At 68.9% G+C, this 452271-nt stretch carries 437 protein-coding genes, 9 tRNA genes and 7 pseudogenes (2 of these 453 running past the window's edge); 201 read left to right on the forward strand and 252 right to left on the reverse strand.

Annotated elements, in window-relative coordinates:
• The 3 genes from JOF29_RS21535 to JOF29_RS21545 form a co-directional block, all read right to left on the reverse strand.
• On the reverse strand, positions 1–2454 hold the 5' portion of the coding sequence (locus JOF29_RS21535) for a hypothetical protein (protein ID WP_209696305.1). 825 nt of this gene lie to the left of the window's left edge; only the first 2454 of its 3279 coding nucleotides appear in the window; the start codon lies at positions 2452–2454; its stop codon lies off the left edge, out of view.
• A complete protein-coding gene (locus JOF29_RS45460; RefSeq protein WP_209696306.1) occupies positions 2451–3593 on the reverse strand; it encodes a pPIWI_RE_Y domain-containing protein in 1143 nt (380 codons plus the stop codon). The genes JOF29_RS21535 and JOF29_RS45460 overlap by 4 nt, the downstream gene beginning before the upstream one ends.
• A 1783-nt stretch (positions 3594–5376) precedes the next feature.
• Positions 5377–5452, reverse strand: a tRNA-Thr gene (locus tag JOF29_RS21545).
• A gap of 657 nt (positions 5453–6109) precedes the next feature.
• Between JOF29_RS21545 and JOF29_RS21550 the strand changes: the two genes are divergently transcribed.
• From JOF29_RS21550 to JOF29_RS21595, 11 genes and pseudogenes are all read left to right on the forward strand, one after another.
• Positions 6110–6185 (forward strand) — tRNA-Pro (locus tag JOF29_RS21550).
• Between the two features lie 92 nt (positions 6186–6277).
• Positions 6278–6351 (forward strand) — tRNA-Arg (locus tag JOF29_RS21555).
• Between the two features lie 2 nt (positions 6352–6353).
• Positions 6354–6427 (forward strand) — tRNA-His (locus JOF29_RS21560).
• A gap of 40 nt (positions 6428–6467) precedes the next feature.
• Positions 6468–6542: transfer RNA gene (locus tag JOF29_RS21565), tRNA-Leu, on the forward strand.
• A gap of 72 nt (positions 6543–6614) precedes the next feature.
• Positions 6615–7061: an HNH endonuclease gene (locus JOF29_RS21570; RefSeq protein ID WP_209696307.1), complete on the forward strand. Its 447-nt coding sequence runs from the start codon at positions 6615–6617 to the stop codon at positions 7059–7061.
• Positions 7062–7181: 120 nt separating this feature from the next.
• Positions 7182–7273, forward strand: a tRNA-Ser gene (locus JOF29_RS21575).
• A gap of 169 nt (positions 7274–7442) precedes the next feature.
• Positions 7443–7691 (forward strand): RtcB family protein, encoded by a 249-nt coding sequence (locus JOF29_RS43405; RefSeq protein ID WP_245359981.1) that lies wholly within the window; start codon positions 7443–7445, stop codon positions 7689–7691.
• Positions 7601–8154: pseudogene (locus tag JOF29_RS43410) on the forward strand (RtcB family protein); the annotation flags it as partial. The gene JOF29_RS43405 and the pseudogene JOF29_RS43410, both read left to right, overlap by 91 nt.
• Before the next feature lie 57 nt (positions 8155–8211).
• Positions 8212–8556, forward strand: a complete 345-nt coding sequence (locus JOF29_RS21585) for an Imm8 family immunity protein (protein ID WP_209696308.1) — start codon at positions 8212–8214, stop codon at positions 8554–8556.
• Between the two features lie 40 nt (positions 8557–8596).
• Positions 8597–8687 (forward strand) — tRNA-Ser (locus tag JOF29_RS21590).
• Between the two features lie 33 nt (positions 8688–8720).
• Positions 8721–8793 (forward strand) — tRNA-Glu (locus tag JOF29_RS21595).
• A gap of 460 nt (positions 8794–9253) precedes the next feature.
• Here JOF29_RS21595 and JOF29_RS21600 read toward each other — a convergent pair.
• The 8 genes from JOF29_RS21600 to JOF29_RS21635 all read right to left on the reverse strand — a co-directional run bounded on the left by JOF29_RS21600 (position 9254) and on the right by JOF29_RS21635 (position 21292).
• Positions 9254–10570 (reverse strand): alpha-L-fucosidase, encoded by a 1317-nt coding sequence (locus tag JOF29_RS21600; protein WP_209696309.1) that lies wholly within the window; start codon positions 10568–10570, stop codon positions 9254–9256.
• Positions 10570–11937 carry an FAD-binding oxidoreductase gene (locus tag JOF29_RS21605; RefSeq protein WP_209696310.1) on the reverse strand — a complete coding sequence of 456 codons (1368 nt, stop codon included), beginning with the start codon at positions 11935–11937 and terminating at the stop codon, positions 10570–10572. Before JOF29_RS21605 ends, JOF29_RS21600 begins: the two co-directional genes overlap by 1 nt.
• Positions 11927–12793, reverse strand: coding sequence for a U32 family peptidase (locus tag JOF29_RS21610; protein WP_209696311.1), 867 nt, complete (start codon positions 12791–12793; stop codon positions 11927–11929). The genes JOF29_RS21605 and JOF29_RS21610 overlap by 11 nt, the downstream gene beginning before the upstream one ends.
• On the reverse strand, positions 12790–14148 hold the full coding sequence (locus JOF29_RS21615) for a nickel pincer cofactor-dependent isomerase, group 22 (protein ID WP_209699925.1): 1359 nt from the start codon (positions 14146–14148) through the stop codon (positions 12790–12792). The genes JOF29_RS21610 and JOF29_RS21615 overlap by 4 nt, the downstream gene beginning before the upstream one ends.
• A gap of 194 nt (positions 14149–14342) precedes the next feature.
• The gene (locus tag JOF29_RS21620) at positions 14343–16130 is read right to left on the reverse strand and encodes an IlvD/Edd family dehydratase (protein WP_209696312.1); all 1788 of its coding nucleotides are present in this window, start codon (positions 16128–16130) and stop codon (positions 14343–14345) included.
• Complete coding sequence (locus tag JOF29_RS21625) at positions 16127–17626, reverse strand: aldehyde dehydrogenase (NADP(+)) (RefSeq protein ID WP_209696313.1); 1500 nt, start codon at positions 17624–17626, stop codon at positions 16127–16129. Before JOF29_RS21625 ends, JOF29_RS21620 begins: the two co-directional genes overlap by 4 nt.
• Positions 17623–18447, reverse strand: a complete 825-nt coding sequence (locus tag JOF29_RS21630) for a fumarylacetoacetate hydrolase family protein (RefSeq protein ID WP_307863584.1) — start codon at positions 18445–18447, stop codon at positions 17623–17625. The genes JOF29_RS21625 and JOF29_RS21630 overlap by 4 nt, the downstream gene beginning before the upstream one ends.
• Positions 18448–18544: 97 nt before the next feature.
• Complete coding sequence (locus tag JOF29_RS21635; RefSeq protein WP_209696315.1) at positions 18545–21292, reverse strand: UxaA family hydrolase; 2748 nt, start codon at positions 21290–21292, stop codon at positions 18545–18547.
• A gap of 121 nt (positions 21293–21413) precedes the next feature.
• Here JOF29_RS21635 and JOF29_RS21640 point away from each other — a divergent pair, with 121 nt between their 5' ends.
• The 4 genes from JOF29_RS21640 (at position 21414) to JOF29_RS21655 (ending at position 24091) form a co-directional block, all read left to right on the forward strand.
• Positions 21414–22094: a GntR family transcriptional regulator gene (locus JOF29_RS21640; RefSeq protein WP_209696316.1), complete on the forward strand. Its 681-nt coding sequence runs from the start codon at positions 21414–21416 to the stop codon at positions 22092–22094.
• Positions 22091–22531: a hypothetical protein gene (locus tag JOF29_RS21645; RefSeq protein WP_209696317.1), complete on the forward strand. Its 441-nt coding sequence runs from the start codon at positions 22091–22093 to the stop codon at positions 22529–22531. Before JOF29_RS21640 ends, JOF29_RS21645 begins: the two co-directional genes overlap by 4 nt.
• 21 nt (positions 22532–22552) lie before the next feature.
• Positions 22553–23443, forward strand: a complete 891-nt coding sequence (locus tag JOF29_RS21650; protein WP_245359364.1) for an AraC family transcriptional regulator — start codon at positions 22553–22555, stop codon at positions 23441–23443.
• A gap of 66 nt (positions 23444–23509) precedes the next feature.
• Positions 23510–24091 (forward strand): dihydrofolate reductase family protein, encoded by a 582-nt coding sequence (locus tag JOF29_RS21655; protein WP_209696318.1) that lies wholly within the window; start codon positions 23510–23512, stop codon positions 24089–24091.
• 116 nt (positions 24092–24207) lie between these two features.
• Here JOF29_RS21655 and JOF29_RS21660 read toward each other — a convergent pair whose 3' ends face one another.
• The 9 genes from JOF29_RS21660 to JOF29_RS21705 form a co-directional block, all read right to left on the reverse strand.
• On the reverse strand, positions 24208–25782 hold the full coding sequence (locus tag JOF29_RS21660; RefSeq protein ID WP_209696319.1) for a phosphodiester glycosidase family protein: 1575 nt from the start codon (positions 25780–25782) through the stop codon (positions 24208–24210).
• Positions 25783–25997: 215 nt separating this feature from the next.
• The gene (locus JOF29_RS21665) at positions 25998–27188 is read right to left on the reverse strand and encodes a Gfo/Idh/MocA family protein (protein WP_209696320.1); all 1191 of its coding nucleotides are present in this window, start codon (positions 27186–27188) and stop codon (positions 25998–26000) included.
• Positions 27189–27363: 175 nt separating this feature from the next.
• Positions 27364–28038, reverse strand: coding sequence for a glycerophosphodiester phosphodiesterase (locus JOF29_RS21670; RefSeq protein ID WP_209696321.1), 675 nt, complete (start codon positions 28036–28038; stop codon positions 27364–27366).
• A 208-nt stretch (positions 28039–28246) separates the two neighbouring features.
• The gene (locus JOF29_RS43415; RefSeq protein ID WP_245359365.1) at positions 28247–30718 is read right to left on the reverse strand and encodes an NAD(P)-dependent oxidoreductase; all 2472 of its coding nucleotides are present in this window, start codon (positions 30716–30718) and stop codon (positions 28247–28249) included.
• 11 nt (positions 30719–30729) lie between these two features.
• Positions 30730–31530 (reverse strand): DeoR/GlpR family DNA-binding transcription regulator, encoded by an 801-nt coding sequence (locus tag JOF29_RS21685; protein ID WP_209696323.1) that lies wholly within the window; start codon positions 31528–31530, stop codon positions 30730–30732.
• Positions 31527–32144 carry a histidine phosphatase family protein gene (locus JOF29_RS21690; RefSeq protein WP_209696324.1) on the reverse strand — a complete coding sequence of 206 codons (618 nt, stop codon included), beginning with the start codon at positions 32142–32144 and terminating at the stop codon, positions 31527–31529. Before JOF29_RS21690 ends, JOF29_RS21685 begins: the two co-directional genes overlap by 4 nt.
• Positions 32141–33475, reverse strand: a complete 1335-nt coding sequence (locus JOF29_RS45465) for an FGGY-family carbohydrate kinase (protein ID WP_209696325.1) — start codon at positions 33473–33475, stop codon at positions 32141–32143. Before JOF29_RS45465 ends, JOF29_RS21690 begins: the two co-directional genes overlap by 4 nt.
• 144 nt (positions 33476–33619) lie before the next feature.
• Entirely contained in the window at positions 33620–33853 is a 234-nt protein-coding gene (locus JOF29_RS21700) for a hypothetical protein (RefSeq protein ID WP_209696326.1), read from the reverse strand.
• 283 nt (positions 33854–34136) lie between these two features.
• On the reverse strand, positions 34137–34757 hold the full coding sequence (locus JOF29_RS21705; protein ID WP_209696327.1) for an excalibur calcium-binding domain-containing protein: 621 nt from the start codon (positions 34755–34757) through the stop codon (positions 34137–34139).
• Positions 34758–34983: 226 nt separating this feature from the next.
• Here JOF29_RS21705 and JOF29_RS21710 point away from each other — a divergent pair, with 226 nt between their 5' ends.
• Together JOF29_RS21710 and JOF29_RS43420 are read left to right on the forward strand one after the other, a co-directional pair.
• The gene (locus JOF29_RS21710) at positions 34984–35241 is read left to right on the forward strand and encodes a hypothetical protein (RefSeq protein ID WP_209696328.1); all 258 of its coding nucleotides are present in this window, start codon (positions 34984–34986) and stop codon (positions 35239–35241) included.
• Positions 35242–35527: 286 nt separating this feature from the next.
• Positions 35528–36277 (forward strand): annotated as a pseudogene (locus JOF29_RS43420) (glycoside hydrolase family 43 protein); the annotation flags it as partial.
• Positions 36278–36931: 654 nt separating this feature from the next.
• Here the strand turns inward: JOF29_RS43420 and JOF29_RS21720 are convergent.
• The 3 genes from JOF29_RS21720 to JOF29_RS21730 are packed head-to-tail and all read right to left on the reverse strand — an operon-like array spanning position 36932 to position 39962.
• Complete coding sequence (locus JOF29_RS21720) at positions 36932–37753, reverse strand: carbohydrate ABC transporter permease (RefSeq protein WP_209696329.1); 822 nt, start codon at positions 37751–37753, stop codon at positions 36932–36934.
• Complete coding sequence (locus tag JOF29_RS21725; protein ID WP_209696330.1) at positions 37750–38679, reverse strand: carbohydrate ABC transporter permease; 930 nt, start codon at positions 38677–38679, stop codon at positions 37750–37752. The genes JOF29_RS21720 and JOF29_RS21725 overlap by 4 nt, the downstream gene beginning before the upstream one ends.
• Complete coding sequence (locus tag JOF29_RS21730; RefSeq protein WP_209696331.1) at positions 38676–39962, reverse strand: ABC transporter substrate-binding protein; 1287 nt, start codon at positions 39960–39962, stop codon at positions 38676–38678. The genes JOF29_RS21725 and JOF29_RS21730 overlap by 4 nt, the downstream gene beginning before the upstream one ends.
• Positions 39963–40263: 301 nt before the next feature.
• Here JOF29_RS21730 and JOF29_RS21735 point away from each other — a divergent pair, with 301 nt between their 5' ends.
• The 3 genes from JOF29_RS21735 to JOF29_RS21745 all read left to right on the forward strand — a co-directional run bounded on the left by JOF29_RS21735 (position 40264) and on the right by JOF29_RS21745 (position 43105).
• Positions 40264–40983: a hypothetical protein gene (locus JOF29_RS21735; protein WP_209696332.1), complete on the forward strand. Its 720-nt coding sequence runs from the start codon at positions 40264–40266 to the stop codon at positions 40981–40983.
• 88 nt (positions 40984–41071) lie between these two features.
• Entirely contained in the window at positions 41072–41785 is a 714-nt protein-coding gene (locus JOF29_RS21740) for a hypothetical protein (protein WP_209696333.1), read from the forward strand.
• 126 nt (positions 41786–41911) lie between these two features.
• Positions 41912–43105, forward strand: coding sequence for an MFS transporter (locus JOF29_RS21745; protein WP_209696334.1), 1194 nt, complete (start codon positions 41912–41914; stop codon positions 43103–43105).
• A 75-nt stretch (positions 43106–43180) separates the two neighbouring features.
• On the opposite strand, the gene JOF29_RS21750 is transcribed toward JOF29_RS21745, so the two are convergent.
• Entirely contained in the window at positions 43181–44701 is a 1521-nt protein-coding gene (locus JOF29_RS21750; RefSeq protein WP_307863587.1) for a serine/threonine-protein kinase, read from the reverse strand.
• Positions 44702–44795: 94 nt separating this feature from the next.
• On the opposite strand from JOF29_RS21750, the gene JOF29_RS21755 reads away from it, so the two are divergent.
• From JOF29_RS21755 to JOF29_RS21775, 6 genes and pseudogenes are all read left to right on the forward strand, one after another.
• Positions 44796–45356, forward strand: a complete 561-nt coding sequence (locus tag JOF29_RS21755) for an RNA polymerase sigma factor (RefSeq protein WP_209696336.1) — start codon at positions 44796–44798, stop codon at positions 45354–45356.
• 64 nt (positions 45357–45420) lie between these two features.
• Positions 45421–46653, forward strand: coding sequence for an MFS transporter (locus JOF29_RS21760; protein ID WP_209696337.1), 1233 nt, complete (start codon positions 45421–45423; stop codon positions 46651–46653).
• A 27-nt stretch (positions 46654–46680) separates the two neighbouring features.
• Positions 46681–47685, forward strand: a complete 1005-nt coding sequence (dhaK, locus tag JOF29_RS21765) for a dihydroxyacetone kinase subunit DhaK (protein WP_209696338.1) — start codon at positions 46681–46683, stop codon at positions 47683–47685.
• 2 nt (positions 47686–47687) lie between these two features.
• Positions 47688–48308 (forward strand): dihydroxyacetone kinase subunit DhaL, encoded by a 621-nt coding sequence (gene dhaL / locus JOF29_RS21770; RefSeq protein ID WP_209699927.1) that lies wholly within the window; start codon positions 47688–47690, stop codon positions 48306–48308.
• Positions 48305–48715, forward strand: a pseudogene (gene dhaM, locus JOF29_RS45470) (dihydroxyacetone kinase phosphoryl donor subunit DhaM); the annotation flags it as partial. The gene dhaL and the pseudogene dhaM, both read left to right, overlap by 4 nt.
• Positions 48716–48736: 21 nt before the next feature.
• Positions 48737–50704: an HPr family phosphocarrier protein gene (locus tag JOF29_RS21775; RefSeq protein ID WP_307863988.1), complete on the forward strand. Its 1968-nt coding sequence runs from the start codon at positions 48737–48739 to the stop codon at positions 50702–50704.
• Here the strand turns inward: JOF29_RS21775 and JOF29_RS21780 are convergent, their stop codons facing one another.
• From JOF29_RS21780 to JOF29_RS21790, 3 genes are read right to left on the reverse strand one after another with little or no spacing between them, the layout of a single operon-like run.
• Positions 50705–51355, reverse strand: coding sequence for a cupin domain-containing protein (locus JOF29_RS21780; protein WP_209696340.1), 651 nt, complete (start codon positions 51353–51355; stop codon positions 50705–50707).
• Complete coding sequence (locus tag JOF29_RS21785; protein WP_307863588.1) at positions 51352–51894, reverse strand: GNAT family N-acetyltransferase; 543 nt, start codon at positions 51892–51894, stop codon at positions 51352–51354. Before JOF29_RS21785 ends, JOF29_RS21780 begins: the two co-directional genes overlap by 4 nt.
• Before the next feature lie 23 nt (positions 51895–51917).
• On the reverse strand, positions 51918–54368 hold the full coding sequence (locus JOF29_RS21790) for a beta-L-arabinofuranosidase domain-containing protein (protein WP_245359366.1): 2451 nt from the start codon (positions 54366–54368) through the stop codon (positions 51918–51920).
• A 129-nt stretch (positions 54369–54497) separates the two neighbouring features.
• On the opposite strand from JOF29_RS21790, the gene JOF29_RS21795 reads away from it, so the two are divergent.
• Complete coding sequence (locus tag JOF29_RS21795) at positions 54498–55487, forward strand: LacI family DNA-binding transcriptional regulator (protein ID WP_209696341.1); 990 nt, start codon at positions 54498–54500, stop codon at positions 55485–55487.
• A gap of 103 nt (positions 55488–55590) precedes the next feature.
• Here JOF29_RS21795 and JOF29_RS21800 read toward each other — a convergent pair whose 3' ends face one another.
• The 5 genes from JOF29_RS21800 to purS form a co-directional block, all read right to left on the reverse strand.
• The gene (locus tag JOF29_RS21800; protein ID WP_245359367.1) at positions 55591–55992 is read right to left on the reverse strand and encodes a DUF1707 SHOCT-like domain-containing protein; all 402 of its coding nucleotides are present in this window, start codon (positions 55990–55992) and stop codon (positions 55591–55593) included.
• Between the two features lie 149 nt (positions 55993–56141).
• Entirely contained in the window at positions 56142–58403 is a 2262-nt protein-coding gene (gene purL, locus JOF29_RS21805) for a phosphoribosylformylglycinamidine synthase subunit PurL (RefSeq protein ID WP_209696342.1), read from the reverse strand.
• Position 58404: 1 nt separating this feature from the next.
• A complete protein-coding gene (locus JOF29_RS21810) occupies positions 58405–60456 on the reverse strand; it encodes a hypothetical protein (protein WP_209696343.1) in 2052 nt (683 codons plus the stop codon).
• A 17-nt stretch (positions 60457–60473) separates the two neighbouring features.
• On the reverse strand, positions 60474–61142 hold the full coding sequence (gene purQ / locus JOF29_RS21815; protein ID WP_209696344.1) for a phosphoribosylformylglycinamidine synthase subunit PurQ: 669 nt from the start codon (positions 61140–61142) through the stop codon (positions 60474–60476).
• Positions 61139–61405: a phosphoribosylformylglycinamidine synthase subunit PurS gene (gene purS / locus JOF29_RS21820; RefSeq protein WP_209696345.1), complete on the reverse strand. Its 267-nt coding sequence runs from the start codon at positions 61403–61405 to the stop codon at positions 61139–61141. Before purS ends, purQ begins: the two co-directional genes overlap by 4 nt.
• A 112-nt stretch (positions 61406–61517) precedes the next feature.
• Here purS and JOF29_RS21825 point away from each other — a divergent pair, with 112 nt between their 5' ends.
• The 5 genes from JOF29_RS21825 to JOF29_RS21845 all read left to right on the forward strand — a co-directional run bounded on the left by JOF29_RS21825 (position 61518) and on the right by JOF29_RS21845 (position 65214).
• The gene (locus JOF29_RS21825; protein WP_209696346.1) at positions 61518–62036 is read left to right on the forward strand and encodes a PadR family transcriptional regulator; all 519 of its coding nucleotides are present in this window, start codon (positions 61518–61520) and stop codon (positions 62034–62036) included.
• Positions 62036–62707: an ABC transporter ATP-binding protein gene (locus JOF29_RS21830; protein ID WP_209696347.1), complete on the forward strand. Its 672-nt coding sequence runs from the start codon at positions 62036–62038 to the stop codon at positions 62705–62707. The genes JOF29_RS21825 and JOF29_RS21830 overlap by 1 nt, the downstream gene beginning before the upstream one ends.
• A complete protein-coding gene (locus tag JOF29_RS21835; RefSeq protein ID WP_209696348.1) occupies positions 62707–64023 on the forward strand; it encodes a hypothetical protein in 1317 nt (438 codons plus the stop codon). Before JOF29_RS21830 ends, JOF29_RS21835 begins: the two co-directional genes overlap by 1 nt.
• Positions 64023–64643: a CDP-alcohol phosphatidyltransferase family protein gene (locus JOF29_RS21840; protein ID WP_209696349.1), complete on the forward strand. Its 621-nt coding sequence runs from the start codon at positions 64023–64025 to the stop codon at positions 64641–64643. Before JOF29_RS21835 ends, JOF29_RS21840 begins: the two co-directional genes overlap by 1 nt.
• A gap of 79 nt (positions 64644–64722) precedes the next feature.
• Entirely contained in the window at positions 64723–65214 is a 492-nt protein-coding gene (locus JOF29_RS21845) for a hypothetical protein (protein ID WP_209696350.1), read from the forward strand.
• Here the strand turns inward: JOF29_RS21845 and JOF29_RS21850 are convergent.
• On the reverse strand, positions 65211–66080 hold the full coding sequence (locus JOF29_RS21850) for a phosphoribosylaminoimidazolesuccinocarboxamide synthase (RefSeq protein ID WP_209696351.1): 870 nt from the start codon (positions 66078–66080) through the stop codon (positions 65211–65213). The two genes, JOF29_RS21845 and JOF29_RS21850, sit on opposite strands and share 4 nt — an antisense overlap.
• A 135-nt stretch (positions 66081–66215) precedes the next feature.
• Positions 66216–67307 (reverse strand): FAD-dependent monooxygenase, encoded by a 1092-nt coding sequence (locus JOF29_RS21855; RefSeq protein ID WP_209696352.1) that lies wholly within the window; start codon positions 67305–67307, stop codon positions 66216–66218.
• A 53-nt stretch (positions 67308–67360) separates the two neighbouring features.
• On the opposite strand from JOF29_RS21855, the gene JOF29_RS45475 reads away from it, so the two are divergent.
• The gene (locus JOF29_RS45475; protein ID WP_209696353.1) at positions 67361–67945 is read left to right on the forward strand and encodes a TetR/AcrR family transcriptional regulator; all 585 of its coding nucleotides are present in this window, start codon (positions 67361–67363) and stop codon (positions 67943–67945) included.
• Here JOF29_RS45475 and JOF29_RS21865 read toward each other — a convergent pair.
• From JOF29_RS21865 to JOF29_RS21925, 13 genes are all read right to left on the reverse strand, one after another.
• Positions 67929–68363, reverse strand: a complete 435-nt coding sequence (locus tag JOF29_RS21865) for a hypothetical protein (protein ID WP_209696354.1) — start codon at positions 68361–68363, stop codon at positions 67929–67931. The two genes, JOF29_RS45475 and JOF29_RS21865, sit on opposite strands and share 17 nt — an antisense overlap.
• Before the next feature lie 183 nt (positions 68364–68546).
• Positions 68547–68891 carry a hypothetical protein gene (locus tag JOF29_RS21870; protein WP_209696355.1) on the reverse strand — a complete coding sequence of 115 codons (345 nt, stop codon included), beginning with the start codon at positions 68889–68891 and terminating at the stop codon, positions 68547–68549.
• A gap of 254 nt (positions 68892–69145) precedes the next feature.
• Entirely contained in the window at positions 69146–71227 is a 2082-nt protein-coding gene (locus JOF29_RS21875) for a glycosyltransferase family 39 protein (RefSeq protein ID WP_209696356.1), read from the reverse strand.
• Positions 71227–72459 carry a bifunctional glycosyltransferase family 2/GtrA family protein gene (locus tag JOF29_RS21880; protein ID WP_209696357.1) on the reverse strand — a complete coding sequence of 411 codons (1233 nt, stop codon included), beginning with the start codon at positions 72457–72459 and terminating at the stop codon, positions 71227–71229. Before JOF29_RS21880 ends, JOF29_RS21875 begins: the two co-directional genes overlap by 1 nt.
• Before the next feature lie 63 nt (positions 72460–72522).
• Positions 72523–72915, reverse strand: a complete 393-nt coding sequence (locus JOF29_RS21885; RefSeq protein WP_209696358.1) for a hypothetical protein — start codon at positions 72913–72915, stop codon at positions 72523–72525.
• Position 72916: 1 nt separating this feature from the next.
• Positions 72917–73273, reverse strand: a complete 357-nt coding sequence (locus JOF29_RS21890; RefSeq protein ID WP_209696359.1) for a hypothetical protein — start codon at positions 73271–73273, stop codon at positions 72917–72919.
• 3 nt (positions 73274–73276) lie between these two features.
• Positions 73277–74704 (reverse strand): adenylosuccinate lyase, encoded by a 1428-nt coding sequence (purB, locus tag JOF29_RS21895; RefSeq protein ID WP_372446338.1) that lies wholly within the window; start codon positions 74702–74704, stop codon positions 73277–73279.
• Positions 74705–74728: 24 nt separating this feature from the next.
• On the reverse strand, positions 74729–75337 hold the full coding sequence (locus tag JOF29_RS21900) for a hypothetical protein (protein WP_209696361.1): 609 nt from the start codon (positions 75335–75337) through the stop codon (positions 74729–74731).
• A complete protein-coding gene (locus JOF29_RS21905; protein ID WP_209696362.1) occupies positions 75330–75818 on the reverse strand; it encodes a SigE family RNA polymerase sigma factor in 489 nt (162 codons plus the stop codon). The genes JOF29_RS21900 and JOF29_RS21905 overlap by 8 nt, the downstream gene beginning before the upstream one ends.
• A 117-nt stretch (positions 75819–75935) precedes the next feature.
• The gene (gene purD / locus JOF29_RS21910; protein ID WP_209696363.1) at positions 75936–77213 is read right to left on the reverse strand and encodes a phosphoribosylamine--glycine ligase; all 1278 of its coding nucleotides are present in this window, start codon (positions 77211–77213) and stop codon (positions 75936–75938) included.
• 166 nt (positions 77214–77379) lie between these two features.
• On the reverse strand, positions 77380–78375 hold the full coding sequence (locus tag JOF29_RS21915; RefSeq protein WP_209696364.1) for an SEC-C domain-containing protein: 996 nt from the start codon (positions 78373–78375) through the stop codon (positions 77380–77382).
• A gap of 12 nt (positions 78376–78387) precedes the next feature.
• A complete protein-coding gene (locus JOF29_RS21920; RefSeq protein WP_307863590.1) occupies positions 78388–79077 on the reverse strand; it encodes a hypothetical protein in 690 nt (229 codons plus the stop codon).
• 20 nt (positions 79078–79097) lie between these two features.
• Positions 79098–79958, reverse strand: coding sequence for an alpha/beta fold hydrolase (locus JOF29_RS21925; RefSeq protein WP_209696366.1), 861 nt, complete (start codon positions 79956–79958; stop codon positions 79098–79100).
• Between the two features lie 129 nt (positions 79959–80087).
• Between JOF29_RS21925 and JOF29_RS21930 the strand changes: the two genes are divergently transcribed.
• Together JOF29_RS21930 and JOF29_RS44665 are read left to right on the forward strand one after the other, a co-directional pair.
• On the forward strand, positions 80088–80459 hold the full coding sequence (locus JOF29_RS21930) for an FKBP-type peptidyl-prolyl cis-trans isomerase (protein ID WP_209696367.1): 372 nt from the start codon (positions 80088–80090) through the stop codon (positions 80457–80459).
• Between the two features lie 320 nt (positions 80460–80779).
• Positions 80780–81991, forward strand: a complete 1212-nt coding sequence (locus tag JOF29_RS44665; protein WP_307863591.1) for a glycosyltransferase — start codon at positions 80780–80782, stop codon at positions 81989–81991.
• A 160-nt stretch (positions 81992–82151) separates the two neighbouring features.
• Here JOF29_RS44665 and JOF29_RS21940 read toward each other — a convergent pair whose 3' ends face one another.
• The 6 genes from JOF29_RS21940 to JOF29_RS21965 are packed head-to-tail and all read right to left on the reverse strand — an operon-like array spanning position 82152 to position 88202.
• On the reverse strand, positions 82152–83195 hold the full coding sequence (locus JOF29_RS21940; protein ID WP_209696368.1) for a FecCD family ABC transporter permease: 1044 nt from the start codon (positions 83193–83195) through the stop codon (positions 82152–82154).
• Entirely contained in the window at positions 83192–84178 is a 987-nt protein-coding gene (locus JOF29_RS21945; protein WP_307863592.1) for a FecCD family ABC transporter permease, read from the reverse strand. The genes JOF29_RS21940 and JOF29_RS21945 overlap by 4 nt, the downstream gene beginning before the upstream one ends.
• Positions 84175–85191, reverse strand: coding sequence for an ABC transporter substrate-binding protein (locus tag JOF29_RS21950; protein ID WP_209696369.1), 1017 nt, complete (start codon positions 85189–85191; stop codon positions 84175–84177). The genes JOF29_RS21945 and JOF29_RS21950 overlap by 4 nt, the downstream gene beginning before the upstream one ends.
• A 17-nt stretch (positions 85192–85208) precedes the next feature.
• Complete coding sequence (locus JOF29_RS21955; RefSeq protein WP_209696370.1) at positions 85209–86099, reverse strand: ABC transporter ATP-binding protein; 891 nt, start codon at positions 86097–86099, stop codon at positions 85209–85211.
• A gap of 1 nt (position 86100) precedes the next feature.
• Positions 86101–87138: a FecCD family ABC transporter permease gene (locus JOF29_RS21960; protein WP_209696371.1), complete on the reverse strand. Its 1038-nt coding sequence runs from the start codon at positions 87136–87138 to the stop codon at positions 86101–86103.
• Positions 87135–88202 (reverse strand): FecCD family ABC transporter permease, encoded by a 1068-nt coding sequence (locus JOF29_RS21965; RefSeq protein WP_209696372.1) that lies wholly within the window; start codon positions 88200–88202, stop codon positions 87135–87137. The genes JOF29_RS21960 and JOF29_RS21965 overlap by 4 nt, the downstream gene beginning before the upstream one ends.
• A gap of 112 nt (positions 88203–88314) precedes the next feature.
• Here JOF29_RS21965 and JOF29_RS21970 point away from each other — a divergent pair, with 112 nt between their 5' ends.
• Positions 88315–89121, forward strand: coding sequence for a siderophore-interacting protein (locus tag JOF29_RS21970; protein ID WP_209696373.1), 807 nt, complete (start codon positions 88315–88317; stop codon positions 89119–89121).
• Here the strand turns inward: JOF29_RS21970 and JOF29_RS21975 are convergent.
• Together JOF29_RS21975 and JOF29_RS21980 are read right to left on the reverse strand one after the other, a co-directional pair.
• A complete protein-coding gene (locus tag JOF29_RS21975; RefSeq protein ID WP_209696374.1) occupies positions 89118–90290 on the reverse strand; it encodes an alginate lyase family protein in 1173 nt (390 codons plus the stop codon). The two genes, JOF29_RS21970 and JOF29_RS21975, sit on opposite strands and share 4 nt — an antisense overlap.
• 158 nt (positions 90291–90448) lie before the next feature.
• Entirely contained in the window at positions 90449–91033 is a 585-nt protein-coding gene (locus JOF29_RS21980; RefSeq protein WP_209696375.1) for a TetR/AcrR family transcriptional regulator, read from the reverse strand.
• Between the two features lie 87 nt (positions 91034–91120).
• Between JOF29_RS21980 and JOF29_RS21985 the strand changes: the two genes are divergently transcribed.
• The 3 genes from JOF29_RS21985 (at position 91121) to JOF29_RS21995 (ending at position 95321) form a co-directional block, all read left to right on the forward strand.
• Positions 91121–91822, forward strand: a complete 702-nt coding sequence (locus JOF29_RS21985) for an SDR family oxidoreductase (RefSeq protein WP_209696376.1) — start codon at positions 91121–91123, stop codon at positions 91820–91822.
• Between the two features lie 271 nt (positions 91823–92093).
• Positions 92094–93317 carry a hypothetical protein gene (locus tag JOF29_RS21990; protein WP_209696377.1) on the forward strand — a complete coding sequence of 408 codons (1224 nt, stop codon included), beginning with the start codon at positions 92094–92096 and terminating at the stop codon, positions 93315–93317.
• 93 nt (positions 93318–93410) lie between these two features.
• Positions 93411–95321: a serine/threonine protein kinase gene (locus JOF29_RS21995; RefSeq protein ID WP_209696378.1), complete on the forward strand. Its 1911-nt coding sequence runs from the start codon at positions 93411–93413 to the stop codon at positions 95319–95321.
• 55 nt (positions 95322–95376) lie between these two features.
• Here JOF29_RS21995 and JOF29_RS22000 read toward each other — a convergent pair whose 3' ends face one another.
• Positions 95377–96657: an adenylosuccinate synthase gene (locus tag JOF29_RS22000; RefSeq protein ID WP_209696379.1), complete on the reverse strand. Its 1281-nt coding sequence runs from the start codon at positions 96655–96657 to the stop codon at positions 95377–95379.
• A gap of 365 nt (positions 96658–97022) precedes the next feature.
• Complete coding sequence (locus JOF29_RS22005; protein ID WP_209696380.1) at positions 97023–97508, reverse strand: VOC family protein; 486 nt, start codon at positions 97506–97508, stop codon at positions 97023–97025.
• A gap of 57 nt (positions 97509–97565) precedes the next feature.
• Between JOF29_RS22005 and JOF29_RS22010 the strand changes: the two genes are divergently transcribed.
• Complete coding sequence (locus tag JOF29_RS22010) at positions 97566–98384, forward strand: helix-turn-helix transcriptional regulator (RefSeq protein ID WP_209696381.1); 819 nt, start codon at positions 97566–97568, stop codon at positions 98382–98384.
• Here the strand turns inward: JOF29_RS22010 and JOF29_RS22015 are convergent.
• The 3 genes from JOF29_RS22015 to JOF29_RS22025 form a co-directional block, all read right to left on the reverse strand.
• On the reverse strand, positions 98371–99570 hold the full coding sequence (locus JOF29_RS22015) for an MFS transporter (RefSeq protein WP_209696382.1): 1200 nt from the start codon (positions 99568–99570) through the stop codon (positions 98371–98373). The two genes, JOF29_RS22010 and JOF29_RS22015, sit on opposite strands and share 14 nt — an antisense overlap.
• A gap of 149 nt (positions 99571–99719) precedes the next feature.
• Positions 99720–100475 carry a 2-phosphosulfolactate phosphatase gene (locus tag JOF29_RS22020; protein ID WP_209696383.1) on the reverse strand — a complete coding sequence of 252 codons (756 nt, stop codon included), beginning with the start codon at positions 100473–100475 and terminating at the stop codon, positions 99720–99722.
• A gap of 43 nt (positions 100476–100518) precedes the next feature.
• On the reverse strand, positions 100519–100926 hold the full coding sequence (locus tag JOF29_RS22025; protein WP_209696384.1) for a DUF3151 domain-containing protein: 408 nt from the start codon (positions 100924–100926) through the stop codon (positions 100519–100521).
• A 143-nt stretch (positions 100927–101069) separates the two neighbouring features.
• Here JOF29_RS22025 and JOF29_RS22030 point away from each other — a divergent pair, with 143 nt between their 5' ends.
• From JOF29_RS22030 to JOF29_RS22050, 5 genes are all read left to right on the forward strand, one after another.
• Positions 101070–101519, forward strand: coding sequence for an HNH endonuclease (locus tag JOF29_RS22030; protein ID WP_209696385.1), 450 nt, complete (start codon positions 101070–101072; stop codon positions 101517–101519).
• A 12-nt stretch (positions 101520–101531) separates the two neighbouring features.
• The gene (locus JOF29_RS22035; protein ID WP_209696386.1) at positions 101532–102296 is read left to right on the forward strand and encodes an N-acetyltransferase; all 765 of its coding nucleotides are present in this window, start codon (positions 101532–101534) and stop codon (positions 102294–102296) included.
• A gap of 66 nt (positions 102297–102362) precedes the next feature.
• Positions 102363–103301: a type IV toxin-antitoxin system AbiEi family antitoxin domain-containing protein gene (locus tag JOF29_RS22040; protein WP_209696387.1), complete on the forward strand. Its 939-nt coding sequence runs from the start codon at positions 102363–102365 to the stop codon at positions 103299–103301.
• Between the two features lie 84 nt (positions 103302–103385).
• Positions 103386–104564, forward strand: a complete 1179-nt coding sequence (locus JOF29_RS45480; protein WP_209696388.1) for an ImmA/IrrE family metallo-endopeptidase — start codon at positions 103386–103388, stop codon at positions 104562–104564.
• Positions 104564–105049, forward strand: coding sequence for a DUF4411 family protein (locus JOF29_RS22050; protein WP_209696389.1), 486 nt, complete (start codon positions 104564–104566; stop codon positions 105047–105049). Before JOF29_RS45480 ends, JOF29_RS22050 begins: the two co-directional genes overlap by 1 nt.
• A gap of 115 nt (positions 105050–105164) precedes the next feature.
• Here the strand turns inward: JOF29_RS22050 and fbaA are convergent, their stop codons facing one another.
• Positions 105165–106190, reverse strand: coding sequence for a class II fructose-bisphosphate aldolase (gene fbaA, locus JOF29_RS22055; RefSeq protein WP_209696390.1), 1026 nt, complete (start codon positions 106188–106190; stop codon positions 105165–105167).
• Between the two features lie 216 nt (positions 106191–106406).
• Positions 106407–107126: a GntR family transcriptional regulator gene (locus JOF29_RS22060; RefSeq protein WP_131335995.1), complete on the reverse strand. Its 720-nt coding sequence runs from the start codon at positions 107124–107126 to the stop codon at positions 106407–106409.
• Between the two features lie 139 nt (positions 107127–107265).
• Here JOF29_RS22060 and JOF29_RS22065 point away from each other — a divergent pair, with 139 nt between their 5' ends.
• The 4 genes from JOF29_RS22065 (at position 107266) to JOF29_RS22080 (ending at position 111182) form a co-directional block, all read left to right on the forward strand.
• Positions 107266–108285, forward strand: a complete 1020-nt coding sequence (locus tag JOF29_RS22065) for an SIS domain-containing protein (RefSeq protein WP_209696391.1) — start codon at positions 107266–107268, stop codon at positions 108283–108285.
• 80 nt (positions 108286–108365) lie between these two features.
• A complete protein-coding gene (locus tag JOF29_RS22070) occupies positions 108366–108791 on the forward strand; it encodes a VOC family protein (RefSeq protein WP_209696392.1) in 426 nt (141 codons plus the stop codon).
• A 375-nt stretch (positions 108792–109166) separates the two neighbouring features.
• A complete protein-coding gene (locus JOF29_RS22075; protein WP_209696393.1) occupies positions 109167–110300 on the forward strand; it encodes a maleylacetate reductase in 1134 nt (377 codons plus the stop codon).
• A gap of 9 nt (positions 110301–110309) precedes the next feature.
• A complete protein-coding gene (locus tag JOF29_RS22080; protein ID WP_209696394.1) occupies positions 110310–111182 on the forward strand; it encodes an intradiol ring-cleavage dioxygenase in 873 nt (290 codons plus the stop codon).
• A gap of 123 nt (positions 111183–111305) precedes the next feature.
• On the opposite strand, the gene JOF29_RS22085 is transcribed toward JOF29_RS22080, so the two are convergent.
• The 3 genes from JOF29_RS22085 to JOF29_RS22095 form a co-directional block, all read right to left on the reverse strand.
• Entirely contained in the window at positions 111306–111491 is a 186-nt protein-coding gene (locus JOF29_RS22085; protein ID WP_209696395.1) for a hypothetical protein, read from the reverse strand.
• A gap of 92 nt (positions 111492–111583) precedes the next feature.
• Positions 111584–112756, reverse strand: a complete 1173-nt coding sequence (locus JOF29_RS22090; RefSeq protein WP_209696396.1) for an alpha-amylase family protein — start codon at positions 112754–112756, stop codon at positions 111584–111586.
• Positions 112746–113750, reverse strand: a complete 1005-nt coding sequence (locus tag JOF29_RS22095) for an FUSC family protein (RefSeq protein ID WP_209696397.1) — start codon at positions 113748–113750, stop codon at positions 112746–112748. Before JOF29_RS22095 ends, JOF29_RS22090 begins: the two co-directional genes overlap by 11 nt.
• Before the next feature lie 49 nt (positions 113751–113799).
• Here JOF29_RS22095 and JOF29_RS22100 point away from each other — a divergent pair, with 49 nt between their 5' ends.
• A complete protein-coding gene (locus JOF29_RS22100; protein WP_209696398.1) occupies positions 113800–114222 on the forward strand; it encodes a MarR family winged helix-turn-helix transcriptional regulator in 423 nt (140 codons plus the stop codon).
• Here the strand turns inward: JOF29_RS22100 and JOF29_RS22105 are convergent.
• Positions 114204–114830, reverse strand: coding sequence for a TrmH family RNA methyltransferase (locus JOF29_RS22105; RefSeq protein WP_209699932.1), 627 nt, complete (start codon positions 114828–114830; stop codon positions 114204–114206). The genes JOF29_RS22100 and JOF29_RS22105 overlap by 19 nt on opposite strands.
• A 60-nt stretch (positions 114831–114890) precedes the next feature.
• On the opposite strand from JOF29_RS22105, the gene JOF29_RS22110 reads away from it, so the two are divergent.
• Entirely contained in the window at positions 114891–115574 is a 684-nt protein-coding gene (locus JOF29_RS22110) for a DedA family protein (protein ID WP_307863597.1), read from the forward strand.
• A 7-nt stretch (positions 115575–115581) separates the two neighbouring features.
• On the opposite strand, the gene JOF29_RS22115 is transcribed toward JOF29_RS22110, so the two are convergent.
• The 6 genes from JOF29_RS22115 to JOF29_RS22140 all read right to left on the reverse strand — a co-directional run bounded on the left by JOF29_RS22115 (position 115582) and on the right by JOF29_RS22140 (position 122144).
• Positions 115582–115992 (reverse strand): hypothetical protein, encoded by a 411-nt coding sequence (locus JOF29_RS22115; protein ID WP_209696399.1) that lies wholly within the window; start codon positions 115990–115992, stop codon positions 115582–115584.
• An 89-nt stretch (positions 115993–116081) separates the two neighbouring features.
• On the reverse strand, positions 116082–119063 hold the full coding sequence (locus JOF29_RS22120) for an AfsR/SARP family transcriptional regulator (protein WP_209696400.1): 2982 nt from the start codon (positions 119061–119063) through the stop codon (positions 116082–116084).
• Between the two features lie 215 nt (positions 119064–119278).
• Complete coding sequence (locus tag JOF29_RS22125; protein ID WP_209696401.1) at positions 119279–120157, reverse strand: LemA family protein; 879 nt, start codon at positions 120155–120157, stop codon at positions 119279–119281.
• Positions 120158–120223: 66 nt separating this feature from the next.
• Positions 120224–120925, reverse strand: coding sequence for a hypothetical protein (locus tag JOF29_RS22130; RefSeq protein WP_245359368.1), 702 nt, complete (start codon positions 120923–120925; stop codon positions 120224–120226).
• Positions 120925–121470 carry an orotate phosphoribosyltransferase gene (gene pyrE, locus JOF29_RS22135; protein ID WP_209696402.1) on the reverse strand — a complete coding sequence of 182 codons (546 nt, stop codon included), beginning with the start codon at positions 121468–121470 and terminating at the stop codon, positions 120925–120927. The genes JOF29_RS22130 and pyrE overlap by 1 nt, the downstream gene beginning before the upstream one ends.
• Positions 121471–121526: 56 nt before the next feature.
• Entirely contained in the window at positions 121527–122144 is a 618-nt protein-coding gene (locus JOF29_RS22140; RefSeq protein WP_307863598.1) for a class E sortase, read from the reverse strand.
• Between the two features lie 103 nt (positions 122145–122247).
• Between JOF29_RS22140 and tdh the strand changes: the two genes are divergently transcribed.
• The 6 genes from tdh to JOF29_RS22170 all read left to right on the forward strand — a co-directional run bounded on the left by tdh (position 122248) and on the right by JOF29_RS22170 (position 127234).
• The gene (tdh, locus tag JOF29_RS22145) at positions 122248–123297 is read left to right on the forward strand and encodes an L-threonine 3-dehydrogenase (protein ID WP_209696403.1); all 1050 of its coding nucleotides are present in this window, start codon (positions 122248–122250) and stop codon (positions 123295–123297) included.
• Positions 123297–124478 carry a glycine C-acetyltransferase gene (locus tag JOF29_RS22150; protein ID WP_209696404.1) on the forward strand — a complete coding sequence of 394 codons (1182 nt, stop codon included), beginning with the start codon at positions 123297–123299 and terminating at the stop codon, positions 124476–124478. Before tdh ends, JOF29_RS22150 begins: the two co-directional genes overlap by 1 nt.
• 56 nt (positions 124479–124534) lie before the next feature.
• The gene (locus tag JOF29_RS22155; RefSeq protein WP_209696405.1) at positions 124535–124819 is read left to right on the forward strand and encodes a ribbon-helix-helix protein, CopG family; all 285 of its coding nucleotides are present in this window, start codon (positions 124535–124537) and stop codon (positions 124817–124819) included.
• Positions 124819–125229, forward strand: a complete 411-nt coding sequence (locus tag JOF29_RS22160; protein ID WP_209696406.1) for a type II toxin-antitoxin system VapC family toxin — start codon at positions 124819–124821, stop codon at positions 125227–125229. Before JOF29_RS22155 ends, JOF29_RS22160 begins: the two co-directional genes overlap by 1 nt.
• Before the next feature lie 32 nt (positions 125230–125261).
• A complete protein-coding gene (locus JOF29_RS22165) occupies positions 125262–126347 on the forward strand; it encodes a winged helix DNA-binding domain-containing protein (RefSeq protein WP_209696407.1) in 1086 nt (361 codons plus the stop codon).
• A 62-nt stretch (positions 126348–126409) separates the two neighbouring features.
• Complete coding sequence (locus JOF29_RS22170; RefSeq protein ID WP_209696408.1) at positions 126410–127234, forward strand: aldo/keto reductase; 825 nt, start codon at positions 126410–126412, stop codon at positions 127232–127234.
• A 15-nt stretch (positions 127235–127249) separates the two neighbouring features.
• Here the strand turns inward: JOF29_RS22170 and JOF29_RS22175 are convergent, their stop codons facing one another.
• Positions 127250–128143 carry a LysR family transcriptional regulator gene (locus tag JOF29_RS22175; protein ID WP_209696409.1) on the reverse strand — a complete coding sequence of 298 codons (894 nt, stop codon included), beginning with the start codon at positions 128141–128143 and terminating at the stop codon, positions 127250–127252.
• Between the two features lie 84 nt (positions 128144–128227).
• On the opposite strand from JOF29_RS22175, the gene JOF29_RS22180 reads away from it, so the two are divergent.
• Entirely contained in the window at positions 128228–128446 is a 219-nt protein-coding gene (locus JOF29_RS22180) for a hypothetical protein (RefSeq protein WP_209696410.1), read from the forward strand.
• Complete coding sequence (locus tag JOF29_RS22185) at positions 128403–129314, forward strand: LysR family transcriptional regulator (RefSeq protein WP_209696411.1); 912 nt, start codon at positions 128403–128405, stop codon at positions 129312–129314. Before JOF29_RS22180 ends, JOF29_RS22185 begins: the two co-directional genes overlap by 44 nt.
• Here the strand turns inward: JOF29_RS22185 and JOF29_RS22190 are convergent.
• Positions 129311–129988 (reverse strand): NAD(P)-dependent oxidoreductase, encoded by a 678-nt coding sequence (locus JOF29_RS22190; RefSeq protein ID WP_209696412.1) that lies wholly within the window; start codon positions 129986–129988, stop codon positions 129311–129313. The genes JOF29_RS22185 and JOF29_RS22190 overlap by 4 nt on opposite strands.
• 73 nt (positions 129989–130061) lie before the next feature.
• Between JOF29_RS22190 and JOF29_RS22195 the strand changes: the two genes are divergently transcribed.
• Complete coding sequence (locus JOF29_RS22195) at positions 130062–130676, forward strand: TetR/AcrR family transcriptional regulator (protein ID WP_209696413.1); 615 nt, start codon at positions 130062–130064, stop codon at positions 130674–130676.
• On the opposite strand, the gene JOF29_RS22200 is transcribed toward JOF29_RS22195, so the two are convergent.
• Positions 130641–131408: an SDR family NAD(P)-dependent oxidoreductase gene (locus JOF29_RS22200; RefSeq protein WP_209696414.1), complete on the reverse strand. Its 768-nt coding sequence runs from the start codon at positions 131406–131408 to the stop codon at positions 130641–130643. The two genes, JOF29_RS22195 and JOF29_RS22200, sit on opposite strands and share 36 nt — an antisense overlap.
• A 51-nt stretch (positions 131409–131459) precedes the next feature.
• Between JOF29_RS22200 and JOF29_RS22205 the strand changes: the two genes are divergently transcribed.
• The 5 genes from JOF29_RS22205 to JOF29_RS43440 all read left to right on the forward strand — a co-directional run bounded on the left by JOF29_RS22205 (position 131460) and on the right by JOF29_RS43440 (position 135358).
• Positions 131460–132098 carry an HAD-IA family hydrolase gene (locus JOF29_RS22205; protein ID WP_209696415.1) on the forward strand — a complete coding sequence of 213 codons (639 nt, stop codon included), beginning with the start codon at positions 131460–131462 and terminating at the stop codon, positions 132096–132098.
• A 94-nt stretch (positions 132099–132192) separates the two neighbouring features.
• Entirely contained in the window at positions 132193–132891 is a 699-nt protein-coding gene (locus JOF29_RS22210) for a FadR/GntR family transcriptional regulator (protein ID WP_209696416.1), read from the forward strand.
• Positions 132888–133355: a GNAT family N-acetyltransferase gene (locus JOF29_RS22215; RefSeq protein ID WP_209696417.1), complete on the forward strand. Its 468-nt coding sequence runs from the start codon at positions 132888–132890 to the stop codon at positions 133353–133355. The genes JOF29_RS22210 and JOF29_RS22215 overlap by 4 nt, the downstream gene beginning before the upstream one ends.
• A gap of 72 nt (positions 133356–133427) precedes the next feature.
• A complete protein-coding gene (locus JOF29_RS22220; RefSeq protein ID WP_245359369.1) occupies positions 133428–134936 on the forward strand; it encodes a glycosyl hydrolase family 28-related protein in 1509 nt (502 codons plus the stop codon).
• 50 nt (positions 134937–134986) lie between these two features.
• A complete protein-coding gene (locus JOF29_RS43440) occupies positions 134987–135358 on the forward strand; it encodes a hypothetical protein (protein ID WP_245359370.1) in 372 nt (123 codons plus the stop codon).
• Between the two features lie 20 nt (positions 135359–135378).
• On the opposite strand, the gene JOF29_RS22225 is transcribed toward JOF29_RS43440, so the two are convergent.
• Positions 135379–136926: an MFS transporter gene (locus JOF29_RS22225; RefSeq protein WP_209696418.1), complete on the reverse strand. Its 1548-nt coding sequence runs from the start codon at positions 136924–136926 to the stop codon at positions 135379–135381.
• Positions 136927–137071: 145 nt separating this feature from the next.
• Between JOF29_RS22225 and JOF29_RS22230 the strand changes: the two genes are divergently transcribed.
• Both JOF29_RS22230 and JOF29_RS22235 read left to right on the forward strand, forming a co-directional pair.
• Positions 137072–137503 (forward strand): MarR family winged helix-turn-helix transcriptional regulator, encoded by a 432-nt coding sequence (locus tag JOF29_RS22230; protein WP_209696419.1) that lies wholly within the window; start codon positions 137072–137074, stop codon positions 137501–137503.
• Positions 137504–137506: 3 nt separating this feature from the next.
• Positions 137507–138655, forward strand: a complete 1149-nt coding sequence (locus JOF29_RS22235) for a pyridoxal phosphate-dependent aminotransferase (RefSeq protein ID WP_209696420.1) — start codon at positions 137507–137509, stop codon at positions 138653–138655.
• Here JOF29_RS22235 and JOF29_RS22240 read toward each other — a convergent pair.
• Positions 138652–139101, reverse strand: a complete 450-nt coding sequence (locus tag JOF29_RS22240; protein ID WP_209696421.1) for a hypothetical protein — start codon at positions 139099–139101, stop codon at positions 138652–138654. The genes JOF29_RS22235 and JOF29_RS22240 overlap by 4 nt on opposite strands.
• 109 nt (positions 139102–139210) lie before the next feature.
• On the opposite strand from JOF29_RS22240, the gene JOF29_RS22245 reads away from it, so the two are divergent.
• Positions 139211–139765: a dihydrofolate reductase family protein gene (locus tag JOF29_RS22245; RefSeq protein WP_209696422.1), complete on the forward strand. Its 555-nt coding sequence runs from the start codon at positions 139211–139213 to the stop codon at positions 139763–139765.
• Between the two features lie 34 nt (positions 139766–139799).
• Here JOF29_RS22245 and clpB read toward each other — a convergent pair whose 3' ends face one another.
• Together clpB and JOF29_RS43445 are read right to left on the reverse strand one after the other, a co-directional pair.
• On the reverse strand, positions 139800–142385 hold the full coding sequence (gene clpB, locus JOF29_RS22250) for an ATP-dependent chaperone ClpB (protein WP_209696423.1): 2586 nt from the start codon (positions 142383–142385) through the stop codon (positions 139800–139802).
• 110 nt (positions 142386–142495) lie between these two features.
• Positions 142496–142768 carry a response regulator transcription factor gene (locus JOF29_RS43445; RefSeq protein ID WP_307863600.1) on the reverse strand — a complete coding sequence of 91 codons (273 nt, stop codon included), beginning with the start codon at positions 142766–142768 and terminating at the stop codon, positions 142496–142498.
• 2 nt (positions 142769–142770) lie between these two features.
• On the opposite strand from JOF29_RS43445, the gene JOF29_RS43450 reads away from it, so the two are divergent.
• Complete coding sequence (locus JOF29_RS43450; RefSeq protein WP_245359372.1) at positions 142771–143013, forward strand: hypothetical protein; 243 nt, start codon at positions 142771–142773, stop codon at positions 143011–143013.
• Here the strand turns inward: JOF29_RS43450 and JOF29_RS22260 are convergent.
• The 5 genes from JOF29_RS22260 to dnaK form a co-directional block, all read right to left on the reverse strand.
• Positions 142959–143495, reverse strand: a complete 537-nt coding sequence (locus JOF29_RS22260; protein WP_209696424.1) for a GNAT family N-acetyltransferase — start codon at positions 143493–143495, stop codon at positions 142959–142961. The two genes, JOF29_RS43450 and JOF29_RS22260, sit on opposite strands and share 55 nt — an antisense overlap.
• A gap of 227 nt (positions 143496–143722) precedes the next feature.
• Positions 143723–144178 (reverse strand): heat shock protein transcriptional repressor HspR, encoded by a 456-nt coding sequence (locus JOF29_RS22265; protein WP_209696425.1) that lies wholly within the window; start codon positions 144176–144178, stop codon positions 143723–143725.
• Positions 144178–145344: a molecular chaperone DnaJ gene (gene dnaJ, locus JOF29_RS22270; RefSeq protein ID WP_209696426.1), complete on the reverse strand. Its 1167-nt coding sequence runs from the start codon at positions 145342–145344 to the stop codon at positions 144178–144180. The genes JOF29_RS22265 and dnaJ overlap by 1 nt, the downstream gene beginning before the upstream one ends.
• A 27-nt stretch (positions 145345–145371) precedes the next feature.
• Positions 145372–146064 carry a nucleotide exchange factor GrpE gene (gene grpE, locus JOF29_RS22275; RefSeq protein WP_307863601.1) on the reverse strand — a complete coding sequence of 231 codons (693 nt, stop codon included), beginning with the start codon at positions 146062–146064 and terminating at the stop codon, positions 145372–145374.
• Positions 146061–147926: a molecular chaperone DnaK gene (dnaK, locus tag JOF29_RS22280; protein ID WP_209696427.1), complete on the reverse strand. Its 1866-nt coding sequence runs from the start codon at positions 147924–147926 to the stop codon at positions 146061–146063. Before dnaK ends, grpE begins: the two co-directional genes overlap by 4 nt.
• Positions 147927–148189: 263 nt before the next feature.
• Here dnaK and JOF29_RS22285 point away from each other — a divergent pair, with 263 nt between their 5' ends.
• On the forward strand, positions 148190–148669 hold the full coding sequence (locus JOF29_RS22285) for a GNAT family N-acetyltransferase (protein WP_307863602.1): 480 nt from the start codon (positions 148190–148192) through the stop codon (positions 148667–148669).
• Here the strand turns inward: JOF29_RS22285 and JOF29_RS22290 are convergent.
• A complete protein-coding gene (locus JOF29_RS22290; RefSeq protein WP_307863989.1) occupies positions 148666–149055 on the reverse strand; it encodes a phosphoribosyltransferase family protein in 390 nt (129 codons plus the stop codon). The two genes, JOF29_RS22285 and JOF29_RS22290, sit on opposite strands and share 4 nt — an antisense overlap.
• A 333-nt stretch (positions 149056–149388) precedes the next feature.
• Here JOF29_RS22290 and JOF29_RS22295 point away from each other — a divergent pair, with 333 nt between their 5' ends.
• Positions 149389–150303, forward strand: a complete 915-nt coding sequence (locus JOF29_RS22295; protein WP_209696428.1) for a PDDEXK-like endonuclease domain-containing protein — start codon at positions 149389–149391, stop codon at positions 150301–150303.
• A gap of 16 nt (positions 150304–150319) precedes the next feature.
• Here JOF29_RS22295 and hutI read toward each other — a convergent pair whose 3' ends face one another.
• The 9 genes from hutI to hutH form a co-directional block, all read right to left on the reverse strand.
• Entirely contained in the window at positions 150320–151483 is a 1164-nt protein-coding gene (hutI, locus tag JOF29_RS22300; RefSeq protein ID WP_209696429.1) for an imidazolonepropionase, read from the reverse strand.
• Positions 151480–152790 (reverse strand): formimidoylglutamate deiminase, encoded by a 1311-nt coding sequence (locus JOF29_RS22305; protein WP_209696430.1) that lies wholly within the window; start codon positions 152788–152790, stop codon positions 151480–151482. Before JOF29_RS22305 ends, hutI begins: the two co-directional genes overlap by 4 nt.
• The gene (locus tag JOF29_RS22310) at positions 152787–154061 is read right to left on the reverse strand and encodes an allantoate amidohydrolase (RefSeq protein WP_209696431.1); all 1275 of its coding nucleotides are present in this window, start codon (positions 154059–154061) and stop codon (positions 152787–152789) included. The genes JOF29_RS22305 and JOF29_RS22310 overlap by 4 nt, the downstream gene beginning before the upstream one ends.
• 10 nt (positions 154062–154071) lie before the next feature.
• Positions 154072–154995, reverse strand: coding sequence for an ABC transporter substrate-binding protein (locus JOF29_RS22315; RefSeq protein WP_209696432.1), 924 nt, complete (start codon positions 154993–154995; stop codon positions 154072–154074).
• Between the two features lie 76 nt (positions 154996–155071).
• On the reverse strand, positions 155072–155722 hold the full coding sequence (locus JOF29_RS22320; RefSeq protein WP_209696433.1) for an ABC transporter permease: 651 nt from the start codon (positions 155720–155722) through the stop codon (positions 155072–155074).
• Between the two features lies 1 nt (position 155723).
• Complete coding sequence (locus tag JOF29_RS22325) at positions 155724–156380, reverse strand: ABC transporter permease (RefSeq protein ID WP_209696434.1); 657 nt, start codon at positions 156378–156380, stop codon at positions 155724–155726.
• Positions 156381–156495: 115 nt separating this feature from the next.
• Positions 156496–157494: an ABC transporter ATP-binding protein gene (locus JOF29_RS22330; protein ID WP_209696435.1), complete on the reverse strand. Its 999-nt coding sequence runs from the start codon at positions 157492–157494 to the stop codon at positions 156496–156498.
• A gap of 136 nt (positions 157495–157630) precedes the next feature.
• Positions 157631–159286, reverse strand: a complete 1656-nt coding sequence (gene hutU, locus JOF29_RS22335; RefSeq protein WP_209696436.1) for a urocanate hydratase — start codon at positions 159284–159286, stop codon at positions 157631–157633.
• 15 nt (positions 159287–159301) lie between these two features.
• Positions 159302–160843 carry a histidine ammonia-lyase gene (hutH, locus tag JOF29_RS22340; RefSeq protein WP_209696437.1) on the reverse strand — a complete coding sequence of 514 codons (1542 nt, stop codon included), beginning with the start codon at positions 160841–160843 and terminating at the stop codon, positions 159302–159304.
• A gap of 106 nt (positions 160844–160949) precedes the next feature.
• On the opposite strand from hutH, the gene JOF29_RS22345 reads away from it, so the two are divergent.
• The 3 genes from JOF29_RS22345 to JOF29_RS22355 all read left to right on the forward strand — a co-directional run bounded on the left by JOF29_RS22345 (position 160950) and on the right by JOF29_RS22355 (position 162861).
• On the forward strand, positions 160950–161840 hold the full coding sequence (locus JOF29_RS22345) for a GNAT family N-acetyltransferase (protein WP_245359373.1): 891 nt from the start codon (positions 160950–160952) through the stop codon (positions 161838–161840).
• Positions 161837–162022, forward strand: coding sequence for a hypothetical protein (locus JOF29_RS22350; RefSeq protein WP_209696438.1), 186 nt, complete (start codon positions 161837–161839; stop codon positions 162020–162022). Before JOF29_RS22345 ends, JOF29_RS22350 begins: the two co-directional genes overlap by 4 nt.
• 80 nt (positions 162023–162102) lie before the next feature.
• Positions 162103–162861 carry an IclR family transcriptional regulator gene (locus tag JOF29_RS22355; protein WP_209696439.1) on the forward strand — a complete coding sequence of 253 codons (759 nt, stop codon included), beginning with the start codon at positions 162103–162105 and terminating at the stop codon, positions 162859–162861.
• 821 nt (positions 162862–163682) lie between these two features.
• On the opposite strand, the gene rpsN is transcribed toward JOF29_RS22355, so the two are convergent.
• On the reverse strand, positions 163683–163988 hold the full coding sequence (gene rpsN / locus JOF29_RS22360; protein WP_209696440.1) for a 30S ribosomal protein S14: 306 nt from the start codon (positions 163986–163988) through the stop codon (positions 163683–163685).
• Positions 163988–164155, reverse strand: coding sequence for a 50S ribosomal protein L33 (gene rpmG / locus JOF29_RS22365; protein WP_209696441.1), 168 nt, complete (start codon positions 164153–164155; stop codon positions 163988–163990). Before rpmG ends, rpsN begins: the two co-directional genes overlap by 1 nt.
• A 104-nt stretch (positions 164156–164259) precedes the next feature.
• On the opposite strand from rpmG, the gene JOF29_RS22370 reads away from it, so the two are divergent.
• The 4 genes from JOF29_RS22370 (at position 164260) to JOF29_RS22385 (ending at position 168219) form a co-directional block, all read left to right on the forward strand.
• The gene (locus tag JOF29_RS22370) at positions 164260–165345 is read left to right on the forward strand and encodes a CobW family GTP-binding protein (RefSeq protein WP_209696442.1); all 1086 of its coding nucleotides are present in this window, start codon (positions 164260–164262) and stop codon (positions 165343–165345) included.
• Positions 165342–165587 carry a type B 50S ribosomal protein L31 gene (locus tag JOF29_RS22375; protein ID WP_209696443.1) on the forward strand — a complete coding sequence of 82 codons (246 nt, stop codon included), beginning with the start codon at positions 165342–165344 and terminating at the stop codon, positions 165585–165587. The genes JOF29_RS22370 and JOF29_RS22375 overlap by 4 nt, the downstream gene beginning before the upstream one ends.
• Before the next feature lie 103 nt (positions 165588–165690).
• Positions 165691–166623, forward strand: a complete 933-nt coding sequence (locus JOF29_RS22380; protein ID WP_209696444.1) for a hypothetical protein — start codon at positions 165691–165693, stop codon at positions 166621–166623.
• Positions 166624–166797: 174 nt separating this feature from the next.
• Positions 166798–168219, forward strand: coding sequence for an aromatic amino acid lyase (locus JOF29_RS22385; protein ID WP_245359374.1), 1422 nt, complete (start codon positions 166798–166800; stop codon positions 168217–168219).
• Here the strand turns inward: JOF29_RS22385 and JOF29_RS22390 are convergent.
• The 9 genes from JOF29_RS22390 to kdpF form a co-directional block, all read right to left on the reverse strand.
• Positions 168170–169033 carry an alpha/beta fold hydrolase gene (locus tag JOF29_RS22390; RefSeq protein ID WP_209696445.1) on the reverse strand — a complete coding sequence of 288 codons (864 nt, stop codon included), beginning with the start codon at positions 169031–169033 and terminating at the stop codon, positions 168170–168172. The genes JOF29_RS22385 and JOF29_RS22390 overlap by 50 nt on opposite strands.
• Entirely contained in the window at positions 169030–169608 is a 579-nt protein-coding gene (locus JOF29_RS22395) for a TetR/AcrR family transcriptional regulator (protein ID WP_209696446.1), read from the reverse strand. The genes JOF29_RS22390 and JOF29_RS22395 overlap by 4 nt, the downstream gene beginning before the upstream one ends.
• A gap of 78 nt (positions 169609–169686) precedes the next feature.
• Entirely contained in the window at positions 169687–170529 is an 843-nt protein-coding gene (locus JOF29_RS22400) for a prenyltransferase/squalene oxidase repeat-containing protein (RefSeq protein ID WP_209696447.1), read from the reverse strand.
• Positions 170530–170579: 50 nt separating this feature from the next.
• Positions 170580–171257 carry a response regulator gene (locus tag JOF29_RS22405; protein ID WP_209696448.1) on the reverse strand — a complete coding sequence of 226 codons (678 nt, stop codon included), beginning with the start codon at positions 171255–171257 and terminating at the stop codon, positions 170580–170582.
• Positions 171254–173824 carry a sensor histidine kinase gene (locus JOF29_RS22410; RefSeq protein ID WP_245360049.1) on the reverse strand — a complete coding sequence of 857 codons (2571 nt, stop codon included), beginning with the start codon at positions 173822–173824 and terminating at the stop codon, positions 171254–171256. The genes JOF29_RS22405 and JOF29_RS22410 overlap by 4 nt, the downstream gene beginning before the upstream one ends.
• Before the next feature lie 18 nt (positions 173825–173842).
• The gene (kdpC, locus tag JOF29_RS22415; protein ID WP_209696449.1) at positions 173843–174472 is read right to left on the reverse strand and encodes a potassium-transporting ATPase subunit KdpC; all 630 of its coding nucleotides are present in this window, start codon (positions 174470–174472) and stop codon (positions 173843–173845) included.
• Between the two features lie 30 nt (positions 174473–174502).
• Positions 174503–176500, reverse strand: a complete 1998-nt coding sequence (kdpB, locus tag JOF29_RS22420) for a potassium-transporting ATPase subunit KdpB (RefSeq protein ID WP_209699943.1) — start codon at positions 176498–176500, stop codon at positions 174503–174505.
• 92 nt (positions 176501–176592) lie between these two features.
• Entirely contained in the window at positions 176593–178254 is a 1662-nt protein-coding gene (gene kdpA, locus JOF29_RS22425) for a potassium-transporting ATPase subunit KdpA (protein WP_209696450.1), read from the reverse strand.
• Positions 178254–178343: a K(+)-transporting ATPase subunit F gene (gene kdpF / locus JOF29_RS22430; RefSeq protein WP_131283897.1), complete on the reverse strand. Its 90-nt coding sequence runs from the start codon at positions 178341–178343 to the stop codon at positions 178254–178256. The genes kdpA and kdpF overlap by 1 nt, the downstream gene beginning before the upstream one ends.
• A 247-nt stretch (positions 178344–178590) precedes the next feature.
• On the opposite strand from kdpF, the gene JOF29_RS22435 reads away from it, so the two are divergent.
• On the forward strand, positions 178591–179214 hold the full coding sequence (locus JOF29_RS22435; RefSeq protein WP_209696451.1) for a hypothetical protein: 624 nt from the start codon (positions 178591–178593) through the stop codon (positions 179212–179214).
• 3 nt (positions 179215–179217) lie between these two features.
• Here the strand turns inward: JOF29_RS22435 and JOF29_RS22440 are convergent, their stop codons facing one another.
• Complete coding sequence (locus tag JOF29_RS22440) at positions 179218–180024, reverse strand: PhzF family phenazine biosynthesis protein (RefSeq protein WP_209696452.1); 807 nt, start codon at positions 180022–180024, stop codon at positions 179218–179220.
• A 124-nt stretch (positions 180025–180148) separates the two neighbouring features.
• Between JOF29_RS22440 and JOF29_RS22445 the strand changes: the two genes are divergently transcribed.
• Entirely contained in the window at positions 180149–181228 is a 1080-nt protein-coding gene (locus tag JOF29_RS22445) for a TIGR03118 family protein (RefSeq protein ID WP_209696453.1), read from the forward strand.
• Between the two features lie 29 nt (positions 181229–181257).
• Here JOF29_RS22445 and JOF29_RS22450 read toward each other — a convergent pair whose 3' ends face one another.
• On the reverse strand, positions 181258–182982 hold the full coding sequence (locus JOF29_RS22450) for a methyltransferase domain-containing protein (protein ID WP_209696454.1): 1725 nt from the start codon (positions 182980–182982) through the stop codon (positions 181258–181260).
• 77 nt (positions 182983–183059) lie between these two features.
• Between JOF29_RS22450 and JOF29_RS22455 the strand changes: the two genes are divergently transcribed.
• Complete coding sequence (locus JOF29_RS22455; protein ID WP_209696455.1) at positions 183060–183674, forward strand: TetR/AcrR family transcriptional regulator; 615 nt, start codon at positions 183060–183062, stop codon at positions 183672–183674.
• 54 nt (positions 183675–183728) lie between these two features.
• Here JOF29_RS22455 and JOF29_RS22460 read toward each other — a convergent pair whose 3' ends face one another.
• Both JOF29_RS22460 and JOF29_RS22465 read right to left on the reverse strand, forming a co-directional pair.
• Positions 183729–184289: a cysteine dioxygenase gene (locus JOF29_RS22460; protein ID WP_209696456.1), complete on the reverse strand. Its 561-nt coding sequence runs from the start codon at positions 184287–184289 to the stop codon at positions 183729–183731.
• Positions 184286–185188, reverse strand: coding sequence for an amidohydrolase family protein (locus JOF29_RS22465; protein WP_209696457.1), 903 nt, complete (start codon positions 185186–185188; stop codon positions 184286–184288). The genes JOF29_RS22460 and JOF29_RS22465 overlap by 4 nt, the downstream gene beginning before the upstream one ends.
• 128 nt (positions 185189–185316) lie before the next feature.
• Here JOF29_RS22465 and JOF29_RS22470 point away from each other — a divergent pair, with 128 nt between their 5' ends.
• Positions 185317–186324: a LacI family DNA-binding transcriptional regulator gene (locus JOF29_RS22470; RefSeq protein ID WP_209696458.1), complete on the forward strand. Its 1008-nt coding sequence runs from the start codon at positions 185317–185319 to the stop codon at positions 186322–186324.
• A gap of 105 nt (positions 186325–186429) precedes the next feature.
• Positions 186430–187341, forward strand: a complete 912-nt coding sequence (locus JOF29_RS22475; protein WP_209696459.1) for a hypothetical protein — start codon at positions 186430–186432, stop codon at positions 187339–187341.
• Positions 187342–188131: 790 nt separating this feature from the next.
• On the opposite strand, the gene JOF29_RS22480 is transcribed toward JOF29_RS22475, so the two are convergent.
• Both JOF29_RS22480 and JOF29_RS22485 read right to left on the reverse strand, forming a co-directional pair.
• A complete protein-coding gene (locus JOF29_RS22480; RefSeq protein WP_245359375.1) occupies positions 188132–190981 on the reverse strand; it encodes a M36 family metallopeptidase in 2850 nt (949 codons plus the stop codon).
• Between the two features lie 286 nt (positions 190982–191267).
• Positions 191268–192482, reverse strand: a complete 1215-nt coding sequence (locus JOF29_RS22485; protein ID WP_209696461.1) for a S53 family peptidase — start codon at positions 192480–192482, stop codon at positions 191268–191270.
• Between the two features lie 324 nt (positions 192483–192806).
• On the opposite strand from JOF29_RS22485, the gene JOF29_RS22490 reads away from it, so the two are divergent.
• The 5 genes from JOF29_RS22490 to JOF29_RS22510 all read left to right on the forward strand — a co-directional run bounded on the left by JOF29_RS22490 (position 192807) and on the right by JOF29_RS22510 (position 198912).
• A complete protein-coding gene (locus tag JOF29_RS22490; protein ID WP_209696462.1) occupies positions 192807–194102 on the forward strand; it encodes an ABC transporter substrate-binding protein in 1296 nt (431 codons plus the stop codon).
• A gap of 197 nt (positions 194103–194299) precedes the next feature.
• Positions 194300–194965, forward strand: a complete 666-nt coding sequence (locus tag JOF29_RS22495; protein ID WP_307863607.1) for a carbohydrate ABC transporter permease — start codon at positions 194300–194302, stop codon at positions 194963–194965.
• A complete protein-coding gene (locus JOF29_RS22500) occupies positions 194962–195774 on the forward strand; it encodes a carbohydrate ABC transporter permease (RefSeq protein ID WP_209696463.1) in 813 nt (270 codons plus the stop codon). The genes JOF29_RS22495 and JOF29_RS22500 overlap by 4 nt, the downstream gene beginning before the upstream one ends.
• Positions 195771–196430: a hypothetical protein gene (locus tag JOF29_RS22505; RefSeq protein WP_209696464.1), complete on the forward strand. Its 660-nt coding sequence runs from the start codon at positions 195771–195773 to the stop codon at positions 196428–196430. Before JOF29_RS22500 ends, JOF29_RS22505 begins: the two co-directional genes overlap by 4 nt.
• Positions 196414–198912, forward strand: a complete 2499-nt coding sequence (locus tag JOF29_RS22510) for a GH116 family glycosyl-hydrolase (protein WP_209696465.1) — start codon at positions 196414–196416, stop codon at positions 198910–198912. The genes JOF29_RS22505 and JOF29_RS22510 overlap by 17 nt, the downstream gene beginning before the upstream one ends.
• A gap of 46 nt (positions 198913–198958) precedes the next feature.
• On the opposite strand, the gene JOF29_RS22515 is transcribed toward JOF29_RS22510, so the two are convergent.
• Together JOF29_RS22515 and adh are read right to left on the reverse strand one after the other, a co-directional pair.
• Positions 198959–199336, reverse strand: a complete 378-nt coding sequence (locus JOF29_RS22515; RefSeq protein ID WP_209696466.1) for a DUF779 domain-containing protein — start codon at positions 199334–199336, stop codon at positions 198959–198961.
• Positions 199337–200860, reverse strand: a complete 1524-nt coding sequence (adh, locus tag JOF29_RS22520; protein WP_209696467.1) for an aldehyde dehydrogenase — start codon at positions 200858–200860, stop codon at positions 199337–199339.
• 81 nt (positions 200861–200941) lie between these two features.
• Here adh and JOF29_RS22525 point away from each other — a divergent pair, with 81 nt between their 5' ends.
• From JOF29_RS22525 to JOF29_RS22545, 5 genes are all read left to right on the forward strand, one after another.
• Positions 200942–202393 carry a GAF domain-containing protein gene (locus JOF29_RS22525; protein WP_209696468.1) on the forward strand — a complete coding sequence of 484 codons (1452 nt, stop codon included), beginning with the start codon at positions 200942–200944 and terminating at the stop codon, positions 202391–202393.
• Positions 202394–202517: 124 nt separating this feature from the next.
• Positions 202518–204668: a (Fe-S)-binding protein gene (locus tag JOF29_RS22530; protein ID WP_209696469.1), complete on the forward strand. Its 2151-nt coding sequence runs from the start codon at positions 202518–202520 to the stop codon at positions 204666–204668.
• A gap of 87 nt (positions 204669–204755) precedes the next feature.
• On the forward strand, positions 204756–204893 hold the full coding sequence (locus JOF29_RS22535) for a hypothetical protein (RefSeq protein ID WP_209696470.1): 138 nt from the start codon (positions 204756–204758) through the stop codon (positions 204891–204893).
• A gap of 91 nt (positions 204894–204984) precedes the next feature.
• Positions 204985–206562 (forward strand): alkaline phosphatase D family protein, encoded by a 1578-nt coding sequence (locus tag JOF29_RS22540; RefSeq protein WP_209696471.1) that lies wholly within the window; start codon positions 204985–204987, stop codon positions 206560–206562.
• Positions 206559–207410 (forward strand): discoidin domain-containing protein, encoded by an 852-nt coding sequence (locus tag JOF29_RS22545; RefSeq protein ID WP_209696472.1) that lies wholly within the window; start codon positions 206559–206561, stop codon positions 207408–207410. Before JOF29_RS22540 ends, JOF29_RS22545 begins: the two co-directional genes overlap by 4 nt.
• Before the next feature lie 39 nt (positions 207411–207449).
• Here the strand turns inward: JOF29_RS22545 and JOF29_RS22550 are convergent, their stop codons facing one another.
• Together JOF29_RS22550 and JOF29_RS22555 are read right to left on the reverse strand one after the other, a co-directional pair.
• On the reverse strand, positions 207450–207983 hold the full coding sequence (locus tag JOF29_RS22550; protein ID WP_209696473.1) for a hypothetical protein: 534 nt from the start codon (positions 207981–207983) through the stop codon (positions 207450–207452).
• Positions 207984–208496: 513 nt separating this feature from the next.
• On the reverse strand, positions 208497–208688 hold the full coding sequence (locus JOF29_RS22555; RefSeq protein ID WP_209696474.1) for a hypothetical protein: 192 nt from the start codon (positions 208686–208688) through the stop codon (positions 208497–208499).
• Between the two features lie 114 nt (positions 208689–208802).
• Between JOF29_RS22555 and JOF29_RS22560 the strand changes: the two genes are divergently transcribed.
• Positions 208803–209330: a hypothetical protein gene (locus JOF29_RS22560; protein ID WP_209696475.1), complete on the forward strand. Its 528-nt coding sequence runs from the start codon at positions 208803–208805 to the stop codon at positions 209328–209330.
• Positions 209331–209550: 220 nt separating this feature from the next.
• Here the strand turns inward: JOF29_RS22560 and JOF29_RS22565 are convergent.
• Positions 209551–209621, reverse strand: a tRNA-Gly gene (locus JOF29_RS22565).
• Between the two features lie 384 nt (positions 209622–210005).
• Between JOF29_RS22565 and JOF29_RS22570 the strand changes: the two genes are divergently transcribed.
• Together JOF29_RS22570 and dcd are read left to right on the forward strand one after the other, a co-directional pair.
• Entirely contained in the window at positions 210006–210446 is a 441-nt protein-coding gene (locus JOF29_RS22570; RefSeq protein ID WP_209696476.1) for a MarR family winged helix-turn-helix transcriptional regulator, read from the forward strand.
• A gap of 137 nt (positions 210447–210583) precedes the next feature.
• Positions 210584–211159: a dCTP deaminase gene (dcd, locus tag JOF29_RS22575; RefSeq protein WP_209696477.1), complete on the forward strand. Its 576-nt coding sequence runs from the start codon at positions 210584–210586 to the stop codon at positions 211157–211159.
• A gap of 46 nt (positions 211160–211205) precedes the next feature.
• Here dcd and JOF29_RS22580 read toward each other — a convergent pair whose 3' ends face one another.
• The 4 genes from JOF29_RS22580 to JOF29_RS22595 form a co-directional block, all read right to left on the reverse strand.
• The gene (locus JOF29_RS22580; RefSeq protein WP_209696478.1) at positions 211206–212699 is read right to left on the reverse strand and encodes a hypothetical protein; all 1494 of its coding nucleotides are present in this window, start codon (positions 212697–212699) and stop codon (positions 211206–211208) included.
• A 359-nt stretch (positions 212700–213058) separates the two neighbouring features.
• On the reverse strand, positions 213059–213304 hold the full coding sequence (locus tag JOF29_RS22585) for a hypothetical protein (RefSeq protein WP_209696479.1): 246 nt from the start codon (positions 213302–213304) through the stop codon (positions 213059–213061).
• 149 nt (positions 213305–213453) lie between these two features.
• On the reverse strand, positions 213454–214290 hold the full coding sequence (locus tag JOF29_RS22590; RefSeq protein WP_209696480.1) for a DUF4097 family beta strand repeat-containing protein: 837 nt from the start codon (positions 214288–214290) through the stop codon (positions 213454–213456).
• Positions 214287–215054, reverse strand: a complete 768-nt coding sequence (locus JOF29_RS22595; protein ID WP_209696481.1) for a hypothetical protein — start codon at positions 215052–215054, stop codon at positions 214287–214289. The genes JOF29_RS22590 and JOF29_RS22595 overlap by 4 nt, the downstream gene beginning before the upstream one ends.
• Positions 215055–215142: 88 nt before the next feature.
• Between JOF29_RS22595 and JOF29_RS22600 the strand changes: the two genes are divergently transcribed.
• Entirely contained in the window at positions 215143–215937 is a 795-nt protein-coding gene (locus tag JOF29_RS22600; RefSeq protein ID WP_209696482.1) for an SDR family NAD(P)-dependent oxidoreductase, read from the forward strand.
• On the opposite strand, the gene JOF29_RS22605 is transcribed toward JOF29_RS22600, so the two are convergent.
• A complete protein-coding gene (locus JOF29_RS22605) occupies positions 215872–216627 on the reverse strand; it encodes a CPBP family intramembrane glutamic endopeptidase (RefSeq protein WP_209696483.1) in 756 nt (251 codons plus the stop codon). The genes JOF29_RS22600 and JOF29_RS22605 overlap by 66 nt on opposite strands.
• 2 nt (positions 216628–216629) lie before the next feature.
• The gene (locus tag JOF29_RS22610) at positions 216630–217250 is read right to left on the reverse strand and encodes a TetR/AcrR family transcriptional regulator (RefSeq protein WP_209696484.1); all 621 of its coding nucleotides are present in this window, start codon (positions 217248–217250) and stop codon (positions 216630–216632) included.
• Between the two features lie 168 nt (positions 217251–217418).
• On the opposite strand from JOF29_RS22610, the gene JOF29_RS22615 reads away from it, so the two are divergent.
• A complete protein-coding gene (locus JOF29_RS22615; protein ID WP_209696485.1) occupies positions 217419–218510 on the forward strand; it encodes a hypothetical protein in 1092 nt (363 codons plus the stop codon).
• Here the strand turns inward: JOF29_RS22615 and JOF29_RS22620 are convergent.
• Positions 218507–218659 carry a hypothetical protein gene (locus JOF29_RS22620; RefSeq protein ID WP_209696486.1) on the reverse strand — a complete coding sequence of 51 codons (153 nt, stop codon included), beginning with the start codon at positions 218657–218659 and terminating at the stop codon, positions 218507–218509. The genes JOF29_RS22615 and JOF29_RS22620 overlap by 4 nt on opposite strands.
• A 56-nt stretch (positions 218660–218715) precedes the next feature.
• Between JOF29_RS22620 and JOF29_RS22625 the strand changes: the two genes are divergently transcribed.
• Together JOF29_RS22625 and JOF29_RS22630 are read left to right on the forward strand one after the other, a co-directional pair.
• Positions 218716–220041: a DUF8094 domain-containing protein gene (locus JOF29_RS22625; protein WP_209696487.1), complete on the forward strand. Its 1326-nt coding sequence runs from the start codon at positions 218716–218718 to the stop codon at positions 220039–220041.
• Between the two features lie 102 nt (positions 220042–220143).
• Entirely contained in the window at positions 220144–222603 is a 2460-nt protein-coding gene (locus JOF29_RS22630) for a polysaccharide lyase family 8 super-sandwich domain-containing protein (RefSeq protein WP_209696488.1), read from the forward strand.
• On the opposite strand, the gene JOF29_RS22635 is transcribed toward JOF29_RS22630, so the two are convergent.
• The 4 genes from JOF29_RS22635 to JOF29_RS22650 form a co-directional block, all read right to left on the reverse strand.
• A complete protein-coding gene (locus tag JOF29_RS22635) occupies positions 222581–223078 on the reverse strand; it encodes a MarR family winged helix-turn-helix transcriptional regulator (protein WP_209696489.1) in 498 nt (165 codons plus the stop codon). The genes JOF29_RS22630 and JOF29_RS22635 overlap by 23 nt on opposite strands.
• Positions 223075–223674 carry a DJ-1/PfpI family protein gene (locus tag JOF29_RS22640; protein ID WP_209696490.1) on the reverse strand — a complete coding sequence of 200 codons (600 nt, stop codon included), beginning with the start codon at positions 223672–223674 and terminating at the stop codon, positions 223075–223077. Before JOF29_RS22640 ends, JOF29_RS22635 begins: the two co-directional genes overlap by 4 nt.
• 556 nt (positions 223675–224230) lie before the next feature.
• Complete coding sequence (locus JOF29_RS22645) at positions 224231–224485, reverse strand: PIN domain-containing protein (RefSeq protein ID WP_209696491.1); 255 nt, start codon at positions 224483–224485, stop codon at positions 224231–224233.
• A 243-nt stretch (positions 224486–224728) separates the two neighbouring features.
• Positions 224729–224959: a hypothetical protein gene (locus tag JOF29_RS22650; protein WP_209696492.1), complete on the reverse strand. Its 231-nt coding sequence runs from the start codon at positions 224957–224959 to the stop codon at positions 224729–224731.
• 80 nt (positions 224960–225039) lie between these two features.
• Between JOF29_RS22650 and JOF29_RS45485 the strand changes: the two are divergent.
• A pseudogene (locus tag JOF29_RS45485) lies at positions 225040–225327 on the forward strand (GNAT family N-acetyltransferase); the annotation flags it as partial.
• A gap of 141 nt (positions 225328–225468) precedes the next feature.
• On the opposite strand, the gene JOF29_RS22660 reads toward JOF29_RS45485, so the two are convergent.
• The 4 genes from JOF29_RS22660 to JOF29_RS22675 form a co-directional block, all read right to left on the reverse strand.
• On the reverse strand, positions 225469–226614 hold the full coding sequence (locus JOF29_RS22660) for an MFS transporter (RefSeq protein ID WP_209696493.1): 1146 nt from the start codon (positions 226612–226614) through the stop codon (positions 225469–225471).
• Complete coding sequence (locus JOF29_RS44670; RefSeq protein ID WP_281067423.1) at positions 226611–228029, reverse strand: DNA polymerase III subunit beta family protein; 1419 nt, start codon at positions 228027–228029, stop codon at positions 226611–226613. The genes JOF29_RS22660 and JOF29_RS44670 overlap by 4 nt, the downstream gene beginning before the upstream one ends.
• 91 nt (positions 228030–228120) lie before the next feature.
• A complete protein-coding gene (locus JOF29_RS22670; RefSeq protein WP_307863608.1) occupies positions 228121–228639 on the reverse strand; it encodes an ATP-binding protein in 519 nt (172 codons plus the stop codon).
• A 15-nt stretch (positions 228640–228654) separates the two neighbouring features.
• The gene (locus tag JOF29_RS22675) at positions 228655–229806 is read right to left on the reverse strand and encodes an anhydro-N-acetylmuramic acid kinase (protein ID WP_209696495.1); all 1152 of its coding nucleotides are present in this window, start codon (positions 229804–229806) and stop codon (positions 228655–228657) included.
• A 212-nt stretch (positions 229807–230018) separates the two neighbouring features.
• Here JOF29_RS22675 and JOF29_RS22680 point away from each other — a divergent pair, with 212 nt between their 5' ends.
• Positions 230019–230918 (forward strand): endo-beta-N-acetylglucosaminidase H, encoded by a 900-nt coding sequence (locus JOF29_RS22680; protein WP_209696496.1) that lies wholly within the window; start codon positions 230019–230021, stop codon positions 230916–230918.
• On the opposite strand, the gene JOF29_RS22685 is transcribed toward JOF29_RS22680, so the two are convergent.
• Positions 230906–231424 (reverse strand): histidine phosphatase family protein, encoded by a 519-nt coding sequence (locus tag JOF29_RS22685; RefSeq protein ID WP_209696497.1) that lies wholly within the window; start codon positions 231422–231424, stop codon positions 230906–230908. The genes JOF29_RS22680 and JOF29_RS22685 overlap by 13 nt on opposite strands.
• 205 nt (positions 231425–231629) lie before the next feature.
• Here JOF29_RS22685 and JOF29_RS22690 point away from each other — a divergent pair, with 205 nt between their 5' ends.
• From JOF29_RS22690 to JOF29_RS22710, 5 genes are all read left to right on the forward strand, one after another.
• Entirely contained in the window at positions 231630–233489 is a 1860-nt protein-coding gene (locus JOF29_RS22690) for an acyl-CoA dehydrogenase (RefSeq protein ID WP_209696498.1), read from the forward strand.
• A gap of 261 nt (positions 233490–233750) precedes the next feature.
• Positions 233751–234980: a hypothetical protein gene (locus JOF29_RS22695; protein WP_209696499.1), complete on the forward strand. Its 1230-nt coding sequence runs from the start codon at positions 233751–233753 to the stop codon at positions 234978–234980.
• A complete protein-coding gene (locus JOF29_RS22700) occupies positions 234977–235633 on the forward strand; it encodes a hypothetical protein (protein WP_209696500.1) in 657 nt (218 codons plus the stop codon). The genes JOF29_RS22695 and JOF29_RS22700 overlap by 4 nt, the downstream gene beginning before the upstream one ends.
• The gene (locus JOF29_RS22705) at positions 235630–236871 is read left to right on the forward strand and encodes a hypothetical protein (RefSeq protein WP_209696501.1); all 1242 of its coding nucleotides are present in this window, start codon (positions 235630–235632) and stop codon (positions 236869–236871) included. Before JOF29_RS22700 ends, JOF29_RS22705 begins: the two co-directional genes overlap by 4 nt.
• Before the next feature lie 111 nt (positions 236872–236982).
• Positions 236983–237753, forward strand: a complete 771-nt coding sequence (locus JOF29_RS22710; protein WP_209696502.1) for a DUF4097 family beta strand repeat-containing protein — start codon at positions 236983–236985, stop codon at positions 237751–237753.
• Between the two features lie 5 nt (positions 237754–237758).
• On the opposite strand, the gene JOF29_RS22715 is transcribed toward JOF29_RS22710, so the two are convergent.
• From JOF29_RS22715 to paaN, 9 genes are all read right to left on the reverse strand, one after another.
• Positions 237759–238007, reverse strand: coding sequence for a DUF6458 family protein (locus JOF29_RS22715; protein ID WP_209696503.1), 249 nt, complete (start codon positions 238005–238007; stop codon positions 237759–237761).
• Positions 238008–238080: 73 nt separating this feature from the next.
• Positions 238081–239898, reverse strand: coding sequence for an NHL domain-containing thioredoxin family protein (locus JOF29_RS22720; RefSeq protein WP_307863610.1), 1818 nt, complete (start codon positions 239896–239898; stop codon positions 238081–238083).
• Positions 239899–239915: 17 nt separating this feature from the next.
• Positions 239916–241550 (reverse strand): hypothetical protein, encoded by a 1635-nt coding sequence (locus JOF29_RS22725; RefSeq protein WP_307863611.1) that lies wholly within the window; start codon positions 241548–241550, stop codon positions 239916–239918.
• A 168-nt stretch (positions 241551–241718) separates the two neighbouring features.
• Complete coding sequence (locus JOF29_RS22730) at positions 241719–242630, reverse strand: carbohydrate ABC transporter permease (RefSeq protein WP_209696505.1); 912 nt, start codon at positions 242628–242630, stop codon at positions 241719–241721.
• Entirely contained in the window at positions 242627–243526 is a 900-nt protein-coding gene (locus JOF29_RS22735; RefSeq protein ID WP_209696506.1) for a carbohydrate ABC transporter permease, read from the reverse strand. The genes JOF29_RS22730 and JOF29_RS22735 overlap by 4 nt, the downstream gene beginning before the upstream one ends.
• Positions 243527–243584: 58 nt before the next feature.
• On the reverse strand, positions 243585–244865 hold the full coding sequence (locus tag JOF29_RS22740) for an ABC transporter substrate-binding protein (protein ID WP_209696507.1): 1281 nt from the start codon (positions 244863–244865) through the stop codon (positions 243585–243587).
• A gap of 169 nt (positions 244866–245034) precedes the next feature.
• The gene (locus tag JOF29_RS22745) at positions 245035–245556 is read right to left on the reverse strand and encodes a flavin reductase family protein (protein ID WP_209696508.1); all 522 of its coding nucleotides are present in this window, start codon (positions 245554–245556) and stop codon (positions 245035–245037) included.
• The gene (locus JOF29_RS22750; protein WP_209696509.1) at positions 245553–246935 is read right to left on the reverse strand and encodes a serine hydrolase; all 1383 of its coding nucleotides are present in this window, start codon (positions 246933–246935) and stop codon (positions 245553–245555) included. Before JOF29_RS22750 ends, JOF29_RS22745 begins: the two co-directional genes overlap by 4 nt.
• Positions 246928–248598: a phenylacetic acid degradation protein PaaN gene (paaN, locus tag JOF29_RS22755; protein ID WP_209696510.1), complete on the reverse strand. Its 1671-nt coding sequence runs from the start codon at positions 248596–248598 to the stop codon at positions 246928–246930. The genes JOF29_RS22750 and paaN overlap by 8 nt, the downstream gene beginning before the upstream one ends.
• Positions 248599–248657: 59 nt before the next feature.
• Here paaN and paaI point away from each other — a divergent pair, with 59 nt between their 5' ends.
• From paaI to paaK, 3 genes are read left to right on the forward strand one after another with little or no spacing between them, the layout of a single operon-like run.
• On the forward strand, positions 248658–249089 hold the full coding sequence (gene paaI, locus JOF29_RS22760) for a hydroxyphenylacetyl-CoA thioesterase PaaI (protein WP_209696511.1): 432 nt from the start codon (positions 248658–248660) through the stop codon (positions 249087–249089).
• Positions 249086–250288: a 3-oxoadipyl-CoA thiolase gene (gene pcaF, locus JOF29_RS22765; RefSeq protein ID WP_209696512.1), complete on the forward strand. Its 1203-nt coding sequence runs from the start codon at positions 249086–249088 to the stop codon at positions 250286–250288. The genes paaI and pcaF overlap by 4 nt, the downstream gene beginning before the upstream one ends.
• A gap of 9 nt (positions 250289–250297) precedes the next feature.
• Positions 250298–251596 carry a phenylacetate--CoA ligase PaaK gene (gene paaK / locus JOF29_RS22770; RefSeq protein WP_209696513.1) on the forward strand — a complete coding sequence of 433 codons (1299 nt, stop codon included), beginning with the start codon at positions 250298–250300 and terminating at the stop codon, positions 251594–251596.
• A 42-nt stretch (positions 251597–251638) separates the two neighbouring features.
• Here paaK and JOF29_RS22775 read toward each other — a convergent pair whose 3' ends face one another.
• Entirely contained in the window at positions 251639–257923 is a 6285-nt protein-coding gene (locus JOF29_RS22775) for an RHS repeat domain-containing protein (protein ID WP_209696514.1), read from the reverse strand.
• A 192-nt stretch (positions 257924–258115) separates the two neighbouring features.
• Here JOF29_RS22775 and JOF29_RS45490 point away from each other — a divergent pair, with 192 nt between their 5' ends.
• The 3 genes from JOF29_RS45490 (at position 258116) to JOF29_RS22790 (ending at position 263552) form a co-directional block, all read left to right on the forward strand.
• Positions 258116–262015, forward strand: coding sequence for an RICIN domain-containing protein (locus JOF29_RS45490; protein WP_209696515.1), 3900 nt, complete (start codon positions 258116–258118; stop codon positions 262013–262015).
• Positions 262016–262332: 317 nt separating this feature from the next.
• Positions 262333–262854 carry a DinB family protein gene (locus JOF29_RS22785; RefSeq protein WP_209696516.1) on the forward strand — a complete coding sequence of 174 codons (522 nt, stop codon included), beginning with the start codon at positions 262333–262335 and terminating at the stop codon, positions 262852–262854.
• Positions 262855–262925: 71 nt separating this feature from the next.
• Positions 262926–263552, forward strand: a complete 627-nt coding sequence (locus JOF29_RS22790) for a TetR/AcrR family transcriptional regulator (protein WP_209696517.1) — start codon at positions 262926–262928, stop codon at positions 263550–263552.
• Here JOF29_RS22790 and JOF29_RS22795 read toward each other — a convergent pair.
• Complete coding sequence (locus tag JOF29_RS22795; protein WP_209696518.1) at positions 263549–266806, reverse strand: ATP-binding protein; 3258 nt, start codon at positions 266804–266806, stop codon at positions 263549–263551. The genes JOF29_RS22790 and JOF29_RS22795 overlap by 4 nt on opposite strands.
• Before the next feature lie 72 nt (positions 266807–266878).
• Between JOF29_RS22795 and JOF29_RS22800 the strand changes: the two genes are divergently transcribed.
• Positions 266879–268228, forward strand: a complete 1350-nt coding sequence (locus tag JOF29_RS22800) for a serine hydrolase domain-containing protein (protein WP_209696519.1) — start codon at positions 266879–266881, stop codon at positions 268226–268228.
• On the opposite strand, the gene JOF29_RS22805 is transcribed toward JOF29_RS22800, so the two are convergent.
• The 5 genes from JOF29_RS22805 to JOF29_RS22825 all read right to left on the reverse strand — a co-directional run bounded on the left by JOF29_RS22805 (position 268225) and on the right by JOF29_RS22825 (position 272702).
• Positions 268225–268662, reverse strand: coding sequence for a VOC family protein (locus tag JOF29_RS22805; RefSeq protein WP_209696520.1), 438 nt, complete (start codon positions 268660–268662; stop codon positions 268225–268227). The two genes, JOF29_RS22800 and JOF29_RS22805, sit on opposite strands and share 4 nt — an antisense overlap.
• A 108-nt stretch (positions 268663–268770) precedes the next feature.
• On the reverse strand, positions 268771–269583 hold the full coding sequence (locus JOF29_RS22810) for an ABC transporter permease (protein ID WP_209696521.1): 813 nt from the start codon (positions 269581–269583) through the stop codon (positions 268771–268773).
• The gene (locus tag JOF29_RS22815) at positions 269580–270560 is read right to left on the reverse strand and encodes an ATP-binding cassette domain-containing protein (RefSeq protein WP_209696522.1); all 981 of its coding nucleotides are present in this window, start codon (positions 270558–270560) and stop codon (positions 269580–269582) included. Before JOF29_RS22815 ends, JOF29_RS22810 begins: the two co-directional genes overlap by 4 nt.
• Positions 270561–270645: 85 nt before the next feature.
• Positions 270646–271974 (reverse strand): MFS transporter, encoded by a 1329-nt coding sequence (locus JOF29_RS22820; protein ID WP_209696523.1) that lies wholly within the window; start codon positions 271972–271974, stop codon positions 270646–270648.
• On the reverse strand, positions 271971–272702 hold the full coding sequence (locus JOF29_RS22825; RefSeq protein WP_307863612.1) for a GntR family transcriptional regulator: 732 nt from the start codon (positions 272700–272702) through the stop codon (positions 271971–271973). The genes JOF29_RS22820 and JOF29_RS22825 overlap by 4 nt, the downstream gene beginning before the upstream one ends.
• A gap of 253 nt (positions 272703–272955) precedes the next feature.
• On the opposite strand from JOF29_RS22825, the gene JOF29_RS22830 reads away from it, so the two are divergent.
• The gene (locus JOF29_RS22830) at positions 272956–274347 is read left to right on the forward strand and encodes a S8 family peptidase (protein WP_209696524.1); all 1392 of its coding nucleotides are present in this window, start codon (positions 272956–272958) and stop codon (positions 274345–274347) included.
• A 629-nt stretch (positions 274348–274976) separates the two neighbouring features.
• Here JOF29_RS22830 and JOF29_RS22835 read toward each other — a convergent pair.
• The 5 genes from JOF29_RS22835 to pdhA all read right to left on the reverse strand — a co-directional run bounded on the left by JOF29_RS22835 (position 274977) and on the right by pdhA (position 279631).
• Positions 274977–275426, reverse strand: a complete 450-nt coding sequence (locus tag JOF29_RS22835) for a GyrI-like domain-containing protein (protein ID WP_209696525.1) — start codon at positions 275424–275426, stop codon at positions 274977–274979.
• A gap of 132 nt (positions 275427–275558) precedes the next feature.
• Positions 275559–275879 carry an EamA family transporter gene (locus tag JOF29_RS22840; protein ID WP_209696526.1) on the reverse strand — a complete coding sequence of 107 codons (321 nt, stop codon included), beginning with the start codon at positions 275877–275879 and terminating at the stop codon, positions 275559–275561.
• 123 nt (positions 275880–276002) lie between these two features.
• The gene (locus tag JOF29_RS22845) at positions 276003–277487 is read right to left on the reverse strand and encodes a dihydrolipoamide acetyltransferase family protein (RefSeq protein ID WP_209696527.1); all 1485 of its coding nucleotides are present in this window, start codon (positions 277485–277487) and stop codon (positions 276003–276005) included.
• Positions 277487–278464 (reverse strand): alpha-ketoacid dehydrogenase subunit beta, encoded by a 978-nt coding sequence (locus JOF29_RS22850; RefSeq protein ID WP_209696528.1) that lies wholly within the window; start codon positions 278462–278464, stop codon positions 277487–277489. Before JOF29_RS22850 ends, JOF29_RS22845 begins: the two co-directional genes overlap by 1 nt.
• A gap of 3 nt (positions 278465–278467) precedes the next feature.
• The gene (gene pdhA / locus JOF29_RS22855; RefSeq protein WP_209696529.1) at positions 278468–279631 is read right to left on the reverse strand and encodes a pyruvate dehydrogenase (acetyl-transferring) E1 component subunit alpha; all 1164 of its coding nucleotides are present in this window, start codon (positions 279629–279631) and stop codon (positions 278468–278470) included.
• 476 nt (positions 279632–280107) lie between these two features.
• Here pdhA and JOF29_RS45495 point away from each other — a divergent pair, with 476 nt between their 5' ends.
• Both JOF29_RS45495 and JOF29_RS22865 read left to right on the forward strand, forming a co-directional pair.
• The gene (locus JOF29_RS45495) at positions 280108–281022 is read left to right on the forward strand and encodes an EamA family transporter (RefSeq protein WP_209696530.1); all 915 of its coding nucleotides are present in this window, start codon (positions 280108–280110) and stop codon (positions 281020–281022) included.
• 407 nt (positions 281023–281429) lie between these two features.
• Positions 281430–282029, forward strand: a complete 600-nt coding sequence (locus JOF29_RS22865) for a hypothetical protein (RefSeq protein ID WP_209696531.1) — start codon at positions 281430–281432, stop codon at positions 282027–282029.
• Positions 282030–282263: 234 nt separating this feature from the next.
• Here the strand turns inward: JOF29_RS22865 and hisC are convergent, their stop codons facing one another.
• Positions 282264–283343, reverse strand: a complete 1080-nt coding sequence (gene hisC / locus JOF29_RS22870) for a histidinol-phosphate transaminase (RefSeq protein WP_209696532.1) — start codon at positions 283341–283343, stop codon at positions 282264–282266.
• A gap of 156 nt (positions 283344–283499) precedes the next feature.
• On the opposite strand from hisC, the gene JOF29_RS22875 reads away from it, so the two are divergent.
• Positions 283500–284372 (forward strand): dimethylarginine dimethylaminohydrolase family protein, encoded by an 873-nt coding sequence (locus JOF29_RS22875; protein WP_209696533.1) that lies wholly within the window; start codon positions 283500–283502, stop codon positions 284370–284372.
• Between the two features lie 6 nt (positions 284373–284378).
• On the opposite strand, the gene JOF29_RS22880 is transcribed toward JOF29_RS22875, so the two are convergent.
• Both JOF29_RS22880 and JOF29_RS22885 read right to left on the reverse strand, forming a co-directional pair.
• Positions 284379–284993 (reverse strand): peptidase associated/transthyretin-like domain-containing protein, encoded by a 615-nt coding sequence (locus JOF29_RS22880; protein WP_209696534.1) that lies wholly within the window; start codon positions 284991–284993, stop codon positions 284379–284381.
• Positions 284994–285011: 18 nt separating this feature from the next.
• The gene (locus JOF29_RS22885; RefSeq protein WP_209696535.1) at positions 285012–286652 is read right to left on the reverse strand and encodes a phage tail tip lysozyme; all 1641 of its coding nucleotides are present in this window, start codon (positions 286650–286652) and stop codon (positions 285012–285014) included.
• Between the two features lie 172 nt (positions 286653–286824).
• Here JOF29_RS22885 and JOF29_RS22890 point away from each other — a divergent pair, with 172 nt between their 5' ends.
• Positions 286825–287493, forward strand: coding sequence for a GntR family transcriptional regulator (locus JOF29_RS22890; protein ID WP_209696536.1), 669 nt, complete (start codon positions 286825–286827; stop codon positions 287491–287493).
• A gap of 183 nt (positions 287494–287676) precedes the next feature.
• Here the strand turns inward: JOF29_RS22890 and JOF29_RS22895 are convergent, their stop codons facing one another.
• The 8 genes from JOF29_RS22895 to JOF29_RS22930 form a co-directional block, all read right to left on the reverse strand.
• A complete protein-coding gene (locus tag JOF29_RS22895) occupies positions 287677–289719 on the reverse strand; it encodes a glucosidase family protein (RefSeq protein ID WP_209696537.1) in 2043 nt (680 codons plus the stop codon).
• A 133-nt stretch (positions 289720–289852) separates the two neighbouring features.
• Positions 289853–291067, reverse strand: a complete 1215-nt coding sequence (locus JOF29_RS45500) for an enolase C-terminal domain-like protein (protein ID WP_209696538.1) — start codon at positions 291065–291067, stop codon at positions 289853–289855.
• Entirely contained in the window at positions 291064–291849 is a 786-nt protein-coding gene (locus JOF29_RS22905) for an SDR family NAD(P)-dependent oxidoreductase (protein WP_209696539.1), read from the reverse strand. Before JOF29_RS22905 ends, JOF29_RS45500 begins: the two co-directional genes overlap by 4 nt.
• Before the next feature lie 92 nt (positions 291850–291941).
• Positions 291942–292751: a carbohydrate ABC transporter permease gene (locus JOF29_RS22910; protein ID WP_307863614.1), complete on the reverse strand. Its 810-nt coding sequence runs from the start codon at positions 292749–292751 to the stop codon at positions 291942–291944.
• Positions 292738–293613 carry a carbohydrate ABC transporter permease gene (locus JOF29_RS22915; protein WP_307863615.1) on the reverse strand — a complete coding sequence of 292 codons (876 nt, stop codon included), beginning with the start codon at positions 293611–293613 and terminating at the stop codon, positions 292738–292740. Before JOF29_RS22915 ends, JOF29_RS22910 begins: the two co-directional genes overlap by 14 nt.
• Complete coding sequence (locus JOF29_RS22920) at positions 293610–294884, reverse strand: ABC transporter substrate-binding protein (protein WP_209696541.1); 1275 nt, start codon at positions 294882–294884, stop codon at positions 293610–293612. The genes JOF29_RS22915 and JOF29_RS22920 overlap by 4 nt, the downstream gene beginning before the upstream one ends.
• Positions 294885–294905: 21 nt before the next feature.
• Complete coding sequence (locus JOF29_RS22925) at positions 294906–295613, reverse strand: FadR/GntR family transcriptional regulator (RefSeq protein WP_209696542.1); 708 nt, start codon at positions 295611–295613, stop codon at positions 294906–294908.
• On the reverse strand, positions 295610–296716 hold the full coding sequence (locus JOF29_RS22930; protein ID WP_209696543.1) for a DUF5005 domain-containing protein: 1107 nt from the start codon (positions 296714–296716) through the stop codon (positions 295610–295612). The genes JOF29_RS22925 and JOF29_RS22930 overlap by 4 nt, the downstream gene beginning before the upstream one ends.
• Before the next feature lie 103 nt (positions 296717–296819).
• Between JOF29_RS22930 and JOF29_RS22935 the strand changes: the two genes are divergently transcribed.
• Positions 296820–297206, forward strand: a complete 387-nt coding sequence (locus JOF29_RS22935) for a phage holin family protein (RefSeq protein WP_209696544.1) — start codon at positions 296820–296822, stop codon at positions 297204–297206.
• A 51-nt stretch (positions 297207–297257) separates the two neighbouring features.
• Here the strand turns inward: JOF29_RS22935 and JOF29_RS22940 are convergent, their stop codons facing one another.
• Together JOF29_RS22940 and JOF29_RS22945 are read right to left on the reverse strand one after the other, a co-directional pair.
• Positions 297258–298457, reverse strand: coding sequence for a pyrophosphate--fructose-6-phosphate 1-phosphotransferase (locus JOF29_RS22940; protein WP_209696545.1), 1200 nt, complete (start codon positions 298455–298457; stop codon positions 297258–297260).
• 155 nt (positions 298458–298612) lie between these two features.
• On the reverse strand, positions 298613–299077 hold the full coding sequence (locus JOF29_RS22945) for an Lrp/AsnC family transcriptional regulator (protein ID WP_307863617.1): 465 nt from the start codon (positions 299075–299077) through the stop codon (positions 298613–298615).
• An 87-nt stretch (positions 299078–299164) separates the two neighbouring features.
• Here JOF29_RS22945 and JOF29_RS22950 point away from each other — a divergent pair, with 87 nt between their 5' ends.
• The 6 genes from JOF29_RS22950 to JOF29_RS22975 all read left to right on the forward strand — a co-directional run bounded on the left by JOF29_RS22950 (position 299165) and on the right by JOF29_RS22975 (position 306011).
• The gene (locus JOF29_RS22950) at positions 299165–300058 is read left to right on the forward strand and encodes a DMT family transporter (protein ID WP_307863618.1); all 894 of its coding nucleotides are present in this window, start codon (positions 299165–299167) and stop codon (positions 300056–300058) included.
• Positions 300055–301029 carry a TIGR03560 family F420-dependent LLM class oxidoreductase gene (locus JOF29_RS22955; protein WP_209696547.1) on the forward strand — a complete coding sequence of 325 codons (975 nt, stop codon included), beginning with the start codon at positions 300055–300057 and terminating at the stop codon, positions 301027–301029. The genes JOF29_RS22950 and JOF29_RS22955 overlap by 4 nt, the downstream gene beginning before the upstream one ends.
• Before the next feature lie 387 nt (positions 301030–301416).
• Positions 301417–302109: a response regulator transcription factor gene (locus JOF29_RS22960; protein ID WP_209696548.1), complete on the forward strand. Its 693-nt coding sequence runs from the start codon at positions 301417–301419 to the stop codon at positions 302107–302109.
• Positions 302106–303710, forward strand: a complete 1605-nt coding sequence (locus JOF29_RS22965; RefSeq protein ID WP_307863619.1) for a sensor histidine kinase — start codon at positions 302106–302108, stop codon at positions 303708–303710. The genes JOF29_RS22960 and JOF29_RS22965 overlap by 4 nt, the downstream gene beginning before the upstream one ends.
• A 101-nt stretch (positions 303711–303811) precedes the next feature.
• Positions 303812–305224, forward strand: a complete 1413-nt coding sequence (locus JOF29_RS22970) for a S1C family serine protease (RefSeq protein ID WP_209696549.1) — start codon at positions 303812–303814, stop codon at positions 305222–305224.
• A gap of 79 nt (positions 305225–305303) precedes the next feature.
• Positions 305304–306011 (forward strand): pirin family protein, encoded by a 708-nt coding sequence (locus tag JOF29_RS22975; RefSeq protein ID WP_209696550.1) that lies wholly within the window; start codon positions 305304–305306, stop codon positions 306009–306011.
• 61 nt (positions 306012–306072) lie between these two features.
• On the opposite strand, the gene JOF29_RS22980 is transcribed toward JOF29_RS22975, so the two are convergent.
• A complete protein-coding gene (locus JOF29_RS22980) occupies positions 306073–306402 on the reverse strand; it encodes an L-rhamnose mutarotase (RefSeq protein WP_209696551.1) in 330 nt (109 codons plus the stop codon).
• A gap of 221 nt (positions 306403–306623) precedes the next feature.
• Here JOF29_RS22980 and JOF29_RS22985 point away from each other — a divergent pair, with 221 nt between their 5' ends.
• Positions 306624–308522, forward strand: coding sequence for a penicillin-binding transpeptidase domain-containing protein (locus tag JOF29_RS22985; protein ID WP_209696552.1), 1899 nt, complete (start codon positions 306624–306626; stop codon positions 308520–308522).
• 5 nt (positions 308523–308527) lie between these two features.
• Here JOF29_RS22985 and JOF29_RS22990 read toward each other — a convergent pair whose 3' ends face one another.
• From JOF29_RS22990 to JOF29_RS23000, 3 genes and pseudogenes are all read right to left on the reverse strand, one after another.
• Positions 308528–309112, reverse strand: a complete 585-nt coding sequence (locus tag JOF29_RS22990; protein ID WP_209696553.1) for an NAD-dependent epimerase/dehydratase family protein — start codon at positions 309110–309112, stop codon at positions 308528–308530.
• Positions 309113–309167: 55 nt separating this feature from the next.
• Positions 309168–309329: pseudogene (locus tag JOF29_RS46035) on the reverse strand (NAD-dependent epimerase/dehydratase family protein); the annotation flags it as partial.
• Positions 309326–309739 (reverse strand): PaaI family thioesterase, encoded by a 414-nt coding sequence (locus tag JOF29_RS23000; protein ID WP_245359378.1) that lies wholly within the window; start codon positions 309737–309739, stop codon positions 309326–309328. The pseudogene JOF29_RS46035 and the gene JOF29_RS23000, both read right to left, overlap by 4 nt.
• 74 nt (positions 309740–309813) lie before the next feature.
• Here JOF29_RS23000 and JOF29_RS23005 point away from each other — a divergent pair, with 74 nt between their 5' ends.
• From JOF29_RS23005 to JOF29_RS23030, 6 genes are all read left to right on the forward strand, one after another.
• The gene (locus JOF29_RS23005) at positions 309814–310248 is read left to right on the forward strand and encodes a GNAT family N-acetyltransferase (protein WP_209696554.1); all 435 of its coding nucleotides are present in this window, start codon (positions 309814–309816) and stop codon (positions 310246–310248) included.
• Positions 310249–310316: 68 nt separating this feature from the next.
• A complete protein-coding gene (locus tag JOF29_RS23010; RefSeq protein ID WP_209696555.1) occupies positions 310317–311159 on the forward strand; it encodes an NmrA family NAD(P)-binding protein in 843 nt (280 codons plus the stop codon).
• A gap of 195 nt (positions 311160–311354) precedes the next feature.
• Entirely contained in the window at positions 311355–312359 is a 1005-nt protein-coding gene (locus tag JOF29_RS23015) for an ABC transporter ATP-binding protein (RefSeq protein WP_307863622.1), read from the forward strand.
• On the forward strand, positions 312356–313168 hold the full coding sequence (locus tag JOF29_RS23020) for an ABC transporter permease (RefSeq protein WP_209696556.1): 813 nt from the start codon (positions 312356–312358) through the stop codon (positions 313166–313168). Before JOF29_RS23015 ends, JOF29_RS23020 begins: the two co-directional genes overlap by 4 nt.
• Complete coding sequence (locus JOF29_RS23025; protein ID WP_209696557.1) at positions 313165–313959, forward strand: ABC transporter permease; 795 nt, start codon at positions 313165–313167, stop codon at positions 313957–313959. Before JOF29_RS23020 ends, JOF29_RS23025 begins: the two co-directional genes overlap by 4 nt.
• A gap of 18 nt (positions 313960–313977) precedes the next feature.
• Positions 313978–315036 (forward strand): DNA polymerase IV, encoded by a 1059-nt coding sequence (locus tag JOF29_RS23030; protein WP_209696558.1) that lies wholly within the window; start codon positions 313978–313980, stop codon positions 315034–315036.
• A gap of 144 nt (positions 315037–315180) precedes the next feature.
• Here the strand turns inward: JOF29_RS23030 and JOF29_RS23035 are convergent, their stop codons facing one another.
• The 3 genes from JOF29_RS23035 to JOF29_RS23045 form a co-directional block, all read right to left on the reverse strand.
• On the reverse strand, positions 315181–316161 hold the full coding sequence (locus JOF29_RS23035; protein ID WP_209696559.1) for a phosphotransferase family protein: 981 nt from the start codon (positions 316159–316161) through the stop codon (positions 315181–315183).
• An 82-nt stretch (positions 316162–316243) separates the two neighbouring features.
• The gene (locus tag JOF29_RS23040) at positions 316244–317083 is read right to left on the reverse strand and encodes an amidohydrolase family protein (RefSeq protein ID WP_209696560.1); all 840 of its coding nucleotides are present in this window, start codon (positions 317081–317083) and stop codon (positions 316244–316246) included.
• Positions 317084–317096: 13 nt separating this feature from the next.
• Complete coding sequence (locus JOF29_RS23045) at positions 317097–318188, reverse strand: mandelate racemase/muconate lactonizing enzyme family protein (protein ID WP_307863623.1); 1092 nt, start codon at positions 318186–318188, stop codon at positions 317097–317099.
• Positions 318189–318301: 113 nt separating this feature from the next.
• On the opposite strand from JOF29_RS23045, the gene JOF29_RS23050 reads away from it, so the two are divergent.
• Genes JOF29_RS23050 through JOF29_RS23065 form a run of 4 tightly spaced genes read left to right on the forward strand, consistent with a single transcriptional unit; the run spans position 318302 to position 320933 of the window.
• Positions 318302–319000 (forward strand): GntR family transcriptional regulator, encoded by a 699-nt coding sequence (locus JOF29_RS23050; RefSeq protein WP_307863624.1) that lies wholly within the window; start codon positions 318302–318304, stop codon positions 318998–319000.
• A gap of 9 nt (positions 319001–319009) precedes the next feature.
• Positions 319010–319873 carry a fumarylacetoacetate hydrolase family protein gene (locus JOF29_RS23055; protein WP_209696562.1) on the forward strand — a complete coding sequence of 288 codons (864 nt, stop codon included), beginning with the start codon at positions 319010–319012 and terminating at the stop codon, positions 319871–319873.
• A 33-nt stretch (positions 319874–319906) separates the two neighbouring features.
• Positions 319907–320521 carry a class I SAM-dependent methyltransferase gene (locus tag JOF29_RS23060; RefSeq protein WP_209696563.1) on the forward strand — a complete coding sequence of 205 codons (615 nt, stop codon included), beginning with the start codon at positions 319907–319909 and terminating at the stop codon, positions 320519–320521.
• Between the two features lie 34 nt (positions 320522–320555).
• Complete coding sequence (locus JOF29_RS23065) at positions 320556–320933, forward strand: VOC family protein (protein WP_209696564.1); 378 nt, start codon at positions 320556–320558, stop codon at positions 320931–320933.
• Positions 320934–320963: 30 nt separating this feature from the next.
• On the opposite strand, the gene JOF29_RS23070 is transcribed toward JOF29_RS23065, so the two are convergent.
• Positions 320964–321338, reverse strand: coding sequence for a hypothetical protein (locus tag JOF29_RS23070; protein WP_209696565.1), 375 nt, complete (start codon positions 321336–321338; stop codon positions 320964–320966).
• A 67-nt stretch (positions 321339–321405) separates the two neighbouring features.
• Entirely contained in the window at positions 321406–322554 is a 1149-nt protein-coding gene (locus tag JOF29_RS23075; protein ID WP_209696566.1) for an alpha/beta hydrolase, read from the reverse strand.
• Between the two features lie 140 nt (positions 322555–322694).
• On the opposite strand from JOF29_RS23075, the gene JOF29_RS23080 reads away from it, so the two are divergent.
• Positions 322695–323336, forward strand: a complete 642-nt coding sequence (locus JOF29_RS23080; RefSeq protein ID WP_209696567.1) for a LysE family translocator — start codon at positions 322695–322697, stop codon at positions 323334–323336.
• Between the two features lie 161 nt (positions 323337–323497).
• Here JOF29_RS23080 and JOF29_RS23085 read toward each other — a convergent pair whose 3' ends face one another.
• The 4 genes from JOF29_RS23085 to JOF29_RS23100 all read right to left on the reverse strand — a co-directional run bounded on the left by JOF29_RS23085 (position 323498) and on the right by JOF29_RS23100 (position 328101).
• Positions 323498–324853, reverse strand: coding sequence for an MFS transporter (locus JOF29_RS23085; protein ID WP_209696568.1), 1356 nt, complete (start codon positions 324851–324853; stop codon positions 323498–323500).
• A gap of 38 nt (positions 324854–324891) precedes the next feature.
• A complete protein-coding gene (locus JOF29_RS23090) occupies positions 324892–325257 on the reverse strand; it encodes a DUF1304 domain-containing protein (protein WP_209696569.1) in 366 nt (121 codons plus the stop codon).
• A gap of 15 nt (positions 325258–325272) precedes the next feature.
• Positions 325273–326190: a phosphotriesterase family protein gene (locus tag JOF29_RS23095; RefSeq protein ID WP_209696570.1), complete on the reverse strand. Its 918-nt coding sequence runs from the start codon at positions 326188–326190 to the stop codon at positions 325273–325275.
• Positions 326191–326427: 237 nt separating this feature from the next.
• Positions 326428–328101 carry a DEAD/DEAH box helicase gene (locus JOF29_RS23100; protein WP_245359379.1) on the reverse strand — a complete coding sequence of 558 codons (1674 nt, stop codon included), beginning with the start codon at positions 328099–328101 and terminating at the stop codon, positions 326428–326430.
• A gap of 206 nt (positions 328102–328307) precedes the next feature.
• Between JOF29_RS23100 and JOF29_RS23105 the strand changes: the two genes are divergently transcribed.
• Positions 328308–328814 carry a DinB family protein gene (locus tag JOF29_RS23105; RefSeq protein ID WP_307863626.1) on the forward strand — a complete coding sequence of 169 codons (507 nt, stop codon included), beginning with the start codon at positions 328308–328310 and terminating at the stop codon, positions 328812–328814.
• Between the two features lie 4 nt (positions 328815–328818).
• Here the strand turns inward: JOF29_RS23105 and JOF29_RS23110 are convergent, their stop codons facing one another.
• From JOF29_RS23110 to JOF29_RS23120, 3 genes are read right to left on the reverse strand one after another with little or no spacing between them, the layout of a single operon-like run.
• Complete coding sequence (locus JOF29_RS23110) at positions 328819–329487, reverse strand: TetR family transcriptional regulator (RefSeq protein ID WP_209696571.1); 669 nt, start codon at positions 329485–329487, stop codon at positions 328819–328821.
• The gene (locus tag JOF29_RS23115; protein WP_209696572.1) at positions 329447–329869 is read right to left on the reverse strand and encodes a thiol-disulfide oxidoreductase DCC family protein; all 423 of its coding nucleotides are present in this window, start codon (positions 329867–329869) and stop codon (positions 329447–329449) included. The genes JOF29_RS23110 and JOF29_RS23115 overlap by 41 nt, the downstream gene beginning before the upstream one ends.
• Positions 329870–329881: 12 nt before the next feature.
• Entirely contained in the window at positions 329882–330316 is a 435-nt protein-coding gene (locus tag JOF29_RS23120) for a hypothetical protein (protein ID WP_245359381.1), read from the reverse strand.
• Between the two features lie 106 nt (positions 330317–330422).
• On the opposite strand from JOF29_RS23120, the gene JOF29_RS23125 reads away from it, so the two are divergent.
• The 3 genes from JOF29_RS23125 (at position 330423) to JOF29_RS23135 (ending at position 333396) form a co-directional block, all read left to right on the forward strand.
• Positions 330423–331460, forward strand: coding sequence for an amidohydrolase family protein (locus tag JOF29_RS23125; protein WP_209696573.1), 1038 nt, complete (start codon positions 330423–330425; stop codon positions 331458–331460).
• Complete coding sequence (locus JOF29_RS23130) at positions 331457–331816, forward strand: YybH family protein (protein ID WP_209696574.1); 360 nt, start codon at positions 331457–331459, stop codon at positions 331814–331816. Before JOF29_RS23125 ends, JOF29_RS23130 begins: the two co-directional genes overlap by 4 nt.
• Positions 331817–331959: 143 nt before the next feature.
• Positions 331960–333396 carry an ankyrin repeat domain-containing protein gene (locus JOF29_RS23135; RefSeq protein ID WP_209696575.1) on the forward strand — a complete coding sequence of 479 codons (1437 nt, stop codon included), beginning with the start codon at positions 331960–331962 and terminating at the stop codon, positions 333394–333396.
• On the opposite strand, the gene JOF29_RS23140 is transcribed toward JOF29_RS23135, so the two are convergent.
• A complete protein-coding gene (locus tag JOF29_RS23140; RefSeq protein ID WP_209696576.1) occupies positions 333362–334465 on the reverse strand; it encodes a calcium:cation antiporter in 1104 nt (367 codons plus the stop codon). The two genes, JOF29_RS23135 and JOF29_RS23140, sit on opposite strands and share 35 nt — an antisense overlap.
• Before the next feature lie 64 nt (positions 334466–334529).
• Here JOF29_RS23140 and JOF29_RS23145 point away from each other — a divergent pair, with 64 nt between their 5' ends.
• A complete protein-coding gene (locus tag JOF29_RS23145) occupies positions 334530–335036 on the forward strand; it encodes a GNAT family N-acetyltransferase (RefSeq protein ID WP_209696577.1) in 507 nt (168 codons plus the stop codon).
• Positions 335033–335872 (forward strand): SCO6745 family protein, encoded by an 840-nt coding sequence (locus tag JOF29_RS23150; protein WP_209696578.1) that lies wholly within the window; start codon positions 335033–335035, stop codon positions 335870–335872. The genes JOF29_RS23145 and JOF29_RS23150 overlap by 4 nt, the downstream gene beginning before the upstream one ends.
• Here JOF29_RS23150 and JOF29_RS23155 read toward each other — a convergent pair.
• The gene (locus JOF29_RS23155) at positions 335856–335999 is read right to left on the reverse strand and encodes a hypothetical protein (RefSeq protein WP_209696579.1); all 144 of its coding nucleotides are present in this window, start codon (positions 335997–335999) and stop codon (positions 335856–335858) included. The genes JOF29_RS23150 and JOF29_RS23155 overlap by 17 nt on opposite strands.
• A 477-nt stretch (positions 336000–336476) precedes the next feature.
• The gene (locus JOF29_RS23160) at positions 336477–337388 is read right to left on the reverse strand and encodes a LysR family transcriptional regulator ArgP (RefSeq protein ID WP_209696580.1); all 912 of its coding nucleotides are present in this window, start codon (positions 337386–337388) and stop codon (positions 336477–336479) included.
• A gap of 73 nt (positions 337389–337461) precedes the next feature.
• Here JOF29_RS23160 and JOF29_RS23165 point away from each other — a divergent pair, with 73 nt between their 5' ends.
• The 5 genes and pseudogenes from JOF29_RS23165 to JOF29_RS44695 all read left to right on the forward strand — a co-directional run bounded on the left by JOF29_RS23165 (position 337462) and on the right by JOF29_RS44695 (position 339564).
• The gene (locus tag JOF29_RS23165; protein ID WP_209696581.1) at positions 337462–338058 is read left to right on the forward strand and encodes a LysE/ArgO family amino acid transporter; all 597 of its coding nucleotides are present in this window, start codon (positions 337462–337464) and stop codon (positions 338056–338058) included.
• 186 nt (positions 338059–338244) lie between these two features.
• Positions 338245–338663 (forward strand): annotated as a pseudogene (locus JOF29_RS23170) (Abi family protein); the annotation flags it as partial.
• Positions 338664–338729: 66 nt separating this feature from the next.
• A complete protein-coding gene (locus tag JOF29_RS23175; RefSeq protein WP_245359383.1) occupies positions 338730–338981 on the forward strand; it encodes an Abi family protein in 252 nt (83 codons plus the stop codon).
• A 165-nt stretch (positions 338982–339146) separates the two neighbouring features.
• A pseudogene (locus JOF29_RS46040) lies at positions 339147–339347 on the forward strand (MBL fold metallo-hydrolase); the annotation flags it as partial.
• Between the two features lie 85 nt (positions 339348–339432).
• Positions 339433–339564 (forward strand): hypothetical protein, encoded by a 132-nt coding sequence (locus JOF29_RS44695; RefSeq protein WP_281067425.1) that lies wholly within the window; start codon positions 339433–339435, stop codon positions 339562–339564.
• Between the two features lie 44 nt (positions 339565–339608).
• Here JOF29_RS44695 and JOF29_RS23185 read toward each other — a convergent pair whose 3' ends face one another.
• On the reverse strand, positions 339609–340520 hold the full coding sequence (locus JOF29_RS23185) for an SDR family oxidoreductase (protein WP_209696585.1): 912 nt from the start codon (positions 340518–340520) through the stop codon (positions 339609–339611).
• A gap of 46 nt (positions 340521–340566) precedes the next feature.
• Here JOF29_RS23185 and JOF29_RS23190 point away from each other — a divergent pair, with 46 nt between their 5' ends.
• Complete coding sequence (locus JOF29_RS23190) at positions 340567–341244, forward strand: TetR/AcrR family transcriptional regulator (RefSeq protein ID WP_209696586.1); 678 nt, start codon at positions 340567–340569, stop codon at positions 341242–341244.
• On the opposite strand, the gene JOF29_RS23195 is transcribed toward JOF29_RS23190, so the two are convergent.
• Together JOF29_RS23195 and JOF29_RS23200 are read right to left on the reverse strand one after the other, a co-directional pair.
• Positions 341181–342086 carry a DMT family transporter gene (locus JOF29_RS23195; RefSeq protein ID WP_209696587.1) on the reverse strand — a complete coding sequence of 302 codons (906 nt, stop codon included), beginning with the start codon at positions 342084–342086 and terminating at the stop codon, positions 341181–341183. The genes JOF29_RS23190 and JOF29_RS23195 overlap by 64 nt on opposite strands.
• A gap of 35 nt (positions 342087–342121) precedes the next feature.
• Positions 342122–343312: an MFS transporter gene (locus JOF29_RS23200; RefSeq protein WP_209699957.1), complete on the reverse strand. Its 1191-nt coding sequence runs from the start codon at positions 343310–343312 to the stop codon at positions 342122–342124.
• A 97-nt stretch (positions 343313–343409) separates the two neighbouring features.
• Here JOF29_RS23200 and JOF29_RS23205 point away from each other — a divergent pair, with 97 nt between their 5' ends.
• Positions 343410–344285: a hypothetical protein gene (locus JOF29_RS23205; protein WP_209696588.1), complete on the forward strand. Its 876-nt coding sequence runs from the start codon at positions 343410–343412 to the stop codon at positions 344283–344285.
• Here the strand turns inward: JOF29_RS23205 and JOF29_RS23210 are convergent.
• From JOF29_RS23210 to JOF29_RS23220, 3 genes are all read right to left on the reverse strand, one after another.
• Positions 344272–344673, reverse strand: coding sequence for a GNAT family N-acetyltransferase (locus JOF29_RS23210; RefSeq protein WP_209696589.1), 402 nt, complete (start codon positions 344671–344673; stop codon positions 344272–344274). The genes JOF29_RS23205 and JOF29_RS23210 overlap by 14 nt on opposite strands.
• A gap of 24 nt (positions 344674–344697) precedes the next feature.
• Positions 344698–345054, reverse strand: a complete 357-nt coding sequence (locus JOF29_RS23215; RefSeq protein ID WP_209696590.1) for a helix-turn-helix domain-containing protein — start codon at positions 345052–345054, stop codon at positions 344698–344700.
• Between the two features lie 158 nt (positions 345055–345212).
• Positions 345213–346373, reverse strand: a complete 1161-nt coding sequence (locus tag JOF29_RS23220) for a trans-sulfuration enzyme family protein (RefSeq protein ID WP_209696591.1) — start codon at positions 346371–346373, stop codon at positions 345213–345215.
• Between the two features lie 137 nt (positions 346374–346510).
• Between JOF29_RS23220 and JOF29_RS23225 the strand changes: the two genes are divergently transcribed.
• On the forward strand, positions 346511–347017 hold the full coding sequence (locus JOF29_RS23225) for an Lrp/AsnC family transcriptional regulator (protein WP_209696592.1): 507 nt from the start codon (positions 346511–346513) through the stop codon (positions 347015–347017).
• 79 nt (positions 347018–347096) lie between these two features.
• Here the strand turns inward: JOF29_RS23225 and JOF29_RS23230 are convergent, their stop codons facing one another.
• The 3 genes from JOF29_RS23230 to JOF29_RS23240 form a co-directional block, all read right to left on the reverse strand.
• On the reverse strand, positions 347097–348116 hold the full coding sequence (locus JOF29_RS23230) for an LLM class flavin-dependent oxidoreductase (RefSeq protein WP_307863628.1): 1020 nt from the start codon (positions 348114–348116) through the stop codon (positions 347097–347099).
• Positions 348117–348289: 173 nt separating this feature from the next.
• Positions 348290–348814, reverse strand: coding sequence for an NADPH-dependent FMN reductase (locus JOF29_RS23235; protein ID WP_209696593.1), 525 nt, complete (start codon positions 348812–348814; stop codon positions 348290–348292).
• A gap of 44 nt (positions 348815–348858) precedes the next feature.
• Entirely contained in the window at positions 348859–349959 is a 1101-nt protein-coding gene (locus tag JOF29_RS23240; RefSeq protein ID WP_209696594.1) for a M4 family metallopeptidase, read from the reverse strand.
• Positions 349960–350075: 116 nt separating this feature from the next.
• On the opposite strand from JOF29_RS23240, the gene JOF29_RS23245 reads away from it, so the two are divergent.
• Complete coding sequence (locus JOF29_RS23245) at positions 350076–352316, forward strand: HelD family protein (protein ID WP_209696595.1); 2241 nt, start codon at positions 350076–350078, stop codon at positions 352314–352316.
• On the opposite strand, the gene JOF29_RS23250 is transcribed toward JOF29_RS23245, so the two are convergent.
• Positions 352310–352882, reverse strand: coding sequence for a hypothetical protein (locus JOF29_RS23250; protein ID WP_209696596.1), 573 nt, complete (start codon positions 352880–352882; stop codon positions 352310–352312). The genes JOF29_RS23245 and JOF29_RS23250 overlap by 7 nt on opposite strands.
• 12 nt (positions 352883–352894) lie before the next feature.
• Positions 352895–354649 carry a PHP domain-containing protein gene (locus JOF29_RS23255; protein ID WP_209696597.1) on the reverse strand — a complete coding sequence of 585 codons (1755 nt, stop codon included), beginning with the start codon at positions 354647–354649 and terminating at the stop codon, positions 352895–352897.
• Between the two features lie 146 nt (positions 354650–354795).
• On the opposite strand from JOF29_RS23255, the gene JOF29_RS23260 reads away from it, so the two are divergent.
• Positions 354796–355152: a VOC family protein gene (locus JOF29_RS23260; protein WP_372446343.1), complete on the forward strand. Its 357-nt coding sequence runs from the start codon at positions 354796–354798 to the stop codon at positions 355150–355152.
• Positions 355153–355374: 222 nt separating this feature from the next.
• On the opposite strand, the gene JOF29_RS23265 is transcribed toward JOF29_RS23260, so the two are convergent.
• Entirely contained in the window at positions 355375–355605 is a 231-nt protein-coding gene (locus JOF29_RS23265; protein WP_141856379.1) for a hypothetical protein, read from the reverse strand.
• Between the two features lie 385 nt (positions 355606–355990).
• Between JOF29_RS23265 and JOF29_RS23270 the strand changes: the two genes are divergently transcribed.
• Both JOF29_RS23270 and JOF29_RS23275 read left to right on the forward strand, forming a co-directional pair.
• Positions 355991–356551, forward strand: a complete 561-nt coding sequence (locus JOF29_RS23270; protein WP_245359385.1) for a winged helix DNA-binding protein — start codon at positions 355991–355993, stop codon at positions 356549–356551.
• A gap of 60 nt (positions 356552–356611) precedes the next feature.
• On the forward strand, positions 356612–356986 hold the full coding sequence (locus JOF29_RS23275; RefSeq protein ID WP_209696599.1) for a VOC family protein: 375 nt from the start codon (positions 356612–356614) through the stop codon (positions 356984–356986).
• 9 nt (positions 356987–356995) lie between these two features.
• On the opposite strand, the gene JOF29_RS23280 is transcribed toward JOF29_RS23275, so the two are convergent.
• The 4 genes from JOF29_RS23280 to JOF29_RS23295 all read right to left on the reverse strand — a co-directional run bounded on the left by JOF29_RS23280 (position 356996) and on the right by JOF29_RS23295 (position 359758).
• Positions 356996–357508, reverse strand: a complete 513-nt coding sequence (locus JOF29_RS23280; RefSeq protein WP_209696600.1) for a GNAT family N-acetyltransferase — start codon at positions 357506–357508, stop codon at positions 356996–356998.
• Between the two features lie 114 nt (positions 357509–357622).
• Complete coding sequence (locus JOF29_RS23285; RefSeq protein ID WP_209696601.1) at positions 357623–358390, reverse strand: SDR family NAD(P)-dependent oxidoreductase; 768 nt, start codon at positions 358388–358390, stop codon at positions 357623–357625.
• A gap of 50 nt (positions 358391–358440) precedes the next feature.
• A complete protein-coding gene (locus tag JOF29_RS23290) occupies positions 358441–359151 on the reverse strand; it encodes a VOC family protein (protein WP_209696602.1) in 711 nt (236 codons plus the stop codon).
• A 4-nt stretch (positions 359152–359155) separates the two neighbouring features.
• A complete protein-coding gene (locus JOF29_RS23295; RefSeq protein ID WP_209696603.1) occupies positions 359156–359758 on the reverse strand; it encodes a TetR-like C-terminal domain-containing protein in 603 nt (200 codons plus the stop codon).
• A 424-nt stretch (positions 359759–360182) separates the two neighbouring features.
• Here JOF29_RS23295 and JOF29_RS23300 point away from each other — a divergent pair, with 424 nt between their 5' ends.
• From JOF29_RS23300 to JOF29_RS23320, 5 genes are all read left to right on the forward strand, one after another.
• Complete coding sequence (locus tag JOF29_RS23300) at positions 360183–361016, forward strand: Vgb family protein (RefSeq protein WP_209699959.1); 834 nt, start codon at positions 360183–360185, stop codon at positions 361014–361016.
• 57 nt (positions 361017–361073) lie between these two features.
• Positions 361074–361976 carry a UbiA prenyltransferase family protein gene (locus tag JOF29_RS23305; RefSeq protein ID WP_209696604.1) on the forward strand — a complete coding sequence of 301 codons (903 nt, stop codon included), beginning with the start codon at positions 361074–361076 and terminating at the stop codon, positions 361974–361976.
• 2 nt (positions 361977–361978) lie between these two features.
• Positions 361979–362932: a prolyl aminopeptidase gene (pip, locus tag JOF29_RS23310; protein ID WP_209696605.1), complete on the forward strand. Its 954-nt coding sequence runs from the start codon at positions 361979–361981 to the stop codon at positions 362930–362932.
• A gap of 84 nt (positions 362933–363016) precedes the next feature.
• The gene (locus JOF29_RS23315) at positions 363017–363826 is read left to right on the forward strand and encodes a phytanoyl-CoA dioxygenase family protein (RefSeq protein ID WP_209696606.1); all 810 of its coding nucleotides are present in this window, start codon (positions 363017–363019) and stop codon (positions 363824–363826) included.
• A gap of 63 nt (positions 363827–363889) precedes the next feature.
• Entirely contained in the window at positions 363890–364231 is a 342-nt protein-coding gene (locus tag JOF29_RS23320) for a cupin domain-containing protein (RefSeq protein WP_209696607.1), read from the forward strand.
• A 67-nt stretch (positions 364232–364298) separates the two neighbouring features.
• Here the strand turns inward: JOF29_RS23320 and JOF29_RS23325 are convergent, their stop codons facing one another.
• From JOF29_RS23325 to JOF29_RS23335, 3 genes are all read right to left on the reverse strand, one after another.
• Positions 364299–364889, reverse strand: coding sequence for a YdeI/OmpD-associated family protein (locus tag JOF29_RS23325; protein ID WP_307863629.1), 591 nt, complete (start codon positions 364887–364889; stop codon positions 364299–364301).
• Positions 364886–365851: a helix-turn-helix transcriptional regulator gene (locus tag JOF29_RS23330; protein ID WP_209696608.1), complete on the reverse strand. Its 966-nt coding sequence runs from the start codon at positions 365849–365851 to the stop codon at positions 364886–364888. The genes JOF29_RS23325 and JOF29_RS23330 overlap by 4 nt, the downstream gene beginning before the upstream one ends.
• A gap of 69 nt (positions 365852–365920) precedes the next feature.
• Positions 365921–366754, reverse strand: a complete 834-nt coding sequence (locus tag JOF29_RS23335; protein ID WP_209696609.1) for an NAD(P)H-binding protein — start codon at positions 366752–366754, stop codon at positions 365921–365923.
• A gap of 91 nt (positions 366755–366845) precedes the next feature.
• Here JOF29_RS23335 and JOF29_RS23340 point away from each other — a divergent pair, with 91 nt between their 5' ends.
• On the forward strand, positions 366846–367778 hold the full coding sequence (locus JOF29_RS23340) for an AraC family transcriptional regulator (RefSeq protein ID WP_209696610.1): 933 nt from the start codon (positions 366846–366848) through the stop codon (positions 367776–367778).
• A gap of 14 nt (positions 367779–367792) precedes the next feature.
• Positions 367793–368017 carry a hypothetical protein gene (locus JOF29_RS23345; protein WP_209696611.1) on the forward strand — a complete coding sequence of 75 codons (225 nt, stop codon included), beginning with the start codon at positions 367793–367795 and terminating at the stop codon, positions 368015–368017.
• Here JOF29_RS23345 and JOF29_RS23350 read toward each other — a convergent pair.
• From JOF29_RS23350 to JOF29_RS23360, 3 genes are read right to left on the reverse strand one after another with little or no spacing between them, the layout of a single operon-like run.
• The gene (locus JOF29_RS23350) at positions 367995–368684 is read right to left on the reverse strand and encodes a dienelactone hydrolase family protein (RefSeq protein ID WP_209696612.1); all 690 of its coding nucleotides are present in this window, start codon (positions 368682–368684) and stop codon (positions 367995–367997) included. The two genes, JOF29_RS23345 and JOF29_RS23350, sit on opposite strands and share 23 nt — an antisense overlap.
• A gap of 17 nt (positions 368685–368701) precedes the next feature.
• The gene (locus JOF29_RS23355) at positions 368702–369085 is read right to left on the reverse strand and encodes a TIGR03618 family F420-dependent PPOX class oxidoreductase (protein WP_209696613.1); all 384 of its coding nucleotides are present in this window, start codon (positions 369083–369085) and stop codon (positions 368702–368704) included.
• Between the two features lie 12 nt (positions 369086–369097).
• Entirely contained in the window at positions 369098–369691 is a 594-nt protein-coding gene (locus tag JOF29_RS23360; protein ID WP_245359389.1) for a dihydrofolate reductase family protein, read from the reverse strand.
• 82 nt (positions 369692–369773) lie between these two features.
• Here JOF29_RS23360 and JOF29_RS23365 point away from each other — a divergent pair, with 82 nt between their 5' ends.
• A complete protein-coding gene (locus JOF29_RS23365; RefSeq protein ID WP_209696614.1) occupies positions 369774–370235 on the forward strand; it encodes a winged helix-turn-helix transcriptional regulator in 462 nt (153 codons plus the stop codon).
• A gap of 78 nt (positions 370236–370313) precedes the next feature.
• Here JOF29_RS23365 and JOF29_RS23370 read toward each other — a convergent pair whose 3' ends face one another.
• On the reverse strand, positions 370314–370907 hold the full coding sequence (locus JOF29_RS23370) for a phosphotransferase enzyme family protein (protein WP_209696615.1): 594 nt from the start codon (positions 370905–370907) through the stop codon (positions 370314–370316).
• Between the two features lie 12 nt (positions 370908–370919).
• Positions 370920–372134, reverse strand: a complete 1215-nt coding sequence (locus JOF29_RS23375) for an MFS transporter (RefSeq protein ID WP_245359391.1) — start codon at positions 372132–372134, stop codon at positions 370920–370922.
• A 91-nt stretch (positions 372135–372225) separates the two neighbouring features.
• Between JOF29_RS23375 and JOF29_RS23380 the strand changes: the two genes are divergently transcribed.
• From JOF29_RS23380 to JOF29_RS23400, 5 genes are all read left to right on the forward strand, one after another.
• On the forward strand, positions 372226–373116 hold the full coding sequence (locus JOF29_RS23380; protein ID WP_209696617.1) for a LysR family transcriptional regulator: 891 nt from the start codon (positions 372226–372228) through the stop codon (positions 373114–373116).
• Positions 373117–373242: 126 nt separating this feature from the next.
• On the forward strand, positions 373243–374313 hold the full coding sequence (locus tag JOF29_RS23385; RefSeq protein ID WP_209696618.1) for an ABC transporter ATP-binding protein: 1071 nt from the start codon (positions 373243–373245) through the stop codon (positions 374311–374313).
• Positions 374314–374322: 9 nt separating this feature from the next.
• Positions 374323–374757 carry a phosphatase domain-containing protein gene (locus tag JOF29_RS23390; RefSeq protein WP_307863631.1) on the forward strand — a complete coding sequence of 145 codons (435 nt, stop codon included), beginning with the start codon at positions 374323–374325 and terminating at the stop codon, positions 374755–374757.
• Between the two features lie 21 nt (positions 374758–374778).
• On the forward strand, positions 374779–375174 hold the full coding sequence (locus tag JOF29_RS23395; protein ID WP_209696619.1) for a RidA family protein: 396 nt from the start codon (positions 374779–374781) through the stop codon (positions 375172–375174).
• Entirely contained in the window at positions 375171–375743 is a 573-nt protein-coding gene (locus JOF29_RS23400) for a GrpB family protein (RefSeq protein WP_209696620.1), read from the forward strand. The genes JOF29_RS23395 and JOF29_RS23400 overlap by 4 nt, the downstream gene beginning before the upstream one ends.
• Here the strand turns inward: JOF29_RS23400 and JOF29_RS23405 are convergent.
• Entirely contained in the window at positions 375661–376947 is a 1287-nt protein-coding gene (locus tag JOF29_RS23405) for an FAD-binding oxidoreductase (protein ID WP_209696621.1), read from the reverse strand. The genes JOF29_RS23400 and JOF29_RS23405 overlap by 83 nt on opposite strands.
• A gap of 57 nt (positions 376948–377004) precedes the next feature.
• Between JOF29_RS23405 and JOF29_RS23410 the strand changes: the two genes are divergently transcribed.
• On the forward strand, positions 377005–378021 hold the full coding sequence (locus tag JOF29_RS23410) for a helix-turn-helix transcriptional regulator (protein WP_209696622.1): 1017 nt from the start codon (positions 377005–377007) through the stop codon (positions 378019–378021).
• Here the strand turns inward: JOF29_RS23410 and JOF29_RS23415 are convergent.
• Positions 377971–378372: a hypothetical protein gene (locus JOF29_RS23415; protein WP_209696623.1), complete on the reverse strand. Its 402-nt coding sequence runs from the start codon at positions 378370–378372 to the stop codon at positions 377971–377973. The genes JOF29_RS23410 and JOF29_RS23415 overlap by 51 nt on opposite strands.
• Positions 378369–378866, reverse strand: coding sequence for a DoxX family protein (locus JOF29_RS23420; protein ID WP_209696624.1), 498 nt, complete (start codon positions 378864–378866; stop codon positions 378369–378371). The genes JOF29_RS23415 and JOF29_RS23420 overlap by 4 nt, the downstream gene beginning before the upstream one ends.
• A gap of 82 nt (positions 378867–378948) precedes the next feature.
• On the opposite strand from JOF29_RS23420, the gene JOF29_RS23425 reads away from it, so the two are divergent.
• Positions 378949–379581: a MerR family transcriptional regulator gene (locus tag JOF29_RS23425; protein WP_209696625.1), complete on the forward strand. Its 633-nt coding sequence runs from the start codon at positions 378949–378951 to the stop codon at positions 379579–379581.
• Here JOF29_RS23425 and JOF29_RS23430 read toward each other — a convergent pair.
• Positions 379578–380063: a MarR family winged helix-turn-helix transcriptional regulator gene (locus tag JOF29_RS23430; RefSeq protein ID WP_209696626.1), complete on the reverse strand. Its 486-nt coding sequence runs from the start codon at positions 380061–380063 to the stop codon at positions 379578–379580. The two genes, JOF29_RS23425 and JOF29_RS23430, sit on opposite strands and share 4 nt — an antisense overlap.
• A gap of 105 nt (positions 380064–380168) precedes the next feature.
• Between JOF29_RS23430 and JOF29_RS23435 the strand changes: the two genes are divergently transcribed.
• Both JOF29_RS23435 and JOF29_RS23440 read left to right on the forward strand, forming a co-directional pair.
• Positions 380169–380750: an NADPH-dependent FMN reductase gene (locus JOF29_RS23435; RefSeq protein WP_209696627.1), complete on the forward strand. Its 582-nt coding sequence runs from the start codon at positions 380169–380171 to the stop codon at positions 380748–380750.
• Complete coding sequence (locus JOF29_RS23440; protein ID WP_209696628.1) at positions 380747–381109, forward strand: DoxX family protein; 363 nt, start codon at positions 380747–380749, stop codon at positions 381107–381109. Before JOF29_RS23435 ends, JOF29_RS23440 begins: the two co-directional genes overlap by 4 nt.
• Positions 381110–381114: 5 nt before the next feature.
• Here JOF29_RS23440 and dnaB read toward each other — a convergent pair whose 3' ends face one another.
• Complete coding sequence (gene dnaB / locus JOF29_RS23445) at positions 381115–382968, reverse strand: replicative DNA helicase (protein WP_372446344.1); 1854 nt, start codon at positions 382966–382968, stop codon at positions 381115–381117.
• 396 nt (positions 382969–383364) lie between these two features.
• Between dnaB and JOF29_RS23450 the strand changes: the two genes are divergently transcribed.
• Positions 383365–384690 (forward strand): MATE family efflux transporter, encoded by a 1326-nt coding sequence (locus JOF29_RS23450; RefSeq protein WP_307863632.1) that lies wholly within the window; start codon positions 383365–383367, stop codon positions 384688–384690.
• Positions 384691–384731: 41 nt separating this feature from the next.
• Entirely contained in the window at positions 384732–385511 is a 780-nt protein-coding gene (locus JOF29_RS23455) for a hypothetical protein (protein WP_209696629.1), read from the forward strand.
• Here JOF29_RS23455 and JOF29_RS23460 read toward each other — a convergent pair whose 3' ends face one another.
• Genes JOF29_RS23460 through JOF29_RS23505 form a run of 10 tightly spaced genes read right to left on the reverse strand, consistent with a single transcriptional unit; the run spans position 385512 to position 396736 of the window.
• Positions 385512–385844: a YrdB family protein gene (locus JOF29_RS23460; protein WP_209696630.1), complete on the reverse strand. Its 333-nt coding sequence runs from the start codon at positions 385842–385844 to the stop codon at positions 385512–385514.
• 1 nt (position 385845) lies between these two features.
• On the reverse strand, positions 385846–386223 hold the full coding sequence (locus JOF29_RS23465) for a DUF4913 domain-containing protein (protein WP_141856453.1): 378 nt from the start codon (positions 386221–386223) through the stop codon (positions 385846–385848).
• On the reverse strand, positions 386213–388045 hold the full coding sequence (locus JOF29_RS23470; RefSeq protein WP_209696631.1) for a type IV secretory system conjugative DNA transfer family protein: 1833 nt from the start codon (positions 388043–388045) through the stop codon (positions 386213–386215). The genes JOF29_RS23465 and JOF29_RS23470 overlap by 11 nt, the downstream gene beginning before the upstream one ends.
• A complete protein-coding gene (locus JOF29_RS45505; protein WP_209696632.1) occupies positions 388045–390966 on the reverse strand; it encodes an LAGLIDADG family homing endonuclease in 2922 nt (973 codons plus the stop codon). Before JOF29_RS45505 ends, JOF29_RS23470 begins: the two co-directional genes overlap by 1 nt.
• 34 nt (positions 390967–391000) lie before the next feature.
• Positions 391001–392509 carry an SCO6880 family protein gene (locus JOF29_RS23480; RefSeq protein ID WP_209696633.1) on the reverse strand — a complete coding sequence of 503 codons (1509 nt, stop codon included), beginning with the start codon at positions 392507–392509 and terminating at the stop codon, positions 391001–391003.
• The gene (locus tag JOF29_RS23485) at positions 392496–394055 is read right to left on the reverse strand and encodes a TrbL/VirB6 family protein (RefSeq protein ID WP_209696634.1); all 1560 of its coding nucleotides are present in this window, start codon (positions 394053–394055) and stop codon (positions 392496–392498) included. Before JOF29_RS23485 ends, JOF29_RS23480 begins: the two co-directional genes overlap by 14 nt.
• A 1-nt stretch (position 394056) precedes the next feature.
• Positions 394057–394956 (reverse strand): TrbL/VirB6 family protein, encoded by a 900-nt coding sequence (locus JOF29_RS23490; RefSeq protein ID WP_209696635.1) that lies wholly within the window; start codon positions 394954–394956, stop codon positions 394057–394059.
• Positions 394953–395816: a DUF8175 domain-containg protein gene (locus tag JOF29_RS23495; protein ID WP_209696636.1), complete on the reverse strand. Its 864-nt coding sequence runs from the start codon at positions 395814–395816 to the stop codon at positions 394953–394955. The genes JOF29_RS23490 and JOF29_RS23495 overlap by 4 nt, the downstream gene beginning before the upstream one ends.
• Positions 395817–395819: 3 nt before the next feature.
• The gene (locus JOF29_RS23500; RefSeq protein WP_209696637.1) at positions 395820–396098 is read right to left on the reverse strand and encodes a TrbC/VirB2 family protein; all 279 of its coding nucleotides are present in this window, start codon (positions 396096–396098) and stop codon (positions 395820–395822) included.
• A gap of 14 nt (positions 396099–396112) precedes the next feature.
• Positions 396113–396736 carry a DUF6668 family protein gene (locus JOF29_RS23505; protein ID WP_209696638.1) on the reverse strand — a complete coding sequence of 208 codons (624 nt, stop codon included), beginning with the start codon at positions 396734–396736 and terminating at the stop codon, positions 396113–396115.
• Between the two features lie 248 nt (positions 396737–396984).
• Here JOF29_RS23505 and JOF29_RS23510 point away from each other — a divergent pair, with 248 nt between their 5' ends.
• Complete coding sequence (locus JOF29_RS23510; RefSeq protein WP_209696639.1) at positions 396985–398400, forward strand: hypothetical protein; 1416 nt, start codon at positions 396985–396987, stop codon at positions 398398–398400.
• Entirely contained in the window at positions 398397–398597 is a 201-nt protein-coding gene (locus tag JOF29_RS23515; protein WP_209696640.1) for a hypothetical protein, read from the forward strand. Before JOF29_RS23510 ends, JOF29_RS23515 begins: the two co-directional genes overlap by 4 nt.
• A 66-nt stretch (positions 398598–398663) precedes the next feature.
• Here JOF29_RS23515 and rplI read toward each other — a convergent pair whose 3' ends face one another.
• The 4 genes from rplI to rpsF form a co-directional block, all read right to left on the reverse strand.
• Complete coding sequence (rplI, locus tag JOF29_RS23520) at positions 398664–399110, reverse strand: 50S ribosomal protein L9 (protein WP_209696641.1); 447 nt, start codon at positions 399108–399110, stop codon at positions 398664–398666.
• A 14-nt stretch (positions 399111–399124) separates the two neighbouring features.
• The gene (gene rpsR, locus JOF29_RS23525; RefSeq protein ID WP_012924539.1) at positions 399125–399358 is read right to left on the reverse strand and encodes a 30S ribosomal protein S18; all 234 of its coding nucleotides are present in this window, start codon (positions 399356–399358) and stop codon (positions 399125–399127) included.
• A gap of 72 nt (positions 399359–399430) precedes the next feature.
• Positions 399431–400051, reverse strand: a complete 621-nt coding sequence (locus tag JOF29_RS23530) for a single-stranded DNA-binding protein (protein ID WP_209696642.1) — start codon at positions 400049–400051, stop codon at positions 399431–399433.
• A gap of 92 nt (positions 400052–400143) precedes the next feature.
• On the reverse strand, positions 400144–400434 hold the full coding sequence (rpsF, locus tag JOF29_RS23535; protein WP_130386399.1) for a 30S ribosomal protein S6: 291 nt from the start codon (positions 400432–400434) through the stop codon (positions 400144–400146).
• Between the two features lie 292 nt (positions 400435–400726).
• Between rpsF and JOF29_RS23540 the strand changes: the two genes are divergently transcribed.
• Complete coding sequence (locus JOF29_RS23540; RefSeq protein WP_209696643.1) at positions 400727–401383, forward strand: hypothetical protein; 657 nt, start codon at positions 400727–400729, stop codon at positions 401381–401383.
• A gap of 6 nt (positions 401384–401389) precedes the next feature.
• Here JOF29_RS23540 and JOF29_RS23545 read toward each other — a convergent pair whose 3' ends face one another.
• Positions 401390–402517, reverse strand: a complete 1128-nt coding sequence (locus JOF29_RS23545) for an MFS transporter (protein WP_209696644.1) — start codon at positions 402515–402517, stop codon at positions 401390–401392.
• 94 nt (positions 402518–402611) lie between these two features.
• Here JOF29_RS23545 and JOF29_RS23550 point away from each other — a divergent pair, with 94 nt between their 5' ends.
• Positions 402612–403112, forward strand: a complete 501-nt coding sequence (locus JOF29_RS23550) for an Lrp/AsnC family transcriptional regulator (protein WP_209696645.1) — start codon at positions 402612–402614, stop codon at positions 403110–403112.
• A gap of 30 nt (positions 403113–403142) precedes the next feature.
• Positions 403143–403946 (forward strand): deoxyribonuclease IV, encoded by an 804-nt coding sequence (locus JOF29_RS23555; protein WP_209696646.1) that lies wholly within the window; start codon positions 403143–403145, stop codon positions 403944–403946.
• A 3-nt stretch (positions 403947–403949) separates the two neighbouring features.
• On the opposite strand, the gene JOF29_RS23560 is transcribed toward JOF29_RS23555, so the two are convergent.
• A complete protein-coding gene (locus JOF29_RS23560) occupies positions 403950–404489 on the reverse strand; it encodes a hypothetical protein (protein WP_209696647.1) in 540 nt (179 codons plus the stop codon).
• Between the two features lie 28 nt (positions 404490–404517).
• Here JOF29_RS23560 and JOF29_RS23565 point away from each other — a divergent pair, with 28 nt between their 5' ends.
• Positions 404518–405048 (forward strand): NUDIX hydrolase, encoded by a 531-nt coding sequence (locus tag JOF29_RS23565; protein WP_209696648.1) that lies wholly within the window; start codon positions 404518–404520, stop codon positions 405046–405048.
• Here the strand turns inward: JOF29_RS23565 and JOF29_RS23570 are convergent.
• Genes JOF29_RS23570 through JOF29_RS23580 form a run of 3 tightly spaced genes read right to left on the reverse strand, consistent with a single transcriptional unit; the run spans position 405017 to position 407530 of the window.
• A complete protein-coding gene (locus JOF29_RS23570; RefSeq protein ID WP_209696649.1) occupies positions 405017–406225 on the reverse strand; it encodes an MFS transporter in 1209 nt (402 codons plus the stop codon). The genes JOF29_RS23565 and JOF29_RS23570 overlap by 32 nt on opposite strands.
• Positions 406226–406256: 31 nt before the next feature.
• A complete protein-coding gene (locus JOF29_RS23575) occupies positions 406257–406970 on the reverse strand; it encodes an SDR family NAD(P)-dependent oxidoreductase (RefSeq protein WP_209696650.1) in 714 nt (237 codons plus the stop codon).
• Complete coding sequence (locus JOF29_RS23580) at positions 406967–407530, reverse strand: TetR/AcrR family transcriptional regulator (protein WP_209696651.1); 564 nt, start codon at positions 407528–407530, stop codon at positions 406967–406969. The genes JOF29_RS23575 and JOF29_RS23580 overlap by 4 nt, the downstream gene beginning before the upstream one ends.
• Before the next feature lie 193 nt (positions 407531–407723).
• Between JOF29_RS23580 and JOF29_RS23585 the strand changes: the two genes are divergently transcribed.
• Genes JOF29_RS23585 through JOF29_RS23595 form a run of 3 tightly spaced genes read left to right on the forward strand, consistent with a single transcriptional unit; the run spans position 407724 to position 410632 of the window.
• Entirely contained in the window at positions 407724–408854 is a 1131-nt protein-coding gene (locus JOF29_RS23585) for a lipid II:glycine glycyltransferase FemX (RefSeq protein ID WP_209696652.1), read from the forward strand.
• Positions 408855–408858: 4 nt separating this feature from the next.
• Positions 408859–409875 carry an alanine racemase gene (locus JOF29_RS23590; protein ID WP_209696653.1) on the forward strand — a complete coding sequence of 339 codons (1017 nt, stop codon included), beginning with the start codon at positions 408859–408861 and terminating at the stop codon, positions 409873–409875.
• 34 nt (positions 409876–409909) lie between these two features.
• A complete protein-coding gene (locus JOF29_RS23595; protein ID WP_245359396.1) occupies positions 409910–410632 on the forward strand; it encodes a methyltransferase domain-containing protein in 723 nt (240 codons plus the stop codon).
• Positions 410633–410658: 26 nt separating this feature from the next.
• Here the strand turns inward: JOF29_RS23595 and JOF29_RS23600 are convergent, their stop codons facing one another.
• Positions 410659–411813 (reverse strand): NAD-dependent epimerase/dehydratase family protein, encoded by a 1155-nt coding sequence (locus tag JOF29_RS23600; protein WP_209696655.1) that lies wholly within the window; start codon positions 411811–411813, stop codon positions 410659–410661.
• A gap of 156 nt (positions 411814–411969) precedes the next feature.
• On the opposite strand from JOF29_RS23600, the gene JOF29_RS23605 reads away from it, so the two are divergent.
• Positions 411970–412428 carry a GtrA family protein gene (locus JOF29_RS23605; RefSeq protein WP_209696656.1) on the forward strand — a complete coding sequence of 153 codons (459 nt, stop codon included), beginning with the start codon at positions 411970–411972 and terminating at the stop codon, positions 412426–412428.
• Here JOF29_RS23605 and JOF29_RS23610 read toward each other — a convergent pair.
• The 8 genes from JOF29_RS23610 to JOF29_RS23645 all read right to left on the reverse strand — a co-directional run bounded on the left by JOF29_RS23610 (position 412340) and on the right by JOF29_RS23645 (position 423161).
• Positions 412340–414547, reverse strand: a complete 2208-nt coding sequence (locus JOF29_RS23610) for a glycosyltransferase family 2 protein (protein ID WP_209696657.1) — start codon at positions 414545–414547, stop codon at positions 412340–412342. The genes JOF29_RS23605 and JOF29_RS23610 overlap by 89 nt on opposite strands.
• 23 nt (positions 414548–414570) lie before the next feature.
• Complete coding sequence (locus tag JOF29_RS23615) at positions 414571–415470, reverse strand: NAD-dependent epimerase/dehydratase family protein (RefSeq protein WP_245359398.1); 900 nt, start codon at positions 415468–415470, stop codon at positions 414571–414573.
• Between the two features lie 53 nt (positions 415471–415523).
• Complete coding sequence (locus JOF29_RS23620) at positions 415524–416594, reverse strand: HD domain-containing protein (protein WP_307863635.1); 1071 nt, start codon at positions 416592–416594, stop codon at positions 415524–415526.
• Positions 416543–416890: a hypothetical protein gene (locus JOF29_RS23625; RefSeq protein ID WP_209696659.1), complete on the reverse strand. Its 348-nt coding sequence runs from the start codon at positions 416888–416890 to the stop codon at positions 416543–416545. Before JOF29_RS23625 ends, JOF29_RS23620 begins: the two co-directional genes overlap by 52 nt.
• Entirely contained in the window at positions 416887–417888 is a 1002-nt protein-coding gene (locus JOF29_RS23630; protein WP_209696660.1) for a hypothetical protein, read from the reverse strand. The genes JOF29_RS23625 and JOF29_RS23630 overlap by 4 nt, the downstream gene beginning before the upstream one ends.
• A 209-nt stretch (positions 417889–418097) precedes the next feature.
• The gene (locus JOF29_RS23635; protein WP_307863636.1) at positions 418098–420743 is read right to left on the reverse strand and encodes an ATP-binding protein; all 2646 of its coding nucleotides are present in this window, start codon (positions 420741–420743) and stop codon (positions 418098–418100) included.
• On the reverse strand, positions 420740–422554 hold the full coding sequence (locus tag JOF29_RS23640) for a hypothetical protein (RefSeq protein ID WP_209696661.1): 1815 nt from the start codon (positions 422552–422554) through the stop codon (positions 420740–420742). The genes JOF29_RS23635 and JOF29_RS23640 overlap by 4 nt, the downstream gene beginning before the upstream one ends.
• Complete coding sequence (locus JOF29_RS23645; RefSeq protein WP_209696662.1) at positions 422547–423161, reverse strand: hypothetical protein; 615 nt, start codon at positions 423159–423161, stop codon at positions 422547–422549. The genes JOF29_RS23640 and JOF29_RS23645 overlap by 8 nt, the downstream gene beginning before the upstream one ends.
• 330 nt (positions 423162–423491) lie before the next feature.
• On the opposite strand from JOF29_RS23645, the gene JOF29_RS23650 reads away from it, so the two are divergent.
• Together JOF29_RS23650 and JOF29_RS44700 are read left to right on the forward strand one after the other, a co-directional pair.
• Positions 423492–426431, forward strand: coding sequence for a GH92 family glycosyl hydrolase (locus JOF29_RS23650; protein WP_281067426.1), 2940 nt, complete (start codon positions 423492–423494; stop codon positions 426429–426431).
• A 7-nt stretch (positions 426432–426438) separates the two neighbouring features.
• The gene (locus JOF29_RS44700; protein WP_281067427.1) at positions 426439–427437 is read left to right on the forward strand and encodes a glycoside hydrolase domain-containing protein; all 999 of its coding nucleotides are present in this window, start codon (positions 426439–426441) and stop codon (positions 427435–427437) included.
• Between the two features lie 211 nt (positions 427438–427648).
• Here the strand turns inward: JOF29_RS44700 and JOF29_RS23655 are convergent, their stop codons facing one another.
• Both JOF29_RS23655 and JOF29_RS23660 read right to left on the reverse strand, forming a co-directional pair.
• Entirely contained in the window at positions 427649–428842 is a 1194-nt protein-coding gene (locus JOF29_RS23655; protein WP_307863637.1) for a mannosyltransferase family protein, read from the reverse strand.
• Between the two features lie 91 nt (positions 428843–428933).
• Positions 428934–431180 carry a transglycosylase domain-containing protein gene (locus JOF29_RS23660; RefSeq protein ID WP_209696663.1) on the reverse strand — a complete coding sequence of 749 codons (2247 nt, stop codon included), beginning with the start codon at positions 431178–431180 and terminating at the stop codon, positions 428934–428936.
• Positions 431181–431357: 177 nt separating this feature from the next.
• Here JOF29_RS23660 and JOF29_RS23665 point away from each other — a divergent pair, with 177 nt between their 5' ends.
• Positions 431358–433460 (forward strand): glycoside hydrolase family 43 protein, encoded by a 2103-nt coding sequence (locus JOF29_RS23665; protein WP_209696664.1) that lies wholly within the window; start codon positions 431358–431360, stop codon positions 433458–433460.
• Positions 433461–433553: 93 nt separating this feature from the next.
• On the opposite strand, the gene JOF29_RS23670 is transcribed toward JOF29_RS23665, so the two are convergent.
• A complete protein-coding gene (locus JOF29_RS23670; protein ID WP_209696665.1) occupies positions 433554–435035 on the reverse strand; it encodes a short-chain fatty acid transporter in 1482 nt (493 codons plus the stop codon).
• 215 nt (positions 435036–435250) lie between these two features.
• On the opposite strand from JOF29_RS23670, the gene JOF29_RS23675 reads away from it, so the two are divergent.
• The 9 genes from JOF29_RS23675 to JOF29_RS23715 all read left to right on the forward strand — a co-directional run bounded on the left by JOF29_RS23675 (position 435251) and on the right by JOF29_RS23715 (position 442495).
• Entirely contained in the window at positions 435251–435835 is a 585-nt protein-coding gene (locus JOF29_RS23675; protein ID WP_131284360.1) for a PadR family transcriptional regulator, read from the forward strand.
• Positions 435832–436911, forward strand: coding sequence for an inositol-3-phosphate synthase (locus JOF29_RS23680; protein WP_209696666.1), 1080 nt, complete (start codon positions 435832–435834; stop codon positions 436909–436911). The genes JOF29_RS23675 and JOF29_RS23680 overlap by 4 nt, the downstream gene beginning before the upstream one ends.
• A 57-nt stretch (positions 436912–436968) precedes the next feature.
• Entirely contained in the window at positions 436969–437391 is a 423-nt protein-coding gene (locus tag JOF29_RS23685; RefSeq protein WP_209696667.1) for a GNAT family N-acetyltransferase, read from the forward strand.
• Positions 437392–437393: 2 nt separating this feature from the next.
• Positions 437394–438221 (forward strand): DUF72 domain-containing protein, encoded by an 828-nt coding sequence (locus JOF29_RS23690; protein ID WP_209696668.1) that lies wholly within the window; start codon positions 437394–437396, stop codon positions 438219–438221.
• A gap of 86 nt (positions 438222–438307) precedes the next feature.
• Entirely contained in the window at positions 438308–438490 is a 183-nt protein-coding gene (locus JOF29_RS23695) for a hypothetical protein (RefSeq protein WP_209696669.1), read from the forward strand.
• A complete protein-coding gene (locus JOF29_RS23700) occupies positions 438487–439428 on the forward strand; it encodes a hypothetical protein (protein WP_209696670.1) in 942 nt (313 codons plus the stop codon). Before JOF29_RS23695 ends, JOF29_RS23700 begins: the two co-directional genes overlap by 4 nt.
• A 302-nt stretch (positions 439429–439730) precedes the next feature.
• Positions 439731–440177 carry a hypothetical protein gene (locus JOF29_RS23705; RefSeq protein WP_209696671.1) on the forward strand — a complete coding sequence of 149 codons (447 nt, stop codon included), beginning with the start codon at positions 439731–439733 and terminating at the stop codon, positions 440175–440177.
• 63 nt (positions 440178–440240) lie between these two features.
• Positions 440241–441230, forward strand: coding sequence for a hypothetical protein (locus JOF29_RS23710; protein ID WP_209696672.1), 990 nt, complete (start codon positions 440241–440243; stop codon positions 441228–441230).
• A gap of 77 nt (positions 441231–441307) precedes the next feature.
• The gene (locus JOF29_RS23715) at positions 441308–442495 is read left to right on the forward strand and encodes a M20 metallopeptidase family protein (RefSeq protein WP_209696673.1); all 1188 of its coding nucleotides are present in this window, start codon (positions 441308–441310) and stop codon (positions 442493–442495) included.
• 9 nt (positions 442496–442504) lie between these two features.
• On the opposite strand, the gene JOF29_RS23720 is transcribed toward JOF29_RS23715, so the two are convergent.
• Entirely contained in the window at positions 442505–442984 is a 480-nt protein-coding gene (locus tag JOF29_RS23720; protein WP_209696674.1) for a MarR family winged helix-turn-helix transcriptional regulator, read from the reverse strand.
• A gap of 95 nt (positions 442985–443079) precedes the next feature.
• Here JOF29_RS23720 and JOF29_RS23725 point away from each other — a divergent pair, with 95 nt between their 5' ends.
• Positions 443080–443502: a nuclear transport factor 2 family protein gene (locus JOF29_RS23725; RefSeq protein WP_209696675.1), complete on the forward strand. Its 423-nt coding sequence runs from the start codon at positions 443080–443082 to the stop codon at positions 443500–443502.
• Positions 443503–443554: 52 nt separating this feature from the next.
• Here the strand turns inward: JOF29_RS23725 and JOF29_RS23730 are convergent, their stop codons facing one another.
• Positions 443555–445009, reverse strand: a complete 1455-nt coding sequence (locus tag JOF29_RS23730) for a pre-peptidase C-terminal domain-containing protein (RefSeq protein ID WP_209696676.1) — start codon at positions 445007–445009, stop codon at positions 443555–443557.
• Between the two features lie 148 nt (positions 445010–445157).
• Between JOF29_RS23730 and JOF29_RS23735 the strand changes: the two genes are divergently transcribed.
• Positions 445158–445619 (forward strand): YciI family protein, encoded by a 462-nt coding sequence (locus JOF29_RS23735; protein WP_209696677.1) that lies wholly within the window; start codon positions 445158–445160, stop codon positions 445617–445619.
• On the opposite strand, the gene JOF29_RS23740 is transcribed toward JOF29_RS23735, so the two are convergent.
• Both JOF29_RS23740 and JOF29_RS23745 read right to left on the reverse strand, forming a co-directional pair.
• Positions 445601–446722, reverse strand: coding sequence for a zinc-dependent alcohol dehydrogenase family protein (locus JOF29_RS23740; RefSeq protein WP_209696678.1), 1122 nt, complete (start codon positions 446720–446722; stop codon positions 445601–445603). The two genes, JOF29_RS23735 and JOF29_RS23740, sit on opposite strands and share 19 nt — an antisense overlap.
• The gene (locus JOF29_RS23745) at positions 446719–447147 is read right to left on the reverse strand and encodes an acyl-CoA thioesterase (protein WP_209696679.1); all 429 of its coding nucleotides are present in this window, start codon (positions 447145–447147) and stop codon (positions 446719–446721) included. The genes JOF29_RS23740 and JOF29_RS23745 overlap by 4 nt, the downstream gene beginning before the upstream one ends.
• Positions 447148–447235: 88 nt before the next feature.
• Here JOF29_RS23745 and JOF29_RS23750 point away from each other — a divergent pair, with 88 nt between their 5' ends.
• A complete protein-coding gene (locus JOF29_RS23750) occupies positions 447236–447871 on the forward strand; it encodes an alpha/beta fold hydrolase (protein WP_209696680.1) in 636 nt (211 codons plus the stop codon).
• 70 nt (positions 447872–447941) lie between these two features.
• Positions 447942–449279 (forward strand): MFS transporter, encoded by a 1338-nt coding sequence (locus tag JOF29_RS23755; protein WP_209696681.1) that lies wholly within the window; start codon positions 447942–447944, stop codon positions 449277–449279.
• On the opposite strand, the gene JOF29_RS23760 is transcribed toward JOF29_RS23755, so the two are convergent.
• The 3 genes from JOF29_RS23760 to JOF29_RS23770 form a co-directional block, all read right to left on the reverse strand.
• Positions 449181–450368, reverse strand: coding sequence for an ABC transporter permease (locus tag JOF29_RS23760; RefSeq protein ID WP_209696682.1), 1188 nt, complete (start codon positions 450366–450368; stop codon positions 449181–449183). The two genes, JOF29_RS23755 and JOF29_RS23760, sit on opposite strands and share 99 nt — an antisense overlap.
• A gap of 149 nt (positions 450369–450517) precedes the next feature.
• On the reverse strand, positions 450518–451168 hold the full coding sequence (locus JOF29_RS23765) for an ABC transporter ATP-binding protein (protein ID WP_209699968.1): 651 nt from the start codon (positions 451166–451168) through the stop codon (positions 450518–450520).
• A 23-nt stretch (positions 451169–451191) separates the two neighbouring features.
• Positions 451192–452271: the 3' portion of a peptidoglycan-binding protein gene (locus JOF29_RS23770; RefSeq protein WP_209696683.1), read on the reverse strand. 216 nt of this gene lie beyond the right edge of the window; 1080 of the gene's 1296 nt are visible here — the last part of the coding sequence; its start codon lies beyond the right edge, outside the window — the gene reads right to left on this strand; it ends in the stop codon at positions 451192–451194.

Here is a 452271-nt window from a genome sequence, read left to right on the forward strand (position 1 = left end):
CCAGAGTTGTTTGCCCAGCTTGGTCATGGTCGCGCGGCGTTCCTTGCCGCTGGTTCCAGATACTCGTAGGAATTCCAGTTCCTCGTCGCTGACCGGGGTGGCATGAATGGTGAGTCCACCGGTCACATCGTCGGGGACCCACCACATCGGCTGAACGTGGACGTGGTGATGGGGTGCGCCAGGGAAGTAGCCCGTTGCGGACAGACCGACCACGATACGGCTGCGCCCCGTGTGGGCTCGAGCGGTGAGGTCTCCCAAAGTCACCACGTACGTGTGGGGGTCTCCGCCGAACCCGCTGACCCGCAAAGAGGTGTCCCACGGCCGGTCGTCGTCGTGGAGCTCGGTGAAGGCGAACAAGACTCGGCCCATCGGCCCGTAGGGCACCGCTCTCCAGGTGGCGAACTGACCGAGCGCATCAGCGATTTCCGTTGCCGCCTTGACGCCTGAGGCGTGGAGTTGCGGCGCCGCGTAGACCATTGACATCAGGCACTTGCGCAACGTCTCCAGATGCGCTCGCCGGATCAGCCGATCTGCGACCAGTACCCGCGTCTCATCGCTGTCCAGGCGGCTAACAGGGTAGGGGTGATCCTTGAGCATCCCGGCAAGGAGTTCACGGCCGACCATGAACAGATCGCCTCCGCTGGCAGGACTGGTCAACGTCGCCAACACCGTGGCTACCGGTTCCAGCCAATCAGGAATCACCGCGCCGCTGGTGGACTCGGGAAACAGAGCATCCAGCGTGGCCAGCTGCTCTGTGCTCACGCTGAGATCTTTGGCGTCGGGTGGAATGCCGAACAGGGCCGCGGCGAGCCAGCCGTCCCATCTGCGCGGCAAGACCCAGCGACCGAACATCGGGTGGCCTGGTGAACGGCCGGCCCGTGAACGAATGAAGTCCCCGGCGGCAAGGTGACGGTTGTAGTTCTCGGCTAGATACCGTGCCTGCGACAGCAGTGCTTGGACGCGGCCTTCGATGAGAGGGTTGATCAGGCCAATCGCATCGCCGAACTCGGTGTCGAAACGCCGCAACAGCGATCCCGATGAGCCGCGCCTCTTCGCCAAGGTCAAGCCGCTAGCGCTCTCACCGATCAGGCTAGCCTGGAACGCGTCGATCTCATCGATCAGCACGGCGTGACTGCGGAACAGCACAACGGCCTCGACCGAGGGGTTCTCTTCGACCCGGCCGTCCATCACTACAGGAACGTGCAGGCGCCCAACGGCGAAGTTCGAATGGCTGGTCACAATCACCCGGGCCGTTGCAGCTTGCCTGGCAACACGGAACTTCCCGCAGCTGTTGCGCCACGGGCACCGCGACCGCTTCTGACTGGCAGAGCCGTCGTCCTTTACGGCCCGCAGATCTCCACACGGTTCTGCTCCCGGCACCCAAGCATCGACGCCATCCTCAGTCTCAGCGGCTGCCGGCAAGGCGCAGGCATAGTGCATGCGGTCATAGGCCCATTCGCCGAGTCCGCCTGGCTTTGAGCCCTTAGCTGCGATCTCAGCCTCAGTTGCCAGTCTGCGCGGGGACATCAATGGCACCACATCACCATCGACGCCAAGCGCACGAAGGCTGGCATCGATCGAGTGAGCGGTCTGCACGACGACCGCGTTCTTGGGAACCAGCAAGGTGGTCACCATGCCGCGCTCGGCGCACCAGCACGCTACCAATTCAGCCAGGACGTTCTTGCCGACTCCGGTCGGTGCATTCAGCAGCTGGGTAGCACCTGCGCGAAGCACCCACTGGCCCTGTTCCAGATTCTCCGGATCTCCCTGCAGACGGGTGAAGATCCGGTCAATCGACTCGCGGCGATGAGTCTGACCGAAGGCCGCATCCAGCAGGTCAGCCATTCTCCTCAAGTCGTCGAACGGTATCGACAGCTCTGATGCGTCCACCGGCTGACCCAGGTCAGTTGGCTCCTCCGGCTCGGCAGCCGGTGTTAGAGACAACGCATAGCGTGTCTCGACTGCTCCGGTGCCGCGTGGGCCGCTCGTCCACGTCACGAATTCTCCGGGGCCGGCGACCTTCTGCGGCCGCCGGGTCTGCATCTCCTGCTCGAGCCACAGGAACCGCACACACTCCTCGACCACAACCTGGGGTGAGGCCATGTCGACCAGCAGGACGTCAGAATCCAAGAAGCTGAATTCGGCGATCTGTTCAGGCACCAACTGTTCGACCAGGTCCCTGAAGCCGTTGCGGTTGGCCATCGCGACCGGACGCCACCGCAGTAGCCGCGCGATCAAGGTGCGTTCCTCCTCCGACAGCCGCAGCCAGCGAGCCCACTTGTCGACCTGCCCTGACAAGAAGAACAGTGCATCCGCGACGCGGATGCAGCGCCGGCCCTGCTGCTCGATCGGGAAGTACAAGACCGCGAGCGCCAGCGCACCCCGCACCACGTGAATGGCTACCTTGTAGTCGGCCTCTCGTGGACCGCGCCGGCCACCCCGAGCCGCGCTCACTGGGCATCACCTCGACCCACAACCGTGCGGACGTGTTTCATGAACGCCTCAACCGTCCAGAACGTCTTGTCAGGCAGCGCGCGCGACAGTTGCGGAATCTGGCTCTTCCGATACTTCGGCACCAGGACATGCCGTGCAGCCGGTGGCTCATCGATAATCCGGCGAGCATCTACGTGGTCCTTGACATCCACGGTCCAGGGAGCGAAACCCGGCGCCGTGACCAAGGCATCGAACGTGTCCATAATCGGCCACGGCGTGACCCTGATGCCTAGTTCCTCGCTCTCCAGCTGCTGAAGCACTACTTCAGGCAGCCCCGGAATGGTGATGAACCGCCACACCGCGGGATCGAGACACCCAGCTCCCGTAACAGGCAATCCTTTCGGCGTCCGCATCCGCGCGGTCGACACCTTTCTCAGCTGCGGCAGACCCAGGTCATACCCCTTGATCTCGAACCGCGCCTCGTGCGGTGAGTAGCTGCAGAACACCGACCGCTCCCTCACCTTCATCGGCCACCGGCACGCCGGGCACGGCCACCACCACGCATCGCCATCCCCCGTGCCGCGGTGACTCCGATCCCGGGGAATGTCGACGTACTCCGCTACCGCCTTTGCCCCCGCATACCGGAGGTTGGTGTTTCGCTCATCGATCAAGTCACGGCGAACCCCAGCAGGGCGCTCGATCAAAAAGAGGCGAGACGCCGTGTAGACCTTCTGATCACCGGTCTGCACTGTCGCCTGAAAGACTGCACGCTCAACCTGCTCGTCGCGCTGCCAGGCCCACTTCGGCAGCCATGACGTTGCCGGATCAGCCTCACGGTCGAACAGACCAAAGGTGTAGTCGGCAGCCACCTCCAAAGCAGCATCCGTAAGCCCGTCAGCCTCATCCAGGAGTACGAGCGACCCCAAAACGCCGCCCTCAGACACGTCGGGAAGCAACTCGCTGATCGGCCTGCGCAACGCTGCCACAAGATCCATTGGCGTCCGGATCTGCGACTTCGACGCCTGCACATGCATGATCACGCCCGCCATCCGCGCCACCTCCCGCCACGCACCCGGCTGGTCACCACGTTGAGACCACGCAACACTCGCCCGCAGCGCCGCAGTCACCACCGCGTCATGCGGCGAACGTAAATTGAGCACTCAACTTCTCCTTATTTGGCATCACGCACTGCGATGACTGTCTAACAGAGCGCACCGACAGTTTCGAAGCAGTCCCGCCGCGACCGGCAAGCGCGGAGCTCACGGACCGAGAGCCGGCGCGACACGACGAAGAGACACGGTGGGAGATTTCGCGAGGCTCGAGCGAGACCGGGTACGCCGGGAAGCCGAAGTGCGGGAACGTCAAGCTGCAGTCTCGGCGGCTCAGCGAGTACAGCAGCGGTTGGACCAGCTCGAGCAGGATGCCGCCGCACGCTGGATATGCCTAGAAACAGGAAGGCCACGACCGAGCAGGTAGTGCCCGTCGACTTCCCTGACGCCGAACACTTTCGCTGCTCTAACCGCGACCTCCGGGCCGAACGGTCTGTCCTTTCGGAGGGATGCAGAGACTTCCAGGTGCGGTGCTGATAGGGGGATGGAACTCGCAAGCCGTTGCCTGCAACAAGCGCAAAACAGTCGATACGAATCACATCTGTGACTAACCTGGATCGCCTGGGAGGGCACGTCTTTCTCACCCAGCATCGCGGTACCGAGCGACTATCCCCCAGGGTGGTCCGGGGCCGCTGGCAGCGAGGCTCCTACTCGTTGGCCTGAGGTTGCCGGACTGCGCCGTTGGCGTGCGCCCGGTGAGGCGGGCACACATCACACAGGCGACGCAGTCCGGCAGCAGCCAACCGATGCCCAGACCCGAAGCGACCGATCCCCTGTCACGATCAGCGTCGGCTCTGGTCCTTCGTGACGCGTGCGCCGCCGGGAGAAACTTTCCTTGTCATCCTGCGCCGGCCAGGAAATCGTATGGAAACTTGCTGGCCGCCGAACCAGCCCACCCAAATGGTGCCACCGCACGGCACCACTCGGTCTCCCCCACGCATCTACCAGGCGCCTTCCGTGTGAGGCACGGGACCACGAGAGGACCCGCACGGGGCCCGGGGCTACCTCAGGTCGTACCGAGGACACTTCGTGGCTCCTTGGCCGCCGCAGTATGGGTGGTTTAGAGCCATGGCCGCCATCGGGCAACGATGGTGCCAGGTCGGAACCTTGCTGACACCCCGCTGAGACCGCAATCGGTCCTGTGCGAACGAACCGTAGGTCTATCCCGGGGCTCAGCAGCGGCCACGATCGCCCGGGCCCGGCTGATCATCAGGCAGGGTGTTCCGACCCGCGTCCATCTGCCGGGACTTGCGACGGCGCCGACGGCGCCGATGCTTCTGGAGTTTGCCGAGCTCGCCCGCTTGGCCACCTGCCAGCGCCTACACGGCCGCTCGCGAGGGGTATCAAGGCCAGGCGGACAGAGCTGTCAGCACGGATCCCTCTATCCGCCATCCAGGAGCTCCCTAACTTCGGTGCCGGCAGCCGCCACGAAGGGTTCCGTGGCGATGAGGCCCAAGGACCGGACACCACGCCTCAGTTCGCAGGCGCGGGAGCCGGCAGCAGCGACCGCTACTGGGGACCAAATGCCCCCACCTCGGTGCGCATTTCATACGTCGAGCCTCCGATGGCCAGCATGAGGGCACTCCCACTGAGGTGGCCTCATCCTGGCTCTGGCGGTCCTATCTCAAGCGCCTAGACGCTGCCGTGGCCCACGGCAGCTCGTGCGCACCGATCGAGCCGACCCCGGGGCCCGGACACCCGGCGCGGCGTGCACATTCCACCGGTACAGATGAGGTGCGAACGTCTTTGTGTACTTTTGTGTGTACCTGGCGGGTCTGGGGCCACGGAGAAGCCCCCCTGACTGAGGCGTTTTGCCTGGTCAGAGGGGCCTTGGTGGAGCCGCCTATCGGAATCGAACCGATGACCTTCTCATTACGAGTGAGACGCTCTGCCGACTGAGCTAAGGCGGCGGGTACCGAGGCAAGAGTGTAGCGGGAGGAGGGGGAGGATTCCGAATCGGATCTGGGTACGGCGGTACCGCGGGGTGCGGGTGTGCCCGGGATCACTCCGGGGCGGGCGCATGCGCCGAGCGCTCCACTCCGGGGAGGACGGGGAACTGGGAGTCGGTTATGTGCGTCGTAGCGGCGGGAAATAGCGAGTGGAACAAATTGTGCGGGAAATGCGTTGACTTCGGTAGTGGAGTTGGGTGACACTAATTCCCGCAAGACCAAAACCCTGAGGAGAGATCGTGTTCGGAACGCACATCCTGAGCGAAGCCTGGCGGCCCGGCCGCATGGCTTTGTCGGCGTGCCTGCGATCCGTGGGCGACGAGGCCAGCTACAACCACCAGCTGAGCCCGCGTGTGGGCGGTCCGCCTGGGTGATCTCCGAGTGGGGAGACCTCCAGGAGCCGTCTGAGCCGGGTACCGGCAGCAGGCGGCTCTTTTCTTTTGCCCGACCTCGGGCCATCGCCGGCGTGCAATGGTTGCGGACCGGATTCCAAACCCGCGTCAAGAGGGTTCGACTCCCTCCGTCGGTGCTTTCCGGTATTTACGGATATCGGCACGAACAATTGACAACTGGACATTCATCGCAATTTCCCCGGCGTCCGCGAGACCCCGGGGAGGACCAGCTGTAGGCCAGTGGCCAGGCCGCCTCATTTGGGTTGAGGAGATCGGAGGTTCGAGTCCTCCCAGCTGGACCAGGCGCCCGCAGGATGCTCAGCTACCGGCCGAGCGGGCGCCGTACGCGTGCCCTGTGACGGAAATCCGCAGTACATCCGGCACAGGGCACCGGACGCCCGTGGCTCAACCGGAGAGAGTGCCTGCCTACGAAGCAGGAGGATGCAGGTTCGAATCCTGCCGGGCGTGCTGTGTCCGAAGCGGAAGTGGGCGATGCGCCGGGACGTGACCCCGGAGGAAGCGGGTTCGAGCCCCGCCGGACACCCTGCGGTACGACGTACTCACGTGGAGTACGGCGTACACCCGCGGCTCTGGCCCAAACTGGGAGAGGCGCCTGGCTTAGGACCAGGAGGTTCAGGGTTCGAATCCCTGGAGCCGCACGAACGGACCGACACCGAGATCGCCGACCTGCCGACCGCCGGTCGGGCACACTGGAGAGGAGGAGGAACCAGATGAGCGGTGTGATCGTCCTGAACGCCTCGTACGAGCAGTTGCACGTCGTGTCGATCCCGCACGCCATCCGGATGCTCGTCCGGGAGGTCGCCGTCGTCGAGGAGGCCCACGACGGCGCCAGCATCGGACCGTTCCCTCTTCCCCGCGTCCTGCGGCTCGTCCGGTACGTCGTGATGAAGTGGCGGTACGCCTCCGGCCGGCTGCAGTACACCCGGGCCGGCGTACTGAAGCGGGACAAGTACACCTGCGCGTACTGCGGCAAGCTCGGCGCCACCACGATGGACCACGTCGTTCCACGGTCGAGAGGCGGACGCGGCGAGTGGCTGAACGCCGTCGCCGCACACGCGGACTGCAACGAGAAGAAGGGCTCGCGCACCCCGGAAGAGGCCGGCATGCCGCTGTTGTGGCAGCCGTGGATCCCCTCCCGTGCCGAGATAGCGCTCTGACCCGACACCAGCAGACCCTGCCCGGTGTCGCGGCGGAGCGCGATGCCAGGTGGGCGACGGCGACCCACCCTCGGTCCTGACCCGAGGCCCCGCAGGTTCGACCCCTGCCCTGGCAGCTATGGCGGAATAAGCCGAGCTTCGGCCTAACGGCAACCGTTTCGAAAACGGTCAGCCCTTCAGCGGGCGTGCAGGTTCGAGACCTGCTTCCGCCGCATGCACACCAACGAAGAGGGTGAGGAGATGAACGTGGAGCTTCCGGTTGAGTTGAGTGGGGCCAAGAGCTCCACGCTCATGTGGGCGCAGGAGTACGAGGTCGACGCGAAGGCGCTGCAGCAGCTGCGGAACATCGCGGCGCTGCCGTGGGTGCACGGGGTTCGGGTGATGCCGGACGTGCACCTCGGCAAGGGTGCGACGGTCGGGTCCGTGATCGCGATGTACCAGGCCGTGTCGCCGGCTGCCGTCGGTGTCGACATCGGGTGCGGCACATGCGGATTGCCCGGGAGCTGCCGCACAACGCGGACCTCCCGGACCGCAACCTCGCGGTGTTCCTGTCCGGTACGCCGGAGATGGACGCGTACCGGCGGGACCTCACGTGGGCGCAGGAGTACGCCGCCCGGAACCGTGCGGTGATGCTCGCACTCGTGATGCAGGCGGTGCGGGAGTCGTTCGAGGTCGACGTACGGTTCGAGCAGCCGATCTCGTGCCACCACAACTACGTGGCGGAGGAGCAGTTCGACGGGCTCGACCTGCTCGTCACCCGCAAGGGTGCGATCCGGGCCGGGCGCGGAGACCTCGGCTGATCCCGGGGTCGATGGGCACCGGGTCGTACGTCGTCCGCGGGCTCGGCTCCGAGCGCTCCTTCTACTCGGCCTCTCACGGGGCGGGCCGGCGGATGAGCCGCACCGAGGCGAAGCGCCGGTACACGGTCGCGGACCTGGTCGCCCAGACCGACGGCGTCGAGTCCCGCAAGGACGCCGGCGTGATCGACGAGATCCCCGCCGCCTACAAGGACATCGACACGGTCATCGCGGCCCAGTCCGACCTGGTCGAGGTAGTCGCCCACCTCAAGCAGGTCATCTGCGTCAAGGGCTGAACACTCGCGCCGCCCGCCGTCATCAGGGGAGACGGCGGGCGGCGGACTGGAGGTCTCGTGAAGGCTGCAGTGCGATTGGTCTACAGCGCGGACGTCGACGTAGAGACGTACGTTCCGGACGATCCGAACGACGACGGCGTCTGGGTTCGGTTCATCGTCGGACCGGCGGGCGAACCCGGTGAGGAGTCGTTCGACGTGCTGGTGTGTACGCCGTTGTGGTTGCGCCGGGTCGTCCGTGGGGAAGGACCGCAGATCGGGCGCCATCATCTGATCGTCGACCCGTTCGACCTTCGGCTGGCGGTCGGGTTCCTGTGCCGGCAGTTCGAGGAACTCTCGGCGCCGACGTACGACGACCCGGCGGAGAAGCTGGCGCGGCTGGGGCTGTGGGAGTTCGAGGACTAGCGGGAAACGTAGTAGGTCCGGGGCCGAGCGAACCGGACTTGGTGAGATCCGCCTGTTGGTAGGGGCAGCGGTTTGCTAAACCGTCGGTCGGCTGGCATGTCGGCTCGCGAGTTCGAATCTCGCTCTCACCGCTGGGTGGTTGGGATGGACCAGCCACCCTGCCAGCCCCGTTGGTCTAGCGGTCAGGACGCCTGGTTCTCATCCAGGAGATCACCGGTTCGAATCCGGTACGGGGTACGCGTCAGCTTGCAGGGTCGAATCCTGCGTTCGGCACGTAGTAACTATCAGACAAGAGAGGAGGACCGGCCGTGGCCGACCTCAGGAACAGGAAGCGAGTGCCTGGTGGCAGGACCGGTGCTCCGGTCGCGCAGGGGCACTCGATGCGGCGCGTGTTGCTTGCCTGCGGGCATGTGCAGCGGGATCGGATCGCGCACCGTGGGGATCACGTGTGGTGCGAATCCGAGTGCTCCGACTGGACGCGGGTCGTGTCCGTGCAGGAGTAACGCGTACCCAAGGACGGGCAGTACTCGGGCCGTTGAGCGTGCGGGCAGGTGCATGTACAGCGTCTCACCGGTGCACTACCCGTCCTTCGGTACGCAACCCCCTGGTGACGGAATCACACCGGGCCCTCCGAAGGCTCGGTTCCTGGTTCGACTCCAGGCAGGGGGACGTGGCAGCCGCTTGCCTCGGGCACCTTTCAGGACCGGGGTGGTGACGTGTTCGAGGAACAGTTCGCGCCGGGATTGAGCAGCGGGTCGAAATGCGCCGTCAGTGAGACGGCGGTTTCGGCTCTGGTGGACAGGATTCGCAGGCGCAGGTCGTCGGCGGTCACCGGGTGGTCGAGTGGGAGCAGGCGGCGGTGGCCGACCGTGGTGCCGGTGGCTATCTCCTGCCAGGAGCCTTCGACGAGTGCGTCTACGGCGAAGGATTCGACCTGTTGCCCCTGCTCGATGTCTTCCCGCAGATCCAGGACGTTGATCGTTGCCGGTAGCACCAAGTCGGTGTCGTAGTAGTCCCGCACCGCCGCCCCGAACTCCTGCAACCGCGCCACGTCCGGATCGGCGAACAGGCCGCGGCGGTCGGGTGGGATGTTGAGGAGAAGGACGGCGTTCCGGCCGACCGATCTGCGGTAGATGTCCAGGAGTTCCGGGAGCGACTTCACCGCGTCGTCCTCCGCGGCGTGGTAGAACCAGCCGGGGCGGATCGACACGTCGACCTCCGCCGGGTACCAGCGCAGCTCGTCCGCCTGCGCGATCAGCTCCGGGCCCGCGACGTCCGGTGCGGTCTGCTCGGCCAGCATCCGGCCGTCGCGGAACGGTACGACGCTCCACTCGGCCTCGCGCGCGAACCCGTCCTCGTTGCCGACCCAGCGCACGTCCGGTCCGCCGACCGCGATCGTCGCGTCCGGCGCCAGCCGCCGGATCAGGTCGAACCAGCGGTCGTACGCATAGCTCTGCGTGCTGTGCGTCGGGTTCGCCCCGTCCAGCCACACCTCGGAGATCGGCCCGTACGACGTCAGCAACTCGTGTAGCTGGTTCAGGTAGAACCGGTTGTAGTCGTCGACGACGTACTCGAACTCGCCGATCCGTGACGGCACCGCCGGGCTGCCGTTGCCGTAGTACCCGCCGGGCGCCTTCTCCTGGTAGAGGTCGGCCGGCGACAGGTACACGCCGAACCCAAGACCCGCTGCAGCACAGGCCGCGGACAGCTCTCCGACCACGTCCCCGCGATAGGACGACGCGGAAACCGTGTGCGGAAGGAACTTGCTCGGCCACAGGCAGAACCCGTCGTGGTGCTTCGCCGTCAGGATCACGCTCTTGAATCCCGCGGACACAAGTGTGGAAACCCACTGCGAACAGTCCAGCGCAGACGGATCGAACGCAGCGGGATCGTCCAGCCCGGTCCCCCACTCCAGGTCGGTGAAGGTGTTCGGCCCGAAATGCACGAAGGCAGTGAGCTCCTGCCGCTGCCAGGCGACCTGCCGCGCCGACGGACGTACGGCCGAAGCATCCATCACAACAACACCTTTCCGGGGTTCAACAGATTCAACGGGTCGAACGCGGCCTTGACCCGCCGGTGCAGCTCGAGGCCGACCGGGCCGAGTTCCGTTTCCAGCCAAGCCGCCTTCAGCGTGCCGATCCCGTGTTCGCCGGTGATCGTGCCGCCGAGCCGCAGGCCAAGCTCCATCACTGCGCCGAACGCCTGCAACGCGCGCGTCTCGGCCGCCGCGTCGTTCCGGTCGAAGACCACCGTCGGGTGCATGTTCCCGTCGCCGACGTGCCCCGGGCAGAAGATCAGGACGTCGTACTGCGTGCCGATGTCGGCGATGCCGCGCAGCAGCGTGACCAACTGCGAACGCGGCACCGACACGTCGTCGATCAGCGTGATGCCGAGTCGCTCCAGCGCCGGGTTGACCAGCCGGCGCGCCTCCAGGAGCATCTGGGACTCCTCGGCGTCCGAGGACTCCGCGACGTCGACGGCACCGTGCGCGGAGCAGATCTCGGCGATCCGGGCGACGTCTTCAACAGCCTGCGCTCCCCGATCGGACTGTGCCAGCAGCATCGAGCCGACGTTCTGCGGCAGTCCCATGTCCCGATAGTCCTGGATCGCCCGCAGGGTTGGCTGATCGAGGAATTCCAGCAGCGACGGGCGGAGGCCGGAGGCCATCACGGCGGCTGCGGCTGCGATGCCGTCCTCGATGGTTCGGAACGTGGCGGCAGCGGTCAGTGCGGCTTCGGGGGCCGGGCGCAACGCCAGCGTGGCCTCGGTGACGACGCCGAGCGTCCCCTCGGACCCGACGAGCAGCCGCGTCAGGTCGTAGCCGGCGACCCCCTTCGCGGGCCGCCGGCCGGTGCGTACCACCTCGCCGGACGCCAGTACGACCTCCAGGCCGCGGATGAAGTCCGATGTCACGCCGTACTTCACGCAACACAGGCCGCCCGCGTTCGTGGCGATGTTCCCGCCGATCGTCGACATCTCCCACGACGACGGGTCCGGCGGGTAGAACAGGCCCTGCTCCAGGACGGCGCGGGACAACGACGCGTTCACCACACCCGGCTGTACGACGGCAACCTGGTCCTCGACGGAGATCTCCAGGATCCGGTCCAGCCGCGCGGTCGAGAGCAGCAGGCACCCGTCGACCGCGTTCGCCGCACCAGACAGGCCGGTCCGGGCGCCCTGCGTGACCACCGGCACCCGGAACTCGGACGCGAGCCGCATCACCTCCTGCACCTCGGCCGTGCTCGTTGGCCGGACCAACACCCGCGGCACACCCGCCGTACAGAAGGTGGCGTGATCGTTGCGATGACTGTCCAGGATGTCCGGATCGTCGACAATCTCACCGAGGACCGACCGGAGCCGGTCCAGGAACTCATCCCTCATCTTGCTCGGCGAGCAGCCGCAGGATCAGCTCGGCCCGGCGGACGCGCTCCCGTCCGAGGGCTTCCGCCGTACCGGCGAGGTGGGCACCGATCGGGTAGATGTTCGGGGCGTTCCGCAGGCCCATCTTCAGGTACACCGGCGCCGCGACCCGGACGATCTCGGGTACGTCGTAGAAGCGGACGTGGCCGCCCTGGTCGTCGGGGACCTCGATGTACATGTCGATCGGTACCGTCGTCACCGACCGGATCTCCGCGAGTACCGGCACCGGCAGGTCGGTCGACACGTTCAGGCTGGTCGCGCCGAGCCGCTCGTACAGCTGGGCGGTCGGTGCGTTGGGCAACGGCATCAGCACCGACGTCTTCAGCACCAGATCCGCGGGCAGCTCGCCCTCGATCTTCAACTGGCCAAGGATCTCCAGTACGCCGATGTCTCCGACCAGCAGGCTGCGTACGCCGAGCTCGACCGCGCGGAACGCGTCGCACAACGACGCCGCCACCTGGTCGTTGCCGCGCGCAACACCGCCGACCGCCGCCGAGACCTTCGCCTGGCCGCCGATGTCCCAGGAGCCACGCGGGCCGAGGAACAGGCACACCTCGACGCCCTCGGACGCGCCGAGCGTCAGCATCTCCTCGACCTCACCGTCGGTCAGCATCATCACGCCGCTGCCCTGCGACACCCGGTCGATCGTGACGCCGCGGTCCTTCGCCTCCTCCAGGACCGCGGTCATCACCCGCGGGCCCTCGCAGGACGGGATCTCCACCTTGTACGGCGAACCGTCGGGGAAGGTCTTCGTGGACGCCTCCCCGGGCCGGAAGCCGCGGTCGGCGAGCAGGGCACGTGCTTCGCGAAGGTTCATCTCTCGCTCCAGGGTCCGAGTCGGCCGGCCGGCGCCAGGTTGCGCGCCGTACCGGTGATCTCCAGGTCGAATCGTTCGGCCGCCTCGGTCAGCAGGGCCGGTGTCACCATCAGCTCGTTCGGCGACAGGGTGTCCTTGATCCGGGCCAGCCGGAGCTCGGACCAGTGCCGCCGTCCGCACATCGTCACGGCCGCGAGTACGGCGGCCTCGTCGTCCTCCATCACCATCGGCAGCCGCGAACGTCGCGCACCGCCGGCTCCGGAGGTGAGCGCGTTCACGTAGCTGGCTCTGAGGTCGATCTGCTCGAGCAGACGCGCGGGGATCACGTCGGCCAGCCCGAGACCGGACGCGTTCCCGTGGGATGCCGTGGACAGCGAGTGCACGCTGATCGCGGCGATGTCCGGGGACCCGAACTCGGGGATTCCGTGCACCCAACAGCGGCCGATCACGTTGGTGTCCATGCCGGCGCCGGACTTGTCCTTGCCGAGCTCGTCGATCACGAGGACGTCGAGCTGGTCGAACGGGAGGCGGCCGAGGAGGCTGGAAGCCCTTTGCAGCAAGGCGTTCTCGGCTGCTTCGGCGATGCCGTCCGCGGTGAGGAGTTCGACCGACGCGGTGCGGTCCTCGGCGTTCTCCAGGATCGCGAGGCCGCCGAGGATCTTGCCTTGTGCAACGATCATCCGCGCGGCGGCCTCGATGTTGCTGCCGAGGGAGGGGATACCGCCGGCGTGCAGGGCGGCCGCACCGCGGTGGTTGCCGAGGCCGATCGCGAGGATCTTCGCGATGCCGCTCTCGATCGGGCCGCGGAAGTCGGTGTGCGGCTTGACGCGGTTCACCAGCAGTACGCCGTCGGCCTTCGCGGCGAGGGTGTCGTGGTGGATCTCGGTGCCGTCCGGGAGGGTGCCTACGACAACGGTCTCCATCGTCGCTTCGATGGGGCAGCCAACGGATTCCGCGGTGATGCCGAGGCCGGCGAGCATCTCCCGCTGCCCGTCGGCGGTCGCCCCGCCGTGCGAACCCATCGCGGGCGTCACGAACGGGACGGCACCGGCGTCCCGCAACCAGTCCACGGCAGCCTTCACCACCGGCACCAGGTCCCGGATGCCCCGGCTCCCGGCCGTCACCGCGATCCGCGCTCCCGGCACGACCCGCCCCCGAAGTGGCTCCAGCGCCGACCGCGCATCACCGTACGGGTCGACCGAAACCGGCAGATCACTCAGTAGCTGCCGAATCGGCGTGACCTGCGGGAGCTTGCCGCCCGGCCGCAGACCCCGGATCGCGTCGAACGGCCCCCACCCCCGCCTCGCTTCGCTCGGCGGGTTGAAGTTGGAGGCCGGCTCACCGGGCTGCGAGATCCCGGCGGACCCCGATGAAGCGGTCCCGGCGTTTCCGGCGGACCCGGGTGAAGCGGTCCCAGGGGACCCGGGTGATGCGGTCCCGGGGGACCCGGGTGATGGGGACTCGGGTGAACCGGGTGATGGGGACCCGGGTGAAGCTGTCCCGGGGGAACCGGGTGGTGGGGTTCCAGGGGAACCGGGTTGGGTGGGCATCAGTGGCTCTGGCGGGCGACGGCCGAGCCTGTGCGGCCGACCAGGAAGTCGAGGTCGCAGCCCTGGTTCGCCTGCGTCACGTGGTCTACGTAGAGGCGGGCCCAGCCGCGGTCGGTGGGAGGTGCGGGTGGTTGCCAGTCGGCGCGGCGCTTCTCCAGTTCTTCGTCGGTGACGTCCAGGTGCAGGCGGCGGGCGGGGACGTCGAGTTCGATCCAGTCGCCGGTGCGGACCAGGGCGAGCGGGCCGCCGACGGCCGCCTCGGGGGTGACGTGCAGGACGACGGTGCCGTACGCCGTACCGCTCATCCGGGCGTCCGAGATCCGCACCATGTCGTCGACGCCGATCTCCGCGAGCTTCCGCGGGATCGTCATGTTGCCGACCTCCGGCATCCCCGGATACCCGCGCGGCCCGGCGTTCTGCAGGACCAGCACGGTGTCCTCGTCGACGTCCAGCTCCGGATCCTCGACCGCCTTGTCGTACTCCTCGATGCTGCTGAACACCAGAGCCTTGCCCCGGTGCCGCGACAGCCGCTCGGACGCGGCCGACTGTTTGATGACCGCACCGTCCGGCGCCAGGTTCCCCTTCAGTACGGCGGTTCCCGCGCCACTGCCCAGCGGATCGCCGACCGGGCGGATCACGGCGTACGTCTCGCTGTCCGGCGCCGCACCGGGGTACGTCGCCTCGATCCGCTCGGCGTTCGCGACGTTCTCGCCGATCGTCCTGCCGGTGACGGTGATCGCCTCGGTCTTGAGCAGCGGCAGGATCTCCTTCAGTACGGCGGGCAGCCCGCCGGCGTAGTAGAAGTCCTCCATCAGGTACTTCCCGGACGGCTGCAGGTCGACCAGCCACGGGACGCCGCGCGCCCACTCGTCGATGTCGTCCAGCGTCACGTCGACGCCGATCCGGCCGGCGATCGCGAGCAGGTGGATGACGAAGTTCGTCGAGCCGCCGATCGCCGCGTTCGCCCGGACCGCGTTCGCGAACGCGTCCCGGGTCAGCACGTCGCTGATCTTCAGGTCTTCCTTGACCATCTCGACGATCCGCTGCCCGGACTTCTGCGCGACGACGTACCGCCGCGAGTCGACCGCCGGGATCGCCGCGGACCCGGTCAGCTGCAGGCCGAGCGCCTCCGCCATGCAGGCCATCGTGGACGCCGTACCCATCGTCATGCAGTGCCCGTTGCTGCGGGACTGCCCGGCCTCGGCCGCGGCGAAGTCGTCCGCCGACATCCGCCCGGCGTTCAGGTCCTGCGTGAACCGCCACACCGCCGTACCGGAGCCGATGTCGCAGCCGCGGAATTTACCGTTCAGCATCGGGCCGCCGGTGACCACGATCGTCGGCAGGTCGACGCTCGCGGCGCCCATGATCGAGCCGGGCGTGGTCTTGTCACAGCCGGTCAGCAGTACGACGCCGTCGATCGGGTTGCCGCGTAGCGACTCCTCGACGTCCATGCTGAGCAGGTTCCGGAACAGCATCGCGGTCGGCCGCAGCAGCGTCTCGCCGAGCGACATCACCGGGAACTCCAGCGGGAACCCGCCGGCCTGCCACACGCCCCGCTTGACCGACTCGGCCAGCCGCCGCAGGTGCGCGTTGCACGGGGTGAGCTCGGACCAGGTGTTGCAGATCCCGATCACCGGGCGCCCGTCGAACGCCTCCTCGGAGAAGCCCTGCGACTTCATCCACGACCGGTGGATGAACCCGTTGCGGCCCTTCTCGCCGAACCAGTGGTCGAAGCTCCGCCGGCCGATCGGCTGGTCAGGCTCGTCAACAGTCGGTTCGTCAGTCATCGCGGCACCTCGTCTGTGGTCACGGTTCCGTTCACCCGGCGGGTGATCCCGGCCGGGTTCGAGTCCTTGAGTACGTCGGGGAGCACCGCGTCCGGGGCGTCCTGGTACGCGACCGGGCGCTGGAACCGGCGGGCGGCGGTGACGCCGACACTGGTGTGGATCGAGCCGACCGTCGACGGGAACGGGCCGCCGTGGTGCTGGGCCCAGGACACGGCGACGCCGGTGGGCCAGCCGTTCCACAGCACGCGTCCGGCGCGGGCCGTCAGCAGCGGCAGGAGTTCGCGCGCCAGCTCGGCGTCCGAGTCCTCCGCGTGGAGGGTCGCCGTGAGGTTGCCGTCAAAGGCTTCGAGGGCTGCCTTCAGCTGGTCGGTCCCGTCGTACTCGACGACGATGGAGACCGGGCCGAAGCACTCCTCCAGGATCTCGTCGCGGCGGGCGAGGAGTTCCGGAACGGTCGTCTGCAGCAGCGTCGGCGCAACCGCAGCACCCGCTTTGCCCGTCGACCAGACGCGCACGCCGTCCACCTTCTCCAGCCGGTCCAGGCCCGACGTGAAGCCCTGCTCGATCCGCTCGTTCAGCATCTTCGCCTCGACCGCTCCGCCGACGGCCTCGACGAGCTGGGCCTGCAGGCCGTGGCCGGCCGGGAGGAACAGCAGGCCGGGTTTGGTGCAGAACTGGCCGACGCCGAGGGTGAAGGAGCCGACGTACCCGGTGGCGATGTCGTTGCCGCGGGCATCGATGGCGGCCTGGGTGACGAAGACCGGGTTGAGGCTGCCGAGTTCGCCGTAGAACGGGATCGGCTCCGGGCGGGTGACCGCGATCTCGTGCAGCGCCTTGCCGGCCGGGACGGAGCCGGTGAAGCCGGCGGCGGTGATTCGCGGGTCCTTGAGCGCGGTGACGCCGACGTCGAAGCCCGCGATCAGGCCGAACGTGCCGTCGGGGGCGCCTGCTTGCTTGAGTGCGTCGATCATCACGGCGGCGGTGCGGGCGGAGAGTTCCGGGTGGCCGGGGTGGGCCTTGACGATCACGGGGCAGCCGGCGGCGAGCGCTGACGCGGTGTCGCCGCCGCAGACGCTGAACGCGAACGGGAAGTTGCTCGCGGCAAACACCAGGACGGGGCCGAGGGGGACGAGTACGCGGCGCAGGTCGGGGCGCGGGACCGGCTTGGCCTGCGGGTCCTTGGTGTCGATGGTGACTTCCAGGATGGACCCCTCTTCGAGAACATCCGCAAACATCCGCAACTGCCCGGTGCTCCGCGCAACCTCACCCGTCAGCCGCGCCTCGGGAAGCGAACTCTCCCGCATGGCGATCGGCACCAGCTCCCCAGCTGCCGCATCCAGCGCATCCGCAACCGCCCGGATCCACCCGGCCCGCACGGCGGGCTCGGTGGCTCCGAACGCGGGAGCCGCCGCGGCTGCGGCAGCAAGCGCCTGCTCCAACTGAGCGGGGGTGGTGTCGCCGCCGGTGGCCGGGGTGTCGGCAGGGTGCGAGGTCATCGGAGTCCGTCCAGGTTGTCGGTTGCGAGGAAGGCGAACGGTTCTCGGCCTGCCGCCACGGGGTTGGTGAGGGTGCCCAGGTCGTCGATGGTGATCGTGATGACGTCGCCTTCGGCGAGGGTGAAGTCGAGTTCGGGGACGATGCCGGTCCCAGTGGCGAGGATCACGCCGTCGGGGAAGTCGTTCGGCAGGAACAGCGCGTCGATCAGGTCCTTCAGCTCGCGGACGAGCTTCGCGGTGGACGTCGTACCGCTGAACACCTCGTCGTCACCGCGGCGGATCGACAACCTGATACCGAGTGCCTTCGGATCGGCGACCTCCCACACCGGGCGGATCCCGGACGCCAGCGCGCACCCGCCGGCGAACAGCTTCGCCTGCGGGACGTACAGCGGGTTCACGCCCTCGATCGACCGCGAGCTCATGTCGTTGCAGATGGTGAACCCAACGATCTCACCGTGGCTGTTGGCAACGACCGCGAGCTCCGGCTCGGGTACGTCGTGCCCGGAGTCGGAGCGGATCCCGACCGGCTCGCCGTCGACGACGACCCGCCAGGCCGGCGCTTTCTGGAACAGCTCGGGCCGGTCCGCGGTGTAGACCTTGTCGTACACCGACTGCTCGCTGCTCTCCTCCATCCGCGCGCCGCGCGACCGCTCGTACGTCACGCCCGCGCACCACACCTCACCGCGACCGTCGATCGGCGGCAGGAACGTCAGCCCCTCGGCGGGCACCGCCGCGCCGACCTTGGCGACCGCGGCCTGCAGCTCGTCCAGCGGCAGCCGGAGCAGTTCGGCGAAGGAGTTCACCCCCTCGAACGGAGCCACCGAGTCACCGGTGCGGACACCAGGGACCGGCCGGCCGTCGACGGGGGACAGATAACGGACCAAATGCATTGGGAGGCCTCTCATTTAATAGGCACAGCTACATCGACGTACCGAGCAAACCGCGGGTGATCTGGAAACCTATGTTGCCGGAGGCAACCGCCTTGGGGACGAGCCGCCGGCCGGCGACCGTGGCGATCGTGTCCAGCCCGATCCGGGCCTGCTCGGCCGCGTCACCGGTGGCCACCGCGTCCAGGTCGTCGCCGTACGTCGACACCGTCCCCGGGTCGCTGCTGAACTCGACGACCGGGACGAACCGCTGCGCCGACACGGTGCCGCCGGCAACATGCGCGAGGATCTGCTGTACGCCGGTCGCACCGAAACCGGTCGCCGTCTCCATCCAGTCCGTACCGGGCATCCGCATCACGTGCCAGCCCGGCGCCGCGAGCCGCTGGCCGTGTGCGACCGTCGGCCCGACCGCGTCCGCCGATCCGAACGCCGCCGTACGGAAACCGTCATCGGCGAGCAGTGCACCACGCGACGACAGTACGACGGAACCGCCGGAGCCGACGATCTCGCGGCCGATCAGCGCCAGCGCCTCGGCGGTCTGCGCCGGGAACGGGCCGCGCGCCTCGAGGCCGATCGTGAGCGCGCCGAGGTCACCGGGCTGCTCGACCGGAGCCGGCAGGTCGAAGCTGCTGAACCAGTCGTTGACCTTGCCGGCGACCGCGTCGAGGCCGCCGTCCGCCTGGATGCTCGCCCAGCCGAACCGCGCCGGATCCGCACCCGCCTCGACGAGCCGCGCGCGGAAGTAGTCGTTGTGCGTCTTCTCGCAGCCGTGCTCGAGGAGCAGCGCCATCCGGGTGTTCGGGTGCAGCAGGTACCCGAGCATGATCCGCGCGAACGTCTCCTCGGAGGCGCCGCCGCTGCTGCCGCAGCCCTCCGTGTGCGGTAGCGCGACCATCCGGGTGACCGCGTCGCCCGCCCACTTCTCCAGCTCGGCCTGCGCGGCGATCCGCAACGCGATCTGCCCGGAGCACAGGCTGGTCGGGAGGATCAACCCGACGGCCTCCGGGACCTGTCGATTGTCGACAGTCAACAATTCGGCAATCGTGCGGCCGTCGGACGTCAGGCCGGAGTGCGGCAACCCGTCGAGCGGGGCGTCGCGGTCCTCGGCCGGCAGGTCGGCGAGTTGGCGCGCCATCCGCCCGTCGGTGCTGATCGAGATGCCTTCGCGCGGTCCGGTCTGCTTCCAGTTCCGCCAGATCGACACCTGGCTGTGCCCGGCCCGCTCGCCCGCACTCTTCTCCCCCGACGCGACCCGTACGACGAGGTCGAACGTCTCCGCGGTCAGGTCCGCCATCGACGTACCGGTCAGGTACTTGCCGGCGTCGACGTCCATCTCGGCGTGCAACCGCTCGTACCGCGCGCTGGTGGTGACGAACTTGAGCGTCGGCACGAACGGGAAGTTGGTGATCGACCCGTTGCCGGTGGTGAAGAAGATCAGGTTGCAGCCGCTGCCGATCTGCCCGGCCACCGACTCCAGGTCGTTGCCGGGACTGTCCATGAAGATGTAGCCGCCACTACGCCCTGCCTCCGGCCCCACACCGTCCCACCCTGGCAGCGGCTCGCCGTAGTCGATCACGTGGTCCAGCCGGACCTCGCGCGGCAGCTTGCGGGCAGCGCCGATCGACTTCAGCACGATGTTGTAGAGCCCGCGGTACACGTTGCCGCCGGACGGGTTGCCCTCGGCGGTGTGTCCGTGCCAGCCGACGCGTTCCTTGAACGACTTGATCGTGGCCAGAAAACGTTTCGCGGTCGCGAGGTCGCGGACGTTCGTCAGCACGTACGGCTCGGCGCCGATCAGCTCGTCGGTCTCCGCGAGCACCGCCGTACCGCCGTGCCTGATGACCTCCGCACTGACCTGGCCGGCCAGCGGGTTCGCGGAAATTCCGGAAAACGCGTCGGATCCGCCGCACTGCAGCGCGATCTTGAGGTCCGCGAGCGGCACCTCGACGCGCGGCTGCGCGTCCACGATCGGCAGCCACGGCTCGATCAGCGCACCCGCGGTGGTCAGGTCGTGCTCGAAGCCGGCGCTGCGGATGAAGTACGCGTGCGGCACCTTGATCGACGGGTAGCCGTTCTCCGACAGGAAGTCCCTGATCGCCTCGCCGGAGACGACATCCCCCTCGGTGTCGACGATCAGCACCGCGCCGACGTTCGGGTTCAGCGCGAAGCCGCCGAGCGTGGCGAGCAGGAAGTGCAGGTTGTTCGGTACGTCGTCCTCGCCGCCCTCGGTGTGCGCGACCGGTACGACGCCGTCGCCGGCCGCCGAGTGCGAGAACCGCCGCGCGAGCTCGGTGACGAACCCGCTGCTGCGGGAACTCGTGGCCAGCAGTACGACGTGGTTCCGGGTCCCGGCCGGGCCCTGCTCGCGCGGGTAGCCGAGGAACGTTCCGGGCTGCTCGACGCTCGTCACCTGGGCGCCGAAGTTCAGCGCGGACTCGTCCAGCTCGAACGGGTCCAGCGGCTCGTTGGTCGCGGACGGCTCGTCCGGCAGCCCGTCGACGCCCCGCGCGGTGACCGCTGCCAGGCTGGTCGGCGTACAGACGTAGTCGCCAGGGACCAGATCGCGGGATGCGCGCGCGAACGCGGTGTTCCACGAGGTCAAGGCCTCTTGTGCGCGGACCGGCGCGACCACGAAGCGGTGTCCTTCGAGCACGGTGTGCGGCAACGTCACCGTCGTACCGTCGAGCTCCACCTCGGTCCCGGCGTCCAGCCGCCGGGAGGCGATCGCGACGTTGTCTCCTGACTCGGGCAGCACGCCGATCTGTTCGAACCTCACCATCGTTCGTGTCTCCCCATAGCTAGGCCGTGCCGAAATCGTGCATGATGCATGATTACCAGTGTTACCCTGCCGAAACCTGACCGGTGGGGTCAAGACCGCGACCAGATTCCGGAGACACCTGATGACCGAGCCAGTGGCGCCGGTGGACCGGCGGCTGCTCCGGCGGCAGATGCTCGCCGACGACGTGTACGAGGCCATCAAGACGATGCTGATGGACCACGTCATCCGTCCCGGGGCCCGGATCTCGATCGACGGACTGGCCCGCGAGTTCCAGGTGTCGTCGACGCCGGTCCGGGAGGCGCTCGCCCGGCTGGAGTCGGAGGGACTCGCGGTCAAGGAGCCCTTGAAGGGTTATCGCGCGACCCCGCTTCTCTCGCTGGAGGAGTTCGACGATCTCTACCGGTTCCGGCTGCTGCTCGAGCCCTGGGCGGCCCGCCGGGCGGCCGAGCTGATCTCCCCCGAAGGTGCCGCGCAGTTGCAGACCGAACTGGCCACCGCGGTCGAGCCGACCTCGATCGACTACGCCGGGTACAAGTCGCTGACCGTCCACGACAACCGGTTCCACTCGCTGATCACGTCACTGTCGGGGAGCGACCAGGTCCGGTTGGCCTTCGAACGAACCCACTGCCACCTACACATCTTCCGCCTCCACTACGACCGCGACATCGGCCCCGAAGTCCTCACCGAACACCGCACGCTCGTCGAGGCGATCACCTCCGGCGACCCGGTACGCGCCGAGGCCGCGATGACCCAGCACATCGAAAACTCGATGACGCTCCGGCTGCGCCGCATCTACGAATGACCGACGCCGCGCCGCAGAGGACCCCGAACGCCCGGCGCCCGTTCCCGCTGGCGATCCCGCCGGAGCTGACGGCGTACATCCTCGACTTCCACTGGGACCTGGACCGCCTCCACGCTCTGGATCTCCCGGTCGCGCAGATGGCCGTCGCGGACCTCGCTCATCATCTGGACCTTCCGTTCTGGGCGTACGACGGGCGCCCGTTCCAGGTCACACCTCACGAGGTCGCGGCGGACCCGAGCACCTACGAAGCGCAGTACGACCGGACCCTGGCCGCCGACCTCCGGCACCCGCTGGACGTCGTACGCCGCCCCGACAACCGCATCACGATCCTCGACGGCGTACACCGCCTGCTCCGAGCAGAACTCGAAGGCCACCGAACGATCGCCGCCCGAGTCCTCCTCTGGTCCGCCCTGGACCGCATCGCGCTACACGAGTAGAACCTCCCGTATCCACCGCAAATGCCGGCGGCCGGGCGCCCGTCCGGGATCGGCGTCGGCGATGCTGTGGGCGTGGAGTATGTGTCCAGAGTGCCGCGACCGCCGCTGGACGGGCTGATCGACGACCTCTACTACCTGGAGGGTGCACCGCCGTACGCCCGGCTGACGCTGCCGCCGATGCCGTCGGCGTTGCTCATCGTCAACCTCGGGGACCCGTTCCGCATCCGCGCCGGCACCGACATCGAGACGGCCGAGTACGCCGACGGCTGCGTGGTCACCACGCCCACCCGCGCGATGGAGTTCGGCTACCCACCCCGGACCCGGTCCGTCGGCGTGCACTTCAAGCCGTGGGGGTCGGCGCCGTTCCTGCCGATGCCCGCGGCCGAGCTGTGTGACCGGCCGGTGACGGTGGAGCAGGTGTGGGGCCGGCCCGCCGTTGCTGAGCTGCGAGACCGGCTGGCCACGGCGGACGGACCGTACGAGATGCTGACGCTGCTCGAGGAGGAGCTCATGCGACGGCTGTGCGAGACCGCCGGCCTGGGGCTGGTCCGCCATGCGAGCAGCATCATCGCGGCGACCAGCGGGGCGGTGCCGATCGGCGACCTGAGGGTGGCAGCCGGTGTCAGCAGCACTCATCTGGCACAGCGGTTCAAGGAGCTCATCGGCGTCACGCCGAAGCGGCTGGCCCGCACCTACCGCTTCGCCGCCACCGTGTTCGCGATCGACCCCGCCGAACCGATCGACTGGGGCGACCTCGCCGCCGGCGCAGGGTACTTCGACCAGGCCCACTTCGGCCACGAGTTCCAGGCGTTCACCGGGCTCACGCCGACCCGGTACGTCGAAGTGCGGCGGCGGTTCCTGCGCGAACATCCCGGCCACGTGCTGGACAGCTGGCCGCTGCCGGCCGATTGATTTCTTACAAGAGCGACAGCTCACGACACGCTAATTTGAGGGCACCCCAAAGCAGAGGAGAGCCCGGTGGGCAAGGTGGTCATGTACAGCTCGGTGTCGGTGGACGGCTTCATCGCCGACGAGCACGACCAGCCCGGACCGCTGTTCGACTGGTTGTCCAGCGGTGACGTCCCGTTGGACGAGAGCGGCGAGTTGAAGGTGTCGCAGACGTCCTACGACTACACCCGGGCGTACTGGGACCAGATCGGGGTGACTGTCGTCGGCCGCCACGTCTTCGACCTGACGGACGGCTGGGACGGGAAGCCGCCGGGCGGGATAGACCACGTGGTCGTCGTGACGCACCGGCCGGAACCCGAGGGCTGGGACCCCGAGTCGCCGTTTCACTTCGTCGACGGCATCGAGGCAGCCATGGCCAAGGCGCAGGAGCTTGCGGGTGACCGCATGGTCGAGGTTGCTGCCGGCGACGTCGGTGGCCAGGTGCTCGCCGCGGGCCTGGTCGACGAGGTGCGCATGGACGTCGCACCCGTCGTGTTCGGGTCCGGCAAGCGCTACTTCGGGTCGGTCGATGCGCAGCACGTGTTGGAGGATCCTGACGTGGTGATTCAGGGCAACCGGGTACTTCACCTGCGCTATCAGGTACGTCGTTGACCGACCTGAGCAGGTACGCGAAGTAGTCCACTGCGAAGATCGGGCCTCCGGCGGCGGTCACCGCCGGAGGCGGAAGTCGGCCTACTCAGCCGGCCTCCTGTACTCCCATCCGCCATCTACTTCGTGATCACCAGTGCGTCGCCGACGGGGCGTTCGCCGGTGGCGTCGGAGGGGGTGTTGAGGACGGTGCCGTTGGCAACCATTGTGGTGGAGCCGCCGCCGTCGAGGTTGATGGCCTGGGTCAGGTGGAAGGACTTGGCGACTGCGGCGGCTTCGGAGATGGAGAGGCCGAGGCTGTTGGTGTTGCGGCCGTCGGCGGTGATGAGGACAGTGCGGCCTTGGTTGTCGACGCCGGCGAAGGTGCGGGGGTTTCGTTTGTGGACCCAGCCGTAGTAGAAGCTCGGCGTCGCCTGGACCATCCCGTCGGCGGCTGCCGTGACGTGGATTCGGCCGTCGCGGACCAGTTCCGGTCCGCCGTTCACGATCGTCGTACGGCGGGTCAGCGGGACGGGGCGCCCGCGCTCGTCGAGGAGGGTCGAGCGGATCGGCAGCAGCTTCCCAAGTCGGGCGGCAGCGAGCAGCGGGGCGACCAGGTTGCCGGTCGCTTGGACGGTACGACCGCCGGCCGGGATCGCGCCGCCGCGGGCCGGCCGGAGCTCGGTGACGATGCCGCGACGGTCCAGTACCACCTCGGCGCCAGGCCCGGACGGAGTCGAGGCGCCGTACGACGCGTCGAAGGCGATCAGCTCGTCCGGATCGGTACACGTCGTGTCGTGCATCGGCTTCGACGTCGGCAGGTCGTCCGCCGTACCGCCGCAGTTGCGGATCAGGCCGGGGACCCGGTTCAGCCCGTCGAGCGGGAGCTTGCCGACCGAGCCGCGCCAGGTGAAGCGGTGGACCGACGTACCGCGTGGGCCGAGGACGAGGGCCGGGCGGCCGTTGGTGGGTTCGCTGAGCAGGCGGCCGTCGTACACGCCGACGCCGGCCGGGTCGCCCGGTGCGCCGGACTTCGGGTCGAGGACGAAGAAGCCCGCGTTCACCGCGGCGGTCGCGCCGGTCAGGGTCGCGAGCGCGCTGGTGGTCTCGCGCCGCTCGATGTCCGGGCCGTACGTCGCGTCGAGCTTGCCCCGGAACGTCTTCGGGTCGATCGTCAGCACCTGCACATGCCACGGACCGGTCGAGCCGGCGATGTCGTCGGGCTCGCCGTCCCAGCCGGTGTACAGGCTGGAGCCGTTGAGACCGGCCGCGATCACCTTGGTCCGCAGGGCATCGGCCTCGGCCTTGGTCCCGAACAGGCCGACGCGGACGCGATACCCGAGGCTGTTCCCGCCGGCGTCGGCGAGCTTCGGCGTCGGCACGTCCTCGACCCGCGGGTCCAGACCGGCCGCGCGGAGCTTGGCGGCGGCCTGGTCGGCGCCGGCCTGGTCGGAGAGCGCCGCGGCGGGCGCGTCCGGGTCGGGCGAGGAGGACGGGATCGCGATCTCCACCGTCCAGCCGGCACTGCTGTCGGCGTGGCCGCGGACGATGGTCGTGAGCGTGACACCCGGTTGCAGCGTGCGGGTGTCACGGGTCTCGGTCAGATTCGCCGGACCGAGCGGGAGACGCGCGGTCGGCGGGGTGGCGATCGCGGTCGTGCCACCAAGGGTCAGGGAAAGGCAGAGGGCAGACAGGCCCAGGCGTCGCAGGGTCATAGGACGTTCCTACGTTCACCCCAGGTACGCCGCAACCCGACCCGGGCGTCCCACACCTGAACATCACTCCAACGGCCCGCCGCCGGTCCGGCCTCCCGCCCGGCGATCGCCCGGAGCTGTACCGAAGGACGGGCAGTGGTCGGCTCAACGGCCGGATTCCGCGGACGCGCACGCCTGGGAGTCACTGGCTGCGTGGACCACTGCCCGTTCTAATGTCACGCAGGGGCGTCGCCGTGGTCCGGGATCTCCAGCTGTACGCCGCCTTGGAGGGCGGACTGGTGGGCGAAGATGCCGGGGAGGGTGTAGCGCGCGGAGACCCAGGCGTTGATCGGCGGGAGGGTCTTGTCGGCGACCGCGCGGACGAAGTCGTCGGCGAGGAAGTGGTGGGAGCCCTCGTGGCCGTTGTGCAGGCCGTCGAACTCCTTCGGCAGCCGGGAGCGGTCGTGCACCGGGGACAGGCCGGAGCGGAACGCGTCCCGCAGCGCCGGGTCGACGTTCGCCAGGTCGGCGTCGTCACCGGTCGGCTTGGTCTCCATCAGGTGCTCGACGTCCTCGACGCCTTCCTTGTTCTGCCAGAACGTCGTGGTCGCGAGCTGCTCGAAGCTGCCCTCGGTGCCGAACACCCGCAGCCGGGACTCGCGGATGTGCGACGGGTACCCGACGCGGCGCATCTCGTTGGTCCGCATGATGCCGCCGTCGGCGAGCTTGAACAGCGCCGTCGCGTTCGAGAAGTCGTTGTCGAACTGGCTGACGTCCTTGTCGAAGACGCCGTCGCCACGGTCGTCCTTGACGCCGATCGCCGACACGTGGGTGGCGTGCTGACCGGTCACCGAGAGAACATTGCCGACGGCATGCGTCGGGTAGAGCAGCGGCGGGAACGACGCGGTCTTCTTCCAGTCGTCACCGCCGGAGTACTGGTACGCCGCGTAGAACCCGAGGTCCATGTCGTGGACGTAGTCGCCCTCGGAGTAGAACACCCGGCCGAACGCGCCGTCGGCGAGCTTCTGCCGGCAGTACACCGAGGACGGGTAGTAGAAGCTGGTCTCACCCATCATGTAGGTGAGCCCGGTCTCCTTCACGAGTTCGACGATCCGGGCGATCTGGTCGGCCTCGATCGCCATCGGGACCGTGGAGTACACGTGCTTCCCGGCCTCGAGCGCCTTGATCGCCATCTCCCCGTGCAGCCAGCGCTGCGTGAAGATCGCGACCGCGTCCAGGTCCGACTCGAGCATCTCCTCGAACGACGCGTGCGTCGTCGTGACGCCCTGCTTGGCGGCCATCTCCGCCGCCCGCTCGGGGAGGACGTCGGTCAGCCGCACCTCGGACACGTCCGGATGCGCCGACCACAACCGCAGGAACGAGGGCGCGAACTGGCCCGCTCCGACCACACCGATGCTGATTCCCATGCGGACAAGGCAATCACACATTTATGTTCCATGGAAGAACAAATTCACACGTTGGAACATGTGACGTACGCCGCCTTCACACCGGACCGCCAGGCCATCACAATGCGCGGTTCGACGCGTGGTCCCGCCTGGCGAAGGCTGACAGGGCCGATTGTGATGGCCTGGGCGTCCGCGATCAGACCGTGCGGAAGAGGTGCGGGTTGTCGGTGGTGATGCCGTCGACGCCGAGCACGGTCGCTTGCGCGAGGGCGGCGGCGTCGGGGACGGGCCAGGCGGTGACCTTCAGGCCGGCTGCTCGCAACTCCGCGACACGGTCGGCGGTGAGGTCGGCGATGCCGCACAGCGACCAGGTGGCGCCGGCGGCGCGGGTGCGGGTGATGACCTCGGGGGCTTCCGGCGTACGGCCGAAGATGTGGCCGGTTTCCACCTCGGGGAACGCCTCCCGGATGGCCAGCAGGATCTCGGGGTGGAAGGACGTGACCAGCGTCCGCGCCGCCAGCGACGGGTCCGACTTCAGGGACCGGGCGATGAGCGGTACGGCGGCCACCGCTTTCACCTCAGCCTGGATCCGGACGTCGACGGCGGCGGTTGTCTCCGCCCACGTCGGGATCCGCTCGCCGGAGCCCGCATCCAGCGCGCGCAGCTCGGCGAGCGTCAGCGCCGCGACCTCCCCGGTCCCGGACGTCGTCCGGTCGACCGTCGCGTCGTGCATGATGACGAGCTCCCCGTCGGCGCTCACCCGCAGGTCGAGCTCGATCTCGTCGCAGCCGTCCGCGACCGCCCGGCGGAACGATCGCAGCGTGTTCTCCGGTTCGGTCCCGAGCGCACCCCGGTGGCCGGTGATGATCACGAGAACCACTCCTCGTCACGCCCGGTGATGATCACAGCACCTTCTCCTCGTAGAGCCGTTTGACCTCGTCGCCGATTGCTCGCGACCGCGCCGAACACTTGCGGCGGTTTCGCGTTGTCCCCGTAGATCTGCTGCAGCCCGGTGCAGATCTGCGGAGTGACGAGGGAAGACCGGGAGCGACAGCCCCACGGCTCGCGGCGGCGTCGCACTAGCACAGTCCCACTGGGTCCTTTCCTGTGAGGAAGGCGGCGACGGCGGTGGCCGCGATGGATCCGGCGCGGTGCGCGGTCTGCCGGGTCGCGCCGGCCAGGTGCGGCGTCATCACGATGTTCGGCGCGGTCAGCAGTCGCGACCCCGCGGGCAACGGTTCGGCCGGGAACACGTCGAACGCCGCGGCGCCCAGCTGCCCCGACTCCAGAGCGTCGACGGTCGCGTCGTAGTCGAGCAGACCGCCGCGCGCGGTGTTCACCAGTACGGCGCCGCGCCGCATCGCCGCGAGCTGCTCCGCGCCGATCATGCCGCGGGTCTGATCGGTGAGGCGCGCGTGCAGGCTCACGACGTCGGAGCGGCGCAGCAACTCGTGTAGATCGACGAGCTCGATGCCGTCCGGTGCCTGCTCGACGTACGGGTCCGACACCAGCACGTGCGCGCCGAAGGCGAGCAGCACCCGGGCGACCCGTTGGCCGATCGCGCCGTACCCGATCAGGCCCACCGTCGAGCCGTCGAGCTCGCTGCCGCACTCGTCGTACGCGTAGAGATCGGAGCGCCACTCACCCTGCTCCAGGGTCCGCTGCAGGCGCGGAAGGTTGCGCAGGGCACCCATCATCAACGCGACCGCGTGCTCGGCGGCCGCGACCGCGTTGCGCCCGGGCGTCGAGGCCACCGCGATCCCCCGCTGGGCCGCCGCGGCGACGTTCACGTTGACCGGCCCACCACGACAGACGACCAGGTACCGGAGGTCCGGCGCGGCGTCCAGCACGCGTTCGGTGAACGGCCCCATCTGCGTGACCGCGAGCTCGACGCCGGCCAGCGCCTCGATCAGCTGGTCCTCCGCGTCACTCGCCTCGTCCACCTCGGCCACCCGTCCGTACGGCGTCAGCGGCCACGGCAGAGTGACCTCCCGGAAGTCGAACGCGACGTCCGGGATCGTCCGCAGCGCGGCGGCGAGCAGGTCGTTCCGTACGAAGTGGTCGCCGGCGAGCAGCGTCTTGACGGTTCTCATCGATCTCCTGTGAACATTGGTGCCGGGTCGGACCAGCGCGGGCGGGGCCGCCTCGATCCGGCGGAGGTAGTGGGCGTAACCGTCGGCGTAGAACGCGGCACGGGCCGGGCCCGGGTCGACCTGGCGGGTCTCGGCGATCCATTCCGCGCCGGCGCTGTCCGGATCCACTGCCCGGCGGGCGCAGATCACGGCCCCCCGGGCGGCGACCTGTTCGGCCTCGGCGGTGTGCAGGGGCGCGTTCAGTACGTCGGCGAGGATCTGGGTCCACTCGCTGCTTCGGGCACCACCGCCGCACACCGTGACGCGACCGGTCCAGCCTGCCGCCTCGAGGCAGTGCCGGGCTGCGTACGCGATGCCCTCGCAGGTGGCGCGGACCAGGTCGGCCGTCGTCGTCGAGAGCGAGACGCCGTCGATCGAGCCGCGGGCGCGGGTGTCGACGAACGGGGCCCGCTCGCCGGACTCCGAGAGGTACGGCAGCACCGTCACGCCGGCGGCACCGGGTTGGCTGTCGGCGAGCAGTGCCGGCAGCTGATCGGTGGTCACGCCAACGAGTGCGAGCACCCGGTCGAGCGCCGCCGTACCGACCATCGCCGGCATCGCGCGCAGCCAGACACCGGGCGTCCAGGTGCCGAGGAACAGGCCGGCGGGCTCGCCGTCGACGGGAAGCTCACGCGTGACGACCTGACAGGCCAACGTTGTCCCGACTGTCAGCAAGGCGTCACCCACCTCGGTGACACCGGCCCCCGCGGCGGCGGCCGGCAGGTCGTACGGACCCGCGGAAACCCGTGTCCCGGCGACCATCCCACTCGCCCCGTCGCGCAGCTCCCCCACCGGCCCCGCAGCCACAACCGGCGCCAACAACCCCCGCATGCCGGCCAACCCGGTAGCGGCGAGAGCCTCCTCGTCGTACTCCCCGGTCCTGGGATCAAGGAACGGCGCCGACGCATCCGAGACATCAGTCGCCCGTACGCTGGTCAGCGCCTGCATCACCACGTCCTTGCAGTACGCCGCCGTTCCGGCCGCCTCGACAACCTCAGGCTCCTCCGCAAGCACTGCGGCGAGCAGGGGCCCGGAAGCTCCCGGAAACATGCGGTTTCCGGAACGGCGGAACACGTGTTCCGCAACCCCGTCCGCGGTCCACCGTTCGAGGATCGGGCTGCTCCGCGCGTCCAGCCAGGAGATCGCCGGGCGTACCGGCGTACCAGCGTCGTCGACCAGCCACAAGCCGTCGCCCTGCGCGGTGATCGCGAGTACGCCGGGGCTGTCGCCGGCGATGGCGGCCAGCTCACCTACCACCTCGTTGACCGAAGCAACTATCTCTTGGGTCTCGTGCTCGAATCGGCCGGTACTGCGATGCAAGAGCCTGGTCGGTCGAGCGGCCACGGCGACTGGGCGGCCGGCGGCGTCGAACGCGACGGCCTTCGTGACGGTGGTGCCTACGTCAACACCGACGTCCATACAGTCCCCTCCTAGAGTTCGGCGACCTCCACGGTCGCGCCGTGGTCGCGTAGTGCGTCGATCAGGTCCTTCGGAGTCTTCTCGTCGACGATCACGATGTCGAAGTCGGCCAGCGGCGCGAGCCGGTGCAGGGCGGTGCGTTGCAGCTTGCCGTGGTCGACCATCAGCACCTTGGTCTTCGCCGCGCGCAGCATCGCCCGCTTCACCAGCACGATCTCCTCCTCCTGGTGGAACGCGTGCGTCGGCGACACCGCGGAGACCGAGCAGAACAGCAGGTCGGTGTGCAGCGCCTCGACCGCCTCCGCGCACGGCATCCCGCCGAACGAGTCGTGGGTCGCGGAGTAGATCCCGCCGAGCGCCAGCAGCGTGATGTCCCGGAGCAGCGCCAGCTTGGTGATGGCGGGCAGAAAGTTCGTTGCCACGGTCAACGGTGTGATGTCCTCGAACAGGTCCACCAGCGCCAGCGCACTGGTGGAGTCGTCGAGCATCACCGACATCCCCGGCTCGATCATCGTCCGCGCGTGCCGGGCGATCGCGAGCTTCTCCGCGTGCGCGGTGTTCAGCCGGTACGCGACGTTGCTCTCGAACACGCTCGTCGGCTGTGCGCTGACACCGCCGCGGTACTTGCGCACCACGCCCTGCCGCTCGAGCTCGTCCAGGTCGCGGTGCACGGTCATCACACTGACGCCGAACGCCTCGACCAGGTCGTTCGCCGACACCGAGCCGTGCTTCACGACGTACGCCGCGATCTCGGCCTGCCGGCGCGCGGGCCGGCTCAGTTCGGCGGTGTCGCCGTCGACATCCGAAGTCATGTCAGGGTCTCCAAACGTAGCGGAGGAACGTTGTACGCCTCGAGACCCACTGTGCCGTCCTGCCACCGGAAACGCACCAGCGCCGCGGGACCGAGCGCAGGCAGCAGTCTGCGGTAGTCGTTCAGCCGCAGCCCCAGCACCCTGCAGACGAGCAGCCGGACGAGGGTGTTGTGCGCGACGGCGAAGACCTTCCGGCCCTGGTGCAGCCGGCCGATCTCGTGGAACACCTCGTGCACCCGATCGGCTGCTTCGGCGGGATCCTCGCCGCCCGGAAAGTGGTCCCGCACCGGGTCCACCTCGAAGGCCTTCGCCACCGCGGGCGGCAACTCGCTCAGCATCTTCCCCTCGGCGGACCCGAAGTCGACCTCACGCAGCCGGGCGTCGACGGTCGGCTCGAGCTTGAGGGCCTCCGCCAGCGGCGCGATGGTCTGCCGGGCCCGGAGCATCGGCGAGCACCACAACGCGTCCGGCGCGTAGTCGAGCGCCCAGTCCTTGAGCAGTTGCGCCTGCTGGACGCCGACCTCGTCGATCGGGAGATCGGTGGAGCCGGTGTACCGGTTGCCGTCGTGCCATTCGGTCCGGCCGTGGCGGGCCAGCACGATCGTCGTTCTCATCCCCGGTACCCCCGGCGGTCGAGCTCCGCGACGAAGTCGCCGTACAGGTCGTCGAGCCGTTCCCCGCGCGGCTCGAGCACCCGATCGACGCGGACCATCCGGCGGGCGGTGCCGGTGAGGTCCCGGCCGCCGGACGCCGCGAGCACAGCCATGCCGTACGCCGGGTCCGGGACGGCCGGAAGCTCCACCGGTACGCCGAGGACGTCGGCGCGCAACTGGTTCCAGTACCCGCTCCGGGTGCCGCCGCCGGTGAGCGAGACCGAGCGGACCGGGTCGGCGCCGAGTGCCTGCAGGTGCTCGAACGCGAGCCGCTCGACGAACGCGACACCTTGCAGCACGGCTGAATACGTATGCACCTCGCCAGGTGTGCTGCCGAGCGTGAACCGCTCCGCCTGCGGCGCGACGAACGGGAACCGCTCACCGGTCTTGGTGAGCGGGTAGGTGACAGCAGCGACCGGGTACGCCCCGTGATCGAGAGCGTCGAGGTCGGCGCCGGGCAGGAGCTCGGTGAGTACGCCGGCGCCCGAACTGGACGCGCCACCGGGGAGCCAGCCGCCGTCGGGGTGCCGGTGACTGTAGACGGCACCCGTGGGGTCGGTGATGAGGTCGGCGCTGACACCTTTGAGGACCAGCGTCGTACCGAGGACCGAGTTCCAGGCGCCGGGGGCGAGGGCGCCGGCGGCGATCTGCGCGGCGCAGCCGTCGGTCATGCCCGCGTGGACAGGGATGCCGCCGGGGGTGCGGCCGAGTTCGGTGCCGGGGCGGACGACCTCGGGGAAGGCTTCGAGCGGCAGGCCGAGTTTGCCGAACGCGGCCGCCGGCCAGGACTCGGCGACCAGGTCGTAGCCGGTCTTGAGGGCGTGGCTGGTGTCGGTCGCGACCGGGTGGCCGACGAGATGGGCCGCGACGAAGTCGGCGCTGTGCGCGACGCGGCGGTCTGTGAGGTCCAGGTCGAGGATCTTCGGGAGCGCCCAGGTCGGCTGCATGCCGGTCGCCCACCGGTCAGGGTCCGCGTCGACGATCTGCGCGCGGCGGGCGGCCGCGCGGGCGTCGTCGTACATCAGGGCCGGGGTGACCGGTCGGGCGGAGCGGTCGGTGAGCAGGAAGGTGCCGGAGGTGGAGCAGATGGCGATCCCGTCGACGCCGCGGGTGCCGACCTCGGCGAGGACCGCGTCGACGGCGGTCAGCCACTCCTGCGGATCCTGCTCGTGGCGGACGCCGTCGCGGTGACTGGTTAGCGGTCGGGCCGCCCGGGACAGCACCTGGCCCTTGGCATCGGCCAGCACGGCGCGCACACTTTGCGTGCCGAGGTCGAGCCCGATCCAGCCCACGTACCGCCTCCAGAGTGAGTGTTATCTACATTGGTAACATAACACCAGATCGCGATAAGAGTACGCCAGTTCCCTGGCCGAAGGCGGACACAAGTCGGCTCCCGGACGCCGGGGCGCACGGGAGCCGAAGGTTCTTGCGGGCGGTCAGGAATGCATCAGGAGCAGGCCCGGGTCGATGGTGGCGAGCTCGAGGCGGCCGGCATCGACGGCGCCGTACGCACCGATCGGGCCGCTGGAGCGACGACCGTTGCGGTTCAGCCAGAACCGCCAGCCCGTCGGAGCCGCGGGCCAGGCCGGGTCGGGTTGCCAGCCGACCGGCGGACGCCACCCGGCGGTGGGCGGCTCAGGCCAGTCGGGCGGTGAGTTGAACTTGTGCACGAGCGGGTCCCTTCGAGTGAACAGCGATCCGCTGCCGTTGATCCGTACCTGACGAATCAACGACCCGACGCACCGAATGTCACGGACAAATCTTCGTAAAGTTTCATCCGGCGCACGGGCTCATCCCACCACCGAAACCTCGCTGCGGCAAGCGTTCTCTCACCAGCCGGACTGCACGTGCATCGGCACCGGCTACCCACAGGTTCCCGGGTAGTTGTGCACAGCAATTGCCTACATATCCACAATCTGCAGGAGTTATCCACAGATAAACCGTTGCTCAGGGCTACTCGCAGGCCACTCCGTCTCCGTCACGGTCGAGATGCGCAGCGTAACCAGGCTGACCGCGATACAGCGGCGCCTTGCCTGCTGCGCGGACCGCCGCGCAGTTCGCGTAGTACGTGGTTTCGACCGGTGCGCTCGTCGTCTTGGGCGCGGTGGTCTGTGTACTCCGTGCCGGCGGTACGGGTGCGGTGGTACGGGTCGTGGTCCGCGGCGCGGGCACCGTCACGGTCCGTGCCGGGAGCGGCGCCTGGGTGACCGTTGCCGTCGGCCCCTGAACGGTCTGCACCGGCCCCTTGACGGTCACCGTCGAGGTCGGCCCCGGCGCCGTGACCGTCGTACCCGGCGCCGACGAGACTGCCGCCGGTGTGTTGTTACCGCCGATCGCCACCAGTACGACGATGAACGCCGCCGCGCCCGCGCCCCAGCCCGCGATCAGCTTCGCCGGCGAGTCCGCGCCGTACCGGCCGTAGGGTCCACGCGCCCGCGTGCCCCGCGCAGTCAGCCAGAACGCCCAGCCGGCCGGCGCGGCCGGCCAGGACGGGTCCGGCTTCCAGCCGGGTGGTGGTTGCCAGTCCGGGGCCGGCGATGCCGGCCAGTCCGGTGGCGAGTTGAAAGTTGCCATGGTGAGTTCCCCCCTCGGGGGTTACATCCAGTGACCATGGCGCTGTGTTACAGAAGCTTCTAGGCGACCTGTGCCGGATCCCGCGCACAGGTTCCGGGCCGGAGGTCGAGGTTTCGACGCAGGTCGAATAGCCCGCGAATCGGAACTCGGCGTTCCGGGAGCTCGTCGGAATCAGCATCTGTCCAGCCGGCAACGAGTCGGCCAAACGACGAGGGAGCCATCCACGATGTTCGAGAAGGCGAGAGTACGGCAGGCTGACAAGAATCTCTCCGCAGCCGAGAAGCGGCAGCGGGACACGGAGGAGAACGGCAGGGCAACACGGGCGGCGTTCCACGGGACGGCCGCGGGCAGAGGGGCCGTCGAGTCCAGCAGGCGCGCCGACAAGGGCGCCAAGAAGGAGGTGAAGCGGGCCGAGAAGAAGTACGACAGGGCACAGCAGCGGTTGGACGACAAGAACGCGCGGAAGCGAGGGACCGAGCGCTGACCACAGCCCGGGGAGCAGCGCCTGCGGCGGGTCGTTTCGTGGCTTGTTTCACAGGTTTACAACGTCGGAAGTAGCCGGTACAACCGAGAGCGAGACCGGTCCGCCCCCAGGTTTCGAGAGGTGTACGCCCATGAGACTGCTCCGTGTTGCCGCAGCCGCCGTACTACTCCTCGGCGTACTCGCGCCGACCGCACCGGCCGCCGAGATCCAGGAGAAAGCAGTGACCTCCCAGACGACGTCGCAGACGTTCCGGAACCCGGTGAACCCGTCGGCGGATCCGTCGATGATGTTCTACAACGGGAAGTACTACGTCGCGACCACCCGCGGCGACCGGATCGGGATCTGGTCGTCCAGCAGCGCCGCGACGCTGCTCGTCCAGCCCGAGCAGGTGGTCTGGCGGGACTCCGACACCAGCCGGAACACGCAGATGTGGGCGCCGGCGTTCCGGCACGTCGGCGGCCGCTGGTACATCTACTACACGGCCTCCGACGGCGTGGACGCCAACCACCGGATGTACGTCCTCGAGTCGGCCGGCGACGACCCGCTCGGTCCGTACAGCTTCAAGGCGAAGATCGCCGACTTCGGCGAGTACGCGATCGACGGCGAGCCGTTCACGATCAACGGGCAGCAGTACTTCGTCTGGACCGGGCCGGGCCGCGGCCAGGGCGGTCCGGCGCAGCTCTACATCGTCCGGATGAGCAACCCGTGGACGTCCGTCGGCGACCGCGTCGCGATCCCGGCCGACGGCGGGTGCAGCGAAGTACGCGAGGGTCCGACCCCGCTGTACGGCGCGACGCGCACGTTCCTGACCTACTCGACGTGCGACACCGGCAAGCCGGACTACCAGTTGTGGATGAAGAGCATCGCGAACGGCGCCGACCCGATGGTCGCGTCGAACTGGGTGCAGCACGCCGGCCCGATCTTCTCCCGCAACGACGACACCGGCGTCTGGGGCCCCGGCCACCACTCGTTCTTCAAGTCGCCGGACGGCACCGAGGACTGGATCGCGTACCACGCGAAGAACACCAGCGCGTATACGTATTCGTTCCGCACCACCCGCATCCAGAAGATCACCTGGAACGCGGACGGTACGCCGAACCTCGGCCGCCCACTGGCCGCCGGCGCGACGCAGAACCTGCCGTCCGGCGACCCGGGCTCGTCGAACTACTGGATCAACGACACCGACGCCGCGGTCGCCTACACCGGCGCCTGGAGCTCCGGCTCGGGCTGCGGCAACCAGTGCTTCTGGGGCAACGACCACTGGAGCTGGGAGCCGAACGCGACCGCCACCATCAGCTTCACCGGTACCTGCGTCGCGCTGCTGAGCGTCGCCGACACCGGCAACGGGATCGCTGCGATCTCGGTCGACGGCGGCCCCGGAGCAACGCGTCGACTACTACAGCTCGATCCGCGTCGGCGAACAGCTGATGTACATCAGCCCCACGCTACCGTCCGGCCCGCACACGGTCCGTGTCCGCGTCACCGGCGACAAGAACCCGTCCTCCACCGGCGCAGTCATCAGCCTGGACCGCATCGAGGTCTACTGAGAGGCCTGCCGAGAGGCCGGCTGAGAGGCCGGCTGACGCCAAGGTGCGCCGTACGGCGTCGACGGAACCCTCCCAGTGTGCTCCATCGACGCCACGGCGCACCTATCCGTGTATCGGAACTGGGAGGGCTCGCGTTACAGCGGTCAGCCCTTGAGGCCGGAGGCGAAGCCGCGGATGACGTAGCGCTGCAGGACCAGGAACAGCAGCAGGATCGGAAGCGCGGCGAGGATCAGGCCGGCCGCGACCAGGCCGTAGTTCGAGGTGTACTGGTTGACGAAGGCAAACACCCGGACCGGAACCGTCTCGTGGCCGGAGCCGCCCAGGTACAGCAGGGGTGTGAAGAAGTCGTTCCAGATCTGGACCGCGTTCAGGATCAGGACCGTGCCGGTGATCGGCCGCAGCAGCGGGAAGATCACGTGCATGAACGCCTGCAGATGTGACGCTCCGTCGATCAGTGCTGCGTTCGTGTAGTCGGCCGGCAGCGAGCGGATGAAGCCGGTGTAGAGGAAGACCGTGAACGGCAGCTGGATCCCGGTGTAGAAGAGGATCATCCCCTGGTACGTCCCGAGCAGGCCGAGGTCGTCGACCAGCTTGTACAGCGGGATCATCCCGAGCTGGAACGGCAGGATGATCCCGACCAGGAACAGGATGTAGAGCCCGTAGCTCAGGCGGGTCGCCGTACGGGCGAGGAAGTACGCCGCGAGCGAGCCGGCCGCGATCAGCAGTACGACGCTCGCGACCGTGATCAGGGTGCTGTTCAGCAACGCCGATCCGAGTCCCGCCTCGCGCCACGCCGCGCCGAAACTGCCGACGCTCGGCGGCGACGGCAGCCCGAGCGGCTTGTTCGCGATCTGCTGCGGATCCTTGAACGCCAGGGTCACCAGCACGTACACCGGGAACAGGAACGCGATCGCGACCACGATCATCACGGCCTCGAGCAGGAACGTCCGTGGGCGGTACTTCATACCGTCGTCTCCCTCGACCTCAGGTACCCGATCTGCAGGAACGTCACGGCCGCCACGAAGATCGCCAGCACCAGCGCGATCGCGGTGCTGTAGCCGAACTTCCCGTAGACGAAGGCCTGCTTGTACAGCACCGTCGACAACGTGTCGGTGGCGTACCCCGGTCCGCCGTTCGTCATCGCGATGATCTGCGTGAACAACGTCAGCCCGCCCACCGTCGACAGCATCACGTTGATCGTCACGGCCGGCGCGAGCAACGGCCAGGTGATGTGCCGGAACCGCGCGACCGTACCGGCGCCGTCGACCATCGCGGACTCGTGCAACTCGGCCGGTACCCCTTCGAGCCCGGCGAGGAAGATCACCATCGAGTACCCGGCGCACTGCCAGATCACCGTGAACGCGACGGACCAGAGCGCGAGCGACGGATTCCCGAGCCAGTCCTGCCGCAGCCCGCCGAGCCCGACCGCACCGAGCGCGGCGTTCAGCCCCGAGTCCGGCGCCGGGTTGTAGACGAACTTCCACAGGAACGACACCATCACCGGACTCACCACGACCGGCGCGAAGAACACCATCCGGAGGATCATCCGGCTCCGGATCCGGGTGTGCACGCCGAGCGCCAGCAGCAGCCCGATCGCGTTCTGGATCACCACGATCGCGACCGTCAGCAACAACGTGTTCCGCAACGCCCCGAGCGCCTGGTCATCGTGCACCAACTGCTTGAAGTTGGCCGCCCCAACGAATGTCCTCGCGCTCCCGACCCCCGACCAGTCCGTGAACGCCGACCCGGCCCCGGCAATGCTCGGATACAACACCACCACCGCGTAGACCAGCACCGCCGGCACGGCGAACCACCACGGCGGCACAATCCCCCCGCGCCGCCGGGTGCGCTTCGCCTCGTCCGCCCGAACCAGCACCGCCGAAGCCGTCATGCGCTCTTCTTGTATGCGTCGTCGAGCTTTTTCAGGGCGTCCTGGACTGTGGTCTTGCCGCCGAGGAGTTGCTGGACGACGGCGAAGTGGGTTGGTTGTACTTCGGCGTTCGGCCAGCGTTGGTCCATGAACGGGACGGCCTTGTTCGCCTTCAGGAGTGGGAGGAACGAGGTCAGTGCGGCGTCGACCTTCGCGTCGCCGTACAGCGGGACGCAGGAGACGGCCTCGGCCCAGGCGTTCAGGTTGTCCTGCTGGCCGCAGTACTCCAGGAAGCTCTTCGCCTGGTCGGACTTCTTGCTCTTCGCGCTGACCGCGATGCCGACCACCACGCCGGCCGGGATCCAGTTGTCGGCGGCAACATCCGTCGCCGGGAACGGGAACATCGACAGGTCGTCGGGCGACGGCGCCGCGGCCCGGAACGCCGACAGTACGGCGGACACCTGGACCGCCATCGCGGCCTTGCCGGTGCCGACCATCGAGGTCGCCTGCTCGTACGTCGTACCGTTCGGGTTGTCGTTGAAGTACCCCTTCTTCTGCAGCTCGAGGTACTTGTTCATCGCGTCGACCCAGCCGGAGTCCGCGAACGAGGCCTGGCCGGCGCTCATCTTGTCGTCGAAGTCCGGCGTCTTCGCGTAGACCGTCCCGGGCACCAGCGCGTACGGGATCAGCTGCGTGATCCACGGAGTCTGCGCGCCGAGGGCGATCGGCACGATGCCCTTCTTCTTCAGCTTCTCGCAGACCGCGAGCAGCTCGGACCAGGTGGTCGGCGGCTCGACGCCCGCGGTCGCGAACGCCTTCTTGTTGTAGATCGCGCCGAGCATGCTGGAGCCGGGCGAGAAGATGTACGTCTTGCCGTCGTTCTGGAACGCGCCCTTGAAACCGTCCGGCACCTTCTGCGTCCACGACTGGCTGCTGAGGTCCGCGAGCAGCCCGGCCTTGCTCAGCTGGACCATCGACATCGCGCTGCCACTGCCGGGATAGACCACGTGTACGTCGGGAGCGTTGCCGCCGCCGAGCTGGGTACGGAGCGCGGTCTGCACCTGGTCTGCCGGCGCGAACGAGAGGTTGAAGTCGAAGCCGGAGTGCGCCGACTTGTACGAGTCGAGCACCTTGCGCAGGCCCGGCTCCTGGTCGCCGACGCCGATCACCTTCAGCGTGCCGCTGGACGACGTACCGCTGCTCCCGCCGCACGCTGCCAGCGCACCGCCGAGAGCGGTGGCGACGGTGGCACCGCCGGCCAACTGCAGGAGCCGCCTTCGGCTGACGGACCGATCGAGTGCCATGGTTCCTCCTGAGCGCCGAGTTACCGGCCAGGGATGTGAAGTAACCGCAGGATCGTGTTACTTTTGTCACGCGGGACGCTACGTACGGCCCGGGAGGGTGTCAAGACCTCGTTGAAAGGATTCAGTCCATACCGGTGTGAAAACGACTCCGGGCAGGCCGCCGGGGCTTCGGGTCCGTGCCTCGGTCGCCTGAGAGGATGGGCGACGTGCCCGCGACCGCCTTCCCGCATCCGGCCGGTACGACGCGCGTCGTACCGCGGCCCGGCGAGTCCGTGACGCCGACACGTGGACCGGTGCAGGCGTGAGACGAGTGCTCCTGGTCGGCCTGCTGTTGCTGGCCTTGGCCCTCGGCGTCGGCGGCGGCTACTACGCCGGCAACCGCTGGGACACCCCAGACCCCACCGCCTCCGGCACCGCCGGCCCCCTCGGCACCGTCTCCCCCTCCCCCACCCCAACCCCCACCCCGACCGAGACCCCCCTCCCGGTAAAAACCCCGGTCCCCAACAACCTGGACCCCCTGCAGCCCGGCCTCACCTACGCCAACCGCACCTTCACGGTGAACCCGAAGGACGCGCAGCCCGTCCAGCTGTCCGTCGGAGTACCGCAGGGTTGGGGGCTGACCAGGGATCCGAAGCACCCGGACGAGGTCAAGTTCCTGGACAACCTCAGGCAACGGGGCGTCCGCGTACAAGCCGTCGAGCCGGCCACCCAGACACCGAAGGACGCGATCGCCCAGCTGGTCATCGACCTGCGGAAGAGTCAGGCTCCGGAGAACAACGTCCAGATCGTCGACCAGAACACCGCTGTGATCACCGGCGACGACGGCCGGAGCCGGGCCGTCGGAACCCTGATCTACACCTTCATCCCGGGCGACACCCTGCGCTACGTCATCGTCCGCTTCATCGCGGTCAACGGCGAACTCGCCAACATCTCGATGAGCATCACCGGCATCCCCGAGGACGCCCCCGCCCTCAAGGAAATCCTCGAGAAGGCCTCCGCCTCGGTCAGCGAGACCGCCTAGCCGGCTTTCATGGAATCGTTACCTGCTCGGTGCAACCTGAGAGCGGGCTCAGGTGTCTTCTGTTAGGGAGATCTGGGGAGGTGGGGGCATGGCGAGGACTGTCACCAGGCGCACGATGCTCGGCGCCGGGTTGCTGGGCCTTGCCGGGGCGGGGGGTGCGGGCGGGTACGGGGCCGGCCTGTTCCTCACCGCGGAGCCCAGTCTCGCCGGTACCGCGGGGCCGCTGCCGATGAGTTCCGTGAGTACGTCGCCCACCCCGGCGACGCCACCGCCGCCGCGCAAGGTGACGTACGACGACTCGCCGGCGCTGGATGCGGGCGACCTCAGCTACCGGAGCCAGACCTTCTACGTGAAGAGCGTGGTCAAGTCGCGGATCACCGTGCGGGTGCCGGACGGCTGGGGGCTGACACAGCCGTACCCGCCGAGGACCGGCCGGTTCACCGATCCGACCGGCAAGCGGTGGATCCGGATCGAGGGCGGCTTCACGATCAAGCGGCCGCCGGCGGCGTCGATGCAGGCTCGCATCATCGAGCTGAAGCGGCTCACGACCGACCAGATGCTGAACCTGCTCTCGCAGCAGGACGACGGCGACTCCGCCACGATCTCCTACACCTACGTGCCGCCGCCGGACCAGTCGCCGGACGGCGTGCTGCGGTACGTCATCGTCCGCTGGGTCGCTGACAACAGCGGCAACTGTGCGGTGGAGATGAGTTCGACCGGGCTCCCGCAGGACAAGAAGGCACTGCAAGACGTCCTGGAGCACGCCACGAAGAGCGTCGAACGCCACGACAGCAGCCTCTGAGCTACAGCACCTGCGCGAGTCTCCGACAGATACACGGCGGGTGCAGTTGCGCTGACCGCCCGCGGTAAACGCCCGCCCTGCACGCTTCGGGCGTGTCCGAAGTGTTGGGATGGGAACCTGGGGAGCATGCTCCTGGCGCTGTTGTGTGTTGGCATTTTCCTGATCCAGTTGGACGTGACGGTCGTCAACGTGGCGCTGCCGACGATCCGGGTTGACCTCGTCACCGGCCTGGTGGGCCAGCAGTGGGTGGTGGCGGCGTACATGATTGCCCTGGCCGGCCTGCTGCTCCCCAGTGGTGCGTTGGGCGACCGGGTCGGCCACAGACGCGTCGTGCTGACAGGGCTCGCTGTCTTCGGTGGGGCCTCGCTTGCTTGCGGTCTGGCGCCAAGTATCGAAGTGCTGATAGCTGCGCGGGCAGTGCAGGGCATCGGCGCCGCACTGCTGCTGCCAGGCACGCTTGCCGTCATTACGGACCTGTACGTCGACAGCGCCGCAAGGGCACGCGCTGTCGGTATCTGGTCCGGCGCGGGCGCCCTGGCACTGCCGTCCGGCCCCTTGCTCGGCGGCGCCCTGGTAGCTGGGTTGGGCTGGCGGGCCACGTTCCTGATCAACCTGCCGATCATCGCGGTCGGGCTCCCGCTCGCCTGGCGGCTGATACCGCAGCGCCAGCCGCACCAGGAGCGCCGTACGACCAGGCTGCGGATCGGTAAGGACTTCGTCGGCGCCAACCTGGTCGCGGGCCTGATGAACTTCGTCGGACTCGGTACCGTGCTGGTGCTGACGCTCTACCTGCAGGAACACCTGTCCCAGCATGCGTTCCGGGCGGGACTGGAGCTCATACCCCTCTTCCTCCCGCTGGCCGTACTAGGACCGATCTCCGGCCGCATCACCGCCCGCTACGGCCCGCGGCTGCCTATGTCGATCGGGCTGGTCCTCGGTGTCGCCGGGTCGCTCTGTCTGCTCGGTGTGAACGCCCACAGCGGGTACGCAGCCGTCGTACCGGTACAGGTCGGTCTTGGTGTCGGCATGGGGTTCCTGACGGCCGCCGTGGTGCATGCGGCCATCGCTGCGCTCCCGCCAGACCGCGCGGGCTTCGCCAGTGGGGTCAACAACACCAGCCGCCAGGCCGTGGGTGCCCTTGGCATCGGTGTGTACGGCGCTGTCCTGGGCCATGCGCACGGCTTCGTCAGCGGGCTGCACGTGCTGGCGTGGCTGGGAGGCGGTCTGTGGGCAGTTGCGCTGGGCATCACCTGGCTGACCGCGCAGAGGCCTCAGTCGACGGGCCAGATGGTGCGGAAGATGGTGGAGCGGATCCGGTAGTACCTGCGGCGTACGGACTGGATCAGCGCCGGCGAAGGCCGGAGCCGTTCGGTCGGGAAACGCATGGGGAACGTCCTAGGGGGTGTACTGCACCGTGTCAGCGATCTCGGTGGCACGCACCTGGCTCGACCCCGGCACGACCACCTGAACGAATATCGAGCCGCCGTCCCCGAAGTCGACGACTCGTTGGAGCAGCACGATATCCGCACCGAAGCAGCCGCCGGAAACCCGGTCCGTGACCGACTGTCCACCGACCGTGTGCGGAAGCGGTGCGCCGACGTTCTTGCACTGCTTGCTGTCCGGCAGCGCCAGCTTGGTGTCGGACAGGCCGACGAACACCCCCGGCGTCTGCCCCGACCAGTCGGGATCCTGGCTGACACGGAACGCCGGAGTACTCGATTTACTGCCCGGAACGGTCCAGGACGACGAGGCGATCGACTGCGCCCAGGCGCGCGGCAGGTCCACCTGGAAGCCGTCCTCGGCGACCGTGATCACCTTGCGGCTGGACAGGTACCACTGGCCGCCGTACCCGGCCCCACCGCCGACCACGAGCGCCAGCAGGGCAGCCACGACCCAGCGGCCACGCTTCTTCCGTGGCGCGGCGGCGGGAGGAGCCGGCACCACCTCGGTCTCTGCCTCCGGGGGCGCCTGGGGAGGCACGGTCTCCGCGGCGTCGGCGGTCTCCGCCGGCTCCGCGGACTTGACGATCGTCGGCTTGTTCTCGTCGCTGAGCGCGGTCTGGTCCCCGAGGTCGTCGTCGGGCCTGTCGGCGAGCTGGATCGATTCGCGCTCCGCCAGCGGGAAGTCGCGCGTGTTCTCGTCGAGTGCGCCGACGAGTTGCTTGGTGAACGACAGCACGTCCGGCCAGCGCTTCTCGCGGTCCGGGTCCAGGGCACGGACGATCGCCGCGTCGACCTGCTCCGGCAGCTCGAACCCGAGTGAGCTCGGCGGCGGGGCCACCTTCACCCGGCTGGCCGCGCCGAGCCCGTCCACCTGGTGCGGGGACCGCCCGGTGAGTGCGGCGTACGCGACGGCGCCCAGCGAGTACTGGTCGGCGCGCTGATCCAGCCGCTCCCCCAGCGCCTGCTCCGGGGCGACGTACGACGGGGTGCCGCCAGGCATAGTGATCCGCGACACCTCGTCGAGCGACTTCCCGAGGCCGAGGTCGGACAGCACCGCCCGCTCGCCGTCGTCGTCGGTGCTGCGGAACAGTACGTTGGCCGGCTTCACGTCGCGGTGCAGCAGACCGCGCCGGTGCAGCGCCTGCAGCCCGCGGCCGACCTGGACGACCACGTCGACCGCCTCGGGCAGCGCCAGCGGCTTCTGCTTCAGGCGGTCCGCCAGCGTGCCGCGATCGGCGTACGTGAGCACCAGGAACGGCCTGCCGTCCTCGAGTTCGCCCACGTCGTGCACCTGGACGACGTGCTCGGACTCGACCCGGCGCAGGAACCGGCCCTCCTCGAGGAACCGGTGCCGGACCGCGTCGTCGTGCGCCCAGTTGTCGGCCAGCACCTTGATCGCCACCTCGGCGTCGAGCTGCTCGTCGTGCGCGAGCCAGACCGTCGCGAAACCGCCTGAACCCAGGCGTCGGCGCACGACGTACCGACCGAGTCTGGTTGGGACCCCCATACAAGGCATTATGGGTCATTGGAGTGTCCCTCACCGGGGCGCATGGAGAGCAAAGGCGCAGATGAGCGAGAGCACCAGCCCGGCCGACGATCTTGCGACCCTCGCGGAGCAGGCGCAGGCGGGCGACAAGAACGCGATGGACGACCTGCTGCGGCAGGTCTATCCGCGCGTCCTGCGGATCTGCCGGAGCGTCCTGCCGTACTCCGCCGACGCGGAGGACGCGGCGCAGGAGGCCCTGCTGAACATCGCGACCAAGATCAACACGTACTCCGGTCGCAGCAGCTTCTCCACCTGGGTGCACTCCGTCGCGGCCAACTCCGCGCGCTCGACGTACCGCAAGCTGAAGCGCACCGCGCAGGCCGCCCACAACCCGGAGCAGATGGAGAAGCCGGACCCGCGTACCACGAGCGTGATCGCCGGCACCCGTCTGGACCTCCTGGAGGCCCTGGAGACCCTGGAGCGGGACCGTCCGCAGATGGTGACCCCGCTGGTGCTGCGGGACGTCTACGGGCTGTCGTACGAGGAGATCGCCGCCGAGGTCGGCGCCCCGCTCGGCACTGTCAAGTCCCGCATCCACGACGCCCGCGAGGTCGTCCGGCCGCTCCTCCGGCCCAAGGACTAGTTGCATCAACCTGCAATGCATCAGGGCTGATGTGTGAGCCTGATGCAGGCATACCCTCCGGGTTATGTCCGCCCGGGGGTTGCTGCACAATGCCGATTACCTGAAACTTCTGGCCGGCCAGACGGTCAGCTCCATCGGCTCCACGATGAGCTCGTTCGTCTTCACGCTGCTCGGTCTGGCCATCACCGGCTCGCCGGTGCAGGCCGGTCTGGTCGGTACGGCGTCCTCGCTCGGCACCATCCTGGTCGCACTGCCCGGTGGCGCGCTCGCCGACCGGTGGAGCCGTCGCCGGATCCTGATCGGCTACACCTTCCTCGGGGCCGTCCTGTTCGGCTCGGTCGCGGTCGCCGGATGGCTCGGCCACCTGACGCTCCCGCACCTGTTGGTCGTCGGCCTGCTCAACGGCGCCGGCTACGCCCTGTTCATGCCCGCCGAGAGCGCCGCGCTCCGCGAGATCGTCGCCCCTGAGGACATCAGCACCGCGCTCGCCGCCGCGCACGGCCGGCAGAACGTCGCAGGTCTGGCAGGCGCACCGCTCGGCGGTCTCCTGTACTCGATCGGGCGCGTGGTCCCGGTCGCCGCGGACGCGATCTCGTACCTGGTGATGGCGATCATGCTGACGACGATCCGGCACCCGCTGCCGGCCGCGAAGCCCGAGGGCGGCACGCACGAGCCGATCCTGAAGGCGATCCGCTCCGGGCTGGCCTGGCTGTTCCGGCAGCGCGACCTGCGGACGATCGCCGTCGCCGCGACCCTGCTCAACTTCGCCGCGAACGGCACGATCCTGGTGCTGATCCTGAGCATGCAGCAACGCGGCGTACGGCCGTCGGTGATCGGGCTGCTGGAGACCGCGATGGGGGTGGGCGGCCTGGCCGGCGCGTTCGCGGCGCCGCGGCTGCTGGCGAAGTACAGCGCCGGCAGGATCACGATCGTCGGCGCCTGGGTCGTCGCCGTGACCTTCGCGGCGACGGCCGTCAGTACGCGTCCCGTCGTACTGATCGCGCTGCCGGCGCTCGCCGTGTTCCTGCTGCCCGCGCTGAACTCCGGGCTGTTCGGCTACCAGATGCTGATCACTCCGAACCATTTGCAGGGCCGGGCGCAGAGCGCGTTCATGTTCATGTCGAACACCGCGGCCCCGCTGGCACCGTTCCTCGGCGGAGTCTTCCTCGGGATGCTGGGCGCCCGGACCGCACTGCTGGTCTTCGGGGCCCTGCTCGCGGTGGGTGCGGTACTGCTCACCGTGAGCCGTTCGATCCGGTCGATCCCGCTGCTTTCGGAGGTCGAGGCCCTCCCGTAGGCGGCGCTCGTGTGCTCAGATGGGGGCATGAAGAAGCTCATCAACGACCCTGCCGATGTTGTGAGTGAAGCGCTGCGCGGGATGGCGGCGGCGCATCCGGACCGGCTCCGGGTGGACCTGGAGAACCGGATCGTCTACCGCAAGGACGCGCCGCGGCCCGGGAAGGTCGGGCTGATCTCCGGCGGCGGGTCGGGGCACGAGCCGATGCACGGCGGGTTCGTCGGGCTCGGGATGCTGGACGCGGCGTGCGCGGGTGAGGTGTTCACGTCTCCGGTGCCGGACCAGATGATGGCCGCGACGAAGGCCGTCGACGCCGGTGCCGGCGTACTGCACATCGTGAAGAACTACACCGGCGACGTGATGAACTTCGAGATGGCCGCCGAGCTGGCCGCCGCCGACGCCGGTACCGAGGTGCTGTCGGTGGTGACGAACGACGACGTCGCCGTCCAGGACAGCCTGTACACCGCGGGCCGCCGTGGCGTCGGCGTGACCGTATTGCTGGAGAAGATCGTCGGCGCCGCCGCCGAGGAAGGCCGCCCGCTGCAGGAGGTCGCGGACCTGGCCAAGCGGGTCAACGACAACGGCCGCAGCATGGGGATGGCGCTCACGTCGGGCACCGTCCCGGCCGCCGGCAAGCCGACGTTCGAACTCGCCGAGAACGAGATGGAGGTCGGCATCGGCATCCACGGCGAGCCCGGCCGGCAACGCCTCCCGCTGGCCCCGGCCCGCGAGATCGCCGCGATGCTGGTCGACCCCGTCGTCTCCGATCTTCCTTACCGGCAAGGCGATTCGGTGATCGCGTTCGTCAACGGCATGGGCGGTACGCCGCTGATCGAGCTGTACGTGATGTACAACGAGATCGCCCAGCTCCTCGACCGCGCCGGGATCACGGTCGCCCGCTCGCTGGTCGGCAACTACATCACCTCCCTCGAGATGGCCGGCTGCTCGGTCACGTTGCTGAAGGTGGACGACGAACTGGTACGTCTCTGGGACGCCCCGGTGAACACCCCCGGCCTACGCTGGGGCGCGTGAGCATGGGAGTCGATTCCTTCGTCAGCTGGTTGCGGGACGTCGCTGGTTCGTTGCATGCGAATGCGGCGTATCTGACCGAGCTGGACTCGGCGATCGGGGATGCCGATCACGGGGCCAACCTGGATCGGGGGTTTCAGGCGGTCGTCGAGGTGCTGGACGGGACGGAGTTCGGGTCGGTCGACGAGTTGCTGAAGAAGGCCGGGATGACGCTGGTCAGCAAGGTCGGTGGGGCCAGTGGGCCGTTGTACGGGACGTTCTTCCTGCGGTTCGGGACCGCGTTGGCGGGGGTCGAGCTGACGCCGGAGGCGCTCGGGAAGGGGCTGCACGCCGGGGTCGAGGGGGTGCTGGCCCGGGGCAAGGCGGAGCTCGGGGACAAGACGATGTACGACGCATGGGCGCCGGCCTTGTCGGCGTACGACGATGCCGTGGCCGGTGGAGCAGATCTCGGTACGGCGTTGAACGCCGCGGCGGAGGCGGCCGCGAAGGGGCGGGACGGGACCGTGCCGATGGTCGCGCGCAAGGGCCGGGCCAGCTACCTCGGTGAGCGCAGCGCCGGGCATCAGGATCCGGGGGCGACCAGTACGACGCTGATCTTGGAGTCCGCGGCGCGCACGCTGTCATGATCGGGATCGTGGTTGTGTCGCACAGCCGCGCGCTGGGCGATGCTGCGGTGGCGCTCGCCGTGGAGATGGTTGCCGAGGACAAGCGACCGGTGATCGCGGTGGCCGCGGGGCTGGACGCGACGACGTTCGGGACCGATGCGATGGCCGTCGCGGAGGCGGTCGGCGCTGCGGACAGCCCGGACGGCGTACTCGTGCTGCTGGATCTCGGGTCGGCGGTGCTGAGTGCCGAGCTGGCCTTGGAGTTCGTCGATCCCTCGGTCGCGGAGCATGTCCGGCTGACGAGCGCTCCACTGGTCGAGGGGCTGGTGGCGGCTGTGGTGACGGCGTCGACCGGCACTTCGCTGGAGGCGGTCGCTGCGGAGGCGTCGCGGGGGTTGGCCGGGAAGCAGGATCATCTCGGGGATGTGGCGGCGGTCGAGTCGGCGCCGATGGTGGCGGGTGATCAGAGCGTCGAGGTGGTGGTCGGGAACGCGCATGGGTTGCATGCGCGGCCGGCTGCTCGGTTGGTTGGTCTGGTCAACGGGTTCGAGGCTGTGGTCACACTGACTGATCTGGACACCGGCAAGGGGCCGGTGGATGCGGGCAGTTTGAGTATGGTCGCGACGCTGAATGCCCAGCAGGGGCATCGGTTGCGGGTGGGGGCCAGCGGGGCGCAGGCTGCCGAGGTGCTGGCGGCTGTCGAAGAGCTTGCCGCTGACAACTTCGGTGATGCGGTGGTGGTTGCCGCATCACGACCGGGTGGGTCCGGGCTGGACGTGGCGATCGGGCCGGCGGTGCTCGCGGACGCGGCCGTCGATCTGAGTGGTTATGTTGCTGGGGACAACGAAGTTCCGCGGCTGGACGAAGCGGTCGGGGTCGCGGGCGATGAGCTGGATGCGTTGCGTGACGCGGGTGGCGAACACGGCGGGATCTTCGAGGCACACCTCGCGATGCTGGACGACCGCAAGCTGCTGGAGGAGGTCCGTGCGACGATCGCGGGTGGTACGTCGGCGCCCGTCGCGTGGAAACAGACGTACGACACGCTGGCCGCCACCTTCGAAGCGCTGGACGATCCCTACCAGCAAGAACGCGCGCAGGACGTCCGCTCGGTCCGAGACCGGGTCCTCCAGCACCTGGCCGCCCCGGCATCAGCCGGGGCGCCCGCGGCGGAGGGCGGCCCCGCAGAGCCGGCACCCTCCGGGCGGGCAGGCCCTTCCGTTGACGGGGCCGCGGCTCCGGCTCAGCTGGACACCCCGGGGATTCTGGTTGTCGGTGAGCTGGACGCGGCCACTGCCGCGACGCTTGATGCGACTCAGGTTGCCGGGATTGCCGTGCGTGCGGCGGGGACGACCGGGCACGGGGTGATCGTGGCTCGGTCCCGGGGGATTCCTTTGGTGGCGGGGATCGGGGACGTCGCGGTGCGGGCCGGGGCGGTGGTGGCGTTCGATGCTCGGAGCGGGGTGTTCGACACGGCGCCTGATGAGGACCGTGTGCGGGCGACGATTGCCGATCGGTTGGGGGAGCGGGAACGGGCGATCGCGGACGCGCCCGCGCCTGCCACAACGCGCGACGGGCGGACCATCGACGTACTGGTGAATGTCGGCGTCGTGCAGGACGCGGTGGATGTGCGCGGGGCGGACGGGTCGGGGCTGGTGCGGACCGAGGTGCTGTTCGGGAATCGGCGTACGGCGCCCACTGTCGACGAGCAGGTCGAGGCGTTCCTGGCGATCGCCCGGGCGCTCGGGAACAAGCCGATCACCATCCGCACCTGGGACATCGGCGGCGACAAGCCGCTCCCGTTCCTCCCTCAGGAGCACGAGCCGAACCCGTTCCTCGGCGAGCGGGGCCTGCGCGTCTTCCGCCGCCGGCCGGAGCTGCTCCGCGATCAGCTCGCGGCGATCCGGCGTACGGCGGCCGAAACCCCGGTGCACGTGATGTTCCCGATGGTGACGACCGCCGACGAGGTCGACTGGGCGCTGCACGAGCTCGGCCCGCGGGACAACCTCGAGGTCGGCATCATGGTCGAGGTCCCGGCGGCCGCCCTCCGGGTCGCCACGCTCGCGAAGGAGCTCGACTTCGTCAGCATCGGCACCAACGACCTCACGCAGTACACGACCGCGGCCGACCGGACGAACGCCGCAGTCGCACCACTGGCGGACGGTCTCGACCCGGCGGTGCTCCAGCTGATCGACCAGGTGGTCCGGAACGCCGGCGTACGCGTGGCCGTCTGCGGTGACCTCGCCAGCGACCCACAGGCCGCTGTGCTGCTGGCGGCTCTCGGTGTGACCGAGCTGAGCGCGGTTGGCCCGCAGGTACCGCTGGTGAAGGCCCGGCTACGACAGGCCGACCTGAGCCAGGTCGACACTGCCGCAGCGCTGGCTGCTCGGGACGCAGCTCAGGTACGAGCCCTCTTGTAACTAGCGCTGCCTGTAGTAGCGCAGCTCCACCAGGTTGAAGCCGGAGGTGCGTTCCGGCTTGGCCGGAAGGGTGTAGGACTGCTCTGGCTCCAGGTAGGTGACGTCCGGGTGCTCTAGGTCCAAGTCGACGACCAGAGCCGGGTACGCGCCTGTGTGCCAGGTGTAGGACTCCCCTGCCTCGGGCGTCAGGTGCTGCACGCGTACGTCGTCCTCGTCGACCACGACCTTCGTGGGGACCTCACCGGCCTGCTCGAAGCCCGCCTCGGCCGGTACGCCGGACACCGCGAAGTACGGGTCGCCGGAAGCCTCCTCCCCCAGGTCCAGGACCTCGATGAGGCGGTTCAGGTACAACGCGTCCCCGTCGTTGGTGAGCATGTGCACCGGCGACACCGGCCGGTAGACCGACCCGCCGACGGTCTCGCTCAAGTGGCGGGCAGGGCTGCCGTCCAGCCAGTCCATGTGACACGGCGACGTCGACAGGCACAGGACTACGTACGGGTTGTGGTGCAGGTGCCAGCCCTGCGCCGTACCTGGCTGCAGCTCCACCTCCCAGACGCGGACCCGGGAGTTCTTCAGCAGCACGCGGGTGCCGATCTCACCGAGCACGACCTCGGTGCCGTCCGGCGCGGTGACAGTAGTACCAGCAGTCATGCGTTCTCCTCGATCGGTCGTTCCATCGCGACGCCGGGGAGCAGGGTCCCGTCCGGCATCGGTAGCTGTGCGTCCTCCACCTCGGTGAAGCCGAAAGCCTTGTAGAGCGGTACCCCGGGCAGCGTCGCCATCAGCGCGAGCCGAGTGAACCCCTCTGCGCGGGCGGCCTCGGTACAGGCGGTAAGAATCGCCCGCCCGAGCCCCCGCCGCGTCCAGTCCGCCCGGACGAACATGGCCCGGATCCTGGCCGGCTCGGTCGCCGGGTCCAGCAGACGCGTATCAGCCCCCGCGGTACTGGCGTTGAACAGCTTGTTCCGCCGGGACCATCCGCCACACGCAACGACCTCCCCAGCCGCCTCCAGCACGTAGTAGGTGCCGTCGTCGATCAGGGCGGTGTCCAGCGTGGTGATGTGCTCAACCGCACTGGCCGTCTGCACCGCGTCGTAGTACGCCGGAAACTGCGTCTCCACCGCAGCCCGAGCCAACGCAGCCACCGCAGACCCATCCGCCACCACAGCCAACCGCAACACGACCTCCACCCCCACAGGCTAGTTCACTCGCGTCAGGTAACCAGGAGTTGCAGCAGGCCTCCGGAGTACGTCGGGCGTAGGACGGCTTCCACTCGGACGTGCTGTGCCCGGACTGGTTTGAACGACGTGGTGTTGAGCTCATCGGCCGCCACGTCGTACGGCGTGGTGTTGTCGGCCGGTCGCCACGTCTCTCCGTCCAGCCACAGCACCCGCCACGACTGCGGTACGCGGCACTGGCCGGAGCCGGTGTCGTCGTACCAGTACGCCGACACGCTCGACAGCTCACGTACCGCGCGCAGGTCGTACTCGATCCACTCCGTCGTCCCGCGCCGGTCCCACCACGTGAAGCGCGGAATCGACGTGTCTGCGGAGGATTCCGGCGTACGGCCGGAGTCGGGCGCCTCGAGCGAGTCGCCGTAGTTCACGTGCGACGCGGTGATCCGGGTTCGGTAGAACCACTCCCCGCCCTGTGCGGACACCTGCGGGAACGACGTGACCCGCAGCCGAGCCGCCCCCATCGGTATGAGGGTCACCGTCTCCACAGGCTGCTCTGAAAGCGCAGGGCTCTGCTGGAGCAGCCCGACGACGTCCTCGGTGTCCGTCTCCCACTGCGGGATCCGTTGGGCCTGTGTGGTGAGTGCTAGCGGTACGCCGTCCTGTGTGAACGGGTTGTCGCCGCCGCCCCGTCGTACCAGGTCAAAGGACGCACCCGCGACGAGGCCGTAGTTCCACGGGGATTCTGGGTAAACGGACAGCTCCGGCCACGCCTCTGTCCCGCCGATGCGCTCGTACCGCTCGTCGATCTGCAGCGAGTAGGTCAGCGGGCCACGGTCGACGGACACCGAGTCGTGGTTGTCGTTCCAGACACGGGTAGTGGTGCGCATCGGCAGCTTCAGCTCTACGCGGTCACCCGGATGCCAGGTGCGCTCCACCTTCATCCAGTCGCCAGTTGTGCGCACGTGCTCCCCGTTGACCTTCACCGACGCGTCATGCGCCCAACCGGGACGCCTTAGATAGAAGGGGAATCGCACCGGCCGCGGTGTCTGCACCGTGAACGTGATGGTGTCCGAGAACGGATACTCCGTGTCCTGTACGACGGACACGGTCTCACCCGTCCCTACAGTCGCGGTCACCTTGCTGGCGGCGTACATCGACGCAGCGAGACCGTTGTCAGTAGTCGCCAGCCACAGCTCCTGCACGTAGTACGGCCAGCCCATGCCGTAGTTGTGCGGGCAGCACCTGTACTGGTGTACGCCGTACTTGTAAGAGCCCATCGGGAACGCGTTCTGGAACTGCCCGTGCTTCGGCTGGTCGTCGAGCTGCACGCTGTTCGCACAGGTGATGTAGTGCATCACTTGCTGCTGCGGGTCGTACGACGCCGGCAACGAGTTGAACGCGAGCTCCTCGCACCTGTCCGTCCAAGCAACGTCACCTGTGAACCGGGTGAGCAGCTCGAAGCTGTGCATCAGCTCCACGATCCCGCACGTCTCGAACCCCTGCCGCGGGTCACCGAATCCAGGACGTGAGTTCTCGTCGCCGGCGTACCCACCGCCCGGGAACTGCCCGTACAGACCCATCACCGTCGCATAGTTCCGGTACGTCGCCTCCCGGTGCTTGACGTCTCCGGACAGCAGCCAGTACTGCAACGGCTCCCGGAACCCCTGCGCCAGGTTGACGTTGTGCCACGTGGGGATGCCGTTCACGTAGTCCGCCGACCCGTGGTGCATCTTGGTCACCAGGTCGAGCAGCCACTGCTCACCGGTGCGGTTGTAGAGCCAGTACGCACTGTCGATGTTGTCGCCCCAGCGGAACGCACCCCACGACCGGTTGAACACCTCCGGCGGCTGCGTGTTCTGGAACCGCAAGTACTTCGTCATGAACGGAACGACCCGCTCGTCACCGGAGTACTCGTACCAGGACCGGAATGCCGCCAGCAGCGGCATGCCCGGCCAGAAGTCCGGGCCGTTCTCCAACGAGGTCCGCAACCGCTCCGGACCGAACCACCCGTCGGCTGCTTGGGTGGCGAGGATGCCGTCCATCCACCGCTGTGTCCTGGTCAGTACGCCGGTGTCGCCGGTCACGTAGCCGAGGTCGCCGAACCCGCGCAGCCAGTACGGCAACTCCTCCCACGCACCCAGCGCCGGGTCGACCCAGCCGTTGGTGTCGTAGACCAGGAAGTCCGAGATCTCGTCGTACCGGCCGCACAGCCCGTTGACCTGCAGCTCGAGCTGCTGCGCGAGCCAGCCGCGGGGCTCGATCGCGCCGGGTGGGAGCTTCTGGAACGGGACAGGTCGCAGCGGAGCACGTTGCGGGACGTAGTGCCCGCCACGGCCCGCCGGCGGTGCCGTGGGCGGTGCCGCGGGCTGACCGGGACGGGCGGCGTCGGCGGAAGCCGGATCGAGGGCAGTCACGGCTGCCGCCGCGGCGAGAGAGACACCAAGGAAGTCACGTCGGGGCATTCCTTCGGGGGTGGTTTCGGGCATGGGTGCGCCTTTCGGGTGACGGGGGCGGACATCACACCGACGGAAAAACGGCACACGTTTTCCGTCGTTGACAACGTAGGTCTCAGCTAGGCTTCGACGCAAGATGGAAAGACCGAGAGGAATCACCGGATGAGACCGCCGGCAGTGCGAATGGTGGATGTCGCCGCGCTCGCGGGGGTGTCCGCGGGGACCGCGTCCAAGGCGCTCAACAACACCGGCCAGCTGAGCCAGGAAACCCGTGACCGGGTCCGGCAGGCCGCCGAGAGGCTCGGGTTCACGCCCGACAGCCGGGGCCGCGCGCTCTCCTCCGGCCGCACGTACACGGTCGCGCTGCTGACCACCGACAGCACCGGCCGCTTCAGCATCCCGATCATGCGCGGCGTCGAGGACGTGCTCAGCGCCGGCGAACTGGCCACCGTCCTGTGCGACACCCGGGACGACCCGCTGCGTGAGCTGACGTACCTGCGCTCGATGGTCGCCCGCGGCGTCGACGGCTTCGTCGTCACGGGCCGCCGTACCGAGCCGCGGCGGCCGATCGACGTACCGATCCCGGTCGTCTACGCGCTCGCCGCCTCCAGCAACCCGTCCGACGCCTCGGTGATCGTCGACGACGCGGGCGGTGCGGCGGCCGCCATCACCCATCTGCTGGGCCTCGGCCGGCAGCGGATCGCCCACATCACCGGCCCGCCCAACCACCGCTCGGCCACGGCCCGCGCCGAGGCGGTGGTCAGCACCGCGGGTGACACCCTCTGCCTCGAGCCGTTGTACGGCGAGTGGAGCGAACGTTGGGGGCGCCAAGCAACAGACGTGGTACTGCGTCAGCGCCCGGACGCGATCAGCTGCGGCAGCGACCAGATCGCCCGCGGCGTCTGCGACCGCCTCCGCGAGCTCGGCCACTCGGTCCCGGAGGACATCGCGGTCACCGGCTACGACAACTGGTCGGTGATGGCACTGGCGAGCCGCCCGCCGCTCACCACCGTCGACCCCTGTCTCGAGGACCTCGGCCGCCGGGCCGCGACGCTGCTGCTCAAGGCGATCGCCGGCAAGCGACACCGCGGCGTACTGGAACTCCCGGCCCGGCTGATCACCCGCGAGTCGACGCTAGGTCCTGCCTGGTAGTCCAGCGCCGTCGCGAGGAGGTGCTCGGTGCGGTAGCTCGGCGTGCGGGGGCGAGGTGCCGTGCCGAGTGCCCCGCAGTAGGCGATGGACTACCAGGCAGGGCCTAGGAGCCTGAGCCCCGGCGGTCGTCCCGGCGGGGGCGGGACGCCCAGCGGTACGCGAAGAACACCCAGGCGAGCGCGGGCAACCCGAAGATCGCCGCCACGATCTCCCGCCCGAACACCAGGAACAGCAACCCGGCCAGCGCGAACGGCAACGCCATCCACACCGCGCCGATGAACGCTGCCCACCGCCACTTCCCCGGCGTCCGCGGCGCGGGTTTGTACAGCGAAGGCGTCGGCAGGCCCGCGAAGATCGGGATCAGGTCGCCGTGCGTGACCGCGTCGTTCAGCAGGTCCACCCGGCGGTGCAGCTCGTCCTCGTCCAGCCGCCCGACCGCGAACTGCTCGGCCAGGTCGTCCGTACAGATGTGCCGCTCCTCGTCGGTGAGGCGGATGTTCACCATCCGCCGCCGAGCCGCAACCTCCCGTGCCTCCTGCCCGGGCCGCCGTCGCGTACCCGATCAGGTCGGCCGGTTTCACCGGTCGCCGCTCAGCCATCCGCCTCACCTCACACTCGTCCCTCAGAGTGTGCCATCCAGGTGGTTACTCCAGCTCAGTTCAGCGCGGCCGGCAGCGTCGCGGTCCACGCGGTCCGGAGCTCGGCCAGCGGGATCTCGAACTGGTCCTGGACGTCCAGAGTGTCGCCGGTGATCACGCCGACCTTCGCGTGCGGGAAGCGGCGCGCGGTGCACATGTCGGTGAACCGCACCTCCTCCGTGCGCGGTACGGCGACGATCGCCCGCCCGGCCGACTCCGCGAACAGGAACAGGAACGGGTCCAGCCCGTCCGGCGCCCACACCCGCGCGCCGACCTCGCCGCGCAGCGCGGACTCGACCAGCGTCTGCGCGACACCGCCGTCGCTGACGTCGTGCGCCGCGTCGATCAGGCCGTCCCGGGACGCGTTGATCAGGATGTCGGCGAGCTGCTTCTCCGCCTCCAGGTCCACCGCGGGCGGCCGCCCGCCGAGATGCCCGTGCACGACATGCGCCCACTCGGACCCGGACAGCTCGTCCTCCGTCGTACCCAGCAGGTACAGCTGGTGGCCCTCCATCTCCGGCGTGAACCCGATCGGCGTCCGCCGGGTCACGTCGTCGATCACGCCGAGGACACCGACCACCGGGGTCGGCAGGATCGGGGTCTCGCCGGTCTGGTTGTAGAACGACACGTTCCCGCCGGTGACCGGCATGCCGAGCTCCTTGCACGCGTCGACCAGGCCGCGGATGGCCTCGACGAACTGCCACATCACGGCCGGGTCCTCGGGCGAGCCGAAGTTCAGGCAGTCGGTGACCGCGACCGGGCGGGCTCCGGTGGTCGCTACGTTCCGGTACGACTCGGCGAGCGCCAGCTTGGCGCCGGTGTACGGGTCGAGCTTGGCGAACCGGCCGTTGCAGTCGGTGGACACCGCGACACCGAGGCCGCTGGTCTCGTCGACCCGGATCATGCCGCTGTCCTCGGGCTGCGCGAGCACCGAGTTGCCGAGCACGTAGCGGTCGTACTGGTCCGTCACCCAGGACTTGTCGCACAGGTTGGGAGACGCCACCAACCGCAGCAGCGTGTCCCGTAGCTCGGCACCACTGCTTGCCCGCGGCAACTTCTCCGCGCCGTCCGCCTGCAGCTCGTCCTGCCACTCCGGACGGGAGTACGGACGCTCGTAGACGGGCCCCTCGTGCGCGACGGTCCGCGGCGGTACCTCGACCACCCGCTCGCCGTGCCAGTCGATCTCCAGCCGGCCGGTGCCGGTGACCTCGCCGATCACGTCCGCCTGCACGTCCCACTTGGCGCAGATCTTCAGGAACGCCTCGACGTTCTCCGGCGTGACGACCGCCATCATCCGTTCCTGCGACTCGCTCATCAGGATCTCTTCCGGCGCGAGCGACGCGTCCCGGAGCGGCACCTTGTCCAGCGAGACGTGCATGCCGCCGTCGCCGGCGCTGGCCAGCTCCGACGTCGCGCAGGACAGGCCCGCGCCGCCGAGGTCCTGGATGCCCTCGACCACGCCGCCCTGGAAGAGCTCGAGCGTGCACTCGATCAGCAGCTTCTCCATGAACGGGTCGCCCACCTGGACGGCCGGCCGCTTGGTCGGGCCGCCGTCCGCGAAGGTCTCCGAGGCCAGCACGGACACGCCGCCGATCCCGTCGCCGCCGGTCTTCGCGCCGTACAGGATGATCTGGTTGCCGAGACCGGTCGCGTTCGCGAGGTGCAGGTCCTCGTGCCGCATGACGCCGATGCAGAGCGCGTTCACCAGCGGGTTCCCGGCGTACGTCGGGTCGAAGACGACCTCGCCGCCGACGTTCGGCAGGCCGAGGCTGTTGCCGTACCCGCCGACGCCGGACACGATCCCCGGCAGCACGCGCTTGGTGTCCGGCGCGTCCAGCGGGCCGAACCGCAGCGGGTCCATCACCGCGACCGGGCGGGCGCCCATCGCGAGGATGTCGCGGACGATGCCGCCGACCCCGGTCGCCGCGCCCTGGTACGGCTCGACGTACGACGGGTGGTTGTGCGACTCGACCTTGAACGTGACGGCGTACCCCTCGCCGATGTCGATGACGCCCGCGTTCTCGCCGATGCCGGCCAGCATCTTCCCGGCCGGCGTCTCCTGCGGGATCTCACCGAAGCGCTTCAGGTGCACCTTGGAGGACTTGTACGAGCAGTGCTCGCTCCACATCACCGAGTACATCGCGAGCTCGCAGCTGGTTGGGCGCCGGCCCAGGATGTCCCGGATCCGCTGGTACTCGTCCGGCTTCAGCCCGAGCTCAGCCCACGGCTGCTCGACCTCAGGCGTGTTGGTGGCGTTGCTGACGGTGTCGGTGGACACGTTAGGACTCCTGCACTAGGTGGGACTCACGTGAAACGGTAGCTGGCTGGTGGGAGGCCAGGAGGTGGGCCACCAGGATCGGTACGGCGAAACCGCCCATGATCGCGGGCAGGGCGACGCCCGCGTCGTTGAGCAGCATGCCGACGATGCCGCAGACGGACAGCGCCAGCAGGGTCGGGCGGACCATCGGGCTGCTGCGGTAGAAGTCGCGGTACGCCTGCGAGGGAACGCGGTCCGGGAACACGGTGGCGAACACGCACAGCAGCACCGCGATCAGCATCGCCCAGCCGGCCGGCCCGCTGAAGAACATCACGGCCATCTGCAGCTTGCGGATGAACACGTCGTCGACGTCACCCTCGAGCATCCGGGCGAAGAACGTCCCGAAGTGCGTGCGCTGGTCCAGCGGCCGCAGGTAGTCGAGGTACGCGACGGCCATCACGGCCAGCACGCTGGCCAGGCCGACAGCGATCAGTGCGCGCAGTGACAGGGTGCCGCGCCAGGTCAGCCAGGCCATCAGCAGCACCGCCGGCATGAGCGCCAGGATGCCCCCGAAGTCGGTGCCCCAGCCCGGCTTGCCGTCCACGATGATCGCGGCGCCGCCGACGACCAGTACAGCGGCCGCGGCCTGCACCTTGTTCTTGTCGAGCAGCCTGTGCGCGGCCCACCCGGCCGTGACGAGCGCCCCGACGCCCAGCGCCGCGAACGTCGAGTTGCCGAAGCCGTAGAACCGCCCGCCGATCACGGGCCCGTCGGCGTACATGCTGCCGAGCTGCATGGGCGTCCCGAGTACGCCGTCGACGAGCAGCAGCAGGTACGTCGCCACCGCGAGGCCGAAGTACGCGTACTGCTTCAGCAGCGCCTGGGCGAGGACCGCGGACAGGACGCTGATGCCGATCGTCACGGCGTACAAGGAGAACCCAGGGGCAGGCCAGCGCCACCAGACGGCGGCCTGTGCCAGGAAGACCGCGATGTAGAACCCGCCCTGCACCAGCAGCGTGAAGATCGCGGCGTGGCGGGACGCCGGCGAGCGGCTTGCCAGGAACCAGATCAGGGCGAGTACTTCGGCGCCGACGATCGTCAGGGCTACGAAGAACAGCGTCGGGCGGGGCTGCTCGTACCGCTGGTTCGCGTCCAGGCGGTCCTCGATCACCGTCGCCGCGTCGGTGTGGAGCTTGCCGGTGAAATGGATCGCACTGCCGTCCAGCGGCGCCGTTTCGTCGGAGCCCGCCGGGGTCACGGTGGCCGGGGTGCGACCCTTCAGGATGGTCGCGGTGAGGTCGGTCAGCTGGATCAGGCCTGGGCGCCGGGTGCTGTCGCTGGTCAGCCAGCGCGTCCCGTTGTCCGGCGGCAACTGCATCGCGACCAAGGTCTGCTTGCGCGCGTTCACGTCTTCCTGGCTCACGCCCACCAGCAGGACCCAGCCGCCTGCGGCGCGTGCCTGGGCGACGAGATCCGCGACCTTCTGCCGGGCCTCGGGCCGGCCTTCGCGCAGTGGCAGCGCGCCGGCGTCGACGATCGCGTCGCCGCAGTCCGTCTTCGCCAGCCGGGACGGGTCGAACGTAGGCTGCCAGTTGGCGACGGAGCCGTCGGTCTTGGCGAGGGCGATCGCGGCCCCCGGGCCGAAGCCGCAGATCGGGTAGCCGGTCTGGCCGAGGCGGCCGATCGGGGCGCCCGTGTGGTGCTCGGCCTGGCGGTCGACGTACGTCTGCCAGCCGGCCACCTTGCCGTCGGTCACCGCGGGCAGGTCACCACACGGCTGGTCCGGCACGTTTCCCCAGGCCCGTGTCCCCGCGCTGATCGTCGACCAGCCGTCGATCGGACACGTGTGCGGCCCGGCGGTCTTGACCGAGATCGACCCCACATGCGCCTGATCCACCAACGCAGTCAGCTCCGGCGAAGCCTTCACGTCGTCCCAGGTCAGGCCCGGTACCCCGATCACCACGACCTTCGCGAACAGACTCGCGGGCGCAGCGGTGGCCGGCTCGACGGTTGCTCCGACGACGGTAGCCGCGGTTGCGGCAACGAGCGCCGCCGCGCGGAGGAGTGCGCGCATCGCCCCCGACCGCGCCATCAGCCGGCGACGACGGCCTTCAGCACCGAGGTGAAGAAGCCCAGGCCGTCCGTGGTCGGGCCGGTGAGTGTCTCGACGGCGTGCTCCGGGTGCGGCATCAGGCCGACCACGTTGCCGCGCTCGTTGGTGACGCCCGCGATGTCGCGGTAGGAACCGTTCGGGTTGCCGAGGTACCGCGCCACCACGCGACCCTCGCCCTCCAGCCGGTCCAGCGTCGCCTCGTCCGCGACGTACGAACCGTCCTGGTTCTTCAGCACGATGGTGATCTCGTGGTTCGCGTCGTAGTCGCTGGTCCACGCGGTGCGGTTGTTCTCGATCCGCAGCGGCTGGTCCCTGCAGACGAACTTGCGGTGGTGGTTCTTGATCAGCGCACCGGGCAGCAGATGCGACTCGCACAGCACCTGGAAGCCGTTGCAGATGCCGAGCACCGGCATCCCCTGGCCGGCCTTCGCGATGATCGTCTCCATCACCGGCGCGAACCGGGAGATCGCACCGGCGCGCAGGTAGTCGCCGTACGAGAACCCGCCGGGCAGCACGACCGCGTCCACTCCGTGCAGGTCCGCGTCGCCGTGCCAGAGCGCGACCGCCTCGGCACCGGCCACCGCGGCCGCCCGCCGGGCGTCGGCGTCGTCGAGCGACCCGGGGAAGGTCACGACCCCGATCTTCATCGGGCCCCTGCCCCTTCACTGCCCTCGACGTGCAGCGTGTAGTCCTCGATCACCGGGTTGGCCAGCAGGGTATCCGCGGCCTTCCGGATCTCGGCGACCCGCTCCTCGGTCGCCTCACCGTCCAGGGTGATCTCGAAGCGCTTTCCCTGCCGGACATCGGCCACGCCGTCGAAGCCGAGCCGGCCGAACGCGCCGTGCACCGCCTTGCCCTGCGGGTCGAGGATCTCGGGCTTGAGCATGACGTCGACGACAACGCGAGCCACTGACTACTCCAGGTTCGTTGCGGGCTGACGCCTGAATCCTACCGACCGCGGCGCGGAACTCCCGCATCCGGACTACTCACTGAGTACATACACGCAATGTATAGTTCTGGCCATGGCCACTGCGGAGCTCGTCCTGGGGCTGCTGTCGGCCGGGCCGGCGCACGGGTACGACGTGAAGCGCGGCCACGACGCCTGGTTCCCGGACAGCCGCCCGCTGGCGTTCGGCCAGGTGTACACGACGCTCGGCCGGCTGGAGCGGGACGGGCTGGTCGAGGTCGTCGACAAGACCTCCGGCGGCGGCCCGGACCGGACCGTCTACGCGCTCACCGCGAAGGGCCGCGACCACCTCACGGACTGGCTGAACGACCCGGTCCCACCGGCCTGGGGCAGCGCCGACGAGGTACTGCGGAAGCTCGTGGCCGCGATCCGTACCGGCGGCGACGCGGCGGGGTTCCTGGCCCGGCAGCGCGCCAGCCATCTGCGCCGGATCCGGGAGCTGCGTGAGACCCCGGCCGACGACGACCCGACCTCACCACTGGTCCGGGAGTACATCGTGGCCCACCTGGACGCCGACCTGCGCTGGCTGGACAGCGCGCTGGACCGCATCGCCGAGCAGAGGGGGACTCGCTGATGAACGCGTTGGAACTGGACAAGGTCGAGTACTCGTACCGTCGCAACGCTGCGCTCCGCGGCGTCAGCCTGCAGCTCGAACCGGGAGAGGTCGTGGCGGTGACCGGCGCCAGCGGCTGTGGCAAGTCCACCCTCCTGCACTGCGCGGCGGGCATCCTGACACCCGACGTGGGCGCCGTCCAGGTCGACGGTCAGGACCTGGCTGAGCTGGCGGAAGCGGATCGCGCGGCCCTCCGGCGTACGAAGATCGGCATAGTGCTGCAGTTCGGACAACTCGTACCCGACCTGCCGCTCGTCGACAACGTGGCGCTGCCGCTACTGCTGGGGGGACATGAACGTGGTGAGGCACGTGTGTCCGCGATGAACTGGTTGGAGCAGGTGGGCATCGCAGACGACGCTGACGCCGTACCGGCCGAGGTGTCCGGTGGCCAGACCCAACGTGCTGCCGTAGCGCGCGCCCTGATCACGGGGCCCTCCGTCGTACTCGCAGACGAGCCAACGGGCAGCCTGGACAGCCGCGCCGGTCAGGCGCTCCTCGACGTACTGCTGAAGGCTGCCCGGTATCGCGGGGCCGCGTTGCTGATGGTGACGCACGACAACCTCGTGGCTGCGTCGGCCGACCGTGAGATCAGGCTGCGGGACGGGCTGATCCAGCATGAGGTCGCGCTCTGATGACGCTCGAGACCCTTGTCCAGCTGGCTCGCTCACGGACCCCCGCCGACCGCGGCCGGGTCCAGCTCGCCACTGCGGCCCTGGCACTCAGCGGGGCAGTCCTGCTCGGTGCACTGCGCATCACCCGTCTTGGCAAGGACCCGCTGAGCGAAGGGATCTACAGCAACTACATCGCAGAGCCTGGGCTCCGGTCCGGTCTGATAGCGATCCTCGTCATCCTGGCTGTCCTGACCGGTGGCCTGGCGGTCCAGGCGTTGCGGCTGGGTACTGCGGCGCGCGAACGGCGGCTGTCCGCGCTCCGGCTCGCGGGAGCTTCACGGACGCAGCTACGACAGCTCACCGTGGCCGACGCGGCCATGGCAGGTCTGGCGGGCGGCCTGATCGCAGGACCGACGTACCTGCTGCTCAGCCTGCTCTTCGGTGCCCTACCGCGGATGGCCCGAGTCCTACCTGGCGCTGAGGTGCTGGACGCGGTCTTGTGGCTCCCGGTCATCGCGCTGACCACGGCGGGCGGTGCTGTCATCGGCAGCCTGCTGCACCGCGACGGGTCGGCTCACGAGCCACAACCCGTCACACACCGCCGTACGGGCCTCATCGCCGGCCCTGTACTACTCCTGCTCGGGCTGTTCTCCGCGCAATACCTGGGGTACGGCGGATCCACGGTCGTGCTGGCCGGTGCGGCGCTGTTCTTCCTCGGCTCGTCGACGGTCTGGATCGGCTGGCTGGGGCGGCGGATGCGGCGCTCGGGTGACCCGGCGGACCTCCTCGCCGGTGTGCGTCTGCTCGCCGACGGACGGCCCTCATCCCGGATGAGCGTGCTGCTGGGCGGTTGCGGGTTCCTGATCGGCAACCTGGCGAGCGGGATCGAGAGCGTGCTCGGTGACCAGGACACGGCGGCGGGCAGCGGGACGTTCTACACCACCGGCTTCGGGCTCGCGATCGTCGGCCTGCTGATCGTCGTACTGACCGCGATGGCCGCGCTGTTCGTCGGCGTCGCGGACCAACTGGTCGACCAGCGGCGGCAGTTCGCCAGCCTGACCGCGCTCGGCGTGGACCTGCCGTTCCTGCGCGTCGTCGTCCGCCGGCAACTGACCGCCGTCGCCGCGCCGGCGCTCGCGGTCGGCCTGCTGATCGGCACCCTGATCGGCTCCGACCGCGTCGCCGGCGGCGCGTTCGACCCGGTCGTAGTGATCCTTGCGGTGTTCCTGGCCGCCGCCGGCTGGCTGTTCGGCCAGCTCGGCGGCACGGTCGCCGGTTTCCTGCTTCGCAACCAACTCCGGGACGCACTCGATCCCGAGAACCTGAGGGCGGCCTGATGAGCACAATCCCACTGGCAGTCCGCCCGGCGTTGCTGCTCGGTGTACCGAACCGGATCACGCTGGTCCGGACCATGATCGCGATGGCGGTCGCCACCTACGCGTTCCGTACCGGCGACCTGACCTGGCTGGTGGTCGGGTACTTCTCGTACTGGTTCGGCGACAGCCTCGACGGCTGGGTGGCTCGCCGGCGGAACGAGGAGTCGCTGTCCGGCGCGGTGTTCGACATCGTCTGCGACCGGGCGTGCTCGTTCCTGCTCGCGGCGGCGTTCATGGCGACGTACCCGGCGACCATCGGGCCGCTGGCGATCTACCTGGTCCAGTTCGGCGTACTGGACACGATGCTGACGTTCTCGTTCCTGCTCTGGCCGTGGATGCTCAGCCCGAACTACTTCTACAAGGTCGACAGGCCGATCTTCCTGTGGAACTGGTCCAAGCCCGCCAAGGCGATGAACACCGGGGCCGTGGTGATCTCGCTGATCGTGGCCGGCCAGACCGGTGCGCAGTGGCTGCCGTACACGATCGCGGTCGGGGCGCTGGTGGTGAAGGTCGTCTCGTCGTACCGCCTGATCACGATTCTCTGCGGCCGCCGGGAGGCCGCCCCGGGCGAGGCACGATGACGGGGTGGACCCTGGTCCACCCCTGGAAGGGGGCCTGAGTTCCGTGGCTACGGCCGGGATGACGCTTAGCCTCGGAGGTATGTGGGCCTGGCAACTGGTACTCGCGGTGGGCTTCGGGATCGGGTCCGCCGTCGTACCGTTCATGAACGCGGAGGCGTACGTCCTCGCGCTCGGCGCCACCCACGCCCTGAACCCGGTGGTCGCCGCGGTCGGGGTCACGATCGGCCAGACCATCGGCAAGGTCGCGATGTTCCTCGCCGTCCGGCACCGGCCCGGGTACGCCGCCCGCAAGACCAGGAAGGAGCCCAAGCCGGTCAACCTCGACACCCGCTGGGGCCGTTTCGTGCAGTGGAACCGCGACCTCAGCAAGCGGCTCCTGGACGCGATGAGCGACAGCCGCTGGGGTGTCCCGGTCACCCTGCTGAGCGCTTTCGTCGGCGTCCCCCCGCTGTACGGCGTGGCGCTGATCGGCGGCGCCTCCCGGATGCGGACCGTGGTCTTCGCCGCCTCCGTACTACTCGGCCGCGGCGCCCGCTTCGTGCTGCTCGCGCTCGGCGTGAGTATGTTCTAGAACTTCCGCCCGGTGAGCTGCTCGTAGGCGCCGATGTACGCCGACCTCGTCCGCTCGATCACCTCGTCGGACAGCGGCGGCGGGGCCTCGCCGGAGGTGCGGTCCCAGCCGGACTCGAACTGCAACCAGTCCCGCACGATCTGCTTGTCGTACGACGGCTGCTGCTTACCCGGCGCCCACTGGCCGGCCGGCCAGAACCGGCTCGAGTCCGGCGTCAGCACCTCGTCGGCCAGCACGATCGTGCCGTCCGCGCGGGCGCCGTACTCGAACTTCGTGTCGGCCAAGAGGATCCCACGCTCCTCGGCCATCGCGCGGGCCCTCGTGTAGACGTCCAGGGTGGTGCTCCGGAGCGCTTCCGCCACGTCCGCGCCGACGGTCTGGACGACCACGTCGTACGAGACGTTCTCGTCGTGCTCGCCGAGCTCGGCCTTGGTGGCCGGCGTGAAGATCGGGGTATCCAGGCGGGAGCCCTCGACCAGGCCGCTCGGCAGCGGGATCCCGCAGACCGCGCCGGTCGCGTTGTAGTCCACCAGGCCGGACCCGCTCAGGTACCCGCGGGCCACGCACTCCACCGGGAACATCGCGAGCTTCTCGCACACCACGGCGCGACCGGCGACCTCGGCCGGTACGTCGGTGGAGACGATGTGGTTCGGCACGTCGAGCTGCTCGAACCACCACAGGCTCATCGCGGTGAGCACCTTGCCCTTGTCCGGGATCGGCGTCTCCAGGATCCAGTCGAACGCACTCATCCGGTCGCTCGCCACCATCAGCAGGTCGCCGGACTCCAGCTCGTACAGATCGCGGACCTTGCCGGAGTGGATGTGCTTCGCACCAGGAATCTCAGGGGCCTGTGGAGGTGTGGTCACACGGGGATTGTTCCATCCGGCCCCGAAGTGCGGACGTGCAGCACTGACCAACCTCCGCTCAAACCGCGCCGCGGGCGGCAGCTGAGCGGGCACCCTCGCCGTCTCGGAGAGTTGGTGAGTGTTGCAGGTCCGCTCCTAGTGCTTCCGGAGCGCGAGGAGCTTCCCGCCGAGGGTGAAGGCGGCCTCGCGGAGCGTGCAGACGAGCGGGTTCTCGGTCTGGGCGAAGCGGCCGAGGGCGCGGGAGCGTTTCACCAGCTTGGTCGTGGCGGGGCGGCGTTCGGCGTCGTACGCCGTCAATGCTTTGTGCAGGTTGGCGCTGCTGAGGTGCCGGCCCAGCGCGCCGGCGTCCTCGATCGCGGAGCAGGCGCCGCGGCCGAGGTTCGGCGTCATCGCGTGCGCCGCGTCGCCGAGCAGCACCACCCGGCCCTGCGCGAACGGCACCAGCGGCAGCGTCAGGTCGTAGATGTCGTTCTGCAGGATCTTCTCGCTGCCGGCGATCAGCCGCGGGATCGGGTCGTGCCAGCCCTCGAACACGGTCGGCTCGCTCGTCGTCCCGGCCGGCTGGTTCGCGGTCCCGTACCAGTAGAACCGCCCGTCGATCAGCCGCGCGAACCCGAACAGTTGCCCACGGCCCCAGGTCTCCCCGACGCCGTCGTGGAGTTCGACGTCCGCGATCCCGCGGTACGCCGTGAAACCGGAGTACCGAGGTCCGACGTACTGCGGGTACAGGGCGCCGCGTACCACGCTGCGGATCCCGTCCGCGGCGACCAGGAGCTCCGCCCGCAGCTCGCCGTTGACCGTGACCCCCTCGGCATCCTGCTCGACCGCCGTCACGTCGTACCCCGTCCGCACGGTCACCGCGCCCACGTCCATACCAAATGGTTTGGTATGGACCGGGCGGTCGAACTCGGCCGTGATCAGGTCGTGCAGCTGCGCGCGGTGGATCATCACCGGGATCTCCACGCCCAGCTCGGCGGCGCTCACCACCCAGCGGCCGTCGGGCTTGCGCATCCCGGCCGGCCTGGACGGCACCGACGCCTTCTCGACACCCTTCACCCCGAGCTCCTCGAGCACGGCGACCGCCGACGGCCAGACCGAGATCCCGGCTCCCACCTCACCCAGCTCCGGAGCGCGTTCCAGCACCGTGACCTGCCACCCGCACCGTTGCAGCGCGACGGCAGCGGTGACCCCTCCGATACCCGCTCCGACCACGATCGCCGTACTCATGCCCCGGACTCTACATCTGTAGAGTCCGGCTGGGAAGTGCGAGACTGTCCGGCGTGACAGGGCCTCGGACAGCGCTACGGGGGGCGGATCGGCAGGATGCGATCGCGGACGCCGCGATTCATCTGGTCGCCACCCGGGGGCTGCGCGGGCTCACGCATCGGGCCGTGGACACCGAGGCGGGGCTGCCGCCGGGGTCCACGTCGTACTACCTGCGGACCCGGAACGCGCTGCTGACCGCCTGCGTACGGCGGATGCTCGCGCGGGACGTCACCGGGATGCCGCCGCCCGGAGCGGATCCGGTCGAGCTGATGGTCGCGATGACAGCCGGGCTCGCACAGAACCGGCCGGACGATCTGGTCGCGCGGTACGAGCTGTCGCTGGAGGCGAGCCGTCAGCCGGAACTGCGGGCCGCGATCGACGAGGGCGGGCGGCAGCTGCGGTCGATGCTGGCGCAGTTGCTCGACGGGCTCGGCGTACCCGATCCGGAAGGGGCGGCGTGGCCGGTCGCCGCGATGCTCGACGGGTTGATGTACGACCGGGTCGCGGGAACCGGGGCGACGCTGACGCCGGCGGCGTTCGAGGACGCCGTACGACGGTCCGTGACGGCGCTGCTCGCCGGACTCAGAGACGGTCCGTGACGGCTACGAACGTGAAGTAGCAGACGCCGAGCAGCATGCCGACGTGGCCGAGCACGGACAGTCCCGCACCGGAACCCCAGGAATCACTCTGCGTGTCCTCGGAGTGCTTGCCGCCGCTCGGCAACCAGCGGGTCAGCAGCAACAGTCCGACGACGGTCAGCAACCACCAGCCGGCCAGCATCGCCAGCGCGATCTCCCGTCGACCGATGACCAGGGCAACGACCCAGCCGACCAGCGTGACGACGCCGACGATCGTGTGCAGCCGCAGCAGGATGGCCGAATACCCGTGCCGCCCGGCACCGTGACCGGTGCCGTCGACAACAGTCCCGCCGAGCCGGACGCGCGTGATCAGTACGACGACCGCCCCGAGCGCGGTCAGGAACCAGGTGACGTTCGACCATTCCACGACCCGATCCATACCCCACCCAGCCCCCCGACGAACCCTCCCCCCACCCCTCTCCCGCTCAACTTTGAGAACCCACCAACCAGGATTCAGCGCCCGGAACGGTTGGTGGGTACACAAAGTTGCCGCACGACGGGACACCCGGCGGGCCGAGTGTCCGCTCGTGGCGCGCCGGGCTGGTCTGGTTCGGGCGAGAGTTCAGTTCGTCTGCGTCTGACCTTGGGTGCCTTGCTGAGTTCCGTTCCCCGGCACCGTCCCTTGCCCGCTCCCGTTCCCCTGCCCGGTCCCGTTCCCCTGCCCGGTCCCGTTCCCCTGCCCGGTCCCGTTCTGGCCGGTCCCGTTCTGGCCGGTCCCGTTCTGGCCGGTCCCGTTCTGGCCGGTGCCGTTCTGGCCGGTGCCGTTCTGGCCGGTGCCGTTCTGGCGGGTGCCGTTGCCATTTCCGAAGCCCTGGCCGTTGCCTGGGAAACCTCCGCGACCACCACCAGCCCCACCGAGCTGGCCCTGCTGGTTACTGCTCCCGCCCCACGAGTGCCCGACAGCCATGCCACCCAGGAACGCCAACACCGCAAGAACCGACCCAGCCCCAGCCAGCATCAAGTTGCTCGGCCGCTTCCGCCCAGCCACCTCCTCAGGCACCCCGGCCTGCTGCCCGGCGCCCAGCTGCTGGCCCGCGCCTGGCTGGGGTGCTGCGCTCGGGTGCTGGGCCGTGCCTGGTTGGGGTGCTGCGGCTGGGTGGGCCGTGGGTGGCTGGGGTGTTCTGGCTGCCTGGAATTGGGCTTCTGGGGACTGCTTCATATTCATGCTCCTGTTCCGGTGGAGAGGTCGTAGACGGTGGTGCTGCCGACGGTCTGGGACTTGAAGTTCTGGCTCACCCAGCTGGCGATCTGGCTCGACGTACCGTCACTTCCACCGCGCCCGCCGAATCCGCCACCGAAGCCGCCACCGCTGCCGATGAAGTAATGGATCTTGCCCTGGGCAACCAGTTCCTTGAACTCGGACAGTGATGGCGCCGGGTCGGTCCCGTTGAACCCGCCGATCGCCATGATCGGCTCGCCGGACGCGATCTGCACCGGCGCGGCACCGTTCGCGGTCACCGCCGCGGCGGCCCACGTGAACCCCTTCGCGCCCTGCTGCAGCAGCGTCACCAGCTCACTCGACACCCCACTGGTCCCGCCACCGCCAAGGAATCCACCCATCCCGCCGCGCCCGCCAGTCCCGGTCCCGGGCTGCGTCCTACCGGTGCCGGGCTGCGTCGTACCTGTCCCGGGCTGCGTCGTACCCGTCCCGGGCTGCGTCGTACCGGTGCCGGGCTGCGTCGTACCAGTCTGACCGGGCGGCATCCCGCCGCCCATCCGGCCACCGAATCCACCCCGGAATCCACCCATCCCGCCGCCCGCCGGCCCCGCGGACGGCAGTGCCCCGGTGTGCGCCGAGCTGATCGTCGACAGCGAGTACGCCGTCGGCCCGGCCAGCGCACTCACGGCGAGCACCGCCGCCGTGAACATCCCGGCCCGCCGAGCCGCCGTACGGTGCAACTTCAACTCCGGCAGCAGCATCAACAGCCCGGCCGCGAGTACGCCGGCGAACAGCACCGTCCAGCGCAACCACGGCTGCCACGACGGCGTCTGCTTCAGCAGCGCGAAGCTCCACCCGGCCGTCAGCAGGATCCCACCAGCGAGCGTTACCCGCGGCAACCATTCGGCGCGGCGCTTCCAGAGCACCGACATCGCGGCCGCGATCACCGCCCCGATCGCCGGCGCCAGCGCGATCATGTAGTAACTGTGGATGATGCCCTGCATGTAGCTGAACACCAGCCCGGTGACAACCAGCCACCCGCCCCACAGCACCGCGAACGCCCGCTTCCGGTCGGTCCGCGGAGCCTTGCCCGCGGCAACGATCAGTACGACGGTCGCGATCAGCGCCGCCGGCAGCAGCCAGGCGATCTGCGACGCGAACTCACCACCGAACAACCGCTGTACGCCGGTCGCGCCGCCCCAGCCGGGGTTGCCGACGCCACCGCCGACGGACCCGGTCTCGTTGCCGCTCAACCGGCCGAGACCGTTGTACCCGAGTGTCAGCTCGAGAATGCTGTTCGTCGACGACCCCCCGATGTACGGCCGCGCCGACGCCGGCAGCAGCTCGACGACAGCGACCCACCACCCGGCGCTGACGATCAACGACACGGTCGCCAGCACGAGATGCAGGAGCCGCTTGCCCAGCGCGGGCTTGCCGGCCAGCAGGTACGCGAGACCAAACGCCGGCAGGATCAGGAACGCCTGCAGCATCTTGGTCAGGAACCCGAACCCGACCAGCGCACCGGCCAGCATCATCCAGCGCGCCGCGTGCTTGGTCGAGTCGATCGCCCGCGTCACCGCCCACGCACCGGCGCAGAGCAGCAGGATCAGCAGCGCGTCCGGGTTGTTGAACCGGAACATCAGCACCGCGACCGGCGTCAGCGCGAGGATCGCCCCGGCGAGCAGGCCGGCGTTCGCGGAGAACCAGCGCCGGACCGACACGTACACGAACCCGACACTCGCGACGCCCATCAGCGCCTGGGGCACCAGCATGCTCCAGCTGTTGAAGCCGAAGATCCGCCCGGACAGCCCCATCACCCACAGCGAGCCCGGCGTCTTGTCGACGGTGATGAAGCTCGAGGAGTCGAGCGACCCGAAGAACCACGCCTTCCAGCTCTTCGACCCGGCCTGCACGGCGGCCGCGTAGTACTCGTTCGCGTAGCCGTTCTTGGACAGACCCCACAGGTACGCGATCGCCGTCAGCGCCAGCAGGCCGCCGTACAGGATCTTGTCGCGGCTCAGGGTGTACTGCGTACTGATCGCGCGCGGCCGCGTCGCCTCGACGGGGTCAGTCAGCGTGGTCATCAATTGCTCCGGGTTTGGTTGAGAACCGGTTGGGGTTCGAGGGCGGGCAAAGTAGGCGCGTCGTCGTCGAACACCCACGTCTGGAAGAGGCTGAACCGGACCACGGTCGCGGCCAGGTTCGCGAGGGTCAGCACGGTGATCTCCACCGTCTGGTGCGGCGTGGTGACCGCGGTGTGCAACAGCCACAACGACGCCGCGGTCAGGCTCCAGCCGATCCCGAACGCCACCAGGCCGCGCAGCTGATGCCGCCACCGGCCTTCGACGCCGCGGACCCCGAAGGTGATCCGCCGGTTCAGCGTGGTGTTGCCGATCGCGGTGATCAGCAGCGACAGCAGGTTCGCCACCTGGGCCGGCATGCCCTGCCGCAGGATCAGGTAGATCAGCGCGTACGCCGCGGTGCTCAGTACGCCGATCGCGCAGAACCGCAGCACCCGGGCCGCGAACGCCGTCCGCGGATCGAGGATGCGCGGCCGCCCGTACTTCTGCCGGACCGGCTCCAGGTCGACACGACCCCGCCCCACATCACGCGTCAGCCGGGCGATCCCCCGCAGGTCCTCGCCCACCGTCTTCGCGATCGCCACCCGGGAGTCCAGGTCGTCGATCCAGTCCACCGGTACTTCGTGGATCCGCAGCCCGGCCTTCTCGGCCAGCACCAGCAGCTCGGTGTCGAAGAACCAGCTGGTGTCCTGGACCAGCGGCAACAGCTCCCGCGCGACGTCGGCGCGGATCGCCTTGAAGCCGCATTGCGCGTCCGAGAAGTGCGCGCTGAGCGTTGCCCGCAGCAACAGGTTGTACGAGCGCGAGATGAACTCCCGCTTCGGCCGCCGGACCACCCGGGAGCTCTTCGCCAACCGGGTGCCGATGGCAACGTCACTGTGCCCGGCGAGCAGCGGCGCGACCAGCGGCAGCAGGGCGTTCAGGTTGGTGGACAGGTCGACGTCCATGTACGCGAGCACCTCGGCGGTGCTCGCGGACCAGACCTGTTTCAGCGCGCGGCCGCGCCCGGACTGCTCGAGCCGGACGACCCGGACGCCGGGCAGTTCGCTCGCGAGCAGCATGCCGATCTCATATGTCGCGTCCGTACTTCCGTTGTCCGCGATGCAGACCTCGGCCGGAAACGGGAAGGCGGTGTCGAGGAACTCACGGAGCCGCCTGATGTTCGGGCCGAGGTCGTTTTCCTCGTTCTTGACGGGTACGACGATCTCGACCCGAGGCTGACCTGGAATCTCCATGTCACCGATGCTGTCCGGTGAACCTGAGCCAGCCCCTGCGTGTGGCTGGCAGTTTCCTGGCAGTTACCGGGTGCGACGAAGCCAGAGCAGGCCGAGCACGGGCAGCACCAGCGGCACGAACCCGTACCCCTGACCGAAGTGCGACCACACAGTCGCGTCCGGGAAGTCGTCCGGTACGGCGCAGCTGAACGCGCCGACCCCGACCACCCCGACGAGCTCGACCGCGATCGCCGCCGTCGCGACCTTGCGGGACACCGTCGTCGCCTTGGCCAGCGCGAACGTCGCCGCGCAGTAGATGACCGCGGCAACGGCCGACAACAGGTACGCGATCGGGGCGTCGCCGAACTTGGTCGCGATCTGTACGCCGGCCCGCGCGGTCGCGGCCAGCGCGAAGATGCCGTACACCGCGATCAGGATCCGCCCGGGCCCGTGCCTGGTGGCCGCCGGATCGCTCATCTCAGGCCGTCCACACGTCGTGCAGCCGGAGCTCGAGGATCGGTATGACGACGCAGGCGATCGCCAGCGCACCGGCGCCCCAGCGGCTGCTCTCGGCCAGCGCCCAGAACGCGCCGATCGGCAGGATGAGCAGCGACCCGATCAGGTACCCGATGAAGAACGGCCCGGACACGTCGCGATGGGTACCGCTGAACTGCACGATCCCGACGACCAGCTGCGCGAGCAGCCCGACCTCGACGACGCCGAGAACCCCAAGCACCGGCCAGTCGATCCGCTTGTTCCGCGCGGCCAGCACGACGGCGTACACCATCGCTGCCAGCGACAAGGCGACGAGAATCCAGGTGAGCGGTGCGAACACGGATTAGAGGATGTCACCCGGGGTGTAGGCGGCTGCCTCCGGGTGGCGCTTGGCGAGCTCGTCGATCTGGGCGACCACCGCGCCGACCTGGGCGACGGCCGCGCCGGTGAAGGACAGCGGCTCGCCGACGATGCCCACGATCTGCTCCTCCGTGAGGCCGAGGCGGCCGTCGGTGCCGAGGCGGTGGAAGAGGTCGTTCGCGGCGAGGCCCTTGCGGAGGTCGAGCGCGGTGGCGACCGCGTGCTCCTTGATCACCTCGTGCGCGGTCTCCCGGCCGACACCGTTCTTCACCGCGGCCATCAGCACCTTGGTGGTGGTCAGGAACGGCAGGTACCGCTCCAGCTCGCGCGCGACGACCGCCGGGTACACCCCGAACTCGTCGAGCACGGTCAGGAACGTCTCGAACAGCCCGTCCAGCGCGAAGAACGCGTCCGGCAGCGCGACCCGCCGTACGACGGAACAGAAGACGTCGCCCTCGTTCCACTGGTTGCCGGCCAGCTCGCCCGTCATCGAGGCGTACCCGCGGAGGATGACCGTCAGGCCGTTGACCCGCTCACAGGACCGGGTGTTCATCTTGTGCGGCATCGCCGAGGACCCGACCTGGCCCTCCTTGAACCCTTCGGTGACCAGCTCGTGCCCGGCCATCAGCCGGATCGTGGTCGCCAGGCTCGACGGCCCCGCGGCCAGCTGCACCAGCGCGGACACGACCTCGTAGTCGAGGGACCGCGGGTACACCTGTCCGACGCTGGTCAGCGTGTGGCTGAACCCGAGGTGCTGGGCGATCGTGGTCTCCAGCGTGGCGAGCTTCTCCGCGTCCCCGCCGAACAGGTCCAGCATGTCCTGCGACGTACCCACCGGGCCCTTGACGCCACGCAGCGGGTACCGCTCGATCAGCTCCTCGATCCGCGCGATCGCGACCAGCAGCTCGTCCGCGGCGGACGCGAACCGCTTGCCCAGCGTGGTCGCCTGCGCGGCCACGTTGTGCGATCGCCCGGTCAGCACCAGCGACGCATGGTCCGCGGCCAGCTGACCGAGCCGTACGACGGTGGCCACCGCGCGGTCCCGCACCAGCTCGAGGCCGGCGCGGATCTGCAGCTGCTCCACGTTCTCGGTCAGGTCACGGCTCGTCATCCCCTTGTGGATGTGCTCGTGCCCGGCGAGCGCGCTGAACTCCTCGATCCGCGCCTTCACGTCGTGCCGCGTGACCCGCTCACGCTCGGCGATCGAGGCCAGGTCGACCTGGTCGATCACCCGCTCGTAGTCCTCGACCACGCCGTCCGGAACCGGCACGCCGAGCGCGCTCTGGGCCTTCAGTACGGCGACCCAGAGCTTCCGCTCGAGCACGATCTTGTGCTCCGGCGACCACAGCTCCGCCATCGAGACACTGGCGTAGCGCGCGGCGAGAACGTTGGGGATCCGGGGTTTGGTCACGAACCCCATTCTCCCAGACGGCGACTACTTGACGGTCACCAGACTGCAGAGCCGGGCACCCGACAGCGTGCAGACCTGGTACGAGCCGGCCGGCAGGTCCTTCGGCAGGGCCAGCGTGAACGGGCCGGTGCCGGAGTACGACGGCATCGCGACGCCCATCTCACCGGTCATCGGGATCGCGTACGGCGCGGCCGAACCGACCTTGGCCACCAGCGTGTACAGCGACTTGTCCGGCTGCGAGACCGAGGACAGCGAGAACGCGGCGCCGCGGGCCACCTTGTCGGGAAGCCCCGCCACGAACTGGGCGCCGGCCGCCACCGTCGTCGTGCGCATCGCCAGCGGGCCGACGATCTTCGGCAGCTGCTGCGCGGTCGGGTGCGACTCGACCTTCGGCGGCACGACCGCGTTGGTCGGAACCGGGCTACCGGCCACCGGTGCGTTGTTAGAAGCCGGGCGGAGCGTAGGGATGATGGCAACTGCCGCGACCACCGCGGCTGCTCCGATCACAGTCAGGCCGGCGGTCCGGCGGCGCTTGCGGGTCCGGGCCGAGACCAGGACCGACTCGAAGTCCCCGGTGGACTCGGCGGCGCGGCGGTCGGCCAGCGCCTGCAGGTCTTCCTGCAGCTCAGGCATGGTCGTCACTCCTCAACAGCAAAGATTCGGACAGGGCGTCCCGGGCGCGGGAGAGGCGCGACTTGACCGTGCCTTCCGCGATCCCGAGCATGTCCGCCACCTGAGCCACGCTCAGGTCGCAGACGTAATGGAGGACGACGACCTGACGGGTCGGCATCGGCAGGCCGGCGAGAGCCTGCTCGAGGTCGCCCGAATATCCGTCGGCATGGTCCGGGACGTGCTCCGCGGGCAGCCGGTGGAACAGCTGACTGACCCGGTTGCCGTCCCGGTGCTTGTTCGCCGCCAGCCGCATCGCGACCAGCCGCACCCAGGCCTCCGGAGAGTCGTACCGCGACACCTTCTCCCAGCGGGGCACCAACCGGACGAACGCCTCTTGCACGACGTCCTCGGCCTCGGCGCGCGACCCGGTCAGCAGCGAGACGACACCCACCAGCCGCGGCTGGTGGGCGCTGTAGAACTCCCGCAGCCCCTCGGTCTCCATACCCACCTACACCCCCGACCCACCGATCCGGTTCCATCGAATCTGAAATCCCTTGCGTCCGAAGAACTGTGGTCTCGAGCCCTCGGTTCTTCGGACGTACCGTCGGATCCGCGCGGTTCAGACGGTGATCTCGCCGCGTTCGGCCTTGAGGGCGATGTCGGTGCGATGCTGGGAGCCCTTGATCCGGATCTGACCGACCGCGGCGTACGCGCGCTGCCGGGCCTCGGCGAGGTCCTTGCCGACCGCGCTCACCGCGAGCACCCGGCCGCCGGACGTGACCAGTTCGTCGTCCTGCATTGCTGTACCGGCGTGGAAGACCCGGACGTCGTCGTTCTCGGCCTGGTCGATCCCCGCGATCGGGTCGCCCTTGCGCGGGCTGGCCGGGTACTTCTTCGCGGCCACCACGACGGCCACCGACGACGCGTTCCGCCAGCTCAGGTCACCCTGGTCGGCGAGCTTGTCGGTCGCGGCGGCGTACAGCAGGCCGCCGAGCGGGGTCTTCAGCATCGGCAGCAGCGCCTGCGTCTCCGGGTCCCCGAAGCGGCAGTTGAACTCGATCACCCGGACACCGCGCGACGTCAGCGCGAGACCGGCGTACAGCAGGCCGCTGAACGGCGTACCGCGGTGCCGGAGCTCGTCGATCGTCGGCTGCAGCACCTTCTCGGTGATCTCGGCGACCAGGTCGTCCGGTGCCCACGGCAACGGTGTGTATGCGCCCATGCCGCCGGTGTTCGGGCCTTCGTCGTTGTCGCCGAGCCGCTTGAAGTCCTGCGCCGGCTGCATCGGCAGCACGGTCGTACCGTCGGTGATCGCGAACAGCGACACCTCCGGACCGTCGAGGTACTCCTCGATCAGCACCTGGTCGCAATCCGCCGCATGCTGGAGTGCTTCCTCGCGGTCCGACGTCACGACGACACCCTTGCCCGCGGCGAGCCCGTCGTCCTTCACGACGTACGGCGGCCCGAAGGCGTCGATCGCGGTCGCGGCCTCCTCGGGCGTGGTGCACACGTACGCTCGCCCGGTCGGCACGCTCGCGCACGCCATCACGTCCTTCGCGAACGCCTTCGACCCCTCGATCTGCGCGGCCTCCCGGGACGGCCCGAACACCGCGATCCCCGCATCCCGCAACGGATCCGCAAGCCCCGCCACCAGCGGCGCCTCAGGCCCCACGACGACCAGGTCGGCCTCCAGCTCACGAGCCAGCGCGACCACCGCGTCGTGGTCCTCGACGTCCACGGCCCGGCACCCGACCGTCTGCCCGTCGTACACCGGCCGCAGCGCAGCAATCCCCGGATTCCCCGGAGCGGCCACTACCTGCGCAACCTCCGCATCCTGAGCCAACGCCCAGGCCAGAGCATGCTCACGCCCACCAGACCCGACAACCAAAACCTTCACGGGCGCTCAGCCTAGCGTGTCCGTCGGGACTGCTCAGTCAGAGGACGGCTGATCAGTCCCCCGACGAGTTGCTCGCTGGCGCTCGCGCGTGAAGGCTCACGCGGGCGCTCGCCCAATGGCCTGAAGCCCTTCTGCACAGAATCGGCAACGCGCCAGACACGGCGTATCACTGGGAGCGTGGGAGGCAGCACTTCTTGTACTTGCTCGCCGATCCGCACCAGCAAGGGTCGTTCCGCCGGGGTGGCCAGCTGACCTCAGTGATGCCCGACCCCACAAGGTTGTCGCCGTAAGCCTGGACTGCGTCGCTGCCAATGTGCTCGCTCCCGTCCACCGTGGCGAACTCCGCAAGTCCGTCGGCCGAGCCGGGAACCACAGCCAAACGAACTGCCCCGTACTCTGCGCGCAGCCGGAGTTCCCGCTCCGTGGCTGCTCGATGCTCGTCCCAGGTCGCGCCCTGGTCGACAGCCAGTTCTGGCCAGCGACGGAGAGCTTCTTCGTACTCATGCCGTGGCAGGAACAGCAACGCAGGGCCGTGGTCGAGCGAGTCCTCCAGATTCTCCAGCAGCTCGTCCGCAAGCTCGTCGTGGTCATCGTGCGGAAGCCCCAGCTCGTGCCGCACGCCATGCCGGGCCTGAAGGAGTTCGAAGGCCACCATCGCGACGTCGTCGTAGGTCGGGTCCGAGGGACTGGACTCGAGTTCGCCGTGACGCCGGAGAACCTCGTCCAGGGCCTCGGTCAGCCATTCCTCAGCGATTTCCGCCAACCCATTGGATACCAGCACGTCGCCCACGAGCATCGCGGCATCGGAATCCTCGGCCAATCGTTCACGCAGAGCCGTGAGCTGCGTCATCGCATCCTCACCACGCCCGGCCAGGAACAGCGCGTCAGCACGAACTGCCGCCGGGTAGCACACGAACGTGCCTTCGGACCGCTCGTAGGCCTCGATTGCACGCTCCGCAAGCGCGATCGAGGTCTCCGCGTCGCCGGTGCCACTGGTGATCTCAGCCGCGACGGTCAGGGCATAGCCGATGTCGGCCTCGTCAGCCACCCTGCCGTGCTCCACGGCATCGACCAAGGAAGCCGCCAACGTGCCCGGCGTCTCGCTGTCGATCGCCTCCTCCGCGATGCGATCGATGTCTTCCGTCGACAGCAGTGCACTCATACGCACACTCAATCAGTAGTGCCAGTAGTAGCGAGCATCGGCGTTCCAGGTCAGGGGGACTGTGGTGCGGTTGGTGAACGACATGCCCAGGCCTCGGGCCAGTTCGAGGGTGCGGGTCAGTTGGAGGGAATACGGGTGTTGGTTGTCGTCCCACCATTGTTCGTACTGGGTGATGCAGGTTTGGTTCGAGAAGTACGGGTTGGAGCAAGGGTGGGGTGGGAGCCACTTCTGGAGGTGGCGGAAGTGGACTGTGGTGGAGTTGTTGGGGGGCTTGATGGTGCCGGTCGCGTCCAGGCAGTAGCCGGTTGTGGGGATGGTCCATTTCACGTAGTGCTGGCGGCCGTCGGCGGGTGGGATGGGCTGCATGCTGGTGCAGTTGGCGTCGCCTTGGGTTTCGGTGGTGACGCGTTGGATTTGGGTGAGCGGGCGGCCGGCGCCGTCGTTGTAGCCGTCGAGGAGGACCCAGTCGCCGTCGTGGATGAAGTGTTCGGCGGACTTCGGGGGCCAGGCTTTCGGGTCACCCCAGGAGATGTCGGACTCGGTGGCGGACAGTGGGGTCCAGGCCCATTGGCCGGCCGCGGTGCCGCCGGCGAAGTACTGGCCGGCGGACTTCTCGAACATCAGCGAGTACTGCTCGTACGTGTCGGCGGCCGGAGCTGGTGCCCCGGCGGCCGACACCAGGCCGATCACTAAAGCAAGCACTCTGATCACAGAGAGCTAGCTTACCCAAGCACCTCGCGCAGCTTGGCGGCGAACTCGACCGGCTTGCCGGGCTGGCCGTATTCGTTGCCGAGGAAACCGCCGTGGCCGCTCGGGAACACCTCCGGGGTCAGGCCGAGACGTTCCGCCACCGCCTTGCCGCCGCGCGCGGCCAGCTGGTTCGCGGACTCCTCGCCGATCCCGATGACAATCCGGTCCTTCGCCTTCGCCAATGCGTCGAAGTCCGGCTGGTACGACGTGCAGCCGCGGAGGTTCTGCCCGAGCAGCGCGTCGTCGCGCTTCCCGTCGTCCTCGGTCGGCAGGCCGAACATCGCCGGGTCCGGCGCGGGCTGCTGGGTGTAGTCGGCCGGGATCTCTCCGTCGTACGACACCAGAGTGATGAACTTCGCCATCCCGGGGCCCATGCCGTCGCGCTGGTACGTCTCGTACATGTCCTCGACCGCGGCGGTCGCGGCCTCGTGGTCCGGGAGGATCCCGGCGAGCGGCGGCTCGTGCGGGACCACCAGCCGGATCAGGTCGGGACGTGCGGCGGTCAGGGCCAGTGCGTTCACGGCACCGCCGCTGCTGGCGAACAGATCGACCGGGCCGACGTCCAGGTGGTCGATCAGCGCTGCGAGATCGGCGGCATGCTGCTCGGGTGAGAGCTCGGTCAGCTCGCCGTTGCGGACGCTCCGCTCGACGCCGCGCGGGTCGTACGTGACGACGGTCCGGTCCTCGAAGTGCGAGGCCAGCGTCGGGAATCCGCTCGCACCCATCGGCGAGCCGATGATCAGCAGCACCGGGCGGTTGGCGAGGTCACCGCGGACGTCGTACGTCAGCGTCGCTCCCGGTACGTCGAGTGTCTGGGTCACGGGCTCCGGCATCGCCATACTCCTAGCAGCTTCGGCCCACCCCCATTGGTCGACCTCGTGTTCGAGAGCCTAGACCGTCCCGATCACCCTCAACAGGAACCCGATCGGAACTTTCCACGCACTTTCTGCTTAGCTAAAGACATGACTGAGAAGCCAGAGATCGACTTTCCGGACGGGCCGCCGCCGGCGGATCTGGAGATCACCGACATCACCGAGGGTGCCGGCGCCGAGGCCAAGGCCGGATCCCGGGTGAACGTGCACTACGTGGGCGTCGCGCACTCCACCGGCGAGGAGTTCGACGCGTCGTACAACCGCGGCGCCCCGCTGGCGTTCCAGCTCGGCATCGGCCAGGTCATCCAGGGCTGGGACACCGGTGTCCAGGGCATGAAGGTCGGCGGCCGGCGCAAGCTGGTCATCCCGCCGCACCTGGGTTACGGCGACCGCGGCGCGGGCAGCGCGATCAAGCCCGGCGAGACCCTGATCTTCGTCGTGGACCTGATCAGCGTCAGCTGAACCAACGCAGACAGCCGGCGGTGACCACCAAGGTCACCGCCGGCTGATTCATGTCCGGTAGATGTCGACCGCCCGGCTGGTCGCCTACCCGATCAGCGGGACGGTGCTGCCGCTGGACTGGTGGGTGCGCGGCAAGCGCGCGTTTCCGTGGGCTGCGGATCTGCTGACGCAGGCTGCCATGGCCGCGAGACCCCGTACGCCGCGTACTGCCCGCGTCGACCCCCTCTACTTCCAACGTATAGCGGGCTTGGGGACTTGCCGCAAGCCCCGGTTCGTCTCGCAGAATTGGGTGTTGGTCGGCTGGCGAGAGGATTGGTCACGTGCGTTTTGTCTTGGCGAGCTGGGGATCGCGTGGGGACGTGGAGCCGTTGGCGGGGCTGGCGGTGGCGCTGCAGGAATTGGGGGCTGAGGCAACAGTCTGTGCACCGCCGGAGGGCGACTTCGAAGACCTGCTGGCGCGGGCCGGCGTACCGATGGAACCGCTCGGTCCCTCCGTGCGCTCGGTGGTCACAGCGCCGAAATCGACGTCAGGAGGGCATCCAGCGTTCGAGTTGGCACCGCGGCTGGTCGCAGCGCGGTTCGAGACGCTCGGGCGGCTCGCGCCCGGCTGTGACGCGATCGTGGCGACCGGTCTGATGCCGGCCGGTGCGCGGGACGTCGCCGACAAGTTCGGTATCGGCTACGTCCTCGCGGGGTTTCACCTGGGCGGGATCCCCTCGCAGCACTTCGCGCCGGGAGCACGACCTGGTACGCCGACACCGGAAGGTGTGACCGATCGGCGCGTGCAGTGGGAGTACGACGCTCGACGTGTGAACGAGCTGTACGGCCCGGCCCTCAACAGCCAGCGCGCCGCGATCGGGCTGCCGCCGGTCGAGAACGTCCGGGACTACGTATTCACCGAACACCCCTGGCTCGCCGCGGACCCGACGCTGTGCCCGTCGACGGGCATGACGGACCTCGAGGTCGTACAGACCGGTGCCTGGATCCTGCCCGACAACCGTCCGCTCCCGGACGACCTGCAAGCGTTCCTGGACGCCGGTGAGCCGCCGGTGTACGTAGGCTTCGGCAGCATGGCCGCGTACGCGCCGAAGGACATCGCCCGGACGGCAATCGAGGCTTCCCGGGCACACGGGCGCCGTGTGCTGCTCAGTCGCGGCTGGGCCGAGCTCGAAGCGGAAGACGGCACGGACTGCTTCGTTGTCGGCGAGGTCAACCAGCAGGCGCTGTTCCCGCAGGTGGCGGCGGTCGTGCACCATGGCGGCGCCGGTACGACGACCACAGCCGCGCGGGCCGGCGTACCGCAGGTCGTCGTACCGCTGATCGCCGACCAGCCGTACTGGGCGTCCCGCGTTGCCGCGCTGGGTATCGGCGCCGCAAACCAGGCACCGACCGTCGACTCGCTGTCGGCTGCGCTCGGCACTGCATTCGCAGCGAAAGCGCGAGCCCGCGAGGTGGGCGGGACGATCAGGACCGACGGCGCGACGGTGGCCGCCAAGCTCCTGATCGACAACGCTCAGTCGACCGGGCGATGAAGCGCGTCGAGCAGATGTGAGACGACGGCGGGCCACCGCGCAACACCGTCCACGCACGCTCGTCGACCCCGCGGACAACCGCCAGGACGGACCGGTGATACCCGAGCGCTGACAACATGCCCGCCACCATAACCGCCGCCACCGACCATTCCGTGACGTTTCAGGGACGTTCGTTTGCCCGCCCCAGCAACCACAGCAAGTAGGGCGCACCGACGAGCGCGGTCAGCGCGCCCACCGGGATCTCCACCGGTGGCAGCACCGTCCGGGCAGCCAGGTCGGCGGCCACGAGTACGACGGCCCCCGTCAGCGCGGATCCGAGCAGCGGGAGCTGCGGCGTACGGGTGACGCGGCGAGCGAGCTGTGGAGCGGTCAGGGCGATGAACCCGATCGGCCCAGCGGCGCCTGTGGCGGTCGCTGCGAGGACTACTCCGAGTACGGTCACGGCGAGCCGGTTGCGCTGCACGCGGACGCCCAGGCCTGCTGCCGTGTCGTCGTCGAGTCCTAGCGGACGCACTGCCCGGCCTGCCCAGATCAGTGCAGGTAAACAGAGCACCAGCACGACTGCTAGCGGTACAGCCTGCTCCCAGCCGCGGCCGTTGAGACTTCCGGTCAGCCAGAGCTTGAGCTGCTCAGCAGCCTCCAGTTGGCTGTCAGCGAGGTAGAGCTGCACCACGGCCGACAGTGCGACGCCAATGCCTACTCCGATCAGCACGAACCGGTTGGCGTGCATCCCGCGCCGCCAAGCGAGCAGGTACACGATGGTCGCTGCCACCAGACCGCCCGCGACCGAAACGAACGGCAACGCTGCCGGGGACGAGGCCGCGCCGGCGGTAAGTGCGAGCACGGTCGCGGCGGCCGCGCCGTGGCCGACGCCGATCACGTCCGGGCTGGCCAGCGGGTTGCGGGTCACCGTCTGGATCAGTGCACCGGCAACACCAAGCGCCCCGCCGACCAGCGCACCAAGAACGACCCGCGGGACCCGCAACTGGTTGACGACGAGGTCGTACTGCCCGCTGCCGCTGCGGATGGTCCGCCACACCTCACCAGGTGTGAGGACCGTCTGACCGACACAGGCCGCAACAGCCATGACGGCCAGCAGCAGCAGGACAAGAACACCAGCAACAACAGCCGACCGCCGATGCAGCAGGAGCGAGAGCTGTGGCCGCGGCCGGAGTACGACGGTCCCAGCAGGTAGACCGGTCACGCGCCGGCCACCTTCCGGCGTACGAGGAACACCAACACCGGTACTCCGACCAGAGCGGTCATAACACCCGCCGGGACTTCTGCCGGAGCCCGCACGACCCGCCCAGCGACATCAGCGACCGGTAAGAGAGCAGCACCGAGCAGTGCCGACAGCGGGAGCACCCGACGATGGCCGCTCGGCACGAGACGCCGGGCCAGGTGAGGTACGGCGAGCCCGACGAAAGCGATCGGCCCGGCCGCAGCCACCGCGGCAGCCGTCAGCAGCGTCGCCCCGAGTGCAGCACACCCTCGTACCAGCTGCACCCGGTGGCCGAGCGCCCGCGCAGTGTCGTCGCCCAGTTCGAGAGCGTCGAGGCCGGGCGCGCATACCAGCACCAGCACCGCTCCCACCACCAGGAACGGCAGCATCCGCACCACGGTCCCGGTGTCGCGCCCGCTCAACGACCCCACCTGCCAGAAGCGGAACTGGTCGAGAGTGGCGGAGCTGGATGTCAGTACGACGGTCGTCGCCCCGGCCGCCATCGCTGACAACGCCGTACCGGCAAGAGCGAGCTTCACCGGCGAAGCGCCGCCTCGGCCGCGTAACGAGATCGCGTACACCAGGCAGGCAGCGACGACAGCGCCGGCGAAGGCGAACCATACGTAGCCGCTGAAGCCACTCGCCAGCCCGAACGCGATCGCGAACACCACCCCCGCGGCCGCACCCTGGCTCAGCCCGAGGATGCCGGGATCGGCGAGCGGATTACGTGTCACCGCCTGCAGTACTGCTCCAGCCAGCCCCAGGGCGGCGCCAGCTGTCAGCCCGACCTCTGTCCGCGGTAGCCGCAACGTCCTGACGACCAACGCGTCCCGGGTGTCCCCGCCGTGGAACAGAGCGTCGATGACAGCAGGCAGCGGCACCGCGCGGGTCCCGACAGCCAGGCTGAGTACTGCGACTGCGGCTACCAGCGCGAGCGCGGCCACCAGCCAGGCGCGGGACCTCACGCGCCGAGGTGCTCGGCGAGCTGCTGTACGACGAGACGCGCGGCGGCCGGGCCTGCGTTCAGATACCAGGGGTCGTCGTCGACCTTGATCGCGTGGCCGGCCTTGACCGCCTTCAGCGACTGCCACAACGGACCGGCAAGAACGCTCGCCGCTTCGGTCTTCCCCGGGTCACCTTGCACCGAGTAGAAGATCCAGTCGCCGTCCGCGATGTCGATGCTCTCCGACCCGACATCTTCCGAGATCGCCCGGAACCGCTGCGACTCGGGGCGCCCGAGCCCCATGTCGACGGCGATCGACCCGGTGAACGACGAGACGCCGAACATCCGGGTCCGGTCGGGCGTGAACCGCACCATCGACACCGTCGTACCGCTCAGGCCCTTGCCCCGCGTGGCGGCGTCGGCGGCGATCCCGTCGACCAGTCGCTGCGCCGCCTGCCCCTTGCCGACCGCGGCGCCGACGAGCAGCAGGTCGCGCTTCCAATTGATGCCGTTGCCGGCCGTCACCACGGTCGGCGCGATCTTCGCCAGCTTCGGGTAGAGGTCGCCGAGCGAGTTGTTCACGAGGATCAGGTCGGGCTTGGCCCTGGCCAGCGTCTCCAGGTTGGGCGCCTGCCGCGTGCCGGCGTCGGTCATCGCGGCGAGCTTCGCCTTGTACTGCGGGAAGGCGGTGATCAGGTACGTCGGGGTCAGCCCGGCGTTGGTGGCGCGGGTAGTCGCGGTCGGGACGATGCCCAGCGACAGCAGGTCGTCGAGCTGGCCGGTGCTCAGTACGGCGACCCGGGCCGGCGCGGCCTTGATCGTCGTATTGCCCTTGAAGTGCTTGACGGTCCGCGGGAACACGCCGTCCTGCGCGACCTCGGACCCCATGCCGTCCGCCAGCGCACTGGGCGCGGCGGTCGGCCCGCTGTCGGATCCCTTGGACGCACCCATCACGGGATTGCGAGTCTCGCCGGAGGCCGACGAACATCCGGCCAGCAACCCGCCGACGAGAACCAGACAAACCACAGCCTTCACGGCAACTCCACGAGAGGTCATCGTTCGGTGGGGCGGCAGACGCCGTTCGCCGCCGCGGATGCGGCCAGCGCCTGTGCGGCAGTGCCCTTGACGGTGTCCTGGCGGGTCGTGTGGCGGCCGATCGGGACCACCATCGGCGTACCGGCGACAGGGTCGGGGACCACCTTGACGGCCAGGCCGAACACGTCCTGGACGACCTCCTCGGTGATCACCTCCGACGGGTTGCCCTCGGCAACGATCGCGCCGTCCTTCATCGCGATCAGGTGGTCGCCGAACCGGCATGCCTGGTTGAGGTCGTGCAGCACCAGCACGATCGTCCGGTCGTCGGACTTGTTCAGGTCGACGAGCAGATCCAGTACGTCGAACTGATGCGTCAGGTCCAGGAACGTGGTCGGCTCGTCCAGCAGCAGGATGCCGGTCTCCTGCGCGAGCGCCATCGCGATCCACACCCGCTGCCGCTGACCGCCGGACAGCTCGTCGATCGGCCGGTCCGCGATCGACAGCACGTCGGTCGCGGTCATCGCGGCCGCGACCGCCTCGTCGTCGGCGCGGGACCACTGCCGGATCCACCGCGTCCGCGGGTACCGCCCGCGACCGACCAGGTCGGCGACCGTGATCCCCTCCGGCGCGGTCGGCGACTGCGGCAGCAGCCCGAGCTTGGTCGCCACCGCACGCGTCGGGATCTGCTGGATGCTCTTCCCGTCCAGCAGTACTGAACCGCGCGACGGCTTCAGCAACCGCGCCAGCGTCTTCAGCAGCGTCGACTTGCCGCACGCGTTGGCGCCGACGATGACCGTGATCTTCCCGGTCGGGATCCGCACCGACAGGTCGTGGATGATCTCCCGCTGGTCGTATCCGACCGCAAGGCCGTCGGCGGCCAGGCTGTGTTCCACGGACTTCTCCTCCATCTCAGCCACCACTCCCGACCCGGTTGGCCCGGGCCAGCAGGAACATCAGGTACGGCGCACCCACCACGCCGGTGACCACACCGACCGGCAGCTGGGTGTCTCCGAACGCGTGCTGCGCGACCAGGTCCGACACCGACACCACCAGCGCCCCGAGCAGACCGGACGTGATCATCGCCGGCCCGGGCGACCGGGTCAGCCGGCGCGCGATCGGCGGCGCCACGAAGGCCACGAACCCGATCGGCCCGGCCGCCGCCGTCGCCACCGCGGCGAGCAGTACGGCGATCACGATCAGCCCGAGCCGCGACGCCTCGACCCGCAACCCCAGCCCGTACGCCGTCTCGTCGCCGAGCTGCAGGATCCGTAACTGCTGGGCCAGGAACACCATGCACGGCACCAGGACGACGAACGTGATCGCCAGCGACCGCACGTTCTCCCAGTCCCGCCCGTTCAGGCTCCCGGTCAGCCAGACCAGCGCCTGCTGCGCGATCTCCACCCGGGCCTTGGTCAGCAGGTACGACGTGATGCTGGTCGCGATCGCGCCGAGGCCGATCCCGATCAGGATCAGCCGGTAGCTCGACACCCCGTGCCGCCAGGCGAGCACGTACATCAGGAACGCGGTCAGTACCGCGCCGAGGATCGCGAGCGCGGACACCGCGACCCCGGTCAGCCCGAGCGTGACGATCGCGAACACGGCGAACGCGCTGGCGCCGTACGTGACGCCGATGATGTCGGGGCTGGCCAGTGGGTTCCGGGCGATGTTCTGGAAGATCGCCCCGGACAGCCCGAGCGCCGCACCGACCAGCAGGCCGGTCAGTGCCCTGGGCAACCGAAGCTTGTTCACGATGAACTCGGTCGCGTGGTCGCCGCCGCCGAACAGCGTCTTCACCACGTCGACCACCGGGATCTTGAAATCCCCGAGCGACAGCGAGACGCAGAAGACCGCGAACATCACGACGGCGAGTACGCCGATGACAACCAGTGAACGAGTCTGCCGAACAACCCGCGCCCGGGCAACGACCTGTACCGCCTCAGCCCTCACAGGTCGGCCAGCTTTCGGCGGCGTACCAGGACGATGAAGAACGGTGCACCGAGGACCGCTGTCACGATGCCGACCTGCAGCTCGCCCGGCAGCGCGACGACGCGGCCGATCACGTCCGACCCGAGCAACAGGATCGGCGCCAGCAGAGCGGAGTACGGCAGGATCCACCGGTAGTCGGGGCCGGTCACCAGCCGCGCGACGTGCGGGATGGTCAGCCCGACGAACCCGATCGGCCCGGCCGCCGCGGTCGCCGCACCGGCGAGCAGTACGACGACGACCGCGACGAACGCGCGGGCCAGTCCGACCCGCTGACCGAGCGACTTCGCCACGTCGTCCCCCAGCGACAACGCGTTCAGCACCCGCCCACAGAACAACGCCAGCACGATCCCGATCAGGATGAACGGCGCCACCTGCTTCGCGATGTCCGGACCGCGGCCGGCGAACGACCCCACCGACCAGAACCGGAACTGGTCGAACGTGTCGACGTCCCCGATCAGCAACGCCGTCGTCAGCGACCCGAGCATCGCGGTCAGCGCCGCACCGGCGAGCGCAAGCTTGACCGGCGTCGCACCCTCCCGGCCCATCGAGCCGAGCAGGTAGACGGCGACCGACGCCGCGGCCGCGCCGACGAAGGCGAGCCAGACGTACGACGTCAGCGACGTCATCCCGAACCAGTAGATGCCGCCGACAACGAACAGCGCGGCACCACCGTTCACCCCGAGGATGCCCGGATCGGCCAGCGGGTTCCTGGTCACGCCCTGCATCAGCGCACCGGACAACCCGAGCGCGGCGCCGACCAGCAGACCGATCAGGGTCCGCGGTACGCGCAGCGACCGGACGATCACCTGATCGGTGTTCGACTCGTTGTAGTGGCGCAGGGCATCGATCACCGTGGACAGCGGAATCTGCTTGGAGCCGATCGCGATGCTGAGCAGACAGACCAGCACCAGCAGGACCGCGCAGCCGAGCAGGCCGGCGACCAGAGTGGTCCGCCGGGTCCGCCGCGGGCGCGACGGGGCAGCGGTCTCCGGGCCGGATTCGGCCGTGGCAGTGGGCGGGGGCATTGGACTTCGGGATCCTCTTAGGTAAGGCTAACCTCTAGACGCCTCACCATAACCCGGCCGCCCTCGGGTCCGCACGTCCCTCCCCCTGCGAAGTTTATGGAGAAACCTCAGCATGACGACTGTGCTCGAGCGACCGATCGCCTTCGACTCGCTCCTGGCCACCGTGGCGGCGGTCGACGACCTGAGCCCGCACCTGCGCCGCGTGACATTCGTCGCACCGCGGATCGCGGAGGCGGTCACGGCCGGCCCGGACCAGCGCATCAAGGTCCTGCTCGCCCCTCCCAACGGCGGCGCGATCCGGCTGCCGGCCGGGCCCGAGTGGTACGCCGACTGGTGCGCGCAGCCCGTCGACGAGCGTTTCATCATGCGGACGTACACCGTGCGCGCACTGCGGCCCGAGGTGGCCGAGCTGGACGTCGAGTTCGTCCTGCATGGCGTGAACGGACCGGCCTCGGCCTGGGTGAGCGAAGCCAAGCTGGGCGACCAGGTGGGGCTCCTGCTGCCGTTCGCGGTCGACACGACCAGTGCGAAGGGTCTGCTGCACTCCGGCGTCGACTACGTGCCACCGGCGACCAGTGTCCGCCGGGTGCTCGTAGCGGACGAGACCGCGCTCCCCGCACTGGCCGGCATCCTCGAGGAGCTCCCTGCTGGGGTTCATGCCACGGTGTTCGTCGCCGTACCCGTCGCTGCCGACGTACGGCCGTTGGCAGGTGCTGCTGACGTCACGTGGGTGACCGAGGGTTCCCTTCTGGACGCAGTGAAGTCAGCAGCTCTGCCGTTCGACCCGGACTACGCATGGGTCGCCGGTGAGTCGTCCATGATCAAAGAGGTACGCCGTCACCTCGTGAACGCTGTCGGGATGCCGAAGTCGGCCATCTCCTTCCAGGGCTACTGGAAGCGCGGCGAGGCGCACTGCTAGGACGGGTTCTCCGCGTGGGTCAGCGTCTCCCAGGCAACGAACAGGTTGTTGGAACCAGCCGGACGACGTGACTCGGTCAGGGCCTGCGTGTTCGCCATCGCAATGCCCAGGCGTGTGTGCAATGCGTTGTAACCCACCTCGGTGATCGGACCGAGGCCCCGGTTCAGCGTGCCGTTGCACAGCCAGGACGGCACGGGCTCCAGGTTCCGCTCCCACTTGGACTGGAAGCCGAGCGCCTGCCGCAACCGCTCACCGAACTCCGGGTACATGTCAACGCCTTGGATGCGGGCCGTCTCAAGTACGTGTGAGATCGAGGAGATGCCGTAGCCGGTGTGGGTGAAGTCGCGGCAGGTCTCCTGCGTCAGGCCGCTGACGAACGTCCCCTGTCCCTGCCAGTAGCTGACGATCTTGTCGCGGGTGTTCAGGTTCTGACTCGGCACGGTCTTCGGCAGCGCACCGTCCGACTCCAGGTACACGTACGCCGGCACCCGCAGCCGGTAGAGCGCGATCGCCTTGTCGTAGATCGCCTTGTCCTCCAGGAACACACCGATACCCTGCAGGGCCTCGGTCATGCTCAGCTCCCAGTTCCCGTTGGAGTTCGAGCCGTTGATGATCTTCGGTACGTAGACGGTGCGGAGCATGGTGGCGAACCGCCCGGCGTTCGGCCAGTTGCCGTACTCGTACTTGATGATCTCCGCGGCCTTCGGCCACGACGACCCGGCCCAGGCGGTCTGCAGCGGGGCGTTGCTGTTGGTGTGGTCCGTGATGGTCGCCGACCACGCGTCCATCAGCTCGATGGACTTCTGCGCGTAGCGGTCGTCCTGGGTGAGGTACCAGAGCAGGGCGTCGGTGTACGCCGCGATCGCGTCCTCACGTTCGTCGGTGCAGCCGTAGTTCGGGTTGGAGTATGGACCGCACTCCACGACCGCGCGCGGTTTCGGCGTACGGGAGAGTGATGCGTACGAGCTGCTCTTCGCCTGGTTGAAGGCGTTGGTCCACGGTTGCGCGCCGGCCTGCACCTTCGCGCGGACGAAGTCGAGCTGGGCCTGGCTGACTCCGACACCGGGATGGGTGAAGGTCGCCGGTGCATCCGCAGCCTGCGCGACTGCTGGGGCGGTGAGGGTCCCGGCGAGCAGCGCGGCGGCCAGGACGAGGGGCATCTTTCGCATGGGCGGTGTCCTGTCTTTCGGGGCGGTAGGACAGCGGTTTCCACGGCAGTTTCACGACGTACGACGACCAGGGTCAAGCCCTCGCCGGTACCGGAACTTCACCGGAACTCAACGCTCAGCTGTCCCATTCCCCTGGAACAAAAGGCGTTCGAGTCCCACTAATGCAATGCCAGCTCAGGCGCGCGAACGCCGGCCGCGTCCAGCAACGCCGACGCCGTCGCGGCACCGATCCCGCCGAGCGGCTGCGCACGAACCACGGCCCGGGCGCTCGCCCCGTCGAAGATCATCGTGAGCTGGATCGCCAGCGTGGCCGGATCCTCCGCGCCGGCCTTCGCCAACTCCCGGTGGAAGAAGTCGGTGAGCTGCTGTTTGAAGTACCGCGCCACCACGGACCCAGGGTGCTCCGGATTCTTCAGCTCCACCGCCGTGCTCACGTACGGGCAGCCGAGGTAGTTGCCGTCGGCCACCATCGCGTCCTGCCGCTCGAACACGCTGAGGATCCGCTCCCGCGGCGACCGGTCGTCCTCCGAGCCCGGGCGCAGCAGCGTCTGGTACCCCGGACCGCGGCTCGCCAGGCTCTCCGCGATCAGCTCGTCCTTCGAACGGAACAGCTGGTACATCGACTTCTTCGACACCCCGGCCGCCTTGCAGAGCGCGTCCACTCCGATGTTGACGCCGTCGCGGTAGAAGAGTTCGCCCGCGGCGTCCAGCAGCCGTTCACGGGGAGTCGCGGAAGTGCTCATGCATTCGAGGGTACCGGCTCGATTTGAATCCTGAAACCGATCGGTTTACAGTACTGGAAACAGATCGGTTTCCACTGAGGAGTTTCGATGACAACACTTGAAGGCGCCGTCGTCCTGGTCACCGGCGGACAGCGCGGGATCGGCCGCGCGATCGTCGACGACCTGCTGACCCGCGGCGCCGCGAAGGTGTACGCGACCGCGCGCGACCCGAAGCCGAGCGGCGACCCGCGGGTCGTCCCGCTGCCGCTCGAGGTCACCGACCAGGCGTCGATCGACGCGCTCGCCGCGGCCGCCCCGGACGTCACGGTGCTGATCAACAACGCCGGCGCCGGCTCGCCGGAGAGCTACCTGGACAGCTCGATCGACGAGGTCCGCGCGGTCTTCGACGCGAACTTCTTCGGCCCGCTGCAGCTCACCCGGGCATTCGTCCCGATCATCGAGCGGAACGGCGGCGGCCACCTCCTGAACGCGCACTCGGCACTGTCCTGGGTCGCCCGGCACGGCGCGTACTCCGCCAGCAAGGCCGCGTTCTGGCTGCAGACCAACGCCATCCGCCTGGAGCTGCTGAACCGCGGCATCGGCGTCACCGGCCTGCACATGGGGTACGTCGACACCGACATGACGACCGCGGTGACCGCGCCGAAGTCCCGCCCCGAGGACATCGCGAAGGCAGCCCTGGACGGCATCGAGAGCGGCGCCTACGAGGTCCTCGCCGACGACACCGCCCGCACCGCCAAGGCAGCCACCGCCCTGGACCTGACCGCGGCCTACCCCGAACTGGTGGGCTGAGGCCGGACCTCAGACACTCACCAAGCTGCCTTCACCGACGCGCCGCACGCTTGGCGGCTCGACCGCGAGGTGCCGTCAGGCCCCTTGGTCAGTGTCCGAAGTCCACACATCCCGATCGCGGGTGTACTCCAAGGCGCCCCCGATCCCGTCCGCGACGTCCGCGCCGACTGGAAGCCGCTGTTCGTCGAGGTCTGGCCACGGGCGTGGGCACCACCTTGGAGGTAGGTGCAGACCCATCGTCGTGACGGACGGACGGCGCTTGGCTGGAGGAATGAAACTCGCCAAGATCGCCGCTCTGGGGGCCTGCGCCTCTGTCCTGGTCGCCGGTACGACCACACCTGCCACCGCTGTCGAGCCGCCCGTCGCGGCACAGAGTCAAGTGCACAGCTGGCGTGGCTCGGTCGTGTCGGTGAGTCCGATCGAGCACCTGTCCGCCGCCGAGCTCACGCAGTACCTGCAGACCACCGGGATGAAGCCCGGCCCAGCCAGGTACGGCGTCGACGCGTATCGGGTTGTCTACCGCACGATCACGCCGCAAGGGCGGCCGACCACGGCCAGCGGGCTGGTCGCGCTGCCGCGCAACGGCAGCCGGCGGCTGGATCTCGTCACGTTCCTGCACGGTACGAACGCGACCCGCACCACCACCGCATCCGTACTCCGGACCGCCCCGGACAGGGTTCGCAGCCTGATGTTCGCCGGCGCCGGGTTCGCGGTCGCGGCGCCCGATCTGCTCGGCCTCGGAGTCGGTCCCGGCCGGCATCCGTACGGCGACACCGGGTCCGAGGTCAGCGCCTCGGCCGACCAGCTGATCGCGACCCGGACACTCAGCGCGGTCCTCGGCCGGTCGGTGCGGCCCGACGTACTCGTCACCGGGTTCTCGGAGGGCGGCCGGATCACCCTCAGCCTCGGGCGGGCGCTGCAAGCCGGTCAGGTCCCAGGGTTCGGGTTGCGCGCGATGGCACCGGTCGCCGGGCCGCTCGACCTGCTCGGCGTCGAACTGCCCGCGCTCGCCGACGGCCGGGTCAGCCCGTTCATCGCCACGTTGTACCTCGGCTACTTCCTCACGGCCTGGAGCCGGCTGATCCACCTGTACGACGACCCGTCCGAGGTGTTCCTGCCGCCGTACGACAAGGTCGTCGACTCGCTCTTCGACGGCGACCACACGGTCCAGGAGATCGCCGCAGCGCTCCCGACGAGCCCCGGCAAGCTCGTCCGCCCGGAGTTCCTGCAGAGCCTGTCGCACCCGGCCGGCGCCCTCGGCGAACGGCTCCGAGCGGCCGACAGCATCTGCACCGCCTGGACACCTCGCGTCCCGATCCGGTTCTTCACCGGCTCCGCCGACCACGACGTACCGCCCGCGAACTCGGTCAGCTGCCAGGCCAAGCTCGGCGTCCCCAGCACGATCACCGACGTCGGCCCCGTCGACCACAACGGAAGCGCCGAGCTCGCCTACCCGCAGATCCTGGGCTGGTTCACTTCGCTGGTACGTCAGTAGCCCTGTGGCTGCTTCGGATACGGACCGAATCCGGACGACTACCTGTGAGCTCACCGGGACGGTCTGGTCTGCAGGGGACGTACCGTAGATGCCATGTCAGTCTCAGGGGGACCGCCTTCCACTCGTGAAGAGGAGGTGGAGGAGCGGGTCGGGCCGTACCGGCTGATCCGGCGGCTCGGACAGGGCGGCATGGGCGTCGTGTACCTGGCCGAGGGGCCGGAGCGCCAGGAGGTGGCGCTGAAGGTACTGCGACCGCACGTGGCGCACGACCCGATCGCACGGGCCCGGTTGCAGCGTGAAGCGACCACCCTGCAGAAGGTCAACCACCCTGGCGTGGCAGGCATCCTCGACCACGACCTGGAGGGCGAGCAGCCCTACCTGGTGACCCGCTTCGTCCCTGGGCGTCCTCTTGACGAGCAGGTGGACGACCGCGGACCGCTGACTCCACACAAGTGGCTCCCACTCGCCGGTTGCCTGGCCGAGTCGCTGCAGGCGATCCATGCAGCAGGCGTGATCCACCGCGACCTCAAGCCCGGCAACGTGATGATGTGCAACGGCAAGCCGGTGATGATCGATTTCGGCATCGCCCAGGCCGCCGACGACCTGCGGCTCACCCAGACGGGTCTCGTCATCGGTACGCCGGGCTACCTGGCGCCGGAGCTCATCGAGGGCGAGATGGTGTCGCAGTCCGCCGACTGGTGGGGCTGGGCGGCCACCGTGGCGTTCGCTGCGACCGGGCGCCGCCCGTTCGGCAAGGGCCCGTTCGAGGCGGTCCTGGCTCGCGTTCACTCCGGGCAGGCCGACCTTGACGGTCTGGACCCGCGGTTGAAGTCATTGCTCGCTGCCGCGCTCTCCCCCGACAAGGCCGACCGGCCGACGCAGGACGAGATCATGACGGGCCTCGGCCGGTACGCCGAGGGCCGAGACGCGCTCCCGCCCCGTGCGCAGAGTGATGCGAATCCGACAGTGGCCGCGGTACCGCCGACCAGGCTGGTCACGAAGCTCATGCCCACCGAGGCCCCGCCGGCCGAGGAGCCGACGCCGACGCAGGTGGCCCAACTCGTGCCGCCGGTGATCCCGCCGCTGTCGGCGTTCGCCCCGATCCGGGACAAGCTCCGCAAGCCCCCGGTCGCCGAGCCGGCACCTTATGCGGCGGCGCCGTACGCCCCGGAACCTTACAGTCCAGAGCCGTACAGTCCTGAGCCGTACAGTCCCGCGCCGTACGGTCCTGGGCCTTACGCGCCGGCGCCGTACCAGAGCGCCTCGCCGGTCCCGTACCCGCAGCCGTCACAGCCGATGCCCGTGCAGCCGGCGCAGCCGTCGCCTGCGCAGCCCGCGCAACCGGTCAAGTCACCGCCGACCGGTCGCCGTACGGCGGTCATCATCGGCTGCATGTTCGCGCTGACCGGGCTGATCGCGTACACGCCTGGCTTCGGTGCGGCCGTCGCGATCATCCTGCTGGTGCTGGCGCGGACCGTCGACCGGTCGAGTACTGCGTTGATGCGGCGCCGTCAGGTCCGCGGCCGGTCCGGCAAGTCCGACGGTGTCGTCGCGGCCGCGGCCAGCCCGCTGCAGTTCGCCACCGCGGTACTGGTCACGCTGCCCTGCCTGATCCTGCCGCTGCTCACGGCGGTCGTCGTCGGCGGCATTGTCACCGGCATCGCCGCATCGTCGTACGGCCTCGACTGGAAGCCGCTGTCGGCAGTCGGCTTCGGTACGGCGGCCCTGACCGCGCTGTTCTGCTGCTGGTGGGGCCCCGGTGGCAGCTCGCTGCGCCGCGGCGCACACATCACGGCGCGCAACACGTTCCGGGCGCACTGGTTCTCCGGGCTGATGGCCGTCGTCCTGCTGGCGATCGGCGGCTTCACGTTCTACCAGGCCACGCAGGGCGGTGGCGCCGCGTGGGCGCGGCAGCCGATCAAGACCCCGAACATCCATCGCCCGACCCTCGGCGACCTCCGCAACGCCCCGTTCATCCGCAACCTCCCCATCATCGGCAAGTAGGTCCTGTCTGGAGCACCAGACAGGACCCTCCGACGGGGAGTCCGGCGGTCCCGCCTTACAGCTGGACGATCTGGCTGCGCTCCGGGCCGACGCCGATCGCGGAGATCCGGGCCCCGCTGAGCGACTCGACCGCGCGCACGTAGGTCTGCGCCTCCTTCGGCAGGTCCTCGAAGGAACGGCAGCCGGTGATGTCGTCCGACCAGCCGTCGAACTCCTCGTAGACCGGGACCGCGTGGTGGAAGTCGGTCTGGGTCATCGGCATCTCGTCGTGCCGGACACCGTTCACGTCGTACGCGACGCAGACCGGGATCCGCTCGCGGCCGGTGAGCGTGTCGAGCTTGGTCAGCACGAAGTCGGAGACGCCGTTCACGCGGGCGGCGTACCGGGCGATCACCGAGTCGTACCAGCCGCAGCGCCGCGGGCGGCCGGTGGTGACACCGAACTCGGCGCCCTGGGTGCGTAGCCATTCGCCGTCCGCATCCAGCAGCTCGGTCGGGAACGGCCCCTCACCGACCCGCGTGGTGTACGCCTTCACGACCGCCATCACGCGGTCGATCCGGGTCGGCGGGATCCCCGTGCCGGTGCAGGCGCCGGCTGAGATCGCGTTCGACGAGGTGACGAACGGGTACGTGCCGTGGTCGACGTCCAGCAGCGTCGCCTGACCGGCCTCCATCAGCACGGTCTTGCCGTCGTCGAGCGCCTGGTTCAGCAGCAGGCCGGTGTCCGCGACCATCGGCTTCAGGCGGTCCGCGTACCCGAGCAGCTCGTCGAGGACCTCACGGATCTCGACCGCGCGCCGGTTGTACACCTTCACCAGCAGCTGGTTCTTCTGCTCCAGCGCACCGGTGACCTTCTGCTCGAGGATCTTCTCGTCGTACAGGTCCTGGATCCGGATCCCGATCCGGTTCATCTTGTCGGCGTACGTCGGGCCGATACCGCGCCCCGTCGTCCCGATCTTGCGGCTGCCGAGGAACCGCTCGGTGACCTTGTCGAGGGTCCGGTTGTACGGCGGGATCACGTGTGCGCTCGCGCTGACCAGCAGCCGCGACGTGTCCACCCCGCGCGCCCGCAGCGCGTCGAGCTCCTCGAACAGCACGCTGAGGTCGACCACGACCCCGTTGCCGATCACCGGGGTGACACCCGGTGTGAGGATGCCGCTCGGGAGCAGGTGCAGCGCGTACTTCTCGGACCCGATCACGACCGTGTGGCCGGCGTTGTTGCCGCCGTTGAACTTCACCACGTAGTCGATGACCTCGCCCGTGTTGCCGAGCAGATCGGTCGCCTTGCCTTTGCCCTCATCGCCCCACTGGGCGCCGACGAGCACGATTGCGGGCATCTCAGCCCTCCTCTTCACGCACCAACCTCACACCCCGTGGCGGCCGGTGCTGGAAACGGTGAAGCCCGGAGACGTTCACCGGAGATTCATCCGGCAACGCATCCAGGCTCTTGCGGCCAAAGCCTACCGGACCGCGGCTGCTGAGTTTCGGGCCCGTCCACAACCTCCGAAGTCACTGTTCACTCAACTGACGGGTTGCCATTTAGCGTGATCACGTGCACACTCTTAGTCAGCGGCCCGCCGAAACTGCCGCAGGGGACGGTTCCGGCGGGCCGCTTCCTCGTTCCCGAGGAAAACAGGCTCGTTCCCGAGGAAAAACAGGCTCGTACCCGAGGGAAACGGGCTCGTACCCGAGGGACACAGGCTTATTCCTTGAGCTCTTCAGGGTTACTGGCCAGCCACTCCTTGACCCGCCGGTCGGCTTCCTCGGGTGTGACGTCCTCCACCTTCGTCAGGATCGCCCAGCGGTGCCCGAACGGGTCGATCACCGTCCCGAACCGGTCCCCGGTCATGAACGTCTGCACCTCGGCCACCGACGTCGCACCCGCCTCGATCGCCTTCGCGTACGTCGCGTCCACGTCCGGCACGTAGTGCACCAGCGACGAGTGCACCCACTCGCCGTTCGGCGCCTGGAGCCCGATCTGCGGCATCTCGTCGCTGAGCTGCAGCATCGAGTTGCCGAACCGCAGCTCGGCCTGCCCGACCCGCCCGTCCGGCATGTCCTGCCGGCTGACCACCTCGGCGCCGAACACCGCCTGGTAGAACTCGATCGCCTTCGCACCGTCCGCGACCGCAAGGTACGGCGCCAGCGAGTGATAACCGTCGGGGATGGGGTTTACCGTGTTCGTCATGTGCCCAGTCAACGCGCTGGGTGCCTTGCCGGTCTTGTAAGAAAGCGACAGGGAGCCTTGACCCACCCAAGCGACAGCGAGAAGGGCATCCTGCACCCCCGCGAGCAGGCCCGGCACCGTTCGCTCAGCAGGCTCACGCCGGGGCCGGACGCCGGGCGGTTCGTGGAGTGGTACTGGATCGTCGAGTGGGACCTGGACGCGCCGTACACCGCCGAGGTGCTGCCGTTCCCCGCGGTGAACGTGACGTTCGAGCAGCCGGGCGGCGCGTTCGTGAACGGGGTCTGCACGCGGAAGTTCGAGCGCGAGCTGTCCGGGCGCGGGCGGGCGTTCGGGGTGAAGTTCTGGGCGGGTGGGTTCGGGGCGATCACCGGGCTGGACGTGGGCTCGTTCCGGGACGAGGTGCTGCCGCTGACCGCGGTCTTCCCGGACGGCGACCGGCTCGCGGACCTGATCTTCGAGGCCGAGTCCGACGTCCGGCGGCGCGCGGTGTTCGAGGCGTTCCTGCGTGACCACCTGGCCCCGCCGGATCCGTCGTACGAGCTGGTCCGGGAGATCGTGTCGACGATGGCCGCGGACCGCTTGGTGGCCCGCGTCGACGAGATCACCGAGCGCTTCGACGTACCGATCCGGACCCTGCAGCGGCTGTTCCGGCGGTACGTCGGCGTCGGCCCGAAGTGGGTGCTCCGCCGGTACCGCCTGCACGACGGCGCGGAGCTCCTGGCCAAGGGCGAGGTCGCCGAGCTCGCGGAGCTGTCCGCGTCGCTCGGCTACTTCGACCAGGCCCACTTCTCCAAGGAGTTCAAACAGCAGATCGGCCTCACCCCGGCCGAGTACGCCGCCCGCGCCGCCGCCGAACGCCAGGTCACCTACCGCTGACCTTCACGATCACCGCCATCACCAACGCACCCGTTGCCGCCGCCAGCGCGACCACGAACCCGTACTGCGCACTGTGCCCGTCGACGGCCCACCCAGCGAACGCAGACCCGAGCGCGAGGCCTGCCGCACCACCCGAGTTGATCCAGGTGAAGGCCTGCGTCAGGATCGCGGGCTCGACCGCCGACTCGGTCATTACCGCCGACAGCGTCTGGAACGGCGCGATGGCCAAGCCGGGCAGGCACAACGCGAGCGCGGCGGCCAGCGGCGTGTGCACTGCCAGCAAGGGCAGACAGCTGACTGCCAGCCAGACGAACGCGACCACGAACTGCGTCTCCGGGGCAGTGCGCCAACGCTTTGCACCGTAGGCGAATCCGGCGAACAGGCTGACCAGGCTGGTGATGCTGTAGAGCGGCCCGGCCAGACCAGGTGCACCCCGGGAGACCGCGAAGGCCGTGACGGACACCTGCATACTGCCGAAGAACAGGCCGATCCCGACGTTCGTACCGACCAGCCCGACGAACCGCTTGTGGAGCAAGCGCTTCGCGCCCTCGTGCTGACCCGGGGCGCCCGGCGGCGGCGCGGTACCTCGCTGCATCGCCAGCAGGAAGCCACCGGCCAGCAGGAGACCCGTGGCGAGCATCGACCCGGCCGCCGGGCTTGTCGACGAACTCACGATGCCCACAAGCCCGGGCCCGACCATGAACGCCACACCGACGCTCAGGGCTTCGAGTGCGAACGCCGACGACAGCAGCGGCGTCTCGCGGAGCGCGTACGCCCATCGGGCACCCGTCTGCGCGCTCAACTGCGGCAACGATCCGCCGGCCAGAACACCTGTCAGGACCAGCGACCACAAGGGCGCTCCAGTCATCGTGAGGCTGATGAGCAGCGTCATCATCGTCGCGTGCGCGAGCAGTGTGATCGGCAACATCCGGGTCTGACCGAAACGGTCGATCAGCCGGGCGACCTGCGGTCCGGCGACCGCCTCGGCGACGGCGAAGCCGCCGGTGACGCTGCCGGCCGCGGCGTACGAGCCGGTCGATCCGTGGACCAGCCAGACGATGCCGAGGCCCGTCATCGCGATCCCGATCCGGGCCGGGGCCGCCGCGAAATAGAACTTCCAGGCGCCGGGAGTACGCAGTACTGCTGCGTAAGTGGGCGCGCCGATCCGTCCGGTGAGAGCCGGCACGGTGTGACCTTCCGCTGCCCGATGGGGCGGGGACCCGACCGTGGGCGTCCAGCTTCGCCGGTCTGTCCGTCCGCCTAGAACCGTCCATGTTCGGCAAGAAGCGGGGACGCTCGCCACCTGCCGGCACTGTCAACGGGCAGAAACGTGGTTCAGGTTGACCGGAACAGTCTACCGTCCACGAGCACCGGCACGACATCGCTGTCGTCCACCTCGGCCGCGATCACGACATCCTCTTCGAAGCCGTACTGCGTGAGCTCCCGTCCGCCGGCGCACTCGTGCAGGAGGGTGGGCAGTTCGTCCGCGACCGCGTCGTACGCCGCCACGGCCGCACGCGCCTCCGGGGAGAGGTCGTCGCTGTGCAGCGCGCTGAGGAACCCGCCGGCGCCCCACAGATCCTCGACGGCAGGCCGCAGTGAGCCGTCCGGCCAGCGCTCACCTGCCGCGATAGCGACCACCTTCGGCCGCCGGCCGTCGCGCGCGCTCTGCACCTGCTTGGTCACCCAGTCCGCTGCCGCTTGCCGGTTACGCAGCGACACCGCGATCACCGTCGCCCCGCCGTCACTCAACTGCTTCGCGATCGTCGATCCGTTCGGCGACGGAAGCACCAGCTTGGTGATTCCGGTCACTCGCCGGATCGAAGCCGGCGACAGGCTCACGCCGTTCGCGCCGGTCGCGGAACGCCCGACCGCCAGCGTCGCGCCGTACTGCTCGGCGTACGCGACAGCGGTCTCGTCGCGCCACCGGTACGGGTACACGTCGATGCCGCGATCAACCGCGACCGTCACCGCCGTCGTGAACGACAACACGTCGACGACCGCGACGATGTCCCCGGCAACGACTGCGGCCCCGACCGGCCCCCAGTCGAACCCGACAGCGAAACCGTCCTGCACGTAAGGGCTGGTCACCCGGCCGATCATCGCGCCGGGAAACCAGCTCCACAAGCAGGTTTCAGCTCAGCTCGTCGGCGGCCGTCGGCGACGAGTCGCGCAGGAACGTGGCGCAGCGCTCGGCCTCCTCCTTCTCGTCGATCAGTGCGGCCGCCTTGCCGAGCGCCGCCAGCGCACGCAGGAAGCCGCGGTTCGGCTCGTGCTCCCACGGGACGGGGCCGTGGCCCTTCCAACCGTTCCGCCGGAGCAGGTCCAGCGCCCGGTGGTAGCCGGTCCGCGCGTACGCGTACCCCTCGATGGTCCGGCCGCCCGCGAGAGCGCCCTCGGCGAGCACCGCCCAGGCCAGCGAGGAGGTCGGGTACTTGGCGGCGACGTCCGCCGGAGCAGCCCCGTCGGCGAGTTCCGCCGCGGCCGGGTCGACCGGTAGTAGTGTCTCGGGTGGGCCGGAGAGCAGATTGTTCAATTCCATAAGCACATCTTCGCCGATCACGCAGCCGTACCGGCACGTGACCGCCTGACGAAATCCGTTGACCGTTCACCCACCGGCCACGGATGCTTGAGACCCTGCGTCAACCGCCGTGGTTCCCAGCTACGGCCGGAAGGAGGCACCGGATGAGCGTCATAGTCCTGAACGCGTCGTACGAACCGCTGCACACCGTCTCGATCCAGCACGCCATCCGGATGCTGGTTCGCGAGGTCGCAGTGGTCGAAGAGGCGCACGGAGAGCGAACTATCGGCCCTTTTCCGGTCCCTCGCGTCCTCCGGCTGGTCCGGTACGTCGTGACGCACTGGCGCTACGCGGCCGGCCGGATGAAGTACAGCAAGCACGGCGTCCTGAGGCGGGACAAGTTCCACTGCGCGTACTGCGGCCTGGAGAACGCCGACACCATGGACCATGTCCAACCCAGGTCCCGCGGCGGCCGCACCGAGTGGCTGAACGCCGTCGCCGCCCACGCCTCGTGCAACGAGCGCAAAGGCAACCGGACCCCGTCCGAGGCCGGCATGCCCCTCCTCTGGCAACCCTGGGTACCAACCCGCGCCGAGCTCGTCATAGACAAATGACGAGCCTTTTTTATGCCCATCCCACTCCCATCGGGCCGCACTCTCGAGATCACCACCGTCACTGACCGCCCGGACCTCGCCCAGGCCACCATCGACGTCGGCACCTGGCCGCCGTTCATGCGACACAACCGAGTCTCCGAGGCGTACTTTCCACAGACGGTCGCCACCTTCCCGTCAACCTGCCTGATCGCCACGTCCGACGGCCGTCCGGTCGGCGACGCCCACGCGGTCCAGCTCTCCTCCGCCGGCCGCGACCCGTTTCCCGCCGGCGGTTGGGAACAGGCCGTCGTATGGGCGTTCACCGATGCCCGCAACAACGTGCGTCCAGAGGTCGCCTGCGCGCTGAACATCAGCGTCGCCCACGACTTCCAGGGCGAAGGTGTCGCCGCACTCCTACTCACCGCCCTTCGCGAAGCCGCGACCAACCTTGGCCTCTTCGCGTTGGACGCCCCGGTCCGCCCGACCCAGAAGCACCTCGACCCCACCCTCGCCATGCACGAGTACGCCGCCCGCACCCGCCCCGACGGCTTACCCACCGATCCCTGGCTCCGCACCCACGTCCGCGCCGGAGGCCGGATCGCCGGTGTCGCGCCCACATCGTGGGTGGTCGCCGGGTCGTTGACCGAATGGCGTAGCTGGACCGGCCTGCCGTTCGACACCACCGGACCGGTCGAGGTCGAAGGCGGACTGGTGCCGGTGGAGTGCGACGTGCCCGCCGATCGCGCCGTGTACGTCGAGCCGAACGTCTGGGTCCGGCACGAGTTCTCCACAGGTTGAAAGTCGTCGGTCGGGGAGGGGGCGAATCGCGGCAAGTTCTTGGGCATGAATCCTCAACTTGCTGTGATGGCGTCGATTCGGGGTGGTGTCTTCACCCGGGCCGACGCGCGTGCTTGCGGATATGCCGACGGTGAGATCGACGCCCTGCTGAGATCCGGCCAGTGGCGGCGGATCCGGCGCGGGACGTATGCCGCTCGCCGATCCCTCATGCTCGTCACCGACGAGGTCCTACACCTGCGTCGCGCCTATCGTGTACTACGCGCCGCTGGACCCGAGGTCTTCGCCAGTCACCAGTCAGCCGCGGCCCTCCATGCCTTGCCTGTCTGGGGTCTCGACCTGACCCGAGTGCACATCACAGCGCCCGACGGCCGGTCCGGGCGACTACGCGGCGTCCACCGGCACATCCGCGACCCGGTGGGCTCCGGCCTCCAACTGTGGAACACACTGCGGATAGTCTCGCCGGCCCGCGCGATCGTCGAAGTAGCAGCGACCGCACCCGCCCTCCCCGCGGTCGTGCTCGCCGACGCCGCGCTCTACACCGGCATGGTCGATCGCCGCACGCTGCACCAGGCGATCACGTTCCTTGACCACGGCAACAAGCGTGCACTCAAGGTCCTGGACCAGCTCACCGGCGCCTCCTCGATCGCGGAGTCGCGCCTGCGTCACATCCTCACCGACGCCGGACTCCCCGCCCCCAGCCCGGCGCCACCACCCGACACCGAGCAGCCGGACCCCGACGACCCGGCCGCCGAAGGCCTGTGGTTCCCCGACGAGCGCACCGTGGTCGAGTTCGAGCCGCGGTTTCCCTTCTACAGCGAGGATTCCGACAACTCACCAACCAGTCCACCGAGCACCGACGGGCCACAACCCGTCGAGCGCTGCTGGATCTCCTGGACCGACCTCGACGACCCCGCGACCGTGGCCGACCGCATCCGAACCACGTTCACCCGAGCAGCCCGCCGCACCGGCATCCGGCATTTCGACCACGCTCGAGCCCGAACATGACGGCCGGGCCTGACACCTGCCGTCTTGCAATCACCGGAGGGAAAGCTCGTCAGGTACTGTCAGTGTGGACAACACGGAGAGGGGGTGCAGTCAGTGGTCCTTCGCCTGGATGTCTCGCCTGAGATGCTGCAGTGGGCCGTTGAGCGCTCCCGCCGGGGCGGAGAAGAAGTCGCGCGGGCAATCCCCCAATTGACCGCGTGGATGACCGGCGAGGGCAGGCCGACGGTCAAGCAGCTTGAGAAGTTCGCGCGGGCTACCTACACGCCTATCGGGTACTTGCTCATGGAGCTACCTCCGGCTGAGGACCTTCCGATTCCAGACTTTCGGACCGCGAGAGATACCGGAGTTGTCGAGCCGAGCCCGAATCTCCTGGACACGATCTACATCTGTGAACAGCGACAGGAGTGGTACGCAGGATTCGCGGCCCGCCACGATCTGGATCCAGTTCCGTTCGTCGGGAGCGCAAGCCCGGCCGATCCGCCTGCTCTGGTCGCCGGGAGCATGCGGGAGATCCTTGGCTTCACATATCAGGCCCGGCAACAGTACAGAACGTGGTCGGACGCGCTACGAAACCTGATCGATCTCGTCGAGGATGCCGGCGTCCTGGTCATGGTCAGCGGCATCGTCGGAAGCAACACCCACCGAGTGCTTGACCCGAAGGAGTTTCGTGGATTCACGTTGATCGACGCCCACGCTCCCCTGATCTTCATCAACGGCGCCGACACCAAGGCCGCTCAGATCTTCACTATGGCCCACGAGCTGGCCCATATCTGGGCGGGGCTCTCTGGCGTTGACAAGCCCGAGCTCGGTTCGTTGGACGACGTCGGGGCTGAGGATCGGCGAACGCTAGAGCGTTGGTGTAACGAGGTTGCTGCGGAGTTCCTGGTTCCGGCCGAGCTGATCCCGGCTGAACTGTCGGGACCGACGTTGACCGACGATCTCGATCGCCTGGCCAGACAGTTCAAGGTCAGCACTCTCGTCGTCTTACGAAGACTTTTCGATGCCGGCACCTTCAGCTGGGACGACTATCAAAGCGCCTATGTCGACGAATTGGCTCGGGTGCTTGAGCTGGCCGGGAACAGCGGCAGCGGTGGAGGCAATTATTACAACACGCAACCGCTGCGGGTCAGCCGTCGGTTCGCGAAGGCGCTGATCTCGGACACGCTGGAGGGACAGACGCTACATCGCCAAGCGTTCCATCTGCTGGGAGTGCGCAAGCCGGCGACCTTCCAGACCTTCGGCGAAGAGCTCGGAGTGGCGTGATGTACGTTCTCGACGCCAACGTCTTCATAAGCGCCAAGAACGCACATTACGGGATGGATTTCGTCCCTGGGTTCTGGACCTGGTTGCGCACAGCGCATGCCTCTGGAGTCGTGTGCTCGGTGGAGGCCGTACGAGACGAACTGCTGGACGGCGCTGACGAACTCGCGGACTGGGTCAGGACCCTGCCTCGGTCGTTCTTCATATCGGTCGATGCCGCAGCGCTGGTCGAACTCCACAAACTCTCGGCATGGTCAAAGCAGACGCCGCAGTACACGCAGGCCGCGGTGGCGACTTTCCTGGCCAGCGCCGACTACTTCCTGGTCGGACAAGCCAGGGCGCTTGGTTTCACTGTTGTTACACATGAGATGCCGGCTCCGGAGTCCAAGAAGCGCATCCTGATTCCGAACGCTTGCGACGCGGTCGGCGCATCCTACTGCCTGCCTTGGAAGTTGCTGAGAGAACAGAGCGTTCGTCTGGTTGTCTGAATCCCGGGCCAGGCACCCCAGGAGCCTGGTCTGGCCGCCCGGTGACTGACCACATCATGGTCAGTCACCCGGGCTTATTGTCAGTCTGACAGCGTTCAGCCGACGTCTGGGAACGTCAGGCGTTCAGCGACGTGCCGGTGGAGCGCAGGTTCTCGCACGCCTCGCCGACGCGCTTCGCCATGCCCTCTTCGGCCGCCTTGCCCCACGCGCGCGGGTCGTAGGCCTTCTTGTTGCCGACCTCGCCGTCGACCTTCAGCACGCCGTCGTAGTTGAGGAACATGTGCGCCGCCGCCGGCCGAGTGAACGCGTACTGCGTGTCGGTGTCGACGTTCATCTTGATGACGCCGTTGTCGACCGCGGCCCGGATCTCCTCGAGCGTCGAGCCGGAGCCACCGTGGAACACCAGGTCGAACGGGCGCTCCTTGCCGACCTTGGCGCCGACCTGCTCCTGGATCTCGGCCAGGATCTCCGGGCGCAACTTGACCGCACCCGGCTTGTAGACGCCGTGCACGTTGCCGAAGGTCAGCGCGGTCAGGTAGCGGCCGTTCTCGCCGGTGCCGAGCGCCTCGACCGTCGCCAGGCCGTCCTCGACCGTCGTGTAGAGCTTCTCGTTGATCTCGTTGGCGACGCCGTCCTCCTCGCCGCCGACGACGCCGACCTCGATCTCCAGGACGATGTTCGCCGCGGCGGCCTTGGCCAGCAGTTCCTTGGCGATCTCCAGGTTCTCGGTCAGCGGCACCGCCGAGCCGTCCCACATGTGCGACTGGAACAGCGGGTTCTCACCGCGGGCGACGCGCTCGGCGGAGATCTCCAGCAGCGGGCGGACGAAGCCGTCCAGCTTGTCCTTCGGGCAGTGGTCGGTGTGCAGCGCGATGTTCACCGGGTAGTTCTTGGCGACCTCGTGCGCGTAGGCGGCCAGCGCGACGGAGCCGGACACCATGTTCCTCACGGTCGGCCCGGACAGGTAGTCCGCACCACCGGTGGAGACCTGGATGATGCCGTCCGAGCCCGCCTCGGCGAAACCGCGGATCGCGGCGTTCAGCGTCTGCGAGGAGCTGACATTGATGGCCGGGTAGGCGAAGCGGTTCTGCTTGGCCTTGTCCAGCATCTGGGCGTAGACCTCAGGGGTTGCAATAGGCATGTCTCGCGGGACTCCTCACAACACAGTTCTTGTGGGTCTTGTGGATTCTGTTCCAGTATTGCCGCCGGGCACCTCGTCGTGACCAGCGGCCCACCTGCCGAGCCGGCCCGGCGGCCGGGGAGCGATCGACAGGGATGCAGACCAGTTGATGAACAGGATCGATCCAGTTCGTGGCGTCCGGATGTCCTCCGGGAGCGGAGGGCGCTCCGGAGCCGGTCAGGCGGACCCGGTTCGCGGACCGCGCGGGGTCAGGGCCATGTGCAGCCGGTAGCGATCGGCACGGTACGCCGACCAGGACAGCTCGACGACCTTGCGGCCGGCGAACGTGGTGCGCTCGAGGACCAGCAGGGGTGCCCGCCGGGCCACGCCGAGCACCCGGGCGACGTGACCGTCGGCGTTGTCCGCCCGGACGGTCTGCTCACCGGAGGTGACGACGACGTCGTACTCACTCGCGAAAACGTCGTACAGAGTGCCGAGCTCGCGGCCGAGCAGGCCGGGGAAGAGCGCGGACGGGTAGTAGCCGACCTCGTAGGCCATCGGCGACGCGTCGGCGGTCCGGAGCCGCTCGACCCGGATCACCTTCGTGCCCTTCGCGACCCGCAGCCCTTTGGAGGTCTCGTCGGAGGCCTCGATCTCGCTCGCCGACAGCACCACGGTGCCGGGCTCGAGCCCGCGGGCCCGCATCTCCCGGGAGAACGAGGTGAGGTGCAGCTGGGAGTCGACCTGAGGGCCGGTGACGAAGGTCCCCTTGCCGTGCACCCGTTCCAGAGCGCCGGACTCGACCAGGTCGCTGATCGCCTGCCGGACGGTCACCCGGGAGACGTTCAGCTTGTCCACCAGGGCGCGCTCGGAGGGGATCGGGTCCCCGGGATGCAGCTCGACGTCGATCAGCCGTTCCAGCACCGATCGGACCTGGGCCCGCTTGGTCGCCACCATGGAATCTCGATCCTCCAGACCTGGACGGACCTCGGGGGTGCCCCGGGGCGCCGCGCACTGCTATGGTGCGCAGCATACCTGTTAAGACCAGATAGGACCAGTGATCGTAGTGGTGTCTGTCCCCGCTCAGGAAACCCGGATGGCGGCCGAGATCGCCGAGCAGCCGGCGGCGCTCGCCGCGACGTTCGAGCATGTTCTGCCGCTGCGGCACGACATCACCCGGCTGGCCGCCGGGCGCCGGAACGTGATCTTCGTGGCCCGCGGCTCCTCGGACAACGCGAGCGTCTACGGCCGCTACCTGACCGAGATCCACGCCGGCCGGCAGGCGTCACTGGCGGCGCCGTCGGTGGCCACGCTGTACGGCGCGAACCTCGACCTCTCGAACTCGCTGGTCGTCGCAGTCAGCCAGTCGGGCGCCACCCAGGAGATCGTCGACACGGCCGAGTGGGCGAAGCGCAACGGCGCCGCGATCGTCGGCATCACGAACGACGGCAACAGCCCGCTGGCGTCGACGGCCGACGTCGCGCTGATCACCCAGGCGGGCAAGGAACTCGCAGTACCGGCCACCAAGACGTACACGACCCAGCTGGCCGCCATCACCGTGGCCGTCGACGCGCTGGCGCCGCGCCCGGGGACACTGGACGCGGACATCGCCCGGGTTCCGGACGCGGCGACCAAGATGCTGTCGGGTTCGGTCGAGGCGGCCGCGGATCTGCTGGCGGGTGCGCACGACGTGCTCGCGAGCGGGCGGGGGCTGACCTTCGGTACGACGCTCGAGGTGGCACTGAAGCTCGAGGAGACCTGCCTGCAGCCGGTCCGCGGACTCTCGTACGCCGACCTCAAGCACGGCCCGATCGCGGTCGTCGACTCCGACCTGGTGACGATCCTGGTCGCGGCCGGCGAAGGCCCCGCACTGCCCGGCATGACCGAGCTGGCCGGCCTGGTGCGCGAGAAGGGCAGCAAGATCCTCGGCATCGGCGGCGACCCGACGTTCGCGGCCCGCTGCGACGTGAACCTGGTGGGCCCGGACCTTCCCGAGACGCTCGCGCCGCTCGCACTGGTCATCCCGGCCCAGCGCGCCATCGAGCTCCTGGCCCGCAAGCTCGGCCTCGACCCGGACGCGCCTCGCGGACTCCGCAAGGTCACCCAGACCGACTGAACAAAGTGCTCACTGGGTGAGCACTTTGGCTGGAATCGTGGTGGTCATCAACCAGGAAGACCTGAGAGAGGACCACCACGATGTTGCGAGGACTTGCGACCGTCAGCTTCTACGCCGCCGACGTGAAGGCGGCGCGGGACTGGTACGAGAAGCTGCTGGGCGTCGAGGCGTACTACGCCGTGCCCAGTGCGGAGGACCCGGCGTACGTGGAGTTCCGGATCGGCGATCTGCAGGCCGAGCTGGGGATCATCGACGCCAAGTACGCGACACATCAGGTCGGGGCGGCGGCCGGCGCGATCATGTACTGGCACGTCGACGACCTCGCGGGCACGCTCGCCCGGCTGATCGAGCTGGGTGCGACCGTCAACGAGGACATCGTTGAACGAGGCAACAACACCGGCTTCCGGACCGCCTCCGTCGTCGACCCGTTCGGCAACCTGCTCGGCATCATGACCAACCCCCACTACATCCAGGTCCTCGAGGACCTCAGAAGTCGATCCGCATAACGGCGCGACGGGACCTTCCGAGGCCCACGACTCCTTGGGGAGCATCCGGAAGCGCTGGCTCCAGCAGCGGGCGGTGTCTCCGGCCTCGCCGAAGATCGCCTGCAGATCGCTCCACGTCGCCTGATCGGCCGGGACGACGGTGAGCTGCTCGGACCGGACAGCTTCGCGCGAACCCACCGGGCGCACGCACGGACCGGGCGCACGCACGGACTGGGACCGCGCCCCACGAGGAGCCGAACTTCGCGGCAGCGGCTCGCAAGGCGGCGCCGGTTTCGGGCGGCACGGTCACGAAGTAGTACGGCGCCGGGCCGCGATGTGCCCGTAGACGCGTTGGTTGCCATCGGCTAGCCTGAATTTCGTTGAAAGAAGAACTATTTGCTGAGCGAAATCGCAGCGGAGCAGCTGATGCCTCGTCCAGTCGAGTTCTCACCGGGCTCGTTCGTCCACACGTTCTGGCCGGGGCGGGTGGTGTTCGGGGCGGGCACGCTGGCGCAGGTGGGCGACGAGGTGGCGGCCCTCGGGGTACGTCGGGTCCTCGTCGTAGACACCAGGTCCGCACGAGCCGCAGCCGACGCGGTCGAACAGCAGTTGGGCGACCGGTTCGCCGGCCGGATCGACGGTGTCACCCAACACGTCCCCACCGAACTCGCGAACGCCGCCCGCGCCACAGCACGCGACCTCAACGCCGACGCAATCGTCGCCATCGGCGGCGGCTCAGCAATCGGCCTCGCAAAAGCCGTCGCCCTCACAAGCGCGGGTGGTGGAGTGGTGATTGTTGCAGTGCCCACTACCTATGCAGGGTCGGAGATGACGCCGGTGTGGGGCGAGACGGCTGGTGGGAGTAAGGCGACGGGGGTGGATTCGCGGGTGTTGCCGCGGGTGGTGGTTTATGACGCGGCGTTGAGTCGGGGACTGCCGGTGAAGGTGACTGCGGCGAGTGTGGCGAATGCGATGGCGCATTGTGTGGAGGCGGTGTGGACGCCGCAGGCTGATCCGATCACCGAGGCGATCGCGGTCGAGGGGGTACGGGCGTTGGCTGCCGGTCTGCGGGCGGTACTGGTGGAGCCTGAGGATTTAGATGCTCGGGGCAAGCTTCTGTACGGCGCCTGCCTGGGAGGCTCGGCGCTGGCGACGGCCGGCACCGGTCTGCATCACAAGCTGTGCCATTTGCTTGGCGGCACCTACAACCTGCCACACGCGGAGACCCACGCCGCAGTACTTCCACAGGTGGCCCGCATCAAAGCGCCCACGGTCCCGCAAAGCGCCGCCCGTCTCGCAGCCGCGCTGCGTGAAGACCCGAGGAATACCACGGATGCTGGCGATGGTGGGTTGGGGCGGGAGTTGTTCGAGTTGTTTCGGGGGGCGGGGGTGGCTGTGAGTTTGCGGGAGTTGGGGTTGGCGCGGGGGCAGGTGGATGAGGCGGTTGTGGGGTTTGGGGAATCGGTGGGTGTGGGTGACGAGGTGGTGCGGGAGATTCTGGTTCGGGCTTGGGACGGTGTGCGGCCTTGAGGAGGGTGGATGGATCTGCAGGGTGGTGAGTTGACGGATGCGGTGGTGGGCAGTTTCGCGGGTAGTGGGAGCGAGCGCTACAAGGAAGTGATGAGCGCGCTGGTGCGGCACCTGCATGCGTTTGCGCGGGAGGTGGATCTCAGCGAGGACGAGTACTTCGCGGCGATCGGCTTCCTGACCAGGACGGGGCAGATGTCGACCGGGACGCGGCAGGAGTTCGTACTGCTGGCGGACGTGCTCGGGCTCTCGATGCTGACCGTCGGCCTGGGAAACCGGAAGCCGCCGGAGGCCACACAGTCGACCGTGTTCGGGCCGTTCTTCGTCGAGGGATCGCCGGAGGTGCAGCTCGGTGACGACATCTCGAACGGCGCCCCGGGACAGCCGTGCCTGGTGAGCGGGCGGGTCCTGAACATCAAGGGCGAGCCGGTCGCCGGCGCGCTGGTCGAGACCTGGCAGGCCGACGAGGACGGGTTCTACGACGTACAGAAAGACCTCGATCGTCCGCAGAATCGTGCGCACCTGACAACCGATGCCGATGGCAACTACAGGTTCTGGGCGGTGAAGCCGGTCGCGTACCCGATCCCGAGCGACGGCCCGGTCGGCGAGCTGCTGCGCGCCGGCGGGCGCGGTCCGATGCGACCGGCGCACATCCACTTCATGGTCACCGCTCCTGGATACGCACGGCTGATCACGCATGTCTTCGCGGCCGGCGACGAGTACCTCGACACCGACGCGGTGTTCGGCGTGAAGCAGTCGCTCATCGCGGACTTCGCCGAGCACCCGGCCGACGCCACGGCTCCGGACGGCACGTCGCCCGGAAGGCCTTTCTACACAGTCGATTACGACCTCGTACTCGCGACCACCGAGGAGACCCGGCGCTGATCACCACCGATGCGCTGATCGTCGACCGCGGCGCCGCCTCGCTGTTCCTACCGACCTTCGCGCCCGGCCGGGTGTGCAAGAAGACGGCACGTCATGGTCAGCTGGGCAGGGCAGGCAGAACTACTAGGCCGCTGACGAGGTGTTCGAGCGGAGGATCTTGTCCAGGATTGCTGAGATCTCCGCGGTCTCGGCGTCCAGGAGGGTGATCAGGGCGACGCGCGACGTTTCCGAGCGTGCTTCGAGGGCGGCCGCGCTCAGTGCGCGGACGGTGCCCAGTTCGTGTATCAGTTCGTCCCACAGTGCGTTCATCGACAAAACCCCCATGTTCCCCGTCGCCAACGCCGGGCGACGAGAAGGCCTCACTTCTGTCGTCAATAACAACGGAGAGGCGTGGCCGAAGGTTACGAACTCGTCAAGAATTGCCATCCGTTCGCCGGGACCACCGGCGTGTCGGCGAGCGGAAACTGCTGGTCCTGGTCCGACACGTTGAGCAGCACCAGGACCCATTCGTCACCGTGCGTACTCCGCAGCGCGATGGTCTCATTGGTCAGGTGCTCGACGGTCGTCCGGGCGCGCACGAGCCACGGATGACGCCGCCGTACGCCGATCAGCTCCTGATGCAGGCGGTACGTCGGCCACCCGTACGGCGCCAGTTCGTCCGGATCGCTGGGGAACGCCGGCCGGATCGCGTCGTCCCCGCCGGCGCGCTCCTCCTTCAGGCCGCGGAACGCCTGCTCGTCCCCCGCATACACACTCGGTACGCCGCCGACCGCGAACAGGATCGCCAGCGCATGGCCCAGGTGCCGCTCGTCCGAGAGCCGCGTCGCCAGCCGGGTCACGTCGTGGTTGCCGACGAAGGTCTGCGGTACGAACGCGTCGAGCAGCGCGTTGTGCCGCCCGAGCGCGTACGACAGCTCGAAGAAGTTGCGGTCGTTGAGCGAGCTCCAGATCGCCTTCCACAGTTCGTACTGCGTGACGGAGTCGAGCCCGCTCTTCTCTACGTACGCCGTGTAGTCGCGGTGGATGACCTCGCCGAAGTACCAGACGTCCCGGTCCCGCGGCAGCACGGTGCGCCAGAACTCGGGCGGTACGGCGTACGCGGCATCGAGGCGCCACGCGTCGACGCCGCGGTTGTTCCAGTACCGGAGCACGTCGCCGACGTACTGCGCGACCTCGGGGTTGCCGTGGTCCAGCGCCACCAGATGCTCGTGCCCCTCGAACGTGTCGCCACCGCGGAACCACTCCGGATGCGTGAACGACCGGGCGACATGGTTGAAGACGCCGTCGAGAGCGACCCGGAGACCGCGGGCGTGCGCGGCGGCGATCAGGCGGTCGAAGTCGGCGTCGTCGCCGAGGCGCGGGTCGATCCGGAAGTGGTCGACCGTGTCGTACCCGTGGGTCTCCGAGGCGAAGACCGGGCCGAGGAGCAGCCCCGAGCAGCCGAGGTCGATCGCGTAGTCGAGCCAGTTCTCCAACCGGGGCAGGCGATGCACGACGCCCGGCACCGCGGCAGGCTCGGCTCCGGTGAAGCCGAGCGGGTACAGGTGCCACCAGATCGCGTGGTCAGGCCACATGACGCCTCCTCAGCATCAGCGTAGGGATGATCGCGAGCAGGCAGCCGATCACGGTGTCGACCAGGCGGTACCCGATCGTCGAGAATTCCGGCGTACGGCCGAGATCCATCAGCAGGACGACGAGCGGGGTCATGATCGTCGCGTAGGCGGCGTAGTTGCGCTCCTTCAGCAACGGACGGAGACCGGCCAGTACGCCGGCCACGGCGACGATCAGCCAGGACGGCGGCACCCAGAGGACGAGTGCACCGCCGAGCAGTACGCCGGCGCAGGTGCCGAGGCAGCGTTGCGTTGCCCGGAGCAAGGATCCGCCGCGGCGCCGGACCACGATCACCACGGCGAGCGCGATCCAGTACGACCTCTGCTGGTGCCAGAACGCGCCGATCGTCATCGCGACCGCCAGCGGCGGGACGAGGCGTACGGCGTACTGCCACCCGTCGAAGGTCCGCAGGTTTCCCCGCCAACGCCGCCAGAGCTGCCGGTACGTCGGGCCACCCGCGACCTCCGGAGCGAGAAACGGCGCGGCTGCCACCGACAGCACGATCGCCCAGAGCACACCAACCGCGAACCAGCGCGCAACCTGCCACACATCCGCTCCACCGAGACCCGTCGCCATCACAAGGAAGGTGAGAAACCGCGCTGCCGCCTCAGCCGTCCCCCGGCTGAACCCACCGACCACGGCGGCGACTGCGGCAAGCAGCACCACACCGACGCCGCCCCACCACCCTCGACCGCCCAACCACACCCCAGCAACCGCCCCCGCCGTCACAACGACTCCAACGGCACTTTGTGCACCGGCCAACCATGAAAACCGCTCGCGGATGGTCGGTGGGGGCACAAAGTTGCCGATTGCCAGGGAGCCGAGGGCGGCGAAGGAGGCTTGGGCGAGGTGGTCGGTGGCGACGCCGTACACGACGAGTCCGGTCATGGCGAGGGCAGCGGCGACCAGGCGAGCCGGAGGGACGGGTGTCTCTCGCGACCAATGGACGATGCTCATTGTAAGCTGAGCTTAGCATTAGTAAGCGGCAACCCATGAGGAGTAGTAAGTGGAAGCGTATGAAACGGCGGTTGCGCTGCGGCGGGCGAGTACGCGGTTGGCGCTGCGGTTGCGGGCTGAGCGGACCGGTGACGGCCTCGGCAGCACCGGCGTCGCCGTGCTCGGGCAGCTGCACCGGCGGGGCAACCTCACGGCGAGCGAGATCGCCGCGGCGGAGCGAGTCCAGCCGCAGTCCCTCACGCGGGTGCTGGCGAGCATCGAGGAGCAGGGGCTGATCAAGCGCCACCAAGACCCGCACGACCGCCGGCGCCAGACGATCGAGCTCACCACGGCTGGCCGCGAGCTTCTGAAACACCACATGAAGAGCTCGGACGACTGGCTGGCGGAGGCGATCTCGCAGCGGCTCAATCCGACGGAGCAGGCTGTGCTGCAGCTGGCGGCAGGGATTCTGGATCAGCTGCTGGACGGCTGACCGAAGGTGTGGTGGCGGATCCAGGCGTGCATGGCGATCGCGGCGGCGGCACTGGCGTTGATCGAGCGGGTGGATCCGAACTGGGCGATCGAGAGGACCGAGGTGCAGACCTGGTGGGCCTCATCTGTCAGCCCAGGACCCTCCTGACCGAAGAGCAGTACGCAGCCCTGGGGGAGGTCGTAGGTCTCCAGGGGAACTGAGCCCGGGAGGTTGTCTATGCCGATGATCGGGAGACCCAGCTCCGAGGCGTAGGCGGCCAGGTCGGCCAGCGTCGGGTGGTGGCGGACGTGTTGGTAGCGGTCGGTGACCATGGCGCCACGGCGGTTCCATTTGCGGTTGCCGACGATGTGGACCTCGGCGGCCAGGAAGGCGTTCGCGGTCCGGACCACCGAGCCGATGTTCAGGTCGTGCTGCCAGTTCTCGATCGCGACATGGAACGGGTTCCGTTGCCGGTCCAGGTCGGCGACGATCGCCTCCAGCTTCCAGTACCGGTACTTGTCCACCACGTTCCGCCGGTCGCCGTGGGCGAGCAGCTCCGGATCGAGCCGCGGGTCGTCCGGCAGATCGCCCGTCCAGGGGCCGACGCCGACCTCGTTCTGCCCCACCATGTCCGCTCCGCGTACGTCACTGCTCAGCTCGTGCACAGGTGGGGACGCTACCCTGTCCGCGTGCTTCCTCTTGTCGCGATGCTGATGCCCTCCTGGATGAACCCGGAGTACCTGCTGAACTGGCTGGGTGACTGGGCCCTCTGGGGCACGCTACTCGTCGTGTTCATCGAGTGCGGGGTGCTGTTCCCGATCCTGCCCGGTGACTCGCTGCTGTTCGCGGTCGGCCTGTTCATCGCGCAGGGCTCGATCCACGTGCCGCTCTGGCTCGCCTGCATCCTGCTCACGGTGGCCGCGTTCCTCGGCAACGTGTCCGGCTACTACATCGGCCGGTTCCTCGGTACGTCGTTGTTCAAGAACCCGAACGCCCGGTTCCTGAAGCCGAAGTACATCGAGCAGACGCACGAGTTCTTCGACCGGTACGGTCCGCGCGCGCTGGTGCTGGCCCGGTTCGTGCCGATCGTCCGGACGTTCATCACGATCGTCGCCGGGGCCGGGCGGATGGACCCGAAGAAGTTCTTCCTGTGGACCGGCGTCGGCGCGGTGATCTGGGCGCCGGGCATCACGCTGCTCGGGCACGCGCTCGGCAACGTGCAGTTCATCCACAAGAACCTCGAGGCCGCGCTGGTCGTGCTGGTGCTGATCTCGCTGATCCCGATGTTCGTCGAGTACTTCCTCGCCAGGCGCCGCAACCGCAAGAAGAACGACGCCGCCGGCGACACGCCCCGGCACGCGGCCCCTCGGTGACGAACGGCTAGTGGCCGAACGGGAAGTGCGGCTCGGACCAGACCCAGTCGGTGCTGAGCAGCTTCAGGTCGGCGATCTCCACCGGGCCGGTCGGTAGCGGGCCGACCACCTGACCGGAGCCGAGGGCACAGGCCACCCGGATCCGGTCAGCCGCCTGGTACCAGACCAGCGCCCCCCGTGGCGCAGCCCCTTCACGGAGCAGGGCGTGGTGGTCGAGCCAACTCACCGCATCGGCCGCGTCGTGCCAGCCGCTGTCGTGCGCGTAGCCGAAGGCCATCCGCTGGAACTTCAGCGTCCAGTCCAGCCACGCCGCCGAACCGACACGTTCGAGCTGCCAGTTCAGCGCCGCCTCGGTGTCCCGCGGGTTCGCCACCCGCGGGACGTTCCGGCGCTCCACGGCAACCTCCCCCCAGGCCATAGGTATCCTCCCCGATCCCCCGTCCTCGGCCGGTCTTGCCGTGGCTTGCCACGAACCCTGCCGTGCGCGGATACAGCCGCCGTACATTGCTAGCCGGCCGCGACGCCCGCCTCGGATCCGACCAGCAGCCGGCGGCAGTCTGCGGCGGCCGCGTCGTTGCCGGCCTGCTGCCACACCCGCGCGGCGCGTTCGAGGGTACGGCGGGCACTGTCCAGGCTGCCGGTGGACAGGTAGAGCTCGCCGAGGTATTGCGCCGCCTGGCCCTCCACGCTGCGGTCGCCCAGCCGGTGGCCGACGTCGATCGCTTCCAGCAGGGTCTTCCGGGACGCAGCCACCTCACCGCGTTCCATCAAGGCCCGCCCGAGCAGCGCCCGGGTGTACGCCGCGCAGTGGTCGTCGCCCATCCCGTCGAAGATCGCCAGCGCCTTGCGCAGCTGCCGGACCGCCTCGTCGTGCCGCCCCTGGTGGACCCGGAGCGCCGCGATCCGCCGCCGTACTTTGGCCTCCCGGTGCGCGTCTACGCGCCGTACGGCGATCAGGAACGCCTGCGCCAGGTATGTCCGGGCGGTGGCCACTTCGCCGCGGACCAGGTACACGTTCGCGGCCGCGGTCCGGGCCAGGGCCTCGGCGTTCGCGTTGCCGTCCTCGACGAACGCCTCGATCGCCTTCTCGTACTGCGCCAGCCCGGCGTCCCGCTCGCCGCGTTCCCGCAGCCAGGTGCCGAGCCCGACGGCCGCGACGCCTTCACCGAGCCGGTCGCCGACCTCGGCGAACCCCTGCGCGGCCGCGTCGAAGTGCCGGCGGGCGGTGTCCCAGTCGTCCTGGTAGACCGCGAGCTGACCGAGGTTCCGGTGCATGATCGCCTCGCCGTGCCGGTCGCCGCACGCGATCGCGCTTCGCAGCCCCTGCTGGTGCGAGCCGTTCCAGTCGTCGAAGCCGGCCCGCAGGTCCAGGTACGGTCCCCAGGCGGCGGCGATCCGCCACGCGTGCTCGTGCAGCCCGTTCTGGGCCGCGGCCCGGATCGCCGGCACGAACGTGCTGCGCTCGCTGTCGAACCACGCGATCGCATCGGTCTCGGTGAACGGCGACGGGTCCGGCGCCGTCAGCGGACCCGTGTGCTCGAGGACGCCGAAGTACTCGAACGACAAGGCGTTGTTGGCACGGCGGATCTTGTTCAGGATCGCGTCGACGACCGTCTCGACGTCCCGTACCGCCTGCGCGCGCTGCTCGTCCGTACCGACCCCGAGCGCGTGCAGCCGGAGCAGGTCGTGCACCCGGTACCGCGCCGTACCGCGGTGGTCGACCGAGCTGATCCGGACCAGGTTGACCTCGATCAGCCGGTCCAGACTGCGCCGTACGGCGGCCGGCGACGCGACCGCCTCCAGCGCCCGCGCCGAGAAGACGCCGACCGCGAAGTGCCCGATCAACCGGTACAACCGGGCTTCCTCAGGGCTCAACGCGTCGTAGCTGAGGTCCGCACTGGTCCGTACGGCGAGCTCACCGATGCTCAGCTCGTCCAGCCGGGAGGTCTCGTCCCGCAACCGCCGCGCCAGCTCACGCGCGCTCAGGTCGGGCCGTTGCGCCAGGCGGCTGCCGACGATCCGGATCGCCAGCGGCAGGTTCGCGCAGGCGCTGAGGATCTCCTCGGCCTCCGGCGACGACGGGTCGATCCGGTCGGGGCCTGCGACCGACGCGAGCAACCTGGCCGCCTCGCGGTCGTCGAACGTGTCGAGCGGCGTACTCTCCGCGCCGGCCAGGTCCATCAGCCGGTTGCGGCTCGTCACCACCACGGCCGACGCGCCGGTACCGGGCATCAGCGGGGTCACCTGACCGGCGGTCGCCACGTCGTCCAGGATGATCAGCACCCGGCGGCTGGCCAGCTCGGACCGCAGCATCGCGGAGCGCCGCTCGGGATCCGTGGGGATCGCGAAGTCCGGCAGGTTCAGGCTGAGCAGCAGGTCCGTGAGTGCACCGGCCGGGTCGCGTGGGTGCGTCGCGCCGTGCATGTCAAGGTAGATCTGGCCGTCCGGGAAGTACTCCCGGACCAGGTGCCCCAGCCGTACGGCCAGCGAGGTCTTGCCGGTACCTGGTGCGCCGGAGATGACAGCCACCGGCGGCCGCACCGGGTCGCGGCCGCAGACCAGGTCCCGCAACTGTTCTAGGAGCTCCTGGCGTCCGCTGAAGTCAGCCAGGTCCAGGGGCAGCTGGCTGGGAGGCCGTACCGGGTCCTTGAGCTCAGGAGCGGCCATGGGTCCTGGCGGCGCCGTCTGGCTCGGGCGGTCCGCCGTACGGTCTGCCGGGATACCCGGGTTGGGCCAGTTGGCCGAGCGGCCGTTCTCGGCACGGGCGCCGGCAGCCTCCAGCTCAGGGCCTGGCTTGATGTCCAGCTCGTCGGCAAGCGTCTGTACGGCCTTCGCGTACGCCGCCCGTGCCTCACCCACGCGGCCCGCGGCGACAAGCGCGTCCACCAGGCGGCGCCACAGCTGCTCGTCGTACGGGTCCTCGGTGAGCCGTGCACTCAGCAGTACGGCGGCGCCGCTCGCGTCGCCGTACTCCAGCCGGAGGTCGAGCAGGCTGTCGACAAGGCCGCGGTGTTGCGCCTCCAGGCGAGCGATCGAGCCCTCCCAGGCCGCCGGCATCGCCAGGTCCTCGAGCGGACGGCCGCGCCACAGCGAGTATGCCCGGGACAGCGCCTGCATCGCCTGACGGCCGTCACCGGCGTCCCGCAGGTGCCCGCCCTCGGCGAGCAGCGACTCGAACAGGCTGGCATCGAGCTCGTCGACGCCCACCTCGATGCTGTAGCCCGCCGCCGACGTGTCGATCGGCGCGGGCAGCCCGGCGTCCTGCAGCACTCCGCGGAGCGCGCGGACGTACGTCCGGATGTTGGCGGTGGCGGACCGCGGCGGGGTGTTCTCCCAGAGCGCGTCCGCGATCAGGTCGGTGGAGACGAACCGGTTCGGGTGCAGCAGCAGGGTAGCCAGCAGTTGCCGCGGCTTGGCGGCCTTCAGCGGCTGGCCCTGCGCGTGGACGAGGCGCAGAGGTCCGAGGATCCCGTACCTCAGACTGTCCACTCGCCCGACCTCTCCTCTTGAACCGACCTATCGTGGCATCCCGGCGTACCTGCCGTGAAGGCCGATGTACGCCGGATGTATGTCACTGCGACAGGGTTGCCGCAGGTACCGGGGGGAGGACAGGCCCGGAGGTGACGACTTGACCGCCGTCACACCGGGCCTGGCACTGGGAGCGAGTCCGGGATCGGGGGACCTGGATCACGGGGAACCGGTGCCTACTGGCCACCGGTGAATGGCGGCTGACCGTCCTGTGGCGCGGGGGAACCCGCAGGCGGCCCGCCCACCGGTGGCTCTCCCTGGTACGGCGGCTGCTGCGGCGCGGGGTAACCGCCCTGCCCCGGCTGGCCCTGGTACGGGGGCTGCTGGGCCGGCTGCTGCTGGTAAGGCTGCTGCGCGGGGATCTGCTGCTGCGGGTAGCCCTGCTGGTAGTTGCCCTGGTCACCCGGCATCTGCGGGTGGATCTGGCCCGACGACGGCGCGCCCGGCTGCATCTGCGGCGGCGCCTGCTCACCGGCGACCGACCCGATGGTGCCGAACGAGACCTGCGGGACCGCGCGGACCTGCTCGTCCTTGACCTCGAAGTACCCGGCCTTCTCGAACTTGAAGCCGTTCGCGATCAGGTTCGACGGGAACGCCTCGATCCGGGTGTTGTAGTCGCCGACGTTCGCGTTGTAGAACCGGCGGCCGGCCGCGATCCGGTCCTCGGTGTCGGTCAGCTCGCGCTGCAGACCGAGGAAGTTCTGGTTCGACTGCAGCTGCGGGTACTGCTCGACCGAGATCATCATCTGACGCAGCGCGCCGGACAGCTCACCCTCCGCCGCGGCCCGCTGCTCCGGGTTCGCGCCCTGGGTGTTCACCGCCTGGGTGCGCAGCCGCGCGACCTCCTCGAACACGTGCCGCTCGTGCGCGGCGTACGCCCGGACCGTCTCGACCAGGTTCGGGATCAGGTCGTACCGGCGGTGCAGCTCGACGTCGATCTGCCGCCACGACTCCTGGATCAGGTTCCGCTGCTTGACGAACCGGTTGTACGACGTGATCAGCAAGAGCGCCACGATGACGACGACCGCGACGATCGCGATGATGACCCAAAGCATGACAAGAGCTCCCGAGAGTTGGCAGTGCTGCAGCCGACTCTACGGGTAGGCAGGTCCGCCCGATTGTTACTGCCTGCGGGGGTCGACGCCTGCGTAGTCGCGCCAAACGTACGGCGGGACCTGCTGCAGAACCTGTTCCAGCAGCGAGAGCCGGTTCATCACCTCGTTCGGCTCGTGCGTGCCCTTGTCCCAGCCGACCAGCGAGTTTCCCTCGATCCGCCAGCCGATCTCGCCGCGGGCCAGCAGCAACTCCATCATCCGCGGCGTCACCACCGCGTGCCCGAACCGCTCGTCGTCGGCCTTCACCCGGAACGCCCGGTTGAACTGGTCGCTCTCGAACTGCAGGTCCCGGAACCCGAGCGCGTTCGCCACCGCGCCGCCGAAGATGCCCTCGTGCGTCACCTCCAGGTGCGGCAGCGCGCCCGGCAGCTGCAGCACCACGACGCCGAACTTGTGCGTGGTCGTCGTACGGCGGCCATTCGAGTCGGTCGAATGCGTCTCGTAGCTGTAGTCGAAGGCAACCATCTGGTGCCCGTTGAACGGCCCGGACAGCACGTTCTTGACCCGCCAGTGGTCACCGGTGCTGAACGGCGTACCGCCCCACTGGCCCGCCAGCGAGTCGTTGGACTCGAGGTACGACCAGCCCTGCTGGCTCGCGAACCCGGCGAACTCCTCGCGGCGCTTCTTGGCCCGGTAGTAGTTGAAGTAGAGGACACCTCCGCAGATCGCCAGCACCAGCAGGCCGATGAGCACCGTGTTCAGGTGCATCAGTTCAGTCCCAGGTCCTCGAGTCCGAACACGGTCCGGTATTCCAGCCCTTCCGCCTCGACCCGTTCCTGCGCGCCGGTCGAGCGGTCCACGATCACCGCGACCGCGACCACCTCGGCGCCGGCCTCGCGGAGCGCCTCGACCGCGGTCAGTACCGACCCGCCGGTCGTCGACGTGTCCTCGACCGCGAGCACCCGGCGGCCCTTCACGTCCGGGCCTTCGATCCGCCGCTGCAGACCGTGCGTCTTCTCGGCCTTCCGTACGACGAACGCGTCCAGCGTCCGGCCCTCCTGGGCGGCCGCGTGCAGCATCGACATCGCGACCGGGTCCGCGCCGAGGGTGAGGCCGCCGACCGCGTCGTACTCCAGGTCCTTGGTCAGCTCGAGCATCGCCGGGCCGATCAGCGGCGCCGCGGCCGCGTCGAGCGTGATCCGCCGCAGGTCGACGTAGTAGTCGGCTTCCTTCCCGGAGGCCAGCGTCACCCGCCCGTGCACGATCGCCTTGCTCTTGACCTGCTCCAGCAGTGCGTCCCGGTCGTAGCTCATGAGCCTTGAGCTTAGATGACGGCCGGTCCGCGGGGCGTGTCTCCCGATCCCATGCCCTACTTCTTGCTGACCTTGACCAGGTGACCGAAGGCGACCGAGCGGTCCGGGGAGTGGAACAGGTCCTGGCAGGTGGTCAGCGTGATGATCGAGCGGGTCGGGGCCGTACGCCGGCCCGGGACCGGGTTCAGTACCCAGCCGTCGGACGGCTTCACCGTCAGGTCGCGAGGCGAGCCGTCCAGTTCGTAGGTGTAGACGGCGCCGGCGGTCTCGACGACGACCTGGTCGCCTTTGTTCAGGTCGAGCAGTCTGCGGAACGGTGAGCCGTGCGTGACCCGGTGGCCCGCGATCGCGAAGTTCCCCGGCTGACCGGGCAGCTGGGTCTGCGGATAGTGCCCGATCCCGCGGGCCAGGTCGTCCGGGGCGACGCCCTCCACGATCGGCTTCTCCCAGTCGGCGCCGAACTTCGGGATCCGCAGCAGCGCGAGCGGCTGCCCGGCCTCGGGCGTAACCGCGACGGCCGGCTTCCGCCACTGCTCGCGGAGCGTCTCCTCGGCCTTCCCCATCTGCTGGTTCGCCGCGATCCCCGTCCCGAAGTACTGCCAGCCGATCCAGCCGAGCACCCCGAGCCCGCCCAGCAGGAACACGATCCCGAGCCCCCTGATCACTCTCCGCACATGGCTAGTATGCAGCTAGCCTGTAAAGGCTGTGTACGACGTGTCGATGGACGCGGGTGGTTGCCCCGGACGACGATGTGGGCATGAAGGCGCTGGTACTGCTTTGAAAGCGTTGGTGAAGGCCGAGGCGAAGCCCGGCCTGTGGTTGCAGGACGTACCCGAGCCGAAGATCGAGGCCGACGAGGTACTGATCAAGGTCCTCCGCACCGGGTTGTGCGGCACCGACCTGCACATCCAGAACTGGGACCCGTGGGCGCAGAAGAACGTTCCGGTGCCGATGGTGACCGGGCACGAGTTCTGCGGCGAGGTCGTCGAGGTCGGCGTCGGGGTCCGGGACGTCGCGGTCGGTGACCTGGTCAGCGGCGAGGGCCACCTGGTCTGCGGCCGCTGCCGGAACTGCCGCGCCGGGCGCCGGCACCTCTGCATCAAGACCCGCGGGCTCGGCGTCCACGTACCGGGAGCGTTCGCGGAGTACGTCGCCCTGCCGGCGATGAACGCGTGGGTCCACAAGGACCCGGTGGACCTCGACGTCGCCGCGATCTTCGACCCGTTCGGCAACGCCGTACACACAGCGCTGTCGTTCCCGCTGGTCGGCGAGGACGTGCTGATCACCGGCGCCGGGCCGATCGGCGTGATGGCCGCCGCGGTCGCGCTGCACGCCGGTGCCCGGAACGTGGTGATCACCGACCTGTCGGAGTACCGGCTGGAACTGGCCCGGAAGATCGGCGTCACCCGTGCGGTGAACGTCGCCGAGGAGACGATCGCGCAGGCCCAGCAGAGCCTCGGGATGCGCGAGGGGTTCGACGTCGGGATGGAGATGTCCGGGCAGCCGGCCGCGCTCCGGGACCTGCTCGCGAACATGACGCACGGCGGGAAGGTCGCGATGCTCGGGCTGCCGGCCGACGAGATCGCGATCGACTGGGGCACCGTGGTGCTGAACATGCTGACCATCAAGGGCATCTACGGCCGGGAGATGTTCGAGACCTGGTACTCGATGTCGGTGATGCTGGAGCGCGGGCTGGACCTGACGCCGGTGATCACCCACCGGTTCGGGTACGGCGACTTCGAGCGCGCGTTCGACGTCGCCCGGCAGGGGCAGTGCGGCAAGGTGATCATGGACTGGACGGCTGACACGCTGGAGGAGAAGCACTGATGTTCGGGCGGATGCGGGACGACCTGACGGCGACCATCGGCGAGATCCGGGACGCCGGGCTGTACAAGTCCGAGCGGGTGATCACGTCGCCGCAGCAGGCGTTGATCTCGGTTGCCACCGGCAACGAGGTGCTCAACTTCTGCGCGAACAACTACCTCGGGCTGTCCGACCACCCGGAGGTCGTCGCCGCGGCGAAGGAAGCCCTCGACCGGTGGGGCTTCGGGCTGTCCTCGGTGCGCTTCATCTGCGGCACCCAGCAGATCCACAAGGACCTGGAAGGTGCCCTGAGCAACTTCCTCGGCACCGAGGACACCATCCTCTACAGCTCCTGCTTCGACGCGAACGGCGGCCTGTTCGAGACGCTGCTCGGCGCCGAGGACGCGATCATCTCCGACGAGCTGAACCACGCCAGCATCATCGACGGCGTCCGGCTGTCGAAGGCCAAGCGCTACCGGTACAAGAACCGCGACATGGCCGACCTGGAGGCACAGCTCAAGGACGCGGCGGACGCGCGGTACCGGCTGATCGCCACCGACGGCGTGTTCTCGATGGACGGGTACGTCGCCCCGCTGGACGAGATCTGCGACCTGGCCGAGCGCTACGACGCGCTGGTGATGGTCGACGACTCGCACGCGGTCGGCTTCGTCGGCCCGGACGGCGCCGGTACGCCGTCGTTGTTCGGCGTGAAGGACCGCGTCGACATCGTCACCGGCACCCTCGGCAAGGCGCTCGGCGGCGCGTCCGGCGGGTACGTCGCCGCCCGCCGCGAGATCGTCGAGCTGCTCCGGCAGCGGTCCCGCCCGTACCTGTTCTCGAACTCGCTGGCCCCGTCGGTGACCGCCGCGTCGCTGAAGGCCCTGGAACTGATCGGCAGCTCCAGCGCCCTCCGCGACAAGCTCGCCGCGAACACGAAGCTCTTCCGCGCCAAGATGACCGAGGCCGGCTTCGACGTCCTCCCCGGCGACCACCCGATCTCCCCGGTGATGATCGGCGACGCCGCGGCAGCCGGCCGCCTGGCCGACAAGCTCCTCGACCTCGGCATCTACGTCATCGGCTTCTCGTACCCCGTGGTTCCCCAGGGCAAGGCCCGCATCCGCGTCCAACTCTCCGCTGCCCACTCCACCGAGGACGTAGAACGCGCGATCGCAGCCTTCACCGAGGCCCGCACCGCCCTCAGCTGAACACCCGCCACCAGCTGCGGCACCATCGTGGTACCACACCCTGGTACCATTTCGGCATGGCTATGAATCTCCGACTCCCGGACGAGACCGCCGCCGCGCTGCAGGCTGAGGCCGAGCGCACCGGTCAGTCTCAGCAGCAGATCGTCCGGGAAGCTCTCGGTCGACGCCTGCACGTGATCGACCACGAAGCAATGGAGGCTCAGATGACCGACCGGCAGCGTGCCTGGAGCACTCTCGCAGTGCAGCCCGCGCGGGTTCCCTACCGCAAGGTGCGACCGCGGCTCCAGCTACGGAAGGGCGAGACCAGCCTCGACCTGCTCGGTCGGGACGACCGCTTCTGATGCGGGTGTACTTCGACAGCAGCGCGTTGATCAACAGAGTCGTCGCCGAGCCGGAGTCGGACGCACTGGTCGACTTCCTCGACGAATGCTACGAACGGGGCGATGTCGTGGCTTCGTCGTCGCTCGCGTGGGTCGAGGTCTCCCGCGCCGTGCTCGCGCGGGTGAAGTCGCCGGGCGACGCGGGTGAGCTGATCGAGAGCGCGATGTCCGGAATCGACGAGCGTCCGACGTCGGCGGACGTGGTCAGCGTCGCCCGACGGATCGAGCCGCTGATCCTGCGCAGCCTGGACGCACTGCACCTGGCGACCGCGGTCCTGATCGACGCCGATGTCGTGGTCACGTACGACGATCGCTTGGCCGAGGCCTGCCGGCGGAATGCTCTTGCCGTCACGTCGCCGGGGCGCGGCTGACATTTGTCGGTGGTGGCAGGGAGGATGCGGACATGGTGGTGATGAGTGGGCGGGCGGTCAATCGGGCGACGTTGAGTCGGCAGTTGTTGCTGGGGCGGGAAGGTGTGGCGGCAGCTGACGTGGTCGGGCGGTTGGTGGGGATGCAGGGGCAGGAGCCGAAGCATCCGTACGTCGGGTTGTGGTCGCGGGTCGTCGGGTTCGAGGAAGCGGAGTTGGATCGGGCCGTTGCCGAGCGGGAGGTTGTGCGCGGGACGATGTTCCGGGGCACGCTGCATCTGGTGACCGCGGCGGACTACCTGCGGTTCCGGGTGACGGTGGCGCCGGTGCTGGAGGCCGGGTTGAAGGTGCTCGCGGACCGGGCCGCGGGGCTGGAGCCGGACAAGGTCGTTGCGGCGGCGGAGAAGCTGCTGGCGAAGGAACCGTTGACGTTCACCGAAGTACGGGACGCTCTGCTGCTGCAGTTCCCGGACGTGAACGAGCGGGCGCTCGGGTTCTGCACGCGGATGCTGGTGCCGCTGGTGATGTACCCGGCCGACGTCCGCTGGTCCTGGACGGCGAACTCGAAGTTCACGCCCGCCGAGGAGTGGATCGGCAAACAGTTGCACCCAGACGCGGAGCCCGCAGAGCTCGTCACCAGGTATCTCGCGGCGTTCGGTCCCGCGACACCGGCGGACTTCCAGACCTGGTCCGGCCTGCAGAAGGCCAAGCCGCTGTTCGACACGCTCGACCTGGAGACCTTCGAGGACGAGACCGGCAAGACGCTGTACGACGTACCGGACGCGACCCGGCCGGACGCGGACACGCCCGCGCCGGTGCGGTTCCTGCCGGAGTTCGACAACCTGCTGCTGTCGCACGCGAAGCGGGAGCGGATCATCGCCGACGAGCACAAGCCGGCCGTGTTCACGAAGAACCTCCGGGTCAAGGCGACGGACACCGTGGACGGCTTCGTCGCCGGGCTGTGGACGAGCGAGCAGAAGCGTGGTGTGGCCACTCTCACGCTGACGCCGTTCGGCAAGACGCTCAAGAAGACCCAGGCCGAGCTCGAGCGGGAAGGCAGCGCGCTGCTCCGGTTCCTGGAACCCAACGCCAAGTCCTATGCGGTGGTTACTGCCGGTTAATGAGGTTGTTGTCACACGTCAGATGACTGGGCCGGAAACCTTTTGCCGGGTGGAATGGGCAGATGAGTACAGTCCCCTCCATCACTCTGGACAACGGCGTCGAGATCCCGCAGCTGGGCCTGGGGGTCTGGCAGGTCGAGGACGCGATCGTCACCGACGTGGTGACGACGGCGTTCGAGACCGGCTACCGGCACATCGACACCGCCGCGATCTACGGCAACGAGGCCGGCGTCGGCAGGGCGATCGCCGCGTCCGGCATCCCCCGTGACGAGCTGTTCGTCACCACCAAGGTGTGGAACTCCGAGCAGGGCTACGACAGCACGCTGAAGGCCTTCGACAGCAGCCTCGGGAGGCTCGGCCTGGAGACCGTCGACCTGTACCTGATCCACTGGCAGTCACTGCAGCGGGACCTGTACGTCGACACCTGGAAGGCGCTCGAGCAGCTGTACGCCGACAAGCGCGTCCGCGCGATCGGCGTCTCGAACTTCCACGAGCCGGCGCTCCGGCGGATCTTCGAGGAGACCACGATCCGTCCGGCGGTGAACCAGATCGAGCTGCACCCGGCGCTGCCGCAGGACGAGCTGCGCGCGTTCAACGCCGAGAACGACATCGTCACCGAGGCGTGGAGCCCGCTGGCGTCCGGCGAACTGCTCGGCAACGCGGCACTGACGGCGATCGGCGCGAAGTACGGCAAGTCGCCGGCCCAGGTGATGATCCGCTGGCACCTGCAGCTCGGCAACGTGGTGATCCCGAAGACCGTCACGCCGAGCCGGATCCGGGAGAACTTCGAGGTCTTCGACTTCGCGCTCGACAACGACGACATGGCCGCGATCGCGGACCTGGAGACCGGCGTCCGCACCGGCGGCGACCCGGACGTCTTCGGCTGAGCCAGTTCCATTCGGCTAAACCAGTTCCAGAAAGCGCGCCAGTACGGGCGAGCGGTTGTCCGGCGACCAGGCTACGGAGAGTTGCCACAGTGGCAGGTCGTCGGACAACTCGCGGTACACCACGGCGTCCGGGTTCGACGGCGGTGTCGGGCCGATCAGCAGCGAGATGCCGAGCCCGGCCGCGACCAGCGACACGATCGTCTGTACGTCGGCCGCCTCCTGCTCGATCCGCGGCGTGAACCCGGCCGCGCGGCAGAGCCCGACGATCGTGTCGTACACCGCCGGCCCACTCGACCGCGTGTAGAACACGAACGACTCGTCCGCGAGCTCCGCCAGCCGGAGCCGTTTCCGCCGCGCCAGCCGGTGCCGGGCGGGCAAGGTCACCACGAGCCGGTCCTCGGCGACCACCCGCGACGTCAGCTTCGGCGCGAGCTGTACGACGGCACTGCCGCCGGCCGGCGTACTCGGCCGCATCAGCCCGACGTCGATCCGCCCGTCGCGCAACGCCTCCGTCTGCCGGAGTGTCGTCCACGCCTCCAGATCCAGCACGACCTCGGGGTACGCCCGGCGGAACGCGCCGAGCAGCCGCGGCAGTATTTCGAACGTCGCCGACTGCACGAACCGCAGCCGCAACGTCCCGAGCTCACCGCGCTGCGTCCGCAGCGCCGCCCGCACCGCCTCCTCGGACCGGCGCAACAGCTCCCGCGCCTCCGCGAGGAACGTCTCCCCCGCGGCCGTCAGCACGAACCGGCGCTTCACCCGCGCGAACAGCTCGACGCCCAGATCGTGTTCCAGGGCGGCGATCTGACGGCTGAGCGACGGCTGGGTGAGGTGCAGCCGGACCGCCGCGCGCCCGACGTTCAGCTCCTCGGCCACCGTCACGAACGACCTGAGCTGCCGCAGTTCCATGGACCACATCATGCACCAGAAGCATCAACTCTGCGCACAACTTTCATTGGACGTATCAACGGTCTGATTTCTACTGTCGAAGGCATGCAATACATCCCGTTCTCGGTCATCAAGTCGATCCACGAACAGACCCACTCCGCGATGCCGGACGCCCCGCTGCGTCCCCACGTCCCGAAACGCAACCCGATCCGCGACGCCGTCATCCGGTGGCGCGAACGCCGTACGCCGCCCCGCGAACTGGTGTGCCAAGCTGAGGACCGTGATCGAGGTACGACGCCTGCGGGTGTTGCGCGCGCTTGCTGACCACGGCACCGTGACCGCGGCCGCCGAGGTGCTGCACCTGACACCCTCGGCGGTCTCGCAGCAACTGGCGGCCCTGGAGACCGAGGTCGGCCAGGAACTGCTCGAACGCCGCGGCCGCAGGGTGTCGATCACCTCCGCCGGCCGCCTGCTGCTCGCTCACGCGGACACCATCCTCGCCGAGGTCGAACGCGCCGAGGACGCGATGCGGCTGCATGCGAACGGCGCGAACGGCGAGGTCCGCGTGACGGCTTTCGCGACCGCGATCAGCTTGCTGGTCGCGCCGGCACTGACCCGGCTCCGCGAAACCAGCCCCGGCCTCAGCCTCGTCGTCCGGGACGCCGAAGGCCATCAGGGCATCACCCAACTGCTCGACGGCGACGCTGACCTGGCAATCGCCGTCGAACACCGCGGCTCCCCCCGCCCCGACGACCGCCGACTCACCCGCATCCCCCTGTACGCCGAACCCTTCGTCGCCGTCCTCTCTCCGACCCACCCCCTGATCGGCGGGGGCGGCGGGGAGGGTGCGATCGAGCTGGCGGCGCTTGCGAACGACGACTGGGTGATGCCCGCCCCGGGCAACCCGATCCGCGACGTCGTCCTGCTCGCCTGCGAACAGGCGGGCTTCCAGCCCCGGATCGTCCACCAGTCCGACGACTTCCGCGCCGTCGCCGCGCTGGTCGCGGCCGGCGGCGGCGTCTCCCTGGTCCCCCGGCTCGCCGTACCCGACCCGACCCTCGCCCTGATCCGCCCGCTCCCCGACCCGGCTCCCACCCGCCGCGTGTACGCCGCCGTCCGCACCAGCCGCGCCGACCACCCACTGATCACGGCGACCCTCGCCGTCCTCACCGAGGTCGCCGAGAAGCTCTAGTTCGAGATCACCGCGGTCCTCCGGACCAGGGCCGCATCGTCGATCGCGTTGAGCATGTACGTCGCGACGTCCGCGCGGGTGATCGTGAAGCCGCCCCGGACGGTCCCTTCGGTGCTACTGCGGAAGGTCCCTTTCGCAGAGCCGTTCGTCAACCGCGGCGGGCAGACGATCGTCCAGTCGAGTGGGCTCGCGCCGATCAGTTCCTCCATCCCGCGGGCGTCCGCGAACGACTCCCGGAGCAGCCGCTGGATGAGCGGTTTCACGACGTACTTCGTGACCGGGCCGTCGTTGCCCGTGTGGATGCCGGCCACGCTCACCACGACGTACCGACGAACGCCGCTGTCCTCCATCGCCTGCAGGGTGCTCCGGGCGCTCGACGTCAGGACGTCGCTCGGCCCCTTCGGGCGCGGGCCCAGTGCGGACAGTACGGCGTCGTGGCCGGCGAGGACCGGGGCGATCGACGTCGGGTCCAGCACGTCGGCGGTCACCACCTCGACCAGGCCGCCGGAGACGCCGGCGCGGGCCGCGACCAGGCGGAGCTCCGGGAGCGGCACCTGCAGGGTCGAGCCCTCGCGGACGACGGCCGTGACCGTGTGCCCGGCCGCTACGGCCTGGCACACCAGCTCGGTCCCGATCCGCCCGGATGCCCCGAACACCACCAGCTTCATCGTCATTCCTCCAGGTTAGTAAACACTCACTCACCATGGTTAGTGAACACTCACCAACCTGTCAAGGTAGGGTGCGGACATGGGGACCCGAGACGAGATCCTGGACGCGGCCGCGGACGTGCTGCGGACGCAGGGGTACGCGCGAGCCACGACCCGGTCGATCGCGCAGGTCGCCGGGTACTCCGAGGCCGCGCTCTACAAGCACTTCGCGGACAAGTCCGCGATCCTGCTCGCGGTCCTGCACGAACGGATGCCGCAGCTGCCCGGTTCGCTGAAGGAGCTGATCGGCAACCCCGGCAGCGGGACGGTGCGCGGCAACCTGACCCGGCTGGCCCGGATCGCGATCGACTTCTACGTCGAGGGCTTCCCGATCCTGGTCTCGCTGTTCTCGTCCCGCGAGTTGCTGACCGCGCACCGGCTCCGCCTGCAGGAGCTGAACGCCGGCCCGCACCGCGCGCAGGAGGGCCTGATCCTTTACCTGCGCGAGGAGCAGAAGCTCGGGCGGATCCGGCGTGCCGCCGATGTGCCGGCCGCGGCGGCGTTGCTGTTCGGGGCGTGCTTCCAGCGTGGGTTCGAGGTGAACTACACCGGGGCGACACCGTCGGACGCGGAGACCGGCAAGTACGCGGCGGCGCTCACCAAGACGCTGTACGAATCGCTACGGCCGGCGGCGGCCGTCAAGTCCGACGGTTGACACCCGCGCGATCAGCGCCCGCGGCGTGAACCGCGCGGCGGCCGCGATCAGCTTGTACCGACGGCTCGGGATCGAGATCGGCTTGCCGCGCATCAGGTCCTTCCAGGCCGCGTCGACCAGCTCGGTCGCGTCCAGCCACATGAACGACGGGATGACCGACTTGTCCATCGCCATCCGCTCGTGGAACTCCGTGTGCACGAACCCCGGGCACAACGCCATCACGGCGACACCCTTGGCGTGCAGCCCGGTCGCCAGCCCGGCGGAGAAGGTCGTCACCCAGGACTTGTGCGCGCTGTAGATGTTCCGCTGCAGGAAGCCGGCGACCGAGGACACGTTGATCACCGCGCCCGAACCACGTTCGATCATCGGGAGCACGGCGGCGTGCGTGAGCCGCAGGACGACCCGGACCAGCAGGTCGAGCTGCTTCTCCTCGACGTCGACCGGGTTCTCCCAGAAGGGCTTCTTCTGCCCGAAGCCGGCGTTGTTCACGAGCACTTCGATCGGCCCGGTCCGGAAGCGTGCCTCGACCCGGGCCAGGTCGTCCGCGTCGGTCAGGTCCGCGGCGAGCACCTCGCACTCGACACCGTGCAGCCGCACGATCTCGGCCGCGACGTCCTTCAGCCGCGCCTCGTCGCGGGAAACCAGCACGAGGTCGTACCCCTCGACCGCCAGCTTCTCCGCGAACGCCCGACCGATCCCGGTCGCCGGCCCGGTCACGAGCGCAGTCGGCATGCTCCAACCCTCCGTCGATGACGCACCCAGTGTGTCACCTACATTGGCAGGGTGCTGGCGGACATCGACACCTGGGTTCTGGATCTCGACAACACCCTCTACCCGGCCGGATCGGCGCTCGCCGTGCAGCTCACGGACGGCATCCTGTCGACGATCGCCGAGTACTACGGGACCGACGTCCCCGGCGCCCGGCGGATCCAGTCCGAGCTGGTCGCGGAGTACGGCACGTCGCTGCGCGGCGCGATGCTCACCGGCACGATCGACCCGCACGAGTTCCTCGGCTTCGAGCGCCGGATGGACTACTCGGTGATCGGCCCTGACCCGGCGCTGGCCGGCGTACTGGAGGAGTTGCCGGGGCGGCGGTACGTGTACACGAACGGGTCGGCGTACCACGCGGAGCAGGTGCTCACCCGGCTCGGGCTGACCGAGCACATCGACGGCGTGTTCGACATCCTCGCCGGCGAGCTGATCCCGAAGCCGTACGCCGAGAGCCTGGACGCGTTCCTCGCCCGGTTCGGGGTCGACCCGGCGCGGTCGGCGATGTTCGACGACCTCGAGGTGAACCTCGCGCTGCCGCACGAGCGTGGGATGACGACCGTCTGGGTGACCGCCGGTACGCCGTACGAGCAGCTGGCCGAGCGCCGCTGGCGGGCCGCTGACCTGCCGAGCTTCCTTCGAGCAAACGTCTGATGAATCGCTCGAATGCCGGAGGCCGGCAGGCGGAAGGAGGGCAAAGGTGACCAGGAGTGGTCTGAGGACTTACGCTTCGGGAGGAGGTGAGGGGATGGCGGCTACGGACAAGGCGCTGGCCGGGTTGCGGCAGATGATCGCGTCCGGGGAGCTCGGGCCGGGGGCGAAGTTCCCGCCGGAGCCGGAGTTGTGCGACCACCTGGGGGTGTCCCGGAGCTCGTTGCGGGAGGCGGTCCGGTCGCTCGGTGCGCTCGGCGTGATCGAGTCCCGGCACGGCTCGGGGACGTACGTCTCGGCACTCGACCCGGCGGCGATCATCAGCCGGTTCTCGCTGTCGGTCGAGCTGATCCCGCTCGAGGGCGTCCTCGAACTGCTCGAGGTACGCCGGGTGCTCGAGTCACACGCCACCGCGACCGCGGCCGCCCGCCAGGATCTGGACCTTGCCGAGCAGCTCGGCAAGGTCCTCGACCGGCTGGAGTCGACCACCGACGCGACCGAGATCCAGCACCTGGACGCCGAGTTCCACGGCCTGATCTGCATCGCCGGCGGCAATCCGACCGTCACCGCGCTCACCGAGGTGATCCGCGGCCGCGGCGGGCACTACCGGATCTTCGAGCCGGGCGCCGACTTCGACGCGATCAAGCGGACCAGCGACCGCGGCCACCGCGCGATCCTGTCCGCGATCCTGACCCGCGACCCGGCCGCCGCCGCGACCGCCGCGTCCGCGCACATCGCCCAGACCGAGGTCTGGCTGCGCGCTCTGCGTCCAGAGCCGCGGCCGGCCCTGCCATGACCCATCCACCCGCGACCGGACCCGCCCTGAACTGGGCCCTTCGGCCCGCGACAGCCGCCGACCTCGAACCGCTCGTCGAGCTCCGCGCCGTCGTGATGCGTCCCGACCTGGAACGCCTCGGGCGGTACGACGCACACCGGGTCCGGCAACGCCTCCGCGACTCGTTCTCCCCGGCGCACACCCAGATCATCGAGGTCGACACCGGATTCGCGGGCTCGATCACGGTTCGCCCGGCAACTGCCGCGCGATGGCTCGAGCACTTCTACCTGAACCCACGCCATCAGGGCCGGGGCCTCGGCACCGCGGTCCTGGGAACCGTGCTCGCCACCGCCGATGCGGATCAGGCGACCGTCAGGCTGAACGTCCTGCAAGGAAGCCCAGCCCGCAACCTCTACGAACGGCACGGCTTCGTAGTCGACAGTGAAGACCCAGTGGACGTCTTCATGATCCGGAAATTTCTCTAAGCTGTCGAGATCTTGCACTGAAAGCGTCGCCTGAATAACCTCCAGACACTTCGTCCGGGAGGGGATCCGCCAATGTCCCGTTCACACGTGATCACACTCGCGCTGCTCGGCGCCCTACTCACAGCTCAACCAGCCGCGGCGCAGCCGGCCCCGCGGATCACCCGCGCCGGGCTCGATCCCGCGCTCGTCACCGGCCGCGGCGCCGACGTACCGTTCGTCGAACAGGAGGCGGAGAACGCCACCTTTACCGGCGTGAAGATCGGCCCGGGGCGGGACGCGTACACGCTGCCGGCCGAGGCTTCCGGGCGGACCGCCGTACGGCTGCAGCCCACGCAGTACGTCGAGTTCACGCTGACCCGCCCAGCGAATGCGTTCACCCTTCGGTACAGCATCCCGGACGCGCCGGCCGGTGGTGGCATCACCGCGCCACTGGACATGACGGTCGACGGCAAGCACAAGCGCACGATGACCCTGACGTCGCAGTACGCCTGGCTCTACGGCATGTATCCGTTCTCGAACGATCCGAACGTCGACCCGACCCCGGGCTGGTGGAAGCCCGAACCCGATCCGGTCGCCAAGCCGTTCCGTCCGAACCACTTCTACGACGAACAGCGCGTGCTGCTGGACCGGACGCACCAGGCAGGCGACAAGGTGCGGTTCGCCGTACCGCGGAGCACGACCGCGGCCTGGACCGTCCTCGACGTCGCGGACTTCGAGCTGGTGCAGGCGCCGTCGAAGCAGCCGGCGCGTTCGCTCGACGTCCGGCTGTTCGGCGCCGACCCGACCGGACGGCGGGACGCGGCGCCCGCGATCGAACGCACGATCGCCGCCGCGAAGGAGCTCGGCCGGTCGGTGTTCATCCCGGCCGGCACGTTCCAGGTGAACCGGCACATCGTCGTCGACCAGGTGACGATCCGCGGCGCCGGCAACTGGTGGACGATCATCAAGGGCAAGGTGCTGCCGCTGCCCCAACCGGCGCCGGACAAGTCCACGCACAGCGCGCCCGGCTTCTACGGCCGGTACGCCGCCGACGGCGGGAGTACCGGCGTACACCTGTCGGACTTCGCGATCGAGAGCGACGTCCGCGAGCGCATCGACACCGACCAGGTGAACGGGATCGGCGGCGCGATCGGCGGCGGCTCGACGATCGAGAACCTGTACCTGCACCACACCAAGGTCGGGATCTGGCTGGACGGTCCGATGGACGGCCTGCTGATCAAGAACAACGTGATCACCGATGCGGTGGCCGACGGCATCAACCTGCACCTCGGGGTGTCGAACGTCCGGGCGACCGGCAACTTCGTCCGGAACAGCGGCGACGACGGGCTGGCGATGTGGTCGGAGTCCAACGCCGGCGGCCTGGTCAACCACGACAACGTCTACGACCACAACACCGTGCAGACGCCGGTGCTGGCCAACGACATCGCGATCTACGGCGGCCGCGACAACGCGGTCACCGACAACCTGGTCGCGGACCCGATCCGCGAGGGCAGCACGCTGCACGCCGGGTCCCGGTTCAACGCGACACCGTTCGAGGGGACGCTGACGTTCGCCCGCAACACCACGGTCCGCGGGACCTGAACTGGGACATCGGCCTCGGCGCGATCTGGCTGTACGCGTTGCAGTCCTCGATGTCCGGGCGGATCGAGATCACCGACAGCTCGTTCCTGGACTCGACGTACAACGCGATGATGTTCGTCGTCGACTGGCCGGTGAAGGACGACTACGCGATCACGAATGTTGCCGTCCGCAACATCAAGGTCGACGGCACCGGGACCAACGTCGTGAACGCGCGGGTCGGCGGCTGGGCGACGTTCGAGAACGTCGACGCGCGCAACGTCGGAGCGCCGTTCGTGAACAACTGCGGCACGTTCCACTTCAACGGCCCGCCCGAGTTCGAGGTCCGCGACCTGGGCGGCAACGACGGCGGCTGGACCGGCGCATCGTGGTGCGAGGACCGGCCCGCCGTCGTACCGCCACCGCCGCCATCACCCTGGAACTGAGGATCTCCAGGCCATCACAATCAGCCGATCCCGGCGCGCTCGGGCTCAGCTCCGTCCGCGACGGCCGATTGTGATGGCCTGGCGGTCCGGAACGCGAGCGCCAGCACGACCGCGCCGGTAAGCACGAACCCGGCGGCGACCCCGGCCGCGACATGCATCGCGTGCACGAAAGTGTCGTTCGCGGTCTGCACCAGGTCCGGCCGGTGCAGGAGCGCGGCCGCGTGCCGGGTCGCTTCGGCCGACGTACCGATGGCGTCGCTGTTCGGCAGACCGGTCAGCGACGGGGCGATCCGGTGCTGGTACGTCGACGACACGACGGTCCCGAGTACGGCGACCCCGAGCACGCTGCCCACCTGGCGGAGGGCGTTGCTGACCGCGGAGCCGGCACCGATCCGGTCCATCGGGAGGGTGGCCATCACGGCCGCGGTGGTCGGCGCGACGGTCATCCCGATCGCGAGCCCGGCCAGTCCGCCGATGATCCCGATGACGATCAGCGAGGTGTTCACGTCGTACAGCAGGTTGGCGGCGAAGCACAGCGCGAGGGCGAGGATCGCCGGGCCGGAGACCTTCGCGACACCGAGGCGCGCGGCCAGGCGGGCGCCGAGCGGGGCACCGACGATCACGCCGACCGCACTGGGTAGCGACATCAGCCCGGCATGCAGCGCGCTCATCCCGCGGGCGCCCTGGAGGTAGAACGCGAGGTAGAAGCTCTGCCCGGTCAGGGTGAGGAAGACCGCGGCGAGCGAGAAGTTGCCGGCCGCGAACCGGCGGTTGCCGAACAGCCGCGGGTCGAAGCTCGGCTCGTGCTCACGCCATTCCGAGAACAGGAACCCGGCGAGCAGGACCAGACCGGCCGCGATACTCGCCCACACCTGCCAGCGGTCCCAGCCGCCCTGGTGACCGCCTTCGATCAGGCCGTACGACAGGCCGAGCAGGCCGAGGGTGGACAGGCTGAGGCCGAGCGGGTCGAGCCGGCGGCGCTGCGGGCTGCGCGGGTTCGGGAGTACGACGGCCGCGCCGATCAGGCCGAACGCGACGATCGGCAGGTTGATGGTGAAGACCGAGCCCCACCAGAAGTGGTCGATCAGCAGCCCGCCGAGCACCGGGCCGACGGCGACGCCGACGCCCGCGGAGGAGGACCAGATCGCGATCGCGCCGGCCCGGCGTTCCGGTGGGAACGTCCAGCCGATGATCGCCATCGACGTCGGCATGATCAGCGCGCCGCCGAGGCCCATCGTGGCTCGGGCCAGGATCAGGCCGACCGGATCGGTCGCCCAGGCGGCCCAGGCGGATGCGGCGCCGAAGACGAGCAGGCCGGTCATCAGCACGGTGCGATGGCCGTACCGGTCGCCGAGGGCGCCGGCCAGGAAGAGTGCGGTGGCGAACAGCAGCGAGTAGATCCCGACCGCCCACTGGAGCTGGCCGGGCGTGGCGCCGAGTCCGTCGACGGGGTCGGCGAGGCGTTCGAGGGCGATGCCGAGGACGGTCGAGTCGATCCAGATCAGTACGGCCGAGACGACCAGGATGGCGAGAATGCGGCGTTGCCGCGAAGGGTCGATGGTGGACACGAAGTCTCCTATAATTGACAGGACCCTGACGAGGTTTCCGATCATCCTCGATTGACAGGAACCTGTCAATCTACTTGGGGACGTCTGGGGACTCCGCGTAGTAGGCGCAGAGTCCCCAGACGTCCCCTTGGGCAGAATGTGGTGTATGGACCCCAACGACGAGACCGGGTGTGTGACGTTTCTGGTGCGGCACGCCTGGCTGAGCATGCGGACGGCGTTGGCGGCCGCGCTGGCCGAGCACGAGCTGTCGGTGCAGCAGTACGGGACGCTGCTCTGCGTGCGGGAGGCCCCGGGCCTCACGGTCGCCGAGGTCGGGCGGGTGGTCGGCACGACGCGGCAGTCCGCGAACGAGCTGATCACCGGGATGGAGCGCGCCGGGCTCGTCGAGCGGCGCCCGAACCCGAACGACCGGCGTACCCAGCAGGTGCACCTCACCGCGGGCGGCGAACGCCGGCTGGCCGACGCGGCGCCGGCGATCCGCAAGGTCGAGAACGAACTCGAGGCCGCCTTCAGCAAGACCGACCGCGCCACCGCGCGCGCCTGGCTTGCACACATGGTCACCGCAGTCGAGGGTTGAGGGATGCGCGCACACGCTGAGCGGTTGGACGGGCTGGGTACGACGATCTTCGCGGAGATGTCCGCGCTGGCGGTGGCGACCGGGTCGGTGAACCTCGGCCAGGGGTTCCCGGACCAGGACGGGCCGGACTCGTTGCTGGAGGGCGCGATCGCGGCGATCCGCTCCGGTGCGAACCAGTACCCGCCGGGTCGCGGCATCCCCGCGCTCCGGCAGGCGATCGTCGACCACCAGCAGCGGTTCTACGGGCTCGCGTACGACCCCGGCACGCAGGTCCTGGTCACCACCGGCGCCACCGAGGCGATCGCGGCCGCACTGCTCGCGTACGTCGAGCCCGGCGACGAGGTGATCGCGCTCGAGCCGTACTACGACTCGTACGCGGCCGGGATCGCGTTCGCCGGCGGCCGCCGGGTACCGGTCACGTTGCGCGCCCCGTCGTACCGGCTGGATCTCGACGAGCTGCGCGCCGCGGTCACGCCACGGACGAAGGTGCTGCTGATCAACTCACCGCACAACCCGACCGGCACCGTCCTCACCGACGAGGAACTGCGCGGGATCTGCGCGGTCGCCCTCGAGCACGACCTGGTCGTGATCACGGACGAGGTCTACGAACACCTGGTGTACGACGGCACGCACCGGCCGCTGGCGTCGTACGACGGGATGGCCGACCGGACCGTGTCGATCAGCAGCGCCGGGAAGACGTTCGCGGTCACCGGGTGGAAGATCGGGTGGGTCACCGGTTCGCCCGAGGTGGTGACCGCGGTGAACACCGCGAAGCAGTTCCTGACCTACGTCTCCGGCGCCCCGTTTCAGCCCGCCGTCGCCGATGCGCTTGCCCTCGGCAACGACTACTACGACGGCCTGCGCGCCGGCCTGCGGTCCCGCCGCGACCTGCTCGCCGACGGCCTCGGCGAGTTCGGCTTCGAGGTCCACCGCCCGGCTGCCACGTACTTCATCACCACCGACATCCGCCCGCTCGGCTACACCGACGGCATCGACTTCTGCCGCCAGCTCCCCGAACGCGCCGGCGTCGTGGCCATCCCCCACCAGGTCTTCTACGACAACACCGAAGCCGGCAAACCCCTGGTCCGCTGGGCCTTCTGCAAACGCCCCGAAGTCCTCCAGGAAGCCCTCATCCGCCTGCAGAAGCTCTAGCGCTGGAACCAGAGTTTGGTGGGGCGCTGCAGCATCAGGATCAGCAAGGTGACGTGGATGGCCAGCCCGAGCAGGCTCGCGGGCAGGGCCATCAGGCCGCCGGCGATGCCCATCGCGGCGACCGCGATCAGCACGTACCGCGCCCACGCGTACCGCTTGCGGAGGTAGATCGCCGGGACCAGGTAGATGAACGCGCAGACCAGCGCCGCCGCGACCGCGACCGGGGTGTTGTCTCGGGAGCCGGTGAGCACTTCGGAGATCGGACCGCCCGCGGAGGTCAGCGTGAGGACGGCGAGCAACAGGCACATCGCGCCCAGCCCGGCGGACATGACCGCGGCGATCGTCACCTGTTTCGGCCGGACGGCCGGGCGGTAGCTGTACGAGTCCGGAACGCTACCGAACAACCCGCTGTACGGCCCCGGTTCGTCACCGCGTTGCCCTGTCATCGACCTTCCTTCCACGACCCCCGTGTCCCTCGATCCTCCCAGATCACCCAAGCCGGACCGATTCCTTTCCCGGCTGTGCCCGGTCTACACAGACAACGAGAGGAGAATCATGCGCAAGATCATCGCTTCGACGCTGATGACGCTCGACGGTGTGGTGGAGGATCCGGGAGGTTTCGGCGGTACGTCGTTCGGCGGCTGGGCGCAGCCGTACTTCGGAGAGGAGGCGGTCCGGCGGTCCATCGAGAAGCTGGCGTCGTGCGACTACTTCCTGTGCGGGCGCCGTACCTATGAGATGTTCGCGGCCGCCTGGGGTGCCGCGGACGGGCCGTACGCCGACCGGCTCCGCGAGCTGCCCAAACTTGTTGCCTCCAGCACCTTGACCGGCGAGCTGACCTGGAACGCGACGCTCCTGGAGGGCGACGCGATCGCGGCGCTCAAGCGGATCAAGGAGGAGGAGGACGGTGGCGACATCATGATGTACGGCAACCCGGCGCTGCTGCACACCCTGCTGGAGAACGGCCTGGTCGACCAGCTGGACATCATGCTGCACCCGATCGTGCTCGGCACCGGGACGAAGCTGTCCGGACCACGCACCGAGCTTAAGCTGGTCCAGCAGGACACCCTGCCGTCGGGTGTCATCGCGCTCGGCTACGAAGCCGTATAGACGGAAGGGGCCCGGCAGAACCGGGCCCCTCCAGTCATCGTGCGGCGGACACGTCCAGCGCGTCCTTGGACTCGTTGAGCGTCACCCGGACGGTCTCGCCGTCGCGGATCGAGCCGTCCAGCAGGCCGCGGGCGAGCTCGTCGCCGATCGCGGACTGCACCAGCCGGCGCAGCGGACGGGCGCCGTACACCGGGTCGTACCCGGTCATCGCCAGCCACTCCATCGCGCCTTCGTCGACGTCCAGGGTGATCCGCCGGTCGGCGAGCCGCTTCTGCAGCGAGTCGATCTGCAGCCCGACGATCTGCGTCAGCTCCTCGCTGCCGAGCGCGTCGAACAGCACGATCTCGTCCAGCCGGTTGATGAACTCCGGCTTGAACGACTGCCGCACCACCGCCATCACCTGGTCGCGCTTGACCTTGTCGTCCAGCGACATGTCGGCCAGGTACGCCGAACCCAGGTTGCTGGTCAGGATCAGGATCACGTTCCGGAAGTCGACCGTACGACCCTGGCCGTCGGTCAGCCGGCCGTCGTCCAGCACCTGCAGGAGGATGTCGAAGACCTCGGGGTGCGCCTTCTCCACCTCGTCCAGCAGGATCACCGAGTACGGACGGCGCCGCACTGCCTCGGTGAGCTGGCCGCCCTCCTCGTACCCGACGTACCCGGGCGGGGCGCCGACCAGCCGCGCGACGCTGTGCTTCTCGCCGTACTCCGACATGTCGATCCGGACCATCGCCCGCTCGTCGTCGAACAGGAAGTCCGCGAGCGCCTTCGCCAGCTCGGTCTTGCCCACACCGGTCGGGCCGAGGAACAGGAACGATCCGGTCGGCCGGTCCGGGTCGGAGATGCCGGCCCGAGCCCGCCGTACGGCGTCACTCACGGCCTTGACCGCCTCGCGCTGACCGATCAGCCGGTGCGCGAGCTCGTCCTCCATCCGGAGCAGCTTGCCGGTCTCGCCCTCGAGCAGCCGGCCGGTCGGGATGCCGGTCCACATCGCGATCACCTCGGCGATCTCGGTCGGGCCGACCTCCTCGTTCACCATCGCTTCGGGGCCTTCGGCAACCTCTTCCTCGGCGTCGGCCTCCTCGAGCTCCTTGGTGAGTTGCGGGATCTCGCCGTACAGGATCCGGGCCGCGGTCTCCAGGTCGCCGTCGCGCTGGGCACGCTCGGCCTGGCCGCGCAGCTCGTCGATCCGCTCCTTGATCTCACCGACCCGGTTCAGGCCGGACTTCTCCCGCTCCCAGCGGGCCTCGAGCGCGCGCAGCTCCTCCTCGCGGTCCGCGAGGTCGGCGCGCAGCCGCTCCAGCCGCTCCTGGGACGAGGCGTCGTCCTCGCGGGACAACGCGAGCTCCTCCATCTTCAGCCGGTCGACGGTACGCCGCAGCGAGTCGATCTCGACCGGGGACGAGTCGATCTCCATCCGCAGCCGGGACGCGGCCTCGTCGACCAGGTCGATCGCCTTGTCGGGCAGCTGCCGGCCGGTGATGTACCGGTTGGACAGCGTCGCCGCAGCGACCAGCGCCGAGTCGGAGATCGCGACCTTGTGGTGCGCCTCGTAGCGCTCCTTCAGGCCGCGCAGGATCGCGATCGAGTCCTCGACCGACGGCTCACCGACGAACACCTGCTGGAAACGGCGCTCCAGCGCGGGGTCCTTCTCGATCCGCGTCCGGTACTCGTCGAGCGTGGTGGCACCGATCATCCGCAGCTCGCCGCGGGCCAGCATCGGCTTCAGCATGTTCCCGGCGTCCATCGCGCCCTCGCCGGACGCACCGGCGCCGACGACCGTGTGCAGCTCGTCGATGAACGTGATGATCTGACCGTCGGACTCCTTGATCTCGGTCAGCACCGCCTTCAGCCGCTCCTCGAACTCACCGCGGTACTTCGCACCAGCGACCATCGCGCCGAGGTCGAGGCTGATCAGCCGGCGACCGCGCAGCGACTCGGGTACGTCGCCCGCGATGATCCGCTGGGCCAGCCCCTCGACGACGGCGGTCTTGCCGACGCCGGGCTCACCGATCAGCACCGGGTTGTTCTTGGTACGGCGGGACAGCACCTGGACGACGCGCCGGATCTCGGTGTCCCGGCCGATCACCGGGTCGAGCTTGCCGTCCTTGGCGCGCTCGGTCAGGTCGACGCCGTACTTCTCCAGGCTCTTGGTGGTGCCCTCGGCCTCCGGAGAGGTGATCCGCCGGTTGCCGCGCATCTCGCCGAACGCGGTCAGCAGGGCGTCCGCCGTCACACCGAGCGCACTCTGCGCAGCGCCCTCGACGGCCGCGAGCGCGATCAGCAGGTGCTCGGTGGATACGTATTCATCGCCTAGCCCGAGCGCCCGCTGCTCCGCCTGGTTCAGCACGTCGCCGGTCTTCGGCGACAGGCTCGGCGCCTGCACGCTGCCGCCGCTCGCCTTCGGCAGCCGGCTCAGCTGCTCGGCGGTCTTCCGGCGGACCGCGTCGGGGTCGCCACCGGCCGCCTCGAGCAGGCCGATCGTCGTACCCTCGGGCTGCGCGAGCAGCGCGGACAGCAGGTGAATCGGTTCCACGGTCGGGTTGCCCGCCGCGGACGTCTGACGGATCGCGACCGACAGGGTTTCCCGGGCCAGCGTCGTCAACCGTTGAACGTCCATCTAGTTCCAGCCTTTCGTTTCCAGCGACAAAACGGTCACTAGACACAACTTATCCAAACTTGAGTCCATTCCACTCAACTCTGGAAAATCTCAGGGCCGAACCAGGGTTCTCAGCCGCGGCCGGCGGTCACCAGGCCGGCGTTGTAGGCGAGGATGACGGCCTGGACGCGGTCCCGGGTACCGGTCTTGGCGAGCATCCGGCTGACGTGCGTCTTCACCGTGTGGTCGGTCAGGTGCAGGTCAGCGGCGATCTCGGCGTTCGAGTTGCCCTTGGCAACCAGGACCAGGATCTCCCGCTCCCGCGCGGTCAGTACGTCGAGTTTCGCGACCTGCTCCGGGCCGACATGGTTCTCGGCGAAGCGGTCGATCAGCCGCCGGGTCACCGGTGGCGCGAGCAGCGCGTCGCCGGACTGCTGATCGCCCGCCGGCTGGCCGCGGTCTGCATTTCGACGCGGTCTTCGTGACCGGGCTGCCGTGGTGGCTGCCGTTCGCGCACGACCAGGAGTTCCACTACAACGCCGTACAGTCCGTGATCGCGAACGCGTACCTGCTCTGCGCCGTCGGGCTGATCGGTCAGGCGCGGAAGTCGGAGGCGCGGATGCGGTACACCTGGAGATTGAGGTCGTAGTACTTGTCGGTCTCGCCGACCCACTCCATGCCGAGGCGTTTCGCGGTCGCGATCGCGCGCTTGTTGTGCGGCCGGGCGACGGCGAACAGCTCGTCCACCTCGCCGCCGCTGAACGCCCAGCGCAGCAGCCCCCGGCTCGCCTCGGTCGCGTACCCGTGACCCCAGGCGCTCGGCCGGAGCTGCCAGCCGATCTCCAGATCCTCCTCGTACGGCGGGAGCAACCGGATCAGCAGCGCGCCGACGACCTCACCGTCGTCCTTGCGGGCGACCGCCCAGCGGCCGGCCGGGACCACGAAGTTCGGCTGGGCCTCGATCCAGGAGTGCAGGATCAAACGCATGGTTGTGGCGTCCGGCACCTTCTCGATGGCCGGTGACAGCCAGGGCGCCACGTCGGCGGAGCCGTAGATCTCCAGCGCGGCGTCGGCGTCGTCTTCCTCCCAGTCCCGGATCACGAGCCGGTCCGTCTCCAGCTTCAGGGTCACCTGGCCAGGGTATGCGGTCGGCCGCAGCAGACAACAGAAACGACGGGTGAACGAGAGAACCGCAGGGCGGTCCTGGAACGGACCACCCTGCGGTGGCCGAAGGGCGCCGGGGGGTGGCGCACCTTCGACTTGCGGAGGCGTCGAGGGGGAACGACGACCTCCACCGGGTCCGGAGACGCCGAGGGGTGGGTTTCGGAACGTCTCCGGTGGCTTTGTTGTGCGGGGGATCAGCGCGGGCCGAGTTCCAGAGGCTGGGTGCGGATCCACCGGGTGGTCGTCTGCTGCCGGCCCATGGCGATCACGTCGCCCGCGGGGCCGGCGGAGAAGACCCGGCTGGCGGCGGGACGTCGCGAGACGCCGACACCGCGCTGGACCTCTGCCAGTAGCTGGTTGACCCGCTTGCGCAGGTCCTCCACTTCGGACTGTAGCGCGAGAACGTGCCGAATTCCCGCGAGGTTGACGCCTTCCTCCTGACTGAGGTGCTGCACGTACCTCAGCCTGGCCACGTCGTACGCCGAATACCGCCGGCCGCGGCCGGACGCCCGGCTCGGCACCACCAGGCCGAGCCGGTCGTACTGGCGCAACGTCTGCGGGTGCATGCCGGCCAGCTGGGCCGCCACCGAGATCACGTAGATCGGGGTGCGGTCGTCCCAGGTCGGCACCTGGCTGAACGGGATGCCCATCACGAGCTCCCGAACAACCCGGCCCGCAGATCAGGATGGTCGGACGCGGAGTTGAACTCCTGCAGCTTTTCCTTCTGCTCGTCGGTCAACTCGTGCGGCACCTGCACCTCGAGGGTGAGCATCAGGTCGCCCTTCGTCCCGTCCCGGCGTACCGAACCCTTACCGCGGACGCGCAGCTTGCTGCCGTTCGCCGTACCGGCCGGGATCCGGACCGTGACCGGGAGGCCGTCCAGCGTCGGGACCTTGATCTCCGCGCCCAGCGCCGCCTCGGTGAAACTCACCGGGACGTTCAGGGTCAGGTGCTCACCCTGCCGGCCGAAGATCCGGTGCGCCTTGACGTGCACTGTCACGTACAGGTCGCCCGCCGGGCCGCCGCGCTCGCCGGCCGCACCCTTGCCCTTCAGCCGGATCCGCTGACCGTCCTGCACGCCCGCCGGGATGCGGACCTGCATGGTCTTGCTCGACTGCCCGCGGCCGGAGCCGTGGCAGGTCTCGCACGGCTGGTCGACGACCAGACCGCGGCCCTTGCACTCGGTGCACGGCTCGGTCATCGCGAACACGCCGCCCTGCACCGAGGTCTGCATGCCGGTGCCCTCGCACTTCAGGCAGACCTTCGGCACCGTGCCGTACTTCGCTCCGGTCCCCCGGCAGGTCGGGCACGGCTCGTCGCTGGTCATCCGGAGCCCGACCGTGACACCGTTCACGGCCTCGGCGAACTCGATCGTCGCCTCGGTCTCGATGTCCTGGCCGCGCCGCGGACGGGCCGTCGTGGTGGTCGTGGTCCGGCCACCACCGCCGAACATGCCGCCCAGGATGTCGCCCAGCCCGCCGCCGGTGCTCTGCCCGCCGCCACGGTTGAACAGGTCGCCGACGTTGAAGTCGAACCCCCCGCCCTGACCGCTACCACTCGGCATCCGGAAGCCACCGCTGCCGAACAGCCGGCGGGCCTCGTCGTACTCCTTGCGCTTCTTCGGGTCCCCGACCACGTCGTACGCCTCGGAGACCTCCTTGAACTTGGCCTCCGCCTTGGTGTCCCCGGCGTTCGAGTCCGGGTGGTACTGCCGCGCCAGCTTGCGGTAGGCCTTCTTGATCTCGTCGGGCTCGGCGGTCTTGGAGACGCCGAGAACCTTGTAGAAGTCCTTCTCGATCCAGTCCTTCGTGCTCATCTGGCGCCTCCCCTCCCGTCGTGCCGATTACTCCGCGGACTCGTCCGCGGCCTTGTCGTCATCAATGTTCTCCACCGGTACGTCGGCCTTGGCGGCGTCGGCCGGCAGTTGTTCCGTCGGCTCCGACACGGCCACCCGGGCCGCCCGCAGGATCCGCTCGCCGAGCCGGTAGCCCGGTTGCATGATCATCGTCGCGGTCGGGCCGTCGACGTCGTCGGAATAGTTGTGCAGCAAGGCCTCGTGGATCCGCGGGTCGAAGGGGTCGCCCTTCTCGCCGAACCGCACCAGGCCGAGCTTCTCGGTGACCCGCTCCAGCGACTCGGCGACCGCCTTGAAGGCGCCCTCCAGCTCACCGGCCTCGCGGGCCCGGCCGATGTCGTCCAGGATCCCGAGCAGCTCGGTGAGCACCGTGCCGACCACCAGCTCCCGGGCCGCCTCGCGGTCCCGGTCCACGCGGCGCTTGTAGTTCACGTACTCGGCCTGCAGCCGCTGCAGGTCCGCCGTACGCTCCGCGAGCGCCTCGGTCAGCAGGGCCTCCTGCGCGGACGGACCGACCAGGTCCGACGGGTCCCGCGGCGGCTGCTGTCCACCAGGGCCGCCGGCCGCGGAAGCCCCGTCCGAGGGCTCCCGCAGCTTGCCGGTTTCCGGGTCGATCCGGCGCTTGTCCCGGACGACGGGCTCGCCGTCGCCGAACTCGCTGCCGGTCGGTCGATCCGTCACTTGTCCTCCGTCTTGTCCTGCGGCCGGTCCTCGTCCACGATCTCGGCGTCCACGACGTCGTCGTCGTTGCTGCTCGAGCTCGCGTCCTCGGACGTGGCGCTGTCGTCGGCCTGGCCGCCGGCGGCCTGGGCGTTCGCGTACATCGCGGCACCCATCTTCTGGCTGGACTGGGCGAGCTTCTCCGAAGCGGCCTTGACCGCGTCGGCGTCGTCACCCTCGAGGGCCTTCTTCAGCTCGGCGACGCCGTCCTTGACCTCGGTCTTGACGTCGTCCGGAATCTTGTCCTCGTTCTCCTGGAGGAACTTCTCGGTCTGGTAGACCAGCGACTCCGCCTGGTTGCGGTTCTCCACCGCCTCGCGGCGCTTGCGGTCCTCCTCGGCGTACTGCTCGGCGTCGCGGACCATCTGGTCGATGTCGGTCTTCGGCAGCGCGGAGCCACCGGTCACCGTCATCCGCTGCTCCTTGCCGGTGGCAAGGTCCTTGGCGTTCACGTGCACGATGCCGTTCGCGTCGATGTCGAAGGTGACCTCGATCTGCGGCACGTTCCGCGGCGCCGGCGGCAGGCCGGTCAGCTCGAAGTTGCCGAGCGACTTGTTGTCCCGGGCCATCTCACGCTCGCCCTGGTACACCTGGATCATCACCGACGGCTGGTTGTCCTCCGCCGTGGTGAAGATCTCCGAGCCCTTGGTCGGGATCGTGGTGTTCCGCTCGATGATCTTGGTGAACACGCCGCCCTTGGTCTCGATACCGAGGCTCAGCGGGGTCACGTCGAGCAGCAGGACGTCCTTGACCTCACCCTTCAGCACACCGGCTTGAAGCGACGCTCCGACGGCTACGACTTCGTCCGGGTTGACGCCCTTGTTCGGGTCCTTGCCGCCGGTCAGTTCCTTGACCAGGTCGGCCACCGCGGGCATCCGGGTCGAGCCGCCGACCAGGATCACGTGGTCGATCTTCGACACGTCGATACCGGCGTCCTTGATGACGGCCTTGAACGGGGCGCGGGCGCGCTCCAGCAGGTCGTTGGTCAGCTTCTGGAACTCGGCGCGGGAGAGCTTCTCCTCCAGGTGCAGCGGGCCCGAGTCGGTGAGGCTCAGGTACGGCAGGTGGATGGTGGTCTCGGCCGCGCTGGACAGCTCGATCTTGGCCTTCTCGGCGGCCTCGTTGAGCCGCTGCATGGCCATCTTGTCGCCGGACAGGTCGGTGCCGTTCTTGTTCTTGAACTGGGTCACCAGCCACTGGACGATCCGGTTGTCCCAGTCGTCACCACCGAGGTGGTTGTCGCCGCTGGTCGCCTTCACCTCGAAGACACCGTCGCCGATCTCCAGCAGCGAGACGTCGAACGTACCGCCACCCAGGTCGAAGACCAGGATGGTCTGCTCGGTGCCCTTGTCCAGGCCGTACGCGAGCGCGGCCGCGGTCGGCTCGTTGACGATCCGGTGCACCTTCAGGCCCGCGATCTCGCCGGCCTCCTTGGTCGCCTGGCGCTGCGCGTCGGAGAAGTAGGCCGGCACGGTGATGACCGCGTCCGTGACCTGCTCCCCGAGGTACGCCTCGGCGTCCCGCTTCAGCTTCTGCAGCACGAACGCGCTGATCTGCTGCGGGGTGAACTTCTTGCCGTCGATGTCGACGCTCCAGTTTTCGCCCATGTGGCGCTTGACGGAGCGGATGGTGCGGTCGACGTTCGTGGTGGCCTGGCGCTTCGCCACCTCGCCGACCAGGACCTCGCCGTTCTTGGCGAAGGCGACGACCGAGGGCGTCGTGCGCGCTCCCTCGGCGTTGGGGATGACGGTGGGCTCGCCACCTTCCAGTACGGCGATGACGGAGTTCGTCGTACCGAGATCGATTCCGACCGCGCGGGCCATGCTTTACCTCCACACTGTGTGAGTCCGGGGAACGACCCCCGAGACCCCCGGACTTGAGTGATACAGACTCAATGTTGCCCGTTCGTCCGCCTCGGTTCAAATCCGTGACGCGACAAACTTGAGTTCACTGGACTCAACATTGCACACCGCCCAGGTCATTCCCAAGGGGAGGCCCGATTTTCCGGGTTCAGGTCAGGGTCGGGCCAGGGGCCCGCCGAAACTGCCCCTGCCTCAGCAAGGGTTATCCATGGGATGGTGTGCCGGTGAGACTCCGCCCGATGACCGCCGCCGACTTCGTCGCGGTACTTGCGCTCAACTCCGCTGCGGAGGGTCTGGTCCAACCACTCGGCCCGGACCGCCTGGACTGGCTCCGCCTGATCGCCGCCCACGCCGTCGTGGTCGACGTGGACGACCGGCCCGCCGGTTTCGTCCTCACCTTCACCCCCGGGTCGGCGTACGACGGTCTCGAGTTCGGGTGGTTCACCCAGACCTACGCCGACCGCTTCCTGTACATCGAGCGGATCGTCGTCGACCCCGAACACCGCCGCCAGGGCATCGCCTCGACGGTCTACAACGCGATCGAGCGGGCCGCCAAGCCCTTCGACCGCGCTGTCGCCCGGGTCCGCTCCGACTCCCTCGACTCCGCCGGGCTGACCTTCCACACCTCCCGCGGCTACCACGAGGTCGCCAACCAACGCCTCGCCAACGGCACCTCCACCGCACTCCTGTCCAAGGAGCTCTAAAGCTGCCGCACGTCGAGCAACCCCCGCACCGGCAACTCGTGCCGCAACCGCGACTCGCTCAACCCGTCGACGACACAGGCCACCCCGATCCACCGCGCCCCACAGTCCTCGACCAACCCCCGAGCCACCCGCGCCGTCGCCCCGGTCTCGACCCAATCGTCGACCATCAGCACCCGATCCCCCGCCCGTACCAACCGCCGCGGAAACCCGAACACCTGCTGCCGATCCCGATAGTCCGGCCCACCCGTACGCCGCACCCACCGCTCACTGTCGACCCCGGCCCCCGCCTCCTTCCGCATCTCCACAAACCCGACGTGCAGCGCCGCCGCGGTCAGAGCCCCCACCAACGACCCCCGCGACACCGGCCCAAGCACCACCGTCGGCACCTCGCCATACAACCCCGCCAACGCCGGCCCAAGCTCCCGCAACAGCTCACCGTCCCGCCACCACCCGGTGACGTCCGCGCAGTCCCTTCACGCCCCTCGATCGCCCCGCCAGCGAAACGCCGCCTGCAACCGTGCTCTCGTGTCCATGACCCCACGGTCTCGCGGCTGCCGTGCCCTCCGCATCCGGTTTTCCGGACCGCCAGGCCATCACAATTGAGCGGCCGCGGGCAGGCTGAGCGTGCGGAGGTGGTCGGCCCGTCGATTGTGATGGCCTGGCGGTCCGCCTGTGGATAACCACCGCCGCGGCCTCGGCCGGTGCGCCACGATGAACCCATGCCCGAGGTCGTCGACGTACTGCTGCGGCGCGAGGGCACGGCGACGTTCGGGCAACTGCGCGCCGTCGTGTCCGGTCGCGCAATTCGCGCAGCTCTGGCCACCGGATCGATTCGCCGGATCGCCAAGGGCGTCTACGCCCTGCCTGCTGCGCCCGACCCGATCACTGCCGCTCGCGCCCAGGGTGGGCTGGTGTCGCATCTCAGCGCTGCCGTGCTCCACGGATTCGACGTACTGGAACTGCCGGACAAGCCCCAGATCACCGTTCCCCGCGGCCAGCACCGGCGGCTGAGCCCGGTGAGCTGTGTGCTGCACTGGGCCGACGACCTGCCGTCCGACGGCACCTGCACCAGCAAGCTTCAGACGGTTCTGGACTGCGCACGAACTCTGCCGTTCGCGGCCGGCCTCACGATTGCCGACTCCGCGCTCCGCGGACGGGTACTGGACCGCTCCCAGCTCATGGTCGCCGCCGCCAACCTGAGCGGACCAGGCTGCCGCAGGGCGAGGCAGGTGGCGGCCGCCGCGGATGGCCGGGCCGAGTCCCCGCTCGAATCGGTGCTCCGCGCGATCCTGATCGAGGCGGGCATCCTCGGGTTCGAGCCACAGGTCGTGGTGCGCGACGGCACCTTCTCCTCCCGGATCGACCTTGCCAACCCGGCGCTGATGATCGCGGTCGAGGCCGACGGCTTCGCGTACCACGGGACCCGTGCGGCGCTCGCTCGCGACTGTCGCAGGCACGTCAGCCTCACAGTGCGCGGCTGGCGGCTCCTCCGGTTCTCCTGGGAGGACGTGATGTTCGACCCGGAGTGGGTGCTCCAGGCGATCCGCGACGCGATCGCCGGATCCCCAGGCCATCACAACGGATCGGATTCGCGCACGGCCACGCTTGAGGCGGCCGGCTCGGGCCGATTGTGATGGCCTGGCGGTCCGGCTAGGTGTCGCGGCCGGCGACGAGGGTGCGGGTGATCAACGGGACGGCGGGGCGGTAGGCGAGGTGGAGGTACGACGGGGCGTCGAGGATGGCCAGGTCCGCGGGGGCGCCTGGGGTGAGGTGGCCCAGGTCGGGGCGGCGGAGGGAGGTGGCGCCGCCGGCGGTGGCGGACCAGAGGGCCTCGGCGGGGGTCATGTGCATTTCGCGGACTGCCAGGGCGATGCAGAAGGGCATTGAGGAGGAGTAGCCGGAGCCGGGGTTGCAGTCGGTGGCGAGGGCTACGGTGACGCCGGCGTCCAGGAGGCGGCGGGCGTTGGGGTACGGCGATCTTGTCGAGAACTCGATCGCGGGCAGGAGGCCGGCTACTACGCCGCTGGAGGCCAGGGCGTCGATGTCGGCGTCGGCCAGGTGGGTGCAGTGGTCGGCTGACGCGGCGCCGAGCTCGACGGCCAGTTGTACGCCGGGGCCTTCGCCGAGCTGGTTGGCGTGGACGCGGGGCTGGAGGCCGCGGGCGATGCCTGCCTGGAGGATCGCCCGGCCTTGGTCGGCGTCGAAGGCGCCGCGTTCGACGAAGACGTCGATCCACTTCGAGTGCTTCGCGGCAGCGTCGAGCATGGGGCCGGTGACCAGGTCCACGTAGCCGGCCGGGTCGTCGGCGTACTCGGCTGGCACGACGTGGGCCCCGAGGTACGTCGTCTCGTCGGTGAACTGGGACGCGATCTGCAGCGCCCGGGCCTCGTCGGTGACCGTGAGGCCGTAGCCGGACTTGATCTCGACCGTGGTGGTGCCTTGGCGGCGCATCTCGGCGACCAGGCGGGACACGTTCGCAGTCAGGTGCTCGTCGGAGGCGGCGCGGGTGGCGGCGACGGTCGTACGGATGCCGCCGGCGGAGTACGGCGTACCGGTCATCCGGGCGGCGAACTCCTCGGCGCGGTCGCCGGCGAAGACGAGGTGCGAGTGCGAGTCGACGAAGCCAGGGATCACCGCGCGGCCGCCGAGGTCGGTGGCGGCGTCTGTCGCCGGGGCGTTGCGGCGTTGGCCGACCCAGGCGATCTTGCCGCCGTCGATGACGAGGGCGGCGTCGTGCAGTTCCCCGAGGAGGCCGCCGTGGGCGGGGTCGTTGGTGACCAGAGAGCTGATTCCGGTGAGCAGGAGCGACGTCATCGGGTCACCGCCGCGATCGAAGCAGCCAGCTCGGCCGCCACATCCATCCGAATGTGCTTGCCATCAGCAACCAGATGATTGCCTGAGGCGATGACGTCGGACACGTCCGCGGCGGTTGCGGCGAAGACCGCGGTTTCGGTTGCGCCGCCGGTGCCGGCGGTGCGGACTGTGTCGAGGCGGATCACGACCAGGTCGGCGCGGGCGCCGGGCTCGATCGCGCCGGCGTCGGGGAAGCCGATCGACCGATGGCCGTCGGCGGTTGCCGCCTTCAACAGCTCCGACGCGGACCAGTGGCCGCGTTGCTCGGTGGCCAGTCGTTCGTTCAGTTCGAGCGCGCGCATCTCCTCGAAGAGGTCGATCACGGCGTGGCTGTCGGAGCCCAACGTCAACGGCGAGCCTGCGTCGCGGAGGTGGACCGAGGGGCCGATGCCGTCGGCCAGGTCGCGTTCGGTGGTGGGGCAGAAGCAGGAGTACGTCGCGGAGCTTCCGAGGAGGCCGACGTCGACCGAGGTCAGGTGCGTCGCGTGTACGGCGCTCGTCCGGCCGCTGAGGAAGCCGGTCTCGTCGAGGACCTGGGTCGGAGTCCGCCCGTACGCCGCGAGGCTTGCCTCGTTTTCGGCGACCTGTTCGGACAGGTGGATGTGCAGCGGTACGTCGGGGAACGCCGAGGCGACCGCGCCGAGCTGGTCCTGCGGGACGCCCCGGACCGAATGCGCCGCGGCACCGATCACCACGTCGTCGCCGCCGCTCAGCTGCGCGACGCGGGAGGCCCACGCGGTCGCGTCGCCGTCGCTGAACCGCTGCTGTACCTCGTTGAGCGGCTGATCGATGCCGCCGGCAACGTAGCAGGTGTCGAGCAGCGTGATCCGGATCCCGGCGTCGCGCGCGGCCGCGATCAGCGCCGTACCCATCGCGTTCGGGTCGTCGTACCGGCGGCCGCCGGGAGCGTGGTGCAGGTAGTGGAACTCGCCGACCGCGGTGATCCCGGCGAGCAGCATCTCGCCGTACACGGCGCGGGCGAGCTCGTAGTACGTGTCGGGGGTGAGCGTGGCCGCGACGGCGTACATCTGCTCGCGCCAGGTCCAGAACGTGCCGCGCTCGGTCTGTGTACGGCCGCGGAGCGCGCGGTGGAACGCGTGGCTGTGGCAGTTCGCGAGGCCGGGGACGACGAGGCCGTTCAGGACCGTGGCGTCGCCCGGGTCCGCGCCGGACTCAACCGCGGTGAAGCGGCCGCCGACCACCGTGAGGAGCACTCGTGATGCGAGACCACTCGGGAGCAGGGCGGTCTCGCACCAGTACGTCGTCACCTCGCGAGATCCCTCAGTACGGCGGCCAGCGCGTCGACGCCCGCGAGGCAGTCGTCCAGCTCCGCGTACTCGGCCGGGGAGTGCGAGACGCCGGTCGGGTTCCGGACGAACAGCATCGCGGTCGGGATGCCGGCGTCGGAGAACACGCCCGCGTCGTGCCCGGCGCCGGTCGGCAGCACCGGGGCGCCGTCGAGTACGCCGACCAGGCGGTCGCGGAGGCCGGCCGGGAAGTCGACGATCGGCGAGACCGACTCGGCGGTGACCTCGAGCGTCGTACCGTCGCGTTCGGCGCGTTCGGTGGCCTGCTTGGTGATTGCCGCGAGCAACGATTCGAGAGTAGCGGTTTCGGCGGCGCGGGCGTCCAGCCAGGCGGTGACCTGGGACGGTACGGCGTTGGTGCCGTTCGGCTCGACGGACACCCGGCCGAACGTCGCGCGGGCACCGGCCAGGCGGGCCTGCTTGTTCGCGGCCAGGGCGGTCATCGCGTACGTGAGCATCGGGTCGTGCCGGTCCTCCATCAGGGTCGTACCGGCGTGGTTGGCCTCACCACCGAACGTGAACCGGTACCGCCCGTGCGGCCAGATCGAGCTCGCGACACCCACCGGCGCCGTCAAGCCTCGCCCTTGCTCCACGTGCAGCTCGACGAACGTCCCCATCCGCTGCAGGAGCGGCGACGGCCCGACGCCGGCCGGATCGATCCCAGCCTGCTCCAACGCCTCCCCGAGCCCAACTCCCGCGCGATCCTTCAGCTGCAGCGCCTTCTCCGCGGACAGCACCCCTGCCGCGATCCGGGACCCCAAACAGGGCATCCCGAACCGCGACCCCTCCTCCTCGACAAAAGCCCCGATCCCAATGGGCACGCCCGGCACGAACCCGTCCGCCCGCAACTTGTCCACAGCCGCCAGAGCGGAAACCACCCCAAGCGGCCCGTCGAACGCCCCACCATCAATCACCGAGTCCAGATGACTCCCGGTCACGATGCCCGGGCTGGCAGCCGGCCCTCCGGCCGGCTCCCCGCCCGGGGTTGGAGAGGGGGCACCGGCTCGGTGCTCACCGCCCGCGAGTGCAGCCGGGGCGCCAGGCGGTTCCCACCAGGCGATCAGGTTGCCGATGGGGTCGGACTCGACCTTCAGGTTGCGGGCGGCGCACTGGTCGAGGAACCAGTGCGTCGCTTCGCGTTCGGTGGGGGTGTAGCCGCCGCGGGTGTAGCCGCCGGTTTCGGGGCTGCGGCCGATGGCGGACTGGTCGGCCCAGAGGGATTCGAAGCTCAAGTCAGGACTCTCAGGACACTGGGTTCTTCGACAGCCAGTCCTTGGCGACCGCGTCCGCGCTCTCCTTGCCGACGTCGATCCGCTTGACCAGCGCGGTCAGGTCGTCGGTGGTGAGCTTGGCGTCGACCGCGTTCAGCGTGGTGGCGACGTCGCCGGCCTTGTGATCGGTCCGGATCAGCGGAACGATGTTGTTCGGCGGCAGGATGTGCTGCGGGTCCTCCAGCTGGACCCAGCCCTTGTCCTTGATCACGGCCTGTGTGGTGAACAGGTCGGTCACCTGGATGGTGTTGTCCCCCAGCGCCTTGATGCTCAGCGGGCCACCCGCGTCCAGCGTCTTGTAGTCCTTGAAGTCGACGCCGTACTTCTCCTTCATGCCCTTCAGCCCGGCGGTCCGGACCTTGAACTCGGAGCTGCCGCCGGCGACCAGGTTCTTGCCCTTCAGGTCGGCGATCGACTTCAGGTTGTACTTGTCTGCGGTCGCCTTGGTCACCACGATGGTGTCCTCGTCGGCGGCCGGCGACATCTCCAGGATCTCCAGGCCCGGCGTCAGCGCCTTCTTCAGCGCGTCGTACGCCTTCTGCGGGTCGGTCTCGGTGGAGTTCTTGTCGAAGTACGCGAGCGAGGCACCGGTGTACTCCGGCACCAGGTCGACGGACCCGTCCTTGATCGCGGCCATGTAGGTCTCGCGGTTGCCGATGTTCGGCTTCTTCTTCACGTCGATGCCCTTGGCGGCGAGCGCCTGGCCGTAGATCTCCGCCAGCAGCTGGCTCTCGGAGAAGTCGGCGGACCCGACGGTGATGCTCGTCACCTTGGACGGTGCAGGCGAGGACCCCGCGTTGTTGTTGCCGAGCTGGTTGCCCCCACCCCCACAGCCGGCCAGGCCGAGCACCGCCACCCCGGCGATCGCAGTACGGATGAGCGTGGATCTCAACACGAGAGCCTCCAGTGTTCTCGTTCAGCCACCGACCGGTGCCGATGGATGTGGCAAGTTCATCAGGTCCGACGGACAGTTAGCCCAGTTTCAGCCCAGGCGAGACGGTGATTCGCCCGATCAGCGCGAACATCGCGTCGAGCAGCAGCGCCATCAACGCCACCAGCAACGCCCCGCTGAACATCTGCGGGAAGTCCCGCAGCTTCAGCCCGTCGATCACGTACCGCCCGAGGCCGCCGAGCGACACCAGCGCCGCGATCGTCGCGGTCGACACGATCTGCAGCGTCGCGCTCCGGACGCCGGAGATGATCAGCGGCATCGCGATCGGGATCTCCACCTTGGTCAGGATCTCGCGTCCGGTCATCCCCATCCCCCGCGCGGCGTCGATCGTCGCCGGATCGACACCCGAGATACCGGCGTACGTCGAGGCGAGGATCGGCGGGATGCCCAGCGCGACCAGCGCGATCAGCACCGGCAGGAAACCGATCTGGTTGGTCAGCAGTACGGCGAGCATCAGCAACCCGAGGCTCGGCAGCGCCCGCGCCGCGTTGCCGAGGTTGATCGCCAGGAACGCCCCGCGCCGGGTGTGCCCGATCCGCAGGCCGATCGGTAGCCCGATCACGACGGACAGGCCGAGCGCGGCAAACGTGTACCAGAGGTGCTCGAGGATCCGCGCCCAGATGCCCTCGTTGCCGGACCAGTTGTACGAGTCGGTCAGGTACTGCCACATGTCAGGCCACCTCCGCCACCGGCGCCGCGACCCGGGCCCAGGGAGTCAGGACCCGCTGCAGGGTCACCAGTACGAAGTCCGCGAGCAGGGCGAGCGCCAGCGAGAGCACGACGCCGACGACCACCGGGGTCAGGAACGCCTTCTGGAAGCCGAGCGTGAAGAGTTCGCCCAGGCCGCCGATGCCGATCACCGCGCCGACGCTCACCATCGAGATGTTCGCGACCGTGACGACCCGCAGCCCGGTGAAGATGACCGGTATGGCGATCGGCAGGTCTACCGCGACCAGCCGGTGCAGCGAGCCGTACCCGACCGCGATCGCGGACTGCCGGACGTCGGGCGGTACGGAGCGGAGCCCGTCGATCACGTTCCGGATCAGCAGCGACACGGTGTAGATGGTCAGCGCCACGACGATGTTGATCGAGGACAGCACCTTGGTCCCGAGGATCGCGGGCAGCACGATGAACAGCGCGATCGACGGCAGCGAGTACAGCAGCCCGCCGAACGCGACCAGCGGGTTCGCCAGCCACGAGTACCGCGTCGCGACGTACCCGAGGGGCACCGAGATGATCAGCCCGAGGATCACCGGGATGATCGCCAGGTAGATGTGCTCGCGCAACTGCTCCCAGATCAGCCCGAGGTTGTTGCCTATCCAGGTCATGGGGCCTCCCGGTCTGGACTGAGGAGCGGAGGGAGCGCAGCGACCGGAGCGACGAGGGAAGACCGGGAGTTACAGCCCCATGACCCGTCGCGACGGAGTCGCGACATCAATACAGTCATGAGCGGAGCACTTCCGCCACGGAGCCCTGGTCGACGACGCCGACCGCGCGGCCTTCGTCGTCGACGACCACGCCCAGTCCGTTCGGTGACGTCAGTACGGCGTCCAGGGCCGCGCGCAGCGAGTCGCCGCGCTTGAAGACCGCGCCGAGCGGCTCCAGGTCGTCGGAGCCGTTCTTCCAGCCGACCGGTACGCCGTCGGTCAGCGCGAGCTCGTCCGGCAGCGGCCGCACGGTCAGCTGGTCCGCGTGCACGAACGTCAGCGCCCGGTAACCGCGGTCCTGACCGACGAAGCCACGGACGAAGTCGTCGGCCGGGTTCGCGAGCAACTCGGCCGGCGGGGCGAACTGTGCGAGCTTCCCGCCGACCTGCAGTACGGCGACGTTGTCGCCGAGCTTGATCGCCTCGTCGATGTCGTGCGTGACGAACACGATGGTCTTGCCGATGTCGCGCTGCAGCCGGAGCAGTTCCTCCTGCAGCTGGTGCCGGACGATCGGGTCGACCGCGCTGAACGGCTCGTCCATCAGCATGATCTTCGGGTCGGCCGCCAGCGCCCGGGCGACGCCGACTCGTTGCTGCTGGCCACCGGACAGCTGGGCCGGGTACCGCCCGGCCATCTTCAGGTCCAGGCCGACGCGTTCCAGCAGCTCCATCGCCGTACTGCGGGCCTTGCGCTTGTCCCAGCCGAGCAGCTTCGGCACCGTCGCGATGTTGTCCACCACGGTCTTGTGCGGGAACAGGCCGGCGTTCTGGATCACGTACCCGATCCCGCGCCGCAGCGTCACGGCGTCCTGCGAGTTGATGTCGGAGTCGTCGATCGAGATCGTCCCGGAGGTGCGCTCGATCGTCCGGTTGATCATCCGCAGCGAGGTGGTCTTGCCGCAGCCGGACGGGCCGACGAACACGGTGATCTGGTTGCTCGGGATCCGTAGGGACAAGGTGTCGACGGCGACGGTGCCGTCCGGATACTGCTTGGTGACGTCCTCGAACTCGATCATGGCGCCCCTTCGCGCTCGTCGTCCGGTCGCCCGAAAGACCCTAGCGGAACGACAGACCGAAACCACGCTGTCGTACGGTTTCTCGTTCCTCGGGAATGTGTACCGTAGCGCTACAGATTGCTACCGTCGCAGACAGTTAGTTTTCCCGCATCGGGACGCGCACCCCGCGCTCGTCCGCGACCTCGACTGCCTTGTCGTAGCCGGCGTCGACGTGACGGATCACACCCATCGCCGGGTCGTTGGTCAGTACCCGCTGGAGCTTCTGCCGCGCCAGGTCGGTGCCGTCGGCAACGGATACCTGGCCGGCGTGGATGGACCGGCCGATGCCGACGCCGCCGCCGTGGTGGATCGACACCCAGGACGCGCCGCTGGCCACGTTCACCATCGCGTTCAGCAACGGCCAGTCCGCGATCGCGTCCGAGCCGTCGAGCATGCCTTCGGTCTCCCGGTACGGCGAGGCGACGCTGCCGGTGTCCAGGTGGTCGCGACCGATCACGATCGGGGCCTCGAGTTCACCGGAGGCCACCATGTCGTTGAACCGGACGCCGGCCTTGTCCCGCTCGCCCTGGCCGAGCCAGCAGATCCGGGCCGGCAGACCCTGGAACGCGACCCGCTCGCCGGCCAGCTTGATCCAGCGCGCGAGGTGCTCGTTGTCCGGGAACAGGTCCAGGACCGCCTGGTCGGTCTTCGCGATGTCGGCCGGGTTGCCGGACAGCGCGACCCACCGGAACGGACCCTTTCCTTCACAGAACAACGGCCGGATGTACGCCGGTACGAAGCCCGGGAACTCGAACGCCCGGGCGTACCCGGCCTTCCGCGCCTCGTCCCGGATCGAGTTGCCGTAGTCGAACACCTCGGCACCCGCGTCCTGGAACTCGACCATCGCCTGGACGTGCTTGGCCATCGACTCCTGCGCGCGCTCGGTGAACCCGGCCGGGTCCTTCTCCCGCGCGGTCGTCCAGTCCTCGAACTCGACGCCGAGCGGCAGGTACATCAACGGGTCGTGCGCCGAGGTCTGGTCCGTGACCACGTCGATCGGCGCGCCCCGCTCGAGCAGGTCCGGGACGATCCTGGCCGCGTTGCCGAGGACACCGATCGACAACGGCCGCCGCGCCTTCTTCGCCTCCTCCGCCAGGTGCAGCGCCTCGTCGACGGACGACGCCCGTACGTCGAGGTACCGGTGCTCGATCCGGCGCTGGATCCGGGATTCGTCGACGTCGACGCAGATCGCGACGCCGTCGTTCATCGTGACCGCCAACGGCTGCGCGCCGCCCATGCCACCGAGGCCGGCGGTCAGCGTGATCGTGCCGGCGAGCGTCCCGCCGAACTTCTTCTCCGCGACCGCGCCGAACGTCTCGTACGTACCCTGCAGGATGCCCTGGGTGCCGATGTAGATCCACGACCCGGCCGTCATCTGGCCGTACATCGTGAGCCCCATCGCCTCCAGCTTCCGGAACTCCTCCCAGGTGGCCCAGTCGCCGACCAGGTTCGAGTTCGCGATCAGCACCCGCGGCGCCCACTCGTGCGTCTGCATCACGCCGACCGGGCGGCCGGACTGGACGAGCATGGTCTCGTCGTCCTTGAGGGTGGTCAGCGTCCGGACCATCGCGTCGAACGAGTTCCAGTCCCGGGCGGCCTTGCCGGAACCGCCGTACACGACGAGCTCGTCGGGGTGCTCGGCGACCTCCGGGTCGAGGTTGTTCTGCAGCATCCGCAGCGCGGCTTCCTGCTGCCAGCCGCGGGCGGTCAGGGTGGTGCCGCGGGGTGCGCGGACGGGTCGTGGTCCGGACATGGGTGATCCAGCCTCTCAGTTCAGCGGACCGGTGACGGTCTCGGCAGCGGTGACATAGGTGCCGTCAGCAACGAGTATGACGGAGTGCTCGAGCTCCGGAGCGAGATGCCGGTCCGTGCCCGGCCCCTCGACGTACCGCCGGAGCACGGTCCGGACAGCGGCGGTGGCCGGGGCCGGGTCGAGCGGCGCGCGCAGGTCGAGCGCCCGCGCGGCGGTGAGGATCTCGATCGCCAGGACCCGCTGGAGACCGTCGACGGCCTTGCGCAGCTTGCGGGCGGCGGACCAGCCCATCGAGACGTGGTCCTCCTGCATCGCGCTGCTCGGGATCGAGTCGACACTGGCCGGTACGGCGAGCCGCTTCAGCTCGGAGACGATCGCGGCCTGGGTGTACTGCGCGATCATGTGGCCGCTGTCGACGCCCGGGTCGTCGGCCAGGAACGCGTTCAGCCCGTGGTTGCGCGCCACGTCCAGGAAGCGGTCGGTGCGGCGTTCGCTGATGCTGGCGAGGTCCGCGACCGCGATCGCGAGGAAGTCGAGGACGTACCCGATCGGTGCGCCGTGGAAGTTGCCGTTGGACTCGACGCGGCCGTCCGGCAGTACGACCGGGTTGTCGATCGCGGCGGACAGCTCATAACCCGCGACCGTGGCCGCGTGCGCAGCCGTGTCGCGGGCGGCGCCGTGCACCTGGGGCGAGCAACGCAGCGAGTACGCGTCCTGCACGCGGTTGCAGTCCGGGCCGCGGTGGCTGGCGACGATCGCGCTGCCCTTGAGGATCGCGCGCAGGTTCGCCGCGGACGCGCCCTGGCCGGGATGCGGCCGCAGCGCCTGCAGGTCCTCGGCGAAGACCCGGTCGGTGCCGAGCTGGGCCTCGACGCTCATCGCGGCGGCCAGGTCGGCGGTCTTGAACAGCCGATCGAGGTCGGCGAGCGCGAGGACCAGCATGCCGAGCATGCCGTCGGTCCCGTTGATCAGCGCGAGGCCTTCCTTCTCCGCGAGCACGATCGGGGCCAGGTTGTGCTTTGTCAGTGCTTCGCCCGCGTCGAGAAGGTTGCCGTCGGCATCGCGGACCTTGCCCTCGCCGAGGATCGCCAGCGCGACATGGGACAGCGGCGCCAGGTCCCCGGAGCAGCCGAGGCTGCCGTACTCGTGCACCACCGGCGTCAGGTGCGCGTTCAGCAGGCCGGCGTACGCCTGGGCCGTCTCCACCTTCACACCGGTGCGGCCGGTGGCGAGGGTGGACAGCCGGAGCAGCGCGAGCGCGCGGACGACCTCGGTCTCCACCTCGGGGCCGGAGCCGGCCGCGTGCGACCGGATCAGGCTGCGCTGCAGCTGCGCCCGCAGTTCCGGCGCGATATGCCGGGTGGCGAGCGCGCCGAACCCGGTCGAGACGCCGTAGTGCGGGGTGTCCGCATGGGCCAGCGCCTCGATCGCGGCACGCGACTTCGCGATCTCCTCGAGGGCCTGGTCGTCGATCCGTACCTGCGCGCCGTACCGCGCCACCGCGACCACCTGGGCCGGGGTCAGCGGGCCGACGCCGACAATCACCGTCTGTTCCACCCGATCATTGCACCGCGCCGGACCGGCGCCGGACAGCAGCGGCACACACTTTTCGTCTCGAATCTGAGACAACGAGGGCGACCCTCAGTAGCCGTAAGGTTCTGACATGGTCTTCGAAGTCCGGACGGCGCGGCCGGAGGACGCGGTCGGTGTCGCCCGGGTCTGGGCCGCCACGATGCCGTACCTGGTGAAAACGGCACGGGCGGTCGAGCTACAACTGCGGCACGGCCGTTCGCAGGAGGTGCTGATCGCTGTCGACGAGCCTGACGTGGTCGGGTACGCGAACCTCTACCTGCCGCCGGCGGACGCCGAGGCGCCGCGGGTGCGGATCACGATCCAGGTACCGCCGTCGAACCGCGGTCTTGGGATCGGCGCGGCGCTTCTGGACGCGATCACTTCTCGCGCGCGGGAGCTCGGGGCCGCTCGGTTGCTGGTCGCGGTGGCCGAGGACTCGATGGACTTCGCCACGAAGCAGGGGTTCACGATCGGGCGGCGGATGACGCATTCCGCGGCCGATCTGACCGCGGCGCGGGAGCCGTTGCCGGTACCGGACGGGCTGCGGCTGGTCACGTACGAGCAGCTGGAGCCGCGGCAGCTGTACGACGCCGAGGTCCAGGTCCGCGACGACGACCCGAGCGGGCTGTCCGGCGGGCCGGCGTACGAGGAATGGGTCCGTACGTCGTGGCAGAACCCGGACACCCGGTACGACCTCAGCGTCGCCGTACTGGACGGGGACCGGGTGCTGGCGTTCGTGACCACGACCGCGGACCCGGACCGCCGGGTGATCTGGTCGAACCTGACCGGGACGATCCCGTCGGCGCGCGGGCGCGGGCTCGCGAAGGTGGCGAAGTCCGCGGCGCTGGCGCGGTCCCGGGACGCCGGCTTCACGGTCGCCTCCACCGGGAACGACGCCGCGAACGAGCCGATGCTGGCGGTCAACCGCTGGCTCGGGTACCGGGAGACCTCAGGCGCGTGGACCGCGGAGAAGGAGCTGTGAAGCGGCTCGCCGTCTCGCTGACGCTCTTCCTGGTGCTGTCACTCGGCGTCGGACTGGCTGTCTCCGGGCCGGACTTCATGGACTGGGGCATCGCCGGCGGGCTGTTCGCGATCGCGGTCGCAGGCGAGAGCTTCCGCTTCTGGCTGCGCCGAACCCGCGCAAAGAAGCGCTCCGAGATCTAAGCCCCGCTCCGTCCGAAGAAGCGGCGAGACGCCTCGTGAGTTCCTCGGACGTACGAGGGTGTGAGGGTTACGCTGCCGTTGTGAGCGGCAACGTTCCCGCCTCGACCCGCACGCTGCGGGTGCTGACGTTCCTGGCCACCCAGCCCGGGCCGGTACCGATGGAGCGCATCGCCTCCGCGGTCGGGCTGCCGCGCTCGTCGACGTACCACTTGCTGCGGGCAATGATCCACGAGGGGTACGTCGTACATCTTCCCGAGGAGAAGCGGTACGGGCTCGGGGTGGCGGCGTTCGAGATCGGCTCCGCCTACCTGCGGCACGATCCCCTGGAGCGGTTGGCGCGGCCGTTGCTGGTCCAGCTGGTACACGAGGTCGGGCAGACGGCGCATCTCGGCGTACTGCACGGCCGGGAACTGGTGTACCTCCTGAAGGAACAGCCGCCGCGTCCCGTGACACTGGTGACCGACGTCGGCGTACGCCTCCCCGCCACGCTCACCGCCTCCGGCCGCGCCCTGCTCGCCGAACTACCACCCGCCCAGGTCCGAGCCCTGTTCCCGTCCACGGAGTCCTTCGTACGCCGAACCGACCTCGGCCCGCAGTCGCTGAGCCAACTCCGTCGAATCCTCGCCGACGAAAAACGCCAAGGCTTCGCGGTCGAGGACTCCTTCATCACCCCCGGCATGGCCTCGGTAGCCAGCGCCGCCGTAGACCACGCCGGCCACCCGGTAGCCGCCATCAGCGTCACCTTCCGCACCGACACAGTCCCACCCACGGACCGCCCCCACCTGGCCCACAAAATCCGCCAAGCCGCCAAAGCCCTAACCCGCCGCCTCCACGGCTAAAGAACTAACAGGCGGAGGCGCTACGGCTGGGAGGTACGACGGCTGGGAGGTACGACGGGAGGAGGTACGACGCGGGGGTACGTAATGCAGACGGGGATAGTAGGAGACGGGGGAACCAGCCCCCGCGTGCTCTGCGGGCGCTTACTTCGTCGCTCCGCTCCTCAGCGCACCCACTCCGCGCGCTCCACCCGCCCCCGGCTACCGCCGGAGCATTTGTTCCGGCTGACGCCGTGGAGTTGTCGGCTACCGCCGACGAGTTGCTCGCTGGCGCTCGCCAGCGACTACCAGGTGTTCGGGCAACCGGCCGCGATCTGATCGGCGATCCTGTGGTCGTCGGAGACAGAACAACTCCTCCGATCCACCTGAATCGGAGGGGTTGTCGGGCTCTTCTGTCCGGGTGGAGGAGTGATGGTGGTCCCGGTTCGGGGTCGTTAGACAGGTTGTGGTGGGTTGGGACCTGGTATTGCCTGTCTCCTGTCACCAGAACCTGTCCCCGGTCCGCACCGTCACCCCCGCAACTGCGGCACACCACACGACGGCATTCCCCACGCCCGGGACCCGGCGGGCGGAGTTCTCCCCACGCGAAACGACCGGCACGCCGGCCCTGTCGCTCGGGCGGACGCGGCTCGGATTCGGTTCAATTTCCTTCGCCCGGCTGCCGCGCGGAGCGAGCTCGCCCGGCTGCCGCGTGGACCGAGCTCGCCCCGGGTCACGCCGAGTCGTGGCGCCCAGTTGGCGCTGTCAACCGCGAGTCGTGGATTGAGGCGGTGTTTGACCGCCGAGATCCACGACTCGACAACGCGCGTCGTTGCGGTTGTCGGCTACCAGGAGGACTTGGTGATGCCGGGGAGTTCGCCTCGGTGGGCCAGTTCGCGGAAGTGGATTCGGGACAGCCCTGCCTTGCCGAGGTAGCCGCGGGGGCGGCCGTCGATCGTGTCTCGGTTGCGGATCCGGATCGGGCTGGCGTCTCGCGGGAGTTTCTGGAGACGGAGTTGGGCCTCGGCGCGGTCGGCGGCCGACGTCCGCGGATCGGCGATGATCGCCTTCAGGGCGGTCCGGCGCTCGGAGTAGTGGGCGGCGGTGCGGCGCCGTTGGTCGTTCTTGGCGATCTTGGCCGTGGTGGCCATTACCGCTCTTCGCGGAAGTCGACGTGGACGCGGAGGGTCGGGTCGTACTTGCGGATCACCAGGCGGTCGGGATTGTTCCGGCGGTTCTTCCGCGTTACATAGGTGTGCCCCGTGCCCGCGGTGCTGCGGAGCTTGACGATCGGGCGGAGGTCGTTGCGCTTGGCCATGCTGTCCTTTCTCTCATCAGAACGAACGCCGGCCGGGTGGCAGGCATTCCGTCCGACAGGGTACGTTGTAGTGGTTATCGTTTTCAATAAGACGAGGAGAGTCGATGCTGCCGGTGATCTTGCTGACAGGGCTCGACGACGAGTTCCGCGGTGCCGTCGCGGGGAACCTGCTGGCCGAGGCCGGCCCGGCCGGCGTCCTGGTGGAGTACGCCGTACGCGACCTGAGCGCCGTCGTCCGCACCGCCCGGACCGCCGCCGGAGTGATCGACCGTGAGGTGATCACGATGAGCCACCCGTGCGTCTCGTGCGCGATGCGTGGCTCCCTCGTCCAGCTGCTCGCGAGCATCGCGGCCGTCGAGCGGTACGGCGTGGCGATCGTCAACGTCCCCGCCGCCGGCGACACGCACGCGATCACGACCGAGATCGACCAGCACACCGACCTCCACGTCGGCCTGGTCGTCACCAGCGTCGACACTGCGACCGTCCTCGCCGACCTGAACGGCGAGGACCTGCTCCGCGAGCGCGGCATCCCGACAGCGGCCGAGGACGGCCGTGCGACCGCGGAGGTCGTCGTACGGCAGCTCGAGTACGCCGACACCGCCGTCCTCAGCACCGCCGACAGCCCCACCGACAGCCCCACCGAAAGGCTGCTCCAGGCGATCAACCCGCGCCTGTCGACCCGCACAACCCCGGCAGGACTCCTCGACGTACGGCCGAACCTGCCCCGGACCATCGAGCCCGGCTCCATCGCCGCGCCGGTCGAAGGGCTGACGTTCGTCTGGCAGGCGGACCGGCCGTTCCATCCCGAGCGGTTGTACGACGCCCTCGAGGACCTGGTCGCGGGTACGGTCCGCGGCCGCGGCACCCTGTGGATCGCGACCCAGCACCGCCACCGCCTCAGCTGGGACAGCTTCGGGACCAACGTCGCGTTCGGCGTCCTCGGCCCATGGCTGGCCGACCTCCCGGCCGACCGTTGGCCGTCCGTCGGGCAGCAGCACCAGGCCCGGTCGGCGCTCGAGTGGCATCCCGAGCACGGCGACCGCGCGTCGTACCTGTCCTTCACCGGCTCCGCGCTGGACATCCGGGAATTACAGCGACGCCTCGACGGTTGTGTCCTCCGTGCGGACGAAGCAGTCCACCCCCTGACTGATCCGTTCGCTCCCTACTTGGAAGGAAGTACTGCAGCATGAAGAAGGACATTCACCCCGACTACCGCCGGGTCGTCTTCCGGGACAAGTCCGGCAACTTCAGCTTCCTCACCGGTTCGACCCGCGAGAGCACCGAGACCGTCGTCTGGCAGGACGGGAACACCTATCCCGTCGTCGACGTCGAGATCTCGTCCGCGAGCCACCCGTTCTACACGGGCCAGCAGCGCGTGATGGACACCCAGGGCCGCGTGGAGAAGTTCAAGAGGCGCTACGGCCAGAAGTGACCCCCACAGCCCGTCAGGTAACTGACGGGCTGTTTTCTTTGGTCGCACCGGCAACCACCGAAGATGGACGATTCACGCGCCGTGGTGTTCTAGCGTCGACAGCGTGAAGCGTTGGGCTGTGGGTCTGTTCTTCCTGGCACCGTTCGTCGGCGAGTTCCTGCTCGGCAACCAGCCGATCGGCAAGCTCGGCTCGATCTTCCTGTTCGCCCCGATGTACGGCGGCGGCGCTGTGCTGATCCGCGAGGTCGCGCGCCGCTACGGGCTCGACTGGACCGGGATCGTGCTGATGGCGCTCGCGTACGGGCTGCTGGAAGAGGGCCCGATCGACCAGATGCTGTTCAATCCGGCGTACGTCGGTCTCGACAGCTTCGACGGGATGGCGGTGATCCCCGGCCTCGGGATCAGCCTGACGCTTCTGCAGGGCACGGTCACGCTGCATACGATCTGGAGCATCTGCGTACCGATCGCGCTGATCGAGTCCTGCGCCCCGCGCGAACCCTGGCTGCGGCGCGGCGGGCTGATCACGGTCGCGGCGATCTTCATCGTCGGTTCGAGTCTGCTCGGGGTGATGCAGGCCGTCGGCCTCCACTTCGTCGCGTCGGCGGCCGAGTTCATCGGCTCCGCCGTGGTGATCCTCGGACTGATCGCGCTGGCGTTCGTCCTCGGTCGCCGTACACCGCGACCTGCCGACGGCCGGGTACCGCGCCCGCTCGTCGTCGGGCTCACCGCCTTCGCGATGACCAGCGTCTACTGGCTCGAGTCGATCGTGTTCCCCAACGCCAACGAGTGGGTCTCGGCCGCCTGGTGGTTCGTCCTGCTCGGCGCCGCGACGGCGATCGTCCTCCGCTGGGCACGCCGCCGTACCTGGACGCCTCGCCACACCCTCGCGCTCGCGACCGGCGCACTCCTCACCTACGCCTGGGCCGGCTTCAGCCAGGCCCGCGAACTGGACCACCCGTCCTTCCTCGGAAACACCGCCTTCGCGCTGGTCGCGGTCGCGCTCTCGGTCTTCGCCTGGCGACGACAACCCGCCTAGGGCGGACCTGCGCCACTCACTAACCGAGCGTTAGCGGCCGGAGCCACGCCCGGAGTCGGCTGGGCAGAGGGGTGCGCGGGGAGTTGGTGAGTGGCACAGGTCCGTCTCGGATTCGAGATGCTGACCTCAGCGCGGCGGTTACCCCCGAGGGCCCCGCAGTTCCACACTGTGCACATGGAACCGGTCGAGCTCAGCGGTGCTGGGTTGGCGCCGCTCGACGCTGTGGCGTTGGGGCAGCGGCGTACTGCGGTGCGGCTGAGTGACGACGCGCGGAAGCGGATGCGGGAGTCGGCGCGGGTGGTGGCCGAGGTGGCGCGGCGGCGGCCGGTGTACGGGCGGACGACCGGGGTCGGGGCGAACCGGGACGTGCTGACGTCCGACCCGGAGCACGGCGCGCGGCTGCTCGCGTCGCACTCCACGACCGGTACGACGTCGTACCCGAAGGACGTGGTCCGGCTCGGGCTGCTGATCCGGGTCAACCAGCTCGCCGCCGGCGGGTCGGGGCTCGAACCGGCGGTCGCCGACGCGATCGTTGGCCTGCTCAACGACGACGACCTGCCCGACCTGCACCGCGGTGGCGCGATCGGTACCGGCGACCTCGGCCCGCTCGCGGAGCTCGGGCTCGCGCTCGGCGACGTCATCGACGGCACCAGCGCGCTCCCGCTGCTGTCCAGCAACGCGCTCACGCTCGCCGAGTGCTGCCTGGCGTACGTCGAGGCCGCCACGCTGATCGAGGTCGTACCGCTGGTCGGCGCGCTCACGCATGTCGCGCTCCGCGGCAACGCCGAGGTGTACGACGTCCGCGTGCACGAGGCCCGTCCGCAACCCGGGCAACTGAGGGTCGCCCGAAGGATGCGCGAGCTGCTCGACGGCCTGCCGATGAAACCTGCCCGGATCCAGGACCCCTTCGGCCTCCGGGCCTTCGCCCAGGTACTCGGACCGGCCGTCGACCACTCCGATGCCCTGGGCAACAGTGTGCGGATCGACATCAACGCCGCCGCGGAGAACCCGCTGGTGGCCGGCGACACCGTGCTGCACAACGGCAACTGGCACGCGATGCCGATCGCGCTCGCGCTGGACGCGCTCCGGCTCAGCCTGCACAGCGTCGCGACCCTCTCCACCACCCGGGTCGCGAACCTGGTCGACCCGGACTACAGCGGTCTCAGCCGGTTCCTGGCCAGCGGCGCCGAGGCGAGCTCTGGCGTGATGATGATCGAGTACGTCGCCCACGACGCGCTCGCCGCGGTCCGCTCCGCCGCCCAGCCCGCGACCCTCGGTACGGCGACGTTGTCCCGCGGCGCCGAACTGCACGCGAGCTTCGCTCCGCAGGCCGCCGTACTGACCAAGCAACTCCTGGACGCGCTCCGCGAGGTCCTGGCCAGCGAACTCGTCACCGCGACCCGCGCGATCCGGCTGGCCGGGCTGACCCCCGACGACCTGTCCCCCGCGGCCGTCGGCCCGTGGCTGACCGACGCGCTCGCCGCCCTGCCGGACGACCTCGCCGACCGATCCCTGCGCGAGGATCTGGAGATCGCCCGCGGTCTGCTCACCCAGTGGGGCGATCGCCAGGTCGAACACCCGGCCGAGTCCGGCTAGCGAGCAGCTCGCGGAGTTGCGCGGCGAACTCGACCGGATGCGTGGCGTACCCGATGTGGTTGCCGGGAAAGTCCACGACCTGCAGGCCGAGCCGTTCGGCGAGCACCGTGTTCGGCCGGTACGGGAACAGCTCGCGCGACTCGTTGCCACCAGCAAGCACAAGCCGGTCGTCCAGCGCGGCCAGCGCCGTCAGGTCGGGCTCGTACCGCGGGTAGGTCCTGAGCTCGTACTCGAACCAGAAGTTCAGGTTCGCACTCATCCGCTGCATCAGCTCGGCGCGCTGCTCCTCCGGGAGCGCCGCGAACCGCTCGGACGAGTCGTCCGCGGTCACCCCGAGGACGCGTTCGCCGAACCGGCGCATCGCCTCGGCCGGGCCGTCCGCGCGCCACGCGTCGTACAGCTCGTCGAGGAACGCGAGCCACTCGTCGCCGTCCGGCAGCAGCGTCGCGAGCGGTGGTTCGTGGCTGATCAACGTCGCGACGTGCTCCGGCGAACGGGTGAGCAGGTGCAGGCCGACGATCGCGCCCGAGCTGCTGCCGAACACGTGCGCGGGTCCGGATCCGAGGTGTTCGATCAGCGCCACGGCGTCGTCCGCGTCCGCGTCGAGCCGGGTCGCGGCGTCGACCGGACCGTCGGCCGGACTCCGCGAGAAGCCGCGGCGGTTGTAGGCGACGACGGTGTAGTCGTCGGAGAGCTGGCGGAGCAGGCCGGCGTACGGCATGGCATCGCCGTTGCCGCCCGGGATCAGGAGGACGAGCGGGCCGCTGCCCGCGGTCTCGTAGTACAGCTCGGCACCAGGTACGGCAAGCATCATTGCGGCCTTCCGATGATCGATTCGAGTTCGTTCAACGCGTTCTGTACGTAGCTGTGGATCGGCGCGGGACCGCCGTCGGCGAGCCAGCGCGAGACGGCCAGCTCGGCAGCGGCGTTGACGGCCGCGGCCACCACGACCGGCATCAGGCCGTCGCCTGCCCGAGCGGCGATCGCGGCGGCCAGTTCGCGTTCCGTCGCGTTCCGGGCCTTGAGGTACTCGCCCTGCAGGTCCGGCGCGCTCGTGACCAGCCGGACGCCGGCGACCCATTCCGGATCCGGGTCGCCGGCCTCGTACTCCGCGAGCACGCTGAGCCGGATGCTGTCCCACAACGGTTCGCCGGCCGGGCGCTCACGCAGCGCCCGGCCGGTCCGGGTGGCACGATCCGTCGCCAGCGAGCAGATCGCCTCGTACTTGTTCGCGAAGTAGTTGTTGTAGGTCCGCGGCGACACGCCGGCCGCGGCGGCGATGTCCTCGACGAGGACGTTCTCCAGGCCGCGCTCGATCGCGAGGCGCATCGCCGCGATCCCGATCGCCCGCCGGGTGGCGAGCTTCTTGCGTTCCCGAAGACCGGTCATGCGACCAGCCTAGGCACCTCTCTGCGTGTCACGCAATTATTCGCGCCACGCAGTTATCGGCCAGGTCCCGCGTGGCGCTCAGAGGCGGTTGTAGGCCTTCAACGTGCGGAGGGCGCCGACCGTCACGATGCCGCGGTACTCCAGCGTTGCGGCCGGGCCTGGTGGCTCCCACGTGATCCCCCAGCCGCCGTCGGGCTGCTGGTCGGCGATCAGGCGGTCGAGGTGGGCGTCGAGCTGTTCGTCGGTGAAGAGTGGGCGCCAGATGCTGTCCGGCGTCTGCGCGAACTGCAGCGGCGTCACGCCGTACGACGGATCGGCCGCGTCGGCGCGGTAGTAGGCGAGCTTCGGGAGCCACTCGCGAACCCGGTCCAGGTCGGCGTCGCCGCGGTGTTCGAGGAATTCGAGCGCCTCGTGCATGCCGTGCGCGTCCTCCGGGAAACCGTTCGCCAGCTGCTCGGCGCACCAGGCGGCGGCCTTGTCGCGCCAGGGGTGCTCGACGCCCAGCTTGTGCAGCCGGCCGACCAGCCCGGCGGTCGGGTTCACGCCCGGCTGGTACGTCCACTCGGTCATGTGCTCGGCGTGCGGGTAACCCTCGACGGCCGGACCGCACAGCGGTACGGCGCCGTCCGGCGTCGCGACGGAGGCGAGCCAGTCGACGGCCCGTCGAACCATGTCCTCGTCGCGGGCACCGGCCGCGAGCAGCGTGTCGAACGCGACCTCGACGTCGAGCGGCAGGCTGTCCGGGCAGCGCTTGTCCGGCTCCAGTCCCCATCCGAATCCCCCGTCGGCGTTCTGGAATCCGCGCAAGGCGTCCACCACGCCCTGCGCATCCGCCCCCTCGAAAACCGTCGCGAAGAGCCGCCGCTCGAGCACCCGAGCGTCCCGCCGTACGAAGTCCCGTGCTGCCGTGAAGATGTCCATGCCTTCACCCTCCCTCAGATCCTTCGACGGCGTATTGAACGAAACGGACGTCACGGCTCGAATCGGTAGCCCATGCCTGGTTCGGTGAGGAGGTGTTTGGGGCGGGCGGGGTCCGGTTCGAGTTTGCGGCGGAGTTGGCCCATGTAGAAGCGTAGGTTGCCGCTCGCGGTCTCGTAGCCGGGGCCCCACACCTCGGTGAGCAGCTGGCGCTGCGACATCAGCTTGCCGGGGTTGCGGACGAGCACCTCCAGCAGGTGCCACTCGGTCGGCGTGAGGCGGATGTCCTCGCCGTTCTCCAGCGTGACGCGCTTCGCGGACAGGTCCACCACCGAGCCGCCGACGGTCACCACCGGCTGGTCCTGCGCGATGTTGCTGCGCCGCAGTACGGCGCGCATCCGGGCCAGCAGTTCGTCGATCCCGAACGGCTTGGTCACGTAGTCGTCGGCGCCGGCGTCCAGCGCCTCCACCTTGTCGGTCTGGTCGGTCCGCCCGGACAGCACCAGGATCGGCGCGTCGGTCCAGCCGCGCAGCCCGCGGATCACGTCGACGCCGTCGAAGTCCGGCAGCCCGAGGTCCAGGATCACCAGCTCCGGCGGGTGCTGCGCGGCCACCTTCAACGCCGACGTACCGGTGCCGGCCAGGTACACCTCGTACCCCCGCGCCTTCAGATTGATCTGCAACGCCCGCACGATCTGCGGCTCGTCGTCAACCACCAGAACTCTGGTCACTCGACGCCTTCCTGTTCGGAGCGTTCGCGGGCGCCGGGGATCGGTACGTCGGGGCGCGCGGCGGCGGCCGGGATCGAGACCACCATGGTCAGTCCACCACCCGGCGTGTCCTCGGGCTGCAACGTGCCCTGCATCGCCTCGGCGAGTCCGCGGGCCAACGCCAGCCCGAGGCCCACGCCGACCGTGTTGTCGGTGTCGCCGAGCCGCTGGAACGGCGCGAACACCCGGTCCCGGTGCTGCCGCGGGATCCCCGGCCCGCGGTCGATCACCCGGACCTCGACGGTGGCTCCGAGCGCGCTTCCGGTGACCAGCGGCGGCCGTCCGGGCGGGGAGTACCGGATCGCGTTCGCGAGCAGGTTCGCGACCACGCGCTCCAGCAGCGCCGGATCCGCCTCGACCAGCGGCAGCGTGTGCGGGATGTCGACGGTCACCTGGTCCGCCTCGTCGCCCAGCTCGGACAGTACGCCGGGCAGGATCTCGTCGAGCGCCATCGGTCGTGTGAAGACCGGGAGTACGCCGGCCTGCAGGCGGCTCAGGTCCAGCAGGTTGTCCACCAGCCGCGACAACCGGTCCAGCGACTCGTCCGCGGTCTCCAGCAACTCGGCCCGCTCGGACTCGCTCCACTCCACATCGTCGCTGCGCAGCGACGTCACCGACGCCTTCGCCGACGCCAACGGGGACCGCAGGTCGTGCCCGACCGCCCGGAGCAACGCAGTACGCAGTTTGTCGGCCTCGGCCAGCGGCTTCGCCTCCGCGGCGGCCTCCTCCAGCCGCTCCCCGTCGACCAGGGCCGCGGCGTACAAGGCCATCGCTCCGACCAGCCGTCGCTCGTCCGCGGCGAGCTGATGGCCCTGCAGGACGAGGACGAGGTCGTCGCGGGCCGGAACCTCCGCGTCACCGTCCTCAGGACGTCCGCAGGTCATCGTTCCGGCCGAGGCCAGTGGGCGCCAGATCTCGGTCAGCTCGTCGCCGTCCACGCGCTCCATCAGGCACGCTCCGGTCATTCCGAAGGCCTCGCGCACCCGTTCGAGCAGGGCAGGCAGCGCGGTCTCGCCACGCAGCACCGAGCCGGCCAGGGTCGACAACGTCTCTGATTCGGCGGCCGACCGGGCTGCCTCCCTGGTCCGGCGGGCGGCGCGGTCGACGACCGAGCTGACCATCGCCGCGACCAGGACGAAGGTCAGCAGCGCGAGCGCGTTGTTCACATCGGCGATCGTGAACGTCCGCTTCGGCGGGGTGAAGAACCAGTTCAGCACCAGCGACCCGCCGATCGCGGTCACCATCGCGGGCCACATCCCGCCGACCAGCGCGACGACCACCACCGCGAACAGGAACGCCAGCACGTTGCTGGTCAGGTTGAGCGTGTCGCCGCCCAGCCCGAGGATCAGCGCGAGCACCGGTTGCAGGACGACGGCCAGGACGAAGCCCTGCAGCTTCCGGCGCCGCGACAGGCTCCCCCGCTGCCGCGGCAGCCGTCCGCGCCCCATCAGCGAGTGCGTGACGATGTGTACGTCGATCTCGCCCGAATCGCGGATCGTGGTCGCGCCGATCCCCGGCCCGGTGAACAGCGACCCGAACCGCGAGCGCCGACTGCCGCCGAGTACCAACTGGGTCGCGTTCTCCGCCTTGGCGAAGGTCAGCAGCGCGGCCGGGATGTCGTCGCCGACCACCTGGTGGTACGTACCGCCGAGCTGCTCGACGAGGTTCCGCTGCTGGGCGAGCTTGCTCGGGTTCGCGCCGGTCAGTCCGTCGGACCGCGCCACGTGGACCGCGAGCAGGTCACCGCCGGCCGACCGGGCCGCGATCCGGGCCGCGCGGCGGATCAGCGTCTCGCCCTCGGGGCCGCCGGTGAGCGCGACCACGACCCGCTCCCTGGCCTCCCAGGTGGAGTCGATGTCGTGCTCGGCGCGGTACTGCTGCAGGCCGGCGTCCACCCGGTCCGCCAGCCAGAGCAGCGCGAGCTCCCGCAGCGCCGACAGGTTGCCGACCCGGAAGTAGTTGCCGAGGGCAGCGTCGATCTTGTCGGCGGCGTACACGTTGCCGTGCGCCATCCGCCGGCGCAGCGCCTCCGGCGTCATGTCGACCAGCTCGATCTGGTCCGCGGCTCGGACCACCCGGTCCGGCACCGTCTCCTGCTGCGGTACGCCGGTGATCTTCTCGACCACGTCGTTGATCGACTCGAGGTGCTGGATGTTCAGCGTCGAGATCACGTCGATGCCGGCGTTCAGCAGCTCCTCGATGTCCTGCCAGCGCTTCTCGTTCCGGCTGCCCGGCACGTTGGTGTGCGCCATCTCGTCGACCAGCGCGACGTCCGGGCGCCGGGCGAGTACGGCGTCCAGGTCCATCTCGGTGAAACTGGCGCCGCGGTAGTCGATGATCCGCCGCGGCACCGTCTCCATACTGTCCAGCATCTCTTCGGTGTACTTGCGGCCGTGGGTCTCCACGAAGCCGACCGCGACGTCGGTCCCGCGGGCGTGCCGGCGCCTGGCCTCGCCCAGCATCTTGTAGGTCTTCCCAACGCCGGGCGCGGCCCCCAGGTAGATCCGCAGATGCCCGCGGCCGCTCATTCCCATAGACCCATGCTCTCAGAGCCGGGCCAGGGCAGCGTTGAGCTTGACCACGTTCACGACCGGCTCTCCGAGGAAGCCGAGCACCCGGCCGTCGGTGTTCTGCTTCACCAGCCTCTGCACCTGTTCCACGCTCAGACCACGCTCGCGGGCGACCCGGTTGACCTGCAGAGCGGCGTACGCCGGGCTGATGTCCGGGTCGAGACCGCTGCCGCTCGCCGTGACCGCATCCGGCGGGACCTGGGACTCGTTCACGCTCTCGAGTGCCGCGACGGCCTTCTTCCGCTCCTGGACCGCCGCACGCAGGTCGGTGTTGTTCGGACCGAGGTTCGAACCGCCGCTGGCCTTCGCGTCGTAGTCACTCGCGGACGGCCGGGTCTGGAACCACTTCGGGTCCGCGACCATGATCGCCTTGCCGGCGGAGTCCTTCTTGCCGCTGTCCATCGTGTACGCCTGACCGATCAGGCCGGACGCCACCTCTTTGCCGTTCACCGTGATGATCGAGCCGTTCGCGTTGCCGTGGAACAGCGCCTGCGCCGCACCGGTCATCGCCAGCGGGTACAGGATGCCGAGAGCAACGGTGAAGACCAGCAGGGCCCGGATTGCGACCCCGAACTGGCGGACCGAGCCGGGGAGATTGCTTGCCATTGACAAATACCCTTCAAGAATTGGACACAGTTAGCGCAGACCGGGGATCAGGGAGATGACCAGGTCGAGGAGCTTGATGCCGATGAACGGGCTGACCAGACCGCCGATGCCGTAGATCAGCAGGTTGCGGCGCAGCATCGAGGACGCCGACGACGGCTTGTACCGCACGCCCCGCAGGGCCAGCGGTACCAGCGCGACGATCACCAGCGCGTTGAACACGATCGCCGACACGATCGCCGACTGCGGCGAGTGCAGGCCCATGATGTTCAGCTTGTCCAGCCCCGGATACGCCGCCGCGAACAGCGCCGGCAGGATCGCGAAGTACTTCGCCACGTCGTTCGCGATCGAGAACGTGGTCAGCGAGCCGCGGGTGATCAGCAACTGCTTGCCGATCTCGACGATCTCGATCAGCTTGGTCGGGTTGGAGTCGAGGTCGACCATGTTGCCGGCCTCCTTCGCGGCCGACGTACCGGAGTTCATCGCCACGCCGACGTCGGCCTGCGCGAGCGCCGGGGCGTCGTTCGTACCGTCACCGGTCATCGCGACCAGGCGGCCGCCCTCCTGCTCCTTCTTGATCAGCGCCATCTTGTCCTCGGGCGTCGCCTCGGCCAGGAAGTCGTCGACCCCGGCCTCCTCGGCGATCGCCTTCGCGGTCAGCTGGTTGTCACCGGTGATCATCACGGTCCGGATGCCCATCCGGCGCATCTCGTCGAACCGCTCCCGCATCCCGGCCTTCACCACGTCCTTGAGGTGGATGACGCCGAGCGCACGGGCCTTCCCGTCGACACTCTCGGCAACCACCAGCGGCGTACCGCCGGACGCCGAGATGCCGTCGACCATCTCGCCCAGCTTCGGGTCGGTGCTTCCGGCGTTCTGGGTGATCCAGGCGTTGACCGCACCGGCCGCGCCCTTGCGGACCTGCCGGTCGTCCACGTCCACGCCGCTCATCCGCGTCTGCGCGGTGAACTCCACGAACGTTGCGTGCGGCAACTCTCCGGTGTGCCGCTCGCGCAGCCCGTACCCGGTCTTCGCCAGTACGACGATCGACCGGCCCTCGGGGGTCTCGTCGGCGAGGCTGGACAGCTGTGCCGCGTCCGCCAGCTCGGTGTCCGACACGCCCTCGACCGGGATGAACTCGGCGGCCTGCCGGTTCCCGAGCGTGATGGTGCCGGTCTTGTCCAGCAGCAGCGTGTTCACGTCGCCCGCGGCCTCGACCGCGCGGCCGGACATCGCCAGCACGTTGCGCTGGACCAGCCGGTCCATGCCGGCGATGCCGATCGCCGACAGCAACGCCCCGATGGTGGTCGGGATCAGGGCGACCAGCAGGGCCACCAGGATCACGATGCTCAGGTTCGTGTGCGCGTAGTTGGCGAACGTCGGCAGCGTCGCCACTGCGATCAGGAAGACGATCGTCAGGCTGGCGAGCAGGATGTTCAGCGCGATCTCGTTGGGCGTCTTCTGCCGGGAGGCGCCCTCGACCAGCGCGATCATCCGGTCGATGAAGCTCTCGCCCGGCTTGGTGGTGATCTTCACGACGATCCGGTCCGACAGCACCTTGGTGCCGCCGGTGACGGCACTGCGGTCGCCACCGGACTCCCGGATCACCGGCGCGGATTCACCGGTGATGGCCGACTCGTCGACGCTGGCCACGCCCTCGATGACGTCGCCGTCACCGGGGATGATCTGCCCGGCCTCGACGACCACTCGGTCGCCCAGTCGCAGCGCGGTGGCCGGGACCTCTTCCTCACCGGTGTCGGTGAGGCGTCGTGCGGTGGTCTCGGTCTTCGCCCGTCGCAGCGTCTCGGCCTGGGCCTTGCCGCGGCCCTCGGCCACGGCCTCGGCCAGGTTGGCGAACACGACGGTCAGCCACAGCCAGACCACGATCCACCACACGAAGACGCTGGGGTTGGTGACTGCCTTGATCGTAGAGGCGGCTGCCCCCACCTCGACCACGAACATCACCGGGTTCTTCACCATCACCCGCGGATCGAGCTTCTTCACCGCATCCGGCAGGGCCGTCAGCAGCATGCGAGGGTCGAACGCCCCCGAGGGTGCTTTCTTCGCCACCTGCTCCGCCGCGTTCTTCTTCGGGGCCGGAGGAGGGGTCTTCACGAGCGTGGTCACAGTCCCTCCGCGAGGGGTCCGAGAGTAAGAGCGGGGAAATAGGTCAGGCCGGTGACGATCAGGACGACTCCGACCAGCATCGTCACGAACAGCGCCTTGTGGGTGGGCAGCGTGCCCTGGGTCACCGGGACCGGCTGCTGCTGGGCGAACGAGCCCGCCAGCGCCAGCACGACCACGATCGGCACGAACCGGCCGAGCAGCATCACGATCCCGAGAGCCGTGTTGTAGAAGGGGATGTTCGCGCTGATACCGGCGAACGCGCTGCCGTTGTTGTTGCCGGCCGAGGTGAAGGCGTACAGCACCTCGGAGAAGCCGTGCGGGCTGCCGGTGTTGAGGATCGACGCCCGAGCCGTCGCCAGCCCCATCGCGATCGAGGCACCGACCAGCACGACGGTCGGCGTGGCCAGGATGTACAGCGAGACCAGCTTCATCTCGCGGCCGGTGATCTTCTTCTTCAGGTACTCCGGCGTCCGGCCGACCATCAGCCCGGCCACGAACACCGTGAGTACGGCGAGCACGAGGATGCCGTACAAACCGGTCCCGGTACCACCGGGTGTCACTTCTCCCAGCATCATGTGGAACAGCGGCACGCCACCACCGAGCGGGGTGAAGGAGTCGTGCATCGAGTTGACCGCGCCGGTCGACGTACCGGTCGTAGAAACCGCGAACAGCGACGACGCCCACTCCCCGAAGCGCGTCTCCTTCCCTTCCATGGCGGCACCGGCGGCCCGGGTCGCAGTGCCCGCGCCCTGAACCTCGAAGAGCGTCGCGAGGAAGACGAAGGCGCCCCAGATCGTGCCCATCACGCCGAGGATCGCGTAGCCCTGCCGCTTGTCGTTGACCATCACGCCGAAGGTGCGGGTCAGGCAGACCGGGATCACCAGCAGCAGGAAGATCTCGAACAGGTCGGAAAGGCCGTTCGGGTTCTCGAACGGGTGCGCGGAGTTGGCGTTGTAGTAGCCACCGCCGTTGGTGCCGAGCTCCTTGATGACCTCCTGGCTGGCGACGGCACCGCCCGGGATCGTCTGGGTCTGACCGACCACCGAGGTGACCTCGTGGCCGCCGGAGAAGTTCTGTACGACGCCCATCGCGACCAGCGCCAGCGTCCCGATCACCGCGATCGGGAGCAGCACCCGCAGTACGGTCCGGGTCAGGTCGACCCAGAAGTTGCCGAGCCGGTCGGTCTTGGACCGGGCGAAACCACGGATGACCGCGATCGCGACGGTGATGCCGACCGCCGCGGACAGGAAGTTCTGCACCGCGAGGCCGGCGAACTGGACCAGGTGGCCCATCACGGCCTCGGGCACGTAACTCTGCCAGTTCGTGTTCGACACGAACGACGCCGCGGTGTTGAACGCGAGCCCGGAGTCGACGTTCGGCAGGCCGAGGGACAACGGCAACCAGTGCTGCAGCCGCTGGAGCAGGTACAGCAGGACGACGCTGACCGCCGAGAACGCGAGCAGCGAACGGGCATAGACCGCCCAGGTCTGGTCGGCCTTCGGGTCGACGCCGAACAGCTTGTACGTCGCACGCTCGATCCGCAGATCCTTGCCGGACGTGTAGACCCGGGCCATGTACCCGCCGAACGGGCGGTACACGGCCGCCAGGCACGCGAGCAGTAGGCCGACCTGTAACAGGCCGGCTGCGGTGTCGGACATCAGAACCTCTCGGGGAAGACCAGGGCGGCGATCAGATAGAGGACCAGAGCAACGGCCACGACCAGGCCGGCGATGTTCTCGGCGCTCACAACTTCTCCACTCCACGCAACGCGAGCCAGACGGCCGCGAACACGACGACGGTGACAGCGAGATAGATGACGTCACCCATGACGGCAGCACCTCGCGGCAGAATTCCTCATGCCTTCACTGCACACCGCTGATCGCCTCGTCAGGAGGGTTCTCGCAGGTCTCTCACACCCGCCGACACAGCTCTCACAGGCTTCTCACATACTTACGCGTGGCATCTCCACCGAGAGTGAAGGAAAGATTCCGCACGTGACTGAACTGGATAACCCCGCCCCGGCCGAGCAGTTCTTCTCCGCAGAGACCCGGGCCGCACTCGCCGAGGCCAGCCGCAAGCTCGCCGAGCGGCTGCAGGCGCACACCGACGCCCTGCTCGCGATGACCGGCGACGAGGACCACAACACCCTGTTCGAGCACAACGCGGCCCTCGAAGGCGTCGTCGAGGACTGGAACGACGCCGTCTTCGAACACACCGGTACGACGGCGCTGCTGCTCGACGACACTGCCGAGGACGAGGACGACGAGGAGGCCGAGCCGGACCAGCTGATCAGCGTGGTGTCGCGCTTCGACCTCCGGGTCGTCGACCTCGACGAACTCCTGGAGGCCGGCCGGGCCGCGCAGGAGCGGCACCCGGCCGAGCTGGACGAGTCCGGCGACCGCGAGCCGGTCGACAGCGCCGAGCAGGCGATCTACGAGATCAGCCGCGAGGTCGGCGAGGCGTGGTTCGAGCTGCCCGGTATCGAGCTGATCGCCGGCGCCCGGGCGTACGTCGTCCCCGAGCCGCCGTTCGAGCCGCTGGACGCCGACGCCGAGGACGTCATCACCGAACTGATCGCCCCGAACGGCGTGGCGACCCACGCCGAGACCTGGGCGTAGGTCTCATACGAACAACTCCCCGTCGAGGACGGTGATCGCGCGGCCCTTGAGGTAGACGCGGTCACCGGCCGGGACGACCCGGACGACACCGCCCCGGGCGGACGCCTGGTAGCCCACCAGCTCGTCCCGTCCGAGGCGTTCGGCCCAGTACGGCGCCAGACTCGTGTGCGCGCTGCCCGTCACCGGGTCCTCCGGGATACCGCTCCCCGGCGCGAAGAACCTCGACACGAAGTCGTACTCCGAACCCCGCGCCGTGACGATCACCCCACGCAACTTCTCGCCCTCGATGATTCCGGCCATCACGTCGTAGTCCGGGACCACCGCGCGCACCGTCGCCTCGTCGCGAACGACGACGAGCAGGTCGCGAAGCTCGCCCGCGAGGTAGACCTCCGCGGGCTCGACCCCCAACGCTGTCTCGAGCCCGTCCGGAGCCGGTACCTCGATCGGCCGGTTCACCGGGAAGTCCAGCGTGATCCCGTCGTCCCCGACCGTCGCGATCAGGATCCCGCTGAGGGTCGCGAACGAGACCTTCCCGGATACCTTGCCGTCCGCGGCCAATGCGTGGGTGGTCGCGAGCGTGGCGTGGCCGCAGAGCCGCTCTTCCTGCGTCGGCGTGAACCAGCGCAGATCCCAGTCCGCGTCGGCCCGCTCGGACGGCCGCACGAACGCGGTCTCCGCATGGTTCAGCTCCGCGGCGACGCTCTGCATCCACGCTTCGTCCGGCCAGTCCCCGGGCTCGAGTACGCAGACCCCGGCCGGGTTTCCGGTGAACGCTCGTTCGGCGAAGGCATCGACCACGCGAATCCTCATGCTCAGACGCTAACCAGCCGTGGTATGCGCGGGCCAGATCCACTTCCGGTGCGAGTGGCGTTGAACCGGGCGCGGCGGCGGGACGTATCGAAAGCGTCCACATCCCGATCTAGGGGGAAGTGTCATGTCTTTGCGCCCACTCGCAGTTGCCACCGCGTTCGCCGGCAGCCTCGCACTGGCCGTGCCCGCGACCGCCGACGCACACGGTCCGTCGGACGATCTCGCCGTACGGCAGGTCAATCTCGTCTCCGACCAGCCGGGCAAGGCCGTACTCCAGGACCCCGACCTGGTGAACCCATGGGGTCTGTCGCTCGGCGCGACCACCCCGCTGTGGGTGTCCAACAACGGTACGTCGTCGTCGACGCTGTACTCGTCCGCGCCGGGCTCGGGCACCGCCTCGAAGGTGGCGGCGATCCGGGTGACGCTGCCGGCGCCGACCGGGCAGGTCAACAACCCCGGCACCGGGTTCGTCCTGAGCAACGGGACCACCAAAGCGCCCGCCAACTTCATCTTCGCCACCGAGACCGGCCAGATCGCGGCCTGGAGCCGGCTGGTCGACCAGCCGATGGGCCCGGCCGAGATCAAGCTCACCACACCCGGCGCCAAGTACAAGGGCCTCGCGCTGGCCGCGAACCAGTTGTACGCCGCCAACTTCACGCAGCACCGGATCGACGTGATCGACAGCTCGTTCAAGCCGGTGAAGCTGCCCTCCTGGGCGTTCCGCGACCGGCACGTGCCGGCGTCGTACGGCCCGTTCAACGTGCAGGCGCTGGACGGCCGGCTCTTCGTCGCGTACGCCAAGGTCAACGCGAAGACCGGTGACGAGATCGACGGCCGCGGCCGCGGCTTCGTCGACGAGTACAGCACCGAGGGCAGGCTGATCGCCCGCGTCGCGACCCGCGGCTCGCTGAACGCGCCGTGGGGCCTGGCACTCGCCCCGGCCGGCTGGGACGCACCGGCCGGAACGCTCCTGGTCGGCAACTTCGGCGACGGCCGGATCAACATCCTGGTACCCAGGTCACGGCACCGCTTCGAACCCGCCGGCCAGGTCCGCGACACCACCACGGGCAAGCCGCTGACGATCGACGGCCTCTGGGCGCTCCTCCAGGGCACGCCGACCACCGGCGGCACCGACGTCCTCTGGTTCTCCGCCGGCACCGGCGGCGAGTCCCACGGCCTCCTCGGCCAGCTGCAGAAGCCCTGACCTGATCGGGCTGTCCGGCCGTCGCTCGGTCAACCGATCCGGGCGACGGCCTGGACAGCTCGGACGCGACCGTCGCTCAGGGCCTCGGTGAGGTGCTTGACGCGCTCGCCGAAGTTGAGGACGAAGGACTGCAGGCCGAGCGGGCTGGCCGGCAGCGACCGCATGATCGTTCCGGCCGTCTCGGTCAGGTCTTCCCAGTGCTCGACGGTGAACCCGGCAGCTTCGATCGTCGCGCGTAGCTCGGTCGGCGTACCGAGATGACTCTGGTCGGCGGTATCGGCCCACGGCAGCGGGTAGTCGAGGTCGCGCCCGTCGCCGGCGACCAGATCCCACAGGGCGAGCCGACCGCCCGTCTTCAGGACCCGCGCCGCCTCCCGGTAGAGCACGTCCTTGTCCGCCACGTTCATCTGGACGTGCTGGCTGAACACGACGTCGTACGCCTTCTCGTCGAAGGGCAGCGCGGTCACGTCGGCCCGGCGTACGACGATCCGGTCGTCCAGGCCGACGAGCCCGTTGAGCCACGTGGCGGTCTCGCAGTACTCGTCCGACAGGTCGACGGCGGTCACGGTGCACCCGAAACGGTGGGCGACGTACCGCGACGTCCCTCCGATACCGGCACCCGCGTCGAGCACCGTGCTGGCCGGGGTGAGCTCAGCCAGGTCCACGAGCTGAGCCGTCGCGAGGCGTCCGCCGGTGTGGTAGTCCTCCAGCATCGCCAGCTCCGCGGGCTCGACACTCCCGAGATCCTTGCCCGCAGCAACGAGTGCCTTCTCGATGTCCAGCCGGACGGTTCCGGTCCGATAGGGAACGCTTGCGGTGCCCACGCCGTGCCTGGAGGCGATGTCGGCGATCGCAGCGGCCAGCAGGTCCGGGTGTTCGGCGGTGGTCAGGTGACCGCCGGGGAACGTGATGATCCGCGCTTCGGGAACCCGTTCGCGGGCCGCGTCGAGCTGGCGATGCTCGTACGGGTCTTCCGCGCTGCCCCCGACGTACAACGGCACCGAGCCCTTGAGCTCACGAGCGATCGCCGCGAAGTCCCAGCGGGCCGCGTTCCGGCGGTGCTCCCTGACGAAACCGGCGCCGTCGTGGAGGAACCTCGCGCCGTCCCGGCGGGTCAGCGCGGACCACAGCTCGCCGAGCTCGGCCTCGCTGGGCCGGTAGTCGCGGGAGTACATCCGCGCCTGCTGCCAGCCCTTGACGAACGGCACCACGGATCGCTGGATGCCCCGCGCGCCGAGGGCACCGAGCGGCGATCTCAGCATCGGCGTGCCCTGCCACGGATGCGTGTGCGCGTCGGCGAACAGGCCTCCGTTCACCATGAAGACGGCCTCGATCGCCGGCTCCGGGTCACGCCGCAACAGCTCCAGCAACGCGAGCGAGCTGTAGTCGAACGTGACGACGACGGTACGACGTACACCGTGGTGCCGCCACAGCGCCTCGACGAGATCGGCACGCCCGGCCGTCGAATGCGGATAGTGCCTCGGCTTGTCCGAATCGCCCTGCCCGATCGGCTCGACGTACAGCCGTGGGCCGAGGCCTTCCGGGAGCAGGTGATCCACCTGCGCCCAACCGTACGAGCCGTCCGGGAACCCGGGCAGCATCGTCAGCCAGACCGCGTCGGCGTCGGCCGTCGGCGTTGCCCGTTCGAAGACCTTCAGTACGCCGGCGTCGTCCGTCCGGGCGTGCTTCGCGTCGTACCCGATCCGTCGGCCGCCGGCGAACCACTCGGCGGCGGTGACCCACACCGTTCCCATCGACCCTCCCGATTTAGTGGACAGTGTCCACATTACGACGGTTAAGTGGACAGTGTCCACCTTGTTATCCTGAGCCGATGAGCGAACCGGCGGAAGCACCGCGGCGACGGCGGGCGCGGGGCGACGTACGGGCCGGGCTGGTCGCGGCCGGGCTCGAGCTGGCGCGGGCCGGCGGTCCGGAGGCCGTGGTACTGCGGGAGGCGACCCGGAGCGTCGGCGTCGTACCCAACGCGGCGTACCGGCATTTCGCCGACCGCGACGAGTTGCTCGCCGAGGTCTGTACGGCGGCGATGAACGAGCTGGCCGAGCGGATGGCCGCGGGGATCGCGCGGGTCCGCGGCAAGCGCGGGAACCCGGACGCGGCGGGGCGGCGGCTGGCCGCGATCGGGGCGGCGTACCTGGAGTTCGCGCACCAGGAGCCGGGGCTGTTCGCGACCGCGTTCGCAGTACCGCAGCAGCATGCCTACGCGGGGGCGGACCGCACCCCGCTGAGACTGCTCCGGGACGCGCTCGACGAACTGGTGGAGGCCGGGGTCCTCGATCCGCACCGCCGCGAGGGCATCGAGTACCCGATCTGGTCGATCGTCCACGGCACGGCTGTGCTGACGACCCAGGGCCCGCTCCGGGACAACTCCGAGGTCCGCAAGATCGAAGCGCTGACCGCGGCCTTCATCGGCAACGGCCTGACGTGACCGCAGGCCCGTTCGGTGGACGGGCCCGCGGTTGGTTGTCGGTCGAGGTGGTGATCAGTCGATCGGGCGGAGTTCGTCGGCGTACGAGACGGAGACGCGGCGGAGTACGCCGTCCTTCACCGAGTACTGGCCCATCCGCCACAGCGGCGGGCTGTAGGCGTGGACGGTGACGCTGCCCTTGTCGAGGCCGGTCAGGCGGTGGATGTGGTCGGGGCCGAAGCCGTACACGTCACCCGCCTCCACCTCGGTCTCGACGGCGGCCGTCCCGATCGCCAGGTTGTGCTCGACGAGCTTGCCCCGGGCAACGGCTACCGCGCCGGAGGAGACGTCGTGGTCGTGCCAGCCGGTGTCGTTCACGGGCGTCCAGCAGATCAGCCAGACGTCGACGTTGGCGTCCCGGTGCAGCGACGCGAAGACCCGCTCCTCGTCGCTGTACGCGACCTGATCCTCCCAGAGGTGCGGCTGCGCGGCGATCGACGCGGCGAGCTCGGACAGCTCCGCCGGCGTCAGGTCGCGGCCCGGAAGGTCGTCCAGCGACAGACAGTTGTTGAGCTCCACGAGCCGGTTGGCCTGGCGCGCCGGGACGTTGGGTACGTCGATTGGCTGAGCAGTCACTGCACTCCCCTCTCAGGAGTAGGTGTACCGGTGCCGAAGAGCAGCCGGTGTGGGTTGTTGTGGCGGATCACCGCGGTTGCGGCGGCGCCTTGGCGGAGGTCGGTGATGTCGGCGTACGGCCGGTCCGTGCCGTGCACGACCTGGTCGATACCGAGCACCCGCGCGACCGCGTCGATCCCCTGCGGGCCGTAGCTCGAGGTGTCGACGTACAGGTTGGGGTCGATGGTGCCGAGCCGGCCGCCGCGCGCGGTCAGCCGTTCGTGATGCACCGGGGCGAGACCGGCGGCGGCGACGAAGCAGAGCCGGAGGCCGGGGAAAGTACGCCGTCCCCCGAACGCGTGCCACGCCCACCACGCGGCCTGCAGCTGCGTCGTGTAGTCGACGACCGGCGCCCACCACCCCTGCGCCGCGGTCGATCGAGCCACACCGGGATGAACGAGGACCGGCTTCCCCAGCTCTTCAGCTGCTCGCAGCAGGTCGGCTTGCACCTCCCACGCGGATGGCGCGCCGAGCACGTGAGCCGGTAGCTGGAGACCAAGAAAGCCCTTGTCCAGAAGGCCTTTCAGCTCTTCCGCATCGGGATCGACCAGGTTGACGGAGGCCCAGGCGCGGAACGGCGCCGGGAACGCGGCCGCCCCGTCGTGCCAGGCGGCGAGCAGCTCCAGGTCGCCGAGCTCCTCGACACCGAGCGGGCTCGACAGCGACACGGCCGCCAGCGTCGTACCGGCGTCCTGCTCGACGGCGACCCGCTTGCCGAGCTCGTGCGCCGCCGGATCCACGTCGTACGGCGCCTCGGTCGCGGTGTGCAGGGTCCAACCGTCCAGGTACGGCGGCTCGCGACGGGCCCGCAGCCGGTCCACGAAAGCCTCCGGCCAGAGGTGCTGGTGAACGTCGATCATCACCGTCTCCTCCCACCGATTTGATCAGATTGAAGCGCTTCAGGATGAATAGAGTGAAGCGCTTCAAAGGCGCCCCTGTCAAGTTTCTGTCCAGCGTGGATCGGGGTCCATGCTCTAAGGTCGTGGACATGTCCGGAACGAGCCGGAGGCCAACCCTCAAGGACATCGCCGCCGAGACCGGGCTCTCGATGGCCGCGGTGTCGTACGCGCTGCGCGGTCTGCACGGCACGCCCGAGACCCGGCAGCGGGTCCAGGAGGCCGCCGAACGGCTCGGCTACCAGGCCGATCCGGTCGCCCGCGCGCTCGCCTCGGGCCGCAGCGGCTCGATCGGCGTGCTCTGTGCCTCGCTCGAGGACCTCTGGCAGCAACGCGTCGCCGCCGCCCTCGGTCGGGAGCTGCTCGCCCCGGACCGGAACGCCTGGATCATCGACTCGGCCGGCGACGCCGACCGGCAGCTCGAGCTCGCCCAGCACCTGGTCGACCACCGCGCCGACGCGATCGTCGTGGTGCCGATCGACCCGGCCGCGAAGGCCTGGGCGGAGATCGCCCGCCAGGTGCCGGTGATCGCGATCGGCGACGCGCTGCCCGGCGCGAAGGCGAAGTCCGAGGTGATCCTCGACAACGAGACCGGCGTCAGTACGGCGCTGCGCCGGCTCGCGGACGCCGGCCACCGCGACATCGCCGTACTGAGCCCGACCCGGCGCCTCGAGGTGGAGCGCCCCGCCGAGGAGATCGCGCAGCGGGTGGCTCACGACCTCGGCCTGAGGATCCGGCTGCTGCAGTGCCCGCACGACCTGCCCGGCGCGACCGAGGTCGCCCGCACGCTGCTCACCGGCGCCGACCGGCCGACCGGCATCCTCGCGCTCGCGGACTCGATGGCCTTCGGGGTGTACGCCGCCGGCCGGGAGCTCGGGCTGCGCATCCCGGACGACCTGTCGCTGCTCGGGTACGACGACCAGCCGATGTCGCAACTGCTGACACCGCCGCTGTCGACGTTCCACTGGCCACTCGACGACCTGGTCAGCCACGTCGTCGCGCGCGTCACCTCCGCCGTCGACACGAACCGCCGCGTCCGCCGCACCACGCTGACGCCGACCCTGATCGAACGCGGCTCGGTCGCCGGCCCGCCTCGGTAGGCGAGCCGGGCGTCGTTGCGCGTCAGGCTCCACGCCCTCGAAACTAGACTAGGTCACTACACTTACATCCCATTGTCCAGGATCCGGACGGCAGCCAGGACCTCGATGGCGGCCAGGACCTCGGTGGCGGCCAGGACCTCGGAGGCGGCCAGGTCCTCGGTGGCGGCCAGACGCGGCGTACGAGATCGGCGTACGAGATCGGCGTACGAGATCGGCGTACGAGATCGGCGTACGAGATCGGCGTACGAGATCGGCGTACGAGATCGGCGTACGAGATCGGCGTACGAGATCGGCGTACGAGATCGGCGTACGAGATCGGCGTACGAGATCGGCGTACGAGATCGGCGTACGAGATCGGCGTACGAGATCGGCGTACGAGATCGGCGTACGAGATCGGCGTACGAGATCGGCGTACGAGATCGGCGTACGAGATCGGCGTACGAGATCGGCGTACGAGATCGGCGTACGAGATCGGCGTACGAGATCGGCGTACGAGATCGGCGTACGAGATCGGCGTACGAGATCGGCGTACGAGATCGGCGTACGAGATCGGCGTACGAGATCGGCGTACGAGATCGGCGTACGAGATCGGCGTACGAGATCGGCGTACGAGATCGGCGTACGAGATCGGCGTACGAGATCGGCGTACGAGATCGGCGTACGAGATCGGCGTACGAGATCGGCGTACGAGATCGGCGTACGAGATCGTACTTCGTGAGCAGTCGTTGTAACCGGTCAGGGGTTCAGCCCCGACGGCAGGCGGACGATCGGCTCGGCACCCCTGCGGGCGGGCAGCGCGAACGCCGACTCCGCCGCGACCTGCAGGCGCGCGAACCGGCGGCCGAGGCCGGTCGACGCCCGGCTGAAGGGCGACCCGACCTCGCCGAGCAGTACCCCGAGTACGCCGCCCGCAACGACCGCGGCAAGTCCGGCTACAACGAGCCGACCCAGTCGATGCGGGTCCCGATCAAGGCCGGCATCCGCCTGCACTCCGCCCTCGCCGACTGGTCGGCCTAGGCGGACTCGGCGGACTAGGCGGACTCGGCAGGCTCGGCAGACTGGGCGGACTGGGCCCAACGCGTCCCACCCGCCAAGCCGTCCCCGACCACCTGACCGGCCTGCTTGCCCACTGAGCTGGAGCGTTGCCCCCTCATATTTTCAGTGGGCAACCCTCCACCTCGACAGGCAACCCCAGGCGCCTACCCTCCGCGCCGCGGGACGGGGAGGATTTCTGCCCAAATCGGCACACGATCTTCCCCAGGTCCCCCGCTCGAACACCGAGGCGCGCACGGCCGGTCGAACCCGACCAGGCGGGGCTCGACGAGCAGCCGAGGGAGCTGTGGGCCGGGTGGCCGTACGCCGCTAGCGCATCCGGTGAGCGCGCGGTAGTCGGGGCGCGCACGGGCCGGCACGAGCCGGATGGACACGAGCCGGGCGGCGCGCGGGACGCGGCGCGGGGCAGGTCGGCGCGGGGCAGGTCGGCGCGGGGCAGGTCGGCGCAGGTGTGGTGGGCGCGGGCGCGGGCGAGTGTGGGGTCGGTGCGGGTCGGCGTGGCGCCGGGGCGGGTCGGGGCCGCGAGCACGGGTCGGCGCGGCGCGGTGGCGGGGCGGAGGGGGCCGGGGCCGAGGGACCGCGCGGAGGGACCCGCGCGGAGGGACCCGCGCGGAGAGACCGCGCGGAGGACCGGGCGGAGGACCGGGCGGAGGACCGGGCGGAGGGGCCGGGGGGCGGGTGGGTGGCGGGGGCGGGGTGGAATGCCGGAAGGCCGGTCGAGTGGGTGCTCGGCCGGCCTTCGCGGGGGGAGGTGTTACTTGGTGCCGAAGACCTGGAGTTCGGTCATGTCGGTGAACTTGCAGCCGCCGAACGCGCCGTTCGGGCAGTTGTTCTGGAAGTCCGGGACCTGCGGGCTGAGCATCCAGAACCGGACGTACTGGACGCCGGTCGCGTTGCCGGTCGGGGCGACCAGGTTGTACTTGCCCCGGTTGGTGGCGTCGAAGGTGCCCTGTGCCGCGGTGGCCCAGGTGGTGCCGTCGACCGAGGTCTCGATCTTGTACTGACCGGTGGACGAGCTGCCCGGGTCGCCACAGGTGTTCGACGGGTCGACGTTGAAGTTGCTGATGTTGACCTTCGCCGGCAGCTTGACGTCGACGTGCTTGGCGATCATCTGGTTGGTCGCCGTGCCCTTGTCGTCACCCGTCGTGCTGCCCCAGCCAGTGCCCTGAGCGTTGTCGATGGCGGACGCCGGCCCACACTGCGGGCTGAAGTCCGGCCCGTTGAACCCGGCGACCGTGCCGCCGCCGGACGAGGCCGCCCAGTTACGCCGCGGGACGAAGTTCGACTTCGCGCCCGGCGTGACCTTCACCGGCTGAACGATCAGCTCGTACCCGGGGGCCGAGACGACGACCTTCGGGTAGGTGCCGGGGGCAACGCCCGCGACGGCGTAGTTGCCCTGGGCATCGGTCGTACCGGCGTAGTCGCCGGCGTAACCGGAGGAGTGACCGCCGACGTAGACCAGCGCGCCGGCGATCGGGGCGCCGGTGTCCTTGTCGGTCACCTTGCCGCTGAGCGTGGTGGTGGCGCCTGTCGGCGGCTTGTGGAAGTCCTGCGCCGGGTAGGCGTCGCCGCCGTCGACGACACCGGCGTACCAGCCCATGCCGCGGTTGGCGAACACGGTCCAGATGGTGTCGGCGTTCTTGCCGCCGCTGGCGACCAGGTCGGCCTGGACGATCGCGTTCCGCATGTCGAGCATCGTCGGGTCGGCCGGCGACAGCTCCATCGCGCGGGTGATGATGCTCATCGCGTACGGACGGCCGAAGCGCTCGCGCAGGTCCCAGAGGGTCTGCGCCCAGACCTCACCGGAGGCGTGCACCTCGGGCGCGCCGCCGATGGTCGGGAAGTCGGCGTACGTGTAACCGCCCTTCGAGCCATCCGCCTTGATGCAGTTCGGGCTGACCGCGTGTACCCGGCAGTCGATGGCCTCGGTCCGGAACAGGTCGCCGTGCGCGACGTACCGGCCCTCGAGTACCTCGCCCGGCTTCGTGGTGTCCTTCTCCAGGCCGTGCGAGACCAGGTAGTCCATCGCGTAGAAGTCGCTCCACGCCTCACCCATCGAGCCGGCCTGGATGCTGTTCAGCGTCGAGTTGCCGGTGGCGTCGACGACCAGGCGGTTCGACAGACCGTGGGTGTACTCGTGGTACAGGATGCTGGCGTCGTTCGCACCGCTGGACGGTACCCACGGGTCCTGGGCGTCGGTCGCACCCGGGGCGTGCCACAGGTACATCTGCATGGTCGGCGGAGTGCCGTCCGGCGGGGTCGACATGTTCGCGTTGTCGAGGTGGTTCGCGTCGGGGCCGCCGTTGGCTCCGGTCGCCGCGCCGTCCAGGGCGTTCAGCAGCACCGGGTCGCCGCCCGCGGCGTCGAACGAGCCGGCCGCCGGGGTGAAGCTGATCGGCGGCTTCGCCAGCCAGTCGTGGTAGTTGCTGGCCAGGTAGAACGCGTTGGTGACGTCCTGGTTCATGTTCGTCTTCCAGGAGTCCGGCTTCGCCGGGTCCCAGGTGCAGATGAACGCGGCCGAGCAGAACGACGACGCCTTCGGGAAGCTGGTCAGCTTGTACTCGGCGCCGGTCTTGGTGCCGGGCACCTTGACGATACCTTCCGGATGCGGCTGGTTGTCGTCGTAGATGTCCGCCCAGGCCGACACCGAGGTGCCCTCGAGCAGGGTCTTGGCGGTCTTCGGGAGCCACTTGTTGTAGATCAGGTTCTCGACCCGCTGGGTGCCGCCCTTGGCCGCACCCGGGTAGTAGTCCTGGACCAGCGCGTCGCCGTTGGCCTCGCTGACCAGGTCCTTGCGGTACAGCAGTCCGCCGGTCTGGGCGTCGATGACGTGGCTGTAGATCTTGGTGCCGCCGGCGTTGACGTAGGTCAGCCAGCCCTTGCGCAGCCCGTCGGCGGTGTGGAACCACACCTGCTTCGCGGTGTCGCCGTTGCTGAACTTCGTGCTGTCACCGGCGGTGCTCGCGGTCGCGGACTTCGCCGTACCGCCGACGTCCTCGATGGCGGCGCTGCGGGCCGCCGTGGCGGACAGGTTCGGTGCGGCCGCGGCGGACCGGGACTGGGCCGCGGCGGTCAGGCCGGAGACCGGCGAGCCCATCAGCGAGATCAGCTCGCCGTGCTTGGTGACGTTGGCCTTCAGGCCGTTGCCGAACACCTCGACGCCGTCGACCACCTGCGACCAGAAGATGTGGTGGGTGCCGAGGTCGTCGACGTAGTCCTTGCGCAGCTTCAGCGTGCCGAGGTCGGCGTCGGAGAGCTTGAAGACCTCCGGGTGCGCCTTCACGTAGCCGAGCGCGACGTCGGCGGCCTTCTTGCCGCTCTTGCCGGTCAGGAAGCCGTTCAGCTTGGAGACCTGCGCCGGGGTCCCGGTGTTCGGGTCGACCTCGACGACGCCCTGGGCACCGAGCGACTCACGGAACTTCTTCGACGCCGCGGTCTCCTTGCCACCGACCTTGGCGGCCCGGGCGTAGGTGGTCTTGGCGTTCGGCGTCCGGGCGTCGTAGTTGCCCTTCCGCTCCTTGCCGGCGTTCTGCTTCTCGGCCTGGGCCGGCTTCTTGCCTTCGGCACCGGAATTCTGCACGGCGTTCGCACCGCCGGCCGTCATGGCCAGCAAAGTGGCGGCCGCTGAGACGGCGGAGACTGCGAGGAGCCCCCGCCCTCTGCGTGATGTGGTCACAGCAAATCTCCATGGAGTTCGTGTTAGCGGGTCGCCCTCCACGACCCGTCCCGGGGGCTGACCTTAAGCCTGCGGGGGCGTCCGGGGAAGAGAAATCACCGGATTGCCGCGGAGTCGAGGGTTGTCCTTCGTGCTTGGAACAGTACTGGGAGCGACCGGTCGATTGCACGTAGCAATCGCCCGGTCGCTCCCAGTGTTCAAATCCTGCGTCGGATCAGAAAGCGCCGGCGCCGTTCGGGGTACCGAGGCCGGTCGGGCCGTCCCAGCCGGTGCGCGCGTTGCACCACTGGGTCGTCGGGCACGAGCCGTTGCTGCCGCTGGTCACGTCGAACAGCGAGCTCGCGTGGCCGTACGGCAACGCGTTCGCGTAGCCGGTGGTGTTGCCGGACAACGCGTAGACCGCGGCGATGATCGGCGCCGACTCACTCGTCCCGCCGAACTGCGCCCAGGTGGACGCGGTCTTGCTGGTCGGGTAGTAGATCGCCATCCCGCCCTTGCCCGGGTCGGCCGCGGCGGACACGTCGGCCATCGCCCGCTTCGAGCAGCCGGTGCCGAACGACGACGCCGCACTCAGCGCCGTGTTGTACGACGAGCAACCGGAACCGGCGCCGCTCCACACGGACTCGCTCCAGCCCCGACTGTTGCTCGCGGCAACCAGCGACGTACCGCCGACGGCCGTGGTGTACGACGAGGACGCCGGGTAGCTGCCGCCCTGGTAACCGTTGTCACCGGTCGATGCGGTGACCGCGATTCCCGGGTGGTTGTAGTACTTGCCGTACGTCGTGTCGTCCGCGTCGCCGCCGCCGTAACTGTTGGAGATGGCAACGACTCCGGCCTGCTTGGCCGCCGTCTGCACCGCGGTGCCGAGGTCGGCGAAGCTTGCCGAATTGGCCTGGACGACGATGATCTTGGCGTCCGGCGCAGCGGCCGAGACCGCGTCCACGTCGAGCGCCTGCTCACCGGCCCAGCCGACGTTGAAGGTCGGCAGCGACGTACCGCCGGTCTGGTTGACGACCTTCAGGCAGCCGTTGGCCGTCGTACAGGCGGACAGGCCGAACTGCGAGCGGTAGACGCCGAGGTCACGCTCCAGGTTCGGGTAGCCGTACGCGTCGACGATCGCGACCGTACGTCCGTTCGCCTTCAGGCCCTTGAGCTTGTAGGCGTCCTGCAGACCGGTCGGCGTCAGGCCGGTCGACGGCGGAGCCGCGGACTTCGGGGCGAAGCCGTTGGCGTCGACGAGTTTGATCGCGTCGCAGACCGCCGTATGGGCGGACCTGGCCGCCGAGCAGACCTTCGCGTCGTGCTTGCCGGCGGTATAGGGAGTGGGGGCGGCGCCGACCGCGCCCGACGCGCTCGACATCGCTGCGGTCACACCGACGACGGCAAGCGCACCGGCACTCAGGGCGGAGACGAGAATCCGTTGCCTCAACTGGACTCCTCGAGGTTGGGCAGGCCTCCGCACACCATCCCGATCGGCCAGTGGGCGGAGGCCGGCTTGATTTGGGGGGTCTTCGCATCGTCCGTCCGGGGCGGCGCCGGAAGCCAGCGGTTGGACCACTGACAAATGTCATGGGCCGATCCGTGACAGCCGACCCGGAGGGGCCGGATTTTCCCCGTGACCACGCGGTCACCGTGCGCTGCGGAGGCGGTGAAGGATTCCCCCTGAGTTTCCTGGCGCCCGAGTCTTGACACCGTTTCGGCGGTCGGGACTATGCTGCCGAGAAATCGATTTCCCATCCAGAGAGGTCCACTGATGGATCACCGGTTTCTGAGCCGCCGACGGTTTCTCCAGGCCACCGGAGGTACCGCGGTCGCCGCCGCGCTGGCCGGTTGCGGCGGTGGCGGGAGCGGCGGCGGGGCCTCGTCAAAGGAGCTGTCGTTCGTCTACATGGGTACGGCGGAGCAGCAGGCGACCTGGAACAAGCTGTTCGCGAAGTTCACCGCGCAGCACCCGGAGATCAAGCTCAAGGCCGAGGGCATCCCGCTGTCGAACTGGGGTGACTTCTTCAACAAGCTGTCCACCCGGATCGCCGGCGGCCAGGTGCCGGACGTGATCCAGATCGCCACCGAGGGCCAGCGGCTGTTCGCGTCCAAGGGCCTGCTCGCACCGCTCGACGACTACATCAAGAAGGACCAGTCGACGATCGACGAGTACTACGCGGACCTGAACCCGAACCTGATCGAGTGGGACAAGAAGTACGCCTCCACCGACGGCAAGACGTACTACCTGCCGGGCGAGTTCAACACGATGTGCATGTGGTACTCGAAGGACCTGTTCGCGAAGGCCGGCGTACCGGAGCCGACGGCGAAGTGGACCTGGGACGACTTCCGGCACGCGTGCGAGCAGATCAAGGCGAAGACCGGCGCGTTCGGGTACGCCGCCGACTCGGCGTACTTCGCCGCGATCATGCCGTGGCTGCTCACCAACGGCACCAGCAGCTTCACCGACGACTGGTCGAAGCCGACGTACGACGATCCCAAGGCGATCGAGGCGGCCGAGTTCAACCGGAAGCTGGTCGCGGACAAGCTGTCGCCGCCGCCCGGCGGCACGTTCGACGCGTTCACGGCCGCGGCGCAGGGCAAGCTGGCGATGTTCGGCGGCGGGCGCTGGCCGATCATCAGCATCCGGAACCTGAAGGCCACCCAGAAGATGGGCATCGTGCCGTGGCCGACGAAGGTGCAGCAAGGCTCGCCGGTCGGCTGGAACGGGTACCCGATCCTGAAGGCGTCGAAGAAGAAGGACGACGCCTGGACGTTCATCAAGTTCCTGATCTCGAAGGAAGGCTCGTCGACGTTCGCGCAGCTCGGCGGCACCATCGTCCCGGCCCGGAAGTCGATCGCGAACAGCCAGTCCTTCCTCGAGGACGCGCCGAAGGGCACCGAGTACCTGTACCAGGCGCTCAGCTACGCGACCCCGATCCCGTCGCCGGACAAGGGCGCCGCGATCCAGAAGGCGATCGAGGACGGCTGGAAGCAGGTACTGACCGGCAACGCCGCACCCGCCGACGCGCTCGGCAAGGCGCAGACGACGTTGGAGGGGTTGGTCTGAAACCGCAGCGCAGGGACTGGCTCCCCGGCTACCTGTTCATCAGCCCGGCTGTTCTGCTCTTCGTCGTCTTCGTCGCGCTGCCGCTGGTCGCCGCCTTCGGCCTCAGTCTGTTCCACTGGGACCTGCTGAGTACGCCGGAATTCGCCGGGCTGGACAACTTCAAGCAGCTCGTCACCGACGGCGCGACGATCCGGGCGGTGCTGAACACGTTCGTGTTCGCGCTGTCCTCGGTCGTCACGCACATCGGGCTCGGGATGCTGCTCGCGCTCGGCGTCCACCGGACGATGACCCGCGGCACGAAGTACTTCGTTCGGACGGCGTACTTCTTCCCGTTCCTGGTGTCCTGGGCGGCGGTCGCGCTGATCTGGAAGTACGTGCTGGATCCGACGTTCGGGATCGCGGCGTACTACCTGTCGACGACGACCAACTGGCTGGCGTCGCCGACCTGGGCGTTGCCGACGCTCATCGTGGTCGACTGGTGGCACACGATCGGGTACACGTTCATCATCCTGCTGGCCGGGCTGCAGACCGTGCCCGCACAGCTGCACGAGGCCGCGCGGGTGGACGGTGCGAACGCGTGGTGGCGGTTCTGGAGCGTGACGCTGCCGGTGATGTCGCCGACGATCTTCTTCGCCACCGTGATCACGTTCATCGGGGCCTTCCAGATCTTCGACCCGATGGTGATCATGACCCAGGGCGGCCCGGACGGCGCGACGCGGAGCATCGTGCAGTACACGTACGAGAAGGGCTTCCAGTCGTTCGAGGTCGGGTACGCCGCGGCGCTGTCGCTCGTACTGTTCGTGGTGATCATGGTCGTCACCGGTCTGCAGTTCCGGCTGAGCCGACGGTGGGTGCATCAATGAGGGGCAAGCTGCTCGACCTGGTGCTGGTGCTCGGCGGGCTGGTGATGATCGCGCCGCTGGTGTGGCTGGTCGTGAACGCGCTGTCGGAGCCGATCAACGCGTTCCAGCTGCCGCCGCAGTGGATTCCGAACCCGCCGACGTTGCAGAACTTCCATCAGGTGCCAGGGTTGATCCCGTTCGCCCGGATGGCGTGGAACAGTCTGCAGATCGCGGTGCTCACGACGGCGGGGGCGTTGTTCACGAGCGCGATGGCGGCGTACGCGTTCAACCGGCTGCGGTTTCCGGGGCGGGATCAGATCTTCTCGGTGCTGCTGGCGGCGTTGGTGGTGCCGGTGCAGCTGACCGTCGTACCGATCTTCATCATGATGCGCTGGTTACATCTGGTGGACACGACCGTGGCGATCTGGTTGCCGGCGCTGGTGAACGTGTTCGGGATCTTCTTCCTGCGGCAGTACATCTCCTCGATCCCGCGCGAGCTGGACGAGGCCGCGATCATGGACGGCGCGGGGCATTTCTGGATCCTGTTCCGGGTGATCCTGCCGCTGGCCCGGCCTGGGTTGACCGCGCTCGGGATCTTCGTGTTCGAGGCGTCGTGGAACAACTTCTTCTGGCCGTACATCTTCCTGTCGACTCCGGAGAAGATGACGCTGCCGGTGGGTTTGGTGTCGCTTCAGGGCGCGGTCGGCGGCGGGCCGGCCGTCGTACTGTTCGCCGCTATCACGCTGGTGGTGCTGCCGATCCTGATCCTGTTCCTGATCTTCCAGCGCTCGTTCATCGCGTCGATCGCCACCACGGGGCTGCGCGCATGACCGGGCACCTGCCTGCGGCGTTCAGAGCCCTCTGGCACGAACTCCCCCTCCTGGCCGCCACCGGCGTACTGATCTGCACCGCCGCCGGCCTCGTCGTTCTGGTCAGTCCTGGGGTCTCACCGCTCAGCGTTCTCCTTGGTGCACTCGTCATCTCGCCGGTCTGGGGAGCAGTTATCGCGACGACGGACGCGGTTGTGCGAGCGGAACCCACTGGGGTCCCGGTGCTGCTCAGGAACGTTCGGAGGCATGCTGTTGCCGGGCTGGCGGTCGGGGTGGTGCCGGGGGTTGTGGTTGCTGTGGGGTTGTTGAACTGGCAGCTGTTCGCCGGCTCGGGCAGCTGGCCGCTCCCCTCCAGCGCGGTCTTCGCGGTCCCGCTCGCTGTTAGCGGGTGTGCGAGTGTGCTGCTACTGCTCGCTTCCTGCTACGCCTTCAGTCTTCGGGTGACTGCTGGGTTGCGTGGGAAGCAGCTGTGGTTCACCGCGCTCCACCTGGTGGCCCGTGCCCCGCTGGTTCCTCTCGGCGTACTGGCGCTTGCCTTTGTCGCGCTGCTGCTCGGCACCTCTGTTACCGCTTCACTGTTGCTACTCGCCCCAGGGCCTGTTGCGTTGTTCGCCTCTGCTGGTACATGGACGGAGAAACATGCACTACACCGGTGACACCCTTCGACACTTCGCACTGCCGCTGGGAGGTCTCGGCACCGGCACCGTCGCATTGGCCGGCAACGGTGCGCTCCGCCAGTGGCAACTACACAACGTCGGCAACCACGAGGGCCACGTACCGAACAGCTTCTTCGCCCTCCGCCTGTCCCGCGTGGAGCCGCCGCTGGACGAAGTACGCCTGCTCCAAGGACCGCCTGCTACACCGTCCAACACGCCCCTGGTGACGGACGACGTGGTGCCTGCCGGAGAACAGCAGCTGAACGAGGTCATCCGCCCGATCGGCCCTACCAGGGTGACCGCTACGTATCCCCAGGCACACGTGGACTACGACACGGACCTACCGATCGAGCTGGCCCTCGACGTGTTCAACCCGTTGGTGCCGGGTGACGCCGACGCGAGCTCTCAACCGGTGGTCGGCTTCACCTTCACCCTTCACAACCCCGGCCCCATCGCGCTCCACGGCAAGCTGGCTGCCGCCCTCCAGAACACCGTCGGCTGGGACGGCATCACCCCTGTCCAAGGCACTTCTTGCAGCCTGTACGGCGGCAACACCAACAGCACCCGCCAGCTGCGCATGAGCGGGGGCCGCGCGCATGGCCCGGGTGGGTGGAGTTCGGTGGTGTTCGACAACGGCAGCCTGCCCATGGACCATCCCGGTGCTGGGCAGATGGTGCTTGCCGCCGACAGCGAGGCCTTCGCTCACCCGCAGTGGACGAGGCCGGAGGAGTTCGTTGCCTTCCTCAACGGCCCGACCACCCCGGCGGGCGGCGCCAGCGCGCCAGGCAGCACCTGGAACGGCGGGCTGGCCGTCCCGTTCCACCTGGAGCCCGGAGAGACCAAGCAGTTCCGGTTCCTCATCGCCTGGCACTTCCCGAACCGATATGTCGACTTCAACCAGTTCGGCCCGCACCCGGAGTACGGCCACAGCCGCTTCTGGCTCGGCAACGCCTACACCCGCCGTACCCCGGACGCCGTCGCCGCGGCCGAGCACTTCATCCACCACTGGGACGAGCTGCAGAACCTGACCACCAGCTGGACCGAGGCGTTCGAGAACAGCACCCTCCCCGGCGAAGCAGGCGCACGACTCGCAGCCCTGGCGGCCGACGTACGCAGCCCCACCGTCTTCCGAACCGCCCAAGGCGACGTACTCGGCTTCGAAGGCGTCCTCGGCGCCTCCACCGTCATGTGGGGCGGCCGGTACGGCGGGTCGTGCCCGCTCAACTGCACCCACGTCTGGAACTACGAGCAGACCCTCTCCCGCCTCTTCCCGTCGCTCGAGCAGAACATGCGTGACACCGAGTACGACGTCATGCAGGCCCCCGAGGGCTACCTCCCGCACCGCGTCCGCGCCCCGCTCTACATGAAGCAACTCTGGGACGTGGTCATCGGCGGCCCCGAGGAACCCGCACTCGACGGCATGCTCGGCAACGTCCTCAAGACCTACAGAGAGGTACGCCAAGGCGCCGGCCTCGACTGGCTCCGCCACCGCTGGCCGAACGTCGTACGCCTCCTCGACCACGTCCACACCAAGTGGCTGAGAGACGGCGTGCTCCGCGGCATCCAGCCCAGCACCCACGACATCGACCTGTGCGGCGTCAACTCGTTCATGGGCACCCTCTGGCTGGCCGCGCTCCGTGCCGCCGAGGAGATGGCGCTACTACTGGACGAGGACCCCAAGCAGTACCGCACGCTCTTCGAGACCGGCAGTACGGCGTACGACGAACTCCTGTTCACAGGCGAGTACTACCGCCAGATCCTGGACCCGGACGAGACCCGTGACTTCCAATGGGGCGACGGCTGCCTGGCTGACCAGCTGATCGGCCAGTGGTGGGCACACCAGCTGGACCTCGGCTACCTGCTCCCGGAGGACCACGTACGTACGGCGTTGCGCAACGTGGTCCGGCACAACCTCCGCACCGACTTCCACGACTTCGAGCACCCGTACCGCGTCTTCGCCGACGGCGACGACACCGGCCTGCTCATGTGCACCTGGCCGCACGGCGGACGCCCCGACGTACCCACCCGGTACTGCGACGAGGTGTGGACCGGCTCGGAGTACCAGCTCGCCGCGCACTGCCTGTACGAGGGCCTGACGGACGAGGGCATGGCCGTCCTGCAAGGGATGTGGACCAGGTACGACGGCACCCGCCGCAACCCGTTCAACCCGATCGAGTGCGGCGACCACTACATCCGCAACGCCGCCGGCTGGTCCGTACTGGAAGCCCTGACCGGCTACCGCTACAACGCCGTCACGAAGACGATCACCTGCGCCCCGCTGGACCTGGCCCGCTCGAACGACAGCTGGCGCTTCCCTTTCACCACCGACACCGGCTGGGGAATCGCCGCCTACACGCCGGGCACTCTCACCCTCACGTGCGAAGCCGGCCACCTGGACCTCAAGTCCGTCACCGTCGACGGCAACGCACACGAGATCGTCGTCCCGGTACTCCCCGGAAATCCGCTCACACTGGAGATCTGAGAGAGTGCCGGCCGTCCGGCAACGCCACCGGACGGGCGGCACTCGTTCAGAGGAGTCCGAGTTCCGCGGACTCTTGGTCGGTGAAGAGGCGCGAGCGGATCAGGAAGCGGACGCCCTCGGGGGCCTCCACGGAGAATCCGCTGCCGCGGCCTTTCACCACGTCGACGGTGAGCTGGGTGTGCTTCCAGTACTCGTACTGGTTCGCGGCCATCCAGAAGCCGATCGGCTTGTCCACGCCCTCGACGACCAGGTCACCGAGATGCACGTCCGCAGCCCCCGTTCTGAATTCCCCGTCCGGGTAGCACATCGGCGAGCTGCCGTCGCAGCAGCCGCCGGACTGGTGGAACATCAGCGGACCGTGCATCCCGGTGAGGCGGCGCAACCACTGCGCCGCCTCGTCGGTGAGCAACACCTTGTCGACCACTCAGAAGAACCCGAGCTTCGAAGGGCTGTAGCTGACCAGCAGGTTCTTCGTCTGCTGGTAGTGGTCCAGCATCATCTTGTGGTTCTCCCGGCCGATGCCGGAGTTCTTGTACCCGCCGAACGCCGCGTGCGCCGGGTACGCGTGGTAGTTGTTCGTCCAGACCCGCCCGGCCTGGATCTCGCGGCCGGCCCGGTACGCCGTGTTGATGTCGCGCGACCACACGCCCGCGCCGAGGCCGTACAGCGTGTCGTTGGCGATCTTCATCGCGTCGGCGTAGTCGTCGAACCTGGTCACCGAGACGACCGGGCCGAAGATCTCCTCCTGGAAGATCCGCATCTTGTTGTCGCCCTCGAAGATCGTCGGCTGGATGTAGTACCCGCCGGCCAGGTCGCCGTCCAGCTCGGCCTTGGCACCGCCGGTGACCACCCGGGCGCCTTCCTCCTTGCCGATCCCGATGTAGGCGAGGATCTTCTCGTACTGGTCGTTGCTCGCCTGCGCGCCCATCATCGTGTCGGTGTCCAGCGGGTTGCCGAGCTTGATCGCCTCGGTGCGCCCGACGGCGTCGGCCAGGAACCCGTCGTAGATCGACGACTGGATCAGCGCCCGCGACGGACAGGTGCAGACCTCGCCCTGGTTCAGCGCGAACATCGTGAAGCCCTCGAGCGCCTTGTCGTAGAAGTCGTCCTTCGAGGACGCGACGTCGGCGAAGAACACGTTCGGGCTCTTGCCGCCGAGCTCCAGCGTCACCGGGATGATGTTCTCGGACGCGTACTGCATGATCAGCCGGCCGGTCGTGGTCTCACCGGTGAACGCGACCTTGGCAACTCTGTTGCTTGAGGCAAGCGGTTTGCCGGCCTCGACACCGAACCCGTTGACCACGTTGAGCACACCCGGCGGCAGCAGGTCGTGGATGAGCTCGAGAAGCACGTGGATGGAGGCCGGGGTCTGCTCGGCGGGCTTCAGGACGACGGCGTTGCCGGCCGCCAGCGCGGGCGCCAGCTTCCAGACCGCCATCAGGATCGGGAAGTTCCACGGGATGATCTGTGCGACCACGCCGAGCGGCTCGTGGAAGTGGTACGCGATCGTGTCGTCGTCGATCACCGACACCGAACCCTCCTGGGCCCGGAGCGCGCCGGCGAAGTACCGGAAGTGGTCGACCGCCAGCGGCAGGTCGGCGGCCAGCGTCTCACGGACGGCCTTGCCGTTGTCCCAGCTCTCGGCGACCGCGAGCAGTTCGAGGTTGGCCTCGATCCGGTCCGCGATCTTGTTCAGGATGTTCGCCCGTTCGGCCGGCGAGGTCCGTCCCCAGGCCGGCGCGGCACCGTGGGCGGCGTCGAGGGCGCGCTCGACGTCGTCCGCCGTACCGCGGGCGATCTCGGTGAAGGTCTGTCCGGTGACCGGAGTCGGGTTCTCGAAGTACCCGCCCTTGACCGGCGGCACCCATTCGCCACCGATGTAGTGCTCGTACCTCGATTTGTACGCGACCGGGCTGCCATCCTGCCCGGGAGCTGCGAAGATCGTCATAGGTCCTCCAACGGATGTGGCATTGGACCGAACCTAGGGAGTCCGACGTTGCACGGACGTTGCACGGTGGAGTGAGGTCGTATGGACGCACCGGAGCAGGCCCGCCGGTTGAGCGGGCTGTACGACGACGTGCTCGGCGGGAGCCGCCCCGCGACCGACCCACGCCCGCTGGTGGCGGCCTCCTGGGAACGCTCCCTGGCCGCCGCGGTCGACCCTGACCTCGACCTGCCGCCGATGATCCTCGAGCAACGGATGGTCGAGGAACTCCGCGCCAACCACCCGCTGCGGGCCGTCCTCCCGATACTGCGGCAGACGCTGACGTCGATCGCCGACGAGGCGTCGCACATCATGATCATCACCGACGCGCAGGGCATCATCCTGTGGCGCGAGGGTGCCGCCGACGTGAAGCGCACCGCGGACCGGATCGCGCTCTCCGAGGGCGCGGTCTGGTCCGAGGACAAGATCGGCACCAACGGCATGGGTACGGCGCTCGCGGTCGGCGAGCCGGTGCAGATCCACTCCGCCGAACACCTGGTACGGCGCATCCACGAATGGACCTGCGCCGCCGCGCCCGTCCACGACCCTGACACCGGCAAGCTGCTCGGCGCCGTCGACGTCTCCGGACCGCTGCGCACCGTCCATCCCGCGATGGTCGCCCTCGTCACCGCCGCGGCCCAACTCGCCGAAGGACAGCTGAAGGTCCGGATGGCGGCCGCCGACGAGATGCTCCGCGCCCGCAACATGCGGCACCTGATGGCGCTCGGCGACGCGCCCGGTGCCTTGCTCACCTCGACCGGCCGGGTGCTCGCGGTCCAGCCGCTCGAATGGCTGCCGAACCGCCTCGTCGTACCGGACGGCGCCGAGCGGATCGACCTCGGCGACGGCCGCGAAGGACTCGTCGAACGCCTCGACGAGGGCTACCTGCTACGAATGCCCGGTACGCCGGTCCGCCGTACGCGCCCGTCCTTGCGCCTGAAGCTCCTCGGCTCCGGTCAGCCCATCGCGGTCGTCGGCGGCCGCGAGATCGCGCTCACGTTGCGCCGGGCCGAAGTACTCGCACTGTTACTACTGCATCCGACCGGGCTGACCGCCGAGCAGTTGATGCTGCAGCTGTACGGCGACGAGGGCAACCCGACGACCGTCCGCGCCGAGATGCACCGGCTGCGGAACCTGCTCGGCGGCGGCGTCCTCGACACCAAGCCGTACCGGATCATCGCGGACGTCACCGGCGACGTGACCGACGTACAGCAGGCCCTCCGCAGCGGAGACCTGCCGAAGGCCCTCGACCTGTACGCCGGTCCGCTGCTCGCCCGGTCCGACGCGCCCGCCCTGCGGTCCGAACGCGACGAGCTCGACGCCACGCTCCGCCGGGCCGCCCTCGACACCGACGATCCCGAGCTGCTGTGGCGTTTCGCCCAGACGCCGACCGGGGCGGAGGACCTGGAGATCTTCGAGGCCCTCGAGCTCGCGCTCGCGCGGACCGACAACCGCCGGCCCGCGGTCGCCGCCCGCCTCGCCCGGCTCGTCGACTGACCGGCTCGAGCCGGCTGGTGAGTGGCTGGGTCCGCTCACTTCTGGTACGTGAGCCGGAACACGCGGGCGTGACGAGTGCCGCAAGGACATGACTGCTGAGTAACCAACCAATAACATCGCTGGTATGCAGATCCTCGCCATCGTCGTCTCGCTCGCGGTGACCCTGGTCGCCGTCGCGTTGTTCGGCAAGACGATCGGGCACATCGTGTCCGTGATCAAGCTCGGGCAGCCGGCCGCCCGGACCGACGACCCGGGCAAGCGGACCCTCACCCTGGTCAAGGAGTCCCTCGGCCACACCCGGATGCTGCAGTGGAGCCACATCGGGGTGATGCACTGGTTCGTCGCGTTCGGGTTCATCGGGCTGTTCCTCACCCTGGTGACCGCGTTCGGCCAGCTCTTCGACCCGCACTGGGCGCTGCCGGTCATCGGCCACTGGTTCGTGTTCGAGTGGGTCAGCGAGGCACTCACCTGGACCGGGCTGCTGTCGATCATCGGGCTGATGATCTACCGGTTGACGCACCTGCCGAAGGGCGACAACCCGCGCTCGTCCCGGTTCTACGGCTCGACGTCGTGGCAGGCGTACTACGTCGAGTACACGATCCTCGGCGTACTGATCTGCATCGCGCTGCTCCGCGGCCTCGAGTACCAACTTGGCGACGGTGAGAAGTTCCACTACCCGATGACGTTCTTCATCGGCAGCGGCCTCTTCGGCGGGCTGAGCGAGCACGGCCTGGAGAACGCGGTCTTCCTGGTCGCGATGATCAAGATCCTGATCTCGTTCGCCTGGATGATCACGATCTCGCTGAACGCCACGATGGGTGTCGCGTGGCACCGGTTCACCGCGTGGCCGAACATCTGGTTCAAGCGAGAAGCCGACGGCGGTACGGCGCTCGGCGCACTGCAGCCGATCATGGTGAACGGCGCCCCGATCGACTTCGAGAACATCGACGAGCTCGACGAGGACGCGGCGCTCGGCGTCGGCAAGGTCGAGCACTTCACCTGGAAGGGCCTGCTCGACTTCACCACCTGCACCGAGTGCGGCCGCTGCCAGTCGCAGTGCCCAGCGTGGAACACCGACAAGCCGCTGTCGCCGAAGCTGATCATGATGGGGCTGCGCGAGCACGCGTACGCCAAGGCGCCGTACCTGCTGGCCGCCGACGACGAGGCGCGCAAGTCGCTCCCTGACCTGGTGCTCGCCGAGCAGGAGAAGCCGTTGGTCGGCCCCGCGGACGTCGCGGTCATCGACGAGGAGGCGCTCTGGGCCTGTACGTCGTGCGGCGCGTGCGTGCAGCAGTGCCCGGTCGACATCGAGCACGTCGACGCGATCATGGACATGCGCCGGTATCAGGTGCTGATCGAGTCGTCGTTCCCGTCCGAGCTCAACGGGCTGTTCAAGGGCCTGGAGAACAAGGGCAACCCGTGGAACATGAACCCGTCGGGCCGGATGGACTGGGCCAAGGACCTGCCGTTCGAGGTCAAGCAGGTCGGGACGGACGTCGAGTCGCTGGACGAGGTCGACTACCTGTTCTGGGTCGGCTGCGCGGGAGCGTTCGAGGACCGCGCGAAGAAGACCACACAGGCGGTCGCGGAGCTGCTGAACATCGCGGGCGTGACCTTCGCCGTACTGGGTGACGGCGAGACCTGCACCGGTGACCCGGCGCGGCGGTCCGGGAACGAGTTCGTGTTCCAGCAGCTCGCGATGCAGAACGCCGAGGTCTTCAAGGAGACAGGAGTCCGCAAGGTGGTCTCGACCTGCGCGCACTGCTTCAACACCTTGAAGAACGAGTACTCCCAGCTCGGCGTCGAGCTCGACGTCATCCACCACACGCAACTGCTGAACCGGCTCGTCCGCGACGGCAAGCTGACCCCTGTCGCGCCGGCCGACAGCTCGCTCAACGGCCAGAAGATCACGTACCACGACCCGTGCTACCTCGGTCGCCACAACCAGGTGTACGACGCCCCGCGCGAACTCCTCGACATCATTCCGGGCGCGGAGTACGCCGAGATGCCGCGAAACCGGACGAAGTCCTTCTGTTGCGGTGCGGGCGGCGCGCGGATGTGGATGGAGGAGAAGCTCGGCACCCGGATCAACCTGAACCGCACCACCGAGGCGGTCGAGACCGGCGCCGACAAGATCGCCACCGGCTGCCCGTTCTGCCGGGTGATGCTGTCCGACGGCCTCACCGCGAAGCAGGCCGACGGCTCGGCCCGCGAAGAGGTCGAGGTCCAGGACGTCGCCCAGCTGCTGCTCGCCTCGGTCAAGCGCGGGGACTAGCTGCAACTAGCTGCAACATCCCTTCCTCCCCAGGTGGTCCAGACCGTAAACTCCTGCGGCTGCATCACCTGGGGAGGAACAACCGCCATGAAGCTCCGCGCCGCGATCGCCATCGTCGCTGCCATACCGCTCGTTCTCGGACTCACCGCCTGCGACCACAAGCCGACCGGCTACCGGCCATCCGTGCCGGTCAGCACCACGAATACGGCCCAGCCCGCAAAGTAGGCCGGTATCGGTCATCTTCCCACCCGATCACGTGAACTTCTCGTAATCTCGCGTTACGGATGTGATCACCTCGGGATGATCGGGTGGGTGGATGCCGATGCGGAGCACACGACGTAACTTCCTCACGGTCAGCGGAGCAGCGGCGGCGCTCGCGCTGACCGGCAGCCTCCCGGAGATCCGGTCCGCGGCCGCCGGCTGGACCGGCAGACCGGACCGGCGCGACCCGTTCACGCTCGGCGTCGCGTCCGGCGACCCGTTGCCGGACGCGGTGGTGATCTGGACCCGGCTGGCCCCCGATCCACTCGCGCCGTTCGGCGGGATGGACCGCCGGCCGGTCGAGGTCCAGTGGCAGGTCGCGGAGGACGAGCAGTTCCGCCGGGTCGTCCGGACCGGTACGGCGAAGGCCCAGCCGGAGTCGAGCCATTCGGTGCACGTCGACGTCCGCGGGCTGCGGCCGTGGCGGCACTACTGGTACCGCTTCCGCGTGAACGGGCAGCTCAGCCCGGCCGGCCGGACCAAGACGGCGCCGGCGTACGACGCAGTACTGCCCGAGCTGTCGCTGGCCTTCGCGTCCTGCCAGGCGTGGTGGGAGGGCTGGTACACGGCGTACGCCGACATGGCCCAGCGGGACCACGACGTGGTGTTCTTCCTCGGCGACTACATCTACGAGTTCGGCATCGACCGCGGCATCCGGCCGCACTCGAACGAGCCGTACATCACCCAGCAGACCGTGACGCTCGACGAGTACCGGCAGCGGTATGCGGCGTACAAGCTGGATCCCGATCTGCAGCACGCGCACGCGGTCGCGCCGTGGGTCGTCACGCTGGACGACCACGAGGTGGTCGACAACTGGGCCGACGAGGCGCATCCGAGCGCGCCGCCGGCGCAGTTCCTGGTACGGCGGGCCAACGCGTTCCGCGCGTACTGGGAGCACATGCCGCTGCGGCTCGCGCAGCTCCCGAAGGGCCCGGACATGCAGCTGTACCGGCGGATCCGGTACGGGCGGCTCGCGGAGTTCAGCGTGCTCGACACGCGGCAGTACCGGTCCGACCAGGCGTACGGCGACGGGACCAAGGCGCCCGGGCCGGAGACGAAGGACCCTTCTCGGACGATCACCGGTGATGCCCAGGAGAAGTGGCTGCTCGACGGGTGGGCGGCGTCGCAGACCCGGTGGAACGTGCTGGCGCACCAGACCGCGATCGCCCGGCTCGACACGAAGGACGGGCCCGGGGTGCTGGTCCCGATGGACACCTGGGACGGGTACGAGGCGTCCCGCAACCGGGTCCTCGGCGGCGCCGCGCAACGCAAGGTCCGCAACCTGGTCTCGATCGCCGGCGACCTGCACCGCAGCGTGGCGTCGGACCTGAAGCTCGACTTCTCCGACCCGGCCTCCGCGACCGTCGGCGCCGAGTTCGTCGGTACGTCGATCACCTCCGGCATCGACGGCGAGGACCTGGACGCCGGCGGCGCGACTCTGCTCCGGGAGAACCCGCACATGAAGTTCGGCAACTTCCAGCGCGGCTACGTCAGCTGCAGCATCACACCCCAGCGGTGGGTCTCCGACTACCGCGTCGTCGACAAGGTGTCCGTCCAGGGCGGCACCGTCAGCACCCGCGCCAAGCTCCTCGTCGAGGACGGCCGGCCCGGCATCGCGGAGGTACAGGCATGAGGATCCCCCGGCAGACCGTGGTCGCGGCCGGCACGCTCGCGGCCGCCGCACTGCTCGGCTCGAGTTCGATGCCTGCGGCAACTTCCGACGTGGCGGTGAGCGTCGCACCTACGCAGCTGAGCGTCGTCGGCCTGCCGTGCTTCCCGGGCGTGTTGAACCTGACGATGACCAACACCGGCGCCAAGCCGCGGTACGCCGACCTCACACTCGAGCCGACCGGTCCGCTGCAGCTCTCCCGCACGCTCTTCTCGTCCTGGCTGCCCGCCGTCGACCCCGACCAGCCGGTGACCGCGCCGGTCGAGGTCCGGGTACCGCGGGACGCGAAGCCCGGGTTGTACCGGATCGGCGTACAGGTCGACCGCACCCGCGTGAACGTCCCGGTCACGGTCGAGCCGCTACCCGCGAAGGGCCCCGGCGACAACCTCGCCCTCGGCGAACAGGCCACCGCATCCTCCACCCACGGCAACTTCACCCTCTGCGGCGCTGTCGACGGCGACAAGGACTCCGAACACTGGGACACCCTGACCGGCTGGAACGACGGCACCCGCGCCGCGTTCCCCGACACGTACGACGTCGCCCTGTCGACCCCCGCGACCGTCAACCGGGTCGAGCTCTACACCCTGGACTCCGCGAAGTACCCCGCCCGCGTGAACGGCCTCCGCGACTGGGACGTCCAGGTCAAGGTGGACGGCGCGTGGCAAACCGTCGCCCAGGTCCGCGGCAACACCGTCGGCCACGTCACGTCGACATTCCCGCCGGTCCGAGCCGACGCCGTACGCATCCGCTGCCTCGATGGGAACGACCACACCTACTCCCGGATCGTCGAACTCGAGGTCTACGGGAGCTAGCCGTCCAGGCCATCGGTTGACCCAGGCAACAGGTCTGGGTCAACCGTTTGAACCAACCCCGAAATGCCTCAGCACCCGCTCAGCCACCTCGAGCGGGCCGAGGGTGCTGGTGTCGATGACCGCTTCGTCCAACGCCGCAGCGTCGAGCCGGGCAGCGATCTCATCGCACCGCTCCAGGTGCCACTCGAGCGCAGCCGCCTGACTCGCGCCGTACCGCCCCCGCAGCCGTTTCCTGACGATCCCCGGATCGGCCGTGAGCCGAACCGTCCGCACCGGACACTCGACAGCGGCCGCGTACCGGTCCCGGGCGGCCTCGGTCGAGATCACTCCGCACATCACCAACTGGCGCGGCCCGACAGACCGGTACGCCTTCCAGACCGCAGCAATGTTGTGCGCCTCAACAAGCGCATTGCCCTGCTCAGCAGGCGGCCAGGACCGGTGAAACCAGTCGACATCCATCAAACTGAACGGCCGCCCCGCCCGCGCGAGCAGGTCACCTACATGCTCAAGCGCGGCCGACTTACCAACGCCGTACCCACCATTCAAAAAGATCGCGTACCCAGCCTGCGTCACGCTCGAACCACCCTCCACGGAGCGGGTGACGGGAATCGAACCCGCACTGTCAGCTTGGGAACAGAATTGTCACCCCCGCGCGGGTCAGGTGCAGCACCACCGAGCCGGGCTTCCGGACCCGAGTGATCCGCTCCGACCTGCGGCTTTCCTTCGCGCAGCCCCTAGTTAAACTTCGCCGTCCAGATAGAGCGTTATTGCAGGAACGTGCAACATCATGTTGCAGACCCATTGCACCGTGTTACGTTTCGCGCCAGATCCGAGGTGAAGTATTCCGTTTTCTCAACTCTGGGGGTCTTATGCGCAAGACAGTTTCGATGACTGTAGGGGGCATGATGCTCACCGCGTTAGCCGCGGTAGCTCCGACAGCAGCATCGGCCGACCCCGGGCCCGCGACAACCGACGGCTGCCCGACGTCGACGTGGTACGACATTCTTCGTACTTCGTCCCGGCAGGCGGTCTGCCCATCTTCAAGGATGGACCAGGCGGACATCTAACCGTTGGTCTGACGAAGAACTACACCGCATCGGCCACCATTTCGACCGGTGGTTCGGTAGAGCTGGGCGGCGTCATCGCGAAGGCGAAGCTGGAAGTGTCGCAGTCGCTGGCGAGCTCTGTCTCGCTGACCGTGCTGCACACGTACGATCGGGTGATCACTGCCGGGAAGTACGGGAACGTCCAGTACGGTTCCTGGGGACAGTCGGTCACGTGGCGAAGGTACTACGACGGGGCCGACTGCACGACAACGTTACGAGCATCCGGAACGGCACGCATTCCGTCGGCCGCCTCCGTTGGATGGAAGTACTGGGAGACCTCTAGCTGATGAAGATCTGGGCGCGCGTAGTCAGCGCATCACTTGTAGCTGTTGCTTTCTGCGTGGCGGCCGGCTGTTCTTCTACTGGTAAGGCCGGTGGTTCGCCAGCCTCCCAGAACACATCACCGCCGGTCGTCCCGACCACGACCACGTCCGGCGAAGGACCGCTCAAGATCAGTGATCTGCCAACTGATCCGCAAGTGATCTGGCGCGAGGACCTCAACTACGACAGAACCGCGACAAACCAAGACGTGACACTTGCACCTGGCACCTACGAAGTGCGGGCAGTCTGTTCGGCACCGGCAGCATTGAAGATCTCAGCAAACGGCGGACAGGTTCAGAACCTGGCCTGCTCGACGGCCTACGAACCTGGCGTCAAAGTTTGTATCAGCAAGCCTGGCCTGTTCCTCAATCTTCAGCGAACATCCGATCCGTCAGTCGATCTGGTCTGGCAACTCGGGAGGGCTCCAGGTTCGAAGTGCTCATCCGGTTCACCGGCGACGACGCCGTCACCAACGGGGACTGCCCGAGGCTAGGGCCGCGGTTCGACGCCAGAGGAAGGGCAGGAACGCTCGAAGCGTTCCTGCCCCTTTCCTCTGTCCCGACGCAGGTCTCAGATCCAGCACCCACAAGCGGGTCTGCCACCTATCTGCTGTGCTGACGGGCACGTGACGGGCACGACGCCCAGAGCAACGGGCTGACATGACGAACCCCGCAGGTCGGAAACCAGCTCCTGACCTGCGGGGTTCTCTCGTGAGCGGGTGACGGGAATCGAACCCGCACTGTCAGCTTGGGAAGCTGATGTTCTGCCATTGAACTACACCCGCGTGGCCGGTCTCCCGGCAGCGGAGAAGAGCATAGCCGATGTCGGGGCTCGCAACCACGGCGGGTCCGCGCGCCGGAACCAGCTGACTACTTCCAGGCAGCGCGCCGGCCGGGCCGCGGACCCGGGCGGCCGGGGCGAGGTTTGCTGCGGTGTCAGGTGGATACACCCCGAGAAGGTGCCCGACGCATCGAAAAGAGCTGTCCGGGCGGTTTGCACCGGGGGTTCTTGGGCAGTTTTTCACAAAGGGCACGTTCAGGACTGGGCAGGTTCGTGATCTTCTGGCAGATTAGAACGCGTTGCCGGGGGCAACATTTGACGCAACGTGAGGACGCGAGTCCTGGACCGGGCGAGCTGGTTGCGGGGCAACTGGATGAAGGGGTGAACGGTGGCAACAGACACAAGTGACGCGGTTGACAACCTGGAGAAGGAGCTCGTCACGTTGGCACGCCGGCTGCGCGGTCTGCAGCGGACGCTGTCCGACGAGGCGCACCCGGACCTGGAGCCGGCACAGTACGCGTTGCTGAACCACGTGGAGGAACTGGCACCGGTGCGGATGGCCGACCTGGTGGCAGCGCTCGAGGTGGACAAGGGACCGGTCAGCCGGGCCTGCGCGCGACTGGAGGAAGAGGGCCTGCTGAAGCGGGCGGCCGACAAGTCGGACGCGCGTGCGACCCTGCTGACGCTGACCGCGGCCGGCAAGCGCAAGCTGACGGCGGCCCGGAAGAAGCGGCACAAAGTGATCGAGGACCTGCTCAAGGACTGGTCGCCGTCGCAGGTGAAGACCTTCGCCACCCAGGTGTCGAAGTTCAACAAACTGGCCAACTGACGATAGTTGCCTCAGGCCCAGGTCTGGTGGTGCGGCCCCGCCGGAGAGCTGAGGGCTCCGGACGACCCACCACCGGAACCGGCCACACAGGCACACTCGAGCTGTGCGGATGGGCGGCACGCTGCTAACGTGCGAGCGTGCTGCTCTCCGACCGTGACATCCTGTCCGAGCTCGACGCGAAACGGGTCCAGCTGGATCCGTTCGATGCTGCGATGGTGCAACCGTCGAGTGTCGACGTACGGCTGGATCGCTTCTTCCGGGTCTTCGAGAACCACCGGTATCCGCATATCGACCCGGCCGAGGAACAGCCGGACCTGACCCGGCTGGTGGAGCCCGTCGACGAGGAGCCGTTCATCCTGCATCCCGGTGAGTTCGTCCTGGGATCGACGTACGAGCTGATCACGCTCCCCGACGACGTCGCGGCCCGCCTCGAGGGCAAGTCCTCGCTCGGCCGCCTCGGCCTGCTCACGCACTCCACCGCCGGCTTCATCGACCCCGGCTTCTCCGGCCACGTGACCCTCGAACTCTCGAACGTCGCCACCCTGCCGATCAAACTCTGGCCCGGTATGAAGATCGGCCAACTCTGCTTCTTCCGCCTCTCCTCCCCCGCCGAACACCCGTACGGCTCCACCAAGTACGGCTCCCGTTACCAGGGCCAACGCGGCCCCACCCCGTCCCGCTCCTTCAAAAACTTCCACCGCACCGACGTCTGACCAACGAAAAGGGCCTCGGGGAATCCCGGGGCCCGTTTGCGACAGATCAGCCGGTCGCCTTGATGAAGACACAGACCGAATCGAGCTCGTTGGTGACGCTGTAGTCACCATGCGGCTGCTGTTTGTAGACGGCGCCGTACTGCGACACGGATTCCGGCGATGCCAGACTGCCGTCCCAGAGAGCCAGGTCGCCGTTCCCGGAGGTGCGGCTGTCCGAGGGCGTACTGCCGTCGGACGGAGTGGCACCGACCGACGGGCTGTCGCCGCCCGAAGGCGTGTCGCCGGTGGACGGGCTGTCGCTCGCGCTCGGGCTCCCGGACGGGGCCGCGCTCGGCAGGTCCGCGCCGGTCTTCGCATCCATCAGCACCGGCTGCGCCTCGGTCTTCGCGTACAGAACACCGTGGAACGCCGCGGTCACGTCCGGAACGTTGCGGTTGCCGGAGTCGTTCGAGAAGCCCCAGGTCTTCTTGCCGGTCGCATCGTCGAACCCGATGATCGTGTCGGTCCCGTTGTTGTTGGAACCCGTCTTCCCGGTGCAGGCAACCGCGGTCGCCTGGTCCCAGAAGCACGACCATCCACCGGCCTGGGTGCTGTCCTTGGCCGGCGGCGGCGGGGTGGCGACCACAGCGCCGGTCGAGAGGTCGACCGCATAGATCGCGGAGGTCTCTGTCCCGGCGTCGTAGTTGACGTACTTCATGCCGTAGAAGTAGGCGTGCTTGCCGGTCCCGAGGAGCGGCTTGAACATGGTCTGCAGCGGCGCGAGCTGCTTCGTGATCTTCCCGCTCGGACCGTCGGCGAGAACCATCGCGGCATCGTCCGACCGATCCGTCTTCGCGCTCTTCGCGCCCGCGATCACGCCGCCGTGCACCGCGGCCGGGCTGATGCCAGGAACAAGCGTGGCCTTCTTCGTCGCCGGGTCGGCGAACACCGTGACGTCCGGCGACGGCCCCTTGCCGGACGTCACGATCGCGACCTGGCCGCTGTCCACGTCGTACGCCACATTCCCGAGCGACGGCTCGTCGTCCGTGGTCTTCGTGGACGTTTCCGCGAGCTTGTCGCCGGTCGACACGTCGATCCACTGGATCACCACGAGGCCCTGCGGTTTCTGGGTGCCGTTGCCCTTGTCGGTCTCGGAGTAGACGACGACCGCGACGTCCTTGCCGTCGACCTTCACCGCCTTCGGCTGGACCGCGCGGTTGACCTTCGTGGTCGACGCCGGAGCCGCCTGGACCGACCAGGATTTGCTCGGATCGGTGACATCGTGCCCGGCGAGGCTCTGGATGGTGCCGGCCACGGCCACCTTGCCGACGAGGGCCATCGCGGCCCCGGTGTAGGAGTACTGCGTGGTCTTGAGGACCGGGTACGCCGCGCCGATCGCGAAGGCCTTGGGTGGGTCGAAGGTCGGGACGCTCGGGGCCGTGGGTGAGGCGGAGGTGGTGGACTGGCCGCTGTTGTTGTCGGAGCCCGAGCCGGACTTCTTGTCGCCGCCGCAACCTGCGAGCAGGATCAGGGCTGCGGTGACAGCTGTGGTTGCCACCATCGGACGCAACATCGTTGGTTTCTCTCCCAGGTCGACCGAGAATGATCGACTGAACGCTAGCAGTGTTCGTGGGTCGGCCCGGGAGTTATCCACAGGCGTTGCACCAACCTGCAGTTCCTGCTAATCGCGGCGGCCAGGCCCGATCAGCCCCAGCCGTTCCAGCAGTCCGTACACCGCCCCCACCGCACCACTCCCCGGTCCGCCAACCCCGGACAACACGCCCCTACCGGGTATGCCCGGCACAGACAGCACGGCCGTTGGCGGGGCGGGCGGCGCGAACTGTACGGCGGTGGTCGGCGGCGTCGGCACATCCTTGGCCGGCACCGCGGGCGCGACCGCGTGGAGGGTGAGGCTGTCGTTCATCGGACGATGGAGAGGCCGGTCCCGCGGTGGCGGGGCTGGGGGTCGGTGAGGACTCGGGCGACCGGGTCGGTCAGGTGCCGTGAGTTGGGCTCCAGCTTGTCGGCCAGGCGGCGCAGTGCGCCCGCCAGACCTTCCCGCGGGCTGGTCCGCGGCTTCCCCGCGCGGCGCTGCGCCCTGGCCTCGGCCGCGCGCAGATGCTCGGCGACGCGGTAGCGGGCTACTTCGGCGTGTTCGGTGATCATTGGTGGTTCTCCCCTCGCGTTGTCCCCGTGCTGTGGTGGTTTTCGGCAGTGCTTCGCCCAGGTCCCGCCCGGAGGCGGGACCTCTGGCTCCCCTACATCAACCCAACGAACCCGACCACGCCGATCCGACGCGTGCGGTCGTCCGTGGGTCAGACCTTGAGGACGGTGATGTCGCCGGAGACGGTGCGGGCGCGCAGCATCAGGGCGCGGTCGCCCTCGGCCGGCTTCTCGCCGGGCTCGAGGTCGCACCGGATCCGGCCGGTGACGGTCTTCAGGTCCAGGTACGTCGGAAGTCCGTCCGGGACGCCGATCTGTACGTCGCCCCGGGCCGTCTCGGCCTGGACGCTCGGTCCGTCGGCGATCTCGACCTTCACGTCGCCCGAACCGGAGGTGGCGACCGAGTGGTCGCGGATCCGCTCGATGGTGATGTCCCCCGAGCCGACCTTGACGGAGGTGGGACCGGCGGCGTCGCCGATCGTGACGTCTCCGGAGCCGGTGCTCAGACCGAGCGCGTCGCCGGCCTCCTCGATGTCGATCGAGCCGGACCCGGTGCTCGCCCGGACCGGTCCGTCGGCTCGCTCGACCTTGACGTCACCGCTGCCGGTGTTGATGCCGAGCTCGTGCTCGACCCGGGTCAGCCGGACATCACCGGAGCCGGTCGCGAGCCGCGCCGAACCGAGCGGTACGTCGGAGACGATGTCGCCGGACCCGGTCTTGACCCACGCATCGAGGACCGCGGAGGTGGCGATCCGGACCGTGATCTCCGGTCCGCGCCGGACGTTCCGCGGGCTTTCGATGACGAGCTCGCCGTCGTGGACCGCACAGATCACGCCGTCGTCGTCGCCGTCGACCTCCATCGAGAGTGCGGTGCCCTCACCGTCAGGGTTGGGGCCGAGCTCGACCAGGCCGGAGCCGATCTCGATCCGGATCCGGTGGATCCGGTCGTTCTCGTCGTCGTTCAACTGGGTCGCGCTGTGCTCGCTCATTCCGCCCATCCCGTCACTCGCTGGCCCGGGCCGTGTCCGCCCCGGCGCCGTTCTTTGTCCTCGCGCCACCGGTCCTTGTCCTCGCGGCGGCGCTCCCGGTCGTCCCGCCGGCGGTCCCGCCCGCGCTCGGAGCCGAACACGCCCTCGTCGCCGAACGGCCCGTTCGGACCGAAGACGCCGTTCGGGCCGAAGACCCCGTCGGGGCCGAGTGGTCCGTTCGGGCCCAGCGGGCCTTCCGGGCCGAACACCGGGCCACGCGGCGGGCGCGGCGGCCGGGGCGGGCGCGGACCGCCGCGGCGGCCGACGCTGAGCTCGGTCATCACGGTGCGCATCAGCCACGCGTTGGCGGAGATGCCCTCGGCGTCGGCGGCTTCGTCCACCTTGTTCTTGATCGACATCGGCAGCCGCAGCGTGATCCGCGCGGTCGGCTCGTCGGCGTCCGGCACGAACTGGCCGGCAGTCGCGTCCTGGATGTCGTCCTCGAGGTCTTCGTCGGTCTCGTCCGGACCGGTCAGCTGGCTGGGCGCCGGCGTGACCACGAACTCCGGGCGGCCACCGGCCATCCGGAGCTCGACCGACCCCGGGGACAGCTCGCGGCTGATCTCCCCGGCGGCGTCGGACAGGGCTGAGATGAGGGCCAGGCGGCCCGCGTCATCCAGCGTGGCCCCGAGGCGCTGTGCCACGGAGCGAGTTTGCTCGTCGGCCAGAGCGGTCGCGTTCTCGACGCTCCGCCGGACCGACTCGAGGTAGTGGTCAAGTTCCATGACAGCAATCATGACGTCATCGTGACGTCAGTGTCAACCCCCGTGATGTCATGCAGCCGTCGAACTGGCGTCAGGGCAGAATGAGCCCATGGGTAGAGGCGTACTGATCACCGGTGCATCCAGAGGTGTCGGCGCGGCCGCCGCGCGAACGTTCGCGGCAGCCGGCGACCGAGTCGTGCTGCACTGCCGCGGCGCCGTCGACCGGGCGGCCGAGATCCGCGAGTCACTGCCAGGAGACGGTCACGCCGTGGTCGCCGCGGATCTCGGCGATCCGGCCGCGATCCCTGCCCTGGTTGAGGAATCGGCCGCCGCCCTCGGGCGCATCGACGTACTGGTCAACAACGCGGCGATGTTCGTCGACGAGCCGGTCGCGGGCTCCCGGCGGGTCGGTCACCCGCTGGCCGAGACGACGTACGACGAGTGGGTCGCGACCTGGCGCCGTACGCTGGCCGTCAACCTGGAAGGCGCCGCGCACGTCACCTGGTGCGTCGCGCGCCAGATGCTCGACATCGACCCCGAAGACGGCGTACGGCGGGGTGCGATCGTCAACGTCGGCTCCCGCGGCGCGTACCGCGGCGAGCCCGACGTCCCGGCGTACGGCGCCTCGAAGGCGGGACTGCACTCGCTCGGGCAGTCCCTGGCGGTGTCGTTGGCGCCGCATGACATCACCGTGACGTCAATCGCACCCGGGTTCATCGCCACCGACATGACCGAGGGCTTCCTCGCCGGTCCGGGCGGTGACGCGATCCGCGCGCAGAGCCCGTTCGGCCGGGTCGCCACCACGGAGGAGGTCGGGAACGCGATCTACTGGCTCGCCTCAGCCGAGGCGAACTGGGCGAGCGGCGCGGTCCTCGATTTCAACGGGGCGTCGTACCTGCACTAGGACGATCGCGGCGACCGTCCAGACCGCCGCGAGCACCGCCATCGGGAACACGTCGCCGCGTTCCTCGTCGAAGAGCAGGATCAGCCCGAGGTTCACCGCCGCGTGGGCCGCCGTCGCGATCACGAGGTTGGTACGGCGGGCGCCCTGCAGCACCGCGCCCATCACCACGGACAACGCGACCGCCATCACCACGAACAGGCCCATGTAGACGAGACCGTTGGCGAACCCACCGATGTGCCAGAAGCCCCACAGCACTCCGACGATCAGCGAGGAACGCAGTACCGGGAACCGGGTCTGCAGGTACGGCTGCAGGTACGCGCGCCAGCCGAGCTCCTCACCTGCCGCGCCGACGATCATCGTCAGCACCAACGCCCAGAACGGGAACGGCAGGCTCTCCGCCCGCCACGACCGCCCCGCGATCACGTGCACCAGGACCGACACCAGCATCGCCGCGATCACGATGCCCACGATCAGCGCGCTCCGCCCGGCGGCGACCTTCACGGGCGTGAACCGCACGTCGACCCGAGTGGTACGCCGGAACGCCAGGAACATCACGCCCACTCCGAGCGCCGGCGCGAACTGCACCAGCTGGATCAGGTCCGGACTCGGGCCGGTCGCCGACTGCACCGCGTTCAGGATCCCGCTGAAAACCATCGTGGCCAGGTAGAAGACCACCACCCGCAAGAACACTGTCACTCCTGGATGAGATAGGGCGCGATCATCAGGTCGAGTTGCTCGGCGAGGAACCCGGTCAGCGGGCCCCAGCCGTTCACCGCCCAGACCTGGAGCGCGCCGTTGAAACAGACAAGGGTGTGCCGCGCCAGTGCCGGTACGTCGGTGTCGGCGCGAAGCTCTCCGGCCTCCATCGCGGCGCGGTAGAACCGGTCGCAGCTGTCGACGATCGCCGCCGAGTGCGCCAGCGCGTGCCGCCGGAACTCCGGGTCCGCGACGTCGAGCTGCACGAATCCGAGACCGTTGCCGAGCTGTTCGCGGTGCTCGATGTGGGCGACCGCGGACAGCGCGAAGTCCCGGAGGGTGGCGAGCGGCGAGCTGTTCCGGCCGGCCACCTCCTCGGCGAGGCGCTGCACCATCAGCGGGGACCGGGCGGCGGACGCGAGCAGCAGACCGCGCTTGGAACCGAACCGCTGCATCAGGGTCGGCGGGGCCAGCCCGACGCGTGATCCGACCGCCGCGAGGGTGAGTTTGACCGGCCCGAGCTCGGCCAGCACCTCCCGGGTGGCGTCCAGGATCACGTCGTCGCTCACCAGCCGTGGCCGGGCCATCGCGCCGCCTCCGAGTTTGTGAATCGCCATTCGCTAATAGATGGGATCGTAACAGATCCTTGTTCGATCAGTTAGTCAGTGACAACGGGTGAGGTTTCGGATACTGCTTTCGGCCTGCCGAAGCGGTCCGGACCGCGATCCCGCCGTCCGGCTGCACCCGTCCGTGGCCGGGCTCGTCGTACCAACGGGAGCCTCTTCATGCGATTCGCCCGCATTACCCTGGGCCTGCTGCTGGCACTGTCAGGCCTGGTGGCCACCGTCGCCGGGGCCGTCGCGGCCTTCTGGCTGGTCGGCCCGGACAACACGATCACGACACCGCACCGCGAGCTCGTCTCCAAGGGCCTCGCCATCGTCAGCGCGCCGGAGCTGCTCGATCGGCACGGTCCGACGCTGCACGTCAGCGTGTCCGGCGACAAGCCGCTGTTCGTTGGTGTCGCCCAGGATCTCGACGTCCGCGACTACCTCGCCGGCGTCAAGCACACGCAGCTGGTCCGGTTCGGTCTGCCGGCCACGTTCGGCACCGAGGAAGTGCGTGGCCGCACCAACAAGCTGACACCGCCGGGCGAGCTGGACTGGTGGGTCGCGCAGTCCGCGCCCGGTGCGCAGTCGCTCAGCTGGCCGGTCCAGGACGGGCGGTACGACGTCGTCGTGATGAACGCGGACGGTACGCCGGCGGTCGGCGCACAGGTCACGTTCGGCCTCCAGGTGCACCGGCTGTTCGGCCTGTGCCTGCTGGTGCTGGGCGCGGGCGTGCTCGTACTGGCCCTCGGCGTGGCCCTCCTGCGTCGCCGCCGTACGGCACGGGACGAGATCACGGACACGCGGGAGATCCCGGTCATCAACTCCCGCATCCCGGTCCTGGTCTCGACCGCCCCCGCCGACGAGGAGCTCACCCCGGCGTACCGGGTCTCTCCCTTCCACCCCGACCGGGTAAGCCCATTCGCCCCGCTCGCGGAAGACGAGTCCCCGGAGCACCTCCCGACCGAACCGGCTCCCACAGCAGCCAAGGCCGCCCTCACAGCAGCAGACCCCGCAGCAGCCGAGCCCGCTCCGTTCGCCGCGGCCCCCCGCCCCGACCACTCGCGCCGCGGCATCGGCCGTTGCCTCCACACTCAATCCCGTGGCGTCGGCCGTTCCCGCCACACTCAATCCCGTGGCGTCGGCCGTTCCCGCCACACTCAACCCCGCGGCGGTGCAAGCTCCCGCCGGAGCCGTCGAGGCCACTCCCGCCCCAGCCGAGCCCGCCCCAGCCGCGCTGTCCGCTCGCACCACGGCCGTTCCCGCCGCTAGCACCCCCACCACAGCCGCGCCCGCCGCTCGCACCACCCCCGCTCCCGCGGCGTCCACTCCGACCCGCGCTCCCGCCGCATCCACTCCCGCCGCCACTCCCGCGGCATCCACTCCCGCGGCGTCCACGCCCACCCTCGCTCCGGCAGCATCCGCTGCCGATCCTGCTGCGCGGGTCCAGCCCGTTGCGGCGCGTAAGGCGCCCGCGGTGCCGGCGGCTCCGATGTTCATGTCGGCGGCCGCGGTTCAGCGGGCCAAGGCGCCGGTGCTGATCGGCGCCGGCGCTCCCCCGCGCTACGAGGAGCCCGAGCAGCGGCCGTACGGCGAGCCGCTCGCCGCCCAGGCAGGCGGACGGCCGGCGACGTCGAGGTCGACGTCGCCGAAGGGGTCCGGATCGGCATCGGGGTCGGGGTCGGCGTACGGCGAGCCGCTCGCCGCCCAGGCAGGCGGACGGCCGGCGTCGTCGGGTTCGGTGTCCGGAGCGGGGAAGGGGGAGGAGGTTGTGCCGTTGGCTGAGTCGCCGGAGTTTGTCAAGAGCGATGAGGCGGTGCGACGGACCGCGGCGCTGCTGGCCAGCGGGGCGTTGTTGCTGACGGCAACGAGTTGCGGCCTGCTGCCGCCGAAGAACAGTCTCACCGTGCCGGACGCCCGCCCGGCGGTCACGCTCGCCGACGCGCAGGCGGTCGTCCAGCGGTACAACCAGCTCAACAACCAGGCGAACCGGACCCGCGACGCGAAGATCTCCGCGACGATCGAGGGCAACCCGACGCTCGCGCAGACCCAGGCGGGCTTCGAGATCGGCCGGAAGCTCGACGCGGCCGGCAAGGAGGTGTCGAAGCCGTTCAGCTACACGAATCCGGAGATCGGCGCCCCGCAGTTCGCGTCGTACCCGATGCGGTTCGTCGTCAGCTCCGGTGTCTCGAACGCCCCGGGCAGCCGTCAGCTCGGCGTCTGGCAGCGGCAGAGCGCGGGCGCCCCGTGGCTGCTGACCCACTCGGTGTACCCGACCAAGACGGTCCCGGTTCCGTCCCTCGACGGCCTGCGTACGCCGGACACCGCCGACCTCAACGTCCTCCGGGCGCAGCCGGAGGCCGTCGCGAAGGACCTCGCGGCGTACCTGAGCGGCGGCGTGACGGCACCGCAGGCGAAGACCTTCGCGACCTCGCCCAGCCTGAAGGGCCTGCTCGACCTGCGCGCGAAGACGAAGGCCACCGACACCGCCGAGCCGTACATCGCGAGCGTCACCGACGCGTTCCTGCCGTCGGGCACGCCGCTGTCCTTCATCACGTCGAACGGTGACGCGCTGGTGTTCCTGTCGCTCACCGAGCAGTACCTGCAGCGCGTCGAGCCGGGCTCGAACGCGTACTGGACCAGCGGCGAGGCGTCCGCGTTCAGCAGCATGGTCAAGTACACGCAGACCCTGCACCAGGACTACCTGCACCAGGTCGCGCTGGTGATCCCGACGAAGGCGTCCGGCAGGCCGGTCCAGGTGCTGTCGATCGACCCGCAGCTGATCGGCGCCGGCGGCCTCTGAAACCACCGGCCTCGGAAAAGTTGAGCGGTAAGCGATTGCCGAAAGATAGTTTCTACTGATTGACTCCCGGGGTCAGATTTTCCCATCCGCCCGGGAGTACCAGTGGAGCTCACCCGTCGCCGCCTGCTGTCCTTCGTCCCCGCCACCGCCCTGCTGACCGCCGTACGACCCGCCTCGGCGGCCCGCGCCACCGCGACAGCCGCCGACCCCGGCGTACTACTGGCGAACGCGATCGCGATCTATGCCGGTACGGCGGAGTCCAACGCCCGCCCGGACGTCGCCGCGAAGGTCGCCTCGATCGACAGCACCGCCCGTACCTGGCTGTCAGCCCTCGGCCACGCCGGCACCGGCGAACTGTTCGCGGGCGTCCCACTCGGCACCAGCGACCCGAACCTGAGCTCGTCGTACCAGCATCTCTACGAGATCGCGCTCGCCCACCGCCGCCCGGGCGCCGCGACCGACCTGCAGACCGCGGCCGTCCGCGACAAGATCGTGAACGGCCTGGTCTGGCTGCACGACAACTACTACGGCGACCAGTCCAAGGGGTACTACGGCAACTGGTTCACCTGGGAGATCGGCATCTCGACGTACGTGTCGAAGACGCTCGCGCTGATCGCCGCCGACGCCGAGCTGGTCATCCGGTACGTCGCCTCGATGGACGCGTACCTGCGCAACGGCAAGGACGGCGACGTCGACCTCGACTCGCGTTTCCACACCGGGGCGAACCTCGTCGACATCACCGCGAACCGGGTACTCCAGGGCGCACTGCTGAACGACGACGCGCGGATCCGGAAGGCGCTGCAGGACCAGTTCACGGTGTTCGCGACCGTCGACCCGTACAACCTGCAGCACGGTGTCACGGACGGGTACTACGCAGACGGGTCGTTCGTCCAGCACGCGTCGGTGGCCTACACCGGTTCGTACGGGAAGGGCCTGCTCAGCCGGGTCGTGCAGACGATCAAGGTGCTCGCGGGAACGGAGTACGCGCAGGGCGACGATCTGGTCGGCGTGGTGCAGGGCTGGGTCGAGCACGGGTTCGCACCGCTGATCTTCGAGGGCTGGATGATGGAGATCGTCAAGGGTCGCGCGGTCTCCCGGACGGGGACCGGGTACGACGACGTGGCGGTGATCGTGGAGGCGATCGTCGACCTGGCGGACTACGCGACCGGTGCGGACTCCCAGCGGCTGAAGGCGTTCGCGAAGTTCACGGCCCGGCCGACGATCAACGTGAACAGCTTCGTGTCACCGGTCAGCGTCGGGCGGTTCGCGGACCTGAAAGCGGACGCGTCGATCGTGCCGGCCGATCTCAACCCGGCGGAGCTCAGTACCGCGTTCAACGCGATGGACCGGACGGTGCACCGCCGGCCGGGGTACGCGTTCGCGCTGGCGCGGAACTCGTCGCGGATCAGCAAGTACGAGTACATGAGCGGGGAGAACCTGCTGCCGTGGTTCCAGGGGGACGGGGCGCACTACCTGTACCTGTCCGGGCAGGACCAGACGCAGGCGTTCGGCATCGACTACTTCACCACAGTGTCGCCGTACGCGCTGGGCGGCGTGACCGCACCGGTCGAGACGCGCAAGTCGGTGCCGGAGTTGTACGGGACGGCGTACTACGACAACGCGGCGGCGGGCTTCACGGCGTCGTCGGAGTCGCAGAACACCTACGTGTACTTCCCGGTCGGGACGAATTCGTACTCCGGGGGCGCGACCCTCGACGCGTACGGCGCGGTCGGGTGGGTGCAGTCGGACGACTTCGCGTACGCGTCACGGAAGGACCTGCCCGCGGACTTCGTGGTCTACAAGAACGCGTCGGCCACCAAGTCCTGGTTCCTCCTGGACGACGAGATCGTCGTACTGGCCGCCGGTGTCGGCGACCCGACCCGCCCGGTGACGACAACCCTGGACACCCGCATCGCGTCCGCCACCGCGCCGGTGAACATCTCCGACAGCAAACCGTCTCGATGGTTGCGCTACACCGACGGAACAGTTGCCGTTGGCTACTACTTCCTGCAGGCCGCGGATGTCTCGGCGCGGGTGGAGACGGTTACGCGGAGCCGTCGAGTGGTGCGTACGTCGAACCCGGACACCGCCGTCACCAAACAGGTCTTCGCACTCACCCACACCCAACCCCGCGGGGCCAAGCACACCCTCGCCTACGCATTGGTGCCCAACGCAACAGAATCCGCCTTGCGCTCGTACCAGCACGGCAAGCTCGCCACACTCTCGAACACCGTCAGATTGCAGGCGATCCAGCATCTGGGGCTACGGCTGACCGCCGCCAACTCCTTCGCTCCCGGCCTGCACCATCTCCCCGGGTTGACCGTCGACGGGCCCGCATCACTGCTCGTCCGTCGTGAGGCCTCGAGCCTGCAGCTCGCCGTTTCCGATCCGACGACGCAACGCGACTCGATCACCGTCAACCTGCCGGCGCAGTACTTCAAGCCCGCCACTCCCGTCGACGGTGTGCAGGTGACACGTACGACGATCGGCACCCGCCTGACCTTCAGCACCCGCCATATCTACGGAGCGAGTGTCCCGGTCAAGCTTCTTCCAGCTTGGTGATCAGCGCCTGCATCGTGCGGAGCGTCGTCCGGAGATCGTCGATGTCGACGGTCTCCGCCAGCTCCGAGGTCCACGGGTGCTGCGCGACCGCGATCTGCCGAATCGCGTAGTGCCCCGCCTCGGTACACGCGAGCAACTTCGCCCGCCGATGCGCCGGATTGGGCCGGTACTCCGCCAGCCCGCGCTCGACCAGCAGATCCGCGATCCGCTGCACCCCCTGCCGGCTCACCCCCATGATCCGCCCGACATCAGCAACCGAATGCGGTTCACGCAGTACGCCGCCGAGCACCTGCCACCAGGCCGCGGTGAGTCCGCCGTTGGCCGCCAGCCCCTGCGCGGCCTCCATCAGCCGCGCGTTCAGCCGGAAAGTGGCGAGAACGACGTCGGTCAACGCCGCACCACCTTCCGACTGCGGGCCGGGCTTCGGCCAAACATTGCGCGGCGGAACAGCCGCCGTCTCGTCCGTGCGCGTCATCCCATCAGCGTCGCGTAGGCGGCCGGGTCCGCACGATGGAACACACCCTCGTACGCCTCCCGCTTCCGCTCGTCCGCCAGCCCGAGCCGCTCCAGCGCGGCCCGCGCGAACTGCACCGGCGAGTCCGGCCCCGCCGTGATGAGGTCCCCGTCGATCACCGCGCGCGCATCGACGTACCCGTCCGCGCCCTGGTACCCGGTCGCCTGCAGGTACTCCTTGGCCGCGCTCGTGTGCTTCCGGCCGTCCAGCAGCCCGGCCCGCGCCAGCCCCGCCGTCGCGCCACAGATCGCCGCCACCGGTACGCCGTCGTCCAGGAACCGCCCCGCCAGCTTCGCGAACGCCTCCCCGCCTCCGTGATCCCACTGCCCCGAACCCGCGAGCACCAGCAGATCCCCGGCGGCCGGCTTCACGTCCGCGATCGTCACGTCCGGCACGATCCGCATCCCGCCCATCGTCACCACCGGCTCGATCGACTCCCCGACCGTCACCACCTGCCACGGCTCCCCGGTGAACCTCCCGGTACGCAACTCGACCATGAGATACCCGATCTCCCAGTCCGCCAACGTCTCGTACACCGCCACATACGCTGTCTTCATAGACAACATACTGTCATTGCGACAGCATGTTGTCAATAGCCCGATGCCGAGCTACCCGGGAAGATCCACCGGAGCGGGCACGAGCGAGGTTGGCCCTTCAGTTTGCGGGTTGACACCCGGCATGCAGAGGGGCACCCCACAAACAGCCTGGCGATTTCAGGCTGGCGCTTCGGCGGCGACTCCGAGGCCAACCAGCTCTGCTGTTCGATGCGTGGGTGATGGTTGTCCGGGATGCCGGGTCGTGAACAGGTTGTGGTGGGTTGGGACCTGGTATTGCCTGACTCCTACCACCAGTGCCTGTCTCCGGTCCCCACCGTCGTCCCGCGGATGCCTGCGCTCCGTCGGTCGAGGGCCCACACATCGAGCAGAAGAGCCGGGGAAACCGCTCGGGTTGCCCGACGCCCGGATCCGGGTCGTCCTTCGTGTGGGCGGAGGTGATCTTGAACGGGTGGAGCGTCGTAGCGGACGGGCACGCACGCAGAACCCGCCGAGACGGGGTGTTCTCCGTCAAATCGCCGGGTTATGCCTGCATGCAGGAACACGATCGCCCGCCAGATCAAGCAGGAGCGTCGACCGTCAGGCCGGCGGCGCGAGCGGCGTCGGCGCGGCGTTTGTCGTAGGTGACGAACGCGGTGAGCGGGTGGATGCGGAGGGCGGTCGCCAGGTGGATCGCGTCCAGGCTCCGCACGGTCGCGGGCCGGACGGTCTGGGCGATCATCCGGCTGCCGGCATCCAGTTCGCGGAGCTCGATCAGGTCCAGGACGCGCGGCAGCAGCACCGCTTCGGGCGCGTGGCGCGCGAGCGCCCGCACGGACTCGACACCCTGGTCCTCCCGCGCTGATCTCGATCTCGGCGAGCACCGAGCTCACCCACGCGGTCTCGGCCCGCTCGTCCAGCCAGTCACGCAGCGCGGCCGACTCGGCCTCGGCGTGCACGAGCCTCACGATCGCCGCCGAGTCGAGGTAGATCATCAGCGCTCACCGTCTTGCTCCCGGGACAGCTCGGCGCCGACGCCGACGCCGTCCGGCTCACCGATCGGCAGCCGCCGTACCGCCTATCGCATCTCGGCGGCACGCTCCCGGCGGACCGCCGCCTCGAGCAGCTCCAGCCGGATCACCGCCTCGAGCAGCTCCAGCCGGATCACCGCCTCGAGCAGCTCCTGCCGGATCACCGCCTCGAGTAGCGCCTGCCGGATCACCGCCGACCGCGAGCTTCCGTCGTGTGTCAGAACCGCGAGCGCGTGCTCGGTCTCCGCGTCGCTTCGAATGGTAATGGTGCCGGCCATGCCACCGGTGTAAGACGAATCGTCTTACAGGACCAGGAAAACCTGATGCCTGCAGGCCGGGTGGCTGGGAAGGTGACGGGATGGGTGTGCGTGTGGTGACGTTGGATGACTGGGATGGGTTTTGGCCGTTGGTGAAGGGGTTTGGGACAGCGTTTTCGGAAGGGGAAAGTCGGGGCTTCTTTGCGGAGTTGGTGGCGGATCCGCGGTGGGTGGCGCTCGGGTACGACGATGGTGGGCTGGTGGGATACGCGGCGGTGCAGGACTACGGGACGCATCTGCGAGGTGGGGCACGGCACCACGGGCGGTTGCACGATCTGTACGTCGTACCGGAGCGGCGTGGTGGTGGTGTCGGGCGGGGGCTGATGGCGGCGGTGGTCGAGTGGGCCTCGACGCGGGTGCGGTATCTGGAGTGGCAGGCGCATCATGAGCGGTCGGGCCGTTCTACGAGGCGCTGGGGTATCGCGGGGAGCCGTGTCCGCAGCCGGAGTACCCGACGTTCGAGATCGACTTCAAAGCCTCAGCAACATAAGGCCGGCCAGCGCGGTCGCGACGGCGGAGACCGCGAGGGCGTGGCGTACGTCGAGTGTGGCGAGGAGGTTGGTGGACGCCAGCAGTGGGACGGTCTGCACCAGCGAGAGCAGCGATTGCAGCCGGGTCAGGTGTGATTTCGGCGTACTGCGGACGAACACCGGTGCCAGGTGGGAGGTGAAGAGACCTACGCCTAGGCCCTGGAGGAGCGTCGCGCTGACTGCGAGTGGGACCGTTGGCGCCAGCGCTAAGCCCGAGATGCCCGCCGCGGCGACCAGGCAGCCGATGCCGCCCGCCGTTCCCGCGCGGGCGAAGGTCCCGAAGCGTGCCACCAGAACCGCGACCAGCAAACCGCCGCAAACGTTGCCTGCAACAACAAACCCTGCTTGACCGGCCGCCCAGCCGTGTGCGCGGGCGAGCAGCGGAACACACAGCGAGGTCACCGGCAGCACGAACGCCGCCACCAGACCGACCACTCCCAGGATCATCCGCAGCACCGGATCCGCGATCGCCACTCGCAATCCGTCCAGCGCGGCGCGTACGACGGACGGGCGATCGGACTGCGGAGGTACGTCGTACGGTGGTCTCAACGTCAGCAATACCAGGAACTGCACGGCGAACGTCACCCCGTCGAGCGTCAGCGCGCCGACCAGTCCTACAGTCGCGACGAGTATTCCGCTGAGTGGTCCGCCGGCGAGCGTGATGACCTGGGCGGCCGACGTACGCAAAGCCATTGCCCGAGGCAACTGGTCGTCAGGCACGAACAGCCGCGGCAGTACGCCGGCCGCCGGCAAGGCGAAGGCATCGACGGTGCCGACCGTGATCGACGTTGCCAGCAGGACGCTCACCGACACTCCGCGGACCCCCACGACGAGCGCGAGCAGAAGGCAGCAAATGCCGACGATCGCGGAGCAGATCAGCAGCAGGCGGCGCGGGCCGATGCGGTCGCCGAGGACGCCGCCAAGGAGGAGCAGCACGGCGCGCGGCAGGGTGAACCCGGTCAGGACGAGCGCGGCGACCCGCGGGCCGATGCCTGTCGCCGCCCAGCCGAGCGCGAAGAACAGGGCGGCGTCGCCGAGTACCGAGAGGGTGGAGCCTGCCAGCCAGCCGTAGTACGCCCGGTTCACCCGTCCAGCCGGACAGGCATCACCAGGGTGGTGAACGTGCCTTGGTCCGCCGACCGTACGACGACAGGCCGGGACGGGTCGCAGATCTCCAGCAGTACGTCGGGGCCGACGCTCGCCTCCAGAGCGGCGGTCAGCAGACTCGCGGTGAACCCGATCCGCGCGGAGCCCGTGCCGATCACGTCGAGCTTCACCTCGTCGCCGATCCGCAGTACCTCCGAGTCGATGTCGAAGGCAACAATCTCGCGGTCGACCAGCGCGTCCCGCAACCGCAGGCGGTCCACCACCACGCGACAGCTCGGCGGCGCCAGTCCTTCCAGGATCTGCTGGTACGCCGGATACTCCGCGTCGACGATCGCCAGCTCACGCGACTCGTCACCCCGTACCAGTACCAGCCCGCCGTCCACCTCCATCCGTACGACGTCCCCCGCCGCAACCCATCTGCTCACCGCGGCCAGGTCGGCGGCCCGCACCAGCACCCGCCCGCTCACCCCGCCGAACTCCACCGGCCGCACGCTCCGCACCGCCAGCCGATACCGATCGGTCGCCACGAACACGACCTCCTCCGGCGAGAACTCCACCAACACACAACTCAGCACAAGCCCCATGTCGTCACCCCCACCCGAGCCGGAGCTGCCGTCGGAGGTGGAGGTCGCGGCCGAGACGGACATCGCGCCGGAGGCGGAGGTCCCGCCCGCGGAGGTCGCGCCCAAGGCGGAGGTCCCGCCCGCGGAGGTCCCGCCCGAGGCGGAGGTCCCGCCCGCGGCGGAGGTCCCGCCCGCGGCGGAGGTCCCGCCCGCGGCGTAAGTCGCGGCGGGGGTGAACGTCGCTCCGGAGCCCACACCCGTCGCCCGTCCCTCATCCATCACCGAGCCCTCATCCATCGCAGAGCCCACACCCGTCGCCCGGCTCTCATCCGTCGTCGGGCTCTCATTCGTCGTCGGGCTCTCATTCGTCGCCGAGCCCTCGTCCGTCGCCGAGCCCTCGTCCGTCGTCGAGACCTGAGGCGGCGCCGTGTCCACGGCCGGGGCTGCGGTGGGAGTTACCTGGCGGATGGCGCTGGACAGTTCGGGGCCGCCCAGGAGGGCGGTGGTTCGGTGCGAGAGGAGTTGGGTGAGGAGGCGGGTGGCGGCTTCCTGGGTAGCGGTGGATTTGGCCTGCAGGGTGCGGAGGTGGGCGCGGATCAGGTCGGCGACCTCGGCCGGAGGCGCGTCCAGGGCGAGGCGGACGTCCGGGAGGGGTAGGTCGATCTCGCGGAGGTCGCGGAGTAGCCGGGCGCGGTCGGCCTGCGACGGGTCGTAGTACCGGTAGCCGTTGGTCGCGTCGACCTCGGCGGGTGGGAGCAGGCCGCAGTCGTCGTAGAACCGCAGCGCACTCGGCGCCAGCCCCACCAGCCGCGCGAACTCACTGATCGTCATGCGCTCGACCCTCACCCCTGCACCAGCTCGAAGGTCAACCCGGATCCCCGGAAACAATCCGGCGCCCAGTGCCAGAGAAGTTCCGGAAAGGTCAACTCCGGAGCCGGCCCCACAGGCTCAGGGTCTTGCCGAAGCGCTCGCCGCGGATCCAGTCCAGGATGCCCCTCGCGCACCGCTCCGGCGTCAGGTCTCCCCGTACCGACCGCGGGACGAACTTGCGGAGCTCCGCCGCATCGGCGACCGCCTCCTCGATCTGCCCCTCCGGCCAACCCCGCGCGGCCAGCCGCTCCCGCCGTACGGCGTCCGGACAGTCGAGGTGCAGCCAGCGTCCTTCGGGCAGTTCCGTCGGCAGCCCCGGCGTGAGCAGCAGCACCGGCATACCGGAGCGCCGGATCAGCTCGGTGATCCGCAGCCACAGCGCGTTGTACGCCGGCCAGATCGGCGCCGCCGTCGGACTCGCGATCGAGATGCCGAGCAGCCGGCCGTTGTCGTCCAGCAGTTCGTCCATGTCCATCACGACCAGATTGCCCGGGTTGAGCCGGACCAGCTCCGGCACAACCGTCGTCTTCCCCGAACCGGGGGCTCCGGTCACCACGAACAACCTAGTCACAGTCCTAGTGTGCGGTCATTCCACTGAGAGGCGGACGGGAGGTCGTGCCTCGCCGGTAATCGTCGGGAGCCCGCTGGGTCCCGGGGTCACCGATCCGAGCACGCTCGAGTGCCGCGCGCCGGTGCAGCTGGGTACCGTTCCGCCGAGGCCTTGCACGGTCAGGAAGCCGAGTACGGCGAACGCGTACGCCTCCTTCGCCGCCGACGGCATGCCCAGCTCGTCGGTGGTCCGGACCGGTATCTCCAGCTCGTCCGCGAGCAGATGCATCAGCACCGGGTTCCGGATCCCGCCGCCCGCCGCGACCACCTCGGTCCCGCCGTACCGGCGTACCGCGTCGGCCACCGTCCGCGCCGTCAACGTGGTCACTGTCGCGACCAGGTCCTCCGCCGGGATCACGGGCAGCCCCTCCATCGCGTGGGCGACGTACGCGAGGTTGAACAGCTCCTTCCCGGTCGACTTCGGCGCCGGGCGCCCGTAGTACGGCTCGGCCAGCAGCCGGTCAAGCAACTCGAGATGCACCTGCCCGCGCGCGGCCATCACCCCGTCCGCGTCGAACGCCTGCCCGGTCAGCTCCGTCACGACCGCGTCGATCAGCGCGTTCGCCGGCCCGGTGTCGAACGCCACCGGGTCACCGTGGACGACGGTGATGTTCGCGATCCCGCCCAGGTTCAGAGCCACGGGTACGCCGGGACGCCCGCGCAGCCACAGCACGTCGATGATGCTGACCAGCGGCGCCCCCTGTCCGCCCGCCGCGACGTCCCGCGCCCGCAGGTCGGACACCACCGGTACGCCGGTTGCCTCCGCGATCCAGGCGGGCTGACCGAGCTGCAAGGTCCCGTGCACCCTGCCGCCGTCGACCCAGTGGAACATCGTCTGCCCGTGCGACACGATCAGGTCCGCGTACCCGCCGCAGAGCTGCTCGACCGCCTGCCGCGCGACCGCCGCGAACGCCTGCCCGATCCCGGTGTCGAGCTTGCAGACCTGCTCCATCGTGGTCGGCGCTGGCGGCAACGCGGCCGCGACCGCCGCCCGGAGCTCGTCCGGGTACGGCTGGCTCAGCATCCCCAGCGGTGTCAGCACCAGCTGGTCCCCGTCCAGCCGCAGGTCCGCGGCGGCGGCGTCGATCGCGTCGTACGACGTCCCGGACATCAGCCCGATCACTCGCATGTCACTCCCGTCGGTGGCGGTCGCAACCTCCAGTCTCGGTCATCAGGCCCCGCCTCCGCGAGCCCGGGCCTTGACAGCCGGTGATCACCGATTGATGATCGGTGACGCTATACCGGTTTATCAGCGCTCGTCGCCGTGCCGATCCTCCGGCTGGCAGCAGCTACTTAACCGCTATAGCATCCGCCCACCTGTGACGAGGAGTCGATCAGCTCATGAAGCGAAGGACCCTGTTGTCAGCCCTGGCCGCCGGTACTGCGGCAGCCGCCACCGGCGCCGCGCTCCCGGCCGACGCCGCCGGCAAACGCCGCCCGCGCGCGAAGACCGGTCCGGTGACCGTCGCGTACATCGAGGTCAACGACCACAGCATGCTGAGCGCCGGCAAGTACACGCTGGCGAACGGCGGCTCACAGGTGATCGACGTCGCGGTGATCTTCGCCGCGAACATCAACTACGACGGCTCGAAGGCCTATCTGTCGTTCAACCAGCAGGTCCAGAGCGTGCTCGACAACGTCGCGACCCAGGTCCGCCCGCTGCAGCAGACGGGCATCAAGGTCCTGTTGTCGATCCTCGGCAACCACCAGGGCGCCGGCTTCGCGAACTTCCCGGACCAGGCGTCCGCGGACGCGTTCGCGCAGCAGCTCGCGGACGCCGTCAACCAGTACGGCCTGGACGGAATCGACTTCGACGACGAGTACGCGGAGTACGGCAACAACGGCACCGGCCAGCCGAACGACTTCTCGTTCGTGTACCTGGTGCAGGCACTGCGCGCGAAGCTGCCGAACAAGCTGATCACGCTGTACGACATCGGCCCGGCCGCGGACCGCCTGAGCTACAACGGCCAGAGCATCGCCGAGACCTTCGACTACGCCTGGAACCCGTACTACGGCACCTGGGGCGTCCCCGTCGGCCCGAGCGAGAAGTCCCGCCTCTCCCCCGCCGCGATCTCGTACACCGCCACCAGCTCGTCCACCGCGGCGAGCCTCGCCCAGCGGACCGTCAGCGAGGGGTACGGCGTCTTCCTCACCTACAACCTGACCGAGTCGGACACGTCGTCGTACATGTCCGCCTGCACCCAGAAGCTCTACGGCAGCGACACCGTCTACACCGCGTAGGTCCAGCCCGGCTGCCAGTCGAACGGCGCCACGATCAGTTCCTCCATCGGCCGCCCACTCCCGAGCAGGTGCTCCAGTGCCCACCTGTTCGCGGAGTGCGCGACCACGAGGACCGTCGCGTCGGCGTACCACTGCTTGACGTCGGCCAGGAACGAGCGGGTCAGCTCGACGACGTCGGCGTACGACTGGCCGCCGGGGAACGGTGTACGGACGCGCTCGATGCGGGGATCCAGCGCGTCCACCGGCGCACCGTTCAGCGTCCCGTAGTTGCACTCGCGCAGTCGCCAGTCCTGCAGATACGGCGCGCTGAGCCCCGCCAGCTCGACGGTCTCCACCGCTCGCCGCAGATCCGAGCTGAACACCACGTCGACGTCCCGCCGCCGCTCGCCCAGCTCTTCCGCGAGCCGCCGCCCCTCCGCCGACAGCTCCCCGGGCAACCATCCGGTCGCGCGCCCCCGCTCGTTGTCCACCGTGATCGAGTGCGTCTCGTATATCAGCCTGGTCATGGGGCCTCCCGGTCTGGACTGAGGAGCGGCGGGAGCGAAGCGACCAGAGCGACGAGGGAAGACCGGGAGTCACAGCCCCAGGACCCGCCGCGACGGAGTCGCGGCATCAATGCTGTCACAGGTCACAGCAAAACCCCCTTTGTCTTCATTACCGGCGGGTATATACTCAAGTTACTCGTGAGTACGATGTTATAGGGGAGCGTCTGTGAGCCACTACAAGTCGAATCTGCGGGACATCGAGTTCAACCTGCTCGAGGTGCTGGGCCGGGGTGACGTGCTCGGACAAGGCCCGTACGCCGAGATGGACGTGGACACCGCCCGCGAAGTGCTCGCGGAGGTCGACCGGCTGGCCAAGCACGAGCTGGCCGAGTCCTTCGCGGAGGCCGACCGGAACCCGCCGGTCTTCGACCCGGAAACCCACGAGGTCCGGATGCCGGAGGCGTTCAAGAAGAGCTACCACGCCTACATGGACGCCGAGTGGTTCAAGCTCGAGCTCCCCGCCGAGCTGGGCGGCCAGCCGACCCCGCCGTCCCTGCGCTGGGCCGCCGCCGAACTGGTGCTGGGCGCGAACCCGCCGGTGCACATGTACGCCGCCGGCCCGAACTTCGCGCACGTGCTCTGGCGCAACGGCACCGAGCGGGACCAGAAGATCGCGCACCACATCATCGAGCGCGGCTGGGGCGCCACCATGGTGCTGACCGAGCCGGACGCCGGCTCCGACGTCGGCGCGGGCCGGACCAAGGCAACGCTGCAGGACGACGGCTCCTGGCACATCGAGGGCGTCAAGCGTTTCATCACCTCGGGCGAGCACGACATGACCGAGAACATCGTCCACCTGGTCCTCGCGCGACCGCAGGGCATCGAGGGTGTCGGCGGTCCGGGGACGAAGGGCCTCAGCCTGTTCGTGGTCCCGAAGTACGACTTCGACCTGGAGACCGGTGAGCTGACCGGCGAGCGCAACGGCGCCTTCGTCACGAACGTCGAGAAGAAGATGGGCATCAAGGTCTCCACGACCTGCGAGATCACCTTCGGCGACGGCATTCCCGCGAAGGGCTGGCTGCTCGGCGAGGTGCACAACGGCATCGCGCAGATGTTCCAGGTGATCGAGTACGCCCGGATGATGGTCGGCACCAAGGCGATCGCCACCCTCTCCACCGGCTACCTGAACGCGCTCGAGTACGCGAAGGAGCGGGTGCAGGGCGCGGACCTCACCCAGCCGGCCAAGGACGCGCCGCGCGTCACGATCACCCACCACCCCGACGTACGGCGTTCGCTGATGACGCAGAAGGCGTACGCCGAGGCGCTGCGGGCGCTCGTCCTGTTCACGGCGACGTACCAGGACCGCGCCGAGCAGGCCCGGTACGCCGGTGAGCACGACAAGCTCGCCGAGGGCGTCAACGACCTGCTGCTGCCGCTGGTGAAGGGCTACGGCTCGGAGAAGTCCTGGACGCTGCTCGGCACCGAGTCGCTGCAGACGTTCGGCGGCTCCGGCTTCCTGCAGGACTACCCGATCGAGCAGTACGTCCGGGACGCGAAGATCGACACCCTCTACGAGGGCACCACCGCGATCCAGGGCCAGGACCTGTTCTTCCGGAAGATCATCAAGGACCAGGGCAAGGCGCTCGGCCATCTCGCCGAGCAGGTGCAGGCGTTCGTCGCCTCCGAGGCCGGCAACGGCCGCCTGAAGGAGGAGCGCGGACTGCTCGCCAAGGGCCTCGAGGACACCCAGAAAATCCTGGGCATCATGGGGCAGGCCCTGATGGCCAGCAATCCCCAGGCGGAGAACGGCGACCCACGGAACATCTACAAGGTCGGCCTGAACACCTCCCGGCTGTTGTTCGTCCTCGGCGACGTCGTCTGCTCGTGGCTGATGCTCCGCCAGGCAGAGGTCGCACTGGAGCGGCTCGGCGGCGAGCTTTCCGCCGCTGACCAGGACTTTTACACCGGCAAGGTGGCCGCGGCGCAGTGGTTCGTGCGGTCCACGATGCCGTCGGTGCGGGCCGAGCGTGTGAAGGCCGAACTCACCGATCTGGACGTGATGGACCTCCCCGAGTCCGCGTTCTGAGGCTCCTCCGGCTCGGCCGCTTGCGCGGGTCGAGCCGGAGGGTTCGGGGCATGATTTCGCCGATCTGCCCCAGGTTGCCCCACGATCTGCCCTGTTGCAGAGCGTGGTGATACGGCAACGTTTCTGCCTGCAACACCGTGACCCTGGCTTGGTTTCCCCTGTCCGAGCCAGGGTCGCGCCAACTTCGGCGACTGGAACCGTTCGATGCGCCCTTGCGTCCGTGTGCATGTGCCCAGGTCTGTTCGTCGTAGGCTGTCCGCGATGCGCGCCCGTTTCGTCACCGCCCTGGTCGCGGCCCTCGTCTTCCTCCCCGCCCTGCCGGCCCGGGCGGACACACCGGAGTTGCAGGACCGGATCGCCGCCGCCTGGCGGACCGACCACCTCTCGGTCGACCCACGACTGGCGGGCGGTGTCCCCGCGACCGAGCTGACCCGGATCCGCGCCGCGATGCGCACCGCGGGCATGCCGGTGTACGTCGCGATCGTGCCGTGGACGCCGCCGCTGAAAGCGGCCGGGTACAACATGCCCACGCTCCTGCACGCCCGGATCGGTACGCCGGGCCTGTACCTGCTCGCGGTGGTGAACGACACCTACTGGTCGATCACCGCGGAGATGTACCGGCAGGGCGGGCTGCGCGGGCGCGAACTGGTCAGCGTCCAGAACGACGACAAGCAGCGCCTCGACGTGGTCACGGACCGCCCGGCGCCCTCGATCGTCCGGACCATTCAGGAGGCTTCGACAGCGCTCGACGGACGCGCGCTGCCGACGGTCCCGGTGGGCGACCGCCAGCCTCCGAACCAGTACAGCGACCACGGCCTGTCGACGACCGACAAGGCGGACCGGTCGGCGTACATCGGGATGGGGATCGGCGGGTTCCTCGGGTTCGCGCTGACGCTGCGGCTCGGGCTGCGGCGCCGCCGGAAGACGGCCAAGCGCAGCGAGCCGCCGGCGAAGGACGACCCGCCGACCGAGGCGTGGGACGTGCAGCTCAAGGCCGACGACAAGATCAGGACCGCCGAGCGCGCCCTCGCCCGGCTCGACAAGCGCCGCAACCGGACAACGGAGCAGCTGGACCAGCGCGACGACGCGTACCGCCGGCTGGACGCGGCGCGGACGCTGCGGGCGGATCACCCGGACGACCTGCTCGCCTCGGCCGGTGCGCTCGTCCTGGCCCGGCAGGCCGAGCGGGTCGCGTCCGGCGCCGCCCTGCAGCCGCCGTGCTTCTTCGACCCGACGCACAACCCCGGTACGGCGACGGTCGACTGGTCGGACGACGTCGAAGTACCGGCGTGCCAGCCGTGTGCGAGCGTCGTACGGCGCGGGAAGACACCGCGCGGGCTGCGGGTCTGGTCGAAGGCCGGACTGCACCGCAAACAGGTGCCGTACTGGACGCTCGACCCGGACGACAACCCGATGGTCGCGAGCGGTTTCGGCGCGCTCTCGGACGACCTGCCGGAGCGGGTCACGGCCTGGAAGGACGAGGTCCGATGAGGCGGCTCCTCCTGTTGCTGACGGCAACGGTCTTCCTGCTCACCGGGACCGCCTGGGCGGCCACCCCGACCGATCCGCGGATCACCGGCGCGGTCGCGGCCTGGGCCGTCCGGCCGCTGTACGTCGACCCGGACTACACCTCGATCGCCGACCAGCAAGAGATCGTCAAGGTGCTCGCCGAGGCCAAGGTGCCGGTGTACGTCGCCGTCGTACCGACCGGGGCCTGGTTCCCGGAGCGCGGCGACACCGCGCTGCTGGCCGGCCGGCTCGCGGTCGCGAACCACAAGCCCGGCGTGTACGTCGTGATGGACGGCGACCGGACGTACGGCGTCGCGCACGAGCTCGCCGCGGACGCGCCGAGCTGGACGTACTCGACCGGGAAGCAGTCGCTGAGCGGCCAGCTCGCGGACTACCTGCACGGGGTCGAGCAGGACAAGTCGAGTACGCCGGAGCCCGCCCGGACGACACCGACGCCGACACCGGCGCCCGAGTCCGGGTCACCGGGGACCGAGGACAGGTTCACCGTCGGCAAGGCCCTCGCGAACGGCGCCGGCGGCACCGTCTTCGGGATGGTGGGCGGCGGCATCCTCGGCGGAATCGTATTGCTGGTGGCGGCGATCGCCACCCCACGACGACGAAAGGGACGCTCGTGAAGGCCCGGATTCTGTTCGCTTGTCTGGCCGCGGCGCTGACCGCGCTGACCGCGGCGCCGGCACAGGCCGCACCGGCCGGGACTCCGGCGGAGCGGGCGCACGAGATCGCGACCGCGTTGCTCAAGGACCCGCTGTACGTCGACCCGGCGTACAAGACCGCGCTGCCGGAGAACCTGCGCGCCGACGTCAAGAAGAAGGCGTCCGCGCTCGGGTACCCGACGTACACGATCATCCTGCCGCTGACGCCGAGCGACGAGTTCGAGGGCAAGGAGGACAACGTCCTCACGCTGGTGATCGACGCGCTCCGCAAGCCCGGTCTGTACGTCGTGGTCGACGGCGGCAGCCGCTTCCCGTGGTACGAGACCAAGGACCTGCCGCAGGTCAGCGACGAGAAGCTGAACGCGTCCCGGGCGCGTGCACTGGACGACACCGGGTACGACGCTGGCCCGACCGAGGTGGTGGCCCGGATGTACGAGCTGCTCGCCCAGCCGGGGATCCCGAGTACCTCACCGCGCCCGACCTCAGGTACGCCGACGCAGCGGGACGACTCCGGGTCCGGCGGGCACGGGACCGCCGTCACGCTCGGGATCGTCGGCGGTCTGCTCGTACTGGTGGCGCTCGGGCTGGTGATCGGGCGGAGGCGCGGGTCTGGTTCGGCGCCGCGCCGGGAGAAGACGTTCCGGATCCCGCCGCACGTGGCCGCGACGGTGGCGGCCGAGCGGCGCCGGAAGCTGACCCGGGACACGAACGCGGAGCTCACCACGCTCGGCTCGCAGCTCGCGGCGCTGCCGACGACGGAAGGCGCCGGGCTGGCGCACCAGCAGGCTGCGCTCGACGACCACGCCGCCGCGTCGAAGATCCTCGACTCCCCGTCGCCGGACCTCGTCGACCTGGTCGGCGCGATGGTGCTGCTGGACAAGGGCCGTCGCGAGTACGACGCCGCGGTCGCGACGCCGGCCGGCCGGCGGGTGGCCGACGTACCGGAGCTGTGTGCCTTCAACCCGCTGCACGGGCGTTCGACCGGGCGGCCGACCAAGGTCGAGTCCGGCGGGACCACGTTGACGCTCCCGCTGTGCAACGAGTGCCGGCAGGCGCTCAAGCGTGGAGCTGCGCCCGCGTCGCTGCCCGGTAAGGACGGGCCGTACTGGTACGAGGACTCGCTCTGGGCGCGGACCTTCTTCGGCACCACCGGCGACGACCTGGCCGCAGCGGTTTCCCGGGGCGAGCTGCATCGGTAGATCCCTGAGAGGCGGTCAGGGTGGGCTCGGGGGATCTGCCGGATCCTCGGGGCGGGCCTCGACGCCTACTGTCGTTGCGACAACGTGGGTGGGCTCGAGAAGAGGCGGACGATGGCGGAGAACAAGCAGCTCGGCGTGATCCTGCTGGTAGCGGCGGCCGGGCTGGCGTTCTGGCAGTTCGGGGACCGGAACTCCGACGACACACACAAGATCGACGACAAGATCACCACGGTCCAGCTGGCTGCCGGTCACTCCGACATCACGATCAAGGTCTCCGACGACAACCAGACGAGGGTGCGGGAGAAGCGCACGTTCTGGTTCTTCAAGCACGGCGACGCGTACTCGGTGCACGACGGCGTACTCAAGCTGGACGGGAACTGCGGCTGGCAGTGCAGCGCGGACTACGAGGTGACCGTCCCGCGCGGGACCAAGGTGACCGGCGAGAACGGCAGCGGCGACGTACAGCTCATCGGCGTCGGCGGCGTCGACACGAAGTCCACCTCGGGCAAGCTCGAACTCCGCGACATCGACGGCGACGTCAACCTGGACCTGACCTCCGGCGACGTGTCGGTGCAGGGCCTGAACGGCAAGCTCAACGTCAAGGCGAACTCCGGCGACATCCAGGGCAGGGACCTGAAGGGCGGCCCGGTCGACGTCCAGACCACTTCCGGCGACATCGAACTCAACCTCGCCGAGGCGAACGACGTCAATGTCAAAGGCACCAGCGGCGACATCGCCATCATCGCTCCCGGCACCGACTACAAGGTCAGCACCGACTCCCAGCACGGCAGCGTGGACAACAAGCTCGGCAACACCGACAGCGGCTCCCACTCCGTCTCCGTGAGCACCACGTCCGGCGACATCCAACTCCGCACCCGCTGAGCTCGCTACTCAGTGACGTCGCGGTGGTGTTCCTCGACCACTCGGTACTCCTCCTCGACGGCGGGGTCGATGGCGTTGGTCTCCACCCGGCGGCGGCGGTTGGTGATGTAGAACGACAGCAGGATGCCGGCCAGGCCGGCCAGCATCAGGATGTAGCCGACCACCTGCAGGTTCACCGCGCTCCAGGTGTCCCGTACAGCGAACGACAGGATGGCGCCGACCACCATCAGAAAGATCCCCACACCGATACTCATCGACGTCCTCGCTTCCCTCCGGGCCGCGGCTGTCTGACGTCTTCCCTGTACCCGAACCACAAACTCCGAACAGCTACTTGGCGCCGGACAGCACCAGTTCCAGGCGGTCGGGGGCGTCGGCGGTGATGGTGACGGGCACACCCCAGTCCTGACGGTGCATGTGGCAGGCGGGGAACTCGACCTCGGCGGAGTCGTCGCACGAGGCGGCCTGGACCGCTACGTGCAGTACGCCGGAACCCGCGTGCGGGTCGATGACCAATCGGCGTACGAGGTCCGTGGAGTCGCCGGCTCCTTCCCGGAGCAGGTTGTCGGGCGTGGACGAGACCAGCAGGCGGGTCGACGGGCCGTAGCGGTCGTCGAGCTTCTGGCCGGGTGGCGGCGTGAAGACGACCTCGAGCGTGATCTCGCCGGCGGCCAGGTCCATCGGCGGGCGCTGGGTACGGGTGCTGAACTCGGCCGCGGTCGCCGACGCTCCGAGCGGGATCCGGGTCAGCCGGTGCGCGGCGGACTCGACCACCAGCAGTTCGTTGCCTACGACAACAGCACCGCTCGGCTCGGCCAGCCCGGTGGCCATCGTCTCCAGCGTCTCCGTGGCCGGGTCATACCGCCGTACGGCGCCGTTGTATGTATCGGCGACGGCGACCGAACCGTCCGGCAGCACCGTGACCCCGAGCGGATGCTGCAGCAGCGCCTCGCTCGCCTTGCCGTCACGCAGTCCGAAGTCGAACAACCCGGTACCGACGGCAGTGTGTACGGACGTGTCGACCCAGCGCAGCGCGGAGATCTCGGAGTCCGCGAGCCACAACCGCTCGCCGTCCACCGCGAGCCCGCTCGTCTGCGCGAACCACGCCTCGCCGAGCGGCCCGTCCTTCAGCCCTTCGTTGGTCGTCCCCGCGGCCACCGCGGTCGCGCCGGTGAACGGATCGAACGTCCACAACTGGTGGACGCCGGCCATCGCGATCCACACCTTGCCGCCCCACCACGCGACGTCCCACGGCGAACTCAGTACGTCGGTCCCGTCGCCGTCCATCCACTGCTTGCCGGTGCCGGCCAGCGTCGTGACCTCACCGCTCTGCAGATGCACACCGCGGAGCGCGTGGTTGACCGTGTCCGCCACGACCACGTCGTACCCGGTCCGGGCCGCCACCTCGTCCGGGAGCAGAGTCAGTCCGTTCGGCTCGGAGAAGCGCGCCTCGGAGTCGCCGCCGTCCACGAAACCACGCTCGCCGGTGCCGATCCGCCGTACGACGGTCGTCGCGTCCGCCGCGAGCTCCACGAGGCTGTGGTTGCCGGCGTCGGCGACCAGGAACCCGTTGTCCAGCGCAACCACCTTCGCCGGGAACCGCAGGTCGGTCGGCTCCGGCACGGGCGCGACGTACGGCGATTTGCCGCGTGTCAACGTACCGGCGGCCTCGTGCTCGACGACCAGCTCGGACAGGAGCGCGTCCAACGCGTGCAGGTGCCCTTCACCGGAGTACTGCGCGACGATGTACCCGTTCGGATCCACCAGCACGAGGGTCGGCCAGGCGCGGGCCGTGTAGTTCTGCCAGGTGACAAGCTCGGGGTCGTCCAGCACCGGATGCCCCACCTCGTACCGCTCGACGGCGGCCCGAACCGCCGCTTCCTCCCCCTCGTGCGCGAACTTCGGCGAATGCACCCCCACGATCACCAACGCATCCCCGTACTTCTCCTCCAACGGCCGCAACTCGTCCAGCACATGCAGACAGTTGATGCAGCAAAAGGTCCAAAAGTCCAACAACAGAAACCGGCCCCGGAAGTCGGCCAACGCCAACTCCCGCCCACCGGTGTTCAACCACCCACGACCCCGCAACTCTGGCGCACGCACATGCATGCCTCCCATTGTCCGACGCAGCACAACCGCTGCGGCCATCGGGACGCCCGCTGAGATCAGCGCGGGAGGATCAGGGTGTCGGTGAGGAGTTTGGCGGTTTTGCGGAGGGTTGCTGGGGAGGAGGAGAGGTCGGTGGCGAGGGTGTGGGGGGTGAGGGATTCGCCGGGGCCGACGAGGCGGTGGCGGTGGGCGATCAGCCAGACGATGGCGCGGGGCCAGGTCGAGAGGCGGGCCTTGGTGAGGAGGTCGGGGGCTTCGCGGACCAGGCGTTCGGCGATGTCGAACGCGTCCGGGGCGTACGCCGTGCCCAGGGTTTCGCCGGCCATCAGCCAGGCGTGCGGGGCCAGCACCGACAGGGTGGCGGCCTGGTGGTTGTCCAGGCCCTCGAGGTCGGGTTGCGGTGGGGAGCCGAGTCCGGCCAGGGCGCGGTAGGCGTCCTCGAGGTCGTTGGTGGTGTCGTCGAGGAAGACGCGCTCGCCGGGCTTCGAGCCGACCGGGTCGATCATCGCGGCCGCCTCCAGCGCGGCCTGCCAGTCGTCGACCGCGTCGACCGCCTCGTCGACGGTGTCCAGCGGCAGGCTGCCGCGGTCGCCGGCGAACTCGAGCCAGGCCTTCACCACCACCGGGACCGCGTCGAAGTAGGTGCTGTCGGCAAGCACCTTCCGGGGCAGCCAGTGCGCCAGGAACAGCTCGACCAGCACGCCGCTGACCCGGAGCGGCCCGCCGACGGTGTGGTCGACCGCGTGGTCGATCCAGAGCCGGACGATGTCCGCGGCATCGTCGGGCAGACCAACGGCGAACCGTGACTCCAGGAAGTCCTCGACCAGTTGCTCGCGCTGCCGCGGGGTCAGCAACGGCCGCATCGGCGGGCGGACCGGGCGCTCCGGCATCTGGGTCAGCCGGTTCACCAGCAGGCCGGTGAAGAACTCGAAGTCCTCGCTGACCGGTGGATCGTCGTAGTCCCGGGTCTCGCCGAGCGCCTGCAGGATGATCCCGGCGGCGATCGGCGGCCGCACGGTCCGGATGGTCACCCGGCCGCCGCGCTGGTACGCCTCCAGGACGCGGTCCACCGGCGGGCCGACGAACACGTCCTTGATGATCGCGCCGATGTTGTTGTCGATGAACACCACCACGGTGTGCGGGTGCTGCTCGTCGTCGTAGTCCAGCACGACGCTCAGCCCGTCACCGGTGATGTCCTCGGACACGATCGCGCTGGTCAGCCGGAACCCGGCGATCCGGGTCACCCACTCGGGCACCTCGTCCTGCGTCCGCAGCCGGGACACGTGTGCCCGCTGCAACGGCAGCCGGCCGGCCGGACCGACGGTCCGGGCCAGGCTGGTCAGCAGCACGAAGGACTCCAGGTCACGGCGCTCACCGAGCACCCGGGCTGCGTCGGCCCAGAAGAAGCGCTCCACCTCACCGATCTCGTCCGGACGCCCGGCCGGCCACAGCTGGTCGGCGAGCATCGCCGCCGAGCGGGCCACGGACGCCTCGGCGATCACCGGGTGCAGCGCGGCCGGCACCGCGGCCAGGTCGAGGGCAAGCGTTTCCAGCAGGGTCTCCAGCACAGCGACACTCGGCGTGGTGTCGACATCGACACCCGCCGGCGGCGCGTACGTTTCGCCGGGATCGGAGCCGACGAGCCGCAAGTGGCTGCGCCGTCCGTCCCGTCCACTGGGAGACTTGGTCACCTCCGTGAGATTACCGCCCGACCCCACTCCCCCGCAGGCCCCTCCGCGCGCCCTGTGGACAACTCCGCCGTACGCCGCCGGCGACCTTGAGAACCCACCAACCACAAATCGGCCATGAAAGTGGTCGGTGGCTTCTCAAAGTCGGATAGCGCGGTGCGGCGTACCGGGTCAGCCCTTGAGGGCTCCGGCCATCAGGCCGCCGATGAACCAGCGGCCCAGGACGATGTAGACGATCAGGGTTGGCAGGCTTGTGATCAGCGCCCCGGCCATACTGGCCGCATAGTCGACCTTCTGACCGCCGGACAGCGCCGCCAGACCGAGCGTCACCGGCCCGTTGTCCTGCTGGGTCAGGAACAGCGCGAACAGGAAGTCGTTCCAGACCGAGGTGAACTGCCAGATCAGCGTCACCACGAAGCCGGACATCGAGAGCGGCAGGATGATCCGCAGGTACGTCTGGACCAGCCCGGCCCCGTCCACCCGGGCCGACTCGATGATCTCGTTCGGCACGATCGTGGCGTAGTAGTTCCGGAAGATCAGCGTGCAGATCGGGATGCCGTAGATGCAGTGCGCGAGGATCAGCGTCGGTACGCCCCGGGTGACGTCCAGCGTGGTGAACGTCGTACGCAGCGGCAGCATCACCGCCTGGTACGGGATGAACATCCCGAACAGGATGAACGCGAACACGATGTTCGCCCCCGGGAACCGCCAGCGGGCCAGCACGAACCCGTTCGCGGATCCGATCAGCGAGGAGATGATCGCGGCCGGGATCGCCAGCGACAGCGACCGGACCATGTACGGCTGCAGCACGTCCCAGGCCTTGCGCCACGGGTCCAGCGTCCAGGTCTTCGGCAGGCTCCACTGCGACGCGGCGGTGGTGTCGCCGGAGGTCTTGAAGCTGGTGATCAGTACGACGTACACCGGGATCAGCACGAACAGCAGGAACAGCAGCAGCAGGACGTACCGAACCGTCCGGCTGCGCCGGGTCGAGCCGTCCGCGATAACGCCGCGGCTCTTCGGCGGCTTCCGGCGGACCGCCGCGGCGGCACTACCGGTCGCGGCGGCAGCGGTATCGGTACTCATTCCTCGTTCTCCTGCCGGACGGTGTACGCGATGTACGGGATGACCAGGACGGCGACGACGGCCAGCAGGACGATCGCGATCGCGGCCGACTTCGCCATGTCGCTGCGCAGCAGGGTGTTCCACATGTAGATCGCGGGCACCTCGGTACGGAACTGGTTCGGCCCGGTGATCGCGTAGATCAGGTCGAACAGCTTCAGCGACATGTGCCCGAGGATGATCAGCGCGGACAGCGCGATCGGCGACAGTTGCGGGAACAGCACGTGCCGGTACAGCTTGAACTCGGACGCGCCGTCCACCCGGGCCGCCTCGCGCAGCTCCGGCGGGATCCCCCGGAAGCCGGCCAGGAACAGCGCCATGATGTACCCCGACAACTGCCAGACCGCGGGTAACGCGATGGACGCCATCGTCGTCCATCTACTGCCGGCCGTCCACCACGGATTCTCCAGGAAGTGCAGATGGAGGATCTCGAACAGCCGGTTCAGCCCGCGGGCGTCGGCGCCCTGGGACGGGTTCAGCAACCAGCCCCAGACCACGCCCGAGGCGATCATCGAGATCGCCATCGGGAACAGGTAGATCGACCGGAAGATCGACTCGCCGGGCACGCCCTTCTCCAGCAGCAGCGCCCAGAGCAGGCCGAAGATCAGCGTGCCCACGATGAACGCCACCGTGAGCACGCCGAGGTTCTTCAGCGAGTTGAGGAACCGGTCCTCACCGAACAGGTGCCCGTAGTTCTCGAACCCGACGTACGACGCCGGGCCCTTGCGGGCGGTGTGCCGGTCGGTCAGCGAGGTGTTGAAGGACCACGCGATCAGCCCGTAGACGAAGTACCCGAGCAGCAGCACGGTCGGCAGCAGCACCAGGGCTCCAGGTCCCCAGGTGCGGATTCTTCCGTGCACGCTCAGTCCTCCAAGAAGCTTACGGTCCGCAACGCTGCGCTGAATCTTCTTGGTCGCATCAGCTCGTCTTCATCGCGGCACCGAGCGCCGTCTGCAGCTTGGCCACGTCGGGACTACCGCTGAACTGGCTCAGCGCGGACAGGATGTCGTTGTTCTGACCCAGCGTGCAGGCCGCCCCGTGGGCGCAGGACGGGACGATCTGGTCCTTCTTCCAGTCCGCCATCGCGGTCTGCTGGTACTTCGGGTAGTCCGCCGGGTTGGCGTCCGAACGGGCCGGGATCGAGCCCTTCTTGGTGTTGAACGCCTTCTGGCCCTCGGCCGAACCGACGGTCTTCAGCCAGCACTTGGCACCGTCCGGATCCACGCCGTTGGTCGGCAGCGTGAACGAGTCGGACAGGAACTGGAAGGCCTCGGAGGTACCCGGCGCCGGCCAGTAGGTGTACGCCGTGTCCGGGATCTTGTCGGCGAGCTGCTGCGCGGCGACCCAGTCACCCATCAGCGTGTAGCCGGCCTTGCCGCTGTTCACGTAGCCCAGCGCGTCCGGCCAGTCGATCGCCTCGCGGTCGCTGTTGGTGAAGGTGAGCAGCGTCTTGTACTTGTTCAGCGCCGCCGTCACGTCGCCGCCGGCCCAGGGGGTCTTGCCGTCCCACAGACCCTTGAACTTGTCCGGACCAAGGTCCGCGAGCAGCACGGCCTCCACCAGCATCTCCTGGGCGAAGCCCTTGGAGAGCGCCAGCGGCGCGGCCACGCCGGCCGCCTTCAGCTTGGTCAGGTCCGCGATCCACGCGTCGACGCTCGCCGGCGCCTTGGTGGCGTCGAGGTTCGCCTTCTTCAGCACGGTCGGGTTCGCCCAGACCACGTTCGCCCGGTGGACGTTCGCCGGGATCGAGTAGATCTTGCCGCCCACGGTGAGGTTGTCGATCAGGTTCTGCGGGAAGGCCTTGTCCAGCCCGTAGTCCTTGTACAGCTGGCTGACGTCGTCGACCTGGCCGGCGTTGATGTAGTCCTTCAGCTCGGCACCGGCGTGCGCCTGGAACGTGGACGGCGGCTTGCCCGCCTGCAGGTCGTTCGCCAGTACCTGCTTGGCGTTCGAGCCCGCGCCACCGGCGACGGCCGAGTTCACGAACTTGTAGTCCTTGCACGCGGTGCTGAACACCGACACCAGGCCGTCCAGGCCGGCCTTCTCACCACCGTCGGCCCACCAGGTGAAGACAGTGACGTCCTTGCTCGCCGACGAGTTGCCGCCGCTGCCGCCGCTGTTGCTGTTCCCGCAGGCGCTCACCGCGAGAAGACCCGCGGCACCCACCAGCGCCAGGGTCTTGCTCAGACCACCACGCATGTTTCACTCTCCGATCAGATTTGATGGAGCGACCTGTGACAACGTTGCCCCCTTGACCGCCCCCACTCTGGAACTGCTACTCGCCAGTGTCAACGCTCCGCGCAGGCGCGTTGCGCAGCCGTGACCCCGTCCACGTTGACACTGTGAGAGCGCGCACATCCTTACCCAGTCAGGGGAGGGTGAGGTAGCGGCCTCGGTGGTGGGTCAAGGCGGGTACGTCGTCCGCGGCGAAGTCGACGTGTGCGATCTCGAGCTGCACCTGCAGGCCCCAGCCGACCTCCGGCGGGTCCGGGTCGACGAGTGTGCAGCCGGCCCAGGTACTGACACCGACCGGCGCCGGGCCCCAGGCGGTGTCCGTCCAGTCGATCAGCCTGAACGGCCCGCCTGGCGCCGGCGCGACGTACCCGAAGGCGTCGGCCAGCTGCCGATGCGGTTCGCCGAGCAGCGACACCACCGCCGTCCTTGCCTCGCGCAACGTCTCCCAGAGGTCCGAGTCCGGGTCCAGCAGCCCGATCACGTACCCGGGCTCACCGTCCGCGACCAGCATCGACGACACCGTGAGCCCGGCCCGTTTCCCCTCGTACGCCGTCGTCCACAGCCCGACCGGCGACGGCAGCCGCCCGCGGAACCGCCGTACCGGACTCCGCTCCGACTCGGGCGGCAGGAAGGGGTGGTCGCCGTGAATACTCACCGGGCCACGGTAACGCGCTCCGGCAGGGTGAAGCGGTCGATCGGGGACAGGCTCACGCCGCTGGAGCCGCGGACCGTCTCGACCGCGCCGTCGGCGTCGAACGTGAACCGGTACGACTCGCCGTACGAGCCGTCGTGGCCGCCGGTGACCCGCAACGTGTCGCCTTCGGCCTCGAGCGGCACCGGCGCGTCGGCGGGGTTCGGCGCGGCCGGATCGGTCGCGTACAGGCGGCCGCCGAGCACGGCGATGTCGACGACGCCCCAGATGTTCGCATAACGGCCGGTGAACCGGTCGAGGCCGGTCGCGTGGCCCCGCTCCTTCGACTCGGCGAGGTCGATCAGCCGCAGGAGGCCTTCGGCCAGTTGCACCGCGGGCCCGTCGATCGCGTTGGTCAGCACCGACACGGCCAGGCGCCGCTCGGGGTCGAACAGGCTCCGCGTGATGTGGCCCGGATACCCGCCGCCGTGCCCGAAGACGTCCCGGTCGCCGACCTTCGAGATCCCCATGCCCAGGCCGTACCGGCCCTTCTCGTCGGAGCCGGTCACCCACAGCGGGTGCTGCATCTCGCGCTTCGACTTGTCCGTCAACAGCCGGTCGTCGCCGGGCAGGTGCGCGGAGAAGTACGTCACCAGGTCGCGCGCGTTGCCGAAGAACCCGGTCGCCGCGGCCAGCGCCCGGGTGTCGACGTGCTCGATCGGCACCCGCGTGTCGGCGTACACCAGCGCGCTGTAGCCGGCGGCGTACTCCGCCAGCCGCGCCGGGTCCAGCTCCGGACCGAGGTCGGACAGCCCGAGCTTGTCCACGATCGACGTCTGGACGAACGCGTTGTACGACATCCCGCTGACCGCCTCGACGACGAGCCCGAGCAGGCCGTACCCGATGTTCGAGTACTTGAAGCGCTCGTTCTCCGGGAGCACCGCCGAGGCCGCGTCCCGCAGTACGTCGAGGAGCTCGTCGCGGTCCGGGAACGACTTGGCCAGCTGCCACCAGTCGGCGTCCTGGCTGTCCCGGGTGATGCCGCCGGCGTGGGCGAGCAGTTCGCGGACGGTCCGCTCACCGATCGGCGTACCGACGATCTCGGTGACGTGCTGCGACGCCCTGTCGTCCAGCCGCAGCCGGCCCTGCTCGACCAGCTGGAGGACGGCGGTCCCGGTGAACGTCTTCGAGTGCGACGCGATCCGGAACAGGTGCTGGTCGGTCAGCGGTACGTCGTTCTCCACGTCGGCGTGGCCGTACGCGCCGGAGAACACCACGCGGTCCTCGGCGTACACCGCGACCTGGACGCCGGGGATCCGTTGGTAGTGCTGGTTGTACTTCAGCCAGCCGTCGTAGTAGGCGAGGACTTCACGAAGGGTTCTGGGATCTGGCGCATCAGACATGACGCCTAGATTGAATGACGCGGAAGCGACTCGCAACGTAAGCGCCGTCGGTGTACGTCGCGTTCGCCGCCGGATTGGCCCCGGTGCCGTGGAAGTCACTGAACGCGGCGGACTGGTTCACGAACACCTGGCCGGTGAGGTTCTCGGACAGCGCGACGCCCGCGTCGAGGGCCGCGTCCCGGGCCTCGTCGAGGATCTTCGGGTCGGTCGAGTAGATCCCGGCAGTCATCGCGCCGTCCTCGGTCACGGTCGACCGCAACAGCTCGATCGACTGCGCGGTGTCCGCGGTCCGGACCAGGAACGACACCGGTCCGAAGCACTCCCGCCCGTACACGTCGGCGTCCGCGGCGTCGATCGCGACCAGCAGCGGGGTCCGGACGACCGCCTCCGGGTACGCCGGGTGCTGGATCGCGCGGGACTCGAGCACCACGTCGCCGTACTCGCCGGCCAGCTCCAGGCGGCTGATCACGGCCTGGTTGACGATGCCGCCGAGGATCTCGACCGCGCGGGCATCGTCGCCGAGGAGCTTGCCGATCGCGGCCGCGAGCCCGGCGCCGACCTCCTCGAAGGACTTGCGGCCCTCGTCGGTCTCGATACCGCCGGCCGGGACGAACAGGTTCTGGGTGGTGGTGCACATCTGGCCCGAGTACAGGCTCAGGGTGAAGGCGAGGTTGTTGCAGAGCGCCTTGAAGGAGTCGGTGGAGTCGATGATCACCGCGTTGACGCCGGCCTTCTCGGTGAAGACGGTCGCCTGGGTGGCGTTCTGCTCGAGCCATTCGCCGAACTCGCTGCCGCCGGTGAAGTCGATCAGCTTCACCTCGGGACGCTGGGCCAGCGGCTTGGCCAGGCCGTCACCCGCGCGTTCGGCGGCGAGCGTGACCAGGTTCGGGTCGAAGCCGGCCTCGGCGAGCACCTCGCGGCACACCTCGACCGTGATCGCCAGCGGCAGCACGGCCAGCGGGTGCGGCTTCACCACGACGGCGTTGCCGGTGACGAGCGAGGCGAACAGGCCGGGCCAGGAGTTCCAGGTCGGGAACGTGTTGCAGCCGATCACCAGCGCGACACCGCGGCCGGTGACCGTGAAGGTCTTCTCCATCCGGATCGGGTCACCCTTGGCGGGCTTCTCCCAGGTCGCGGTGGCCGGGTAGCGGTTCATCTCCTCGTACGCGTACGCGACCGCCTCCAGCGCCCGGTCCAGCGCGTGCGCGCCGCCGGCCTGGAACGCCATCACGAACGCCTGCCCGCTGGTGTGCTGGACCGCGTTCGCCAGCTCGAAGATTCGCTGGTGCAGCCGGTCCAGGATCTCCAGCGTGACGCCGGTGCGCCCGTCGATCCCGGCCCGCCGCCAGTCCGCGAGCCCCTGCTGGGCGGCCGCGAGCAGCTCGTCCAGACCGTCCTCGACCACCCTCGGGTACGCGACGTCCATGGCGATCCCGTACGGCGACTGCTCGGTGACGACCGTGCCGCGGGCACCGGGGATGTCGAGCGGGTACGCCGTACCGAGCTGGGCCTCGAAGGCCGTCTTGCCATCCGCCGCCGCGGTCTCGCCGTACACCCGCGGGCTCGGCGACTCGGGGAACGCGGAGTGGTAGCCGCGGTCGTGGATCGCCTTCAGCGCGCCGTCGAGGCGCTCACGGTGGGAGGAGAGCAGGTCCGTGGTCATGCCTGCGATGTTACAGTCAATGGCGCAACCGGTACTAGGGTGTCACAACCTGACTTCTGATGGGCGAGCGTATGGACGACTTGGCGGCGCGGGTGGCGGCGGCGATGTGGGCGGAGGACACCGCCAGCGCCGGGCTCGGCATGACGCTGGTCGAGGTCACCGAGGGCACCGCGCGGCTCGAGATGACGGTCCGCGAGGACATGGTCAACGGGCACGGAATCGCGCATGGTGGATTCGTGTTCAGTCTGGCCGACTCGGCGTTCGCGTTCGCGTGCAACTCACGCAACCGGGTCACGGTCGCGCAGGCCTGCGACATCGTGTTCGTGGCACCGGCGCACCGCGGCGACGTCCTGGTCGCGGAGGCCCGCGAGCGGACCACGTTCGGCCGGAACGCGATCTACGACATCACGGTCACCCGCGGCGACGACGTGATCGCCGAGTTCCGCGGCCGCAGCCGGCAACTGTCCGGCACCATCCTGGAGGAGTCATGACACGCGAGGCCTTTCTGGTCGACGGGGTCCGCACCCCGATCGGGCGGTACGGCGGTGCGCTGTCGGCGGTTCGGCCCGACGACCTGGCCGCGCACGTCGTCTCGTCGCTGCTGAACCGGACCGCGCTCGACCCGGCCCGGATCGACGACGTGATCCTCGGCTGCGCGAACCAGGCCGGCGAGGACAACCGGAACGTCGCGCGGATGGCGGTGCTGCTCGCCGGACTGCCCGACTCGGTGCCCGGTACGACGATCAACCGGCTCTGCGGGTCCGGGCTGGACGCGGTCGCGTCCGCGGCCCGGTCGATCATTGCCGGGGACAACGACATCGTGGTGGCCGGCGGCGTGGAGTCGATGTCGCGGGCGCCGTTCGTGCTGCCGAAGGCGACGACCGCGTTCGCGCGGCAGGCGGAGGTGTTCGACACCACGATCGGGTGGCGGTTCGTGAATCCGGTCCTGAAGGCGCAGTACGGGATCGACTCGATGCCGGAGACCGCGGAGAACGTGGCTGCTGACTTCGGGATCAGCCGCGAGGACCAGGATCTGTTCGCGTTGCGGTCGCAGCAGCGGGCGGCGAAGGCGCAGTCGAACGGGCGGCTGGCGGAGGAGATCGTCGCGGTCGACGTACCGGGTAAGCGCGGTGCGGTGACGGTTGTGGATGCCGACGAGCATCCGCGGGAGACGTCGCTCGAGGCTCTGGCCGGTTTGAAGACTCCGTTCCGGTCGCCCGGAACGGTTACGGCGGGGAATGCCTCGGGGGTCAACGACGGGGCGGCCGCTGTGCTTGTGATGAGTGGGGACGCTGTCGAGCGGTACGGGGCGACGCCGATCGCCCGGGTGGTGGGGACCGCTGCCGCCGGGGTGCCGCCGCGGATCATGGGGATCGGGCCGGCGCCGGCGACCCGGAAGCTGCTCGGCCGGACCGGGGTCGCGTTGTCCGAGATCGAGGTGATCGAGCTGAACGAGGCGTTCGCGTCGCAGTCGCTCGCCGTACTGCGGGAGCTCGGCCTGCCGGACGACGCCGACCACGTGAACCCGAACGGCGGCGCCATCGCCCTCGGGCATCCGCTCGGCATGTCGGGGGCACGATTGGCGTTGACCGCCGCGCTGGAGCTTCGGCACCGCGACGCCCGGTACGCGCTGGCCACCATGTGCATCGGCGTCGGGCAGGGCATCGCGACCCTGCTCGCCCGTCCTTAGGAGTCGTTCATGCTCGGTGAGGCTTGCCCCCCGGAACTGCGCGACCCCGGCGAGAAGCTGTCCGTCGACGAACTCCGCACCCGGCAGTTGTCGTTGCTTCAGGCAACTGTACGGCGGGCGTACGAGAACGTGCCGCACTATCGTTCCGCGCTGGATGCGGCCGGTTTCAAGCCCGGTGATCTGCAGTCGTTGGCGGATCTGAGTCGCTTGCCGTTCACTGCGAAGAAGGATTTGCGGGACAACTACCCGTTCGGAATGTTCGCGGTTCCCCGAACTGAGGTGGCTCGCGTGCATGCCTCGTCGGGGACCACCGGCCGGCCGACGGTGGTCGGGTACACGCGGCGGGATCTGGACAACTGGGCCGATCTGATGGCGCGCTCGATCCGGGCGGCGGGTGGGCGTGCCGGGGACGTGTGTCACATTGCCTACGGGTACGGGTTGTTCACCGGCGGGCTGGGTGCGCACTACGGGGCCGAGCGGCTCGGGTGCACCGTCGTACCGATCTCGGGTGGGATGACCGAGCGCCAGGTGGACCTGCTCCGCGACTTCGGCGCCCGGATCATCATGGTCACGCCGTCGTACTTCCTGTCGATCGTGGACGAGCTGGAGCGCCGTGGGCTGGATCCGCGGGACACCTCGCTGCGGATCGGGATCTTCGGCGCCGAGCCGTGGACCGAGGCGATGCGTACCGAGGTCGAGGAACGCACCGGGATCCACGCCGTCGACATCTACGGCCTGTCCGAGGTGATGGGGCCGGGCGTCGCGCAGGAATGCGTGGAGACCAAGGACGGCCTGCACATCTGGGAGGACCACTTCTACCCGGAGATCATCGACCCGGTGACCGGCGAGGTGCTGCCCGACGGCTCCGAGGGTGAGCTGGTGTTCACGACGCTCACCAAGGAAGCCTTCCCGGTACTGCGGTACCGCACCCGCGACCTGACCCGCCTGCTGCCCGGCACCGCCCGGCCGGGGATGCGCCGGATGCAGAAGATCACCGGCCGCACCGACGACATGATGATCGTCCGGGGCGTCAACGTCTTTCCCACCCAGATCGAGGAACAGATCCTGCTGGTCCCCGGCCTCACTCCGCACTACCTGTGCGTCCTGACCCGCCCCGGCCGCCTCGACGAACTCACCGTCCAGGTCGAAGCCGCCCCCGACCTCACGGACCGCTCAGCCGCCGCAACAACCCTCGCTCACCGCATCAAGGACCGGGTAGGCGTCACCGCCTCCGTCGAGGTCGTGGCCCCGCACGCCCTCGAACGCTCCCTCGGCAAAGCCAAACGCATCCGCGACGACCGTCACTGACGAACGGTGGAGGCACCCGGAACAGGCGCCTCCACCGTCCCCTCAACACCGCGAACCGGCCCCCATCGCATACACGCCACACCCAGACTTCGGATCGGTGTTGTCCGGACGTTGCGGTGCCGGCGAGTCCATCTGGTACAGCCAGTACATGAACCGTGGGAACGGAGCGGTCCAGGACAGTGCCTTCGGGACGTTGAAGCCGCCCGGCTCGTTCGAGTCGTTCCAGGCCATCTGCAGCCAACTGGTCACCACCAGCCCCGCGATGTTGCCTTTGAACTTCACGAAGACGTCCTTCCAGGTGCCCCCGTCCTTCGTCACCTCGCCGAAGAAGTCGCCGATGTTCTTCCCCGCGAGGCCGCCGGTTAACACGGTCCCCCACGGCAGATCGCCGGGGTCGTTGTTCCCGATGTCGATCGGCGGGCGACCACTACCTCCGCCACCACCGCCACCACCCTGACTGTTGGCAGCTCGGAGTTGGTAGGCCCAGGTGAGGACGGCGTTGGCTCGGGCCGCGATCCGCTCGGCGGCTGCCAACGTGTCCTTCGACTGTCTGAGCATGCGGTCCAGGTCCTTGGCTTCGGCGTCGCCTACCCAGCGTTTGAGTTTGCGGGTGACGCGTTCCTGGACCTTCACGAGTTCGCGGATCGTGCGGGTGATGCGGATGATCTCGCGGACCACGTACGACGCGTAGACGAGCAGCGCGTTGGCCAGTGAGTTCCAGCCCATCGCGCGGAACGCGAGGTAGAGGCCGACCGACAGGATCAGCAGCCGGGTGTGCCGGACCAGGCGTTCCTTCTCCTCGGTGATCCGTTTGTAGACCACCTTGACGACTTCTCGGAGCGTGGTGACCGTCTCCGTCACGTACCGCTGGCCGTCCGGGTCGCTGAACGTCACCGGACTGTTGTTGGCGTACGCGTACGCGTTCATCTGCTGTGGATCCTCGGTGTCCAGCTGGGGATCCGCCGAGATGAACCGGCCGCTGTCCGGGTCGTACTCGCGCGCCCCCAGGTGCACCAGCCCGGTCTGGTCGTCCTGCACTCCGCCGACGAAGCCCCGCTGGCCCGGCCACGCTGTCGGGGCGGTGCCGCGCACCTCGCCGTACGGCGTGATCCGGCGACGCTGCACCGCCAGTGTGTCCGCGTCGACCGAGACGGTCATGGTGCCGTGGTGGTCGCCGCTGACCCAGGTGACCTTGTTCCCGGTGCGTACCGCCACCTGCTGGTCGCCCAGCGCGTAGTACCGCGTACCGACCAGTGATCCGTCCGGCTTCAGCTGCAGTTCGGTGTCGCCGATGAACAACGTCGTACCGCTGGCGTCCTTGCGGAGGATGCGGCTGCCGTCGGCGGCGTAGATGGACGAGCTGGTCTTGCCGTTGCCGGCGAGCTGCCCGAGTTTGCCGTCGTCGGTCCAGGCCAGGGTGTCCGTGACACCTCCCTTGGTGCGGGTCTGCAGGTTGCCGTCGAGGTCGTACCCGTACTGGTCGACCCGGGTGCCGCCGGTGCCGGCGGTGGTCACCTTCTGCACGGCGTGCGGTTGCGGCTGCCCGGTGGCCGGGTACTCGTACGTGGCGTTGGTCTGGCCGCCAGGGGTGATCCGCTGTTCGCTCTTCCGGTTGCCGATGGCATCGAACGTCCAGCTGTACCAGTAGGGTGCCGGACCGCCGAGGGCGTTCTTGTCCGGGACGGGGCCGCAGTCACCACTGGACGGCGTCCACGCCTGCGTCAGCCGCCGGTAATCGTCGTACCCGAAGCACTGCGTGTCCTTGGCGTCGACGGTCGTCGGGGTGTCGGTCGCCTTGACGATGTTGCCGGCCGGGTCGTATCCGTACCGGACGTCCGACTCGTACCCGTTCGGTGTCAGCATGCTGGACCGGGACAACCGGTGCGATCCGGGTTCGTACTCGAACAGCTGCTCCGCCCAGTTGCCGCCGTTCGCCATCTGGATCCGGCTGGTCTCGCCGTACGGCGTGTAGTCGGTCTCGCTGACGTACGACGACGCGCCCGTCAGGCTGATCGGCCGGCTGCGCTGGTCGTACCCGACCGTGACAGTCTCGTCCGGCAGACCGCCGCGGCCCGGCGTGGTCGTGGTCTTCAGCTGGCCGTCGGCGGTGTACGTCGTACTGACCGGATACGTGCCGCCGAGCTTGCCCTCGGACGCCGGGATGACGAGCTCGGTACCGGTCGGACGCCCGCCGTCGTCGTACCCGGTATAGCGCAGCGTGTAGGCGTTGCCGCCGACGTACCGCGTCGCGCTGGTGAGCGAACCGGGCTTGATGGTGTCGTACTTCCACTCGGTCAGGAGCGTGTCGCCGTTCTTCACCGTCACCTGTCGGCCGAGATCGTCGTACCCGTATGTGAGCGTGACCTTCCGGGCGTCGGTCGTGGTCGCCACCTGGTCGAGGTCGTTGTAGGTGTACGTCGTCGTCCCACGGTCCGGGTCGTTCTCCTCGATCTTGCGGCCGCGGACGTCGTACGTGTACTGCCAGACGTTCCCGGCAGGGTCCGTGACGCTCGCGAGCTGACCAGCGGGCGTGTACGTGTAGCTGGTCTTGTCGTACGTACCGGTCGCCTTGTTCCCGTGGTAGCTGCGCAGCTCGACGAGGCGGCCCTGCAGATCGGTGATCCGGGTCGTCGCCTGGTCACCGGCCGGCGGCTCGATCGTCTCCACACCGGTGCCGTTGGTGTGCGTCCGGGTCCACTGCGTGGCACCCAGCGACAGGAACGACTCCTGCTGCGGACGGCCGAGGGCGTCGTACGACGTGAGCTTCTGCGCCGGGACCTCCTTCTCGTCGGTCGGCTTGACGATCTCGAACCCGATCGGCGCGTCGTTGGCGTACGGGCCGTTCTGCTTGACCTGCTGGCCCCGGCTGTCGGTGATGTAGTCCGTGACGATCCGGCCGATGCCGTCCGCGGCCTCGGACTGCGTCTGACGGCGGCGCATCAGGCCGTCGCTGAACTCCCGGGTCAGCTCGGTCGAGCCGTCGGCGCGCAGCGAGGTCGTAGAGACCACGCCGGGCTTGCCGGGCTCGTTGGAGTAGTCGGCGGCCGAGTTCGGGGTCGACGAGGTGTTGCCGGGCAGCCAGGTCTGGACCGAGCGACCGAGCGGGTCACGCGTGGTCCTCGTCGTGCGGCCCGCCACATCGGTGACGGCGACCTCTTCACCCCACGCCGGATCCAGGCTGCTCGTCGCGGTCTGTCCGTTCGGCTGTGTGGTCTTCGTCGTGGTCAGCGGGCCACCGGCGGCCGGCGCGTAGTCGACCGTCGTCGTCCGCTGCAGTGCGTCGTTAGTGTGCCGGACACGCCCGAACGTGTCGTAGTCCGCCGTACTCACGGTCTGGTACGTCGGCTGACCGCCGGTGTCGAACCCGGACAGCCGCTGGACCGCGAGCTTGTCCCCGTTCGCCGGGTCGTAGCTGGTCTTGGTGTCGGACAGTACGTCCTTGTTCGTCCACGGCTTGTCGCAGGCCACCTTGACGGTCTGCTCCCGCGACGGCAGCTCGGCGATCCCGGCAGCCGGGTTGTCGAAGTACTCGTACCGGGTACAGACGTCGTCGTTCGGGTCGGCCAGGTTTCCCAGGTCGGTCTTCGCGGTCAACCGGCCGGTCGCCTCGTCGTAGGCATTGGACGACGAGCTCTGCAGCCACCCGCTCCCGACCGCCTGGTCCTGCCGAATCGCCTTGTCCTGTACGCGGTAGGCCTTGGTCGTACCCCAGGCCTTGACCCGGGTCGCGGTCGGGTCCTTCGAGACCCACTGGTCGGTGATCGACCGGTCGACCACCGTGCTGCCGGAGTACGTCGTCTGCTCGCGGAGCTTGCCGGCCAACGGGTTCAGGTCCGCGGACTTGGCACCGGTGGAGTCGGTCACGTCGACGGTCTTCACCGACCCGTCCTGCCGGACGTCACCGTCCATGCCGCGGTAGTAGATGTTCATCTTGACCGTGGCCGGGCCGTCCGTGCCGTTCCCGGTGGTCACCTTCACCTTCTCGTAGCCGCGCCACTGCGACCAGGTCTTGCGGTCGACCTCGACCAGCCCGTCCTCCTCGTCGTGCCGCCAGGCCGGGGCCTCCGGGTACGCGATGTTCGTCACCTGCCCAGGGGTGCCGCCGACCAGATCGGACTCGGTGACCTGGTTCACGACGTACTTCGCGAACCAGTCCTGACGTTCCGCCTGGTCCTTCGGGGTCCACTTGATCGGGTAGCACCGCTTGCCGTTGTTGTCGACCGGCGGAAGGTCGGACGGGACCGTGCAGTCCGGTCCGAGGTAGTTCACGGCAACCTGCCCGCCGGTTCCGTAGGTGATGGTCTTGATCCGCGGCCAGATCAGCGCCGGCTGGCCCTGCGAGTCCGGGCCGATCAGGCGGTTCGGCAGCAGTTGCGCGGCGAAGGTCACCTCGGGCAGGGCCTTCGAGCCACCGACCAGTCCGGTGCTGGTGATGCCCTCCAGCCAGAGCATCCCGCTCCGGCCGCCGTCGTTCGGGTCCAGGAAGCTCTGCCGGAGCGTCCAGGACTCGACCGGTTGGTACGCCGTACCGCGCCAGACCTCGGTGACGACGCGGGACAGCCGCTTCTTCGTCCAGAACGACGGGTACAGCAGGTCGCCGCAGTTCGTGGTGCTGGTGCACTCCTGGTCGAGCGGTGTGTCCACATAGTCGGACGCGACGCACCCACTGGCCTTGAGACACCGCTCGGCGGTCTCGAACCGGACCTGCGCCACCTTGGCGGTGTTGTCGGCCAGCTTGCCCGCCTGCTGGCCGTACTCGATCCGGTTCAGGTTGCCGGCCCGCACGTAGTCGGCGACCAGCGTCGACTTGCCGGCCCGGCCGTACTTGTTGGTCTCGACGTCGTAGTAGAAGCTCATCGTGTTGCCGTGCCGATCCACGACGTAGTCGAGGTTCCAGCGGTACGCCTGCTGGCAGAACGAGTCCACGAACGCCGTCGCGTGGCAGGGCTCGCCCGGGTTGTTGCCGGCCACCGGGACGGTCCACGCCGAGTTCGTCGAACCGCTTGCCCCCGGCAACTTGTTGAGGCCGAAGTAGTACTGCGTCCCGGACTTGTCGGTGATCCGCCAGTACTCTCCCTTGGCGGCCAGGCCGGTGGCCGGGCCGCCGTCGCCGTTGTCCGCGCCGGAGAGCTTCTCGATGGTCAGCCCGTCGTCGGTGCGGGAGTGCCAGGTCTGGGTCTGGTCGTCGAGCACGAGCTCCCCGCCGGCGCCGTTCAGCGTGAAGGTCGCGTTGTCGGTCGCCCAGCAGAAGTCGCCGGTGACGCCGGTACCGTTGTTGCCCTTCTGCTCGGTCTTCGACGCGCAGGAGGCGTACCGGCGCTCGATCGTGCCACCGGGCGCGAACTCGAACCCGGCGCCGACCCACGACGCCTGGCTGTTCGCCGCGGTCGTCCGCCCGTCCACCGATCCGGACGCGTACCCGAGTGCCAGCGTGGGCTTGGGTCCGCCGAGGCTCGGCGGCACCTGCATCGGATAGGACCAGCTGAAGTCGCCGGACGACCCGCCGACCTGCCAGGTAGCGGTCGGCGTCAGCGAGGTCGCCGTACCGTCGCCCGCCGGACCTGCCGCCGCGGCGCTCAGAGCGAACGTCGCCGGCCCGGCACCCGCCGGTACGTCGGCCGAGATCTCGCCCTTGCCGTCGTTGTGCGACGGCAGCCGGACCGGCGTACATCCCGCACAGTCCGGAACACTGACCACCTGGAGCCGGGTGGACCAGTCGCCGCCGAACGCCTGCCGGAAGCCGCTGTAGTCCAGCCGCAGCGACACCTTCCCGGTCTTCGTGACGCCGTCGGTCCGGTTGATCCGGAACCGCAACTGGTTGCCCGTTGGACCGAGCAGTTCGACGGCCACCTTCGACGGCGAGTCCGCAACGGCCTGGCCCGCCGCTGCCTTGGCCGCGGCCTTGGTCGCCGCCGTCTTGGTCGCCGCCGCCTTGTTCGCGGCGGCCGTCGGGCCGATCCGGATCGGCAGTGAGCCGGCTTGGGTCGCGGGGCCGGTGATCGTGGTGTTCGCGTGCCCGGACAGCGTCGTGGTCCAGTCGACAGGCTGCGCCTGCGGCCTCGGTACGGCGACCTCGGCCCGTCCGGGCGCCGGCCACTGCGGCTGGGCGACCGCGGTGATCGCGTGTTCGGAGTCCCGGTCGGGCAGGCCGGGTTTCGCCGGCAGGTCCTGGACCGGGACGGACGGTTCCCGGGCCGGCTTGCCGTGACTGGCGGTGTGCTTCGCGGGAGTCAGCGCGGCGGGCGCGACCCCGGGTGTGGTGGCTACCAGGCTGACGGCGAGAACCCCCGCCGTCGAAGCCAGCAGCAGGTGCCGGCGATAGCGCATGAGTTCCCCCTGAAATGGGCGGCGGGACGCCGTCAGTGCACCGTCGGAATCACCGGATCGGCAACGATTTCGACGGGCTTCGAATGGCCTCGTGCGGCCGATTCCACGGAGCTCGAAAGGCCTTCCGCACGCTGACTGCGGGTGTCATCGTGTCCGCGTCGTCACACACCGTCCGAACAGCAGGGGGCCGCAGTGCGCGCGTTCCGGATCACTCAGGTACTGGCCGTTCTGGCCGCCGCTGCTCCACTGGTGCTGACCCAGTCACCACCCTCGGTCGCGACACCGCCGGCCCGCACCCCGGACAGCCCGTCCGCGCAGGCACGACGTACCGGCGAACGGGTGGAACTGCCGCAGCTGCGGACCGCGTCACGGCAGGTGTTCGTGAACCCCGACGGCACGCACACGCTCGTCCAGCACGCGACGCCGACGGTCGACTCCACCTTGTCCGTCGGCGCCGACGGACTGGTGCACCCGGCGTCCAACGCCAAGGGTCTGGCGTTCTCCGGCGGCGGTACCGGCGACCGGCTCGTCAGCCTGGGGTCGTTCCGCATGGGCTGGGCCGGTGTGCTTCCCAAGCCGGCACTGCACGGCGATACGGCGACGTACGCCGAGGTGCTGCCCGGCGTCGACCTGCGGCTGCGGGCCGAGCCGACCGGCTTCTCGAAGGCTCTGGTCGTCAAGAACCGGGCGGCAGCGAGCAACCCGGCGCTCCGTGAACTGCGCTTCAAGATCAGCGGACTCACGTTCACCTCGAGGCCTGACGGTACGACGCTCGGCGCCGACCGCCGCGGGCATGTGGTGCTCGCCGCGACCCAGCCGTTGATGTGGGACTCCGCCTCCGAACCGATCACCGTCAAGGCCTCCTCGACACTCCAGGACGGCGTACTGACCGTGCGGCCGGATCGGGCGATGCTGACATCGGCGGCGACGCGGTATCCGGTGACCATCGACCCGTCCTGGTCCGACCCCGCGGACGACCTGTGGACACACGTCGATCAGCTCCACCCGGAACAGGACTACTGGGCCTACGACCGCGCCGAGGGCGCCAAGGTCGGCCAGGCCTGGGGAGCCTACACCGACACGTACCGATCGGCCTTCCAGCTCGGTACGACGGGGATCGCCGGTGCCCGGGTGATCGACGCGCGGTTCACGATCGTGCTCGACCACTCGCCGACCGGGAGCCCCACGCCCACCGACCTGTACCAGACCACTCCGATCAGCCGGGCGAACCAGGTCACCTGGAACAACCTCGGCTGGCCGCAGTACCTGGCGACCGCGAGCGGCAACGCCTGGACCGGCCACCAGCCGGACATGACGATGGGCTTCAGCTCCGCCGCCCTCACCGCCTTGCTGCAGGGCGTCGCCGATCGGCGGGAGTCCTCGATCTCGCTCGGCCTGCGGGCGCCGGACGAGACCAACGAGGCGCAGTGGAAGAGGTTCCACGGTGAGACCGCGACGATCGTTGTCACCTACAACAACCCGCCGCGGGCACCACTGAAGGTGAACTTCGACTCGCCAAAATCCTGCGGCACCGCCACTGCACCGATCCCGGTGAACGACCCGACCCCGACCTTCTCGGCCGTCGGGAGCGACCCGGACGGCGACAACCTGGTGAACCGGCTGGAGATCCACCGCGTCGCCGACGACAGCACGGTCTATCAGCAGGACACGGCGATCACCGGCAACGGTGCCGCGTTCACCTGGGCGCCGGTCCCGGCCGGGACGCTGGCCGAGGGTACGCCGTACTACTACGTTGCCCGTAGCAACGACCAGGTCGCCGGTGACGGCGTCGAGTTCGGGCCGGCCAGTCCGCCGTGCTACTTCACGCTCGACGCAACCAGCCCCGGCGTACCGTCGCTGTCGTCCACGGACTTCCCGGACGGTCTGCCCGGCCGGCCGGCCCGTGAGGTCGGCATCGTCAAGCTCTCGCCGGCTGCCGGCGACACCGACGTCACGGAGTACCGGTACGGCTTCAGCCAGGACCGGATCCTGCTGACGGTGAAGGCCAAGCCGGACGGTACCGCCGACCTCCCGGTCAGTGTGCCGGCCACCAGCCGGAAGCTCTTCGTCCGGGCCGTGGACCGGGCCGGCAACCCGAGCCTCGACCAGTACGGGCAGCCGGCGTACGCCTCGTGGACGATGCTCGCGAAGTCCAACGGGACGGCGCCGCGGATCCGCGGCGACGTGAACGGCGACGGCGCGGCCGACGTGGTGATGGTGCTCGACCAGGGCAACGGACGGACCGGGGTCTGGAACGTCGACAGTCTCAACGGTGCGTTCGCGACCGGGACGATGTCGTGGGACAGCGGCATCAACGGCGGGTTCGCGTTGTCCCGCAGCCTGCCGGTGCAGGGCGACTTCAACAACGACGGCCGCACCGACGTGGCGTTCTTCCGCGACGAGCCCGGGCGACGCCCGGCGCTCTATCCGATGTACTCGGACGGCAACCGGTACGACCCGCCGCCGACCCCCGTCTGGAAGGCGCCGGCCGCGGACTGGACGATCGCGAGCGCCCACGTCACCTCGGGCGATGTGAACGGCGACAAGATCTCGGACATCGTCGTACAACTGAACACCGGCAACGGGACGTGGCGCGTGCTGGTGTTCCCCGGTGGCAACCTGTCCGCACCGGTGCAGTGGTTGCAGACGACCACCGCGGGTGGCGAGTGGGCCTCGACGCAGCCCGTGGTGGCCGACGTCAACGGGGACGGCAAGGCTGACCTCGCCGTCATCCGCAAGGTCAGCGGCTGCCGGACGGTTATCGACGTGTACCCGTCGTCCGGTACGGCGTTCGGCAGCGCGACTCCGGCGTACGACGGTGACTACTGCGCCGACAAGGGCCATCCGGTCGTCGGTGACGTGGACGGCGACGGCAAGGACGACATCGTCTCGATCTACGACACCGGCTCCGGTACCGCACTCAAGGTGTTCCACTCCAGCGGTACGGCGTACACGCTGTCGGACTGGTGGACGGGCGCCGGCTGGGACCCGCTGCGGACCTCTTTGCAGGTCGGCGACTTCAACAAGGACGGCAAGGACGACGCCGCGCTGGTGACCGCGCTCGACGGTGGCGGTCGCCAGGTCTCGCGGCTGCCGTCCAACGGGACCGCGTTCGGTACGCCGGTCCCGGACTGGAAGGAGACGGCGGTCGGTGCGGGTACTGGGCCGAAGTACGACATCGAGCCGCGGACGTACGAGCTGGTGTCGCGGAACAGCGGCAAGTGCATGGAGGTGGCAGGCGCGAGCCAGACCGACCCGGCAGTCGTGCAGCAGTGGGACTGCTTCGGCGGGCTGCACCAGCGGTTCCGGGTCGTGCCGGTCGCGGGCACCGAGCAGTACCAACTGGAGATGGTGCATGTGAACGGCGCGTCGCTCGACGGGACGCCGCGTTGTGTTGACGTGGGCAACCAGAGCACGGCCGACGACGCCCCACTCGTGCAGTGGAAGTGCGCGGGTACCGGCAACCAGCAGGTGCTGCTGGACTATGTCGAGGGCAGTAGTTACGACACCGTGGTGCGATTGCGGTTCGCGCACAGCGGGAAGTGTGCCGCGGTGCAGAACGCTGGAACGGCCAACGGCAACGCGGTGATCCAGAGGACGTGCGCCGCGGTTCCCGAGCAGCAGTGGATCCTGCGCGCGGCCCTGAACTCCACACAGCTCGACGGCCGGTACAAGGTCGGCGCGCTGCGACAACCGAGCGACAAGGACTACGTGCTCGACATGAAGGACTGTACGCCGGCGTCCGGGGTGCGGACCTGGGACTGGATCCCGGCGAGCCAGTGCCAGCGCTGGCAGTTCAAGCCGCTGGGCGACGACATCTACCAGATCGTCGACCCGTCGACGAACACCGCGCTGCAAGTGCTCGGCTGCTCCCGGCAGGCAGCGGCGCAGGTGATCGTGCTGCAGGCCGACCAGTCGGAGTGCCAGCGCTGGCGCGTCGAGCCGGCGATCGACGGTACGTGGACGATCCAGCAGGCCGACACCGGGTTCACCCTCGACGTACCGGGTTGTGTGGACACGAAGGCCGACCACCTGATCGTCTGGAACTACTGGAACGGTCCGTGCCAGCGCTGGAAGCTGACAAAGACGTGATCAGCGCAGCGCCGCACCCCCGCCTCCAGCGCCCCCGAACGCAGCCAGTCGCCCGAGCCCGGCGCCCGGCAGACAATCGCCGACCCGACGAGCATTCCACTCCACAAGCCGACTTTGAGAACCCACCGACCGTTTGGTGGCCGGAAAAGTGGTTGGTGGGTTCTCAAAGATGAGCTGTACAGTGCTGACGCCGGAGGCTTCGGCACCCCGGCGGCGGAGAGGAGGTGAGCGCGATGTCGAGTTCGACCGTCGTGCTGCCCCGTTGCCGTGTCCGCGGCTGAGCGGGGTGGCTTCGTACCACCAAGGAGTAGTCGCACATGACCGAAGTACAACGTCCGTCGCTGACCGCCGGTGAGCGGGAGCAGTTGACCGGATGGCTCGACCTGCAACGGTCCTTCGTCCGGATGAAGTGCGCCGGACTCGGCGAGGAAGATGCCCACCGCAAGGTTGTCCCGACCTCGCCGTTGATGACCCCGGCCGGGCTGGTCGCCCACCTGCGCTGGGTGGAGTACGGGTGGTTCCAGCTCGGGCTCGTCGGCGTCGCGGACACCGGCCAGACGCCGTGGACCGAGGACGGGCACGTCGACGCCGAGATGTTCGTCGACGACGTACCGCTGGCCCAGTTGCTCGACGAGTACGACGAGGAATGCGGGCGCTCGAACGCCGTGATCGCGGACCTGCCGCTGGACGCCGTCGAGGTGGGGCAACCCGCTGACAAGGCAGCTTCCTTGCGGCATGTGCTGTGTCACATGATCGAGGAGACCGCCCGGCACGTCGGGCACCTCGACATCATCCGGGAGCTGCTCGACGGCACGAAGGGTTACACGAAGGTGGAGTGACCCGGTTACGCCTGCGCCGAGGGGTGGATAGGATGTCCGGCATCTGGCACGGGGTAGCGACAAGAGGTGTGATGAGGGAACCCTCCGTACGCCGTTATTCCGGGCGGTCAGTCGAAGAGTGGAAGGCCGCGCGCCGGGAACGGCTGCTGGCTGCCGCGCTCGAGCTCTTCGGGACCGAAGGATATCCGGCGACATCCGTGGAACGCCTGTGCACACAGGCGAAAGTGTCCACCCGGCACTTCTACCACGAGTTCCAGAACAAGGAAGCCGTGCTGCTCGCGGTGCACGCGCAGGTGATCGAGTTGGCGGTCCGGAACACCGGGGACGCACTAACCCGGACCGCCGACCAGCCGGTGCGGGAGCGGATCACCGCGGCCGTCGACTCGTACCTGCGGACCATCATGGCGGACCTCCGGCGGGCCCGGATCTCGTTCGTCGAGGTGGTCGGCACCAGCCCGGCGGTCGAGGAGCAGCGGAACGCGTTCCGGGAGCTGCTGGTCGGCAAGGTCCGCGACCTCGGCGACACCGCGGTGGAACGCGGCGAGATCAGGCGCAAGGACTTCCGGTTCCTCGCGCTGGCGTTCCTCGGCGCGGTGAACGCGGTCGTCCACGACTGGATGCTCGCGGACCCGCGCCCGCCGGAGCAGAAGGTGCAGAAGTCCCTCCGCGACCTGGCCGTCCAGCTGATCACGGCCTAGTCCCGGGCTAGTCGAGGTACCGCTTGCGCAGTTCGGCGAGGGCCTCGTCGCGCGGGACGGCGGCGCCGGCGGCGTACGCGGCCTCGTAGGCCTCGTTGCCCAGGGCATCCCGCAGCTGGTCGACCAGCCGTTGTACGTCGGCGTCCGGGATCGTCCGGAGGCCCTTCATCGTGGCGGCGAGCCCGAACACCCGGGCCACGTCCGCGGGCTCGCTGGTCAGAAGGTCGGCGTGCAGCCCGATCTCGACGACCGCGGCCCGCGACCGGCATGTCCTCGGTGCCGAGCGCCAGCCCGATGGCTTCCCGGGCGCGCTGCTGGGCCTTCTCGACGTCGCCGGTGAACGCGTAGATCCGGCTCAGCTGGCTGAGCATCACCGCCTGCCCGTGCGGCGCCATCCGCTCGGCCTCGAGGTCGAGGGTCGCGTACGCACGTTCCGCGAGCGCACGCGCCTCCTCGATCCGCCCGAGCCGGAACTCCACCTTCGCCAGGCCCATGTACGCCATCGCCTCGCCACCGCGCGACCCCGTCTGCTCGGACAGCTGCAACGCCCGCTGCAGGTCGGCGCGGGCGCCCTCGTGGTCGCCCAGCTCGACCCGGCTCATCGCGCAACTGCCGAGCAACTGCCCGACGCCTTCGGTGGTACCGAGCTCCTCGATCAGCCGGAGCGCCTCGACCAGCGACTCCAGCGCGGCGGCGTGATCGCCGTTGCTCGCCTGGTACCCGGCGAGCCCGCGCAGCGCCATCGACGTACCGAAGCGGTCGCCGATCTCGCGGAAACCGTCCAGCGCGACCGTGAGGTCGGCCGCCATCTCGGTGACCTCGCCCTCGTTCTCGCGGAACATCGCACTGGCCATGACGCCCATGTTCCGGATCCACGGATCCGGGTGCCGGCCGGCGGCCTCCAGTTCCGCGAAGCAGGTCGCCTTGTCCCGTCGTACGGCGGCCCAGACCGCGTTGGTGAACAACCCGATCCCGGAGTCGACCAGGATCGGGTGCTTCCGGGTCATCCAGCGAACCGTGGCCAGCCCGCGGGCCGCCTGCCGGAACGCCTTGGCGGGGTCCAGCCCCGTCGACATCCGGCCGAGCGCGAGCAGGTACAGCGCCTCGGCCTTGTCCAGCGGCACAGTCCGGCCCGGTACGGCGAGTGCGGCCTGCATCCAGGTCACCGCCTCGGCCGGGCGGCCGCTCATCGTCCAGTACTCCCCGAGCACCGCGACCATCTGTACGGCGACCCGCGCGGAGCCGGTGTCGATCGCGGTCCGGAGCGCGTCGATCAGGTTCTCGTTGTCGGCGGTCAGCCGGGCGATCCACTCGATCTGCTCGCCGGTCCGCAGCTTCGGTCGCGCGGTGCGGAGCATCCGGCTGAAGTAGACCGTGTGCGCCCAGCGGAAGCGGTCGTACTCACCCGAGGCCTTCAGCTGCTCGGAGCCGTACGCACGGACCGTCTCCAGCATCCGGTAGCGCACGGACCGCTCGTCGGCGGCGGCTTCGACGAGCGACTTGTCGACAAGGGATGCGAGTACGCCGAGCACGGACTCCGCGGGGAGGTGCTGGTCGCTGCAGATCTGCTCGGCCGCGTCCAGCGTGGCGCCGCCGGAGAACAACGAGAGCCGCCGCGCGACCGCCTGCTCGTCCGGGTCCAGCAGGTCCCAGCTCCACTCGACGACCGCCCGTAGGGTCTGGTGGCGCGGCAGCGCAGTGCGGGAACCACTGGTCAGCAACCGGAACCTGTCCGCCAGCCGGTCGACGATCTGCGGCGGGTTGAGCGCCCGGAGTCGCGCGGCGGCCAGCTCGATCGCCAGTGGCATGCCGTCCAGGCGGCGGCAGATCTCCGCGACGGCTTCCCGGTTCGCCTCGGTCAGCTGGAAGTCAGGGCGTACGGCGCGGGCACGGTCGACGAACAGCTGCATCGACGGGTACTCGTCGGTGGCCGCGTCCTCCGGCGGCAGGTCCAGCGGACCGACCGGGTGCAGGTGCTCACCTGGGATGCTCAACGGCTCACGGCTCGTGGTCAGCACCCGTAGTCGCGGACACGACGCGAGCAGCGAGTCCACGAGTCCCGCGACCTCCTGCACCAGGTGCTCGCAGTTGTCGAACACGAGCAGGATGCGACGGTCGCCGATGACCTCTACGAGCCGCTGGGTCGCAGCGCGGCTGGTGGGGATGTGTTGCGGTGCAAAGCGTGCCTGCGTCACGTCGACGTACTCACTGGCGCCAAGGGTCGACAGTACGGTCGGTGCGACGTCGGCTGCGTCTCCCAGTGGCGCGAGCTCCACGAACCAGATGCCGTCGCCGGGCTGGTCCACGAGCGACCTGCCGGTCTCAGTGGCCAGCCGGGTCTTGCCGGCACCACCTGGGCCGACCATGGTGACCAGCCGGGTCCCGTTGCTCAGCAGGCGGGTCAGCTCGACCACGTCCTCGCGGCGACCGACAAAGCTCGTCAGTGGAGCCCGCAGGTTGTTGCGCGGTACGGACGGAGCAGGAGCCGGTGCTGCGGAGCTCCTGGCAGCCGGGTCCACCGAATCGCCCCGAAGCACTGACACGTGCAGGTCACGGAGCCGCGTGCCGGGATCAGCACCGAGCTCGTCAGCCAGGGTGGTGCGAATACGCTCGTACGCCGTCAGGGCCTCCGCCTGGCGGCCGTCGGCGTACAAGGCGCGGATGAGCAGCTCGTGGACGCGTTCGCGGAGCGGGTGCGTTACGGCGAGGTGCTCGAGGTCCGCGATCAGGTCGCGGGCGTGGCCGCAGCTGACGGCTGCCTCGGCCAGGTCCTCCGCGGCGGCCAGCCGCAGCTCGGAGAGCCGGTCCGCTTCGACCGCGGCGAACGGGAGGTCGCGCAGATCGGTCAGGGCGTCGCCACGCCACAGCTTGTCGGCCTGCGCGAGCAGCAGGTGTGCCTGCTCCGGGTCGGACGTGAGGACCGCGCGGCCACGCCGTACCAGCTCCTCGAACTGGAGGGTGTCCACGCAGTCCGGACCGATCGTCAGCGTGTAACCGGCCGGACCCGACTGGACCGAGATGCTCGACTCGGTGGCCGGCAGGCTCGCCCGCAGCCGCGAGACGAGCGACTGCAGCGCGTTCGCACTCGGGGCCTCACGGCCCCACAGCCCGTCGACCAGCGTCTCGACACTGACCGGCCGCCCCGCGCTCAGCGCCAGCCGCGCCAGCAACCCGCGCAGCCGAACACCGCGAATGTCGAGCGGAGTCCCGTCGGCCGCCCACATCGCGAGAGGACCGAGCACCGCTATGCGCACTCGACCAGCCTCGCACATCCCCCGACCAAACCCCCTGCCGTTTGTCACTTGGCTCCCTTAAGGTCAGAGGTTGTGACAGATATTTCCGCGCCGACGCAGGTCGCGCTCTCCCGAATCGTCGCCGAACGTCAGTCCAAGGGCCGGGTGCCCGGAGTCGTGGGTGCCGTGGCTCGCGCCGGTTCGCTGGCCTGGTCGCAGGGTGCCGGATCGGCCGACCTGGACAGTCCGGGCGTACCGCCGACCGCCGACTCGCAGTTCCTGATCGCGTCGCAGAGCAAGACGCTGACCGCGGTCACGATCATGGCGCTCCGCGACGAGGGCAAGCTCAGCCTCGACGACCCGATCGAGAAGCTGATCCCGGACAGCACGCACGACGGCATCACGGTCCGGCAGATGCTCAGCCACGCCAGCGGTATGCAACGCGAACCGGTCGGCGACGTGTGGGACCTGATGAAGTTCCCGTCCCGTGAGGAACTCGTCCCGGGCTGGAACGCCGCCGAACGGATCGGCAGACCGCACCACCGGTTCCACTACTCGAACCTGGTGTTCTCGCTGCTCGGCGAGATCGTCGCACGGCTCGACGGCCGGTCCTGGTACGACGCCGTGAAGGCGCGGATCCTGGACCCGCTGGAGATGCGCCGGACGACGGTCGGCATGGACGGCGGGCCGGCACAGACGGGGTACTACGTGCCGCCGTTCTCCGACGTACCGGTCCGCGAACCGCTGCTCGACCTCGGCGCGATGGACGCCTGCGGCGGGCTGGCCTCGACCGCCGAGGACCTGGCGAAGTGGGCGATGTTCGTCGCGAACCCGGTCGACGAGGTGCTGTCCAAGGACACCCTGGACGAGATGTGCCAGGTGCAGATCATGGCCGACGTGGACCGCTGGCAGCTCGCGTTCGGACTCGGGTTCATGCTGCTGCGCCGCGGCGACCGGTTGTTCGTCGGCCACGACGGCGGCATGCCCGGCCACATCACGTCGACGTTCGTCGACCGCTCCTCCGGTACGGCGGGCATCGCGCTGTTCGGCGCCACCTCGTCACCGGCCCCGAGCGCGCTGGCGACCGACCTGATCATCAAGGTCCTCGAGGACGACCCGCTGCCGCCGGAGGCCTGGGTCCCCGGCACCGCCGTACCCGACGAGCTGTCCGGCGTCCTCGGCACCTGGTTCACCGAGGGTTCTCCGTTCAACTTCTCGGTGAAGAACGGCGTACTCGAGGCGAAGTCCCCCGCAGCGGCCGAGTACCAGTCCCCCGCCGTCTTCGAACGCCTCTCCGAGGACACCTACCGCACCGTCTCCGGCCGCGAGACCGGCGAACTCCTCCGCATCACCCGCGACCCCGCCGGCCACCCCACAAAGTTGCACTGGGCAACCTACCTCTGCACCCGCCAACCCCTCTCCTTCGGCGAGCTCACCACCTAGACGACGCAGAAGTCGTTGCCCTCGGGGTCTTGTAGCCAGAGGTGGTCGAGGGTGTTGTCGGTGGAGACCTCTTGGACCAGGGTGGCGCCGGCGGCGAGGAGTTCGTCTCCGGTACGGCGGATGCGTTGTTCGCGGAGGTGTTGGGGCTCGGAGCGGCCGCCTGCTACCTGGAGGTCCAGGTGCAGGCGGTTCTTGACGGTGCGGGGCTCGGGGACCTTGAGGAACGAGATGGACGGGAGGGCGCCGTTCGGGTCGGAGATCGAGGCGCCGTCGTTCCACTCGTCCTCGGGGACGTTCAGATCGGTGAACCACGCCTCCCAGGTGTCCCAGCCGGCCGGCGGATCCGAGGCCGTGTAGCCGAGCGCCGTGCACCAGAAGCGTGCGACCAGCGCCGGGTCGGCGCAGTCGATGGTGAGCGTCCACTTCGTCGTCATACCGGTCAGTCTGTCGGTCGGGGCCGACAAAGTGGTCCTGCGTGCAGGCAGAACCCGCCGATCCGGCGCGGATTCGGCCGATTCGACGGGTTCTGCGTGCGTGCAGGTTCAGGTACGGCGGCGGTACGCGCGGATCGCGAGCGGGGCGAAGACGCCGACCAGGCCGACCATCCAGGCGAGCGTGATCAGCAGCGGCTTCTCGATCGGGCCGCCGAGCATCAGGCCGCGCATCGTGTCGACCAGGTACTTGACCGGGTTGACGTTCACGAACGCCTGCAGGAACCCGGGCAGCGTGCTGGTCTGCACGAACACGTTGCTGCCGAACGTCAGCGGGAACATCACCAGGAACGCCACACCCTGCACGCCCTGCGCGGTCTTCAGCGACAGCCCGAGCCAGACCCAGATCCAGCACATCGACAACGCGAACGCCAGTACGACGACCAGCGCGAGGACGCCGTACCCGACGCCGTTCCGGAACCGGAACCCGAGCGCGAACCCGGTCCCCATCAGGATCACGATCGAGAGCGAGTACCGGACCGCGTCGCCGAGCACCGCTCCGACCAGCGGCGCGATCCGGGCGATCGGCAGCGCCCGGAACCGGTCGAACACGCCCTTCGCGAAGTCGTCGTTCAGCGCCACGCCGGTGCCCATCGTGGAGAACACCACCGTCTGCACCAGCAGACCGGGCAGCAGGAACGGCAGGTAGTCGCGCCAGCCGCCGCCCTGCGCGATCGCGCCGCCGAACACGAACAGGAACAGCACCAGGAAGATGATGGGCTGGAACGTCACGTCTGCCAGGGCTTCCGGGTTCTGCCGGATCCGTACGACGTTCCGCCAGGCGAGCGTCAGGCTCTGCTGCACCCAGGCGAACGGGTTGGCCCGCCGGGCCAGGTGGGTCGGCTCGAGTGTCGCGGTGGTCATCGGCCCGCTCCTTCCAGGATCTTCGGCTCTTCGGTGGTGTGACCGGTCAGCGCCAGGAACACCTCGTCCAGGCTGGGCAGCCGCAGCGACAGCTCGGTCACCGCGATCCCGGCCTCGTCCAGCCGCCGTACGACGACCGGCATCGACGAGCCGTCCGTCACCGGCACGCTGACCAGCGTGTTCACCACGTCGACGGTCGGCCGGGTACCGACCGATTCGGCGACGATCGCGGCCACCCGCTCGATGTGCGAGGGCTCCGCCGGGCGGACGTCCAGCGATTGTTTGCCGGCCTGCGCCTTCAGCTCGGCCGGCCGGCCGTTCGCGACCACGGCGCCCTTGTCGAACACCACGATCGAGTCGGCGAGCGCGTCGGCCTCTTCGAGGTACTGCGTGGTCAGCAGTACGGTGGTCCCGTCGAGCACCAGGTTCCGTATTGTCTCCCAGACGCCGTTGCGGGCGTGCGGGTCGAGGCCAGTGGTGGGCTCGTCGAGGTACAGGATGCTCGGGCTGCCGACCAGGCTCGCGGCCAGGTCGAGCCGGCGGCGCATACCGCCGGAGTACGTCTTCGCGATCCGGTCGCCCGCGTCGGTCAGCTCGAACCGCTCCAGCAGTTCGTCCGCCGTGGTACGGGCCCGCGGCCGTGAGTACCCGAGCAGCCGGCCGATCATGATCAGGTTCCGGCGCCCGGACATGTCCTCGTCGACCGACGCGTACTGCCCGGTCAGGCCGATGATGCTGCGGACCTTCCCGGCTTCGCGGACGACGTCGTACCCGCCGACCGTGGCATGCCCGGCGTCCGGCCGGAGCAGCGTGCCGAGGATGCGGACCGCGGTCGTCTTACCGGCGCCGTTCGGGCCGAGGACCCCGAGAACCGTACCGGTCGGCACGCTCAGGTCGACGCCGGCAAGCGCGGTCGTACTGCCATATTTCTTGACCAGACCGACCGCCTCGATGGCGACCTGATTCGTTGTGGTCATCGGTTCCTCCCAGTTGCCTTACTGCACTGGGACTACCGTCTCGCTCACCCCTGGCACCGCCCTGGCTTTCCGCTGTCAGCCCGTGTCAGCGCGCTGTCTCAGCCTCCAGCGGCAGGACCCGGTTGGCCAGCAGTGCCTGGTATGCCTCCGGGTTGTAGCGGGCCAGGTTGCCACGGGCCTTCCGGCGGTACTTGAGGATCTGGCGGGTGCCGATCGCCCACAACACGTACTGGAACGCCAGCGCGACCTTGAAGTCGCCGATCGCCATCGGGGCACCGCCGGACGAGGCGTCCAGCAGTACGCCGACCATCCCGATGCAGAGCAGCGTCGCGATGAAGCCTCCGGTGTTGACCATCCCGTTCGCGGCGCCGAACCGAGTAGTCGGGTTGAACGTACGGGCGTAGTCCAGCCCGAGCATCGAGCCCGGTCCACCGGCCGCCTGTACGACGATCAGCGCCAGCAGTACCGGCATCGGTGCACGGCCCGGCCAGAGCAGTACGACGGTCCACATCACGACGGAGCCCGCGATTACCGCCAGCACGATCCACGAGCGGTAGAACGGGAACTTGGCGGCGTACCGTCCGACAACAGGCCCGTAGCAGAGGCCGGCGAGTACTGGGATGATCAGCATGGCCGCGGCAGTCGTTGGGGCGACCCCCTGTCCCTGTACGAGGAACGGGTAACCCCAGAGCAGTCCGAAGGTGCTCCCGGAGAAGCTCGTCGTGAAGTGCGTCCACAGGCCCAGACGTGTGCCCGGTTCGTTCCAGGCGCGGCGCAGGTTCTTCTTGACCTCGTCGAACGGCAGCTTGGCGCGGCGGAGCGGTTCGTCGTACGGAGTGTTCTTGACGAGCAGCAGTACGAGTACGCCGGTCGCGAGGCTCAGCACTGACGCAGCGGCGAACGTGGGCGTCCAGCCGAACGCGTGGAAGGCAGCAGCCATCGGAACGGTCGACATGATCGCACCGAGACCACCGAGCATTCCTGTCGCCTGTGACATCACGGGCTGGCGTAGCGCAGGGAACCAGGACATGACCACGCGCAGCACACTGATGAACACCAGTGCGTCGCCAACACCCAGCACTGCGCGGGCAGCGAGCGCAGCGGGGTACGAATTGACCATGCTGAACGCGGACTGCGCTACGAACAGCAGGCCGGACGCAGCGATCAAGAGGCGCTTGGAACCGTAACGGTCGAGCAGTACGCCGACGGGGACCTGCATGGCGGCGTACACCGTGAGCTGCACGACGGTGAAGCTGGCCAGCGCGGATGCGGAGATGTGGAAGCGTTCCGCGGCCTGCAGACCTGCCACGCTCATGGAGCCGCGGTGCAGCACGGTGACGAGGTACGTCAGGACAGCGGTGGCCCACACCGCCCAGGCACGCCGTCCGCCCAGAGGGTAGCGAAGTTCGTTCACCGAGTGCCCCGCAGATCCGTCGCGGCGGTCTCGATGTGGGCGATCACGAGCTCACGGAAGCGCTTCACACTGTTGCCGCCGAGGGCCTCGATCAGCTCCTGGTGCGCGGTGATCGACTTGTCCATCCGGGCCGGCTGGACCTCGATCCCGGGCACCCCCATCCGGACCTGGCGGTCCCGGAGGCTGTTGTAGAGCTTGGCCAGGATTTGGTTGCCTGCGGCATCGACGATCGCCTCGTGGAAGGCGCGGTCGGCCTCCAGGAAGCTCTTCGCGTCACCGGCTTTGCGGTGTGCGCGCATCTCGTCGACGCGGGCGATCAGCGCCTCGATCAGCTTCTTGCGGCGCGGCCAGACCTTGGCGGCGGCGTGCGTCTCGATCAGCTCGCGGGCCTCGAGCACGTCCTCGATCTCCTGCGGCAGCACCGGGAGGACGAGCGCACCCTTCTTCGGGTAGAGCTTGACCAGGCCGGACTCCTCGAGGCGAAGCAGGGCCTCGCGGACCGGCGTACGGGAGACACCGACCGCGGTTGCCAGCTCACCCTCGGTGAGCAGTTCGCCTCCCGGGTAGGCCCGGTCGAGGATCGCGGCCTTCACGTACGCGTACACACGCTCCGCCGCGGGGATCTTCTCCACCCCCGGCGCCGCCTCGACCACCACCCGCGCGATCTCCGCGGTCTCGTCACCCAATGTCAACGCGTCACGTGCCGCGTTCCCGCCTGCCACTGCCACCCCACCCATACGACTCGTATCTTTGTTGTATCTATCCTACACACGGAGACAATCCACTGTCGAAGCCGAGTATTCCCCAGGTTATCCACAGGCGTATCCACACGATGTGTGCAACTGAGCGTGATTTCGCGGCTGCATGCAGGGTTTCCCCTGCGTTGTGGATGAAGAACTCCGCTTCTCCGCGATCCGGCCTAGAGTCTCGGGTTATCGGTCCGGACCCGTCCGTCCGGCCCCTGCCCCTGAGGAGGGCCTCGTGTCCCGAACTCCCCGTCCCCGCCGGCTGGCGGCCGCCCTCTCCGCGGCCGCGCTGGCGTCCGTGTCACTCGGCGCCACCACCGGCGCCCACGCGGCCACGACCACCGGCCCGTTGATGAACTACGTGGTCAACACGAAGGCCACGCCCGGTCACGTCCGCAAGACCGAGGACGCGATCAAGGACGCCGGCGGAAAGGTCCTGGTCTCGTACCGGCAGCTCGGCGTGGTGATCGCGCAGTCCACCAACCCCGACTTCCGTACCGACATCCGCGCGACCCACAACGGCCGTGAGGTCGAGTCGGTCGGCGCCACCCGCACCGCCGCGGTCAGCGAAGGTGGCATGAACGCGGTCGACGAGAGCACTGCGACCCCGGTTGCCGACCCGCGCGAGGGCGAGCAGTGGGACATGCAGCAGATCAAGGCGGACCAGGCGCACGCGGTCACCGACGGTTCCCGCAGCGTGCTGGTCGGCATCAACGACAGCGGCGTCGACGACAACCACCCGGACCTCGCCCCGAACTTCGACGCGGCGGACTCGGTCAGCTGCATCAACAACGGCGTACCGGATCGGACTGTCGGCGCCTGGCGGCCGACGACCAGCTCGCACGGTACGCACGTCGCCGGCACCGTCGCGGCCGCGCGGAACGGCATCGGCATCGTCGGCGTCGCGCCCGGCGTCCGGATCGCGTCCGTCAAGGTCGTGAACGACAGCGGCTTCATCTACCCGGAGTACTCGATCTGCGGGATCGTCTGGGCCGCCGAACACCACATGGCCGTCACCAACCACAGCTACTTCATCGACCCGTTCGAGTTCTGGTGCAAGGACAACGGCGACCAGGGCGCGGTCCAGGAAGCGGTACGGCGCGCGTACGCCTGGGCCACCGGCCAGGGCACCCTCTCCGTCGCGGCGGCGGGTAACTCGAACTACGACCTCGCCAACAAGACCACCGACAACGGCAGCCCGAACGACTCGACCGCGACCCCGCGGACGATCAACAACAACTGCCTCGACATGCCGACCGAACTCCCCGGCGTGATCACCGTCGCCAGCACCACGCGGACCGGCTCGCGGAGCAGCTTCTCGAACTTCGGCCTCAACAAGATCGACGTAGCCGCCCCCGGCAGCTCGATCCTCTCCACCCTGCCCGGCGGCGGCTACGGCCTGATGAGCGGCACCTCGATGGCCTCCCCCCACGTCACCGGCATCGCCGCCCTCATCAAGTCCACCCACCCGTCCTGGGGCCCGCGCGCCATCGAACGAGCCCTCCAACAAGAGGCCGACGACGCGGCTTGCCCCACCACCCCCGACGCCCGCTGCACCGGCACCACCGCCAACAACTCCTTCTATGGCGAAGGCATCGCCGACGCCCTGGACGCCGTAACCCACTAAGCCGAGTGGGGGTCCACCGCCCGGGACCCCCACTCACCCCAAAGAACTGACAGCCAGGCGTACTGGAATCAGGAAGAGCTGACAGGCTGTGTACTACGTCAGCCCACAGCGGTTCCTTCGCACGGCTCCTCCGTCGCCGAGCTACACGCCGCCCCACCCACCGTCCGGCTGCCGCCGGTCCACCACGCGCTGGTCGGAGTCGATCCGCTTCGAGAGCCGCCGTACGACGTCCTCGACCCGAGCGGGCCTATCTGCTTCCGGTTACCGCCGGGGGAGCATCCGACGATCGCCGCGACTTGCCGGCCACCGGCGGCGAGCTGCGGGCTACCGGCTGCGGTCTACGGGCTACCGGCTGCGGGCTATCGCTCGCATGCGACTACTAGGCCATCGCCGCAGCCCGGGTGAGTCGTCGGTGGCATTCGCGGTTCGGGGACTGGCCGCGGTACGCGACTGCCGGGTGCGCTCAGGTGGCCTGGGATTCCCGGGAGCGCAGGCCTTGGCGGCGGCGCTAGACGGCTGGGTCTACTGCAGGTGGGGATAGAGGGTGAGTCGGGCGCCTGTGGCGGCGCTGATGACGGCTCGGTTTCCGAGGGGGTCGGCCAGCGTGACGGTTGTTGGTGTGCCGGCATTCAGCTGCTTTGATCGCTTCCGGTGACGAGCCAGTAGACCTCGGTCCACTGCTGGTTCGGGTCGTCGTTGTGCGGTCCGTACACCTCCCAGCGCGTGCGGGTCGGTTCGTTCCCATGGGCGGAGCACCAAGCCACAACGGCGTCGTGAGCTGCCCCGACGCCCGCAAAAGGCCCGTGATGGACCGTGACCGCGGCGGTTCCCTCGGGCAGGTGAGAGGTGACCACCCGGCCGGTGAGGGGGCATGGCTGCTCGAGCACGACGCCGACCTCCACGTTCGGTACGTCGTCGCGGTAGAGCATGACGTTGCGGCAACCGCTGGTGATCCCGCCCGCTCGGAGGCAGTCCCAGACCTCACCGAGCAGCCGCCCCCAGAGTGCGGGGAACTCCCGCCACGTAGTGCCGGCGACCACGACCGCAGTCGGACGGGCCTGAACCTGCCGAATGGTCACGTCATACTCCACCGCGGCATCATCTCCCACGAGTGCATTGACGACCACCCCCTGCGAAGTCGGCGATCGATGAGTCGATGGGCGTTGGTTCGCGGTTGCCGAGTTGATCGGGTACTGCGGATCCCGCACTTTCTAACCGGTGGTGATCAGGACGATGCCGGCGACCACCACGGCTGCGGCGGTGGCTCGTTTGGGGCCGAAGCGTTCGTGGAAGACGAGGGCGCCGATGACGGCGCCGAAGATGATGCTGGTCTCGCGGAGCGCGGCGATGGCGGCGGGGGTGCCGCGGGTCTGGGCCCAGAAGCCCTGCAGCATGAAGACCCAGCCTCTGTACGTGCCTTTCGGCAGTTTCCACGAGGTTGTTTCAAGGGGGCGGGCGTTCCAGCCGAGGGTGGCGGCGGACGCGGTGGTGATGGCGCGGACGTGCAGGTCGGCGACACCTACCGCACCCAAGCGGTTGAGGTCAACGCGTCTTTCCGGAACATCTCCGTCGCCCAGCGCAAGATTGTTTCCGGAAAGCTGGCCGAAGAGGCCGCGCGTCGTAGGCCCGAGTGGGATCACCCGGGCCTACCGGGTTCAGAACATCAGTGCGCGGGCCGGGTCCTCGAGGATGCTTGCTACGTCGGCGAGGAAGGTGGAGCCCTTTTCGCCGTCGATCAGGCGGTGGTCGAACGACAGCGCGAGCGTGGTGATCCAGCGCGGGACGATCTCGTCGGCCACCACCCACGGCTGCTTGCGGACCGCGCCGAACGCGAGGATCGCGGCCTCGCCCGGGTTGATGATCGGCGTACCGGCGTCGACGCCGAACACGCCGACGTTGGTGATCGTGAACGAACCGCCCGCCTGGTCCGCCGGCTGTGTCCTGCCTTCGCGGGCGGTGGCGACCAGCTCGTTCAGCGCCTTGCAGAGGTCGGGCAGGGTGCGCGAGTCGGCGCCCTTGATGTTCGGGACGATCAGCCCGCGCGGGGTGGCTGCGGCGATGCCGAGGTTGACGGCGCCCTTGTAGACGATCTCCTGGGCCTGTTCGTCCCAGGACGCGTTGACGATCGGCGTACGGCGGGCCGCCAGCGTGACGGCCTTCGCGACGATCAGCAGCGGGGAGACGCGGAGGTCGCGGAACGCCTTGTCGGCCTTCAGTCGCTCGACGAGTTCCATCGTGGCGCTGACGTCGACGGTGATCCACTCGGTCACGTGCGGCGCGGTGAACGCACTGGCAACCATCGCCTGTGCCATCACCTTCTGTACGCCCTTCACCGGTACGCGGGTGTCGCCTTGTGTGCTCACCACCGGTGCGGGCCGGTACGCCGACACGCTCGGCAGTTCGTCAACGGGCGGCGCGGCCGGGGTCGCGACGTACGCCTCCACGTCCGCCCGCGTGATCACGCCACCGGCGCCAGTCGGTGCGACTGCTCCCAGATCGATCCCCAGATCCTTGGCAAGCTTCCGCACGGGCGGCTTCGCCAGTACATGCACGACCCCGTTCCCCCCGGTAACCGGCGCCTGGGTGGAAGGGGCGGGCGCATACGCCGGGGGTACGGCAGGCGTTTGGGCAGGCCCGGCCGGGGCGCCCGGTGCGTACGCCGGAGGCGCAGCAGGTGCTGGGGGTGGGACGGGGGGTGCCGCCAGGGCGGCTGCGCCGGGTGCGGGTGCTGCGGTGGCGCTGCCCACACCACCAGCCGCGTGCGCCGCGTGCGCCGCGCCTACGGCGGGTTTGCGTTGGCGGCGTTTGGCTTCGGTGGTTTTGGGGCCGTAGCCGACGAGGACCGCCGTACGGCCGCCGGTCTCCTCCGGCTCCGGAGCGGGCGGCTGCTCGCCCGCGGACTCGGTCTGCACAGAGATGATCGGCGTACCGACCGGGACTGTCTCGCCCTCCGGCACCAACAGCTCGGTGATCACACCGGCGAAGGGAACCGGGAGCTCGACCAACGACTTGGCGGTCTCGATCTCGACGACGGTGTCGTTGAGTTTGACCGTGTCGCCGGGCTTGACCTTCCAGCTGACGATCTCGGCCTCGACCAGCCCCTCACCGACGTCGGGGAGGCGGAACTGCTGGATGCCCATCAGTACCCCATCACCCGGTCGACGCCGTCCAGGACGCGATCCAGGCCGGGCAGGTACTCGTCCTCCATCCGCGACGGCGGGTACGGCGTGTCGTACCCGGTCACGCGCAGTACCGGCGCCTCCAGGTGATAGAAGCACTCCTCCGTCACCCGCGCCGCGATCTCCGACCCCGGACCGAACGAGTACGGCGCCTCGTGCACCACGACCGCCCGCCGGGTCTTCTTCACGGAGGCAAAGATCGTCGCCAGGTCGAACGGTGCGATCGTCCGCAGGTCCACGACCTCCAGGTTGCGCCCGTCCTCGACCGCGGCCTCGGCCGCCTGCAGACACGTCTTCACCATCGGCCCGTAACAGAGCAGGGTCGCGTCCGTACCCTCCCGGACCACCTTCGCCTTGTGCAGCGGCAGCTCCGGCGGCGTGGACTCGTCCAGCTCGGCCTTCTCGTGGTAGCGCCGCTTCGGCTCGAAGAACACGATCGGGTCGTCGGACGCGATCGCCTGCTGGATCATCCAGTACGCGTCGACCGGGTCACCGCAGGAGATCACCTTGAGCCCTGGCACGTGCGCGAACAGCGTCTCCGGCGACTCCGAGTGGTGCTCGACGGCGCCGATGCCGCCGCCGTACGGGATCCGGATGACGATCGGCATCCTGATCTTGCCCATCGACCGGTAGTGCATCTTCGCGACCTGGCTGATGATCTGGTCGTACGCCGGGAACACGAACCCGTCGAACTGGATCTCACACACCGGGCGGTACCCGCGCAGTGCGAGCCCGACCGCCGTACCGATGATCCCGGACTCGGCCAGCGGGGTGTCGATCACCCGGTCCTCGCCGAAGTCCTTCTGCAGTCCTTCGGTGACCCGGAAGACTCCCCCGAGCTTGCCGATGTCCTCGCCCATCACGAGGACCTTCGGGTCCTTCTCCATCGCGGCCCGGAGCCCGGCGTTGATGGCCTTGCCGAGAGTGATCCTGGTCATCGCTCAGCCCTCGCCTTCGAACGAAGCGGCGTACGCGACGTACTGGTCGCGCTGCTCGGCCAGTTGCGGCGTCTCGTCGACGTACACGTTCTGGAAGAAGTCGGTGAGCACCGGGTCGGGCAGTGCGAGACAGCCGGCCCGCAGCTCGGCGGCGACCTTGTCCGCCTCGGCCTCGAGCTCGTCGAAGAAGTCGTGCTCGACCATGGCGTGCCGGGTCAGGTACGCGTGCACGCGCTCGATCGGGTCCTTGAGCTTCCAGTGCTCGAGGTCCTCGTTGAGGCGGTACTTCGTCGGGTCGTCGGACGTGGTGTGCGCGCCCATCCGGTACGTGTACGCCTCGATCAGCGTCGGCCCGCTGCCCTCGCGGGCGCGCTTCAGGGCCTGCTGGGTGACGGCGTACGTCGCGAGTACGTCGTTGCCGTCGACGCGGACGCCGGGGAAGCCGAAGCCGGCCGCGCGCTGATACAGCGGGATCCGGGTCTGCCGGTCGATCGGCTCCGAGATCGCCCACTGGTTGTTCTGGCAGAAGAAGACCACCGGGGCGTTGAACACCGAGGCCCAGATGAACGCCTCGTTGACGTCACCCTGGCTGCTGGCGCCGTCACCGAAGTACGCGACCGTGGCCTCGCCGTTGTCGGCGTCGCCGATCGCGTGGTCGCGCTGCTGGCCCATCGCGTACCCGGTCGCGTGCAGCGTCTGGGCGCCGATCACGATCGTGTACAGGTGGAAGTTGTTGTCCTTCGGGTCCCACGCGCCCTGGTCGACGCCGCGGAACAGGCCGAGCAGGTTCAGCGGGTTGACCCCCTGGCACCACGCGACGCCGTGCTCCCGGTACGTCGGGAAGACCATGTCCTTCTTGTTCAGGGCCCGGCCGGATCCGATCTGCGCGGCTTCCTGGCCGAGCAGCGACGCCCACAGGCCGAGCTCACCCTGGCGTTGCAGGGCGGTCGCCTCGGTGTCGATCCGGCGTACCAGGACCATGTCCCGGTAGAAGCCCTTGATCGTCTCGTCGTCGAGGTCGAACGAGTAGTCCGGGTGCTCGACGCGCTCGCCTTCGGGCGTCAGGAGCTGGACGAACTCGACCTCTTCGGAGGCCTGGGGCGGACTGACCGGCGCCTCGTGTGGCGCGAACACTTCCGGGGCAGGGCCCGGCACCGACTCACTCACATGCACTCCTCGGGTTCGAGCGCGGGATCGCCGCGACCGCAACGTTGCACGGGTCCCCCCGCTCTTGCCGGATGCGGCTTTCGCAGGCTGGTCCGCGTGATTCCAGGGGTTGATGCACTGCTGGCAGTGGACCTCCTCACTGGTCTCACTCCCATCTTGCCGGACACCGTACAGACCAGGTGCCTGATCCGCTAACTTCCTGGACTCCAGCAGGTACGGCGGTACCGAAATCGGTCCTGCGCTGAGACACCAGTCCATCCACTGGTCCTATCCACACGCTCCTCCTCCAGCACTCCAGCACCCCGGCGACGCAGTGTCACAACTTCGTCTCGACGGACGGCATTGGCGGGATCCGGCCGTCGCATGGCCGGAAACCTGCTTGCGCGCGCCCGCGCGCGAGGCCTAGCGTAAGCATCGTTCGCATAAAACACCCCTGACACCCCGAGGAGGGTCGCGATGGCACTGCCCCCGCCGAAGTGGCCGGGACCGGCGCCCGACCGGCCTCCGGCGCGACGATCTGGACCGCGCTCGCGGTGGTGTACGTCGTCTGGGGTTCGACGTACCTGGCGATCCGGGTCGTGGTCGAGGCCGAGATCCCGCCGATGCTCGGGATGGCCACCCGATTCCTCACCGCCTCGGTGCTGATGGCGACCGGGCTGGCGCTCAAGTCGGGATGGCGGCGGCTGCGGATCACCCGCCGGGAGGCGATCGGAGCGGCCACGGTCGGTGTCCTGCTGCTTGCCCTCGGCAACGGCGCGGTCGCGATCGCCGAGCAGACGGTCCCGTCCGGGCTGGCGGCGTTGCTGGTCGCGGCGATCCCGCTGTGGCTGATGCTGCTGCGCGTCGGCGGCGGCGAGCGGCCGCGCGCGATGACGTGGGTCGGAGTGCTGATCGGATTCGGCGGGGCGGCGCTGCTCGCGCTGTCGGGTGGCAACACGAGCGCGAAGCCGTTGTCGGTGGCGATCCTGGTGGTCGGCACGATCTGCTGGGCGATCGGTTCGCGGTACGCTCCCCGACTCGGCCTGCCGCGGGACCCGCTGGTCACGGCGCTCTACGAGATGGTCTTCGGCGGCACGGCGATGGTGCTGTTCGGCGTGCTGCGGGGTGAGCCGGGGCGGCTGCACTTCGACCGGATCCACGGCAGCGGGTGGATCGGGCTGGCGTACCTGGTGGTGTTCGGGTCGCTGCTCGCGTACACGGCGTACTCGTATCTGCTCGCGAACGCCCCGATCTCGCTGGTCGGCACGTACGCGTACGTGAACCCGGCGGTCGCGGTGTTCCTCGGCTGGCTGATCCTGAGCGAGCGGCTGACCTGGCAGATCCTGCTCGGCGGCGCGGTGATCATCGTCGGCGTCGCCCTGGTGGTCACAGCCGAACGCCGGCGGGCGTAACAGCCGGCGGATGACAAAGGAAAGACCCGGGCCCCAAGGGACCCGGGTCTCCCACCGCTGCCGATGCGCGCGGCAGCGGGTCTGGCTGCCGGTCGCGCCCTGCCCCGAAAAAACACGGCACGAAACTCCGGCAATGGTTCCAAATTGTTCCGACGAATCGTGCTATTGCCAATTCGGCAGCCACCGAGCCCGCCGAAACAATCCGCCGATTCACCGGGCTATCCGTCACCCGCGCTGACTCAACGACGCACCCGTGGCCTGGTTACGGGCAGGTCCATCTCAACTTCCGCTCACCAATATTACTGCCGCATCAGGGAATTTAGTTGACAAAAAAGTTTGTAACCGGCCGCGCCAGGCGTCGTTACCACTAAGACGAATCCGTCAAACCCGAAAGGAAACCTGGCAAAATGCAGGTAACTCGCAAGATCGTCATCGCAGCTGCGGCGGCGACCGTTGCTACCCTTGGTGTCGCGAGCTTCGCGGGCGCCAACATGCTCGACGACGCGCAGAAGAAGGCCCAGGTCCAGGGTCTCTCTGACCAGGTGTCAGCTCTCTCCCAGGGCGGCAACTACGACGCGGGCCACGCTCGCTGGTGGGGCATGCACAAGGACGGTTCGCTGGTTGCTCTCGACCGCAACGACCTCGGTGCAGTTCAGGCCTGCCACAACTTCGGTGCCGGTACTGGCATCGGCGGCACGGTCCCGGCTCAGGACATCACCGGCATCATCGGCTGGGGCAACAACGGCAACAGCATCACCGCCGTCAAGACCTGCGAGCAGAGCAACCAGCAGAACCGCAAGTGGTACAAGGCCGACGGCAACGGCGTTGTCTCGGTCAGCGACAACAAGGTCGGCCCGTGGCAGGTCTGCCACAACGAGATTGACGCCACCGGCATCGGCGGCACCGTTCCGCTGACGAACCCGACCGGCATCCTGGGTCTGGACAACAGCGGCAACTCGATCGACTCGCTGAAGACCTGCGAGCAGAGCAACGAGCAGAACAACTGACCCTCCCTGGTCAGTGATGCAGGACCCGAACCAGCCACCTCGGTGGGTTGACTGATTCGGCGCAACACCGCGGCGCCGGGAGCAAGCCTCACTCCTCCCGGCGCCGCTTCTTTGTGTGCGCTCAGAGGCTTCGGCGGTCTATGCAGGAGCCGTTGGGGAGAGGATCTGTGGGGCCGCGGAGTTGAGCAGGACGGCTAGGTCGTAGGACTCCGGGTCGGTGCCGGACGAGAGAGCTCACTGGTGCCAGGTACGGGCGACGGTGAGGAACAGGTTGTTGGCCTCGGGTTCGCCGATGGTGATGCGGACGCCGTCGCCGGGGAACGGGCGCACCGACACGCCCTCGGCCTGAACGGCCTCGGCGAACTTCGCGGTGTCGTCGCCGAGTTCGAGCCAGACGAAGTTCGTCTCCGACTCCGGGACGTTCCAGCCCGCGGCCTGCAGTTCGGCGATCACCCGGCGGCGCTCCTCGACGAGCGTGTCGACGCGTTCCAGCAACTCGTCCTCGACGGCGAGCGACGCGATCGCGGCCGCCTGCGCGACGTAGCTGACCCCGAACGGGAGCGCGCACTTGCGGATCGCGCCGACCACGGCCGGATGCCCGATCGCGTACCCGACGCGGAAGCCGGCCAGCCCGTACGCCTTCGAGAACGTCCGCAGTACCAGCACGTTCGGCCGGTCACGGTACAGCTCGACCCCGTCCACGACATCGGTCTCCCGGACGAACTCGCGGTACGCCTCGTCCAGCACGACCAGCACGTTCGGCGGTACGGCGTCCAGGAACGCGACCAGCTCGTCGCGGCGTACCACCGGGCCGGTCGGGTTGTTCGGCGTACAGACCAGCACGACCTTCGTCCGGTCGGTGATCGCCGCCTCCATCGCCTTGAAGTCGTGCCGCGCGTCGGCGGTCAGCGGCACCTGGACCGACGTCGCGCCGGTCAGCTGCACCGCGATCGGGTACGCCTCGAACGAGCGCCAGGCGTACACGACCTCGTCACCGTCCGCGACCGTCGCCTGCAGCAGGTGGTACAGCAGCGCGACCGACCCGGTACCGACCGCGAGGTCGCTGACCGGTACGCCGAACCGGTCCGACAGCGCCTCGAGCAGGTCGACCGCACCCATGTCCGGGTAGCGGTTCATCTGCGCCGCGGCCTCGGCGGCGGCGGCGAGCACACCCGGGAGCGGCGGGTACGGGTTCTCGTTGCTGGACAACTTGTACGTCGGCCGGCCGTCGGTGCGCTCCGGCGGACGGCCCGGCTTGTAAGCCGGCACGTCGTCCAGACAGGCGCGAAAGCGAACCTCGTTGTCAGGGGTCATGCCCGCAGGTTAGTCCCTACCGCATCCCGGAACCACCCTCCTTGAGGCCGCCTCCCAGGGATCGTTTGACTCCGGGTACGTCGAGCCTCAAACTGACTGATTGTCGGACAATCAGGGGATCCTGCACTTGGATCTCAACGGTTCAGGGAGGTAGTCGTGGGACAGCCGCTGGAGTGGGGCCGTCGCTATCTGATGGTCCGGCCGGACCACTTCCGGATCGACTACGTGATCAACCCGTACATGTCGACGCAGGACCAGCCGGACCCGGCGCTGACGCTGAAGCAGTGGGACGCGCTGCGGCAGGCGATCCTGGACGCCGGCGGCGAGGTCGAGGTACTGGAGCAGCGCGCCGACTCACCCGACATGGTGTACGCGATGAACCTCGGGCTGGCCGCCGCGGACGGCCGCGCGATGCTCTCGCACATGCGGTTCGAGCCGCGCCGGGCGGAGTCGCTGAGCGCGGCGGACTGGTTCACCGGGCAGGGCTTCCGGCTGGACCGGGTCGGTGGCGAGGGCGTCGGGCCGCACTTCGAGTCCGGCGACGCGTTCGTGTTCGGCGACAGCCTGGTTGTCGGGTACGGACCGCGAACCGACGTCGAGGCGCTCAAGAACCTGGCGACCGACTGGAACATCCGGGTCCGCGGGCTGCGGATCGCGCACGAGGGGATGTACCACCTCGACCTGCCGTTCTGCCCGGTGGACAGCACGCACGCGATGATCTACCCGCCGGCCTTCGACGCTGCGAGCCAGGGTGCGCTGTCCGGCATCGTCCCGGACCCGATCGTGCTCACCGACGAGGAGGCGTTCGCGTTCTCCGCGAACTCGATCGTCGTCGGCGAGACCATCATCATGCCCGCCTGCTCCGCACGCCTGCGCGACATCCTCACCACCCTCGGCCTCCGAGTAGTGGTCCTGGACCTCTCCGAGTTCCACAAGGGCGGCGGCTCAGCCCGCTGCCTCACCAACCCCCTGGACTTCCTTTTGATGCCCATCACCACTCCAGGCGGGGAACTGCACCTCCCCGCCTGACCTGGACTACTTGCTGGTCGTCCAGATGATGTCCAGGGTGGCTTGGTCCCAGCCGTAGCCCTGGATCCATTGGAGCGCCTTGGTTTTGCCTTGGGGGCCGAACACATCGATGGCCAGCGAAAGGGCCTCCGGGTTGTTCGGGTCGGTCTTCGAGGGAGCCCGAGTGGCTTCGAAGCCGTCGCCGACGTACGGGAGGTAGGTGAGCACGGGATACTTGGCGCGCAGCCGAGCCTGCATCTGGTCGAAGTGGCGGCCGGCCTCCCGTTCCAGCTGCATTTCCTGCTCCGGGTTCTGCTGGGCCCATTGGCGCCCTTCGGCGCTGTTCGCGTAGAGGTACATCTTGTAGCTCAGCGGATCGGTGCTGGACGTGAACGTCGCGGTGTAGCTCTGGAAGCCGCGCCGCTCGCCGACCAGCGTGTGCTCGCCGGGCTTGATCTTGACCTCACCGGTCGCGGGAATCTGATGCCCGTCGAGCGTCAGGGTGAGGTCGCCCGGGATCGACGAGACGCTGAGCTTGGCCTCCGAGCCACCCCGGAACAGCACGATGCTGCCGATCAGTACGACGAGCACCAACAGCACCACGCCGCCGATCATCAGCGGCCGCCGGTTCTCCTCAAGCATCGCTGTTCCCGTCCTAACTCAGTTCGTCGGCGTCGTCGTCGGTGTGGTGCCACCCTTGACCCGGAAGACCCAGAAGCCGTTCGGCCCGACGTCGTACAGGTTGTCCGCCGTGGGGACGTGCTGGCCGAGGGAGCCCGCCGCCGAGTCGAACCCGTTGGCCCACGGACCAACGTACAGATACGTGTGACCGGGCCCGTTCAGGATGTCGCCCGGTTTCATCCCGCCCGGTGGCGTCGTCTCCCAGTGGTCGTACTTCTCCGGATGAGCCAGCATGTAGTCCTTCTGAGCCGGCGTGAACACCTCTGGGAAGTTCGGGTCGGCGCCACTCATCCGCAGCACCGTCGCGACAAACCGCCCACAGTCGGTGTACGGGTCCTGGAGCGACTGCCAGTTGTCCTTCGTCACGCCGTCGTACTTCGCGATCGCCGCGACGTACTCCTGCTTCGCGAGGCTCGGGTCCGTACCCCAGTGCTTGTGCGGCTCTTCGGGCCAGGCGAGGTTCTTCGCGACCTGGGCGATGTTGCCGCTGCCGGCACCGCACGGGTCAGCGGCGGCAGCTTTCGGGTCGGCGGTCGGCGCCGCGCCACCCCACAGCTGCAACATGTGCTGGGCGTTCGCCTCGCGCTCGGCGTACGTGGGCGCGTTCGGGTTCTCGTGTCCCCCGAACCGTTCGAAGTCGCCGGCGAAGGCACGGGCGGCTTCCTCTACGGTCGTGGCCGCCCGGAGCGAGTCTCCTGCCGCCTTCTCCGGGAGCGGTCCCTGACCTAGGAGTTGCTTCTTCAAGAAGTCCAACTGGTAGGCGAGCGAGGAGATCTGGTCGTCCGAGACCCCGGCATCGCGGGACGGTTGGATCATCTTGCTGGCAGGCGTCCATTGCACCAGCCCCCAACCGCCACCGAAGCCCATGACATCGGCCGGTTTGGTCGCCATCGGCGGATGGTCGCCCTCCTTCATCATCGGCTCGACGAACGACTCGGCAATCATGTTCCCGAGGACGCCGGCCGCCTGCTCCTTGGTGTAGCCGTTCTGCACCAGGTAGTTGAAGACCTTCTGCTGGTTGTTCGTGCCGGAGAGGTCGCCGCCCTGGCAGCTGCAGGAGTTGCCGCTCGACGAGGACGGGTCGAGCTCGAACGGATTGCTGTCCGGCTTCCGCTGCGCCCAGTTGCCGTCGTTCTTCGCGTCGACCCAGAGCTCGAAGTGCAGATGCGCGCCGGTCATGCCGGGCGGTGCCTCGTCGCCGGAGCCCGACGTACCGATCACGTCGCCGCGCTTCACGGTGGCGCCGTCCGCGACGCTGGTGGTCTTGAGGTACTCGTACCGCGTCTCGACCTGGTCGCGGCGGATCCGGATCTCGTTGGACGTCACCTTGACGACGTTGCCGTCGGACGCCGCGTAGACCTTGCTGCCCTCGGCGACCTTGAAGTCGTAGGCCTGGTGACCGGGAACGTCCGGCGTGTCGACGGTCCAGTCCACCTCGATCTTGTGCGAGTCGGTCGGATAGCCCAGCAGGCTCTGCTCTTGATCGGCCGACGCACACTGTGCCGCGGCAGTGTTCAGGCCGCCCAGGGCGCTGAGCAGCATGATCAGCACGATGAGCAGCGGGAGGATGAGCAGGAGGCCGACTGCGCTCAGGATCGGCAGCGCTTTGCTGTCTCCCACGATGCTCTCCTCGCTCGGTCGAGTGGACTTCCGCGTCGGTCGGCGGAAGGGGCGGCCACTAGAGGAAAATGGTGCCTGAAAACCGGGTCATTGTGTCGGGAGTTATCCACAGGTTGGGTGACCGGGGTGGGGCGGGCGCGACAACAGGGCGGGTCTGGACGAGAATCTCCCCATGTACGAACGGCTGCGGGTGGACCGCTCGACCACGGTGGACCGGGTGGTCGACGCGCTGCGTGCCGCCCTGTTCGCCGGTGACCTGCAGCCTGGTACGCCGCTGCGTGAGCAACCGTTGGCGGAGGCGTTGGGAGTGGCCCGGAGCACGATCCGGGAGGCGATGACGATGCTGGTCACCGAGGGGCTCGCGGTCCGGGAGCCGAACAAGGGGGTCAGCGTCGCGATCCTGCATCCGGCAGCGGTCGCGGACATCTGCCGGGCCCGGTTCGTGCTGGAGTCGGCCGGGATCCGGGCGTGGTTCGACGCCGACGAGGCGGCCCGGGAGCGGGTGCGGGAGGCGATGCGGGTGTTCGCCGCGACCGCGAAGGACGGTGCCGATCCGGAGGCGCTGACCGAGACGCACCTGGCGATTCACCGGAGCCTGGTCGCGCTTACCGGGAGTGAGCGGCTGATCGCGACGGCGGACTCGGTGACCGGCGAGGCCCGACTGGCGCTGGCCCGGGTGGATGCGCTCCGACAAGACGCGCGCCAGCAGGTCGCCTCGCACCGCAAGCTGGTCCGGCTGCTGGAGCGCGGCGAGCTCGACGAGTGCGTCAAGGAGCTCCGGCGGCACCTCGCCGGCGCCGAGGAATCCCTCCTCGAAGCCATCACGACCCCGCCGAACTGACAGAGGTTGCCCCCCCAGCTGGAGGGTTGCCGACTGAAAATATGAGGGGGCAACCCTCCAGCTCGAGGGATACCCACTGAGCTGGAGGGTTTGCGCGGCGGCTGGGTGGGGCGCTACGGGGCGGGTGGATGGGGCGCTGCGGGGCGGGGCTTGCGGGTCAGGCTGGGGTGAGGCCGTCGGCGGTTAGGCCGTCGGGGTTAGGCCGTCGGCGGTGATGTCGTACGTCGTCGTGCCGACGCGGAGGCCGGTGAGGCGGGCGTCGGGGTCTAGGTCGGCGACCTGGGGGTTGGCGGTGACTGTGCCGTCCAGGGCTACCTCGATGCCGAAGATGCCTTCCAGGACCAGGCTGACCCAGGCGCCGGAGGACGAGCAGGACCAGTCGATCAGGTACGGGAACTGCGGCGGCGACTTCTGGGCGCCGCCGGCCATCGCAGGCTGGGCTTCCTCCACGAAGTGCGCCTGACCGCACGGCCCCTGGTTCGCGGACTTCGCGAGACCCGGGAGCCAGTCCAGCAGTACGTCGCCACGCCCGAGCGCGAACAGTGCGCGCCCCGCGTCGGCCGGCCACGCCGGGTACGCGCCGTTCCACTGGTGGTCCGGGCGGACGCTGAACGCGGCGTCGGCGTCGTACGGCGACAGCGCACGCATCCAGGTGGGCGTCTGCAGCTCCTTCTGGAAGAACGACACCATCTCCGCACACTGCGACTCGGACAGGTCGTCCGGGATCGTCGTACCGATGATGTTGAAGTCGTAGCAGTGCCGTACGGGTACCAGCGTGCCGTCAGGCTGCCGGGCGTGCCAGAAGCCCTTGCCCTCGACGTACAGCTCGTTGACGTGCCCTGCCTGCGAGGACGCCTCCTTACGGAGTAGAGCGCCACGGTCCGTGTCACCCGACCGGTCTGCGATCTCGGCGGCCACCCGCATGCACCAGACGTTGGCTGCGTTGAAGCTGGCCACCTCGTGCACGTAGCTGCTCACGCACTCCAGCAGGTTGTCGATGCCGCCGTAGTCGGCCAGTGCGTGCTCACCGCGCAGTCCGCGCCAGGCGGTCGCCCAGTCGTGTACGTGTTCCCCGACTGGCTTCGGACCAACAGAAACGTCCAGGAACGCCTCGTCACCGGTGAAGCGCACGTAGTCCCGCACCAGCCGGGTCATGGCGAAGTCGTTCACCGAGTACCACTGCCCGACCGGTCCGCCGGTCAGCCATTCGGTACCGAAGTGCTCGTGGATGTCCAGGTCGATCCAGTGCTCGATGTGCTTCCGCATCGGCTCCGGGTCCAGCAGCGCATGGGTCAGGGACGACAGGCTGTAGTCCCAGATGAACGTCGTGGTCTGCCAGTACCGCGGCATCAACGTGTCGTAGGTCCGCCCGAGGACGCTCGCCGGGTTGTCGCGGCGGAACCAGATGACGCCGAGCACGCCCCACCAGTAGAGCTTCTGCAGAGCCTCGTTGGAGGTCTCCAGCACCGGAAGCGAGCCGCTGAAGCCTTCGCTGGCCGGGTCGAACGCGTCGGCGAGCGCGACGCCCCACATGCTCTCCGCGACGGAGATGACCGCCGGTACGTCGGCCACACACACGTCGAAGTGCTCCGTCGCCTCGTCCAGCGTTCCGGCGAGCACATGCACGTACGACAGCCCTGCACGCCCATCCGCATCCAGTACGACGCTCGCCTGGAGCATCCCCCTGTCCACCGTGCTGGGTACGTCGAGGCCCTGCAGGCTCACGGCCGACCCGGACTCGCCGGTGCCTACAACCCGATTGTCGACAATCTGCAGCGTGTTGGGCTCGGACGGGGGCTGATAGTTGCTCCAGGCTCCGGGTGAGCGGGTCGCAGTACTGGCCAGGGAAAGCCCCAGGCTCACAGCGCGCCCCGGTGCTCCGGAAAGCTCCAGTTGCACGACGACGGCTGGGCGACCCGGAGCGCATGCGGTCGTGGTGCGGACGTGCATGCCGTCCACCGTCGTGGAGCGGACGACCTGGTCCGGGCGCCACACGACCTCGACCGTGCCGCCGTACGAGCGGGCCAGCCGGCCGTCGACGTACAGCTGGCCGGTGATGGTGTCGCCGTGGGAGTACGGCGGGAAGTTCACGCTCCGGATCGCGACGACGTCGTGGTCGACCTGCGCCGTACCCAGGAAGTTCGTCAGCCCGGGCGGGTTGAACATGTCGTCGTACGTGTGCGTGAGGACGTCGCTCGCCAGGTCGGCCGAACGTGGAATGGTCATGAGGCCTCCAGGCCTGGACTGAGGAGCGCAGGGAGCGAAGCGACCGGAACGACCGGAACGACCGGAACGACGAGGGAAGGCCTGGAGCCAAAGCCCCATGACCCGCCGCGCCGGAGGCGCGGCATGAGCAGAGTCATGACGGGTCGGCCCAATCGGTGTTCGGGAGCAGGGGGTACCAGTCCGGGCGGGCCGGATCGCGGTCGTACGGGTAGGAGCCGAGCTCGCGGAAGAGCTCGGCGTACTCGGCCAGCTTGTCGCGGTCCAGCTCGACGCCGAGCCCGGGCGCGTCCGGTACGGCGATCGCGCCGTCGACGTACGGAAGCTTGCCGCCGGCAATGATGTCGTCGCGCAGGTGGTGGTAGTGCGCGTCCGCGGCGAACGACAGGTTCGGTACGACGGCACCGAGGTGCAGCATCGTCGCGAGCTGGATGCCGAGCTCGCCCGACGAGTGCACGGCGACGCCGAGCTGGAACGTCTCGCAGACGCCGGCCGCCTTGATACACGGCCGGATGCCGCCCCAGAACGTGGTGTCCAGCAGGATCACGTCGACGGCGGGGTCGCGGACGTTCGCGGCGAGCTGCTCGAAGTTCACCACGACCGTGTTCGTCGCCAGCGGGATCGGGGTCTTGGAGCGGACCCGGCGCATGCCGTTGAGACCCCAGGTCGGGTCCTCGAGGTAGTCGTTGTCGAGGTCCTCGATGCCGCGCGCGAACCGGATCGCCTCCTCGACGCTGAACGCGCCGTTCGGGTCGAACCGGACGCGATGCCCGGGGAACGCCTCGGCCAGCGCGCGGAAGCACTCGCGCTCGTAGTCCGGCGGGAAGACGCCGCCCTTGAGCTTGTGCACGCTGAACCCGTGCTCGTCGACCAGCGAACGGGCGTGCGCCACCAACTGCTCGGCGGTGCGAATCTCACCGGTGCCGTCCTCCGCGGGATGCCGGAAGAACAGGTAGCTGGCGAACGGCACACGGTCCCGGACCTTGCCGCCGAGCAGCGCGTGCACGGGTACGCCGAGCTCGCGGCCCTGCAGGTCCAGGCACGCGAACTCGATTGCCGCGAGCAACTGAGTACGGTTGTTGTACAGGCTCGCGGTCGGGTTCGCGAGCATCCAGCGCAGCGCCTCGGTGCGGGCCGGGTCGTGGCCGACCAGGTACTCCTTCAGCCCGGCGACCGCGGCCTCGGCACTCTGCCCGCCGCCGCCCATCTCGCCAAGGCCGACCAGCCCGTTGTCGGCCTCGACCTCCACGACAGTCCGTACGAAACGTCCCCAGTGCGCTCCGTTGCTGTGTCGCAGCGGCGCCTCCAACGGCATCGTCACCGTGGTCGCGCGTACGTCGACGATCTTCACCGGGCGTCCTCCGGCAGTACGACGGGAAGCCCGGCGGTCAGGCCTCCGTCCACCTTCACGTCCGCACCGGTCACGAACGACGCGGCCGGCGAGGACAGGAAGTAGATGACCTCGGCAACTTCTCCCGGGTTTGCGACGCGCCCGAGCGGGTGCGAGCGGCCCCATTCCGCGACCACCTCGTCCGTCGTACGATCGCCGGCGAACTGCGCGGCCGAGGTACGCAGCATCGGGGTGTCGACGGAGCCCGGGCAGACGGCGTTCACGCGGATCCCGTCCGGGGCATGGTCGACCGCCATCGCGCGGACGAGGCTGAGCAGGGCACCCTTGCCCATCGAGTACGCCGCGACTCCGGTCTGGGCGGCGTACGCCTGCACGGAGGCGACCACGACAACACTCCCGCCGCGGGGAAGCTTCGGGATGAACGCCTGACAGGCGAAGAACACGCCGCCGACGTTGACGGCCATCACCTCGTCGTAAACCGAAGCGGGCGTGTCAACCACAGTTCCGTAGCGCTGGACTCCGGCGGCACAAACCAGCGCATCCACCGCGCCGATCCTCTCCGCGGCGGCTGCGAGCGCCGCCCGGTCGGAAACGTCTACCTGGATGCCGGTGACCTGGTCGTCAAGGGACGAGATGTCACGGTCGAGTACGACTACGTGGTCGCCGGCGGCGAGGAAGCGCTCGACCGCACCTCGTCCGATGCCGGCTGCACCTCCCGTGACGACGACCGTGCGCGGCCCGTCGCTCGTGGCCGCTGGGTCGGGGGCGGATCCCAGGGCCATCACAATCCTCCGTTCCGGCGCTGCGCACGCTCGCCGGGGCGAGCGGCGAGCGATTGTGATGGCGTGGCGGTTCGCATATTTCCTCCGAGAGATCAGAACTGCCCCAGGGCGAGGCCCCGGGAGAAGAAGCGTTGGGCGGCGAGGAACAGGATCACGGTGGGGAGCGAGACGAGCAGGCCGCCGGCGAGAACCGTCGGGAGCGCGGCGCCGCCGTACGTGCTCTGCAGGCCGGTGAGGGCCGGCATGATCGGCCGGACCGAGTCGGACTGGCTGAGGGTCAGGCCGAGCAGCAGGTCGTTCCAGACGAACGTCGCCTGCAGGATGAAGATCGCGGCCAGCGCGGAGCCCGCCATCGGCAGGTAGATGCTCCGGAAGATCCGGAACAACCCGCCGCCGTCGACCACCGCGGCCTCGAACACGCTGCGCGCGATCCCGGTGAAGAAGTTCCGCATCACGAACGCCGAGAACGGCACGCTGATCGCGGTGTACACGATGATCATCCCGACCCGGGTGTCGTACAGCCCGGAGTTCGCGTACCCGGAGAACAGCGGCATCAGGATCATCTGCAACGGGAAGATCGTCCCGCCGAAGATGAACACGAACCACAGGAACCCGCGCTTCAGCTTGAGTACGACGATCGCGTACCCGGCGGCCGCGCCGACCAGGACCGCGAGCACCGGCGCGACCACGCTGTACATCGTGGTGGACACCAACGTGGAGCCGAGCGACGCCTTGCTCCACGCGTCGCCGAAGTTCGCGAACAGGTCGAACCCGGCGGGCTTCCACACGGTCTTGGCGTCGTACCCGTCGACGGACTTGGACGCGTTGACGATCAGCAGATACACCGGCGCCAGCCACAGCAGGCCGAGCACGACGAGAACGCCCGTCTTAACCTTGCTCACGGGCATCTCCCAACTGGTAACGCAGGTACAGGATCGAGGCCGCGAAGGTGACCAGGCTCAGGAACAGCGCGATCGCGGCGCCCTGGCCGTAGTCGTTCAGTACGAAGGTTTCCTTGTACATGGACAGCGCCAGGGTCTCCGAAGACGTACCTGGGCCGCCCTGGGTCATCACCCACACGACGTCGAAGGTCTTCAGGCTTCCGACGAGTGACAGGCCGATGACGACTGTCGTGATCGCTCTGAGCTGCGGCCAGAGGTGGTGGCGGAAGAGCTTGAAGCCGTCGGCGCCGTCCAGGCGGGCGGCTTCCAGGGGCTCGGTCGGGATCGACTGAAGGCCCACTACGAAGAGCAGGGCATTGACGCCGGCGGACTGCCAGGTGGTCGCGATGATCATCATGATCGTGTTGCCGGGGCCTGCCTGCAGCCAGCCGGTGTGGGCACCCGGGAGCCCGAAGAACCCGAGTGCCTGACCCAGTGCGCCGTCCGGCTGCAGTACGAAGCCCCAGATGACACCAACGGCGACACCCGAGATCGCGTACGGCAGCAGGAACGGCAGCCGCAACCACGTGCCCCACTTGTGCCCGTACGTCAGTACGGCGACCAGCAGGCCGAGCGCCACCGGCAGCGTGATCATGCCGACCACCCACAGCAGCGTGTTCACCAGCGCCCCGATCAGGTCGGGGTCGCTGAACATCGCCTTGTAGTTGGCCAGCCCGGACCACACCGGTGACGCCAGCCCGTCGTACGAGGTGAAGCTGATGTACGTCGTCCACAGGAACGGCAGGTACAGCAGCAGCGCGACGACGGCTACCGCGGGCAGCCCGAACAGAGGCGCCGCCCGCGCACCGGTTCGATCCTTCACTTCTGCTTGGCCCAGTACGCGTCCGCCTCGGCCTGGATCTTCTGCAGGCCCGGCATCGGGTCACCCGGCTTCGTCACGAACGCGCCGAACACCTCGAGCGCCTTGTTCGCGACCGGTACCGGCGTCGCCTCGAACCACCTGTTGATCAGGCGGTACCCGTTGACGTCCTTGTTGAGTTGGGCCAGACCCGGATCCTTGACCTCGGCCTTCGGGTTGAAGGACAGGTCGCCGCGGGAGTTCGCCCAGTCGGTCTGCGCCTGCGGGGTGAGCCACCAGTCGGTCCACTTCTTCACCGTCGACGCATGGTCACTGGCCGCCGCGGAACAGACCGGGCCGGTCTCGAAGATCATCGAGGTCTTCGGCAGCGACGGGTTCAGGTTCGGGATCACGAAGAAGTCGTAGTCGGTGCCGGCCTTCATCTTCAGCGTGTTCAGGTTGCCGCTGAACCAGGTGCCGAAGTTGATCATCGCGACGTCGCCGTTCTTCAGCTGCGCCTGCGGCTCGGTCTTCGAGCCCGGGTCGCTGAAGTCGCCGGCGTCGATCAGCTTCTTCCACTCGTTCATCACGTCGACGACACCCTGGTCGGTGTACTTCGCCTTGCCGGTCGCGAGCGCGTCGTACAGGTCGGGGTCCTTGCCGGCCAGCAGCGTTTCGAACCAGACGAACGAGAACAGGATGTTGGTCTGGTAGAACGGCTTCACGCCGATCGCCTTCACCTTGTCCGCCGCCTGCGTCAGCTCGGCCCAGGTCTTCGGCGCGGCGATGATCCCGGCCTTCTTGAAGACCGCCTTGTTGTAGTACATCACCCAGTACCCGGCGTTCAGCGGGACGCAGTACTGCTTGTTGTCGTAGCTGAAGTACTGCTTGAGCTGCTCCGGTACGTTGCCGTCAGCAACCGCCTTCGTCCACTGGTCGGTGGTCTCGGCGACGAGCTTCTGGTCCACCAGATCCTGAAGCTCCTTGCCGGTGTGCCAGGTGAACAGGTCGGCCTTCTCCTTGGTCCGGAACGAGGACCGGATGAACGCCGTGTACGTGTTCGAGTCCGAGTACCCGACCGGCTCCATGCCGACGCCGATAGCCTTCTTGCTGGCCGCGCCGACCTGCGTGAACGCGTCCTTCCAGCCGCCCTTGTCGTTGTAGAACTTCAGCGAGTCGACCGGCTTGTCCGCGGTGGCCTTACCGGGTTTGGCGCCGCCACCACAAGCCGACAGCGCGACGGCACCAACCACCGCGAGCGCGGTGAACGCCTTTCCTTTGGAGATGCGTTGCATGTGTGTTTGCGTCCTTCCAGCTCAGGGGTGCTGAAGTCTTTGGTTGATGACGGCGAGTACGCCGTCGAGGTGCTCGCGGGTGAGCAGTTCGGCCAGGTCGGGGTCGCCGGAGCGGATCGCGTCGTAGATCGCGCGGTGTTCGTCCAGGTCGGCCTGGCGGTCACCGTGGATGTGCAGGATCTCCAACTGCTCGCGAGCGTTCACGACGGTGACGGACTCGACCACTTCGGCCAGCGTCGCGTTACCGGACGCCAGCGCCAGTGAGCGGTGGAAGTCCATGTTCACCTCGGCCAGCTGCGTGTGGTCACCGGAGGCGATCAGCTCCGCCGCAGCGTCCAGGTCCTTGGCCATCTGTTCGAGCGGAGCCTCAGCGCGGGTCTTCGCGGCCAGCGCGGCAACAGGTGGCTCGATCAGGGCACGGGCCTGCAGCAGCTCCACCAGCCGGTCCGGGCTCGGTTCCAGCGCCAGGGGGTTCGCCAGGACCAGCCGGCCGACGTTCGGGCCGACGTACACACCGGAGCCGTGCCGGAGCTCCACCGCGCCGGTCGCCTCCAGCCGGCGCAGTGCCTCCCGGACAGTCGGTACGGCGACCTTGAACCGCTCCGCCAGCGACCGCACCGCCTCGAACTGATCCCCCGGCGCCAGCTTCCGCTCGGCGATCAGCGTGAGCATCGACGTCGCCAGATCATCCAGCAGACTCCGCCGTACGACGCCCCCGGACGCGCTCACTTGGCCGCCGCCAGGGTGACCGACAGGAAGCGCGGCCGGTAGATGCTCACGTCGCCGTACAGCTCGTCGCTGACCAGGCTGTTCACGTTGTAGCTCACCAGCAGCGACGTGCCTTGCCGCAGGTCCGGGTGCTCGTGGGAGTTGTACGTGATGATGTTCCCGCCGGTCTCGGGGGTCTGGTACAGCTCCACCGGCTTCACCCACGGGCCGGCCGGCGAGCAGGAGAAGTACCCGACGACGCTCTTGCTGAAGAGCTCCTTGGTGTTGTGCGTGACCAGCAGGTAGCCGTCGCCCCAACGCGTCACGCTGTGCTCGTTGGCCACGCCTTCCAGCACTCGGGCGGAGGCCGTCTCGTCCGCAGACCAGCCCGAGCCCGTCCAGTACTCCCACGGCTTCGCCGTCAGGTCGTCGCCCCGCACCCGGGCGACGTGCTGGTACTTCGACGCGCCCAGGTCCTCGACTCCGTAGACGTAGGTGTACCCGTGGTCGCGAAGCAACCAGCCGGACCACTGCACGTTCGCAGCGGACGGGATCGGCGTCAGCGACTTCAGCTTGAACGTCTTGCTGTCGAAGCGTGCCAGGTAGTTGCTGGCCCACCGCCAGTCCCACTGACCCGTACCGGTCTTCTCGAACCGCAGTGCGACCACGTCGAGGTCCCGGCCGGCATGGCTGGTCTGCGCGGCCCCGAACCAGTACCAGCCGTTGGACGGCGGCGGCAGGAGCGCCGTCGGGTTGGCCGCCGTACCGCCGGTGACCGTCTTCAGGTCCGTACCGCGCTGGATCACGAACGAGTTGTTGATGAACGGAGTCGTGGTCGGACGGCTGCCGTCCGCGTTCACCGGTCCGAGGAACGTGTCGGAGAAGATCCACGCCGTACGACCGCCGGAGAGCGGCACGGAGTACGTGCTGTCCGCGCCCGTCCAGCCCTTGCCGGTGTTGCTGTACGCGTTGAGCAGCCCCTCGGGAGCGGCGTGCGGGGTCGTCCTGGCGGTCCAGTTCGTCCGCACGGCGCTGCAGCTCGCCGGGGCCGCGGAGGCGGCGGGGACAGCAAGGACCGCTGCCGTGAGTGACAGGGCGACAACCGCAACCAGTGGCCGTTTCATGAAAATGATCAGATCACTTGGTCATTTTCGGTGTCAAGACCCAGGGTTCGACCAGGGTGTGTACGGAGAGTGGTGCTACCGCCTGAGTGGGAGGATCGACGGTATGAAGAACTTGATCATCAGGTTGCTGGCGAACGCGGTCGCCCTGGCGGTGGCGAGCTGGCTGGTGTCCGGAATCACCCTGGAGGGCGCGACCACCACCCGCCGGGTGGTCACGCTGCTGATCGTGGCCGCGATCTTCGGCATCGTGAACGCGATCGTGAAGCCGGTGGTGAAGGTGCTGTCCTTCCCTTTCCTGATCCTCACGCTCGGCCTGCTGACCTTCGTGATCAACGCCGTGATGCTCTGGCTGACGTCCTGGATCACCGGCAAGCTGGACGTCCAGTTCCACGTGGCCGGCTTCTGGCCGGCCCTGTGGGGCGCGCTGATCATCAGCGTCGTCGGCATGGTGATCAACACCGTGCTCCCGGACAAGGCCGAGATCCACTGACCTCGTCCAGGTAACGAAGGCGGCCGACGCCTTGGTCGACCGCCTCCGCGATCAGGACTGACCGATGTCCGACTTGAGGGAGACGAACCACTCCACGCCCGGGTCGAACTCCTTGCCACCGGCGATCCGCGGGAACTCGATCGCGCGCAGCTCGTCGCCGCGCTCCTCGTCGTGGCCGACCACGCCGGACTCACCGCGCAGCGCCGCGTCGACGGCGTAGTCGGTGCACTCCTTGATCAGCGCGAGGTCGCGGTCGTTGGCCGCGGCCGAACGGCTGAAGTAGCCGCTCTTCTGCACCATCGTCTTCTCGGCGCCGATCCGCTCCGCGAACTGCTTCGCGAACCACGCACCCGGGTTGATGGTGTCCAGCTTGACGTGCCCGAACGGGTCCCGGCCGACCTCTTCGCCGCGGGCCTCCAGCTCGGCCACGATCGACGGTACGCCGGCGCCCTCGGACAGGAAGATGTTCACGCAGTCCTCCTCGTCCATCACCGTGCGCAGCCGCTCCGCCTCGGCGTCCAGGTCGATCGTTGCCTCGGGCACGTACACCGCGTGCACCGACCAGCCGCCCTTGTCCAGGCCGATGCCCGGGTTCCACTCCTGCTCGTCGACCCACTGCTGGTACGCCTGGGCCGTGGCCGCGGTCAGCCAACCGCAGTTCCGCCCCATCACCTCGTGGACGATCAGCATCCGCGGGTTCGAGCTGTGCTCGCCGATGATGTTGCGGGCGAACAGCGCGCCCTGCTCGGCCGCGGTCCAGGCGCCGAGGCTCTGCCGGATCGGGATCACGTCGTTGTCGATGGTCTTCGGCAGCCCGACCACGGTCAGGTTGTAGTCGTGCTCCTGCAGGTACGCCGCGAGGTCGGCGGCGGTGGTGTTGGTGTCGTCACCGCCGATCGTGTGCAGTACGTCGACACCGTCCGCGACCAGTCGCTCGGCAGCGACCTGGAGGGCGTTCTGGCCGTCCTGGATCAGGCCGCGCTTGACCAGGTCGGCGGTGTTGGTGAGCTTCACCCGACTGTTGCCGATCGGGCTGCCGCCGAACTTGTGCAGCAGGGACGCCTTCTCCCGCACCTCCGGCGTGACGGTCAGGAACCGGCCGCTGAGCAGGCCGTGGTACCCGTTCAGGTAGGCGATGATCTCCACGTCGGGCGCCACTTCGGTGTAGCGCTCGATCAGCCCGCCGACGGCGGACGACAGGCAGGGCGCAAGCCCGCCGGCGGTGAGCAGGGCAACTCTGCGGACAGCCATGGTCCAGGTCCTTCCGGGGAACGTCGCTGAAATCGCCACCAGACTAGTGATGTGGACCACTCCGGGTGGTGGTCGGGTTCGGTCCGCGGATCTCCGCCACTCACCAAGTCGCTCGGGGCGCTCGTCCCACGCCGCGCTGCGGCGTGAGCGGGGCGCTAGGCCGTGTTGGTGAGTGCCCCAGGTCCGCCCAGTGGGACCGACCGCGGCAGCACCGGGGTGGAGACCACGAACGAGCTGGTGGTCTGGCCGTGGGGCAGGAACTTGTCGAGGACGTTCTCCAGTGCGGCGATCTCGGCGACCTGGACGCGCATCAGGAAGCAGTCCTCGCCGGAGATCCGGTGACACTCGACGACCTCGGGGGTGCGCTCGGCGAGCGCGACGATCTTCGGGATCTGATTCGGCCCGGGACGCAGCCGGACCCAGGCCGCGACCGGCCGGCCGAGCGCGGCCGGGTCGACGTCGAGGCGGTACCCGCGGATCACGCCGGACTCCTCCAGTCGCCCGACCCGCTCGCGGGCCGTCGGCGTCGACACCCCGAGCCGGCGGGCCAGCTCGGTGGTCCGCAGCCGGGGATCCGCGGTGAGCTCCTTCAAGATCCTGGTGTTGAGCTCATCCAGCACTTGGCTTCTCGGTTCGGTAAGCAAAACCGCCTCCTAGGCTCCGATCTGCCATGGATAGCCGCAGATCCTGTTCCTACAGTAGTGGGCGTGACCATCCGCATCGACGCCTCGTCCCGGCTGAGCCTCGCCTCCGGCGCCGCCGCCGTCACAGTCGTCCTGTGGGCGTCGTCCTTCGTCGCCATCCGGCACGTCGGCACCGAGATCTCCGCAGGCGCCCTCTCCCTGGCCCGCCTCGGTCTGGGCAGCATCTTCCTCGGCGCGCTGCTGCTGACTCGGCCACGTCCCGCCGTACGTCGATGGCCCGCCCAACGAGACTGGCTACCGCTGATCGCCTGCGGCGTGCTGTGGTTCGGCGTCTACAACCTCGCGCTGAACGAGGCCGAACGCCGCCTCGACGCCGGTACGGCCGCCATGCTCGTCCACATCGCCCCGCTGCTGATCGCCGTGCTCGCCGGCCTCGGCCTCGGCGAGGGCTTCCCGCGGCAACTGGTGATCGGCGGCCTGGTCGCGTTCGCGGGCATCGTCGTCATCGGTACGTCGACCTCCAGCGGCCGCGCCGAGACGTGGGGCGTCGTCCTGTGCGTCGTCGCCGCGATCTCGTACGCCGTCGGCGTGGTCACCCAGAAGCCGCTCCTAAGCCGTCTGCCTGCCGCCGAGGTCACCTGGCTCGCCTGCACGATCGGAGCGGTCGTGTGTCTACCCTTCGCGCCCGCTCTGGTCAACGAGGTACGCGCCGCCGACGCGGCGACCATCTGGTGGATCGTGTACCTGGCGGCGTTCCCGACCGCGCTCGGGTTCACCACGTGGGCCTTTGCGCTCCGGCGTACGAGTGCTGGGCGAATGGGGGTCACCGTGTACGCAGTGCCGGTTGTCGCGATCGTGCTGGGCTGGCTGCTGCTCGGTGAGGCTCCGACCGTGCTGGCGCTGGCCGGCGGTGCGCTGTGCCTGGCCGGGGTCGCTGTCTCGAGGAGGACTGCATGAAGTTCGGTGTCTTCGTCCCGCAGGGCTGGCGGATGGATCTGGTGGAGCTGGCGGACCCGGTCGAGCAGTGGGAGGCCATGACTGCTGTGGCCAAGGCAGCCGACGCAGGTCCGTGGGACTCGATCTGGCTCTTCGACCACTTCCACACCGTCCCGGAGCCGGTCCGGTCGACCGTCTTCGAGCTGTGGACGACCACGGCTGCCCTGGCGCGTGACACGTCGCGAGTGAACCTGGGCCAGCTCGTCGGCTGCAACGGGTACCGCAACCCGGCCCTGTTCGCCAAGATGGCCGCCACCGTCGACGTCGCCAGCCACGGCCGCATGTACGCCGGAATCGGTGCCGGCTGGTCGGAACACGAGTGGAAGGCATACGGCTACCCGTGGACGAGCCAGAAGGAGCGGATGGACTCGTTCGTCGAGTCCGTCGAGCTGCTCCACCGGCTGTGGACCGAGGACGACGTGGTGTTCCAGGGGCAGTACCACTCGGTTGACAAGCCGTACGTCGTCCCGCGGCGCAAACCCAAACTCTGGATCGGCGGCGGGGGTGAACGCGTCACCTTGCGACTGGTTGCACAGTACGGCGACGCCTGCAACTTCGGGACCGGACAGGTCGACGTCATCAAGCGGAAGCTGGCGATCCTCCGGAGGCACTGCGAGGAGCTCGGCCGCGACTACGACGAGATCATCAAGTCGACCAGCCTGAACATCTTCCCGATCGCGCCCGGAGCCGATCTGGAGACCGCGACAGCCAAGGCCCGTGGGCGGTACAGCCTGGAGGAGTTCCTCGAGATCGGTTCCGGCGGGACACCCCACGTCCTCGCCGACGTGATCACGACGAAGGAGCTCAGCGAGCACATCGAGCGGTTGGCCGAGGCCGGGATCGACTACGTGATCTCGTACATCCCTGGGGTCGCGTACGACCACGAGCCACTGCAGCGCTACGCCGAGTACGTCGTACCGCAGTTCAGCTGAACCTGCTGCCTGCGGCTGGAACCCGACGGTCTGCCGTGCGTTGTCGACCTCGTAGATCCAGGTCCGCTCCGGCAGCGGGTCCTGCAGCGTGGCGGTCCGGGCGGGCGTCAGTTCGACGAAGTGCAGGATCAGGGTGTCCCCCGGCTCGGCGCCCTCGACGTGGAACGGGCCGGTCTGCGAGTTCACGAACGGTATGTTCAGCGAGGCGCTCGCGAGGTCCGTCGTACTGCGGAGGCTGCCGGCGAACGCGCCCTCATTCCAGAACGTCCACGGGTGGCAACTTAAGGTGTCCGGGAGGTGTTGTGCGAGCCATCAGCGGGTTCTCAGGCGATTCTCACAGAAGCGACTTACTCTCGGTGGCGGAACTTCGAGCGGAGCGGGGCTGAAATGCGGGTACTGGTGGTGGACGACGACCGGGCGGTCCGGGACTCGCTGCGCCGTTCGCTGGAGTTCAACGACTTCGAGGTGGTGACCGCGGCCGACGGTGCCGAGGCGCTCGCGGTGATCGGGAACGTCGAGCCGGACGTCGTGGTGATGGACGTGATGATGCCGCGGCTGGACGGGCTGGAGACCACCAAGGCGTTGCGGGCCGCGGGCAACAACGTGCCGATCCTGGTGCTCACCGCGCGGGACGCGGTCGCGGACCGGGTGGACGGTCTGGACGCCGGCGGCGACGACTACCTGACGAAGCCGTTCGCGCTCGAGGAACTGCTGGCCCGGCTGCGCGCCCTGCTGCGCCGCAGCACCGCTCCCGGTGAGAGCGGCCAGCGCGGCGAGGTGCTGCAGTACGGCGACCTCGTGGTCGACGTCGACGCGCACGAGGTGCACCGCGGCGACGTGGCGATCCAGCTGACCCGTACCGAGTTCTCGCTGCTCGAGCTGCTGATCCGCAACCCGCGCCGGGTTCTGGAGCGGGCGGTCATCCTGGACGCGGTCTGGGGCTACGACTTCCCGACCACCGCGAACTCGCTCGAGGTCTACATCGGATACCTGCGCCGCAAGACCGAGGTGAACGGTCTGCCGCGCCTGATCCACACCGTGCGCGGCATCGGATACGTGCTGAGAGACACCCCACCGTGAGCCAGCAACACCCCAAGGACTTCCCGTCGTACGCCGACGGTCCGCAGCAGCCACCACAACCGCCGGTTCCGGATCAGCCTGTTGCCAACAGCAACGGAAACGGCAATCGGGTGGCGGCGACGGCCGCACGCACCCAGACCTGGTGGAACGAGACCCTCCACAAGCTGAGCCTGCACGCCCGCGTCACACTCCTCGCCGCGGTAGCCGTCGGCCTGGCGGTGGCCATCGTCAGCGTGGCGGCGTACGTGACCGTACGCCAGCAGATGTACCAAAACCTCGACAACAGCCTGGTCCTGCGCGCCAGCCAGGCGGCCCAAAAACGCGTGCTGACGAACCTCGAAATTCTCCAGAACATCCCGCCCGACGCGCTCGGGCTGAGCGACATCCAGGTGGGGATCATCACCCAGGACGGGGAGACGTTCGGCGCCCGCCGGAGCACGCTCCCGCCGATGGGCCAGCAGGAGCTCGAGATCGCCCAGACGCAGAGCTCGCACCCCAATCTGCGAACCGTCGGCGTCCGGAACGGCCCGCACTTCCGGGTTGTCGCAGTGGCCGCCAGCTACTGCCCCGCCGAATCGACGGAGGCATGCCAGAACGATTCCCGCTTCCTCCAACCTGGTGCGCTCGTCGTGGCGCAGTCGTTGGGGCCGATTGATCAGACGTTGCACAACCTCGGGATCGTGCTGTGGGCGTTCGGTCTGATCGGCGTGATCGGGGCGGCGCTCGCCGGGAACGCGGTGGCGCGCTCCGGCCTGCGCCCGCTGGCGCGACTGACCGGCGCGGTGGAACACGTCGCCGCGACCGAGGACCTCAAGCCGATCCCGGTCACCGGTACCGACGAGATCTCCCGCCTGGCAGTGGCCTTCAACGCGATGCTCGGTGCGCTCGCGCAGTCCCGCGACCGGCAACGGCGGCTCGTCGGCGACGCCGGCCACGAGCTGCGTACGCCGTTGACCAGCGTCCGCACCAACCTCGACCTGCTCGCCCAGGCGGACAAGCGCGGCGGGCTCCGGCCCGAGGACCGGCAGCAGCTGCTGGACGACGTACGCGCCCAGATGGACGAGCTGACCCAACTGATCGGCGACCTCACCGAACTGGCCCGCGACACTCCGCAGGTGCCGAACGCGGAGCTGATCGAGCTCTCGAACGTGGTCCAGGACGCGGTGATCAAGGTACGTCGGCGCGCACCCGGGCTGGAGTGGGACGTGCAGATAACGCCGTTCCCGGTTTGGGGTGACGAGCGGCTGCTCGGCCGTGCGGTGATGAACCTGCTCGACAACGCCGCGAAGTACAGCGTCCCCGACGGCGCCGAACAACGGACCGACGGGCCACCCGTCGGCCACGTGACGGTCCGCCTGCTGGACGGCGTACTGACCGTGACGGACTCCGGGCCCGGCATCGCCGAGGCGGACCTCCCCCACGTCTTCGACCGCTTCTACCGCTCCAGCGAGGCCCGCAGCCGCCCCGGCTCCGGCCTGGGCCTGGCAATCGTCAAGCACGCCGCAGAACTACACGGCGGCATGATCTACGCCCGGAACGCCCCGGGTGCGGGTGCGCAGTTCACCCTGTGGCTGCCGCACGCGGCCACCCAGACTCGCTGAGAGCTGCCTGACAGGTCCTTCAGAGGATCTTCATGGAGTTCTTCGGTCACTCCGAGGGGATCTTCAGGCGGCTTTCAGGTCCAGCGGACAAAGTACGTGCCATGACCGAGAACCAGCCGCAGCAGCCGCAGCCGCAACCCGGCCAGAACGCGCAGGGACCGCAAGGGCCGGAGCGGACGCAGCAGTTGCCGATGTACGGGCAGCATCAGCAGCAGCAGTACGCGCCGCAAGGCGGGCAGCCGCGGCTGGACTCGGGGCCGCAGGGGCCGCAGGGGCCGCAGGGCCAGTACCCCTCAGGTGGGGGTTCTTACCCGCAGTTCGGTGCACCGGGGACGCATCAGGGGACGTCTCCGGGCCCGAACTGGCCCCTCGGCCCGCAGCAGGCGACAGCCACCGCGGAGAAGCCGAAGCGCCGGGCCGGTCTGGCAGCCGTGGCACTGGTCGCGCTCCTGGTCGGTACGGCGGGCGGCGTCGGCGGCGCGGCCGTGTACTCGGCCAGCAACGACCACTCCACGAACATCCCGTCGGTGACCGCTCCGCTGAACGGCAACCAGGCGGCTCCCGCGTCGGCGCCGGACGGCACCGTGCAGAGCGCGGCCGCGAAGGTGCTGCCGAGCGTGGTGAAGATCGCGGTCGCCAGCCAGCAGGGCCAGGCGACCGGGTCGGGCATCGTGATCAGCAAGGACGGCCTGATCGTCACGAACAACCACGTGGTCTCCGGCGCCGGGCAGGGCGCGACGCTGACCGTCGTACTGAACGACGGCCGCACGGTACCGGCCACGGTCAAGGGCACCGACCCGCTCACCGACCTCGCCGTCATCCACGCGAACGCGACCGACCTGACGCCGGCCACCCTCGGCCAGAGCGGCAAGCTCGCGGTCGGCCAGGGCGTGGTCGCGATCGGCTCGCCGTACGGGCTGGAGGCGACCGTGACGAGCGGGATCGTCTCGGCGCTGAACCGCCCTGTGACGTCCGGCGATGCGCAGCAGCAGGACAGTACGACGGTCTTCCCAGCAATCCAGACGGACGCCGCGATCAATCCGGGGAACTCCGGCGGCGCCCTGATCGACCTCGCCGGCCAGGTGGTCGGTATCAACAGCGCGATCAAAACCGCCGGCGGATCGGGACAATCCGCAGGCGGAAGCATCGGCCTGGGCTTCGCAATCCCGATCGACCAGGCCAAGCCGATCATCGACGAGCTGGTGGCCAAGGGCAAGGCCACGCATGCGCGGCTCGGTGTGACGGTCGGCGACGCGCAGTCCTCCGACGGGCTCACGAACGGAGCACGCCTCGGCGAGGTCACGTCCGGCGGTGCGGCGGACAAGGCCGGTCTGCAGTCAGGTGATGTGGTCACCGCTGTGGACGGCAAGGCGATCGCGTCAGGGGACGCGTTGGTCGCCGCGGTCCGCTCGCACCGCCCGGGCGATCAGGTGAAGCTCAGCGTCACCCGGAGCGGCAAGCAGCAGACGGTCACCGCCACGCTCGGCTCCGACAACGGGAACCCGACGGGCTGATCGAGCGTCTCACCCAGTAGACCGGACTGCGTCGCCCACCGAGCGGCGCAGTCCGTTTTTAGGGGTATTACTAGAGCCTGTGGAGATCCATCAGGCGGACGAGCGGTTCCGGACGGCCAACGAGTGGCTGGACTCGCGGCATTCGTTCTCGTTCGGGCCGCACTACGACCCGGCGAACGTCGGGTTCGGCTTCCTGCTCGCCCACAACGACGAGACGGTTGCCCCCGGCACCGGATTCGGTACGCATCCGCACCAGGACCTCGAGATCGTCACCTGGGTACTGCGGGGCGCGCTGGCACACCGGGACTCGCAGGGGAACAGCGGCGAGGTGCATCCCGGGCTCGCCCAGCGGATGACCGCGGGCTCCGGCATCCAGCACTCCGAGTGGAACGACGGCGCCGACCCGGTGCACTACGTCCAGATGTGGGTACGCCCGGACCGCTTCGACCTGCCGCCGTCGTACGAACAGGCCGAGCTCGACCTGTCCACCGGCGAACTGGTCCCGGTGGCGTCCGGGCTGGCCAAGCACGCGTCCTCGACCGCGATCCGGATCAACCAGCCGGCGGCGGGGATGTCCGTCGCGCGGCTGAGCACGGCCGGCACGATCCAGCTACCGAGTGCGCCGTACCTGCATGTCTTCGTCGCCACCGGTACGGCGACCCTCGAAGGCGCTGCTCTTGGAACGGCGGATGCCGTACGGCTGACCGGCGACGGCGGCCGGCTGACCGCCGGACCGGGCGGGGCCGAGGTGCTGGTCTGGGAGATGTGGTCCGCTACGCACGCATAACCCCGCGTCAGGAGCCGGATCGGGGCTATTCAGGCGGGTTGTGCATGCACGCAGGACCGCCCTAGTCGCCCTGCTCGCTCATCGTCCAGACGTGGCGCAGCGACTGGCCGGCGACGCCTTCGGGATTCTCCGCGAAGCCCTCGACGAACTGGCTCATGTGCTGCTGCCAGCGCTGGTCGGTGGGGTTGTCGCGGAGGTACGCGACCGCGGCCTCGTAGTCGTCGGACTCGACCAGGTGGAACAGGTCCCGGCCGCTGCGCCAGATCGACCAGTCGCTGATCCCGGCGGCGTGCATCACCGTGATCAGTTCCGGCCAGACGCGGGCGTGCTCGGTCTCGTAGGCCTCTTCGGTTCCGGGGATCAGGCGGCTGTGCAGCGCAAGGCGGGTCACAAGGGAGCAGAATACGCCGCGCGAGGCGGCCGTGGAACGCGGTTCCAGAGTCCGGCAGACCAATTCGCCGATCGTCTTGGTCCCGATTCAGGCCGGCTCTGCGGCCAACTCCGGAGCCGCTGCCGGCGTCGTACTTGGGAAGGTTGAGTAGGTTTCCGAGGTAGCCACACGCCGAAGGCCGTGTCCCGGTGTCCATCCGTCGTCGTGCGAGAGTTGGGAACGTGAAGCGAACCACTGCCATCGTCTGCCTGAGTAGTCTGCTGATCACCGCCGGTTGTTCGGGCAGCAAGTCCGGCGGCAACTCCGGGAACGACGAGCAGAAGGCGTCCGGAGCGGTCATCAAGCAGTTCGCCGACGCCTGGGTGAAGGCGTGGGCGCCGAACGGGAAACCGGACGCGGCCGGCGCGCTCACCGACAACCCGACCGTGTTCGCCAAGCGCCTCGACGGCGTCGACAGCGCGCTGGTGGCGAGCACCGTGACGGTCACCCCGCAGAACAACCCGAAGTGCTCGGACGGCAGCAACTGCACGCAGGACCTGGCCGTCGAGGCGCAGCTGCGCGGTATCGGCACGATGAAGTGGACGAGTACGGCGACAGCGGTGAAGACCGGTGGCACCTGGAAGATCAAGGCCTCCGGCGACACCATCTACCCGGGACTCGGCGACAACAACTACCTGAAGCGGGTCCGCGCGCTGCCGGCCCGGGCGTCGATCCTGGACCGCAACGGCGTCGCTCTGACCACGAATCGGCAGGTCGTGATCGTCGGCGTCGCGTCCGGCACCAAGGCGACCGCGGCCACCTACGCGGCCTTCACGCAGTACCTGCAGGTGGACGGCGCGAAGCTCGCGGCGCGGGCGAAGGCGGCGCCGGCCGGCGAGTTCGTGGACGCGATCACGATCCGCGCCGAGGAGTGGGACGCGCTGCGGCCGAAGATGAGCGCACTGCCCGGCGTGCTGACGATGGGCGGCACCCAGTCGCTGCCGCCGACCGCGACGTTCGCGAGGTCGCTGATCGGCACCATGAACACCGCGACCGTGGACACGCTGAAGAACGCCGGCCCGACGGCCTCGGCGCAGGACCAGGTCGGCACGACAGGCCTGCAGTACGCGTTCCAGCAGCAGCTCGCCGGTACGCCGGGCGGCACGGTCGCGCTGCGGGACGGCAAGACGAAGCTGACCATCAAGACCGTCTTCACCCAGCAGGGCGCCGCCGGCAAGCCGGTGAAGACGACCATCGACACGAACATGCAGAAGACCGCCGAGGCCGCGCTCGCGACCAGCAAGCTGCCGGCGTCGCTGGTCGCGGTGCAGGCGTCGACCGGGCAGATCCTGGCGGCGGCGAACGGCCCGCAGTCGACCAACTACAACCGCGCCTTCCAGGGCCGGTACGCGCCGGGTTCGACGTTCAAGATCGTCACATCTGCCGCACTGCTCGGTGCCGGTGAGACCACGACGACACCGCTTCCGTGTACCCCGACGATCAACGTGTTCGGCAAGACCTTCAAGAACTACGACGGTCTGACGGCGTACGGCGCGGGCACGATGCAGAAGGCGTTCAACGAGTCCTGCAACACCGCGTTCATCTCGCAACACGCGAAGCTGTCGAAGGACGCGATGACGAAGGCCGCCGCGATGTTCGGCATCGGCCGCGAACTGGGCCTGTCGGTCGGCGCGTACGGCGGTCAGGTGCCGGCGCCGAAGGACGACGTCGAGGAGGCCGCGTCGATGATCGGCCAGGGCACGGTCACCGCCAGCCCGCTGGCGATCTCGCTGGTGGCCGCGACGGTCGACCACGGTACGGCGATGAAGCCCGTACTGGTGCCGGGCAAGGACGCGGCCGGCGCGGCTGCCTCACCACTGCCCGCGGCGACGGTGGCGGCGCTCCAGACGTTCATGCGGACGACGGTGACCGGCGGTACCGCGAGCGTGCTCGCCGGGAACGGCGCGGTCGCGGCGAAGACCGGTACCGCCGAGGTCGTGGTGAACGGCAAGGTCACCACCAACGCCTGGATGGCCGGCTACCGCGGCGACGTCGCGTTCGCGGTCATCGTCGAGGGCGGCGCCTCCGGCTCCCACACGGCGGGCCCGATCCTGAAGACCTTCCTCTCCAGCTTCAAGTGAGAGGTTCAGGTGCTCTCGGGCACGGCCCAGAGGCCGGCCCGCTCGTTTCCGGGGCGGCGGTAGGCGCTCAGGTCCAGGTCGCGGACCTGCTCCCCGAGGACAGCGGTCAGGGTCTCGACCGTCGGGTAGCGAGACGGGATCTCGGCTGAGACGAGGTTCTCGAGTCGGACGCCGGGACCGCGAGGAGCCACGATCGTGCGGGTGAGTCGTTCGGCGACCGTGGCGATCGAGACGGTGCCCAGCTGACAGAACGGGAGCTGCACGGCGGACAGGTCGACCTGGTGATCCGGTTCGTCGACGACCACGCCGAGCCGGTACAGGTCGAATTCCAAGGTTTCGTCGGTGCGGGCCAGGTACCGCGCCAGCTCTTCGACGACGTACTTGGAGAATCCGTACGGGTTCGCGGACAGGCACGGATGGTCCGCGGGGATCGGTAGCTCCCGCGGCAGGAAACCCTCGGTGAGGCAGCCCGCAGCCGCGATCGAACTCGCCACCACGAACCTGCGCACGCCCCGGTCGATCATGGTCCGGAGCAGCAGGCGGGTCCCCTCGCCGTTGACCGCGACGGCGTCGGCCCTCGGTCGCCGCACCCGTGACTCCGGCCAGATGGACGACAACGTCGATGGGTACGTCGTCGAGCAGCGCGAGGTCGGTGGGGCTGGTGAAGCTTCCGGTCCTGTTGAGGTCGGCATCGTTGGAGGGAGTTCGGCCGAACGCGATCACCGAGCATCCCGTGGATCTCAGGTACGGCGTGAGCCGCGAGCCGACGTACCCGCTCGCTCCGGTGACGAGGACCCGGGTCATCATCGGTTCAGGGCGACGACGGTGCCCTGAGCGATCGCGCAGAGGACCGTCGTACCGGCGTCGTCGATCGTCGTGAGTTCACAGGTACAGGTCGCCTGGCGGCGGCCGGAGTGGGCAACCTTCGCCACTGCCCGAAGGATCTGTCCCTGGGCGGGACGAAGGTAGCTGATCGTGAACCCGCCGGTCAGGACCTCCGGGCCGAGCGCCGCGCCGCCCGCGAACGTGATCGCGTTGTCGGCGGCATAGGCAAGTACGCCGCCGTGCAGGAACCCGTTCTGCTGCTGGAGATCCTCGCGAACATCGACCTCCAACGTCGCGCCGCTGTCCCCGAACGCAGTCACCCGCGCCCCCACCAGCACACTGAACGGCTGCGCCGCCAACAGCTTCTGTGCGACCTCCAACGTCAACTCCATGCCGCTCAGGCTAAGGCAGACCGGCGGAGGCCCAAGGTCAGGGTGTGAGCGCGCCGAGAGTAGAACTTCGCCCGATGTCAGCTGCCGAGTACCCGGAGTGGAAGGACCACCTCGCGACCTCGTTCGCAGCGGCGATGGGAGCGGCCAACGGGCTGGCCGCGGACGAGGCGCTGAAGGCTTCGTACCAGGAGACCGAGAAGCTGCTGCCGGACGGCCCGGACACCGAGCACCAGCTGATCTGGGTCGCGTTCGCGGACGACGTACCGGTCGGCACTCTGTGGATCAGTACGCGGTCGCGGCTGCCGTTCGTGTACAGCATCGAGGTGTCGCCCGACCATCGCAGGAAGGGATACGGCGGGGCGATCATGCTCGCCGGCGAGGAGGAGTGCCGGCGCCGCGGGCACGACGAACTGGAGCTGAACGTGTTCGGCGACAACCCGTCGGCGATCGCGTTGTACAACTCGCTCGGATACGCCGTGACCTCGCAGCAGATGCGCAAGAGCCTTTAGGGAGCTGTCTGATCAGGTCAGTTAGTATGGGAATCATAATATACGGGACTCATACTTAGGAGCTGACGATGATTCTGATCACCGGTGGGACGGGGACGGTTGGGCGACCTGTGGTTTCGTCGCTCGCCGAGCGTGGGGCGGCGATTCGTGTGGTCGGGCGTTCGGTGGCGGAGGTGCCGGCGGGCGTCGAGCGGTTCGCGGCGGACCTCGGCGACCTGGCAGCCGTGGCGCCCGCGTTGAAGGGCGTCGACGTACTGTTCGTGCACCCGCGGGCGGTCGGCGAGCAGGCCGCGGACCTGGTCGCGCTCGCGGCTGAGAACGGTGTACGGCGGGTGGTGGTGATGTCGGCGATCAACGTCGACGACGATCCGGCGCTGCAGCCGTCCCGGTGGAACGGCGACCGCAACCGGGAGGTCGAGGCCGCGGTCGTGGCGGGCGGGCTGCCGTGGGTCGCCGTACGGCCGACGTCGTTCGCGGCCAACACGGTCGGCCTGTTCGGGGCGCAGATCCGGTACGGCGATGTCGTCCGGGCGCCGTACGCCGACTTCGCCGAGGCGTTGGTCGACGAGGCCGACGTGTCCGCCGTACTGGCCGAGGTGCTGACCGACGACAGGTGGGACGGGCAGCGGCTCGCGGTCACCGGGCCGGAGGCGTTGACCCAGCGGCAGTTGGTGGACGTGATCGGTACGGTCCTCGGCCTGCCGTTGCAGTTCCAGGAGGTCCCGGCGGAAGCCGCCGTCCGGGGGATGGTCGCCAACGGTCTGCCGGAGGCGTTCGCGAACGCGCTGATGGACCGCTACGCGAAGGGCGTGATGGCGGCGGCGACGGACACCGTCGAGAAGGTTCTCGGCCGGCCGCCGCGGACGTTCGCGGACTGGGTCGCCGCGCACCGGGACGCCTTCCAGCGCTGAAAACCTGCTGGACGACGCTTTCCAGATCGGAATACCGTGGAGGTGGCAGCCGCACGTCGGAAGGACCCACAGGGAGCGATGTCGACGCCTCGCCGAGACAAGGTTTGAGCTCGGTCGAGGTGCGTGGCCTGCGCTCTGCGCGTTTGCGCGTTGACGCTGCCCGGTCCCGACATTCTCTCGAAAGCGGTGCATTCCGTGACGCCTGTTATCGCGGCACAAGACCTGACCAAGACCTACACGTTCCATCAGCAGCGCGCCGGACTCGGCGGCGCGCTGAAGAGCCTGGTACGGCGTACGTACGAGACCCGGCTGGCTGTCGACAAGATCTCGTTCACGATCGGCAGCGGCGAGGTCGTCGGACTGCTCGGCCCGAACGGCGCCGGCAAGACGACCACGCTGAAGATGCTGTCCGGTCTGCTCTACACGACCTCCGGCGACCTGGAGGTGCTCGGCCACACCCCGTCCGACCGCAAACCGGACTACCTGCGCCGGATCGCGCTGGTAATGGGCCAGAAGACCATGCTGTGGTGGGACGTCCCGGCGATGGAGAGCCTGCTGCTGCACAAGGAGATGTACGGCCTGTCCACCGCGGTGTTCGACCGCAACGTCGCCGAGCTCGCCGAACTGCTCGAGGTCGAGCACCTGCTGAACGTGCAGGTCCGGAAGACCTCACTCGGTGAGCGGATGAAGCTCGAACTGATGGCGGCGCTCGTCCACGGCCCGGAGATCCTGTTCCTGGACGAGCCGACGATCGGGCTGGACGTGGTCGCGAAGGCCCGCGTCCGCTCGTTCCTGGCCGACGTCAACCGGCTCCGCGGGACCACGATCCTGATCACCAGCCACGACATGGACGACATCGAGGCGCTCTGCTCGCGGGTGATGATCATCGACCACGGCCGGCTGCAGTTCGACGGCGGGCTGGACGATCTGGTTCGTACGGCGCGGCCGCGCAAGCTGGTCCGGGCGACGTACGCGACGCCGGTCGACGCCTCCCGGCTGGCGGCGCTGGACGGGGTGACCGGGGTCGAGACCTCCGGGCCGACCGTCGAGCTCGAGGCGGAACGGGAACGCGCCGGTGCGGTGATGGAGCAGCTGATCCGGCTCGGCCCGCTCGTCGACCTCGATGTCGCGGACGCCGACATCGAGGACATCATGCGCGACCTGTTCCTGCACCGCAGCACGCTGGGAGACGGCTCATGAGCACGGTCGTCCGCAACCTCCGCATCGTCCGGCGGATGACGGCGGCGGAGATCGCGCAGCAGTCCGTGTACCGCGCGGCGTGGATCATCTTCATGCTGGCGAACATCTGCGTACCGATCATCTCGCTGCTGATCTGGCGGACTGCGCTCGCGAGCGGTGCGCACCTGCCGGTCGACGAGCGGTACGTGACGACGTACTTCGTGCTGCTCGGCTTCGTCACGATGGCGACCTCGTCGTGGATGGCGGGGTTCCTCGCGCAGGACATCCGGCTCGGGAAGCTGTCCAGCTGGATGATCCGGCCGGCGTCGCTGCTGGTCGGGTTCGTCGCGAACAACCTGTCGGAGAAGTTCCTGAAGCTGATCGCGCTGGTGCCGATGATCGGGATCGTGTGGTGGATCTTCCGGGACTCGATGACGATCCCGGCCGGCCCGGGGCACTGGGTCCTGTTCGCGGTCAGCATCCTGCTCGGCGCCGTGCTGGTGTTCACGATCGACATCCTGATCGCGTCGCTGGCGTTCTGGATGGACGACGTGAGCGCGCTGGTGCAGGCCCGCGTGATCATCTCCGGCGTGCTGTCGGGCGCCGTCGTACCGCTGGCGCTGATGCCGTCCTGGTCGCGCGGATTCGTCGACCACCAGCCGTTCCGGTACACGGTGTCGTTCCCGGTCGAGATCGTCGCGGGTCAGCTGACGGGGCGGGAGCTGCTGACCGGGTTCGGCTTCCAGCTCGGGTACGTCGTCGTGCTCGGCATCCTCGCCAGGGCCGTCTGGGCGGCCGGGATCCGCGCGTACTCGGCGGTGGGCGCATGAGGATCCGGCTGCATGTGAAGCTGTGGCGGCGGTTCTTCCTGCAGGCCGTCGTCCGCGAGACGCACTACCGGGCGCACTTCCTGACCACGTTGCTCGTCGGGCTGGTGCAGCTCGGGCTGGGGATCGTGCCGACGCTGCTGCTGTTCGGGTTCACGTCCGAGGTGCACGGGTGGTCGCGGGCGGAGGCGATCGCGCTGGTCGGCGTGTTCCAGATCGTCACCGGGCTGATCGCCACGTTCGTCGCGCCGAACCTGAACCGGATGACGACGTACCTCACCGAGGGCGAGCTGGACGGCGTACTGCTGCGGCCGGTCTCGAGCCAGTTCTACCTGACCCTGCGGTGGATCAACGTCGCGGAGCTGACGAACGTTGCCAGCGGCATCGTCGTACTGGTGATCGGGCTGGTGCAGGCCGGGATCAGCTTCGGGCCGGGGCAGGTCGTGCAGGCCTTCGTACTGATGTGCTGCGGGCTGGTGCTGCTCACGAGTGTGTGGTCGGCGCTTGCCTTCCTGGCGTTCTGGCTGCAGTCGGTGAACCCGATCGGGATCGTGTTCCTGAGCCTGGTGGAGGCCGGACGATACCCGTTGGTGTTCTTCCCGGTGGCGGTGCGGACGTTCCTGACGTTCGCGTTCCCGGTGGCGTTCGCGACGACGTTTCCGGTACGGGCGCTGGCGGGCGACCTCGGGTGGTCACCGGTGGCACTCGGGATCGGGCTGTCCGTGGTGGCCTTGCTGCTGGTACGGCTGGTTTGGCGGCGCGGGGTGCTGACGTACTCCAGCGCGTCCAGCTGATGTGGTTACCTGTGGGGTATGAGCTGGTGGGTCCTGCACGTGGACATGGATCAGTTCATCGCGGCCGTCGAGATCCGGCGCCGGCCTGAGCTTCGCGGGCTCCCTGTCGTGGTGGGTGGATCGGGCGATCCGACCCTGCCACGACAGGTCGTCGCCACCGCGTCGTACGAGGCCCGCGCCTTCGGGATACGGTCCGGGATGCCGGTGCGGGCGGCGTACAAGAAGTGTCCGGACGCGGTGTTCCTGCCGTCGGATCCGGCCGCGTACGACGCGGCGTCGGCCGAGGTGATGGACACGCTGCGGACGTTCCCGGTGGTGGTCGAGGTGTGGGGCTGGGACGAGTGCTTCGTCGGCGCGGAGACCGATGACCCGGAGACACTGGCCGCCGAGTTCCGGGCCGCGGTGGTGGAGCGGACCGGGCTGACCTGCTGCGTCGGCATCGGTGACAACAAGACCCGCGCCAAACTCGCCACCAACTTCGCGAAACTCTCCAACACGTCCGGGGACGGCAACGGGATCTACCGGCTGACCGCCGCGAACTGGCGCGAGGTGATGGACCACCGCCCGGTCCGCGACCTGTGGGGCATCGGCGCCCGGATGGAACACAACCTCAACGAACTCGGCCTCACCACGGTCGCCGACCTGGCCGCCGCCGACGTCGACACCCTCAAGAAGCGCTTCGGCCCCAACATGGGCACCTGGTACGCCGCCCTCGGCCGCGGCCTCGGCGACACCCAACTCACCGACGTCCCCCGCGAACCGGTCTCCCGCAGCCACGAGGAAACCTTCCCGTCGGACCTCGTCGAGCGTCCTGACGTGGAACGCGAACTCCGCCGCATCGCCCTCGAGGTCACCCGCGAGGTCGTGGCCGAAGGCCGCACCGTCCAACGCGTCTCGGTCAAGGTCCGCTTCATCAACTTCTACACCCCGATCAAAAGCCGCAAACTGAAGTCCTCCACCCAGGACCCCGAGCTGGTCGCCACCACAGCCCTCTCCATCCTCGAAAAGTTCACCCTCAACCGCCCCATCCGCCTCCTCGGCGTCCGCGTCGAGTTCGTCCCCTCGCCGCTTATATAGCTTTGTTTGCAGAAAGTTATATACGTGAGAGGTGCGAACCAACTGTCGGTCTCGACAGGAAAGCGCGACCGCGGATGGATCGCGCGCGAGGTGATCACCACCCTCGACGACTTCGCAGTCCGCGCGGGCCGCCGTAGCTGAGGCCTAGGTCAGTGCGGCGAGGATCTTCGACATCGAGTCGTAGGTTTGGCGGACCGCGTCGGGCTTGTTCAGGCGGTGGCGTTCCAGGCGGATCGCGGCGAGGTGGCGGGCTTCGTAGATCGCCGCGCGCCAGGTGGCGCCCGGCGAGCGGTCCAGGGCGCCGTACGAATCCCAGAACGCCTCCCGCTCGTCCTGTTTCGCCTGGGCCATGCGGATGGTCCAGTCCGCGGCCGGGTCGCCGAACTCGGTGCGGTCGAAGTCCAGTACGCCGGAGATCAACGGCTCGGGCGCATCTGCATCGAGAAGACAGTTGGCCGTCCACAGGTCACCCGTCAGCAGTCGCGGTTCGCGGATCTCGTCCAAGGTGGCCCGACCATGCGTCGCCGCGTCGGCAGCCTGCCGGACGTCCGCAGCGTCCAGCCCCAACTGCTCGAGATCGTCGGCAATCTGGAGCAGTGACGCGATCACAGCCTCACTCCAGCGAGAGTACGACGGTCCGGCCACACGACCGAAGTACGGCCCGCGTACGTCGTGCACGGTTCGGGCGATCGCACCGAGCTGACGGAAGAAGGTCGTACGCCCGGACCGCGGATAGCGGCCCAGCTGCTCCGGTGCCGGGACACCGGAAAGACGACTCTGGATCATCCAGTCCCGGTCGACGATCTCGTGCGACCAATCAACGGCGAGCACCCTTGGCGTCAACTGTGCGATCGCAGTCAGCCAGGAGACGCTCAGGTACTCGTTGCGCATCAGCCGCTGCTCGGACGCGAACTGCATCCGTTCCTCCGGCGCCACACGCAAGATCACCGGCTCGGCCCACCCGCTCAGCTCGATCCGGTACACGCTGTTGTACGACCCGTACCCGAGCTCGACCGCCTCCAGCGGAACGCTGCCGAACGCCCGCCGGCAGATCGCATCGATCGCCGACGGGCCGACCGCCCGCTGGAACGCACCCGGCGCCCGCACCCCCCCCCGCACCCGCATGCCATACCTCCATCTCGCGCCTCCTGGTTGGGGAGGATTTCTGCCCGATTCGGGGAGAAAATCCTCCCCAGATGGCCGGAATCTACAGGTTGTAGGTGCGGGTGGCGGTGGTGGTGAAGATGGCTTCTCGGTCGGTTGGAGTGAGGGTGGACGTGAGGGTTTCCGCCGCGGCGACGACGTCGGCGTAGGACGCAGCGAGGAGGCAGACGGGCCAGTCGGAGCCGAACATTACTCGGTTGGGGGTGAAGGCGTTCAGGACTACGTCGGCGTAGGGCTGGAGGTCTTTGGGTTGCCAGGTGGTCCAGTCGGCTTCGGTGACCATGCCGGAGAGTTTGCAGGTGACGTTGGGTTGGGCGGCCAGAGTTCGGAGTTGGGTGGCCCAGGGTTCCAGCGGGTCACCGATGACTGGCTTGGAGATGTGGTCGACGACGAAGGTCAGTTGCGGGAGGTTGCGGGCTGTCTGGATTGCGGCGGGGAGGTGTGGGGTTTTGGTGAGCAGGTCGTAGGCCAGGCCGGCGTCGGCGACGGCGTTCAGGCCCCGTTGTACGTCGGGGCGCAGCAGCCAGTCGTTGTCGGGTTCGTCGTGGACCTGGTGGCGGATCGCCTTCAGGTACGAGCCGTCCGGGCGGGCCAGCAGCGACGCCAGCGTGTCCGCCACGTCGGGCGCGGTGAGGTCCACCCAGCCGACCACGCCGGCCACCAGGTCGTTGCCGGCGGCAATCTCCAGGAACTCGACGGTCTCCTCGAGTAGACCGACAGTCTGGACCAGGACGGTCGCGGTGACGTCGGCGGCCGCGGCGAGCGGGGCCAGGTCGGCGATCGAGAAGTTCTTCCGGATCGGGTCCATTTCCGGCCCGGTCATCCAGGACTGCTCGCGGACGGTCAGATCCCAGACATGGTGGTGTGCGTCGACTCTGCTCATGCGCCGTACCTTCTCATCCGACCCGGCGGTCGTCGATGGCGTCCTGGTTCCAGTTGATCCCGAGACCGGGTACGTCGGGGGCGACCGCGTGCCCGTCGACGATCTCCATCTCGGACGACGTGATCGCCCGCAGCTGCGGGATGTGCTCGACGTACCGGCCGTTCGGTACGGCGGCCGTGAGGCTGACGTGCAGCTCCATCAGGAAGTGCGGGCAGACCTCGAGGTTGAACGTCTCGGCCAGGTGCGCGACCTTCAGCCACGGCGTGATGCCGCCGATCCGGGCCACGTCGACCTGGATGATCCCGGCGCCGCCGGCCGCGGCGTACTCGCGGAACTGCGAGACGGAGTACAGCGACTCGCCGACCGCGATCGGGATCGACGTGGACTCCGCGAGCCGGACATGACCGGTCAGGTCGTCGGCCGGCAACGGCTCCTCGAACCAGCTCAGGTCCACGGCCTCGAAGGCAGCCGCTCGCCGGCGAGCTTCCGGGTACGTCATCGACTGGTTCGCGTCGACCATGATGTCCAGCGCCGGCCCGACCGCGTCCCGGACCGCGCGGAGCCGCTCCAGGTCCTCGTGGACGCGCGGCTTCCCGACCTTGAGCTTCACGCCCGGCCAGCCGGCCTTCTGGGACGCGAGGGCGCCGGCGACCAGCTCGTCGGTTGTCAGGTGCAACCAACCGCCCTCGGTGTCGTACAGCGGCACCTGCTGCCGGTACCCGCCGGCCAACCGCCAGAGCGGCTCGCCCGCGCGCAGACAGCGCAGGTCCCACAGTGCGGTGTCGACCGAGGCCAGCGCGAGCGAGGTGATCGCGCCCACGGTCGTCGCGTGCGTGGACCAGAAGAGATCGGACCACAAGGCCTCGACGTTGCGCGCGTCCGCGCCGACCAGCCGCGGCAGCAGGTGGTCGCGGAGCAGCGCGAGTACGGCGGTGCCGCCGGTGCCGATCGTGTACGAGTACCCGAGGCCGGTCAGCCCGTCCGCCGTCGTGAGCTGGACGAACACGGTTTCCTGTTTGAGGAACGCCTGGACGGCGTCGGTCCGAACGGTCTCGACCTCGAGGTCGACCAGGTACGCCTCTGCCCGGACGATCGCCGTACTCACAGTTTCCTCCCGAGATCCTATAGGATATTGCGATCCTGATGCTCCCGCTTCACACTGGACGCGTCAAGACGGACCGCGAGTCGGGCAGAATGGCTCTCCCGGGAGGAGCGACAGTGACTGATGCGCATGTGGGCCTGGCGGGTCAGCTCGCCCGGCTGCCCCAGCGGCAGGTGCTGAGCGACGACGTCTACGAGACCGTCAAGGGCCTGATCATGGACAGCGTGGTCGAGCCGGGCACCCGGTTGAACATCGATGCACTAACCCGTGAGCTGGGCATTTCCCAGACCCCGATCCGGGAGTCGCTGGCCCGGCTGGAGTCCGACGGCCTCGTGATCAAGGAGCCGCTGCGCGGGTACCGGGTGTCGTCGCGGCTGACCCGCGACGAGTTCGACGACCTCTTCGAGTACCGCCTGCACATCGAGCCGTGGGCGGCCGGACGGGCCGCGGAGCGGGCGGGTGACGACGACCTGGCCCGGCTCAAGGCGGAGATGCTCAGCTACACCGACGTACCGGATCGTCCGTCGTACGAGAGCTACCGGGCGATGGCGGCGCACGACCAGCGGTTCCACGACCTGGTGCTGGAGCTGTCCGGCAACGAGACCGCCCGGTTGTCCTTCCAGCGGACACACTGCCACCTGCACCTGTTCCGGCTGTACTACGGTGGCGGCATCGCGACGAAGGCGTTGCGAGAGCACAAGGCAGTGGTGACTGCCGTCCGCAAGGGCAACGCGGAGGAGGCGGCTGCGGCGATGCGATCGCACATCGAGGCCTCCCGCGGCCGGCTGCGGCCGATCTTCGACAAAGAGTCCTAGGAGACACCTGTGGAACTGCTCCGCCTGGGCGCGGTCGGTGAGGAGCGCCCGTATGTGCGCGCCGCCGACGGTACCGTTCACGATCTGACCCCGCTGACTCTTGAAACCGGTGGCGACATCGACGGAGCCTTCCTGGCCGCTGACGGCATCGCCCGGACCCGAGCCGCGCTCGACGCCGGCGACCTGCCCGCGGCCGACGTCGAGGGGCTGCGGGTCGGCGCACCGATCGCCCGCCCTGGCGCGGTGGTCTGCATCGGCATGAACTACGCGGCCCACGCGGCCGAGGGCGGCGCCGAGCCGCCGAAGCAGCCGATCGTGTTCTTCAAGCACCCGAACACCGTCGTCGGCCCGAACGACGACGTCCTCGTCCCGCGCGGCTCCGCGAAGACCGACTGGGAGGTCGAGCTCGCGGTCGTGATCGGCAAGCAGACGCGGTACGTCGAGACCGACGAAGAGGCGCTTGCCTGCGTCGCAGGGTACACGGTCTCGAACGACGTGTCCGAGCGCGCGTTCCAGATCGAGGTCTCGGGCGGGCAGTGGTCGAAGGGCAAGTGCTGCGAGACGTTCAACCCGCTCGGGCCCTCGCTGATCCCGGCCTCCGAGGTCCACGACGTGCAGAACCTGCAGCTGAGGTCCTGGGTGAACGGTGAGCCGCGGCAGGACTCCAACACGCGGGACATGATCTTCTCGGTGGCGGCGCTGATCCGCGACCTCTCGCAGTACATGGTGCTCAGCCCGGGCGACATCGTGAACACCGGTACGCCGGAGGGCGTCGCGCTGTCCGGCCGGTTCCCGTACCTGTCGCCGGGCGACACGATGGAGCTGGAGATCGAAGGGCTCGGGCGGCAGACGCAGTCGCTCGGCAAGGCCTGATTTCTGTCGGAGCGCCCGTCTAGGGTCCTTCTCGTGAACGACGTACTGGCCGAGATCAGCAGTTCGTACGACAACGTCGCCGTTTCGTACGCCGAGATGGTGCAGGACGGGGCGCCCGGGGAGGTCGAGGATCTCGACCTCCTCGCCGGTCTGCTGCCATCCCGGGGCCTGACCGTGCTGGACGTCGGGTGCGGGCCGGGGCGGGTCACGGCGGCGCTGCACGACCGCGGTCTGGCGGTGGTCGGCGTCGACGTGTCGCCGGGCATGGTCGAGGTCGCGCGCACGGCGCATCCCGAGGTGGACTTCCGCGTCGGGTCGATGACGGCGCTCGACCTGCCGGACGCGTCGGTCGGCGGGATTGTGGCGTGGTGGTCGATCATCCACCTGCCGCGCGAGCTGGTGCCGACCGCGTTCGCGGAGTTCCGCCGGGTGCTGGCACCGGGCGGGGTGCTGCTGATCGGGTTCCACGTCGGCGCCGAGTCGACGCACAAGACGTCCGGGTACGGCGGTCATCCGATGAATGTGCACGTCCATCGCTGGACCGGCGAGGCGCTCACCGAGATAGCAATCGCCGCGGGCTTCACGCCGTACGCTGCGGAGCTGCCTGATGATCGGGTGCTCTTCGCGGTAGATACGGAGAATTCCTGAGGCTCCGGCCGCGCTTCGCCCGTACTCTCTGCGCATGACTTCTCGCGTGCGGACAGTGACGTTCGATGCCCACAACCCCTACGAACTGGCCGGCTTCTGGCTCCAGGTCCTGAAGGCGGAGCGCCCCGCCGACGACCATCCCGACGACCCGTACGCCGCGGTCCCCGCCGACGGCATCACGGTCCTGTTCGAGCAGAACAACGACGAGAAGGCCGTCAAGAACCGCGCCCACCTCGACCTGGTCCCCGACACGACCCGCGACGAGGAGGTCGCCTGGCTCCTCACGCTCGGCGCCACCATCGCCCACGACCGCCGCGAACCCGACGGCACCGGCTGGGTCGTCCTCCAGGACCCCGAAGGCAACGAGTTCTGCATCCTCCGCAGCGAATCCGAACGCGCCGCCACTTCCTGATGGGCCGGCCGGCGAGCGCTTCGCGGTGACCTACCGCTCGACCTTCGGCGTCTGGCCCGTGAACGTGATCCGCCAGTCCGTCGCCCACGCGTGCACTGCCACGTCGTACCCGTCTCGGCTGGCGGCGACCCGATAGTGCCCGTTCTCCGGCGGTACGACGTCCGCACGCCACCCGCGGGCCCGCAACGCCGCCGCCGCGGCCTCCACCTCGGCCGCGGGATCCGGCGCCTGCGGATTGCCGGTCTGCACGGTCACCCGCGACACGGTGGCCGGCCCGCGCCCATCGAACAGTACGCCGGGATTCACCGGCCCTGGGTCCCCCGTGACAACCGAACGCTGATCAGGTACGACGGCCTCCGCCACCGCCACCAGTTCGCTCCGCAGGAACTCACGCTCGCCCGTCATCGCCGCCGCTCTCCCATCCCACACCGCCACGGACCGGACCCGTTCGCCTGGACCTGCTCAGCGGCCGTCATTGCCTGGGACCTTTAGCCTGTCCGCTGCCAGGTCGGAACGGGATGTTCGCCTTGACCTGAACGGCTGCCGACGCCGCGGACGCCATCGACGGGCTGGACGGAGCCACGACCCCGCCGTACGCCGCCGCGGCGGCTCCGTCCCGATCCGGCAGGCCCGTCACCTCGTTGTACACCGCCGACACGACCTGGGACGCCTTGTTCAGCGGGACTCCCCACGCGAGCTTGGTCTCCTCGCCGCGGCCGGTGTCCGTCGTCGTGATCGCATCCAGATCACCGCGGACCACCCGTCCGACGTTGCGCAGCGCCTCGCTGTTCGGCCGGTAGTACTCGTTGTGCCAGTGCACCGACACCGGGTCCTGGCCGTGCGGGTCGGCGGTCGCCATCCGGATCGCGTCCGGGAACGTCGCCGGGTCCGGCCCGTGCCACTCGGAGTACGCCACGTAGTCCCCGGGCGCACGTTCGGTGAACAGCCGGGTCGGCGGCTGGACGAAGTCGGCGGCCTCGTCGACGTACTTCTCGATCCCCGGCGACCCCGTCATCACCAGCCGCGCCGGCCGGGCGCCGCCCTTCATCACCGCCTCGGCCGCCACGTCGGTGCCGTACGAGTGCGCGACGACCGTGACGTCGGCGTCCTCGTCCTTCAACTCGTCCAGCTCGTCCAGGCACTCCGCCAACCGCGGTCCACCGTCGATCGCCGCCTCCTTGCCGGCGGCCTCCAGCAGACCCTGCGGCGAGTCGTAGTCGAACCACACCACCGCGGCGGTGTCAGGCCCGGCCTCCTGCCGGATCAGCTCGCCACGGTCCGACTGTCCGCGGAAGGTGTCCAGGCTGTTCCCCATCCCGGGGACGACGACCGCGAGGTGCTTCGCGTGCCCGAGATCGCCGAGGACCTCGATCGCGCGGCCCTTGCCCTCCGGATCGACCTTCAGGAACTGCCGCGGCCGCTCGATCTCGACGACGTTGCCGTCGGAATCGACCGCGGTGTCCTTGACCGGGACGAGCAGCTCGTTGACGGTGTCCAGCCGCTTCCGCTGGTCGGCACTCGCCGTACCGGCGTCGACCGCCGCCTGCAGGCGGTCGCGAGCGGCGACGAGCAGCTCGTGATTCGCGCGGAACCGCTCGGCCAGCTGCTCGGACACCGCCATCGTGACTCCCCGTGACGACCGGCCCCTCTGGGCGCGGGGACCGGGTCACCGCAGTCTGGCAGCCGAAGGGTCCCGCTGACCAGTGACCACCCGCCGGATACCCCCGTGCACCGCGACGCCGTCGCACTTACCCTGAGGAGATGCCGTCCGCTCATCATCTGATCGCGTTCGCGATCACCGCGTTCATCATCATCGTCGTCCCGGGGCCGAGCGTGCTGTTCATCGTCGGACGGGCGCTCGCGGTCGGGCGCCGGGAAGCCGTCCTGACAATGGTCGGCAACACCCTCGGCGCGGCGGTGATGCTGGTACTGATCGCCGCCGGGCTCGGGACGTTGATCGCGGCGAGCGCGATCGCGCTGACCGCGGTGAAGCTCGGGGGCGCGGCGTACCTCATCTATCTCGGCGTCCACGCGTTCCGGAGCCGGAAGTCGCTGGCCGAGGCGCTCGCGACCAGCGTCAAGCCGAGCAGCGGGCGGAAGACCGTGCGGCAGGGGTTCCTCGTGGGGGTGACCAACGCCAAGACCGCGGTGTTCTTCGCGGCCGTGCTGCCACAGTTCGTCGACAAGGGCGCGAGCAGCCCGGCCTGGGCGCAGATCCTGATCCTCGGCGCGATCTTCGTCCTGATCGCGCTCTGCTCGGACAGCATCTGGGCGTTCGTGGCCGGGACGGCGCGGGAGTGGTTCGCCCGCTCCCCGCGCCGCCTCGAACTCGTCGGCGGCACCGGCGGCCTGATGATCATCGGCCTCGGCGCCAGCATCGCGGTGACCGGCACTAAGGACTAGGTGGTGTCTGGCAATTCCGCGCCGTAGCGAGGAGGTGCTCGGTGCGGTAGCTCGGCGCGCGGGGGCGAAGGTCTCGATGCGGAGCATCGTGGCCTTTGCACCCGTGCGGCGAGGTGCCGTGCCGAGTGCCCCGCAGTAGGCGGGGAATTGCCAGACACCACCTAGGTACGACGTCCTGCCGGTACGCCGAGCAGGGCCAATGCTGCGGGCAGGCCGAAGGCGACCAGGTACGCCAGTACGGCGGAGTGCGGTTCCATTGCCGCGAACAACGATCCGCCGATCGCCAGGATTGTTGCTGTCGCCAACGAGTCGCTGAGCTGCGCCGCGGAGCTGTTGGCGCCCTGCTCGTCGCGCTCGGAATACTCCAGCACCAGCACCGACAGCGTCGGGAACACCGTACCCATGCCGAGCCCGGTCAGGCTCCAGCCGAGGATGCCGACCAGGATCGGCACCTGCGGACTGAGCGTCAGCGCCGCCGTGACGATCCCGAGCACGATCGCCACCATCCCGGCCTGCAGGAACACCGCGTGCGAGAACGGCTGCTTCGGCCGCCCGCGGTACCAGGACGCCGCCGACCAGCTCAGCGCGCTGATCGTCAGTACGAGACCCGCGAGCGCCGGCGACAGCCCGCGCTGCCGGGTCAGCATCAGCGGCAGGAACACCTCCGCGCCGAACCCGGCCGCGGCCACCAGCCCACGCAGCGCGATCACCGACGGCAGCCCGCGCCCGAAGCTGAACGTCCCGGACGGCAGCAGCCGCGGGCCGAACACGACGACACCGGCCAGACCGATCGCGAGCAGCACGATCTGCAGTACGCCGCGCTGCTGACCGCCGTAGTGCAGCAGCCCGACACCGACCGCCGCCGCGACCGCCCACAGCGCCCGCTTGTCCCACAGCTTGCCCGGACGTACGTCGTACACGCTCCCCCGGGCCAGCCCCGGCCGCATCACCAGCACTGCCGGGACCGCGATCGCCGGAACCGCGAGGAACACGATCCGCCAGTTGGTGTGCTCGACGATCAGGCCGGCGATCGTTGGTCCGACCAGCGACGGTACGACCCAGCCGGTCGCGAACGCGGCGAAGATCCGCGGGCGCAGGCCGGCCGGGTACAGCTGCCCCACGACGACGTACAGCGCGACCATCAACAGGCCGGAGCCGAACCCCTGGATGACCCGGCCGACGACCAGGACCTCCATCGACGGCGCCAGGCCCGCGATGATCAGCCCGGCCAGGAACCACGCCGTACCGTGCCAGAGCGGGCGCGTCGGGCCCTTCAGGTCACACCAGGTGCCGGAGACAACCATCGCGACGACGCCGGACGCGAGCGGTCCGCCGAACGCGAGCGCGTACAGGCTGAGCCCGTCGAGCGCCTGCGCCACGGTCGGCATCGCAGTCGCGACCGCCAGCGACTCGAACGCGGTCAGCGTGATCAGCGCAACCATCCCGACGGTCAGTGCGCGGTACTGCGGGGAGAGGACACCGCCGGTCTCGGTGGCCGGCTCGGAGACGGTGGTCATGCCGAGAACCATCGGTCCTCAAGTGCACTTTAAGTCAACTAGAGAAGGGCGGCGAGGACCAGCGCGACGATCGGCGGGATGGCCTGGGCTGCCGCGGCGCGGGCCATCCGGCGGTCGGAGGCGATCAGTACGAGGCCGGCGCCGGCCATGCAGGCACACGCGAAGAGCGCGATCGCGTGGCCCTTGTTGCCGCCCCAGATCAGGCCGCCGAGCGCACCGAGCGCCAGGAACAGGTTGTAGAACCCCTGGTTGAACGCCCACGGGCGCGCGGTCTCGACCTCGTTCTCCTTCACCAGGAACCGGCCGTACGTACTCGGCTTACGGAACAGCAGGCTCTCCATGGCGAACACGACCACATGGAACAGCCCCGCGACGACGACGAAGATCTGTGCGACCACGTTCATGCGGGGAACGTACCGCTACGCGCGCCAATCCGTGGCGAAGGCACGCGCTGGGTTGTCCCGGAACACGGCGTCGGCGACGTCCGCACCGAAGTACTGCGTGATCCGCGGGCGGAGGTGGGTGAGCAGGTACGGCATGCCGGGGCCTTCACCGGTGGCGGCGCGGGCACGGGCCGCGGTGGTGTCCCCGCCGAGCAGCAGGCGGTCGGCGTACCCGGCGTCGATCAACGCGCCGAGGCAGTCCATCAACCGCGGGTCGGTCGCGTTGTTGGCCCGCGACGGGCCGTCGAACGCGAGCCACGCGCCGCGACGCGCCAGGTCGAGGTGCACGCGGTGGTCCGGGAAGCGGTTGAGGTGCCCGAGGATGACGGCGGCGGGGTGGACGTCGAGTTCGTCGACGAGCAGGTCGAGTACGGCGTCGGCGGCGGAGCCGAGCTCGTGGTGGACGGCGATCGGGGCGTTGGTCGCGTGGTGGGCTTCGGCGGCGGCACGCATGACGTGGTCGGCGTGGGCGTCGAGTACGTGGAACCCGCCGGCGACCTTGATGAGGCCGGCGCGGATCTGGGTGTCGGCGATCCCGGTCGTCAGCTCCCGGACGAAGATCTCGGCAAGCTGGTCCTGCACCTTGTCGACGTACCCGTCCGGGTAGTGCTCGCGCCGGTGCAGGCCGGTCGCGGCGACAATCGCCACACCGGTCCTGCTGGAGATCCCGGGCAGGAGGTCAGCCCGCCGGTTCAACCCGTGCGGCGTCCACTGCACGATCGCCTGCCCGCCGGCATCCGCAAACGCCCGCACCTCGGCAGCCGCCGCCTCCCCGTCGTCAAGCACCTGCTCCGCGGGCAGTACAGCTGACCGAAAGAACAGGTGATCGTGCGAGTCGGTAACACCCAGCGCCCCCGGCACCAGATCATTCAAAACCGTACGAACCCGCATCATCACCCTCTCCGTCAGCCCAAACCTAACCCGCCCCAGACCACCGCCCGTCGGCCGGCTGGCCGCCGCCGCCGCCGCCGCAAGGAACGTTCGGGTGGCAACAGGCCCGCTCGGGCGTCAGCGGGCTGAATGTGTCAGGGGTTGACCCCTGAGTTGGTGGGTTGCACGCCTTCATGCCACGTGCCTACCCACCGGCTCAGGGGTCACCCCTGAGCCGGTGGGACGGCGGCGTCGGCCGGGTTAGGCGGCCTGCTGGCCGGTCGCGCGGCGGCGTCGGTTGCCTCGGCGGCGGTTGGGGCGTCCGGGGCCGGCGGTTTCAGGGCGGCCGTTGTCGGCTGGGCCGGTGGTTGGGCGGCCGGTCTCGGCTCGGGGTGCTCCGGCGCGGGCGGCTCCACCGTTGGCTGCGGAGCGGTTGGCGCCGGAGCGGGACGTGCCGGCGCTGTTGGCACCGCCGCGGTTGGCGCCACTCCGGTTGGCGCCGGAGCGCCTGGACGACGAGCGGCCGGTGGAGGGCTGGTTGGTGGGGGTTTCCTTGAGGGAGGGGGTGACGTACGTGCGGTCGCCCGGAGCCAGTTCCGTGAGGAGGGGGTGGCCTGGGTCGAGTTTTGTGGTGGTTGGGGTGATGCCGGCCTTGCGGGTCAGGTCGCGGACGTCGCGGACCTGGTCGTCGGTCATCAGCGTGACGACGGTGCCCTCGGCGCCGGCCCGCGCCGTACGCCCGGAGCGGTGCAGGTAGGCCTTGTGTTCGACCGGCGGGTCGGCGTGGATGACCAGTGTGACGCCGTCGACGTGGATCCCGCGAGCCGCGATATCCGTCGCGACCAGCGTCCGCGCCGTACCGTCCGAGAACGCCTCCAGGTTCCGCGTCCGGGCGCCCTGCGACAGGTTCCCGTGCAGCTCGACCGCGGGCACGCCCTGGGCGATCAGCTTCTTCGTCAGCGCCTTCGCGCCGTACTTCGTCCTGGTGAACACGAGCGAACGACCGGGCGCGGCCGTCAGATCGACCAGCACCGGCAGCCGCGAGTCCGGCCGCACGTGCAACACGTGGTGCGTCATCTTCGCGACCGGCGATCGCGCCGAGTCGACGCTGTGCGTGACCGGATCGGTCATGAAACGCCGGACCAGAACGTCGACCCCGGCATCCAGCGTCGCCGAGAACAGCAACCGCTGAGCGGTGGCCGGAGTCAGGTCGAGGATCCGCCGTACGGCGGGCAGGAAGCCGAGGTCCGCCATGTGGTCGGCCTCGTCGAGCACGGTGATCTCCACTGCGCCGAGCTTCGCGTGCCCGGCTTGGACGTGGTCCTCCAGCCGGCCCGGGCAGGCGACGACGATGTCGGCGCCCTTCCGCAGGCCGGTGATCTGCGGGCCGTGGCCGACGCCGCCGAAGATCGTCATCGAGCGCAGCCCGAGCTTGTCGGCGAGCGGCGTGATCGACGCCTGGATCTGGGTCGCGAGCTCACGGGTCGGCGCGAGGACCAGCGCGCGCGGCTGGTTCGGCCGGCGCTTGGTGCCGCTCGCGGCGAGCCTGGCCAGCACCGGCAGCACGAACGCGTACGTCTTGCCGGATCCGGTCCGGCCGCGGCCGAGAACATCCTTGCCGGCCAGCGAATCCGGCAGCGTCGCCGCCTGGATCGGGAACGGCGTGCTGACACCGGCCGTCGCCAGCGCGGCGACCAGCGACTCGGGTACGCCGAGCTCCGCGAACGTACGGTTGTCAACGGCAACCGTCTCGACGACGTCGTCGCCGAGCGTCCCGAGATCGTTGCTTTCAGCAACCTCGGGGCCGGCCGTGGCGGACTGCCGGGAGCGGCGCCGACGGCGCGGTCGCGGGTCACCCGCCGCGGCGGCGGGCTTGCGGTTCTGGGGGGTGGATTGGTTGTGCGTGGTGGTAGACGTGGGGCGGCGGGCCGCCATAGAAGTACTCCAAAAGTTCGGGGGTCGTCCTGCCCGGCGCGGCCGGTTGGGCCGCGGCGCGTGGTGGTCGACTGCTGGCGCAGGGTAATTGCGCTCACCGGCCCGAGGCAGAACTGGGCGGGCCGTCACAGACAGTCTACGGCACCGATGGGTGTGGCTGGTCGAATTGTCCCCAGGATGCTCGTCACACGGGTTACCTTCTGCTGGTGACCGAGTTCCGGGTGGATCCGCCCACCGCTGCCGACGAGCGAACGCTCCTGCAGGGTTTCCTCGACTACCACCGCGGCACCCTCCGGTGGAAGGTCTCCGGCCTGAGCGGCGACCAGCTGGTACGCCGTACGGCCGACCCGTCGAGCATGTCGCTGATCGGACTGGTCCGGCATCTCGGCGAGGTCGAGCAGTACTGGTTCCACCGCGCGCTCGCCGGCCACGACTCGCCTCCGAAGTACTGGACCGCCGAGCACCCCGACGGCGACTTCGACCTGGTGACGCCCGAGCAGGCCGAGCGGGACCTCGCCGACTACCGCGCCATCGTCCGCCGCTCCGACGAACTCGCCGCGAACTACTCCCTCGACGACACCTTCCACCGCCCCGGCCACGACGAGCCGTACTCCGTCCGCTACCTCTACATCCACCTGATCGAGGAGTACTCCCGCCACAACGGCCACGCCGACCTCCTCCGCGAACGCCTCGACGGCGAGACGGGCGAGTAGTGCGCTACGGCTTGATCGAGTGGATCAGGCTGACGACGTCCTTGGTGACGCCGCGGACGCCGGGGATGCGGGTCAGGCGGAGCAGCCGATCCAGCAGCGGTACGGCGCGGTCGATCAGCGTGCGGGTACGCCGTACGTCCTCGGACTGGTCGTGCACCCAGAACAGCACGATCCCCATCTGGAAGAGCCACAGCAGCTCGGGCAGCTCGGACCTCAGGTCGGGCGGGAGCTTCAGGTCCGAGCCGTCCACGACCCGACGGAAGATCTCCACGCTCGCGTCCCGCGCCGGACGTGACTCCTCGCTGAACGGCGACAGCGGGCTCCGCGGATCGGCCGCCGTCTTGAAGAACGTGCCGGCGAACTCGTGGTACGGCGCGGCCACCTCCAGCCAGGCCCGCAGTACGCCGGTCATCCGCGGTACGAACGCCTGCTCCGTTGCGAGCACCGGCTCGACGGCGGCGCGGTGCTGGTCCTGGAGCAGGTCGTAGTACGCCTGCATCAGGTGGTCCTTGGAACCGTAGTAGTAGTACGCGTTCCCGACCGAAACGCCCGCCTCGTTGGCGATCGCGCGCATCGTCGTCTTCCCGTACCCCTGGTCCCGGAACAACCGCAACGCCGTCGTCAGGATCAGCTCACGCGTCTGCTCGCCCTTCGCGGTCGCACCGTCCGTCACACCCGTCAGCGTAATCACCTCCCGTCAACTGCCGCAGCCCAGCCGCTGCCTGCACCATCGCCCGCGCCACCGGCCGCATCGCCGGACTCGCGAGCAGTACCGCGGTATGCCTGTGCTCCCCCGTTGCCCACAGGCATACGATCCACGCGCGGTCGCCGACGTACACCGACCCGTCGTCCGCGATCACCGTGATGTCGCGCAAGGTCGCCGCGTGGTTGAGCGCGGGGTAGCGCGCCCGCGCGTTCGCCGACCCTGCCGCGACGAACCGCAGGCGCACCACCCCGCCGTACCCGTCCGACGCCGGTTTCTGCCCGGCCAGCCAGTTCTTGAACCGGCGGCAGAGCGGACATCCGGCGTCGTACAGCACTGTCAGTTCACGCACGGCCGGCGGCCTTCAGTACCCGTACCGCGCGGCGTGCTCGGTCATCGTCACCGGTGCGACGGTGTCGTTCGGCGGCACCGGCGGGCGGGTCATCGTGTCGAGCCTGCTGCGGTTGCGGATCTTGTTGAAGATCCACACGTTCGTCAGGTGCACCACGCCGAGCACCAGCATCACGATCCCGAGCTTCACGCTGAGCTGCTCGAAGATCCCGCTGGCGTTCGCTACCGGCGTACCGCTGCGCAGGAACAGCGTCACGAACCCGAGGTTGAGCAGGTAGAACCCGACCACCAGCAGCCGGTTCACCGCGTCCGCGATGTCCTCGTTCCCGTCGAACACGTCGACCAGGAAGATCCGCCCGTACCGGCTCAGCGTCCGGGCCACCCAGATCGTCAACGGCACCGCGATCAGCAGGTAGAGCAGGTACGTCGTGACTGTCAGATCCATCATCCACCCCACTTCTTGAACACGTTCAAATCCTGTCGTTCCTGACCGTACGCCGATCTTTTGAACATGTTCAAGTCGGCCTGAACGTGATCTAGGGCACGATGGGGGTATGACGACTTGGGTCTTCGAAGGAACCGTCCTCCCCGCTGGGGGCACCGCCCGCCTGACGTTCGGCCAGGACCCCACCGGCGAGCAGCTGCCCGGCCGGTACGCCGTACCGGGTCTGGTCGACTCGCACTGCCACCTGACCTTCGACGCCACCCCGGACGGACCGGTGCTGCGCGGCGAGGACTTCGCGGCCGAGCGGCTCGCGGAGCTGGCCGGTGCCGGGGTCAGCGCGCTTCGGGACGTCGGCGGCAACCGCGACGTCACGCTGCGGCTCGCGCGGGACGCGGACGACGGCCGCCCGCTGGTGCTCGCCGCCGGGCGCTTCCTCGCCCCGGCCGGTCAGTACTTCCCGCGGGCGTACGAGCCGGTCGCTCCGGAGGACCTGCTGGCCGCGGTCGAGGCCGAGATCGCCGACGGTGCGACCTGGCTCAAGCTCGTCGGCGACTTCCCGGATGTCGGCCCGGACGGCCCGATCCGGGGCAGCAAGACCCGCCCGACCTACGACCTCGAGCTGGTCGCGGCGATGGTCGAGCTGGCGCACTCCCGGAACGCCCGAGTCGCAGCCCACGTCGACACCGACCACGTGACGGGCCTGATCCAGGCCGGCATCGACTCGGTCGAACACGGTACGGCGCTGACCGAGCAGGACCTCGAGGCGCTCGGCGCACGCGGCGGCGCGTGGACCCCGACGCTGTCTGCCTCGGTCAGCCCGCGCCCGGACGAGACGCCCGAACGCCGGGCCCGTCGCGAGGAACGGTCGGCGTACCTCGCGTCGGTCCTCCCGCTGGCCGAGCGGTACGGCGTCCACGTGCTGACCGGATCCGACGTGGTCGGCACGGTCGCCGCCGAGATCGACATGCTCGTCAAGCACGGGCTGACGGTCGAGCAGGCCATCACCGCGGCGTCGACCGGCGCGCAGGACTTCCTCGGGCTGAGCGGCACCGGCAACCTAGTCACGTACGACGCGGACCCGCGCGAGCACCCCGACGTACTGGCGCGACCGGCAGCGGTCGTCCTCAACGGCCGACGGATCGCGTGAAGGAGAAGGACCTCGACCGCTGGGTGCAGAAGTACCGGAAGGCGTGGGAGAGCAACGATCCGAAGGACATCGCCGCGCTCTGGACCGCGGACGCCGCCTGGTACCGACGCCCGGACGAGCCGCCGGTGGTCGGCCAGGAGGCGATCGTCGACGCCTGGATCGACCTCGCGGACGCGCCGGGCGAGACGACGTTCGAGTACGAGGTGCTGGGGTTCGGTGACGGCGTGGCGTTCGTCCGCGGCTGGACGACGTACCTGACGAATCCGCCGGGCGAGTTCAGCAACCTGTGGGTGATCCGGATGGACAAGGACCGCGCGCACGAGTTCACCGAGTGGTGGATGGAGAAGTCGCGGTGAGCTACTCTCGGTCGTAGGCGCTCAGGGTGCCACCGGTCCGCGGGAAGGGCTCAGCCCACCTGAGATGCTTTTGTTCGAGTATGGATTGACCTCCTTTCTCGCCTGACGACGCGGACAGCAGGCTCGTAGAGAGGAGGTCGGCGATGCCGACCCGGAATCTTCCGAACGACCCGCATGTCGATCACCTGCGCGGCCAGGCGAAGGCCCTGCTCAAAAGCGTGGGCGCGGGTGACCCCTCAGCCGTCGCACTGGCCGACGAGTTCCACCCCGTACGAACGCTCGCGGACGCGCAACTCGTGATCGCTCGCAGCTACGGCTTCCCCAGCTGGCCGCGGATCGTCCGGCACCTGGAGCTGGTCGACCGCTACAGCCGCTCGCCGCACCAGCAGTCCGTCGGAGGACCGCTGGACACCCCGGAGCACCGTGCCGACGAGTTCCTCCGGCTCGCGACCCTGCACTACGGGGAGGACGATCCGGCCCGGCAACGATCCGCGCGCGAGCTCCTGGAGCGCTTCCCGGAGATTGCCCAGAGCAACATCTACACCCAGGTCGTGGCCGGCGACCTGGACGGGATCGACTTCACTCAGGCGAGTACCGAGGGTGGACCGTACCGCTGGGAGCCCCTGCTCTACCTCACGTACAGCCGCCTCGAGGCACCGCACCAGGTGGAGATCGCCCGCAGGCTGCTGGAGAACGGCGCCGACCCGAACGCCGGTTACCTCTGGCAGGGCATGCCGTCGCCGTTCACCGCACTCACCGGCGTGTTCGGCCGCGGCGAGGGCGACCAGCCGCCGCACCGCGATCGGGTCGAGCTGGCGCGGCTGCTGCTCGACGCGGGCGCCGACCCCAACGACAGCCAGACGATGTACAACTGCGGTCCCGGTTGTCCCCCGCCGTACGACGACGTACACCTGGAGCTGCTGCTGGAGTACGGGCTCGGCCGTGGTGACGGCGGGCCGTGGCACGAGCGGATGACGACCGCGCATCCGACCCCGCGGCAGCTGCTCGAGGACGAGCTGGTGTTCGCGTCGATGGCCGGCCTGTTGCATCGCGCCGAACTGGTACTTGCCCAAGGCACCGATCCGGAGGGCACCGGCACCCGGCACCCGGGGTTCAGCGGCGAACGCCCGTACGAGCTCGCCGCGGTCCAGGGCCATACGGAGATCGCCGAGCTGCTCCGCGCGCGGGGTGCGGAGCCGTTGGACGAGATCCACCAGGTGTACGCCGCCGCGATGCGCGGTGAGTTTCCGAACGTCGACGCCGCGCTGGCGGCCGGCGCGGTCGCGCGCAACCGGCACCTTCCGGTCCGGGCGGCCGAGGTCGGGCGCGCCGAGGCGATGGAACCGCTGCAGCGACTCGGGTACGACCTGAACCAGATCTCGCGCGGCTCCGCGCCGATCCACCGTGCCGCGCTCAACGGCCACCTGGACACGGTCCGGAGGCTGGTCGAGCTCGGGGCCGACCCGGAGTTGCACGACCCCAACTACCACGGGAACGCGTTGAGTTGGGCGGAACACAACCACCAGGACGCGGTGGTCGCCTACCTCAGGGGCTTACCGCAAGGAACAGGAACGCGCTGAACACCGCGAGGTGAACGGCGCCCTGCAACAGCGTGGCGCGGCCGGTCGACAGCGTGATGATGGCGGTCACGACGGTCAGCGCGAACAGCACCATCTCCTTGCCGTCGAGCCCGAGGACGAGCGGACCGCTCAGCCAGATCGAGGCGACCGCGATCGCGGGGATGGTCAGGCCGATACTGGCCAGCGCCGAGCCGAGCGCCAGGTTGAGGCTGGTCTGGAGACGGTTGCGCAGCGCGGCCCGCACTGCCGCGATCGTCTCCGGCAGCAGCACCAGCAGCGCGATCACCACACCGACGACGGACAGCGGCAGGCCGGCCGACTGGACGGCGTGCTCGAGGTTCGGCGAGACGGTCTTCGCGAGGCCGACCACCGACACCAGACAGACGAACAGCAGACCGAGGCTGAGCAGTGCGGTCGCTCCGCTCGGCGCGTCGGCGTGATGGTCCTCGTCCTCGTCGACGTCGCCGTTCGCGCCGACCGGGAGGAAGTAGTCGCGGTGCCGGATCGTCTGGATGAACACGAACACGCCGTACAGCACCAGCGACGTGACACCGGCGAACGCGAGCTGCGCGGCACTGAACCGCGGTCCCTCCGCACTCGTGGTGAACGTCGGCAGCACGAGGCTCAACGTGACCAGCGCGGTCATCACGGTCAGAGCGGAGTACGACGCCTGCACCCGGAACGTCTGCACGCGGTGCCGCAGCGAGCCGACGACCAGCGCCAGGCCGAGGATTCCGTTGCAGGTGATCATCACCGCGGCGAACACGGTGTCCCGGGCGAGCGACGCGGCCTTGTCGCCGCCGGACGCCATCAGCGTCACGATCAGCGCGACCTCGATGACGGTCACCGCGAGCGCCAGGATCAACGTGCCGAACGGCTCCCCGACCTTGTGCGCGACGACCTCGGCATGGTGGACGGCCGCGAACACGGCGGCACCGAGACCGATACAGACCAGGAGCAGCAGCACGGTGCCCAGGTCCCGGTGCCAGGAGGCCACGAGGTCCAGGAAGGCGAGCGCGGGCACGACGAGGGTCCAACGTGGCAGCCCTTGGGTCACGGATCTACTCATCCCCAGCAAGCCTAGCCGCAATCCGCTTGGCTTCCGGTGAACGGCGGGTGATGCTTCTCCCACTATGTCTGTGGAAATCAGGAACGCGACCGCCGACGACTGGCCGGCCATCTGGCCGTTCTTCCACGAGATCGTCAGCGCGCGGGAGACCTACACGTACGACCCGGCGCTCACCGAGGAACAGGCGCGGGCGCTCTGGATGTCGCCGTCCAGCTCGCCGGTGGCGCGGACGACGGTCGCGGTCGATGCCGACGGCACCGTTCTCGGGAGCGCCAACATGTACCCGAACCGGCCCGGTCCCGGTGCGCATGTGGCCAGTGCGAGCTTCATGGTGGACGGGAAGGCGCGCGGTCGCGGTGTCGGGCGTGCGCTCGGCGAGGACATGATCGCGTGGGCCGGGCGGACCGGGTTCCGCTCGATCCAGTTCAACGCAGTCGTCGAGACCAACGAACCCGCCGTACACCTCTGGCAGGCCCTCGGCTTCCGGATCGCCGGCACCGTCCCGGAAACCTTCGACCACCCGAAGCTCGGGTACGTCGGTCTACATGTCATGTACCGTCCCTTGCCATGAATCGCGCTCGCCGGATGTGGAAGGCGCTCGAGCCGTTCCACGCGATCACGTACTTCGCCCCGGAGACGCGGCGGGCGACCGCTGCGCTCGGGCTCAAGGGCGGTTGGATGAGCTACTTCGGCTGTCGCGCGGCGCCGCTCGGCGCGGTCGGTCCGGAGTTCGTGGCGGCGGTGTTCTACAACTTCCACCCGGCGATGGTCGCGCGGTCACTCCCGGACGCGTGGAGCTACGCCACGCCGGAGCAGCTCCTCGCGGTGCGGCTGACGGCAGTGGACAACGCCGTACGACGGTTGTTCCCGGACGCGACGTTCGACCGGGCGGCCGAGGTCGCGCGGCGGGCGGCGGAGCTGGCGCCGGTCGCGGGGCGGCCGATCGCCGCGGCGAATGCATCGTTGGAATGGCCAACGGAGCCGGCGCTGGTGCTCTGGCAGGCGACCACGATCCTGCGGGAGTCACGCGGCGACGGGCATATCGCGGCACTGGTCGCGGCCGGGCTCAGTCCGTGTCAGGCGCTGGTCACGATCTCCGCGGCCGGCGGTCCGGACAAGGAGGTCTTCCAGGCGAACCGGCGGTGGAGCGACGAGGAGTGGGCGGAGGCGTCCGAGGATCTTCGGACGCGCGGGCTGCTGGACGCGGCCGGGGCTCTCACGGACACCGGGCGGGCGTTGCGCGAGCAGGTCGAGGAGACGACGGACGCGCTGGCGGATCAGGGGTGGCGGGCGCTCGGGGACGAGTCGGCCGTCGAGTTGCACGACCTGGTGCATCCGCTCAGCGCCGTACTGATGGCCGACGGGCTGATCCCCGCCGACAACCCGATGGCTATGCGCTGGGACTGACCCGATCGGCCTGCACCCGTAGCGCCTGCGCCAACTGCTCACCGGTCGGCGCACTCGCCGGGTCGAACATGCTCTGCGCCACCACCCCGAGCAACATCGCCTGCAACAACCGCCCGATCGCCTGCACCTCCTCCGAGGCCGGCCCGCCTCCACCCCACCGAACATCTCCGCCAGCCCTTCCCGGGCCTGCCCCTGCATCTTCAGCAGGTCCGCAACCAGCTCAGGCATGCTCCCGCCCAAACTGAGCACCTCGAACTGCGCACTCCACAGCGGCCCCTGCAGATTGTCGACAATCTGCGCCCAGGTCTCCCAAACCGCTCATGAGGCCCCACCCCCGCCCCGGACTTCTACTTGGACTCGATCAGCCAGATCGAGCTCGACAACTACTCCCGCGGCCGGATCGCGCTATAGCGGCGGCGATCATGCCCAGGCGTTCGCGGAGTACGACGTACGGATGAAGGGTTTCGTCGCGGTGTGTCAGCAGCAGGCGGTGGACGGGGCGCGCTGGTTCATCCGGCGACGAAGTGGTTCACGCGGGTCCGCGACCTGTCGTACCGGATGATGCCGTACCTGCCGTGGCGGAACCTGATCCGGGAGATGTCGCTCAAGGTCGGGAACGCGATTGACCTGTCACCGTTCGCAGGCCGGCCTCGGCAGCCCGCCGTACCGCGTCCGTGAGCGCGTCGAGGATGCCGGACTCGAGCTTCCAGTGCTGCCAGTACAGCGGTACGTCGATGTACTTGCCCGGGGCAACTTCGACCATCCGCCCGGCGGCCAGCTCGGGTCCGGCCAACTGGTCCTCGATCATGCCCCAGCCGAGCCCGATCCGGACCGCCTCGTGGAACGGCGCGGACGCCGGGATCGCGTGCGCCGGCGGGTCCAGCTTCCGCCGGGTGACCTTGCGGAGCAGCCGGTGCTGCAGGACGTCCTTCTCGTTGAAGATCACCATCGGCGCCTCGGCAAGGGCCTCGGGCAACGGTTTGCCGGCCAGCCAGCGTTCGGCGTACTCCGGGGTCGCGAGCGGGAGGTACCGCATCTTTCCCAGCGGTACGACGCGGCAGCCCTGCACCGGGCGCGGGTCGGCGGTGACCGCGGCGAGGACCGTACCGTTGCGCAGGTACTCCGCCGAGTGCTCCTCGTCCTCCTGGTGCACAAGGAACCGGGCGTCGTGGGTCCGGGACAGGTCGAGCATCGCAGGCAGGAACCAGTTGTTCAGCGAGTCCGCGTTCACCGCGATCGGGATCCGCTGCGTGTCGACCGTGCCGCGGACGGCGGCGATCGCCTCGAGCTCGAGCAATGCGACCTGGCGCGCGAGCCGGAGCAGCGCCTCCCCCGCCGCGGTCGCCCGGGCCGGCTTGCCGCGCATCACGACGACCTGACCGAGCCGGCTCTCCAGCGCCTTGATCCGCTGGCTGATCGCCGACGGCGTGACGCTCAGCCGGCGCGCGGCCGCGTCGAAGCTGCCCTCGTCGAGGACCGCCACGAACGTCTCGAGTTGCACCGAGTCGAACTGCATGATGAAGCAATCCTAATGGTGCTTCAGAATCTTTAGCTGGTTTGAAGGCGGTCCACTGCTTACCGTCGGAGACATGCCCCTCCTGGCCGGATTCGTCACGTCGTTGTCGCTGATCGTCGCGATCGGCGCCCAGAACGCCTTCGTCCTCCGCCAGGGCCTACGCCGCGAACACGTACTCCCGGTCGTGCTGACCTGCGCACTCTCCGACGCACTGCTGATCTCCAGCGGGATCCTCGGCCTCGGCGCCCTCCTCACCCGCAGCCAACTCGCCTTGGACATCGCGAAGTTCGGCGGCGCCGCGTTCCTCTACACGTACGCATTCCTGGCCGCGAAACGAGCCTTCCACCCCGGAGCCATCACCCTCGCCGACCACGCCCCCGCCGCCCTCCACAGCGTCGTACTGGCCTGCCTGGGCTTCACGTACCTCAACCCGCACGTCTACTTGGACACCGTCGTACTCCTAGGCTCCCTGGCCAACCAACGAGGAACCAACGACCGTTGGCTCTACGGCCTCGGCGCCGTCACCGCCAGCTTCCTCTGGTTCTTCGCCCTGGGCTTCTTCTCCCGCAAACTAACCCCCTTCTTCACCCGCCCCCGAGCCTGGCAACTCCTGGACACCGCCATAGCCCTCCTCATGACCACCCTGGCCACCTGGATGCTCCTCGCCTGATATCCACAGGCCATGAATCCAGGTGGTAACGACCCGCGTGCCCGGATATCATGTACACAGCAAGACCAGCCCCTCTGCCCACTCGGGCACGGGCTGGTCGTCTTTTCCGGGGGATTTCCAGTGACTTCCTACTCCAAGCCACACCTGTCCTTCGATGACCAAGTCCAGCTGCTGAAGAGCAGAGGCATGGTGATCGACGACCCTGCCGCCGCAGCCGAGCTGCTCAGCGTCATCGGCTACTACCGGTTGAGCGGCTACTGGTACCCGTACCGTCGCCAGCCCGGACCGAGGCAGCGTGACGATCAGTTCGTCGCGGGTACCAACTTCAAGACGGTCGTCCGGCTGTACGACGCCGACCGCCGGCTCAAGCTGCACGTTCTGGACGCGATCGAACGGGTCGAGATCGCGCTCCGGGTGATGATCGGCTTCACCTTGGGCAAGCGCGGTGCCTACGCTCATCTGGATCGAACGAACCTCGACGGGCAGTTCACCCAGGCCGCCGCCGGGCGCCGCAGCAAGTACGACGAGTGGATCGCCAAACTACAGGACGGTCAGCGCCGGTCCTCAGAGGACTTCGTGGTGCACTTCCAGACGAAGTACGACGGCCGCTGCGGGTCTTGAACTACGTACGCAACATCTGTGCCCATCACTCGCGCCTGTGGAATCGGCACATGGTCAACAAGATCGGCTCCCGGCAGCTGGCAACCATCCCGGAGCTGCATCACCTGAGTCTTCCCGGGGCAACTCACCACCGGATCTACTCGACGCTGTGCGTCCTGGCGTTCCTGCTGAACCGGATCGGCCAAGACGACTGGGATTCGGAAGTACGCGAGTTGATAACCGTCGAGCTGTCAGCCTGTGGGCGGAGTTTGTCGGAGATGGGGTTTCCGGCGGGGTGGGAGCAGTGCTGGCCGTGGACGTGACGGTGTTGTGTGATGCGGTGGCGGTGTTTCCTGAGGGGGTTTCGGGGACCCTGGCTGGTTGGGGGTTGGAGCAGGCTGGGTGGAGTGCGGGTGGGCGGGAATGTTCGTGGGGGTGGGTGGTTGATGCATTTTCATGGTTATCTGGTGGTGGCGGACTCCGGTGTGATGTTGGTGGATGCGGGGGTTGGGCCGGCGGGTGGGGAGGCGGCTGAGTGGTTGGGGGTGAGTGGGCGGTTGCGGGGGTTGTTGGGGCAGGTCGGGGTGGGGGTTGAGGATGTGGATGCGGTCGTGTTGACGCATGTGCATCTGGATCATGTGGGGTGGGCGTCGGACGGGGTGCGGGCGGGGTTTCCGCGGGCGGAGTATGTCGTGCAGCGGGATGAGTTGGAGCATGTCCGGGGCGGGGTGACGTACGAGCGGCGGATCCGGCCGATCGAGGAGGCTGGGGGAGGTGCTGGCGTTGGCGGCCACGATGGGGATCCCGATCGCGGCCGCGCATCCGCATGCTGCCCTGTCGTCCACGGCCGAGCCAGTCGTCTCCGCAGGCACCGGCGACGAGGTCTGCCCGCCGTACAGGCTCTAGCCCCCGCGGCACCGGATTGGCGGTAGTCGCCTGCGGGCACCGGCTTAGCGGTAGCCCGTCGTGTTGGCGGGTTTGCCGGCGTGTTCTACCTCGACGATGTAGCGCCAGGCGTCGGGGCGGCTGCCGTCCAGGTCGGTGAAGTCGTAGAGCTGGGCGAGTTCGCCGCTCGACGTGGACTTGCCGTTCCAGCGGCGTACGTCGGGGTCGGCCGCGAGTGCCGCCACCGCGCGGCCGACGTACGACGGGCTCTCGGAGATCGCGAAGTGCGGGACCTGTTCGGTCGCGTCCTGCCAGTTTTCCTCGCGGACGCCGAATCCTTCGAGCATCGCCTCGGAGCGCAACCACCCGGGCGTCAGCAGCACGGCGGTCGCGTCGTACTTGTCCAGCTCGTGCGCCAGCGCGAACGCGATCCGCCCGACCGCACCCTTCGCCAGGTCGTAGAAGAACGACACCCGATAGGTCTCCGCGTTGTACTCGGCGGTGCCGTCGGTCATCTCGATCACCAACCCGCCAGGTGACCTGATCAGCAGCGGCAACGCGTAATGCGCGGTGATCACATGCGTGTTGATGCCCAGCTCGAGCAATCGGAGCCCTCCGGCGAGGTCGCTCTCCCAGACGGTGTTGTCCCACTCGGGCTCCCCGTGCTGCCCCCAGATGTCGTTCACGAGGATGTGCAGCGCGCCCTGCTCGCGCTCGATCCGCTCGACCAGCGCACGCACCTGCGCCGGATCCAGATGATCCACCGGTACGGCGATGCCGCGCCCGCCGGCCTTGTCGACGAGCTCCGCGGTGTCCTCGATCGTCTCCGGGCGGTCCATCTCCGATCGTCGCGCCCGCGTGCTGCGACCGGTCACGTACACGGTCGCACCGGCCGCGCCGAGCTCGACCGCGATCCCGCGCCCGGCCGCTCGGGTCGCCCCGGCGACCAGCGCCACCTTCCCCGTCAACGGCTGCATCCGTCCTCCTTATCCATACAACGTATGATTATGTATCATACGGCGTATGGTTAACGTCGGCAAGCGTTCCGGACGGCCACGGGCAGGGGAGGAGCGCCTGAGCCGGCTCGCGATCCTGACCGCGGCGCTGCGGATCGTCGACGACGAGGGCATCGACGCGCTGACGATGCGCCGGCTCGCGGCGACGCTGCACGTCAACCCGATGTCGCTGTACCACCACCTGCCGAACAAGGCCGCCGTGCTGGCCGGCCTCGCGGAGCTGGTCTTCGCCGAGCTGGAGCTACCCGACCCGGGTCCCGCGGTGCCGTGGGACGAGCAGTTGAAGGACGCCGCCCGGGCGTACCGGAACGGGCTGCGCGCACACCCGAACCTCGCGCTCCAGGTCCTGTCCGACACCTCCGCCGTCTCGAGCGTCGTGGTGGTGACGATGGAGCCGTTCTACCGCGCGCTCGACCGCGCCGGCCTCGCGCCGCGGCAGATCTTCGAGGCCGCGAACACCCTGGTCGACTTCATCCACGGCTTCACGCTCGGCGAGACGTCCGTACAGGCAGACACCTTCGAGCTCGCCCCCGATCTGCTCGCGCGGGTCCGCGACCTGCCACCCGAGAAGGCGCCGACGCTGACCCGAATCGTCGCCGAGCTCGGCCCGGAGGGACTCGCCTACGACTTCGACAGCGGCTTCGAGTCGGGCCTTTCCACCCTGGTTGCCGGCCTCGCCCGGTAACGCGAGATCGCGACCCCGACCAGGCAGAGCCCGCCACCGGCGTACGCGAGCGGCGCCGGGCTCTCACCCAGCAGCAGCCACCCGAGGAAGATCGCGAGCGGCGGCACCAGGTACGTCGTGGCGCCCATCCGGCCCGCGGTCGTCCGCGCCAACGCATAAGCCCAAGTGGTAAAGGCGATCGCGGTCGGGAACGCGCCGAGGAACACCACCCACCACAGGGTCGACGGCCGTACCTCCCGGACCAACGCCGGCCCGAACGGCAGACACGCAATCGCGCCGATCACGCACGACAACCACGTGACCTCCAACGCGGGGAGGCGCGCGAGCAGCGGCTTCTGCGACACGACGCCGATCGCGTACGCCGCCGCGGCGATCAGACACAGCACCACGCCCCATGTCACGGCGCTCCCGTGCGACGACGACACCCCGATCAACACCACACCACCGAACGCGACCAGACTCCCGATCACCAACCGCCGCGGGAATCCCTCGTGCAGAAACAGACCTGCCAGCAAGGCGATCAGCAGCGGCCCGATGTTGACCAGCATCGCGGTCGTCCCCGCGTCGAGGTGCCGCTCCGCTTCGTTCAGCGCGAGGTTGTAGACCCCGAACCACAGCAACCCGCACGCCAGCAGCAACTTCCAGTCCGCCCGCTCAGGCCAACGCCGCGGTCGTATGAACACGAAGATCCCGAGCACCACGCTGCCCACCAGCAACCGGCCGAGCGACAACGCACCCGCCGAGATGTCCGCGCCGACATGCCGGATCGCGACGAACGCCGACGCCCACAACACAACCGTCACCGCGGCCGCACCGGCTGCGAGCGCACTCTGTTTCCTCATGGTCATAGAACGTTTTCGATGCTCATGCTGTGAGGCTAGGTGTCGATTGCTTCGGCACCCGACGAACTACGCGGCGCCGCCAGCGCGAGCGGTACGACGAACGCGGTCAGCAGGACCGGCACCGTCAACGCCGCGATCAGGACCGAGATCGGGAACCAGATCGACCCGAGCGCGAAGCCGCCGTACACGGCGATCGCCGACACCTCGGCGAACAGACCGGACACGGACGTCACGGTCGCCCGCGCCGGACCGCTGATCGCGTCCTGCAGCCGCGCCTCGGACACCACGATCACCAGTTGCAGTACGCCGTACCCGATCGCGATCGGCAGGAAGCCCCACAGGGAGCGCCCGAGCGCGCCAGTCCCGATCAGTACCGCGGTCGCCACCAGCCCGATCGTGAACGTTGCTACTGGCAACTTGTACGCCGGTCCCGCGAGCGCACCGCCGATCGCCTGCGCGGCAACGGTTCCCGCGATCAGCAACGGGATCGCCCCGTTCGCCGCGCCGGTCTCGCGGGCGAACAACGGGAAGTACTCGTCGAACGCCAGGAACCCGCCTAGCAGCGCGACCAGCAGCACAGCCCGTCGTACGACGCGACTGGTCAGTACTTCGGATACACCCGTCCGCAGCATGTGGAAGTAGTTCGTGAAGGCGGCCTGCGTGGACTCGCGGGCGTTGTCGACCGGGCGGGCTTCGGGCAACGACCAGGCGACCGCGGCCTCGACCAGACAGCTCAGCACACTCACCACTCCGGCGAGAACGTAGCCGCCGAGGTCGAACAGTGGCGCGGCGAGGAGCGTCGCCGCCAGGTTCGCCACGAAGGCGGCGGAGCGGGCACGGCCCAGCAGGGTCGGGTAGTACTCGGCACGGCCTCGCGCGGTGAGTTCGTCGTACACGAAGGCTTCGTACGTACCGGAGATCAGCGCCGACGACGCGCCCCACAGCACGAATCCCGCCGCGAAACCGGCGAACGAGGGCAGCGCGATCCAGACGGCGTACCCGAGCCCGCTGATCAAGGCGCCGAGGATCAGCAGCTTGCGTCGCGAGTACGTGTCCGCCCAGGCGCCCGACGGGATCTCGAGCACGAATCCGGTCGCGGACCAGATCACGAACAGCAGCGAGATCTGGGCAGGCGACAGCCCGTGGTCCTTGAAGAGCAGCTGGTACAGCGGGTAGAGCGGGATGAAGTCGTGCAGCGCGTTGACCGCGACGATGCGGGCCGACAGCGCTCGGTCAGAAGGTCAACGATGCGGAGGGCTCATGTCGTCGACGATACCGGTAAATGACGCGCGGCACCCGGGGAACATCCGTCAGAGTAGAGCGATGGGAGACGTCAGCGGACGGTTCTGGGCGAAATTGCCGGACGGCAGCCGGGACGCCTTGGTGAGCGGGTTGAGTCAGTCCGAGCTGCAGTCCGTCCTGCTCGACGTGACCCGCGAGCGGGCCGCCAACGTGAAGCCGGCGCGGCTGCTGCAACGCTGGAAGCAGGACCGGTTCGTCTGGCCGTCGACGGCCGACCCGCGGCAGCTGGTGAAGACGCAGCAGCGGCTGTGGGAGCTGCTGCCGGAGAAGTTCGCCGGCGTACAGCTGTCGCCGCTCGCGCCGCTCGGGACGTGCTCCGCGGTCGCGACGATCAACCAGCACCAGATCGTCAGCACGATCCGCGGTACCGAGGTGGCGAGCGATCCGACCAACGAGCTGGCGATCGAGGCCGCCGTACGTCGGCGCGCCGGGGAGGAGCGGGTGCATCTGGCCGCCTGCCAGCGGGTGGTTCGCGCGCAACCGTTCGACACGCCGGGGTTCGCGGCGCACTTCGAGCTGTTCGTGCTGGTGTCGAGCGCGCGGGACACCGGGTCGTTCCGGACCGAGGCGGAGATGCTGATCGACCACCTGGACTTCTGGCACGCCGTACTGGGTGAGAAGGCCGAGCTGCGCTTCACCGCGTTCAAGGAGTCCGGGCTGCGGGACCGGATCGACGACACGGTCCGTCCGGCGCTCGGGGTGCCGTTCACCGAGGACGCCGAGCGGACGAAGAGCGCGAACTACTACGCCGGTACCGCGCTCGGGATCGGCGTCGCCGGCAACGAGATCGGCGACGGCGGGTTCACCACCTGGACCGCGGACCTCCTCGGCGACGCTAAGGAGCGCTGTCTGACGTCGTGCGTGTCGACCGAATTCCTGACCGCTATCGAAGCTTGAGCAGGCCGGCGTCGGTCGGGCGAAAGCCGCAGGCGTCGAGGTAGAACGCGGTCAAGTGCGGCTCGAAGTCCACGTGCAACCACTCGCAGCCGGCGTTGCGCGCCTCCTCGGCCGCGGACAGCACGAGCTGCTTGCCGATGCCACGCCGGCCGTGGTCCGGGTGTACGGCGGTGTCCAGCACGAACGCGTGGGCCCCGCCGTCCCAGCACACCTGCACAAACCCAACCAGCTGATCGTCGCTGAAGGCACCCACCCAGCTCAGCGCCCACCGATCCAGCCGCTCGCCCCAGGGCTGAACGTCAAGCCCACCGTCGAAAGCGGCCGCATGCAGGGCGGACAACTCCTGGTCGTCGACTGTGAACCGTACGACGTACTTCGTGTGAGTCACCCGGTCAGGCTAGATACATCGGTTCTACGCGACGAGGGTGTAGGCCGTCGGGATCGACGAGTAGGTACGGGGGCCGGATGGGATTCGGTGGGTGGTGCGGTCCTCGACGCGGATGGCGGCGGTCTGGAGGTGGACGGGGAGCGTCGAGCGGACCGCGGTGGTCAGGTCGAACTGCACCTCGGCCAGCAGGTCGGTGAGCTCGAGCTCGAGGGCCCGGCAGATCGCCGCGAGGATCTCCGAGGACGGCTCCTTGCGGCCGCGCTCGATCTCGGACAGGTACGGCACCGACACCTGGGCCGACTCGGCGAGCTCACGCAAGGTGATGCCCCGCTCGCGCCGCAGCCGGCGGAAAACGCTTCCGATCACCTGGCGTAGCAACACGTCTGGCCCTCCTCGCCTCCGGATGTCCTGTACCGAGTGTGCCATCCCCGACAGTCCGCCCGCCCCAGATCTGCCCTGAGCAGACTTTCTGCTCTGCGCAAAATCAACTTTGAGAAGCCACCGACCACGCGCGGCGCGCGAAAGTGGTCGGTGCGTTCTCAAAGTTGCTCGGTGAGGGTGGCGAGTGCGGTGGCGAGGTCAGTGGTGAGGTCTTCGGGGTCCTCGAGGCCTAGGCTCAGGCGGAGGAGGCCGTCGCCCGGCTTGGCCTCCGGGGTGACCAGGCGGTGGGTCAGGGCCGCCGGGTGCTGGATGAGCGTGTCCACGCCGCCGAGCGACACCGCGTGCGTGATCAGCTTCAGCCGGCTCGCCACCCGGGACGCCGCCGTGTACCCGCCGCTGACCGTGAACGCGAGCACCGCACCGGGCCCCGACTGCTGCCGTCCGATCAGGCCGGACGGATCGTTCAGGCCCGGGTAGTAGACCCGCTCGACCGACGGCTGCGCGGACAGCCAGTCCGCGACCTTGATCGCGGTCGCTTGTTGCGCCCGGACTCGCACCGGCAGCGTCTGCAGTCCCCGATGCAGTTCGTACGCCGCCAGCGGGTGCAGCAGGCCACCGGTCACGGCGCGGATCTGCCGGAGCCGGCCAACCCACTCGACACCGGCCGCGACGACGCCACCCATCACGTCGCCGTGACCGCCGAGGTACTTCGTTGCCGAGTGCAGCACCAGGCTCGCCCCGTGCCGGGCCGGCTGCTGCAGCACCGGCGTCGCGAAGGTGTTGTCCACCAGCAGCGGTACGTCGCCGGCCGCGGTCACGACGTACCGGAGGTCGACGAGGTCCACCGTCGGGTTGGCCGGCGTCTCGACGATCACCAGGCCGGTGTCCGGGCGGATCGCGGCCGCGACCTCATCGGGTTGTGCATAGCTGACAGTTGTCCCCAGGAGACCTGTGGATAACAGGTGGTCGGTGCCGCCGTACAGCGGTCGTACGGCGACCACGTGCGGACGGCCCGCGGCCACGGTGGCGAGCAGGCAGGCGGTCAGCGCGGCCATGCCGGAGCCGAAGGCGACCGCGCCGTCGGTGTGCTCGAGCTCGGCCAGCGCGTCCTCGAAGCGGGCGACGTTCGGGTTCCACAGGCGCTGGTAGACGAGGCTTCCGCCGTCCGGGGCGCGGCCCTGCGTGAGTTCGTCGTACGACGCGCCGCCGGTGTCGACGTCGGGCAGCGGATAGGTCGTGGACAGGTCGATCGGCGGGACGTGGACGCCGCGCGCGGTCAGGTCGTCGCGGCCGGCGTGTACCGCCCGGGTGTCCAACATGAGAGCCTCCTCCGCCTGTGGATAACTGAGGTGACTGTGGAATCTTCTGCGGGACAGGCGCAATAGTTCCGAAGAAAATTCGTCCACAGGGTCGTCCACATGCTGTGGATTCTGTGGATGGCCCTACAGTAGGTGGCATGCCGAAGGATCGTCGGAGCCCGGGGCCGGCTCCGCGGCCGGTCCCGGACGGGCTCGACGACGTGGACCGGCAGCTGGTCCAGCTGCTCACGGCCGACGGCCGGATGCCGAACAACGCGCTCGCCGAGGCAGTCGGCCTCGCGCCGTCGACCTGCCTGACCCGGGTCCGCTCGTTACGCGAACGCGGGGTGATCCGTGGCTTCCACGCCGACGTGGATCTGGCCGCGCTCGGCCAGCCGCTCCAGGCGCTGATCGCGATCCGGATCGGCGCGCACTCCCGCGACGAGATCGACCGGTTCCGCACCAAGGTGCCCCGGCTGCCCGGGGTGCTCTCGCTGTTCCATGTCAGCGGCGCGAACGACTACCTGCTGCACGTGTCCGCGAGCACGCCCGACGCGCTCCGCGAGTTCGTCCTCAACCACCTGACCGCGGATCCCGCGGTCACGCACGCCGAAACGAGCCTGATCTTCGAGCACGTCCGGGCGACGCCGGACGTGCGGCACTGATCAACCTCGGGCACACCAGGCAGGTAAGGCTGGAGCGCACCGCCCGGCGGCCGGTTGGTGAGTGGCGCAGGTCCGCGAATCAGCGCGGCTTCAGGCCCCAGGCGTTGGCGAGCAGCTCGAACGAGTGCCGGCGTTCGGCCGGGTTGTGGATGTTCGTGGTGATGATGAGTTCGTCGGCGCCGGCGGTGTTGGCCCGGCGGCGCAGGTCGGCGGCGACCTGGTCCGGCGTACCGACTGAGACCAGACTCGCCCACTCCTCGACAGCGGCCTCTTCTGCGTCGGACCACGGGTAGGCCTCCGCCTCCTCCGGGGACGGAAGCGGGCCCGGACGGCCGGAGCGGAGCCGGAGCATGGAGAGCGCGTTCGCGCGGGCGAGCTGAGCGGCGCGCTCCTCGGTCTCGGCGACGATCGCGGCCAGCGCGAGGATCGCCTGCGGTTCGCCGTCGTGCTCGAAGCGCCGGTAGTTCGTCTTGTACGCCGAGATCACGCCGGCCGGGTCGAGCGTCCCGAAGTGCCCGGCGTACGCGAACCCGGTGCCGAGCGCGGCAGCCGCTTGACCGCCGTACGTGCTGGAGCCGAGGATCCAGATCGGCGGCAGCGGTACGTCGGACGGTTGCGCGGTGATCGGCTCGAACGGGTGTCCCGCGGGGAAGCCGTCGACGTACGCGCGGAGTTCGGCGTACTGCTCGGTGAAGTCGTCCGCGCCGAGCGCCTCCCGGCTGCGGCGCAATGCGAGCGCGGTGCGCTGGTCGGTGCCGGGGGCGCGGCCGAGGCCGAGGTCGATGCGGTCCGGGTAGAGGCCGCCGAGCACCCGGAACGTCTCGGCGACCTTCAGCGGGGAGTGGTTCGGCAGCATGATCCCGCCGGAGCCCACGCGGATCGTCGAGGTGGCCGCGGCGACCGCCGCGATCATCACCTCGGGCGTCGAGCTCGCCACGCTGGGGATGTTGTGATGCTCCGCGAGCCAGAACCGGTGATACCCCGCCGCCTCGGCGGTGCGGGCGAGCTCGAGCGTCTCGTGCAATGCCTCCGACGGCCGCGTGCCCGTCGGCACAGGGGAGAGGTCGAGCACGGACAGGGGCATCGCTTCGGCGCTCACGACTGAGTGTCAACGCGCGGGGGCCGGGAGGTATTCCGGATCTCCAGGCCATCACAATCGGCCGGTCGTGGGCCGGCTGAGCGTGGCGCGGTCGGGCGGGCCGCGATTGTGATGGCCTGGCGGTCCGGGGCACGGCGGTCGGGCAGGCCCGCGATGGTGATGGGCTGGCCGCGCTACCCGGGGTACGGCGTGCTCGCCCGGGCGTCGCGGAGCGAGCGCGCCCACCAGGCGAGCTGCCGGAGCAGCGCCGCGGCAGCGGTCGAGGTGGTCGGGTCGACCGGTTCGCCGTCCTCGAAGTCCTCCTCGCGGAAGCCGAGGCTGTCGCGGATCGTCACCGCGTGCAGCTCACCGAAGACCAGCCGCAGCTGCTCCGCCGCCCGCAGCCCGCCGGACCGCCCGCCGTACACCACGAACCCGACCGGCTTCGCGTACCAGGGCCGCCGTACCGCGTCGATCGCCGTCTTCACATCACCCGGGTACGCGTGGTTGTACTCCGCCGTGACGATCATCACCGCATCCGCGTCCTCGACCCGCCCCGGCAACTCCTCCAGCGGCGTCCGGCTGAGATCGATCAGCTCGAGCTTGAACTCGTCCGCCCGCTCGATCTCTCCCACAAACCACCCAGTCACCGCAGTCCCGAACCGCCCCGCCTCCACATTGCGCGTCAGCACGAGGAGCCGGAGCGGATGAACTGTCACCCGAAAGACGCTAATACCTCAACAAGCCTTGAGGTCAAACCGTCTCACTCGGCGGTTCCCCGGGCGCGGGCCGGCGGGGTGGTGGTGTGGAGGTTGGTTTGGGCGGCGTTCATGAGGGGAGTTCGGTCGTCGAGGACGCCTACGGTCTGCCAGGACTTGGTGACTGCGGCCAGCTGGGTGGAGGTGTCGCCGAAGAGGGTTCTGGTGGTGGCTTGGGTGGCTTCGGCGAAGTCCTTGAAGGTGGCGGCGGAGGCGAGATTGCCGCCGGTCAGGGTGCTGTACCAGATCTTGCCGGCGTCGTCGTACGCGTTGCCGCCGATCGCGGCGGCGACCAGGTAGAACGCGTGGTTCGGGATGCCGGAGTTGATGTGTACGCCGCCGTTGTCGTCCTGGGTGTCGACGTACCCGGACATCTCGGCGGGCTGCGGGTCCTTACCCAGGCGGGGATCGTCGTACGCCGTCCCGGGAGCCTTCATCGACCGCAGTGCGAGGCCTTGGACGCCGGGCAGGAACAGCCCCGCGCCGATCAGCCAGTCGGCGTCGGCCGCGCTCTGGTGGTTCGCGTACTGCTTCGCGAGCGAGCCGAACACGTCGGAGATGCTCTCGTTCAGCGCGCCGGACTGGCCCTGGTAGTCGAGGTTCGCGGTGTACTGCGTGACGCCGTGGGTCAGCTCGTGACCGGTGACGTCGATCGACGACGTGAAGTTGCCGAAGATCACGCCGTCCCCGTCGCCGAACACCATCTGCGAGCCGTCCCAGAACGCGTTCGCGTACCCGCGGTCGTAGTGCACGGTCGAGACCAGCAGCAGGCCGTTCCCGTCGATCGAGTCCCGCCCGAAGCACTCCTTGTACAGCGTCCAGGTCGCGCCGGTGCCGTCGTACGCCTGGTTGACCGGCTGGTCCTGGACAGGGTCCTGCCCCTCGGAGCGAACCAGTGTGCCGGGCAGGTCCGTGCCGTTCTGGGCGTCGTACACCTTGCGCTGCCGACCGCCCGTCGCAGTCGCGGTCTCACGGCCCGCCGCGGGCCGGGTTCGCAGTACGGCGTCGTGCTGCAAGGACTGCCGGATCCGGGCACGGACGCTGGGGTCACCCGCGGACCGCTCGAGTTGCTCGAGCAGGTACGGCGGGACGATCGAGTGAATCACGACTACAGGAAAACCCTGTCAGCGGATAAACTCAAGCATTTGTGGCTGCCGCGAAGCGAGTTTTGGAAATGCGGCCCGAAAACCATCGGCTCGCATTTTAACACAAGGGGTTGCAATTGCCGAATCCTGTCGAGTCTGAACAGGACCACCTGACAACGTTCTATGCCGCGCTCGACGCCGAGCGCGAGCGTACCGACGCACGCACCGACGACGAGGAACTGGTGCACACCAGCAACGCCCAGGCACTGCACCAGCGGGACGGGCGGATCCGGGACCTCAAGCTCCGCCAGGCCCGGCTGAACGCCGCCGAGGAGGGGCTGTACTTCGGTCGCCTGGACACGGCCGACGGCGAGGTGCTGCACCTCGGCCGGATCGGGCTGCACGACGACGAGTACGAACCGCTGCTCGTCGACTGGCGGGCTCCCGCGGCGCGGCCGTTCTACATCGCGACCGCGGTGGCGAACCACGGTGTCGTCCGCCGCCGGCACGTACAGACCCGGTTGCGCCGGGTGCTCGACGTCCAGGACGAGCAGCTCAACCTCGGCCGGGAGGCCGCCGACCCGTCGAAACCCGGGACCGGAGTGATCGGCGAAGCGGTGCTGATGAAGGCGCTGGAGGCCCGCCGGACCGGCCGGATGGAGTCGATTGTGCAGACGATCCAGGCCGACCAGGACCGGATCATCCGCTCCGAGCTGCCTGGAATCCTGGTCGTCCAGGGCGGTCCGGGGACCGGTAAGACGGCGATCGCCCTGCACCGTGCGGCATTTCTGCTGTACACGTACCGCGAGCAACTGGAAAAGCGTGGAATTCTCGTCGTCGGCCCGAATGCGGCGTTCCTGCGGTTCATCGGCCAGGTGCTGCCGTCACTCGGTGAGGACGGCGTCCGGCTGGTCACGATCGCCGAGCTGTACCCGGGGATCGACGCCACCCGCCCGGAGTCGGCGGAGAGCGCCGAGGTGAAGGGGCGGACGGTGCTGGCCGACGTGATAGCGCAGGCGGTCGCCGACCGGCAGTGGCTCCCGGACCGCCCGGTGCACGTGACCGTCGAGCGCACCGAGCTGACCCTCGACCCGGAGGTCGTTGGTGCCACCCACGCCAGGGTCCGGAACCGCAACCTCACCCACAATCAGGCGCGCCCGTTCGTCCTGAACGAGATCACCGACCACCTGACGAACCAGTACGCCGAGCTGATCGGCACCGACCCGCTCGACGGTGAGCAACTGCTCGACGAGTACGACCTGGCCGACCTGCGCAACGAGGTGCTCGCGGAGCCCGCAGTACAGGCCCTGCTCGAGCAACTCTGGCCGCTGCTCAGTCCACAGAAGCTTCTGGAGGAGCTGTACGGCGACGAGGACCGGCTGGCGGCCGCCGCGCCGCAGTTGTCCGCGCTGGATCGCGAGCACCTCCTGCGGTACGGCGCCGACTGGAGCCCGGCCGACGTACCACTGCTCGACGAGGCCGCGGAGCTGCTCGGCGACGACGGATCCGAGGCGGCGCGGGAGCGGGCCGCCCGGGCGCGCGCGATCGCTTATGCACAAGGGGCTCTGGACGTACTCTCCGGGTCCGGGTCGACGGACTTCGACGAGGACGACGAGGCCGAGATCCTGACCGCGAAGGACATCCTGGATGCCGAGGCGTTCGCCGAGCGGTACGAGGCCGACGACGACCGGACGCTGGCCGACCGGGCCGCCGCGGACCGCCGATGGACGTACGGGCATGTGATCGTCGACGAGGCGCAGGAGCTGTCGCCGATGGCGTGGCGGGCGATCGCCAGGCGCTGCCCACTGCGGTCGATGACGGTGGTCGGTGACGTGGCACAGACGAGTTCGGTCGGCGGCGGTACGTCGTGGTCGAGCGCGCTCGGCGAGACGTTCGGCGACCGGTGGCGGCTGGCCGAGCTGACGTTGAACTACCGCACCCCGGCCGAGGCGATGGAGCTGGCGAACGCCGTACTGCGCGCGGTCGACCCGTCCGCGAAGGCTCCGCGGTCGGTCCGGTCGACGGGCGTGCGGCCGTGGCAGCTCGACGTACCGGCGGCCGAGCAGGCGCTGTACGTCGACAAGATGGCGGCCGAGGAGACGGCGCACGGCGAGGTCGGGGTGATCACGTCCCGCCGCCGGCTCGAGCTGATCCAGGAGGCGGTCGACGGGCTGAGCGGCGTCACGGTCCTGACCGCCCGCGAGGCGAAGGGCCTCGAGTTCGACTCGGTGCTGGTCGTCGACCCGGACGGCATCGTGATCGAGTCACCCCGCGGCCTGCGCGACCTGTACGTCGCCCTCACCCGCTGCACCCAACGCCTCGGCGTCATCGGCGAACTCCCCGACGTACTGCAGGAATCAGCTGCCTGGGATCAGTGATCCGCGCAGCACTTCTGTTGGTGCTGGAGTTCGAAGGGGATCAGGACGTCGCCGGCGGCCGGCTGGACCTGGAGGACCAGCCGGCCGTCGCGACGGACCGGGCGGAGGAAGTCGAGGGTGTCGATCAAGGTGTCGTCCTCGACCGGCACGCCGCCGATGCCCTCCAGGTGATCGATGCCGCAGCGGGTCCGCAGCTCGGCCGCGGGCAGTACGCCGTGCGCCTGCTCGTGACCAGGCCAGCGCACCACGCGTCCGGTCGTACCGAGGGCCGCCTCGACCGCGGCCACGTACGCGCCGCGGACCAGCCGGCTCGGCCCGGCGAGCTCCGGCTCGGACGCGCCGGGCCGGGTGACCGCCAGCCCGACGTTGCGTTCGGCAACCATCGCGCGGATCGGGTCGGCGAGGTCGGCGGTGCTGGTCAACGAGACCGCGACGTGCGGCCGGTCGGCGCCCGACACCATGTGGGTGAGGGCGAGGACCGGCTGCTCGAGGCCGTCGATCAAGTCGTACAGCAGGTGGTCGGCCGCCGCCGTGTCCGCACTGTCGGCATCGATCGCGATGATCACAACGTTGTGTCCTTACTTGGGGAGCACCCAGATCGGGTTGGTGTAGAACCACAGGTCGACCCACGGGTCCGCGTCGCCGACCACGTCCAGCTTGGGCCCGGCCGGGTCCACCGCCGCGCCGCGGTACCCCGGCTGGCTGCGGTTCCCGTCGGTACCACGGACCCGGACGTACTGCGCCTCGTCGGCGCGGCCGAGCGGGTAGATCAGTTCGAAGGTGCCGCGCTTGCCCGAGGTGTCCCACTGCTTGACGACCTTGGTGTTCGGCGCGGTCATCGTGTCCTTGTCGGCGACCGGCCCGGTGACCGAGCCCTGGATCACGTCGACCCGGTTCAGCGCCGGGACGAAGTTCGACCAGTTCGGCATCGTCTGCGTGGTGATCCGGACGACCAGCTCGATCGCGCGGCCCTTCTTCACCAGCAGCGCGCCGCCGAGTGGTTCGCCGTACTTCTTGCCGACCTCGCGGACCTCGACCTCGACGCCCTTGACCAGTCCGCCGTGGTCGACCCAGACGCGGCCGTTGCGCAGGCCCTCCATCACCGCGAGGTAGTCGCGACGGTCGGCGCCGACGTGCGTACGGCTGTAGTAGCCCGGCCAGAAGTCACCGGCGGTGGTGTTGATCGCGTTGCCGTAGACCGGGTCCATGTACCGGCCGTCGCGGTCGAACTGCGCCTGGCTGGAGCCGTCGGGGCGGCGGGCGGTCTCGTTCCAGTTGACGTGCGAGTCGGAGTTCGCGGAGATCCACCACGGCTTGCCCTCGGCGAGCAGGCTGTCCCAGAGCCCGCCGACGGTCGCGGTCATCCAGTCGAAGCCGCCCCAGGTGCGGTAGCTCTCGGCCGGGTAGCCGGGGAACGAGTTCGCGTTCGGCGAGTTGCCGTAGTACCCGCGGGCGCTGCCGCCGCCGAGCGGGGTGGGCAGGCCGGCCGCCTGGTGCCCGGGTGCGCCCTCGAAGCCGACCGCGATCCGCGGGTCGGCGTCGCGCCAGTTGCGGATCTCGTGCGGGCTGTCGATACCGTTCCGGGCCGGGTGGTTGGCGAGGAACAGCGCGTCCGCGACCCGGCGCTTGTCGACCTGCTGGCCGAGCCACTGGATGCCGGACACCGCAAGCGCCTCGTTGGCGGGCGAGTTCGAGCTCGCGTTCTTCACGCTGCCGTCGTAGCTGTTCTCGAACTGCTTCAGTACGTCGACCTCACGGTTGCCCGGCGCGACGAAGACCGTGCCGTGCTCGGCGGCCGGGATGTTCCACTCCAGGCCCTGGAAGATCAGCGTGTCGCGCAGCTCGGCACGGGCCGCCTTGATCTGCGGGTTGACCAGGTCGACGCCGATCCGCGCGTGCGTCGCCCCGCCGTGGTCGGTGATCACCAGCCAGTCCAGGCCGTACGCCGTGGCGTGCCGGGCCTGGTCGATGACGCGGTACATGCCGTCCGAGCTGAGCTGGGTGTGGATGTGGTGGTCGCCGGCCAGCCAGACCTTGGGGTGGTTGCCCTGCTGGAACACCCACCCGTCCTTCGGCGCGGCCGCCGCCGCGAACTGCGCACCGGTCACCGCGAGCGCCGCAGTACCACCGAGAATGCCGGCCGATCGCAGCAGTCCGCGACGGGTCACCTCGGTCGGGGACAGGTCGCTGTCCGGCACGGAGGTGTCCAGCGCGGCCAGGGTCGCCTGGTCCAGCTCGGTGTTCGGGTGGTGGTGGTCGTGCCCATGGCCGTGGTCGTGGCTGTGGCCGTGATCGTGGTCATGACTGTGCGGGTGGTCGTGCGAGTGCCCCATCGGGTTTCCTCTCATGGCGGAATCGGCGGGATCATCGCCGTTTTCCATGACCACGAGATGTGCGCCGGGTGAACCGAGCGGGTCATGTCGAGAGTTGGGCGGCCGCTCCGACGTACCGAGGGTCAGCGCCAACGGAAGGAATGAGCGTGATTCTGAACAGCATGTTGCTCGGGAGCGTGGACCCCGAGCGGTTGCAGGCGTGGTACCGGGACGGGTTCCGGGCGGAGGTCGACGGGTACGGGAACCTGGACCTCGGCGGCTTCGGGCTGGTGATCGAGCAGCGCGACGATGTCGCGGCCAAGAACCCGGAGCCCGGGCGGCACATCGTGAACTTCGCGGTCGACGACATCGAGGCGGCGGCCGCGCACCTGCGGACCCTGGACGTCGAGTGGCTGGTGCACCCGGAGGACCGCGGGCTCGGCTGGTTCGCGACCGTGATCGACCCGGACGGGAATTACGTCCAGCTGATCCAGCTGAAACCCGAGTACTACATGAAGAAATGAAAAACATTCGCACCGGACCTGGGGGATCCGGTGCGAACGGGATTTGCTGTCAGGCGCATTTCACAGGGGAGAAAAAGGGCGGCAGGCGAGGGGCAGAACGCCCACACTTGCCTGCCGCCCGATACCGGCCCTTTGGTGGTCGAGGTGAGGCGCTCGACCTGGCGTCGTTCCGAGTGGGTTGTCTGGTGAGATACGGAACGCGAAAGGTACCGGAGACTCTTCTCAGCGGGGCGCTACGTCCCACATGCGCTCGCCGGGCAGGGGGTCGGGGAGCTTGTCGATCATCGGCATCGGGTCGTTCGTGACCCGAAGACCAGCGAACCGGCGGCTCATGGCGTCTGCATAACGCTCGGCCAATGCCGGCTCGGCGTTGTAGTCGGCGATGACGTGCTCACCGAACCAGACACGCACGCGTCGGCGCTGAACGGTCTGGGTGGCGGTGGCGGTTGTCACTGGTCCTCCTGGCTGTTACTTCGAGGGGTGGTCGGCCTGGAAAACGCGGGCGAGCGCGGTGCCGGTGCGCCGTGTTGTGTTCACCGTCACGTCACTTCCAACGGAGTACGGAGAGCCGAGGTCACGCTCGATTCCGGAAATTCTGGGCAATCGCCAAAACTTTTTCGGACCGCTCAGGACCCCATTGTTTCGTGCATATGTTCGATTACTGGAGCACCTCCGCGAACAGGCATCTCGCCACGGCAACGTCATGAGATTCACAGTGTTTCCTCAGGAAAGACACGCCGAAGCTGTCGGAACCGCTCCGTACGCTGGAGGCGTGACCATCGAAGACGCTGGTATCAGGCCGCTGACGAACAGATCCGGAGCTGTCGAGGAGCCCGTCGTGGCAAACACTCTCGTCGTCCCCGAACGGGTGATCGGCGGCGTCGTACCGTCTCCCGTCCAGCCAGGTCCGGCGGGCATCGCGGCCGTCCAGACGGAGCATCTGATCAGTGACGTCGGCGACGCACTGCGGCTGCTGGACGCGGTCGAACGCGTCCGCGGGCATGCGCATCCGTTGATCATCGGCCTGCAGGAGGCGGTCGGGATCAAGATGCCGGCCGCGATGGTGCTGAGCGCGATCGCGAACGGCCGGACGACCGCACACCAGGTCGCCAAGCAGGTCGGCATCACGCCGGGCGAGGCAGAGCTGGCGATCGCCGACCTGGAAGCCCTCGGCATGGTCCGGACCACCCCGACGCTGACCGTCACCGGCATGGGCCAGGCCCGGCTGTCGCAGCTCGACGGCCTCACCGTCCGCGTCCTCGACGTCATCACCGGCATCCTCGGCCCGACCGACGCCGCGCACCTGGTCCGCCTCCTGCACACGGTCGCCGACGGCCTCGAGTCCGCCTCGGTCGCCGCCGCCGTGAATCCGTCGCATCAGGTGGTTTCGCACAACTAGTGTCGAGAACGTGTTGGTGGTATCGACGTAGCTGGTGTCGAGTGACTAGGAGGACATCAGATGCTTCACGACAGCAAGGCGTTCAGTGGGTTCTCGGTGGACGACGTGCCGCGGGCCAAGGAGTTCTACGCGAAGACGTTGGGTCTCGACGTCGGTGACGAGCACGGGACGCTGCAGCTGCGCACCGCAGGCGGCAACACCGTGTTCGTGTACCCGAAGGACAACCACGTGCCGGCGGAGTACACCGTGCTCAACTTCCCGGTCGACGACATCGAGGCGACGGCACGGGCGCTGGCCGAGTCGGGTGTCACGTTCGAGAAGTACAACGACGACCAGGACGAGCTCGGGATCTACCGCGGCCAGGGACCGCTGATCGCCTGGTTCAAGGACCCGGCGGGCAACGCCCTGTCGATCATCCAGACCGACAGCGCCTGACCAGCCGGGCTACGCCTTGGTGGTCCGGAAGCGCAGCGTCGGGTACGCCGACTCGATGAAGCCGAGGCCCCGGTAGAGGTCGACGCCTTCGTCGGTTGCGTGCAGCTCGATCTGGCCGACGGCGGTCTCGTCCCGGAACCAGTCCACCAGCGCCACCACGCACGCCTTGGCCAGACCGCGGCGCCGGAAGTCCGGGTGTGTGCTGACGTTGTAGAGGTGCCCGCGAACGGTCGACGAGTCGCGCGGACCCGGCGGATGCGCGTACACGTTGCCGGCGGCACCGGCGACGACGCCGGCGCTCGGGTCCTCGACGACGTACGCCGCGAACGTGTCCGGCGACGCCAGCTGCCCGGCGAACCACTCGCGCGCACCGGCCCGCCACGGTGCGTCCGGCCCGCCGACGTCGTTGCCCATCGCGGCGAGCATCAGCGCGCGTAACTGGACCAGCGACTCCGCATCGTCCGCCCCGGCCCGCCGTACCAGCGTCTGTCGTATCTGGCTGTCGGTCACTTCGTCGATCATGCCAACTTTTTGCCGAGTCAGTGAATCGAAGGGTTACGGCCCCGACCAGAGCCCCACGTCGACGGACGGCAGCGACCTGACCTCGGCCTGCGCGTACAACCCTGGTGCGACCGGCTAGGCGTACCGGATGCCCAGGCCGCCGTCGACCGCCCAGTTCGCGCCGGTGACGAAGGCGGCGGCCTCGGAGGCGAGGAAGCAGACCACCTCGGCGACGTTCTCCGGGGTGCCGATCCGGCCGAGCGGGTGCACGCCGAGGGCCTTCTCGCGTTCGCCGGGGATGGTGTCGAAGAACTCCTCGAGCAGGTCGGTGGCGATGTAGCCGGGGCTGACCGCGTTCACCCGGATGTCGTACTGCGCGACGTCGAGCGCGAGCGAGCGGGTCATCCCGACCAGGCCGGACTTCGCGGCGGCGTACGGGAACATGCCGGCCTGGGTGAGCTTCGAGTGGATCGAGGCGATGTTCACGATCGAGCCGCGCTTGGCGTCGATCATCGGCTGCAGCACCTGGCGGGACATCAGGAAGGCGCCCTTCAGGTCGACGTCGAACACGTCGTCCCATTCGGACACCGACATCCGGGCCGGGTCGGCGTACGAGTTCTTACCGGCGTTGTTGACCAGCACGGTGACCGGGCCGCCGAGGTCGTCGATGAGCTTGCCGACCGCCTGCCGGACCGACACCTCGTCGGTGATGTCGCCGACCGCCGCGGCCACCTTCGCGCCGGTCTCGGCGAGCTCCGCGGTGGTCGCGGTCAGCTCGTCCGCGAGGATGTCGACGAGCCCGACCGCCGCCCCCTCCGCGGCGGCCTTCACCGCGACCGCCCGGCCGATCCCGCGCGCGGCCCCCGTCACCAGCACAACCTCGTTCGCCAACCGACCAGTCACAACGTCTCCCTCAACCTAGGCGTCGGGTACGACCCTAGTCGGGGCGGGAATCAGGCCGGTCGGGTGATCAGGATGCAGAACTCGTTGCCGTCCGGGTCGGCGAGCGGGATCGCGGCGGCGCCCTCCTGGCCGCTCTCCAGGCGGGTCGCACCGAGCGCCACCAGCCGCTCGACCTCGGCATCGACGTCGCCGTCCGCGACCAGGTCCAGGTGCAGCCGGTTCTTCGGGGGCTTCGGGTTCACCGGCGGGCCGCCCCAGGTGATCTTCGGTCCGCCGGACGGCGCCTGGATCGCGGTCTCCTCGTCCTGGTCCCAGACCAGCGGCCAGTCCAGCGCCTTGCTCCAGAAGTACCCGACCGCCTGCGAGCCGTCCGACGACAGCGCGCCGATGAACGCGGTGTCCTTGAGGAAGTTGTTCCCGGCCCCGATCACGCAGAACTCGTTGCCCTCCGGGTCCGCGAGTACGACGTGACCCTCCTCGGGCTTCTGGCCGATGTCGATGTGCCGGCCTCCGAGCTCGAGCGCCCGGGCGACGGTCTCCTGCTGCTGCTCCGGCGTCTGGCTGGTCAGGTCGAAGTGGATCTGGTTCGGCCGGTCCTTCGCGACGTCGCTCGGCAGGAACCGCAGCCGGAACCCGGTGTTGTCCTTCGGCACCAACTCGTTCCCCTCAGCCGGCTCGAACCGGAGTACGCCGGCCCAGAACCGCGCGAGCCCGGCCGGATCGTTTGCGTCGTACGACAGCGCGTAGAGAGAGGTGCTCATGCCGTCACGGTAGGTCCGCGGCGCGGGAGGTCGCAAAGGCTTTAGCGGCGACGCGGGCGTGGTGGTCCGCCTGCGCGCGGGTCATCGGATGCCGGAGGAGGACGAGCTGATGGTAGATCGGGGCGGTCGCGGTGAGGAGGAGTTGATGGGCGTCCACGTCGGCCGGAAGCTCGCCGCGTTCGACGGCCCGGGAGACGAGCAGGGCGGTGCGTTTGTAGCGGTCGTCCCAGAAGCGGGTGAGCGCTTCGGCCGCTTCCGTCGTACGGAACGAAGCAGCGATCACCGCCTGGGTGACCGACGGGCGGGCGGTCAGCGCGGCGTGGATCTCGCGGTTGACAGCGATCAGGTCGCCCTCGAGCGAGCCGGTGTCGGCCGGCTCCCACGCGTCGTCGGCGCCGGCTTCGAGCAGGTCGACGAGCAGACCGGCGACGGTCTTCCAGCGCCGGTAGATCGTCGTGCGGTGGACGCCCGAGCGTACGGCGACGGCGTCGATCGTGAGCCCGTCGTACTCGTGCTCGGCCAGCTCGGTCTCCACCGCCGCGAGTACGTCGGAGCGGACCCGGGCGGTCCGTCCTCCCGGCCTGCTTGCGCGAACGCGATCGGTCATGGCATCATCTTAACGCAACCTACGTCGCATTTAGGGAGTAGCCAGTGATCTTCTGACCCGCCGTTCGCCAACCACGAACCCGCGAGAGGTCAGGAGGATCCTCATGTCTACCCAGCTGTCCCTGCACGAGAAGGCGGCCGAGCGGGCGCGGCTCGAACAGGCCTGGCAGCAGTGGGAGGACGACGTCGCGGAGCTGCGGATGCTCGTCCGGACCACGGCCGACCGGGTCGCGTACGGACGGCCGACGAACCACCTGTCGCTGGTCCTGGTGGAGGAATTGGAGGCGGCGCTGGACCCCTACGCGGGCGCCCTCGTCGTCGTCAGCCACGACCGCCGCTTCGCATCCCGCTGGCGCGGAACCGTGATCGATTTTCCCACCACCCCCGCGACGGAGTCGCGGTCATCGACCTGGAGGAGAGCAGTCATGTCAGTTAGGGAAATCGCGGTCGAGGGTGCGCCGTACGGCGTGGTTGCAGCAGGCGGCGAGGTGTGGACGACGTTGGTCCACACCGGCCGGGTCGCGACCGTGTCGGGGCGGGTGTTCGACCTGGAGGCGCCGGAGTCGCGGCCGAGCGTGATCGTCGACGGGCCGGACGCCGCGGTCTGGTTCACCCGCAACGGCGACGACCGGGTCGGGCGGATCGGGTACGACGGCGTCGCGTCGGCGGTGCAGATCGCGGGCGCGCCGTACGGGCTGTGCGTCGGACCGGACGGCGCGTTGTGGTGCACGTTGATGAGCAACGACGCGATCGGCCGGATCACGACGGACGGCGAGGTCACGACGTACCCGATCGGTACGACGGGAGCGTTCCCGGCGATGATCACGACGTACGCCGGGGACCTGTGGTTCACGCTCAACCAGGCGAACGCGATCGGGCGGATGACCGTGGCCGGGGACGTCACCACCTATCCCCTGCCGACCGACGCCACCGGCCCGGTCGGGATCAGCGCGGGACCCGACGGCGTCTGGTTCACCGAGCTGCTGGCGGACCGGGTGGGCCGGATCGACGTCGACGGGACGATCGAGGAGTTCGCGCTGCCGGGCGGGTCGAAGCCGCATGCCGTGGCGGCGACGCCGGACGGTTGCTGGATCACGTTGTGGGCGGCGGCCGAGCTGGTCCAGGTCGATGCCGAGGGCAACATCACCCAACGGTTCGGGTTCGGCGACGGGGCCGAGCCGCACGGGCTGTCGGCCGACGGCACGATCTGGGTCGCGCTCGAGAAGGGTTCCGTGGCTCACATCCAGCCGCACGGGTGAGCAGGTTCACTCGGTGGAGGGAGGACGGGATGCACCGCGGAGGTGGACAGTGGTGGTGTGAGCACGGACGTGCAGGTACGGGGGCCGCGGGTTCGTGATGTGGTCGCGGTCGGTCGGCCCGCGTTCTGGGTGGTGTCGATCGTCCCTTATTACACAGGGATCCTGCTCGCGACGCACCGGCTGATCCCGCCGGTCGAGGAGTGGCCGCGGCTGATCGTGGGCGCGGTCGTGATGGGTCCACTGGTGTGGCTCGCCGTACTGGGCGTCAACGACGCGTACGACCTGCCGAGCGATCGGCTCAACCCGCGAAAGGCCAAGTCGCCGTTGCTCGACGGGCGGGTCACGCTCCGGGCGGCGTTGCGGCTGGCCTTCGCGGCGGCGGTCGCGGCGGTCGGGTTGAGCCTGCTCGTCGGCGTCGTGTTCGCGCTGGGCGTGCTGCTCGCCGTACTGCTCGGGTACGCGTACTCCGTCCCTCCGGTCCGCCTGAAGACCCGCGCCGGCTTCGACGTCGCCGTGAACGCTCTCGCGCTGGGCGCTTTCGGACCGCTGGCCGGCTGGGCCGCGATCAACCCCGACCTCAGCGACTTCCCCTGGCTGATGGGCCTCCAGGGCACCCTCGCCGCCGTCGGCCTCTACCTCCCCACGACCATTGCCGACCTCGACGCGGACCGCGCCGCCGGCTACCACACGATCGCCGTCCGCTTCGGCGCCCGAACGACGTACCGCCTCGGCTACACGGCCTGGATCGCCGCCGCCGCACTGTCGGTCATCCTCGCCGCCACCGGCACGATCATCCCCCGCGGCATGCTCCCCCTCGAGGTCGTGATGGTTCCCGTCCTGGTCGCGGCGTACCCCAAACTCATTGGCCCCCGTCAATCCTTCAAAGGCATCATCGTCCTCGCCACCCTGTTCCTCTTCCCCTGCGCCGCCTTCGCCCTCACCTACACCGGAGTCCTCTGAGCATGTATCCCGAGATCGAGCCCTACGACCACGGCCTGCTCGACGTCGGCGACGGGCACCGCGTGTACTGGGAGGTCTGCGGGAACCCGGCCGGAAAGCCGGCGCTCGTCGTACACGGTGGACCAGGTTCCGGGGCCGGGGCGTGGTGGCGGAGGTACTTCGATCCTGCGAGGTATCGGGTGGTTCTGGTCGATCAGCGGAACTGCGGGCGCAGTACGCCGGACGCCGCCGAACCGGACGTGGAGCTGCGGACCAACACGACCGCGCACCTGATCGCGGACTTCGAGCAACTCCGGCGGGTGCTCGGGATCGAGCGGTGGTTGCTGCTGGGGGCGTCCTGGGGCGCGACGCTCGGGCTCGCGTACGCCGAGCAGCACCCGGCGGCGGTGTCGGAGGTCGTGCTGTTCAGCGTCACCAACACGACTCGGCGCGAGGTCGCGTGGATCACCCGCGACATGGGCCGGATCTTTCCGGAGGAGTGGGCCCGGTTCCGGGACGGCGTACCGGAGGAGGAGCGGGACGGGAATCTGGCTCTCGCCTACAGCCGGCTGCTGGACGATCCGGATCCGGCAGTCCGGGATCGGGCGGCCAGGGACTGGTGCGCCTGGGAGGACACCCACGTGCGCACCCACCCGAACTGGCGGCCGGACTCGCGGTACGACGATCCGGTGTTGCGGCTCCGGCTGGCGCGGCTCGTCACGCACTACTGGGGTCATGCGGCGTGGCTGGACGAGGACGTGCTGGTGCGCGACGCCGGCAAGCTCGCGGGGATCCCGGGGGTGCTGATCCACGGCCGGCTCGACATCAGCAGCCCGGCGGATGTCGCCTGGCGGGTGGCTCAGGCGTGGCCGGGTGCGGAGTTGCATCTGGTCGAGCAGGAGGGCCACGGAGCGGGCGGCAGCACCACGCAGGAGCTGATCCTCGAGGCGCTGGACCGGTTCGCTTTTCCGTCCTAACGCTTTCTGCTGCACGTGCACGTAGGGCAAAGATTTGATCACTGATCTTTACAGCGATGGAACCTGCAGGGAGCCTTGTCTCTCATGACTCTGACCCGCCCGGAGCTCGAGACCGACTACGCCCTCAGCCGGTCCGACATCGCGCACTTCGCCGAGCACGGATTCGTGAAGCTGAAGAACGTGCTCAGCGCCGAGACGATCGCGGAGTACGAGCCGGAGATCACCGGCAAGGTGATCGAGCTGAACACGCAGCACCTGCCGCTGGACGAGCGCGACACCTACGGGAAGGCGTTCCTGCAGGTGTCGAACCTCTGGCAGGACAGCGAGCGGGTGCTGGAGTTCGTGTCGTCGCCCCGGCTGGCGCGGATCGCGGCGCAGTTGCTCGGGGTGCAGTCGGTGCGGCTGTACCACGACCAGGCGCTCTACAAGGAGTCCGGCGGCGGCGTCACCCCGTGGCACGCGGACCAGTACTACTGGCCGTTCACGACCGACCGGTGCGTGACGATCTGGGTACCGCTGCAGGACACCCCGATGGAGATGGGGCCGCTGTCGTTCGCGGCCGGCAGTCAGACGTTCGAGTTCGGGCGCGACCTGCCGATCAGCGACGAGTCCGAGCGGGTCCTGCAGGAGGCGCTCGCCCAGCAGAACTTCACCGAGGTCTCGGACCCGTACGAGCTCGGCGAGGTCAGCTACCACCGCGGCTGGACCTTCCACCACGCGCCGCCGAACACCACCGACATCCCGCGCCGGGTGATGACGGTCATCTACGTCGACGCCGCGATGGAGATCTCCGAACCGGTGAACGCGAACCAGGTCGCCGACCTGGCCACCTGGATGCCCGGCAACCAGCCCGGCGAGACCATCTCCTCCCCGCTCAACCCGACCCTCTACTGAATCACCCGCTCCCCCGGGACCTGCACGGCCCGAACGATCTCTGTACCTATTAGTATGTACGGCATGAACCCAGCGATCAGGCGTGTCGTCGTCCTCGATCAGCAACTGCCCGCGGCCCTCCCGGTGCAGCGCGTCGAGGTACGGCGGATCACCATCGAGCCACACACCGCGTTCGGTGCGCACATCCACAACGGCCCGGTGTTCGGGAACATCGTGTCGGGGTCGGCGATCTACCAGCAGGGCGGCGACGACGAACCTCAGGTCCTGCATCCGGGCGACGTGTTCTACGAGCCGGCCGTCGACCGGATCAGCCGCTTCGACACCGCGGACGAGGCCGTCACGTTCCTCGCCTACTTCCCGCTCACCGCGGGGCAGGAGGCGACGCTCGACCTCGTCGGCGAATAGGACCTGCACGCAGGCAAAACCCGCTGTTTCGGCCCGGATCAGGCGGTAAAGGGCGGGTTTTGCCTGCCTAGCGGTCCAGCGTCCGCTTCTGCGGATAGATCGTCTCGCCGCGCGCGAGCTGCTCGACGAACTGCGCGATCCGTTTCGCCCGGGTCTCCGGGCGTTTGGCGCCGGTGACCCGGAAGATGACGCCGAAGCGGTTGGCGCTGGTCAGGATCTCGAACATCGCCTGCGCCTCGGGCTCCGTGGCCAGCGCCGCCGCCAGATCGTCCGGGACCTCGCGTGTACTCGCCCCGCCGTACGCCTTGTCCCAGCGGCCGTCGGCTTTCGCCCGCTCGACCTCAGCATGTCCGGCCGGGTGCATCCGGCCGTCCTGTTCCAGCCGGGCGACCAGGTCCACGTTCCGCTTCGACCACATGCTCTGCTTGCGGCGGGGGGTGTACCGCTGGATGAACGTCTGCTCGTCACGACCGCGTCGCTGCCCGTCGATCCAGCCGTGACACAAGGCTTCGTCCAGCGCTTCGTCGTACGTGAGGCTCGTCGGTCTCGTCACGCCCTTCTTCGCGAGCACGAGCCAGACGCCGTCCGACTCCGCATGGTTCGTCCGCAGCCACGTGTGCCACGCAGCGGCATCCACGACGATCAGTTCCGCACTCACGATGACGCCTCCTGGTAACGAGCGGCGAGCTGGACCGCGGCATCCTTCAACTCCTGCGGTCCGATGAACTCCAGCTCGCACTCGAACATCCCGAACGTCGCGGCCAGCCCGGTCCACGACCAGCCGGTGAGCGCGAGCCGGCAACTCGTCGGCGACAGCTCCTCGACGACCGCGCCGTACCCGGCCCACTGCGCGATGTCCGACGCCTTCGCCTGCAGGATCGCCTCGCCCCGGCACGGGTTCTTGTCCTGTCCGCGGAAGCGGCTGGAGATGTACGTCGCGATGTCCGGCGCGGGCAGTTCGCGCGGCGTGAACCGCGGACCGGTCGGCGTCTTCGGCGTCATCCGGTCGACGCGGAACGTCCGCCAGTCCTGCCGATCCAGATCCCATCCGACGAGGTACCAGCGTCCGCCCCAGGTCACCAGGTGGTGCGGCTCCACCTTGCGCGGCGGTGTCCACTCGTCCTCCGGCGCACCGGGCGCGGCGTAGTCGAACCGCAGCACCTCCTGCGCGCGGACCGCCATCCCGATCGCGATCAGCTGGTCCGAGTCGACCGTCGTACGGCGGTGTGCGTACCGGTCGACGGTGGTGACCTGCAGGGCGTCGACCCGCTGCCGCAACCGCGCGGGCATCACCTGTCGAACCGTCGCCAGTGCCCGCAGCGCGCCCTCCTCGATCCCGGTGACCGTGGTCGTCGCCGTCTGCAGCGCGACCGCGACCGCGATCGCCTGGTCGTCGTCGAACAGCAGCGGCGGCAGCTCGGCGCCCGCGTCCAGGCGGTACCCGCCGTCGGGACCCTTGGTCGCGCGAACCGGGTAGCCGAGGTCGCGCAGCCGATCGACGTCCCGGCGTACCGTCCGCGGGCTCACTTCGAGCCGCGAGGCGAGCAGGGCGCCGGGCCAGTCGCGCCGGGCCTGCAGCAGCGACAGCAGCGCGAGGAGGCGGGCGGAGGTTTCGGCCATGGACTCAGCGTGCCATGGGTAGCGGTCAGGTTCTGTCCGCCACTGTGGCGGAGTGTTGGACGGACACGGTCAGACGTCCCACACTCCGGTTTTGGCGGTTTCGCGGGCCCAGTCGGTGAAGTCGCGGGCCGGCCGGCCGAGGACGCGTTCGACCCCGTCGGAGACGTACTCGGAGCGGTGGTTGCGGATCACCGTGAACAGGTCGCGGACCGCCTCGGCGTCCTCCGGCGGCAGGCCCTGTTCCCGTAGTTCGGCCACATGCGTCGACGGGTCCAGGTCGACGTACTCGATCGGCCGGCCGGTCGCCGCGGTCAGTTCGCCGGCGATCTCGGTCATCGTGAGGACGCGCGGACCGGAGATCGCGAGCACCTGGCCGGCGTACGTCTCGTCGAGCAGCGCCGTGGTCATCACGTCGCCGACGTCGTCGGTGTCGATCCAGGCCTCACCGCCCGCGCCCGCGGACAGCCGGATCTGGCCGGCGAGTACGTCGTACCGCAGGAAGTCCTCACTGAACCCCTGCGCGAACCAGGCCGGCTGCACGATCGTCCAGTCCAGCCCGCTCGCCTGTACGACGCTCTCCAGCTCGAGCTGCCCGTCGTACACGGCGAAGTCCCGCCCCGAGCTGCCGACGCCGCGGCCGGACAGCAGCACCACGCGCCGCAACCCGTCCGCCTGCTGGATGAACCGGCCGGCCTGCGCGAGCCCGGTCGGCCCGACCGGCGGCGCGAGGTACGCCGTCGTGGTACCGCGGACCGCGTCCGCCCAGGTGCTCTCGTCGTACCAGTCGAACGGCTGCTCGCTGGACCGCGACGCCAGCCGGTACGGGACGCCGCGCGCGTCGAGCTGGGCCGCGACGCGACGGCCGGTCTTGCCTTTGCCGCTGAGGATCAGAATCGGTGTCATGGCTCCAGTCCACCGGCAGTTGCTGAGACAAACCATGGCCGTACGCCGCAATTGGATGTTCCGGACGCTCAATCTGGCCTAGGCTCGGGGTATGGACGTACTCGACGAGCTGCTCACCGGGACCCGCGCGCAGGACGGGGTGTTCAATATGACGATCCTGGATCTGCCGTGGGCGCTGGAGATCCGCGACGAGGCCCCGCTCGCGCTCGCCACCATCGTCCGCGGCTCCGGCTGGCTGACCCGCGCCGGGATCGAGCCGCAGCGGATGGAGCAGGGCGACGTCGCGATCGTCACCGGCCCGGAGCCGTACGTCGTCGCCGACTCGACCGCCACCGCGCCGGTGCTGCGGATCCACCCCGGCGGCCTCTGCGAACGGTTGCCCGGGGCACCGATCGACTACTCCGCCCAGCTCGGCGTCCGGACCTTCGGTGGCCGGAAGACCGGCGAGATCATGGTTGCCAGCGGCACCTATCAGGTCGCGGGCGACGTCAGCCGGCGGCTGGTCACCGCGCTCCCCTCGGTGCTCGTCGTACCGGCGGCCGAGGTGGCGGGGTCGGTGATGGAGATGATCACCAGCGAGATCCAGCGGGATGTGCCGGGGCAGCAGACGGTGCTCGACCGGTGGCTCGACCTCGCGCTGATCACCACGTTGCGCGCGTGGTTCGCCCGGCCGGAGTCGCATGCGCCCGGGTGGTACCAGGCGCAGACGGATCCGGTGGCCGGTTCGGCGTTGCGCCTGCTGCACGAGGATCCGGCACATCCGTGGAACGTCACCGAGCTGGCGGATCGGGTCGGGGTGTCGCGGGCGTCGCTGGCTCGTCGGTTCACGGCTGTCGTCGGCGAGGCGCCGATGAGCTACCTGACCGGTTGGCGCATCACGCTTGCCGCCGACCAGCTGCGTGCTACCCGCGACACCGTGGAGACGATCGCCCGTCGTGTCGGGTACGCGAACGCGTTCGCGTTGAGCGTCGCGTTCAAGCGCGTCCGCGGCATCACCCCGACCGACCACCGCCGGGCGGCGTGAAACTCTTTACACAGGTGAAGCACATCGTGGCGGCTGCGCAGTACGCGGCGTACGCCGAGGAACTGGCGACCGGGGATCCGGCGGCGGGCGACGCCGTGGTCCGGTGGGCGATCGAGCGGGTGCCGGACGTGGTGTGCGACGTACTGGCGCGCTACCCCGACGGCACGCCCGGTCGGAGCCGGCTGGGTGAGTTGCACCGGCAGGTCGAGGCCGGGCTCAGGCGACGGTCGACTTCATGAACGCGAGCGCCTGCGGCCATGCCAGCCGGAACGCGTCCGCGTTCACGTCCTTGCCATGCCGCGACTTGTCGGAGAAGCCGTGGTCCGCGCCCGGGAAGTACTGCGCGAACGTCGCGCCGACGGTCCGCGCCTGGAGCACGGTCTGCAGCGTCTCGAAGTCCGCATTCGGTACGGCGGCGTCCGCGCTCGGGTAGCTCACCAGCACCGGCGCGGTGATCCCGGCCGCCTCGGCGAGCGCGTCGTACGTGTGGTGCGGCGGCCGGTCCGACGGCACGGTCGGGTGGAACGCGACGACGTTCGCCACCCGCTGGTCACGCGCTCCGAGCAGGAACGCGAACCGCCCGCCCAGGCACCAGCCGATCACCCCGACCTTGCTGCACCCGAGCTCGCCGAACAGGTGGTCCAGCAACGCGGACTGCTCGGCCAGCGCGGCGTCGTCGTCCATCTCCCGCAACATTCCGCTGAGCTCTTCGCGGGTGGCGTTGTCCGTGCTCCGCCCCTTGAACGGATCCCACGACAGCGCGGTGATCCCTTCGCCGGCCAGTTCGTCGGCCCACTCCCGAACCTGCTCACCGATCCCGGTGATCATCGGCAGCATCAACATCCCGGCCCGCCCGACCCGCGCCAGATACGCGTCCTGCTCCCCAACTGTCACCGTCACACCCATGCGCGCATCCTAGGTGGTCAGCTGACGCCGACGGTCTGGTGATCGACCTCGATGACGCCGACGACTCGGTCGAGGTCCCGGCTGTAGGGCTGGCCGATGTACTTCTGGGCGATCTGGTCGACCAGTGCCCATCCCTCGTCGCCGTCGATCCAGGACGTGACGCGGCCGCGGACGATGACCGGCTCGTACGGGTTGTCGACCGGGGCGAGGGACAGCGCGACCCGGGGGTCGCGGCGCAGGTTGTGGGCCTTCTGGGAGTTCGGGCCGGTGAGGAAGATGATCTTGTCGCCGAGGGTGCTGACCCAGAGCGGGATCGAGTGCGGCGAGCCGTCCGGGAGGACGGTGGCCAGGTGGGCGATCGAGGTGCTCTCGACGGCGCTGCGTACGGCGGGCTTCAACATGGCTGTGCTCCTTCAGCGAACGATCTCGTAGTGCAGGTGGGTGACGCCGGGCGCGGGCACGGCCTCGACGAGGTTCAGGCGGATGTGGTCCGGCAACTCCTGGAAGAACGGGCGACCGCCGCCGAGCAGGATCGGGACCTGGTGCAGGATCAGCTCGTCGACCAGTCCGGCCCGGAGCGCCGCGGTGACCACGCCGCCGCCCATCAGGCCGACATCCTTGCCGCCGGCCAGGTCACAGGCAGCGGCGACCGCGTCCTCGATGGTGTGCGCGAGGGTCTGCCGCTCGCTGACCTCCGCCACCGGTCCGTGGCTCAGCACGACCAGCGACGCGTTCGGGTGCGGACTGTTGCCGCCGAAGTGACCGGAGTCGTCGTACGTCTTGTGGCCGGCGATGACCGCACCGACTCGGGTGGCCGCGGAGTCGAACACCCGCGCACTCGGCTCGCTGAGCTTGAAGCCGTCGAACGCCTGACTCGGGATGTCGCCGTCGAAGTACCAGTCGAACAGCATCGGCGCGTCGCCGAGGCCGTGGTCCGGCCCGGAGTCGCGGCCGCTGATGTACCCGTCGACCGAGACCGCCAGGGCGGCGAAGACCTTGCTCATCATGATGCCTTCCGGTTGGAGTTCCTTGAAGGAACGCTAACACACTGGAGTTCCTTTAGGGAACCCCAGGCGCTAGACTGATTCCATGCAGCGAACGGACTTCGGTGAGATGGCGTGCTCGATCGCGCGCACGCTGGACGTGATCGGCGAGCCGTGGTCGCCGCTGATCCTGCGCGACATCTGGGTCGGCTTCGCGCGGTTCGAGGAGCTCCAGGCGGACCTCGGGATCTCCCGCAAAGTGCTCACCGAGCGGCTCAACCACCTGGTCGACCGCGGTGTCATCGAGCGCCGGCCGTACGACCAGCGGCCGCGGTACGAGTACGTGCTGACGGACAAGGGCCGCGAGCTGGTCGACGTCCTGATGGTGATGGTTGCCTGGGGCGACAAATGGCTGGCCGGTACGGCAGGCCCGCCGGTGCTGTACCGGCATCACGCGTGCGGCGAGATCAGCCACGTCGACCTGGTCTGCGCACACTGCGGCAACCCGATGCACGCGGACGACGTCGACGTACTCCCGGGCCCCGGCGCTAACCGCAGTACCGCCTGAAGATCTCGAGGTCGCTGTCCACGCGGGCGATCCGGTCGAAGCCCCAGGTGTCGACGCCAGGCCGGTCCACGTCGTTCATCACTCGCGCGGCCCGATCACCGCGCTCTCCCAGTCGAGGATCGCCGCCACCTCTCCGCGTCCGTCGATCAGCACGTTCAGCCCGTGGAAATCGGTGTGGCACAGGACTTCCCGCACCGGCTTCAGTCGGGCCCGTACGTCGTCCAGCCGCGCGATCGCCGTCCGCACCACCTCCGCGCGATCCACGATCCACGGGTGCTGCAGGTACCGCTCCAGGTTACGGATGTGCGGCTCTCTGACATCCGCGGGCGGAAGCGTCATCTGCAGCGGAGCCTCGTGCACCTGGCGCAACGCGCGCGCCACCGCCGACCAGTCACCCCAGGTCGCCGTCCGTCCTTCTATGTAAGGAAAGACAGCGTACGCTTGCGACCCGCTCATCCCGGACAGCTCGCCGCGGACGGTCCGCAACGGCTCCACTACCGGGAGCCCGAGCGCATGCAACTCCCCCAACTGCTCCAGGCCCAACGGTTGTTCGTCGGGCTTCCACCGCTTCACGAACCACCGGCCGTCGGCGACCCAGCCCTCGGTGGCGAAGCCGCCGGAGTGCGGTGCGAGCTCGGCGACGGTCAGCCCGTAGTCACGTTCGAGGTCCATCCCCGCATCAGATCACTTGCCCTGGGCGGCCAGCATCCGTAATACCGCGGCGTTCACCAGGACCAGGATCAGCGCCGAGAAGATCAGCAGCGCGACCTGGGCCGGAAGCAGCGCGATTCCCAGGCCGATCGCGAGCACCGGGATCGCGAGTCCGGCGTACGCGATCAGGAACAGTGCCGCGAGCACCTCGCCGCGCGACGACGGGTCCGCGAGCGCGGCGGCCGTGGCGACCGCCCCGCGGAACACCAGGCCGACGCCGGCACCGGCGACGACCCCGCCGATGACGAACAGCCAGAGGTTCGGGACCAGCCCGCCGACCGCGACGCCGACCAGGCCGACGCTCATCGCGACCAGTCCGAGCCGAAGCTGACGCGGGCGGGACATCCGCACGAACGCGACCTGGCTCCCCGCACCCGCGATGAAGACCGCGAACGTGACCACCCCGGCCAGCACCCGCGACGTGTGGTGCAGCACGCCGGCCAGGAACGTCGGCGCGAGAGACGTGAACAACCCGAAGATCGCGAACGCCGCGAACGCCCCGATCGCGGACGCGAAGAACAACGGCCGCGCCGACGACGGCAGCGCGACCCGCTGCGGCCGGTACGCCGGACGCTCCTCCAGCCGCTCCACGGTTTCCGGCACCAAGGCGATCCCGACCGCACTGAGCAGCAGCAACACCAGGAAGATCTCGTACGGGCGCTGCAGCGGGGCGTCGACGTACTGCGCCAGCAGACCGCCCACGAGCGGACCGAACGCCAGGCCGCCGAGGTTCACCATGCTCGAGATCAACGCGGACCGGCTCGGGTCCTCCCCCGGCCGCGCGATCTGCCGCAGCTCGGACAGGTGCGCGGTGGCGGTCGCGGTCAGTACGCCGACGCCGACGCCGCAGACGAACCGCGCGAGCAGCAGCCCGGGGACGGCCGGCCAGATCAGGAAGATCGCCGCGGACACGGCCTCCGCGAGTACGGCGAGCAGCGCGACCCGCCGCCGCCCGAGCCAGTCGCTGACGTGCCCGGCCAGGTACAGCGAGGCCATCACGCCGATCGCGTAGCTGGCGAAGATCACCGTGATCACGTACGTCGGGAAGCCGTCGCGGTGCTGGTAGATCGCATAGAGCGGCGTCGGGATCGTCGAGAAGGCCATCGTGGTGAGGAAGGCCGCCGCGATCACCCAGAACCCCGGAGCATGAGCGAACCGGATCCGTGCGCCGGTCCGCGAAGACGTCATGGTTGACATGGTTCCAGGTTGCCGCGCCGGATCTATCGAGTCCAACGAAAGTTCTTGCATGCTCTTATCGGCAACTCCGATAATTGTGCCTGTGGACAGTCGGCAGTTGGAGTACTTCGTCGCGGTCGCCGAGGAGCTGAGCTTCACCCGGGCGGCACAGCGGATGTTCACGGTCCAGTCCACGGTGTCGGCCGCCGTACGCGCGCTGGAGACCGACCTGAAGACGACGCTCTTCGACCGGTCCACGCGGCGGGTCGTGCTGTCGGCCGCCGGGCAGGCGCTGCTGCCCGAGGCGAAGGCCGCACTCGAGGCGCTGGACCGGGCGCGCGCCGTGGTCGAGGAGGCGTCCACCGGCCTGCGCGGCAACCTCCGGATCGGCACCCTCGCACGGCTCAGCCTGGTCAACATGGCCGAGCTGCTCGGCGCCTTTCACCGCAAGTACCCGCTGGTCGAGGTGCAGGTCGCCACCTCACCGACCGGGTCGACCGGCCTCGCGGACGACGTACGGCACGGCCGGCTCGACGTCGCGCTGCTCGGCCTGCCCAAACCCGAACTCAGCGGACTCGACGTCCGCGAGATCGCCACAGTTCCCTTCGTCGTACTGCTACCCACCGGGCACGACCTTGCGCGGCGGGAAGCCCTGCACCTCGAGGACATCGCCGGCGAACGCTTCGTCGACATGCCGGGCGGCTTCGGGAACCGGAAGATGGTCGACCGGGCCTTCGAGGCGATCGGACGACCGCGGCGGATCCAGGTCGAGGTCCCCGAGCTGACCAGCATTCCGGACTACGTCCGGGCCGGACTCGGTGTCGCCGTCGTCCCCGAGCCGGACCTGACCGGCGAGCCCGGCGTGGCCAAGATCCCGCTGAAGGGCGTCGACCTGACCTGGACGTTGTCGGTGGCCACCCTCGCCGGACGCCGACCGAGCCGAGCGGTGACAGCCCTGCTCGAGCTCGTCGGTCCGGACGGCCGGTACTTCTGAGGCCTTGTTTCACGCCGGAATGTAAGTCGGCCAGCGACGGTTGTGGCAAGTAGACACCCAAGACCTGGGGGCCTTTGCTACGGATCGTCCGGCACGTTCCTGCCGGCGAAGGAGAGGAAGCGCGACATGGCTACTGTGTCGTTCAAGGGAGCCACCCGGGTGTACCCGGGCACCGACATCGCCGCGGTGGACAAGCTGGATCTGGACATCGAGGACGGCGAGTTCATGGTGCTCGTCGGGCCGTCGGGTTCCGGTAAGTCGACCGCGCTGCGGATGCTGGCCGGGCTCGAAGAGGTGAACGAGGGAGCGATCTTCATCGGCGACCGGGACGTCACCAACGCCCCGCCGAAGGAACGCGACATCGCGATGGTGTTCCAGAACTATGCGCTGTACCCACACATGTCGGTGGCCGACAACATGGGCTTCGCCCTGAAGATGCAGGGCATCCACAAGGACGAGCGCGCCCAGCGCGTGCAGGATGCGGCCAAGCTGCTCGGGCTGGAGGAGTACCTCGACCGGAAGCCGAAGGCGTTGTCCGGTGGTCAGCGTCAGCGCGTCGCCATGGGCCGCGCGATCGTCCGTAACCCGCAGGTCTTCCTGATGGACGAGCCGCTGTCGAACCTGGACGCCAAACTCCGCGTACAGACCCGTACCCAGATCGCCGAACTGCAGCACAGGCTCGGTGTCACCACCGTCTACGTCACCCACGACCAGGTCGAGGCCATGACCATGGGCGACCGGGTGGCTGTGTTGAAGGACGGCGTACTGCAGCAGGTGGACACCCCGCTGAACCTGTACGACGGCCCGCGGAACAAGTTCGTCGCGGGCTTCATCGGCTCGCCGGCGATGAACCTGATCGAGGCCGAGATCGTCGACGGCGGCGCGAAGATCGGCGACTACGTGGTCCCGATCGCGCGCGACGTACTGGCGAAGGCCGGTGCCGACAAGACGCTGACGCTCGGGGTTCGCCCGGAGGCCTTGCACCTCGCCGACGACGGTCTGCCGGTGAAGGTGTCGGTGATCGAGGAGCTGGGGTCGGACGCGTTCCTGTACGGGACCGCGGAGCACACCAGCGACCAGATCATCGCCCGGATCGGTACCCGCCTGCACAACGACAAGGGCACCGTGATCCACCTGGCACCGGACCCGGAGAAGCTGCACCTGTTCTCGACCTCGACCGAGGATCGGCTTGTGTAGTTTGACCCTGTGGGCCTTTGGATCAAGGACGCACCAGGTGTGATGGAGCTGCCGTCGGGTCGGCTCGTGCGCGGACGTGGTCTGCGGCACGGCCCGGCGGCAGCGCCGTTCCCGACGTACGGCGTGTATCTGCTCGGCAAGGAACCGCCCGACGTGCCGTGGGAGGCGTACTGGGTGAAGTGGCCGGACTTCCGGCTGCCCGTCGATCGTCCACAGGCGCTGGCAGCGTTCCGCGAGGCCCTGGAGCGGACCGCGACCGGACGGGTCGAGCTGGTCTGCGGGGGCGGTCGCGGACGGACCGGTACGGCGCTCGCGTGCCTCGCCGTACTCGATGGTGTGCCGGCTGATCAGGCGGTCGACTACGTCAGGCAGCACTACGACAAGCACGCGGTGGAAACGCCCTGGCAGAAGCGGTACGTGCTAAATCTCTTGACCGGGGCGTGAGGGATCACGTTGGGTCGAGGCGTGACGATCGAACGGAACAACCCCGAGGGGCTGCATGCCACGCCTGGGTATCACCATGTGACGCGGGTCCAGGCGGACACCCTGCTGTACCTCGCCGGGCAGTGCCCGTTGCAGCCCTCCGGTGAGTTGGCCGCGGGCGGCCTCGAAGGGCAGACCGCGCAGGTGATCACGAACATCCTCACCGCTCTGACGGCCGCCGGCGCGACACCTGACCAGGTCGTCCGCACGGTGATCTACGTCGCCAGCTCCGACCGGGCCGAGCTCAGCGCGGTCTGGGACCAGCTGAACGCCTCGCCGATCGCGGCGGCGTTCACCACGGCGAGCACACTGCTCGGCGTCGCCCAGCTCGGGTTCCCGGGGCAGCTGGTCGAGGTCGACGTCACGGCGGCTCTGTGATCGTCCCAGCCGAGGTGATCGACTACGACCCGCGCTGGCCGTTGTGGTTCGCGGAGATCCGCGCGCGGTTGACGCCGTACCTGGCCGAGCTCCCGCACCGGATCGAGCACGTCGGCAGTACCGCCGTACCCGGTCTGGCGGCGAAGCCGATCATCGACGTGGACGTCGTCGTACCGTCGGCCGACCTGGTCCCGGCCGCGATCTCGCGCCTGGCCGCGGCGGGGTACGTCCACGAGGGGGACCAGGGGATCGCGGGTCGCGAGGCGTTCGCACTGCCGCCCAACGCGGTCCACTACCACCATCTGTACGTCGTTGTCGACGGCAACAAAGCACACCGGGACCACGTGCTGCTCCGCGATCATCTGCGCGTGGACGCCGCCGATCGGGAGCGGTACGCCGCTCGCAAGCGCGAGCTGGCGCACCTGCTCACCACCGACCGCAGCGCATACGTCTCCGGTAAAGGTGCCATGGTCGAAGAGCTGATCGCTAGTGTCCAGTTGCATCGCTTACTGGACACTCGAGCTGGTGGTTCGCCCACAGGCGACGGTTCGGGTCGTACCGGCGCCTGAGCTCGACGAGCCGGTCGTAGTCGTCGTACGCCTCGGCGATCTCCTCCGGTGCGAGCTTGGCGAAGCTGAAGTTGAGGGCGCGGCCAATAGTTGCCTCCCGCCACGGTTCGAGCACCTCGCTCGCAGCCTCGCCGTCGCCCGGGGTGAGCACGGTCAGCGAGTACGCCGCCTCGCGACGGCCGACCGCGTTCGGGACCTCGGGCTGCCGGGCGAGCGCGCCGCCGAGGTGCCGGATGCCGATCACGTGCATCCGCGACGCTTCCGGACCGGGCAAGGTCTTCAGTGCATCAAGGTTGTCGACCAGCGCGTTGCACGAGCTGTAGCTGTCGGGATGCTCCGGCTCCGCGAAGATCTTCCCGGACTCGACGTACGGCAGCTCGCCGACTGTGTCGATCACGGGCGTCCCGATCGCCCGCAGCGGTGCGATCAGCTCGGCACCGCGGTCGCCGAGGATCGCGACCTGGATCCTGCCGATGTACTTCCTACGCAACGGCGCCGGCACCTGCGGGAGGTCCGGGATCGGCAGGATCGCGATCGCCGACGTCACCTCCTCCGGCACGGTCCGCGTCCACTCCCGCCACACCTCGGGTGCATCCGGGTACTCGGCGAGGTCGAAGGACAGGCTGCCGCCGAAGATTGTCGGTACCTCGAACAGGTCGATCTCGATCCCCGTCACGACACCGAAGTTCCCGCCGCCGCCCCGGAGCGCCCAGAACAGGTCCGGGTCGTCCTCCGCGTTCCGTCGTACGCCGTCCGCGGTCACCACTTCGATCCGCCGGACGTGATCCGCGGCGTACCCGAACCGCCGGGCCATCAGCCCCAGTCCCCCGCCGAGCGTGTACGAGATCGCGCCGACACCGGGCGCACTGCCGGACAGCGGGGCGAGCCCGTACGGCGCGGTCGCGGCCAGCACGTCCCGCCAGGTCGCCCCCGCCTCGATCCACGCGGTCCGCCGCTCGGCATCCACCGTGACGCCGTTGAAACCGGCGGTCGCGATCAGCACGCCGCCGTCGATCCCCTCGATCAGCCCGTGCCCGGCCGCCTGCACCGCGATCCGCAGATCGTGGTCGATCGCGTACCGGACCGCCTGCTGTACCTCCTCCACGCTCGTGACCGGGAAGATCACCGCCGGCCGGTGCGGGTCGCGCCGCTGGAACCCGAGCCGCGCCTCGTCGTACCCCGTGCTTGTCGTCGTCAGCATCATGAAGCTCACGCTAGAGGCCCTTGCGGACACATCTTGTCCGCAAGGGATCATGGACGGATGAGTGCCAGGAAAGAGATGCCCGGCCGGCTGCTGCGGTTGCTGTCACTGCTGCAGAGCCGCCGCGAGTGGTCGGGCCACGAGCTCGCCGACCGCCTCGGCGTCACCGAGCGCACAGTACGGCGGGACGTCGAGCGGCTGCGTGCGCTCGACTACCCGGTGACCGGCACGACCGGGACCGCGGGCGGGTACCGCCTCGGCTCCGGTACACACCTGCCGCCGCTGCAGCTGGACGACGACGAGGCGATCGCCGTCGCGGTGAGCCTGGTCAGCGCGGCCGGCGGCGGCGTGAGCGGGATGGCGGACAGTTCGATGAGCGCGCTGGCCAAGCTGGAGCAGGTCCTGCCGGCACGGCTGCGGCCGCAGCTCGCGGCGGTCGGGTCGGCTGCGGAGGCGATCCCGCGCCCCGGTCTTCCACAGGTCGATCCGGGTGTGCTCGCCGTACTCGCCCGCTGCTGCCGGAACCACGAGGTGGTGGCCTTCGACTACAACGGGCGCAGCCGGGGTACGACGCGGCGGCGGGTGGAGCCGCATCAACTGCTGACGCTGGCCTGGCGGTGGTACCTGCTCGCGTTCGATCCGGACCGCGACGACTGGCGGATCTTCCGCGTCGACCGGATCTCCTCGGTGGCGTCGGTACTGCACCGGTTCACGCCGCGGGTGGTGGACGGGCCGACGTACCTGGTGGAGTCCTTCGTGTCGGCGCAGTACCAGCACACGGTCGAGTTGACGGTCTCGGTGCCGGCCTCGGAGGTGACCTCGACGTTCGAGGGGGTCGTCCGGGGTATCGTCACGCCGCTCGGCGAGACGTCCTGCAAGGTCCGGTTCAGCGCGGACACGCCGGGCATGCTGCTCACCCAGGTGGCCGCGATCGCGGCGCTCGGATCCTTCACCGTCGACCAGGCGACACCGGAGACGGCCGCGCTGATCACCGGAGCGGGCGAACGGCTCGCGCGCGCATTTGCTCTAGGCAACGATCAGGCCGATACCAAGGGTCAGGACCCCGACCGCCAGTGACGCCGCGCCGAGCCAGAGGATCCAGAGGAACTGGTTCGGGCCGGTCCGGTCCTTGCCGGCCGACGAGGCGAAGAAGCCGCCGGACATCAGGATCGCCGCGACCGGGATCGCGAGCCGCCCGACCCACAGCCAGAACCCGGTGAGCCCGGTCTGGTCGACGTACAGCAGGCCGACGAGGCTGAGGATCACGAGCACGCCGGCGTGGGCATGGCCCGCGCGGGCGAAGGACTTCTGGAAGTCGGTCATCGGCACCTGACCGCGGACGATCCGGGTCATGAAGTAGCCGCCGAACTGGATCGTCACGATCGTGAGCAGGATGACACCGGCGATGGTACGGGAAGCGTCGGTCATACTCGGGCCTCTTCTCTGACAGGGGCTTTGGTGGTTGCGGCGCGCGCCACCCAGAGCGCGACGGCGAGGTAGAGGATCTGCTCGGGGATGCGCTGCCACAACGGCGTCGCCTCGCCGCCCGCGAACGGTACGTGCGCGACGGCGGCGTGGATGTTGGCCGGCAGCAGGCCGACGAACAACGCGGCCAGGGCATAGCCGGCCGGCTTGCGGGTCGCGGTGATCACCAGACCGGCAGCGCCGAGCAGCTCGAGGACGCCGGTGCCGTAGACGAGCGCGTCGGCGTACGGCAGGAACGGCGGGACCATCCGCACCATGTCGGCGTGGTTGGGCATCACGGTCACGCTCGCCGGGACGAAGTGCGCGCTCGCGGTCAGCACCAGCATCACGGCCATCGCGTGCGCCGCGGCGGCCGGCCAGGTCGCGAACCGGCGGACGCCGAGCGCACCCAGCGCCCGGAAGCCGACGGCACCCAGGATCAGTACGAGCGGGATCATCCGACTCGCCTCCTTATGGATAGTTCAGGTATCCGCTTATGGATACTGATACTATCCATCACAGACGACAGGAAGGCAAGCGATGCGAATCGGGGAACTCAGCAAGGCCACCGACGTCCCGGTGCCGACGATCAAGTACTACCTGCGCGAGGGCCTGCTGCCGGCCGGGGAACTCAGCAGCCCGAACCAGGCGTCGTACGGCGAGACGCATGTCCGCCGGCTGCGCCTGATCCGCGCACTCATCGAGCTGGCACAGGTACCGGTGGCCACCGTGAAAGAGATCCTCGAATCGCTCGACGCGGACACCGAGCCCCTGCACGAGCAGATCGGGCGCGCGCACCGAGCCCTCACGCCGACGCGGCGACTGTCCGCGACCGACGAAGCCCGCACCGCCGCGACCGCCCAGGTCACCGAGCTGATCCACGACCGCGGCTGGTCCGTCGACCCCGAGGCGCCCGCTCTGGCCACGTTGATCGACACCATCGCCGCCCTCCGCAGCCTCGGCCAGGACAACCTCGTCGCACATCTCGACACCTATGCGGATTCCGTCGAGCGCTTCACCCAGCTCGAGATCGACGCGGTCACCAGCAACCCGACCCGCGACCAGTTGGCCGAGTCGGTCGTGATCGGGACGATCCTCGGCGAGACACTGATCGCCTCGCTCCGGCTGCTCGCCCAGGAGTCGATCTCGGCCGAGCGCTGGAAGAACCGTTAGCAGTCGCCGAGCAGTCCCGGCAGCAGCTTCGACATCGCCTTCTGCAGCGCGCGCCCCTCGGCTTCGGTCAGCGGGTCGAAGACCAGTTTGCGGACCAGTTCGACATGGCCCGGCGCGGCCTTCGCCAGCTCCTCGTAGCCGTCGGGCGTGAGGATCGCGTTCGTGAAGCGGCCGTCGTTCGGATCGGGCTCACGACGTACCAGGCCGCGGTTCTCCAGGCGGCGGATCAGGTGTGACAGGCGGGACAGCTCGGAGTTCGCCAGCACCGCGAGGTTGCTCAGCCGCATCGTGTGCTCGGGTTGGTCCGAGAGGCCGGCGAGGACGTAGTACTCCAGGAAGCTCAGGTTGGAATCACGCTGGAGCTGCTCGCCGAGGGCGCTCGTGAGCAGTGCCATCGTGAGCTGGAGGGTCTTCCAGGTGTCGAGCTCGTCAGCCTTCAGCCAGCGCGGCTCGGCCGCCTCCCGCGCTGCGTCGCTCCCCATGCCTGCAGCATAGCCAGCTCGCCGATGACTTGAATGTTCATGTCAATCGCCTTATGGTCGTACTTGAAGTTTCAAGTCATCCTCTTCCTTGAAGGAGTCGTCGCGATGAGCGACCTGAAGATCGCGGTCATCCTCGGCAGCACCCGCCCCGGCCGCAACGGCAAGGCGGTCGCCGACTGGATCCTCACCCAGGCGCAGCAGCGGAGCGGCGCGACCTATGAACTGATCGACCTGCTCGACTATCCGCTGCCGCATCTGGACGAGGCGGTCCCGCCCGCGGCCGGGCAGTACGCCGGGGAGCACACGAAGGCGTGGGCGGCGACGATCGCGGCGTACGACGGGTTCGTGTTCGTCACGCCGGAGTACAACCACTCGACGTCCGGCGTACTGAAGAACGCGATCGACTACCTGTACGCCGAGTGGAACAACAAGGCCGCCGGCTTCGTGTCGTACGGCTCGCTCGGCGGGGCGCGGGCGATCGAGCACCTGCGCGCGATCAGCGCCGAACTGCAGATCGCCGACGTACGTCAGCAGCTGTCGTTCTCGCTGTTCACCGACTTCGAGAACTTCAGCACGTTCAAGCCCGGGCCGCAGTACGCCGAGCAGGCCGCGGTGCTCTTCGACCAGCTCGAGTCCTGGGCGGCGGCACTCCAGCAGGTCCGCGCCGGTCAGCCGGTGGCAGCATGAACGTCGCCGCCTGGATCGTCTCCGGCGTACTCGCCGCACTCTTCCTGATGTCCGGCGTCATGAAGGTCCCCGCCACCAAGGCAGCCCTCGCCGCGAACCCGCGGATGGGCTGGGCGGCCCCGTTCCCGATCGGCCTGATCAAGTTCATCGGCCTCGCCGAGATCGCCGGCGCGATCGGCCTGATCCTCCCCCGCGCCCTCAACCTCGCCCCCTGGCTCACCCCAACCGCAGCCATCGGCCTGGCCGCCATCATGCTCGGCGCGATCATCACCCACGCCCGCCGCTCCGAGTTCCAGAGCGTCGCAGTCAACGTCGTACTGCTCGCCCTAGCAGTCTTCGTCGCCACCCAACGCTTCTGACTCCGTCACCCGTCGTGGGCCATGTCCACAAACCGCGAGTAATGCCCCTGGAACGCCACCACCACATCCGCAGTCGGCCCGTTCCGATGCTTGGCCACGATAAAGTCCGCCTCACCCGGCCGGGTCGACTCCCGCTCGTAGGCATCTTCGCGATGCAACAGGATGACAACGTCGGCATCCTGTTCGAGCGATCCCGATTCGCGGAGGTCGGAGGCCATGGGGCGTTTGTCGGAGCGTTGTTCGGAGCCTCGGTTCAGCTGGCAGATGGCGACCACCGGTAGCTCGAGCTCCTTGGCGAGGAGTTTGATCGAGCGGGAGAACTCGGAGACTTCGAGCTGGCGGGACTCGACCTTCTTGCCGGACGTCATCAGCTGCAGGTAGTCGATGATGATCAGCTTCAGGTCGTGGCGCTGTTTGAGGCGGCGGGCCTTGGCGCGGATCTCCATCATCGTCAGGTTCGGCGAGTCGTCGATGAACAGCGGGGCCTCGGAGACCTCGCCCATCTTGCGGGCCAGCCGGGCCCAGTCCTCGTCGGTCATCTTGCCGTTGCGCATGTGGTGCAGCGGCACCTTGGCCTCGGCGGAGAGCAGCCGCATGGTGATCTCGTTGCGGCTCATCTCCAGCGAGAAGATGCACGAGGTCAGGCCGTGCTTGATCGAGCAGGAGCGGGCGAAGTCCAGGCCCAGCGTGGAGTTGTGGGTCGGGACCATCGTCTTGCCGGCCAGGTACAGATGGTCGGCGTTGTCGACCTCGACGCAGCGCACCGGGACGCTGTCGACCGGGTCCACCCACTCCAGCCGCCGGTCCCCCTCCCCGGTCAGCGCGGCCGGGTAGCCGTGCCCGGTGATCTGCCGCGGCGCCGACCCCGGGATCGACGGCGTCAGTCCGGGACTCGCCGACATCGCCGTGTAGAGGTCTTCGGTCGTGCAGATCACCGGGCGGCCGCCGTCCTCGACGCGCCACTGGTGCTCCGCGTCGGCAACGATCGTGCTGCCGTCCGAGAACGACAGCCGGAAGCACGGCCGGTCCACCAGCACCTCGGTCGCCGCGACCACCGTGGTCGGCAGCCCGTCGGCGCCCAGCAACTGGTCGCCGACCGCGACCTCGGCCATCGTGGTCCAGCCGGTCGGCGTCGGCAGCGGGGTGTCGAGCGCGAGCGCCTTACCCATCGCGGGCCGGGCGGCGACGATGATCATCTGGCCGGGGTGCAGCCCGTTGGTCAGCTCGTCGAGGTCGGTGAACCCGGTCGGCACGCCGACCATCGCGTCACCGCGGGAGTCGATCGCCTCGATCTCGTCGAGGGTGCCCTCCATAATGTCCTTCAGCGGGGCGTAGTCCTCGGCGGTGCGCTTCTCGGTGACCGAGTAGATCTCCGCCTGCGCCTCGTCGACGACGTCGTCGACCTCGCCCTCGCCGGCATATCCGAGCTGGACGATCTTCGTACCCGCCTCGACCAGGCGGCGGAGGATCGCCTTCTCCCGGACGATGTGCGCGTAGTACGACGCGTTCGCGGCGAGCGGGACGGACGCGACCAGCGTGTGCACGTACGGCGCGCCGCCGATCCGGGTCATCTCGCCGCGCTTGTTGAGCTCGGCGGCGACCGTGATCGCGTCGGCCGGCTCACCCCGGGCATAGAGGTCGGTGATCGCGTCGAAGACGACCTCGTGCGCCGGCCGGTAGAAGTCCGTACTGCGCAGGTTCTCGATCACGTCCGCGATCGCGTCCTTGCTCAGCATCATCGCGCCGAGCACACACTGCTCGGCGGCCAGATCCTGGGGAGGGGTGCGGTCGAAGCCCATCTCCGGCCTGCGCTCTTCGTGGCCGCCGTCCTGGCCCCCGCGGAACTCCGCCACGCTCACTTCGCCCGACCTCCTCGCCAGCCCTGCCGATCATCGGTGCCGGATTCGAACACCTGATCGAACCATAGCCAGCCCGACGGACAGTTTCTGTACGCCGGACGGCATCGGCCTCGCGACCGTACGCCGGTCCCGTCACCCAAAGCCACCTGGCCGTCCACAGGGGGTGGGGAAGAACTGTGGGTAACTCACCGAAGTCGTGTGCACAGGTTGGGCACAAGCCTGTGGATATCTGCGGACAGGGAACCCGCAAATGCGCTCTGACCTGCGATTTCTCCAGTGCACAGCTGTGGAGGAGAAAAACTTCCGAAGATCTTCCGGAGTCCGGGACGGAGCAGGTTGTCCACAGGCCGGGCCAGGCACAATAGCCGTCATGCCCCTGACGCTTGTGCGCACCCGGTGAGGCCGCGGCGGAGTCTGTTCGGCGATCAGGACCAGGAGATCCTGCGCCTCGCGGTCCCGGCGTTCTTCGCGCTGGTGTCCGAGCCGCTGATGCTGCTCGCCGACTCGGCGATCGTCGGCCATCTCGGTACGCCGCAGCTCGCCGCGCTCGGGGTCGCCGGGACGATCCTGCAGACCCTGGTCGGGGTCTGCGTCTTCCTCGCGTACGGCACCACGTCCGCGGTCGCGCGGCGGATCGGCGCCGGCGATCACAAGGGCGCGCTCGCCCAGGGCATCGACGGGCTCTGGCTGGCGTTGCTGCTCGGCGTCGTACTCGCGTTGCTCGGTACGGCGCTCGCACCGCAGGCCATCGGCGCGTTCGACCCGTCGCCCGAGGTCGCCGGCTACGCGGTGACGTACCTGCGGATCTCCTGCTTCGGCATCCCGTCGATGCTGCTCCTGCTCGCCGCCACCGGCGTACTGCGTGGTCTGCAGGACACCAGGACTCCGATGGTCGTGGCGATCACGGCCAACCTCGCGAACATCGGGCTGAACGTCCTCCTCGTGTACGGCGTACACCTGAACATCGCCGGCTCCGCCCTCGGTACGGCGCTCGCGCAGACCGGCGCCGGGATCGCGCTGGCCGTCGTCGTGGTCCGCGGCGCCCGGCGGGACGGCGCCAAGCTCCGGCCGGACCGCCCCGGCATCCTGGCCTCGGCGCAGATGGGCGTACCGCTGATCGTCCGGACGCTCACGCTCCGGGCGGCGATCATCCTGCTCACGTTCGTCGCGACCGCCCTCGGTACGACGTCCGTCGCGGCGCATCAGGTGGCGTTCACGCTCTGGTCGTTCCTCGCGCTCGCCCTGGACGCGATCGCGATCGCCGCGCAGGCGCTCACCGGCCGTGCGCTCGGCGCCGGCGACGTCGCCGGGACCCGGGCGATCACCCGCCGGATGATGTGGTGGGGCCTGTTCTCCGGGCTGATCGGCGGCCTTGCGCTCTGGGGGCTGCGGGCCGTCTACGTCCCGTGGTTCACCTCGGATCCCGACGTACGCCGGACGCTGGCGGCCGTCCTGATCGTGGCCGCGCTGTGGCAGCCGGTGAACGGGGTCGTGTTCGTGCTGGACGGCGTACTGATCGGTGCCGGGGACGGGCGCTACCTGGCGATGGCAGGCGTGGTGGCGCTCGTGCTGTACGTACCGCTGGCGCTGGCGGTGCTCTGGGCGGGCGGTGGGATCGTCGCGCTGTGGTGGGCGTTCGGCGGGTACATGTTGCTCCGGTTCCTCACTCTGACGACGCGGGAGCGCCGGGAGAGCTGGCTGGTCACGGGAGCTGTCCGCTGACCCCGCGGTACGGCATCGTTGAGCAGAAGGAAAGGAGCGGCATGCCCGACACCGACGACGACCTGTCCGTCGACCTCGATCCCGTTCAGCGGGAGCAGGGCGACGACGACACCGAGGCCGCCCGCGAGCGGCGCGCCGCCAAGGCTCGGGCCGAGGCCGACAAGTTCCCGACGCACGACCTCGAGGACGAGGCCCGGAAAGACCTCGACGAGGCGGACGAGCAGGCCCGCCTGGACGAGGTGGACGCGGACGCCCGCACCGAGGAGATCGAGCTCGCCACCAAGGACGAGCAGGCGCTCGAGGAGCACCGCCTCCGCGACGAGGTGCTCGACGCCACCGCGGAGACCACCCGGGCGATGGAGCTCGCGCACGCCGACGAGCAGGCCCGCGACGTACGCCGGCAGTACGCCGCCAACGACAAGCAGCGCGGGGTCGGCGACCGCGCCCATGGACGGCACGAACTCGACGAGGCGGCCGCCCGTCCCGACGATCTCGGGTCGGCGGGACTCGCCGCGGAAGGCCGGCGGTTCCAGAACCTGGCCACCATCGAGGAGCGCCGGTCCACCGCCGAGGACGAGATCGCCGACGACTACGACGCCTCCGCGCGGGAGCACCGCGAAGAGGCCCGCGACGCCCAGCCGCACGCGTCCGGCGCCGTCCGCAACCCGCCCGAGGAAGCCCCCGAGGCCCAGCTCCCCCAGGACCGCCTGCACGTTCGCGGCCACGGCCAGGTCCGGGACAAGCAGGGCAAAGCCCTGAAGCCGAACCCGAGCCGAGCCGGCACGCCCGACCTCAACATCGACCGCCGCCGGGACCGCTGACTAGGGCTGCAGCTTCTGGGTGTGGATGATCGCGAGGTTCGCCGCGACCACCACCACGAAGACGATGCCGAGCAGCGGGTGGCCCATGCTCCACAGGGCGGCACCCGCGAGTCCGAAGACGAGCACCTTCACGATCCATCGCGGCACCTGTCCGCGAGCTGCCGTCGGTGCCGCGAACAGGCCCCAGAGGACGGCGGCCACGAGCGGCAGCCCGACGGCGAGCAGCACGCGCGTCACCGTCGTACCGCCGGTGTCCCAGCCCCAGCGGGCGAAGACGCCCAGGGCGAGGATTTCGACGAGGAAGGCGAGCAGCAGGTTCGCTGCCTTCCACATCTCAGACGCCGCGGATGTTCGGCTGGCGCTGGTCGAAGAACAGGCCGGCCGGTGGCTCCTGCACCGGCAGCGGCGGGATCGGATAGTCGGTGTGCTGGTTGTTCCGGCAGGCGGCGAACGGGCCGTCCGGGTCCAGCAACGCCATCATGTGCGGGTCCGCGTGGTCGCGCCACCAGACCGACATACCGGTCGCCGGGTCCAGCCGCAGGTGCTCCCAGGCACGCCAGATCGAGTCCAGCCGGCTCAGCGCCTCCGCGTGCCGGTACCACTCGGGGCACCAGACGAACTGCTGCCCGAGCCGCCGCGTGTAGAGGTAGATCAGCCGGTCTTCGACGAACTCCGCGACGTGCGGATAGAACAGCTCCTGCTCACCATCCACCGGTGTTCCCCTCGTTCTGCTCCCAGACCGGGCGCTCCGGGCCGCGCTGCTGGAGCGCCGGCTGCTGCGACGCCACCCACGGGTTGTTGCTCGCCGGGATGTTCGTCGCCGCTCCGGGATCGTACTTCGCCAGCGACGCCTTCACCGCGCCGGCGTCCGGCCGGGTGAACCACGGGACGGTCTTCACCAGCGTGGCCGGCTGACCCGACGACAGGACGACGGCCCGCCCGGCCGGCAGTGCGGCGAGCGCGGACACGTCGAAGATGTTGTGCCGCTGGGTCTGCTGGCTGGTACCGCGCTTGCCCTCGTTGTACGACACCGAGTTGGACTGGATGTCGTACTCGCCGACCATCTTGCTCAGCCGGTCGAGGAAGTTCGGGTCCGCGCCGCCACCGCCGTACACACGGATGTTGGCCGAGCCCCAGAGCTTCTCCATGCCGTGGTCGCCCCAGCACTCCTGGCCCTGCGCCCAGGACTGCAGGATCGTCATCAGCACGATGCCGCGGGAGCCGAAGTGCGAGTACAGGTCCGGGAGGTTCTTCCAGCGGCAGACGTTCGCGGCCTCGTCCAGTACGCCGACCAGCGGCTTCGGCATCCGCCCCAGCGGGCAGCCGCGGGCGAACTGCTCGGCGGCCTCGGCGACGGCGACGGTCAGCGCGGTGACCAGCGGGCCCGCCGTACCGGCGCCTTCCTTGGAGAGGCTGTACAGCGTGCCGCCCTTGCGGACGAACTCGTGCGGGTTGAACTGGGGGCGGTTGTCGTTCGGGCCGTTCGGGACCACCCAGCGAGTGACCTTGCGGTTGACCAGGAACTGGGCGCTCTGCTGCGCCGTACCGTAGACACCGGCGCGCTGCTTGTCCGGCGCGTTGATGACACCGGCCAGCGCGTCCGCGGACAGCTGCAGGCCCGGGGTGTTGCGCAGGATCCGCTCGGGCTCGTCGTTCCGCTGGTCGGCCAGCCAGCTGTAGACCTGGGTGATCGGCCGCTTCGCCACCGCGGCGGCGAGCAGCAGGCCGGCCAGCAGGTCGGTACCGGCGGCGTCGAAGAACGCGTCGGTCTGCGCGCCGATCGTGCGCTGCGAGGCGACGAAGTGCTCGGCGAGCTCGCGCGCCTTGGTCTCGTCGGTGATGTACGTCAGCGGGTTCCACCACCAGTTCGGCGGCTCCTCGCAGACCTCCTGCGGGTCGAACACCCACAGCGGGCCCTTCTCCGACCGGGGGCCGCGGGTGGCGTCGACGATGTCCCGCTTGTTGGAGGTGGCGATCACGCAGCCGGGCGCGTCCAGGATGGCCGGCACCGCGCGCGACGTGGTCTTACCGGTACGGGGACCCCAGATGTCGACGTGCATGTCTTCCCAGTTGCCGAAGACCTCGAGGTTGTCCTGCACGGTCCGGCCGATCAGGATGCCCGGACCCGAGTCGGCGATGCCGAGCTGGTTCGCCTTCTCCTGCGCGCCTTCGCGGGTGAGCTTGTAGATTTCCGACCGCTTCGCCATCAGCGACGCCTGCCGGTCGACCCGGCCGACCGACTGCTGCCGGTTCCGGAAGTACCACCAGGCGCCACCGGCCAGGCCGAGCAGCACCACGACCTCGACCAGGAGGACGCCGGTCGCCGCGCCGGACCAGGACAGGTTGCCCTTGGCAAGGTCGACGATCGCGTTGAACGGGTTGTTCGCCGGCAGCGTGCCGTTGACCAGCGACGCCACCTTCAGCGCGATCCACACCACGAACACCACGACCGCGAGCGCGCCCAGGCCCACGAAGATGAAGATCGCCTCGGGCGAGATCCCGCCCGGGCCGGTGCTCCGCTTGCCGTCGGCCATTACTCGTCAACTCCCGTCCGGGCGTTCACCCGGGTGGTCGGGTCCGGCGGCGGCAGCATCGACGGATCGTCCATCCGGTACTCCCCGACGACCTCCTGGGTACCGTCCGGTGCGACCTCGACCACCTGCGGCACGCCGCTCTGACCGGTCGTCCACAGCTTGTTGGTGTCGTTGATCTCGCGCTCGACCGTGGTCAGACCGACGTGCACCGGGATGCCCGGGCGGCCACCGACCTTGACCAGGAAGTTGCCTCGGCCGGGAGGTGCGGCCTCCTTGCCGGTCGCGGGGTCCCAGGCCGGCGGGTCCTGCCAGCCGATGAGCATGTTCTGCTCCTCCTGGGACATCGCCACGACCTCGGTCAGGTTGTCCATCTCGGCCCGCGGCAGACCGCCGAGGACCACCATGCCGGAACGCTCGACGAAGCCCTTCGCCTTCATCCGGTCCTCGGGGTTCTGCAGGGCCAGCAGGTCGGACATGGTGTGCGAGATCATCGCCATCCCGACACCGCGCTGCCGGTTCAGACGGGTCAGCGCGTCGACCCGGTCGACCAGGCCGCTGCCGGCCCGCAGTACCCGCCACAGCTCGTCGAGGATGACGAAGTAGTGCCGCCGCGGCTCCAGCCCGGCGTCGGCGAGCGCCTGCGAGACCGCGACCGCGCCGAACCCGTACGACCAGCAGGCCAGCAGTACGGCGGCCTGCAGGCTGGTCTCGGAGTCGTCGACGTTGGACACGTCGAACACCACCGGACGGTCCATCTGCATCGGGTTGTCGGTCTGCTCGGAGAAGATCTCGCCCAGCCGGCCACCGCCGACCAGACCGATCAGCGAGGCCTCGAGGCCTTCGGTGATCTGCCGGTAGCGGTCGAGGCTGCCGCGGTCCAGGGCCACGTTGCGGACCCGGTCCGGGGCGTCCTGGATGACCTGCAGCAGGTCGCGGAGCACCGGCGTACCTTGGAACCGCTCGTCGAGGACCTTGAGCGCCTCGTCGAGGATGGTCTCCTCGCGGTCGTTCGGGTTCTGGTTACGCATGATCGCGATCAGCGCCGAGACCATCGTCTGCCGGCGGCCGTGCGCGTCGGCCTGGATCGCCTCCCGGGCCTTGCCGGTCAGCCGGAGCGCGGCCTGCCGGGACTCGCCCGGGTCCAGCACGTTCAGGTGGCCGCGGCCACGGCCGAGCTGGATGACCTGCCCACCGAGGGCCTGGATCAGGTCCTTGTAGTCCGGCTTCAGGTCGCCGAGCACCAGCGGCTGCACGCCGTACCCGGCGAGGCCGAGCGCCATCCGCCGGGTGATCGTGGAATTGTGGGTGGTGATGAAGGTACGCCCGGCCAGATACAGGCCGTCGGGGTTGGCGACCTGGACGCAGCGGACCGGCCGGGAGGCAACCCGGCGGGCCGACACGATGTAGCGCCGTGAGGTTCGAGCCGGCTGCCCGACCGTTCGCTCCGCGTGCACTTCATGCTTGCGACGAAGGCCGAACACCTCGTCCGTCGTCGTGAAGCCGACGGTCCACTTCGGGCCGCAGTCCTTGCCATTCAGCATTGCCCGGGACTCTCGAAGGGTCGGCCGGTAGCCCAGGCTCGCGATGAGCTCGAGTACATCCTCAGCCAGCCACCGGCAGGTCGAGGTGTATTGCACCTGACCGCCGGCCGGGGAGACTGTGCCGTCTGTGTCAAGCAGACCGGCGAGCAACTCTCGTCGCTGCCCGTCCGATGCGCGCAGGTAGGACGTCGGGATGTGCTTGTCACCCAGTACGCCGAGCCGGCGCAGGACCTCGGTCAGACCGGTGCCCTTCTGCCGATAGGTGCCCGGGATCGTCAGCCGGTAGACCATCGGACCATTCGGCTCGCACTCGATACCAGCGGCCCGGATCCGGTCGACGATGCCCTGATCGACCGTCGTCAGCCGTGGTGCCGCACTGTGTCCATCTCCGAGCCAAGCACCAAGGACATACGGCGCAAGCGGAAGACTTGCCTCGGAAAGTACGAGGCCCGGCATCACTCGGACCGCGTGGTTGGCCTTGCCACCTGCAACCAGGGTCTCCGCGACCTCCGCAGTCGTCAGGGGTTCCTTCTCCGGCGTGCGATTGCGCTGATCGTTCTTCGTCCTGCGGAGAGCCGCCGACACTACGGCGACCAGGGCCGCCGGGTCGTACCAGTCCCGGCTGCCTCGACTCCGGACCGGAGCCAGAGCACCCGCCCAGCGGTAGACCGAGCTCTCGCGGGTGGTGCCGTTCCAACCGAGAGTCCGGGTCAGATCCCGGACCGAGACCGGTTCGGCGCCGAGACTCGCCCGGGCGGCATCGACGGCGGACAGTTCCAGATCAGTGCCCGCCGGCAACCGCTTGCGTGGCACGTTGCGCTCCACCCAGGCTCGCCGGCGGTCCTCGACGGTCTCAGTCACCCACAGGTGTTCGGCATCGGCGACGATCGTCTCTCCGCTGGAGAAGGTCAGCTCCCAGCACTCGCGATCGGTCATCACTTCGGACACCGCGACAATCGCCGTCGGCAGACCATCGGCACCAAACACGAAGTCGCCTGGTTGCAGGTCGGCCATCCGGCGTGTCCCGTCGGGCGTCGGGATCGGTGTGTCGACGTCGAGCGCCTTGCCCAGGCCCGGCTTGCCGAGCACGAACATCGACGGGTTCGAGATCAGCTTGGCCCGCATGAACCAGCTGATCGGGTCGCAGCACATGGTCGCGCCGGAGAGGATGTTCCGCCCGATCGGTACGCCGACCATCGGGCTGCCGGTGCCGGCCCCGAACGGCCACATCCCGCAGACCTGGACCGTCGTACCACGCCACTCCTGCGGAGCCTGCAGGTACGTCGAGTAGCCGCCGCCCGGGCCCGGCCAGCCGCGCGGCATCGGCCGCCGGCCCCGGCGGGTCGGGTCGACCGGCTTCTTCTGCTTCTTTTCGCTCACTGTGACTCCCCAGGTGCCACTGTGTGGAGTTCAATCATAGGGATTCCCGGAGCCCGGCCGGAACCGCGAGGTGGCTCTGGATCACGACACCCAGCGGCAGCCCGGCGATGAAAGCGGAGTCCTGCGAGCCGTACGCCGTACGCAGCAGGACGCGAGCGGTGGCGCCGAGGTTGTCGACCGCGGCGACCATGTCCGGGATCTGCTCCGCGGTCATCACGGTCCCGGTCACCACCATGCCGAAGTTCACCAGACCCGCACCGCGGGCCTCCTCCTGCGCCGACCGGTCGGCGGCCCGGGCCTCGGCCAGGTTACGGGCCGACGGCCGCGAGGACGCGGTAGCGCGGAACGACGCGTTGCGCTTGTCGGCCTCCACCATCCGGGCCGCCGTACCGGCGTCCAGCGGGCGGTAGAGCAGCGTGACGCGCTTGCGGTCGATGTCCGCGTGCGGTGCGACCAGCTGCGACAGCACCGACGAGAAGACCTCGCCACGCGGCGCCTGCGACATCTGCCAGGTCACGGACCAGGCCGAGTCGTGCCGGTACTTGTCCCAGAACGCCTGCGCGGCGGCGGGGCCGACGTCGGTCCATTGCAGTTCGGGCGGCATACCCTGCCCGCGGGCCTCGTCGATCAGCGAGGCGGACGCCGGGTCGTACGCGATCCGGATCGCCTCGCACAGCTCCTGGGCGCTGACCGGCCGGGCGGCGCCCGCACCGGTGGCGTTCAGGCTCTGGGTGAGCGCGGGCAGCCGGGCCGCCAGCTCGCGGCCCATGTCGTCTTCCTTGCGGCGCTTGCCGCTCCGGTCGGTGCCCTTGAAGGTCAGTGCGACCCGGGCCGAGACCAGCGCGGAGCCCTCCGGGTACGTCTGCACGACCTCGGTGAGCATGGCGCGGGCGATCGGTGGCGTGCCGTCCATCATGTTGCTTCCGACCTCGCGACGAAGCCGGATGCCGGTGTCCGGCGCGCTCTCCACCGTCACCGACGCGGCGACGATGCCCGGCTCGTGGCCGAGGGAGGCCAGCCACTGGCCCCAGTGCGCCACCCAGATGTCGACCTGCTCCTCGTCGACGAGCGAGGCACCGTCGGGTTCGGCGTTGATGACGACAGTGAAGTGCCGAGTGCTCGGGTAGTACAGCAGCGCGAACGGCCGGCCGTACGAGTCCTGGTACTCACTCAATTGGGAGGCCGCGGCGAGGCCGGGGAGCTGGAACTTGCCCCAGGCGGTCCGGCCGAGCGGGCCGGAGCGGTAAAGGTTGTGCTTAGCCATCTTTGCTCGTTGCCATCCAATGTAGGTCGAAAGCCGTTGCAGCGTGGACTGCCCGTGCTTGTCCTTGGTGACCAGGAGCCCGAGCCCCACGCCGACGATCAGCAACGTGACGAGGGCGGCCTGGATACCGCCGGCCATCGTCGCGAAGACCACCGCCAGCAGGCCACCCATCAGGAGGCCGGTGCCGAGCATGCCCAAACCGGCGATACCCGCCGAAGCGGGCTGCCGCCAGTTGCCGTAGGTGCGAGGTGCGCGTCGTACGTTCTCAGCCGCTGCCACTTGGTCCGTCCGGTGCTGGAGGTGGTGGCTGGTCGCCACCGCTGTCGTTTGGTCCCTGCGCAGTGTTGCGGGTGCTGCCGGTCGGGCCGCCACCGCCTCCACCGCCTCCGCCACCACCGCCGCCGCCCCCGGCGTCATCGCCCAGTGTCTCGGAAGCAGCCATCTGGCCGAAGGCCTTGGTGGCGTCCACTCCGGCCTTCACCGCGACAACCGCGACCGCGGCCGGTCCGGCAGCAGCCGCAGCCCCACCACCAGCAGCGGCGGCTCCACCTCCGGCGGCCCCGCCACCCGCTGCCGCGCCGCCACCACCTGCTGCGCCGGCGGCGGCACCGCCTTCGCCACCTGCGGCAGCCGCGCCTTCACCGCTGCCGCTGGCAGCGCCGCTACCACTGGGCGCCTGCTGTGGTGCGTTGCCGACGTTCTGAGCACCGGTCGGCCCTTGCCCCTCGCCGCCGCCACTGCCCTCGCTGCTGCTCTGCTCGGCTCCCTTGTTCGCCATGTCGCCGAGCTTGTCCATGCCTGCCATCTTGGCCGCGATCATGCCGGCACCTGCCCCGCCGGCGGTCGCGCCGACCATCGGCACGATGAACCGCATCAAGGCCGGCATCGCGAACAGCGCGAGCACCAGCATCGTGAGACCGGTGATCACGTTCATCACCAGGCTGCCGGTGTTCTTCGGATCCGTGATGTCGAAGTGCAGCGGGTCGCCGTTGTTCGAGACCAGCCGGATCGCGGTCGCGTAGACGATCGCCGCCACCGGCTTGTACAGGATGAAGGCGAGCAGCCAGCTGACGATCTTCCGGAACCAGTTCCTGCCCATCTCGGTGTTCGTCGCCGCAGCAGCGATCGGCAGTACGCCGAGCAGCAGGATCAGCATCGCGCTCCGGACGACCATCAGCACGATCTGGATCAGGCTGGCGATCACGGTGAGGACGCCGACCGCGATCATGATGCCGATCAGTATCGGAGACCCGGCGATCCCGACGATCGCGCCGAAGCCGAGCACCGCCGCCATCGTCTCGCCGAAGGCCACGTTGTCCGCCGAATTGATGTTCTGGCAGCCGGTGACCCAGGAAGCGTTCGTGCTGTGCGAGTCCAGCGCGCTACTGACGATGCAACTGGAGAACATATCGCCCGCGGTGATCAGTACCTGCGCTACCGCGAGCGAGAACAGCGCCGCGACCGCCAGCGTGAGCAGCGATCTGAGGATCTCGCGAGCAGCCTCGCCGCGCTGTGTCCAGGCCATCTGCATCGCGCCGACGATCACACCGAGGGCCGCCGCGAAGAGCGCGATCTCGTGGGTGTGTCCCCAGATCCAGCTCACCGTGTCGTTGGAGGGGCTGCCGTCCTTGTTCGCGACGGCCGGCGTCGGGACATAGATCCAGAACGTCGCAATCGTGCTCATCAGCGTCCCGACCGCACCGCCGATGGCTTGCAGGATCGGTTCGAACACGAATTTCATCACCACTTCCATGACCGGAGCCAGGACGCTGCTGACAATGTCCTTCAGCAGATTCGTGGCCCAGTTGAGCGGAATCAACAACATCTCAGGACGCCTTCGGCGAGACGAATCGGAGCAGGGCCGGCAGTGCGACGACTGCCACGATCATCATCGTGATGCCCATGATGATCTTCAGGGTCTGCGATGTTCCCGGCCCCGCATTGGGCACATCGGGCGCGCCCATCAGGTAGAACGCGGTGGCGTAGATCAGCGCCGCGACCGGTTTGTAGATGATGAACGCGACCAGCCAGGAGACGGCCTTCTTGAACCACGCCATCCCCATCTCGGTGTTGGTCGCCGCGGCGGTGATCGGTAGCACACCGACCAGCAGGATCAGCATCGCGTACCGCACGAGCATCAGGCCCAGCTGGATGATCGAGGTGATCACCATCAGGATGCCGACGAAGATCACCAGCAGCCAGCCGAACTGCTCGGCCGGACTCTTCAGCGGATTCGTCATCGTCTCGGCGAGTTTGCCGGCGAAGTTGTCGTGGTGCGCGTGCAGCGACGCATCGATGATGTTGGAGGAGAAGTCGTCCGCGTACGCGATCAGCGTGCCGGCGAATGTCGTCGCACTCACCGACACCACGACCAAGGTGAGCAGCGAACGAAGAATGTCGCGGGCCGGCTCACCGCGGTGCGAGAACGCCATCTGCATCGCGCCGTAGATCACCGCGAGCGAGGCGACGAACACCATGATGAACTTGGTGTGTCCCTGGATCCAGAGGGCCGGCGTGTTCGCGGCGATGTCCGGGGTACCGATCTTGATCCAGAGCAGGCCGACGGCCTGCATGACCGCCTCGACCGCGGCCACCACGACCTTCGCGATCGCCTGGAAGATGAAGTCGAAGAACTTGCCGAACGCCCACTCGACCGCCGTCTTCAGGCCTTCGGTGACGCAGTCCTTCCAGTCGGAGGGCCACCACGAACATCCGAGCGCGATCACGACGCACCACTGAACCTCACATAGCCGTCGAGGCCGGACAGGATGTCCGGCTCGACGGAACCGTTGAAGGAGCCGTCTTCCTGCAGTACGGCGTACCAGTCGCCGTGGGACCACTGCATGGTGATCGGCAGCGCGCCGTACGCCTTGTTGTTGAAGTTGGCGGCGACCTGGATCACCGTCTGGGTGGCGTTCGGCGGATAGTAGACAACCTTGAAACCGGAGAACTGCAGCTCGCCGCCCGCGTCGGTCGGCGGAGTCTTGTTCTCCTGCTCGGCCGCGGCGATCGCTGCGGCCTTACCGGGGCCGTCCAGCACCCGGGTGCGCAGAGCGGCGACGTTGACCGCCGGGTTCTGGACCTGGCCGAGCAGGACCATCGCCGCGAGCACGGCGCCGGTCGGCGAGTGCGAGAAGCACGAGCGCACACCGTCCGGACTGGTGGCGGCCGGCCCGTTCTCTGCCTGCAGCGGGACCAGCATCTTGCCCTCGAACTGCCAGCTGACGGCAGGCGGTGCCGCGGCCCGCGGAATCGTCTGGCTCGGGATCCGGTTGTGGCAGCCGCCGGTACCGCTGTTCGGCGGCGGCGGGGCCGTCCGCGTCGGGGTCGGCGTGTTGATCGGCGTCGCAGGCGCCCCGGTGGGTTCTACTTCGGTGGGCTGTCCGGTAGGAGCAAGAGTGCTCGGCGACTGGCTCGGACCGGCGGTCGGGCTGTTCGAGCCCCGCGCCATGAACCAGACGACCAGGCAGATAAGCACCGCTCCGATGACGATTGCCGACGCGATGAAACCACGCTCCTCGAAGAAGCTGGTCTGTTCGCCGTCGGAATCACCATCGGAGTCCGTGCCCCTGCTGAACAGCCCCACCTACTACCAGCCTCCCAGGGCCTGGGTCAGGGCGGTGGCAGCGCCGATGACGATGCAGGCGGCCAGCACCCATCCGAGCCGGGCGGCGTGCTCGCCACCCTCACCGCGGCGCTGACCGACGGCCATCATGCCGCCGGCGATCAGGATGCCGAGCGTGCAGACGCCGTACGCGAGCCACTTCACCCAGCCCAGAACCTGCTTCAGGGGTCCCTCGACTCCGGGCGGCGCATCCTGGGGGAGCACGTTCGGGAGCTCCGTGATCAGGTGGTGTGCCAACATCATGGTTCTCTTACCTTTCAGTACGGGGCGGGGTAGTCCGCTGGGTTTGACGCGCGAAGTGCGTAGATGGATTCAAGTACTTCGAAGACCTCGTCGGGGGTGTTGTCAGGCGTGGGACCCTCCCCTCGACGCCACTCCTCGATCCAAGGAATGTCCCAGACCCTCGGGACACCTCCGCCGACGATGTCGGCGAAGTCGTCGAGCACTCGGGGCAGCCGGCCCGGGGCGTCCGCGATCAGCACGAGGCCGAGCACGGCGACGCCCTGAACGACTCCCGAGGCCCACTCGATCGCGGCTCGCTGCGCGGCTCGCAGACCGGACCCGTGGGTCCGGGCCACCAGGATCACCGGTGTCGGCACCGGCGGTGGCGGGATCGGCCAACGGTGGCTGGCCGCCCGGGTCCCCGGAAGCAGCACGGACATCGTGGTCTCGCCGGCGCCGCCGTGCACTCCGACCCACCACAACGTGTCCGCAGCCGGAATCGCGAACTTGGGCAAGCGCTGATCCTCCGCGGGCGCCGGCACCCCGTGCTGCGGGGCGGACGGCCCCCGCGGGGTGATGTCCGGCTGAGGTCCCGGGGCCACCGACGCCTGCTGTTGTGGACCCGGAGACTGCTCTCGTGTCCACGGGTTCTGCGTCATGGCCCCTCCTCTCGCGTTCCGTCACAGGCAGTCGCCCACCGTATTCTCTCGCTTTCCGGGTGTACTTTCATGACCCATCCACAGGCGAGGATGTTTCTACCCCCTTGTCGGGGTCAGTCGAGCCGCCGGGCCCGCGTGGTTTCTGCGTGCCCGGAATCCCTGGCATGCCTCGTGCGGGGGACATGCTAGAACGAGGATGTCGGAACCGGATGAACGAGGGAGACCTGTGGCGGGAATGAGAGGCCATCGTGGCTGAGAAGATCCCTTCCTGGCCGAAGGTCACGATTCGGCTCTACGACGACCACAACGCCGAGGTCAAGATCGCGGGCCGTAGTCATCCACTCAACAACTCCGACCCGCGGGCCGCTGCGATCCAGCTGGTCGCGGAGCGGGCCGCACAACTAGGCCGCGCGGTGAAGGTGACCGCCGTCGAGGCGGACGGCGCCTCATGGCCGCTGGTCATCCACCCGGACGGCCAGGTGGACGCGATCGACACCGACACCCGACGGAACAAGAAGCCGGTCTGGCCGATCTTCGTGGCGATGGCGGTTGCCGTCGTACTGATCGCCGGTACGGCGCTGTACATCACCGTCTTCAGCAAGCTCGGCAACCACAAGCCCGTGGTCACCGCGTCGCCCAAGCTGCCGGTGCTGCCCGGCCCGAGCGTCGGGCCGGACGAGTTCCCGCCCCGGACCCAGCCGCCGGGCTGGTCGACGCACGCCAGCTGGACCGTCGACATGGCCCCGAACAGCACGCCGGCGATCAGGCCGGACGGCACCGAGGTCGCCATCCTGACAACCGATCAGAAGGTCGCGGTCTTCACCAGCAGCGGCAAGCTGCTGTGGCAGGACAAAGTAACGAAGGACTCGCTGAGCCCGGTCTACACCACGATCGACTCCAAGCTGGTGCTCGCTGTCGCGTCGCCGGACACCTTGTCGTACTGGGCCGGCGACGGCGCTCTGCCGTCGAAGCTCCCGTTGCCGGACAGCGCCAAGGTGACGTTCTTCGGCAAGTCCCCGCTGATCTTGCTGGGCAGCGACGGAGGCTCGATGGTGGTGTCGGGTGGCAAGCTCACCGCCTCGCCGCAAGGACAACGGTTCTCCACTCCGCTGCTGGCCGAGGGCGATCGGACCTTGTACGCCCTGCCCAAGGGTCCGCTCGGCTGGACGCAGCCGGGCAAGGACCTGGTGCCGCTCAATCCGGTGCCGCCGAAAGGCGTGCCCGCGGGGAACCTGCAGGAAGTGGTCACCGCGAGCTCCGACTATGCACTCGTGCTGTGGGCGGACCCGAAACAGCCCGGAAAGGTCATCCCGGTGGTGCATTCGACGGCGAGCGGGAAGGTCGTCGCGGTCTGCGGGGACGCCTCGTCCACAGACCCCGAGCACTGGGCCTGGGTTCCGGACCCGAACCGCAAGTTCGCCGCGTGGGGCGAGTGTCTGATCAACCTGACCGCAGGCCAGACCAGGACGATCAAGGACTTCCAGCCGTTGTCGATCAGCGGCTCGTTCGTCTACGGCACCCTGGCGACCAAGTTGTACGCGGCGACGGCGATCGGAAAGCTCTACCCGATGCCTGACGGTATGACTCGGCCGTGGGCCATCGCGGCCAACCACGCGATCCTGGCGTACAGCTCGGTCCTCTACGCACTGGATCCGCAGAAATGAGGGGCTACGGGCGCCGGGCGGCGCGGTTCACGAGTGTGGTGGTGGCAGCACTGCTGCTGCTGCCGCCGACCGGGCGTGCGCTCGCCGACAACGATCAGCCGTCACCTACCGACTGGCCGACAGTTGCCGTCATCGACCGGGGCAGCGGATCCGAGCCGCAGCCCGTCGACTGGCCGACCCCGAAACAGCCAAGCTGATACACCTCCAGCGACGAAGGCCCGCGCCCCCAGTGGGGACGCGGGCCTTGTGCGTACGGCGGGACGTCAGCCGGCTGCGACCTCGAGGCGGACTGTGGCGGCCACCTCCGGGTGCAGCTGGACGGCGACCTGGTGCTTGCCGGTGGTCTTGATCGGCGAGCCGATCGCGATCGCCCGCTTCTCGACCAGCGGGCCGCCGGCGGCCTTGATCGCACCGGCGATGTCGGACGGGGTGACCGAACCGAACAGCCGGCCGGTGTCACCCGCCTTGACCGCCAGCGTCACGGCAAGTTGCTCGAGCTGGTTCTTGACCTCGCTCGCGTGCTCCTTGCCCTGGATCGCCCGGGCGTCACGCGCCCGCTTGATCGTCTGGATCTGCTTCTCGGCACCGCGGGTCCAGCCGATGGCCAGGCCGCGCGGAACGAGGTAGTTCCGGCCGTAGCCGTCCTTGACCTCGACGATGTCGCCGGGGGCTCCGAGGCCCTCGACCTCCTGAGACAGGATGAGCTTCATGGTCCGCGCCTCCCTCAGCGTGCCGTGCTCGTGTACGGCAGCAGCGCCACCTCACGAGCGTTCTTGATAGCGGTGGCCACGTCGCGCTGGTGCTGCACGCAGTTCCCGGTCACCCGGCGGGCGCGGATCTTGCCGCGGTCCGAGATGAACTTGCGCAGCAGCGCGGTGTCCTTGTAATCGACGTACGTTGCCTTGTCCTTGCAGAAGCCGCAAACCTTCTTCTTGGGCTTCCGAATGATCTTGGCCATTGTGGTGCTCTCTTCCTACTTCCAGAGCCCGGCACGAATGCCGGAATGGTCGCTAACGGAATTGCGGGCCGATCAGAACGGAGGCTCCTCCATCGAGCCGCCGCCCTGGCTGGCCCAGGGGTCGTTCTGCGGGGCGGACTGGCCGCCACCGCCCTGGTTGCCGCCACCTTGCGGGGTTGCCCAGGGGTCGTTCTGCGGGGCGCCACCCTGGCCGCCGCCGTAGCCACCCTGGTTGCCACCGCCTTGGTTGCCACCGCCTTGGTTGCCACCGCCTTGGTTGCCACCACCGGAGTTGCCGCCACCACCACCGAAACCGCCGCCGTCGGAGCGCGAGGTCTTGGAGATCTTCAGCGTCGCGTAGCGCATGCTCGCGCCGATCTCCTCGACGTCGCACTCGAAAACGGTGCGCTTGTTCCCATCGCGGTCGTCGTAGCTTCGTGCCTTCAGACGACCGTGGACGACAACACGAGAACCTCGGGTCAGGGACTCGGCCACGTTCTCGGCCACTTGACGCCACACCGCACACGAGATGAAGAGGGTTTCCCCGTCCTTCCACTCGTTGCTCTGCCGATCCAAGGTCCGCGGGGTTGACGCGATGGTGAAATTCGCCACCGCGGCGCCCGAGGGCGTGAATCGCAGCTCCGGGTCACCCGTCAGGTTTCCGATCAGGGTGATGGGTGGTTCGCCTGCCATTGCCGTTCCTCCTGCTATCGGGTGTGGCTGTGTCTACAGCTATTGGTACCGGCCGGTGCCGACAGTACCGATGGCTGCTGACGACCCCAGGTTCAGTGCTGGTCCGGGCGGATGACCTTGGTGCGCAGGATCGACTCGTTCAGCGTGAGCTGACGGTCGAGCTCCTTCACCACCGCCGGCTCGGCGGTCAGGTCGACGACGGCATAGATGCCTTCGGACTTCTTCTTCACGTCATAAGCAAGCTTGCGACGACCCCAGATGTCGAGCTTCTCGACCGTGCCACCTTCCTTGCGGACGATGTTCAGGTACTGGTCGATGGACGGCTCTACGGTGCGCTCATCGAGCTCAGGGTCGAGGATCACCATGACTTCATAACGACGCATGCGCGAACTCCACCTCCTTCGGACTTGGCGGCCACGGTCTCTCCGTGGCAGGAGGGCGATGCGGACGCTCGACACCGGCACTTGCCGCCGACGCCAAGCAACGAGCCCGGTCGATGGACCGGGCCACACCAAAAAGAGTACCAGCGTTCGGACTGCCACTTGACCATATCCACAGGCCTGTTGCCTCCATGCTGTCAACGTATGGCCGGACCAGGCCAGCCAGGCCCGCGAAGGGTTCCCGTGGCGCCACCGTCGAACCTCAAGACGCCGGGCCAGGGAGGTTTGTTCAAGCGTGAGCCCTGAAAGTGACTACCAGCGGAGAGCCAGGCTGGAACGCGAGGCGAGGAAGAAGGCGCAGGCGAAACAACGCGCGCGCGAGACGCAGGCGCTCGACCGGGCCGAGACCATCGCGCGCGAGAAGACGGCCCCGGAGCAGCACCAGCATCTCGCGGAGGCCCGGCGGAGGATCGAGGAACGGGAAGGCCGGATCGGCAGGGAGCTGGGCCGAGCACTCGAGGACCGCATCAAGAACGGCCCGAACCAGCTGGGCAAAGGCAGTGTCCAGCGACTGGTCGGCCTGGGGAGCCGGGTCTTCGGGGACGGCCGGACCGCCATCGATCTGGCTCAGTCCATGATCTCGTACGGCAGACAGCTGGACGAGGTGTGGAAAGCGTTCGGCAGCTACACGCCGCCGCAGCCCGTGAAGGAAACGCGAGCGCAGGAAAGGGAGCGGGCCCAGCGGGAAAGGGAGCAGCGGGACCGGGAGGCCCGCGAACAGAACATCGAGCAAGTGCGATACCTGATGGGGGTGACCTATGGAGACGCCTCGCCCTTCGGGAAGCTGACGCCGGAGCAGGTCAGGGAGTACGAAGCACAAACTCGTTCGCGGGTTAGGGACTCGCGTGAGTTCGGTTCGCGGGAGCGAGGGCGCGGCGGGCGCGGTGATTGAGATTGGTCACTCTGTGTCAGCGAGAGTGACCATGCGCTCACGTTGCCGCAGTACCAGGACGAGCACCGGTACGGCGAGGGTGAGCGAGACCGCGGCCAGAACGGGGAATCCGCCGAGCGTGAACAGCCACGGCGAGGTAGCTGTGGCCAGCGCTGACACGGTCCAGATCGACGACTCCACACGACTCTCCAGCGCGGCCGACCCGAGCTGGGCGCTGCCGCCGAGGTAGCAGAGGTTCCACGCGTACCCGAGCAGGAACAGCGACGGGGTGAAGACCAGGCCGGTCCGAGTGACCAGTACGGCGGCCGCGAGCAGACCCACGAGTCCGGCCAGCATCACCACCCGTGGTCCAGAGCGGTCGATCCACCAGCCGGTGAGCGGGGACAACGCGAACATCCCCAGGGTGTGGACAGACAGCATCGCGCCCAGCACGCCCAGTCCGTCGTGGTGCATGTGGGTGTGGACGGGGACGGCTGTCATGACCGAGACCATCACGAGCTGCCCGACGATCATCACTCCGGCTGCCAGCAGCACGGGGCGTCCGCTGGTTGCTGCGCGGACCTGTGGGGCATCAGTTGGCTTGGTACGGCGGATGTACGTCGACGCGACCAGGGCGGCGAAGACTGCGGCCAGTGCTAGTAGGAATGGGCCTGCGATCGCAGGGAGGCCAAGGCCGGACGCGGCTGACTGGGAAGGTGCCAGGAGGAACGGTCCGCCCGCGGCGCCGAGTGTGCTGGCCCAGACGACTGTGCTCATGGCCCTGGAGCGTCTAGCTGCAGGTACCAGGTCGGCAGCGGCGTAGCGGGACAGGAGGCTGGCCGCGTTGCCCGCACCCAGTAGGAACATGCCTAGGAAGAGCAGAGCGACCGGTGCGCCTACGGCCGCAATAACCGTGACTGCGCCGCCGGTCACGCCCACGCCGTACCCAAGGCGGAGCGCTTGAGCGCGGTTGATGCGCGAGGTCCAGCGGCCGATCAGTACTGCGCCCGCGGCAGTGCCCAGGACGCCCGCGGTGTTGGGGAGCCCGGCCAGCGCCGGGCCGAGGTCGTCGGCGATCAGGATCGCGCTGACCGCGCTGGCGGCGACCATCGCGGCGTTCATCAGGGCGGCGGCGAGAACGACGGGAGTCAGCATGCCGACCACGCTAGAAAGGCCCGGCGCTGCGATGAATGCCCAAAGAAAGGCGTCCGGGCTTGTGCACCGTCGACATCGAAGGTGTTCTGGGGAGATGACCTTTCAGGAGCGTGAACTGGACTCCACCGACTGGCAGATCCTCGCCGCGCTGCAGTCCGACGGCCGCCTGTCGTTCAACCAGCTCGGCAAGCGGGTCAACCTCTCACCACCCGCGGTCGCCGACCGGGTACGGCGACTCGAAGAGGCGGGCGTGATCACCGGCTACCACGCCGAGGTGGACCCCGCCCGCGCCGGCCAACCGCTGTCCGCCTTCGTCCAGATGCGCTGCACGACCGGCCGCTGCCTGCTCAAGACCACCCGCGCCGAGGACTTCCCCGAAGTACTCGAGATCCACAAACTCAGCGGCAACTCCTGCTCGATGCTCCGCGTCCGCGTCGCGTCGATGCAACACCTCGAAGGCCTCTTCGAACGCCTCGGCGAACACGGCGAAATGAACACCCACATCGTCCTCTCCACCGAGTTCGAGGGCCGCCCGGTCCAGCCGGTCGTCCCCGAGAACCGCACGGTGACCCGCTCGGCCGGCTGGGGTTCGTGAAGTGTCGGCGAGCGGTTCTAGGGTGGGGTTATGACTGTGAAGCTCGGTGCGCATGTGGACCAGGAGGATCCGTTGGCGGAGGCTGCCGATCGGGGGGCCGATCTGGTGCAGTTCTTCCTGGGGAACCCGCAGGACTACAAGGCGCCCAAGCTTGCGTACGGCGACGGTGAGGACGCGCTGAAGGAGCGGGCCGCGGCGGCGGGGGTCGATCTGTACGTGCACGCGCCGTACCGGCTGAACGTCGCGAACACGAACAACCGGATCCGGATCCCGAGCCGGAAGCTGCTGCAGCAGACGCTGGACAAGGCGGCCGAGATCGACGTCAAGGGTGTGATCGTGCACGGCGGGCACGTCGGCGACGAGGACGATCCGGAGGCCGGGTTCGACAACTGGCGCAAGTGCATCGAGCGGGCCGAGCTGCCGGTGCCGCTGCTGATCGAGAACACCGCCGGCGGGGAGAACGCGATGGCCCGGCAGCTGGAGCGGATCGAGCGGCTCTGGGAGGCGGTGCAGGCGTCCGGCAACGACCGGCTGGAGAACGTCGGGTTCTGCCTGGACACGTGCCACTTCCACGCGGCCGGTGAGGAGCTGCCGACGATCGTCGAGCGGGTGCTGGCGATCACCGGGCGGATCGACCTGGTGCATGCGAACGGGTCGCGGGACGAGTTCGGCTCCGGCGCGGACCGGCACAGCAACTTCGAGGACGGTCACATCGACCCGGCGGACATCGTCGCGGTCGTCCAGACCGCCGGCGCCCCGGTCGTGGTCGAGACCCCGAACGCGGACAACGGCCAGAAGGCAGACCTCGACTACCTCCGGGCGCACCTCACGTAAGGCTCAGGCCGCAGGCGGCTTCGGTCGGTCGAGACCGTACATCCAGTAGGTCAAGGCCCATGGCAGCAAGAGGGCCAGGGTGGCCGTGTGGCTGGTCGGGATGAGCAGGCCGAAGATCACCGCGACGAGGATGAGCACGGTGCTGACCTGGAAGAGGTCGAACCGGCCGAGCAGCCGGGTTCGCAGCGTGACTCGGCCGCGCGCGCAGGCGAAGTACGCGGCGACGAGTGCGAGCACGCAGAGGTAGGTGAGCACCACGCTGATCCAGCCGACTGCGCCGAAGGGCTTGTCGGACTGGACGACGTCGGAGAGCAGGAACGCGGCCGCGAGGATGGTGAGCCAGCCGCACGTCCACAGGAACGTGCGCACCATGCGACGAGCTTTCTCTTCCGGAGTCGGCTCCGGCTCCGACGGCTCCGCCGGCTTCGCCTGCTCGGCCGCGTCGTCCGGCTCAGCCTTCCCGTTCAGCTCCGCTTTGGGGTTGGCCGCGGGGGTGTTGCCGGGGTCGGCGGCCGGGGCGGGCTCGGGGTCTGACTGCTCCATGGCAGGGACGGTAGCGCAGAATGAGGTTATGCAGCCCTGGGCGGAGCAGTTCCCGGACCTGTTCGCGCCGGGGTATTGGGAGTGGGGCGAGCTGGACGTCCGGTACACCGTCGAGCAGCCGCCGGACGAGCTGATCAGCAACGTGCACGTGGTCTGCCGGACCGCCGACGGAATTGTTGTCTGTACCAACGATCTCGGCTGGCGTTTCCTGCCCGGCGGTACCCGTGAACCGGGCGAGACGATCGAGCAGCTCGTCGAGCGGGAGCTGCTGGAGGAGGCCGGCGCGCGGCTCACCGGCCCGCTCACCTGGCTCGGCGCCCACCGCGCCGATCACCGGCGACCGGCGCCGTACCGTCCGCATCTGCCGCACCCGGTGTCGTACTGGGCGAACTACGTCGCGGACGTCGTGATCGAGCAACCGCCGACGAACCCCGAGGACGGCGAGCAGGTCACCGACGTACTGGTGCTGCCGCCGGAGGCCGCCGCCGAGTACCTCGACGGTCAGGCGGAAGAGGTGGGCTCGGTCGTCAGGCTGGCTCAGGCACTGGAGCTGGTTTAGCCGACTTCCACGGCAGCAGTACGGCGCTCAGCGTGCAGCAGATGCCCGCGACCCAGAGCGCGCCCCGCATCCCGACCACGGTGGCGAGCACCCCGCCGAGCGCTATGAACGCCGGCTGCACGCACCGCGAGCTGATCGACCACGACCCGAGGACGCGCGACATGAACCCGTCCTCGGTGACCTCCATCCGGTACGTCGCGAACGACGGGTTGAACGCACCCGCTCCGACAAGCAGCGCCGTCTGCGCCACGGTGAGCACGACGAACCCGCCCCACCCGTGCGGCGCCAGCGGGAACAGCAACTGCCAGGGAGCCCGCAGTACGCCGAACACGAGCAGCATCCAGTGCAGGCCGTACCGCTTGGTGAGCGTCGGAGCCAGCCGCGCGCCGATCACTCCACCGATGCAGGAGACGCCGAGCATCACGCCGTAGCTCCAGGGCGCGAGACCGAGGTCGCGCAGCATGAAGACGGTCAGCAACGGCGACGTCATCATCACCGACCCGCCGAAGAGCATCGCGTTCCAGAACAGGGCGCGTAGACCGCGATGCCCGAAGATGTACCGCCAGCCGGCGGTGATGTCACGCTTGCCCTCGTGCTTCACCGGCTCCGGCTCGGGCTGCTGGATCCGCCGGATGCCGAGCGCCGACCCGAGGAACGACACCGCGTCGACCCCGAGCGTCACGGTCGCACCGACCAGACTGACCAGCACACCACCGAGCGCCGGGCCGACGCTCAGCGAGACCCAGTTCGTCTGCTCGAACCGGCTGTTCGCCTCGGCCCGGCCCGCCGCCGGCACCAGCGCCTTCAGGTGCGCCCCGCTCGCCGATTGGAAGGCGATCGTCCCGGCCGCCTGGAGCACGCCCGCCACGCACAGATGCGCAAACGTCAGTACGCCGAACGCGGCTGCGACCGGCACCGACACCAACGCCACGAACCGGACGAGGTCCGACGCGATCATCACCGGCCGCTTGTGCCGCTGCTCGATGAAGTCCCCCATCGGCAACCCGAGTGCCGCCCCGGCCAGCGCGGACGACGCGGCGAGCAACGAGACCTGGAGGGTGGTGGAGTCCAGGGCGAGCACGGCGACCAACGGCAGCGCGCCGAGTCCGACCGCCGATCCGAACGAACTGACCGTGAACGCAACCCACAACCGCCGGAAGTCTCGACCCAACGACATCCCGTGATCGTAGGGGTCGGCACGGACAGAATCAGCGAAGGTTCAGGCCGCCGTCGAGCAGGATGACTTCACCGGTCAGGTACGCATTGTGGATAACCGCCGAGATCAGGTCGGCGACGTCCGCGGGGTGCGCGGCGCGGCGCATCGGGCTCGAGGTTTTCCACAGGTTCTGGGCTTCGGTCCACGCTTCGGTGAGCGGCGTGTCGACGAGTCCGAGGGCGACCGCGTTCACCCGGACGTCAGGCCCCAGGGCGGCGGCGAGCAGCTTGGTCACGTGGTTCAGCGCGGCCTTCGACGCGGCGTACGCGATCGAGCTCCCCTTCGGGCGGACGCCCGCGTGGCTTGTGACGTTGACGATGCAGCCGCCGGCCTCGCGCAGCGCGGGAAGGGCGGCCGTGCACAGGAGCCAGGGCGCGATCAGGTTCACGTCGAGCAACTGCCGCCAGTCGGATGCGGTCAACGCGTCGAGGTCCGCGTGCGGGACGGGCCAGCTGATCCCGGCGTTGTTCACCAGTACGTCGAGACGCCCGTGCGCGGCCAGCACCTCCGGCACGAGTGCGGCCGCGGCCGTGTCGTCGGAGAGGTCGGCCTGGTGGTACGACCCGCCGAGCTCCGCGGCCAGCGCCTCGCCGACGTCCCGGGTCGAGCGCGAGTGCACCGCGACGGTCATCCCGTCGGCCGCCAACCGCCGTACAGTCGCCTCGCCGATCCCCGACGTCGACCCGGTCACCAGCGCGACCTTCATGCGCCGTACCGGAGACCGTCGAGGAGCAGGTCGAGGAGGCGCCCGGCCTGCTCGCGGTCGGCCGCGGCACCGCCGACGCCGCCGATACTGACCAGCAGGTCGGCGGCCGAGATGTCCGAACGCAGGCGGCCGGCTGCGACGCCTGCGTCGAGCAGCGGCTGTACGGCGCCGATCAGGAGGTCGAAGCTCTGCGCATAGGGATTCGCTCCGGAGGCCAGCACCGCCCGCAGCGCATCCGCCATCCCGCGCTTGCGGGCCATGTAGTCGATGAAGCGGTCCATCCAGGCCCGCAGCGCCTCTTCCGGCGGCAGCTTCTGGAGGAGCTCGGGGGCCGCTTCACAGACGGATGCCAGCTCACTGCGGTACGCCGCCTCGATCAGGGCCTCTCGCGTCGGGAAGTGCCGGTAGAGAGTCCCGATGCCGACGCCGGCGTCCTTCGCGATGCCCTCGAGGGTCGCTTCCAGGCCGCAGTTCGTGAACGCCTGCGACGCGGCGGACAGGATCTGCCCGCGGTTGCGCTGGGCGTCCGCACGCAGCGGGCGCTCGTTCGTACCGCTCATATCCCCTCCCCTCCGGACTCCACAACCTAGCCGAACTCGATATCCGGAGGCTCCCGAACAGCTGAAAGCCCGACTTTGAGAACCCACCGACCATTTCCGGCGCGAGATTCTGGTCGGTGGGTTCTCAAAGTCGGTTTGATCAGAGACCGGCTCGGCTACGGTTCACGCGGCTGGGCCGGTAGCCTGACCCACCGTGAGTGACTTGAGCATCCGGACCATCTCGTCCGACGAGCACGCCGCGTACATCGCGGCGCAGCCGGCGGCGAGCTTCCTGCAGACGCCCGGCTGGGCCGCGGTGAAGAGTGAGTGGAAAGCAGAGTCACTCGGCTGGTACGAACCGGGCACGCCGAGCGAGCTGGTCGGCGTCGGCCTGGTGCTCTACCGGCAGATGCCGAAGGTCAAGCGGTACCTCGCATACCTCCCGGAAGGCCCGGTCGTCGACTGGGACGCGATCGACCTCGGCAGCTACCTGCGCCCGCTGGCCGCGCACCTGGCCGAGCGCGGCGCGTTCGGCATCCGGATGGGTCCGCCGGTGGCGACCAGGCGGTGGAGCGCCCAGACGATCAAGGACGCGATCGCCGGCGGGCAGCAGCCCCGGCTCGGCGACGTCCGCCCGGACGTGATCGAGCCGTCCGGCGCGACCGTCGGCGACAAGCTTCGCAAGCTCGGCTGGAAGCCGCCGCGGATCGCGGAGGGCTTCGCGGCCGGGCAACCGCAGTACGTCTTCCAGGTGCCGCTGGCCGGCCGCACCGAGGACGACCTGCTGAAGGGCATGAACCAGCTCTGGCGGCGGAACATCAAGAAGGCTGCGAAGGCCGGCGTCGAGGTGACGCAGGGCGGCCCCGAGGACATCAAGGCGTTCCACGGGCTGTACGTCGAGACCGCCGAGCGCGACCACTTCACGCCGCGGCCGCTGCCGTACTTCGAGAAGATGTACGCCGCGATGGCCAACCAGCCGGCCGATTGCTGTGACTTCCGGATCTACAACGCCCATCACGAGGGCGACCTGGTGGCGTCGACGATCTGGGTCCGGGTCGGCGGTCACTCCTGGTACTCCTACGGTGCCAGCTCGACCACCAAGCGGGACGTACGCGGATCGAACGCGATCCAGTGGCGCATGATGACGGACGCACTCGCGGCGGGCGCGTCCGTGTACGACCTACGGGGCATCACCGACACCTTGGACCCGAACGACCCGCACGTCGGGTTGATCCAGTTCAAGACCGGGACCGGCGGCGAGGCCGTCGAGTACGTCGGTGAGTGGGATCTGCCGTTGAACAAGGCGCTCTACACCGCATTCGACCTCTACATGAGACGGCGTTGACACCATGCCCCTAGTCCTGCACGTCGATTCCGATCGATGGCGCGATCACCTGCGTGCCACGTGGAACCCCGACATCGTCCCGGTCGCCAAGGGCAACGGGTACGGGTTCGGGAACCACCGGCTGTTCGCAGAGTCCCGCGCACTCGGCGCTAAGACGATCGCGGTCGGCACGTACTTCGAGGTCCCCGCGACTGAGCTTAATTCTTCTGGGCGCGAGGACGTCGTGGTGCTGTCGCCGTGGCGGCCGTTCCTGGAGATGCCGAAGAGCCAGAACGTCATCCACACGGTCAGCCGGCTGGCGGACCTGGTCTCGATCCCGGCCGGCAGCCGGGTGCTGATCGAGGTGATGACCTCGATGCGGCGGCACGGCATCGGCGCCCGCGAGTTGCGGCACACGATGCTGCTGAACGCGCTCGACCGGATCCGCTTCGAGGGCTGGTCGCTGCACTTCCCGATGGGCGCGGGCGGTACGTCGGCGAACCTCCGCGAGGCGCAGCAGCTGGCCAAGGCGGCTCTCGACGTACGGAAGAGCACGCTCTGGGTGTCGCACGTACCGGCGCAGAAGCTCGCCGACATCGGCGAGAACGTCAAGCTCCGGATGGGTACGGCGCTGTGGCTCGGCGACCGCGGCGCGCTGTCGGTGAAGGCGACCGTCCTCGATGTTCATTCGGTACGGCGGGGCGAGCGCGTCGGGTACCGGCAGCGGCGGGTGACCGGCGACGGGCACATCCTGGTCGTCTCCGGCGGTACGGCGAACGGCGTCGGGCTGGAGGCTCCGACCGCCGCGGCGACCGTCCGGCAGCGGGCGATCGCGATGGCGAAGGGCGGTCTGGACGCGGCCGGGATGGCGCTGTCGCCGTTCAGCATCGAGGGCAAGCAGCGGTGGTTCGCGGAGCCGCCGCACATGCAGGCCAGCATGCTGTTCCTGCCGGCCACGGTGGCGCCGCCGGCAGTCGGCGACGAGGTCGACCTCGACGTCCGGCACACCACGACGACGTTCGACAAGGTGTCGATGGATTGACTTCAGGTCCACCTGAAGTTGCACCGTGGACCGTATGAGCTTTCTGGATTGGATCGAGGAGCGTCCGGGTGCGGCCGAGTTGCGGGCGGCGTCGTACCGGATGCTGGGGCTGAAACGCGGGGCGACCTGTGTCGATGTCGCGTGCGGAGCGGGGCATGCGGTCGCCGAGCTGGCGAGGAAGGGCCTCAAGGTGACCGGGATCGACGCGGACCCGGACGCCATCGAGGCGGCCCGGGAGCGGGCGCCCGGGGCGATGTTTCACGTGGCACATTCCGACGACCTGCCCCTCGAGGACGGGTCGGCGGACGGCTATCGCGCGCTCCGGCTGTTCCACCTGCTCGAGGATCCGCGTCCGACGATCGCCGAAGCCCGCCGGGTCCTCCACCCCGGCGGCCGGATCGTGGTCGGCGGCCAGGACTACGGCTTCCTGCTGATCGACAGCTCCGACCAGGACCTGACCGACGTGATCTGCCTCGGTCTGGAGTCGCGAACGGTCTCGCCACGCGCGACCCGGACCCTGCGCGACGTACTCCTCGACGCGGGGTTCCACGACGTCGAGGTCGCCGTCCACAACGAGATCGTCACGGAGCACGGGCAGCTGGCTCCGCAGCTCAAGTCGGCCGCCGGCGCAGCGGTCGAGAAGGCACTGATCACCCAGGAAGACGCGGACAACTGGCTCGTGGAACAGTCCCGCCGAGGCCGCCGCAACCGCTTCCTGGCCGTCGTACCGACCCTTCTTGTCGGCGGCCGCCGCTGATTGAGCGACTGGCTTCGTCCGAGTCGCTACCGCTTGAGGTGGCCCTTCCAGCGGACCGTGGGGAGGAGGGCCGCTGGGTCGACGCGGTCCTTGTTGGCAGAGACGATGTCGAACATGGACTCGATCAGGGTCTCGGACAGCAGGTGGGGCTGGAGGCCGAGGCCAACCAGGCCGGTGTGCTTGACGTTGTAGTAATGCTCGGCCTGCTCGACGCGCGGGTTCTCCAGGTGCTCGAACTGGACCGGGCCGGGGAAGGACTCCGCGACCAGCTCGGCGAGCTGTGACACCGAGTAGCTCTCGGTCATCTGGTTGAAGACCCGGAACTCGCCCGCGTCCGCCGGGTTCTCCACCGCGAGGCGGATGCACTCGACGGTGTCCCGGATGTCCAGGAAGCCCCGCGTCTGGCCGCCGGCGCCGTACACCGTGAGCGGCTCGCCCAGCACCGCCTGGATGACGAATCGGTTGAGCACGGTACCGAAGACGGCGTCGTAGTCGAACCGGGTCTGGAGCCGCGAGTCGCGCACGGTCTGGTCGGTCTGCTGGCCGTACACCACGCCCTGGTTGAGGTCGGTGACCCGCATCCCCCAGATCCGGCACCCGAACTCGAGGTTGTGCGAGTCGTGCACCTTGCTCAGGTGGTAGAACGAGCCGGGCTTCTTCGGGTAGAGCATCCGGTCCTTGCGCCCGTTGTGCTCGACCTCCAGCCAGCCCTCCTCGATGTCGATGTTCGGCGTCCCGTACTCACCCATCGTGCCGAGCTTCACCAGGTGGATGTCCGGGTTGATCTCGGCGATCGCGTACATCAGGTTCAGCGTGCCGACCACGTTGTTGTGCTGCGTGTACACAGCGTGTTCGCGGTCGATCATCGAGTACGGCGCCGCCCGCTGCTCGGCGAAGTGCACGATCGCGTCGGGCGCGAACTCCTGCAGGACCCGGTAGACGAAGTCCGCGTCGAGCAGGTCACCGACGTACGACGGGACGGTCTTGCCGGAGACCTGCTCCCAGGCCTTCACCCGAGACTCGAGATCCTCGATCGGAACCAGGCTCTGGACGCCCAGCTCGCGGTCGTACCCACGGCGGGCCATGTTGTCGAGCACAGCCGTGTCGTGGCCGCGGTCGGAGAGGTGCAGTGCTGTCGGCCACCCTAGGTAACCGTCACCGCCCAGAACAAGTACTCGCACGGCTCGGCCGCCTTCCAATCGGGGACGTCGTCACAGTCCTTCCTATCCCGAGTACCCGCTCCCGTAACGTGACCGGTACCACCTAATCGCTGGCAATCGGCTGAGAATTTCGGCCCGGCTGCCATCAGCGGAGGCGGAGGGGCACAATGGGTTGCGATGCGCGCACTCAGGAAGACTCTCTCCCGTGCCCGGCTGCTGCTCTGGGCGAAGTACTCGGCGTCCTCCGTAGTGGCCACTGTGGTGAGCCAGGTGGCGTTCGCTCTCTGTTACTGGTTCGGTACGCCGGCCCTCGTCGCGACCCTGGTCGCCTGGCTCGCGGGCGCCATCCCGAACTACGTGCTGAACCGCCGCTACACCTGGGGCCGCAGCGGTCAGAAGCTGCCGTACACGATGATCGTGATCGGCTCCGCGGTCTCCGCCGCGCTGGTCACCTCGCTGACCGACCACCTGGTCCGGGGGATCGAGTCACACGCCTGGAAGACGCTGCTGGTGACCGGTTCGTACTTCGGGACGTACGCGGTGTTGTTCATCGTGAAGTTCGTACTGTTCGATCGGCTGGTGTTCGCCAAGCCTGTCGCCGCCCCCGCCGAAGCAGGTACTCCCGTAGCCACGTAGTCGTCATCACCCGCCCGTAGTTCGCGCCGTACACGATCCCCGGGCCCTTCTTGCTGCTCCCGTCGCCGCGGCGGCGCATTGTCATCGGCAGCTCGACCACCCGCGCGCCGAGCGCGAGCGCCCCGAGCAACAGCTCCGACGACTGGTACTGCGGTTCACGCAGCGTCACCGCCGTCGCGAGGTCGGCCCGCATCGCGCGGAACCCGAACGACGTGTCGGTCAGCTTCTTCCGGGTCAGCAGAGACGCGAGTACGGCGAACACCCGGACGCCGACCCAACGCAGCCGGCTGTCCGCGTCCTCGGCCCCGAGCCTGCGCGACCCGGTGACGAAATCGGCCCGATCAAGCAGGATCGGCTCGAGCAGGACCTCCAGCTCGTCGTTGTCGTACTGCCCGTCCGCGTCGGTGGTGACGACGTACTCCGCCCCGCCTTCGGCCGCCAGGTGGTACCCGAGCCGGAGCGCGGCGCCCTGGCCGCGGTTCGCCGGGGCGATGCAGACGTACGCCCCGTGGTCCTTCGCGACGTCGGCGGTGTCGTCGGTCGCGCCGTCCACGACGACCAGGACGTCGACCGGCATACCGGCACACGTCTTGGGCATGTTCGTCAGCACCGGCCCGATCCGGGCGGCCTCGTTGTACGCCGCGATGACGACGACCACCGGGGCGAAGTTCGTGCCGTGGAGGCTCTTGGCTGCCGCAGTGTCCACCGTGTCCGGGTAGGCGGCCATCGCAGGCCGGGCCTGGTCCTTACCGAGGATGGCGCGGAGGCCTATGACACCTGCCAGCGGGAAGAAGATCAGCCCTGGCAGTTGGTAGCGCCAGGAGAACTCGAACGCGGCTGAGCCGAGCAGGAGCACCACACCAGCCGTTGCGGGCAACAGAGCAGCAGAACGAAGTCTTGAGGTCTTGGCGCGCCCCAACCCAGCTACAGCGGCAAGAGCGATCAGTACGCCCAGCCCGAGCAGTGTGCCGGACGTGTACCCACCATGCAGCTGGTAGGCGCGCAGAATGACCGCAGGCACGTGAGAGACGTGCGGCTCGGACCCTCCCCATTTCACTGCCGCCTTGGCGGTGTTGGGGTCCTTGAGGTTCGGGTAGACCAGCTGGAACTGCCAGCGGTCCAGCGGTACGTCGTCAGGCGAGCTGGTACGGGTCGGCGCGAAGCCCTTCGCGAAGTCCTTCAGCACTGCCCACGTCACGTCCAGCGGCTGGTGCGTGATGACGAGATGCGCGAACTCCGCGGCCAACTGGTGCTTCGTCGTACCGGGCGGCAACGGGCCCGGCCAGTTCTTGTCGCCGTAGCGGTCGTGGGCGTACTTGTCCACTCCCAGCCGGTGCCCGAGCGGTTCCTTCGGGCAGAACAGGCGGGTGCCGTCGTTGAGCGGCAGCTTGTCGCAGTTCGCGACCGTGGCGGTCCGCCCGTACAGGATCTCGTTCTGGGCGCCGGTGAAACCCCAGCGGCCGGTGTCGACCCGGTAGTACCCGCCGTACGCCGCGAAGACGATGCCGAACCCGGCGACGGCGGCCGCGGTACGACGTACCACGTCCATCCGCCGCTTCCGCCAGGCGTTGCCGACCACGATCAGGTAGAGCACCACGGCGATCAGCAGCACCAGGCCGATCGCGCGGACCGTGAACGCGGCACCGACGAGTACGCCGACCACCGCTGCGCGGCGCCAACCCGGCACGCCCTTCACGAGCAGCAGCCACAGGATCGCCACCAGGATCACGTCGAACGTGGTCTCGGCCATGATGTTCTGCTCGATCTGCACCTGGTACGCGTCGAGCAGGATCGGTGCGGCGGCGACCGCGGACAGCCAGCGGTACACGGTCAGCTTCCGGGCGAGCGCGTAGATCACCACGCCCAGCAGCAGCCCGCCGAGGTGCTGGATGATCACGACCAGCTTCAGCCCGCCGAGCCAGACGAGAGGACCGAGGACGAAGTCGTACCCGATCGGGTTCAGCTGGTCCGGGCTGAGCTTGCCCATGTTGGTCAGGTACTGCACCGAGTCCACGTAGACGATCGCCGGCGTGTAGGCGACAGTCGCGAGGATCCGCAGTACCAGGCCCAAGGTCAGGAGGACCGCGAGCAACCAGTGTGTCCGCAGCTCCTTCCTCAACGAAGCGAGGGTTACCGGCTCCCTCACTGGTTCTTGAAGTACTGCCACGTGCGGGCCAGACCGTCTTCCAGCGAGACCGTCGGCCGGTAGCCGAGATCGTTGGTGATGTCCACGACCACGGCCGGCATCTCACCCGCCGGCGCATCGATGTGCACGGCCGGCACCGCGCACCCGGTCACCGCGCGCACCGTCTCGATCATCTCCAGCACCGACACCGAACGCCCGGACCCGATGATCGCGCGCCCGTCGTACTTACTGTCGAGTGCGAGCAGGATGCCGCTCACCACATCGTCGATGAAGACCAGGTCACGCCGCTGCGTCCCGTCGCCGTACACCCGGACGCCGCCATCACTCAGCGCAGCCCGCATCATCCGCGGCACGAAGCTGTCCTTGTGCGACATGCCCGGCCCGTACACGTTCGTGAACCGCAGCGCCGCGGCCGCCATCCCGTAGCTCCCCGAGTACGCCGAGAGCAGCATCTCGCACGCGGCCTTCGTCGCGCCGTACGGCGTCAGCGGCCGGAGCGGCAGGTCGGCGTTGATGGTCGACGTACCGACATCTCCGACCACCGCATTGGTGGAGGCGAGCACGAACCGGTCCACCCCGCTGCCCCGCGCCAACTCCAGCAGGACCTGCGTGATGGTCACGTTCTGCGCGAACGTCTGCATCGGCGCATCCACCGACCGCAACACCGACGTCAACGCCGCCAGATGCACCACCGCAGTCGGCCGCGTCTCGAACGCCGCAACGCAGGTCTCCTGGTCCGCAAGATCCCCCGTCACCACGTGCACTCCCGCGTCCCACGAAGCGTCCGCCGGCTCACGATCCACCGCAGTCACCGGCACATCCCGCTCCCGCAGAGCCGCCACCACGGCCCGCCCGATAAACCCGGAGGCCCCGGTGACCAGCACACGTTCATCCATACCGCTCAACCTACCTGCGCCGGTCCACCCCCGACCATGCTCCTCACGCGCTGTCACCCAGCGAGTACTTCAAGAGCATGCGCGTACTTCTTCCGCAGACGCTCCTGGGTCTCCGGGTCGAGCCGGCTCCGCCGCGCATGGCTGCTGTTGTGCTCGATATCGGCCCGCTTCACAGGTACTGCCGCCGGGGTGTGGACGAGCCGGTTCAGGTAGTCATCGTGGGACTCGTCGGGCCGGCGGGTGAGCGCATCGACCATCTCCACCACTTCCGGCGGGACGCCCAGATCCGTCAACTGAGTCAGCGTGCAACTCGTGTCCTCGACAGAGTCGTGCAACAGCGCCGCCATCTGCTGATGCTCGTCCGCCCCGTCCCGGCGCGCGATCTCAGCAGCACCACGCACATGCAACACATACGGCTCGCCACTCTTGTCAACCTGCTCCCGATGCACGGCCGCCGCCAGCCTGTCGACGTTCTCGAGGGTGTCGACAGGTCCAGCGAGGTATGAGTACGCCGCCGCCCACCGCGTGAACAGCTCCTCCAACCGAGGATCCACCGTCGCCAACGGAACGAAATGCTCAACAGTCTCGGCGTAGTACGAGCGCTGCTTCACCACCCGCGGATGCGTGTGCAACCGCTGCACGTTGCTGTACCGATCCGACAACTCCAACAACAACACCTCCCGCGGCGCCCCCGCGAGCTTGCCGAGATACGCCGTACGCCCCTCAACCCCGATCGTCACCGCCTCCACAAACCCCGCCGTACGCGCCCCGAACCGCGCCTCCAACTCCCCCACCGTCCCGCCGGTGTCCTCCACCACGTCATGCAACACCCCCGCCCGCAGCAGATCCACATCCGTCACCCCGACCCCACCCACCAACACATCCACCACCTGCAACAAGTGCTCCCAGTAAGCCTCCCCCGCCGGCCGCACCTGCCCCCCATGCCACCCAACCGCCCCCGCAAACGCCACCCCCAACTCCTCAACCACCGCCGGCGAAAGCAAGTTCCTCAACTCAACCGAAGCTGCACCCCACCCGCCCCACCCAGCAAAGACCCGCACGCTGTCCACACTCACCCCTTGGCCGGCACAGCCTCGCCCGGATACAACTCCCGCCACAACCACACCAGAAACTCGTCATCCGTCTTCCAGTCGTCGCCGTCCGCGGCGAGGCTCAAAGCCTCGCTCGGCAGTCCCTCACGATCACCCTTCAACAGGCGCGAGAACTCCGCCTTGAACGTCTGCAGCTCCGTGTCCTCAGGGCGGTCTTCCTGCGCCCGCCGTCTGAGGGCGGAGAAGTTGTCCGGGTCGGCCTCCGAGTGGAGGTGCGTCTGCACGACCGACAGGAACGTCGCGAACGGTGCATCCCGATGCTTCAACCAGTACTCGCCGGAGTAGCTCACGTAGGTCTCCTCGGTCATTCGTCGAACGGACGTGGAAAGAGCGTGTAGATCCCGTAGCTCTGGGTTTCAGGGTTCCGCTTGAAAACGATCTTGATGTCGCCGCCCTCGAACGTCGGAATCCGCTCGACCTCCGGGGACGGGACATCCGAGACATCCGCTCCGGATCGCTTCGCCTCCAGCCACTCCTTACGCGCGACCTTGGCCTCCGGCCAGCCCTTCAGCGTAAAACCCGAACAGACCTCGTGCCCGTTCGGTCCTAGGAGTTCGACGATCGGCACCACGATGTCGCGAGGCTGCATGTTGTTGTCGAAAGGCTGGTCCAGGATCGCCCGTACCTTGGGGTGTTCGGACGCCATGACGTAGATCGCCGCGAGAGCTGTCGCGTCGTTGACCCTGGTCGAGTCTTTCCCGCAGTAGTGCTGCTTCGAGTCATCGAGACCGTCGACGCCCGCCGCTCGCTGATCCGGGTCGGCCTGTGCCGGGTCTTCGTTGAACGCGACCCTGCGGGCCTGCAACTCGTCAGACCCCATCGCACCGTGCCTGATGTGACCGTGGCCTTTCGACTGGTCGATGGACGCGTAGACGCTCTGAACAATCGGTTCGCAGTTCGCCGCCGGGGCAAGCCAGGGTCTCGCCTCCTGACGTGCGGCGATGTAGGCGACCCCGTTCCGCTCGTCCTCGGCGCGGCGATCGCCCACTTCGGGCCGCCGATCGCTTGGCGCCGGCGTATCGGGTTTCGGAGGTCGTGGCATGGCTAGCCTCTCGGGGTCCCAATGATCGAAACGGCTTCTGACCGGTTCACCATCGATCTCGGCATCGAGAGCGAATCGACGGATCTGGCCGCTGTCGTCGCTGGAGGCGGGCTTGTCAGGAGACTCCTCGTCGTTCTGATCAGGACTGTCCGGCTCGTCCGAATCAGGTTGCGGCTCCGGCTCCTCCTGCGGCGAGTCGTTCGGTCGGCTCGGCGGTGCGTCGATTCCCCAGCCGTCCCGGGTGAAGATCGGGTCCCGGCGCATTTGTTCGCGGAGGCTTGCGGGTAGCCGGTCTGTGGCGTCGGCACTCGGCGTGATGGGTGAATCGGAGGTCGACTGCGGTACTTCGGCTTCGGGAGCGGGGTGGCTGTCGGAGACGTGAGCGGTTGGCTCTACAGACGCGGTGGGATCACTGGGTGCGTCTGCGGGCTGGTCCGGTTCGATGGGGTCGGGTTGGCGTCTGGGGCGGTCCATTAGTCGGCCGTTGTTTCCAGGGTGCGGAAGACGTGGCGGTGCCAGCCGCCGGGCACGATCAGGCCGCGGGTCGCGGTGACGAGTTGCAGGTACGGGGCGGTAGACCTGGACAGGGCGGCGGCGGTGCGGAGGAGCGTGCCGTCGCCGAACAGCAGCGTGGGTGAGACCTTGGCGGAGTGGCTCTTCAGGTAGCTGCCGATCTGTTCCTCGATCGTCGAGCCCCAGAGCTTCAGGCCGCGCATCGCCCATTCGGGGGTCGCAGGGTGCGGTGCATCGAAGGGGCCGGTGTACGTGCGCAGCGCATCCGCGACGTCGGCGAAGCGGAAGTCGCCGGCCTGCCACTCGATCTCTGTTGCCGGGCAGGCGAGTCGTCGGTGCCTCACAACGCCGAGGACGACCTGGGCCAGGTGGTCGACGAGGAGCGCCGGGACGACGTCGCGCCCGAGCGCCTCCGAGCGCCCGAGTACGGCGGCTCCGACCGCCTCGGCAATCGCGCACTCCACGACCTGCGAGGGAACGTCGTCGAACGTCCAAGGAGCCGCCGGCACCGGTTTGGGAACAGCCGCAAGATGCGCCACTGTCAGCAGCTCCACCCACAGGACGAACCTCGGGTTCTCCTGCAGGAATCGCGCGGCGTCCGCGATGTCGCGAACCGTGCAGAGACGCCCACCGCAGCTCACTCCACAGGTCGAATTCCGGCGGCCGACGACCGCGACTGTCGGCGGTGAGGCTGCTCGTCGTTCGCGGGCTTCGCCGTGGGGAATGCGGAGTAGGACTGGGCGGTCCATGCCGTCGGTGAAGGCTGTGGCTTGGCCGGGTGGGAGGGAGACTACGGCTCGGGATTGGGGGGCGGTGAGGTTCATGGTGGTGCCGACGGTTTCGCGGTCGTCGGCGGCGGGGAGGCGGTGCAGGATCTTGAGGGCCGAGTTCTTGACCACGTCGGGGATGACCTTGCTGGGGATCTGCTCGGCGATCACGATGCCTTCGCCGTACGCGCGGATTTCGGCGAGCAGGCCGGCGAACAGTTCGACGGCGTGGCCGGCGGTGCCGCCAGAGTCGCCAGTGGTTGCCTTGAGCAACCGGTGGGCCTCTTCGACGACGGTGACGTGGTGCAGGCCGGAGGCCGCGGTGCGGTGTACGCGGAGGTGTTCGATGAGGCGGATGAGGACGACGCCCATGCAGAACGCCTTGTCCTGGTCGTCGCCGACGTCTTCGAGTTCCAGTACGACGTTGCGCCGCAGCAGGTCCGCGACGTCGAGCGGATGGCCGCCGCCGAGGAAGCGGCCGGGGGTGCCGAGGAGTAGCGAGGTCAGCCGGACGTCGACGAAACCGCGTACGTCGGCGGCGAGCTCGGCGCCGTACCCGATGTCGTCGACGACCGCGCGTGCCGTGGTCTGCAGGTCCGCGAGGGTCGGGTACTGCGTGGCGCCGCGGCTGAGCGCGAGATCCCAGCCGTACGACGTGTAGCACCGGGTCAAGGCCTGGCTCAGCACCTGTGGAAAAGGTTCGTGTGCCTCGAAGGCGGCGAGGAACAACGCGCGGACCAGATCGAGGTGTGTCTGCAGCGGGAAGCCGGCTTCGGGTTCGAGGGGGTTGAGACTCAGCGGTACGGCGTCCGGGTCGCCGAGGCGGATCACCGCGACGGAGGAGTCGGCGCCGAGCCGCCCGGCCATCCCGGCGTACTCCGCCTTCGCCGGCTCGATCACCAGCCACGGGACGGAGGCCGCGCTGAGCCCTTCGAGGAGGTGCCGGATCGTCTGCGACTTGCCCGAACCGGTCGCGCCGGCGACGAACGTGTGCCGGTTGAGCGTGTCCCGCGAGACCGTCATCGGCGCGACCGCCCGGCCCGCGGTGTCGATCACGTCGCCGAGCGGGATCCCGTCCGCCGGCGTCTCCGGCGTCAGGTCGAACCGCACCTGCTCGACCGCCCGTACACCAGCAATCTCCCGCACCGGCGGCCGCGCAACCGCCGCCAGCAACTCCCCGGTCGCCTCGAACCCCTCCGAAGCATCGTGGACCATCAGCGTGTACGGCGTCTCGTGGAGGTCGGCGGTGCTCGACAAGGCGTAGGCGACCATCCGGGCGGTGGACTCGTCCCCGGCGCCGACGTGGATGCGCACTGACCACAGGCCGCCCTGGGCCGCGGAGAAGTCGCGGTAGCGCGCGCGATTCCGCTCCAGCTCCAACGCGTCGCGGCCGGAGATCTTCTCGCGGTCCAGCCCGATCGTCATTCGCAGATGCAGATCGTCGAGCAGTTCGCCTCGATCCGCGATCGGCACCGCCTCGACGAGCCACGCGAACGGCGGCAACGTCTCCACCAGATCTTCGAGCAGGCCGGTCGGCTCCACCTCGGCCTCAGGCAGCGCAGTGAGTACGTCGTGTACGCCGTCGACGCTCACCCAGCACGGGAAGTCGACCGCGTCGGCGGCCACCACCCGCGCCCCGACCGGGCACACCTCGGCCCGCACCTCGATCGGCCCGCCCGCGACGGTACGTGTCCAGCAGAACCCGAACGGCCCACCGGCCGCGGCCTGCAAGGTCAGCCCAGGCAGCAGCCCGCGCCGCAAGGCAGTCAGCCGCTGCGCCACCTCCGCATCCGGCCCGCCGACGAGCGGCACCTCGGTGATCCGCAACCGCGGGATCACGAAGCACCCAGCCGGGGATCGCAGTCGCCCAGGCGCGGGCTCGCCGGGTCGAGCGGGTCGACCATCACGAACGCGGTCGGTGACAAGCCCTGCAGCACGGTCGGCTCCATCGCGTACTCGTACGTGCGCTGGTACCCGATCGACGTACTCTCCGTGGTCCCGTCCGACGTCGAGCTCGAGGTCGACTCCGACCACGACGTACCACCGGTGGTCGACGACGAGGACTGCTCGCCACTCGTCTTGGACCCGGACCGGTGCCGTCGGCTGAACAGCAACCCGAACGTCGCCTGCCGACTGTCCGACGTCTGTACGCCGCTCGAGTCGCTCGTCGACGCGCTGTTGCCGCGCGTGGTGCTGTCGGACGTGGAGGTGGACGTGTTGGTCCCGTGCGAGTACGTGAACTGGCTCGCCACCAGCCGGTGCTGCCGCCCGATGAACGTCGCGGCCTGCTCGGCCTCCTTCGCGTTGCCGAGCCGCATGAACAGTACGGCGTCCCCGCCGCCGAGGACCTCCACCGCGCTGTCCCGCAGATGCGCGAACAGCAGCACGAGCCGGAGCCCATTGCGCCGGCAGATGCTGTCGAACCGCTCGAGCTCCGGCCGCGCAAAGGCGTCCGCTCCCGCGATCACGACGATCCGCTCGCCCCGCCCGGACAGCTCGCCGCGCTGAATCCGGACCATCGTGATCTGGAACGTGAGGTGCCTGAGCAACGATGCCGTCAGCTCGGACTCGCGATGCGACAGCTCGAACACCCGCAGCGAGACCTCTTCGCCGTCCCACCCGTCCATCGCCGCGTCGCCGGTAACAGCGGCCAGCCGCTGCACCCCGGCCGCCAGCCGGAACAGCCGCGCCTCGGCCGAACGCCTGGCCGACTCGCTGAGTAGATCGGTAAGCGTCGCGTACTCGGACCGGGTCAACAGACCACGCTGATCCGGCGTCAGCTGCCGCAGCAGTACCTGGAACGCCAGGTGCAGCCTCTTGAACGTGACCGGCGCATCCTGAAGGCACTCGGCCACCTGCTGCACCAGGGTCGCGTCAACACCACGGGACTCGCTCTGCTCAGGCTCTGCCGCACGGAGCGCTTCAGCCACGACCACACCGACCTCGTCAGCGCTCAGCTCAGCCAACGGGTTCACCGAGCGTTCCGGTACGACGGACGCCCGGATCGGCGCACCATGTTCCTCGGCCAGCTGACGCAGCGGCTCGACCACGGTGTCCTGCGTGAGGTCAAGAACGACCAGCCGTCCGCCCGCGCTCATCAGCGACGTACCCATCGCCAGTAGCGCAGCACGCCAGCCCGCAGCGGTACCGCCGTACAGGTCGACCCGCTCCTTCGTCACCGGACCCACCGGAACCCACGGCCGTACTGCGTCGACCGTGAGCGACCTGGTGCGCTCCCGCTCGCTCAGGTCCTGCTGCCAGGCCTGCACGTCCCGCTCGAACCCGGCCATCGTGCTGACGCAGTCCGCCAGCCACAGCTGATGTTCCTTCACGGTTGCCCGCCGCAACAGCTCAGGCCGCCCCCAGCACAGCCACGCGACACCCAACGCCACCAACGCAGGTATCAACGCCAGCAACGGCTGGACCACGACAGCAACCACAGCCGTCGCCACGGCAGCACCAGCCACCACCCACACCAGCACCGGGCGCAGCCGCTCAGCAGTAGCGCGTTTGCTCTCCAGCGCGGCCAGGGCCGTCGGCGGCGGTACTGCGGGAACCGGAGGGTCGTGCTGCTCGACCACCACGACCTCACGCCCGCGGTACTCCCAGCCCCACTGCACGGCTTCACGGGTCGCAACAGCCTCAGCCATGCGTGACACCCCCCAACCGCTCCAGCACCACACCGCGTGCCAACTCTGCGAGCGCCGTCTCCGCCTCCTTGACCGTCGCCGTGGCGCGACTGACCGTGGTGTCCCGTTCCCGGTCGTCTGCTGTCGTGAACCGGCGCCGGCAGCCCGCGCAGTGCGTCGCGGACGTGTCTGACCAGGAACCGCAGTACGAGCAGCGGCGTGCCTGGAGCACGCGCTCGGCTGTGGACAACCGCTGACGCTCCAGGAGCGCCCGCTGCCAGCGGAGCTGCGCCTGGGGCAGGTACTCGACCAGTTGCCGGTCGGTGAAGCTCCTGCCACCACCTGCCAGCACGGCTGCGGTCAGGCGCGCGGCAGCGTCCCGATGCACCGCGGACGGCCTTCCGATCGGGCCGACGGTCACCAGCAGCGGGAACCACCCGAGCGTCTGCACTCGAAGCGCTGCATGACCCTTCGTCCAGCGCAGCGACATGGTGGAGTTCTCGTCCGGATCGGCGACCCAGCCGGCCGGGCGCAGCGCCACCTCGAACAGCGCCCGCTGCGGATCGTCCAGCGAGGCGTGCGGCAGCAGCAGGTGCGTGTACTGCCGGCGCACGAGCTTCACGGCCACGCGATCCTCCCCAGAACGTGCGGTCTCCGCCGGACCGCGCAAGGTAACTGTAGTTACCGGCTGTGCCTGTCGCAGCACGATCGCGTTGCCACTTGTGGAAAACTCACGCGTCAAGGCGGACCGACTGCGACGAGGCCTTGACCGCGAGTGATCGGCGGGAGACGATTCCGGCCGGGCGTGGGCTGACAACCTTGTCATCGGGGCCGCGTACCCACACCGGCGGACGGGGGTTGTCGCGCCGGACGTTCGTGCAGAGGAGCGTGGATGAATCTCCGCCGCCCACTGGGGCTCGTCACGTCGCTCGGACTCGTTGTGACAATGTCAGTTGCCATGACGCCAGCAAATGCCGCATCTCCCTCGGTCTCGGATCAGCCTGTGGTGAGCGGCTCGTCGTACTTCACCTCGTTCGAGCCTGGGCAACCACAGCCCGGCTACACCGACGCCGTCGAGACCGGCCCGGACGGGAAACCGCGCACCGACGGTGTCCGCGGGCCGACGCCGACGGGGGTCGGCGGCAGCGAGATGGACAAGGTCACCAAGGTGACCGCGAGCGGTGAGAACACCGGCGGTGGCGAGATCGCCACCAACGCCGCCGACGGCGACAAGTTCACCAAGTGGCTGGTGTTCGCGCCGACCGGCTGGCTGGTCTACCAGACCTCGGCGCCGGTGGTGATCAAGAAGTACGCGCTGACCTCGGCGAACGACGCCGACGGCCGCGACCCGAAGAACTGGACGGTGTCCGGTTCGAACGACGGCACCACCTGGACCACCCTGGACACCCAGACGAACCAGAATTTCGAGAACCGGTTCCAGACCAAGGAGTACAGCTTCGCCAACGACACGGCGTACACGTACTTCAAGTTCGACGTCACGCTGAACCACGGCGAGAACATCGTCCAGCTCGCCGACTGGTACCTCTCGAACGGCGACCCGCTGCCGCCGCCCGGCCCGGTCGCGGAATCGCGGCTCGACTCCGGCCCGACGAGCGCGTACAACGCCCGCGCCCGCGTCGGCTTCACCGGGGTGAAGTCCTTCCGGTACGCCGGTCACCAGGACGCGACGGGCCGCGGCTTCACGTGGAACAAGATCTCCGACGTCGACCTCAAGGTCGGCAAGGACACCCGGCTGTCGTACAAGATCTTCCCCGAGCACGTCGAGGGCGACCTCAGCTACCCGAGTACGTACGCCGCTCTGGACCTGGCGTTCGACGACGGCACGTACCTGAGCGACCTGAAGGCGAAGGACCATCACGGGTTCGAGCTGAGCCCGCGCGGCCAGGGCGACTCGAAGGCGCTGTACACGAACCAGTGGAACAACGTCGAGGCCGATCTCGGCACGGTTGCCGCCGGCAAGACGATCAAGCGGATCCTGATCGGCTACGACAAGCCGTCCGGGCCGGCCGACTTCCGCGGCTGGGTCGACGACGTCCGGATCGCCGCCGCGATCAACCCGGACCGCGCGGCCCAGAAGACCGCGGCCAAGCACCCGTCGGACCTCGCGCTCACCACCCGCGGTTCGAACGCCACCGGCGGCTTCTCGCGGGGCAACAACTTCCCGGCGACCGCCGTACCGCACGGCTTCAACTTCTGGACCCCGGTCACGAACGCCGGCTCCACGTCCTGGCTGTACGACTACGCCAAGGGCAACAACGAGGCCAACAAGCCGACCATGCAGGCGTTGTCGATCAGCCACGAGCCGAGTCCGTGGATGGGTGACCGGCAGACCTTCCAGGTGATGCCGTCGACGGCCGACACGCCGACCGCGGATCGCAAGGCCCGAGCCTGGTCGTTCAGTCACGACAACGAGATCGCCCGTCCGTACTACTACGGCGTCACGTTCGACAACGGCAACGCGGCCGAGATCGCGCCGACCGACCACGCCGCGATGCTGCGCTTCAGCTTCCCGGCCGGCAAGGCATCGCTGGTCTTCGACAACGTCAGCAACAGCGGCGGCCTGACCCTCGACCCGGCGACCGGTGTGGTCACGGGATACTCCGACATCAGGAGCGGGTTGTCCACAGGCGCCGGCCGGCTGTTCGTGTACGGCGTGGTGGACCAGAAGGTACTTGCCTCCGGCAAGCTGTCCAACGGTGGCGGTGCAAACGTCGGTGGCTACTTCATGTTCGACGCGAAGACCACCCAGGTGCAGCTCCGGATCGCGACCTCGCTGATCGGCACCGAGCAGGCTCGTAAGAACCTCGAGCTGGAGCTCCCGGCGGGCTCGAAGTTCAGCAAGGTCAAGGACGCCGCGCAGGAGGAGTGGGACAAGAAGCTCAGCACGATCGAGGTCGAAGGCGCCACGGCCGACCAGCTGACCTCGCTGTACTCGAACCTCTACCGCCTGTTCCTCTACCCGAACAACGGCTCCGAGAACACCGGCACAGCGGCGAAGCCGGTGATCAGCTACGCGTCGCCGACCTCCCCGAAGGTGGGGACGGACACCCCGACCACGACCGGCTCGAAGATCGTGGCCGGCCAGACGTACGTGAACAACGGCTTCTGGGACACCTACCGCACGGTGTGGCCGGCGTACTCGCTGTTCTCCCAGGACGACGCGGCCGCGCTGGTCAACGGGTTCGTCCAGCAGTACAAGGACGGCGGCTGGATCTCCCGCTGGTCCTCCCCCGGCTACGCGAACCTGATGGTCGGTACGTCGTCCGACGTCGCCTTCGCCGACGCGTACCTCAAGGGGATCAAGGGCATCGACGTCCAGGCGATGTACGACGCCGCCGTCAAGAACGCGTCCGTCGTACCGCCGTCGCAGAACGTAGGCCGCAAGGGCATGGACCTGTCCACGTTCAACGGCTACACCGCCAACACCACGGGTGAAGGCTTCAGCTGGTCGATGGACGGCTACATCAACGACTTCGGGATCGCGAACCTGTCGAAGGCGTTGTACGACAAGGCGAAGAAGAACGACCCGCGCAAGCAGGAGTACCTGGACAACTACAAGTACTTCCTGAACCGGGCCCGCAACTACGTCACGCTGTTCGACCCGGCGGTCGGGTTCTTCCAGGGCAAGGACCCGAGCGGCGTCTGGGGCAACTCGCCCAGCACGTTCGACCCGCGCGACTGGGGTCACGACTACACCGAGACGAACGCGTGGAACATGGCGTTCTCGACACCGCAGGACGGGGCCGGGCTGGCCGCGATCTACGGCGGGCGGGACGGGCTGGCGAAGAAGCTGGACGAGTTCTTCAGCACGCCCGAGGACGCCCTGCACACCGGCGGGTACGGCGGCACGATCCACGAGATGCTCGAGGGCCCGTGACGTCCGGATGGGTCAGTACGGCCACAGCAATCAGCCGTCGCACCACATCACCTACATGTACGACGTGGCCGGGCAGCCGTGGAAAACGCAGGAGAAGGTCCGTGAGGTGCTGTCGCGGCTGTACACCGGCTCCGAGATCGGGCAGGGGTACCCGGGCGACGAGGACAACGGCGAGATGTCGTCGTGGTACCTGTTCAGCTCGCTCGGCTTCTACCCGCTGCAGGTCGGCTCACCGACGTACGCGATCGGCTCGCCGCTGTTCACCAAGGCGACGGTCAAGCTTGCCGGCGGCAAGAAGCTGGTGATCTCGGCGCCGCAGAACAGCTCCAAGAACATCTATGTGAAGAGCGTTCGGGTCAACGGCAAGAACTGGACCTCGACCTCGTTGCCGCACGACCTGATCGCAGGAGGCGGCAAGATCGAGTTCGAGATGACCGACCAGCCGACCAAGTGGGGCACCGGCCGCAACGACGCCCCGCCGTCGATCACCAAGCCGGGCGAGGACCCGACGACCTGGCGGGACTCCACCTCGGACACCGGCGCGGTGATCGGGGCGGGCGGCACCGACGTGTCGGCGCTGATCGACAACGACGCGAAGACGCAGGTCACGCTGACCGGTGCCCAGCCGACCGTCACGGTCGCCCTGCCGCAGGGCCGCCCGGTCGGCATGTACACGCTGACGAGTGGCGCTACAGGTACGGCGCCGTCCGCGTGGACGCTGGAGGGTTCGAACGACGGTACGACGTGGAGCACGGTGGACCGCCGTACGGGTGAGTCCTGGGCGTGGACGTCGTACACGAGGTCCTTCAGCGTCGCCTCACCGAAGGCCTACACGCAGTACCGCCTGGTCTTCGCTCCGGCAGCTGACGGCGTCACCCTCTCCGAGATAGAACTCCTCGGCACCCTCAAGGGCGTCGAGCCCGGCACCCACCCGAGCGACCGACGAGTCGCCGAGACCAAGCCGAGCCCGACCCCGTCCCAGTCCATCGACCGCAACTGGGGCTGACAACCGGCGAGGGCGACGGCTGTTGCCATCGCCCTCGGTACCGGACTACCCGGCGGAGCCTGCCCCTGAGAGGTTCCGCCGGAACTTGATGAGGGGTGGCGGTCCCCGCCCGGACTGCCACCCCTTCATCCCTATCGACGTTCGAGCCCGCCCAGGGGTTGCCTCATCCCAAAACTGTCCACATGCCGGACAATGACAGGAACCAGACTTCTCAGCCGGACCAGCGGCCGGTGAAGAACGCTGCTGCCCAGACAGCGGCCAGTGGTATCGCCAGGCCTAGGTAGAGCCGGCCCAGCCATGGTTTTCGCTTGATCAGGACCGCCAGGCCGATCCACAGCGGCCACATGAGCAGGGTGGCCCGAGTGAGCGAGAAGACCCAGTACGACGTACAGAAGGCGCCCAGTGTCGCGGCGACCCACGCGGACTCGCCCCAGGATCGGCGCCAGAGCAGCCAGACCAGGAGCACCAGGCAGATGAACAGGGCGACCAGCTCCGCCCGGAACATCCAGGTCCAGTCGGTGCGGTCCGCGGGGAACCGGCCCTTGGTCGCGGCCTCCACTGTGTGCTGCAGCGAGGTCCACGGCCAGGTGAACTTGCGGGGCCACCCCTTCTCCTGCGCCTGGTGCCAGGCGAACCAGGATCCGTGGATCTGCTTCAGGTACGCCATGAAGGCCAGCACGGGTACCAGGGGTAGCGCCAACCAGGGCAGCGACAACCAGTCCCGCTTCTTCGAGGTCAGGAACTCGACACCGAGCGCGAAGATCAGGAACAGCCCGGAGACTCGTACGGTCGACGCCAGCGCGACGAAGACGGCCGCGCGGGCCCAACGGCCCTGCCGCGCCGCCAGCCAGGCGGGAAACGCGAACGCGCAGAACAGCGACTCCGTGTACCCGGCCGCGAGGAACACACCGACCGGGGCGCCGTACCAGACCATGGCCGCGTGCGGCCCGAACCCCTTCAGCTCCGGGAACTCGTACTCCGCCAGGCGCGCGAGGTACACGCCCGCGACCGCACTTGCGACGGCCGACACCACGATGCCCGCGGCAACGTAACCGATCCCGGTGTACGCGACGAGGTGCACGAGCAACGGGTAGCCCGGAAAGAACGCCGCCAGCGGCGCACCGGACGGCTCACCGTGGTTGTACCCGTACTGGGCGACCGCGTTCAGATGCCAGACGTCCCACTGCAGCCACGCCCGCCACACGTTCGGATAGTCGGTACCGCGGTTGAAGAGCAGCGGCGCCGACACCGACAGTACAAACAGCGCCAACCGGGACACCAGCCACCACCCGAGCACGTCCCGCCCGAGCGCCGACGGCATCCACCGCTGCCACCAAACCCCTTCCGCCCGGGCCCGCCGGGCCCGCCCCGGCCGAGGCTCGCCGGCAGCCGCGCGCTCAAACACGCCGCCACCACCGCACACCACAGTCCGCCCGAGTCACGCCCCTATCGTCCCCCATCCGGGTTCCAGCCGCCCGGACGACCGACCACGACGACTACTGGCCGCCGGTGCCGGGTTTCTTTGGTGTGTTGCTTGGCTTCGTCGGCCCGCCTGTCGGCAGCGTTGGAATCACCGGGGTGGTCGGCTGCGTCGGCTTGGTATTGGTCGGCGTGTTCGTCGGCTTGTCCGGCGTGCTGGGCGGCGGAGTGCTCGGTGGGGGTGTGCTCGGGGGCGGCGTGTTGGTCGGGGTGTTGGTCGGCGTATTCGTCGGCGTGTTCGGCGGCGGCGTGTACGTCGGGGTGGTCGTGTCCTTGATCTGGTCCGCGTTCGGGTCCTGGAAGGCTTCCTCGGCTACGCCGTTGAGGGCGGGCTTCATGTAGGCCAGCCAGGTCTGCAGGGGCCAGTTCCCACCGAAGAACGCCTTGTCGGAGGAGTACGGGTCGAGGTTGCTCTCACCGGTCTTGCCGGCCCGGTACACCACCGCGGTCGAGAGCTGCGGAGTGTAGCCGGTCCACCACGAGGTCAGGGTCGCGGAACCCGCCATGCAGCCACCGCACGCATTGTCCTTCGTGCGGTCCTCGACTGCGACGCCACCCGCCGTACCGGTCTTGCCGGCCACCGGGCGTCCAAGCGCCTTGGCGCCCGTACCGGTGCCGCCGGTCACGACGTCCTGGAGGACGTAGTTGACCATCCGCGCGATGTCCGGAGTGAACGCCTGCTTCTTGTCCTTGTCGAGGCTCTTGTCGGTGAACAGCACCTTGCCGTCCTGGCCCTTGACCTCGCTGATGACGTGCAGCGGCGCGTACACGCCGTCCGCCGCGAACGTCGCGTAGGCCTCGGCCATGTCGACCGCGGACGCGTACGGGTCCGGGCCGAGCACTGTCGACGGGTTGTGCCGCCCGTCCTCGAGAACCTTCGTCTTCGGGATGCCGGCCGCTTCAGCGGCAGTGACCACCTTGTCCGGCCCGTTGTCCATCTTGTTGTCGACCAGGTCGTAGAACGCGGTGTTGATCGACTGCTCGGTGGCCTTCAGCAACGTGACGTCGCCGTAGTCCCGGTTGAACTCGTTGCCGAGCTTCTGGCCCTGGATCTTGATCGGGCTGTTGCCTTGGAAGATGTCGTAGATGCTCTTGCCGTCCTTCAGCGCCGCGGCCAGCGCGAACGGCTTGAATCCCGACCCCGGCCGGGCCTTCGCCGTCGCCCAGTTGAGCTGACTCTTCACGTAGTCGGGCCCGCCGTACACGGCCAGCAGCCGCCCGGTGCCCGGCTGGACCGTGGCCATCCCGACATGCAGGTTGTCCTTCTTGTCCGGCACCTTGGTCTGAGCCGCGACGATCATGTTCTTCTGCTGGCCGTAGCTGAAGGTGGTCGTGACCTTCAGTCCGCCGCCGCTGATCTGATCGTCGGTGAAGCCCCGTTGCAGCAACTCCCTACGGGCCATGTCCAGCAGGTAGCCCTTCGGACCCTGGTAGCGGCCGCTGGTCTGCTTCGGGGGATTGAGCTGAGGCAGCTTGTTGGCGTACTTCGCCTCCTGGGCCGACGAGATCGTGCCCATCTGCTGCATACCGTCCAGGACGTAGTGGTACCTGTCGACGATCCGCTTCTTCGTCCGCGGATCGGTGTCGGTGACATCGAAGAGCGTGGGGTTGTTCAGCACGGTCGCCAGCAGCGCCGCCTGCTGGACCGTCAGCTTCCGCGGATCCGGCTGGGAGAAGTAGGCCTGGCCGGCGGCGGAGATACCGTAGGCACCCTTACCGAAGTAGATGGTGTTCAGGTAGCCCTCGAGCGTCGCGCTCTTGTCCCGCGTCCGGCCGAGCTTGGTCGCGATGAACAGCTCCTGGAGCTTTCGGGTGAAGGTCCGCTCCTGAGTCAGGTACATGACCTTCACGTACTGCTGAGTGATGGTCGAGCCACCCTGCAGTTGCTGACCACGCGCGATGTTCCAGGCGGCTCGCACCATGCCTTGGGGCGAGATGCCGGGGTTGGTCCAGAACGTCCGGTCCTCGGCCGCGATCACCGCGTCCTGGACGTGCTTCGGGATCTGGGCCAGCGGCACCGAGTGCCGGTTCTGTTCGAAGAAGCTGCCGAGCGGCTGGATCCCGTCGGCGTACGTCACCGTGGTGGTGTTGGTGGCGAATTCCTTGTTCGGGTCCGGGATCTTGGTCGTCTGGTAGATGACGAAGAACGCTGCCACCGCGCCGATGACGCCGACGAACATGAGTGCGGCCAGCCAGCCCAGAACCCGGACCGCCCAGTGTTTCTTGCGCCGGCGCGGCGTGGCCTTTCTACGACCTTCACTCACAGTGCAATCCTCGACGATCTCGCGGAAGTCATTGCCCCACAGACTACGGTGGGTGTGGTAACGGGCCCGAATCCGCTCCGGATGCTAGCAACACCGGGCCGACCTCGCGAAAAGTGGTCCAGGGGAACTCTCAGGTTGAGTCTTTACAACGTTGGAAGCATCCGGTTCCCTGGGGATGTGATCCGCCTCTCACTGCTCGCAGCGGGCCTGACGCTGCTCGTCTCCTCGGTCAGTCACGCCGCGGCCCCGCCGGCCGCCGGCTACACGAATCCGGTCACCGCCGGGTACTCGGCCGACTTCCCGGACCCTTCGATGATCAAGGGCCGCGACGGCTGGTGGTACGCGTACTCGACCGGCGGCCCGTACGCGAAGGACGGGCACGACGGCGACTCGTACAAGATCGCCCGTTCCCGCGACCTCACCCACTGGGAGAAGGTCGGCTCGGTCTTCGGCGCGAACAACCGGCCGACCTGGGCGGATCCGAGCAGCGGGTTCTGGGCGCCGGACATCCGCTACCTCGACGGGAAGTACGTCCTGTACTTCACGGTCCCGAACACCACGACGACGCCGGGCGACTGGGACTACGCGATCGGTGCCGCCACCGCGCCGACCCCGGCCGGCCCGTGGACCGACTCCGGCGCACCGGTCGTAGCACCACGGCCGGCCGCGGGCGGTGGATTCCAGTGGACGATCGACCCGGCCGAGTTCACGGACACGGACGGTACGCGGTACCTGTACTGGGGCAGCTACAACGGCGGCATCCACGCCGTACGGCTGACGCCTGACGGCCTGCGTACGGTCGGAGCGGTCACAGACGTCGCCCGGGACCGCTTCGAGGGCGCGTACGTCGTGAAGCACGACGGGTACTACTACCTGTTCGGCTCCTCCTCGAACTGCTGCGCCGGCCCGACTACTGGGTACGCCGTGTTCGCCGGACGGTCCCGCAGTCCGCTCGGCCCATTCCTGGACCGGGAGGGCCACGGCCTGAACGCGTCCCGCACAGGCGGTACGCCGGTGGTCGCGCCGAACGGGAACCGCTGGGTCGGTACCGGCCACGCGTCGGTCGTCACGGACCTGAGCGGCCAGCAGTGGCTCGCGTACCACGGTGTGGACCGCACCGATCCGTTCGTGACCAACAGCAACGGCTGGCTCCTCCGGCCGATGCTGCTCGACCGACTCGACTGGATCGACGGCTGGCCGGAAGTGAACGCTGGGGCCGGTCCTCGTGAGTCCAGCAAGGTCTCGCCAGTCACGACCTCTACTGCGACGCAAGGCAACGTACGGGTCGAAGCAGACGTCACAGGCACTGGCCAGGGCGTCTCGGCGCACGGTGTGACAGCCGTACTCAACAAGGGCCAGCTGAAGGTGACCAACCGCGCCGGCTTCACCCGTAGCGTGCCTGTGCCTCTCGACGTACCAGGCACCATCGCACTGGAGATCCGCAACAACCAAGCGACCGCAGAGTTCAGTGAGGACCGACTGGGCGATCCGCTGGCGACGGTCCAGCTGCCTGCACTGCCTGGCGCAGGAGCAGCCGCGCCTGTGGGCGGTGCCGGCAACTTCTCCGTTGCACCGCTCTACAAGCCGGTCACCCGCGCAGCCCCGACGCCACGCATCGGCCGGGTCGACCCGCAGTACTCCGACGAGTTCACCCGCGGACTGGGCGCCGGATGGACCTGGCGGAACGTCAGCCCGGACGCGACGGTCGCCAACGGCGCACTGCGGTGGAAGACCGAGACGAACGATCTCACCGACAACAACACCGCGGCCAAGGCGTCGCTGCTGCTCCGCGACCAGCCGAGCGGCAACTTCGTGGTGGAGACCAAGCTGCACCTCGACGTCGGCACCGACACGGTGCGGAACTACCAGCAGGCGGGTCTGTTGGTCTACCTGGACGACGAGAACTGGATGCGGCTCGATCATGTTGCCGGAGGCACCAGCCGGTTCGTCGAGTTCGGCAAGCGGATGCGGTTCACGCCGGTCGGAGCTCCGTCGGTGGTCACGTTCGGCGGCGCGATGATCGGCCCGCCGGCCGAGACGACCTGGTTGCGACTGGCGCACGACGTCGTACCGCAGACCGGCGAGCACAGGTACCGCGCAGCGTCCAGCACCGACGGGAAGCACTGGGTGTGGGGCGCGGCGTGGACCCTGCCCGCCGGTACGACGCCCCGGATCGGCCTGGTGTCACAGGGCTCGTCCGCGCAGACAGAAGCGCAGTACGGCAAGGCAACCGCACAGTTCGACTATTTCCGGGTCATGAGGCCTCCCGTTCTGGACTGAGGAGCGCAGGGAGCGAAGCGACTGGAGCGACGAGGGAAGAACGGGAGTTCGGGTCTCATGACCGCCGCGCCGGAGGCGCGGCATTCAATACAGTCATGAGGTGACGTGGGGCGCCAGTAGCGTCAACGCGATCAGTGCGGCAGGGAAACAAGCCAGGAACATCGTGAACGTGTAGCCCATGATGTCCCGTGCCTTGAGGCCGAGGATGGCGAGCGTCGGCAGCATCCAGAACGGTTGCAGCAGGTTGGCGCTTGCCTCCCCGAGGTCGTACACGACGACCATCCAGCCCGCGTCGACGTGCAGCGTGTTCGCGGCCTGCAGGACGTACGGCGCCTCGATCACCCACTTGCTGCCACCGCTGGGAACGAAGATGCCGAGGATGCACGAGTAGATCGCGACCAGCGGCGGGAACAGGAACTGGCTGCTCGCGTTCACCAGCCAGCCGGCCAGGCGCCCGGAGATCCCGGTGTAGGCGATCATCCCGAAGATCCCGCCGTACAAGGGGAACTGGAGCAGTACGCCGGCCGCAGCCGGGGCACCGTCGCGGACCGCACGCGCCATCCGCCACGGGCGCCAGTGCAGCAGCATCGCGAGCAGGAACAGCACCAGGTTGACCGTGTTCAGGTCGAGCGCGTTGAAGAAGTTCTTCCCGCTGAAGTACCGCACGAGGTAGACCGCACCGAGCAGCACGATCAGCAGACTGAACAACGGTGAGTGTTCAAGCCAGTCACCCGGCCTGCGCTTCTCGTCCCGCTGACCGTTGTATGGCGACCCGCGTCCAATGAGCGGTTTGAGCTCGATGCCGATGTCCTCCGCGGTCCGCGCATTGCCCTCGCCCGGGGCGATGAACCACGCCATCGCGACGCCGACGACGTACACGATCAGTGTCGCGACGATCGCCTGCCAGGTGAAGATCGTGTCGCTGAGCGGGATCAGGCCGCTGGCATGACCGGCCGCCTTGATCACCTCCTGTACCGGCGACGGACTGCTGCTCGCACTCGCCACCTGCAACGCGGCAGAGCCCGACAACCCCTGCGCCCACACGGTCCCGAGGCCGAGGAACGCCATCGCACCGAGCGCGCGATAGTCGGCCTTCGGTACGTTCCGGGCCACCTCGCGGGCCAGGATCGCGGCGAAGATCAGGCTGAAGGCCCAGTTCAGGTACGACGCCGGCATCGCGACCGCGGCGACGAACGCGACGGCACTCCGCGGGCTCTTCGGGATCCGCGCGAGGCGGGTGATCAACCGGGCGATCGGCCCGCTGGTGGCGACGGCGTGCCCGCCGATGATGATCATCGCCATCTGCAGGGTGAACGTGATCAGCGACCAGAACCCGATGCCCCAGGCATCGACCATCCCGAAGCCCTTGGTCGCGGCCGGGTCGTCGGGGCGCTTCAGCAGCGGCTCACCGGTGACCAGGCCGAACAGCAGCACCACGAACGTACCGACCAGGACGAACCCGAACGCGTCCGGCAGCCACTTCTCGGTGAAGGCGGTGAACCGCAGGGCCAGCCGGGCGAGCACGCCCTCGGCCTCGGCCTCGGCTCTGGCGTGCTTCCCATGACTGTCGGTCATTACCCTCCGCTCCCGGGCTACGACGCTGGGTGTCATTCGATTAACGCAGCTCGGCGCCTGACGTAACAGGTTTCCCGGGCGCGGCGGCTCGCGGAGGTGACAAAGATCGGGTTTGTCAGGAGTTGTCCACAAGCATCGGGTCTGCTTACAGTGGCGGCACGATGTATCGAACCGATACATCAGGTCATGACAAACTGGACCGTGGGAGGTGGGTCATGGGAAACCGCAGTGGGGTCCTGGAGCTCGCCGTACTCGGTCTGCTGCACGAAGCGCCGATGCACGGTTACGAGCTCCGCAAGCGCGTCAACGCCCAGTTCGGTTGGGGACGTGTGCTGTCGTTCGGTTCGCTCTACCCGTGCCTGAAGGCGATGCTCCGCAACGGGCTGATCACGGCCGACCCCGGGACGCCGGAGTCGGGTCGCCGGCCCAAGATCGTCTACACGATCACCGCCGACGGGAAGGACTACTTCGCGCACGCGATGCACGAAGCCGGTCCGTCGGCCTGGGAGGACGACACCTTCGGCGTCCGCTTCTCGTTCTTCGGCCGGACCGATCCGGCCACCCGGTTGCGCATCCTCGAGGGCCGCAGGGCCCGGATGGAGGAGCGGCTGGCCAACTTCCGGGCGGCGATGAGCCGGACGGCGGAGCGGGTCGACGCCTACACCCTCGAGCTGCAACGGCACGGCCTGGAGTCGGCCGAGCGCGAGGTCCGCTGGCTGAACGAGTTGATCGACGGCGAGCGGCGCCAACAGCGGCCCCCTGACCAGCACCATCCGCCTACCCAAGGAGATTCCAGATGACCTCGATCCGAGTGGCGATCGTCGGCGTCGGCAACTGCGCAAGCTCGCTCGTCCAGGGCGTGCACTACTACCGCGACGCCAAGCCCGAGGAGCGTGTCCCGGGTCTGATGCACGTCGTGTTCGGCGAGTACCACGTGCGCGACGTCGAGTTCGTCGCGGCGTTCGACGTCGACGGCAAGAAGGTCGGCCTCGACCTCGCCGACGCGATCGGCGCCAGCGAGAACAACACGATCAAGATCTGCGACGTACCGCCGACCGGCGTGACGGTGCAGCGCGGTCACACCCTCGACGGCCTCGGCAAGTACTACCGGGAGACCATCACCGAGTCCGACGCTTCGCCGGTCGACGTCGTCGCGACGCTGCGGGAGGCCCAGGTCGACGTACTCGTCTGCTACCTGCCGGTGGGGTCGGAGCAGGCGGCGAAGTTCTACGCGCAGTGCGCGATCGACGCGGGTGTCGCGTTCGTGAACGCGCTGCCGGTGTTCATCGCCGGCACCAAGGAGTGGGCGGACAAGTTCACCGCGGCCGGCGTGCCGATCGTCGGCGACGACATCAAGTCGCAGATCGGCGCGACCATCACGCACCGGGTGCTGACCAAGCTGTTCGAGGACCGCGGCGTCACGGTGGACCGGACGTACCAGCTGAACGTCGGCGGCAACATGGACTTCAAGAACATGCTCGAGCGCGAGCGGCTGGAGTCCAAGAAGATCAGCAAGACCCAGTCCGTCACCTCACAGCTGCGCGACGAGATCGATCCCCGCAACGTGCACATCGGCCCGTCCGACTACGTGGCCTGGCTGGACGACCGCAAGTGGGCGTTCATCCGGCTCGAGGGCCGCAACTTCGGCGACGTACCGCTGTCGCTGGAGTACAAGCTCGAGGTCTGGGACTCGCCGAACTCGGCCGGCATCATCATCGACGCGATCCGCGCGGTCAAGATCGCCAAGGACCGCGGCATCGGCGGCCCGATCCTGTCCGCGTCGTCGTACTTCATGAAGTCGCCGCCGGAGCAGTACGCCGACGACGTCTGCCGCGACCTCGTCGAGAAGTTCATCCGCGGCGAGGTCGAGCGCTGACCCCAGCTGCACCGGCACGCCGCCCCGCCCCGGGGCGGCGTGCCATCATGACGCCGGATGATCGAGATCCGTGACTACCGTGACGCCGACGCCACCAGTTGGCTCCGCTGCCGCCTGCTGAGCTTCTTCAACACCGAGTACTTCGACGACGTCGTCGTCGAGCGCCCCACGTTGGAGAACCCCGTCCATCGCCTGGTCGCCGTCGAGAACGACACAGTCGTCGGCCTGATGGACGTCGAACTCTTCCCGGACCGCGCGACCATCGCCGTACTCGCCATCCACCCCGATCACCAACGCGAGGGCCTGGCCACGCGCCTCCTCGACGCGGTCCTTCCGCGGCTCGAGAGCGACGTACTGGACGCCTGGACCCGCGGGGACGCGGCCGCAAACGACTGGTACCAGCGGATCTCGGCCGAGGCGGTGATGCGGGAGCGGTTCGGGCGGGTGCATGTGTGTCGGCAGTACGTGCGAAGGTTGTAGGCATGCTGTACGTCGGTTGTGCGCAGTGGACGCACGCCGCGTGGCCGCAGCCGTCGCGGGACAAGCTGCGGTCGTACGCCTCGTGGTGCAACGCGGTCGAGAGCAACACGACCTTCTACGCGACGCCGTCCCGCTCCGCCGTGGAGAACTGGGCCGCGCAGACGCCGCCCGACTTCCGGTTCGTGGTGAAGTTGCCGCAGGTCATCACGCACGAACGCCGGCTCACCAACGTCGACGCCGAACTGCGCGCGTTCCTGAGCGCGATCGAACCGCTCGGGCCGCGCAACCACACGGTCTGGATCCAGCTACCGGCCGCCTTCTCCCCGACCGACCTCGGCGCGCTCGCGGCCTTCCTGCACAACTCCCCCAGAGAACATCGGTACGCCGTGGAGGTCCGGCACCGGTCGTTCTTCGACGATCCACAGGCTGCTGCGAATCTCGAACGCGTACTGGCGCGCGCTCAGGCCGAGTGGATCCCGTTCGACACCGGCACGCTGTTCGCCCGCCGGCCGACCAGTTTCGCCGAGCGCGACGCGTGGATGAAGAAACCCAGGGTCGCCCGCCGAACCCGCGCGCTGACCGGCCACCCGATCGTCCGCTACATCGGCCGCGACTCCGTCGCCGAGACCGTGGACGGCTGGGCGTACCTCGTCGAACTGGTCGTCGAGTGGCTCACCGAAGGCCGCTCACCGACGATCTTCCTGCACACCCCCGACAACGCCGAGGCCTTGAACCTCGCCCGCCACTTTCACGCGACGGTGGCCGCAGCCGTCCCCACACTGGGCCCGCTCCCGGAACCCGTCGCAACCGAGCCGCCCACGCTGTTCTAGTTATCCACAGCTCCAAAAGTCCCCCGTAGAAACGGCGTCGATCTCCGTATGTTCTCCGCCGACTTCACGACTCGGGAGGACACCCCATGGAGCACTCGACCGACCCCACGACCCGCACCGACGCCCGGACGGAACGGCAGGCACGCAACGACTGGCTGATCACCGAGCTCAGCCGACTCGCGGCAACCGCCGACGATCCCCACGAGCAGACCAGATACCGTCGCGCCGCCGACTCCCTCGCCCGGCTCGCGCTCGCGCACCGCCCGTGAGGACGCCGGCATCGGTCGCCGACCTGCTCGCGGTCAGCGGCGAGATCGCCCGCGTCCTCGCCGGCGCCGACCAGTCCGCGTGGAACGGACGCGTCGTCGCGACCTCGAGCGCGATCCTCGGACTCGCCCACTGGGACGGCACGCTGTACCTCGACCACGACGCAATCCTCGCCCCTCTCCAGCACCTGTACGAGCACGCCGGGGAGTACCACGCGCCGCCGACCCTCCGCGCCTACCGGGAATCGCTGGCGACCATCCTGCACGAACACGCACATTTCCTCGGCCCATCGGGCGCGACCCAGGAAGCCGCCCGGGAAGGCTTCGTCAAACCCGGCAGCCGTGAGCTGGAGGAAGGCGTCACCGAAGCCTGGGCCCAGGACCACCTCGACGCCTACCTCAACCGCCTGGGCGTCGACAAAGTTGCCCCCGGCATCAACTCGGTCCGCTCCGGCGGCTACTACGCCGCCTTCGTTCCCGCCGTCCGCCACCTGACCGCGGACCTCGACACCCGCAACAACCAGCCACCCGGCCACACCCTCCAATCCCTCAACTGCCAAACCGCCGCCGGCCAGTTCCCTCTCCTGGTCGACCACCTCTACAACTCCACCCGCCTCCCCACCCTGGAATCCCCAGCCGCCACCACCCGCTCCCACCTCGAGTCCATCCTCCGCACCGGCCTCTCCCACCTCGACGTCTATGAACTGGTCGCACCCGACCTGGCCACCAAGAAGTCCCGCCTCACCGCCGAAAACCTCCTGACCCACCTCGACCACGAAATCCAGTCGGCAGAATCCGCGTACACGTTCAGCCGAGCACGCACCCCATCCCCCATCCACACAGCCATGTCAGGCGTGGCCACCCCACGCCCATCAACCATCCCCGTCACAACGCCCCGTCCCCACCGACCAGCCACCCCGATCGCGGAGCTCGCCAGATGAACGCATCACCAGTCGTATCTACTCGGGAGACCGGACCCATGGACTACAAGACCTTTCACGCCGAGTACTTGCACCTGCTCATTTGTGTTGACTCCCTGGACGCAGAGAAGTTCACCGCCGAAGCCCAACGCCTACGCCGTCCACGCCGTTGCTCGCCAGCTCCCTGGAGATCTACCCCAACCGACGACCATCCCTGACTCACCGGCCCGCCCCGGGGCGGGCCGATAGGCCACGGCTCGCCCGGCCGCAGTCTGGCCATCACACTGCGGCGTCAGGCGCCATCGCACGGAATACTGGAGCCCATGGACTACGCGGCGTATGACGAGCAGGAGCAGCGGCTGGTCGATGCGGTGATGGCCAAGTCGATCGCCGAGGAGGACTTGTGGATCGAGGTCGACCGCTTGAAGGCGCTGATCCCGACCGTGGAGCCGGCAGCAGATCGTCAGCGCGCCGAGGACAGCATGGAGTCGCTGGAGCGCGTGCTGAACCTCAAGGCCCCACCGATGTCGGACGAGATGGCCGCCGCGATCCGGGTCCAGTCGAAGGCCTTCCTCAGCAAGGGCACCCCCGACGAACGCATCGAACTCCTCAGGGCCGCCATGACCGAGATCGGCCGGATCGCCGCATCGATGGACGGGGCCGAGGCAAGCACCATCCGCCATCTCAACGAACCACTCGCGATGGACATCGAAGCGGTCCGCATCCACAACGACCCCACCCACCCCGGCTACCAAGGACACGCCGAATAGCAAGGACCGAAGAGCATGGTCGCGAGTCCCGCCGAACTGATGCAGGTCCAGGCGGATGTCGCTGTGGCGACGCTGCGCGCGCACCACTCGTCCTGGAACAAGCGGTACGAAGTACTCCCGCGGAGCGACGAGCTAGCGTCCGGTGTGACGTGGGACGGCACCATCCAGTACAACCCCATCGATGTCACCGAGCCTCTGCAGGAGATGTTCGATCGTGCCGAGCGGCAGCACGACGACGAGACACTGATGAGCTTCCGCGAAGCCCTGCGGATCGTCTTGCACGAGAACATCCACCTGATGGCCGGTCCAGGTACGTCGTTGACTTTCCCGCTCGACGCGTACGAAGGAAAAGCCCACAAAGTCTTCGAAGAGGGAGTCACCGAGCGAGCGACGCGGAACGAACTCACCAACTACATCGACGCACTCGAACTGGAACGGATCGCTCCCGGCATCAGAACGGCACCGACCCAGGGAGCGTACGCGGCCTATATTCCTGCCGTCGACGAGTTCGCTGCGGCCGTTGGCAAGAACGTCGGTCTGGAGCCTGCCGAGGTCGTGCATCGAATGGCGGTGGTGAACGCGACAGAGAAGTTCCCGGTCGCCGCGGAGCTGCTGTACGCGAAACATTTGAGCCAGCTGGTTCCCGAGGCGGCGAAGGCGGACGCTGTCGGCCGCATCGCCGAGGCCATGCATGGGCCGTTCGCCGCCATCCACGACTGCAACCCGAAGGACCCCTCCGACATTCGCATGTCCGGTATGGCGGGACGCGCCGCCTTCCGGAACGCGAGTGCGGAAGTCCGGCAGATCGCCGCGCATTGGTCGGGGAATCAGGAGCTTCGGCGGGCGCTTGACGCAGGTCTTGGAGCGAACGCGCCGCTTCATAAGCCGCAGCAGGATGGTCGGGCCGGCGATGGTTCGCGTGCCGAGGGTGGAGAGCCGGGGCAGCGGCCGAGTTGGAATGCTCAGTCTGTTGATCATCGACCGTCGGCCCCGGGGCCCTCGGGAACGTCCGCGGCCCGCGCAGATCGTCCGCGCAGGTTGTCGCGGGACTGACAGCAGCCGAGTGAGGGGCGCGGTTGGTGTGGGTACGGTGGCGGGCAGGTTGGTGTGGATGGGGACTGGAGGTTGTTGTGGAGTTTGTTGCTGAGGGCGTGGGGATTGCGGGCGGGTTGGTGGAGTTGCGGCGGGTGTTGCATCGGGAGCCTGAGGTGGGGCTGGTGTTGCCGCGGACTCAGCAGGTGGTGATGGATGCGTTGGCGGGGTTGCCGTTGGAGGTCAGCACCGGGCGTGAGGTCACGTCTGTCGTCGGAGTGCTGCGGGGTGGTTCGCCGGGGCCGACCGTGTTGTTGCGTGGGGACATGGACGCGTTGCCGGTGGTCGAAGAGACAGGGCTCGGGTATGCGGCGGAGAACGGCAACATGCATGCCTGCGGCCACGATCTGCACACGGCAGGGCTGGTTGGTGCGGCGCGGCTGCTGAGTGCCCATCGGGAAGAGCTGCACGGGAACGTGATCTTCATGTTCCAGCCCGGTGAGGAAGGGCTCGGCGGGGCCGGGTACATGCTGCGCGAAGGTCTGCTGGATGCGACCGGTGACAAGCCGATCGCGGCGTACGCACTGCATGTCTGGGCGCAGGCCGCGAAGGGGGTCTTCCAGTTCAGGCCGGGGACGATGATGGCGAGCTCGAACCAGTTGCACATCACCGTGTACGGCAAGGGCGGGCACGGGTCGATGCCGGCGACGACGGTCGACCCGGTGCCGGTGGTGGCGGAGATCGTGCTGGCGTTGCAGGCATACGTGACGCGGCGGGTCGATGTGTTCGACCCTGTGGTGGTCACCGTGACGCAACTCGAGGCGGGTGTCGCGATCAACGTCATCCCGAACTCGGCCCGCCTCGGTGCGACGGTACGGACGCTGTCCGACGCGATGCTCGAGCAGCTGACCCGCGACCTGCCCGCCCTCGCGGAACGGATCGCGGCCGCGCACGGCTGCACCGTCGACGCGCGGCTGAACCCGCAGTACCCGGTGACGGTGAACGATGCCGGGCGTACGGCGGAGACGACCGAGGTACTGACCGGGTTGTTCGGCGCGGAGCGGGTGGAGCGGTTGCGGAACCCGTTGATGGGCGCCGAGGACTTCTCGATGGTGCTGCGCGAGGTGCCGGGGACGTTCGCGATGATGGGTGCGCGGCCGGACGATGTGGCTGCGGGCGAGGCGCCGTCCAACCACTCGAGTGTCGTGCGGTTCGACGACGCGGTCCTCGGCGACAACGCTGCAGCGTTGGCTGAGCTGGCCGCCCGCCACTTGATACAAGCCTGAGCCCGCAAGTCACGGCAGGTTGGGGGAACGCGCGAGGTGGTCGTTGACTCGGGTCAGGAGGGTGAAGAGCTGAGCTCGTTCGTCCGCGGTCAGAGGCGCCGTGAGGTGGTTGTTGACCGCAGACAGGATGCGGTCGAGCTCAGCTAGCCGGGCTTCGCCGGCGGGGGTGATCGTTATGACGTTGCGGCGTTTGTCGGTCGGGTCCGGAGCGCGGTGGATCCAGCCGCCGTCCGACAGTTCGTTGAGTACGGCGACCAGGTCGCTCTTGTAGACGCGTGCCCGGCCGGCGACCGCTGCCTGGCTGGCCGGACCGAACTCGGCGAGTGCCGCGAGCACGACGAAGTGGTCCTTGTGGGCACCGATGGCGCGGAGTGCCTCGCTGGAAACGCGCTGCGTCTGGGCCGCGGTCATCCCGACGAGGCGGGACAGCTGCGCCTTCACCCGCTCGGGCGTCCGGTCACCGTGATCGAACCGCAGGTCGTCGTCCATGGACGCAGCGTACGCCTATTGCGTTAGTCGGACTAACGATCTACATTCATTGGAGGCGCCAATGTTAGTCCGCCTAACCATTAAGGAGTCCGACCATGACCGACCTCCGCGAACTCATCGACCGCAGCGAGCTCGCCGAGCTGGTCGCCCGGCACAGCCTGTGGATCGACGAACTGCGGTACGACGAGAGCGAGCAACTGTTCACCGACGACATCGCCGTGACGTCGCTCCGGGGCGAGGCCACCGGCGTCGAGGCGCTCGTCCAGCTCGCCCGCAAGGGCCACGACACCTACGTCGGTACCCTGCACAACAAGTCCAACCTGATGATCGCGATCGACGGCGACACCGCGACCGTGCGGGCGAACGACATCGCGGTGCTCGTCCGCCACGACATGACCGAGGAGATCGCTGCCGCGATTCACTACTACCGGGCGCGGCGTACGTCCGAAGGCTGGCGCTTCGACCGGCTGGAGATCGTTCCGCAGTCGCTCACTGCCCCGCTGGAGCGCGCCATCTAGAACGAGGACCTGTGGCTGGTCGATCCGCCAGAAAGCGACCAGCCACAGGGATTCAGGACGACGAGATGCCGACCGTGTAGGCGCCGCGGCTGCCGTAGGTGGAGTACCCCGTGTTCAGCGGGTCGCCGTACCCGACGTTGTCGATCCGCAGGTAGTACGTACCCGGCTGGAGGGCGCCGCTAACACTCGCGCCGAGGCCCGTCGGCGTCCCGGCGTCGCTCTGGCCGGAGGCCGGGTCGTTGGAGGCAACGACTGCTCCGGAACCGTCCAGCAGGTCCAGCTTGATGTCCAGGTTGCCGCCGACCGCGGCGGGGCTCGCCGTCGCGGAGTAGTTGCCCGCAGCACTCACATCGACGCGGTAGACGTCGGTGTCGTCCTCGGCCGCGATGATCCCGGACACCGGTGTACCGACCGTCAGCGCGGCCGCGTCGGCGGTCGTGTCGCCTGCCTCGTCGGCGCGGAGTGCGAGGCCGTGGGTGCCGACGACCGCGAAGTCGTCTTCCTTGTTGTTCGCGTCGGCGTACTCGCCCTTGCTCCACTGGCTGATCCCGCGGTAGTACCCGACGCCCATGATCGGCGCCCAAGCGCCGTGGCCCTGGTAGTACCCGACCGTCGACGTCCCGTCGTGGGACAGCCCGACGTTGTGCCCGGCCTCGTGCGACGCCGCCTCGGCCAGGTTCTTCGCACCGGTGCCGACGCCCTTCGTGAACACCAGCGCCGGCTGGTAGTACGCGTGTTGCGAGGAGTTGTCGTACACGCCGACGTACGCCACGCCGCCGCAACCGCAGCCGGACTGGTACCAGGTGTCCGGGTCGATCAGCACCCGCGTGCCGTACTGCTGGTCCGACGCGCTCGACCGCTCGATCGCCGCCGGATCCGGCTCCTGCGTCGTCACGTCCACGTCGAACGGCGCGTAGTCCTCGGCCACCCTGGCCCAGACCTCGTGTACGACGTCCTGCTCCGCCGTACTGAAGCTGCTCGGATCGCCGTCCGTGTCGTACGCCGACACGTTGACCGGGTCGACACCCTTCGACGCGTTCCACGCCGTACCGGTGATCGTGTGTCCGGTGAAGTCGAGGTAGATGACCCGGTTCGAGCCGGGCTTGCTGTGCAGCTCGAACGCCGGACCGGTGGCAGCAGCGACCGCGGTCTTCGCCCAGCGCGGGGAGGCGACCGCGTCGGCCGTCCGCTCGGTGGTCGTGGCGACCGGCTCGCGGTAGAACAGCCGGCCGGCGTGGTCCAGCCAGGCCGTCTTGTCGCTGGCCAGGATCTGCCGGAGGTGGTCGGTGGTCAGCTTGTTCTGCGCGGCCACCTCGTCGAGCCGGGACTGGACGCGGCCGAGCGCGGTCCGGCCCGGCAACTCCTGGCCGAGGAGCTGGTCGATGGGAGGCGCGGGCTGCTTGGCGTCGGCCTGGTTACCCAGCGCGACGGCCACGGCTCCGAAGACGACGGTGCCGGCGACAGCGAGTGCACCGATCCGGCGGCGATGCAGGGGGCGGGTTGGCATGGGGCGGGAACTCCTCAGGTACTCCGGCGTGCCTCACTTGACATCCTCACGAGCGGTGTACGCGAACGCACTGTGCGTAGCCTGCCCGAAGGTCCCTGCCGCTGTATAGATTCGTCTCGGGATTTAACGCCGACTTGGGAGGCTCTCGATGCGTTTCATGATGATCTTCAAGGCCAATCCGGAATCCGAGGCTGGGCAGCCGCCGACCGAGGCCGCGCTGACCGCGATGGGCCTGGTGATGGCCGAGATGGCGGAGAAGGGCGTGCTGCTGGCGGGGGACGGGCTGTTGCCGAGCTCGCACGGCTTCCGGTTGCAGCTCGACGAGGGGAACCGCCGCGTGGTCGACGGTCCGTTCGCCGAGACCAAGGAACTGATCGCCGGGTTCTGCCTGATCGAGGTGGCCTCCCGGGCGGAGGCGGAGGAATGGGGCTGGCGGTGTATCGCCGCGGACGCCCTCGGCGCCGGCGATCCGCGGAGCTCCGGCCAGCTGGAGATCCGGCCGATCCCGCCGGCCGACTACTTCGGCGACAACTACACCGAGGAGGCCCAGCACCGGAACGTGGAAACCTTCCAGAAGGCCGCGGAGAACCTTCAGAAGAGCAGCACCTGACGGATCGACGTACCGGCGGCGAGGTCGTCGAACGCCTCGTTGAGGTCGTCGAGTCCGACGGTGGCGGTGAGCAGCCGGTCGACCGGTAGCCGGCCGGCTTGGTAGAGCGCAACGTACCGGGGGATGTCGCGGGACGGGACCGACGAGCCGAGGTAGGAGCCTTTCACGGTGCGTTCCTCGGCGACGAGGCTGACCGCCGGCACGCTGAAGGACTGCGACGGGTGCGGGAGACCGACTGTGATCGTGGTCCCGCCGCGGCGGGTTGCGGCGTACGCCTGCTCCAGGACCTTGGCGCTGCCGACTGTCTCGAAGGCGTACTCCGCGCCGCCGGATGTTGCTTCCCGGACCTGGTCGACGGCGTCCGGGGCGCGGGCGTCGATCGCTGCCGTTGCGCCGAGCTCGCGGGCCAGTTGGAGTTTGGCGGGTACGACGTCGACGGCGACGATCGGGTGGGCGCCGACGAGCACCGCGCCGAGGAGGGCAGAGAGACCGACGCCGCCAAGGCCGAAGACTGCTGTACTGCGGCCTGCACGCAGTCGCGCTGTGTTCACTACCGCGCCGACGCCGGTGAGGACTGCGCAGCCGAAGAGTGCGGCGATCTGTGGCGGGAGGGTCGGGTCGATCTTCACCGCCGAACGTGCCGAGATCACGGCATGATCCGCAAACCCGGAGATGCCCAGATGGTGGTGGATGACATCCGCCTTCTGGTCGGTCAGGCGGTGAGATCCGGTGAGGAGGGTGCCGCTGGTGTTGGCGGTGGCGCCTGGTTCGCAGAGGGCGGGGCGTCCGGAGGTGCACGGGCCGCAGGTGCCACACGCGGGGACGAAGGCGCAGGCGACCACGTCACCGGGGGTGAAACCGGGGGCCTCGGAATGGATCACCTCGCCGGTGGCCTCGTGGCCGAGCAGCATCGGCATCACGCGTGGGCGCGAACCGTCGATCACCGACAGGTCCGAGTGGCACAGCCCGGCGGCCCGGATCCGGACCAGCAACTCCCCCGGCCCCGGCGGCGCGAGCTCGACCTCCTCCACCCGCAACGGCCGCGACTCGGCGTACGGCGCCGCCAACCCCATCTCCCGCAGAACCGCACCTTTCACGATCATGGGGTGATCCCTTCCAGGGCGGTGCGGATGAGGGCCGGGACTGGGACCGGGCGGCGGTTGGTGCGGTCCACGAAGACGTGGACGAAGCGGCCGGTGGCGGCGGGATGGCTGGAGTCCTCGCGGAACAGCGCGATCTCGTAGCGCACGCTGGAGTTGCCGAGTTGGGCGCAGCGAAGCCCGGCGTCGACCACCCCCGGGAAATCCAGCGGCTGCTTGAACGTGCACTGCGAGTCCACGCACAACCCGATCACCTCGCCGCCGTGGATGTCGAGCCCGCCGGAGCGGATCAGGAAATCGTTGATGACGGTGTCGAAGAAGCTGTAGTACTCGACGTTGTTGACGTGCCCGTAGACGTCGTTGTCCTTCCACCGCAGCGTGATCGCCAGGTGGTGCGGATACGCAGCGCGCTCGTGCGATTCAGCCATGAACATCCCATCCGCGCTGCGGCTCGGAACCGGCAACCATCGTAACTGGTGCGTCCGGCAATGGCCTTGAGAGAGGCTTGAATTGAGCATGCGCTTCGTACTGATCCCCGGTGCCGCGAGTACGTCCTGGCACTGGCATCGCGTCACTGCCGAGCTTCGTTCCCGCGGGTACGACGTGATCCCGGTCGACCTGCCCTGCGACGACCCGTCGGCGGGGTTGCCGCAGTACGTCGACACGGTGGTGAACGCCGTACCGGGCGACGAGGAGGTCGTGCTGGTGGCGCACTCGCTCGGTGGCTTCACCGGCACACTGGCGTGCGAGCGGCTGCCGGTTCGCGAGTTCGTGCTGGTCGCCGCGATGGTGCCCGCGCCCGGCGAGCGGATCGCCGACTGGTGGGGCAACACCGGGTACGACTGGGTCGACGGTGACGTGGACGCGTTCTTTCATGATCTGCCGCCGGAGTTCGCGGCCGAGGCGCGCCGGCAGTTGCGGACGCAGTCGGACAGGCCGATGAACGACCCGTGTGCGTTTGAGGACTGGCCGGACGTGCCGACGCGAGCGGTGATCGCGCGGGACGACCTGCTGTTTCCTGCCGAATTCCTGCGGCGGGTGACGCAGGAGCGGCTCGGGTTCGCTCCGGACGAAGTACCTGGTGCGCACTTCCCGATGCTGGGCCGGCCCGCGGCCGTGGTGGACTATCTCCTCAGGGGTGCCGCGAGCTAGTCCTTCCAGAGTCCGACGCGGTTGGCGTAGGCCGGAGGTTCTCGACAGGCTCGGCGGTTACAGTGCAGGCGTGCGGTTCATCCGGGATCTGTGGACGTTGTTGCAGCGGCGTGATTTCCGGCGGTTGTTCGCGGTTCGGTTGACGTCGCAGTGCGGCGACGGGGTGTTCCAGGTCGCGCTGGCGTCGTACGTGCTGTTCTCGCCCGAGCGGGCGCCGGACGCGGCCGCGATCGCCGGGCTGTTCGCGGTGTCGCTGCTGCCGTACTCGATCCTCGGCCCGTTCACCGGCGTACTGCTGGATCGCTGGTCGCGCCGCCAGATCCTGTTCGGCGCGAACCTGACCCGTGCGGTCCTCGTGATCGGCGTCGGCGCACTCGTCGCGGTCGGCAACGCGGGCGTTCCGTTCTACCTCGCCGTACTGCTCACCCTCGGCGTCAACCGCTTCCTGCTCTCCGGCCTCTCCGCCGGCCTCCCGCACGTCGTCGAACGCGACGAACTGGTGATGGCCAACGCGGTCACGCCCACTTCCGGTACGGCGGCCTTCCTGGTCGGCGGCGGGATCGGCGCCGGGGTGAAGCTGCTGGTCGACTCGGACCTCACCGTGCTCGGGCTGACCGTGGTCGTCTACACCGCCGCCGCCCTCATCGCCCTCCGGCTCCGCCGCGACCAACTCGGCCCCGACCTGAGCGGCGACGAGCCCGGCATCGTCGAAGCGCTCCGTACGATCGCGACCGGCCTGGTCGACGGCGGCCGGCACCTCCGCGAACGCCGGCAGCCCGCGCTCGGTCTCGCCGCGATCGGTTCGCTGCGGTTCTTCTTCGGGCTGATGACGGTCGCAATGGTCCTGCTCTACCGCAACTACTTCTACGGACCCGGGCAGCTCGACCAGGCGTTCGGCGCGCTCGCGATCGCGACCGGGGCCGTCGGCGCCGGTCTGTTCGTCGCCGCACTGGTCACGCCGTGGGGCACCCGGGTGATGTCGCTGCGCCGGTGGATCACCTGGCTGTTCGTCGGCGCCGCGGTCGTGAGCGCCGTACCGATCGGGTTCTACACCAGGCCCGCGCTGGTGATCGGCGGGTTCCTCACCGGATTCTGCGTGCAGGGCATCAAGATCAGCGTCGACACCCTCGTCCAGACGGGTGTCGACGATGCGTACCGCGGCCGGGTGTTCGCGCTGTACGACATGATCTTCAACGTCGGGCAGGTCTCCGCGGCCGCGCTCGGCGCGGCGATCCTGCCCGACAGCGGGAAGTCGTACCCGGTACTCGCGCTCGTCGTGGTCGGTTACGCGCTCACCGCTTTGCTGTACTCACGTGCCTCGCAGCGCGGTGATCGGCTGGATGGCGGAGGCCTTCCAGGCGGGGTACGTACCGGCGACCAGACCGATGAACGCACCGAGCAGGGGTGAACCGAACGCCAGCCGGTTGTCGAGGATCGGGGTCCAGTCGCGGATCCAGGACACGCTGACGGTCAGGATCACGCCGACCGCCGTACCGAGCAGTCCGCCGAGGAAACCTACGATCACGCTCTCGACCAGGAACTGCACGGCGATGTGTCTTCGCGCGGCGCCGAGGGCTCGGCGGAGGCCGATCTCCGAGACGCGTTCCAGTACCGACAGCAGGGTCACGTTGGCGATGCCGAGGCCGCCGACCAGGAGCGCGACCGCGCCCAGCAACAGGAACAGGGCGTTCAGGTCGGACTCGACGCCTTTCCGTACGGCGCCCTGCTTGGGCGGAGCGTCGACGCTCAGGGTGCTCGGGTCGTTCGGCTGGATCGCGATCGGGGCCTGCTCGGCGATCAGTTGCGCGGCACCGACGGCGGTGCGGATCTCTACCGCGTCGGGTGACTGGAGGTTGTAGGCCTCGCGTGCGGTGCCGTTCGGCATGATCACCGCGTCGCTCAGCTCGGCGCGGCCGCTGACCGAGTCGAGGATGCCGATCACGGTGTACGGCACGGCGCCGATGAACACTGCCGGTTGTGAGTCGACGCGGTTGATGCCGAGGCGTTCGGCGGCATGCTTGCCGAGGACAACCACTTTGTCGGCGCGCCGGTCGTGGCCGTCGTCGAAGAACCTGCCGGTCTTGAGCACCGCGCGTACGGCGTCCCAGAGGCCGGCGGATCCGGCCATCACCGGGAGCGCCTTGCCGGCACCGCTGTCCAGGCCGGTCACGTTCTGCACCAGGTCGTCCCCGATCTGCAGGTTGCTGACCGTGCCGACCGCGTCGACGCCGTTCAGCCGTTGGATCCGGTCCGGCGCATCCCACGGCAGTTGCGTCGCCGCCTCCCCCTGCTGCCCGCCTTTGTCATCCGGCGACACCACCACCCGCGTCGCCGCCGCCAGGTCGAACCGCTGCGTGATCTGCCCGGCCGCAGTCTGTCCCAACCCCACAGTCCCCACCAGGGCAGCAACCCCAAGCACGGTGCCGAGCGTGGTGAGAATCAACCGCGTAGGACGAGCAGCTACACCCGCGAGCGCCTCGTCGAGCAGATCCCGCACGGCGGGACGAGACCTCCGCGGAGACCGCCCTGGCTCTGACGGGTTGGGCGACCCACGCCGGACGAGCCGCGCGAGGGCGACCCGCGGCCGCCTCCGGCGCCGCTGCGACGTGGACGGCCCGCCGGTCGGGTCCGGGGGGCCTGATTGGGTTACCACTGGAGGGTTCCGTCGACGATGCGGACCTGGCGTTGGGAGCGGCGGCTGACGTAGTCGTCGTGGGTGATCACCGCGAGCGTCATCCCCTCGCCGTGCAGTTCGTCGAACACCTGAAGGATCGCCTCCGCGTTCTTGCTGTCCAGGTTGCCGGTCGGCTCGTCCGCCAGCAGCAGGCTCGGTTCCGCGACCAGCGCCCGGGCGATCGCCACCCGCTGCCGTTCACCACCCGAGAGCGTGGTCGGCGCGAACTCCATCCGGTGCGCCAGCCCGACCCGCTCCAGCGCGACCCGGGCCCGGGCGAGCCGCTCCCGCCGCGGCACCCCGACGTACACCATCGAGAGCGCGACGTTCTCCAGCACGGTCCGATGGTCGAGCAGATGGAACGACTGGAACACGAACCCGATCCGCTGCCCGCGCAGTACGGCCCGCCGCCGCTCCCGCAGGCTCATCGTGTCGACGCCGTCCAGCCGGTACACCCCATCCGTTGGGTTGTCCAACAACCCGAGCAGGTGCAGCAACGTCGACTTCCCGGACCCGGACGGCCCCACGATCGACAGGTACTCCCCCTGCCCGATGGTCAGGTCGATCCCCGTGATCGCCCGTACTTCGGGCGGCCCCGGGAAGAACCGCCGTACCCCGATCATCTCGACCACCGGCGCCGCGGTACTCACTTCCCCACCACCACTTGGTCGCCCTCACTCAGCTGCGCGTCGCCCTTCGGCGTCACCTGCGCGAACCCGTCCGCGGACAGCCCGACCGATACCGGAACCAGCTCGACCTTCCCGTTCCGCAGTACCTCGACCCGCGACGCACCGTCCGACCCGGACGACAACGCAGCCACCGGAACGGCGAGCACCTTGCCGCTCGTGCTCTTCACCGGGATCGTCACCCGCACGTTCGCGTCCCGCAGCAGCGCCAACTGGCTGCCGGTCAGCGCGTTGGGCGCGACCACCACGTCGTACTGGGTCCCGTTCTTCGTCACCCGCAGGACCTTCGACGCGACCGACGTACCGTCGCTGAGCTCGAGCGCTGCCGCCATCCCCGCCTTCAGCCGCTGCGCGGTCTCCGCGTCGACCTTGAGCGTGACGACCAGCGACGCGCCGCTCGCCGACATCACCACGCCGTTGACGGTCCCACCGCGCTCCACCTTCACGTCGTCGACCCGGCGCGGGAGTGTCTTCACGTAGACGACCTCCGACACCGGCAACGGCGTACCGGCCTTGAACTCGGCGTCGGAGCGCGCCTGCTGGGCGTCCGACAGGTTCTGCTGGGCGTCGTCGACCGCACCTTGCTGTACGGAGGTGTCTTTCGCCTTGGCATCCTTCGCCGCCTTCAGCTGCGACTGCGCCTGCCGGAGCTGCTTCTTCGCCGCGTCCACCTGTTTCTTCGCCTGGTCGACCGCCTGAGTCAGCCGATCCTCCGGCGCGGGAGCGTCGTACCCGGCGTTCGCGTAGAGCTTTTCCACCGCGGCCGACGTGGACAGCGTGTACTGGTCGTCGACGGTCCCCGGGTTGTACCCGAGCCGCTCGAGCGTCTGCTCCAGCTGCAGCACGTCCGGCCCCTTGCTCCCCGGCGACAGCGTGCGATACATCGGCAGTACGCCGGCCAGCCCGATCACCGGCCGCCCGGTGATCTCCAGCAGCGCCTTGCCCTCGGTGATCGACGAGCCGACCGTCGGGACCTTGCCCGTGACGATCGGCGGCGTGGTCAGACCGGCGGTCTCGACCCGGATGTTCACCGCCCCGTC

Source organism: Kribbella aluminosa (assembly GCF_017876295.1).
Taxonomy (GTDB): Bacteria; Actinomycetota; Actinomycetes; order Propionibacteriales; family Kribbellaceae; genus Kribbella; species Kribbella aluminosa.

Excerpts from the sequence above, each read along its gene's own strand:
- JOF29_RS22940 (WP_209696545.1), bottom strand. The coding sequence starts at position 298,457 with ATGGCTGTCCGCAGAGTTGCCCTGCTCACCGCCGGCGGGCTTGCGCCC.
- JOF29_RS21855 (WP_209696352.1), bottom strand. The coding sequence starts at position 67,307 with ATGAGTACGGCGATCGTGGTCGGAGCGGGTATCGGAGGGGTCACCGCT.
- JOF29_RS21840 (WP_209696349.1), top strand. The coding sequence starts at position 64,023 with ATGAGCACAATCCCACTGGCAGTCCGCCCGGCGTTGCTGCTCGGTGTA.
- JOF29_RS22410 (WP_245360049.1), bottom strand. The coding sequence starts at position 173,824 with ATGAGCGGCCGCGGGCATCTGCGGATCTACCTGGGGGCCGCGCCCGGC.
- JOF29_RS22065 (WP_209696391.1), top strand. The coding sequence starts at position 107,266 with ATGGCGGCCGAGATCGCCGAGCAGCCGGCGGCGCTCGCCGCGACGTTC.
- JOF29_RS23205 (WP_209696588.1), top strand. The coding sequence starts at position 343,410 with ATGGGAGACGTCAGCGGACGGTTCTGGGCGAAATTGCCGGACGGCAGC.
- JOF29_RS23025 (WP_209696557.1), top strand. The coding sequence starts at position 313,165 with ATGAGGATCCGGCTGCATGTGAAGCTGTGGCGGCGGTTCTTCCTGCAG.
- JOF29_RS22320 (WP_209696433.1), bottom strand. The coding sequence starts at position 155,722 with ATGTGGCAGTACCTGACCGACTCGTACAACTGGTCCGGCAACGAGGGC.
- JOF29_RS23185 (WP_209696585.1), bottom strand. The coding sequence starts at position 340,520 with ATGCAGCCGTTGACGGGGAAGGTGGCGCTGGTCGCCGGGGCGACCCGA.
- JOF29_RS22905 (WP_209696539.1), bottom strand. The coding sequence starts at position 291,849 with ATGGCCCTGGGATCCGCCCCCGACCCAGCGGCCACGAGCGACGGGCCG.
- JOF29_RS23725 (WP_209696675.1), top strand. The coding sequence starts at position 443,080 with ATGACCGACCTCCGCGAACTCATCGACCGCAGCGAGCTCGCCGAGCTG.
- JOF29_RS22095 (WP_209696397.1), bottom strand. The coding sequence starts at position 113,750 with ATGAGCATCGTCCATTGGTCGCGAGAGACACCCGTCCCTCCGGCTCGC.
- JOF29_RS22070 (WP_209696392.1), top strand. The coding sequence starts at position 108,366 with ATGTTGCGAGGACTTGCGACCGTCAGCTTCTACGCCGCCGACGTGAAG.
- JOF29_RS23385 (WP_209696618.1), top strand. The coding sequence starts at position 373,243 with ATGGCTACTGTGTCGTTCAAGGGAGCCACCCGGGTGTACCCGGGCACC.
- JOF29_RS23515 (WP_209696640.1), top strand. The coding sequence starts at position 398,397 with ATGAGGGGCTACGGGCGCCGGGCGGCGCGGTTCACGAGTGTGGTGGTG.
- JOF29_RS23320 (WP_209696607.1), top strand. The coding sequence starts at position 363,890 with ATGAACCCAGCGATCAGGCGTGTCGTCGTCCTCGATCAGCAACTGCCC.
- JOF29_RS22160 (WP_209696406.1), top strand. The coding sequence starts at position 124,819 with ATGCGGGTGTACTTCGACAGCAGCGCGTTGATCAACAGAGTCGTCGCC.
- JOF29_RS22930 (WP_209696543.1), bottom strand. The coding sequence starts at position 296,716 with ATGAAACGGCCACTGGTTGCGGTTGTCGCCCTGTCACTCACGGCAGCG.
- JOF29_RS22750 (WP_209696509.1), bottom strand. The coding sequence starts at position 246,935 with ATGTCTGATGCGCCAGATCCCAGAACCCTTCGTGAAGTCCTCGCCTAC.
- JOF29_RS43440 (WP_245359370.1), top strand. The coding sequence starts at position 134,987 with ATGTCCGGGCGGATCGAGATCACCGACAGCTCGTTCCTGGACTCGACG.
- JOF29_RS22685 (WP_209696497.1), bottom strand. The coding sequence starts at position 231,424 with ATGACCAGGCTGATATACGAGACGCACTCGATCACGGTGGACAACGAG.
- JOF29_RS22935 (WP_209696544.1), top strand. The coding sequence starts at position 296,820 with ATGAAGAACTTGATCATCAGGTTGCTGGCGAACGCGGTCGCCCTGGCG.
- JOF29_RS44700 (WP_281067427.1), top strand. The coding sequence starts at position 426,439 with ATGGGTCAGTACGGCCACAGCAATCAGCCGTCGCACCACATCACCTAC.
- JOF29_RS23595 (WP_245359396.1), top strand. The coding sequence starts at position 409,910 with ATGAGCTTTCTGGATTGGATCGAGGAGCGTCCGGGTGCGGCCGAGTTG.
- JOF29_RS22600 (WP_209696482.1), top strand. The coding sequence starts at position 215,143 with ATGGGTAGAGGCGTACTGATCACCGGTGCATCCAGAGGTGTCGGCGCG.
- JOF29_RS21740 (WP_209696333.1), top strand. The coding sequence starts at position 41,072 with ATGGCGAGGACTGTCACCAGGCGCACGATGCTCGGCGCCGGGTTGCTG.
- JOF29_RS22115 (WP_209696399.1), bottom strand. The coding sequence starts at position 115,992 with ATGGCCTGGGGGGAGGTTGCCGTGGAGCGCCGGAACGTCCCGCGGGTG.
- JOF29_RS23570 (WP_209696649.1), bottom strand. The coding sequence starts at position 406,225 with ATGTCGTTGGGTCGAGACTTCCGGCGGTTGTGGGTTGCGTTCACGGTC.
- JOF29_RS22540 (WP_209696471.1), top strand. The coding sequence starts at position 204,985 with ATGCCGATGCGGAGCACACGACGTAACTTCCTCACGGTCAGCGGAGCA.
- JOF29_RS23150 (WP_209696578.1), top strand. The coding sequence starts at position 335,033 with ATGAATCGCGCTCGCCGGATGTGGAAGGCGCTCGAGCCGTTCCACGCG.
- JOF29_RS22700 (WP_209696500.1), top strand. The coding sequence starts at position 234,977 with ATGAGGCGGCTCCTCCTGTTGCTGACGGCAACGGTCTTCCTGCTCACC.
- JOF29_RS21605 (WP_209696310.1), bottom strand. The coding sequence starts at position 11,937 with ATGAGGGATGAGTTCCTGGACCGGCTCCGGTCGGTCCTCGGTGAGATT.
- JOF29_RS21775 (WP_307863988.1), top strand. The coding sequence starts at position 48,737 with ATGGTGGCGGGTGATCAGAGCGTCGAGGTGGTGGTCGGGAACGCGCAT.
- JOF29_RS22530 (WP_209696469.1), top strand. The coding sequence starts at position 202,518 with ATGCAGATCCTCGCCATCGTCGTCTCGCTCGCGGTGACCCTGGTCGCC.
- paaK (WP_209696513.1), top strand. The coding sequence starts at position 250,298 with ATGCTCGGTGAGGCTTGCCCCCCGGAACTGCGCGACCCCGGCGAGAAG.
- JOF29_RS21830 (WP_209696347.1), top strand. The coding sequence starts at position 62,036 with ATGAACGCGTTGGAACTGGACAAGGTCGAGTACTCGTACCGTCGCAAC.
- JOF29_RS23580 (WP_209696651.1), bottom strand. The coding sequence starts at position 407,530 with ATGAGCGGTACGAACGAGCGCCCGCTGCGTGCGGACGCCCAGCGCAAC.
- JOF29_RS23120 (WP_245359381.1), bottom strand. The coding sequence starts at position 330,316 with ATGATGGATCTGACAGTCACGACGTACCTGCTCTACCTGCTGATCGCG.
- JOF29_RS22005 (WP_209696380.1), bottom strand. The coding sequence starts at position 97,508 with ATGACGAACACGGTAAACCCCATCCCCGACGGTTATCACTCGCTGGCG.
- JOF29_RS22490 (WP_209696462.1), top strand. The coding sequence starts at position 192,807 with ATGGATCACCGGTTTCTGAGCCGCCGACGGTTTCTCCAGGCCACCGGA.
- JOF29_RS23040 (WP_209696560.1), bottom strand. The coding sequence starts at position 317,083 with ATGAGCAGAGTCGACGCACACCACCATGTCTGGGATCTGACCGTCCGC.
- JOF29_RS21965 (WP_209696372.1), bottom strand. The coding sequence starts at position 88,202 with ATGCCCCCGCCCACTGCCACGGCCGAATCCGGCCCGGAGACCGCTGCC.
- JOF29_RS23555 (WP_209696646.1), top strand. The coding sequence starts at position 403,143 with ATGACTGTGAAGCTCGGTGCGCATGTGGACCAGGAGGATCCGTTGGCG.
- JOF29_RS23035 (WP_209696559.1), bottom strand. The coding sequence starts at position 316,161 with ATGCGGGTGCGGGGGGGGGTGCGGGCGCCGGGTGCGTTCCAGCGGGCG.
- JOF29_RS23680 (WP_209696666.1), top strand. The coding sequence starts at position 435,832 with ATGACCTCGATCCGAGTGGCGATCGTCGGCGTCGGCAACTGCGCAAGC.
- JOF29_RS21980 (WP_209696375.1), bottom strand. The coding sequence starts at position 91,033 with ATGAGCACTTCCGCGACTCCCCGTGAACGGCTGCTGGACGCCGCGGGC.
- JOF29_RS22080 (WP_209696394.1), top strand. The coding sequence starts at position 110,310 with ATGGATCTGCAGGGTGGTGAGTTGACGGATGCGGTGGTGGGCAGTTTC.
- JOF29_RS23010 (WP_209696555.1), top strand. The coding sequence starts at position 310,317 with ATGATTCTGATCACCGGTGGGACGGGGACGGTTGGGCGACCTGTGGTT.
- JOF29_RS21600 (WP_209696309.1), bottom strand. The coding sequence starts at position 10,570 with ATGGATGCTTCGGCCGTACGTCCGTCGGCGCGGCAGGTCGCCTGGCAG.
- JOF29_RS23000 (WP_245359378.1), bottom strand. The coding sequence starts at position 309,739 with ATGGAGTTGACGTTGGAGGTCGCACAGAAGCTGTTGGCGGCGCAGCCG.
- JOF29_RS22675 (WP_209696495.1), bottom strand. The coding sequence starts at position 229,806 with ATGCGAGTGATCGGGCTGATGTCCGGGACGTCGTACGACGCGATCGAC.
- JOF29_RS23625 (WP_209696659.1), bottom strand. The coding sequence starts at position 416,890 with ATGACCGAGGAGACCTACGTGAGCTACTCCGGCGAGTACTGGTTGAAG.
- JOF29_RS23440 (WP_209696628.1), top strand. The coding sequence starts at position 380,747 with ATGAACGTCGCCGCCTGGATCGTCTCCGGCGTACTCGCCGCACTCTTC.
- JOF29_RS22035 (WP_209696386.1), top strand. The coding sequence starts at position 101,532 with ATGCCCATCCCACTCCCATCGGGCCGCACTCTCGAGATCACCACCGTC.
- JOF29_RS23605 (WP_209696656.1), top strand. The coding sequence starts at position 411,970 with ATGCGCGCACTCAGGAAGACTCTCTCCCGTGCCCGGCTGCTGCTCTGG.
- JOF29_RS22500 (WP_209696463.1), top strand. The coding sequence starts at position 194,962 with ATGAGGGGCAAGCTGCTCGACCTGGTGCTGGTGCTCGGCGGGCTGGTG.
- JOF29_RS22190 (WP_209696412.1), bottom strand. The coding sequence starts at position 129,988 with ATGACGATGAAGCTGGTGGTGTTCGGGGCATCCGGGCGGATCGGGACC.
- JOF29_RS23685 (WP_209696667.1), top strand. The coding sequence starts at position 436,969 with ATGATCGAGATCCGTGACTACCGTGACGCCGACGCCACCAGTTGGCTC.
- JOF29_RS23545 (WP_209696644.1), bottom strand. The coding sequence starts at position 402,517 with ATGCTGACTCCCGTCGTTCTCGCCGCCGCCCTGATGAACGCCGCGATG.
- JOF29_RS22865 (WP_209696531.1), top strand. The coding sequence starts at position 281,430 with ATGCAGGTAACTCGCAAGATCGTCATCGCAGCTGCGGCGGCGACCGTT.
- JOF29_RS23615 (WP_245359398.1), bottom strand. The coding sequence starts at position 415,470 with ATGGATGAACGTGTGCTGGTCACCGGGGCCTCCGGGTTTATCGGGCGG.
- JOF29_RS22210 (WP_209696416.1), top strand. The coding sequence starts at position 132,193 with ATGGCGGCTACGGACAAGGCGCTGGCCGGGTTGCGGCAGATGATCGCG.
- JOF29_RS22345 (WP_245359373.1), top strand. The coding sequence starts at position 160,950 with ATGGTCTTCGAAGTCCGGACGGCGCGGCCGGAGGACGCGGTCGGTGTC.
- JOF29_RS22235 (WP_209696420.1), top strand. The coding sequence starts at position 137,507 with ATGCGCGCACACGCTGAGCGGTTGGACGGGCTGGGTACGACGATCTTC.
- JOF29_RS22295 (WP_209696428.1), top strand. The coding sequence starts at position 149,389 with ATGCCCGAGGTCGTCGACGTACTGCTGCGGCGCGAGGGCACGGCGACG.
- JOF29_RS22615 (WP_209696485.1), top strand. The coding sequence starts at position 217,419 with ATGCGATTCGCCCGCATTACCCTGGGCCTGCTGCTGGCACTGTCAGGC.
- JOF29_RS22650 (WP_209696492.1), bottom strand. The coding sequence starts at position 224,959 with ATGGCCGGCACCATTACCATTCGAAGCGACGCGGAGACCGAGCACGCG.
- JOF29_RS22715 (WP_209696503.1), bottom strand. The coding sequence starts at position 238,007 with ATGAGTATCGGTGTGGGGATCTTTCTGATGGTGGTCGGCGCCATCCTG.
- JOF29_RS23410 (WP_209696622.1), top strand. The coding sequence starts at position 377,005 with ATGAGTGCCAGGAAAGAGATGCCCGGCCGGCTGCTGCGGTTGCTGTCA.
- JOF29_RS23080 (WP_209696567.1), top strand. The coding sequence starts at position 322,695 with ATGCCGTCCGCTCATCATCTGATCGCGTTCGCGATCACCGCGTTCATC.
- JOF29_RS21835 (WP_209696348.1), top strand. The coding sequence starts at position 62,707 with ATGACGCTCGAGACCCTTGTCCAGCTGGCTCGCTCACGGACCCCCGCC.
- JOF29_RS23100 (WP_245359379.1), bottom strand. The coding sequence starts at position 328,101 with ATGGCGGCCCGCCGCCCCACGTCTACCACCACGCACAACCAATCCACC.
- dnaJ (WP_209696426.1), bottom strand. The coding sequence starts at position 145,344 with ATGAGCACGAAGGACTGGATCGAGAAGGACTTCTACAAGGTTCTCGGC.
- JOF29_RS21795 (WP_209696341.1), top strand. The coding sequence starts at position 54,498 with ATGAGACCGCCGGCAGTGCGAATGGTGGATGTCGCCGCGCTCGCGGGG.
- JOF29_RS22165 (WP_209696407.1), top strand. The coding sequence starts at position 125,262 with ATGGTGGTGATGAGTGGGCGGGCGGTCAATCGGGCGACGTTGAGTCGG.
- JOF29_RS23375 (WP_245359391.1), bottom strand. The coding sequence starts at position 372,134 with ATGACGTCTTCGCGGACCGGCGCACGGATCCGGTTCGCTCATGCTCCG.
- JOF29_RS21880 (WP_209696357.1), bottom strand. The coding sequence starts at position 72,459 with ATGGAGATTCCAGGTCAGCCTCGGGTCGAGATCGTCGTACCCGTCAAG.
- JOF29_RS22610 (WP_209696484.1), bottom strand. The coding sequence starts at position 217,250 with ATGGCGATTCACAAACTCGGAGGCGGCGCGATGGCCCGGCCACGGCTG.
- JOF29_RS23405 (WP_209696621.1), bottom strand. The coding sequence starts at position 376,947 with ATGATGCTGACGACGACAAGCACGGGGTACGACGAGGCGCGGCTCGGG.
- JOF29_RS22385 (WP_245359374.1), top strand. The coding sequence starts at position 166,798 with ATGGAACCGGTCGAGCTCAGCGGTGCTGGGTTGGCGCCGCTCGACGCT.
- clpB (WP_209696423.1), bottom strand. The coding sequence starts at position 142,385 with ATGGACGTTCAACGGTTGACGACGCTGGCCCGGGAAACCCTGTCGGTC.
- JOF29_RS22890 (WP_209696536.1), top strand. The coding sequence starts at position 286,825 with ATGTACGAACGGCTGCGGGTGGACCGCTCGACCACGGTGGACCGGGTG.
- JOF29_RS23125 (WP_209696573.1), top strand. The coding sequence starts at position 330,423 with ATGACGACTTGGGTCTTCGAAGGAACCGTCCTCCCCGCTGGGGGCACC.
- JOF29_RS23165 (WP_209696581.1), top strand. The coding sequence starts at position 337,462 with ATGCCCCTCCTGGCCGGATTCGTCACGTCGTTGTCGCTGATCGTCGCG.
- JOF29_RS21905 (WP_209696362.1), bottom strand. The coding sequence starts at position 75,818 with ATGGAGACCGAGGGGCTGCGGGAGTTCTACAGCGCCCACCAGCCGCGG.
- JOF29_RS22680 (WP_209696496.1), top strand. The coding sequence starts at position 230,019 with ATGAAGCGAAGGACCCTGTTGTCAGCCCTGGCCGCCGGTACTGCGGCA.
- JOF29_RS21955 (WP_209696370.1), bottom strand. The coding sequence starts at position 86,099 with ATGGAGGAGAAGTCCGTGGAACACAGCCTGGCCGCCGACGGCCTTGCG.
- JOF29_RS22170 (WP_209696408.1), top strand. The coding sequence starts at position 126,410 with ATGAGTACAGTCCCCTCCATCACTCTGGACAACGGCGTCGAGATCCCG.
- JOF29_RS23435 (WP_209696627.1), top strand. The coding sequence starts at position 380,169 with ATGAGCGACCTGAAGATCGCGGTCATCCTCGGCAGCACCCGCCCCGGC.
- JOF29_RS22480 (WP_245359375.1), bottom strand. The coding sequence starts at position 190,981 with ATGACGGCCGGCGGTGCGAACGCCGTGCAGAATTCCGGTGCCGAAGGC.
- JOF29_RS23740 (WP_209696678.1), bottom strand. The coding sequence starts at position 446,722 with ATGATCGTGAAAGGTGCGGTTCTGCGGGAGATGGGGTTGGCGGCGCCG.
- JOF29_RS21995 (WP_209696378.1), top strand. The coding sequence starts at position 93,411 with ATGTCAGTCTCAGGGGGACCGCCTTCCACTCGTGAAGAGGAGGTGGAG.
- JOF29_RS23195 (WP_209696587.1), bottom strand. The coding sequence starts at position 342,086 with ATGAGGAAACAGAGTGCGCTCGCAGCCGGTGCGGCCGCGGTGACGGTT.
- JOF29_RS22030 (WP_209696385.1), top strand. The coding sequence starts at position 101,070 with ATGAGCGTCATAGTCCTGAACGCGTCGTACGAACCGCTGCACACCGTC.
- hutU (WP_209696436.1), bottom strand. The coding sequence starts at position 159,286 with ATGTCCGGACCACGACCCGTCCGCGCACCCCGCGGCACCACCCTGACC.
- rpsN (WP_209696440.1), bottom strand. The coding sequence starts at position 163,988 with ATGGCCACCACGGCCAAGATCGCCAAGAACGACCAACGGCGCCGCACC.
- JOF29_RS22240 (WP_209696421.1), bottom strand. The coding sequence starts at position 139,101 with ATGACAGGGCAACGCGGTGACGAACCGGGGCCGTACAGCGGGTTGTTC.
- JOF29_RS43405 (WP_245359981.1), top strand. The coding sequence starts at position 7,443 with ATGCCGGACGTGCACCTCGGCAAGGGTGCGACGGTCGGGTCCGTGATC.
- kdpC (WP_209696449.1), bottom strand. The coding sequence starts at position 174,472 with ATGGCAAGCAATCTCCCCGGCTCGGTCCGCCAGTTCGGGGTCGCAATC.
- JOF29_RS21635 (WP_209696315.1), bottom strand. The coding sequence starts at position 21,292 with ATGGTGAGGTTCGAACAGATCGGCGTGCTGCCCGAGTCAGGAGACAAC.
- JOF29_RS22805 (WP_209696520.1), bottom strand. The coding sequence starts at position 268,662 with ATGACGACGAAGTGGACGCTCACCATCGACTGCGCCGACCCGGCGCTG.
- JOF29_RS22050 (WP_209696389.1), top strand. The coding sequence starts at position 104,564 with ATGTACGTTCTCGACGCCAACGTCTTCATAAGCGCCAAGAACGCACAT.
- JOF29_RS23225 (WP_209696592.1), top strand. The coding sequence starts at position 346,511 with ATGCCGAAGGATCGTCGGAGCCCGGGGCCGGCTCCGCGGCCGGTCCCG.
- JOF29_RS23505 (WP_209696638.1), bottom strand. The coding sequence starts at position 396,736 with ATGACGCAGAACCCGTGGACACGAGAGCAGTCTCCGGGTCCACAACAG.
- JOF29_RS23350 (WP_209696612.1), bottom strand. The coding sequence starts at position 368,684 with ATGGGTGTGACGGTGACAGTTGGGGAGCAGGACGCGTATCTGGCGCGG.
- JOF29_RS22150 (WP_209696404.1), top strand. The coding sequence starts at position 123,297 with ATGTTCGGGCGGATGCGGGACGACCTGACGGCGACCATCGGCGAGATC.
- paaN (WP_209696510.1), bottom strand. The coding sequence starts at position 248,598 with ATGACCACGGACCTGCTCTCCTCCCACCGTGAGCGCCTCGACGGCGCG.
- JOF29_RS23720 (WP_209696674.1), bottom strand. The coding sequence starts at position 442,984 with ATGGACGACGACCTGCGGTTCGATCACGGTGACCGGACGCCCGAGCGG.
- JOF29_RS22465 (WP_209696457.1), bottom strand. The coding sequence starts at position 185,188 with ATGATCGACGTTCACCAGCACCTCTGGCCGGAGGCTTTCGTGGACCGG.
- JOF29_RS21870 (WP_209696355.1), bottom strand. The coding sequence starts at position 68,891 with ATGGCTGTCGGGCACTCGTGGGGCGGGAGCAGTAACCAGCAGGGCCAG.
- JOF29_RS21665 (WP_209696320.1), bottom strand. The coding sequence starts at position 27,188 with ATGGGAATCAGCATCGGTGTGGTCGGAGCGGGCCAGTTCGCGCCCTCG.
- JOF29_RS22695 (WP_209696499.1), top strand. The coding sequence starts at position 233,751 with ATGCGCGCCCGTTTCGTCACCGCCCTGGTCGCGGCCCTCGTCTTCCTC.
- JOF29_RS22525 (WP_209696468.1), top strand. The coding sequence starts at position 200,942 with ATGGACGCACCGGAGCAGGCCCGCCGGTTGAGCGGGCTGTACGACGAC.
- JOF29_RS23630 (WP_209696660.1), bottom strand. The coding sequence starts at position 417,888 with ATGCGCCGGGACCCGATCTTCACCCGGGACGGCTGGGGAATCGACGCA.
- JOF29_RS23765 (WP_209699968.1), bottom strand. The coding sequence starts at position 451,168 with ATGATCGGGGTACGGCGGTTCTTCCCGGGGCCGCCCGAAGTACGGGCG.
- JOF29_RS21930 (WP_209696367.1), top strand. The coding sequence starts at position 80,088 with ATGACTGAGAAGCCAGAGATCGACTTTCCGGACGGGCCGCCGCCGGCG.
- JOF29_RS23340 (WP_209696610.1), top strand. The coding sequence starts at position 366,846 with ATGGACGTACTCGACGAGCTGCTCACCGGGACCCGCGCGCAGGACGGG.
- JOF29_RS21915 (WP_209696364.1), bottom strand. The coding sequence starts at position 78,375 with ATGAGTGCACTGCTGTCGACGGAAGACATCGATCGCATCGCGGAGGAG.
- JOF29_RS22105 (WP_209699932.1), bottom strand. The coding sequence starts at position 114,830 with ATGGTGGGGCAGAACGAGGTCGGCGTCGGCCCCTGGACGGGCGATCTG.
- dhaK (WP_209696338.1), top strand. The coding sequence starts at position 46,681 with ATGAAGAAGCTCATCAACGACCCTGCCGATGTTGTGAGTGAAGCGCTG.
- JOF29_RS22040 (WP_209696387.1), top strand. The coding sequence starts at position 102,363 with ATGGCGTCGATTCGGGGTGGTGTCTTCACCCGGGCCGACGCGCGTGCT.
- JOF29_RS23140 (WP_209696576.1), bottom strand. The coding sequence starts at position 334,465 with ATGAGTAGATCCGTGACCCAAGGGCTGCCACGTTGGACCCTCGTCGTG.
- JOF29_RS22090 (WP_209696396.1), bottom strand. The coding sequence starts at position 112,756 with ATGTGGCCTGACCACGCGATCTGGTGGCACCTGTACCCGCTCGGCTTC.
- JOF29_RS22390 (WP_209696445.1), bottom strand. The coding sequence starts at position 169,033 with ATGATGCTTGCCGTACCTGGTGCCGAGCTGTACTACGAGACCGCGGGC.
- JOF29_RS23650 (WP_281067426.1), top strand. The coding sequence starts at position 423,492 with ATGACGCCAGCAAATGCCGCATCTCCCTCGGTCTCGGATCAGCCTGTG.
- JOF29_RS22395 (WP_209696446.1), bottom strand. The coding sequence starts at position 169,608 with ATGACCGGTCTTCGGGAACGCAAGAAGCTCGCCACCCGGCGGGCGATC.
- JOF29_RS21760 (WP_209696337.1), top strand. The coding sequence starts at position 45,421 with ATGTCCGCCCGGGGGTTGCTGCACAATGCCGATTACCTGAAACTTCTG.
- pip (WP_209696605.1), top strand. The coding sequence starts at position 361,979 with ATGTATCCCGAGATCGAGCCCTACGACCACGGCCTGCTCGACGTCGGC.
- JOF29_RS22775 (WP_209696514.1), bottom strand. The coding sequence starts at position 257,923 with ATGCGCTATCGCCGGCACCTGCTGCTGGCTTCGACGGCGGGGGTTCTC.
- JOF29_RS21705 (WP_209696327.1), bottom strand. The coding sequence starts at position 34,757 with ATGGCAACTTTCAACTCGCCACCGGACTGGCCGGCATCGCCGGCCCCG.
- JOF29_RS21990 (WP_209696377.1), top strand. The coding sequence starts at position 92,094 with ATGAAACTCGCCAAGATCGCCGCTCTGGGGGCCTGCGCCTCTGTCCTG.
- JOF29_RS23670 (WP_209696665.1), bottom strand. The coding sequence starts at position 435,035 with ATGACCGACAGTCATGGGAAGCACGCCAGAGCCGAGGCCGAGGCCGAG.
- JOF29_RS22440 (WP_209696452.1), bottom strand. The coding sequence starts at position 180,024 with ATGAGGATTCGCGTGGTCGATGCCTTCGCCGAACGAGCGTTCACCGGA.
- JOF29_RS23290 (WP_209696602.1), bottom strand. The coding sequence starts at position 359,151 with ATGAGCACCTCTCTCTACGCGCTGTCGTACGACGCAAACGATCCGGCC.
- fbaA (WP_209696390.1), bottom strand. The coding sequence starts at position 106,190 with ATGCCTATTGCAACCCCTGAGGTCTACGCCCAGATGCTGGACAAGGCC.
- purQ (WP_209696344.1), bottom strand. The coding sequence starts at position 61,142 with ATGAAGATCGGGGTCGTGACCTTCCCCGGGTCGCTCGACGACGCCGAC.
- JOF29_RS23255 (WP_209696597.1), bottom strand. The coding sequence starts at position 354,649 with ATGGGGCACTCGCACGACCACCCGCACAGTCATGACCACGATCACGGC.
- JOF29_RS23005 (WP_209696554.1), top strand. The coding sequence starts at position 309,814 with ATGTCAGCTGCCGAGTACCCGGAGTGGAAGGACCACCTCGCGACCTCG.
- JOF29_RS23705 (WP_209696671.1), top strand. The coding sequence starts at position 439,731 with ATGGACTACGCGGCGTATGACGAGCAGGAGCAGCGGCTGGTCGATGCG.
- JOF29_RS22000 (WP_209696379.1), bottom strand. The coding sequence starts at position 96,657 with ATGCCCGCAATCGTGCTCGTCGGCGCCCAGTGGGGCGATGAGGGCAAA.
- JOF29_RS22455 (WP_209696455.1), top strand. The coding sequence starts at position 183,060 with ATGAGCGAACCGGCGGAAGCACCGCGGCGACGGCGGGCGCGGGGCGAC.
- JOF29_RS22590 (WP_209696480.1), bottom strand. The coding sequence starts at position 214,290 with ATGAGCGAGCACAGCGCGACCCAGTTGAACGACGACGAGAACGACCGG.
- JOF29_RS22325 (WP_209696434.1), bottom strand. The coding sequence starts at position 156,380 with ATGACCTGGATAGGCAACAACCTCGGGCTGATCTGGGAGCAGTTGCGC.
- JOF29_RS22125 (WP_209696401.1), bottom strand. The coding sequence starts at position 120,157 with ATGCTTTGGGTCATCATCGCGATCGTCGCGGTCGTCGTCATCGTGGCG.
- JOF29_RS21810 (WP_209696343.1), bottom strand. The coding sequence starts at position 60,456 with ATGCGCGCACTCCTCCGCGCGGCGGCGCTCGTTGCCGCAACCGCGGCT.
- JOF29_RS21610 (WP_209696311.1), bottom strand. The coding sequence starts at position 12,793 with ATGAACCTTCGCGAAGCACGTGCCCTGCTCGCCGACCGCGGCTTCCGG.
- dnaK (WP_209696427.1), bottom strand. The coding sequence starts at position 147,926 with ATGGCCCGCGCGGTCGGAATCGATCTCGGTACGACGAACTCCGTCATC.
- JOF29_RS22845 (WP_209696527.1), bottom strand. The coding sequence starts at position 277,487 with ATGGGCATCCAGCAGTTCCGCCTCCCCGACGTCGGTGAGGGGCTGGTC.
- JOF29_RS23275 (WP_209696599.1), top strand. The coding sequence starts at position 356,612 with ATGCTTCACGACAGCAAGGCGTTCAGTGGGTTCTCGGTGGACGACGTG.
- JOF29_RS23485 (WP_209696634.1), bottom strand. The coding sequence starts at position 394,055 with ATGTTGTTGATTCCGCTCAACTGGGCCACGAATCTGCTGAAGGACATT.
- JOF29_RS23550 (WP_209696645.1), top strand. The coding sequence starts at position 402,612 with ATGACCTTTCAGGAGCGTGAACTGGACTCCACCGACTGGCAGATCCTC.
- JOF29_RS21645 (WP_209696317.1), top strand. The coding sequence starts at position 22,091 with ATGACCGACGCCGCGCCGCAGAGGACCCCGAACGCCCGGCGCCCGTTC.
- JOF29_RS22585 (WP_209696479.1), bottom strand. The coding sequence starts at position 213,304 with ATGATCACCGAACACGCCGAAGTAGCCCGCTACCGCGTCGCCGAGCAT.
- JOF29_RS21780 (WP_209696340.1), bottom strand. The coding sequence starts at position 51,355 with ATGACTGCTGGTACTACTGTCACCGCGCCGGACGGCACCGAGGTCGTG.
- JOF29_RS21975 (WP_209696374.1), bottom strand. The coding sequence starts at position 90,290 with ATGCGAAAGATGCCCCTCGTCCTGGCCGCCGCGCTGCTCGCCGGGACC.
- JOF29_RS22230 (WP_209696419.1), top strand. The coding sequence starts at position 137,072 with ATGGACCCCAACGACGAGACCGGGTGTGTGACGTTTCTGGTGCGGCAC.
- rpsF (WP_130386399.1), bottom strand. The coding sequence starts at position 400,434 with ATGCGTCGTTATGAAGTCATGGTGATCCTCGACCCTGAGCTCGATGAG.
- JOF29_RS22400 (WP_209696447.1), bottom strand. The coding sequence starts at position 170,529 with ATGGACATCTTCACGGCAGCACGGGACTTCGTACGGCGGGACGCTCGG.
- JOF29_RS22620 (WP_209696486.1), bottom strand. The coding sequence starts at position 218,659 with ATGCTGCCGGAGCGAGGGTGGGCGTGGACGCCGCGGGAGTGGATGCCG.
- JOF29_RS22475 (WP_209696459.1), top strand. The coding sequence starts at position 186,430 with ATGGCGGCCAGGACCTCGGTGGCGGCCAGGACCTCGGAGGCGGCCAGG.
- JOF29_RS21710 (WP_209696328.1), top strand. The coding sequence starts at position 34,984 with ATGTTCGAGAAGGCGAGAGTACGGCAGGCTGACAAGAATCTCTCCGCA.
- JOF29_RS23730 (WP_209696676.1), bottom strand. The coding sequence starts at position 445,009 with ATGCCAACCCGCCCCCTGCATCGCCGCCGGATCGGTGCACTCGCTGTC.
- JOF29_RS23075 (WP_209696566.1), bottom strand. The coding sequence starts at position 322,554 with ATGGCGGTGTCCGAGCAGCTGGCCGAGCGGTTCCGCGCGAATCACGAG.
- hisC (WP_209696532.1), bottom strand. The coding sequence starts at position 283,343 with ATGACCCCTGACAACGAGGTTCGCTTTCGCGCCTGTCTGGACGACGTG.
- JOF29_RS22375 (WP_209696443.1), top strand. The coding sequence starts at position 165,342 with ATGAAGAAGGACATTCACCCCGACTACCGCCGGGTCGTCTTCCGGGAC.
- kdpA (WP_209696450.1), bottom strand. The coding sequence starts at position 178,254 with ATGTCCGACACCGCAGCCGGCCTGTTACAGGTCGGCCTACTGCTCGCG.
- JOF29_RS22785 (WP_209696516.1), top strand. The coding sequence starts at position 262,333 with ATGACCGAAGTACAACGTCCGTCGCTGACCGCCGGTGAGCGGGAGCAG.
- JOF29_RS22505 (WP_209696464.1), top strand. The coding sequence starts at position 195,771 with ATGACCGGGCACCTGCCTGCGGCGTTCAGAGCCCTCTGGCACGAACTC.
- JOF29_RS22450 (WP_209696454.1), bottom strand. The coding sequence starts at position 182,982 with ATGGGAACGGTGTGGGTCACCGCCGCCGAGTGGTTCGCCGGCGGCCGA.
- JOF29_RS23145 (WP_209696577.1), top strand. The coding sequence starts at position 334,530 with ATGTCTGTGGAAATCAGGAACGCGACCGCCGACGACTGGCCGGCCATC.
- JOF29_RS21620 (WP_209696312.1), bottom strand. The coding sequence starts at position 16,130 with ATGACTGACGAACCGACTGTTGACGAGCCTGACCAGCCGATCGGCCGG.
- JOF29_RS23745 (WP_209696679.1), bottom strand. The coding sequence starts at position 447,147 with ATGGCTGAATCGCACGAGCGCGCTGCGTATCCGCACCACCTGGCGATC.
- JOF29_RS22545 (WP_209696472.1), top strand. The coding sequence starts at position 206,559 with ATGAGGATCCCCCGGCAGACCGTGGTCGCGGCCGGCACGCTCGCGGCC.
- JOF29_RS22175 (WP_209696409.1), bottom strand. The coding sequence starts at position 128,143 with ATGGAACTGCGGCAGCTCAGGTCGTTCGTGACGGTGGCCGAGGAGCTG.
- pcaF (WP_209696512.1), top strand. The coding sequence starts at position 249,086 with ATGACACGCGAGGCCTTTCTGGTCGACGGGGTCCGCACCCCGATCGGG.
- JOF29_RS23335 (WP_209696609.1), bottom strand. The coding sequence starts at position 366,754 with ATGACACCGATTCTGATCCTCAGCGGCAAAGGCAAGACCGGCCGTCGC.
- JOF29_RS22730 (WP_209696505.1), bottom strand. The coding sequence starts at position 242,630 with ATGAGTACCGATACCGCTGCCGCCGCGACCGGTAGTGCCGCCGCGGCG.
- JOF29_RS23420 (WP_209696624.1), bottom strand. The coding sequence starts at position 378,866 with ATGATCCCGCTCGTACTGATCCTGGGTGCCGTCGGCTTCCGGGCGCTG.
- JOF29_RS21685 (WP_209696323.1), bottom strand. The coding sequence starts at position 31,530 with ATGACTTCGGATGTCGACGGCGACACCGCCGAACTGAGCCGGCCCGCG.
- paaI (WP_209696511.1), top strand. The coding sequence starts at position 248,658 with ATGGGCGAGCGTATGGACGACTTGGCGGCGCGGGTGGCGGCGGCGATG.
- JOF29_RS22960 (WP_209696548.1), top strand. The coding sequence starts at position 301,417 with ATGCGGGTACTGGTGGTGGACGACGACCGGGCGGTCCGGGACTCGCTG.
- JOF29_RS22580 (WP_209696478.1), bottom strand. The coding sequence starts at position 212,699 with ATGGTGGCAACCACAGCTGTCACCGCAGCCCTGATCCTGCTCGCAGGT.
- JOF29_RS21755 (WP_209696336.1), top strand. The coding sequence starts at position 44,796 with ATGAGCGAGAGCACCAGCCCGGCCGACGATCTTGCGACCCTCGCGGAG.
- JOF29_RS22330 (WP_209696435.1), bottom strand. The coding sequence starts at position 157,494 with ATGATCGAGTTCGAGGACGTCACCAAGCAGTATCCGGACGGCACCGTC.
- JOF29_RS23460 (WP_209696630.1), bottom strand. The coding sequence starts at position 385,844 with ATGTGGAAGGCAGCGAACCTGCTGCTCGCCTTCCTCGTCGAAATCCTC.
- JOF29_RS22060 (WP_131335995.1), bottom strand. The coding sequence starts at position 107,126 with ATGGTGGCGACCAAGCGGGCCCAGGTCCGATCGGTGCTGGAACGGCTG.
- JOF29_RS22815 (WP_209696522.1), bottom strand. The coding sequence starts at position 270,560 with ATGACCACAACGAATCAGGTCGCCATCGAGGCGGTCGGTCTGGTCAAG.
- JOF29_RS23190 (WP_209696586.1), top strand. The coding sequence starts at position 340,567 with ATGGTTAACGTCGGCAAGCGTTCCGGACGGCCACGGGCAGGGGAGGAG.
- JOF29_RS22895 (WP_209696537.1), bottom strand. The coding sequence starts at position 289,719 with ATGACCATTCCACGTTCGGCCGACCTGGCGAGCGACGTCCTCACGCAC.
- JOF29_RS23565 (WP_209696648.1), top strand. The coding sequence starts at position 404,518 with ATGCAGCCCTGGGCGGAGCAGTTCCCGGACCTGTTCGCGCCGGGGTAT.
- JOF29_RS21745 (WP_209696334.1), top strand. The coding sequence starts at position 41,912 with ATGCTCCTGGCGCTGTTGTGTGTTGGCATTTTCCTGATCCAGTTGGAC.
- JOF29_RS23695 (WP_209696669.1), top strand. The coding sequence starts at position 438,308 with ATGGAGCACTCGACCGACCCCACGACCCGCACCGACGCCCGGACGGAA.
- JOF29_RS22180 (WP_209696410.1), top strand. The coding sequence starts at position 128,228 with ATGCAATACATCCCGTTCTCGGTCATCAAGTCGATCCACGAACAGACC.
- JOF29_RS23750 (WP_209696680.1), top strand. The coding sequence starts at position 447,236 with ATGCGCTTCGTACTGATCCCCGGTGCCGCGAGTACGTCCTGGCACTGG.
- JOF29_RS23160 (WP_209696580.1), bottom strand. The coding sequence starts at position 337,388 with ATGCAGTTCGACTCGGTGCAACTCGAGACGTTCGTGGCGGTCCTCGAC.
- JOF29_RS23070 (WP_209696565.1), bottom strand. The coding sequence starts at position 321,338 with ATGACGGGCGAGCGTGAGTTCCTGCGGAGCGAACTGGTGGCGGTGGCG.
- JOF29_RS23735 (WP_209696677.1), top strand. The coding sequence starts at position 445,158 with ATGCGTTTCATGATGATCTTCAAGGCCAATCCGGAATCCGAGGCTGGG.
- JOF29_RS23330 (WP_209696608.1), bottom strand. The coding sequence starts at position 365,851 with ATGGCCGAAACCTCCGCCCGCCTCCTCGCGCTGCTGTCGCTGCTGCAG.
- rpmG (WP_209696441.1), bottom strand. The coding sequence starts at position 164,155 with ATGGCCAAGCGCAACGACCTCCGCCCGATCGTCAAGCTCCGCAGCACC.
- JOF29_RS21825 (WP_209696346.1), top strand. The coding sequence starts at position 61,518 with ATGGCCACTGCGGAGCTCGTCCTGGGGCTGCTGTCGGCCGGGCCGGCG.
- JOF29_RS23355 (WP_209696613.1), bottom strand. The coding sequence starts at position 369,085 with ATGTTGAAGCCCGCCGTACGCAGCGCCGTCGAGAGCACCTCGATCGCC.
- JOF29_RS21650 (WP_245359364.1), top strand. The coding sequence starts at position 22,553 with ATGCCGGCGGCCGGGCGCCCGTCCGGGATCGGCGTCGGCGATGCTGTG.
- JOF29_RS23090 (WP_209696569.1), bottom strand. The coding sequence starts at position 325,257 with ATGAACGTGGTCGCACAGATCTTCGTCGTCGTCGCGGGGCTGTTCCAT.
- JOF29_RS23175 (WP_245359383.1), top strand. The coding sequence starts at position 338,730 with ATGGTCAACAAGATCGGCTCCCGGCAGCTGGCAACCATCCCGGAGCTG.
- adh (WP_209696467.1), bottom strand. The coding sequence starts at position 200,860 with ATGACGATCTTCGCAGCTCCCGGGCAGGATGGCAGCCCGGTCGCGTAC.
- JOF29_RS21730 (WP_209696331.1), bottom strand. The coding sequence starts at position 39,962 with ATGGCACTCGATCGGTCCGTCAGCCGAAGGCGGCTCCTGCAGTTGGCC.
- JOF29_RS23675 (WP_131284360.1), top strand. The coding sequence starts at position 435,251 with ATGGGAAACCGCAGTGGGGTCCTGGAGCTCGCCGTACTCGGTCTGCTG.
- JOF29_RS23430 (WP_209696626.1), bottom strand. The coding sequence starts at position 380,063 with ATGGGGAGCGACGCAGCGCGGGAGGCGGCCGAGCCGCGCTGGCTGAAG.
- JOF29_RS21885 (WP_209696358.1), bottom strand. The coding sequence starts at position 72,915 with ATGAGCGATCCGGCGGCCACCAGGCACGGGCCCGGGCGGATCCTGATC.
- JOF29_RS23590 (WP_209696653.1), top strand. The coding sequence starts at position 408,859 with ATGCCCCTAGTCCTGCACGTCGATTCCGATCGATGGCGCGATCACCTG.
- JOF29_RS21925 (WP_209696366.1), bottom strand. The coding sequence starts at position 79,958 with ATGCCGGAGCCCGTGACCCAGACACTCGACGTACCGGGAGCGACGCTG.
- JOF29_RS21690 (WP_209696324.1), bottom strand. The coding sequence starts at position 32,144 with ATGAGAACGACGATCGTGCTGGCCCGCCACGGCCGGACCGAATGGCAC.
- JOF29_RS23530 (WP_209696642.1), bottom strand. The coding sequence starts at position 400,051 with ATGGCAGGCGAACCACCCATCACCCTGATCGGAAACCTGACGGGTGAC.
- JOF29_RS21660 (WP_209696319.1), bottom strand. The coding sequence starts at position 25,782 with ATGACCCTGCGACGCCTGGGCCTGTCTGCCCTCTGCCTTTCCCTGACC.
- JOF29_RS22155 (WP_209696405.1), top strand. The coding sequence starts at position 124,535 with ATGGCTATGAATCTCCGACTCCCGGACGAGACCGCCGCCGCGCTGCAG.
- JOF29_RS22510 (WP_209696465.1), top strand. The coding sequence starts at position 196,414 with ATGCACTACACCGGTGACACCCTTCGACACTTCGCACTGCCGCTGGGA.
- JOF29_RS21900 (WP_209696361.1), bottom strand. The coding sequence starts at position 75,337 with ATGCCTGAGCTGCAGGAAGACCTGCAGGCGCTGGCCGACCGCCGCGCC.
- JOF29_RS23065 (WP_209696564.1), top strand. The coding sequence starts at position 320,556 with ATGACTTCTCGCGTGCGGACAGTGACGTTCGATGCCCACAACCCCTAC.
- hutI (WP_209696429.1), bottom strand. The coding sequence starts at position 151,483 with ATGACGTCGCTCCTGCTCACCGGAATCAGCTCTCTGGTCACCAACGAC.
- JOF29_RS22560 (WP_209696475.1), top strand. The coding sequence starts at position 208,803 with ATGAAGATCTGGGCGCGCGTAGTCAGCGCATCACTTGTAGCTGTTGCT.
- JOF29_RS23020 (WP_209696556.1), top strand. The coding sequence starts at position 312,356 with ATGAGCACGGTCGTCCGCAACCTCCGCATCGTCCGGCGGATGACGGCG.
- JOF29_RS21725 (WP_209696330.1), bottom strand. The coding sequence starts at position 38,679 with ATGACGGCTTCGGCGGTGCTGGTTCGGGCGGACGAGGCGAAGCGCACC.
- JOF29_RS23300 (WP_209699959.1), top strand. The coding sequence starts at position 360,183 with ATGTCAGTTAGGGAAATCGCGGTCGAGGGTGCGCCGTACGGCGTGGTT.
- JOF29_RS21845 (WP_209696350.1), top strand. The coding sequence starts at position 64,723 with ATGTGGGCCTGGCAACTGGTACTCGCGGTGGGCTTCGGGATCGGGTCC.
- JOF29_RS22470 (WP_209696458.1), top strand. The coding sequence starts at position 185,317 with ATGTCCGGAACGAGCCGGAGGCCAACCCTCAAGGACATCGCCGCCGAG.
- JOF29_RS23365 (WP_209696614.1), top strand. The coding sequence starts at position 369,774 with ATGCAGCGAACGGACTTCGGTGAGATGGCGTGCTCGATCGCGCGCACG.
- JOF29_RS21625 (WP_209696313.1), bottom strand. The coding sequence starts at position 17,626 with ATGACCTCGCACCCTGCCGACACCCCGGCCACCGGCGGCGACACCACC.
- pyrE (WP_209696402.1), bottom strand. The coding sequence starts at position 121,470 with ATGAGCTACGACCGGGACGCACTGCTGGAGCAGGTCAAGAGCAAGGCG.
- JOF29_RS22535 (WP_209696470.1), top strand. The coding sequence starts at position 204,756 with ATGAAGCTCCGCGCCGCGATCGCCATCGTCGCTGCCATACCGCTCGTT.
- JOF29_RS21570 (WP_209696307.1), top strand. The coding sequence starts at position 6,615 with ATGAGCGGTGTGATCGTCCTGAACGCCTCGTACGAGCAGTTGCACGTC.
- JOF29_RS23455 (WP_209696629.1), top strand. The coding sequence starts at position 384,732 with ATGCCCGACACCGACGACGACCTGTCCGTCGACCTCGATCCCGTTCAG.
- JOF29_RS22445 (WP_209696453.1), top strand. The coding sequence starts at position 180,149 with ATGTCTTTGCGCCCACTCGCAGTTGCCACCGCGTTCGCCGGCAGCCTC.
- JOF29_RS23315 (WP_209696606.1), top strand. The coding sequence starts at position 363,017 with ATGACTCTGACCCGCCCGGAGCTCGAGACCGACTACGCCCTCAGCCGG.
- JOF29_RS23095 (WP_209696570.1), bottom strand. The coding sequence starts at position 326,190 with ATGATGCGGGTTCGTACGGTTTTGAATGATCTGGTGCCGGGGGCGCTG.
- JOF29_RS23220 (WP_209696591.1), bottom strand. The coding sequence starts at position 346,373 with ATGTTGGACACCCGGGCGGTACACGCCGGCCGCGACGACCTGACCGCG.
- JOF29_RS23360 (WP_245359389.1), bottom strand. The coding sequence starts at position 369,691 with ATGATGAGCAAGGTCTTCGCCGCCCTGGCGGTCTCGGTCGACGGGTAC.
- JOF29_RS21865 (WP_209696354.1), bottom strand. The coding sequence starts at position 68,363 with ATGGATCGGGTCGTGGAATGGTCGAACGTCACCTGGTTCCTGACCGCG.
- kdpB (WP_209699943.1), bottom strand. The coding sequence starts at position 176,500 with ATGCTGCTGACGGCCCTGCCGGATGCGGTGAAGAAGCTCGATCCGCGG.
- JOF29_RS23690 (WP_209696668.1), top strand. The coding sequence starts at position 437,394 with ATGCTGTACGTCGGTTGTGCGCAGTGGACGCACGCCGCGTGGCCGCAG.
- JOF29_RS22635 (WP_209696489.1), bottom strand. The coding sequence starts at position 223,078 with ATGACGCGCACGGACGAGACGGCGGCTGTTCCGCCGCGCAATGTTTGG.
- JOF29_RS22220 (WP_245359369.1), top strand. The coding sequence starts at position 133,428 with ATGTCCCGTTCACACGTGATCACACTCGCGCTGCTCGGCGCCCTACTC.
- JOF29_RS23640 (WP_209696661.1), bottom strand. The coding sequence starts at position 422,554 with ATGGCTGAGGCTGTTGCGACCCGTGAAGCCGTGCAGTGGGGCTGGGAG.
- JOF29_RS22720 (WP_307863610.1), bottom strand. The coding sequence starts at position 239,898 with ATGGCCGCAGCGGTTGTGCTGCGTCGGACAATGGGAGGCATGCATGTG.
- JOF29_RS22880 (WP_209696534.1), bottom strand. The coding sequence starts at position 284,993 with ATGCTTGAGGAGAACCGGCGGCCGCTGATGATCGGCGGCGTGGTGCTG.
- JOF29_RS23560 (WP_209696647.1), bottom strand. The coding sequence starts at position 404,489 with ATGGAGCAGTCAGACCCCGAGCCCGCCCCGGCCGCCGACCCCGGCAAC.
- JOF29_RS22810 (WP_209696521.1), bottom strand. The coding sequence starts at position 269,583 with ATGACCACCGCGACACTCGAGCCGACCCACCTGGCCCGGCGGGCCAAC.
- JOF29_RS22850 (WP_209696528.1), bottom strand. The coding sequence starts at position 278,464 with ATGACCAGGATCACTCTCGGCAAGGCCATCAACGCCGGGCTCCGGGCC.
- JOF29_RS22130 (WP_245359368.1), bottom strand. The coding sequence starts at position 120,925 with ATGCACCTGAACACGGTGCTCATCGGCCTGCTGGTGCTGGCGATCTGC.
- dhaL (WP_209699927.1), top strand. The coding sequence starts at position 47,688 with ATGGGAGTCGATTCCTTCGTCAGCTGGTTGCGGGACGTCGCTGGTTCG.
- JOF29_RS22195 (WP_209696413.1), top strand. The coding sequence starts at position 130,062 with ATGGGGACCCGAGACGAGATCCTGGACGCGGCCGCGGACGTGCTGCGG.
- JOF29_RS23415 (WP_209696623.1), bottom strand. The coding sequence starts at position 378,372 with ATGACCGACGCTTCCCGTACCATCGCCGGTGTCATCCTGCTCACGATC.
- JOF29_RS22245 (WP_209696422.1), top strand. The coding sequence starts at position 139,211 with ATGCGCAAGATCATCGCTTCGACGCTGATGACGCTCGACGGTGTGGTG.
- JOF29_RS21720 (WP_209696329.1), bottom strand. The coding sequence starts at position 37,753 with ATGAAGTACCGCCCACGGACGTTCCTGCTCGAGGCCGTGATGATCGTG.
- JOF29_RS23425 (WP_209696625.1), top strand. The coding sequence starts at position 378,949 with ATGCGAATCGGGGAACTCAGCAAGGCCACCGACGTCCCGGTGCCGACG.
- JOF29_RS23575 (WP_209696650.1), bottom strand. The coding sequence starts at position 406,970 with ATGAAGGTCGCGCTGGTGACCGGGTCGACGTCGGGGATCGGCGAGGCG.
- JOF29_RS23085 (WP_209696568.1), bottom strand. The coding sequence starts at position 324,853 with ATGACCACCGTCTCCGAGCCGGCCACCGAGACCGGCGGTGTCCTCTCC.
- JOF29_RS22085 (WP_209696395.1), bottom strand. The coding sequence starts at position 111,491 with ATGAACGCACTGTGGGACGAACTGATACACGAACTGGGCACCGTCCGC.
- rplI (WP_209696641.1), bottom strand. The coding sequence starts at position 399,110 with ATGAAGCTCATCCTGTCTCAGGAGGTCGAGGGCCTCGGAGCCCCCGGC.
- JOF29_RS44670 (WP_281067423.1), bottom strand. The coding sequence starts at position 228,029 with ATGACGATCAGTGAGTTCGCGCGGCTGGTGGGGCTGGCGCCGAGTGCG.
- JOF29_RS23135 (WP_209696575.1), top strand. The coding sequence starts at position 331,960 with ATGCCGACCCGGAATCTTCCGAACGACCCGCATGTCGATCACCTGCGC.
- JOF29_RS22740 (WP_209696507.1), bottom strand. The coding sequence starts at position 244,865 with ATGCGTGGTGGTCTGAGCAAGACCCTGGCGCTGGTGGGTGCCGCGGGT.
- JOF29_RS22920 (WP_209696541.1), bottom strand. The coding sequence starts at position 294,884 with ATGCAACGCATCTCCAAAGGAAAGGCGTTCACCGCGCTCGCGGTGGTT.
- JOF29_RS22025 (WP_209696384.1), bottom strand. The coding sequence starts at position 100,926 with ATGGAATTGAACAATCTGCTCTCCGGCCCACCCGAGACACTACTACCG.
- JOF29_RS23280 (WP_209696600.1), bottom strand. The coding sequence starts at position 357,508 with ATGATCGACGAAGTGACCGACAGCCAGATACGACAGACGCTGGTACGG.
- rpsR (WP_012924539.1), bottom strand. The coding sequence starts at position 399,358 with ATGGCCAAGATCATTCGGAAGCCCAAGAAGAAGGTTTGCGGCTTCTGC.
- JOF29_RS43415 (WP_245359365.1), bottom strand. The coding sequence starts at position 30,718 with ATGGACGTCGGTGTTGACGTAGGCACCACCGTCACGAAGGCCGTCGCG.
- JOF29_RS21640 (WP_209696316.1), top strand. The coding sequence starts at position 21,414 with ATGACCGAGCCAGTGGCGCCGGTGGACCGGCGGCTGCTCCGGCGGCAG.
- JOF29_RS23470 (WP_209696631.1), bottom strand. The coding sequence starts at position 388,045 with ATGGCCGACGGCAAGCGGAGCACCGGCCCGGGCGGGATCTCGCCCGAG.
- JOF29_RS22200 (WP_209696414.1), bottom strand. The coding sequence starts at position 131,408 with ATGCCGACTGCGCTCGTGACCGGGCCGGCGACCGGGATCGGTCGGGCG.
- JOF29_RS21790 (WP_245359366.1), bottom strand. The coding sequence starts at position 54,368 with ATGCCCGAAACCACCCCCGAAGGAATGCCCCGACGTGACTTCCTTGGT.
- JOF29_RS22710 (WP_209696502.1), top strand. The coding sequence starts at position 236,983 with ATGGCGGAGAACAAGCAGCTCGGCGTGATCCTGCTGGTAGCGGCGGCC.
- JOF29_RS22265 (WP_209696425.1), bottom strand. The coding sequence starts at position 144,178 with ATGGGCATCCCGTTCAGCCAGGTGCCGACCTGGGACGACCGCACCCCG.
- JOF29_RS23295 (WP_209696603.1), bottom strand. The coding sequence starts at position 359,758 with ATGACCGATCGCGTTCGCGCAAGCAGGCCGGGAGGACGGACCGCCCGG.
- JOF29_RS22370 (WP_209696442.1), top strand. The coding sequence starts at position 164,260 with ATGCTGCCGGTGATCTTGCTGACAGGGCTCGACGACGAGTTCCGCGGT.
- JOF29_RS22215 (WP_209696417.1), top strand. The coding sequence starts at position 132,888 with ATGACCCATCCACCCGCGACCGGACCCGCCCTGAACTGGGCCCTTCGG.
- JOF29_RS22970 (WP_209696549.1), top strand. The coding sequence starts at position 303,812 with ATGACCGAGAACCAGCCGCAGCAGCCGCAGCCGCAACCCGGCCAGAAC.
- JOF29_RS21985 (WP_209696376.1), top strand. The coding sequence starts at position 91,121 with ATGACAACACTTGAAGGCGCCGTCGTCCTGGTCACCGGCGGACAGCGC.
- JOF29_RS22595 (WP_209696481.1), bottom strand. The coding sequence starts at position 215,054 with ATGGAACTTGACCACTACCTCGAGTCGGTCCGGCGGAGCGTCGAGAAC.
- JOF29_RS22790 (WP_209696517.1), top strand. The coding sequence starts at position 262,926 with ATGAGGGAACCCTCCGTACGCCGTTATTCCGGGCGGTCAGTCGAAGAG.
- JOF29_RS22640 (WP_209696490.1), bottom strand. The coding sequence starts at position 223,674 with ATGAAGACAGCGTATGTGGCGGTGTACGAGACGTTGGCGGACTGGGAG.
- JOF29_RS23030 (WP_209696558.1), top strand. The coding sequence starts at position 313,978 with ATGAGCTGGTGGGTCCTGCACGTGGACATGGATCAGTTCATCGCGGCC.
- JOF29_RS21800 (WP_245359367.1), bottom strand. The coding sequence starts at position 55,992 with ATGGTGAACATCCGCCTCACCGACGAGGAGCGGCACATCTGTACGGAC.
- JOF29_RS23370 (WP_209696615.1), bottom strand. The coding sequence starts at position 370,907 with ATGGACCTCGAACGTGACTACGGGCTGACCGTCGCCGAGCTCGCACCG.
- JOF29_RS21875 (WP_209696356.1), bottom strand. The coding sequence starts at position 71,227 with ATGACCACGCTGACTGACCCCGTCGAGGCGACGCGGCCGCGCGCGATC.
- JOF29_RS23500 (WP_209696637.1), bottom strand. The coding sequence starts at position 396,098 with ATGATGTTGGCACACCACCTGATCACGGAGCTCCCGAACGTGCTCCCC.
- JOF29_RS22955 (WP_209696547.1), top strand. The coding sequence starts at position 300,055 with ATGAAGTTCGGTGTCTTCGTCCCGCAGGGCTGGCGGATGGATCTGGTG.
- JOF29_RS21970 (WP_209696373.1), top strand. The coding sequence starts at position 88,315 with ATGACGACTGTGCTCGAGCGACCGATCGCCTTCGACTCGCTCCTGGCC.